The organism is Paenibacillus litoralis (assembly GCF_046244365.1).
In the GTDB taxonomy this organism is placed as follows: domain Bacteria; phylum Bacillota; class Bacilli; order Paenibacillales; family NBRC-103111; genus Paenibacillus_V.
The window spans coordinates 3,422,501-3,883,873 of the sequence record NZ_CP176395.1; the positions used below are offsets into that span (position 1 = coordinate 3,422,501).

395 protein-coding genes, 2 tRNA genes, 2 rRNA genes, 8 pseudogenes, 3 riboswitches and 2 other annotated features (1 of these 412 running past the window's edge) are annotated in these 461,373 nt (G+C 53.1%); of the genes and pseudogenes, 315 read left to right on the top strand and 92 right to left on the bottom strand.

The features are described 5' to 3' along the window. Nucleotides 1-49: 49 nt before the first annotated feature. The 18 genes from ACKGJP_RS13695 (at nucleotide 50) to ACKGJP_RS13780 (ending at nucleotide 27,387) form a co-directional block, all read left to right on the top strand. Nucleotides 50-3,088 (top strand): 23S ribosomal RNA (locus tag ACKGJP_RS13695). Between the two features lie 202 nt (nucleotides 3,089-3,290). Then, nucleotides 3,291-3,367: transfer RNA gene (locus ACKGJP_RS13700), tRNA-Met, on the top strand. A gap of 3 nt (nucleotides 3,368-3,370) precedes the next feature. Continuing rightward, nucleotides 3,371-3,487: ribosomal RNA gene (gene rrf, locus ACKGJP_RS13705) — 5S ribosomal RNA — on the top strand. Nucleotides 3,488-3,724: 237 nt separating this feature from the next. Beyond that, nucleotides 3,725-4,300 (top strand): DUF1003 domain-containing protein, encoded by a 576-nt coding sequence (locus ACKGJP_RS13710; protein ID WP_409346187.1) that lies wholly within the window; start codon nucleotides 3,725-3,727, stop codon nucleotides 4,298-4,300. A gap of 712 nt (nucleotides 4,301-5,012) precedes the next feature. Beyond that, nucleotides 5,013-5,984: an ABC transporter permease gene (locus ACKGJP_RS13715; protein ID WP_409346188.1), complete on the top strand. Its 972-nt coding sequence runs from the start codon at nucleotides 5,013-5,015 to the stop codon at nucleotides 5,982-5,984. 12 nt (nucleotides 5,985-5,996) lie between these two features. After that, nucleotides 5,997-6,878 (top strand): carbohydrate ABC transporter permease, encoded by an 882-nt coding sequence (locus ACKGJP_RS13720; RefSeq protein WP_409346189.1) that lies wholly within the window; start codon nucleotides 5,997-5,999, stop codon nucleotides 6,876-6,878. An 80-nt stretch (nucleotides 6,879-6,958) separates the two neighbouring features. Further along, nucleotides 6,959-8,104 carry a Gfo/Idh/MocA family protein gene (locus ACKGJP_RS13725; protein ID WP_409346190.1) on the top strand — a complete coding sequence of 382 codons (1,146 nt, stop codon included), beginning with the start codon at nucleotides 6,959-6,961 and terminating at the stop codon, nucleotides 8,102-8,104. A gap of 15 nt (nucleotides 8,105-8,119) precedes the next feature. Continuing rightward, a complete protein-coding gene (locus tag ACKGJP_RS13730; protein ID WP_409346191.1) occupies nucleotides 8,120-9,853 on the top strand; it encodes a dihydroxy-acid dehydratase in 1,734 nt (577 codons plus the stop codon). 72 nt (nucleotides 9,854-9,925) lie between these two features. Continuing rightward, the gene (locus ACKGJP_RS13735) at nucleotides 9,926-11,077 is read left to right on the top strand and encodes a M20 family metallopeptidase (protein ID WP_409346192.1); all 1,152 of its coding nucleotides are present in this window, start codon (nucleotides 9,926-9,928) and stop codon (nucleotides 11,075-11,077) included. A 229-nt stretch (nucleotides 11,078-11,306) separates the two neighbouring features. After that, nucleotides 11,307-13,538, top strand: a complete 2,232-nt coding sequence (locus ACKGJP_RS13740; RefSeq protein WP_409346193.1) for a right-handed parallel beta-helix repeat-containing protein — start codon at nucleotides 11,307-11,309, stop codon at nucleotides 13,536-13,538. A gap of 127 nt (nucleotides 13,539-13,665) precedes the next feature. Then, nucleotides 13,666-15,414, top strand: coding sequence for a hypothetical protein (locus tag ACKGJP_RS13745; protein WP_409346194.1), 1,749 nt, complete (start codon nucleotides 13,666-13,668; stop codon nucleotides 15,412-15,414). 241 nt (nucleotides 15,415-15,655) lie between these two features. Further along, nucleotides 15,656-17,281, top strand: coding sequence for an ABC transporter substrate-binding protein (locus tag ACKGJP_RS13750; RefSeq protein WP_409346195.1), 1,626 nt, complete (start codon nucleotides 15,656-15,658; stop codon nucleotides 17,279-17,281). Nucleotides 17,282-17,466: 185 nt separating this feature from the next. Next, on the top strand, nucleotides 17,467-19,812 hold the full coding sequence (locus tag ACKGJP_RS13755; protein ID WP_409346196.1) for a helix-turn-helix domain-containing protein: 2,346 nt from the start codon (nucleotides 17,467-17,469) through the stop codon (nucleotides 19,810-19,812). Between the two features lie 317 nt (nucleotides 19,813-20,129). Further along, the gene (locus ACKGJP_RS13760) at nucleotides 20,130-21,044 is read left to right on the top strand and encodes an ABC transporter permease (protein ID WP_409347157.1); all 915 of its coding nucleotides are present in this window, start codon (nucleotides 20,130-20,132) and stop codon (nucleotides 21,042-21,044) included. A 13-nt stretch (nucleotides 21,045-21,057) separates the two neighbouring features. Then, nucleotides 21,058-21,939 (top strand): carbohydrate ABC transporter permease, encoded by an 882-nt coding sequence (locus ACKGJP_RS13765; RefSeq protein ID WP_409346197.1) that lies wholly within the window; start codon nucleotides 21,058-21,060, stop codon nucleotides 21,937-21,939. An 82-nt stretch (nucleotides 21,940-22,021) separates the two neighbouring features. Beyond that, the gene (locus ACKGJP_RS13770) at nucleotides 22,022-23,650 is read left to right on the top strand and encodes an extracellular solute-binding protein (protein WP_409346198.1); all 1,629 of its coding nucleotides are present in this window, start codon (nucleotides 22,022-22,024) and stop codon (nucleotides 23,648-23,650) included. A 448-nt stretch (nucleotides 23,651-24,098) separates the two neighbouring features. Beyond that, nucleotides 24,099-26,333 (top strand): helix-turn-helix transcriptional regulator, encoded by a 2,235-nt coding sequence (locus ACKGJP_RS13775; protein ID WP_409346199.1) that lies wholly within the window; start codon nucleotides 24,099-24,101, stop codon nucleotides 26,331-26,333. Between the two features lie 199 nt (nucleotides 26,334-26,532). Further along, nucleotides 26,533-27,387, top strand: coding sequence for a GyrI-like domain-containing protein (locus tag ACKGJP_RS13780; protein ID WP_409346200.1), 855 nt, complete (start codon nucleotides 26,533-26,535; stop codon nucleotides 27,385-27,387). Between the two features lie 24 nt (nucleotides 27,388-27,411). Here ACKGJP_RS13780 and ACKGJP_RS13785 read toward each other — a convergent pair whose 3' ends face one another. Further along, nucleotides 27,412-28,962 (bottom strand): PLP-dependent aminotransferase family protein, encoded by a 1,551-nt coding sequence (locus ACKGJP_RS13785; protein ID WP_409346201.1) that lies wholly within the window; start codon nucleotides 28,960-28,962, stop codon nucleotides 27,412-27,414. A 138-nt stretch (nucleotides 28,963-29,100) separates the two neighbouring features. On the opposite strand from ACKGJP_RS13785, the gene ACKGJP_RS13790 reads away from it, so the two are divergent. Further along, complete coding sequence (locus ACKGJP_RS13790) at nucleotides 29,101-29,733, top strand: pyridoxamine 5'-phosphate oxidase family protein (protein WP_409346202.1); 633 nt, start codon at nucleotides 29,101-29,103, stop codon at nucleotides 29,731-29,733. Between the two features lie 56 nt (nucleotides 29,734-29,789). Here the strand turns inward: ACKGJP_RS13790 and ACKGJP_RS13795 are convergent, their stop codons facing one another. Then, complete coding sequence (locus tag ACKGJP_RS13795; RefSeq protein WP_409346203.1) at nucleotides 29,790-30,077, bottom strand: WGxxGxxG family protein; 288 nt, start codon at nucleotides 30,075-30,077, stop codon at nucleotides 29,790-29,792. Nucleotides 30,078-30,257: 180 nt separating this feature from the next. Then, the gene (locus tag ACKGJP_RS13800) at nucleotides 30,258-31,925 is read right to left on the bottom strand and encodes a ribonuclease J (protein WP_409346204.1); all 1,668 of its coding nucleotides are present in this window, start codon (nucleotides 31,923-31,925) and stop codon (nucleotides 30,258-30,260) included. 261 nt (nucleotides 31,926-32,186) lie between these two features. Between ACKGJP_RS13800 and ACKGJP_RS13805 the strand changes: the two genes are divergently transcribed. The 14 genes from ACKGJP_RS13805 (at nucleotide 32,187) to ACKGJP_RS13870 (ending at nucleotide 47,519) form a co-directional block, all read left to right on the top strand. Beyond that, nucleotides 32,187-32,393 (top strand): spore coat associated protein CotJA, encoded by a 207-nt coding sequence (locus tag ACKGJP_RS13805; protein ID WP_409346205.1) that lies wholly within the window; start codon nucleotides 32,187-32,189, stop codon nucleotides 32,391-32,393. A 15-nt stretch (nucleotides 32,394-32,408) separates the two neighbouring features. After that, nucleotides 32,409-32,672: a spore coat protein CotJB gene (locus ACKGJP_RS13810; RefSeq protein WP_409346206.1), complete on the top strand. Its 264-nt coding sequence runs from the start codon at nucleotides 32,409-32,411 to the stop codon at nucleotides 32,670-32,672. A gap of 27 nt (nucleotides 32,673-32,699) precedes the next feature. Continuing rightward, the gene (locus ACKGJP_RS13815) at nucleotides 32,700-33,269 is read left to right on the top strand and encodes a manganese catalase family protein (RefSeq protein ID WP_409346207.1); all 570 of its coding nucleotides are present in this window, start codon (nucleotides 32,700-32,702) and stop codon (nucleotides 33,267-33,269) included. Nucleotides 33,270-33,558: 289 nt separating this feature from the next. Continuing rightward, on the top strand, nucleotides 33,559-35,706 hold the full coding sequence (locus ACKGJP_RS13820) for a hypothetical protein (protein WP_409346208.1): 2,148 nt from the start codon (nucleotides 33,559-33,561) through the stop codon (nucleotides 35,704-35,706). Further along, nucleotides 35,690-36,538, top strand: coding sequence for an AAC(3) family N-acetyltransferase (locus tag ACKGJP_RS13825; protein WP_409346209.1), 849 nt, complete (start codon nucleotides 35,690-35,692; stop codon nucleotides 36,536-36,538). The genes ACKGJP_RS13820 and ACKGJP_RS13825 overlap by 17 nt, the downstream gene beginning before the upstream one ends. Before the next feature lie 36 nt (nucleotides 36,539-36,574). Continuing rightward, nucleotides 36,575-37,495: an amidohydrolase family protein gene (locus ACKGJP_RS13830; protein WP_409346210.1), complete on the top strand. Its 921-nt coding sequence runs from the start codon at nucleotides 36,575-36,577 to the stop codon at nucleotides 37,493-37,495. Nucleotides 37,496-37,554: 59 nt separating this feature from the next. Continuing rightward, nucleotides 37,555-38,574 (top strand): SGNH/GDSL hydrolase family protein, encoded by a 1,020-nt coding sequence (locus ACKGJP_RS13835; protein ID WP_409346211.1) that lies wholly within the window; start codon nucleotides 37,555-37,557, stop codon nucleotides 38,572-38,574. Between the two features lie 232 nt (nucleotides 38,575-38,806). Next, nucleotides 38,807-40,384 (top strand): extracellular solute-binding protein, encoded by a 1,578-nt coding sequence (locus tag ACKGJP_RS13840; RefSeq protein ID WP_409346212.1) that lies wholly within the window; start codon nucleotides 38,807-38,809, stop codon nucleotides 40,382-40,384. A gap of 91 nt (nucleotides 40,385-40,475) precedes the next feature. After that, a complete protein-coding gene (locus ACKGJP_RS13845) occupies nucleotides 40,476-41,384 on the top strand; it encodes an ABC transporter permease (RefSeq protein WP_409346213.1) in 909 nt (302 codons plus the stop codon). A gap of 14 nt (nucleotides 41,385-41,398) precedes the next feature. Beyond that, nucleotides 41,399-42,274, top strand: coding sequence for a carbohydrate ABC transporter permease (locus ACKGJP_RS13850; RefSeq protein WP_409346214.1), 876 nt, complete (start codon nucleotides 41,399-41,401; stop codon nucleotides 42,272-42,274). A 36-nt stretch (nucleotides 42,275-42,310) separates the two neighbouring features. Continuing rightward, nucleotides 42,311-43,672 carry a neutral/alkaline non-lysosomal ceramidase N-terminal domain-containing protein gene (locus tag ACKGJP_RS13855; RefSeq protein ID WP_409346215.1) on the top strand — a complete coding sequence of 454 codons (1,362 nt, stop codon included), beginning with the start codon at nucleotides 42,311-42,313 and terminating at the stop codon, nucleotides 43,670-43,672. Nucleotides 43,673-44,054: 382 nt separating this feature from the next. Beyond that, a complete protein-coding gene (locus tag ACKGJP_RS13860) occupies nucleotides 44,055-45,845 on the top strand; it encodes a sensor histidine kinase (RefSeq protein WP_409346216.1) in 1,791 nt (596 codons plus the stop codon). Between the two features lie 3 nt (nucleotides 45,846-45,848). Next, nucleotides 45,849-46,901, top strand: a complete 1,053-nt coding sequence (locus ACKGJP_RS13865) for a response regulator (protein ID WP_409346217.1) — start codon at nucleotides 45,849-45,851, stop codon at nucleotides 46,899-46,901. Between the two features lie 69 nt (nucleotides 46,902-46,970). Continuing rightward, on the top strand, nucleotides 46,971-47,519 hold the full coding sequence (locus ACKGJP_RS13870; protein ID WP_409346218.1) for a histidine phosphatase family protein: 549 nt from the start codon (nucleotides 46,971-46,973) through the stop codon (nucleotides 47,517-47,519). Nucleotides 47,520-47,561: 42 nt separating this feature from the next. Here the strand turns inward: ACKGJP_RS13870 and ACKGJP_RS13875 are convergent, their stop codons facing one another. Beyond that, entirely contained in the window at nucleotides 47,562-48,017 is a 456-nt protein-coding gene (locus ACKGJP_RS13875; protein ID WP_409346219.1) for a hypothetical protein, read from the bottom strand. Nucleotides 48,018-48,297: 280 nt separating this feature from the next. Between ACKGJP_RS13875 and ACKGJP_RS13880 the strand changes: the two genes are divergently transcribed. The 6 genes from ACKGJP_RS13880 (at nucleotide 48,298) to ACKGJP_RS13905 (ending at nucleotide 54,810) form a co-directional block, all read left to right on the top strand. Further along, the gene (locus ACKGJP_RS13880; protein WP_409346220.1) at nucleotides 48,298-48,825 is read left to right on the top strand and encodes a GNAT family N-acetyltransferase; all 528 of its coding nucleotides are present in this window, start codon (nucleotides 48,298-48,300) and stop codon (nucleotides 48,823-48,825) included. Nucleotides 48,826-49,162: 337 nt separating this feature from the next. Beyond that, nucleotides 49,163-50,104: a phosphotransferase family protein gene (locus ACKGJP_RS13885; protein WP_409346221.1), complete on the top strand. Its 942-nt coding sequence runs from the start codon at nucleotides 49,163-49,165 to the stop codon at nucleotides 50,102-50,104. Between the two features lie 247 nt (nucleotides 50,105-50,351). Further along, complete coding sequence (locus ACKGJP_RS13890; RefSeq protein ID WP_409346222.1) at nucleotides 50,352-50,810, top strand: NUDIX hydrolase; 459 nt, start codon at nucleotides 50,352-50,354, stop codon at nucleotides 50,808-50,810. 143 nt (nucleotides 50,811-50,953) lie between these two features. Then, on the top strand, nucleotides 50,954-51,436 hold the full coding sequence (locus ACKGJP_RS13895; protein ID WP_409346223.1) for an RNA polymerase sigma factor: 483 nt from the start codon (nucleotides 50,954-50,956) through the stop codon (nucleotides 51,434-51,436). Next, a complete protein-coding gene (locus tag ACKGJP_RS13900; RefSeq protein ID WP_409346224.1) occupies nucleotides 51,433-52,389 on the top strand; it encodes a hypothetical protein in 957 nt (318 codons plus the stop codon). The genes ACKGJP_RS13895 and ACKGJP_RS13900 overlap by 4 nt, the downstream gene beginning before the upstream one ends. Before the next feature lie 289 nt (nucleotides 52,390-52,678). Then, a riboswitch (cyclic di-AMP (ydaO/yuaA leader) is annotated at nucleotides 52,679-52,866 on the top strand. 117 nt (nucleotides 52,867-52,983) lie between these two features. Beyond that, complete coding sequence (locus ACKGJP_RS13905) at nucleotides 52,984-54,810, top strand: APC family permease (protein ID WP_409346225.1); 1,827 nt, start codon at nucleotides 52,984-52,986, stop codon at nucleotides 54,808-54,810. Nucleotides 54,811-54,956: 146 nt separating this feature from the next. On the opposite strand, the gene ACKGJP_RS13910 is transcribed toward ACKGJP_RS13905, so the two are convergent. Next, nucleotides 54,957-55,682 carry a cupin domain-containing protein gene (locus ACKGJP_RS13910; protein WP_409346226.1) on the bottom strand — a complete coding sequence of 242 codons (726 nt, stop codon included), beginning with the start codon at nucleotides 55,680-55,682 and terminating at the stop codon, nucleotides 54,957-54,959. A gap of 189 nt (nucleotides 55,683-55,871) precedes the next feature. Between ACKGJP_RS13910 and ACKGJP_RS13915 the strand changes: the two genes are divergently transcribed. The 7 genes from ACKGJP_RS13915 to ACKGJP_RS13945 all read left to right on the top strand — a co-directional run bounded on the left by ACKGJP_RS13915 (nucleotide 55,872) and on the right by ACKGJP_RS13945 (nucleotide 60,508). Then, complete coding sequence (locus tag ACKGJP_RS13915) at nucleotides 55,872-56,570, top strand: response regulator transcription factor (RefSeq protein WP_409346227.1); 699 nt, start codon at nucleotides 55,872-55,874, stop codon at nucleotides 56,568-56,570. Next, nucleotides 56,563-57,651: an ATP-binding protein gene (locus ACKGJP_RS13920; RefSeq protein WP_409346228.1), complete on the top strand. Its 1,089-nt coding sequence runs from the start codon at nucleotides 56,563-56,565 to the stop codon at nucleotides 57,649-57,651. Before ACKGJP_RS13915 ends, ACKGJP_RS13920 begins: the two co-directional genes overlap by 8 nt. 87 nt (nucleotides 57,652-57,738) lie before the next feature. Next, nucleotides 57,739-58,605, top strand: coding sequence for a M15 family metallopeptidase (locus ACKGJP_RS13925; protein WP_409346229.1), 867 nt, complete (start codon nucleotides 57,739-57,741; stop codon nucleotides 58,603-58,605). Nucleotides 58,606-58,635: 30 nt separating this feature from the next. Further along, the gene (locus ACKGJP_RS13930; RefSeq protein WP_409347361.1) at nucleotides 58,636-58,968 is read left to right on the top strand and encodes a hypothetical protein; all 333 of its coding nucleotides are present in this window, start codon (nucleotides 58,636-58,638) and stop codon (nucleotides 58,966-58,968) included. Then, the gene (locus ACKGJP_RS13935) at nucleotides 58,856-59,158 is read left to right on the top strand and encodes a VanZ family protein (protein ID WP_409346230.1); all 303 of its coding nucleotides are present in this window, start codon (nucleotides 58,856-58,858) and stop codon (nucleotides 59,156-59,158) included. Before ACKGJP_RS13930 ends, ACKGJP_RS13935 begins: the two co-directional genes overlap by 113 nt. A gap of 120 nt (nucleotides 59,159-59,278) precedes the next feature. Beyond that, nucleotides 59,279-59,467 (top strand): hypothetical protein, encoded by a 189-nt coding sequence (locus ACKGJP_RS13940; RefSeq protein WP_409346231.1) that lies wholly within the window; start codon nucleotides 59,279-59,281, stop codon nucleotides 59,465-59,467. A gap of 159 nt (nucleotides 59,468-59,626) precedes the next feature. Continuing rightward, nucleotides 59,627-60,508 carry a pirin family protein gene (locus tag ACKGJP_RS13945; protein ID WP_409346232.1) on the top strand — a complete coding sequence of 294 codons (882 nt, stop codon included), beginning with the start codon at nucleotides 59,627-59,629 and terminating at the stop codon, nucleotides 60,506-60,508. 621 nt (nucleotides 60,509-61,129) lie between these two features. Here ACKGJP_RS13945 and ACKGJP_RS13950 read toward each other — a convergent pair. Beyond that, nucleotides 61,130-62,413: an IS110 family transposase gene (locus ACKGJP_RS13950; protein ID WP_409346233.1), complete on the bottom strand. Its 1,284-nt coding sequence runs from the start codon at nucleotides 62,411-62,413 to the stop codon at nucleotides 61,130-61,132. Between the two features lie 449 nt (nucleotides 62,414-62,862). Between ACKGJP_RS13950 and ACKGJP_RS13955 the strand changes: the two genes are divergently transcribed. After that, nucleotides 62,863-64,299, top strand: coding sequence for an alpha/beta hydrolase family protein (locus ACKGJP_RS13955; RefSeq protein WP_409346234.1), 1,437 nt, complete (start codon nucleotides 62,863-62,865; stop codon nucleotides 64,297-64,299). Between the two features lie 26 nt (nucleotides 64,300-64,325). Here the strand turns inward: ACKGJP_RS13955 and ACKGJP_RS13960 are convergent, their stop codons facing one another. Beyond that, nucleotides 64,326-65,357: a MerR family transcriptional regulator gene (locus ACKGJP_RS13960; protein ID WP_409346235.1), complete on the bottom strand. Its 1,032-nt coding sequence runs from the start codon at nucleotides 65,355-65,357 to the stop codon at nucleotides 64,326-64,328. A gap of 96 nt (nucleotides 65,358-65,453) precedes the next feature. On the opposite strand from ACKGJP_RS13960, the pseudogene ACKGJP_RS13965 reads away from it, so the two are divergent. The 10 genes and pseudogenes from ACKGJP_RS13965 to ACKGJP_RS14010 all read left to right on the top strand — a co-directional run. Beyond that, nucleotides 65,454-65,705: pseudogene (locus ACKGJP_RS13965) on the top strand (ABC transporter permease subunit); the annotation flags it as partial. Between the two features lie 16 nt (nucleotides 65,706-65,721). Next, nucleotides 65,722-66,291 (top strand): hypothetical protein, encoded by a 570-nt coding sequence (locus tag ACKGJP_RS13970; RefSeq protein ID WP_409346236.1) that lies wholly within the window; start codon nucleotides 65,722-65,724, stop codon nucleotides 66,289-66,291. 61 nt (nucleotides 66,292-66,352) lie between these two features. Then, nucleotides 66,353-67,168 carry a DUF2935 domain-containing protein gene (locus ACKGJP_RS13975; protein ID WP_409346237.1) on the top strand — a complete coding sequence of 272 codons (816 nt, stop codon included), beginning with the start codon at nucleotides 66,353-66,355 and terminating at the stop codon, nucleotides 67,166-67,168. 329 nt (nucleotides 67,169-67,497) lie between these two features. Beyond that, nucleotides 67,498-68,724, top strand: a complete 1,227-nt coding sequence (locus tag ACKGJP_RS13980) for a Gfo/Idh/MocA family protein (protein WP_409346238.1) — start codon at nucleotides 67,498-67,500, stop codon at nucleotides 68,722-68,724. Nucleotides 68,725-69,658: 934 nt separating this feature from the next. Then, nucleotides 69,659-70,336 (top strand): response regulator transcription factor, encoded by a 678-nt coding sequence (locus tag ACKGJP_RS13985; protein ID WP_409346239.1) that lies wholly within the window; start codon nucleotides 69,659-69,661, stop codon nucleotides 70,334-70,336. Between the two features lie 32 nt (nucleotides 70,337-70,368). Then, nucleotides 70,369-71,787, top strand: a complete 1,419-nt coding sequence (locus tag ACKGJP_RS13990) for an ATP-binding protein (protein ID WP_409346240.1) — start codon at nucleotides 70,369-70,371, stop codon at nucleotides 71,785-71,787. After that, nucleotides 71,771-72,841, top strand: a complete 1,071-nt coding sequence (locus ACKGJP_RS13995; RefSeq protein WP_409346241.1) for a Fe(3+) ABC transporter substrate-binding protein — start codon at nucleotides 71,771-71,773, stop codon at nucleotides 72,839-72,841. Before ACKGJP_RS13990 ends, ACKGJP_RS13995 begins: the two co-directional genes overlap by 17 nt. Nucleotides 72,842-73,038: 197 nt before the next feature. Continuing rightward, nucleotides 73,039-74,163, top strand: a complete 1,125-nt coding sequence (locus tag ACKGJP_RS14000; RefSeq protein WP_409347158.1) for a Fe(3+) ABC transporter substrate-binding protein — start codon at nucleotides 73,039-73,041, stop codon at nucleotides 74,161-74,163. Between the two features lie 3 nt (nucleotides 74,164-74,166). Continuing rightward, entirely contained in the window at nucleotides 74,167-75,810 is a 1,644-nt protein-coding gene (locus ACKGJP_RS14005; RefSeq protein ID WP_409346242.1) for an ABC transporter permease, read from the top strand. Between the two features lie 4 nt (nucleotides 75,811-75,814). Continuing rightward, nucleotides 75,815-76,465 carry an ABC transporter ATP-binding protein gene (locus ACKGJP_RS14010; RefSeq protein ID WP_409346243.1) on the top strand — a complete coding sequence of 217 codons (651 nt, stop codon included), beginning with the start codon at nucleotides 75,815-75,817 and terminating at the stop codon, nucleotides 76,463-76,465. Between the two features lie 85 nt (nucleotides 76,466-76,550). Here ACKGJP_RS14010 and ACKGJP_RS14015 read toward each other — a convergent pair whose 3' ends face one another. The 6 genes from ACKGJP_RS14015 to ACKGJP_RS14040 all read right to left on the bottom strand — a co-directional run bounded on the left by ACKGJP_RS14015 (nucleotide 76,551) and on the right by ACKGJP_RS14040 (nucleotide 84,544). Beyond that, complete coding sequence (locus ACKGJP_RS14015; protein WP_409346244.1) at nucleotides 76,551-77,642, bottom strand: exo-alpha-sialidase; 1,092 nt, start codon at nucleotides 77,640-77,642, stop codon at nucleotides 76,551-76,553. 55 nt (nucleotides 77,643-77,697) lie between these two features. Beyond that, nucleotides 77,698-78,585: a carbohydrate ABC transporter permease gene (locus ACKGJP_RS14020; RefSeq protein ID WP_409346245.1), complete on the bottom strand. Its 888-nt coding sequence runs from the start codon at nucleotides 78,583-78,585 to the stop codon at nucleotides 77,698-77,700. Between the two features lie 13 nt (nucleotides 78,586-78,598). After that, a complete protein-coding gene (locus ACKGJP_RS14025; RefSeq protein ID WP_409346246.1) occupies nucleotides 78,599-79,543 on the bottom strand; it encodes an ABC transporter permease in 945 nt (314 codons plus the stop codon). Nucleotides 79,544-79,667: 124 nt separating this feature from the next. After that, entirely contained in the window at nucleotides 79,668-81,272 is a 1,605-nt protein-coding gene (locus ACKGJP_RS14030; protein WP_409346247.1) for a DUF3502 domain-containing protein, read from the bottom strand. Nucleotides 81,273-81,474: 202 nt separating this feature from the next. Further along, nucleotides 81,475-83,841, bottom strand: coding sequence for a helix-turn-helix domain-containing protein (locus ACKGJP_RS14035; RefSeq protein ID WP_409346248.1), 2,367 nt, complete (start codon nucleotides 83,839-83,841; stop codon nucleotides 81,475-81,477). Nucleotides 83,842-84,259: 418 nt separating this feature from the next. Then, nucleotides 84,260-84,544, bottom strand: a complete 285-nt coding sequence (locus ACKGJP_RS14040; protein ID WP_409346249.1) for a hypothetical protein — start codon at nucleotides 84,542-84,544, stop codon at nucleotides 84,260-84,262. 153 nt (nucleotides 84,545-84,697) lie between these two features. On the opposite strand from ACKGJP_RS14040, the gene ACKGJP_RS14045 reads away from it, so the two are divergent. The 3 genes from ACKGJP_RS14045 to ACKGJP_RS14055 all read left to right on the top strand — a co-directional run bounded on the left by ACKGJP_RS14045 (nucleotide 84,698) and on the right by ACKGJP_RS14055 (nucleotide 87,783). Continuing rightward, the gene (locus ACKGJP_RS14045) at nucleotides 84,698-86,074 is read left to right on the top strand and encodes an MFS transporter (RefSeq protein WP_409346250.1); all 1,377 of its coding nucleotides are present in this window, start codon (nucleotides 84,698-84,700) and stop codon (nucleotides 86,072-86,074) included. A gap of 173 nt (nucleotides 86,075-86,247) precedes the next feature. After that, on the top strand, nucleotides 86,248-87,054 hold the full coding sequence (locus ACKGJP_RS14050) for a hypothetical protein (protein WP_409346251.1): 807 nt from the start codon (nucleotides 86,248-86,250) through the stop codon (nucleotides 87,052-87,054). Between the two features lie 324 nt (nucleotides 87,055-87,378). Next, nucleotides 87,379-87,783: a FixH family protein gene (locus ACKGJP_RS14055; RefSeq protein WP_409346252.1), complete on the top strand. Its 405-nt coding sequence runs from the start codon at nucleotides 87,379-87,381 to the stop codon at nucleotides 87,781-87,783. 69 nt (nucleotides 87,784-87,852) lie between these two features. Here ACKGJP_RS14055 and ACKGJP_RS14060 read toward each other — a convergent pair whose 3' ends face one another. After that, nucleotides 87,853-89,307, bottom strand: a complete 1,455-nt coding sequence (locus ACKGJP_RS14060) for a PLP-dependent aminotransferase family protein (protein WP_409346253.1) — start codon at nucleotides 89,305-89,307, stop codon at nucleotides 87,853-87,855. Nucleotides 89,308-89,661: 354 nt separating this feature from the next. Between ACKGJP_RS14060 and ACKGJP_RS14065 the strand changes: the two genes are divergently transcribed. Beyond that, nucleotides 89,662-90,615, top strand: coding sequence for a carbon-nitrogen hydrolase family protein (locus ACKGJP_RS14065; RefSeq protein ID WP_409346254.1), 954 nt, complete (start codon nucleotides 89,662-89,664; stop codon nucleotides 90,613-90,615). A gap of 354 nt (nucleotides 90,616-90,969) precedes the next feature. Here ACKGJP_RS14065 and ACKGJP_RS14070 read toward each other — a convergent pair whose 3' ends face one another. Further along, on the bottom strand, nucleotides 90,970-92,175 hold the full coding sequence (locus ACKGJP_RS14070) for a DUF418 domain-containing protein (protein WP_409346255.1): 1,206 nt from the start codon (nucleotides 92,173-92,175) through the stop codon (nucleotides 90,970-90,972). A gap of 136 nt (nucleotides 92,176-92,311) precedes the next feature. Between ACKGJP_RS14070 and ACKGJP_RS14075 the strand changes: the two genes are divergently transcribed. The 8 genes from ACKGJP_RS14075 to ACKGJP_RS14110 all read left to right on the top strand — a co-directional run bounded on the left by ACKGJP_RS14075 (nucleotide 92,312) and on the right by ACKGJP_RS14110 (nucleotide 108,791). Then, nucleotides 92,312-93,025 carry a response regulator transcription factor gene (locus ACKGJP_RS14075; RefSeq protein WP_409346256.1) on the top strand — a complete coding sequence of 238 codons (714 nt, stop codon included), beginning with the start codon at nucleotides 92,312-92,314 and terminating at the stop codon, nucleotides 93,023-93,025. Continuing rightward, nucleotides 93,022-94,785: a sensor histidine kinase gene (locus ACKGJP_RS14080; RefSeq protein WP_409346257.1), complete on the top strand. Its 1,764-nt coding sequence runs from the start codon at nucleotides 93,022-93,024 to the stop codon at nucleotides 94,783-94,785. Before ACKGJP_RS14075 ends, ACKGJP_RS14080 begins: the two co-directional genes overlap by 4 nt. Nucleotides 94,786-95,942: 1,157 nt before the next feature. After that, a complete protein-coding gene (locus ACKGJP_RS14085) occupies nucleotides 95,943-101,933 on the top strand; it encodes an S-layer homology domain-containing protein (RefSeq protein WP_409346258.1) in 5,991 nt (1,996 codons plus the stop codon). Nucleotides 101,934-102,190: 257 nt separating this feature from the next. Next, on the top strand, nucleotides 102,191-103,873 hold the full coding sequence (locus tag ACKGJP_RS14090) for a hypothetical protein (protein ID WP_409347159.1): 1,683 nt from the start codon (nucleotides 102,191-102,193) through the stop codon (nucleotides 103,871-103,873). Next, complete coding sequence (locus ACKGJP_RS14095; protein ID WP_409346259.1) at nucleotides 103,870-105,108, top strand: DegT/DnrJ/EryC1/StrS family aminotransferase; 1,239 nt, start codon at nucleotides 103,870-103,872, stop codon at nucleotides 105,106-105,108. The genes ACKGJP_RS14090 and ACKGJP_RS14095 overlap by 4 nt, the downstream gene beginning before the upstream one ends. Before the next feature lie 91 nt (nucleotides 105,109-105,199). Beyond that, nucleotides 105,200-106,606: an extracellular solute-binding protein gene (locus ACKGJP_RS14100; RefSeq protein ID WP_409346260.1), complete on the top strand. Its 1,407-nt coding sequence runs from the start codon at nucleotides 105,200-105,202 to the stop codon at nucleotides 106,604-106,606. Between the two features lie 234 nt (nucleotides 106,607-106,840). After that, nucleotides 106,841-107,851 carry a Gfo/Idh/MocA family protein gene (locus ACKGJP_RS14105; protein ID WP_409346261.1) on the top strand — a complete coding sequence of 337 codons (1,011 nt, stop codon included), beginning with the start codon at nucleotides 106,841-106,843 and terminating at the stop codon, nucleotides 107,849-107,851. A 4-nt stretch (nucleotides 107,852-107,855) separates the two neighbouring features. Further along, complete coding sequence (locus ACKGJP_RS14110) at nucleotides 107,856-108,791, top strand: aldo/keto reductase (protein WP_409346262.1); 936 nt, start codon at nucleotides 107,856-107,858, stop codon at nucleotides 108,789-108,791. Between the two features lie 67 nt (nucleotides 108,792-108,858). Here the strand turns inward: ACKGJP_RS14110 and ACKGJP_RS14115 are convergent, their stop codons facing one another. Next, the gene (locus ACKGJP_RS14115) at nucleotides 108,859-109,689 is read right to left on the bottom strand and encodes a helix-turn-helix domain-containing protein (RefSeq protein WP_409346263.1); all 831 of its coding nucleotides are present in this window, start codon (nucleotides 109,687-109,689) and stop codon (nucleotides 108,859-108,861) included. A 127-nt stretch (nucleotides 109,690-109,816) separates the two neighbouring features. Here ACKGJP_RS14115 and ACKGJP_RS14120 point away from each other — a divergent pair, with 127 nt between their 5' ends. After that, nucleotides 109,817-111,046, top strand: a complete 1,230-nt coding sequence (locus ACKGJP_RS14120; protein WP_409346264.1) for an alpha-L-fucosidase — start codon at nucleotides 109,817-109,819, stop codon at nucleotides 111,044-111,046. A gap of 396 nt (nucleotides 111,047-111,442) precedes the next feature. Next, complete coding sequence (locus tag ACKGJP_RS14125) at nucleotides 111,443-111,817, top strand: DoxX family protein (protein WP_409346265.1); 375 nt, start codon at nucleotides 111,443-111,445, stop codon at nucleotides 111,815-111,817. 162 nt (nucleotides 111,818-111,979) lie between these two features. Here ACKGJP_RS14125 and ACKGJP_RS14130 read toward each other — a convergent pair whose 3' ends face one another. Next, the gene (locus ACKGJP_RS14130; RefSeq protein WP_409346266.1) at nucleotides 111,980-112,315 is read right to left on the bottom strand and encodes a DUF1516 family protein; all 336 of its coding nucleotides are present in this window, start codon (nucleotides 112,313-112,315) and stop codon (nucleotides 111,980-111,982) included. Between the two features lie 204 nt (nucleotides 112,316-112,519). Between ACKGJP_RS14130 and ACKGJP_RS14135 the strand changes: the two genes are divergently transcribed. The 8 genes from ACKGJP_RS14135 (at nucleotide 112,520) to ACKGJP_RS14170 (ending at nucleotide 125,353) form a co-directional block, all read left to right on the top strand. Beyond that, on the top strand, nucleotides 112,520-113,071 hold the full coding sequence (locus tag ACKGJP_RS14135; RefSeq protein WP_409346267.1) for a PadR family transcriptional regulator: 552 nt from the start codon (nucleotides 112,520-112,522) through the stop codon (nucleotides 113,069-113,071). A gap of 93 nt (nucleotides 113,072-113,164) precedes the next feature. Next, nucleotides 113,165-116,284, top strand: a complete 3,120-nt coding sequence (locus ACKGJP_RS14140; RefSeq protein ID WP_409346268.1) for an ATP-binding protein — start codon at nucleotides 113,165-113,167, stop codon at nucleotides 116,282-116,284. Further along, complete coding sequence (locus ACKGJP_RS14145; protein WP_409346269.1) at nucleotides 116,277-117,389, top strand: response regulator; 1,113 nt, start codon at nucleotides 116,277-116,279, stop codon at nucleotides 117,387-117,389. The genes ACKGJP_RS14140 and ACKGJP_RS14145 overlap by 8 nt, the downstream gene beginning before the upstream one ends. A gap of 272 nt (nucleotides 117,390-117,661) precedes the next feature. Next, the gene (locus ACKGJP_RS14150) at nucleotides 117,662-118,672 is read left to right on the top strand and encodes an HD-GYP domain-containing protein (protein ID WP_409346270.1); all 1,011 of its coding nucleotides are present in this window, start codon (nucleotides 117,662-117,664) and stop codon (nucleotides 118,670-118,672) included. A gap of 110 nt (nucleotides 118,673-118,782) precedes the next feature. Then, nucleotides 118,783-120,405, top strand: a complete 1,623-nt coding sequence (locus ACKGJP_RS14155; RefSeq protein ID WP_409346271.1) for a hypothetical protein — start codon at nucleotides 118,783-118,785, stop codon at nucleotides 120,403-120,405. Nucleotides 120,406-120,417: 12 nt separating this feature from the next. After that, a complete protein-coding gene (locus ACKGJP_RS14160; protein WP_409346272.1) occupies nucleotides 120,418-122,271 on the top strand; it encodes a glycosyltransferase in 1,854 nt (617 codons plus the stop codon). A gap of 46 nt (nucleotides 122,272-122,317) precedes the next feature. Next, nucleotides 122,318-124,489, top strand: coding sequence for an S-layer homology domain-containing protein (locus tag ACKGJP_RS14165; protein WP_409346273.1), 2,172 nt, complete (start codon nucleotides 122,318-122,320; stop codon nucleotides 124,487-124,489). A gap of 216 nt (nucleotides 124,490-124,705) precedes the next feature. Then, complete coding sequence (locus ACKGJP_RS14170) at nucleotides 124,706-125,353, top strand: nitroreductase family protein (RefSeq protein ID WP_409346274.1); 648 nt, start codon at nucleotides 124,706-124,708, stop codon at nucleotides 125,351-125,353. Nucleotides 125,354-125,606: 253 nt separating this feature from the next. Here the strand turns inward: ACKGJP_RS14170 and ACKGJP_RS14175 are convergent, their stop codons facing one another. Next, the gene (locus ACKGJP_RS14175; protein ID WP_409346275.1) at nucleotides 125,607-125,894 is read right to left on the bottom strand and encodes a cold-inducible protein YdjO-related protein; all 288 of its coding nucleotides are present in this window, start codon (nucleotides 125,892-125,894) and stop codon (nucleotides 125,607-125,609) included. A 273-nt stretch (nucleotides 125,895-126,167) separates the two neighbouring features. Between ACKGJP_RS14175 and ACKGJP_RS14180 the strand changes: the two genes are divergently transcribed. The 3 genes from ACKGJP_RS14180 to ACKGJP_RS14190 all read left to right on the top strand — a co-directional run bounded on the left by ACKGJP_RS14180 (nucleotide 126,168) and on the right by ACKGJP_RS14190 (nucleotide 130,063). After that, nucleotides 126,168-127,064 carry an NAD(P)/FAD-dependent oxidoreductase gene (locus tag ACKGJP_RS14180; RefSeq protein ID WP_409346276.1) on the top strand — a complete coding sequence of 299 codons (897 nt, stop codon included), beginning with the start codon at nucleotides 126,168-126,170 and terminating at the stop codon, nucleotides 127,062-127,064. 293 nt (nucleotides 127,065-127,357) lie between these two features. Next, a complete protein-coding gene (locus ACKGJP_RS14185; protein WP_409346277.1) occupies nucleotides 127,358-127,954 on the top strand; it encodes a TetR/AcrR family transcriptional regulator in 597 nt (198 codons plus the stop codon). Between the two features lie 96 nt (nucleotides 127,955-128,050). Continuing rightward, nucleotides 128,051-130,063, top strand: a complete 2,013-nt coding sequence (locus ACKGJP_RS14190) for a YhgE/Pip family protein (protein WP_409346278.1) — start codon at nucleotides 128,051-128,053, stop codon at nucleotides 130,061-130,063. A gap of 165 nt (nucleotides 130,064-130,228) precedes the next feature. Here ACKGJP_RS14190 and ACKGJP_RS14195 read toward each other — a convergent pair whose 3' ends face one another. Beyond that, entirely contained in the window at nucleotides 130,229-130,828 is a 600-nt protein-coding gene (locus tag ACKGJP_RS14195; RefSeq protein ID WP_409346279.1) for a helix-turn-helix domain-containing protein, read from the bottom strand. Between the two features lie 400 nt (nucleotides 130,829-131,228). On the opposite strand from ACKGJP_RS14195, the gene ACKGJP_RS14200 reads away from it, so the two are divergent. Next, nucleotides 131,229-132,218, top strand: coding sequence for a zinc-dependent alcohol dehydrogenase (locus ACKGJP_RS14200; RefSeq protein WP_409346280.1), 990 nt, complete (start codon nucleotides 131,229-131,231; stop codon nucleotides 132,216-132,218). After that, nucleotides 132,215-133,024 (top strand): sugar phosphate isomerase/epimerase family protein, encoded by an 810-nt coding sequence (locus ACKGJP_RS14205; protein WP_409346281.1) that lies wholly within the window; start codon nucleotides 132,215-132,217, stop codon nucleotides 133,022-133,024. Before ACKGJP_RS14200 ends, ACKGJP_RS14205 begins: the two co-directional genes overlap by 4 nt. 48 nt (nucleotides 133,025-133,072) lie before the next feature. Here the strand turns inward: ACKGJP_RS14205 and ACKGJP_RS14210 are convergent, their stop codons facing one another. Next, on the bottom strand, nucleotides 133,073-135,262 hold the full coding sequence (locus ACKGJP_RS14210; RefSeq protein WP_409346282.1) for a family 78 glycoside hydrolase catalytic domain: 2,190 nt from the start codon (nucleotides 135,260-135,262) through the stop codon (nucleotides 133,073-133,075). Between the two features lie 158 nt (nucleotides 135,263-135,420). Here ACKGJP_RS14210 and ACKGJP_RS14215 point away from each other — a divergent pair, with 158 nt between their 5' ends. Both ACKGJP_RS14215 and ACKGJP_RS14220 read left to right on the top strand, forming a co-directional pair. Continuing rightward, nucleotides 135,421-136,338: an AraC family transcriptional regulator gene (locus tag ACKGJP_RS14215; RefSeq protein WP_409346283.1), complete on the top strand. Its 918-nt coding sequence runs from the start codon at nucleotides 135,421-135,423 to the stop codon at nucleotides 136,336-136,338. Next, a complete protein-coding gene (locus ACKGJP_RS14220) occupies nucleotides 136,335-137,174 on the top strand; it encodes an amidohydrolase family protein (protein ID WP_409346284.1) in 840 nt (279 codons plus the stop codon). Before ACKGJP_RS14215 ends, ACKGJP_RS14220 begins: the two co-directional genes overlap by 4 nt. A 107-nt stretch (nucleotides 137,175-137,281) precedes the next feature. Here ACKGJP_RS14220 and ACKGJP_RS14225 read toward each other — a convergent pair whose 3' ends face one another. After that, a complete protein-coding gene (locus ACKGJP_RS14225; RefSeq protein ID WP_409346285.1) occupies nucleotides 137,282-137,941 on the bottom strand; it encodes a helix-turn-helix transcriptional regulator in 660 nt (219 codons plus the stop codon). 176 nt (nucleotides 137,942-138,117) lie between these two features. Here ACKGJP_RS14225 and ACKGJP_RS14230 point away from each other — a divergent pair, with 176 nt between their 5' ends. Both ACKGJP_RS14230 and ACKGJP_RS14235 read left to right on the top strand, forming a co-directional pair. Then, a complete protein-coding gene (locus tag ACKGJP_RS14230; protein WP_409346286.1) occupies nucleotides 138,118-139,500 on the top strand; it encodes an MFS transporter in 1,383 nt (460 codons plus the stop codon). Nucleotides 139,501-139,521: 21 nt separating this feature from the next. After that, nucleotides 139,522-140,253, top strand: a complete 732-nt coding sequence (locus ACKGJP_RS14235) for a helix-turn-helix transcriptional regulator (protein ID WP_409346287.1) — start codon at nucleotides 139,522-139,524, stop codon at nucleotides 140,251-140,253. Here the strand turns inward: ACKGJP_RS14235 and ACKGJP_RS14240 are convergent. Then, on the bottom strand, nucleotides 140,238-140,747 hold the full coding sequence (locus ACKGJP_RS14240) for a DUF402 domain-containing protein (RefSeq protein ID WP_409346288.1): 510 nt from the start codon (nucleotides 140,745-140,747) through the stop codon (nucleotides 140,238-140,240). The two genes, ACKGJP_RS14235 and ACKGJP_RS14240, sit on opposite strands and share 16 nt — an antisense overlap. A 156-nt stretch (nucleotides 140,748-140,903) precedes the next feature. On the opposite strand from ACKGJP_RS14240, the gene ACKGJP_RS14245 reads away from it, so the two are divergent. Continuing rightward, nucleotides 140,904-141,410, top strand: a complete 507-nt coding sequence (locus ACKGJP_RS14245; protein ID WP_409346289.1) for a DUF402 domain-containing protein — start codon at nucleotides 140,904-140,906, stop codon at nucleotides 141,408-141,410. A 100-nt stretch (nucleotides 141,411-141,510) separates the two neighbouring features. Here the strand turns inward: ACKGJP_RS14245 and ACKGJP_RS14250 are convergent, their stop codons facing one another. Then, on the bottom strand, nucleotides 141,511-142,155 hold the full coding sequence (locus tag ACKGJP_RS14250; RefSeq protein WP_409346290.1) for a class I tRNA ligase family protein: 645 nt from the start codon (nucleotides 142,153-142,155) through the stop codon (nucleotides 141,511-141,513). A 47-nt stretch (nucleotides 142,156-142,202) separates the two neighbouring features. After that, nucleotides 142,203-142,464, bottom strand: a binding site (T-box leader). A 288-nt stretch (nucleotides 142,465-142,752) separates the two neighbouring features. Here ACKGJP_RS14250 and ACKGJP_RS14255 point away from each other — a divergent pair. From ACKGJP_RS14255 to ACKGJP_RS14275, 5 genes are all read left to right on the top strand, one after another. After that, nucleotides 142,753-143,304: a DUF1273 domain-containing protein gene (locus ACKGJP_RS14255; RefSeq protein WP_409346291.1), complete on the top strand. Its 552-nt coding sequence runs from the start codon at nucleotides 142,753-142,755 to the stop codon at nucleotides 143,302-143,304. A gap of 269 nt (nucleotides 143,305-143,573) precedes the next feature. Beyond that, the gene (locus ACKGJP_RS14260) at nucleotides 143,574-144,215 is read left to right on the top strand and encodes a GntR family transcriptional regulator (protein WP_409346292.1); all 642 of its coding nucleotides are present in this window, start codon (nucleotides 143,574-143,576) and stop codon (nucleotides 144,213-144,215) included. 112 nt (nucleotides 144,216-144,327) lie between these two features. Then, nucleotides 144,328-145,473, top strand: coding sequence for a mandelate racemase/muconate lactonizing enzyme family protein (locus ACKGJP_RS14265; RefSeq protein ID WP_409346293.1), 1,146 nt, complete (start codon nucleotides 144,328-144,330; stop codon nucleotides 145,471-145,473). 28 nt (nucleotides 145,474-145,501) lie between these two features. Beyond that, nucleotides 145,502-146,521: a galactitol-1-phosphate 5-dehydrogenase gene (locus tag ACKGJP_RS14270; RefSeq protein WP_409346294.1), complete on the top strand. Its 1,020-nt coding sequence runs from the start codon at nucleotides 145,502-145,504 to the stop codon at nucleotides 146,519-146,521. A gap of 18 nt (nucleotides 146,522-146,539) precedes the next feature. Further along, nucleotides 146,540-147,310 carry an SDR family NAD(P)-dependent oxidoreductase gene (locus ACKGJP_RS14275; protein ID WP_409346295.1) on the top strand — a complete coding sequence of 257 codons (771 nt, stop codon included), beginning with the start codon at nucleotides 146,540-146,542 and terminating at the stop codon, nucleotides 147,308-147,310. A 185-nt stretch (nucleotides 147,311-147,495) separates the two neighbouring features. Here the strand turns inward: ACKGJP_RS14275 and ACKGJP_RS14280 are convergent, their stop codons facing one another. Beyond that, nucleotides 147,496-148,140 carry a GntR family transcriptional regulator gene (locus tag ACKGJP_RS14280; RefSeq protein WP_409346296.1) on the bottom strand — a complete coding sequence of 215 codons (645 nt, stop codon included), beginning with the start codon at nucleotides 148,138-148,140 and terminating at the stop codon, nucleotides 147,496-147,498. A gap of 286 nt (nucleotides 148,141-148,426) precedes the next feature. On the opposite strand from ACKGJP_RS14280, the gene ACKGJP_RS14285 reads away from it, so the two are divergent. Then, nucleotides 148,427-150,217 carry a M3 family oligoendopeptidase gene (locus ACKGJP_RS14285; protein WP_409346297.1) on the top strand — a complete coding sequence of 597 codons (1,791 nt, stop codon included), beginning with the start codon at nucleotides 148,427-148,429 and terminating at the stop codon, nucleotides 150,215-150,217. Between the two features lie 151 nt (nucleotides 150,218-150,368). Here ACKGJP_RS14285 and ACKGJP_RS14290 read toward each other — a convergent pair whose 3' ends face one another. From ACKGJP_RS14290 to ACKGJP_RS14300, 3 genes are read right to left on the bottom strand one after another with little or no spacing between them, the layout of a single operon-like run. After that, a complete protein-coding gene (locus tag ACKGJP_RS14290) occupies nucleotides 150,369-151,586 on the bottom strand; it encodes a Ger(x)C family spore germination protein (RefSeq protein ID WP_409346298.1) in 1,218 nt (405 codons plus the stop codon). Continuing rightward, entirely contained in the window at nucleotides 151,570-152,673 is a 1,104-nt protein-coding gene (locus ACKGJP_RS14295) for a spore germination protein (RefSeq protein WP_409347160.1), read from the bottom strand. The genes ACKGJP_RS14290 and ACKGJP_RS14295 overlap by 17 nt, the downstream gene beginning before the upstream one ends. Nucleotides 152,674-152,697: 24 nt before the next feature. Further along, complete coding sequence (locus ACKGJP_RS14300) at nucleotides 152,698-154,323, bottom strand: spore germination protein (protein ID WP_409346299.1); 1,626 nt, start codon at nucleotides 154,321-154,323, stop codon at nucleotides 152,698-152,700. A 761-nt stretch (nucleotides 154,324-155,084) separates the two neighbouring features. On the opposite strand from ACKGJP_RS14300, the gene ACKGJP_RS14305 reads away from it, so the two are divergent. Both ACKGJP_RS14305 and ACKGJP_RS14310 read left to right on the top strand, forming a co-directional pair. Further along, nucleotides 155,085-155,408 (top strand): hypothetical protein, encoded by a 324-nt coding sequence (locus ACKGJP_RS14305; protein ID WP_409346300.1) that lies wholly within the window; start codon nucleotides 155,085-155,087, stop codon nucleotides 155,406-155,408. A gap of 42 nt (nucleotides 155,409-155,450) precedes the next feature. Then, nucleotides 155,451-155,759 (top strand): hypothetical protein, encoded by a 309-nt coding sequence (locus tag ACKGJP_RS14310; RefSeq protein ID WP_409346301.1) that lies wholly within the window; start codon nucleotides 155,451-155,453, stop codon nucleotides 155,757-155,759. 58 nt (nucleotides 155,760-155,817) lie between these two features. On the opposite strand, the gene ACKGJP_RS14315 is transcribed toward ACKGJP_RS14310, so the two are convergent. After that, nucleotides 155,818-156,663: an AraC family transcriptional regulator gene (locus tag ACKGJP_RS14315; RefSeq protein WP_409346302.1), complete on the bottom strand. Its 846-nt coding sequence runs from the start codon at nucleotides 156,661-156,663 to the stop codon at nucleotides 155,818-155,820. 156 nt (nucleotides 156,664-156,819) lie between these two features. Between ACKGJP_RS14315 and ACKGJP_RS14320 the strand changes: the two genes are divergently transcribed. From ACKGJP_RS14320 to ACKGJP_RS14345, 6 genes are all read left to right on the top strand, one after another. Continuing rightward, on the top strand, nucleotides 156,820-159,927 hold the full coding sequence (locus ACKGJP_RS14320; protein WP_409346303.1) for a glycosyl hydrolase family 95 catalytic domain-containing protein: 3,108 nt from the start codon (nucleotides 156,820-156,822) through the stop codon (nucleotides 159,925-159,927). A gap of 74 nt (nucleotides 159,928-160,001) precedes the next feature. Beyond that, nucleotides 160,002-160,556 (top strand): GNAT family N-acetyltransferase, encoded by a 555-nt coding sequence (locus ACKGJP_RS14325; RefSeq protein WP_409346304.1) that lies wholly within the window; start codon nucleotides 160,002-160,004, stop codon nucleotides 160,554-160,556. Between the two features lie 175 nt (nucleotides 160,557-160,731). After that, the gene (locus tag ACKGJP_RS14330) at nucleotides 160,732-162,486 is read left to right on the top strand and encodes a methyl-accepting chemotaxis protein (RefSeq protein WP_409346305.1); all 1,755 of its coding nucleotides are present in this window, start codon (nucleotides 160,732-160,734) and stop codon (nucleotides 162,484-162,486) included. Between the two features lie 28 nt (nucleotides 162,487-162,514). Next, on the top strand, nucleotides 162,515-162,718 hold the full coding sequence (locus ACKGJP_RS14335) for a hypothetical protein (RefSeq protein WP_409346306.1): 204 nt from the start codon (nucleotides 162,515-162,517) through the stop codon (nucleotides 162,716-162,718). 691 nt (nucleotides 162,719-163,409) lie between these two features. Further along, complete coding sequence (locus ACKGJP_RS14340) at nucleotides 163,410-164,789, top strand: cobyrinate a,c-diamide synthase (RefSeq protein ID WP_409346307.1); 1,380 nt, start codon at nucleotides 163,410-163,412, stop codon at nucleotides 164,787-164,789. Between the two features lie 212 nt (nucleotides 164,790-165,001). Beyond that, nucleotides 165,002-165,946, top strand: a complete 945-nt coding sequence (locus ACKGJP_RS14345) for a VanW family protein (RefSeq protein WP_409346308.1) — start codon at nucleotides 165,002-165,004, stop codon at nucleotides 165,944-165,946. Nucleotides 165,947-165,978: 32 nt separating this feature from the next. Here ACKGJP_RS14345 and ACKGJP_RS14350 read toward each other — a convergent pair whose 3' ends face one another. Then, entirely contained in the window at nucleotides 165,979-167,079 is a 1,101-nt protein-coding gene (locus tag ACKGJP_RS14350; RefSeq protein WP_409346309.1) for a GIY-YIG nuclease family protein, read from the bottom strand. Between the two features lie 158 nt (nucleotides 167,080-167,237). After that, nucleotides 167,238-167,467 (top strand) — a binding site (T-box leader). 54 nt (nucleotides 167,468-167,521) lie between these two features. Between ACKGJP_RS14350 and ACKGJP_RS14355 the strand changes: the two genes are divergently transcribed. After that, nucleotides 167,522-169,393 (top strand): arginine--tRNA ligase, encoded by a 1,872-nt coding sequence (locus ACKGJP_RS14355; protein WP_409347161.1) that lies wholly within the window; start codon nucleotides 167,522-167,524, stop codon nucleotides 169,391-169,393. A 53-nt stretch (nucleotides 169,394-169,446) separates the two neighbouring features. On the opposite strand, the gene ACKGJP_RS14360 is transcribed toward ACKGJP_RS14355, so the two are convergent. Next, nucleotides 169,447-170,127, bottom strand: coding sequence for a lysoplasmalogenase (locus tag ACKGJP_RS14360; RefSeq protein WP_409346310.1), 681 nt, complete (start codon nucleotides 170,125-170,127; stop codon nucleotides 169,447-169,449). 191 nt (nucleotides 170,128-170,318) lie between these two features. On the opposite strand from ACKGJP_RS14360, the gene ACKGJP_RS14365 reads away from it, so the two are divergent. The 4 genes from ACKGJP_RS14365 to ACKGJP_RS14380 all read left to right on the top strand — a co-directional run bounded on the left by ACKGJP_RS14365 (nucleotide 170,319) and on the right by ACKGJP_RS14380 (nucleotide 175,383). Further along, nucleotides 170,319-171,698, top strand: coding sequence for an aldehyde dehydrogenase (locus ACKGJP_RS14365; protein WP_409346311.1), 1,380 nt, complete (start codon nucleotides 170,319-170,321; stop codon nucleotides 171,696-171,698). A gap of 116 nt (nucleotides 171,699-171,814) precedes the next feature. Then, nucleotides 171,815-172,159, top strand: a complete 345-nt coding sequence (locus ACKGJP_RS14370; protein ID WP_409346312.1) for a YojF family protein — start codon at nucleotides 171,815-171,817, stop codon at nucleotides 172,157-172,159. A gap of 24 nt (nucleotides 172,160-172,183) precedes the next feature. Beyond that, nucleotides 172,184-172,837, top strand: coding sequence for a bacillithiol biosynthesis deacetylase BshB2 (gene bshB2, locus ACKGJP_RS14375; RefSeq protein ID WP_409346313.1), 654 nt, complete (start codon nucleotides 172,184-172,186; stop codon nucleotides 172,835-172,837). A gap of 635 nt (nucleotides 172,838-173,472) precedes the next feature. Next, nucleotides 173,473-175,383 carry an acyltransferase family protein gene (locus ACKGJP_RS14380; protein WP_409346314.1) on the top strand — a complete coding sequence of 637 codons (1,911 nt, stop codon included), beginning with the start codon at nucleotides 173,473-173,475 and terminating at the stop codon, nucleotides 175,381-175,383. A gap of 96 nt (nucleotides 175,384-175,479) precedes the next feature. Here the strand turns inward: ACKGJP_RS14380 and ACKGJP_RS14385 are convergent, their stop codons facing one another. Together ACKGJP_RS14385 and ACKGJP_RS14390 are read right to left on the bottom strand one after the other, a co-directional pair. After that, entirely contained in the window at nucleotides 175,480-176,325 is an 846-nt protein-coding gene (locus ACKGJP_RS14385; RefSeq protein WP_409347162.1) for a YitT family protein, read from the bottom strand. Between the two features lie 188 nt (nucleotides 176,326-176,513). Next, a complete protein-coding gene (locus tag ACKGJP_RS14390) occupies nucleotides 176,514-177,380 on the bottom strand; it encodes an aldose epimerase (protein WP_409346315.1) in 867 nt (288 codons plus the stop codon). Between the two features lie 427 nt (nucleotides 177,381-177,807). On the opposite strand from ACKGJP_RS14390, the pseudogene rpoD reads away from it, so the two are divergent. The 3 genes and pseudogenes from rpoD to rsgA all read left to right on the top strand — a co-directional run. Then, a pseudogene (rpoD, locus tag ACKGJP_RS14395) lies at nucleotides 177,808-178,680 on the top strand (RNA polymerase sigma factor RpoD); the annotation flags it as partial. 29 nt (nucleotides 178,681-178,709) lie between these two features. Next, nucleotides 178,710-178,940, top strand: a complete 231-nt coding sequence (locus ACKGJP_RS14400) for a hypothetical protein (RefSeq protein WP_409346316.1) — start codon at nucleotides 178,710-178,712, stop codon at nucleotides 178,938-178,940. Between the two features lie 311 nt (nucleotides 178,941-179,251). Next, complete coding sequence (gene rsgA, locus ACKGJP_RS14405; protein ID WP_409346317.1) at nucleotides 179,252-180,331, top strand: ribosome small subunit-dependent GTPase A; 1,080 nt, start codon at nucleotides 179,252-179,254, stop codon at nucleotides 180,329-180,331. A 45-nt stretch (nucleotides 180,332-180,376) separates the two neighbouring features. Here rsgA and ACKGJP_RS14410 read toward each other — a convergent pair whose 3' ends face one another. Then, nucleotides 180,377-181,324, bottom strand: a complete 948-nt coding sequence (locus tag ACKGJP_RS14410; protein WP_409346318.1) for a helix-turn-helix domain-containing protein — start codon at nucleotides 181,322-181,324, stop codon at nucleotides 180,377-180,379. Nucleotides 181,325-181,492: 168 nt separating this feature from the next. Here ACKGJP_RS14410 and ACKGJP_RS14415 point away from each other — a divergent pair, with 168 nt between their 5' ends. The 4 genes from ACKGJP_RS14415 (at nucleotide 181,493) to ACKGJP_RS14430 (ending at nucleotide 185,232) form a co-directional block, all read left to right on the top strand. Then, a complete protein-coding gene (locus ACKGJP_RS14415; protein ID WP_409346319.1) occupies nucleotides 181,493-182,266 on the top strand; it encodes a phytanoyl-CoA dioxygenase family protein in 774 nt (257 codons plus the stop codon). Nucleotides 182,267-182,519: 253 nt separating this feature from the next. After that, the gene (locus tag ACKGJP_RS14420; protein ID WP_409346320.1) at nucleotides 182,520-182,795 is read left to right on the top strand and encodes a DUF1294 domain-containing protein; all 276 of its coding nucleotides are present in this window, start codon (nucleotides 182,520-182,522) and stop codon (nucleotides 182,793-182,795) included. A 127-nt stretch (nucleotides 182,796-182,922) separates the two neighbouring features. Then, on the top strand, nucleotides 182,923-183,159 hold the full coding sequence (locus tag ACKGJP_RS14425) for a 3-dehydroquinate dehydratase (protein WP_409346321.1): 237 nt from the start codon (nucleotides 182,923-182,925) through the stop codon (nucleotides 183,157-183,159). 198 nt (nucleotides 183,160-183,357) lie between these two features. Next, the gene (locus ACKGJP_RS14430; protein WP_409346322.1) at nucleotides 183,358-185,232 is read left to right on the top strand and encodes a WD40 repeat domain-containing protein; all 1,875 of its coding nucleotides are present in this window, start codon (nucleotides 183,358-183,360) and stop codon (nucleotides 185,230-185,232) included. 140 nt (nucleotides 185,233-185,372) lie between these two features. Here the strand turns inward: ACKGJP_RS14430 and ACKGJP_RS14435 are convergent, their stop codons facing one another. The 3 genes from ACKGJP_RS14435 to ACKGJP_RS14445 all read right to left on the bottom strand — a co-directional run bounded on the left by ACKGJP_RS14435 (nucleotide 185,373) and on the right by ACKGJP_RS14445 (nucleotide 187,359). Continuing rightward, complete coding sequence (locus tag ACKGJP_RS14435) at nucleotides 185,373-185,636, bottom strand: YqkE family protein (protein ID WP_409346323.1); 264 nt, start codon at nucleotides 185,634-185,636, stop codon at nucleotides 185,373-185,375. Nucleotides 185,637-185,806: 170 nt separating this feature from the next. Beyond that, entirely contained in the window at nucleotides 185,807-186,367 is a 561-nt protein-coding gene (locus ACKGJP_RS14440; RefSeq protein WP_409346324.1) for a DJ-1/PfpI family protein, read from the bottom strand. Between the two features lie 101 nt (nucleotides 186,368-186,468). Further along, nucleotides 186,469-187,359 (bottom strand): LysR substrate-binding domain-containing protein, encoded by an 891-nt coding sequence (locus ACKGJP_RS14445; protein WP_409346325.1) that lies wholly within the window; start codon nucleotides 187,357-187,359, stop codon nucleotides 186,469-186,471. A gap of 128 nt (nucleotides 187,360-187,487) precedes the next feature. On the opposite strand from ACKGJP_RS14445, the gene ACKGJP_RS14450 reads away from it, so the two are divergent. The 3 genes from ACKGJP_RS14450 to ACKGJP_RS14460 all read left to right on the top strand — a co-directional run bounded on the left by ACKGJP_RS14450 (nucleotide 187,488) and on the right by ACKGJP_RS14460 (nucleotide 192,867). Beyond that, complete coding sequence (locus tag ACKGJP_RS14450; protein ID WP_409346326.1) at nucleotides 187,488-188,558, top strand: branched-chain amino acid aminotransferase; 1,071 nt, start codon at nucleotides 187,488-187,490, stop codon at nucleotides 188,556-188,558. A gap of 681 nt (nucleotides 188,559-189,239) precedes the next feature. Beyond that, nucleotides 189,240-190,985, top strand: a complete 1,746-nt coding sequence (locus ACKGJP_RS14455) for an ABC transporter ATP-binding protein (RefSeq protein ID WP_409346327.1) — start codon at nucleotides 189,240-189,242, stop codon at nucleotides 190,983-190,985. After that, nucleotides 190,969-192,867 carry an ABC transporter ATP-binding protein gene (locus ACKGJP_RS14460; protein ID WP_409346328.1) on the top strand — a complete coding sequence of 633 codons (1,899 nt, stop codon included), beginning with the start codon at nucleotides 190,969-190,971 and terminating at the stop codon, nucleotides 192,865-192,867. Before ACKGJP_RS14455 ends, ACKGJP_RS14460 begins: the two co-directional genes overlap by 17 nt. An 889-nt stretch (nucleotides 192,868-193,756) precedes the next feature. On the opposite strand, the gene ACKGJP_RS14465 is transcribed toward ACKGJP_RS14460, so the two are convergent. The 3 genes from ACKGJP_RS14465 to ACKGJP_RS14475 form a co-directional block, all read right to left on the bottom strand. Then, the gene (locus tag ACKGJP_RS14465; protein ID WP_409346329.1) at nucleotides 193,757-194,806 is read right to left on the bottom strand and encodes a ParB/RepB/Spo0J family partition protein; all 1,050 of its coding nucleotides are present in this window, start codon (nucleotides 194,804-194,806) and stop codon (nucleotides 193,757-193,759) included. 280 nt (nucleotides 194,807-195,086) lie between these two features. Next, the gene (locus ACKGJP_RS14470; protein WP_409346330.1) at nucleotides 195,087-195,824 is read right to left on the bottom strand and encodes an alpha/beta hydrolase family protein; all 738 of its coding nucleotides are present in this window, start codon (nucleotides 195,822-195,824) and stop codon (nucleotides 195,087-195,089) included. Between the two features lie 140 nt (nucleotides 195,825-195,964). Further along, a complete protein-coding gene (locus ACKGJP_RS14475) occupies nucleotides 195,965-196,918 on the bottom strand; it encodes a helix-turn-helix domain-containing protein (RefSeq protein WP_409346331.1) in 954 nt (317 codons plus the stop codon). Between the two features lie 132 nt (nucleotides 196,919-197,050). Here ACKGJP_RS14475 and ACKGJP_RS14480 point away from each other — a divergent pair, with 132 nt between their 5' ends. Continuing rightward, complete coding sequence (locus tag ACKGJP_RS14480; protein ID WP_409346332.1) at nucleotides 197,051-199,762, top strand: family 78 glycoside hydrolase catalytic domain; 2,712 nt, start codon at nucleotides 197,051-197,053, stop codon at nucleotides 199,760-199,762. Nucleotides 199,763-200,007: 245 nt separating this feature from the next. Further along, complete coding sequence (gene hmpA, locus ACKGJP_RS14485) at nucleotides 200,008-201,255, top strand: NO-inducible flavohemoprotein (RefSeq protein ID WP_409346333.1); 1,248 nt, start codon at nucleotides 200,008-200,010, stop codon at nucleotides 201,253-201,255. Nucleotides 201,256-201,270: 15 nt separating this feature from the next. On the opposite strand, the gene ACKGJP_RS14490 is transcribed toward hmpA, so the two are convergent. After that, a complete protein-coding gene (locus ACKGJP_RS14490) occupies nucleotides 201,271-201,777 on the bottom strand; it encodes a Crp/Fnr family transcriptional regulator (protein ID WP_409346334.1) in 507 nt (168 codons plus the stop codon). Nucleotides 201,778-201,977: 200 nt separating this feature from the next. Between ACKGJP_RS14490 and rnhA the strand changes: the two genes are divergently transcribed. Then, nucleotides 201,978-202,619: a ribonuclease H gene (rnhA, locus tag ACKGJP_RS14495; RefSeq protein ID WP_409346335.1), complete on the top strand. Its 642-nt coding sequence runs from the start codon at nucleotides 201,978-201,980 to the stop codon at nucleotides 202,617-202,619. A gap of 95 nt (nucleotides 202,620-202,714) precedes the next feature. On the opposite strand, the pseudogene ACKGJP_RS14500 reads toward rnhA, so the two are convergent. Then, a pseudogene (locus tag ACKGJP_RS14500) lies at nucleotides 202,715-202,975 on the bottom strand (iron chelate uptake ABC transporter family permease subunit); the annotation flags it as partial. Nucleotides 202,976-204,470: 1,495 nt separating this feature from the next. Between ACKGJP_RS14500 and ACKGJP_RS14505 the strand changes: the two are divergent. The 7 genes from ACKGJP_RS14505 (at nucleotide 204,471) to ACKGJP_RS14535 (ending at nucleotide 210,290) form a co-directional block, all read left to right on the top strand. Next, on the top strand, nucleotides 204,471-205,001 hold the full coding sequence (locus ACKGJP_RS14505) for a DUF2179 domain-containing protein (protein WP_409346336.1): 531 nt from the start codon (nucleotides 204,471-204,473) through the stop codon (nucleotides 204,999-205,001). 102 nt (nucleotides 205,002-205,103) lie between these two features. Then, entirely contained in the window at nucleotides 205,104-206,330 is a 1,227-nt protein-coding gene (locus ACKGJP_RS14510) for a betaine/proline/choline family ABC transporter ATP-binding protein (RefSeq protein WP_409346337.1), read from the top strand. Continuing rightward, entirely contained in the window at nucleotides 206,327-207,001 is a 675-nt protein-coding gene (locus tag ACKGJP_RS14515) for an ABC transporter permease (RefSeq protein WP_409346338.1), read from the top strand. The genes ACKGJP_RS14510 and ACKGJP_RS14515 overlap by 4 nt, the downstream gene beginning before the upstream one ends. 22 nt (nucleotides 207,002-207,023) lie before the next feature. Further along, entirely contained in the window at nucleotides 207,024-207,920 is an 897-nt protein-coding gene (locus ACKGJP_RS14520; RefSeq protein WP_409346339.1) for a glycine betaine ABC transporter substrate-binding protein, read from the top strand. A gap of 18 nt (nucleotides 207,921-207,938) precedes the next feature. Then, the gene (locus tag ACKGJP_RS14525) at nucleotides 207,939-208,568 is read left to right on the top strand and encodes an ABC transporter permease (RefSeq protein WP_409346340.1); all 630 of its coding nucleotides are present in this window, start codon (nucleotides 207,939-207,941) and stop codon (nucleotides 208,566-208,568) included. Between the two features lie 89 nt (nucleotides 208,569-208,657). Then, entirely contained in the window at nucleotides 208,658-209,152 is a 495-nt protein-coding gene (locus tag ACKGJP_RS14530; RefSeq protein ID WP_409346341.1) for a glutathione peroxidase, read from the top strand. Between the two features lie 184 nt (nucleotides 209,153-209,336). Continuing rightward, nucleotides 209,337-210,290, top strand: a complete 954-nt coding sequence (locus tag ACKGJP_RS14535; RefSeq protein WP_409346342.1) for a phospho-N-acetylmuramoyl-pentapeptide-transferase — start codon at nucleotides 209,337-209,339, stop codon at nucleotides 210,288-210,290. Between the two features lie 111 nt (nucleotides 210,291-210,401). Here ACKGJP_RS14535 and ACKGJP_RS14540 read toward each other — a convergent pair whose 3' ends face one another. Then, nucleotides 210,402-210,866 (bottom strand): hypothetical protein, encoded by a 465-nt coding sequence (locus tag ACKGJP_RS14540; RefSeq protein ID WP_409346343.1) that lies wholly within the window; start codon nucleotides 210,864-210,866, stop codon nucleotides 210,402-210,404. Beyond that, entirely contained in the window at nucleotides 210,850-211,191 is a 342-nt protein-coding gene (locus ACKGJP_RS14545; protein ID WP_409346344.1) for a hypothetical protein, read from the bottom strand. The genes ACKGJP_RS14540 and ACKGJP_RS14545 overlap by 17 nt, the downstream gene beginning before the upstream one ends. Before the next feature lie 310 nt (nucleotides 211,192-211,501). Between ACKGJP_RS14545 and ACKGJP_RS14550 the strand changes: the two genes are divergently transcribed. From ACKGJP_RS14550 to ACKGJP_RS14560, 3 genes are all read left to right on the top strand, one after another. Further along, complete coding sequence (locus ACKGJP_RS14550; RefSeq protein WP_409346345.1) at nucleotides 211,502-212,503, top strand: rod shape-determining protein; 1,002 nt, start codon at nucleotides 211,502-211,504, stop codon at nucleotides 212,501-212,503. Nucleotides 212,504-212,635: 132 nt separating this feature from the next. Next, the gene (locus tag ACKGJP_RS14555) at nucleotides 212,636-213,022 is read left to right on the top strand and encodes an MmcQ/YjbR family DNA-binding protein (RefSeq protein WP_409346346.1); all 387 of its coding nucleotides are present in this window, start codon (nucleotides 212,636-212,638) and stop codon (nucleotides 213,020-213,022) included. Nucleotides 213,023-213,165: 143 nt separating this feature from the next. Next, nucleotides 213,166-213,645, top strand: a complete 480-nt coding sequence (locus tag ACKGJP_RS14560; protein ID WP_409346347.1) for a DegT/DnrJ/EryC1/StrS family aminotransferase — start codon at nucleotides 213,166-213,168, stop codon at nucleotides 213,643-213,645. A 310-nt stretch (nucleotides 213,646-213,955) separates the two neighbouring features. On the opposite strand, the gene ACKGJP_RS14565 is transcribed toward ACKGJP_RS14560, so the two are convergent. Further along, the gene (locus tag ACKGJP_RS14565) at nucleotides 213,956-214,750 is read right to left on the bottom strand and encodes a sugar phosphate isomerase/epimerase family protein (RefSeq protein WP_409346348.1); all 795 of its coding nucleotides are present in this window, start codon (nucleotides 214,748-214,750) and stop codon (nucleotides 213,956-213,958) included. A 389-nt stretch (nucleotides 214,751-215,139) separates the two neighbouring features. Here ACKGJP_RS14565 and ACKGJP_RS14570 point away from each other — a divergent pair, with 389 nt between their 5' ends. From ACKGJP_RS14570 to ACKGJP_RS14595, 6 genes and pseudogenes are all read left to right on the top strand, one after another. Continuing rightward, the gene (locus ACKGJP_RS14570; protein WP_409346349.1) at nucleotides 215,140-216,042 is read left to right on the top strand and encodes an AraC family transcriptional regulator; all 903 of its coding nucleotides are present in this window, start codon (nucleotides 215,140-215,142) and stop codon (nucleotides 216,040-216,042) included. A gap of 108 nt (nucleotides 216,043-216,150) precedes the next feature. Then, nucleotides 216,151-217,269, top strand: a complete 1,119-nt coding sequence (locus ACKGJP_RS14575; RefSeq protein WP_409346350.1) for a citrate synthase — start codon at nucleotides 216,151-216,153, stop codon at nucleotides 217,267-217,269. 253 nt (nucleotides 217,270-217,522) lie between these two features. Next, the gene (locus ACKGJP_RS14580) at nucleotides 217,523-218,248 is read left to right on the top strand and encodes a hypothetical protein (protein ID WP_409346351.1); all 726 of its coding nucleotides are present in this window, start codon (nucleotides 217,523-217,525) and stop codon (nucleotides 218,246-218,248) included. After that, the gene (locus ACKGJP_RS14585) at nucleotides 218,197-218,511 is read left to right on the top strand and encodes an ABC transporter permease subunit (RefSeq protein ID WP_409347163.1); all 315 of its coding nucleotides are present in this window, start codon (nucleotides 218,197-218,199) and stop codon (nucleotides 218,509-218,511) included. The genes ACKGJP_RS14580 and ACKGJP_RS14585 overlap by 52 nt, the downstream gene beginning before the upstream one ends. Then, nucleotides 218,394-218,777, top strand: a pseudogene (locus ACKGJP_RS14590) (hypothetical protein); the annotation flags it as partial. The gene ACKGJP_RS14585 and the pseudogene ACKGJP_RS14590, both read left to right, overlap by 118 nt. A 270-nt stretch (nucleotides 218,778-219,047) precedes the next feature. After that, a complete protein-coding gene (locus tag ACKGJP_RS14595) occupies nucleotides 219,048-219,521 on the top strand; it encodes a helix-turn-helix transcriptional regulator (RefSeq protein WP_409347164.1) in 474 nt (157 codons plus the stop codon). A gap of 35 nt (nucleotides 219,522-219,556) precedes the next feature. Here the strand turns inward: ACKGJP_RS14595 and gluQRS are convergent, their stop codons facing one another. Together gluQRS and ACKGJP_RS14605 are read right to left on the bottom strand one after the other, a co-directional pair. Beyond that, nucleotides 219,557-220,531: a tRNA glutamyl-Q(34) synthetase GluQRS gene (gene gluQRS, locus ACKGJP_RS14600; protein ID WP_409346352.1), complete on the bottom strand. Its 975-nt coding sequence runs from the start codon at nucleotides 220,529-220,531 to the stop codon at nucleotides 219,557-219,559. Between the two features lie 114 nt (nucleotides 220,532-220,645). After that, a tRNA-Asp gene (locus tag ACKGJP_RS14605) sits at nucleotides 220,646-220,722 on the bottom strand. A gap of 299 nt (nucleotides 220,723-221,021) precedes the next feature. On the opposite strand from ACKGJP_RS14605, the gene ACKGJP_RS14610 reads away from it, so the two are divergent. The 5 genes from ACKGJP_RS14610 (at nucleotide 221,022) to ACKGJP_RS14630 (ending at nucleotide 228,527) form a co-directional block, all read left to right on the top strand. Continuing rightward, nucleotides 221,022-223,349 (top strand): AraC family transcriptional regulator, encoded by a 2,328-nt coding sequence (locus ACKGJP_RS14610; RefSeq protein ID WP_409346353.1) that lies wholly within the window; start codon nucleotides 221,022-221,024, stop codon nucleotides 223,347-223,349. A 350-nt stretch (nucleotides 223,350-223,699) separates the two neighbouring features. Then, entirely contained in the window at nucleotides 223,700-224,668 is a 969-nt protein-coding gene (locus ACKGJP_RS14615) for an ABC transporter permease (protein ID WP_409346354.1), read from the top strand. Nucleotides 224,669-224,695: 27 nt separating this feature from the next. Beyond that, the gene (locus ACKGJP_RS14620; RefSeq protein ID WP_409346355.1) at nucleotides 224,696-225,565 is read left to right on the top strand and encodes a carbohydrate ABC transporter permease; all 870 of its coding nucleotides are present in this window, start codon (nucleotides 224,696-224,698) and stop codon (nucleotides 225,563-225,565) included. Between the two features lie 92 nt (nucleotides 225,566-225,657). Beyond that, complete coding sequence (locus tag ACKGJP_RS14625; RefSeq protein WP_409346356.1) at nucleotides 225,658-227,247, top strand: extracellular solute-binding protein; 1,590 nt, start codon at nucleotides 225,658-225,660, stop codon at nucleotides 227,245-227,247. 122 nt (nucleotides 227,248-227,369) lie between these two features. Further along, the gene (locus tag ACKGJP_RS14630) at nucleotides 227,370-228,527 is read left to right on the top strand and encodes a Gfo/Idh/MocA family protein (protein WP_409346357.1); all 1,158 of its coding nucleotides are present in this window, start codon (nucleotides 227,370-227,372) and stop codon (nucleotides 228,525-228,527) included. Between the two features lie 111 nt (nucleotides 228,528-228,638). Here the strand turns inward: ACKGJP_RS14630 and aspA are convergent, their stop codons facing one another. Then, nucleotides 228,639-230,066: an aspartate ammonia-lyase gene (gene aspA / locus ACKGJP_RS14635; RefSeq protein ID WP_409346358.1), complete on the bottom strand. Its 1,428-nt coding sequence runs from the start codon at nucleotides 230,064-230,066 to the stop codon at nucleotides 228,639-228,641. A 538-nt stretch (nucleotides 230,067-230,604) separates the two neighbouring features. Here aspA and ACKGJP_RS14640 point away from each other — a divergent pair. From ACKGJP_RS14640 to ACKGJP_RS14680, 9 genes are all read left to right on the top strand, one after another. After that, nucleotides 230,605-231,627 (top strand): Gfo/Idh/MocA family protein, encoded by a 1,023-nt coding sequence (locus ACKGJP_RS14640; protein ID WP_409346359.1) that lies wholly within the window; start codon nucleotides 230,605-230,607, stop codon nucleotides 231,625-231,627. An 11-nt stretch (nucleotides 231,628-231,638) separates the two neighbouring features. Beyond that, nucleotides 231,639-232,604, top strand: a complete 966-nt coding sequence (locus ACKGJP_RS14645) for a helix-turn-helix domain-containing protein (protein ID WP_409346360.1) — start codon at nucleotides 231,639-231,641, stop codon at nucleotides 232,602-232,604. A gap of 351 nt (nucleotides 232,605-232,955) precedes the next feature. Then, nucleotides 232,956-233,735 carry an aldo/keto reductase gene (locus ACKGJP_RS14650; RefSeq protein ID WP_409347165.1) on the top strand — a complete coding sequence of 260 codons (780 nt, stop codon included), beginning with the start codon at nucleotides 232,956-232,958 and terminating at the stop codon, nucleotides 233,733-233,735. 80 nt (nucleotides 233,736-233,815) lie between these two features. Continuing rightward, entirely contained in the window at nucleotides 233,816-234,754 is a 939-nt protein-coding gene (locus tag ACKGJP_RS14655) for a helix-turn-helix transcriptional regulator (protein ID WP_409346361.1), read from the top strand. Nucleotides 234,755-234,818: 64 nt separating this feature from the next. Then, nucleotides 234,819-235,301: a GyrI-like domain-containing protein gene (locus tag ACKGJP_RS14660; RefSeq protein ID WP_409346362.1), complete on the top strand. Its 483-nt coding sequence runs from the start codon at nucleotides 234,819-234,821 to the stop codon at nucleotides 235,299-235,301. 160 nt (nucleotides 235,302-235,461) lie between these two features. Continuing rightward, a complete protein-coding gene (locus tag ACKGJP_RS14665; protein WP_409346363.1) occupies nucleotides 235,462-236,202 on the top strand; it encodes a hypothetical protein in 741 nt (246 codons plus the stop codon). Between the two features lie 9 nt (nucleotides 236,203-236,211). Beyond that, the gene (locus ACKGJP_RS14670) at nucleotides 236,212-237,702 is read left to right on the top strand and encodes an ATP-binding protein (protein ID WP_409346364.1); all 1,491 of its coding nucleotides are present in this window, start codon (nucleotides 236,212-236,214) and stop codon (nucleotides 237,700-237,702) included. Then, the gene (locus ACKGJP_RS14675) at nucleotides 237,699-238,388 is read left to right on the top strand and encodes a response regulator transcription factor (protein ID WP_409346365.1); all 690 of its coding nucleotides are present in this window, start codon (nucleotides 237,699-237,701) and stop codon (nucleotides 238,386-238,388) included. Before ACKGJP_RS14670 ends, ACKGJP_RS14675 begins: the two co-directional genes overlap by 4 nt. 131 nt (nucleotides 238,389-238,519) lie before the next feature. Beyond that, nucleotides 238,520-239,227 (top strand): glycosyltransferase, encoded by a 708-nt coding sequence (locus ACKGJP_RS14680; protein ID WP_409346366.1) that lies wholly within the window; start codon nucleotides 238,520-238,522, stop codon nucleotides 239,225-239,227. 18 nt (nucleotides 239,228-239,245) lie between these two features. Here ACKGJP_RS14680 and ACKGJP_RS14685 read toward each other — a convergent pair whose 3' ends face one another. The 3 genes from ACKGJP_RS14685 to ACKGJP_RS14695 form a co-directional block, all read right to left on the bottom strand. After that, the gene (locus ACKGJP_RS14685) at nucleotides 239,246-239,776 is read right to left on the bottom strand and encodes a DUF6143 family protein (RefSeq protein ID WP_409346367.1); all 531 of its coding nucleotides are present in this window, start codon (nucleotides 239,774-239,776) and stop codon (nucleotides 239,246-239,248) included. A 59-nt stretch (nucleotides 239,777-239,835) separates the two neighbouring features. After that, nucleotides 239,836-240,720 (bottom strand): metallophosphoesterase, encoded by an 885-nt coding sequence (locus tag ACKGJP_RS14690; protein WP_409346368.1) that lies wholly within the window; start codon nucleotides 240,718-240,720, stop codon nucleotides 239,836-239,838. Nucleotides 240,721-240,954: 234 nt separating this feature from the next. After that, nucleotides 240,955-241,941: an ABC transporter substrate-binding protein gene (locus ACKGJP_RS14695; RefSeq protein ID WP_409347166.1), complete on the bottom strand. Its 987-nt coding sequence runs from the start codon at nucleotides 241,939-241,941 to the stop codon at nucleotides 240,955-240,957. A 297-nt stretch (nucleotides 241,942-242,238) separates the two neighbouring features. Here ACKGJP_RS14695 and ACKGJP_RS14700 point away from each other — a divergent pair, with 297 nt between their 5' ends. The 3 genes from ACKGJP_RS14700 to ACKGJP_RS14710 all read left to right on the top strand — a co-directional run bounded on the left by ACKGJP_RS14700 (nucleotide 242,239) and on the right by ACKGJP_RS14710 (nucleotide 246,286). Further along, on the top strand, nucleotides 242,239-243,249 hold the full coding sequence (locus ACKGJP_RS14700) for a FecCD family ABC transporter permease (RefSeq protein ID WP_409346369.1): 1,011 nt from the start codon (nucleotides 242,239-242,241) through the stop codon (nucleotides 243,247-243,249). Next, complete coding sequence (locus ACKGJP_RS14705; protein ID WP_409346370.1) at nucleotides 243,242-244,282, top strand: FecCD family ABC transporter permease; 1,041 nt, start codon at nucleotides 243,242-243,244, stop codon at nucleotides 244,280-244,282. The genes ACKGJP_RS14700 and ACKGJP_RS14705 overlap by 8 nt, the downstream gene beginning before the upstream one ends. 323 nt (nucleotides 244,283-244,605) lie before the next feature. After that, nucleotides 244,606-244,706, top strand: a riboswitch (purine riboswitch). Nucleotides 244,707-244,819: 113 nt separating this feature from the next. Then, nucleotides 244,820-246,286: an NAD(P)/FAD-dependent oxidoreductase gene (locus tag ACKGJP_RS14710; protein WP_409346371.1), complete on the top strand. Its 1,467-nt coding sequence runs from the start codon at nucleotides 244,820-244,822 to the stop codon at nucleotides 246,284-246,286. Between the two features lie 546 nt (nucleotides 246,287-246,832). Here ACKGJP_RS14710 and ACKGJP_RS14715 read toward each other — a convergent pair. After that, nucleotides 246,833-248,944, bottom strand: coding sequence for a sulfatase-like hydrolase/transferase (locus ACKGJP_RS14715; protein ID WP_409346372.1), 2,112 nt, complete (start codon nucleotides 248,942-248,944; stop codon nucleotides 246,833-246,835). Nucleotides 248,945-249,355: 411 nt separating this feature from the next. Here ACKGJP_RS14715 and ACKGJP_RS14720 point away from each other — a divergent pair, with 411 nt between their 5' ends. The 10 genes from ACKGJP_RS14720 to ACKGJP_RS14765 all read left to right on the top strand — a co-directional run bounded on the left by ACKGJP_RS14720 (nucleotide 249,356) and on the right by ACKGJP_RS14765 (nucleotide 261,719). After that, the gene (locus tag ACKGJP_RS14720; protein WP_409346373.1) at nucleotides 249,356-250,312 is read left to right on the top strand and encodes an ABC transporter permease; all 957 of its coding nucleotides are present in this window, start codon (nucleotides 249,356-249,358) and stop codon (nucleotides 250,310-250,312) included. Nucleotides 250,313-250,435: 123 nt separating this feature from the next. Next, complete coding sequence (locus ACKGJP_RS14725) at nucleotides 250,436-251,365, top strand: carbohydrate ABC transporter permease (RefSeq protein WP_409346374.1); 930 nt, start codon at nucleotides 250,436-250,438, stop codon at nucleotides 251,363-251,365. 117 nt (nucleotides 251,366-251,482) lie between these two features. Then, nucleotides 251,483-253,000 carry an extracellular solute-binding protein gene (locus tag ACKGJP_RS14730; protein WP_409346375.1) on the top strand — a complete coding sequence of 506 codons (1,518 nt, stop codon included), beginning with the start codon at nucleotides 251,483-251,485 and terminating at the stop codon, nucleotides 252,998-253,000. 206 nt (nucleotides 253,001-253,206) lie between these two features. Further along, a complete protein-coding gene (locus tag ACKGJP_RS14735; RefSeq protein WP_409346376.1) occupies nucleotides 253,207-253,473 on the top strand; it encodes a hypothetical protein in 267 nt (88 codons plus the stop codon). A gap of 230 nt (nucleotides 253,474-253,703) precedes the next feature. After that, complete coding sequence (cyoA, locus tag ACKGJP_RS14740; RefSeq protein WP_409346377.1) at nucleotides 253,704-254,663, top strand: ubiquinol oxidase subunit II; 960 nt, start codon at nucleotides 253,704-253,706, stop codon at nucleotides 254,661-254,663. 50 nt (nucleotides 254,664-254,713) lie between these two features. Further along, nucleotides 254,714-256,687, top strand: a complete 1,974-nt coding sequence (locus ACKGJP_RS14745; RefSeq protein ID WP_409346378.1) for a cbb3-type cytochrome c oxidase subunit I — start codon at nucleotides 254,714-254,716, stop codon at nucleotides 256,685-256,687. Further along, the gene (gene cyoC / locus ACKGJP_RS14750; RefSeq protein WP_409346379.1) at nucleotides 256,687-257,298 is read left to right on the top strand and encodes a cytochrome o ubiquinol oxidase subunit III; all 612 of its coding nucleotides are present in this window, start codon (nucleotides 256,687-256,689) and stop codon (nucleotides 257,296-257,298) included. The genes ACKGJP_RS14745 and cyoC overlap by 1 nt, the downstream gene beginning before the upstream one ends. A 1-nt stretch (nucleotide 257,299) precedes the next feature. Next, nucleotides 257,300-257,632, top strand: a complete 333-nt coding sequence (gene cyoD, locus ACKGJP_RS14755; RefSeq protein ID WP_409346380.1) for a cytochrome o ubiquinol oxidase subunit IV — start codon at nucleotides 257,300-257,302, stop codon at nucleotides 257,630-257,632. Between the two features lie 437 nt (nucleotides 257,633-258,069). Further along, nucleotides 258,070-260,736 carry an alpha-mannosidase gene (locus ACKGJP_RS14760; RefSeq protein ID WP_409346381.1) on the top strand — a complete coding sequence of 889 codons (2,667 nt, stop codon included), beginning with the start codon at nucleotides 258,070-258,072 and terminating at the stop codon, nucleotides 260,734-260,736. Between the two features lie 35 nt (nucleotides 260,737-260,771). After that, complete coding sequence (locus tag ACKGJP_RS14765; protein ID WP_409346382.1) at nucleotides 260,772-261,719, top strand: carbon-nitrogen hydrolase family protein; 948 nt, start codon at nucleotides 260,772-260,774, stop codon at nucleotides 261,717-261,719. A gap of 44 nt (nucleotides 261,720-261,763) precedes the next feature. Here the strand turns inward: ACKGJP_RS14765 and ACKGJP_RS14770 are convergent, their stop codons facing one another. After that, nucleotides 261,764-264,040: a helix-turn-helix domain-containing protein gene (locus ACKGJP_RS14770; RefSeq protein ID WP_409346383.1), complete on the bottom strand. Its 2,277-nt coding sequence runs from the start codon at nucleotides 264,038-264,040 to the stop codon at nucleotides 261,764-261,766. A 245-nt stretch (nucleotides 264,041-264,285) separates the two neighbouring features. Here ACKGJP_RS14770 and ACKGJP_RS14775 point away from each other — a divergent pair, with 245 nt between their 5' ends. The 22 genes and pseudogenes from ACKGJP_RS14775 (at nucleotide 264,286) to ACKGJP_RS14880 (ending at nucleotide 289,464) form a co-directional block, all read left to right on the top strand. After that, nucleotides 264,286-265,983: a hypothetical protein gene (locus ACKGJP_RS14775; RefSeq protein ID WP_409346384.1), complete on the top strand. Its 1,698-nt coding sequence runs from the start codon at nucleotides 264,286-264,288 to the stop codon at nucleotides 265,981-265,983. Nucleotides 265,984-266,148: 165 nt separating this feature from the next. Next, nucleotides 266,149-267,006, top strand: coding sequence for an ABC transporter permease (locus tag ACKGJP_RS14780; protein WP_409347167.1), 858 nt, complete (start codon nucleotides 266,149-266,151; stop codon nucleotides 267,004-267,006). Between the two features lie 13 nt (nucleotides 267,007-267,019). Next, nucleotides 267,020-267,910: a carbohydrate ABC transporter permease gene (locus ACKGJP_RS14785; RefSeq protein WP_409346385.1), complete on the top strand. Its 891-nt coding sequence runs from the start codon at nucleotides 267,020-267,022 to the stop codon at nucleotides 267,908-267,910. 259 nt (nucleotides 267,911-268,169) lie between these two features. Further along, entirely contained in the window at nucleotides 268,170-269,387 is a 1,218-nt protein-coding gene (locus ACKGJP_RS14790) for a Gfo/Idh/MocA family oxidoreductase (RefSeq protein ID WP_409346386.1), read from the top strand. A gap of 45 nt (nucleotides 269,388-269,432) precedes the next feature. After that, nucleotides 269,433-270,182 carry a 6-phosphogluconolactonase gene (locus ACKGJP_RS14795; protein ID WP_409346387.1) on the top strand — a complete coding sequence of 250 codons (750 nt, stop codon included), beginning with the start codon at nucleotides 269,433-269,435 and terminating at the stop codon, nucleotides 270,180-270,182. Nucleotides 270,183-270,211: 29 nt separating this feature from the next. Further along, a pseudogene (locus ACKGJP_RS14800) lies at nucleotides 270,212-271,282 on the top strand (hypothetical protein); the annotation flags it as partial. A gap of 69 nt (nucleotides 271,283-271,351) precedes the next feature. Then, on the top strand, nucleotides 271,352-272,137 hold the full coding sequence (locus ACKGJP_RS14805; protein WP_409346388.1) for a hypothetical protein: 786 nt from the start codon (nucleotides 271,352-271,354) through the stop codon (nucleotides 272,135-272,137). Between the two features lie 128 nt (nucleotides 272,138-272,265). Next, complete coding sequence (locus ACKGJP_RS14810) at nucleotides 272,266-274,260, top strand: alpha/beta hydrolase family protein (protein ID WP_409346389.1); 1,995 nt, start codon at nucleotides 272,266-272,268, stop codon at nucleotides 274,258-274,260. 214 nt (nucleotides 274,261-274,474) lie between these two features. After that, nucleotides 274,475-275,518: a LacI family DNA-binding transcriptional regulator gene (locus tag ACKGJP_RS14815; RefSeq protein WP_409346390.1), complete on the top strand. Its 1,044-nt coding sequence runs from the start codon at nucleotides 274,475-274,477 to the stop codon at nucleotides 275,516-275,518. A 176-nt stretch (nucleotides 275,519-275,694) separates the two neighbouring features. After that, nucleotides 275,695-276,849: an N-acetylglucosamine-6-phosphate deacetylase gene (locus ACKGJP_RS14820; protein WP_409346391.1), complete on the top strand. Its 1,155-nt coding sequence runs from the start codon at nucleotides 275,695-275,697 to the stop codon at nucleotides 276,847-276,849. A 196-nt stretch (nucleotides 276,850-277,045) separates the two neighbouring features. Then, nucleotides 277,046-277,762, top strand: coding sequence for a FadR/GntR family transcriptional regulator (locus tag ACKGJP_RS14825; RefSeq protein WP_409346392.1), 717 nt, complete (start codon nucleotides 277,046-277,048; stop codon nucleotides 277,760-277,762). A 21-nt stretch (nucleotides 277,763-277,783) separates the two neighbouring features. Beyond that, on the top strand, nucleotides 277,784-278,476 hold the full coding sequence (locus ACKGJP_RS14830) for a FadR/GntR family transcriptional regulator (RefSeq protein WP_409346393.1): 693 nt from the start codon (nucleotides 277,784-277,786) through the stop codon (nucleotides 278,474-278,476). 245 nt (nucleotides 278,477-278,721) lie between these two features. After that, nucleotides 278,722-279,816 (top strand): threonine synthase, encoded by a 1,095-nt coding sequence (gene thrC, locus ACKGJP_RS14835; RefSeq protein ID WP_409346394.1) that lies wholly within the window; start codon nucleotides 278,722-278,724, stop codon nucleotides 279,814-279,816. A gap of 66 nt (nucleotides 279,817-279,882) precedes the next feature. Then, entirely contained in the window at nucleotides 279,883-280,869 is a 987-nt protein-coding gene (locus ACKGJP_RS14840) for a Gfo/Idh/MocA family protein (protein ID WP_409346395.1), read from the top strand. A gap of 30 nt (nucleotides 280,870-280,899) precedes the next feature. Further along, the gene (locus ACKGJP_RS14845; RefSeq protein WP_409346396.1) at nucleotides 280,900-281,628 is read left to right on the top strand and encodes an MBL fold metallo-hydrolase; all 729 of its coding nucleotides are present in this window, start codon (nucleotides 280,900-280,902) and stop codon (nucleotides 281,626-281,628) included. Between the two features lie 42 nt (nucleotides 281,629-281,670). After that, nucleotides 281,671-282,549, top strand: a complete 879-nt coding sequence (locus ACKGJP_RS14850) for a dihydrodipicolinate synthase family protein (protein WP_409346397.1) — start codon at nucleotides 281,671-281,673, stop codon at nucleotides 282,547-282,549. Between the two features lie 70 nt (nucleotides 282,550-282,619). Further along, the gene (locus ACKGJP_RS14855) at nucleotides 282,620-283,669 is read left to right on the top strand and encodes a succinylglutamate desuccinylase/aspartoacylase family protein (RefSeq protein WP_409346398.1); all 1,050 of its coding nucleotides are present in this window, start codon (nucleotides 282,620-282,622) and stop codon (nucleotides 283,667-283,669) included. A 149-nt stretch (nucleotides 283,670-283,818) separates the two neighbouring features. Then, nucleotides 283,819-285,090: a methyl-accepting chemotaxis protein gene (locus tag ACKGJP_RS14860; protein WP_409346399.1), complete on the top strand. Its 1,272-nt coding sequence runs from the start codon at nucleotides 283,819-283,821 to the stop codon at nucleotides 285,088-285,090. A gap of 207 nt (nucleotides 285,091-285,297) precedes the next feature. Then, nucleotides 285,298-286,314, top strand: coding sequence for an NAD-dependent epimerase/dehydratase family protein (locus ACKGJP_RS14865; RefSeq protein ID WP_409346400.1), 1,017 nt, complete (start codon nucleotides 285,298-285,300; stop codon nucleotides 286,312-286,314). After that, nucleotides 286,314-287,381, top strand: a complete 1,068-nt coding sequence (locus tag ACKGJP_RS14870) for a dihydrodipicolinate synthase family protein (RefSeq protein WP_409346401.1) — start codon at nucleotides 286,314-286,316, stop codon at nucleotides 287,379-287,381. Before ACKGJP_RS14865 ends, ACKGJP_RS14870 begins: the two co-directional genes overlap by 1 nt. 42 nt (nucleotides 287,382-287,423) lie before the next feature. Beyond that, on the top strand, nucleotides 287,424-288,770 hold the full coding sequence (locus ACKGJP_RS14875; protein ID WP_409346402.1) for a hypothetical protein: 1,347 nt from the start codon (nucleotides 287,424-287,426) through the stop codon (nucleotides 288,768-288,770). 58 nt (nucleotides 288,771-288,828) lie between these two features. Then, nucleotides 288,829-289,464: a carbohydrate-binding family 9-like protein gene (locus ACKGJP_RS14880; RefSeq protein ID WP_409346403.1), complete on the top strand. Its 636-nt coding sequence runs from the start codon at nucleotides 288,829-288,831 to the stop codon at nucleotides 289,462-289,464. Between the two features lie 70 nt (nucleotides 289,465-289,534). Here the strand turns inward: ACKGJP_RS14880 and ACKGJP_RS14885 are convergent, their stop codons facing one another. After that, the gene (locus tag ACKGJP_RS14885) at nucleotides 289,535-290,950 is read right to left on the bottom strand and encodes a hypothetical protein (protein ID WP_409346404.1); all 1,416 of its coding nucleotides are present in this window, start codon (nucleotides 290,948-290,950) and stop codon (nucleotides 289,535-289,537) included. A 296-nt stretch (nucleotides 290,951-291,246) separates the two neighbouring features. Between ACKGJP_RS14885 and ACKGJP_RS14890 the strand changes: the two genes are divergently transcribed. Then, nucleotides 291,247-292,584, top strand: coding sequence for a hemolysin family protein (locus ACKGJP_RS14890; protein ID WP_409346405.1), 1,338 nt, complete (start codon nucleotides 291,247-291,249; stop codon nucleotides 292,582-292,584). A gap of 60 nt (nucleotides 292,585-292,644) precedes the next feature. On the opposite strand, the gene ACKGJP_RS14895 is transcribed toward ACKGJP_RS14890, so the two are convergent. After that, nucleotides 292,645-293,487 (bottom strand): helix-turn-helix domain-containing protein, encoded by an 843-nt coding sequence (locus ACKGJP_RS14895; RefSeq protein ID WP_409346406.1) that lies wholly within the window; start codon nucleotides 293,485-293,487, stop codon nucleotides 292,645-292,647. Between the two features lie 189 nt (nucleotides 293,488-293,676). On the opposite strand from ACKGJP_RS14895, the gene ACKGJP_RS14900 reads away from it, so the two are divergent. The 7 genes from ACKGJP_RS14900 (at nucleotide 293,677) to ACKGJP_RS14930 (ending at nucleotide 301,744) form a co-directional block, all read left to right on the top strand. Beyond that, nucleotides 293,677-295,170: a tagaturonate epimerase family protein gene (locus ACKGJP_RS14900; RefSeq protein ID WP_409346407.1), complete on the top strand. Its 1,494-nt coding sequence runs from the start codon at nucleotides 293,677-293,679 to the stop codon at nucleotides 295,168-295,170. Nucleotides 295,171-295,205: 35 nt separating this feature from the next. Continuing rightward, the gene (locus tag ACKGJP_RS14905) at nucleotides 295,206-296,480 is read left to right on the top strand and encodes a glucuronate isomerase (protein ID WP_409346408.1); all 1,275 of its coding nucleotides are present in this window, start codon (nucleotides 295,206-295,208) and stop codon (nucleotides 296,478-296,480) included. A 282-nt stretch (nucleotides 296,481-296,762) separates the two neighbouring features. Then, nucleotides 296,763-297,392: a pyridoxamine 5'-phosphate oxidase family protein gene (locus tag ACKGJP_RS14910; RefSeq protein ID WP_409346409.1), complete on the top strand. Its 630-nt coding sequence runs from the start codon at nucleotides 296,763-296,765 to the stop codon at nucleotides 297,390-297,392. A gap of 16 nt (nucleotides 297,393-297,408) precedes the next feature. After that, entirely contained in the window at nucleotides 297,409-298,098 is a 690-nt protein-coding gene (locus ACKGJP_RS14915; protein ID WP_409346410.1) for an HAD family hydrolase, read from the top strand. Nucleotides 298,099-298,520: 422 nt separating this feature from the next. Continuing rightward, nucleotides 298,521-299,906: a PASTA domain-containing protein gene (locus ACKGJP_RS14920; protein ID WP_409346411.1), complete on the top strand. Its 1,386-nt coding sequence runs from the start codon at nucleotides 298,521-298,523 to the stop codon at nucleotides 299,904-299,906. Between the two features lie 101 nt (nucleotides 299,907-300,007). After that, nucleotides 300,008-300,652: a metal-dependent hydrolase gene (locus ACKGJP_RS14925; protein ID WP_409346412.1), complete on the top strand. Its 645-nt coding sequence runs from the start codon at nucleotides 300,008-300,010 to the stop codon at nucleotides 300,650-300,652. A gap of 129 nt (nucleotides 300,653-300,781) precedes the next feature. Then, nucleotides 300,782-301,744 (top strand): formylglycine-generating enzyme family protein, encoded by a 963-nt coding sequence (locus ACKGJP_RS14930; protein WP_409346413.1) that lies wholly within the window; start codon nucleotides 300,782-300,784, stop codon nucleotides 301,742-301,744. A 120-nt stretch (nucleotides 301,745-301,864) separates the two neighbouring features. Here the strand turns inward: ACKGJP_RS14930 and ACKGJP_RS14935 are convergent, their stop codons facing one another. The 4 genes from ACKGJP_RS14935 to ACKGJP_RS14950 form a co-directional block, all read right to left on the bottom strand. Further along, nucleotides 301,865-302,881, bottom strand: coding sequence for a TIGR03943 family putative permease subunit (locus ACKGJP_RS14935; protein WP_409346414.1), 1,017 nt, complete (start codon nucleotides 302,879-302,881; stop codon nucleotides 301,865-301,867). Between the two features lie 109 nt (nucleotides 302,882-302,990). Continuing rightward, a complete protein-coding gene (locus tag ACKGJP_RS14940) occupies nucleotides 302,991-304,130 on the bottom strand; it encodes a permease (RefSeq protein ID WP_409346415.1) in 1,140 nt (379 codons plus the stop codon). A gap of 202 nt (nucleotides 304,131-304,332) precedes the next feature. After that, nucleotides 304,333-304,605 carry a hypothetical protein gene (locus ACKGJP_RS14945; RefSeq protein WP_409346416.1) on the bottom strand — a complete coding sequence of 91 codons (273 nt, stop codon included), beginning with the start codon at nucleotides 304,603-304,605 and terminating at the stop codon, nucleotides 304,333-304,335. A gap of 175 nt (nucleotides 304,606-304,780) precedes the next feature. Next, nucleotides 304,781-305,593, bottom strand: coding sequence for an IucA/IucC family C-terminal-domain containing protein (locus tag ACKGJP_RS14950; RefSeq protein ID WP_409346417.1), 813 nt, complete (start codon nucleotides 305,591-305,593; stop codon nucleotides 304,781-304,783). Nucleotides 305,594-305,805: 212 nt separating this feature from the next. On the opposite strand from ACKGJP_RS14950, the gene yidD reads away from it, so the two are divergent. Both yidD and metG read left to right on the top strand, forming a co-directional pair. Next, nucleotides 305,806-306,045, top strand: a complete 240-nt coding sequence (yidD, locus tag ACKGJP_RS14955) for a membrane protein insertion efficiency factor YidD (RefSeq protein ID WP_409346418.1) — start codon at nucleotides 305,806-305,808, stop codon at nucleotides 306,043-306,045. A gap of 506 nt (nucleotides 306,046-306,551) precedes the next feature. Beyond that, entirely contained in the window at nucleotides 306,552-308,540 is a 1,989-nt protein-coding gene (metG, locus tag ACKGJP_RS14960) for a methionine--tRNA ligase (protein WP_409346419.1), read from the top strand. Nucleotides 308,541-308,600: 60 nt separating this feature from the next. Here the strand turns inward: metG and ACKGJP_RS14965 are convergent, their stop codons facing one another. Beyond that, a complete protein-coding gene (locus ACKGJP_RS14965; protein ID WP_409346420.1) occupies nucleotides 308,601-310,691 on the bottom strand; it encodes an ATP-binding protein in 2,091 nt (696 codons plus the stop codon). A gap of 355 nt (nucleotides 310,692-311,046) precedes the next feature. Between ACKGJP_RS14965 and ACKGJP_RS14970 the strand changes: the two genes are divergently transcribed. The 4 genes from ACKGJP_RS14970 (at nucleotide 311,047) to ACKGJP_RS14985 (ending at nucleotide 314,542) form a co-directional block, all read left to right on the top strand. Next, complete coding sequence (locus ACKGJP_RS14970; protein WP_409346421.1) at nucleotides 311,047-312,009, top strand: metal ABC transporter substrate-binding protein; 963 nt, start codon at nucleotides 311,047-311,049, stop codon at nucleotides 312,007-312,009. Between the two features lie 88 nt (nucleotides 312,010-312,097). Further along, entirely contained in the window at nucleotides 312,098-312,865 is a 768-nt protein-coding gene (locus tag ACKGJP_RS14975; protein WP_409346422.1) for a metal ABC transporter ATP-binding protein, read from the top strand. A 25-nt stretch (nucleotides 312,866-312,890) separates the two neighbouring features. Further along, nucleotides 312,891-313,694: a metal ABC transporter permease gene (locus ACKGJP_RS14980; protein ID WP_409346423.1), complete on the top strand. Its 804-nt coding sequence runs from the start codon at nucleotides 312,891-312,893 to the stop codon at nucleotides 313,692-313,694. 134 nt (nucleotides 313,695-313,828) lie between these two features. Further along, entirely contained in the window at nucleotides 313,829-314,542 is a 714-nt protein-coding gene (locus ACKGJP_RS14985; protein ID WP_409346424.1) for a cytochrome c biogenesis CcdA family protein, read from the top strand. Here the strand turns inward: ACKGJP_RS14985 and ACKGJP_RS14990 are convergent. After that, a pseudogene (locus ACKGJP_RS14990) lies at nucleotides 314,539-314,883 on the bottom strand (spore photoproduct lyase family protein); the annotation flags it as partial. The gene ACKGJP_RS14985 and the pseudogene ACKGJP_RS14990 overlap by 4 nt on opposite strands. A gap of 292 nt (nucleotides 314,884-315,175) precedes the next feature. Between ACKGJP_RS14990 and mntR the strand changes: the two are divergent. Next, nucleotides 315,176-315,583 (top strand): transcriptional regulator MntR, encoded by a 408-nt coding sequence (gene mntR / locus ACKGJP_RS14995; RefSeq protein ID WP_409347168.1) that lies wholly within the window; start codon nucleotides 315,176-315,178, stop codon nucleotides 315,581-315,583. Nucleotides 315,584-315,745: 162 nt separating this feature from the next. Continuing rightward, a complete protein-coding gene (locus ACKGJP_RS15000) occupies nucleotides 315,746-316,735 on the top strand; it encodes a patatin-like phospholipase family protein (RefSeq protein ID WP_409346425.1) in 990 nt (329 codons plus the stop codon). A 178-nt stretch (nucleotides 316,736-316,913) separates the two neighbouring features. Here ACKGJP_RS15000 and ACKGJP_RS15005 read toward each other — a convergent pair whose 3' ends face one another. Beyond that, complete coding sequence (locus ACKGJP_RS15005) at nucleotides 316,914-317,192, bottom strand: hypothetical protein (protein WP_409346426.1); 279 nt, start codon at nucleotides 317,190-317,192, stop codon at nucleotides 316,914-316,916. Between the two features lie 70 nt (nucleotides 317,193-317,262). Beyond that, a complete protein-coding gene (locus ACKGJP_RS15010; protein WP_409346427.1) occupies nucleotides 317,263-318,186 on the bottom strand; it encodes a DUF1385 domain-containing protein in 924 nt (307 codons plus the stop codon). A 273-nt stretch (nucleotides 318,187-318,459) separates the two neighbouring features. On the opposite strand from ACKGJP_RS15010, the gene ACKGJP_RS15015 reads away from it, so the two are divergent. From ACKGJP_RS15015 to ACKGJP_RS15040, 6 genes are all read left to right on the top strand, one after another. Next, nucleotides 318,460-318,951 (top strand): YqhR family membrane protein, encoded by a 492-nt coding sequence (locus tag ACKGJP_RS15015; protein ID WP_409346428.1) that lies wholly within the window; start codon nucleotides 318,460-318,462, stop codon nucleotides 318,949-318,951. Between the two features lie 135 nt (nucleotides 318,952-319,086). Next, entirely contained in the window at nucleotides 319,087-319,530 is a 444-nt protein-coding gene (aroQ, locus tag ACKGJP_RS15020; protein ID WP_409347169.1) for a type II 3-dehydroquinate dehydratase, read from the top strand. A gap of 29 nt (nucleotides 319,531-319,559) precedes the next feature. After that, nucleotides 319,560-320,633: a M24 family metallopeptidase gene (locus ACKGJP_RS15025; RefSeq protein WP_409346429.1), complete on the top strand. Its 1,074-nt coding sequence runs from the start codon at nucleotides 319,560-319,562 to the stop codon at nucleotides 320,631-320,633. A 78-nt stretch (nucleotides 320,634-320,711) separates the two neighbouring features. Beyond that, entirely contained in the window at nucleotides 320,712-321,269 is a 558-nt protein-coding gene (gene efp, locus ACKGJP_RS15030) for an elongation factor P (RefSeq protein WP_409346430.1), read from the top strand. A gap of 92 nt (nucleotides 321,270-321,361) precedes the next feature. Continuing rightward, nucleotides 321,362-322,471, top strand: coding sequence for a serine hydrolase domain-containing protein (locus tag ACKGJP_RS15035; RefSeq protein WP_409346431.1), 1,110 nt, complete (start codon nucleotides 321,362-321,364; stop codon nucleotides 322,469-322,471). 206 nt (nucleotides 322,472-322,677) lie between these two features. Then, a complete protein-coding gene (locus ACKGJP_RS15040; protein ID WP_409346432.1) occupies nucleotides 322,678-323,940 on the top strand; it encodes an aspartate kinase in 1,263 nt (420 codons plus the stop codon). Nucleotides 323,941-324,015: 75 nt separating this feature from the next. Here the strand turns inward: ACKGJP_RS15040 and ACKGJP_RS15045 are convergent, their stop codons facing one another. From ACKGJP_RS15045 to ACKGJP_RS15055, 3 genes are all read right to left on the bottom strand, one after another. After that, the gene (locus tag ACKGJP_RS15045) at nucleotides 324,016-324,480 is read right to left on the bottom strand and encodes a DUF441 domain-containing protein (protein WP_409346433.1); all 465 of its coding nucleotides are present in this window, start codon (nucleotides 324,478-324,480) and stop codon (nucleotides 324,016-324,018) included. A 56-nt stretch (nucleotides 324,481-324,536) separates the two neighbouring features. Next, the gene (locus tag ACKGJP_RS15050; RefSeq protein ID WP_409346434.1) at nucleotides 324,537-325,268 is read right to left on the bottom strand and encodes a 2-phosphosulfolactate phosphatase; all 732 of its coding nucleotides are present in this window, start codon (nucleotides 325,266-325,268) and stop codon (nucleotides 324,537-324,539) included. Nucleotides 325,269-325,364: 96 nt separating this feature from the next. Beyond that, nucleotides 325,365-326,207 carry a phosphosulfolactate synthase gene (locus tag ACKGJP_RS15055; RefSeq protein WP_409346435.1) on the bottom strand — a complete coding sequence of 281 codons (843 nt, stop codon included), beginning with the start codon at nucleotides 326,205-326,207 and terminating at the stop codon, nucleotides 325,365-325,367. A gap of 178 nt (nucleotides 326,208-326,385) precedes the next feature. On the opposite strand from ACKGJP_RS15055, the gene ACKGJP_RS15060 reads away from it, so the two are divergent. The 29 genes from ACKGJP_RS15060 to spo0A all read left to right on the top strand — a co-directional run bounded on the left by ACKGJP_RS15060 (nucleotide 326,386) and on the right by spo0A (nucleotide 351,926). After that, a complete protein-coding gene (locus ACKGJP_RS15060; protein ID WP_409346436.1) occupies nucleotides 326,386-326,652 on the top strand; it encodes a YqhV family protein in 267 nt (88 codons plus the stop codon). Between the two features lie 86 nt (nucleotides 326,653-326,738). Next, entirely contained in the window at nucleotides 326,739-327,752 is a 1,014-nt protein-coding gene (gene spoIIIAA / locus ACKGJP_RS15065) for a stage III sporulation protein AA (RefSeq protein ID WP_409346437.1), read from the top strand. After that, nucleotides 327,740-328,258 (top strand): stage III sporulation protein SpoIIIAB, encoded by a 519-nt coding sequence (spoIIIAB, locus tag ACKGJP_RS15070; RefSeq protein WP_409346438.1) that lies wholly within the window; start codon nucleotides 327,740-327,742, stop codon nucleotides 328,256-328,258. The genes spoIIIAA and spoIIIAB overlap by 13 nt, the downstream gene beginning before the upstream one ends. Before the next feature lie 64 nt (nucleotides 328,259-328,322). Beyond that, nucleotides 328,323-328,526, top strand: coding sequence for a stage III sporulation protein AC (gene spoIIIAC / locus ACKGJP_RS15075; RefSeq protein ID WP_113033851.1), 204 nt, complete (start codon nucleotides 328,323-328,325; stop codon nucleotides 328,524-328,526). A gap of 87 nt (nucleotides 328,527-328,613) precedes the next feature. After that, a complete protein-coding gene (gene spoIIIAD / locus ACKGJP_RS15080) occupies nucleotides 328,614-329,003 on the top strand; it encodes a stage III sporulation protein AD (RefSeq protein WP_409346439.1) in 390 nt (129 codons plus the stop codon). Between the two features lie 141 nt (nucleotides 329,004-329,144). Beyond that, entirely contained in the window at nucleotides 329,145-330,293 is a 1,149-nt protein-coding gene (gene spoIIIAE / locus ACKGJP_RS15085; protein ID WP_409347170.1) for a stage III sporulation protein AE, read from the top strand. Nucleotides 330,294-330,370: 77 nt separating this feature from the next. Then, entirely contained in the window at nucleotides 330,371-331,078 is a 708-nt protein-coding gene (gene spoIIIAF, locus ACKGJP_RS15090; protein WP_409346440.1) for a stage III sporulation protein AF, read from the top strand. An 83-nt stretch (nucleotides 331,079-331,161) separates the two neighbouring features. After that, nucleotides 331,162-331,794, top strand: coding sequence for a stage III sporulation protein AG (spoIIIAG, locus tag ACKGJP_RS15095; protein ID WP_409346441.1), 633 nt, complete (start codon nucleotides 331,162-331,164; stop codon nucleotides 331,792-331,794). A 37-nt stretch (nucleotides 331,795-331,831) separates the two neighbouring features. Beyond that, nucleotides 331,832-332,602 carry a SpoIIIAH-like family protein gene (locus tag ACKGJP_RS15100; protein ID WP_409346442.1) on the top strand — a complete coding sequence of 257 codons (771 nt, stop codon included), beginning with the start codon at nucleotides 331,832-331,834 and terminating at the stop codon, nucleotides 332,600-332,602. Nucleotides 332,603-332,765: 163 nt separating this feature from the next. Next, on the top strand, nucleotides 332,766-333,257 hold the full coding sequence (gene accB / locus ACKGJP_RS15105; protein ID WP_409346443.1) for an acetyl-CoA carboxylase biotin carboxyl carrier protein: 492 nt from the start codon (nucleotides 332,766-332,768) through the stop codon (nucleotides 333,255-333,257). A gap of 182 nt (nucleotides 333,258-333,439) precedes the next feature. Continuing rightward, entirely contained in the window at nucleotides 333,440-334,798 is a 1,359-nt protein-coding gene (gene accC / locus ACKGJP_RS15110; RefSeq protein WP_409346444.1) for an acetyl-CoA carboxylase biotin carboxylase subunit, read from the top strand. A gap of 98 nt (nucleotides 334,799-334,896) precedes the next feature. Further along, a complete protein-coding gene (locus ACKGJP_RS15115; protein ID WP_409346445.1) occupies nucleotides 334,897-335,307 on the top strand; it encodes an Asp23/Gls24 family envelope stress response protein in 411 nt (136 codons plus the stop codon). 90 nt (nucleotides 335,308-335,397) lie between these two features. After that, entirely contained in the window at nucleotides 335,398-335,958 is a 561-nt protein-coding gene (amaP, locus tag ACKGJP_RS15120; RefSeq protein WP_409346446.1) for an alkaline shock response membrane anchor protein AmaP, read from the top strand. Between the two features lie 15 nt (nucleotides 335,959-335,973). Continuing rightward, nucleotides 335,974-336,201 carry a DUF2273 domain-containing protein gene (locus ACKGJP_RS15125; RefSeq protein WP_409346447.1) on the top strand — a complete coding sequence of 76 codons (228 nt, stop codon included), beginning with the start codon at nucleotides 335,974-335,976 and terminating at the stop codon, nucleotides 336,199-336,201. A 206-nt stretch (nucleotides 336,202-336,407) separates the two neighbouring features. Beyond that, entirely contained in the window at nucleotides 336,408-336,857 is a 450-nt protein-coding gene (gene nusB / locus ACKGJP_RS15130; RefSeq protein WP_409346448.1) for a transcription antitermination factor NusB, read from the top strand. Between the two features lie 64 nt (nucleotides 336,858-336,921). After that, complete coding sequence (folD, locus tag ACKGJP_RS15135) at nucleotides 336,922-337,809, top strand: bifunctional methylenetetrahydrofolate dehydrogenase/methenyltetrahydrofolate cyclohydrolase FolD (RefSeq protein ID WP_409346449.1); 888 nt, start codon at nucleotides 336,922-336,924, stop codon at nucleotides 337,807-337,809. A gap of 13 nt (nucleotides 337,810-337,822) precedes the next feature. Further along, complete coding sequence (gene xseA, locus ACKGJP_RS15140) at nucleotides 337,823-339,175, top strand: exodeoxyribonuclease VII large subunit (protein WP_409346450.1); 1,353 nt, start codon at nucleotides 337,823-337,825, stop codon at nucleotides 339,173-339,175. Next, on the top strand, nucleotides 339,172-339,420 hold the full coding sequence (gene xseB, locus ACKGJP_RS15145) for an exodeoxyribonuclease VII small subunit (protein WP_409346451.1): 249 nt from the start codon (nucleotides 339,172-339,174) through the stop codon (nucleotides 339,418-339,420). The genes xseA and xseB overlap by 4 nt, the downstream gene beginning before the upstream one ends. Nucleotides 339,421-339,752: 332 nt before the next feature. Continuing rightward, nucleotides 339,753-340,364 (top strand): TVP38/TMEM64 family protein, encoded by a 612-nt coding sequence (locus ACKGJP_RS15150; protein ID WP_409346452.1) that lies wholly within the window; start codon nucleotides 339,753-339,755, stop codon nucleotides 340,362-340,364. Between the two features lie 147 nt (nucleotides 340,365-340,511). Continuing rightward, complete coding sequence (locus ACKGJP_RS15155; RefSeq protein WP_409346453.1) at nucleotides 340,512-341,084, top strand: GNAT family N-acetyltransferase; 573 nt, start codon at nucleotides 340,512-340,514, stop codon at nucleotides 341,082-341,084. 166 nt (nucleotides 341,085-341,250) lie between these two features. Beyond that, nucleotides 341,251-342,156 carry a polyprenyl synthetase family protein gene (locus ACKGJP_RS15160; RefSeq protein WP_409347171.1) on the top strand — a complete coding sequence of 302 codons (906 nt, stop codon included), beginning with the start codon at nucleotides 341,251-341,253 and terminating at the stop codon, nucleotides 342,154-342,156. A 792-nt stretch (nucleotides 342,157-342,948) separates the two neighbouring features. Continuing rightward, complete coding sequence (locus ACKGJP_RS15165) at nucleotides 342,949-343,581, top strand: hypothetical protein (RefSeq protein ID WP_409346454.1); 633 nt, start codon at nucleotides 342,949-342,951, stop codon at nucleotides 343,579-343,581. Continuing rightward, entirely contained in the window at nucleotides 343,556-345,439 is a 1,884-nt protein-coding gene (gene dxs, locus ACKGJP_RS15170) for a 1-deoxy-D-xylulose-5-phosphate synthase (protein ID WP_409346455.1), read from the top strand. Before ACKGJP_RS15165 ends, dxs begins: the two co-directional genes overlap by 26 nt. 132 nt (nucleotides 345,440-345,571) lie before the next feature. Beyond that, on the top strand, nucleotides 345,572-346,426 hold the full coding sequence (locus ACKGJP_RS15175; protein WP_409346456.1) for a TlyA family RNA methyltransferase: 855 nt from the start codon (nucleotides 345,572-345,574) through the stop codon (nucleotides 346,424-346,426). A gap of 232 nt (nucleotides 346,427-346,658) precedes the next feature. Further along, nucleotides 346,659-347,126 (top strand): hypothetical protein, encoded by a 468-nt coding sequence (locus ACKGJP_RS15180; RefSeq protein WP_409346457.1) that lies wholly within the window; start codon nucleotides 346,659-346,661, stop codon nucleotides 347,124-347,126. After that, nucleotides 347,123-347,572 (top strand): transcriptional regulator AhrC/ArgR, encoded by a 450-nt coding sequence (ahrC, locus tag ACKGJP_RS15185; RefSeq protein WP_409346458.1) that lies wholly within the window; start codon nucleotides 347,123-347,125, stop codon nucleotides 347,570-347,572. The genes ACKGJP_RS15180 and ahrC overlap by 4 nt, the downstream gene beginning before the upstream one ends. A gap of 84 nt (nucleotides 347,573-347,656) precedes the next feature. Continuing rightward, a complete protein-coding gene (recN, locus tag ACKGJP_RS15190; protein WP_409346459.1) occupies nucleotides 347,657-349,387 on the top strand; it encodes a DNA repair protein RecN in 1,731 nt (576 codons plus the stop codon). A 162-nt stretch (nucleotides 349,388-349,549) separates the two neighbouring features. Further along, nucleotides 349,550-350,881 carry a SpoIVB peptidase gene (spoIVB, locus tag ACKGJP_RS15195; RefSeq protein ID WP_409346460.1) on the top strand — a complete coding sequence of 444 codons (1,332 nt, stop codon included), beginning with the start codon at nucleotides 349,550-349,552 and terminating at the stop codon, nucleotides 350,879-350,881. Nucleotides 350,882-351,116: 235 nt separating this feature from the next. Next, complete coding sequence (gene spo0A, locus ACKGJP_RS15200; protein ID WP_409346461.1) at nucleotides 351,117-351,926, top strand: sporulation transcription factor Spo0A; 810 nt, start codon at nucleotides 351,117-351,119, stop codon at nucleotides 351,924-351,926. 134 nt (nucleotides 351,927-352,060) lie between these two features. On the opposite strand, the gene ACKGJP_RS15205 is transcribed toward spo0A, so the two are convergent. Next, nucleotides 352,061-352,768 carry a proprotein convertase P-domain-containing protein gene (locus ACKGJP_RS15205; protein WP_409346462.1) on the bottom strand — a complete coding sequence of 236 codons (708 nt, stop codon included), beginning with the start codon at nucleotides 352,766-352,768 and terminating at the stop codon, nucleotides 352,061-352,063. Between the two features lie 294 nt (nucleotides 352,769-353,062). Between ACKGJP_RS15205 and ACKGJP_RS15210 the strand changes: the two genes are divergently transcribed. Together ACKGJP_RS15210 and ACKGJP_RS15215 are read left to right on the top strand one after the other, a co-directional pair. Continuing rightward, entirely contained in the window at nucleotides 353,063-353,341 is a 279-nt protein-coding gene (locus ACKGJP_RS15210; protein ID WP_409346463.1) for a hypothetical protein, read from the top strand. Between the two features lie 100 nt (nucleotides 353,342-353,441). Then, the gene (locus ACKGJP_RS15215) at nucleotides 353,442-353,843 is read left to right on the top strand and encodes a hypothetical protein (RefSeq protein ID WP_409346464.1); all 402 of its coding nucleotides are present in this window, start codon (nucleotides 353,442-353,444) and stop codon (nucleotides 353,841-353,843) included. Nucleotides 353,844-353,935: 92 nt separating this feature from the next. Here the strand turns inward: ACKGJP_RS15215 and ACKGJP_RS15220 are convergent, their stop codons facing one another. From ACKGJP_RS15220 to ACKGJP_RS15245, 6 genes are all read right to left on the bottom strand, one after another. Next, nucleotides 353,936-354,373 carry a GreA/GreB family elongation factor gene (locus ACKGJP_RS15220; RefSeq protein ID WP_409346465.1) on the bottom strand — a complete coding sequence of 146 codons (438 nt, stop codon included), beginning with the start codon at nucleotides 354,371-354,373 and terminating at the stop codon, nucleotides 353,936-353,938. Nucleotides 354,374-354,579: 206 nt separating this feature from the next. After that, on the bottom strand, nucleotides 354,580-355,422 hold the full coding sequence (locus ACKGJP_RS15225) for a S1C family serine protease (protein WP_409346466.1): 843 nt from the start codon (nucleotides 355,420-355,422) through the stop codon (nucleotides 354,580-354,582). Nucleotides 355,423-355,652: 230 nt separating this feature from the next. After that, complete coding sequence (locus ACKGJP_RS15230; RefSeq protein WP_409346467.1) at nucleotides 355,653-355,760, bottom strand: DUF6254 family protein; 108 nt, start codon at nucleotides 355,758-355,760, stop codon at nucleotides 355,653-355,655. Nucleotides 355,761-355,801: 41 nt separating this feature from the next. Beyond that, a complete protein-coding gene (locus ACKGJP_RS15235; RefSeq protein ID WP_409346468.1) occupies nucleotides 355,802-356,086 on the bottom strand; it encodes a hypothetical protein in 285 nt (94 codons plus the stop codon). A 31-nt stretch (nucleotides 356,087-356,117) separates the two neighbouring features. Continuing rightward, entirely contained in the window at nucleotides 356,118-356,297 is a 180-nt protein-coding gene (locus ACKGJP_RS15240; protein ID WP_409346469.1) for a DUF2524 domain-containing protein, read from the bottom strand. A 29-nt stretch (nucleotides 356,298-356,326) separates the two neighbouring features. Then, nucleotides 356,327-356,539 carry a hypothetical protein gene (locus tag ACKGJP_RS15245; protein WP_409346470.1) on the bottom strand — a complete coding sequence of 71 codons (213 nt, stop codon included), beginning with the start codon at nucleotides 356,537-356,539 and terminating at the stop codon, nucleotides 356,327-356,329. Between the two features lie 216 nt (nucleotides 356,540-356,755). Between ACKGJP_RS15245 and steA the strand changes: the two genes are divergently transcribed. Genes steA through ACKGJP_RS15270 form a run of 5 tightly spaced genes read left to right on the top strand, consistent with a single transcriptional unit; the run spans nucleotide 356,756 to nucleotide 361,063 of the window. Beyond that, nucleotides 356,756-357,802 carry a putative cytokinetic ring protein SteA gene (steA, locus tag ACKGJP_RS15250; RefSeq protein WP_409346471.1) on the top strand — a complete coding sequence of 349 codons (1,047 nt, stop codon included), beginning with the start codon at nucleotides 356,756-356,758 and terminating at the stop codon, nucleotides 357,800-357,802. Further along, the gene (locus ACKGJP_RS15255) at nucleotides 357,781-358,476 is read left to right on the top strand and encodes a glycosyltransferase family 2 protein (protein WP_409346472.1); all 696 of its coding nucleotides are present in this window, start codon (nucleotides 357,781-357,783) and stop codon (nucleotides 358,474-358,476) included. Before steA ends, ACKGJP_RS15255 begins: the two co-directional genes overlap by 22 nt. Then, complete coding sequence (locus ACKGJP_RS15260) at nucleotides 358,473-359,462, top strand: hypothetical protein (protein WP_409346473.1); 990 nt, start codon at nucleotides 358,473-358,475, stop codon at nucleotides 359,460-359,462. The genes ACKGJP_RS15255 and ACKGJP_RS15260 overlap by 4 nt, the downstream gene beginning before the upstream one ends. 54 nt (nucleotides 359,463-359,516) lie before the next feature. Next, nucleotides 359,517-360,059 carry a sigma-70 family RNA polymerase sigma factor gene (locus ACKGJP_RS15265; protein WP_409346474.1) on the top strand — a complete coding sequence of 181 codons (543 nt, stop codon included), beginning with the start codon at nucleotides 359,517-359,519 and terminating at the stop codon, nucleotides 360,057-360,059. Then, nucleotides 360,056-361,063, top strand: a complete 1,008-nt coding sequence (locus ACKGJP_RS15270; RefSeq protein ID WP_409346475.1) for a DUF4871 domain-containing protein — start codon at nucleotides 360,056-360,058, stop codon at nucleotides 361,061-361,063. The genes ACKGJP_RS15265 and ACKGJP_RS15270 overlap by 4 nt, the downstream gene beginning before the upstream one ends. 80 nt (nucleotides 361,064-361,143) lie before the next feature. On the opposite strand, the gene ACKGJP_RS15275 is transcribed toward ACKGJP_RS15270, so the two are convergent. Beyond that, nucleotides 361,144-361,485, bottom strand: a complete 342-nt coding sequence (locus tag ACKGJP_RS15275) for a winged helix-turn-helix transcriptional regulator (protein WP_409346476.1) — start codon at nucleotides 361,483-361,485, stop codon at nucleotides 361,144-361,146. Nucleotides 361,486-361,648: 163 nt separating this feature from the next. After that, nucleotides 361,649-361,921, bottom strand: coding sequence for a DUF2627 domain-containing protein (locus ACKGJP_RS15280; protein ID WP_409346477.1), 273 nt, complete (start codon nucleotides 361,919-361,921; stop codon nucleotides 361,649-361,651). A gap of 247 nt (nucleotides 361,922-362,168) precedes the next feature. On the opposite strand from ACKGJP_RS15280, the gene lpdA (ACKGJP_RS15285) reads away from it, so the two are divergent. From lpdA (ACKGJP_RS15285) to ACKGJP_RS15300, 4 genes are all read left to right on the top strand, one after another. Continuing rightward, nucleotides 362,169-363,590, top strand: a complete 1,422-nt coding sequence (lpdA, locus tag ACKGJP_RS15285) for a dihydrolipoyl dehydrogenase (RefSeq protein ID WP_409346478.1) — start codon at nucleotides 362,169-362,171, stop codon at nucleotides 363,588-363,590. A gap of 127 nt (nucleotides 363,591-363,717) precedes the next feature. Then, nucleotides 363,718-364,731: a thiamine pyrophosphate-dependent dehydrogenase E1 component subunit alpha gene (locus tag ACKGJP_RS15290; protein ID WP_409346479.1), complete on the top strand. Its 1,014-nt coding sequence runs from the start codon at nucleotides 363,718-363,720 to the stop codon at nucleotides 364,729-364,731. 4 nt (nucleotides 364,732-364,735) lie between these two features. After that, complete coding sequence (locus ACKGJP_RS15295) at nucleotides 364,736-365,716, top strand: alpha-ketoacid dehydrogenase subunit beta (protein WP_409346480.1); 981 nt, start codon at nucleotides 364,736-364,738, stop codon at nucleotides 365,714-365,716. Between the two features lie 145 nt (nucleotides 365,717-365,861). Further along, nucleotides 365,862-367,214 (top strand): dihydrolipoamide acetyltransferase family protein, encoded by a 1,353-nt coding sequence (locus tag ACKGJP_RS15300; protein WP_409346481.1) that lies wholly within the window; start codon nucleotides 365,862-365,864, stop codon nucleotides 367,212-367,214. A 119-nt stretch (nucleotides 367,215-367,333) separates the two neighbouring features. Here ACKGJP_RS15300 and prli42 read toward each other — a convergent pair whose 3' ends face one another. Further along, on the bottom strand, nucleotides 367,334-367,441 hold the full coding sequence (gene prli42 / locus ACKGJP_RS15305) for a stressosome-associated protein Prli42 (protein WP_409346482.1): 108 nt from the start codon (nucleotides 367,439-367,441) through the stop codon (nucleotides 367,334-367,336). A gap of 153 nt (nucleotides 367,442-367,594) precedes the next feature. Between prli42 and ACKGJP_RS15310 the strand changes: the two genes are divergently transcribed. After that, nucleotides 367,595-368,734, top strand: a complete 1,140-nt coding sequence (locus ACKGJP_RS15310; RefSeq protein ID WP_409346483.1) for a M20/M25/M40 family metallo-hydrolase — start codon at nucleotides 367,595-367,597, stop codon at nucleotides 368,732-368,734. A 701-nt stretch (nucleotides 368,735-369,435) separates the two neighbouring features. Here ACKGJP_RS15310 and ACKGJP_RS15315 read toward each other — a convergent pair. Further along, entirely contained in the window at nucleotides 369,436-370,044 is a 609-nt protein-coding gene (locus ACKGJP_RS15315; RefSeq protein WP_409346484.1) for a transglutaminase-like domain-containing protein, read from the bottom strand. Nucleotides 370,045-370,096: 52 nt separating this feature from the next. Beyond that, nucleotides 370,097-370,882 carry a sugar phosphate isomerase/epimerase family protein gene (locus ACKGJP_RS15320; RefSeq protein ID WP_409346485.1) on the bottom strand — a complete coding sequence of 262 codons (786 nt, stop codon included), beginning with the start codon at nucleotides 370,880-370,882 and terminating at the stop codon, nucleotides 370,097-370,099. A 242-nt stretch (nucleotides 370,883-371,124) separates the two neighbouring features. On the opposite strand from ACKGJP_RS15320, the gene ACKGJP_RS15325 reads away from it, so the two are divergent. Further along, the gene (locus ACKGJP_RS15325; RefSeq protein ID WP_409346486.1) at nucleotides 371,125-371,637 is read left to right on the top strand and encodes a GNAT family N-acetyltransferase; all 513 of its coding nucleotides are present in this window, start codon (nucleotides 371,125-371,127) and stop codon (nucleotides 371,635-371,637) included. 90 nt (nucleotides 371,638-371,727) lie between these two features. Here the strand turns inward: ACKGJP_RS15325 and ACKGJP_RS15330 are convergent, their stop codons facing one another. Further along, entirely contained in the window at nucleotides 371,728-372,840 is a 1,113-nt protein-coding gene (locus ACKGJP_RS15330) for a Gfo/Idh/MocA family protein (protein WP_409346487.1), read from the bottom strand. Nucleotides 372,841-373,013: 173 nt separating this feature from the next. Here ACKGJP_RS15330 and ACKGJP_RS15335 point away from each other — a divergent pair, with 173 nt between their 5' ends. From ACKGJP_RS15335 to ACKGJP_RS15355, 5 genes are read left to right on the top strand one after another with little or no spacing between them, the layout of a single operon-like run. Then, nucleotides 373,014-373,835, top strand: coding sequence for a hypothetical protein (locus ACKGJP_RS15335; RefSeq protein WP_409346488.1), 822 nt, complete (start codon nucleotides 373,014-373,016; stop codon nucleotides 373,833-373,835). Between the two features lie 27 nt (nucleotides 373,836-373,862). Beyond that, the gene (locus ACKGJP_RS15340) at nucleotides 373,863-374,354 is read left to right on the top strand and encodes an SMI1/KNR4 family protein (protein WP_409346489.1); all 492 of its coding nucleotides are present in this window, start codon (nucleotides 373,863-373,865) and stop codon (nucleotides 374,352-374,354) included. A 34-nt stretch (nucleotides 374,355-374,388) separates the two neighbouring features. Further along, entirely contained in the window at nucleotides 374,389-374,955 is a 567-nt protein-coding gene (locus tag ACKGJP_RS15345) for a GrpB family protein (RefSeq protein WP_409346490.1), read from the top strand. Continuing rightward, the gene (locus tag ACKGJP_RS15350; RefSeq protein ID WP_409346491.1) at nucleotides 374,948-375,832 is read left to right on the top strand and encodes a serine/threonine protein kinase; all 885 of its coding nucleotides are present in this window, start codon (nucleotides 374,948-374,950) and stop codon (nucleotides 375,830-375,832) included. Before ACKGJP_RS15345 ends, ACKGJP_RS15350 begins: the two co-directional genes overlap by 8 nt. 26 nt (nucleotides 375,833-375,858) lie before the next feature. Next, nucleotides 375,859-376,176: a hypothetical protein gene (locus tag ACKGJP_RS15355; RefSeq protein WP_409346492.1), complete on the top strand. Its 318-nt coding sequence runs from the start codon at nucleotides 375,859-375,861 to the stop codon at nucleotides 376,174-376,176. A gap of 428 nt (nucleotides 376,177-376,604) precedes the next feature. Here ACKGJP_RS15355 and ACKGJP_RS15360 read toward each other — a convergent pair whose 3' ends face one another. Then, nucleotides 376,605-378,107, bottom strand: a complete 1,503-nt coding sequence (locus ACKGJP_RS15360) for an alpha/beta hydrolase family protein (protein WP_409346493.1) — start codon at nucleotides 378,105-378,107, stop codon at nucleotides 376,605-376,607. Between the two features lie 987 nt (nucleotides 378,108-379,094). On the opposite strand from ACKGJP_RS15360, the gene ACKGJP_RS15365 reads away from it, so the two are divergent. After that, on the top strand, nucleotides 379,095-379,544 hold the full coding sequence (locus tag ACKGJP_RS15365; protein WP_409346494.1) for a hypothetical protein: 450 nt from the start codon (nucleotides 379,095-379,097) through the stop codon (nucleotides 379,542-379,544). Nucleotides 379,545-379,583: 39 nt separating this feature from the next. Beyond that, entirely contained in the window at nucleotides 379,584-379,979 is a 396-nt protein-coding gene (locus tag ACKGJP_RS15370; RefSeq protein WP_409346495.1) for a zinc ribbon domain-containing protein, read from the top strand. 466 nt (nucleotides 379,980-380,445) lie between these two features. Here the strand turns inward: ACKGJP_RS15370 and abc-f are convergent, their stop codons facing one another. Both abc-f and ACKGJP_RS15380 read right to left on the bottom strand, forming a co-directional pair. After that, the gene (gene abc-f / locus ACKGJP_RS15375) at nucleotides 380,446-382,323 is read right to left on the bottom strand and encodes a ribosomal protection-like ABC-F family protein (RefSeq protein ID WP_409346496.1); all 1,878 of its coding nucleotides are present in this window, start codon (nucleotides 382,321-382,323) and stop codon (nucleotides 380,446-380,448) included. 443 nt (nucleotides 382,324-382,766) lie between these two features. After that, a complete protein-coding gene (locus ACKGJP_RS15380; RefSeq protein WP_409346497.1) occupies nucleotides 382,767-383,750 on the bottom strand; it encodes a metallophosphoesterase family protein in 984 nt (327 codons plus the stop codon). Between the two features lie 320 nt (nucleotides 383,751-384,070). Here ACKGJP_RS15380 and ACKGJP_RS15385 point away from each other — a divergent pair, with 320 nt between their 5' ends. The 14 genes from ACKGJP_RS15385 to ACKGJP_RS15450 all read left to right on the top strand — a co-directional run bounded on the left by ACKGJP_RS15385 (nucleotide 384,071) and on the right by ACKGJP_RS15450 (nucleotide 404,508). Then, nucleotides 384,071-384,895, top strand: coding sequence for an alkaline phosphatase family protein (locus ACKGJP_RS15385; protein WP_409346498.1), 825 nt, complete (start codon nucleotides 384,071-384,073; stop codon nucleotides 384,893-384,895). Nucleotides 384,896-385,237: 342 nt separating this feature from the next. Next, on the top strand, nucleotides 385,238-387,028 hold the full coding sequence (locus ACKGJP_RS15390; RefSeq protein WP_409346499.1) for a sensor histidine kinase: 1,791 nt from the start codon (nucleotides 385,238-385,240) through the stop codon (nucleotides 387,026-387,028). Beyond that, nucleotides 387,021-388,466 carry a response regulator gene (locus ACKGJP_RS15395; RefSeq protein ID WP_409346500.1) on the top strand — a complete coding sequence of 482 codons (1,446 nt, stop codon included), beginning with the start codon at nucleotides 387,021-387,023 and terminating at the stop codon, nucleotides 388,464-388,466. The genes ACKGJP_RS15390 and ACKGJP_RS15395 overlap by 8 nt, the downstream gene beginning before the upstream one ends. 411 nt (nucleotides 388,467-388,877) lie before the next feature. After that, entirely contained in the window at nucleotides 388,878-390,200 is a 1,323-nt protein-coding gene (locus tag ACKGJP_RS15400) for an ABC transporter substrate-binding protein (protein WP_409346501.1), read from the top strand. A gap of 111 nt (nucleotides 390,201-390,311) precedes the next feature. Beyond that, nucleotides 390,312-393,233 (top strand): extracellular solute-binding protein, encoded by a 2,922-nt coding sequence (locus tag ACKGJP_RS15405; protein WP_409346502.1) that lies wholly within the window; start codon nucleotides 390,312-390,314, stop codon nucleotides 393,231-393,233. 116 nt (nucleotides 393,234-393,349) lie between these two features. Next, nucleotides 393,350-394,306 (top strand): carbohydrate ABC transporter permease, encoded by a 957-nt coding sequence (locus tag ACKGJP_RS15410; protein ID WP_409346503.1) that lies wholly within the window; start codon nucleotides 393,350-393,352, stop codon nucleotides 394,304-394,306. A gap of 5 nt (nucleotides 394,307-394,311) precedes the next feature. Next, entirely contained in the window at nucleotides 394,312-395,181 is an 870-nt protein-coding gene (locus tag ACKGJP_RS15415; protein ID WP_409346504.1) for a carbohydrate ABC transporter permease, read from the top strand. Nucleotides 395,182-395,270: 89 nt separating this feature from the next. Next, nucleotides 395,271-397,364 carry a YIP1 family protein gene (locus ACKGJP_RS15420; RefSeq protein WP_409346505.1) on the top strand — a complete coding sequence of 698 codons (2,094 nt, stop codon included), beginning with the start codon at nucleotides 395,271-395,273 and terminating at the stop codon, nucleotides 397,362-397,364. A 92-nt stretch (nucleotides 397,365-397,456) separates the two neighbouring features. Further along, nucleotides 397,457-400,054: a DUF5696 domain-containing protein gene (locus tag ACKGJP_RS15425; RefSeq protein ID WP_409347172.1), complete on the top strand. Its 2,598-nt coding sequence runs from the start codon at nucleotides 397,457-397,459 to the stop codon at nucleotides 400,052-400,054. After that, a complete protein-coding gene (locus ACKGJP_RS15430; RefSeq protein WP_409346506.1) occupies nucleotides 400,051-400,953 on the top strand; it encodes a carbohydrate ABC transporter permease in 903 nt (300 codons plus the stop codon). Before ACKGJP_RS15425 ends, ACKGJP_RS15430 begins: the two co-directional genes overlap by 4 nt. 43 nt (nucleotides 400,954-400,996) lie before the next feature. Further along, nucleotides 400,997-401,953, top strand: a complete 957-nt coding sequence (locus ACKGJP_RS15435) for a carbohydrate ABC transporter permease (RefSeq protein ID WP_409346507.1) — start codon at nucleotides 400,997-400,999, stop codon at nucleotides 401,951-401,953. Between the two features lie 265 nt (nucleotides 401,954-402,218). Further along, nucleotides 402,219-402,830: a uridine kinase gene (locus ACKGJP_RS15440; protein ID WP_409346508.1), complete on the top strand. Its 612-nt coding sequence runs from the start codon at nucleotides 402,219-402,221 to the stop codon at nucleotides 402,828-402,830. A gap of 61 nt (nucleotides 402,831-402,891) precedes the next feature. After that, nucleotides 402,892-403,503: an SRPBCC family protein gene (locus ACKGJP_RS15445; protein ID WP_409346509.1), complete on the top strand. Its 612-nt coding sequence runs from the start codon at nucleotides 402,892-402,894 to the stop codon at nucleotides 403,501-403,503. Nucleotides 403,504-403,584: 81 nt separating this feature from the next. Continuing rightward, complete coding sequence (locus tag ACKGJP_RS15450; RefSeq protein ID WP_409346510.1) at nucleotides 403,585-404,508, top strand: phosphotransferase family protein; 924 nt, start codon at nucleotides 403,585-403,587, stop codon at nucleotides 404,506-404,508. Nucleotides 404,509-404,574: 66 nt separating this feature from the next. On the opposite strand, the gene ACKGJP_RS15455 is transcribed toward ACKGJP_RS15450, so the two are convergent. Together ACKGJP_RS15455 and ACKGJP_RS15460 are read right to left on the bottom strand one after the other, a co-directional pair. Continuing rightward, nucleotides 404,575-406,194 carry an extracellular solute-binding protein gene (locus ACKGJP_RS15455; protein ID WP_409346511.1) on the bottom strand — a complete coding sequence of 540 codons (1,620 nt, stop codon included), beginning with the start codon at nucleotides 406,192-406,194 and terminating at the stop codon, nucleotides 404,575-404,577. A 111-nt stretch (nucleotides 406,195-406,305) separates the two neighbouring features. Beyond that, nucleotides 406,306-406,776, bottom strand: a complete 471-nt coding sequence (locus ACKGJP_RS15460) for a hypothetical protein (protein WP_409346512.1) — start codon at nucleotides 406,774-406,776, stop codon at nucleotides 406,306-406,308. A 153-nt stretch (nucleotides 406,777-406,929) separates the two neighbouring features. On the opposite strand from ACKGJP_RS15460, the gene ACKGJP_RS15465 reads away from it, so the two are divergent. The 5 genes from ACKGJP_RS15465 to ACKGJP_RS15485 all read left to right on the top strand — a co-directional run bounded on the left by ACKGJP_RS15465 (nucleotide 406,930) and on the right by ACKGJP_RS15485 (nucleotide 411,734). Further along, the gene (locus ACKGJP_RS15465; RefSeq protein WP_409346513.1) at nucleotides 406,930-408,324 is read left to right on the top strand and encodes a DUF3866 family protein; all 1,395 of its coding nucleotides are present in this window, start codon (nucleotides 406,930-406,932) and stop codon (nucleotides 408,322-408,324) included. Nucleotides 408,325-408,655: 331 nt separating this feature from the next. Next, the gene (locus ACKGJP_RS15470; protein ID WP_409346514.1) at nucleotides 408,656-409,234 is read left to right on the top strand and encodes an NUDIX hydrolase; all 579 of its coding nucleotides are present in this window, start codon (nucleotides 408,656-408,658) and stop codon (nucleotides 409,232-409,234) included. Next, on the top strand, nucleotides 409,192-410,418 hold the full coding sequence (locus ACKGJP_RS15475) for an endonuclease Q family protein (protein WP_409346515.1): 1,227 nt from the start codon (nucleotides 409,192-409,194) through the stop codon (nucleotides 410,416-410,418). The genes ACKGJP_RS15470 and ACKGJP_RS15475 overlap by 43 nt, the downstream gene beginning before the upstream one ends. A 100-nt stretch (nucleotides 410,419-410,518) precedes the next feature. Next, nucleotides 410,519-411,166, top strand: a complete 648-nt coding sequence (gene spoIIM / locus ACKGJP_RS15480; RefSeq protein WP_409346516.1) for a stage II sporulation protein M — start codon at nucleotides 410,519-410,521, stop codon at nucleotides 411,164-411,166. Between the two features lie 106 nt (nucleotides 411,167-411,272). Beyond that, a complete protein-coding gene (locus ACKGJP_RS15485) occupies nucleotides 411,273-411,734 on the top strand; it encodes a Fur family transcriptional regulator (RefSeq protein ID WP_409347173.1) in 462 nt (153 codons plus the stop codon). 142 nt (nucleotides 411,735-411,876) lie between these two features. On the opposite strand, the gene ACKGJP_RS15490 is transcribed toward ACKGJP_RS15485, so the two are convergent. Then, nucleotides 411,877-413,028, bottom strand: coding sequence for a S8 family peptidase (locus ACKGJP_RS15490; RefSeq protein ID WP_409346517.1), 1,152 nt, complete (start codon nucleotides 413,026-413,028; stop codon nucleotides 411,877-411,879). A gap of 176 nt (nucleotides 413,029-413,204) precedes the next feature. Between ACKGJP_RS15490 and ald the strand changes: the two are divergent. From ald to ACKGJP_RS15520, 6 genes and pseudogenes are all read left to right on the top strand, one after another. Further along, a pseudogene (gene ald, locus ACKGJP_RS15495) lies at nucleotides 413,205-414,347 on the top strand (alanine dehydrogenase). Nucleotides 414,348-414,482: 135 nt separating this feature from the next. Then, complete coding sequence (locus ACKGJP_RS15500; RefSeq protein ID WP_409346518.1) at nucleotides 414,483-414,716, top strand: DUF4227 family protein; 234 nt, start codon at nucleotides 414,483-414,485, stop codon at nucleotides 414,714-414,716. A gap of 266 nt (nucleotides 414,717-414,982) precedes the next feature. Beyond that, nucleotides 414,983-415,879 carry a site-specific tyrosine recombinase XerD gene (gene xerD / locus ACKGJP_RS15505; protein ID WP_409346519.1) on the top strand — a complete coding sequence of 299 codons (897 nt, stop codon included), beginning with the start codon at nucleotides 414,983-414,985 and terminating at the stop codon, nucleotides 415,877-415,879. A gap of 63 nt (nucleotides 415,880-415,942) precedes the next feature. After that, a complete protein-coding gene (gene deoB, locus ACKGJP_RS15510) occupies nucleotides 415,943-417,166 on the top strand; it encodes a phosphopentomutase (protein WP_409346520.1) in 1,224 nt (407 codons plus the stop codon). Next, on the top strand, nucleotides 417,163-418,011 hold the full coding sequence (locus ACKGJP_RS15515) for a purine-nucleoside phosphorylase (protein WP_409346521.1): 849 nt from the start codon (nucleotides 417,163-417,165) through the stop codon (nucleotides 418,009-418,011). Before deoB ends, ACKGJP_RS15515 begins: the two co-directional genes overlap by 4 nt. Before the next feature lie 36 nt (nucleotides 418,012-418,047). After that, on the top strand, nucleotides 418,048-418,917 hold the full coding sequence (locus ACKGJP_RS15520) for a purine-nucleoside phosphorylase (RefSeq protein WP_409346522.1): 870 nt from the start codon (nucleotides 418,048-418,050) through the stop codon (nucleotides 418,915-418,917). Nucleotides 418,918-419,855: 938 nt separating this feature from the next. Here the strand turns inward: ACKGJP_RS15520 and ACKGJP_RS15525 are convergent. Both ACKGJP_RS15525 and ACKGJP_RS15530 read right to left on the bottom strand, forming a co-directional pair. Then, a complete protein-coding gene (locus ACKGJP_RS15525; RefSeq protein ID WP_409346523.1) occupies nucleotides 419,856-421,529 on the bottom strand; it encodes a putative ABC transporter permease subunit in 1,674 nt (557 codons plus the stop codon). Continuing rightward, a complete protein-coding gene (locus ACKGJP_RS15530; RefSeq protein ID WP_409346524.1) occupies nucleotides 421,522-422,247 on the bottom strand; it encodes an ABC transporter ATP-binding protein in 726 nt (241 codons plus the stop codon). Before ACKGJP_RS15530 ends, ACKGJP_RS15525 begins: the two co-directional genes overlap by 8 nt. Nucleotides 422,248-422,569: 322 nt before the next feature. Here ACKGJP_RS15530 and ACKGJP_RS15535 point away from each other — a divergent pair, with 322 nt between their 5' ends. The 5 genes from ACKGJP_RS15535 (at nucleotide 422,570) to ACKGJP_RS15555 (ending at nucleotide 427,302) form a co-directional block, all read left to right on the top strand. Continuing rightward, a complete protein-coding gene (locus ACKGJP_RS15535) occupies nucleotides 422,570-422,947 on the top strand; it encodes a cupredoxin domain-containing protein (RefSeq protein WP_409346525.1) in 378 nt (125 codons plus the stop codon). A gap of 110 nt (nucleotides 422,948-423,057) precedes the next feature. Beyond that, nucleotides 423,058-423,603, top strand: coding sequence for a histidine phosphatase family protein (locus ACKGJP_RS15540; protein WP_409346526.1), 546 nt, complete (start codon nucleotides 423,058-423,060; stop codon nucleotides 423,601-423,603). Between the two features lie 108 nt (nucleotides 423,604-423,711). Then, the gene (locus ACKGJP_RS15545; protein ID WP_409346527.1) at nucleotides 423,712-425,049 is read left to right on the top strand and encodes a pyrimidine-nucleoside phosphorylase; all 1,338 of its coding nucleotides are present in this window, start codon (nucleotides 423,712-423,714) and stop codon (nucleotides 425,047-425,049) included. Nucleotides 425,050-425,147: 98 nt separating this feature from the next. Continuing rightward, the gene (locus ACKGJP_RS15550) at nucleotides 425,148-426,323 is read left to right on the top strand and encodes a MalY/PatB family protein (RefSeq protein ID WP_409346528.1); all 1,176 of its coding nucleotides are present in this window, start codon (nucleotides 425,148-425,150) and stop codon (nucleotides 426,321-426,323) included. Between the two features lie 154 nt (nucleotides 426,324-426,477). Then, nucleotides 426,478-427,302, top strand: a complete 825-nt coding sequence (locus ACKGJP_RS15555) for a biotin/lipoate A/B protein ligase family protein (RefSeq protein WP_409346529.1) — start codon at nucleotides 426,478-426,480, stop codon at nucleotides 427,300-427,302. On the opposite strand, the gene ACKGJP_RS15560 is transcribed toward ACKGJP_RS15555, so the two are convergent. Then, on the bottom strand, nucleotides 427,288-428,016 hold the full coding sequence (locus tag ACKGJP_RS15560) for an alpha/beta hydrolase (protein WP_409346530.1): 729 nt from the start codon (nucleotides 428,014-428,016) through the stop codon (nucleotides 427,288-427,290). The two genes, ACKGJP_RS15555 and ACKGJP_RS15560, sit on opposite strands and share 15 nt — an antisense overlap. Before the next feature lie 336 nt (nucleotides 428,017-428,352). Between ACKGJP_RS15560 and pdhA the strand changes: the two genes are divergently transcribed. From pdhA to lpdA (ACKGJP_RS15580), 4 genes are all read left to right on the top strand, one after another. After that, on the top strand, nucleotides 428,353-429,447 hold the full coding sequence (gene pdhA / locus ACKGJP_RS15565; RefSeq protein WP_409346531.1) for a pyruvate dehydrogenase (acetyl-transferring) E1 component subunit alpha: 1,095 nt from the start codon (nucleotides 428,353-428,355) through the stop codon (nucleotides 429,445-429,447). Between the two features lie 70 nt (nucleotides 429,448-429,517). Beyond that, nucleotides 429,518-430,498 (top strand): alpha-ketoacid dehydrogenase subunit beta, encoded by a 981-nt coding sequence (locus ACKGJP_RS15570; RefSeq protein WP_409346532.1) that lies wholly within the window; start codon nucleotides 429,518-429,520, stop codon nucleotides 430,496-430,498. Nucleotides 430,499-430,593: 95 nt separating this feature from the next. Beyond that, nucleotides 430,594-431,925 carry a dihydrolipoamide acetyltransferase family protein gene (locus ACKGJP_RS15575; RefSeq protein WP_409346533.1) on the top strand — a complete coding sequence of 444 codons (1,332 nt, stop codon included), beginning with the start codon at nucleotides 430,594-430,596 and terminating at the stop codon, nucleotides 431,923-431,925. 3 nt (nucleotides 431,926-431,928) lie between these two features. Then, nucleotides 431,929-433,347, top strand: a complete 1,419-nt coding sequence (gene lpdA, locus ACKGJP_RS15580; protein WP_409346534.1) for a dihydrolipoyl dehydrogenase — start codon at nucleotides 431,929-431,931, stop codon at nucleotides 433,345-433,347. Nucleotides 433,348-433,453: 106 nt separating this feature from the next. On the opposite strand, the gene ACKGJP_RS15585 is transcribed toward lpdA (ACKGJP_RS15580), so the two are convergent. Continuing rightward, nucleotides 433,454-433,942, bottom strand: a complete 489-nt coding sequence (locus ACKGJP_RS15585; protein ID WP_409346535.1) for a hypothetical protein — start codon at nucleotides 433,940-433,942, stop codon at nucleotides 433,454-433,456. Between the two features lie 191 nt (nucleotides 433,943-434,133). Here ACKGJP_RS15585 and ACKGJP_RS15590 point away from each other — a divergent pair, with 191 nt between their 5' ends. The 4 genes from ACKGJP_RS15590 (at nucleotide 434,134) to sigF (ending at nucleotide 437,120) form a co-directional block, all read left to right on the top strand. Beyond that, nucleotides 434,134-435,351, top strand: coding sequence for a D-alanyl-D-alanine carboxypeptidase family protein (locus tag ACKGJP_RS15590; RefSeq protein ID WP_409346536.1), 1,218 nt, complete (start codon nucleotides 434,134-434,136; stop codon nucleotides 435,349-435,351). 204 nt (nucleotides 435,352-435,555) lie between these two features. Then, nucleotides 435,556-435,909, top strand: a complete 354-nt coding sequence (gene spoIIAA / locus ACKGJP_RS15595) for an anti-sigma F factor antagonist (protein WP_409346537.1) — start codon at nucleotides 435,556-435,558, stop codon at nucleotides 435,907-435,909. Next, nucleotides 435,906-436,352, top strand: coding sequence for an anti-sigma F factor (spoIIAB, locus tag ACKGJP_RS15600; protein WP_409346538.1), 447 nt, complete (start codon nucleotides 435,906-435,908; stop codon nucleotides 436,350-436,352). Before spoIIAA ends, spoIIAB begins: the two co-directional genes overlap by 4 nt. A gap of 12 nt (nucleotides 436,353-436,364) precedes the next feature. Next, nucleotides 436,365-437,120: an RNA polymerase sporulation sigma factor SigF gene (gene sigF / locus ACKGJP_RS15605; protein WP_409346539.1), complete on the top strand. Its 756-nt coding sequence runs from the start codon at nucleotides 436,365-436,367 to the stop codon at nucleotides 437,118-437,120. Nucleotides 437,121-437,211: 91 nt separating this feature from the next. Here the strand turns inward: sigF and ACKGJP_RS15610 are convergent, their stop codons facing one another. From ACKGJP_RS15610 to ACKGJP_RS15625, 4 genes are read right to left on the bottom strand one after another with little or no spacing between them, the layout of a single operon-like run. Further along, nucleotides 437,212-438,519 (bottom strand): endospore germination permease, encoded by a 1,308-nt coding sequence (locus ACKGJP_RS15610; RefSeq protein WP_409346540.1) that lies wholly within the window; start codon nucleotides 438,517-438,519, stop codon nucleotides 437,212-437,214. A gap of 5 nt (nucleotides 438,520-438,524) precedes the next feature. Further along, complete coding sequence (locus ACKGJP_RS15615; RefSeq protein WP_409346541.1) at nucleotides 438,525-438,755, bottom strand: hypothetical protein; 231 nt, start codon at nucleotides 438,753-438,755, stop codon at nucleotides 438,525-438,527. Nucleotides 438,756-438,759: 4 nt separating this feature from the next. Continuing rightward, the gene (locus ACKGJP_RS15620; protein ID WP_409346542.1) at nucleotides 438,760-439,947 is read right to left on the bottom strand and encodes a Ger(x)C family spore germination protein; all 1,188 of its coding nucleotides are present in this window, start codon (nucleotides 439,945-439,947) and stop codon (nucleotides 438,760-438,762) included. After that, nucleotides 439,925-441,544, bottom strand: a complete 1,620-nt coding sequence (locus tag ACKGJP_RS15625) for a spore germination protein (RefSeq protein ID WP_409346543.1) — start codon at nucleotides 441,542-441,544, stop codon at nucleotides 439,925-439,927. The genes ACKGJP_RS15620 and ACKGJP_RS15625 overlap by 23 nt, the downstream gene beginning before the upstream one ends. Before the next feature lie 283 nt (nucleotides 441,545-441,827). Here ACKGJP_RS15625 and ACKGJP_RS15630 point away from each other — a divergent pair, with 283 nt between their 5' ends. The 20 genes and pseudogenes from ACKGJP_RS15630 to ACKGJP_RS15725 all read left to right on the top strand — a co-directional run. After that, nucleotides 441,828-442,487 carry a stage V sporulation protein AA gene (locus ACKGJP_RS15630; protein WP_409346544.1) on the top strand — a complete coding sequence of 220 codons (660 nt, stop codon included), beginning with the start codon at nucleotides 441,828-441,830 and terminating at the stop codon, nucleotides 442,485-442,487. Beyond that, complete coding sequence (locus tag ACKGJP_RS15635; RefSeq protein ID WP_409346545.1) at nucleotides 442,471-442,887, top strand: stage V sporulation protein AB; 417 nt, start codon at nucleotides 442,471-442,473, stop codon at nucleotides 442,885-442,887. Before ACKGJP_RS15630 ends, ACKGJP_RS15635 begins: the two co-directional genes overlap by 17 nt. Nucleotides 442,888-443,038: 151 nt before the next feature. Further along, nucleotides 443,039-444,595 (top strand): spore germination protein, encoded by a 1,557-nt coding sequence (locus tag ACKGJP_RS15640; RefSeq protein ID WP_409347174.1) that lies wholly within the window; start codon nucleotides 443,039-443,041, stop codon nucleotides 444,593-444,595. A 146-nt stretch (nucleotides 444,596-444,741) separates the two neighbouring features. After that, entirely contained in the window at nucleotides 444,742-445,593 is an 852-nt protein-coding gene (locus ACKGJP_RS15645; protein WP_409346546.1) for a MurR/RpiR family transcriptional regulator, read from the top strand. A gap of 138 nt (nucleotides 445,594-445,731) precedes the next feature. Continuing rightward, nucleotides 445,732-446,433, top strand: coding sequence for an N-acetylmannosamine-6-phosphate 2-epimerase (locus tag ACKGJP_RS15650; RefSeq protein ID WP_409346547.1), 702 nt, complete (start codon nucleotides 445,732-445,734; stop codon nucleotides 446,431-446,433). Then, entirely contained in the window at nucleotides 446,430-447,389 is a 960-nt protein-coding gene (locus ACKGJP_RS15655) for an ROK family protein (RefSeq protein ID WP_409346548.1), read from the top strand. The genes ACKGJP_RS15650 and ACKGJP_RS15655 overlap by 4 nt, the downstream gene beginning before the upstream one ends. A gap of 488 nt (nucleotides 447,390-447,877) precedes the next feature. Further along, nucleotides 447,878-449,209, top strand: a complete 1,332-nt coding sequence (gene lysA / locus ACKGJP_RS15660; RefSeq protein WP_409346549.1) for a diaminopimelate decarboxylase — start codon at nucleotides 447,878-447,880, stop codon at nucleotides 449,207-449,209. Nucleotides 449,210-449,294: 85 nt separating this feature from the next. Further along, entirely contained in the window at nucleotides 449,295-450,470 is a 1,176-nt protein-coding gene (locus tag ACKGJP_RS15665) for a trans-sulfuration enzyme family protein (protein WP_409346550.1), read from the top strand. Nucleotides 450,471-450,611: 141 nt separating this feature from the next. Then, a complete protein-coding gene (locus ACKGJP_RS15670) occupies nucleotides 450,612-451,049 on the top strand; it encodes a peptidylprolyl isomerase (protein WP_409346551.1) in 438 nt (145 codons plus the stop codon). Between the two features lie 142 nt (nucleotides 451,050-451,191). Beyond that, nucleotides 451,192-451,452, top strand: a pseudogene (locus ACKGJP_RS15675) (peptidylprolyl isomerase); the annotation flags it as partial. A gap of 1,106 nt (nucleotides 451,453-452,558) precedes the next feature. Next, a riboswitch (FMN riboswitch) is annotated at nucleotides 452,559-452,769 on the top strand. 389 nt (nucleotides 452,770-453,158) lie between these two features. Continuing rightward, nucleotides 453,159-454,268, top strand: a complete 1,110-nt coding sequence (gene ribD, locus ACKGJP_RS15680) for a bifunctional diaminohydroxyphosphoribosylaminopyrimidine deaminase/5-amino-6-(5-phosphoribosylamino)uracil reductase RibD (protein ID WP_409346552.1) — start codon at nucleotides 453,159-453,161, stop codon at nucleotides 454,266-454,268. A 15-nt stretch (nucleotides 454,269-454,283) separates the two neighbouring features. Beyond that, nucleotides 454,284-454,970: a riboflavin synthase gene (gene ribE / locus ACKGJP_RS15685; RefSeq protein WP_409346553.1), complete on the top strand. Its 687-nt coding sequence runs from the start codon at nucleotides 454,284-454,286 to the stop codon at nucleotides 454,968-454,970. Between the two features lie 33 nt (nucleotides 454,971-455,003). Continuing rightward, nucleotides 455,004-456,236 carry a bifunctional 3,4-dihydroxy-2-butanone-4-phosphate synthase/GTP cyclohydrolase II gene (locus ACKGJP_RS15690; RefSeq protein WP_409346554.1) on the top strand — a complete coding sequence of 411 codons (1,233 nt, stop codon included), beginning with the start codon at nucleotides 455,004-455,006 and terminating at the stop codon, nucleotides 456,234-456,236. Nucleotides 456,237-456,337: 101 nt separating this feature from the next. Then, nucleotides 456,338-456,808, top strand: coding sequence for a 6,7-dimethyl-8-ribityllumazine synthase (gene ribE / locus ACKGJP_RS15695; protein ID WP_409346555.1), 471 nt, complete (start codon nucleotides 456,338-456,340; stop codon nucleotides 456,806-456,808). Between the two features lie 121 nt (nucleotides 456,809-456,929). Further along, on the top strand, nucleotides 456,930-457,712 hold the full coding sequence (locus ACKGJP_RS15700; protein WP_409346556.1) for a segregation and condensation protein A: 783 nt from the start codon (nucleotides 456,930-456,932) through the stop codon (nucleotides 457,710-457,712). After that, nucleotides 457,681-458,418: an SMC-Scp complex subunit ScpB gene (gene scpB / locus ACKGJP_RS15705; RefSeq protein ID WP_409346557.1), complete on the top strand. Its 738-nt coding sequence runs from the start codon at nucleotides 457,681-457,683 to the stop codon at nucleotides 458,416-458,418. Before ACKGJP_RS15700 ends, scpB begins: the two co-directional genes overlap by 32 nt. 132 nt (nucleotides 458,419-458,550) lie before the next feature. After that, a complete protein-coding gene (locus ACKGJP_RS15710) occupies nucleotides 458,551-459,237 on the top strand; it encodes a DUF2953 domain-containing protein (protein ID WP_409346558.1) in 687 nt (228 codons plus the stop codon). Nucleotides 459,238-459,319: 82 nt separating this feature from the next. Then, nucleotides 459,320-459,820, top strand: a complete 501-nt coding sequence (gene ytfJ / locus ACKGJP_RS15715; RefSeq protein ID WP_409346559.1) for a GerW family sporulation protein — start codon at nucleotides 459,320-459,322, stop codon at nucleotides 459,818-459,820. Nucleotides 459,821-460,033: 213 nt separating this feature from the next. Then, complete coding sequence (locus ACKGJP_RS15720; protein ID WP_409346560.1) at nucleotides 460,034-461,200, top strand: D-alanyl-D-alanine carboxypeptidase family protein; 1,167 nt, start codon at nucleotides 460,034-460,036, stop codon at nucleotides 461,198-461,200. A gap of 6 nt (nucleotides 461,201-461,206) precedes the next feature. Beyond that, on the top strand, nucleotides 461,207-461,373 hold the start of the coding sequence (locus ACKGJP_RS15725; RefSeq protein WP_409346561.1) for a nucleoside recognition domain-containing protein. It continues 424 nt past the right edge of the window; 167 of the gene's 591 nt are visible here — the first part of the coding sequence; it begins with the start codon at nucleotides 461,207-461,209; its stop codon lies off the right edge, out of view.

Below are 461,373 nucleotides of genomic sequence, written 5' to 3' on the forward strand. Positions count from 1 at the left end.
AATGCAAAACATCCTTAGTTTTTTTGTAGCGATCTCGAGAGAGATCATTGGTTAAGCTACTAAGAGCACACGGAGGATGCCTAGGCGCTAGGAGCCGATGAAGGACGTGGCGAACAACGAAATGCCTCGGGGAGCCGTAAGCAGGCGTCGATCCGGGGATGTCCGAATGGGGGAACCCGCACGTGGTAATGCGCGTGTACCATACAGTGAATACATAGCTGTATCGGAGGCATACCCAGGGAACTGAAACATCTAAGTACCTGGAGGAAAAGAAAACAATAGTGATTCCGTCAGTAGCGGCGAGCGAACGCGGATTAGCCCAAACCAAGGAGCTTGCTCCTTGGGGTTGTGGGACGTCAATGTGGGAAAAGTTCGTTAGGTGAAGCGGTCTGGAAAGGCTCGCCATAGCAGGTAACAGCCCTGTAGCTCAAAACGAACGTATCCCTAGACGGATCCCGAGTAGTGCGGGGCACGTGAAACCCCGTATGAATCCGGCAGGACCATCTGCCAAGGCTAAATACTCCCTAGCGACCGATAGCGAAGCAGTACCGTGAGGGAAAGGTGAAAAGAACCGCGGGAGCGGAGTGAAATAGAACCTGAAACCGTGTGCTTACAAGAAGTCAGAGCCCGTTAATGGGTGATGGCGTGCCTTTTGTAGAATGAACCGGCGAGTTACGTTCACGTGCAAGGTTAAGCTGAAGAGGCGGAGCCGCAGCGAAAGCGAGTCTGAATAGGGCGAATGAGTACGTGGTCGTAGACCCGAAACCGTGTGATCTACCCCTGTCCAGGGTGAAGGTGCGGTAACACGCACTGGAGGCCCGAACCCACGAATGTTGAAAAATTCGGGGATGAGGTGGGGGTAGCGGAGAAATTCCAATCGAACTCGGAGATAGCTGGTTCTCCCCGAAATAGCTTTAGGGCTAGCCTCGGAATGAGAGTAGTGGAGGTAAAGCACTGATTGGGTGCGGGGCCCGCCAAGGGTTACCAAGTCCAGTCAAACTCTGAATGCCACATACTTCTGTCCGGGAGTCAGACAGTGAGTGCTAAGATCCATTGTCAAGAGGGAAACAGCCCAGACCATCAGCTAAGGTCCCCAAGTGTGTGTTAAGTGGGAAAGGATGTGGAGTTGCAAAGACAACCAGGATGTTGGCTTAGAAGCAGCCACCATTTAAAGAGTGCGTAATAGCTCACTGGTCGAGTGACTCTGCGCCGAAAATGTAACGGGGCTAAACACGCCACCGAAGCTATGGCTCGTATCGTCTTCACTGCATCTTTGAAACGGAATAGCACCGGCACATTCGCCAAAACATAACATGAACAAAGTGTCATGGTTTTGGCTAAATGCCCAAGCGAAAGACGGCATCGAAGCTGGAGTGAAGGCGATACGTGGGTAGGGGAGCGTTGTGTATAGGTTGAAGGTCGATCGTAAGGACGGCTGGACAGTACACAAGTGAGAATGCCGGTATGAGTAACGAAAAGACAAGTGAGAATCTTGTCCGCCGAAAGCCTAAGGGTTCCTGAGGAAGGCTCGTCCGCTCAGGGTAAGTCGGGACCTAAGGCGAGGCCGAAAGGCGTAGTCGAAGGACAACAGGTTGATATTCCTGTACCACCGTAGCCGTTTGAACGACGGGGTGACGCAGAAGGGCAAGGACGCAGACGGATGGAAGTGTCTGTCCAAGCAGTGAGGCTGATGTGTAGGCAAATCCGCACATCGTGAAGGCTGGGCTGTGATGGGGAGGGAAATTTCGAAAGTACCGAAGGTCTTGTACTCATGCTGCCAAGAAAAGCCTCTAGTGAGGCGAAGGTGCCCGTACCGCAAACCGACACAGGTAGGCGAGCAGAGCATGCTAAGGCGCGCGGAAGAACTCTCGTTAAGGAACTCGGCAAAATGACCCCGTAACTTCGGGAGAAGGGGTGCCTCGGTAGGGTGAATAGCCCGAGGGGGCCGCAGTGAAAAGGCCCAAGCGACTGTTTAGCAAAAACACAGGTCTGTGCGAAGCCGCAAGGCGAAGTATACGGGCTGACGCCTGCCCGGTGCTGGAAGGTTAAGGGGAGCGGTTAGGGGCAACCCGAAGCTGTGAACCGAAGCCCCAGTAAACGGCGGCCGTAACTATAACGGTCCTAAGGTAGCGAAATTCCTTGTCAGGTAAATTCTGACCCGCACGAATGGCGTAACGACTTGGGCGCTGTCTCAACGAGAGATCCGGTGAAATTTTAATACCTGTGAAGATGCAGGTTACCCGCGACAAGACGGAAAGACCCCATGGAGCTTTACTGCAGCTTGATATTGGACTTGGGTACGATCTGTACAGGATAGGTGGGAGCCTTAGAAGCATGAGCGCCAGCTTGTGTGGAGGCGACGTTGGGATACCACCCTGATCGTATCTAGGTTCTAACCTACTCCCGTGATCCGGGAGAGGGACCGTGTCAGGCGGGCAGTTTGACTGGGGCGGTCGCCTCCTAAAGCGTAACGGAGGCGCCCCAAGGTTCCCTCAGAATGGTTGGAAATCATTCGAAGAGTGCAAAGGCATAAGGGAGCTTGACTGCGAGACAGACAAGTCGAGCAGGGACGAAAGTCGGGCTTAGTGATCCGGTGGTACCGAATGGAAGGGCCATCGCTCAACGGATAAAAGCTACCCTGGGGATAACAGGCTTATCTCCCCCAAGAGTCCACATCGACGGGGAGGTTTGGCACCTCGATGTCGGCTCATCGCATCCTGGGGCTGAAGTAGGTCCCAAGGGTTGGGCTGTTCGCCCATTAAAGCGGTACGCGAGCTGGGTTCAGAACGTCGTGAGACAGTTCGGTCCCTATCTGTCGCGGGCGCAGGAAATTTGAGAGGAGCTGTCCTTAGTACGAGAGGACCGGGATGGACGTACCGCTGGTGTACCAGTTGTTCCGCCAGGAGCATCGCTGGGTAGCCAAGTACGGACGGGATAAGCGCTGAAAGCATCTAAGCGTGAAGCCCCCCTCAAGATGAGATTTCCCAGTATGTAAGACCCCTTGAAGACGACGAGGTAGATAGGTTCGAGGTGGAAGTGCAGCAATGCATGCAGCTGACGAATACTAATCGGTCGAGGGCTTATCCAAAGTTCCCACCAAAGTGAAGAAGAGGCTGACGAAGCGTATTCCGAGTACTTTGGCGGGGCCCGGAAAAACATAAGGATTGTAATGCAGAACTTCGCATCTAGTTTTCAGGGAGTAAACCTATGCTTGAATGTGACTAGTGCACGGTAGAGCGTAGCAAGACCGCATTTGGCGATGCGGACAACCTGAATAGTTTGATCATTGACGCGGGGTGGAGCAGCCCGGTAGCTCGTCGGGCTCATAACCCGAAGGCCGCAGGTTCAAATCCTGCCCCCGCAACCAACGTTTGGTGATGATGGCGGAGGGGAACCACACGTTCCCATACCGAACACGACCGTTAAGCCCTCCAGCGCCGATTGTACTTGATCCGCAGGGATCTGGGAGAGTAGGACGTTGCCAAGCAGCTCGCAGCCCCTTCACTGGTTATCCGGTGAAGGGGCTGCTTTTTTGTGTTATCATGTTGTATAATCCAACTCGTATTTGTAAAAAATAACTTTTTCCTCTTCAGAAGAAATGGATTGGCTTAACGGAAACAGAGGTAATTGTTCGGACCGGTGAAGAAAAACATCAGATCGCCCTATGGTTATACGCTAAGTGACCCCGATTTTGGCGACGGATAACTAATCGAGAAAGTAGATTTTGAATGAAAAGTTTCCTTGTTGGAAATTAAGTAAATGGAAAGAAGTGAAATTGTTGAAGGATGATATTTCAAAGAATATTAAGGATTTTGACGAACGAATTAATACACTAGTAGACGAATTCGAGAATCACATCCATGCACACATTAATGAGGAATACTCGAAATCAACAAAGTGGCCAGATAAATTGGCTGACCGAATAGCATCTTTCGGAGGTAGTTGGAGATTTATTATCATATTTTTTACACTCCTTGCATTGTGGATAATTGTAAATACCTTGTCGTTCACGAAAGTTTTGCATTTTGATGAAGCGCCGTTTATTTTATTGAATTTGGTCCTATCGTTTCTTGCAGGGTTTCAAGCTCCAATCATAATGATGAGTCAAAATAGGCAAGCTGCAAGAGACAAGAGGGAGTCAGTAATTGATTTTGCAATTAATTACAAAGCAGAACATGAAATAGATGATATGCAAGGACACTTACATAGACTTGAGGCAGATTTTGCTGAATTTAGAAAAGTAGTCACAAATGATCTAGTGGAAATAAAAAAGATGTTACAGGACATACAGAAACAATAATTCAAGAAAATAGATGGGGCGGTGATTGAGTGTGGCCAAAGTAGAACTAATTGTTGACAATAATGTATACTCGTTGCAGAGAGAGATTAATAAATTTATCGAAGGAAAAACAGTAGTGCTTGTTACAACATCAATATGTCAAGGGACAGATGGATCAATGGAGTATTTAGCGACAATATGTTATGAGGACTAGCCTGGATTGGCTTGTGTTGGAGCATCTGATGGGAAAATAAGCAGGATGAAGGAAACCGGTCGGCATAACGCCGCCGGTTTTTTTGTGCGGATCATGGGGGTTGCGGCTCGATATACGGAATTCGGCGATATACCATTTCGCCCATACCGCGCCATTACTGGATTATCGTATACCGGACGGAATCTTGTGTATGGCGTTTCCTCCGGTGTTCCGCTTGAATTAGAGCTAGGGCGTGTCGGAAAACCCACTCAGTGGCATCTTTCACCGCCTTTTCGCCCCCTGCTTCGTTCCGTTTGCTTGACGTACCCCCGGTACGCCTTCACAAACGCGCCTTGCATGCAAGGATAAACGGCTTCCGCCCTCTCTTGGGCGGTGCGTTTACCGTAGCGTAATCCGCACAAGGTTAAGCTTAACCTTTCGGATGGAGGAACGAAAATTCGGCAAAATCTGCTACCCTCGGAGTTTCCAGACACGCCCTAGCACAACCATCGCAATCTTGCGGATAAGGAGAAAAGGCAGATGAATTCACACATGGAAACAAAAAAGACCATCTTTCGGCGAGCGGGTACGGTTCGCACAGCGGAGGAAAGGCTCAGGCGAAAGCGCCGATTCAACATGAACGTCCCCCTTATGATCATGTTTGCGCCGATCCTGATTTACTTCATTACCTTTAAATACGTCCCGATGGGGGGACTGATCATCGCCTTCAAAGATTACAACATGGCGGAAGGCATTCTTCACAGCCCTTGGACGGGCCTCGACAATTTCCGGCTGCTGTTTAACAGTCCGATGATGCTCTCCATTATCAAAAACACGTTTTTTATAAGCGTGCTGTCCATCGTTGTCTCGTTCCCCTTTCCGATTATTTTGGCGATCCTGTTGAACGAAATCAGGCGGATGGTGTATAAGCGCATCATCCAGACGCTCGTCTATTTGCCGCATTTTTTGAACTGGGTCATCGTCGGTTCGTTTATCGTGCTGATCTTTGCCCAGGAGCAGGGGATTATCAATAAAATCATTAGCGCGCTCGGCGGCGAGAAGATCCAGTTTCTGTATAACAAGTCGACCTGGCTTGGCATTTTGCTAGGTTCGGGGATATGGAGGGGAGTCGGGTTCGGGGCCATCATCTATTTGGCGGCGCTCGCCAATATCGATCCGAGCTTGTACGAGTCTTCTAGCTTGGACGGTGCCAACAAGTTGAGGCAAATTTGGCATATTACGCTGCCGGGCATTGCGCCTGTCATCGTGCTGATGCTGATCCTCTCAATGGAGCATGTCATGGATGTCGGATTCGATCAAATCTATGTACTCAAAAATCCGATGGTCGGCGATATTGCCAATGTCATCAGCGTGTGGAGCTACGAAGTCGGTCTCGGGCGCGGACAATTCAGTTTAACGACTGCCTTAGGTTTTTTCCAATCTTTAGTCGGGCTAGTGCTTGTGCTGGCCGCGAACAAAATCGCCCGTAAATTTGACCAGGGGCTATGGTAAAGGAGAATCGACATGAGGTCGTCATTCGGCGAGAAAATCTTTTATGGTATTAATTATGTGCTGCTCGGTTTATTCGGCATCAGCTGCATTCTGCCGATTATTCATATCGTATCGCTCTCCTTAAGTTCGGAGCATGCCGTGCTCTCCGGCTTTGTCGGATTGTGGCCGGTCGGCTTCACCCTGGATTCGTATAAGCTGTTGATCGAGGGAACGAGAATCGTAGGCGCCTTTAATAATAGTGTCCTGATTACCGTTGTCGGCACGATATTGAATTTGTTCTTTACCATTCTGGCGGCCTATCCGCTATCGCGCACCTATTTTTACGGCCGGAAACCGCTAACCATGCTGATTCTCTTCACGATGCTGTTCTCCGCCGGACTTATACCGAGCTATCTGCTGATCAAAAGCTTGGGACTGGTCAATACGTACGGGGCTCTATGGCTGCCCGGTCTTGTCGGGGTTTACAATTTGCTCGTTCTGAAAACCTTTTTCGAGAATATTCCGAGGGAGCTGGAGGACGCGGCGAGAATCGACGGATGCAGCGAAACCCGTTTGATTATGCAGATTATGCTGCCGCTGTCGATGCCGGTCATCGCCACGCTCATTCTGTTCTATGCCGTCGGACATTGGAATTCGTTCTTTAGCGTCATGATTTATATCAACTCCTCCGAAAAGCATAATTTGACGGTGTTGGTGCAGCAGATGATCATGAACAACCAGCTGGCTCAACAGGTTACGGAGGGACGTTTGAGCCAGGACATGATGGAGTCCGTCACTCCGCAGTCCATTCAATCGGCAGGCGTCATTGCCATGATCGTTCCGATGCTTATCGTCTACCCGTTTTTGCAAAAATATTTCGTCAAAGGCGTCATGATCGGGTCGATCAAAGGGTAGAGGGGTTGGCCGCAGCGAATCGTCGTGAAAATGCCTATTGGAATTGGAAGTCTATTACTGAGCGAGAGGGGCAATGACAAATGACGATCAAGGTTGGAATTGTCGGAGTGAGGGGCTTAAGCATGCTTACCGGCTTTAAATACATACCGGACACGGAGGTGGTGGCGCTTTGCGATCTGGATGAAGACTATCTTCAGATGCAAGCCAAGAAGCACGATATCCCCCGCACGTATAGAATTTTTGAAGACATGCTCGCCTCGGATATCGATGCCGTGGTCATTTCCACGCCGATGCAGCTGCACGTGCCGCAAACCATTCAAGCGCTCCAAAGCGGCAAGCACGTTTTGAGCGAGGTTACGGCTGGCGTAACGATGGATGAGCTTTGGTGGTTGAAAGAAACCGTGGAACAATCCGGGAAGGTTTACATGCTGGCCGAAAACTACTGCTATATTCCGCAAAACCAGCTCATCGGCAGCATGGTCAGGAAGGGAATGTTCGGGGAGATTTATTTCGGCGAAGGCGAATATATGCACAATATCCGCGAGCTTGCCTATCGGTTCAATCGCCCCGGCGTGGGGGAGAGCACGGTTCCATCGTGGCGCAAATACTGGCAGCTCGGCAAACGCGGCAACTTTTATCCGACGCATAGTCTAGGGCCCGTCATGCACTGGTTTGGCGACCGCATTCGATCCGTCTCCACCTTCGCGACCGGCTGGCATACGGACAAACGCTTTAGACAAGAAGATACGTCCATTACGCTGTGTCAGATGGAAAGCGGGAAGCTGATCAAGCTCCGTTTGGACTGCATATCGAACCGGCCACACAATATGAGCTACTATACGCTTCAGGGTACGAAAGGCAGCTATGAAGCGCCGCGCGGACTCGGGGATCAGCATAAAGTGTACTTTGCCGCGGACGGCGAAAACCCGGGTCATGCCGAATGGCGGCCGCTCAGCGACTTTAACGAGCATTTGCCCGAAAGGTACAAGAACGTAACCGAGGAGCAAAAATCCGCGGGCCATTGGGGCGGCGATTTCTTCATCGTCGAAGATTTCGTCAACGCCATGAAGGGGCTGCAGAAACCGGCGATCGATGTCTATGACGCCTGCGAATGGACGGCTGTGGCGCTGCTGTCCGAACTGTCGGTCATGAACGGCGGGCGGACGATGGAAATGCCCGATTTCCGCAAAAATTCCACGTACGGCGAGCAGATCGTCAAATTGTGAGGAAAGGAGAAAGCGATGAAATTACGCAGCAGCGAGTGGTTCGAAAACGACAACGCCGAATTGACCTTCCAGCATCGTTCCGCGATGCGGGCGATGGGGCATAATCCCGACACCTTCGTCGGCAAGCCGATTATCGGCATTTTTAACGCTTGGAACGATTTCAACAGCTGTAATTATCCGCATAAGGAATTGGTCGAATACGTCAAAAAGGGCGTGCTGCTTGCGGGCGGTTACCCGATCGAGCTGCATACGATTTCCACGCCGGCCGACTTTATGAAGCCGTCCGACCTGCTGTACCGGAACCTGCTCTCCATGGATCTGGAGGAAAGCATCCGGTCGCAGCCGATTGACGGCGTCGTGCTGCTGTGCGAATGCGACAAGACGGTGCCCGCCCAGCTGATGGCTGCGGCGAGCTGCGATCTGCCGGCCCTGCAATTGGCCGCCGGCCATCGTTCGTCGGGCAGCTTCCGCGGCAAGACGGTCAATTACGGCACGGACCTATGGAAGTACTCGGACGACTATAAAGCCGGACTGCTGTCCGATGAGGAATGGCAGGAGCTGGAGAAGTCCATTTCGTGCACGTTGGGAGGCTGCCCGGTCATGGGATCGGCATCGACGATGAAAAGCTTGTCGGAGATGCTCGGCATGATGCTTCCCGGCACGTCCAGCATTCCGGCTACCGACGCCAGGCGCAAAATAGCGGCCGAAGCGACTGGCATGCGAATCGTCGATATGGTGCGGGAAAACCTCACGCCTTCCCGCTTAATGACCGAGCCTGCTTTTCATAACGCGATCAAGCTGCTGGCGGCGATGGGCGGTTCTACGAATGCGGCGATTCATTTGACGGCTATCGCGGGAAGGTTCGGTATCCGGATCCCGATCGAGCGATACGCGGAGCTGACGGAGTCGGTGCCGCTCATCGTCAACCTGCAGCCAAGCGGATCGTACAGCATGGACGATTTCCATCGGGCAGGCGGCTTGCAGCGGGTCATCCACAACCTGATGCCGATGCTCGATGGAGATTGCCTCGGCTGTACCGGCGAAACGATCGGGCGCATCTACGGCTCGGAGATGCCGGAATACGAGACGACGGCGGAAGTTATCGCCGCGCTTGGCGCACCGTTCAAGGAGCGTGCCGGTTTGGGCATTTTGAAAGGGAATCTTGCGCCGCAAGGGGCGGTTATTAAAAAGTCCGCGGTATCACCGCATTTAGTGAAGCACAGGGGGCAAGCCGTCGTATTCGAAAACTACACGGATATGCTGGCGCGGATCGACAGCGACGAGCTGGAGGTGACGGCGGATCACGTGCTGGTCTTGAAATATTGCGGTCCGGTGGCGATGGGGATGCCCGAGTGGGGCTCCATTCCGATTCCGGCCAAGCTGCTGAAGCAGGGCGTGCGCGATATGGTGCGAATCAGCGACGCGCGGATGAGCGGAACCAGCTACGGTGCGGTTGTTCTGCATGCCGCACCCGAAGCGGCGGTGGGGGGGGCCCTTGCCATCGTGCAAGAAGGCGACTGGATCGAGCTCGATATCGAGGCTTCGACGATTCGCCTGATGCTGGACGACAGCGAGATCGAAGCCCGGCTGGCAGCCTGGCAGCCGCCGGAAGCGCAGCATAAACGCGGTTATCCGCGTCTGTTCGCCGAGCATGCGCTGCAAGCGCCGGAAGGCTGCGACCTGGACGTGCTGCGTCCCGATAACAAGGAGGAAGCCGACTTCGTCCCGCCGATCGTCGGCAGAGGGTAAGCTGTTTCGTCCATCAACACAGCGGAGAAAGAAGGGTAAGGCACAATGTCGCTTTCGCGGATACTGGAACAGGTGAATGTACGACGCGTCGCAGACGATACGCTCGAGCTCGTCAAGATGGAGAGCGTGACCGGCGACACCCGGCGAATGGCGGACCGTTACGAGCAAATGCTGATGGAAGCCGGCTGCTCGGTGCAGCGCTATGAATGGATACCGGACAATCCGACCTTGGTCGCCGTATACGGGAAGGATAACGGAGGCCCGACGATTTTGTTCAACGGCCATATGGACGTGGTTCCGATCCCCCATGACGCTGCGGAAGAACGGGACGGCCGCGTGTATGGAAGAGGAGCCTGCGACATGAAGGGTTCTCTTGCCTGCGTGCTTGAAGTCTTGCGGTGCTTGCGGGAAACGGGTACCGAGCTGCCGGGACGGCTGCTTATCGTTGCGAACAGCCTGCACGAAAGTCCTGGGGGAAGAGGAGAGGACCTGTACGCCCTTTTGGAACGAGTCCCGATCAAGACGGACGCAGTCGTCGTCATGGAAGGAGCCACGACGGATTGCACGGTAGCCCAGCTCGGATCGGCCACGTTCGAAATCGTGATTGAACGGGAGGGGGAGCCTTGCCATCAATTGTACGCGCCACCGAATACGCCTCATCCGATCACCGTCGCCTCCGAAATCATCGGTCTATTGAACCGATGGAATCTGGAACTCCGGAACCACCGGATCGAAGATATCGGGTACGCTTCGTATTTTTTGGGATCGGTCCATAGCGGGCAATTTTATAACCAGCTGCCGAACCGGTCCGTTCTTGTCGGCGTTCGGCGGTATGATCCGCTGCAATCCTACGAGGAAGTGGAAAGCGAGCTTCGGAACGGCTTAAACGAGCTTGCCGGAAGGCTCGGCGGCAGTATCCGTCTCGAGATGAAGAAAGTAAGGGACGGCTACCGCATCGATAAAAACAGCCCGGCAGTAGAGGCGCTTCAGCGTGCGGTAAGAGACGTTAGACAAATCGAATTCCCGCCGGTAGGGAAGCAGGTCGTCACCGACGCCGCAATTTTTGCAAACGCACTGGGTGTTCCTGCATTATGCTACGGACCGGATCAGCATACTGCGCATGGAGAAGTGGAGTACGTTGAAATCCATGAGCTTGAATTAACCGTCAAAGTGTATTTGCAATTTATCGAAGAATTCATGGAAATCCAATCTGGAATAAGATGAAACGACAAGTCATTACGGCAAAGGCTGCATAAGGGGATCGCCCCTACCCCAAACAATACCATTATGGGGAGGGACGGAGGGACGAATATGCGTAGCGGATGAAGTTGCTGAGCGAGTCGATGACATGGAAGAGCGGAAGGCTGGCGGCGGGCAGCTAAAGTTCGAACCCAATGCCCGTCCCTATGCCAAGCTGCTGCAAAGAAGGGCCCAATGATGAGGAGGAATCCATATGCCGAATGAAAAGACGGAGCAGCATGCCGAGAAACGTTTGGACCAGGATCGGTCGCAGGAAAAGGACGTCAAAGTCAGCCGCAGAAAATTGTTGACCGCCTTCGGCATGGCTGGTGCGGCGATCGCCGCAGGCAGAATGCTGTCCGGACCGTCCATCGCCTACGGGAAAGGGGAAGAATCGGTTACCGAATCCGTATATGAAGGGCTGTCCGGTAAGACCAAGCTTCCCGTATTAAAAGCAGCGAATCTGGTCGTTTCGACTACGATCGCCGAGATTAGGGCCAACGCCGATCCCGACCCGAAATTCCTCTATTTTGTCCGGGATGAAGGGAAAGAGGGCCATTTCATGGTCGATGTGACCGATACCGCATCGGCCGACAATACGGGAACGGTTGTCGTAGCGGCGTCCGGCGCCCGGTTCAAGCGGATGATAGCGGATGATACGATCGATGTCCGTTGGTTCGGCGCGAAGGGAGACGGAACGACAGACGATACGGAGGCGATCCGCGGAACGATCGCATACGTTTCTTCCTCTTTTCCGGGCGGAGGCGTTGTCTATTTCCCGAACGGGAAATACCGGGTCACGGACGGTTTTTCGTTAACGGCACAAAAAATCAGCTTGCTTGGAACGAAAGCGGAACTCTTTTTGGACAACGCTTCCGATACGATTACGGTGCTTACTTTCCTTAATTGTACCGACTTTTTCGTGGAAAACCTGAAAATATCCAGTTCGAAAACAACGAAGATGTTTTCCAAACAAGCGCATGGGATCGATGTTCGGGATTCGGGCAAGTTCAAGCTGTCGAATCTGGACATCTCCTATCGTACGGATGCCATCAATATCCAACACTGCAATAATTTCACGGTAGAAGGCAACGACGTTTATTATTTGGGCGAAGAAGGAATAAGGATCGGCGGAAGCTGGAATTGGCGCGTAGCGAACAACCGGATCCATCACCATAACGGCGACGGTATTTTGCTCAAGCACGCGGGCAGCCCGGAAGGCATGTACAACGGCGAAGTCATCGGCAACTTCCTGTACGACGGCGTTAGTACGTACGGCCTCGCCAATTCGATCGGCGGCGGGATCAATTCTAATGATGAAGTAACAGGAACAGCCGCAAGCAGACTCCACAATTTGGTCATCAGCGGCAACACGCTCAAAAACCTGCGGTACGGCATCGCGCTCGCCAGCATTACGAATTTCACCATTTCCGGCAATGCGATCATGAATGTCAAAACGGCCGGGATCCGGATGGACAATTCCGTCGGCAACAATCCCACGCATAATCCGGGAGGCGAAAGCTCGATTACGGGGAACACGGTCGAGAACGTGACGGACGGGGAGGGCATTCAGTTTCTGACGAATCAGGCCGTAGTGGATAAGGTGACCATCGCGGGAAATCATGTTCGAGGGGTTAAGCATGCCGTCTCGCATTACCCGGGCATTGCGGCTTCGAATGCCGCCGTCTCCGGCAATATGGTAAGCGATTGCAAGGTTCTGCTGCAGGCCAGCAATTGCACCGTGACCGGCAACCGTTTCATGCAAGGCGGATTTACCGTCTCCGATGGCGCGTCCAACTCGATCAAGCTAATCGAATCCTTCGTGTTTACGGGAAATACGTTCGAGGATACGATCGGCCAGATCGGGATCAGCATCGGATCGGGCATCATTAGCGGCAATTCGATCAAAACGGGCTCCTCCTTAGGCGCGATCCGGTTCAGAAGCAATCCGACAGGCAACGTATACATCATGAACAACAACTATGACTGCCCGAACGCGGCGGAGAAGATTACATACGACGCGGCGGTGACGGCGAGCGGAGCGGGGAAAATAAGCAGCGACTTTACGCTGGCGGGAGCCCTCCAACGTTATGGCAGCGCAGTTCCAACGGTAGGAACGTATACGCCGATGTCCATTATTTGGAGCAAAGACATCGGGCGAGGGAAGCCCGTCGGCCATATCTGCATCTCGGGCGGCACCCCGGGCGTATGGTCCCCGTTCGGCTATATCGGCCAAATCAAGCACGGAACGGCTACGTTAAGCGCATCGTCGGATTCCGTCAACGTTGAGCATAGCCTGGGCGACTTGCCGGCATACGTCTCCCCGACTCCGCTCGGCAATATGGGGCATGTTTGGATTACCGACATGACCACTACGCATTTTACGATACGATGCTCCGTTGCTCCGACAACGAATACCCCGATATTGTGGGAAGCGAAAGCATAGCTGCTCAGAGGAGAACGCGATGACGGCATTATTGTTTAACGGCGATCCGCTCAACATCGTAATCGAAGATAATAGAATACGGGGAACTGAATGAGAGAGCGAATATCCTAAGGCTAAGGAGGAAGACATGGACAAGGGGGAAAACAATCGAATTGTTCGCGCAGAGCTGTTTGGGGCAAAGCCGGAGCTAGACTTTGACAATACGTTGGCCGTGCGGTCGGCGCTTGAAGCTTGCCGGGAAAACGATGGCGCCATACTCGTATTTCCGCAGGGCGTCTATCATTTTTGGCCCGATCGAGCGATTGAGAAGATGCTGTTTATTTCCAATCACGATCAGGAAGGCTTGCGGCGCATTGCTTTTCACTTGACTGGCAGCAGCGGATTGACGATCGACGGACAAGGCTCGGAATTTATTTTTCATGGTCCGATGATTCCTTTTGTTATCGAAGCCTGCAGCCATGTAACGATTCGAAACCTCGCGGTCGATTGGGAGAAACCGATGTTTGCCCAAGGAACGGTATGCCGCGTTGACGCCGAATCGTTCGACATCCGGCTGCCCGAGGGTGCCGATTATAAAGTGGAAAACAACGCAGTATGGTTCGAGTACGGCGGGAAACCGGAAAAGGTATGGGGACTGAACGAATTCGACAAGCGGACGAAGGCGCCTGCCTATCAAAGCGGCGACAGGCTGAGCTGGAGACGGTACCGCAACTTGCGCGTCGAAGAGACGGCCCCAGGCGTGATCACGTACCGTGGTCACAACATGAAGCTGCCGCAGGCGGGAAACGTTGTCGTCATGCGGTTCGGGAAAAGAGAGGACCCGGCCTTTTTCATCAATGGCGGGGAGAACATCAGCCTGGAATCGATCCGTGTCCATCATGCCCCGGGGATGGGACTCATCGCGCAGAAATGCACGCATATTCGCCTGCACGAATTCAATGTGTTGCTTAGACAGGGAACGGACCGTCTCGTAACCGCCGCCGCCGATGCCTCGCACTTTGTAAACTGCCGGGGGCAGATCGTCATCGACCGATGCTTATTCGAGAATCAGTTGGACGATCCGTGCAACGTACACGGCATCTATGCCCGGATTGCGGAACGTATCGGGGACAACCGGTTATTGATCAAACTGGTTCATGAGATGGCAAAAGGCATACCGATTGCCGAGCCGGGGGATACGATCGAATTCGTTCGCCCCGAATCGCTGCTTACGTACGCAGTTTCCACGATTCAAGATGTGAAAACGCTGAATAAGGACTATTTGTTGCTGACATTCGAGCAGCCGCTGCCAAACGGCTTGAACGTCCATGACGTGATCGGGAATGCGACATGGAATCCGGATCTGACGGTCGTGGGCTGCACCGTGAGGGCAAACCGCGCCCGCGGTTTCTTGATTACCACATCCGGTAACGTGCTGCTTGAGGGTAATACGATCAGCACCCCGGGGGCCGGCATCAAAATTTCCGGAGATGCGAACTATTGGTTCGAGTCGGGGGCGGTGAAGCAGGTTACGATTCGCGGCAACGAATTTTTGGATTGCAATCATTGCTGTCCGGACTGGGGAAGAGCCGTCATTGACATCGATCCCGAGATCGAGCGTCCGGAGGCGCATGAAGCGTGTTATCACCGCAATATTTTGATTGAAAACAATGTTTTTGCCACGTTCGATACCGGTATCGTGTACGGCCGTTCTGTCGACGGAATCACCTTCGCGGGCAATGTCATAAAGAGAAGCGATTCCTATCCGGTGCATAACGTTATGCCATATCCGATTCAGCTTCATGCATGCAAGAATGTAACGATTTCAAGCAATCAATTTGCGGACGGGACAACGGCAATTGCACGGATCAACGATGTTGAAACGGAGATAACGTAGACGCACGACAAGGGAGATTTTGTCCAGTAAGCGATAATCGGCTATATACCATTTCGCCGCTATTACGCAGAAACTGGATTATCGTATATCGAACCGGCAATTTGTGTATGGTTTTTCCTCCTGTATTCGGTTTGAATTAGAACTAGCAGTAACGCGATTCCGGCAGGAGGTGATGTTCGAGACTCGCCGTTTTTTCATTCTAACGTATTGAGGCTGCTACTAAAAAAAGGGAGGATTATGTATGCAGAGAACTAAGAAAACGATCGTATGGGCACTTGCCTCCACGCTTGCTGCAGGAACCGCGCTCGCAGGCTGCGCCAAGGAGCAAGGAGACCAACCGTCAGACAAGAGTCCGTCGGCAACGGCTGAAGCGCAAAAGAGAGGGAAAATTTCCGTCATGGTCTACGACCGTGGCCGCGTTCCCGCAGAGGAAGGCACGTACGAGAAAAACCGCTGGACCGAATGGATCAACAAAAATGCGCCTGTCGACGCCACTTTCGTGCCGATCCCGCGCAACAATCCGGGAGAAAAGCTGAACGTCCTGCTCGCTTCGGGCACGGCGCCGGATTTTATCCAGGATTACGATGCTAATAACAAAAATGCCTGGTATGCGTCCAAGCAGTTAATGCCGCTCGATGATCTCATCGAGAAACACAGCGTGGAATACAAAGCGCTGCTCAAGAAATACCCGATTTTGCGCAAGCTGGGAACCCAAGACGACGGAAAACTGTATGAAATCGGAGCTCTCGTTCCGACGGACATCAACTGGATTTTTCTGGTGCGGGCGGATTGGCTCAAGAAGCTCAATTTGGAGGTTCCGAAGACGACCGAGGAATTGTATGCCGTCGCCAAAGCGTTTACGGAAAACGATCCGGACGGAAACGGAAAGAAAGACACGTTCGGCATGTCGCTCGGAGGCGGGTTTAACTCAAATATATTCAACTGGATTTTCGGCGTGCCGAGTGCCGGGCATGCCTTGGAAGACGGGAAAATGGTGTATCCTTGGAAACAGAGGGAAGCGATCGCCGAATTCAAGAAGCGGTTGTATCAGGATGGCCTCATCGATAAGGATTTTGCCGCCGATGCGAACGGGGAAAAAGCCAAGCGCGATTTCGTAAACGGAAAACTGGGCTTCTATACGATGCAGTGGGCGGATGTGAAGACGACTTTCGAGGCTTTCAAGAAAAACGTGCCTGAAGGCCAGCTCGTTCCGATCATGCTGCCGAGAAGTCCGTTCGGCCAGTTCGCTCCGGCGCTTGGCGGACCGGGATCGACACCGGGCGTTATTAACGCGAATGCGAAAGATCCGGTATCCATCATCAAATATATCGATTTTCTGAATAAAGAAGAGACGGTGAAAGCGCTCAAATGGGGAATCGAGGGAGAACACTACAAATTGGATGCCAAAGGTTGCCCGGCTCCCGCCGATCTGGAGAAAAATAAAAAAGAACTTTCCTGGAACGTCGACTATTCGATGGTGAGCAATCCGACCGATGCGACTCGCAAATGCGATCCCCTAGTCATGCAACTCGACACAAGCACTACCGTCGGCCAGGAATATAAAGCCATTTTGGAGACGGCCCGTAAAGTTTACTTGAATCCGCAAACGCCGATGCCCGGTTATTTCCTGAACGCACCGGCTTTGCCGAACGATCTGAATATGATCAACCAGAGCGTTGCCAAATTGGGAGACGAGTATTCGAAGGCGATCGTCACCAATGACTATAGCGCGGAGAAGGCTACCCAGACGGCAAAGGACATGTGGACCAAAGCGGGCGGCGGTAAAATCGACGAGTGGTACAATACGTACTACAATAAAAACAAAGACAAGATCGTAACGGTCATGGATATTTACGAGAAAAAATAAGCAAGGTGAGCGCGGCGCCCTCCGAATAGGGCGCCGATTAGCATGTGCGTGACCTTCAGAGCTCTCGAGTTCTCTCTACCCGGTTAATCGATCTCAACCGTTAACGCTTTTTATGGTTGACTCCTTATTCGTAACTCATTAGACTGTTCATAATTACACTTCATCTTGAAAGGGTTACGCATACGATGGAACGAATAACAAAGATCCCTTCCTTGAAGGCGTTAACGGGATTGATTACACGGCGAAGCTTGTTTATTACCCTTCTGTTCTCTTATCTTTTAATGCTGATCGTTCCCGTTATTGCCGAAACGGTTACCCACTCCAAATATGCCGATCTGCTCAAGAAGGAGACGGCCAATTATAATTTGTCTATTTTGCGGCAGGCGCAGCGTGTTTTGGACGAGCGTTTGCACAACATTGAAGAAGTGGCAAACAATTTGTCATTCAGCCCGGACATTCAGAGATTCCTTAATGTCGGACCCGAGATGGATGCCGCAGATAAGTTGAACATGTCCAAAGCGGTTCAAATGCTAAGCAGATTTAAATCGGCGAACAGCTTTATCGATAGCATTTACATCTATTTCAATAAACCGGATATTATCCTTTCCCACAGTACGAAATCTACACCTGACACTTTGTACAGCGATGTTACCCGGTATCCCGAATGGACACAGGAACAATGGAAAGCATTGCTTCAGCAGAAGCATGTTATGGAATATAGACCGGTGAAAGAGGCGATCGACAATTCTACCATGCATAAAGATCTTTTAATCTTATTGCAAACGTTTTCGTTCGGTCCGACTAACGGCCCATATGCAACATTGGTGATCTCCATCGATCAGAATAAAATAAAGGAATTGCTTACGGACATTCCTTTTTTGAATAAGGGCGCCGTTTATGTTACCGATAACAATAAACATGTGCTGGTCGGAATGGGCGATCAACACTTTCTGAACCAGGCCAAAGAGAGCGACATCCCGTTCCATAATGACAGCGTTTATACAACGATCGGGAATCGGGAGTCGATCATGTCCAGCGTCACTTCGAAACCGGGAGGCTGGACGTATGTTTCGGTCATTCCCACAGCAGTAATCATGCATGACGCAAAGTATATCCAAAAGATGACGCTCCTTATATCCGGTTGTCTATTTGCCGCGGGGGTCGCTCTCGCGTTCGCGCTTGCAAGGGGGAACTACAGGCCAATCAAGAAGCTTGCGGTTTGGCTTAAGGAGAAGTTTACGGAAGGTGACGGCGGCACAACGATTACCAACGAGCTTCAATTTATAGAGTACGCCGCGAATACGGCCTTGAGGGAGAACGATGCGATCAAGAAGTCAATGGATCGTCAGATGCCGATTTTGCGTTCCCATTTTTTGACGCATTTGGTGAAAGGATCGGTGTATGTTGACGACAATTTGGAAAGCTCTCTGGAAAGCATGGGGATTCGTTTTCCTGCCGGTTTCTATTGCTTCTTGCTTGTCAATGTGGACGAGTACCATGCCCATTCGATGGAAGAACGCAACTTTTCCAAATTTGTGATTGGAAATGTACTGGAGCACTTGGGCGGGGGGAAAGCGGCGGTTTATACAGTCGATATCGATTTGGATCGGCTGGGGCTATTGATCAATCTGCACGATGCCGGGGAACACAGCCGAAAGGAAATACAGGAGATAGCCGATCAAACGCTTCAGTTCATTATGCAAAAGTTTTCCAATTACATCAGCGTTGCCATCGGCGGTATCCATGAAGGTATGACAGGTATCAACAAATCGTACAATGAAGCTTTGACGGCTATCGACTATCAGGTTGTGAAAGGATTAAGTACGGTTATCGATTTCGCCGAAATTGAAACGGCAGCATCGGATCAAACCTATATCTACCCGACGGAGACGGAAGTGTTGCTTATTAACAGCATCAAGCTCGGGGATTCGAAAAGGGCGCTTGCCATCCTGCAGGAAGTGTTTGATCTGAACTTTGTGTCCGGCAAGCTAGGGCTTGGAATGGCAAGATGTTTGTTTTTCGATATGATGGGAACTGCGTTTAAGGTGCTTGGCAGTTTTTCGGTTCCTTATGAGCATATTTTTGGCCGTGAATTCAATCCTTATGAAGAATTGACCTCTTGCCGCACGATCCAAGAGATGCAAAAGATTTTGGAAGTCATTTATGTTAAGGCTTGCCGGTTTGTTGTTGAAAAAAAGAAAAGCAATAATCTCGGTTTGAAAGAAAATATTATCCGATATATGGAGAACAACTATGCCGACTATAATCTGGGTCTTGCCGCCGTTGCGAATGCATTCAGCATAAACCCGACCTATCTGTCGAACTTCTTTAAAGAGCAGACCGGCCAAAACTTTATGAGCTATATGAACGGAATCAGGCTGGAAGCGGCCAAGCGTTATCTTATCCATGAGACACTTACGCTGCAGGAAATCGCTCAGAGAGTCGGTTACTCCAATAGCGGCGTATTGATTCGGAATTTTAAAAAGGTCGAGGGCATGACTCCCGGGGAATATAGGGAAAACAACAAATAAAATGCTTTATAAACGAGTGAGCACGGCAAGCTTTCCGTCTATTGACGGGACGAAGCCCGTAGATTCGCTCGTTTTTTCATTTTTTCCGGCTCCCAAAGAAATGATCATTAATAAATGAACATGCCGAATCTGTAGTTTTGCCCATCCGGCAAAGTTCTGAATCTGTTCGGGCAGGCCGGTTTCCCTTATGCTTCATTTGTACGAAAGTGGAACCACATCAAGCTGAAGCGAATGGAAAGAGGTGTGCGAGTATTATGGAGGTTTCCAAGCCGCCAGTTGAAAAATCAGTAGGAGGCAGTCCGGTTGCATGGAACAAGATGCAGTCTTTTTTCCGGCATCTTGTCCGTGATCTTATTCGGAATAAGTTCATCTATCTCATGGCGCTGCCCGGAATCGTCTATTATGCGGTTTATCATTATTGGCCCATGTATGGAGCAGAGATCGCCTTCAAAAATTTCATCCCCGTAAAAGGGATATCAGGAAGCCCTTGGGCAGGCTTTAAGCATTTTCAAGATTTTTTTGAAAGCTATTACTTTTGGCGGATTTTGAAAAATACGGTGCTGATCAATTTGTATTCCTTGTTATTCGGCTTTCCCGCGCCGATTATATTGGCATTGCTTTTGAACGAAATTCGCAGCCGGATTTTCAAAAGTGCCGTACAAACGATTACTTATGTTCCGCACTTCATCTCGATGGTCATTGTATGCGGATTGATCATCGACTTTACCGCCCAGAATGGGTTGATCAACGATTTGATCGCATGGATCGGAGGCAAAAGAGAAAATCTCTTGATGAATGCCGGATTGTTTCGAACCATCTTCGTCAGTTCCGGCATCTGGCAGGAAATCGGATGGAGTTCGATCATCTACCTCGCCGCTTTATCCGGGATCGATCCGCAAATGTATGAAGCTGCCAAGATAGACGGAGCGGGCCGCTGGAGACAGCTGGTGAACATTACGCTTCCCGGAATTGCGCCCACGATCATCATCCTGCTCATTTTAAGAATGGGCCATATGATGGATGTCGGATTTGAAAAAGTTATCTTGCTTTACAACCCTTCCACTTATGAAACGGCGGATGTGATTTCTTCATTCGTCTACCGGAAAGGTCTGGTTGAAGCAAATTATAGCTATAGTGCGGCTGTCGGATTATTCAACTCGGCTATCAATTTCATCATGATCATTATTGCGAACCGGTTAAGCCGGAAATTTTCGGAAACGAGTTTATGGTAAGGGAGGAGCCGAAATGCGTGCAAGGCGAAGTTTTGGCGAAATGCTGTTTGACATAGGAAACGTTGGTTTCCTGCTTCTGCTCATGTTTTCCGCGCTTTATCCGTTTTTGTATGTTGCCCTCGCTTCGGTAAGCGATCCTGCCGAGATGGGAAAACACCAGGGGCTTTTGCTGTCGCCCATCGGTTTCCACCTCGATGCCTATAAGGCCGTTCTGAATAACAAGATGATTTTGACCGGATTCCGGAACACTTTGTTTTACGTTTTGATTGGAACGACGCTTAATGTCGTGTTTACGGCCATGCTGGCCTACGCCTTGTCGCGTAAAGATTTGTTTTTGAAAAATGCGATCATGTACTACGTCGTATTTACGATGTTCTTTGGCGGAGGCTTGATCCCCACCTATTTGATGGTCAAGCAATTGGGGCTTCTGAATACGGGGGCGGCCGTTATTTTGCCGGGACTGATCAGCGCAATGAACATGATTATTATGCGCACGTATTTTCAGTCCCTCCCCGACAGCTTGGAGGAATCGGCCAAGATCGACGGAGCGAATGAATTCGTGATCCTGTTTAAAATTGTCATACCGTTATCGATGCCGATTATAGCGGTTATGCTTCTCTATTATGGGGTTGGCCACTGGAACAGCTGGTTTAACGCCTCCATTTACTTGACGAAGCCGAAGCTATTTCCGCTTCAGCTTGTTCTGAGGGACATCTTGATCAACAGCAAAACAGAAGATATGATGGTCAGTCTAGGCACGAAAAATGGGCAGGACATGAGCGAAATGATTAAATATGCCGCAATCATGGTGGCGACGATACCTGTTTTACTAGCCTACCCGTTTCTCCAAAAATATTTTGTCAAAGGCGTTATGATCGGCGCCATTAAAGGCTAACCGGGTGAATCCTTCACGGCAATTCCGCGGATTGCTGCCGGAGGTTTATCATAAAATCAATCGTTCAAGGAGGGTTCTTAACATGAACAAAAACAGAAAAGCAATGAGTGCGCTTCTTGCGTCTGCGCTTCTTGCGACCGTATTTGCCGGGTGTTCGGACAAAAATACAGCCGAGCCTGAAAAAAGTTCGGCTCCGAGCGCCGAAGCGGGCAATGGCGGGAAGTCGCTGCCGATTGTGGAAAAACCGATTACGATCAAATGGTACCAGACCAATTTTGCCAGCGGTGTTCTCCAGAATATGGGGGAGTCCGAAGGATTTAAAGAACTCGAGAAGCGAACCGGCATTCACATCGAGTGGCAGCATCCGTCCTCGAATGACCAGCTCAATGTGATGCTGGCCTCCGGGGAATATCCGGACGTCATTTTTTGGAACTGGTCGAGCGTACCTGGAGGGCTGCAAGGTATGATCGACAAGGAAGTCGCCATAAAGCTGAACGACCTCATCGATAAGTATGCTCCCAATTATAAAAATGTTTTGAATAAGTACCCTGATGTGAAAAAGTTTGCCATGCTTGATGACGGGACCTACCCGGCCTTCTTTCAGCTTGATCCCGATCCGCAAAGAACAACGTATGTAGGACACATGCTCAGGAAAGACTGGCTGGATAAACTTGGACTCAAGCAACCGACAACGATTGACGAATGGTATACGACGCTGAAAGCGTTTAAAGAGAAGGATCCGAACGGCAACGGCAAACCGGATGAAATCCCTTACGGCACTTCCAAAGAATCGTTCATGACCAGCGAGTTAGCGGCGGCATGGGGAATTTTGGACGGGTTTTACAATGATCCGCAAAGCGGAAAAATGGCTTACGGCCCGATACAGCCGCAGTACAAAGAATACCTTGCGACAATGGCCAAATGGTATAAAGAAGGGCTTATCGATTCCGAATACGCCTCGATCGACAACAAAAGCCTGAACGCCAAAATCCAAGGAGACCTCGTCGGTTCTACCTATGGCTATGTCGGGTCGGGACTCGGGAACAACACGAAGGCTGCAAGAGCCAAATTACCGAACTTTACGCTTGAGGGGGTAACGCCTCCAATTGGCCCGGCCGATAAAGCCTATAATCATGCGGGAGATCGCATTCAAAAAGTAGGGTTGTCCGCTGTTATTACCAAATCAAGCAAATATCAGAAGGAAATTGCCAAATTGATGGATTATATGTATTCCGAGGAAGGGCAAGCACTGCTTAACTGGGGGATCGAAGGCAAAAGCTACACGGTTAATAACGGGAAAAAGCAGTTCACCGACAACATCTTGAAAAACAGTGAAGGGAAGGCCCCCAGCCAGGCCATTGTCCAATATGCTTTCCCTATTAATGGCTTTACGAAAGTGATGGATTACGAACCGTACCAACAAATTAATTTCGGTTTGCCTGAACAAGTCGAATCCGTCCGAAACTGGGCAAAAGGAGACACGGCGTTGAATGTGCCGACACTGAGCTTCAATTCGGATGAGAGTTCGAAATTGCCTACGATCATGAACGATATCAACACGTATAAAAGTGAAATGGTAACGAAATTCATTATGGGTGTGGAACCGATCAGCAAATTTGATGAGTTTGTTAAAAAGATGAAAGACATGAAAATCGAGGAAGCGACGAAAATTAATCAGGCTGCTTTTGACCGGTTTAACTCACGTAAATAAATAGGTATGGAATCCAAGCCGCTTCTCAACTGTCAAAGCGGCTTGGATTTTTTTTGCGAATTCTAGAAAGTAAATAGCGCCGCGGAAATCCGTTATTGTCGTGGAACCGGATCTCTCCTCTCCTTGAAGGGGGTACCGCGCAAACGTATAGCTACGCACCAAGGACCGTCTGGTGATCTTCCGGACGGTTTTTCTTAAAGTCTCAGAAAGTATAAACTCCGCGGATTGTTCGCTTTCTCGGTAAACGTCTGGCTCCAAAGGACTCCGATAGGCGTTTATCCTTGCGCTTCAGAGGTTAATAGCCGCTGTCCGCAGGGCGGTGGTACAATAAGGTATATTGACGGAAAGTTGTATATTGCTCATCGCAAGGTTTTCAACGATTCTGAACCTATATATTCGGTGGCTATTTACCGTCTAAACGCTATTCGAGCCCATTGGAGGACATTGCATGCCGGGTAAATGGTTTATACGGCTGTTGCTTTCCTATCTGCCGATCTTTATCCTCGTCATTTTCAGCTTGTCGATTATCTTCTTCGTTATGGTAAATAACGTGTCCCGCGAGCAAGCTCAGCGGGCGAATGAAGTGTTCATGGAACAAGTGCTGGTCCAGTTGGACCGTACGCTGGAGTTCATCAACCAACAAATTATGAAGGAATCGAGCTATAACGACGAACTGAAGGGCTATTACTTCAAATCGACGCAAGAGGCGTTTGAAAGTCTCGTCGTGCCGTCCAAAAAACTGCGTGAAACGATCGGAGCCCTGCCTCTCGTCGATTCGATCTATATGTACCGCACGGCCGACGAAATGGTGCTGAGCAAAAACTCGATCATGCCGCTAAGCCAGTTCGGCGACCAAGAGTTTGCAAGAAACATATTGCGGGAAGGGGCGCCGCCAAAATGGCTTCCGGTTCGCTCGTACAGGGAGTTTACGGACGAGCCTCAGACAAATGTCGTCTCGTTGGTGCGCAATGTGCCGTTGTTGAGCGGCGAGCGGGGATTTATTGTGGTCAACGTAGGCGTTCCGATGATTGCCAAGTACATCATGGATATGTCCAGCAACAAATACAGCTACATCCAATTGGAGGATCAGAACGGTATCGACATTTTGAATGCCAATGCTCCTCAAAACGGGTCGGAAATCAATACCGCAGTGTCGGATTATACCGGATGGAAGATTCACAGCGGGCTTCGCGACGGCGGCTTGTTTCATGTGTTTTCCCGGATTCATTGGATTTGGCTGGGCATTACGGCATTTACCCTGATCATGGGGCTGGTATGGCTGATCGTAGCCACAAGGCGAAACTATCGCCCCGTCGAAGTGATTGTCGAGCAGATCCGGCATTTTGCCAAGCAGAGGAGCCAGCTGCTCATCGCATCCGGCGGAAATGACGAGTTTCGGTTCATTGAGAGCGCGCTGAATCGGTTGATTGAACAATCCAATAAATACGATCAGCGGTTCCAGGAGGATTTGCTTTATCGGCGTCAATATTTTTTTCAGGAAACGATAACGGGCAGCAGGGCGATTTCGCCGGAGGATTGGAACGGGGAGCTCAACGGGTTGGAGCGTGCCCAAGAGACGGAACGTTTGATCGTATCGGTCATTGAAATCGACAAATATCAGGAGTTTGCCAGCATTTATCATCAGCGGGATCAGAGCTTGCTCAAGTTTGTTGTGAAGAGCGTCGTGAACGAAATTGCCGCAAAGCATGCCATTCCTGTTTGGTCGGAGTGGATTGCGAGCGAAAGGCTCGGGGTTCTGTACGGTTCGGCAAGCAGCGAGGAAGCGAGTTTACGCACCTTGAAAAGCATGGGAGAAGAGCTGCATGTGTGGGTGGAGAACCATCTTCATTTTAGGGTTACCTCCGGGATCGGCTCCGCCGTTGAAGAGGTGAGCGAAATCCCGCTTTCCTTCGAGGATGCGTGGAATGCATTGAAATATAAGAAGGTGCTGGGGGGAGCGGGAACGTTCCTTTATTCGGACATGAACGCCAAGTCTTCGGATACGATTTATCGAAATCTGGATACTATCCGCAAGCTTACCTCCTGCTTCAAGCAAAACAATGCGGAATGGGAAACGATTTACGAGGAGATATTTTTGAATTTGCGCAATAACTTGAGCTCAAAGGATGAAATCGTCATTGCGGTCAATTATTTAAACTATCATCTGAATCAATCGTTGAAGGAGATGGCCTATGAATACCGCGGACGCTGGGAAACGGACATCTATCCTAAGCTTGCCGATGCCGTGGAGAAATTCGAGACGCTTGATGAAGTGAAAGCGCTGGTTCGCGAACTTCTCGGAGAAGCGTTTGAACATATTCATCGCATGCGGGAAAAGCGGAGCGGCCATACGTTGATTCTGGAAATCAAATCGTATATCGAGGAGCAATATGCGGACCCGAATTTGTCTTTGCAGATGATCAGCGACCATTTTCAATTAAACACCAAGTACGTCAGTCAGTTGTTCAAGGACGAGATGGGTGAAAAGTTCGTCGATTATTTGGCGCTTCTCCGAATCCGTCATGCGAGGCAGCTCTTGGAGGAATCGAATGCTTCCGTTCAAGATATTGCCGTGAAGGTCGGCTATACGCATTCGCTTTCGTTTATCCGATTGTTTAAGAAGGTGATGAACGTAACGCCGGGGGATTACCGCAAGCAAAAAGCTTATACCGAAGGATTATGATCACGTGATTTTATACGATGGTATAGGCCGGGCGATCTTCTTACCGTATCTAGCGAAAGGGCTGCCTCTTGGCGGCCCTTCGCTGCGTAGACCGGCAGTAACCGGAATCAGCAGGAGATGGCCTAGCATTTTCGTGCACGAAATGCACGGACAGACCGTTTCGAAGTCGATATAGTGAAAGGGAGAGGATGACGGAGAGATGGAATGGGTTGAAAGAATGAATAAAGCGATCGGCTATATGGAGGATCGCATTGCCGAAGACATACCGATTTCCGAGGTGGCGACTATCGCGTGCTGCTCATCTTACCATTTTCAGCGGATGTTCTCCTATGTTACCGGTGTTCCGTTATCGGAATATATTCGAAGACGGCGACTCACGCTAGCCGCTTTCGAGCTTCAAAACAGCGAGATCAAGGTGATTGATCTCGCGCTTAAGTACGGCTATGAATCGCCCGAAGCATTCGCCCGCGCTTTTCAGCATTTGCACGGGACTACGCCGACTGCGGCACGCAAACAAGGGACGACGCTAAAAGCCTTCCCGCGAATGTCCATTCAAATCTCGATTACAGGAGGAACGGGGATGAATTACAGGATCGAAGAAATGTCCGGCTTTACTATTGTTGGAATAAAAGAAAGCGTCGATACGGAAAATGCTTTTACCCAAGTGCCTGAAATATGGCGGAACGCCAGGGAGGCAGGGGTTTTTGAGGAATTGTGGGAAATCCGAAATCCCGGCATCAAACTAAGGGGGATACTCGGGGTCTGCGCCGACGGCGATTTCGGTAAAAAGGAAGCGTTTGATTACATACTGGCCATCGCAACGGATCAAGAGCCGCCGCACGGTATGATGAAGCTGAATTTTCCGGACGCCACATGGGCGGTTTTCGAAGCGCCGGGTTCCCCGAACGGCATTCAAGAAATTTGGAAGCGGCTGTACACGGAATGGATTCCTGCATCCGCTTATGAGCTTGCCTACTTGCCGGCCATTGAATGTTATTTGCCTGTAGAAGAAGCGAAGAACGAATTATGGGTTCCGGTTATGAAAAAACGGTAAAGCAGCTCGCAACCTGCCCTCCTGCTATCGGATCCGGCTCATGCGCATCGTAGCTTCGTCAATTTCCCGCTCGGACAAATGGGAAAACCCGAAAACCGCGCAAGGGCGGGGATCGCATGCATAGTGAACCGTCGCATCGGTCAGTTCGACGCCGTTCGCTTGGCAAGTGGCCCTATACTGCCACCATTCCTCAGCCGAACGTCTCCACCAAGAGAACAGATGCAGGCCGGCATCCGTCGGCACGATTTCGAACCGGTCGCCGCACCGGTCGGTAAGCAGCTTCTCCAGCTGCGCATATTTGCGGCTGTACACCCGTTTCATTCTGCGCAGATGGCGTTCGTATTGGCCGCTATTCATGAAAGCGGCAAGCGCCCGCTGCTCGAGCAGAGAGGTCGGATGCGGCTCGAACAGCTGCTTCGCCTTGGCGAACGGACCGCGCAGCCCCGGCGGCAGCACGGCATAGCCGAGCCGCAGGTTCGGCACCATCGTCTTCGTGAAGGTGCCGATATAGACGACGCGACCGTCGCGGTCAAGCGCCTTAAGCGGCTCGAGCGGCCTGCCGTTGTGGCGGAACTCGCTGTCGTAGTCGTCCTCGACGACGATCGCTCCGCGTTCGGCCGCCCACTGCAGCAGCTGCCGCCGCCGCTCGAGCGAAAGCACAGCGCCGGTCGGGAACTGGCGGCTCGGCGTCACGAAGGCAAGCCGCGCATCCCAGCGGCTTATCTCGATGCCGCGGCCGTCCACGCGCGCCGGCACGAGGCGCCCGCCTGCTGCGCCGACCGCGCTGTGAATCCCGCGGAAGCCGGGATTCTCCACGACGACGGCGTCGCCGGGCTCGACGAGCAGCTGCGCAAGCAGCGCCAGCGCCTGCATCGAGCCGCTCGTCACGGCGATGTCCGCCGCTTCCGCGGCGATGCCGCGCTCCCGGCGCAAATAGCGCGCGATCGCCTCGCGCAGCGGGACGTGCCCGAGCGAAGCGAACGCCTCGGCACGCGGCTCCGCGAGCAGCTCGCGCGCTTCCGCATACAGGCAGCGGTTCCATTCCGCCGCCGGAAAATAGCTCCGATCGGGCATCCCAAGCCCGAAGGAAATCTTCGTCACGCCGTGCGGATAGACGGCCTCTGCTTTTTCTGCGGCACCGGCTTCAGCGCTGCCTCCCGCCTTTTGCAGCGACTGAGGCCCGGTCATGCCAGTCAGCCGCAAATGCTCGTCAGACCGTGCTTCCGGCATTACGTTTTCCTCGAGCCGAAGCGGATGTTCATCCACGCGCCGCCCCCATGACGACAGCTGCAGGGGAACGCCGTTTAGGGCTGCCGATCCGCCGTCATTCTCGTTAAAGGATACATAGGTCCCACTGCCTACGCCGGCCGTTACATAGCCTTCCGCCGCCAGCATCTCGTAAACCTGATTGACCGTTCCGCGCGACAATCGGTACATGGCGGCAAGCTCGCGGGTCGAAGGCAATTTGCTGCGGTCTTGCAGCTTCCCCGTTGCAATGGCGTCCTTCATAGCGTGAAACAGGGCCAAATATTTGGCGCCGTATTGCTCGACATACGTTTCGAATGGAATCTGCACGCGCGTTCTCCCTTTGTCTAAGTGGTCTATATAAATTGATCATAAATGGCACTTTTCTCATGTCATCCGGCTGCGTACAATCATATCATCAGTCTGTTACTGGTGACAAATAGTAAAGAGAAGCAGGGGTGGACGAACATGCGCAGACAAGAATTTTCGATGGCGGAAGAACGGGAAGAAGTGGAGCGTTTTTTGGAGGAAATGACGTTCGGATTTCTCGGAACGGCGGGAGAGGATGGTTTTCCGCATATCAAGCCTATCAACTATGTGTTTCATAAGGGCAGCTTTTACATTCACGGCAGCAAAATCGGCCAGAAAATGACGGATATCCGTCAGGATGAACGGGTCTCGTTCGCCGTGGCCAAAGAATACGCCATCATTCCGTCTTATTTTAGCGATCCCAAATTCGCCTGCCCGGCGACAAGCTTTTTCAAATCCGTGTATATCACGGGAAGGGCTACCGTCCTCGAAGATATTGCGGAGAAAGCGGAGGCGCTGGAGGCGTTCATGCGCAAGCTTCAGCCGGAAGGCGGCTATGACCCGATTACCCAAGAGGACGAGGCGTATGTGCCGCGAATCCGGGGCGTTGCCGTCATGAAGATCGAGGTGGAATCGATGAACGCCAAGTTCAAGTTCGGTCAAAACCAGCCTCAAGCCAAAATGGAGACGATCGCCGCAGCACTGGAGCAGCGGGGGCGAGAGCTCGATCCCGAAACGGCGGAGCTCATGCGCAAATATTGTCCGCATCACGCAAATACCCCCGCCGAATGACGGGGGATTTGGGCTTTACCTGTTTGTTCTCCAGCGCAGGCGAGAAGAGGCTAAACTTACTTTTCACGCTCTCTCGATCTGTTTCGTAAACCAGCAAGTCCAAGGAGGCCAAGAAGGCCTAGCCATCCCCAGTCCATATGATTGTCATTTGTTGCATAGGCTCTTGTGGTATTGTTCCCAAAATTCGTTGTTCCTGTGCCGTAGGCGTTCGTATTACCGGCAGGATTTGCTGTGCTTGTGTTTGCCGCGCCCATTCCCGTCCCTGTTGTTCCTTCTGCAAAAGCGGGCAAGGAAAGGAACAAAGACAAAGCCATAATCATCATTACGGAAAGCAGTTTTTTCATTTTTGAATGACCTCCTTAAATGTTTAGACTTCAAACAACTCATGTCTCCGAACATGAAGCGGCGGCGGAAAAGCTCCTTGTTCGTTATTTGTCAATCAATCGTTAGAATGCCCTCATTAGTAAGAGCTATTCGCATGCTTAGTTCTCGTCTAAAACACCCGGCTCTCATTTTTCGGGAGATCAAATTTCGATGATGATCGTAAGAATCATCGGTCTTTTTTTCGTCCGTGCATACAGAAATTTACTTAACGAATCTTTCAAGTTCTTTTTCATGACATGCCATTGGCTGATTTTGGACTCGTGCATATTATGGACGAGTTCGATAACGTGCCGGTTAATATCCTTCATTAGAGCCTCCGAGTCACGAACATAAACGAACCCTCGGGAGATCGTTTCGGGTTCGGATACGATTTTGCCTTCTGTTTTCGAAAGGGTGATGACGATAATCAGAATACCGTCTGCGGAAAGCTGTCTCCGGTCGCGGAGCACGACGTTCCCGATCTCCCCGATTCCAAGACCGTCCACCAAGATTTGGCCTGCCGGAATACGTCCCGTTTGACGGACGATGCCTGCATTCGATTCCACGACATCGCCGTTATTTAGAATGAAAATATGGTCGCTCTCGACTCCTACCGCTTCTGCAAGGATGCGGTGTTGATGCAGCATTCGGAATTCGCCGTGGATCGGAATGAAAAATTTCGGCTTCATCAAGGTGAGCATCAGCTTCAACTCTTCTTGGCTGCCATGCCCGGAAACGTGAAGCTCGCTGCGCGAACCGTAGATGACATTGGCGCCGAGCGCATACAGATTGTCTACAATTCGAGCCACGTTGCGTTCGTTGCCGGGGATCGGGTTCGCGGCTATAATGACCGTATCTCCCGCCTGGATCTCCATTTGTCTATGGTTAGAGCTGGCCAGCTTGGATAAGGCGGCCATCGGTTCGCCCTGACTTCCGGTGCACAGAACGACTAGCCTTTCCGGCGGAAGCTTAGCGGCTTCTTGGGGTTCGACGAGAAGGCCTTCCGGGATATCCAAATAACCGAGCTCCTGCGAGACGGCTGCGACGTTTACCATGCTTCGGCCCAGCAGGGTTAGCTTGCGAGACGTTCGTTTGGCGGCGTCAACAACTTGCTGAAGCCGGTGAACGTTGGAAGCAAAAGTGGAAATGAATACTCTTCGTTCCGCCTTGCCGAAAGCTTCTTCGATATGGGCTCCGACTAGCCGTTCCGAAGGGGTAAATCCCGGTCTTTCGGCATTGGTGCTCTCCGAGAGCAGGACCAGCACGCCCTTCTTGCCGATCTCGGCCATTTTATGAACATCCGGGTATTGTTTATTGACGGGCGTCATATCGAATTTAAAGTCGCCTGTATGTACGACAGTCCCTTCCGGCGTGTCGAAAACGACGCCAAGACAATCGGGAATGCTATGATTGGTATTGAAAAAACGGCAGTTCACGGTACCGAACGCGATTGTAGAATCCGCATCGATACGCTGCAAGGTTGTTTCCCGCAGAATACCGTGCTCCTTTAATTTAATCTCGATTAAACCTAAGGTCAGTCTAGAAGCGAAAACAGGTATCTGAAGCTGTTTCAGCAGATAAGGGATGCCGCCGATATGATCTTCATGTCCGTGAGTGACGACAAGCCCCCTAACCTTATCTTTATTCGTTAATAAATAACGGATATCCGGAATGATGAGGTCGATGCCTAGCAGGGTTTCGTCAGGGAATTTGGATCCGCAATCGATGACGACGATATCGTCCGCGTATTGCAGGATGTACATGTTTTTCCCAATCTCGTTAACTCCTCCTAAAGCCGCAATCAATAAACGTTCTTCCGATCCCTTCATGAACCATCCCTCCTGAAATTTTCCTGCCGGCATTGTACATCGTTACTATGCTAAGTCCGGCTGTCAATTATTCTTATCGGTTTCATAATGTCGACACCATTGTCTTAGCACTATTGGTACCGAAAGAAGAATCCTTAAACGATAGCGAAGACTCGCGTAACGGCAGCTTCTCTTTTTTGCTTCCGCAATGTTTCGCATGCATATTGGTCAAGTCGTGCGGCATATAGTTATCGAGCTTCGTTTTGAAAGGAGAAGATACCCTTGCATGTATCCCAATTCCGGTCATTCGAACCGTTTATCGGTCCCTTCGATCCTTGCCCGCCGATCCGAGTGAAATATTACAGTACGCCGGTGAACTTGTTTATAGGATTCCAGCCGCCCAATTTGCAGCAGTTCAACCCATTTGACGCTTTGAAGTACGGTACCTTATGGCCTGCGCTCTATAGCCCGTATGAAAGAAGACGGTAAAGGGAGGCGAAATCGATGGCGATGGCGATAGACGAAAATTATTACAGGCTGCTGCACGAGCTGCAGGCGGTAGATTTTGTACTGGTTGAATTGACGCTATACTTGGATACGCATCCGGGTGATCAACAAGCGATCCAGCAATTCAACATGTGCGCGCAAAAAAGAATGGAGCTTGCCCGTAACTTCGAGTCGATGTACGGTCCTTTGATGCAATTCGGCCATAGTTTCTCACCGCCGAACTGGCAGTGGGCGGAAGCGCCGTGGCCATGGCAGGTTTAGGAATTAGGAAGGAGGGCGATCATACCTATGTGGATCTATGAGAAGAAATTGCAATATCCTGTTCGGGTGAGCAAATGCGATCCCAGGATGGCTAAATTCCTCCTGGAGCAATACGGCGGAGCGGACGGGGAGCTGGCGGCGGCGTTGCGCTATTTGAATCAGAGGTACTCGATTCCTGACAAAGTGATCGGGCTCCTTACGGATATCGGAACGGAGGAGTTTGCCCATCTCGAAATGATCGCGACGATGGTATATAAGCTTACGAAGGATGCGACGCCGGATATGATGAAAGCGGCCGGTCTTGGGGAGCATTACGCCGCCCATGATAACGCGCTCTTTTATCAGAACGCTTCGGGGGTGCCTTGGACGGCTGCTTATATTCAAGCAAAAGGCGATCCGATTGCGGATTTGTACGAGGATATCGCGGCAGAGGAAAAGGCTAGGGCTACCTATCAATGGCTGATCGATCTGACGGACGATGTTGACTTACAGGACGGTTTGAAATTTTTGCGGGAGAGAGAAGTGATTCATTCCCTACGTTTCAGAGAAGCGGTTGAAATCATTAAAGCCGATCAAAGCCAGCAAAAGGTTTTCTAGTAGGAAAGCCCTGTGAGGAAACATCTTTACTCCTCGATTAATGTCATGTGACAAACACCGATGTTCGGTGTTTTTTTGTGTTTCTATGAGCGCGTAAGAAATGACAACGATCGTCAGTTAAAAAAGGACTATGAAAGTATAAATTTCTGCATATGGAAGCTCCCGCATACTTGTTAGAATCGAGTTGTCGGAAGGAACGCATGCAAAAGGAAGAAGGTTTATCCGAATGTAAGCGGAAACATCCGTCGGAATCATGTCTATGTGCGCGCAATATCGTGGAGGGGTAAGAATGAAGGAGCGAAACTATGAATTCCGGAGACGGCTGGAGGCGGTTCACAAGCTGAATCGGCGCAATCCGGTGCTGAAACCGGATCAAGGCGAAATCGAGATCGGGCATGACTGGCATCTTGTCATCGGCGAGCAAGCCGGTCCTCTTGTACAGCAGGTGGCGAAGGATTTGCAGGATTACCTGTTCGTAAGCATGCAGGTTTCGGTTTCCATTCGCCGGGTCGCCGAGATCGGTGAAATGGCGGACGCCGGCGAGCGAGTCCTTGTTCTGGCTACGAAGGAGGAGCTGTCCGGCCTCGGCAGCCGGCTCGACAAACCGCGCAGCTACCGCATCGCAGTTGGCGCCAATCGCATCGTGGTATGCGGCTGCGACGAGAGGGGCGTCGGACAGGGCAGCTATTATTTGGAAGATGTGATGAATTTGCGCGAGGCGCCTTTCGTAAGCGCCGTGGATATATCCCGGGAACCGTTATTCTCCCCGCGCATGGCGCACTCGGGCTGGGGACTTGACCGATACCCCGACGCGCATCTGAATGCGATGGCTCACGCGGGCATCGATGCGATTCTCGTGTTCGTCAAGGATGTAGATCGAACGCCGGAAGGTTACATGGACTTTAATTATCTCGTCGACCGGGCGGCCTTGTACGGGCTCGATGTGTATATGTACAGCTACCTGATCAACCGCAAGCATCCGGACGAGCCGGACGCCGAGTCGTATTACGATGGCACGTACGGCAAAATATTCGAAGCGTGCCCGCGGTTCAAGGGGATCATTTTCGTCGGAGAGTCATGCGAGTTTCCGAGTAAAGACCCGAATACGACGGGCGTGCTCCGTCTGGAGTGGCCCGCCGATCAGCCGCAAAAGAAGCCGAGTCCGGGCTGGTGGCCGTGTTACGACTTTCCGGAGTGGCTGAACATGCTCAAGAAAGTCATCCGCAAGCATAATGCCGACGCGGACATCGTCTTCTGGACGTATAACTGGGGCTGGGCGCCGGAGGAAGAGCGGCTGAAGCTGATACGAGCTTTGCCGGAAGATATTACCTTGCAGGTGACGTTCGAAATGTTCGAGCAGATCAAGCATGAAGGCGTTACGAACGTGTGCGTCGACTATACGGTTTCGTTCGAAGGACCCGGGCAATATTTCAGCAGCGAGGCGAAGGTTGCAAGCGAGAGAGGAATCAAGCTGCACACGATGTGCAATACGGGCGGGCTTACATGGGATATCGGCGTGATTCCTTACGAACCGGTACCGTACCAGTGGGCAAGGCGACATGCCGCTCTGCTCAAGGCGCGGGAAGACTGGGGCTTATCCGGACTGATGGAATCGCATCATTTCGGCTGGTGGCCGTCGTTCGTCAGCGATATTACGAAATGGACGTACTGGAGCCCGAGCCCGCCTGCCGAGGAGACGTTCACGGCGATCGCCCGGCGCGATTTCAGCGAGGAAGCGGTCCCGCACGTGCTGGAGGCGTGGCGGCATTGGAGCGAGGGAATCCGCTGTTATATTCCGACGAACGAGGATCAATACGGTCCGTTTCGGATCGGTCCCTCTTATCCGTTCCTGTTTCGCAATAAAGTACGTATCCCTGCATCCTGGCATGCGATGTTCGGCAGCGAAATAGTCATTGCCGACTACGAGCCGCTGGAAGGGGCGCGCCAATCGCTCGGAAGCTCCCGGATCGATGCGGAAATACGCAGCCTGGAACGGATGGCTGCGCTTTGGCGGCAAGGAAACGCAAGCCTGGAGGAGGCGCTTCGCTTGACGCCGGATAAAAAGCTGGACGAGGGCAGACTTTTGCTCGGGCTGAACCTCTTTATCGTACATGCGGTGCAGACGACGATCCATATCAAACGATGGTGGAAGCTGAAGATGCGGCTATTTAACGAACCCGAGCCTGCGAAGGCGGGTCTGATTTTGGAGGAAATGGAGCGGCTGGCTCTATGTGAAATCGCCAATGCGGAGGCTGCCATTCCGCTTGTGAATGCCGATTCCCGGCTCGGCTGGGAGCCGAGCATGGACTACATGACGGACGAAGCGCATTTGCGCTGGAAAATAGCTCAGGTACGCAGCGTGCTGGAAGACGAGTTCTCGGAATACCGCAAATCGCTTGCGTTGATAGAGGGAGGCGTATATGAAAGACAGAAATAACGAGCGGCTGCACATAAGAACCTCAGCTGTGCCTAACGTTTCCAAAGCGGATATGATCCGCGCCTTTCAAGAGGTTGGCGTTGCTGCGTCCGATACCGTACTCATCCATTCTTCTTTAAAAAGCTTCGGCCATGTTATCGGCGGCCCCCTAAGCGTGATCGATGCGATCAAGGAAACGGTGACGGAAAGCGGCACCGTCGTGTTTCCGACGCTTGTTCAGCGGGATTTTGCCAATGCCTACCGCCATTGGGATATTCGTAACTCGCCCTCCGACGTAGGAAATATAACCGAAACGTTCCGTCTGCTCCCTGACAGTATTAGGAGCGATCAAGCTACGCATTCGGTTGCCGCATGGGGGAGTCGGGCAGCCGAAATCACGGGCGAGCATGCCGCTTACGGTCCGCGGATGGGCGTTTTTGGAGACTATTGCTTCTCCTACTCGTCGCCCTGGCAGAAAATGTACTTGCACAAGGCGAGAATCGTGTTTATCGGGATCGACATGGTCTATAACACATTCAAGCATTTTGCCGAGTATGCTCTGGTGGAGCACTATTGCAGTGCCATTAGCGATCCAGGGAAGAAATGCTCGGCCATGTCGAAGATTGCCAGACATAACATTCCGGGGGTTTGGCCTTTTCACGATGCGGCCCAAACGCAGTCCATGCTGGATGAACTCGGCGTTATCACGTATGCCAAGTGCGGCAACTCGCTCTTCACTAGCGTCAAGGCTAACGACTATGTCGACAATGTGTTGCGGGCATTCAAGAGTAGCCCGCAGAAGTGGTTCGACGACGCCTTTCTCTCTTGGCTAGAGAACGAAGCGAACGGCTAAATTCAACCAATAATCGAAATTTCAGGAGGAACGAACATGTTTATCGATATTCATGCCCATGCCTACCGCAAGCCCGTGCCTTTTGTCGTCCAATTTTGCACGGCGGAGGAATTAATTCAGCGTTATGACGAGCTGGGAATCGAGAAGGGCGTCTTGCTGCCGGTAGTCAGTCCCGAAATTTATTTTCCGCAAGCGAACGAGGATATTCTCGATATGGCCGAAAAATATCCGGACCGGTTTATTCCGTATTGCAACATCGACCCGCGCGCCTTGACCAATTCGGCGGAAGCGCCGCTTGACCGGGTTCTCTCCTATTACAAGGAGAAAGGGTGCAAAGGGCTCGGAGAGGTGATGCTGAATGCGCCGCTGATGGATCCTCTCGTACAAAATCTGTTCCGGCATGCCGAGCGTGTAGGCCTCCCGGTCGTATTCGACGGCTCCGACCAAAAGACGGGGGATTTCGGCTTGTATGACGACCCCGGCTTGCCGCAGCTGGAGCATACGCTGCAGAGGTTTCCGAATTTGAGCATTTTCGGACACGGGCCTGTGTTCTGGGCGGAAATCGGACGCTTGGAGACGCCGGGCGAAAGGGCCATTATTTTTGATTTGAACGGGGATCAGGTGGGCAGATTGCCAAGCGGCCCGATCAAGGAAGAAGGAGTCGTGCCGATTCTGTTCCGCAGATACCCGAATCTGTTCGGCGATCTTTCCGACGGTACGGCCTTCAACGCGATAGCCCGCGATCCCGAGTACGGCCCGAAGTTTTTGACCGAATTTCAGGACCGGTTATATTTCGGCACCGATATTTGTACGAAGGATATGCCGGTTCCGCTGGTCGAGCTACTCATCGATTGGCGCGACACCCAAAAAATCAGCGAAACCGTATTCAAGAAGATTTCAAGAGAAAATGCGGCGAAGCTGTTAGGATTGAAATATGACGAGACGGTTTATTCCTAAGTTACTCCTGGCGGAAAGGAATTATTGCGAATATGACATCAGAGAGCAAGGAGCTCCCTATGCGGCCGTTTGACCTGTTGTTGCCGTCTTTCATTCCCGCGGTTGTCGGTAAGGAAATGAACATTTATTTGGACAACCTGATTACAGGCCGTGCCGGAAACTATGAATTTGAAGTTTACTGCGAGATAGGACGTCTTCAGGACGAGCGTTGGACAGTCGTGCCGGAGGCTGGCGGCGACTACGCATTGACGATCCTGCTGTATAGCTTGAACGGCGAGAAGCTGTCATCCGCCGAGTCTACGGTTAGGGTAGCCGAACAATCGGCTGGGCGAGGGGTCGTGAACAAGGCGCTGTTTATCGGAGACAGCCTTACGGCGAACGGCGCGTTTACCGGAGAGCTGCTGCGATTGACGGAAGCGGATCCGCTGGAGCTTGCCTTAGCCGGAACGCAGGGAGCTTCGCCTAATGTGCATGAGGGACGATCGGGATGGAAAGTCGAGTCGCATTATGAGGGCGGCGAAAGCACGTTCCAATTTGACGGGACGTTCGATTTTGTGAAGTATATGCATGCGAACGGATTCGGAGGGCTAACCCATGTCGGTATTACGCTGGGGATCAACGACGTCTTTCTTTGCTTGGATGACGACGAGGTGCAGAGGATCATGGATCGCGAAATGCCCATGCTTGAGGCGATGGTACGGGGAATCAAGCAATACGATGCCGGCATAATGATCGGGATTATGCTGAACATTCCTCCTTCGCGGGAGCAGCACGGATTCGGGCTCTTGTATGGCACGAAGCAAAGCCGCCGCCGGTATAAACGCAATATTTTTCTATGGAACCGGGAGTTGACTAACCGTTTCGGAAGCCGGGAAGCGGAGGGCATCGCGCTTGTTCCGATTAATGTGAATTTGGATACCGCAAACAATATGCCACTGGTTTGGGAAGCGGTAAACAGCCGGAATTCGAAGCAAATCTTACGGAAATGCGACGACGTTCATCCGGCTGTCGAGGGCTATTATCAGCTGGCGGACGTGATTTATTACTGGTTGAAAACGCTGGCTGCGGATTCCAAATAAATGAAAGGGCCCGTTCGGATTTCCGGCGGGCTTTGTTTCAAATATAAGAATTTATATGTTTCACTCGACGCGCTAAGAGGCACCGTCAGAGGGTTTCGATTCGATAGAAACGGCCGTATGAACAGCAGTTAAAAATAGCTATGAAAATATAAATTTGTGCATATTTAAGCGATCTCCGCCCTGTTAGAATCAACTTGTTAGCAAAAACACACATATAAAGGAGAAAGGGTCTATGAAATGTAAGCGGAAACATATCGCAACGTCAGGCTTGCTGGCAATGTCCTTATTGCTTTCGGCTTGTTCGGGAAGCAAGGAGATGAAAGAGAACGAAACGCCCGCCGCTTCCGGAAGCGACAAGCCCAAAATCAGCATTTTGACAACTTCGCCTGCAGACTATACGCAAACCGTATCGGATTGGAATCAGAACGTTTACGTCAAAAAAGTCGAGGAGCTGACCGGAACCGATCTCAACTTCGAGTTCCTGAATTGGGGCGATTACCAGACGCAGCTGACGCTTCGTTTCGCATCGGGCGAGCTGGCCGATTTGGTTCAAACAGGCGCCATCGATTCGCCCGCCCATGCGCGTGGCGTAGAGGAGGGAGCGATTCTCGAACTGAACGCGCTTATCGACAAGTACGGCCCGAATTTGAAGGCGAAAATCCCGGATAAAGTATGGAAGGATCCGAGCGTAAGCAGGAACGGGAAAATTTATGCGATTCCCGCACTCGTGCCGCATCCGCATACCGCCGTACCGTTCATTCGCGAGGATTGGCTGAAGAAGGCCGGGATGAGCATGCCGGTTACCTTGGACGACTGGGTTGCCTATTTCGAAAAAGTGAAAACGATGGACATGAACGGCAACGGCGACCCGAACGACGAATACGGCTTCTACGTGAGAGAAAATCTGGGCAGCAGCGATATGTTCTTCTACGAATTCGGCGTTGCGATGAATCATTGGGTGATGCAGGGCGATCAATTCGTGCCGTCGGTGCTTACACCGAACATGAAGGATGCGCTAGCGTTCTGGAGGATGCTGTACAAGAAAGGCTATATTAACCCGAACGCCATCACGAACAAATATGCGGATTGGCAGGCGGGCATCACTAGCGGAAAAGCGGGCAGCTGGCTCCATTACGTCGATAACCTGGCCAATATGTGGGCGCCGGATCAATTCGTCGGCCAGCCGGATGCCAAGCCGTCCGTTATCGAGCCTCCGAAGGGTCCTCGCGGACAAGGCATAGGGCTGGCGAATACAGGGATGTATTACGTCTGGATCATTCCAGCCAAGACGAAAAATCCGGAGAAGGTCATTCAATTTTTGGATAAGGCTTGGAGCAATCCGGAGTTGCAGAAGTTTTACACGTTCGGTCTTGAGGGCCATAACTATGAAGTTGCAGACGGCAAAATCAAGTGGGATCCGTCCGCCCCGAACAATCTCAAAAATTTTGAATCCTTCGCTTACCAGGTGAACACGAACGTAACGGGTCACAGCATCAACAATGACGAAGCGGTGAAAGTGAACCCCTTCGCCATGCAATTGCAGCGAGGATTTACGATATCCGAAAAGTATAAAATCGAAGCGGATTCGATGTACATGCCGCTTCCGGAGGCATTCAAAACGAGGCCGGAGCTGCTGCCGAACTTTGTAAGCGGTTCGACGCTGCTGCTCGATATGTTCGCCAAGGTTATCACTAGCGACGTGGATATCGATGCCGAATTCGATAAATTCGTTCAGGAGTGGAAGCGCCGCGGCGGTGACGAAGCGATCAAACAAGCGACGGAATGGCACAAAACTTTCTATAAAAAGTAAAGGGCTAAAGCAGTAGCTTTGCCCGGAAAGCTGGAGCGGGCTTACGAACGTTCCGGCTTTCCTAATCAGGCTACGATAGGCGGCGGACGAGTTGAGAGACAGAATAAGAAAGATAGGCAGCAGCGATAATTGGATGCTGTGGGCTATCGCAATGCCAGGCATTTTGTATTTTATCATTTTCAAGTACGGGCCTCTTATGGGCAATGTCATAGCCTTTCAGGATTACAGCCTATTCAAGGGCGTTTGGGGAAGCCCCTTTGTCGGCTGGAAGCATTTCGTCTACATGTTTCAATACGAAGAGTTTACCAATATATTGAAAAACACGATGATTCTCAGCTTCTATCAAATCGCTTTCGGATTCCCGGCGCCCCTGCTTCTGGCCTTATTGCTTAATGAAATACGATTCGGCTTTTACAAGCGAACCGTGCAGACCGTGCTTTACTTGCCGCATTTTTTATCTTGGGTGATTGTCGGCGGCATTTTCATCAATTTGCTGTCTTTCGACGGAATCGTGAACCGCTTGATGGCTGTGCTCGGATTGCAAACCATCGATTTCTTGATGAATAAGAGCTTTTTCCGAAGTGTGGTCGTGCTGTCCAGTATATGGAAGGAAATCGGGTGGGGCATGATCATTTATTTGGCGGCGATAAGCGCCATCAACCCGCAGCTCTATGAAGCGGCAATCGTAGACGGCGCCGGCCGCTGGAGACAGATGTGGTCCATTACGTTACCGTCCATTTCCCCTGCGATTATTACCTTGTTCCTCCTCGGGATCGGCAATTTGCTGGATACGAATGTGGAACAGATGCTCGTTCTGCTAAATCCCCTGGTCCGTCCGATCGGAGAAGTAATCGATACCTATGTTTACCGTACCGGCTTGCTGGGCGCGCAGTTCAGCTTCACTACGGCTATCGGGTTGTTCAAATCGCTGATCGGCTTGTTCATGATCGTCAGTCTGAACAGGTTCAGTAAGCGGATAACCGGCAACGGAATTTATTAAAGGAGGGAGAGGACATGATTCCTAACCAATCGGAGCGTCTTTTTCAGTCGGTCAACAATATGTTCTTTTTGATTATCGGGATTTCGATGCTCGCGCCGCTCGTCAACCTGTTGGCCGTTTCGTTAAGTTCGCCGCTCTATGTGAACAGCAAGCAGGTCATGTTTTGGCCGAAAGGGTTCAATACGAACGTATACGAGTCGATATTCGGACTATCCTCTCTATGGCGCGCGATGGGCGTCAGTCTCAGGATTACGGCTGCGGGAACGGCGTTGACGCTGCTTCTCGGCTCTTCGTTATCGTACAGCCTTTCGCGCCGCACGATGAAAGGCAGAACCTTCATCCTGCAAGCGATCGTCGTTACCTTTGTTTTTACGGCACCGTTGATTCCCACTTATTTGCTGGTCAGCTCGCTTGGCTTGAAAAATACGCTGTGGGCTCTGATCGTGCCGAATGCGCTAAGCGCCTTCTATGTGCTGATCTTGAAGACATTCTTCGAAGGCATATCGCCGGAGTTGTTCGAATCGTCCAAAATCGACGGCTGCTCCGAGCTGAAAATATACTATCGGATCGTACTTCCGTTATCCAAGCCGGTTCTGGCGACAATCGCGCTCTTTCACGCCGTGTTCCAATGGAACAGCTATTTCGGCGCTTTGATGTATATTCGCGACAGAGCGTTGTACCCGCTGCAAATCATTTTGCGGAATATGGTCGTGGACGATCAAGCGCAGAAAGTCATTAAGAACGCCGGTGCCGAAGCGATCCAAAGCGCGACTCCCGAGATGATGAAAGCCGGCATCATATTATTCGCGACGGTGCCGATCTTGATCGTGTATCCGTTTCTGCAGCGTTATTTTGTCAAAGGAGCCATGCTTGGATCGGTTAAAGAATAACCGGGATGGCCGTATTCGTGAGCGAAGGAGCGGACAATGATGAAATTCGGTATCGCCAAAGAAGAGATTACGCCGCTGGAGCCGGTATTCATGCACGGGTTCGGCAGCAGGACGCACAAAAGCGAAGGGTTGCTCGAGCCTCTCTACATGACGGCGACGATGATGCAAGCGGATCGTACGTTCTTGATCGTAACGATCGATGCGCTGGGCTCCGACCGCAGCTTTATCGTTGGGATCAAAGACGAGTTGAAGCGCGCATTCGGACTTTCGCACGAGGAGGTGATGATCAATTTCTCCCATACGCACCACTCTGTATTTTTGACGGGCCCCGATCCCACGCTTCGCAGAGGCGGCTACAGCATCGGTCAATCGCGCTGGGCGGATGACGAGAGCGAGCTTGATTATGCGGAAGACATGGCCTATTACATTCGGCTCCGCGATACCTTGCAGCGGATGGTCGGCTCCTGTTACGACAACCTTACGGAAGGCGAGCTTTCCATGGCTCGGGGAACATCGGAGTTTGCCTGCAGCAGAAGGCGTCCGGACGGGGCGGGCGGCGTGATGTGGATGCCCTATTACGAAGGGGAGATCGACAAGGATCTGTTCGTTCTGAAGCTGTCGGATTCGACCGGCGCCGTTCGCGGCATCGTGTATTGCTATGGCTGTCATACGACGGCGATGAGCTCGGATAATTACAAGTTCGGCAATGATTTCGCAGGTGCGGCTTCCGCGATGCTGGAGCAGCGGTATCCAGGCGCCGTAGCGATATTCCTGCAGGGCTGCGCAGGCGAGTTGAAGCCGCGTCCGGGGGCTGTCGGAGACGAATTCGTGTCGTGCGATGAAGCAAGGCTGCGGCAAGTGGGAGACATGCTGGCTCAAGACGTGATAGCCGTCATGGAATACGGTTCCTTTAGGACCGTTTCATGCCAATTTCGTGCGGAGCTGTGCGATCCGCTGCTGTATACCGAGCAAACGTCCGCTTCCTTCTATCGAACGATCGCGGACGATCCTCAGCAGGACGACTTTCACCGCGCATCGGCCCGGCGCACGATCAAGGCATTCGAGAACGGGACGATCAAAGACAGGATTCCCTTCTACATTTCCGTATGGCAGCTGGACGAGGAAACAAGCTTGATCGCCATGGAGGGCGAAGTTTCGACGGAGTATGGACTTATGCTCAAGCGGCTGTTCGGCAACGGAAGCATGATCGTGCTCGGCTATACCAACGGCGTATTCAGTTACGTGCCGACCCGCAAAATGATAGGCGAGGGCGGGTATGAGGCGGCGTGCAACTATTACTTCGGACTCCGGGGACCTTTCGTTCCGGAAATCGAAGATATCATTGTCGGGCAAGTCGCGTCGGCGATCGGACGATTGTCGGCATGCAATCGGCAATAAGTGTATTGACTCCAGAATACGAGATCCTACGGGGCTGTCCCGAAGTCACGGAAATGGCTTTGGGGCAGCCTCTTTGCGCTGCGAGCGACAAAAGGACTTGCCGCGCCGCACCCGATATGCTTTGATGAAGGTACGAAAGACAATCGTCAGCCATTGACAGCGGTAGAAGGGGGCTTTCGAATAGGAAAACTGAAGCATACTGAGGTTAAAATTAGATATGAAATCATAAATTTATGCATAGTTAGGCTGCCGTCGCCTTGTTAGAATGAATGAAGCGGCAAAATGCCTGACGTGTAACCGGACATGTAAAATGAAAGCGGAAACATTCCGCGATTCTATCAAACGAAACAACGGACCGGAACCTGGGATGAGGGCGTGCGACATGAGGTTCTCTCTTAAACGAAAGCTTACGATCATCATCATCATCAGCTTGTTTCTGCCATTCATGCTGCTCGGCTATTTATGGTACAGCCGGACCGAGAAGACGATCGAGGATAATGCGGCGTATTACAGCCGACTGCTGCTGGAGCAAACGAACAATTACATTAACTCGTATATGTCGGATCTGGACAGGCTGACGGTTCCGTTTCTGCTGAATCCTTCGATACAGGATTTCCTCCATCTGAAGCCGGACGACTATTTGGGACAATACGAGCTGCAGAAGCGGATTCGCGGCGAGCTGTACCGCAATCTGTATTCCAGCCGCAGCGATATCTATAAATTTACGCTGATTATGAATGAGAATCTGCATTTAAGCACACAGGAATACGCTCTGGATACCAGGCATCAGCGGTACTTGGACATGCTCAGTCTGAAAGATCCGATAACGGATTTTACGATCGAAGGCGTTAATCGAATCAATACGATCCCCGTGATTACCGCCTACAAAATCATTTACGATCCGCTAAAGCCGTCGAGCAGAGGAATTCTGATCGTCGATCTGAAGCTGAGCAAATTTGCCGAAATGGTCAGCGGTCTCAAGCTCGAGAATGTAGGTCGAGCTTACCTGCTGAATAACCTCGGGCAATATATTTATCATCCCGACAACGATCTCATCGGAACGATTGCCGACGATTCCGTACGCAGCGGTCTGGACGGCAAGGCCGGTTTCAAGATGGCGGGCAGCGGACAGAGCCGGAGCATGATCAGCTACCGGACCTCCGAATTGACGAATTGGACGCTCATGTTCGAGGTGCCGATGCAGCATCTGACTGCCGATCTGGTGAAGCTAAGGACGATGGCCTTCGTTATTTTTTTCTGTATCGCGGCGGTCGTGCTGCTTCTTCTCGGGAGCTTTACATATTACTTGATCAAGTCGCTTTCGTTCATCCAGAAGCTGATGAAACGCGCGGAGACCGGGAACCTGGACGTGCGGGCGCCTGCGGGATCCAATGATGAAATCGGCATTCTATACAGCAGCTTCAATACGATGATGGACGAATATCGCAGACTGATCCATGTGGAGCATACGTCCCAGCTGAAGGCCAAGGAAATGCAAGTTCGGCATAAGGAATCGATGCTAATCGCCTTGCAATCGCAGATCAACCCCCATTTTCTGTATAATACGCTCGGCACGATCCACTCCTTTGCGATATTGGAAGGCGTTCAGCCGATCAGCCGAATGGTAACGAATCTGGCCGATATATTCCGTTACAGCATGGATAGCGACGCGCAGGTCGTCTCTTTGTGGAGCGAGGTCCGTTATATCCGCACGTATTTGGAAATTCAGATCGAACGCTATGAGGACCTCCGAACCGAGATCGATGTCGAGCAAGAGCCGCGTCTGAAGGAAATTCCGTGCGTGAAGCTGATGCTCCAGCCGCTCGTGGAGAACGCGCTGATTCACGGTTACCAGGACTACGATCTGCGCCCGGATTACGTAGGCATCGAAGGCTTATCGACCGCAAACGGTTACGAGATTCGAGTGATCGACAAGGGAAGAGGCATGCCGCCGGAAGTGCGCGAGCGGTTCAACCGCTTGTTTCAGACCTTGACCGACAACAAGCTGGTGGAGGACGATCAATTGGCTGTTGCCGGGAGTATCGGTCTATATAACGTCCACAAGAGACTGCGGCTCGTCTACGGAGAACCGTATGGCATTTGGATTGAAAAATCGGACGTCGACGGCACCGTTATCCGGGTATTGGTGCCCATCGACAATAAGGCGGGATAGTCGATGCTGCAGGTGCTTGTAGTGGAAGACGAGCGTTGGATCAGACAAAGCATATGCAAAATGATCGAACAAATCGACGGGTACCAGGTAGTCGGAGAGGCGAAGGACGGCCAAGAGGGACTTCGCATGCTGCAGGAGCTGACTCCCCATGTGCTGATGACCGATATTCGTATGCCGTTCATGAATGGACTGCAGCTTTCCGACGAGGCTCGGCGTTTGCTGCCCAAGCTCGAAATTGTCCTGTTCTCGGGCTTTAATGAGTTTGACTACGTGAGGGAGGGACTCCGCCAAGGCGTTCACGATTATTTGCTGAAGCCGGTCCAGCCTGAGGATCTCGAGCGGGTCATGCAGCAGATTTCGCGTAAGATCGAGCAGAAGAGGGGGAAGCTTCCCCAGCAGTTTGTCTGGATTGACGTTTGGCGCGGCAATTTGAAGCGGCTTGCCGATTGTCTCTGGCTTGTAGACCGGGTAAAGTTCGATGCGGAGTGGTCGATCTTGTCTGCCGAATGGCTGAAGCACGAGAAAGAAGTCGAGGATGTGTACGAGTTTTTTCATCTGATCGTCTACATCCTGAACGAACATATCCGGGAGCATTACAGCGCGCAGCTGCCTGATCAGGTGTTCCGTCCCCTTGACTTCACGGGCGACGCACAGCGGGATGCCGAGCTGATCCGGGAGCATCTGCTGGGCGTCATGAACGAGCTGCTTACCCAGCGCAACTGGCGCAAAAGCCACGTCGTAGTCAAAGCGCTTACCTATATCGAAGCCCATTATGCGAATCCGCATCTGTCTTTGTTCGATGCCGCCGAATTGATCGGGCTGTCGCATCCTTATCTGAGCCGGTTGTTTAAGGAAGAGATGGGTAAAACATTCGTGGAGTACGTAACGGAGCTGCGCATCAATAAAGCCAGGGAAATACTCGGCGATCCGGATTTTAAAGTATACGAGGTGGCGGGGGCGGTCGGGTACACGGAATATTCTTACTTCGTCCGCGTGTTCAAGCGTGTCGTCGGGCATTCGCCATCCGATTACCGCAAACAATTGGGCATTCGATAGCCAGGCAGGAATGCCGCCAAGAGCGCGATTTGTCACGGATACATTCTTGCGGAAGGAGCTGTGGAAGCCATGATCTATGTGATTAGACACGGGCAAACGGATTGGAACAAAGAAGGCAGACTGCAAGGAAGTCGGGGGTTGCCCTTAAATGAACAGGGGATAAAGCAAGCGGAGTCCTTAAGAGACCAACTTACCCCTATCAAGTTCGATTATGTATTTTCTTCTCCGCAGGAAAGAGCAATTCAAACAGCGGAGATCGCAACGGGGATGAAAGCGATAGTCGATGCAAGACTTGACGTTTTTGATTTAGGCGAAGCGGACGGATTAAGCAAAGGCGAAGTGAAAATGGCTGGAGCAGTGCCTGATCCCCTTGTCTACAAAGGCGTTGAAGATATCCGCAGCTATGTGAAAAGAGTTTTTGCATTCATGCAGGAGCTGGAAGCTGACTATGGCGACGCAAAGGAACGAAATCTTTTGTTATCCGGGCATAGATGTACAACCGGTTGTATCGGCGCTTATTTCGAAGGAATGCCTGCGGATGGAAATATATTGAGGTTATCCTCCAATAATGGAGAGTATAAAATGTATGCATTCAAGTCGATTCGAGAGGGTAATTAAGCACTGATTGAAGTTCATTGTAACAAAGACAGCAGTAAGATGTTATTTGCCTACTTTGTTTTCTTTTATTTCAGTTGTCTGCCACTTTCCGTTTTTGCGCTCGACCGTAATAGTCATATCTAGCCCAGTCCCATACATTTTTACTGTCTTAAATAATATCTTTTGCTTTGTAACTATTTTCTTCTCTTGTATGCTTAAATGAAGTTCACCATGTTCCATTTCATCATCTTTTGAATCAATCATCACTTTTACTCCTGTTTTTTCTTTTAAACACATAAGGAGGGCCTCATTTTCAAAATCTACTGTGTCATCTAGGTTATTAAATTTGAGAGATATGAATGTAACGCCTGCATTTTCCTCTTTTCGGTGCTCAAAAGTGGTTTGAAGTACTGAACAATAAGCATTTATAACATCATCTAAGATAATCTTATTTTTTTCTCCGCACCCCGTGATAATACCAATAACGATTAACAACGTTAACCATATGCTGAACTTCATTTCATATTTCACAACCTTCCCACAGTAAACAAGCTGAACAAACCTCTGAACAAGTACAAGTAATGTCAATATACAAATAATTCCAATGGAAGTTGAGAAGCGGTGAAGTTCAATTACTAAAAAAAGACATGTTGAAAACGTTGGAAGATAACATTATTATACAAAAAAGATAGGGTAAAGAAACTGAAAAGCGAGATCATCCATTCACGTTGTGCTCGATTTTGGCATTGCGTCAGTTTGTGATAGTATGGATGAAATTGTATGGGATGGGGGGATTCGTTTGCAAAGCCAAGTGCGTTTAATCAAACCTGCAGCGGAATACCGTGGGGAGTATATGTCTTTTTATGAAGATTGGAAGAAGAGCGGGGACGATATGGTGCCGTGGGTAATTGAGAAAGACCCCTCGGATTTTGATTCCTTGATCGAATTTTTATATTCGGAAGATAGCGAAGACAAGCTGACGAATGCGAATTGGGTTCCTCACTCGACATACTGGTTGGCAAATGAAGAAAATAAAATCGTCGGTGCGGTGAATATCCGCCATCGATTAAATCAAAAGCTATTAAATTGCGGCGGGCATATTGGATACGGAATTCGCCCGTCCGAAAGAAGGAAAGGATATGCTGGCCTTTTATTGTCAGCGGCATTGCAAAAGACAAGAGAACGGGGTTTGAAAAAGGTTCTTCTTGTTTGCGATAAAGGGAATATAGGTTCTGAAAAGACAATCGTCAAAAATGGCGGAAAATTCGAATCGAAATTTATAGAGGAAGATGGAACGATTGTAAAAAGGTTTTGGATTGATCTATAAGGAGCAAGCTCGATACCTTTCAACGGAAAAAAGCGACTTCGGAAGAGCTTGCCAATCGGCAGCTCTTTTTCTAGCTTGCGGCTTATTTAACCATAATCATTCTTTACCGGCAGAGTCCTGAAAGGTTTGTTATCATTTTTATAACGAGCTAAAAAGGAGAGTGAAAATGAATACGGATCCAAGATCCGACTCTGCAAACAATGCTTTTACCAATGCATGCAAAGATATTATTTTATGCGAATACAGAGTGGGAGATTTGAAAACGAAACCTACAAGCATTACATGCTTTCTAAACGGAAATGGGAAAACGAAGTAAATACGGAAAGGAAGGAAACCGATGCCTGCTAGCAGCAAAACGCTAACCGATCGCGCCCTTAAATGGGTTGTCGATGCCGTACATCCCGAAGCGAGTGTGCTCTCGGTGAGGCAGCTTCACGGGGGAATCTCTTCGCTCGTCCACAGCGTATCGCTTCTGGTAACCGGAGAAGAGAGAGCCTTCGTGCTCCGACAGTTCGATAATACGGAGTGGGTGCAGAACGAACCGGAGTTAGCTTACCGCGAAGCGGAAAGCTTGCGCCGGGCCGCCAGGGTCTCAGGCGTGCAAACGCCGGAGATCGTTGCGTTCGACGAAACCGGCAGCCGGTGCGGAACACCGGCCGTGCTGATGACGCGGCTGGAAGGCCGAGTTGTTCTGGAGCCGACGGATACCTCAAGTTGGCTGAATGGAATGGCTGGGGCGCTCGCGCGGATTCACGCGGTGGAAGTGGACGATTGTCCATGGACGTTCGCTCCCTACAGCGACGCCGCTTCTCTGGATGCATCCTCGTGGTCGAAGATTCCCGGCAAGTGGCGGACTGCGGCGGGTATCGTAGCGGAGTCTCGACCGTCCTACAAGAAGCGATTCATCCACCGGGACTATCATCCGGCCAATATTTTATGGAACGAGGGTGAAGTAAGCGGCGTCGTGGACTGGGTCAACGGGTGTATGGGGCCGGCAGGCGTCGATGTCGGTCATTGCCGCGTCAACCTGGCGTCGTTATTCGGTGTTCGGACTGCCGACGAATTCTTATCTGCCTACGTCGGCCATGCAGGGACTTCCTTTACCTACGATCCTTATTGGGACATCATCACCTTGATCGACTTCGCCCCGCCTGAAGTATACGGCGGGTGGACGGCCCTTGGCATTACCGGACTCACACAAGAGATGATGATCGAGCGTTTGGACGATTATTTGATCAGCCTTTTGGAGCGCGTTTCCGGCTGGCCGGCCAAAAGATGACCGCGGGTAAATCGCTACCTACCATTAACAAGAACCGTCATAACGCCTTAACGGGCGCTATTGACGGTTCTTTTGCTGCCCCTCCGATCCATCGATGAAGAACGTTACTGGGAGATTCTACCATACGTGGTTTGACCGTTAATCGGACGGGATTTGAAGGTGAAATGTTTATTTTTACTATAGGGAACGTATGTTCTATAATGGGAGGAGTGTAGTTATTACGGGCGAGATGGAGAGGGAGCGGGTTATGAAACAAGCCGGAATGGTGCTGGTTGTTAGCGTATCCATATTTCAAGAAGGCAAAGTATTGATCATTCAGGAGAATAAGCCTTCCGTCAGGAATCAATGGAATTTCCCGTCCGGAAGAATAGTACCGGGTGAAGATATTTTGGATGCTGCACGTAGAGAAGTTAAGGAAGAAACCGGCTACGAAGTCAACCTAACGGGGACAACGGGCGTTTATAATTTTATAAGCAGCACAAACGATCAAGTTATCTTGTTTCATTTCATCGGTGAAATTATTGGCGGCACTCTTCAATTAGAAGCTAATGAGATTATGGACAGCAGGTGGATTTCGCTCTCCGATTTATGGATTCCCGGCTTGCTCGAAATTCGCGGGGCAGAGGTCATGAAACAAATTACGAACAACCTCCTGACAGGCAAGAGTCATCCCTTATCGCTCTATAACGCTAAACTGGTTAAGTAGTTACGAGACGGTCCGAATCCCTGCTTACCGGTCGCAGCGGTCTGGTTTATGGGAGCGGGGGGAACGCGAAACTTTTTGTATGAACAAATGTGACCAACCGGCCCAAATCGTTGTGTTATAGGTAAAAGGAGGGTTTAACGACCATGCAGCCTCTATCGCTTCCGAACGACGGCTTCTCCCGCAAGTACAGCCAGTACGGCAGTATGCTGTTCAAGATTGCCATGGTCCATCTGGGCAACAAGAGCGACGCCGAAGAAGCGGTTCAGGAAGCTTTTATCAAGCTATTGTATAAGGCTCCGGCTTTCGCCGATACCGACCACGAGAAAGCTTGGGTGATTCGGGTACTCGTCAACATTTGCAAAAACTTGACCGGAAGCCTGTGGAGAAAACGTGTTGTCCGCATGGAGGAGATCGAAGCGTACTGCGACTCTGCCGAGGATGCGGGATTGGTGGAGAGCGTGCTTCGGTTGCCCTTTAAGTACAAAGCGGCAATCCATTTATTTTACTATGAGGATTATTCCGTCAAGCAAATCTCCGAAGCGCTACGTATCAGCGAATCCGCCGTCAAGATGCGGCTGCAGCGCGGGCGCGAGATGTTGAGACTGGAAATGGAGGATGGGCTATGAACAAGCAAGATTATAAGCAAGCGTTCGGTAAAATAGAGCCGGATGCATTATTCGGACAGCGGCTGGCTCAGAAACTGGCGGTTCGGACGCAGCCTAAATCATACGGACCTAACCGAAAAGTCATGCTATCGATTGCCGTCAGCCTGACGGTTGCCCTGTTTGCCGGGATTTTCACGTTCTCCGATCTTGGCGGCGGCTATAGCCCGGTTTCCATGGTCCCACCCGCGCCAACGGCTGCCGACGGTTCGGTGCTCATTCCGAAGATCGAGCTGCCCAAAAAAACAAATGCCATGATGGACATGATCGGGTTAATTGTCTATCAGGGAAGGGTTTATACTCAAACGTCGACGCATATCCCGCCGGAAGCGGCCAAAGCCGTGCTTGGAGAGAAGATTGGCCGCACCAAAGGGAATATCGATGAATGGAGCAGTCAGAAGGAGTACGCTAAGGAGCTGGCGTCGTCCATTGGCAAGCAGGATGTTTATACCGTCAAAGGCTATGACAGCGATTTTCGTCTCATGACCTATCAAGTTGCCGACGGGCAAATCTGGGCGGAATTCTACGAATGTCTAAACGGGATTCAAATCGCCAAAGGAGCGGACGTGCTCGGGAAACTCAAAATAATAGGAAACGTGCAGTCGGCAAGCTGGGAGAACTTCGAGAGCTGGAACGGTGACCTCAAGCAGTTTCGCAAGCTCCCCTTATCCGCAGAGGTTCAGAAATTCCTTGAGGCGCTGAACGCCGCCAAGCCGGTCGAGTGGGAGACGCTGTATAATCAGGGGATTTACGACCAAGGTGGCCAATCACGGAAATTCATCCTGTTTAAACTCCAAGATCAGAGCGAAGTTCGTCTGGAGCTGCACCAGGGAGGTTACGTGAGATACGGGCATGCCCAAGTATTTTTTAAGCTGGACGATGCGGCATTCGCCGCCATGTGGGGGAGCTTGAAATGACCTCAAGCTTTTCTCCCGCCAAGAAAATAGCTGCAGCACAAAAACCTTGAAGGAACGCTTGCCGTTCTATCGAGGTTTTTTTCTATGCCGTTTGTGGTCAGTATCATCTAAATAATGAAAAGGAAAGAGAAACGATAATAATAAAAGCTTTGGGGATTATTTCATCCAAGTAAGCGCTTTCTGGATATCTTTTTCAAAATATATGGCGGAAACCCGTTCCGATGTCAGTTTTACAAAACGAACTGGCAGACGTAATATACAATTCAGCCTTTAAGAAAATATCGGTTTCAAAACTTATTCGCTTAATTTCCGTTAAGGAAAACGGGGGAACCAATGATGATAGTTGCCTGAACATCAGGTATACGTCATATGGGGTGAATCCTGATAGCAGACTGTACCGAGTTTGCGATTCTGGTAGAGCGACTCTCACCGTCCGAATCCGACAGCTAACCTCGTAAGCGTTGATTGAGGGGGTTTGTAAACTTGTGGTCGTAAACACAGGATTCTAACCTGTGTTTTTTGTTTGCCAAAAATGACTATACGATCAGGGAATGTGTGCATAATAAAAAAAAAATGCGGCGGTGAAACGAACTCGTGTTTTCTTCTCTAAAAAGATTTTTAATCGGAAGACCGTTAAAATCCAATGAATTAGGCGAGCAGAAGCTTAATAAAACGAAGGCCCTTGCCATTCTTTCCTCAGATGCCTTATCTTCGGTGGCATATGGTCCTGAACAAATCTTGTTGGTTTTAATTACCGTAAGCGCTGCAGCGTTTTGGTATTCGATCCCGATCGCGGTTGGAGTATTGATTTTATTACTAGCCCTTATTTTATCTTATAGGCAAATTATTTTTGCCTACCCTCACGGCGGAGGAGCTTACGTGGTTTCGAAGGAAAATCTGGGTCTATACCCCGGATTAATCGCTGGAGGCTCGCTGTTGGTGGACTACATTTTGACGGTGGCGGTAAGCGTATCGGCCGGAACGGATGCCATCACGTCGGCTTTTCCAGGATTGCATTCCTATAATGTATTCATTGCCATCCTCTTTGTATTGTTCATTACCACCTTGAACCTAAGGGGGGTAACGGAGTCCGCTTCCATATTTGCCTATCCGGTATATTTATTTGTTTTAGCGTTATTCGTATTAATCGGCGTAGGCATTTACAACATCCTAACAGGTCATGTATCGCCTGAATTACATGCGCCGATCGGTACCCCGGTGGCGGGAATCAGTTTGTTTCTGCTCCTAAGAGCGTTTGCCTCGGGAAGTTCCGCACTAACAGGCGTTGAAGCCATTTCGAACGCAATTCCTAATTTTAAAGACCATGCTCCTAATAATGCCGCCAAAACGCTAATTGCGATGGGCGCCTTGCTTGCTGTGTTATTTTCGGGAATCGTATTTTTAGCTTATTATTACGGGATTAGTCCTCGAGAAGAAGTCACTGTCGTTTCAGATATTGCTGAGCAGACTTTCGGACGGAACTTTATGTATTACTTCATTCAAGGTACAACAGCGCTGATCTTAATACTTGCCGCAAACACGGGTTATTCTGCTTTTCCTTTGCTGGCCGTTAATCTCGCCAAGGATAAGTTTATCCCAAGAATGTTCACGATTCGAGGAGACCGGCTAGGGTATTCGAATGGAATTATTATACTGGGCATTTTCTCAATCCTCTTGATTGTGGCGTTTGAAGGCCGGACCGAACATCTCATCCCCCTGTATGCCGTTGGCGTGTTTATCCCTTTTACCCTCTCCCAGTCGGGTATGATGGTGAAGTGGATTCGCGAAAAACCTGAAGGATGGATATCGAAGTTAATCATTAACTCGACCGGCGCTTTGATTAGCTTCATAGTCACCATGATGTTCTTTTTAACCAAATTCACACAGGTGTGGTCTGTCTTAGTTTTTCTGCCCCTAATCATACTGCTCTTTCATCGGATTAGAAAGCATTATGAAGCGGTAGCCGACCAACTAAGAATTACAACTTGTGAGCCGACTATGCCGATTGAGGGGAATGTCATCATTCTTCCTGTCGCTGGAATCACCCATGTGGTGGAGAACTCGTTGAACTATGCCAAGTCGCTTTCCGCCCACCAGATCATTGCCGTTTACGTTCCTTTCGAAAGAGAGGATGAAGCGGCGTTTGTAGAAAAATGGAATAAGTGGCAGCCTGATGTGAGACTGGTAACCCTCCATTCTCCTTACAGAAGCATTATTCAGCCGCTGACTAAATTTATTGATACTATTCAACGTAAGGCGAGCGAATCGCATTACCAGGTTACGGTTATTATTCCGCAATTCATTCCAAAGAAAGGCTGGCACAACATCCTGCATAATCAATCCAGTTTACTGATTCGTACTCACTTGCTATATCGGAGAAATGTGATCGTAACTACTGTTCCATACCACTTAAAGAAATGATTTGAACCAGACTGCTCCGCTTGTTCTACCTCGGCTAGCGTTTTGAAAACCCCTTACAAAGCAAAGAGGTCGACCCGAAGTGCGGGTCGGCCTCTACGTATGAACCGCACATGATGCCTAAAAATTCGTTTCCGGTTAGTAACGGCTCACACTCTTCCTCCGTTGCCGATGATGGGCTGGTACGAAGGAGAGTATCCATAAGGCTGATTGTAGTAAGCCTGGTTGTTGTACACCTGATTGCTGTATACCTGGTTGCTGTATACATGGTTGGTATTCGTCTGCGGAGGAACCGTCTCCGGATATTCCTGCCGCATTTCGTTCTCCCGGTCTTGACCTTGACGGCAGCCCTTAGGAGGACCGATGACGACCGTATCGGTAATCGGAGCAAACGTCTGTTTCACTTTCGCTTCATCCAGACAATACGTGTGGGCAAAAACGCTCGCAGGCGTTAAGCGGAGAAGATCGGAGCCTGCAATAAATTCCGGAACCGGCGCATCGAAGATAGCCAATAAATGGGTATTATCGGCCGTCGCCACTTCATAATGCCACCACCCCTGGGGCACATTCGCCACTTGTCCCGGCGCAATCGAGAAGTTAAGCAGCTCCTTCGAAAAAGGGTTAACCAAAGAAACGACCGCTGAGCCGGAAATACAATACACCAGCTCCGAAGCATTTTGGTGAATGTGAGGCTCGATCACATTGCCCTTGCTGAGGTAAATATCCAACAAGGATACGTTTCCCAGCGTGTTCAACTGGTTAACGGAAAGCGAGTTGATTAGGTTCCGATTGTCTTTTTTGAAGAAGAGGTTATTTTTCAAATCATAAGTATATTGCGTGGACGGCGATGTGAAATCCATATACGATACAGCCAAGATAAACCCTGCCCTTCGTTTCGATTTAGGCGTTTGACCTACTCGGATATCATATGTATTCGCCTAGTCACGTGTTCGCGCGTTTACGGCCGTTTCGAATTGCTGGCTCTTTTTTTCGCTTCCTCGACCCTTCGTGCCGGAATCGGGTACAATGGTAGGAAGAGTACCATAACTAGGAGCGAGATAAAGATGAAGCGCATTACGATATTAGTCGCGGACGATGAAGCCGAGATTGCGGATTTGATCGAGCTGCATTTAGAGAAAGAAGGCTACCGCATGATCAAGGCGTCCGACGGTCAAGAAGCGCTCTTGGCGATCCAATCGCAGCAGATCGATTTGGCGATCCTGGATATCATGATGCCCAAGCTGGACGGTTATGAAGTGACCCGGAAAATTCGGGAGCAGCATCATATGCCGATCATTTTCCTGAGCGCCAAGACGTCCGACTTGAACAAAATAACGGGACTGGTGGTAGGTGCGGACGATTATATGACCAAGCCGTTCAACCCTATGGAGCTGGTTGCCCGCGTGAACGCCCAATTGCGGCGCTATATGCAGTTGAATCAGCCGCCGGCCGTCACGACATCCGTATTGGAGGCGGGCGGGTTGACCATTTACCCGGATCAGCGCAATGTGTTTCTCTACGGAGAGCCGGTCGAGCTGACGCCGAAAGAGTTCGATATTTTGTTTTTGCTGGCGGAGCATTCCAAGAAAGTGTTCAGCGTGGAAAACATTTTTCGGCACGTATGGGGAGAAGCGTATTACGAGAATGACAGCAACACCGTGATGGTGCATATTCGTACGCTTCGCAAGAAGCTTGGGGAAGACAAGAACAAGAACAAATTCATCAAAACCATTTGGGGGGTGGGTTACACGTTCAATGGCTAAGATCATGCGAAGCTTTCGTTTCAAAATGCTCCTGCTGTTCGGGCTGAGCATGCTGCTTTCAGGCGCCATTACGTTCGCCATTTATAAAGGACTTCAGTTGTATTATCGTTCGAACGTTCTGGCCGAGGATCCGCTTGCCCGTTACCGCTCCTTCATGAACAATGTCGGAGATGTGAATGTCTTCTTGATTCTTTTTATCCCGCTATCCGTTCTGTTCTTCTTCTTTCTGACCAAGCCCTACGCCGCATATTTCCGCGAAATTTCGAGCGGCATCCATCACCTCGCGAACGGCGACTTTCATAGCCGGGTGCACATTTCCTCGAATGACGAGTTCGGCGATATTGCGGAGGATATTAATTTGGCGAGCGAGATGCTTCAGAAAGCGGTGGAAAGAGGGGATTTCGCCGAGAGCAGCAAAGATCAGCTCGTCTTGAACCTGGCGCATGATTTACGCACGCCGCTGACGTCCGTGCTCGGGTATTTGGATTTTATTCTGCAGGACAAGCAGCTGACAGCGGAGCAAATCAAGCATTACACGAGCATTGCCTTTACCAAGTCTTTGCGGCTGGAGAAGCTTATCGACGAGCTGTTCGAGATCACAAGGATGAACTATGGCATGCTCACCGCCGACAAAAAACCGATCGATCTGAGCGAGCTGCTCATTCAATTAAACGAAGAGCTGTTTCCGGCTTTCGAAAAAAACAGCCTGATCGCGAGGCTGAATGTGAATCCCCACCTTCATATTCAAGGCGACGGAGAGTTGTTGGCTCGCGTATTCGAAAATTTATTGACCAATGCGATCCGCTATGGCGGCGACGGCCAGTTTATCGACATCAACGGCTATCTGGAGGGCGGGGAAGCGGTCATTCAAGTCGTCAACTACGGGCACTGCATTCCCGCGGAGCAGCTGCCTCGCATATTCGACATGTTTTATATCGGCGATCAGGCGAGGACGCATCGGAGCGGGAGCACGGGACTCGGCCTATTCATTGCCAAAAATATTGTGGAGCAGCATAACGGCAGCATTTCCGCTCAGAGCAATACGATTCATACTATGTTTGAAGTGCGGCTGCCGGCATAATTTAAGAAAAATTTTAACTTTCCACCACTTCTTTTTAAACAGTTTTCCCTATCCTAGGTACATAACGGGGTGAGGAGGAAACGGTAAATGAAGAAGTGGTTTTTTGTGATTGCCGTACTTTTGCTGGCCATCTATGAAGTTTATCAGCAGCGGACGGAGGTTGCGGGCGAAAAACCGAACATTGCGGTGCAAGAAGCGGCACAAGCGGTAATCGCCCAGGATAACCGGCGTACGATAAAAATAACGAAAGACCAGGTGTACCGGGGCGATTTGCTTTTGGTAAACAAAGAGTATCCCGTACGAGAAGAGGGCGTGAAATCGGACGTGGTCCGTCTGTATTCGCATAAAGAGCTGTTGCAGGGCTTCGGTTTGTTGGATACTTCCATCCGACTGTCGCAAAGCGTGGCGCAAACCTTTTTGGAGATGATTCGCGCTGCCGACAAAGACGGGGTTAACCATTTTATGATCAGCAGCGGGTATCGGGATTCGAAGGAACAGAGCGAGCTTTACAAGGAAATGGGCGACGCGCGCGCGCTGCCGGCCAACCATAGCGAACACAATCTGGGCTTATCGCTCGATATCGGTTCGACCTCTGCCGAGATGAATCAGGCTCCGGAAGGAAAATGGCTGCAAAATAACGCCTGGAAATATGGGTTTATCTTGCGTTACCCGAAAGATAAATCGGATATTACGGGGATTCAGTATGAACCGTGGCATTTTCGCTACGTCGGGCTGCCCCACAGCGCGATCATGCAGGAGAAAAAGTTGACGCTGGAAGAATACCTTGAACTGCTGAAGGAACAAAAGAACTTGTCGACGACAATAAACGGACAATCCTACGAGATATCGTATCAGACTGCGGCCAATAGCAAGACGGTTACCGTTCCGGCAGGCCGCCGGTATACGATTTCCGGCGACAATAGGGATGGCGTCATCGTAACCGTATACCCCTGAGCTTAAATTCGATGAAGCGAGGATAACGAAATGAAGAAAATCAGCCTATTTAAGGACGTGATCGTTCCTGCTTGTTTTGCCTTATATTTGTATGTTCTGGTCAAAGCGATTCTGTTTAAGTTCGGTCCGATCGAAGTCAAGTTTCTCGCCCATCAGCTGCTGGGCAACGTGCGGAACCCGGAATCGATGCTGAGCCATATTCGCCTATCGTCCAACTCCGTTCAAGGAAATCTCAAGAGACGTTCAAAGCTTGTCGGGGCTCGGGTTATATTCGTTTACCAATTTCTCGGGGAATATAGCGATCTTTATTCCTTTCGGTATTTTTATTCCGATGCTATCCGAAAGCAAGAACGTATCCCTTGAAAGGGTGTTCGTTCTCTCCTTGCTGGTCAGCCTGCTGCTGGAAGGTTTGCAAGCCGTGCTCTCGATCGGAACGTTCGACGTCGATGACCTGCTGTTGAATACATCCGGCGGCATGCTAGGATTCGGCATCTTCTGGTTGTGCAGCATACTGGACAGGGGCAGGGTTTACGCGGCACGTCAGGAGTCTTGAATCGAAAAGCGAAATAGTCGAAGGCACAGAGGATAAAAGAGTCGCTATGCCTTCCTTATTTCTGCGTATGCCGGACGGTAGCCGTTCGCAGCTTGAATAAGGTATAAAAGGAGTGTTTTTATGTACGAGCTTATGCAATTCGGAGTCGTTATAACGCTGTTGACAGGGTTTGGATTGCTGCTGATCCTACGATCTAAATCGCCCAAGTCCAAGGTAAGCCTGCAATGGCTAGGTTATGCACTTATCATTATGGTGCTTTTGCTCGTTGCAGTATGGGTTATTTCTTTGGATGCAACGCATGTCGCTTAATGCGAGTGTTATTCGATCGAATCCCTAAAACTAAACAATAATTATTTACTATATTGACGTAAGTTCGAATATCGGTTATCTTAATATTAAGATATTGCTTCAAGCAGTCGCCAAGAAAGCTTATGCAAATAAAAAATCCAAGCAAAGGGGATGTTACAAATGACAGCATATCGTAAAATCGACGGTACCTACAGAGGAGCGCCGTTCCACATGGTAGGAGACGGATTCCGGGTTTCCAACTACTTTCCTTCCGGGAACAATTTTCAGAAACGGTTCAGCCCTTTTATCCTGATGGACTATAACGCACCGTTCGAATTTCCGCCAAGCGCCTCGGTTAAAGGAGTGGGAGCGCACCCGCATCGGGGGTTCGAAACGGTAACGATTGCTTATGAGGGATTTATCGAGCATCACGATAACCATGGCAATCATGGCATTATCGGGCCGGGTGACGTGCAATGGATGACCGCCGGGTCGGGGCTCTTGCACAAGGAATATCACGAGCGCGAGTTTTCGAAACGCGGCGGACTGTTTCAAATGATTCAATTATGGGTTAACCTTCCCAAAGCAAATAAAATGCATGCACCCAAATACCAGGAGCTGTTAAAGGAGCAGATGGGCAGAACGGAGCTGCCGGAGGGCGGCGGTACGGTTCGGATCATTGCCGGAGCGTACAACGGAATCAAGGGACCCGCACAAACGTTTACGCCTATCCATCTGTTTGACATTGCCTTCAAGAAGAACGGTCGAGCGCAATTTGAGCTTCCTTCCGCCTATAACACAGCGGCAATGGTGCTGAAGGGATCCGCAAAGATCAACGATACGAAAATCGCCGGTGAGGGAGACTTCGTATTATTTGAAAATACGGCCGGCGACATCGTGATCGAAGGGCAAACGGATGACACCCTCGTTATCGTCCTGAGCGGCGAAGCGATCGATGAACCCGTCTACCAGCACGGACCGTTTGTTATGAACAGCAAAGAGGAAATCGTGGAAGCTTTTCAAGATTTCCAATCGGGTAAAATGGGAAATACCGATTTCTAAAATGAAGCGGGGCAGGGTAATCCTGTCCTGTTTTTTTGCTTTTGATTCGTTTATAGAAATAAAACACAACATGACTATAAGAAAGTGAACCTTACGGCCAAATAGTCCCGTATGCCTCACTATCCGCTCAAAAACGAGGAAATAGCTTAAAAATAGTGAACGCAGGTTCATAATTACTGAACCCAGGTTCACTCCCTCTGTTCGTAGTGATTATCTCACGAATACTCGCTCATTCGCAGGATTTCATCATTCTTTGAAGCAGGCTTTCCGTAGAGGCAAGGACCTGACCCGTTGGGAGCATCATTTTGGGTATGCGGGAATAGAGGAAAGGCCTCAATCCCCAATCATTTCCTTTATAATGCACGTATACTCCACAATCGTCTTGGTGGTTTACCCTCCCAATTCTCAACGGGTCTTCGCCCTTACATTCCTTCGTTATACCTATCCAAGAGGTGGAGGCCGAAATGCTAGTGTAACGGGTCAGTGCCCTTTGTGAACCCACATTCGGTACTCCGTGCTTATGTGTTTTCCATCCTGCGAATGAGCCAAAATACGTATGCTAACCTTTGTGTTCCCATGCTACTTTCCTCTTGTGAAACATGTTGCCCAAGTGGGAGCCTCCTAGGCTGCAGCCTCTTGTACATCGTTCGCCCGAAAGGCTTCCCCTCGTTTTACCATACCTATCATGATTCGTGTTAGTTTACCGATCAGTTTAAAGACGGAGCGATGCTTTTTCATCTTCTTTTCTTTTACGTTTTGCTCGTGCCACCGTTTAAACTGCGGGTTATTTGTAATCAAGGACAAGGTTCCCAAATACAGATATTTGCGTAGCTGTCGCCTGCCTCGTTTTGAGATTCCTACTTTGCCTTCGTATTTCCCCGAGCTGTTATCCGTTAAGTTGAGACCCGCTTGGGAAAGGATCTGTTGTCCATGTGCATACGTGCTTATCTCTCCGCATCCGGCCAATAAAGCGGCTATGAACAGCGTGCTCAGCCCCTTTAGGGTGCGAAGTAGTTTCACCACATCCGGTACCTGGGCAAGTAGGATGTCGAGCTCATGCTCCATCTCCTTTAGCCTTTCGGTTAACCGTTCATAGTCCTCTACAAGCCGCGCAATTTCTTTACGTGCTTCTTCACATCCAACCTTACTCCCAACAGAACTGCGGGCCACAGCGAGTAGCCTGGCGGCCGTTTCTAGTCCTGTCTTCCCGCCTGCACGCTTCATGCCGCCTTCTTCCTTCCAGCCGGTAATCATCTGCTCAGCCGTCATCGGTGCGATATCTTCGGGCAACGGGAAAGCCTTCAGCGTAGCGACTGACCGCGCAATCTCCCAGTCGGAAAATACCAGTCTGTACTCAGGAAAGTGAATATCCAGCCAGCGGTGAAGTCGGCCCTTCAAGCTTGTCAGTTGCTTGACCCAGTATTCGCGGTCGTTCATTACCATGCGCAACCGCCGATAGATGGCTGCGTGCCGATTGTAAGTGGTGTAATATCCACGGCTTACGGCATCGGCAATGACCAGCGCGTCTTTGATGTCGTTCTTGGATTGGCTGTTATCTCGGTTTTCCTTGTTACGCTTTGTGGTCAGGGGGTTAACGAGAACGACCTCATGGCCAAGGTCCATCAACCAATCGGCTAAGCTGAACCAATAATGTCCGGTCGGTTCAAGGCCGATGATGAGTGAGGAGAGGCCTTTCTGTTGTTGGAGTTGTCCGATCCATCGTAAAAGTTTCCCAAAGCCCTCTCCTTGATTCTCGAACGTGACAGGTCGGCCTATCTCTAATCCACGGTAAGTAACGGCACGAGCCACATGCCGCTCCTTGGCAATGTCGATACCGATAATGAGATGATTCGTAGAAATTCGTTCAATCCGTTGATTTTGTACGTCTCTTTGTTTAAACTTCATAGTAGAGCACCCTCCCATGTGGATCTGTTAGTCACTGCCCGTGACATGATCTACTATACAGAGGGTGCTCGTGCTTTACAAAGCCGATTTCTTAGCATCTACAGGAATGCTAGCGTATACGGCAGAGGATCCGTCGAGCGCCGGAAGGAATCCTCTGAGGCTTAGAGCTGCGCGTGCATAGAGGGGCAGCCCCGGCTGCTTTCTCGAGTAGAGAATGGAGAATCGCCCTGCTGCGGAGCAGTCCGTATGTGAGTGCGGACTTTAATCAGTGCTTGACTTTGACAGCTATATCCCCACCATTCAGCAGGTACTCCACCCATTCCACTGTATTGATCTGCCAGACGAGAATATAAAATAAGGCTTGAATCTTCACCTGCTGGAGGTTGTATCGTTTGAATTAGCAAGCAGCAAGCAGCTAGCAGCTAATTAAACGAGGAGGTTCTATTCTTATGAGATCTTTTGAGATGTTGTTTGTTATCTTCAATATTTTGATGATCGGCTGGATACTATTTGCCAAAAACAAGTCGCGACGCGGGCTGCTTATTAATTTCAGCGTTTCCGCCGTCATTATGCTGATGCATGGGGTCATCGAAGGAATGCGTTGGCAAATGATTCCGGCTTATGCGATGACGGCAGTTCCACTCCTGATCTTCGCTGTCGGATCGATGTCCAAGCCTGGGAAGCACGAGGAGCGGACGGCGAAAAAACGATCCCGTGCAAAGCTTGTTACGGTGACCGTTCTGGCGGTAATCTATTCATCCGTGGCTGTGGCGCTGCCGCTTATCCTTCCGATATTCACTTTCGAGAAGCCGACAGGCTCATACAAAATCGGCACCGTCACCTACGATTGGAAGGACGATCACAGGGAAGAAACCCTTACGCCGGATCCTGGCGATAAGCGCGAATTGATGATACAGATATGGTATCCTGCAGATTCGAAGGCTAAAGGAAAGGCGGATTCCTATCTTTCCAACTCGGATGTTTTTGCAGAGGGGTATAGTAAGGTTCTGAATTTGCCGAAGTTTTTGTTTACAACTTTCGGTTATGTCCAAACGCATGCCATCGAGAATGCAGGAATTTCCAATCGGGAACCCGCGTATCCGGTGCTCCTTTTCTCACATGGATTTAGCGGACATAAAAATCAGAACACCTTTCAGATCGAACAATTAGTCAGCCATGGATATATCGTGGTAGGCATAGATCACACTTACAGCAGTACGGCTTCCGTTTTTTCCGATGGCCGTGTAGCCAATTATGTGCCGCAAGATACCAACTCCATCGCCTACCTGGATAAAGCTAATGAAGGCTGGGTTGCGGATGCCAAGTTTGTGCTGGACCAAGTGGAGAAGCTGGCGAGGAATGATCCGGACCACCGTTTTACAGGCCGAATGGATATGAACAATGTAGGGATGTTTGGCCATTCCTTTGGCGGGGCGACTAGTGCGCAGATGCTAATGACGGATTCCAGAGTTAAGGCTGCGATCAATATGGATGGTGTATTATACGGCAAACTGCGGGTTCCGGAAGAAGGCTTGAAAAAGCCATTCATGATGATGAGCGCCGACGACACGATAAGAGAGGCAAAAAGCACGGATGATAAGGAGTTTGCCCAGTTTATAGAGGAAACTTTGCCGCGGTACAAGCATGTAGCTGTCGGAGGTAATTACTGGATGAAAATCAATAATATGAAGCACATGGACTTCTCCGACTTATATTTGTTTTCACCGCTATATGAGAAGATGGAAGGAGTCGAGATACGAAAGGCTCACCGCCTCATTAATGATTACTCGCAGGATTTCTTCGATCATTATTTAAAGCGGCAGCCATTTAAGCTACTGGAGCAAAATATTGGCGAACATCCGGCGTTTACGCTGCAAAAAGACTGATTTCACATGCGAACAGCCCGGAGGCATTAGCCTTTGGGTTGTTCACATGATTGGTTTGACATCTGTGCCAGCTTCCGCTGCAAGCTTTGAAAAAGCACGAGGTTTCCTTTCGAAAGCAAGTTGAATGGCGGACTTAGAATGGAACATAACGTATTGCAGCGTTCGAGAAGCGGTGTTCTGGTTCTCTGAGCATATTCGGCAAAGGAGCGGAGAAAAGCCTCTTTATTGAAAGCTTGCTCTGAATTCGCATACAGCATAATCATTTCCTCAACAATAGCCTGTACATACGGACTGTCGGCAGCCCGTTTTTTCTCCAAGGCTTGATTCAATCGATCATGAATATCCTCAAGTTTTCTGACCCATACGGCAGCGTTATAACGAGGCTGATGATCCGTATGAACGAAGAAAAACTCAATGTTTTTCAGATCCTTCATAAATTGGGGATCGTTCATGAGTTCCTGCAGCTCATTCCAAGCGGCTGTTTGTTTAGCCGTTGTTTTTTCTTGATTGACAATGTATTTATTGAAAAAATATAACATGGGGTCCCTCCACTCTGAAGGAATCCCGTCAAAAATACGAAAGGTCTCTACTTTCTCGGAAATGAACTGTTTACGTTTTTCGATGTTTAATGCTTTTTCATGAATGAGGTCGTACATATAGCGCAAGGAATCCCCTTGGTGCCGCTTCGCTTGACGCAAAATCGAAATCATATTTGTAAGCGCGCTAACCTGCGTCGTAAGCGACTCGATTTGCCAGTCCAGTGCTTTCTCCACCGGTAATTCCCCGGAAATGAGCTGGCTTATTTCATCAATGCCAAAATCCAGATAACGCAAGGTTGCAGTCAGCTCTAAACGCCATATATCTTCCGTCGTATATAGTCGATGTCCCCCCTCTGAATAGCTAGAGGGCTTTACTAATCCAATCTCATCGTAGTATCGGACGGTTCTGACCTTAGACCCAATCATTTTGGCTACTTCCCCGATCGAAAAGGTTCCAACTTCCGTTCTAGAATCAGAAACGTTTTGCTTCTGCAAATCCGTGTCGCTGGTTAAATGCAAACCTTTCACCTCCGATACGTCATTTTACTACCTCCAGCAACTGGAGATTCAATACCATTATACTGCGCCAAGCACACCGACTGTTCATAACCTGACGGAATCGAGCCGATCTACTTTTTGGGCGAAAACAGCTACATCCGCTCGATCTTGATCGGGTCCGGTATCTGGAGGGATAGCGGCTGGGGCACCATCATCTACTTGGCGGCAATCGCAGGCATCAATCCCGAGCTGTACGAGGCGGCCGAAATCGACGGAGCGGGAAGATTCCGGCAAGTGATGTCGATCACGCTCCCATCCATTCTTCCCACCATTACGATTTTGTTTTTGCTGCATATCGGTCGGTTCATAAGTAAAACCGATCGTTTTGCGCCAAATAGGAACAAGAAAAGATCCGGGCACGGTACTTCCGGATCTTTTCTTCGTTTCCTTTGAAGGTTATACGCACCAACGGCAGCCGCGTCACGTCCTCACCCTAGAGCGGGGAACGGTTACTCCTGTTGCTCCGATTGCTTCTGTTGCTCCGATTGCTTCTGTTGCTCCGATTGCTCCGATTGCTCCGATTGCTTCTGTTGCTCCGGTTGCTCCGGTTGCTCCGGTTGCTCTGATTGCTCCGATTGCTTCTGTTGCTCCGGTTGCTCCGGTTACTCCGATTGCTCCGATTGCTTCTGTTGCTCCGGTTACTTCGGTTGCTCCGGTTACTCCTATTGCTCCTGTTGCTTCGATCGCTTCGATTATCAAGGCTGCCTTCGGTTCCATAATCTTTAATCATATTCGAAAACCTTCTTTCTTTATTTTTTTCATAGTATGCAAGATTAATAGAGTTGTAATAGACATTCGCAATGTTTTACTAAAATCAGCGACTATTTTGTTGCCCAATATTCGTATTAGAAAAGGAACTCCGCCAACCGGCCGGACACGCAGCCCGATAAGGTAGGCGTACGTAAATAGATGCCCGCATACGCTAGTAATAAACTTAGCCATTGGAGGTCATACATGTGCCGGATGCTTTTGTAGTGCGTTCACTCAATGAGGTGCAATTCTGGTCGCGTATTATGAAGGAGCATTCGCTTTTTCTAAGGCTGGGGTTTCGTTGCGAGGATACCCAGTTAATTAACGAAGCCAACTATTTTTACCGATTGTTTGAGGGGATCGAGCAGCGGTCCCATACTTTCGGTGCCGATACGGATCCATTAGCCATCCGGCAATTCAATGTGGAGGTTCATACAGCCGTGTCTCACATATGGGTGTTCAAGAGAAAAATTCTTGGGCTCATCTTAACCTGCCAGCTTCCTGGACAAAACAACTTTCCGTTATTGGTGGATCATGTAAGCCGGGAAGCCAATTATTTTAGAAACCGGCTGGAAGAGTTAAATCAAGGCAAGCTAGAGCCCCTGCAGGATGCCATCATTGATGAAAATGTGTTTTTCTTGAAAATAATGGCTGACCATGCCAAATTTATCGGTCATCTTCTTGACCCTTCCGAACGAAAGCTTGTGGATCAAGCGCGCGACTTCAGTCACGACTTCGACCAGCTATTGTTCCAAGCGCAGGATTTGGATTCCATGCGCCCGCAATCTCAAACTCAGCCTCTCCTTACTCAGTTTCTCGATCAGAACAGGGTTTCCGTCAAATCGTTGCGCGATTTTAAGCAGGCGGCAAGGGATCTGATTATGCAATGCAAAATAAAAAGCATCATTCATCCGTTGTTGGCGGATCATGTTTTCCGGGAAGCGGAGAGATTTTTGGAGATCATCGATATGTTTGAAGGGGCGTTGACCGGCGCAGGCAAACGAACGTTTTTGTCCCATTAAGCATAGAGAATCCGACTGAACGGACTATCAAAACGAAAGGCGAATAGCGTTATAGAAAAATCCGTTCCGATAGGGAGACGGATTTTTTGGTTTGCCCGTAAAATTTCGCTTCCAAAAATGAGAATCGCATTCCCGTAATAATAAGAATTGAGTAGGCTCTGGCACTAAAATAAGTGTAGACTTAGTCTTGCATGAGCAGCTTGTTTTTGAAGGCAAAACGTACAGGTTTTCGTGCGATCGGATACGGTAGCCTCGGCAGCGAACCGCAAGCATTCGCTCCATCGCGGTTAATCATACATAACGGGCATTTTATGAAGGAGGAAACCGATGTGAAGGTGTTTCGGGCTGCCATTGTCGGCATAGGGGGATTTGGCGCTAATCACGTGAAAACTCTTGCGGAATTAGTCCAGGAGGGGCGTCTGGAGGTTACCGCTTTTGCGGAATTGAATGCCGAAGCCAACCGGGAGATGTTCGACAAATTAACCGCGATGGGCGCTTCGCACTACACGGAATACGAACGGATGCTGACCGAGCATCCGGAAATCGACTTCGTCGCGATCGCGACGCCTATTGCCGCTCACAAGCCAATGTGCATCAAGGTATTGCAAATGGGCTTTCATGTCCTGGTGGAGAAGCCGCCTGCGGTAACGATCCAAGATATCGACGACATGCTTGCGGCTCAGCGCGAAAGCGGCCGGTTATGCCAGGTGAACTTTCAGAACACGTCGGGCCGCGCGTTCCGGGAACTGCTTCAGAAGCTTAGCGACGGAGCGATAGGGAGGCTATCGCATATTGCCGGAGTAGCTACTTGGAAGAGAAACAGGGCCTATTACGACAGAACCCGCTGGGCGGGAAAGCTTACATGCGACGGACAATACGTGCTGGACGGAACGTTTAACAATCCGCTTGCCCATCTGTTGAACAACTGCCTGCTGGCTGCAAACGGCGCCGATCCGTACGGGGCTCGGCCGGAATCGGTGCAAGCCGAGCTGTACCATGTGAACGATATCGAGGGAGACGACGTTTCATGCATGCGGATCGGGATGTCGAACGACGTGACCGTACATTTTTACGCGATGCTGAGCCATGAACGCAACGAAATTCCTTACCTCTCTCTCCGCGGAACGGAGGGAGAAGCGCTCTGGACCTACGACAACGTGCTGACGATTCGCGGACGCAACGGCGAGGAAAGCTGCAACTTCGGCCCCGAACAGTTGATGCGGAACATGTACTTGAATCTGATGCAGGCGATAGAGGATGACGGTACGCCGCTTTATTCGCCGCTTGCGGCTTGCCGGAGCTTTGTGCTCGCTTCCAACGGGGCCTACGAATCATCGGGGGTCATCCGAGCCATACCGGAGCCATACATCCGCGAGCAGGAGGACGGTCAGTCAACGGTACGGTTGCTGCCGGGGCTTTCCGAGCACATAAAGGATGCAGCCGTTAAAGGACTTCTTTACTCGGAGTACCCGTTTCCTTGGGCAGTGCCGACAAGTCCGTTCCGAATGGCGGATTACCGGCATTTCGAGCTGCCTTCCGGCATGAAAGGAAAGTAGAAGGGCCGACTATTCGCTGACACCGCTCGGTCAAACGCTGATCTTCCCCTTAAAGCAGCTGACGCAGTGGTATCCTCCCCATGTCATCGTCCTTTTTCATAACGCATTCAGTAGCTGGTCCGCAGCTCCCATATCCTGCTATATCTTCGATGGTACGGAACGGGAATGTTCCCGTCAAGGTTCTATTCGGCGAGTTTAGAAATATACCTGAGCGGGCTCCCGCGTTATCGTTTCAGCCAAGTGGGATGATTCACTTGTTCTATGCGATGACGGACCTGTTCGAAGAGGGGCATGACGTTTACGAGCTGATCCGCAAGGAATTGCGGACGGTAGCTTAATAGGCAAAGGGATCGGCAAGGGCTGCGGGCACGCAGTCCTTTTTTTGATTTATCAGAAATGGTTCCCATCATAAAGAAGCAGCAGGGTGGGGCTTTTATGAGGAATGAGCGGAACGTCAGTCCCTTATTCCTTGTTTCGAGCGTGTAAATCGACGCTTAGCGGAACGAGAGTGCGTTATTTTCGGCAAAACGCCAATGAATCATTCAAAAAGAGACGATTAGCGTACTTCAGTTCCGCTTGGCTATGAAATCGAGAGGGAATGCGGCAAATAACGAATCTGCGTTCCGTCTGGACAAGGACAGCGGTGTTCATGGCAATGAATACCGGCTGGAAGACCGGTAGGGAACCAAGGCGTAACAGAAAACAGGGAAGGTGAGAAGAGGGGAGGGGTATGGGGTGGAAGAGCGGCTGGAATCCCATACCCGTCCCCTCTCCCACGCGCAGACGTAAGGCTTCGCACAAAAAGGACCGACAGGGTGAAACCTGACGGTTTTTTTTACTATTTGATAAAGATTCTCATTATTGATGGAATAAGCTATACTAGCAGTACTAGCAGATGGATGTGTCCATCACGAGAAGAAAGGAACCGAATGGAATGAAGCGGATTTTATTCATTGAAGACGAACAGCATCTAGCGCGGTTTGTCGAAATGGAGCTGCGGCGCGAGGCGTTTGCCGTAGCATTGGCCTATGACGGCGAAAGCGGCCTGCACCACGCGCTTGCCGAGGAATGGGATATTATTTTATTGGATTTGATGCTGCCGAAACTGGACGGATTGGAGGTTTGCCGCCAAATCCGATCGATCAAAAAAACGCCCATTATCATGCTTACGGCGAGGGACAGCATTATGGACCGGGTCTCCGGCTTGGATTGCGGCGCCGACGATTACATGCCGAAGCCTTTTGCAATCGAAGAGTTGATGGCCCGAATGAGGGTTATTTTTAGAAGACAAGCGGAAAATGCGGACGGCCCCATACCGCTGCTTACGTTACGAGAGCTGTCCGTTCATGTGGATTTGAGGGTCGTAAAGAAGGGGAACCGCGAGATCGAGCTGACCAAGCGAGAGTTCGATCTGCTGGCAGCGCTCATGGAAAATGCGAACCGGGTGATGAACCGGGAAACGCTGCTGGATAAAGTGTGGGGGTTCGAAGCCGCAGTCGATACGAATGTCGTGGATGTGTACGTGAGGTATTTGCGGAACAAAATAGACGGTCCGGGAAAAGACAGCTATATTCAAACGGTGCGCGGCGTCGGCTATGTGATGAAGCAATGACCGCACAATCCCTTGTTCGGAAGTTGTCGCGGATGCCCATCAGGTGGAAGCTTACCATATGGTCGGCCTTCCTGATTTTTGTGCTGTTCGTCGCTTATAATACCGTTCAATATCTATTTGTCGAGAAGTGGATGATCGGTCAGGAAAAGACGGCCGCGAAGCAAAAAATGAACGCCATTCTCAACGATTTGCTGGAGAAGGAGCCCTCCTTTTCGGAAGAAGACATGCCGCAAATTCGCAGCTATCTGGACAAAGTAAACGAGAACAATCAGCTGATCCGCATTATCGACCAGCATGGCAACAAGGTCGTCGCGGTATCGGGCAACATCCCGGAGGCGTGGATCGAACCGGCGCCCAAGTCCAAAACGGAAACCGTCATTACCTCGTATTCCGGCCATTCTTTATTGGTTATGAGAAGTCCGTTTACGATCCATCAGGTAAACGGAACGATTGAGATCGTGAAAAGCTTGGATCATTTCAAGCGGCTGACGGAGGCGATTTTAAGAGTATTTCTCTTGTTCGGCTTAGGGGCTATCGTTCTTTGCGGCTTGGGGGGCGGACTGCTCGCCTGGCAATTGCTGAAGCCGCTTCAATCAATGGCGCAGACGATCCGGAACGTTATCCGCAAGGGATTGCAGGAACGGATGCCGCACAACGGCAATGAAGATGAAATCGCTACGCTGATGAACATGTTCAACGGCATGATGGACCAAGTCGAGCGTTCCTTCCGGGAGCAGAGCCAATTTGTCGAGGATGCTTCGCATGAATTAAGGACGCCGATTGCGATCATGGACGGGCATCTGTCTTTATTGCGCCGCTGGGGTAAGCAGGATCCCGCCGTTTTGGAGGAATCGCTAAACATTTCGTATCATGAATTGACACGGCTTAAGGGGCTCGTTCAGGATCTTCTCGCTTTAACAAGAGCGGAGAAGGAAGGCTTGTCCGCAGAAAGCGGCACAGGAAACGCCGATCGGACGATTCTGGCCATGATAGAGCAAGTGGAGCTCCTTCATCCGGCGTTCCGGTTCGAAACGGGTTTCGCGGGGTTCACCGGCATGTCGGTAGCGGTTTCCAAGCAGCATTTGGAGCAAATTATACTGATCCTGTTAGACAACGCTGTAAAATATTCCGAGCCGGGCTCCCCGATTCTCGTTCAAGGCTTTATTCGCAATGACGAAGCGTTCATCGAAGTTATCGACTGCGGGATCGGCATACCCGAGAAATATTTGCCGCATGTGACGGACCGTTTCTACCGGGTGGACAAGGCAAGAAGCCGGAAGCAAGGTGGTACGGGTCTCGGGCTGGCCATTGCTAAACGTCTGGTGGAGCGCTATAACGGTCAAATGACCATTCGCAGCAAGGAATTCGTCGGAACGACCGTTACGATATCGTTTCCTAGCTGCCCCAATTCGGATGATCGGGAGGACGATTCCAATGAGAAAGCGGGTTAAAAGCGGTTCGATGCTGCTGACGATGACAGCATTGCTCTTTGCTGCCGGTTGTTCGACTGCAGACCAATCGCAGCAGGAGAACCGCCAATCCAAAGGGAAGCATCAGGTCGTCAATGTGTTCACCGCAAGGCATTATACCGTCGACAGCCAGCTATTCGAACAGTTCACGAAGCTGACGGGCGTTCAAGTAAACGAAGTTAAGGGCACGGCGGAAGAGCTGGTGGAACGCATGAAGCGGGAAGGCGATGCGCCGAACGCGGATTTATTCATAGCCGTTGACGGAGGCGCCCTGGATTACGCCAAACAAAGCGGCGTTCTTCAGCCCTTTCCGTCCGATGTCTTGAGCAGGAACGTACCGGCGGAATGGCGCGATCGGGAGAATAAATGGGTAGGTATCGCGACAAGGGCAAGGGTCATCGTATATGCCAAAGACCGGGTGAAACCGGAGGAGCTTTCGACCTACGAGGATCTGACGAGCGAGAGATGGAGAGGAAAAGTATTGGTTCGTTCCGCATCGAGTCTGTACAATCAATCGCTGCTTGCTTCCTTTATCGAACTAAACGGAGAGCCGAATGCGGAGAAGTGGACGGAAGGCATCGTCCGGAATCTTGCCCGCGAGCCGGAAGGAGGAGACCGCGCGCAGGCCAAGGCGATTGCGGAGAAGCTCGGCGACGTCGCCATTATGAATACGTACTATATCGGTCAAATGTCGGCTTCCAAAGACCCGGAGGATCTAGAGATTGCAAGCAAGCTCGGCGTCTTTTTTCCAAATCAGCTTACGACCGGGACCCATCTCAATATTAGCGGGGTCGGGTTGGCCAAGCAGGCTCCGAATAAAGACAACGCGGTTAAGCTTGCCGAATTTATGACGGGCAATGAAGGGCAAACCTTGCTGGCGCAAGGAAGCTTTGAGTTTCCGGTGAACGAGGAAGCGGACATGCCTGCGCTGCTTCAAGCTTGGCAGGGGTTCAAGCGGCAACCGATCGATGTTGCCCGTCTGGGCAGCCATCGCAAGCGCGCCGCGGAAATTTTCGAGAAAACAGGCTGGAAATAGAAGGCTGCGCCAAACGTGCAAAAAGTTTTTTTCTTTTCACATCATTTTCTCATTTTGGGTTGCTAAAATGATCAATAGGCATCGACGATAATAATGATTCTCATTTGCATCACATAAAGAAACAAGCTATTTTTTTTGAGACTTCATTGAGAATGAATATTATCATCAGCTGTAAATGTGGAGGAGGAAACAAGATGATGTACAAAAAACGCAGTTCACTCTTTTTATTGGTTTCGCTTATGCTCGTCATCGCGCTGCTTGCCGGATGCGGGTCAGGCAGCAATTCGGGGGACAACAAGACAAATGCCGCTTCACCGGGCAAGACGTCAGAGCCGGCGAAATCGGCTAGTCCCGAACCTGCCAAAACAGGCGGGGAAGTCAATATTTATACGGCTCGCCACTACGACGTAGACAAAGAGCTGTACGACATGTTCACGAAGCAGACCGGCATCAAAGTTAACGTAGTGGAAGGAAAAGCACCCGAGCTGATCGAGCGGATCAAGCGCGAGGGCGCCAGTACGCCTGCCGACTTGTTCCTTACGGTTGACGGAGGCATTCTTAACTCGGCCAAAGCGGAGAAGGTTCTGCAGCCGGTCGTATCGAGCGTTGTAGACAAACAAGTTCCGGCCGATTTGCGCGATAAGGAAAACCATTGGATCGGCTTGTCGACTCGGGCTCGCGTCATCGTGTATGCCAAAGATCGCGTTAATCCAAGCCAGCTTTCCACCTACGAGGATTTGGCTACGGACAAATGGAAGGGCAAGGTAGTCGTCCGCTCTTCGACAAACTTGTATAATCAGTCTTTGCTCGCCTCCTTCATCGCGATCAAGGGCGAGAAAGAAACCGAAGCATGGGCTGCCGGCATTGCGGCAAACTTGGCGCGCCAGCCTGAAGGCGGCGACCGGGACCAGGCGAAAGCGATCGTGGCCGGCGTAGGCGATGTTGCGATCATGAATACTTACTATGTAGGGCAGTTAACGGCTTCCAAGGATGCGGAAGAATTGAAGGTAGCCGACAAAATCGGCGTATTTTTCCCGAACCAGCAGACGACGGGGACGCACTTGAACTTGAGCGGGGCCGGATTGGTCAAGCACAGCAAAAATAAAGACAATGCCGTAAAGCTGATCGAATTTTTGACAGCGCCTGAAGCGCAGACGAAGGTTTCGGAGGCCAACTTCGAATTCCCGGTGAACAAGCAGGCCAAGCTTCCGGAATTGCTGAAAAGCTGGGGAGAGTTCAAGCACCAGAACGTCGATTTCGCGGCATACGGCGAGTTCAATCCGAAAGCGGTGGAGATCGCCAATAAAGTCGGTTGGAAATAAGCGATGAAACTGACATTGCTTCCGAGAACGATCGGAAGGCATATGAACGGATGGACGATGGCAAGCTTGATCGGGGCAGCGGCGGTTATGCTGCCCATCCTTTATGTGCTGACCGGTTTGTTCCGTCCGGCTAATGAGAATTGGGACAAGGTTAAGCAGTATTTGCTTACGGACTATATGCTGGGCTCGGCTAAGCTGGTGCTGTTTACCGGCTTTTTTGCCGCCTTCATCGGGGTCGTGCTTGCCTGGCTCGTTGTGGGGTACGCGTTTCCGTTGAGCAAATTTTTCCGGTGGGCGCTCGTATTGCCCCTTGCGGTTCCGCCCTATATCGCGGCTTATACGTATAGTGCGATGACCGGTTATACGGGTACGATACAAGCGACATTGCGCAATCGCTTTGATATCGTGCTGCCCCCGGGTACGATTGAGGTGATGTCGGCACGCGGGGCCGTATTCGTTCTGACTCTGTTTTTATTTCCGTACGTGTTCATGATTACCCGCACCTTTCTCGAGCGGCAAAGCGCCTCCTATATAGAAAACGCAAGGCTTCTGGGGCATAAGCCGCTCTCGATCTTTCTCAGAGTCGTGCTCCCGATTGCCCGGCCCGCCGTCATGGCCGGTGTCATGCTGGTGGCGTTCGAAGTGCTCAGCGATTACGGGGTATCCAATTTTTTCGGCGTGCAGACGGTATCGACCGCCATTTTCCAAACCTGGTTCGGGATGTACGACGTCCATTCGGCAATCAAGCTCGCAGCGTGGCTTATGGTTGCCGTTCTCGGCCTGTTCATGCTGGAGCGGCTGCTTCGGCGCAACCGGCAGTACGCAAGCACGACGAGTCAAAGCAGATCGCTTAAACCGCAGCGGTTGAAGGGGATAGCCGCTTGGAGCGCGACTTTGCTCTGCTCGCTTGTTTTTATTCTGGCGTTCCTTGCTCCGATCGTACAGCTGGCCGTTTGGACGGTCGAATACAACGATTCGTTTTGGCGGTCGGATTTCAAACATTTGCTGGCGAATACGGTAAAAGGAGCGGCAATCGGAACGGGCATTGTTATCGTAATTGCCGTACTTTCCGCCAGAGCGGCGCGAATGTACGCTACGCCTCTCCTGCAAGCGATGGCTCGTCTCCTGTCGGCGGGGTATGCCGTTCCCGGAGCGATTATCGCGATCGGCGTGCTGGCCGTGTTTATTGCGCTGGATCAATGGCTGGGGCCGCTATATGTTCGTCTCGGCAAAGAGGAGGGAACGCTGGTGCTCAGCTTGTCTCTCGCCATGCTGATTGCCGGTTACGTGATTCGCTTCATGGCAACGGGATATAGTGCCCTCGAGGCAGGCTACGAGAAATTGCCGCGTACGTACTCGGAGGCGTCGAGGACGCTCGGAAGAAGCGGTTTGGCGACCTTTATGAGAATCGAGCTGCCGCTCCTTAGAGGCCCGGTGCTGAGCGGATTCGTGCTGACCTTCGTGGAAATCGTCAAGGAGCTGCCGCTGACCTTGCTGCTTCGTCCGTTCAATTACGATACGTTGTCTACGCGGGCGTACCAATATGCGACGGATGAACGCATTTATGATGCTGCGCTGCCTTCGCTGCTGCTGGTTATGCTCAGTCTGGTCTCCGTACTACTCATGCTCAAGCTCGAAAGGAGATGAATTCATGGCATTCGTCGCCGTAGAAAAAGTAACGTTCCGTTTCGACAAGCGGCAGCCGGCGGTTATCGAGGAATTGTCGTTCACGATGGCCAAGGGGGAAATCGTCGGCATTTTGGGGGCGAGCGGCAGCGGCAAAAGTACGCTTCTCCGGCTGATTGCCGGACTTGAAGCGCCGGAGCGCGGCAGCATTTCCATCGACGGCCGTCCGATCGTGGACGAGCGTTCTTTTATGGAACCGGATAAGCGCGGCGTGGGCATGGTTTTTCAGGATTATGCGCTTTTTCCTCATCTGACCGTTGCCGATAATATTACGTTCGGGCTGCACAAGCTCAAGCGTGCCGCGCGCCGTTCGCGGATGGAAGAAATGCTGGGGCTGGTGCAGATGAAGGACTACGCACGCAGGTACCCGCATGAGCTGAGCGGAGGGCAGCAGCAGCGAATCGCTTTGGCTCGGGCTCTTGCTCCGCAGCCGTCCGTGCTTTTGATGGATGAGCCGTTCAGCAGCCTGGACGCCCACTTGAAGGCAGCGATCCGCAGCGAGCTTCGTCAAATATTACAGAAGGCCAAAACAACCTGCTTATTCGTTTCCCACGATCAGGCGGATATCGACGCGATCTGCGACCGTATTCTCCATGTTCAGGAAGGTCGGCCGTGAGATCGTCTGGCAAGCACATCGAAAATGCGCAAAAGTACCGGCTTCCCGCTTTTTTGGGCAGGAACCGGTACTTTTTGTGCTTCGTCTATTCCACTTCGCAAAGCGTTCCGGCGATATATCTCGTACCGTCGTCCAAGTAATAGTAGTACGTGATCAGCACGCGGCCGTCCGCCAGCTGCACCGCGCTCGTATACCCGATATCGCTGCCGAGGCCGTCCTCGCGGATGACGGATTCCGCAGCGGTGCCCAGATCGGTGCACTCGGCGTCAAGCACGAGCGCTCGAATACCGAACGGCTTGTAGCGGTAGCCGTAATTCAGCAGCACGCGGCCGTCCGCCAGCCGGAGGGCGTTGAACGGGCTCGGCGAATAGATCGGCCACCGCTTGACCGCGCTCCACGTGCGTCCGCCGTCCGTCGACTCGGACGTGAACAACGGCGCCGCGGATTGCTCTTCCCCAGGCTGCCTGTTCAGCTTCAAGCTGCGGATGAACAGCACCAGTTTGCCTGCATCGGTCTTGTACAGGGTAGGCTCATGAAAATGATACTGGCCTTCGTAGCCCGGAATGACGGCCGCGCGTTCCCAGGTATGCCCGCGATCCGCCGTTTTTCCGACCACCACGTTGAAGGTTTCGTCTTCCTGTTCGTAGAACGGCGCCAGGATGGAGCCGTCTTCCATTTCCACGCTGCTGCCGCGAAGGACGACATCGCCAAGCTCTACGAGCGCCGGCTTATCCCAAGTCAATCCCCCGTCCGCAGAACGGATCGAGTAGCAGCCCGCCATCACGCCGACCCAGCGATCCATGAGGCGGTGCCAGGTGCCGGCTTTTAGCTCTGCCGGAGCTTCTTCCTTCTCGTACACCTTCCAGGTGAAATAAGTGACGAACAAAGAGCCGTCCCGCAGCGCGTTGAGGCACGGATCCTGGACGCCATGGAAAAAATCGTCCCAGATGACGGCAGCCTTCGCGTCCCACACGATACCGTCCTGCGATCCGATCGAGACCGCCTTCGAAGACGCATCGACATGCGTAATCGCTCCGGCATATGCGGTTCGGCGGTCCGGCGCCTGACGGAAGCCGAGCCGGAACGTCCCGTCCGCCAGCGGAACGACGGTCGGGAACGTATTGTAATGCTCATCCTTATAGATTACCAAGTGCTCAATCGGTTTTACGTTGGCCATCGAATAAACCTCCTTGGGTTGTCGAGCTTGAACTCGCTCGTTTCCGAATCCGTTATCAGCCTTTCAGCGATCCGATCATGACGCCTTTGGCGAAATACTTTTGCAGGAACGGATACACGACGACGATCGGCGTAATCGCGGCGATTATGGTCGCGGCCTTGATCGACTGATTCGTCACTTCGGTCGTTACCTGAATATAGGTGCCGGAGCTGGTCGTGTCGATTTTGTCCTGCTGAAATATTTTTTGCACGAGCAATTGCAGAACGAAGTCGTTCTTCTCTCGCAAATAGATCATCGCATCGAACCATGCATTCCAATGCGCGACCCCTGACCATAACGCGATAACCGCAATGATGGGCATCGACAGCGGGAAGATGATGCGGAAAGCGACCTGTACCGGATTCGCCCCGTCGATCAGCGCCGATTCCTCCAGCTCCTTGGGAAAGCCCATCAGAAAGTTGCGCGCCAGAATGATGTACCACGCATTGGCGAGCGTCGGCAAAATAAGCGCCCACATGGAATTGAGCAGGCCGAGCTTCTTGATGTTCATATAAGAGGGAATCAGTCCGCCGCTGAAGAAGATCGTAAACAAAATAAACAATGTAATGATGTTGCGGTAAGGCAAATCCTTCCGGGACAGCGAATACGCCGCACACATGGTTACCAGAACGGTAAGGCCCGCTCCGACAACCGTCCGGAGAATCGTATTGCGGTAGGCGATGTAAATGATGTCGCTGCTGAACAACTGCTTATAGGACATCAGATTAAAGCCCTCCGCCCATAACCGCAATCCCAGCTTGTCGACGAAGGCGGGAGCGGTTAGCGAGAGCATCAGCAGGTTCCAGAACGGATACAGGAACAGAATCGACAGGACGATCATAAGGCCATAGTTGAAAATATCGAATGACTTGCCTGCCAGGCTTTTGCGTCTAAACGTAGTCACGAGTCGTCCCTCCTCACCATATCCCGTATTCGTTGAACCGCTTGACGATGTAATTCGTCCCAATGACCAGCACAAGGGCGACCACGTTTTTGAATAAGCCGACTGCTGTTGAGAAGCCGTATTTCGTATCGATCAGACCGATGCGGTATACATACGTATCGATAATGTCCGCAACGCTGTAAACAGCCGGGTTGTACAGGTTGAATATTTGGTCGAAACCCGCGTTCATGACCCCGCCGACGTTCAGAATGAAGAGCACGGTCATGACCGGGATGAGCGAGGGCAGGGTAATGTACCGCATTTGCTGAAACCGGTTCGCTCCGTCGATCGTGGCGGATTCGTATTGATCCTGGTTGATGCCGGCGATGGCGGCCAAATAAATAATGCTGCCCCAGCCGACGCTTTGCCACAGATGGCTGGCCACAAGCACCCCGACGAACGTGTCCGGATCGGCCAGAAAATGAATCGGCTTGCCGCCGAACAGGGTGATGACGAAATTGAGCGCGCCGCGGGACGGAGACAACAGCTCGATCATGATGCCCGATAAAATAACCCAAGACATGAAATGAGGCAAATAAGAAATCGTTTGCACGATTTTTTGGAATCTGCCGTTCATCAGCTCGTTAAACAGCAGGGCAAGCCCGATCGGAGCGGGAAAGCCGAACAATATGTGCAAGCCGCTGATGACAAGCGTGTTGCGCAGAATGCGCCAGAAAAAAATATCGTCGAACAGCTGATTGAAATTTTCCATGCCGATCCATGGGCTTCCGATAATGCCGTCGATAAAGCGGTAATTTTTGAACGCCATGATGACGCCGTACATCGGAATGTAGTTAAAGATCAGAAAGCAGATGAGCGCCGGAGCCAACATGACATAATAAAATCCGTATTTCCGCCATCTGCCGCCGGACGCTTTGGGGGACAGGGGGGCCGATAAGCCGGCCGTTATGTCGCTCATGCCGATAGCCTCCTTTCCAGGGAACATGCATACTGTATAGGATTCTTTCCTTGCTGAGGTGACGCATGGCGGAATTAACGCGGAAGGCGCGGGCATCCGCCATACGATCCTGTTCTTGAGCCGGTTACTTCTTGTTCGCCTCATCGTACAGCTTCTGATAATTGTCCAGAATAGCCTGACCGCCGGCGTCGAGATATTTTTTCTTGAACGCGTCCCATTCCTTGTCGATGTCAAGCTTGCCGACGGTTGCGTTCGTTTCGAATTCCGTGACGACCGTTGTGACGGCCGTGCCGTTTTTCAAAAGCGCTTCGTTCGTGGAATTGATCGTAAAATTGATGTCGTTGTATTTTTTCGGGCTGCTCATCGCAACATCATAGGCGGGCAGATCGATTTTGAGCACGTTGTTCTTTTTGAAGAAGTCCCAGTTGTCCGGACGCAAGGCGAAATATTGGCCGATGCCTTCCTGGGTAATTTTATCGATGGACAAATAGTCCGGGGTAATTTGGATGACGCCGTCTTTGTCCTTCATATACCCTTTGCCTTCCTCGCCGAAATAAGCTCGGATGTAGTAATGATCGTCGGCGGACATGAAATTCTTGATCGCCATGATGCGCTCCATTTTCTCGTCGCTCGTTTTGCTGCCGAAGAAGAAGCCGCGCTGCATCGCCGGATAGGCGGTTCCGCCCGCTCCTTTATCTCCGCCCGGTCCCGCAAACGGTTTCAAAAATTCGATTTTGGCGTCCGGTTTCTTGTCTGTCAGCATTTTCGTCACATTGCCCGCTGTAGTCGACGCGTACCACCAAGGATGATCGGCGAGAACGCCGAATTTGCCGTCCGCCCATTTGGCGCGCTGCTGCGGCCGCTGATCCGTAATCGATTCGGGATCGATCAAGCCTTCTTTGTACCAAGCCTGCATCGTTTTTAAATATTGCTTATAGCCGTCCGTCAGCACACTGGAGAACACTTTGCCGCTGCTATCGGCGTAGAAGGCGCTGCCGGAGCCGAGGCCGAACGCGCCGCGCAAATACAGCTGAAGACCGTGGCCGCCGAACGTATCGTTTTTGCCGTTTTTGTCCGGATCGTTGAACGTGAACCGCTTGAGCATTTCATGGTATTCCTCAAGCGTTTCCGGCAACTTGGCGAGCCCGACATTGTCCAGCCAGTCCTTGCGGACGCCCATGACCCAAGGCTGAAGCGCCGAATAATTGATAAACGGAACCGCATACAGCTTTCCTTTGAACTTCATAGAAGAGGCGACGATTTTGGGATCGACCATGCTTTCGATGCTCTTCATCCATTCGGGCATGAGCTTGCGCAGCTTATCCTCCGGAACCTCCCGCACCAAGCCCTGCTCCATCAAGAAGGTGGAATCGACGTTGATCCGGATATGATCGGCGGTCTTGCCGTCGGCGAAGTACAGGTTGACCTGTTCTTTGTTGTGAACGTCGAGCGGTACCATCGTGAGCGTGACGTTGAACTTTTCTTCGATCAGCTTCTTTACCGGATTGTTGACCGAGTCGTTGATTTTGCCGATCTGATTGTGGCCGATCCATAAAAGATCCAGATGCTTGGCGTACGGTCCCGATGAAGCCGATGGCGCGGTGCCGGCCTTCGTTCCGTCGTCTTCTTTACCGCCCCCGCTGCAGCCGCTGAGCACGGACGCCGCTATCGAAGCGCCTGCGATCCATTTCCCCGCTTTCTTCCAACCTTCCCCCTTGCGCTGCTCCAAACGAATCACTCCTTGTCGTTTATAGGCCTTGCAGCTTTATCATAATAGGATCGCCGGCCCGTTTCACATGCCCGGATCATGACCTGAATCGCCCATTTGATGACAATGTCATCAAAACGTAATGACGGGAAACGGCGATAAGAGCGCAGCCCGATTCGGGAAAAAAAGAGGACAGCGACTGCTGTCCCCGCGGAGCCCGGTATCAAAAATGCTGCTTGCGAAACTCGCCCGGCGTTATCCCCGTCATGTCTTTAAAGAGTTTAATGAAGTGATTTACTTTGGCGTAGCCGAGCTGTTCGCTGATATCCTGCACCTTCAGCTCGGTCTGCAGGAGCAGCTCCTTGCTGCGGCGGAGACGTGCTTGTATCACATAGTCGGTGAACGTTACGCCCGTATATTCCTTAAAGATGCGGCTGAGATAGGCCGGATTCAAGTTCAGCTTCTCCGCGATCGACGTAAGCGAAACCGTACTGGCCGACTCGGATTGAATTAGCCGCTTGGCATGCTCGACATGCGTGTTTTTCTTCTCGCGGAACGCCTGGCCGATATACGCCGCCGTTGCGCTGATCAAGCTTTCGAACCAGGCGGTCATGCTCCGCCAATCGTCCTTTTGCAAAAAGACGGCCAATAGATGGGAGCGCTCACCCGGCACGATTTCGCGCATGTCGAGATGCAAATCGCGCACGGTTTCGATCAATTTGACGAGCAGCAGCAAGAAGGTTTGCTGTACATGGGGAAATGCGACCTTCCCCGCTTTGTCCCGCATATCCCGCACCATTTCGGCAAACACCGCGAGCGCCTGGTCCTTGTCGCCGTTCTTGAGACAGACGATGAACGTCGACTCCCTATCTTTCGGGTATGGAAGCGGCTCGTGAGCGTGCAGCCTGACATCCTCGATATAGACGATGTCGCTATCCGCCGTCATCCCGCGGTATTGCAGCGCTTCTTCGGCCTCCTGATAGGCTTGCGGCAGATCGCCGATCGTCCTGCCGTACGTGCCGATGCCGATCGTGCAGGGCATCCCGTGACGCTCGGCTATCGAATCTTTAATGGCTTCGGCGATGGAGAACACGGCGGACATTTCATGCTCCGCGCAATTGACCAGCACCAGATAGACATCGTCCTCCATCTCGAGCACCCAATGCGCGAACTCTTCATCGACCGCCGAGTCAATCGAATGGGTAACGAGCAGCTGTTCGATTTGCTCGCTCTCGATGCTCGCGGCGGCGCGCCCGCCGTTGTCGACGGACACCAGCATCGGGACGATGCCGTGCGTCTTTAAGCCGATACCCAGATAGTCAAAGCGCTCCTCGACGGCTTTCGGCTGCAGCCCATGCTTCTTCAGCAGCGAACGCAGGAACTTCTCCTGATAGGCAGGCAAGCTTTCCCGCAGCCGGAGCCGCAATCGTCTCTCCGTTGCGTACGCATCGGCCAGCCCGTCGCTGATCACGCGGAATTCTCCGCGCGGCCTTCTGCCCTCCAGTCCGCGGCTAACGCCCTGACTGCCGTCTTTGACGAATTGGAGCAGATGATTGACGGGTCTGTAAATGCGGCGGCTCGTCACCACTGCCAGAATGGCCGTCGCTACGGTCAGCAGGATGGATACGGTGTAGAACAGATTGCGAATATTGGAGACGTTGCGGTAGAGCGTGTGCAGGTTCGTGACGTTGGCGATATCCCAGCCGAGCACTTCGGAATTCCGCCAGGAGACGAGCTGTCTCTCGGCCACGACCTTGTGCGATTTCAAGCTGCCGCCGCCTGCTTCATCCTGCGAAGCGAGTATTGACTGAACGAAGGTAAGGCCGTCCGCCTTGGAAGCGTCATTGTCATAAAGCAGGGGCTCTCCTTCGCGCGAAAACACCATCACCGAGGTGCCGTGCTCGACGCCGAGCCTGCTGATGAGATTCGTATAGAAGGCGTTCGCATCCAGATTGATGACGATCGTATAGTTCGACGCCAGCGGCCGAAAGACTACCGGAACGACCCGTTTGAGCGTGCCGTCCTCCTGCATGGCGCTGCGCACGTTGAGGATAAGCGGGTAGCCGAGAGCGGACGGCTTCAAGCTTTTGTCCCAGTCCGAGTCGTAAAACTTATCGATTTCATACTGCAAATACCCGGACGTCAGGACGATCCCCCGGGCCGGATTGATGTAATACACCGAACAAATGAACTCGTTCAGCTTCAGCAAATCGTTCATGCTGCGCAGCACTTTGGCCTTGCTTGCCATATACTCCAGCAGCTGCTCTCTGTTAGACGACGTATGCCAGGCGCCAATCTCCTCGAAATAGTTGCCGAGCGGGAACATATCGAACTCGGTTAACGTGTTGTTCGTGACGAATTGGCGAAAGCCGTTGCCGATTTGTTTGACGACCAGCTCCATGGCGTTCACCGTCTGGTTCAAATACAGCTCATTCGCTTGCTCGATATCGTGCCGCATCGAATTTTGCACGTTATGGTAGAAGAAGAAGCCGAGGACGCCGATCGGGACTAGACAAATCAGCAGTGTAAATGTAAGAAGTCGCATGAAAAAATGCTTGTGTCTTGTAAACGACCTCACCCTGTGAAGCAAGAAGACCCCCCCTTAGGATAAAAGTGTTGTGCAGACTTCTTCTCTTTTTGTAAGCGCTTTCTAAACAATGGAGAAGATTGCGACATTTTTATTATAGCGGTTTGGCGGTGCTTGAAGAAATGCCGTTTTCATTACTTTTATGTCCGAATTCATGACTTCATCGATTTCGGGGCTTTAACTGCGGGGAGAAGCAAGAAGCGGCAGCAGGACAGTTTGCCGCATAGCACCTACAGAAATCGCCTCTTTTATAGTTCATTTCGTCAGCTTGTGGTAAAATTTGTTTGATTGCTTCAGGAAATCATGTAAATCTAATCGTGATTCCGGCTCTTCTGCTGCTTGTCTTTTTCAAAATGATGCCGCAGAAAATGCGAAGAGGCGAGCCTTGAGCGGGGGCTCGCTTCATTATGCTTTGGAGGCGCTAGTCGTCTTGCATGCCCAAACTCCAATCGATCCCGCTCCATTCGTCATAGGAGGTGTGGAGCTTATCGCCGTCCAAGCCGGTATCGACGGTTGGCCTAGCGCGTAACTTGACCTGGGTTTTTGGCGTTTTTTTGATGCCGGCGTCTCGGATGTCATGCCCTGCGACCGTGCCCATATGTTCGGCTTGCTTTCCCTCTACTGCGGTTTTACGGATGGGGATGAGGGGCGCATAATAAGGCTTCGATTTCAGGTGTCCGCTGACAACCGGCTTCCAGATTTTCATACGGCGTCCTCCTAGTACAAACTTTAATAGCGTATTCGCCGCTGGCACAAGAGGATACCGTTCGTTATAAAAATGGATGATGGCCTACCGGATCTTATTCATTCTGTGTGAACCGGGATTAGAAGATAGAACAATGACCCGAGGTGAAATCATGTGACGACACAATCCGCACGCCGAATCAAACGGACGGAGCTGCTGCTCATTACCGCCGTTGCGCTCGGTACGCTGCTCAATCCGCTTAATACGACCATGATTTCCGTAGCGTTAACCCGGCTGCAAGAGGATTTTCAGCTAACTTTCGCCGATGTATCTTGGCTTATCTCGACGTATTACCTCGCCAGCGCCATCGGCCAGCCGGTCATGGGCAAATGGAGCGACTTGTTCGGCCGCAAAAGAGTGTTTATGCTGGGACTCGTTCTGGTTACGCTTGCTTCTTGCCTTGCTCCCTTATCGCCAAGCTTCGGCTGGCTGATCGGATTCCGGATGATACAGGCGATCGGGAGCTCGGCGCTGTTCCCGGCCGGCATGGGGATGATCCGCAGTCAAATCACCTCCAACCAGGCGAGGGCGCTCGGCATTTTATCGGTCTTCTCCAGCACCTCGGCCGCATTCGGTCCTACGCTCGGCGGGTTTCTGCTTCATTACGGGGATTGGCCGCTTATTTTTTTGTTCAACTTCCCGTTCATCGCCGGTTCCTTTCTATTGGCCTGGCGAGTATTCCCGCGCGATCCGAAACGAAGCGGAAGCTTGAAGGACATGGATTGGACGGGCGTCGTTTTGTTCTCCGCGGCGATCTTTATGTGGCTGCTGTTTTTGCTTTCCCTGAAGAACGGCATCAGTCTGTGGGAGCTGGCGGCCGCCGCCATTTTGTCCGTTTGGCTGTACCGGTACGAGCTCGGGAAAACCAAACCGTTCATCGACGTCGCTTTTTTGCGCAAAAATGGGAATGTGACGCTGATCTATTTGCAGTTCATTCTGATGAATCTGGTCTTCTATTCGATCATGTTCGGCATGCCGTCTTATTTGCAGCAGGTGAGTCAAATGAATGCCGAGCAGACCGGCATCGTTATGCTTTCGATCGCAGGCTTCAGCGTCGTCATTACGCCGCTTGCCAGCCGCTGGATCGACCGGAGCGGTCCTAAACCGGCTTTGCTGCTTGGCACGACGACCGTCGTTGGCGGAACGCTGCTGCTTCTCCTCATCCAGGGACAGACGAGCGCGGCCGTCCTATTTCTCATCCTCTCGGTATCCGGCATCAGCTACGGGTTCAACAATTTGGGGATGCAGACGGCCTTGTACGATTACGTCGCCAAGGAAGAGACCGGCCTGGCGTCCGGCTTATTCATGACCTCCCGCTTTTTCGGGACGATCTTATCGTCCAGCTTGCTCACGATGCTGTTCGGCCGGAATATCACGACGGCGCATCTCCATAGCATGGCATGGGTTTGTGCGGCCATCGGCGTTGTGATCCTGCTTCTGACCTTGCGGCTGCCCCAAAAGCAGCGGGCTCTTGCTTCACAAGGGGAGTGAAGGCAGCCTCTACTCGCTATAAACAGGGTTCTGCACCGGGCAGGCCCTGTTTTTGTTTATTCCGATGCCGAACGCCTATATTGATCGAATGCTCTCCAACGCATGCGAATATACATAACAGGTCCAGATTAACCGGACGGCTTCGGAATGTCCGATGAAACGGAGGGATGCACATGGGGAGCAAATCCGCATTTTTGTTTTCATTAAGAGCTTTTATAGACGAAATCGGGGAGTTGGCTCCGCTCGCCAAAGATCATACCTCAAGCTGCGAGCGGCTATCGAACCGATTGGATGAGCTTTGCCGGTTTATGCTCGCCGAGGATAACGAGAGGCTGTGGCGTCAGTGGGGGAGTCATGCCGACATTGCCGCTTGCTGCGCGGAGTTAAGGGGGACGGCCGTCCATGCGCTTAGCGAGCTCGAGAAGGCTCAGGCTGCCCGTACATATGACCGGAAGGTGAATATCAGCGCGTACACGAGCATTCTCTCGGATTCCGCGAAGGAGGAGCTGCGGAGCGTGAAAATCGGCCGCACGTCGAAGGTGCTGTTTATCGGAGCGGGCGCCTTCCCTTTATCGGCCATGACCATTGCGAAAGAAACGGACGCCGAGGTGCTTTGTGCGGACATCGACGCCGAAGCGGTTTTACTGGGAAGCAGAGTCATAGAAGCCGCCGGGCTCCATACGAAGATTCATTATTCAGAAACGCCGTTCCGGGAGACGGCATTTCTGAAAGAAGCAACGCATTGCATCGTAGCCTCTCTCGTTCCGCACAAATCCGAAGTCCTGGCAGAGTGGAAGCCGTTTCTAAACAGCTCTTCCAGAGTCGTGCTTCGATACGGCAACGGCTTGAAATCGATTTTTAACTATCCGCTGGAGGGCAGCTTCTCGAATGATTGGCTGTTGACGCCGTTTACGCGAAGCAAGAGCATGTACGACATTCTCATGCTGGTGTCCAAAGAAAGCGTCATGACGGGTGCCTAAAGCGTATCGAATCGATACGACCGCTACGCCGTGAAAAGGATTTCCATTTGAATAAGAACGGAAGAAACCTCCAAGGCCACCGTATCGTAGAGTGGTTTTGGAGGTTTTTGTGTGTGCGATAGCGGATGCTAGTTCCCTTTCCCGGTTCGTTGCTTCAAGAGCCTTAGCTTGAGAATTTCATTTTATTGGGAATGGCCCGCTTCACGAATTGCTCAGCGGATGGTGACACTTCAGCGTTTCCCCGGTAAAGTTAGAGTTGCTTAAGCAGCCATAACCAGTTTCGGTCGTCCGTCCATCATAAAAATAATCGGAGGTCATGACAAGATGATAACGAAACGTATCTATATGTTGATTGCCGTATTCTGCATGCTGCCGCTGGCGGCTTGTACGAACGGATCGGACAAGCCGAGCGCTTCGGAAGAGGTTCAAGTCGAGATCCGAACGGTTCAGAACCCCATCCAATCGGAACGCGCCACCCTTATCGAAGCGCATGTAACACAGGGAAATGCGCCCGTCCAGGACGCGCGCGAGGTCAAGTTCGAAATATGGAAAGAAGACCAGCAGAAGCATGAGCAGATCGTTGCGACGCATTGGCAGAACGGGGTTTACCGAATCAAAAAAATGTTTCCTAATGACGGAAATTATCAGGTGATCGCTCATGTTACGGCAGGAGACGCACAGGTAAAGCCTCAAAAGGAGCTGGTCGTCGGGAACGTTCCGGCGAAATAGCTGCGATCTTCGAAAGAAAGCGGTACCGATTCTATAAGAAGCATGAGGCGCTTGCCAGTTGCAATGCCCTCATGCTTTTTGCTTTTCATCGCTTAGAACGGCCCGCAGCGCCTCGGCGAATTTGGCGATGCCGGGAGCGATCTCTTCGGCTTTTGCTCTTGCGAAAGTGAAGCGCACATAGCCGCTATCGGAGCCGTAAACGCTGCCGGGAACAAAAACGATCCCCCGCCGGATCGCTTCCTCCAGCAGTTTTTCGTCATTCACGCCGGGAATGATTTTGCACCAAAGATGCAGTCCGCCTTCGGGGGTCAAGAAGCTGACTTGACCCGGCAGTTCTCTCTCAAGCGCCTCCATAATCAGATCGCGCTTAAAGAGCAGCCGCATGCGCAGCCGCTCCAAATGAGGCTGGAAATAACGCGAATTCAAAAACTCGGCGGCGATTCTTTGCGGAACGGAGCTAAGTCCGAAGTCCATCTGCTGCCTGGCATCGGCGAGCCGGCTGACGACCGATTGAGGGGCGACCATCCAGCCCACGCGCAAACCGGATGCCGCAATTTTGGAGAAGGAGCCGATGTACACCACGGTGCCGAGCCGGTCGATGGATTTAAGCGGCGGCGGCGGGTTGCCGTTATAGGAGGTCAGGCTGAAAGGATCGTCTTCGACGATCGGAAGGCCCATTTCGCTTGCCGCTTCCAGCAGCCGAATGCGGCGCTCGGGATCAAGAACGACGCCCATCGGATTTTGGAAATTGGGATTGATGAACAGCATTTTAATGCGGTGCTTCTTAAACAGCGGACGAATATCCTCAGGTTGAATGCCCTTCGAATCGACGGGAAGACGAAACAGCCGAAGTCCGGCGGATTGAAACATGGGCAGAGAGTAGCAGTAGGAAGGATCCTCGATGGCGACGGCATCTCCCGGAACGAGCAAACACTGCGTTATCAAATACAACGACTGCTGGGAACCGGAAGTGATTAGAATCGACGATTCCGTTGTCCGGATTTGGCGGTATTGATGAAGATACGAGACGAGCGCTTGCCGCAGAGGAAGGATGCCTTGCGGATTATCGTACCCCAAATATTCCGTAAAGTTATGTTCTTTCATCATCATCCCGATTTCTTCGCTCGGGGACAGATCCGAGGCCAGCTCGCCGCTGGCGAAATCGATCAGTGTAGCGTCTTTCTGAAGCACTTCACGGATACGCCGCAAAAAAGACAAATTTGGCAAAAACGTGCCGCCCTCCACATAGCGATGCCAGTTCGGCGTATGCTTCGGCGTAGCTCCCCATTTGAATTTGCTAACCCTTGTGCCGCTGCCCGACCGGCTTTCGATGATACCGTGCGAACGAAGCTCCTCGTAGGCAAGAATGACGGTGCTTCGATTCACATTCAACTGCTCGGCCAATTTACGTTCGGATGGCAGCAGGCTGCCCGGAGGATATTCCCCGTGCGAAATTCTCCGTTCGATATCGTCGGCAATTTGCATATATAGAGGCTGTGCGCTTGAACGATCGGGTTTCCACATGATTTCACGACCTTGCTTAAAAGGATAGCTTTCGTGCCGGGTGATCGACCGGTTACCCTTCATTTTACATGCAGCGCATGACGGAAACCACCCTACCAGGAAACTTACACCTCTTAGGTTTTGTTCATTTATCAGAAAGTATAACGTGGAAGTCGCTCTAAATCTCGGTAAACGCTTGTTCCTAAAAGGACGGCGAAGCTGTTTATCCTTGGCAATCGTTCCGGTATGTAATCAAATCCGAATGGATGGGAATATTTTTTGGATTTTGGATGGTTTGTTTTGCCGCTTTTTTTTTTATCATAGCCATAAGCTTGGTATTTCGTTACATTTTCCTATTTGGAGGGGATGAAAAGCATGAGTAAAGATCAATTGCGCGTTGCGGTCGTTCAAGCCGCACCGGTTCTTTTTGATAAATCGTCGGCACTTGCTATAATCGCCGCTTACACGAAGGAAGCTGCCGCTCAAGGAGCGCAGCTGGTCGTTTTTCCGGAAGTATTCCTATCCGGGTACCCAAGGGGCATGACATTCGGTACGCGTGTCGGCAGCCGGCATTATAGCGGTCGCAAAGACTGGGAAAGCTATTGGAAAAGCGCTATCGACATTCCAGGCGAGGATACCGAATTGCTCGGCGAAATGGCCAAGGAGGCGGGCGTTTATTTGGTGATCGGCGCCGTCGAGCGGGATCGCGATTTCAGCAGAAGCACCTTGTACAATTCGATTCTTTACATCGGTCCGGACGGCAGCGTCCTCGGAAAGCATCGTAAGCTGGTGCCGACGGGCGCCGAACGCCTCTTGTGGGGACAGGGGGACGGGAGTACGCTTACGGTGATCGATACGCCTTTCGGCCGGATCGGCGGACTGATCTGCTGGGAAAATTACATGCCTTTAGCCCGTACGGCCATGTACGCTCAAGGAATCGATATTTTGATTACGCCGACGGCCGATGCCCGCGACACATGGCAGTCGACATTGCGTCATATTGCTTGCGAAGGCCGATGCTTCGTCGTATCCTGTAACCAATATGCGACGAAAGCATCCTATCCGGCCGATTTGGCTTGCTATGAGGAAATAAGCGGAGAGCAGGAAATCCTGTCCAGAGGCGGAAGCGCGATCGTCGGTCCGCTAGGGGAATACGTCGCGGAGCCGCTGTACGACCGGGAAGGCATGCTGATCGCCGATTTGAACATGACGGCGGTGGCGCAAAGCCGTTTCGATTTCGATGTCGTCGGCCATTACAGCCGTCCGGACGTCTTTCAATTAACGGTAAACCGGCAGAAGCAGGATATCGTCAGGTATAGGAAAGACTGAAGACGCAAACGAACGCCGTCCTATCCGTTACACAGCCATGCGGCTAGGTTGGACGGGACGGCGTTCATGATTGTTCGTCAAGAAGAAAGAGCCGCAACTGCGTTATTTTTCGCTATCTTCCCATTTGCGGGAATAAGCTTTATTCGTAACCCAGATGGTAATTACCAATATAATGGCTGATACGAATAGCCCCAGAAATAAAGCCATGCCCCACGACATTTGTCATCCCCCCTAAATGAATGTCCAGCCCTAAACGTGCGGAACCGGCCAGTCGAGATGTCATGATTAAAGATGTTTCTAGTAACCATACTACGGCGAGGTTGCAGGGGGGTCACCATCCAATTGGTTACGGAATCAACCCTCCAATTCCGCAGCAACCGGCATCTTAGGCCGCTTGGGCTTACCTGTGAAGGAGAAGTAAGTCCACATTCGCAGAAGACGTTCCAATGGGCCCGAACGAAAGCGCGTCAAATACAGAGGACTTGCAAGAAGCTGAATGACGTAGACGGCAAGCGCCGCTCCGCAGCCCGCGAGTACGCCGAGTTTCCCGAACCAGCCAAATCCGTAGCCGTAGAAGAGGGTCGTACAGATAACGGACTGTATCAGGTAATTCGTCAAGGACAGCTTGCCGACGGCTTCGAACCGGGGAAGCCAAACCGTTGATTTTACTCTCGAGCAAAGCCAGGCAAAAGCGAAAATATAGCCGAGCGCAAGCAGGTTTCCTCCGAGCAGCTCGCCCGCGCCGCTCCACCAATAGCCCGGAAACAGATGCTTCAGCGTTTTCAGCACGATACCTGCCGGCAGGAAGAGCAGCATTTTGACCAGATAGGATGTGCGTTCGTTCTCCAACTGGTCGAACCATCGCTTCCTCGCAGCGTACATGCCGAATAGAAACAGCGGAGCGGTCATAAATGGCGCGATCAGCAGAACGGCTACAATCAGAATGCTATCCTCACCAAGAGGATCCTCGGATTCTCTGTGGTGCATAATTTCCTCGTAGGTGCCCGTGCCGTATACGGATATCGTCTGTTTCACGTACGCTTCCATACGAGCTTGCGCTTCAATTGAAGCCGGATCCGCAGCGTCTTCCGGAGCAAGCCCGAGCAGACCGAACAAGCAGAGCAGCAAAGTCCCCCAAACGAGCAGCGTTTTCGGTTTCCGGTTTACGAACAGCAGCAGGAAGAAGCCCATCATGCCGTAAAAGCCCAGTATGTCCCCTTCCCATAGAAAGTGCGAATGCAGCAAGCCTATCGCGAGCAGCAGCAGAAAGCGGCGGGACAAATAGCGTTTCGGCTTCAACCCCTTCGACTCTAGGCTTTCCTTCATCTTCATCATGCCGTAGCCGAACATAAACGTGAAGATTGGCATAAAGCTGCCCTCGATCAAAACCTTTACGAGCTTGTGAACGAAGGTATCGGTAAGGGTGGGCGAGTAAAGCTCCAATTCGTCTTTTCCCCATATGCCATATTGGAAAATAAGCATGTTCGCCATCAAAATGCCCAGCAAGCTGAATCCCCGCAAACCGTCGATCATTCTGCTTCGGTTATGTCGTTCGTCCATTCTTATCACCTCGGCTTGATTGTAGCAGCGCAAGTTGAAGGGTTTCTAATGGGCAGCTTATCGTTTCCTTAACGCCTTCTCCGTTTGTTTAGCTGGAATTAAGGAAGGTTTGGTACAATGCGTTTGGAGGGATTACATGTACAACGCCAAACTATTGCTGATCGACGACGAAGCATCCATCTTGCAAATGCTTGATCTTGTATTGCGCAAAGAAGGCTTTCGCCATATTTATATGGCAGGTACGGCGCAGGAAGCGCTGCGGCTGCTAAGCAAGCATGGTGCGGATATCATTCTGCTGGATGTGATGCTGCCTGATCAAACCGGGTTCGAGCTGGGCCCGAAAATCCGCGAGTTGTCCGACGCGCATCTTATTTATGTAACGGCGAGGGCTTCGGACCTGGACGTGCTCACGGGCTTCGCGACCGGCGGGGACGACTACGTAACAAAGCCTTTCAACCCGCTCGAAATCGCGGCAAGAATCAAAGCGAGGCTGCGCAGAGGTGCCTCGATACTTTCGCCTAGAGCGGAGGATACTCGAAGCCGATACGATTTCGGACGTTTTACGGTAGATGAACATGCGGGGGAGCTCCTGGTCGAAGGGAACCCGGTTGCGTGTCCCGCGCAGGCTTACCAATTGCTGCTCTATTTGTGCAAGCATCCGAACATGGTCTTCTCGAAATCTCAGCTGTATGAAGCCGTGTGGGGCATAGACGGAGTCGGCGACGACAACACGGTTATGGTGCATGTCCGCAAAATTCGCGAACGCATCGAACCCGATCCGGGCGAGCCGAAATATTTGGTCACCGTCCGCGGCCTCGGATACAAGCTGATGAAGGAGAAAGAGGCATGAGCCGGATCAAGAGAAGAATCGCGATTCATTTTACGGTTCAGTTTTTTTTCCTGTGGGTGTTTGTCGCGGTCTCCATGCTTGCCGCCCTTCTACTGCTTCTTCAATACCTCGTCAATCAAGATTTGAAAAAAACGTTTCCTTACGGGGCGGTATCCAACATTGCGACGGAAACGGTTCTCGATGGAGATCACATCAAAGTTCCCTCGAGATGGGTAAATCAGCTTACGGAAGCGGATTATTGGCTGCAAATCGTCGATGCCCAAGGCAAGGTCATCTATTCGTCGAATGCGCCCGACGGATTGCAAGCTTCCTATGGAGCGGCGGAGCTGCTGCAAATCCGGGAAACCGGCCGGTTCGGAGGTTACCGGCTCATGACGGAGCTGGACACTACGGAGAAGCCCCTCTTTTTTATGCTTGGCACGGAGGACTCGGGAGAAGATCGCCTGCGCGAATGGGTTCGGGATTTCGGAGAAAACGGGAGGGTACGGTCCGAATCGATTCATGAGCTGGAAAGGCAGCTGGGGAGCTCCGGACAATATGTGGAAATTGTCGCTCCGGACGGAAACATCTTGCAGACGATAGGAACCTCTGAACAGCGCCGTGATTCCTACCGGCCGCTCGAGCTGATTTCGATGAGTGCGGAACCGGCTCTTCACGGGTCCGATATTTCTTTCTATTATGACGGCTCGACCGGCAGCGCTTGGATTTTGCATACGGTCAAAGAAAGCCGCGGCGTTGTCCGGCAGCCGATCCTGCATGAAGTGATTTTAACTCTTATCTATATGGGCGGTTTGGTGCTCGTATTGACGCTTGCTTTTGCGATTTGGCACGGCTACCGGTACGGCCAGCCTTTACTGCTCTTTACCGATTGGTTCGAACGGATGGGGAAGGGGCATTACCATGAAGCGCTGACGGAAAGGGACAGGAAAAAAGTGTTTCGCAAGAACGGTAAAATCCGCGTGCGCTACCGGCTATACAAGGAAGTGATTGCCGGATTTTATGACATGGCGGCCAAGCTGGAAGCATCGGAGAAGGAGCGCGTCCGTCTGGAGAAGACGAGAGAAGAATGGATGACCGGCATTTCCCACGATCTCCGAACGCCGTTAGCGACGATACAAGGCTATGGACATCTGCTGGAAAGCGGTCAGTTTTCCTTTTCGGAGGGCGAGCTGAAGGAGATGGGGAGGATGATCAGGGGGAAAGGCGATTATATGCTGGAGCTTCTTCAAGATTTCTCCTTGACGTTTCAATTGAAAAACAATGCCGACCACATGCAGCGGGAAGACTTCGAGCTGAACGAGCTTGTCCGCCGCGCCGTTCTGCGATATGTGAATGACGCTACGATCCAGCACGTTGCGTTTCTTTTCGAAGAGCACGTAAACGACTTGTTCATAAAAGCGAATGCCAAATGGTTCCGGCGGATGCTGGACAACCTCATTTCGAATGCGATCAAGCATAATCCCGCGGGGACGCAAATCGTCGTTCGAACGGAGGCGGAAGCGGGCGAAGCGATTATCGTCGTAGAAGACAATGGGATCGGCATGGACGAAGAAACGAAGCGCAACTTATTCGAACGTTACTACCGGGGCACGAATACGGAGGACGGCTCCGACGGCGCCGGTCTCGGCATGAGCATTGCGAAAGCGATCGCCGTCGCTCATCAGGGCGTCATTCGGGTGGAATCACGCGAAGGTTCCGGCACGAAAATTGTTTTGCGCTTTCCCCGGCTGTTGGAGGGAGCGGGCCCGGAGAAGCAGTAGCGGCGCAAAGCGCAGGCTTTTCGTGAATGATGTCTGGATAATCTGTGCAGGCAGAGGCTGGCTTCATGCTACGATTCGCGCATGACGGTGTTTACCTTATTGGCGAACGAAGGACAGGAGCTATTTACGGATGTAGATAAGTCTGATCGTCACGGGAGCCTAGTTGTTCGTTGACTTGGGAGGTGGAGGACGGTGTCCTCCACGTTCGGGAGTCTGAGGGTACGTCGCTTAGCGGGTGGGCTGCCCCAATAGGGGCTTTTACCCGATTGTAAACCCAGGTTCATTATTAGTGAACCTAAGTTCAATATATTTCTTGGAAAAGAGCCTTGGCGGGGACATAGTGAAGCTGGATTCACTATTAGTGAACTTCCCGGTCATAGTCCCCCCCGGTTCACTAACCGTGAAAAAGCCGATTCGGGAAAGCAATAGTGAATTTAGGTTCATTATTATTGAACTTAGGTTCAGTAACTTTCTCAATGTGTGACTTAGTACGGAAATAGGGAAGCTATACTCATAGTTGGTGAACGTATGAACGGCGGGATCGGCCGCTAGCCCCCTAATTCCGGAGAGCTGTAGCTGAGGAAAATTGTGTAGGAAGCAGGAGTCATTTCTTTCTCCTTATGCCTTTCGCCTCTATACGCTGTTATCCGAATGCGATAAATCAAGGCATCAAACGTAGAGCTATCCTCCGTCAGTTGCATGACGTTGAGGACAGCTCTTTTCTGTTACAAGTTACCCTCCCGCTAGAGCTGCTCCTTCGGCATATACTCGCCGTCCTGGACGACGTCGCCTTGTTCGGCGTTAACCGGGTGCCCGGCACGCAAACCGGGAACCAAAAAGGGCGGTTCCCTTTGCCGCGAACGTTAGCACGCATTTGCCCGGTAGACACTTGCCGGAGGGCGGCGTCTTCGGGGGTGCCTCCCTTTGCGGAGAAGATGATTTAGGCGGGATCGAAATCTTTATATATAGACATGCAAAATACCTGTATTAATTTCTATCGCTATGTTAAAATACATGTTAAATACAGGTATCTTTTAACTGAAGCGTTTACATGTTCCATTAGGATCGAAAGGAGGCTAAGTCAATCATCTCCAGAGAAAACGATTGGTGTTGGGGAAGTTCGCTAAGATTTATATGTAGCATACAGGAGGGAAAATATGTTGAAGCGCAAGAGAAGTGCTCTCGTCTTATGGTTATGTCTGAGCATGCTGCTTATGTCATTAGGGCAAGTTCCAACCGGTTATGCAGCGGATGCGGGATCGCAGGCTGCTGGCGGAGGGTTAGAAAATCCGGGTTTCGAGGCGGCGGGAACGCCAGGAAATGTACCGGGATGGTCGCTGCTGCTCGGTCAAGGCAAGGACGTCAGCTATACGGTGGAATCCGCTGTTTATCACGGCGGGGCTCAAAGTCTTAAGCTCGTCGATCAGGATACCGTCAACAACTTCGCGGTTGAAAGCCGGAAGGTTCCGGTTTCGGCAGGCGAGGTGTATAAAGTGGAGTCGAGCTGGTACATAACCGGCGGCGCCGCTCAGCTTCAAATCCGCTACTATAATGCAGCGGGAACCCAATTAGTGGGTCCGGTCATCCCCCATGATCCGAATTTTACTTCAGTGCCAAAAAATGTTTGGCAATCGCTTTCCGTCCAGGCCGGCGCTCCGGCTGGCGCTGCTTTTCTAACGGTAGTTTTAGCTACCGGCAAAAGCACCAAAGGAACGATGTATGTAGACGATATTAAGCTGAGCCGCGTACTGCCGGTAGCCAATCCGGGCTTCGAGGACCCTCAATCGGGCTCTGCCATACCCGGCTGGACACAGATTATAGGCGCCGGCAAGAACGGTTCGGTAACGCTAGACACCTACGCAGCTTCAGGGACCGGCAGCATGAAGATCGACGATAAAGACACGACGAGCGGTTTCGCTGCCGAAAGCGTCCAAATGGCCGTATATGGAGGACGACAACATCAGGTTTCAGCCGCAGTGAACATTAAGAGCGGCAATGTTCAGCTTCAAATCCGGTATTACGACCAGTCCGGCGCACTCCTTCCTAATGCGACTGTCGTAAACGATCCGAACTATACGGGCGGCCCCGTCGGCGCCTGGCAAACGATAGCCTTTCAAGGGCAAGCTCCTGCGAATGCCGCAACGGCATCAATCGTGATGGCTAGCGGCAAAAGTAAAGCGGGTGTCAGCAATTGGGACGACATTCGATTAGAGGAAATCATACCGGAAGCCGAAGCGAGTCCGGGACCTGAACCTACGCCAAGCCCAAGTCCGACACCGGCCGGGAAGCGTTTCTTGGTCAATGCCAGCTTCGAGCAGCCTCTTAACGGAGGGGCTATTCCCGGATGGAAAGTAAATGCCGGCTTGGCGGCGCCAAGCGCCGATCGGGCTGTTTCCGGAAGCCAAAGCTTGCTCGTGCAAAATACGAAAACGACAGGCAGCGGCATCAATATGGAAAGCGAAACGATCGAAGTCGAAGAAGGGGCGACTTATCGCCTTTCCGCGCAACTATATTTGGACGGAGGCAACCTCGAAGGGCTTTACGTTTATGTTTACGATACCGACGGCAAGCTTGTGAAGAGCCAGGAAGCCAAAGATTTTCACGCTTATTTATCCGCACTGTCTCCGAAGGTGCCAGAGCAAAAATGGACCTATATCGAGACGAAATTCACCGTGCAGCCGGGCGGCAAAAAGCTGAAGGTATCTCTTATTTCGGGAAATAAAAAGGATTACCGGTACTATCTCGACGATGTAAGTATATTGAAAACGCTTTCTAATGAAGGGATGGAAAATCCGCAAATCGATTCCGCGGTGCCGGGATGGCAAAAATTCGCCCCCAGCGACGCTTCCAGTTTCTCGATCACGAACGCACGCGCATTCAGCGGGGACAACAGCCTGAAGCTCGTCAATACGCCGGGCAGCTATCTCAATGTCGTGAGCGATCCGATCCCGGTCGAGCCAGGAGACGTATATACCGCGCTATCCAAAACCTACATTCAAACGGGCTCGTCGGGGATGTACGTTCGTTTCTTCGATGCTAATAAAGCGTATATCGGCAAGCAAAATTGGAGTATCGTTTCTTCCCCGACAGATACTTGGTTTGACCAATACGTCAAATTTACCGTTCCGGAGGAGGCCCGGTTTGCCGCCGTCATGTACGCGGGAAGCCATAACAAGACGTATGAATATTACGTTGACGACGTTCGCATCCTGCGGGGCGATCATGAGGTGAAGGAAGTGCCCGTACCCGACAATTCCATCGCTCTAATCGGCGAAGATTTAGGCGTGCAGATTCAAAAGGCGACGTTGATGCGCGGCGCTTACGGCAAAGACGGCCAAGGCCGGGATGTCGTCTACTCGGTATCGGTGGGCGCACCCGCCATGTTTACGATCATCGACATTGCGACGGAAAAGGTTAGCAAAAGCTATCCGATGCCGGAAGCGACCGGGGCCTGGTCGGTTACAACGGCAAGCGACGGCTCCGTGTATTTGGGAGCTTACAATAAGGGACTGTTGTATCGCTACATTCCGCAAACCGACGAGCTGATCAATCTCGGACACCCGCTATCGACCAAGGATAGCGTGCTTTATCCGATGGCAAGCGGCAAAAATGGCGTCATGTACGGCTCGACGTACCCGACGGCGGTGCTCTACGAATACAATCCGGCGACGAACGCGTTCAAAAGCTACGAAACGATGTCGTTCAGCGCAAGCGGCGAGAGGTGGACGCGCGTCGTCGTTTATGACGAAGCGACGCATAAAATATATGCGGGCGTCGGCAATACGCCGCGTCTTCTGGAATACGATCTGGCTACAGGAGGGAAGCGCGATCTGCTGCCGGAGAAGTTCAAAGATATTATCTCGGTCTACGATTTGAATCTGGCCGGCGGCAAGCTGTTTGCCCGTAAGGAAGCGAATAACGCAAACGAGTATTTTGTCATTGACGTTCAGTCGGGCGAATTGATCGAAATGACGAACGGGGACACGGGGAAAAAATCGGAAGTGTTTACGAACGTATCCCGCGGCGTTTCGCCGGTGTCGCCGGTCGCGAACAAAATCTATTTCGCCGGTTTGGGCGGCGAGCTGTTCGAATACGACCTGAATACGAACGTATACCGTTCGCTTCACGTTTCAATTGAAGGAGCAGCGATTTCCTATTCGTTTGTGGAGCTTCAGGAAGAAGGTTTTCCCGGTTACAGCTTGGTAGGCTTGTCCGGAAACGAAGGAAAGCTGTACAAGTACAATTTGGCGACCGGCGCCGTTCGGGTGACGGATGTGAATGTGCCTGCGGAGCCTGTCATTATCCATGACATCATGAAAGGTCCCGACGGCAGCATATATACGTCAGGGTATCTGCAGGGGAATCTCGGCAAGTTTACGCCTTCCAGCGGCGAGAGCCGTTATTTTAACGGGATAGGCCAGGGTGAGGGGATGACCGCAACATCCGACAGGCTCTTTATTGGCGCTTATCCCGATGCGAAAATATACGAATATGATCTAAATAAACCTTGGAATAGGACGAATCCGGAGCAGTTGAATCCGAAACCGATATTCAGCATGACCTATAATCCGGATATTCCCGGATATACCTTGCAGGATAGGCCGTTCGCCATGGCGGCTGCCGAGGAGCTGAACAAACTCTTTGTCGGTACGGTGCCGAAAAACAGTCTGCTCGGAGGAGCGCTGGCCGTTTACGACTATGCCCTAAGGAGCGAGCCGGACATCTATTGGAACATCGTTCCGGATCAGAGTATTTTGTCGCTCGTATATAAGGACGGCCTGCTTTATGGCGGAACGTCGATTCATGGCGGACAGGGAGGCACGCCGAAGGCGACCGAAGCGAAGCTGTTCGTTTGGGATGTCGCCAGAGGGGAGAAAGTATTCGAGACCGTGCCGGTCAGCGGCGGGCAGGCGATCACGTCTCTTCATCTCGGCTCGGACGGCAATATTTGGGGGCTGTCGAACGGAGCGCTGTTTATTTTCGATCCGGCGACCAAGCAAATCGTTTACAGCAAGAACGAATTCCCCGACGCCAGCGGACGCTGGATCGACGGCTCCATGACGACCGGAACCGACGGAAACGTATATGCCACGGTTGCCGGGAGATTTTTTAAAGTGGATGCCGAGACGAAGGCGGTTACGGTATTGGCTACACAAGCCCGTAAAGTGGCGCAGGACGATTTCGGCCGTTTCTATCTGTATGCCAATCCAGAAGGGCCGAATGTATACCGGTATGCGATTCCAGAGCTAGTTCTGAAGCTGGTCGACGCGGAGTTGACGGCTTCAGCTGCCGAGCTGAAAGCAGGGGAGCAAGCCGATATCTCGATAAAGGGACTGCTTGAAAAAGAGCGCACGACGCGCGATTTGGCAGGGGCGCTTGTCACGTATACCGTGAGTGATCCCGAGACGATATCGGCAGAAGGCGGCAAGCTTACCGCAAAGCGCGCGGGAGAAGCGCAGCTAACAGCGACGGTAACGCTTGGCGGGATAACCGTACAATCCAATTCGCTATCCGTTAGAGTCGTTTCCGAAGCGAATACGGCACTAGCCGGTTTGTCTGTCGGCGCCGGCGTGCTGAACCCGGCTTTCCAATCGGATCAGCTTCATTATACGGTTACTGTCGCCAACGATAAGGTAAGCACTACGGTTACAGCAATCACGTATGATGCAGGCGCCTCAATCCAAGTGAATGGGGTAACCGTGACGGGCGGAAGCGCATCCCCGGCGATTGTGCTAAGCACAGGAGCGAATGACATCCGCATTATCGTGACGGCAGCGGACGGTTTAACGACCCGAGCGTATAAGGTTACGGTGAACAGGGAGGAGGCTTCCGTGACGACGCCGTCACCGACGCCATCACCGAAGCCGACGCCATCGCCGTCGCCCGAATCTGGAGCGAAGTCCGATGTTATCGTGAACGGCAAATGGCTTAGCGATCTTGCGACGATGAGCAAGGAAACGGATGGAGAGGGGCGAAAGATCGTTCGCGTCGAACTGGATCCGGCTAAACTCGATGCGAGTTTGCAAGCCGCAGGCGATCGTCCGGCAATCGTCATTCCGGTAGAGGAAGACGCGGATCGGGTCATAGGCCAACTGAACGGCCAATCGGTCAAGAAGCTGGCGGGCAGCGGAGCGGTGCTTGAAATCTTAACGAAATCCGCCGGCTACAAGCTGCCGATGTCACTGCTCAGCACGGAGCTAGCAGCTTTGCAACTTGGAGCGGGGATACCGCTGGAAAATATCCGTATCCGGATTGAAATCGCAACCGGCACGGAACCAATCGTTCAAGCGCTGGAGCGCGCAGCCAAGGAATCCGGCGCAACGCCGATCGCGCTTCCGGTGGCGTTTACGATAACGGCTGAGTATGATGGACGGACGGCCGTCATCGACCGTTTTGCCGACTATGTGGAAAGAGAGCTCCGCATACCGGCGGCAACCGACCCGAATCGGATCACCACGGCCGTCGTCCTGGAGCCGGGCGGAAAGCTGCGTCACGTACCGACGCGGATCGTACGGAGGGACGGCGAGTCGTATGCCGTCATTCGCAGTAAAACTAACAGCGTATATGCGCTGATCCGCAACGAGTCGACGTTTGCCGACGCCTCTTCGCACTGGGCAAGAGCTTCGATTGACGCGCTCGCTTCCCGACTCATTTTGGAGGGGGAACCGGGAAGTGCATTCGCGCCGGACCGTTACATGACCCGCGCGGAGTTTGCGGCTGCTTTGCTGCGTACGCTCGGGATGCCGGAGGCGATGGCCTCGGTTCCGTTTACGGACGTACCCGCAAGCAACTGGTATGCGGGGGCGGTTGCCCAATCCGCAGCCTTAGGTCTGCTGGAAGGCTACGAGGACGGATCGTTCCGTCCGGAAGGTGTCGTCACGCGTGCCGAAGCGTTCGTCGTGCTGCAGCGTGCGCTTTCGTTCGCAGGCATGAATACGAAACAAACGGACACTCGTCCGTTATCCGCATTCACCGATGCGTCCGGCATACCGGAATGGGCGGCGGCCTCCGCTGCCGCACTATTTGCGGCCGGCATGCTGGAAGGGGACGACGCCATGCGGCTGAACCCAAGTAGCGATGTGACCCGTGCGGAAGGCTCGACGCTGATGTGGCGGGTACTTGAGTACGTGCGAGGGGCTGGAAATTAATCTTTCCGCTGCAACGGAACTTGATGGGGAAGCTCGGGCCTTCAGGCCCGGGCTTCCGGACGGTTTATGGACAAGAGGAAGGAACGATGGAAGCCGAGAATGTCTTGCCCGGATTGTTGACAGCCATAATGTATACATGTATTATACAAGTACAAAATCAAGGGACAGCAGACATCGCGCTACCCTTCTTATGTTTACAATTGGGGAAACGGGTTCACGAATACATGACATACCAACAGGGAGTGACGAATGTGAAAATGGCGCGTGTAGCCCTTTTACTCGATACGTCGGCGGCCGAGCGCCGCTGGAAATACGGGGTCGATGTGTTTGAGGCTTATGCCTCGGAAATGTTAAGGAGCGCAGGCATCCCGTATAACGCAATCGATTCTGCGGAAAATTTGGCGGAGCAAGCCTATGATGTCGTTATCGTAGCATTGTCGGACGAAAACGATCTAACGATCGGACAGCTTATGCAATATGCCGAGCAGGGGGGGACGCTGATTTCAAGTGCAGGTCTGAACCGGATGGCCGGCAAGCTGGCTTGCCGGGCGCTTGCGGCGGGAGATGTCGGATATGCGGAGATTCCCGAATACGCCTCGGAGCCGCTGCGCTTTTTGAAATCGAAGCCATGGGCGCCGCTGTCCCCGGAAGGAGCTTCTTCCATTAAAAGCGCAGGGAAGCTGCGTCAACGAACACGGGAAGGGACGCTTTTCGCGCCGGCCCTTCTCGAGATAGCGGTCGGCTCCGGGAAAGTGGTTCGCTGGAACGTCGACATTCCGTACACGATCGTAGGATTTCAACAAGGCACAGGGCCGGTCGTCGAGGACGGCATTCCGGCGCCTGACGGAACCGGAGCTTTGGATGAAGGGCTATTGAAAGCGGATGACCGCTGCGAGATGGATTGGGAGCATGACCGGAAACGGACGGAAACGGGTTATCCGTACTTCGCCTACCCGTATGCCGATTGGTGGCGCGATGCGTGGGTAAGCGTTCTGATGCGGGAAGTCGTCGACAAAGGGTTGACGCTGCCGTTCGTCGATTACTGGCCGGACGGCGTAGAGCGGGTGGCTATGATCTCGCATGACAGCGACGGGAATGTGGACGAATCCGCTATCGAAACGCTGGCGGTACTGCGCGAATGCGATGTCCGCTCTACCTGGTGCATGATAGAACCGGGCTATTCGGCGCAAGTATACGAGCAAGTGAGGGACGACGGCCATGAACTAGCGTTCCACTATAATGCATTGCCGCTTGATAAAGGCTTCTGGGCGCAAGCCGAGTTTGAAAGGCAGCTTGCTTTTATTCGCGAGAAGACCGGCGTTCCAATGCTGTCCAACAAAAACCATTATACGAGAGTTGAGGGCTGGGGAGAGCTGTTCGAGTGGTGCGAGCGGAACGGCATTCGCAGCGACCAGACCCGCGGACCGAGCAAGAAGGGCAATGTCGGTTTTCTGTTCGGTACGTGCCGGCCGTATTATCCGATCGCACGGTTCGAGGACCGTAACCGATTGTACAACGTTCTCGAAATCGGTTTTCTGACACAAGACATGGAGCATCCTTCCCTTCCGGATACAAGCGTGATCGGGCCGTTTCTGGAAACCGTTACCGCCGTCTCCGGAGGCGTCGCCCACTTCTTGTTTCACCAGGTTCACATCTTGCGGCAGGCGAAGGTGGCGGATGCGCTGCGCGAGGTTGTCCGTGCGGCCCGCGAGCGGAACTTCTCGTTCTGGACAGGCGAGCAAATATGCCGCTGGGAAGAAGCGCGCAGGACCGTCCGCATTTTGCCTAACGAGCGCAACGGCTTCCGGATCGAGCAGGCTCCGCCGGGAACGGTTGTTTGGGTACCGTTGCCTGTAAATGTCAAGCCATCGAAAGAAACCCGTGTTCGATACGGCGTAATCTGCGAGCGTCAAACGGCAGCAACGGAGGTGGGCGTATGAGTGAGGAACGATTGGCGTTTCTCGGGGGCACTCCCGTGAAAACGACTCCTTTCGGCACCGGCAAACGGTTCGGCCAAGAGGAGGCCGACCAGCTGTTGGAGGCGCTCGAGCAAAATACGTTGTTTTATCATTTTGGGCATAAAGTGAAGCGATTTCTGAACGATTTTAACGCGATGTACGGCGTTCGCTACAGCGTTGCGGCGTCGTCGGGAACGGCAGCCATACATGTAGCGCTAGGCGCCTCCGGAGTCTCGGTTGGCGATGAAGTGATCACGAGTCCGATTACGGATCAGGGGACGCTGATCGGCATTTTGTATCAGAACGCTATCCCGGTATTCGCCGACCTCCATCCCGGCTCGTATACGATGGATCCGGCATCGATCGAGCGCCGAATTACGCCGCGCACGAAGGCGATCGTCGTCGTCCACCTGGCCGGTAATCCGACCGAAATGGATCCGATCATGGAAATCGCCCGTTCCCGGGGAATCAAGGTAATCGAGGATTGCGCGCAAAGCTATTTGGCCCGATACAAAGGGCGCCTCGTCGGTACGATCGGCGATTACGGCTGCTTCAGCACGAACGACTTTAAGCATATTTCGACCGGCGACGGAGGCATCGTGACGGTTAATTCCGGCGAAGAGTCGGACTATCATACCGCTCATGCGTTCGCTGACAAAAATTACAGACGGTTCGGCGATGCCGTTCACAAAGATTTGCATTATGTGGCGCCGAATTACCGGATGACGGAGCTGCAGGGGGCTGTCGGTATCGCCCAGCTCAAGAAGCTCGGCTGGATATGCGAAACCCGTCACCGTTACGGCAACCGTATCACGGAAGGCATTAGCCGCATTTCCGGCATACTTCCTAACGAAGTGACGCCGGAAGGCGAATCGACGTATTGGTTTTATATGTTCCGTCTTGACGCGGATAAGCTTGCTTGCAGCAGGGAAACGTTCTGCGAGGCGCTTGCGGCGGAAGGGATTCCGAACCGGGCGGGCTACATCCCGGACGTTTGCTACATGCAGCCGTTATTCCAGCAGCGTCATGCTTATCCGAACAGCAGCTTTCCGTTCGATTTGAGCGATGTTTCCTATGAGCGGGGATTGTGTCCGAATGCGGAGCGCATCTTGCAAACCGCCGTACAAGTACCGTTGAACGAATTTTACACGAATGACGATGTAGAGGCTATTATTCGCGCCATTCGCAAGGTTGCGTATCATTATGCGATCTCTTAGGCTATAGGCAAGGTGCGCCTAGCCCCCATGTCTTTTGCTTCCTCGGCATGATATACTATTTCATTATAGACATGTATAGGAGCGGTATATATTGCTAGGAAGACGGAATGAATTCAAAGAACGTTACGATCTGTTTTATAAGCAGCTGCGGGACGAAATCGTCAGCGGACAGCTCAAGCCGGGAGAATTCATTCTACCTGAGAATACGCTTAGCGAAAAGTACAACTTAAGCCGCGTTTCGATTCGCAGAGTGCTCGCCGATCTGGTCGACGAAGGACTTATCGAGAAAATTGCCGGGAAAGGCAATCGTGTCGTCATTCCCGAGGAGGAGCGGCCGGTCGAGACGCTTCATATTGCCTGGTTTAACGGTTCTTACGAGATCGATATCGTACGCAACATGATGCGGCTGTTTGAAGAGAGCCACCCGTTCGTGCGATTGGAGCTTACGGTGCTTCCCGATGCCGATTACACCGACGCCATCATACGCTTGATCGACCAAGGTCAAGGTCCCGATGTGTTCATGATATCGGAATCCCATTATCGAGTATGGATCGAAAGCGGCCGGACGAGCATGCTTACGGGCTACATCCCGCCTCATCTGAATCCGGAGCATACGAGCTATGCGAAAGTTTTCGAGCTGTTCACCCATGAGAACCGCATGCTCGCTGCCCCTTTCGTTTTCTCGCCGGTCGTGATCTGTTACAATCGGACGATTTTTCGGAATAACGGCATTTCGCAGCCGATCATCAAAAGCTGGGATGATTTGCTCGAGACCGCTCTTCGCAGCATGGGAACGCCGAACGGGGAAGGAAGGGTCGAGCATTATGGATTCGGCTTTTCTTCGTCGATTAACCGGTGGCCGGTGTTTCTGGTGCAGCATGGCGGGCAAATGATGTCTCCCGATGACGGACGCTGCACGTTTTCGCTGCCGAGCAACGTCGAAGCGTTGGAATTTTGCGTATCCCTCATGTACAAGCATCAAGTTTCGCCTATATTTACGCATGGCAGCAATCATTTGGCCGAAAACTTGTTCGTGAAAGAACGCGTTGCGATGATCATGACGACCTATTATTTTATGAACGAGTTTCGCGACCATCCGATAGAGTGGGATATCCTTCCCGCAACGCAGGAAACGCTTTTGCTCGGAGGCGGGTTGGCTATAAACAGCTCGAGTCCCAAGGTGGAATTGGCGCAAAAAGTCGTCGATTTCATGACCGGGGAGCAAGCGCAAAAAATGCTGAAGCGAAACGGGTGCACGATTCCCGCGCTTCGGTCCGTAGCCGAAGATGTCAGTCTGTATAATCCGGCCGTGCATCCTTCGCAATACCATCGTTTTCTGGATGCGCTGCCTAATGCCAAGCCGCTTTCCGCTCTCGGGCTGACGCAAAGACGGATCGAGTTTTTGTATGACGAGTTAAACTTGTTGTGGGCGAACATGGAAAGTCCGGAAAAGGCCTGCAAACGAATTGAAGACGTAATGAACGAAAAGCATGTATAAGCGAGTGAAAAAGTGCCAGCGATTTTTCGGATCGAAAAACCTTCAAAACCACTTCCATATGTGGTGTTGGAGGTTTTTTTTGGCGATTGTCGATGCATGGCGATTTGAGCGGGGCGTTACTTGGCAATGACAATATTGTTCTATTCAAGTTCAATAAAATATTATTTTCATTTAAGAACCGTCAAATTATAATGTCAATATAGTCGTACTAATCCAATTTTGAGGTGAGACGAGATGAACAATGGCAAGAAGCTTCGGTGGGGTATCGTCGGGTGTGCGGGAATCGCGATAGGCTCCGTCATTCCGGGTATTAAACAATCGCAAACCGGCGAGGTTGCGGCAATCGCAAGCCGCGATGAGGAGAAAGTAAAGGCAACGGCGGAGAAGCTTGACATTCCGGTCGCATACAGCAGCTATGAAGCGCTTCTTGCCGATGATTCGATCGATGCGGTCTACATCCCGCTGCCCAATCACTTACATAAAGAATGGACGATCCGCGCGGCGGAGGCGGGCAAGCACGTATTGTGCGAGAAGCCGTTCGCGCTGACGGCGGAGGAAGCCGAGGAAATGGTGGAGGCTTGCCGCAAGGCCGGCGTTCATCTTGCCGAAGCGTTCATGTACCGGCATCATCCTAGATATGACCGGATCAAAGAAATTATCGCCTCCGGCGAAATCGGCACGATTCGCGGCATCCACGGCACGTTCACGTTCAACTCGTCCGGCGCTAAGGAAAACGTTCGTTTCCACCGTCATATGGGCGGGGGAGCGCTTTACGACATCGGCTGCTATCCGCTCTCGGCTGCCCGTTACATTTTGGATAAAGAGCCGGTTGCGGCTACCGTTCAAGCGTTTTTCTCCCCTCAGCATGGCGATGTCGATATGATGGCATCCGGGCTGGTCGAATTTCCGGACAGCATCGGACTGACGTTCGACTGCGCCATGTGGGCGGCAGGCCGCAATACGCTTGAAATTTTGGGGACGGAAGGCCGTATTCATCTTCCATCCGCATTCGTTTCCGCGCCTTCCCAATCGGCTGTTTTCACCGTCTTCTCAAAAGGGGAGCAGCGCGAGGAAACTTTCGAGCCCATTAACCAATATGCTCTGCAAGCGGACGATTTCGCCCGTACCGTATGGGGAGAACAACAACCGCGCTTCGCGCCGGAGGATGCCGTGAGCAATATGAAAATTTTGGACGCTTGCTTGCTGTCGGCGGAACAGCGCATTCGCGTCAAATTGGAGGAATAGGACAATGAACGCTTTCTCGATTGCAGGATTGGACCGGCAAGTCACCCAGCTTATTATGGGAACCGATTATTTCAAACCGGATATTCAAGAGAAAGTAAACGAATTGCTCGATTCCTACGTCGGCATCGGCGGAAATACGCTGGACACCGGCCATCTATACGGCGGGGGCCGCAGCGAACGGTCGATCGGCAATTGGATGGCGGCGCGGGGCAACCGCGAGGACATCGTCATTTTGACGAAGGGCGCGCATCACGATTCGAACGGTCCCCGGGTCAATAAAGCGTGTATCGAACAGGATCTGACGGAAAGCCTGGAACGGCTGCAAACCGACTATATCGACTTGTATGCGCTGCATCGCGACGACCCGTCGGTACCGGTAGGGCCGATTATGGAAGCGTTGAACGCGCATATCGACGCCGGCCGCATCCGTGCGATCGGAGGCTCCAACTGGACGCATGAGCGGCTGCAGGAAGCGAACGATTACGCGGCTTCGCACGGGCTTGTCGGCTTCAGCTTCAGCAGTCCGAACCTCAGTCTCGCCAAGGCGAAGGAGCCGTTCTGGGCCGGCTGCGTATCGGCGGACGAGGAAACGCTGCGCTGGCACCAATCGACCCAGCTTCCGCTCTTATCCTGGTCTTCCCAGGCACGGGGCTTCTTCACCGGGCGATTCACCCGCGACAATCTGGAGAACGAGGACCTTGTGCGAGTATTTTACAGCGATGCCAACTGGGCCCGCTACGACCGTGCGGAACGGATGGCGCGGGAGAAGGGCTTGACGACGATTCAGATCGCGCTCGCTTACGTGCTCAATCAGCCGTTCCCTTCGGCCGCCCTGATCGGGCCGCAAAACCAGCAGGAGATGGATTCCTGCAAAGAGGGCGCCTCGGTAACCTTGACGCAAGAGGAACTCGATTGGCTTGATTTATCCGCGGAAGCGTAAGCCTGCGGAGCTGTTAACGACCCCCGCGCACCTCGGTGCATCCGGGGGTCTTTATGCCTGCAATCGGCTATCCCTGGCGCGAATACATGCGCTGCTGCTGCCTGAATTCATTCGGCGAAAAGCCGGTAAACTTTTTGAACATACGGGACAAATAAGCGGTTTGCATGCCCAGCCGTTCGGCGATTTCGGCGATCGAGAGATCCGAGTGAAGAAGCAGGGCGTTCGCTTTCTGCATTCTCTTCTTATTGATATAGACGATCGGAGAGACGCCTAGCATCGATTTGAAATAATGCATGAAATATTTCGGATGAAAATGAACGAGCTTGGACAGCGTTTCAATGGAAATCGGCTCGGTCAGATGCTTTTCGATATACTTCAGCACGATATACAGCTTATGCACGGAAGGAATGGAGGCCGTTTGCAGCGGGTCGACCGCGGATCGCTCGATGAAACGCGAGAGCAGGGCGTACAGGACCGATTTCACGCGAAAGGGTGCGGCGAGCTCGCCGCTTTCCTGTTCGGATATGAGCTCCTGGAACTGATGTTTCACCGCGCCCGCTTCATGGGACAGCTCGATAACGTGCGGCGTGATCAGCAGATCGAACAGATTAATTTCGCCTACGGCCGCGGTAAACTGACACCAATATTTCTGAAAGGGCTCGGCCTCGTTCGTGGAGGAAGACAACCGCGCGCCCGCCGGGATGAGGAACAGCTGTCCGGGAACCGGATAATAGTCCGAATGATTGATTTTTAGCCACCCCTCGCCTGCCATGAACAAATAAAGCAGGTTTTCTCCTTGAACGGCATTGTCACCGCCCCAATCGGCACGTACTCGCGTATATCCGCCCGATGTCATGTGAAGCTGCGTGTTCGCCAAATAGTTGTTTGCCACTTGCATCCAGTATCGATCTCCTTCATGATAATAGCTTACTATCGTACAAATCTATAAGGGTATTATACATTCATTTCTCGGTCCGGGCACCTTACAATAAAGAAAATCAAACAGGAGAGAGGGGCTGGAACCGATGCACGCAACCGTACTGGCAAAGCCGACGGAGCAGCAGCGCAGATGGCAGGATTTGGAGCTGGGAATGTTCTGCCATTTTGGAATCAATACCTATTGCGATCAGGAGTGGGGGGAAGGCAACGATTCGCCGGAGCTGTTCAATCCCGTGCAGTTCGACGCCGGGCAGTGGGTACGCGCCGCGAAGGAGGCGGGGTTCGCTTATCTGATTTTGACCGCCAAGCACCATGACGGCTTCTGCTTGTGGCCGACCCGAACGACCGATTATTCGGTAAAGTCGAGTCCGTGGCGGAACGGAGAAGGCGATGTCGTCCGCGAGGTTGCCGATGCCTGTGAGCGAGAGGGGATTCCTTTCGGTCTGTATTTGTCGCCTTGGGACCGTCATGAGCCTTGTTACCCGGACAAGGCAGCGTATGACGATTTTTACGCCGCCCAGCTTACGGAGCTGCTCACGCAATACGGCCCGCTCGTCGAGGTTTGGTTCGATGGGGCCGGCTCCCAGGGCAGGGAGTACGATTGGCCGCGCATTATCGGTCTGGTAAAAGAGCATCAGCCTGATGCGATGGTGTTCAACATGGGGGCGCCGACGATACGCTGGGTCGGCAACGAAGACGGCGTTGCGCCTTATCCTTGCTGGAACGCCGCCGAATCGGCCAAGCTGAACATGTATACGAGCGATATGGTCACCTGGCTGCCGGAAACGCAGGGATGGGTCCCGGCCGAATGCGACGTGCCGATCCGCACCCATCATTGGTTCTGGCATCCGGACGATGAGCACAGCCTGCGTTCGCTCGACAATCTGCTTGATATTTATTACCGTTCCGTCGGTCACGGCTGCAACCTGCTGTTGAACGTAGCGCCCGACAGCAGGGGATTGCTGCCGGAAGTAGACGTGCAGAGGTTGCTGGAGCTTGGAGAAGCCATCCGTAAATTCGACCGTCCGATTACCGAAACAGCCGGAGAAGGAGAAACTGCCGAGCTTCGCTTCGATTCGGAAACCGACGTCAACCACGTCATCCTGATGGAAGAGATCGCTCACGGCGAACGCGTCCGCGCTTACGTGCTGGAAGCGGAGCAGGATGGGAAGTGGGTCGAGCTCGTCAAAGGAAGCGCCATCGGGCATAAGAAGATCGACCGCTTTAAAGCGGTTCGCACCTCTAGACTTCGCCTTCGCGTGACGTCCAGCGTGGAGACGGCTTTGATCAGGCGTTTTGCCGCTTATTATTGTTGAAGGAGATATGAAACTCCAACCCTTGCGGTTGGGGTTTTTGGCGTAAAGAGCCGTCGGGAACGCTGGTGCGGCGGCAAGCGCTTTGAAGAAGACGGCAACGAGAAAATAAGCTAGAGCCGTTCGGTACATAAGCCTATATATTTTATGCTTGAAAAAAGAAGAGGATCCTCATATAATGACTCTAGGATGATTGCAGTTATTTCGGAAGCTGCAATTTCTTTATTGCGATAACTGTGCCTGCTAAGAGTCCAGTATTTTTTTTGAGTAATAATGTGCTTACTGGAGTTGCACTTTATGAACAGGAAGGGGCTTGTAACGGTGCACAGCCAGCGATTTTTTTCTGGAACAAGGCGTGTCGAATTCCGTATCGAAAATAGAAAAAGGAGATGACGGCTAATGCAAGTGACCTCGTTTATATTACAAGGAATTCTCGGCCTTATGTTTCTAATGGCGGGAGCCGGCAAGCTGGCAGGTTCGAAGATGCATGTGGAGGGCTTTAAGCGCTGGGGGCTGCCGCAATGGTTCAGGCAGGTGACCGGTTTGGTCGAACTGCTGGGGGCGGCTGCTATGATCGCCGGCTTCTGGGATCCGAGCTGGGCGGCGGCGGGCGCGCTGTGGCTGGGTATTACGGCCTTCGTCGGCATCCTGGTCCACGTTCGGGCGAAGGATTCGTTCAAAGACACGTTTATGATCATTCTGCTACTCGTATTGTCCGCGGTGTTGTTTATTATGCAGTACGGAGAGCTGGCGAATTTCCCGGGCTTTCAATAAGAGAGACGGATACGATACGACTTTATGCCTGTGTTTTAGCGGGCGTAGGGTCGTATTTTATTTTATTATCGTCAGTCGGCTGTCCGGACGTCAAAAATCCCCCTCTGGCGGTGTCGCCGGAAGGGGATCATGTTGGGTGCCATAATCGGCAGGGCAGCTGTTTTACAGCGAAAAGACGTTAAAGCCGAGCAAGACGACAAAGACGAGGACGGGCGAAAAGACGAACCAAAGCGGCTTTGTCGACTGGTTGCGGCGTCTGCGTCCCAGAATCATTTCCATGGCGGCGATCAAAATGATGGCGAAAAGTCCCTTCACGATGAACGTGCGCGGGAACTCCAACAAAACAAGCATAGAGACGCCGGAAACCAGCATGATGAGGTAAAATAAACGTAGAAGCATAGGCGTTACTTTTTGACCCAAGAACAGGCAGCTGAGCACGAACAAAATAATCGTAATCAGCCAAGAGCCGGCGTGCATTTGCGCGAACGTGTTAAACATGATGACATGACCTCCCGATCGGGTGTATGATGTGGCTTGCGTATCCTATCACGCTTTCCGTGAATGAACGGCAGCGACGAGATAGTATGTGCGTTTGCTCATATAGAATAGTAACAGCGAAGCCCGTGCAATGGCAATGCATTCGGGCAAATGGTTACACAATGTTCATAAACCGGCATAAGAAATCGTCTAAGGAGGACCTGGATGTCATTGCGATACGCCTTGCTGGGCTTGATCAGCAAAAAACCGTCGACCGGCTACGAGCTTCACCGGTTGTTCAAGGAACAGGTCGTATACTTCTGGCATGCGCATCATACGCAAATATACCGCGAGCTGGCTAAGCTTGAAGCGGAAAAATTGGTCGAGTCGGAACACGTGCAGCAGGACGCACATCCGGACAAGATCATTTATACGCTTACCGGCCGCGGGACGCAGGCGCTGATTCACTGGATGCTTGAGAAGCCTCCTCAATCCGCAAGCATCAAGGACGACTTTTTGTTGCGGACCGCGGCCTTTCCGGTCATCCCATACGAGGAAGCGGTCGGCCTGCTGGAGCGTACCCGCGAACGGGAGCGGCATGCTCTAGAGCTGACTATGCAGTGGAGGGATAAGCGCTTCGGAGGGAAAGAACTTCCTGACGGCGAGAACATCGGCGAATTTCTTACGTCCGAGTTCGGGGTGCGCTACGCCAGAAGCTATATGGAATGGTGCGAATGGGCGATCGCCGTTTTGCGACGGCTCGCGGAACGCGAATAGCGCGGCGGTTTGATCCGCCGACAGGATTGTGAGATTTTTGTGAGTTTGGCATGATAGGATGAATCGAGACGGTTCACGGAAGGGGAAAAAGGCTTGAATGTAAGAAACTATCGCAAATTGATCGGGATCGGGCTGATCTTTTCTCTATCCGTCGTCATGTTCATCGGCATGTATTTGCAAACGATACCGGCGGGAGAAGCGCCAAAGGCCAAGCAAGGCGTACTGGACTTGTCGGACTGGGATTTCCGCAGCCAAGGCATGGTTACGCTCGATGGCGAATGGGAATTTTATGAAGGAAAATTGCTGGATCCCCAGGATTTTCATCAGAGCGAGCTTCCGGCGCGTTCTTATTTACCGGTACCCGGCACATGGAACGGGAAACAGGCGGATTCAGGCATGAGCCGCAAAGGGTATGGGACGTACCGGCTGAACGTCATCGTTAAGGATACGGACGAAATATACGGCATGAAAATAAGAAGCATCCGCATGTCCCACCGGCTGTTCATCAACGGGAAGCTGGAGGGAGAAAGCGGGCTGCCTGCAGCCAATAAATCTTCGCACGAGCCGGGCAATACGCCGTACAGTACCTATATACACTCGGACAGCCGCAGCGTCGAAATCGTGATTCAAACCAGCAACTTCGTATACACCAGCGGCGGGATCATCAACTCGATCCCTTTCGGCCTGCACGGCAATATCTCGTGGCTTGACAGTATACAGCTCGGGACGGATATCGCAGCGGCTCTTGTGTTGACCATGTTCGGCACTTACCAGCTCAGTTTGTACTACTTGCGCAGAAGGGAAAAAATATATTTGTTCAGCGGGCTGTACTACCTGTCTCTGCTGCTAAGCCAACTGGTTTACGGAGAGAAGCTGCTGTTGAGGATAATGCCCGGCTTTCCCTTCTACGCCTCCTACAAGCTGCTGGATCTCAGCGTGTTTTTCGGATCGATCGTCATCATTTTGTTTTTCGGATCCATCCAAGAAAGACTTATTTCCTATAAGAAGCTGGCTTGGACGACTGCGCCAATCGCCCTCTACGGGCTAATGATTATTCTGCTGCCGTACGAAGTGCACACGGAGCTCAAATCGCCGTTTTACCTGTACTTATTTCTTGTCCTGACGTTCATTATCGGAAGAATGATTTATTGGTTTGCCAAGAACAAGCGGGAGGAAGCGGACCGGATCGAATTGGTGCTGTTTATCGGCGCCAGCCTTTCGCTTATGGTTTTTCTGATCAACAGCTCGCTATATTCGGAGAATGTATTTCAGACGGACATCCCGGGGAAACTCGCCGTTGTTTGTTTCATTACATTTTTGAACATTTTGCTTGCCCTCCGTTTTACGAACGCCTATGAGAAAACGGAGATTTTAACGCACAGGCTGACGGTAACGAATCAGCTTAAAGACGAATTTCTTACGCAAACGTCACATGAAATCAAAACGCCGCTTCACGGTATCCTGAATATGACCTCCTATTTACTCGACGACGAGGATCAAAATTTACTGCCTAAGCAGAAGCAGCATTTGTGGCTGATTAAGGATACGTCGACCAAGCTTTCGATGCTGATCCAGGATTTGATCGACGTCACCCGTCTAAAGCACGGGGAGCTGAGGCTTCAGCAGACAGTGGTGGATGTCAAGGTCGTGGTGCAAATCGTATTCGACGTGCTGCAGTTCGAGCTTGCAGGAAAAATGGTTCGGCTGGACAATCAAGTCGGCTCCGACGTCTGGGTGCTTGCGGACGAGAACCGGCTGCGCCAGGTCATGTACAACTTGGTTCACAATGCGATCAAGCATACGGATAACGGCTCGATCACCGTAACGGCCGAGAAGCTAGATGGGATAGTGACCGTATCGGTCGAAGATACGGGAAGAGGGATAGCCCGCGAAAGACTACCCACCATCTTCGAATACTTCGAGCAGCAGGACAAACCGCTTCCGCAAGACGGATATACGGGGATGGGCGTAGGGCTGTATATCAGCCGGAAGCTGGTGGAACGAATGGGCGGGACGATCGGTGTCGACCGGTCGGAGCTCGGTCACGGGACACGGATGTCGTTCAAACTTCCGAGCGTGGCCTTCCTACCCGCATACCGGGAAACGGCCGCCGCGAACGATGCCACGGAGCGGATCCACGGCCAAGCCTATCCGCTGGAAATTATGGAGAATTACGAGCACACGGTTATGATCGTGGATGACGAGGCATCCAACATTCATACACTGCTGAACATTCTGAAGCGGCATCGATACAACGTCGTTTCGGCATTCTCGGCCAAAGAGGCTCTTGTCAAAATGGCGGAACACCCTGCCATCGATCTCGTCATTCTCGATGTCATGATGCCGGACGTTTCGGGGATCGAGCTGTGCCGGATGCTGCGCGCCAGCTACTCCATTCTCGATCTGCCCGTTCTGTTCGCGACAGCCAAAGATTCCACGCAGGATATCGAGGCGGGTTTCCGTGCGGGGGCGAACGATTACGTCACCAAGCCTTTCTTTGCCGAGACGCTGATCGCGAGAGTACAGACGCTGATCGCGATGAAATCGTCGATACAGGAGGCGCTGCGAAACGAGCATGCTTTCCATCAGGCGCAGATCAAGCCGCATTTTCTATACAATGCATTAAGCAGCGTGATTTCGTTCTGTTATACCGACGGGGAAAAAGCAGCTTATTTATTGTCTATGCTGAGCCAATATTTGCGCTATATATTGGAAACGGACCGCTCAACGCCGTTCGTTCCGCTGTCGCGAGAGATCGAGCTGATCGAGGCGTACGTCGAAATCGAGAAAGCGCGCTTCGGCGAACGGTTCGACTTCGTTTGTCAGATCGACGAGGCTGTCGGAAGCATGCATATTCCTTCATTGATCTTCCAGCCTTTCGTGGAGAACGCGATCCGCCACGGGTTGTTCGAAAAGGAAGGACACGGAACCGTCAGCTTGCGCATCCATCAGGGCGACCGCTATATTCAAGCGATCATCGAAGATGACGGCGTAGGCATTCCCGACGACCTGCTCTACGAGCTTTCGACAGGGAATAGAAAAAGCGGTGGTATCGGCATCCCGAATATCCGCAAACGATTGGATGCCATTCCGGGTGCGGCGCTAACGCTTCATTCCCATTTGGGAGGAGGCACCAAGGCAACGATCTATTTGCCGCTGCCCTTCGAAACGTCGGCGGCTGTCGATAAAGAGAGGAGAAACCGGCATGTTTAACGTCGTCATAGTGGAAGACGAGAAGCCGATTTTGGAGCTAATGAAGGTTGTGATCGGCCGAAACCCGAATTACCGCATAGCCGGCGCATTCACGAGTCCGCTGGAGGCGTTGTCCCATATGGACGAGCTTCAGCCGGATGTCGCTTTCCTGGACGTGGAAATGCCCAAAATGAACGGATTGGAGCTCGCGCGTAAAATCAACGAATTGGCGGAGCGGACAAGAATCGTCTTCACAACCGCGTATAAGCAATATGCCTTGGAGGCTTTCGACGTCTATGCGTTCGATTACATTCTTAAGCCCGTAACGCCAGCCGCTATTGAACGGGTAACGAGCCGGCTGGTTAAGGAGAAGCAAGCTTCCGTTCCGGCTCCCAAGGGGGCGCGCGTTTCTTCGATACGATGCTTCGGGTGCTTCGAGGTGAGAAATCCGGACGGCGAACTCGTACGGTGGCCGACCCGCAAGACCGAGGAATTGTTCGCTTACCTCCTGTGCCACCCGGGGAAGGATATCGGTAAATGGCAGCTGGCCGATCTGCTCTGGCCGGATATGAACGAGGAGAGAGCTTCGCATAATTTGCATAATACGATGTACCGGCTCAAAAAAATACTTAAAGAGCAGGAAATCGGGATGGATATCCAAAAGTCGAATGCAGGCTACATTCTGGAAACGGTCGACTGCGAGTATGATGCGCACGGGTTTCAATTCTACGATTTTACGCTTGAAGTAGAGGAGCGGGATCCCGGACAGGCGGAGCAGCTTTGCTCGGTCTATCAGGGGCCTTTGTTCAACGGCAAAGACTATTTGTGGAAGGTTCCGCTGGAGGAAATGTACGGCAAAAAGTATGCCTCGCTTGTGAGCGGACTGGTTAGGCTTGATCTCTCGGAGCAGCGGTGGAATAAAGCGGAGCAGCGGCTCGATGCCTATTTGTCCCTGTATCCGCTGGAAGAAGAAATGAATTTGCTGCGTATGGAACTCTACGCTCTAGCAGGCAATGCCGACAAGATTGCTAAGCATTACGAGCGATTTGCAGCTTCCTATCGCAGGGAAATGGGCGTGGAACCGCCACACGAGATGCAGGAGCGGATATCCGCGTATATGCAATAGAAGAAGAGTAGTGTGTAGATAACCAAAAGCAGGGCAGGGGGAAGATCTCCCTGCTCTTTTTGCGTGTTCCTGGCGAATGGTTTTCAGATTGGTGGCTTTAGCGTGCATGGCAGGGAGAAGTTCTTCCTCATTTTGGGAGAAATTTGTGAGAACGGTTTGCTACAATTTTTTTTGCGTTCAATCCGCTAGCAAGAATCGACATTTGTAGAAGCGCTGCCGCCCCGCAGAATGCCGCTTGCTAAGATGCAGTCAGCAGGAGGATGGCCAGGTCAATGTCAATGGAGAAACTGCTCGGGAAAACAATCAAACATGATATTACGAAGTCAGGGGGGCTTGTGCTGGTGTCCGCAGGCTCCGTCTTGGACAGGCAGCAGGCGAGGCTGCTAGCGATGCATGGTGTGGATGCTTCGGAGGTGAGGGTGATGGGGGAAGTCGGATCAGGCAACATTAGATCGGAAAAAATGTTGGAAGCCTCCGAGCGCTCCAAGGAGTTGTTCGGCCGAATCGGCAGGGACCGCAAAGTTCCTCTGATCGACATCAAGGTGGAGCTTCTCCCCTTTGTGCAAGAGGCAACGGAACAGTCGGACGTCTTCCAATTATTCGAATCGGTCAAAGCCAAGGATGAATATACGCACCAGCATAATATCGGAGTGGCGGTCTTATCTTTGCTGATCGGAAAGTGGATGGAGCTTGGCGAAACGGAATTGGCGCTGCTTTCGCTTGCGGCCGTTCTTCACGATGTAGGAAAAATAAGGATTCCCGAACATATTCTGCTCAAGCCCGGTCCCTTAACAAGCGAAGAGTTTGCCGAAATGAAGCGCCATACGGTCTACGGATACGAGATTTTGAAGGATACCGTCGGTCTTAACCCGAGAGTCGCACTCGTTGCGCTTCAGCATCATGAACGCGCGGACGGCAACGGTTATCCCCTCCGTCTGACTCACAACCGGATCGATCCTCTGAGCCGAATCGTAGCGGTTGCGGACATCTTTCATGCGATGTCCTCCGCACGGCCATACCGCGAGGCGCTGCCCTTTCACGAGGTGGTATTCCAGATGCGCAAAGGCTCCTTCGGCGAACTGGATCCGTATGTGATCTCCGTATTTCTCGATAACCTGATCCGTCATTTGATCGGGAGAGAAGTAAGGCTAACCGACGGACGCAGGGGGGTGGTCGTGTACATCAATCCGCATGACGATCTGCATCCGCTGGTCAAGATCGGCGATACGTTCCTTGATTTAAGCGAAGGAAGAAACATCCATATCGAAGGGATCATCCTTTGATTCATGGACGAGCCCTAACGTGCGGGTTTGTGAGAATTTTGGGAGAAGTCCTTGCTACAATTCGACAAGAATTGCCATTGAAAATTATGGATAACGAAGGAGGAGACAGCTTGTCGGACAACAAGCCCAAAAGCAAGAAAACGATGCAGGGCAGCTTGAAAAAAGCGATGCTGCTAACGCTAATGGTTCCGCTTTTTGCGGGGTGCGTGGCAACTAACGTTTCGGAAGTGGAATTGCTGGTAGAGGCGGGGGTCGTACAAGCGCACGAGCAGCTTTGGATCCGGTATGCCGACGGAACGGTCGAAGCGGCGAATGTTCGAAACGGCTTGAAGGAAGTGGACGATTTTGGCGCGAAACGTGCCTATGATTCCTATAAAGCGCATACCGATCCGAAAAAAGTCATCGTCGGCATGTATGTGACGGACGGCAACGTAAGTTGGGTGCCCGCGTTTCATTTCATTCGAAACGGATACTTTCGCGATTTGGCGGCATCTTCGACCGAATGGGGAAAGCCCACGGTGCCGGCAGCCTCGGCGAAGCTGCTCAGCATACGCAAAGATCCGATTGCTGGCGTTTATTCCGCCATGTTCGAAATATTAGGTGCGGACGGAAAACCGGTTGACGGATTTACGGAAGCGTTCGCGCAATCGTCGAATGCTAAGGTCAAGCTGATCGACCCCGCAACGGGAAGTCTCGAGCTGAAGGTAAAGGGGATGTCTGCAGCCGCGCATGCGGGAATCGTCGAGTTTAAGCTAGTGTCCGCAGGCGGAGACGGGGAACTGACGGAAAGCGACGTGCTTGACGCTATTTCGCTTGCTTCCGGCAGCCGAGTTTTGTCTTTGGAGACGCAAACCGGTGCAGGGGGCAAACAGCCGGAAGATGCTTCCGATCATCCCGGAAGACTGAAACTGACCGTCGGGCAGCCGCCTATCCGTTTGTCGGCAAGCGACGTGATGAAGAGCGTTTATGCGCATTTACCGGACGCCGCCTCAAGAGGGATATACGGCAACGCAAGTTTTTCGGTGGTCGAAGCCGTTTATCAGACGCAAGGTATCGTAGGCTTGCAGGTTAAAGACGGCGAATTGAACGTGACGCCGGTAGCCGAGGGCAGTACGTCGGTGACGGCTGTCGTGTACGACCTGAAGTCCTCGGCCCGTCTGCCGATCGTGATGCCCGTTCAAGTATTCGGTGCAAGTACCGCGTCCGTTTCGCTCAGCGGCATGCTGCACATTCCCGATCGGGCCGGAGAAATCGCTTACGGAGCGACGGGCGATAAGGCGCTGCTGCCGAACGTACGTTACCGTTTAGAGGGCGGCCGGCTATTTGCATGGTTGGACGATGCGGAGCTGGAAGCGGCACTTGCCGGCAGAGAGCCGGTACGTCAATCACTTGTTCTTGCATTACCCCCAGAAAGCGAAGGTGAGGTACATTTCACGCTTTCCGCCGAACAAGCGGATCGTCTTCGTGCGGAAATGGCGAACAAGCTTGCCGGCGTCGAAATTCGCTATAAAAAGCTTCACGCCAACATAACCGGAGGGCTTCTGCTAAGGGCTCCCGCAGGCGTGGGCATCGACGTTACCCTTGAGCCGGGAGCTGGGCGCGGCGAGCAAAAGGTTGTTTTGAGCCCGCTGTCAAACCCGCTGGATACCCGTTATCATGGCCGGGACGGTTTACGTATGGAACGGGAAGGCGTCTCCTTATCGGTTACGCTGTCGAATAAACAGCAGCGCTAGGGAGGCGAAGTCTTGAAAACATCCATTGTTATTTTGGCTCAGCAAATCGAATGCTTCAAGCAATGTCTGGCCCATATTCGCCTGCATACCGAAGGCTTATACGACGTCATCGTCGTCAATGACGGGAATTGCAAGGATATCGGCATATGGGCTGGGAAGGATCCTTCGATTCGGGTAGTGAGCGTGCAGGAACGCTGCGGCGTAGCGGCCGGCTATAATCGGGGGGCTGCAGCAGCAACAGGAAGCCGGCTCGTCTTTATGCGCGATCATGCAGCCGTTACGGAGAGATGGCTGCAGAAGCTTACGGATTGCATGGATCACCATCGCGATGCAGCTATCGTCGGGCCTGTCATCAATGATGTCAGCGGGCCACAGCGGCTGGAGCTTCCTCCTGACCCCGGAGGCCGCCCGGACATTGCGGGCAGAATAGTAAGCCGGATTCGCAGCGGCCAGTCACGGCCGGTTCCGAGAGTGCTTAGCCATCTCATGATGATTCGCAGGGAGACGTTTGTGCAGCTTGGAGGTTTTGACGAACGATTCCGTCTGGAAGGTTATGAGGATGACGATCTTTGCTATCGCGCGCTGCAAATGGGGTTCGGACTTTATGTGTCCGAGGATTGCTATGTGCGGTATTTGCCGCTGCCTCCGCTTTTTCCTGAGGATGCCGGCTGGTACGGACGCCAGCTTATGGAGAACAAGGCCATTGCGAATGAGAAATGGGGGTTCGATCTGACGCAAGCATTATTTGCTTGGAAGAGGAAGGTGTCTGTCAGTCTGTGCATGATCGTCAAGAATGAAGAACAGACCCTCCGCCGCTGTTTGGACAGCATCCACGCTCTGGTCGACGAAATCGTCATCGTGGATACCGGTTCGGAAGACGGAACGAAAGACATCGCACGAGCTTATACAACCCGCATTTACGATTTCGAGTGGGTTGACGATTTTGCCAAAGCGCGAAACTTCGCCTTCGGAATGGCCACGAAGGAATTTATTTTATGGCTGGATGCGGACGACCGGTTACTGTCCGAAGACGGGGACAAGCTCCGAAAGCTGCTCGGCGGTTTGGATTGGGATGCAGACGCAGTGTCGATGCCTTACCTGTTGGGCTTCGACGAACAAGGGAACGTCACGGCCAGTCTGCGCAGAAATCGTTTGGTTAGACGAAGCTGCAACTTCCGATGGGAAGGGGCTGTTCACGAATATTTACAGGTAACCGGGAAATTAGTCGTTTCGGACGCAGCCGTAACGCATGACCGGAAGCATACGAACCGTTCGCGCAACCTGGCTATTTACGAGGACAAGCTGGCTGCCGGAGAGGTATTCACGACACGGGAGCTCTATTATTACGCTAACGAGCTGGCCGATCACGAGGCGTGGGAACGGGCGATCGAAGCGTACGGAAAGTTTCTGTCAGCCGCAGACGGTTGGGTCGAGGACAAGATCGCCGCCTGCGGACGAATGTCCGATTGCTATTGCGCTTTGGGACGGCTGGAGGAAGCCAAGGGCAAGGCTTTGCAATCGTTTGTCTACGATCTTCCTCGTGCCGAATCATGCTGCAAGCTTGGTTATTATCATTTCCTGGAACAGGACTATGTGCGGGCTATTTATTGGTATAAGCTGGCTTCGAAAATAAAGAGACCGGAACATGTCGTTGGCTTGCTGCATCATGCCAGTTGGACTTGGCTTCCTCACCTGCAGCTCAGCGTTTGCTATGACCGGATCGGCCAGCCCGAACTTGCCAGCTATCATAATGAAGCAGCGTCAAGCTATTTGCCCAATCATGAAAGCGTGTTGGCTAACCGGCGGTACTTCGAAAGCTTGTTGGGCGCACCGGAAAAGCATCGCAGCGAGGGATTGGCCGTATAACGCAGATCGCCGTTTCATGCGATCAAATAACTGTTGGAGGCAGAAAATGATGAAAGATAAAAAACAGGGAATTTTTAAAGCGTCAATGGCGTTTTTGTTAATAAGCCAAGCACTTGGAACGGTTTCGTATGCCGCCGATAACGGTTCTAAAACCGACGGGATAAGAAACACGTTTCCCGATACGGATTCGACCCCATGGGCGGAGAGGGAGATCGCCAAGCTGGCTTCCATGGGAATCGTAGACGGCGATACCCTCGGGATGTTTAATCCTGCTGCTCCCGTGACCCGTCAAGAAGCCGTCGTTATGGCGGTTCGACTGCTGGCGCTATCCGGGCAATCCCAGTCATCACCCGGTACAAGCAAGCTGCCGCTCGCAACCGACGATTGGGCGCGGGATTATGTGGCGGCTGCTCTGGAAAAAGGGCTAGTCTCGGCAGTTGAGGAGTCTGAGGATGCTTCCGATGTTTCGTGGAACAAAAGGGAAGCTACACGCGAATGGATAGCAAGACTGACCATACGCGTGCTAGGGAAACAGGCGGAAGCGGCTGCGCAGACAAGCGATGCGTCCGGGTTCAATGATGCGGCAGAAGTATCGGCATGGGCGGCAAATTACGTGAAAGCAGCCGTTAAATTGAATTTGGTATCCGGGTTCCCCGACAATACGTTTAAGCCTAAGGATTCGATAACTCGTGCTCAGACTGCAGTTGTGCTCGGCGGTGCGGAGAAATATTTGACCGGCAGCCTGGAGCGCGTCGTGCGCGGGACCGTATCGCTGCTCTCTAGCGGCATGCTTCGGTTAATGAAGCAGGACGGACAAGCGGAGCAATTCCAATTGGATGCGACAGCGGTCATCTACGGCGACGTTAAGCCCGGAGCCTCGGTGACGGTCGTGCATGTCGGGAATACGGCTTACTTTGTCGAGCCATATGAGCCTGCAGGCAGCGGGAAACCGCAGCAAGGGCCAAAGGGAGATAAGGGAGATAAAGGAGATAAAGGAGAATCTGGAGCAGTCGGTGCTGGAGGTGCAACGGGAGCGCAAGGTCCGGTTGGAGAGACGGGGGCACAAGGCGCGGTAGGCCCGGTAGGAGCGCAAGGCGTGACCGGAGCAACCGGAGCAGAGGGAGCAGTAGGACCGGCGGGTGCTACAGGAGCGCAAGGTCCGATAGGGGCGACGGGGACACAAGGTGCGGTAGGCCCGGCAGGTGCGACAGGAGCGCAAGGTCCGGTTGGGGCGACGGGAGCACAAGGCGCAGTAGGCCCGGCAGGATCGCAAGGCGTGACCGGAGCGACCGGAGCAGAGGGCGCGGTAGGTCCGGCGGGTGCGACAGGAGCGCAAGGTCCGATAGGGGCGACGGGGGCACAAGGCGTGGTAGGCCCGGCAGGAGCGCAAGGCGTGACCGGAGCGACCGGAGCAGAGGGCGCAGTAGGGCCGGCAGGTGCGACAGGAGCGCAGGGTCCGATAGGGGCGACGGGAGCACAAGGCGCGGTAGGCCCGGCAGGTGCGCAAGGCGTGACCGGAGCGACCGGAGCAGTGGGCGCAGTAGGCCCGGCGGGTGCGCAAGGATTGCAAGGCGTGACAGGTGCGACGGGTGCAAATGGTGCGATTGGTCCAGTAGGCCCGGCAGGTGCGCAAGGATTGCAGGGTGTGACGGGAGCGGAGGGCGCGATAGGGCCAGCAGGTCCACAGGGCGCGATAGGCCCAGCGGGTCCGGCAGGTCCAGCAGGTCCAGCAGGCCCAGCGGGTCCGGCAGGTCCAGCAGGTCCAGCAGGCCCAGCGGGTCCGGCAGGTCCGAAGGGGGCGACCGGAGCTTCAGGAGCTTCCTCCCTGCTATTCGATTACAATCACTCGTTTGGGGATTTGTACATGGGAGGCATGCTGTTTGCGTTTAATCAAATGGAGGTCACAAGCGGTTCCTCCATTCAAGCAACAACACCGGTAAATAACAACTCCTTCATGATAAACGAATCCGGTTTATACAAGATAACGTATTATGTGCAAACTAGCGCAATGTCTCCTATAGGCTCGCTGGTTTTGAAGAGTTCCGGTTCTGACATTCCAGGCTCTAGCACAACATTAGCTACAGCTGGAAGTGTCATGTATAAGCAATGTGTGGTAAATCTAACTGCGGGCAGCAACATTTCCCTGCAAGTTATCAGCGGGACAATCGTCACGCTGGACGGCGAAAACGCCGGCATTATATTTGAAAAAGTCGGCTAATCGCTTTTACGCGAATCGTTATTTTGTCAAAGAGACCGTTCCGAGCGTCCGCTCGAACGGTCTTTTTTGACATGGAAGGTATTTTCGATTACTGAGTAGAGCGGATCTATTACTGTGATTGACAAGGTGACAGTTATTGAGGTATACTGCGCATTATGGAACACAGTTAAATATCCGTTCACCCATCCCGTCAGACCAAATCGGAGGTAGATAAGCATGACGACACAAACCGAGTATAAACAGGACTTCTTATCCGTAGCCAAAGGGCGCCGTTCCGTCCGTGTTTACGATCCAAACTGGAGCTTGTCCAAAGAAGAACTGAACGATATATTGGAGACTGCCGTTTTGGCGCCTTCATCGTCCAATTTACAGCCATGGCGTTTTCTGGTTATCGATGATGCCGAGCAGAAGCAAAAACTGCTGCCGATCGCATTCAATCAACAGCAGGTGGTGGATGCTTCGGCGGTGATCGCCGTGCTAGGCGATATTCAAAGCTATGAGAAAGCGGAGCAAATCTACGACCAGGCCGTTAAAGCGGGATTCATGTCCGAAGCGACCAAGTCGGATTTCGTCAAGCGTACGACCGGCATGTACAGCTCTCTGCCCTTGGAGAAGCGCAGAGACATCGTGCTTGTAGACGGCGGTCTTGTGTCCATGCAGCTTATGCTGGCCGCTAGGGCAAAGGGCTATGACACGGTGCCGATGGGTGGCTACGACGCGGCGAAGTTTAAAGAAGCGTTCGGCATTTCGGAGCGATACGTACCGGTCATGCTCATCGCGCTCGGCAAAGCGGCAAAGGAAGGCCATCCGACCGGACGTCTATCCGCCGAAGAACTCACGTTCTGGAATCACATGGGAAGCTGACCGCATAATACGCAAAAAAGCATCGAACAGGAATGCCGCCGAGAGGCGGCATTTTTGTCGCGTGCCGATGGTTTTATGTTTCGGCTTTGGTTCGGCTTCCTGGATAAATGTCATGTCTCCATTTGCTTGGATAGCTCGATAAGCTTCTTGTCTAATATCCGAACGAACCGAGCGCCAAACAAAAAGCGCCCTTGAAAAGGGCGCTTTTTGTCATTTTTGAGCAAAGTCGTCATGTGAACCGCGGAGCTGCTCGTTATTTCTTGGATCCGCCGGCCTTCGGTTTTCTCGTCTTTTTCTTGGGCATGTCCGGCAGAAACTTGAACGAGCGAATCGTGGGTCCTTTGCAGAGTGGACACGGCGGATACTCGCTTTCCGCGAACTCCTCGCGAACCCATGCTTTGCATGCCTTGTCTTTGCACTTCCAGACGACGGAATGCTTTAATTCCGGCTTGTCCGGCTGTACTGCCGTCTCTTTCGTCTCTACTTTACCGCTTGCTTGTTCCCCTTGTGTTTGCGTTTCGTCGGACGGACGAATATGCATGTCGGTTCCTCCTCGTTAAGTCAATCCCGTCCTTTGTGTGCCTAGGTTACCCCGACACATAGTTTCTATAATAATAATTTTTAAAACAGGATGTCAAACCGAATGCCGACGTTTATGAAATGTTGTTAAATGAAGCGTTTTCCCGTGTTTTCATTCATCGAATATTACGTTATCGGGAGGAAATCTTGACTACAAGGCATAATGTAGATATTATAGACTTATTATATCTTTAATTAATCGTCAACCTATTTCATTCGAGAAGGAGAGATTAAGTTGAACTACGATTGCGCAATAATAGGGGGAGGACCTGCCGGCTTGAACGCGGCATTGATGCTGGGTAGGGCGAGAAGGAACATCGTGCTGTTCGACAACGGCAAGCCCCGCAATGCGGTTACGCACGAATCGCACGGATTCATAACGAGGGATGGCATAAATCCCGCGGAGTTTCGCCGTATCGCCTATGATGAAGTAGCGCGATACCCGTCCGTGACAATCCGGCAGCAGGAAGTAAAAGGTGTTAACCGAACGGTGGCAGGGTTCGCTATCGTTACGGAGTCCGGGGAACCTATCATGGCGGATAAAGTGATATTAGCGTCCGGCTTGAAAGAGGAATTTCCTCCGATCGGAGGCTTGCACGATTTGTACGGCAAAAGCTTGTTTACCTGTCCTTATTGCGACGGGTGGGAGCTGAGAGACAAACCGCTTGTCATCGTCTCCGAATCCCCGCATGCGATGCATATCGCTAAGCTCGTCTATAACTGGAGCCGCGATTTGATCGTTTGTACGAACGGCAAGTTCATTCTGACGACTGACGAGAAGCAAAAGCTGCTTGAGAAAGAAATAAAGGTCAACGAGCAGCCGATCGCCGCCTTCGAAGGACGGAACGGGATGCTCGAACAGGTTCGGTTTACGGATGGTACGGCTGTAGAAAGAGTAGGCGGATTCGTGACGCCGGTATGGGTTCCGGCGCCCTTCGGCGAACGGCTCGGCTGCGAAATTGACAATAGGGGAGGGATCGTGACGGATGCACTCGGCAGAACAAGCATCAAAGGGATATACGCGGCAGGAGACGCTTCCGTTATCGCGCCGTCCCAGCTTATTATTGCGGCTGCGGGAGGCAGCAGGGCGGCCATCGGCGTGAACACGGATCTAATGGAGGAAACGTTCTAAACAGCGAGCCGGTTAAGGCACATCGAGGAAACGGTCGGTGTGCCTTTTTCATGATCTTAGAAAAGGTAAACACCGCCGATTGTTCGATTTCTCGGTAAACGTCTGGCGTCAAAGGACGCGATTGGCGGTTTTCCTTATTAAGAAAGGGGCCTTCTTCGTTTCGTCAGGATGCAACAGGAAAATTTCGCTTGCGAAAAATCGGCGATCGTTCTATAATGAAAAACGAAATGACCGAAAGACCAAAACGGTCAGTCGGTGTTATTGTACGTAGGAAGAAGGAGGTGAATCGGAGTATGTCGGCAGACCGCAGAAAGCAAATCGTCGAAGCGGCCACCAAATCTTTTGCGCTGATGGGCTACAAGGCGACGACGATGGAACATGTGGCCAGAATCGCCGGTGTCGGCAAAGGGACGATCTATACGTTTTTCACGCAGAAGGAAGAGCTGTTCGATGAAATCATGCGCAACTTCATACAGGAAATGAAGGAGCTGGCGGAGCATGTGTTGGATTCCGGCAAACCGTTGTTCGACAATATGCACCCGTTACTATTCGAACTGCTCGATTTTCGCAGAAAGCACGAGCTGACAATCAGGCTGTCCCTGGAAGTGAAAGAAATCGGTACGCCGAAGGCGATCGAGGGGATGCGTCAAGTCGAGCAGGCCATACTCGCTTTCGTTCAGAGGAAGGTTCAGGATTCGCTCGATAAAGGCGAGATCAAGCCATGCGATCCGGAAATCACGGCATTCGTCATCTTGAAGCTGTACGTCGCTTTCGTGCACGATTGGGATAAGCGCAGCACGCATCCTTTAAGCAACGAGCAAATTGCGGAATGGTTCCAAACGTATTTGGTGGAAGGGTTGGCTGTGCGGGAAGCAGCTGTTTTTTTATGAGTGGTTTGACCAAATGAACAAAACGGTCATATGGTAATTGGCTTGTGATGGATAGAACCGCGATTGGCGTGGGATACAAGATAGGAGAGATTTGGCATGAAAAGCTCGAAGTATTTTATGGTGGAACTGCTTGCCGTATTGAAAAACAAAAAGATATTGATCCCGGTTCTCGCCGTTGCGTTAGTGCCGTTGTTGTACAGTTCGATGTTCCTGTGGGCTTTCTGGGATCCTTACGCAAAGCTTGACACGCTGCCGGTAGCGGTAGTCAACGAGGATAAAGGGGCGACCTTCGAGGGGAAAACGATGAAGCTAGGCGACGAGTTCGCCGGCAAGATCAAGGAGACGAAGGGCTTCAACTGGAATTTCGTCACGAAGGAAGAAGCGGAGCAAGGCCTTAAGGATAATAAGTATTATCTGGGCATCGAAATACCCGCAAATTTCTCGGAGAAGGCGACAAATGTTCTGGATGAGCATCCGGACAAAGCGGTATTCCGCTTTTATCCGAATGAGAGCTATAACTTCTTATCGTCGCAAATCGGCAAAACGGCAGTCGACCGTATGAAGGCGGAGCTGTCGAGCGAGTTGACGAAAGCTTACACGGAAACGGTTTTTGCCAATATTTCGAAGCTTTCGGACGGACTTTCGCAGGCGGCCAGCGGCGCGTTAAAGCTTTCGGACGGCACGAAGAGCATCGAGACCGGTATTGCAACGATCGATGAAAATATTTCGAAGCTGGCGCAAGGCACATTGCCGCTGAAGAGCGGCGCGAACGAACTGCTTTCCGGCGCAGGACAGCTGCAAACCGGAATCCTTCAGCTGAAGCAGGGCGCAGGGCAGCTGACAACCGGCTTGACGCAGCTGGAGCAGGGACATGGGCAGCTGAGAGAAGGCGCGAAGCAGGCTGAAGCCGGAACCGCGCAGCTGAAAAGCGGCTTGGACAGCGCGGCGGAGGGCGCCGAGAAGCTGAACGCCGGCGCTGCCGGACTCACGGCGGGCATGGAGCAATTCGCGCAAGCGCATCCCGAGCTTGCTCAAGATCCGGCTTACCTGAAGCTTGTCGGTACGGCAAAAGCGCTGGCGGAAGGAGCCGGCTCGTTATCGACCGGTCAGAAGCAGCTAGCTGACGGAACCGTGAAGCTGCTCGCCGGCGAGAATCAGCTTGTAGCGGGTATGGATCTGTTTGCGCAGAAGCTGGGCGAAGCCAAGCAAGGCGGAGCAGCCCTGGCGAGCGGTGCAGGATCGCTGTCGCAAGGAGGCGCCAAACTGGAAAGCGGCCTGACGCAGTTATCAGGCGGCGTCGAGCAGCTGTCCGACGGCACGATGAAGCTGGAGGAAGGCTCGAAGAAGCTTAGCGAAGGGGCGGCCACCGTCGCCACGGGCACGAACGAGCTCTCCGGCAAGCTGCAGGAAGCTTCGGACAAAACCTCGGGCATCAAAGGGAGCGACGACATGTTCGATAAAGTCGCGAGCCCGATCCAGGTTGAAGAAGAAAAGCTGAACCCGGTTCCAAACTACGGTACGGGCTTCGCTCCGTATTTCGTCTCGCTGGGATTGTTCGTCGGAGCGCTGCTGCTCACGATCGTCTTCCCGCTCCGCGATCCGGCCGGCATGCCGAAATCCGGCATGGCGCTGTTCTTCGGCAAATTCGGCTTCATGCTTGTCGTAGGCGCTATTCAAGCCGTAGTGGTGAATCTGGTTCTGCTTTACGGTCTCGGCATCGAGGTCAAAAGCGTGCCGCTGTTCTTCTTGTTCAGCTTGATGACGAGCTGGACGTACATGGCGCTAATCCAGCTCTTCGTTACGACGATGGGCGATCCGGGACGCTTCGTAGCGATCGTCATCCTCATCCTGCAGTTGACTACCTCGGCGGGAACGTTCCCGGTCGAACTGATTCCGGACGCGCTGCAGCATGTTACGGCATGGCTTCCGATGACCTACTCGGTATCGGGTTATAAAGCGGTCATTTCCAGCGGCGACTATGGCTTCCTATGGCAAAATATCGGCATATTGGCCATGTTTACAGGTTTGTGCGCCATACTCACCATGAGCTATTTCATCATACGGCACAAGCGTCAGCCTTCGGCGTTGCTTGACCGCGCAGAAGCGTAACCTGAAACCGGACCCGGCGCAGTTGATGCCGGGTCCGGTTTTTTATGGGGATACGGCCGAACGTGCGAAAGGGAGGCAGCTGTGCGCTACGGTACGTCACCCCCCGGCTAAGTCTGAATATTTTAGGAAACAAGTGATGTACTTGCAACTAAACAATCGTGCCGTCTAGTCGTTTGAGGAAAAGCTGCGATAAGCCATGCGCGCCTCGCTCGGCGTCAGCCGGTATACCTGTTTAAACTCTCTGCAGAAATGAGTCATCGTAGAGAAGCCGCATTGCTCGGAAACGAGACTCACGGAATCGGAAGTGGCGCATAAACGCCTGTAGGCTTCGTTCAATCGAATGGTTTTGATATAGTTCATCGGGGTTTGCCGGAATGTCGCATGAAATAAACGAAAGAAGACCGTTCGAGACATCGGCGAAATCGACAGGAGCTTCTCTACCGTAATCGGCTCGGCCAGGTTGCGCCTGATGTAAGATAGGACCGGAAGAAGCTCCGTCGTCCCGTTCAAGAAATGTTCATAACGTTCGTTTGGCGGGCAGAGGTCCAATAACAGATTTAGGAAACGGTAGGCCAGTTCGTTTCTTCCTGCGGCCAGGCGCAAAGGACTCTTGGCGCTATCCTTGTGCAGCAGAAGCAGTTCCTCAATCCATGCCCCTATTGTTTCGCCCGTTTGTCGATCGGTCTTTAGCGGGAAATGGAACAATTCGAAAACATCGATCGTTTCATAAATCGTAAATTGCAGGTGCACGTAACGGTAGCTCATTTCATTGTCGCGTTCATCGCCATGGTGGACAATGCGCAAGGGAATGTTCGCAGGCGCCAGAAACGCTTCCCGCCCTTGGGCACGTACATGTCCGAGCTCGGATATGACCTCGTACGATCCCTTTACCGCTTGGGCAATGATCGTAAACGGAACTTTTTTCTCATGAATCCAGCCGCTTGGAGCATGTCCTCTCCCGGATTCCAGAAAACGCAGCTGTACAACGTGATCGGATAAAAGCGACGTGTCGGTTATGGCATTCCTCTCCCTTGCGCATGTGTACGCACAGATAAATCATAGGGACTCCCAGAGCTAGTGAAAGTCGGAGTTTCTTCCTATACTCATACTATCAGACGGTAGAAAATAATTCTATTGCGATCTGAGGGTGGAGGAGGGCTTTCGAATGAACGGCGAAATTCGATTTACAGGCAAGGAGCGGGCGGTTTTGGCGCCAATCGGCAAACCGGCTAGTCCAGATCCTGGCTGCATCATGGGGAAAACTTTATATTCCTTGATCAGTCCGGGTACCGAGCTGAATGCGGGTTTTCTGCAGGAGCATGTTAAGCCCGCTACGACCGGGTATGCGTCGGTTTTTGAGGTCGAGGAGATCGGCGAAGGCGTCGATTCCGCAGCGATCGGGGATCGCTTTCTATGCATGCATCCTCACAAGAGCTATCAGCAGGTGCCTGTGAAGGAGGCTATACCGGTACCGGCTAAGCTTGATCCTGCCGAAGCAGCGATAGCCAGGCTGCTCAACATCGGAATGACCACGCTGATGACGACTAAAGCTCGCCCTGGGGACAACGTGCTGATTACAGGGGCGGGACCTATCGGATTTTTATCGGCGCTCTTGTTTGCGCGAAGCGGCTACGAGGTCATGCTATGCGATCCCGACGAGGCCAGATTGCGTAAAGCGCAGCAAGCGGGAATCCAGCGTGCCGTGAAGGAGATTCCGATTCAGGATTCGGTATGGCAAGGCAAGGTTTCCCTCGTTCTGGAATGCTCGGGACACGAATCGGCTGCAATAGACAGCTGTCATATGCTGAGGAAAGGCGGGGAGCTTGTTCTGGCCGGCGTTCCTTGGAACCGGTATACGGATCGTTATGCCCAAGAGCTGCTTTCTTTGGTTTTCCATCGGTATGTAACCTTGCGCAGCGGCTGGGAATGGGAGCTCCCGATCGTGTCGCAGGACTTTATGCCGCATAGCGTACAGGAAAATCTGCGTACGGGACTCCGATGGCTGGCCGAAGGTCTGTTCGATGCAAGCCCGCATATCCGCAAAGTATCTCCGATGCATGCACAGGAAGCGTATACGGAGCTAGCCGGCAGGCAGGTTGAGGAGCTGTTCGTCCTATTCGACTGGACGCGTATGGAAGGGGAGCATGCCGAATGAGACTTGGCGGTCCCGTACGGGCAACGGGGAATGATCCGGAGGAGTGGATTTTGGAATTGCAAAAAAGCGGCTATACGGCAGCTTATTGTCCGGATGCCGCTTACCGGGATTCGAGTGAAATTGCCGCCTGCCGCGAAGCGGCGCTGAAGGCGGATATCGTGATTGCCGAAGTGGGCGCCTGGAGCAATTCGATTAGCCGGGACGAAGGCGTCCGCAAGAGCGCAATCGAGCTCTGTCAAAGCAGGCTGGCGCTTGCGGAGGAAATAGGCGCAAGGTGCTGCGTGAACATTTCCGGATCCCGAGGGGATAAATGGGACGGACCTCATCCGGACAATTTTTCGGATGAAACGTTCCAGCTCGTCGTCGACAGCGTGAGGGAAATTATTGACGCCGTCAAGCCGCGCCATACCTTTTATACGCTCGAAACGATGCCCTGGATTTTTCCGGACAGCGCGGACGGGTATCTCGATTTGATCCGCGCAATCGACCGGAAGGCGTTCGCGGTGCACCTCGATCCCGTAAATCTCGTTTCGAGCCCGCGGCGGTATTTCGAGAACGGCCATCTGATTCAAGAATGCTTCCGCAAGCTGGGGCCGTACATCAAAAGTTGCCACGCCAAAGACATCGCGTTATCGGATGGGCTGACCGTTCATTTGAGCGAAACGAGACCCGGTCTCGGCGGTTTGGACTATCGCATGTATTTGCGCGAAATTCGCTCGCTGGGAAGAGACGTCCCGCTTATGCTGGAGCATCTTCCTTCCATGGAGGAATACCGGTTAGCCGCCACCTATATCCGATCCCTATAAACCGGGACAGCCCCAAGAGCAGCCACTGCGCTCTTGGGGCTGCTCTTATCAATCGGCGAGGCGAACGCCTTCCGGAAGCGTAAGGCCCGTCTTGCCGTCCTTATAAGAGAATAGAATGCGACCGGCCGGGGTGCGAAAAGCAAGCTCAATATGCTCTAGCGCCTCCGGCAGCCGCGGCTGGAAGGACACGGTTTGCCATCCAGGCGAAGCGGGCTTCAAGCCGACGATCTCTTCAATAAGCAGCGGGATAGGCGCGCTCGCCCATGGGTGGCAAAGGCTGGTGTTCCACTTCAGTTCTTTGGACCATGCTTCGAAGCAGGTGGTCGCGCCTTCCTTCACCATGTTGCCCCAGGAATGCAGATCTTCCGCGCGAATGAGCTCGTATACGAGCTTGTGCTCGCCAGCTGCGGCCAGCGCTTTCAGCACGAAGTAAGAGAAGTAGACACCGCAGCTCAGCCTTTTGGCGCGCAGCAGGTCGACCGCCGCCGGCCGGTCTTCCTCGGCCGTCAACCCGAACAAGAGGGGAAGCGCATTCGCATGAAGCGAAGCATGACGGGAGCCTTCGGCATCGACAAACAGCATCGTTTCCACGCTTCGAAAAGCTTTGCGGAATGACCGGCGAAACGAGGCAAGACGTTCCTCCGGCACCGTTCTATCCGCTATGCCGAGCACATCTTCCAAGTCCCTCACGGCAATCATCGCTCCGTAGTAAAACGCGTTGATCACGTTATGGCAGCCGGGCCCAACCGGTTTATTCAGCGGAAACGCATAATCGTCACGCATGCCTACCGGCCAATCCACGAGGTTCCATTTGTCCGCAACTTCGGCTAGCAAGCCGTCTTCCCGCCGGTATTTATCGAAATGATGCAGCATGGCTACAGCCACCGGATGCATATCGCGCACAAATTCGAGATCACCGCTCTGCCGGTAATATTCGAGGAGCTGCATCGGCCATTGAAACGAAAAATCGGCGATTTCCTGCATCAAGTGGCCGGGAGCGACCGCCATCAACCCCGGACATGTAGCTGCGGACAAGGCAAAATCATGCAGCGACTTGCGAAACAGCCTCAGGTCGCCGGACAAGTATGCATGCGCGTGGGTGATGACCGTATTGTCGCCTAAATATTGGCCCTTCTCACGGGAGGGGCAATCCACATAGTTCTCCTGCGCTCCGTATTTGACCCCGTTTCGGCAGATCGACCAGATCGCATTCAGCATCGGATCGGACGATTCGAAGGAACAGGCGTCCTCGTCCAGCGGATAGTGGCGGACAACGGCGCCGAAGCTATCCGGGTACAGCGTTACGCCGCTAGGCGCAAGCACCTCCGCATACCGGAACGCCTTATAATCGTAGAGCTCCAGCTCGTCCTCCTTGCCCGACAACGTCCAAAGCTCCCGGTAAGCGCAGTTGCACCGCATGTCATACCGGACGCGCCCGTCATCCAGCAGCTCTTCGCCGCAGCGAATTTCAACGACATGTCCTTCGCCGCCCCGGGCTTTCATCGTGAATTGACCGGTTATTTCCTCGCCGAAATCGATCAAGAAGCCTTCTTCGCCAAGGGAGTCGATACGACGGGGCTTCATTCCGTAAACGGCTAGCGGAGGTGTGGACTGGAGGAACAGGCGGCGCTGGCCATCCGCCGCTTCCACTGCCCCGTACCAGGCGGAATCGTCGAAGCCGGGTTCCTTCCAGCCGAGTTGTTTAAGCCGGTTATCGATCTGCTCGAGGTACTGCGTATCATAGCCGATAATGCCTCCGCTGGCGTATTCCTCGGCGGGGTGAAGCTTCCAGCTGGAATCGGTCGCGACGGTCGGCCGCCCGTCGGCAGTGAGCTCGGCGATCAGTCCATGCCGGTAGTCCCCGCTGTTGTAGGCTCGGCAAATGAGCCCCTGGTAGTAGACGTGAACGGCAATGACGTTCACCCCTTTATGAAGAAAGCCGCTTACTTCATACCGGTTATACGGGTAGTGGCCGATCGGCCCTTGCGCCGGGCCTTGGCCGACAAATTGGCCGTTAATGTACAGCTTGTAATAGTCGTCCGCCGAAATGTCCAGCACCGCGTGATTTACGGTTTCATTCAATTGAAATGTTTTCCTCGCGAGCGTATGGCGATTTTTCAGCTCTTCTTGATGAGGGGGCAGCTCCGTACCGTCCATTTCCTTATGAAAAGGATCGATCGGCTGCAGGCCGGCAAATATCGGCTCCGTAACCCAAGCTGCGGACCATTGTTTATCCATGATGAAGCTCCTTTCAAGCAGCTGAGCTGCGGCAAATAAATGTCCCGATAGACTCAGCTTACTTTTTGAGAGACTTCAAAACTCGGATTTTTTGCCGGGAAACGATGGCGATCCGCCCATCTTGCCACATTTGGCTGTCTCTTCTACAATTAGCCTATATGAAAAAGAAAACAGGTGAAGCGATGACCGTGTACCCGAAGGAAACGTATCTGGAAAGCGACGCTTTTCCGTTTGCTTGCTTTCCGTTCCAAACGATGCCGGAGAGGGAGCCGATGCCTCATGCCCATGATTTCATCGAACTTGTTTTCGTGGCGGACGGAGCGGGCGAGCATTTATACAAGGGGCACGCTTTCCCGGTTTCCAAAGGCGACATTTTCGTCGTACCGCCGTACGCCGACCATGACTACCGGGTGATTGGCAGCTCGCCTATGCAGGTATACAATGTCCTGTTCCTCCCGTCATTCCTGGAGACGGAGCTGAAGGTGCTGTCGGAGGTGACGCCGTTCGTCAACTTTTTCTATGTGGAGCCGTTCCTGCGGCAAAACCCGGACTTCGAATCGCACATGAAGCTTTCGCTGCCGGAAGCGCGGGAAGTCAAACAGCGGCTGGATCGGGTCGTAACGGAGTTTACGCAAAAGGCGCTGGGCTACCGCATTTCCATTAAAGCGCAGCTGATCGATCTGCTTGTCTGGCTCAGCCGGCGTTATGAGGAGCGCGTCGTCCAGACGCTATTCCAGCGGAACGAGCCCATCGTCATCCGCCAGCTTTGCGACTTTCTGGAGCAGCATTATGCGGAGCCGATCCGGCTGGACCAGGTTTGCCAAATGTGCGGAATGAGCCAGACGCGCTTCACGGACAAATTCAAGCAGACAGTAGGGCAGACGTTCACCGAATACCGTAATGAGCTGCGGATTCATGCCTCGCTCAAGCTGCTTCGCGAGACGGACGATAAAGTGATTGCCATTGCGGGACGCGTCGGAATCGGCGACCTTAGCCATTTCAACAAGCTGTTCAAGAAGCGGATTGGCTTATCGCCGAGGGAATACCGGAACAAATACCAGGAAAGTAGGCCATGACGATGAAAATCGATTCACATCAGCATTACTGGTTAACGTCTCGTACGGACTACGGCTGGCTGCAGCCTTCGTTAGGAAAAATTTATGCGGACTATATGCCGGAGCAGCTGAAGCCTTTGCTGGAGAAGCATGGTTTCGAGAAGTCCATCCTCGTGCAGGCTGCGCCGACCGTTGAAGAAACGGAGTTTCTCCTGGAAATAGCAGATCGGGAGCCGACCGTGGCTGGCGTCGTCGGATGGCTGGATTTGGAGTCGGATTCGTTCGAACGGGACTGGCAGCGCTTGTGCGAGCATCCGAAGTTTATCGGCGTTCGCCCGATGATACAGGATCTGCCTTCCGAGTGGGTTCTGAAGCCGGCGGTGCTCCGTCATTTGAGGCTGCTGGAAGGCGCTCAGTTTCCGGTCGATCTGCAGGCGAATCCGCGGCATTTGCCTTACCTTGTAGAGATGCTGCACCGCGTTCCCGATTTACGCGCCGTGGTCGATCATTTGGCCAAGCCGCCTATTGAAGCGGGGGAGCCGGAGCCTTGGGGCTCGTACATTAGAGAGATTGCATCGTTTCCGAATACGATGTGCAAGCTGTCGGGGATGGTGCCGGAGCGGCTGGACGGCGCTTGGTCGAGGGAAGCGATCCGCCCGTTCGCGCAGTACGTGATCGAAGCCTTCGGTAAACGGCGCGTCATGTTCGGGAGCGACTGGCCGGTCTGCTTGTTCTCCGCCGCCTACGAGCAGGTGGTGGAGCTGTTCGAGCATTGCCTTGATGAGGAGTGGACGGAAGAGGAGCGAGCGGCCGTTTACGGCGATAATGCAGCAAGATTTTATCGGCTAGCTGATTGATGAAGGAAGATGGGCGAACCTACAACCGCAATTCTAAACCTACCGCCACAGGCTCGCAGTCGTTTCGTATAGACGAGACGATTGCGAGCCTGTGGCGGATTTTTATGTTATACCGGCGTAATCCAATAAACGCAGCGGCTGCCTCCATTTAACAGATGCTCGCTTCTCCGCACTTGAATGCCGTCGCCCAGCACGTGCTGCAGCATTTCCAATTCCTTGCGGCATAGTCCCGAGCAAGCCTTGGCGGCCGCACAAATCGGACAGTGCTTTTCTACGAAGCAGAAGGTCCCGTCGGGATTGGCCGCAACTTCCGCCATGTAGCCCTCGGCAGTGCGCATTCGGGCAAGAGCCTCCAATTGCTCGTTTAACGGCAAATTAGGCGAAGCCTGATACCGGTAGTCCTCTACCTGCTTTCGGTTGCGAATCTCGAGCAGCTTCTCCAATCCGTCTTCTCCGAACGCTTCCTTCATGGACTCGATTAAACTGACGGTAAGCTCCGCATACCCCTCCGGAAAAAGCCGGTTGGCTTCCGGCGTCAGCCTCCACATTTTGGCGGGACGGCCCATGGATCTCGGCTCTTCCGTAAACGTGACAAGCTTCTGCTCCTGCAGATTATATAAATGCTGCCGTACCGCCATACCGGACACGCCGAATCGTTCGGCTAGCTGAAGAGCATCCATAGGCCCTTCCTGCTTCAGCAGCTTCACGATTTCCCGTCTGGTCCTGACGGCAGTGCCTTCTTTATCTTGCATCTCTCTTTTTGCCATTGGACGATACCTCTATTTTCTCTTAATCAAGCAAACCAAGGTCTGCCTACATTCTAAAGAAAAAAGTTGACAAAGTCAAAGGCAAACCGTACAGTGTACTTTGTAAAGTAATATGTTTACAAAGTATCCGGATACGACGTATACATAAGACTGTAACCATCAAGGAGGAGAAACATTTGACTGCTGCTCAAAGTATATTCAGTCCGCGTTACCTGGCTTTGTCCATCGGTATCATCTTGGCCGTTATGGCCGTTGGCTTCGAAGGTTTGGCCGTAACGACCGTAGCGCCTGCGATCGCGGGCGATTTGAAAGGCATCCAGCTGTACGGCTGGATTTTCAGCGCTTATCTGCTGGCGCAAATCATCGGAACGCTCGTTGTCGGGCGTCAAATCGACAGGAAGGGACCTGCGGTTCCTTTCACCATTGCGATTGTTTTATTTGCGGCCGGATTGATTCTTGCGGCGGTTGCGGGCAATATGATGGTCCTGATCGCTTCCCGGGCGCTTCAGGGGTTCGGTGCGGGAGCCATGATGACTTGCGTATATACCGCTATATCGTTAAGCTACCCGGATGAGCTTCGTTCGAAAATTCTGGGCGCTTTCGGTACCGCCTACGTTTTGCCTTCCATGATCGGGCCCTACGTAGCGGGTGTTATTGCTCAGCAGCTCTCTTGGCGGTTTGTGTTCTGGGGCGTTCTGCCTTTTTTGCTGCTTGCGGCACTACTGAGCCTGAACGTGTTCCGTAAATTGAAAGTAACGGCAGTTCAAAGGAAGAGCGACTCCGGCGCCACTTGGCTATCCATCCTGCTGGCAGTCGGTACGGGGGTTTTCTTAAGCGGCTTAGGCATGCTTCCTAAACCGATGGGTATCGTTCTCTTAATCGTCGGCTTGGTTCTTATGGCGCAGCCTCTTCGCAAACTGCTGCCTGCCGGCACTCTTACGTTTCGTTTAGGATTGCCGTCTCTCTTGGCTTCACGCGGGTTGTTTTTCGCAGCTTATGTGAGTACGCAGAACTTTCTAGTGCTGGCGCTTACGGATGTAAAAGGAGTGGCGGCGGATATGGCGGGGCTGATCGTCGCAAGCGCTGCATTAAGCTGGTGTGCCGTATCGTTTATGCAGTCTCGGTGGGACGCTGCGGATCAAGGACGGGGACGCCGCAAAAGAATCATAACCGGCGTGCTGTTAATGATCGTCGGAATCGCTATCGTCGTATGGGTGCCGGGAATCAATATTGCCTTGTCCGTGATCGGCCAAATGATTACCGGTATCGGGATCGGATTGGCGCATCCGACTAGCGGCGCCGTTGCTTTCATGAATGCGAGGGAAGGGGAGTCGGGGGAAGTTTCCGCAAACCTGCAGTTCGCCGATTCCTTTACGCCAGGCGTGGTCATCGGGATCGGCGGTGCGATCATTGCCGTCAGCCAAGCGACGGGGATGTCCATGGAAGCCGGGATCGTAGGCGCGATGGTCCTTCATTTGGCGTTGATTGTGATGAGCCTGCTTGCAAGTACCCGGACTGTAGCGGGCTATTCGGGGAGCAAGCAGTTTGTGCAGGGTTAGTTTCGCGGCTTGGAGATGCGTATGACGGTAGAGCGGCAGGGCTGGACCTGCCTCTGGCACGTATCGGCCGAATCAGCAGTATTCGAACCGGGAGTGATTCTCTTGACCTTGAACCATGCGAACGAGAACGAGTCGTCCACCCGCCGGCATCTGGTTTGGCTTATTAAAACGCAAGGCCCGCTCAGCACAAGCCATTTGACGAACCAATTGTCGATTACGGATGCTGCCGTCCGGCATCATCTGCACGCCCTCGAGAAAGAAGGGCTGATCCAATCCAAGACCGTCCACCAATCGATGGGCAGGCCGACCCTTTTTTACCGGTTAACGGAAGCAGGCAATCGTTTGTTCCCTGCCGGTTATCATACGCTTGCCCTTGATCTGTTGGATGAGCTTATTCAAGAATTCGGAACGGACAGCGTTGACCGCGTATTCCGTAACCGGATGAAAGCCATGCGCAAGAATTACGAGCTGAAGATAAACGGCAAAAGCTTGCAAGAAAAAATCGGGCAGCTGGCCAATATCCAACATGAAAACGGCTATATGGCCGAATGGGCCGAGAACGGTGACGAGCCCGGACAATATGTGTTGACCGAGCATCATTGTCCGGTTATCCGAATCGCCGATCCATACTCGCAGGTTTGCCGGTATGAGCTTGAGCTGTTCGAAGCCTTATTGGATGCGGAAGTCAAACGAACGGATTGTATAGCCCAAAACGGCCGAAGCTGCGTGTATCTTATTCAATCGCGCAAGTAAGACCTTTCCGCTCTCTCAGGCGGATATAAGCGATCGATTTCATGGCGAAGCCCGAGCAGAATGCCGCTCAGCGAATCCGTTAGCGAGGCGAGGGACGCTTGAACGGAACCTTTTTCAAAAAGCTCCAGAGAGCAAGGAAGCTCCTCCTCGTCGAGCACAAAAAAGCTGCCGCACGGGAGCGCGACGACATCGACGATCATGTCTTCAAAGATGACCGCCTCGTCCGAAATCCATGTGTGTCTTACGATGTTGAAATAGGAACCGATATAGCTGCCGGATTCGTCCCGCCACAAATATGCGTTGTATGCCTTGTCCGTCCAGTAAAAGGCGATCGTATGGCTACCTGACGGAACGAGCAGCTCCGCTTCGCCCGCCGGGATGGAGAAAGGACTTGCGACTCGATGAAGGAGGACGGCATGATGCTCGCCTCTGTCCAGCAGCGTGCAGTCGTATTCGACGACGGAGCCGTCATAGCGTATTTTGCGTTCTATCATAGGGGGGCCGCCTTTGGTCGTTTATTGAAGGAAGTAGATGATTCGATTATAGCCGAGACGACTACGATAGGCCATTTCATAGCTTCGGGAAGGGAATGACGGTTCCTCCGCTGAATTAGTATACGATCAAAGCAATCGCAGCGAAGGAATGATGCAATGAAGACGAATATGACGATCCAGGCCATGAAATACGGAAACCGCCTGCATTACGAGTGGAACACCGCCTTGCTAGAAAAAACCGAATCGCATCTATTCGTGCTGGGCGAATATGGAAGGAAGCTGCAGCACTATACGAAGCAAAAAGTATTCACTGTGGAAAACTGGACCATCGAATTTTTTTCGTTCGAATCCTGGTTTACGGTAAGCGCCGATGTGAGAAACGGGAGCATCGAGCAGTACTATTGCAATATCAACGAGCCAGCCCAAATCAAGGGCAGCACGGTAACCTTCGTGGATCTGGATCTTGACCTCATCCAGCGAAACGGGGAATGGAAGGTTGTTGACGAAGACGAGTTTGCGATCAATTCCGTGAAGCTATCTTACCCGGAAGCGCTCATCGAAAGGGCGAAGCATGAATTGGAGAGCTTACAGACTCGCATAGCGAACAAGCGGTTTCCTTTTGACGGATCCCTCGAACGGTTTATTGACCGTATCCCTCAATAAAGAGAGATAAGCCGCGCATGCAGCAGGGGCAGTCTGTAAACGCATAGCGTTCCGGACTGCCGCTGTCTTATGCTGCACAGCACTACTGCAACACCATCCGCTACTCTGTCGCTTTGCGCAGTTCCGTTACCTCCATGTCGATGCGCCCCGGATCGATCCGTTCGAACAACAGCTCCAGGTCTTGTATTTGCCGGTCGTCAGGCACAGCGGTCATCTGCCAAGCGGGCTGCTCCAGGGTGAGGATTTTTCTAATCTTTTCGCATGAAAAGGGGAGGAAGGGATTCAGCAAGTTGGCCAAATTGGCAATGATTTGGACGCATGTGTGAAGGGTATCCCCGCAAGCGTTCAAGTCGACTATCACTTGCACCCATGGCTTCCGCTCATCGAAGTATTTGTTAGCGCGGCGGATGTTGGCGAAGATCCGCTCGAGGGCTTCCTTGAGATGTCCTTCTTCAATGAGCTGACCTGCTTCCTTGTACGCCAGTTCGAGCGTCGTCTTCCACTCGCCGTTTAGTTGTCCTTGCGGGATGCGTCCCCCAAACGACTTGTCGATAAAAGCCAACGTGCGGTTGACGAAGTTTCCAAAGGCTCCCAGCAGCTCCCCGTTATGGCTATGAATAAACTCCCGCCACGAAAAATCGGTATCCCGTTTTTCGGGACCGTGCAGCAAGCTTGCCAGTCGCCCCAAATGCAAGGAGCCGTTCGCGTAAGGCCATGCTCCTCCGATAAATATAGCTGCCATCATTGCCTGCCTCCTTTTTTTGGACAAATCAAAAAGCCCTCATCCCCAAAAAAAGGGACGAGAGCTGTAGCTCACGCGGTACCACCCACATTCATGAATGTCTTGCGACATTGACCTCTTCAAGTACGACGCGGCTGCGTTATACCCTAGCACAGTAACGGATGCGGGATCCGGCGCAGCCTACACCCGAATGAGGTTTCGATGCGCAACTCCGAGACCATATTCCCTGGGCTGTTCTTTACTCCTTTTCAGCTGCCGGAGCTCTCTGTACAAAGACGTCGCCAAGGTACTCTTTCTCTTCATCATTTTTATCAGAATATTCAATTTATTGGGATTATACGGAAAAGAAACGGCGATGTCAAGGGGCAGTTATGCTTTCCTCCGGAAGCAACGTGCCGCTTTTAACTCGATACGGTTTCCTTCAAGGTCAATCATGACACCGATGGTTCCCCACATTTGCTTATTATTGATTATAATAGAGATTGAGTCCGCGTCTCCCGTTTTATATCATGACTGCTTCGAAAAGTGAAGGCGGGGCTGAAGGCCGGTAGAGGTAATGATTTCGACTAGAATGATAGGACCAAGCAAAGGGCTGACTATATGAAAAGCGTACTCGTAACGGGTTACAAAGCGTCGGAGCTCGGTATTTTCTCGCTGAAGCATCCGGGTATCCGCATTATTAAGAAAGCGATCAAAAGCCGTCTCGCCGGACTGCTGGACGACGGGCTGGAATGGGTCATCGTGAGCGGCCAGTGGGGGGTGGAGATCTGGGCGGCGGAGGCGGCGATCGAAATGAAGGACGAAGGGCATGCCCTTCAGCTTGCGGTCATCACGCCGTTTCTGGAGCAGGAGGAAAACTGGAGCGAGGAGAAGCAGAACGTCTACCGTCAAATCCTTTCAAGGGCCGATTATATCAACAGCGTCACCAAAAGCAAATACAGCGGTCCGTGGCAGTTTCGAGCGCGGGATCAGTTTTTGCTGCGGAATACGGACGGTATGCTGCTTGTATTTGACGAGGAGAACGACGGTTCCCCGAAATTCATCAAGGAGCAAGCGCTGCGCCAGGCCGGTACGGAACATTACCCGATCATCAGCATTTCGGCGGGCGATTTGCAAAATACAGCCGACGAAGAGATGCTCTTTATGGAGTGAGGACCGGAGTACATCGGTTCAATACGGTTCGCCGTCGGCCTTTTTCTTTTTTCGTTGATGCAGGACATAAAATCTGATTCCATACCCGACGAGCGCTCCGGCAAAAGGCATCAACATGCTCCAGTACATAGGGCGTGCACCTACCCTTTTTTTAGTTACGACTTCTTTGAACAAAGCCACTTTCTTTAAGGATATCATTTTTACAGGTAAATCGACACTCATTTGTAATTATATAGCAAAAAAATACTAACTAAGAACGGAGTGAGCCGATGGTACAGCAGCGAAAGCCGGTTACGTTAAAAGACACGGCCTACGAAGCGATCAAAACACGCATCGTGAACGGGGAGTGGGAGGGCGGCACGTTTTTGTCCGAGAAGTACTTGAGCGAGCTCCTTCAGATGAGCAAAACGCCGATTCGTTCGGCGCTCGACCGGCTGGAAATGATGGGACTCGTCAAGCTGTCGCCGAAGCAGGGCATCATCGTCCAGTATATGTCGCTCAAAAAAGTGTTGGACGTTTACGAGCTGCGGCTTGCGTTGGAAACGTTCGCGGCCGTCCGTCTGACCGGAAAGCTTTCGGAGGCGATTAAGAACCAACTGGACGAAAATCTGGCGAAGCAGGAAGCGGCGATCCGAAACGAGGATATTAACGGGTATACGTATCTCGACCGCGAATTCCACGAGCTTCTCGTCTCGGGACTTGATAACGCCGAATTCGACGATGCGATGTCGCGGATGCAGGATAAATTCATGATGGCGCTGAAAGCCGGCTTTATTAAAAACAGGGAACGTTTGTGGGGCAGCCATACGGAGCATCGCCGCATTGCGGAGGCTTATGCAGGTTCCGATCCGAATCTGACGCAAAGCCTTGTAGCCGAGCACATCGAGCTGGTTAAAGCCGTGATGCTGTAGCTTTGATTTTTCGTACTATTGATGTATACATGTTAGACATATTGTGTATCCGAATCCCTCTATGGTACGTTAAAGCTACTTCGGTATTCACCAATATTTGGAGGGGAAACGGTTGAAGATTGTAGCGATCGATACGTACATTGCGGGAAACCCATGGAAAAATTGGCTGTTCGTGAAAGTGCGGACGGATGAAGGAATCGAAGGAATCGGAGAAGGAACGCTGAACGGTTTTGCCAAAACGGTGGAGGCGGCCGTTCATGAGCTGAAGCATCTCGTAATCGGCATGGATCCATTCGATGTGGAGACGATCGGGCTCCGCTTGTTCCGTGACGTGTATTCGGATGGCGGTCAAATACAAGGCTCAGCGCTCGCGGCGATCGAAACGGCTTGCTGGGACATTATGGGCAAGGCGACGGGAAAGCCGATTTACAAGCTGCTGGGCGGCCGATGCCACGAAAAGCTGCGCTGCTACGCGAACGGCTGGTATCGAGGCGCGAGGACGGCCGAAAGCTTCTATGAGAAGGCCAAGCAGGTCAAGGACAAAGGTTATACGGCGCTGAAGTTCGATCCGTTCGGCGCGGCATGGCGTACGGTGGAACGGAACGATTTTGCGCTTGCTTTGGACATTATAGCGGCTGTCCGCGATGCGGTCGGGCCGGAAACGGACATTCTGATCGAAGGGCATAACCGCTTCAGCGTTCATACGGCGCTTCAGTTTGCCGATGCGATGGCTGTTTACAAGCCGACCTGGTTCGAAGCCCCGGTGCCGCCCCAGCTCGTTTCCTCTATGGTTGAGGTAGCCAGAAGAAGCCCGGTACCGGTCGCTTGCGGTGAGGATTATTATAGCCGGGAGCAGTTTGCCGAGCTATTGAAGCACGATGCCGTTCATATTATCCAGCTCGAGCCGCAGTTTCTCGGCATTTCGGCTTCCAAACAAATTTGCGGTATGGTCCATGCGCACAACGGGGTCATAGCGCCGCACAGCGCGCAGGGCCCCGTTTGCTCCGTCGTATGCGCCCATTTGAATATGGCTACGCCGAATTTCTATTTGCACGAAATATTTGACGAGTTTAACGAGCCTTGGGAAGAGCATGTTTTGCAGCCGGCGATGCGCGTCGAGAACGGCTACTTGCAGCCGCCCGAAGGTCCGGGTCTCGGCGTCGAATTGAACTTGGAGGAAGTTCTCAAGCACCCGTACCAGCCGGGCAATTGGCTGCCGCTGTTTAAGCAGGGGTGGGAGCGTCGAGAAAGCAACTAACATAAATAATCGAGAGGCGGTTAAATAGATGAGTGCAATGATGAAAGCGCTAGTTTACGAAGGTCCTAAGATTATGGAAATGCGTTCGGTACCCGTTCCCGTTCCGAAATCCGACGAGGTGCTCATCCGCGTCGAGCAAGCAGGAATATGCGGCTCGGAGTTGAGCGGCTACTTGGGGCATAATTCGCTGCGCAAGCCGCCGCTTATTATGGGCCATGAATTTTCCGGCACAATCGAGGCGTCGGGCGGCGATGCGGCGCGGTTTCATAAAGGCGACAGGGTAACCGTGAATCCCTTGCTGTCCTGCGGAAGCTGCTCCTTCTGCATCAGGGGCAACGGCCATTTGTGTCCGAGCCGTAAGCTGCTTGGCGCGGCTTTGCCCGGCGCGTTCGCGGAGTGGATCGTGGCTCCCGCCCGCAACGTATACCGGCTGGAGGATCACGTCAGCTTCGAAGAGGGCGCGATGGCGGAGCCTTTTGCGGTTGCGGTTCATATTACGGAGCTGTTGCGCTTATCGCCGGACGACCGGCTGCTCATCGTCGGAGCGGGTCCGATCGGGATGCTTGTCCTGCAGGCCGCAAGGCAATACGGCGTTACGGATATCGCGGTGCTGGACATTAATCCGGAAAGGCTCGAGATTATCCGGGAGATTGGCGGGCTAGCCGCGGAATCCTATGAAGCTCTGCCGGAAGAGTGGACCAAAGCGGGCTTTGACGCTGCCGTCGACGCGGTAGGGCTCGGCGCAACGAGACGCCAATGCATAAACGCCGTCCGTGCGGGCGGAAAAGTTGTTTTTTCGGGATTGCACGAAGCGGACAGCACCCTGCCGGTTAATACCGCCGTACGGAACGAAATTCAGATGACCGGAGCTTTTGCTTATTCGTCCGCAGACTTCGAAAGAGCGCTGCATTGGATCGGGAAGGGTAAGATGAATATGCTGCCTTGGACCGTGAAGTTTCCGCTCGAGCAAGGGGCGGCATGCTTCGAACGTCTTCTGGGCGCACCCGGAAAGATTGCGAAAATCTTGTTGACGCTGCGCGAATCGTAATAATCGGAGGTCAGCCGTATGACATGGATGGACAAGGTGGTCGTTGTAACTGGAGGCGGCAGCGGAATCGGCGAGACGGTATGCCGCCGCTTTGCCTCGGGCGGGGCGAAGGTGGCCGTCGTCGGCAGGACGCTGTCCAAATGCGAGAATACCGCGGATGAGATCAAGGCTTCCGGAGGCGAAGCGTTCGCGCTCCAGGCGGACGTTGCCGCCGAGGAGGACGTGAAGTTGGCGATACGCAGCGTGATCGGCCGTTACGGCAAGATCGACGTGCTTGTCAATAACGCCGCGGTATGCCCGCAAATCAAACTGGCCGACATGTCCTTCGGGCAGTGGAACGAGGTCATCAACTGCAATCTCGGATCGATTTTTCTGATGTGCCGAGAGGTCATTCCGCACATGCTGGAGGCCGGTGGAGGCGCCATCGTCAATCTCAGCTCCGTGCACGCGCTCGCCACCTCCGAAGGCTATGCGGCGTACGCCGCTACCAAAGGCGGCATCGTCTCCATGACGAGAGCGGTCGCCCTGGACTATGCCAAGAACAATATTCGCGTTAACGCCGTGCTTCCGGGAGCCGTCCATACGCCGATGCTCGAATCGAGCGTGAAACGGCTTGACGACGACAAGGAGGAGAGCATCATGGACATTTGGAACGAGGCTCAACCGATCGGACGTGTCGGCAAAACCGACGAGATCGCTTCCGTGGTTCTGTTCGCGGCAAGCCCTGACAACTCCTTCATGACCGGCGCCGTACTTGTCGCCGACGGCGGCATGACGATCGACCTGTAACCGAATCGGGCGCGCCGCAATTCTGCGGGTCGTCGTTATTGTCGTCATTTTTTGTAGGCTTGTCGCGGGCCTCTATGCATGATCAGGTTGCCTTAACTGGCGACCCTTTTTTATTTCTGCAGCTGGCCGAGGCGGTGACTCTGCTTGATATGTTTCTTGGCATCGGACTGCGCTTCCAAGAGGGCTCAGCCCCAGGTACGCTTCAACTGCTCTCCATAGCGGAGCAGCGAATGGAATAAGCCTTCGTCCGGCGTTTTCATTCCATCAAGCAGACTCTCAAACCGCAGAGTCGTATCTTGCAGAAACGGGGGCAGCCACCTTCGTTTATTTTTGTTCCAAGAGAGTCTGGAGACGGTGTGGACGAATTGCTGCTCCATCTCGTTGTTGCGGATCAAGCGGATCAATGCTTGAAAGGCGTCCTTCTCGAAGGCGGACAACCGCTCGCTTCGTTCCGACTCGTCCTGAATTTGCGCGAAGCGCTTGACGCTCGACTCGCATTCCTCAAGCCAAGCAGCTAGTTCGCTGCTTCTCCCCGCATAAGCGGCATGGACGGCGAACAAAAGCTGGCTGCACAGGATGTCGATTAAATCGCCGACCTTGCGAGCGGAATGGTCGAGGATGAGAACGCCGTGTTTGGGCACAATTCGGACGTACCCTTCCCATTCGAGCCGTTGCAGGGCGGAACGTACGGGGGTTCGGCTCATGTCGAGCTCTTCGCTGAGGAAGACTTCGGATGTGACGGAGCCTTGATCCAGCTTGCCGCTGACGATCCATTCGTGAATCGTTTCGTATGCGATCTGTTGCAGGGATTCTTTTGGCTGTTGCGCCATGTTTTGCACCTCGTGAGTTCCGATCGTTCCCATTATTATAGCATGGGCTTCCCAATCGTCCATGTATGTCCAAAAGCCGCCAGGCTGCCATCGACTGCCGGCGTTTGGGTACGAGAATGGGAAGAACGAAAGACTATGGACGGTAACGAGGTTGAAAGATTTATTGACCAAATGTAGAATAAGTAGAGCTTACGTTGAAAAGGCAAGGCGTTACGAAAAGCTCTATACGGGTACTATCCGTACGAAATGTGGAATACGAAGTAAGATAAGAAAGGCGGAAATTCATATGAAACTACCTTTGCAGCAAACTTGGGATTTGGATATCTTTTTTCAAGGGGGAAGCGATTCCCCGGCATTCCAATCATTTCTGGAAGAGCTCGAGTCCGATTCGAATCGTTTTTTGAGTGCGCTTGACCGTCCGGCACCGGCAACCCTTCAAGATGCCGAAGCTTTGCGAGGACTCTTGGATACGTTACAGGATTTGCAGAATCGTATTCGGCAAGCGGGCGCCTTCATCACTTGTCTTTCTTCGCAAAATTTGGCCGACCGCAATGCCATCACGCTCGGCGGGAAGCTTAACGGCATACTGGCCGGCTATCAATCCGCAATGACCCGTTTCGACGTTCTTTTGGCGGGCATTCCCGAAACTGTTTTTGATGAGCTGATCCTCATGGACGAATGGCAGCCAATCGCTTTCAATCTGGACGAACGCCGTAAGCAGGTGAGCGAGAAGCTGCCCGCGGAGCAGGAAACGCTGGTGAACGATTTGGCTGTAGACGGCTACCATGGCTGGAGCTCCCTGTACGATACGACGGTCAAGCAAATTCGGATTCCGTACGAAAAGGACGGCCAAACGGCTATGCTGTCAGCCGGCCAGTTCGCCAATAAGCTGAAGGAACCGAACCGGGAACGGCGCACGGAGCTGTTCCGCCAGTGGGAGGAGACTTGGAAGGCGCGGGAGGATTTTTGCGCGGATGCGCTTAACCATCTTGCCGGCTTCCGCCTTCAGTTGTATAAGCATCGCAAATGGGATGCCGTCCTGCAGGAGCCGCTTCAGTTGAACCGGATGAGCGGCCAAACGCTGCAGGCGATGTGGGGCGCCATCGAACGGAGTAAGCCGGTGTTCCTTGAATATTTGGAGAGAATCGCCAAGCTGATGGGCGTCGAGAAGCTGGCCTGGCACGATTTGAACGCGCCGCTCGAGGGCAAAGACATGGAAGTAACCTACGACGAAGCGGCGGTGTTCATCGAACGGCATTTCCGGCAATTTTCGCCGAGGCTGGCGGATTTTACGGTACGCGCCTTCGAAGAGCGGTGGGTGGAAGCCGAAGACCGTGCGGGCAAACGTCCTGGCGGTTTCTGCACCTCATTTCCGGTAAGCGGTCAAAGCCGGATTTTCATGACGTACTCGGGTGCGGGCAATTTGTCGACGCTCGCTCACGAGCTTGGCCATGCGTTCCATCAGCACGTGATGGACGAGCTGCCGCCGATTTCCCAGCGCTATGCGATGAATGTAGCCGAAACGGCGTCGACCTTTGCCGAAATGATCGTCAGCGACGCGGCGCTTAAGGAAGCGTCCACACGCGAGCAAAAGCTGTTCATGCTGAAGGATAAAATCCAGCGTACCGTCACCTTTTTCATGGACATCCATTCGCGCTTCTTGTTCGAAACCCGGTTCTATGAAGAGCGGAAGTCGGGTCTTCTGACCCCGGATAAGCTGAACGAGCTCATGGTCGAAGCGCAGAAAGAAGCTTATTGCGATGCGCTTAGCGAGTATCATCCGCATTTTTGGGCATCGAAGCTGCATTTCTACAAGACGGGCGTGCCGTTCTACAACTTCCCGTACACGTTCGGCTTCCTGTTCTCGTCGGGCATCTACGCGATCGCGCTGCAAGAAGGGGCGTCGTTCGAGGACAAGTATATCGCCTTGCTGCAGGATACGGGCCGTATGACCGTTGAACAGCTTGCCGAGAAGCATTTGGGCGTCGACTTGACGCAGCCGGCTTTCTGGGAAAATGCGATCGCCCTTTCGATCGAGGACGTACGCCAGTTTCTCGATATGACGGACGAGGAATAAGAAGCAGGTAACGAGCATAACGGATTATCGGAAATAAAAAGTAAGCGGCGATCGTTTCCCTTTTTATAAAGGAAGCGACCACCGCTTTTTTTGTGCAGATCCGGCCCGGTAGCGGTTATAACGGAAAATAAGCAGGGTTTTACAAGGATGCTCATTCATTTTTCGCCGATCCTGCCGTGCCGAAATCTTCAATGGTCAGATTTACGCTTAATTGGACAGGGACTTGGCTGAACGTTTTGTCCCAGTTTGTTTTTAGTGTTTCCCATCTTTTTGGATACTTGATTCGAATTTGTTCGCCAAATCCAGCTACATCGGATTGATATTGTTTTTGGATTTTCTCAAGCGTGCTGCGGACCAAACGCTCCACTTGGCGGTTCAAAGCTTTTTCGGCTTTTTTCAAAAATGTATTGTCAAACGGGTCTCCGGATTGCGTCCATTGTTCGCTTAACGTTCCTTTCGATTTGATGAAGACAGTAAAGGAGATGTTATCTTTCTCGACATGAGGTTGAATGCTGCATTTCATCGATGTGATCTCATAGACGAGTAGTTGTCCCGTTTCTTCGTCATGACCTTTGATTAATCCGTCCTTGCCTTTGCCGGTTATCCAAATAAATCCCTCTACTTCCTCTTCATTCAAGTAACCGATCAACTTGCCGGTTTTGCCATGAATAACGGAGGCACCCGAAAATTTTATTTCTCCGTCGCCCGAGATGACAGTCTGCAAAAGAAAACTGGAAGAAGACTGCATTTTACCGACCAGCTTTGCTAACGTAACGGGAGGCAAAATTCTGCTCGATCGATATTGGTTTTTGACGATTTCGTGAAGCCGGAATGTGGGAATGCTTGTCATTTCCTTGAGCTCCAACGTTTCTTTGGCAAGCCCGTTGCTTATATAAACGTAGGCGCTCGGTCTGATATGCTGATCGCGGAGATAGAAATCGAGCAGCTGCCGCAAATTCCTTGAACGCGCAAGTTTGTCGCCGATGACAATGACCTTCAAATGCTGGCCGGATATGGCTTTATCATTTCTCAAGGCAACTTCACGGGTAATTTGATGCAAGGATTCTCCCGTATTGGAAATATTGAGGTATGACGGCTGGGAAGCGCCCCCTTTACTACGTCCCCCTGCTGCTCCTTCCGTATTGATTACTTGATAAGTGGCGGTGATCAAGTCTTGCTTCGAAGAACTGGCCTTGATCCCTTTCAGCTTTTGTGCCAGTTTTGTTTCATCTCCTATATCCAGCGCCACTCCTACAGTTATCGCTTGATTCTCAATTTCTATGCGACTCCAGCATCCCGTTTGCAGCAAAAGTAAAAGAACAGGAATGACAAGGTAAAAGAGACGAAATCTGTTAAGCGATTGTTTCACTTGGACGCCTCCTTAACCTTGAGACAAGGAGCAGCAGGAGCGGCATAACACCAAAAAGAAAAAAAGCAACATTGCCGATTACGGTTCCGGACTTAAATATATCGTTAATCGTCTTTGGAATCGTGGCAAGGATGTAAATCGCCGGCAGCAACCCGTAAATAAACGGATGGATGTCCTTTTGGAATAATTGAGCCAAACCCAAAGCAGCGGCATAGTGTGTGACCGTGTAGGTTGCATACATATGCATAATCCAGAGGATGAGAAACAAGGATTCGTATCTTTCGAAAAAAATGCCGGTCAATTCAAAGCTGCGTAGCAGATCGATCGTCGGCCAGGTCCGGTCAACGACTCCGTCTACCGATAATACGCCAATAACGATCACGACGGTAATCAGATAATAGATCATGGGTACGGCTATCCCGATAAGTGCGGCTTTTATCGCTTTGTCCGGTTTGCTCATGAATGCCGAAATGATAAACATAATTTCAAAACCCGAGTACGGTAAAGCCGTTGTTTTCAACCCTTTTAGCACCGGCATGATGCCCAAACCCAATACCGGTCGAAGATTGCCTATTTCAAATAATCCGAGTCCCATAAGAATAGTCACTAAATAAACGACAACCGTAATAGGGAATATCAATTCGGAAAGACGGGCGATCGGGTTGATTCCGCCGATTATCAAATAGACGCCCACCCACATGAATGACATCATGATTGCCCATGTCGGGGTACCTTCCAAAAGTAACAGCTTGATAATTTCCGACATACTCCGAAGTATGGTTGCGGAGTTATAAAGAAAATAGGCTGCTACCAGAATATTGAGCAAACGGCCAAACCATTTTCCCATGATGTCCATACTAAATTGATAAAAAGTTTTTCCGGGATGCATGCGGCACAATTGTCCGACAATAGCGCCGATGATCATCGCAATCAGCCCGCCGATTATAACGCTAAGCCATACATCCGGGGTTTTGACCTTCTCTACGGACACTCTCGGCAGGGTAAGAATCCCAATTCCGAGAATGAAATTCGTTACGATAATTGCTGCCTGAGAAGTGGTTATCTTGTCCTTTAAAGCGGCCATGATCGCTCACTCTTTTCCGGTTGGTTTTTAGCTTTTACGCTTGGGATTTTGCGAATCAAGCATTTTTGGACGGCGTTTCATCAGTTGCAGGGGCATACGGATCATAAAATCTTTCCAGTCGCTAAAATACGAAGGAGCGGTAGGGCTTGCATACATCACGCCAAAGCTTTTCAGCTTCACCAAATGGGCGCATAGAAGAAGAAAGAACAGTACGACTCCGTATAATCCGAACAAAGCTGCAGAAAACATTGCCCCAAAACGAAGGATTCGAAGGGTAATCCCTACACTGTACTGCGGTATGGCAAAGGAGGAAATCGCGGTGACTGCCACGACGATAACCATAATCGGACTGACGATACCCGCTTGCACTGCGGCTTCGCCAATAACAAGACCGCCCACGATGCCGATCGTTTGGCCGATTGGTTTAGGTAACCGAAGACCGGCTTCCCGCAAAATTTCGATGGACACTTCCATAATGAGCGCTTCGATAATCGAAGGAAAGGGAACGCCGATTCTCGTGCTTGCGATCGATATCGCCAGCTTGGTGGGCAGCATGCCCTGATGAAACGAGATGAGAGAGATGTATAGGGAAGGACCGAATGTCGAAACGAAGGCGGCTAAATAACGCAAGAGGCGAAGGAGGCTCCCTGGAATCCAGCGTTCATAATAATCTTCCGGCGATTGTATGAGCATGCTGAACGTAACCGGAACGATCAGAACGAACGGCGTCCCGTCCAGAAGGATAGCTACACGTCCTTCCATCATGGCGCTGGATACGCGATCGGAACGTTCCGTGTTCTGCACTTGCGAAAAAGGACTGACATAATTGTCCTCAATCAACTGCTCAACGTAACCGGAATCGGGCATATCGTCCATATCAATCTTCCGGATTCTTTTGATTACTTCATCCACTAATTCGGGATTGGCGATGTCTTCGATATAAGCGACAGCCAGTTCCCTTTTGATACGACTTCCTACTTGAAAGTTTAGAACGGTCAGCTTGCGATTTTCGCCATACTGCCGCAAAAGCGCGATATTATCGTTAATATTTTCGTTGAAACCGATACGGGGGCCTCGGACTAGCGACTCCGAAACGGGCTCTTCCATATTCCGTGATTTTGGTTTCCTTGTACCGAGTATGAGCACATTATCCGAACCGTCAATGAGCAATACGGTCGAGCCTTTCCTTATTTCCGACAATCCGTCGCTCAGACGGGAAGTGCCTTTCAATTGGCAAATGGAAAGAACGGAATCTTTCAAATAGTCGATCAGACTGGAATGATCCGGAGGCAAAGTTTCCATGTGCATCAATGACTGTAAAATCTGTTTATTGATAAGCTCTTTATCCGCTATGACATCGATAAAAACAACGGCTGCTCGGATTTTCGATGATCCCAGATGAAATTCACGTATGATTACATCCGAATGATGTCCGATGTCTTGTTTGATCAAACCCAGATTGGCGGCGAAATCGTCTGAAAATAGAATTGAGGGTTCATGAAAGGGATTGCATGGCTGCGATTTCCCGTTATTTCGCTGTTTCTTTATCGCTTTTTCCAAAAAAATGGACAAACTGTATGGTATCAAACAGGCCAGAATCGCTTGAGCGAATACACTCCATTCTGGGAAATATGTAACGATAGTTTTCCACATACCGATCACCTAAAGTTATTGTGTACCATCCATAAATTTCTATACAAATCGCTGGACTCATTCAACCAAAGAAAAGGATTGCCCCGTGACGATGAGGGCAATCCCGTGAAAAAAGCGATTTAGTGTTAGCAATCGCAAGGAAAATAAAAAACCGCACAGCTGTTTTGTGCGGTTTCTATTCCTGCAAATGAATCATGGCAGTGGGTTCTCCCTCCGGCATTTTAAGGGCTCTCTTGTTATAAAGACTGACCGATAATTTCTATTATGCTCTTGGCGACAAGGAAAGGGACGGCGGCAAAGCCCAGCACTCCGTAAAGCATTCCTTTGGTCACGGCTAATACGTTTTTCATGCCGAATCATCTCCTTCGATCTCGTTCACCGGTAATGTTGATATTGTAAGAAAAGTCTGACAATTAGTCAACGTGACAATTATACATTTATGTAAATATATACATATAAACAGATGTTTTTCCTTACGTATCCGAAGAAGATGGTATCGTTGCATGCATCACACGCCCCGAGAGGCAGCGTTCGGCCACCTGCGAAATCCGGCTCTTTCCGTTTCCGAGGTCCTCCCGCGGCGGTGCTTCTTCTTCCGACGAGCCCGATCCGATCGCATGTCACCGTATTGTCATAAAAAAAGAACATTTGCCCTGCATGCCTTGTTGAACGAGCAAGTTCTCCTATGCTATTTTAGGGAAGGCATGCTTTAATCGGCATTGACTAGGAATGGAATCCTCGTTCCAGCGGGAGTGTTTATATTGAAACGAAAATGGTTTACCATCATCGTCGCCGTTCTGGCAATCGCTTGTCTGAGCGCCGTCTTCATCAAAGTGCAAGCATCGCCGCCGAGCGATACGCGAGTGATTGTGGAGCGGACCCATCAAACGTATATAGCGCCGATGTGCTTCGAAAAAGCGGAAACGACCAACAACTTGACGGAAGCGACCTACGCGCTAGCGAAAGAACTGGGGTACAAGCCGGAGTCGAGCTGTACGGAAAACGCCTTGAAGCCGCAGACCGAACGTTTGATTACGGTAATTGCGCAGAAAGTCAATCTAGCGAAAAGCAAATGGGATTGGTAAACATGCCGCCGCTTTTTCGTTTAGCTTAAGGAGACCGGATCCATGAAAAGTAACGAGTTGCAGAAGTGGCAGCGGAAGCGGGCGCTCGGCAAAAAAACGTATGTGCTCCGGTACGGGGTTCTCTATTTCGGCATGATCGGGGCCGTCTTGACCAGCTTGCTCGAACTTGCTCTATCCGGAAAAATCGATACGGCCTATCTGGTCGCCCGTTTTGTCGTATTCCCACTGTTAGGCATGATGTGGACAAGCATGAAATGGGAGTCGAACGAAAAAAAATACGCGATGGCCGTTGAGCAGGCTGTCCGCAAGGCTCCCAGGCAGAAGGCTGAGCCGCCGCGTACTTCAAAATAAAGCGACGAAAGCACCCCGAAAGAAGGATGCTGCCGTCGCTTTTTTTTGTCGTAACAAATTACTTCCCGATTCGTTTCCGGTACAGTTGACGGTAGTCCTTGGGAGCAAAAGTTTCCGCGCTTTTGAACAGCCGGCTGAAGTAGTGAAGCTCCATGCCGACCGCAGCCGCGATCTCCGTAATGGACATGTCGGTCGCCCTCAGCAGCTCCTTGGCTTTGGCAAGCCGCATGCGCTTCAAATATTGGATCGGCGAAACGCCCAGCATTTCTTTAAACTGCTGCGTGAAATAGTTCGGGCTCAGGTGGAAGAGGCTCGAAAGCTCCTCTATCGTCAACTCGGACGATAAATGCTCGTTCATAAATGCGGCGACCGCCTTCATTTTCTCATAGGTTAAGGAGGCCTTCGTCTGCACCTCCGTAATTTCGGCCCGTTCCATATAGAAATGCAGCAGATCGAACAAAATCGACTTCACCTTAAGCGCGGATACAAGCTCCTTGCGGCGAATATGCGCCAATATGTCCTTGAACATCGTCTCCACCACGCTTGCTGAATCGCTGTCAACTTCGATCATGAAAGGGAGCTTCATGATTTGGAACGGATTGAGATCCCCGATCGACGCGTGAAAATGGCACCAGTATTTATAACAGGTATGGGAAGCGGAGGTCGTCAATGTCTGCTGCACACCGGCTGGCAGAAGATACAGCTGACCGGCTCTCGCCTCGTATTCCGTTCCGCCCAGCTTGAAGAGGCTTTCCCCGTCAAGGATATAGTAAAACTTATGGATGTCCGGAACGTAATTCATATGGCCCCAGCTTGGCGAAACTTTCGTCAAATGCGCGATCGTGACGTTGGCCTGCATATTGGACAAGCATTGCTTGAGAAATTCGTTTCGATTCGAATCCATCGGATCAATCACCTAATATCTGGTATTTTTATGGCATTGCCGTTGTTTTGTTCAAATCTATTATAAAAGCAATACGCTACAATGATACAGATGAAAATGTTGAGCATAGCTTTGGACGGATAAAGGGAAGCGACGATAGAGGGGAAGAGAACGGAGATGCACACGATAACCTATCAAAATACATCCAGCAGCTGGAACGAGGCGCTGCCACTCGGCAACGGCCATTTCGGCGGCATGATGTTCTTCGAGGACAATAAGCTGACGATGGCGATGAATCATTACGAGGTTTATTATCAGAAGCTGCACCGGTACAGCCAGACTTACCGGAACGGGGAAGGACGCGGTTTCCAGCGTCAATACGGCTTTACGTTCGAGGAGCTGAAGCGCCGGGCGAACGAGATGTACCGGAACGCAGAGGAAGGACCATTCTATCTTTACGGCGACTCGTTCTCCGGCGACAACATGTATAGAAGGTACGGCAAGCCATCGGGGGGAGCTTCTCATTACCCGACCGGCGAAATTCAGCTGTTCCCTTCGGATGAACTGGCCGAGCCGGACTTTACTTCCCTCGGGTTAAGCGTCGAGGCCGCACGGGTAGATTTGCGGATCGAAAAAGGCGACAGGGCGCTCGATGCAAGGACGTTCATCGCTCAGGATGGCGATTTTGTCGTAACGCGAATCAAGCAAACCAACGGAGAACTCGTGAAAGCGTTCGCTATGTCCGTTCCGACTGGAAGATATACGGACATGACCGTGAAGTACCATCAGGTTGACGACACGACCTTTTATTATACAGGCTCCTTCTATCCCGACGGCGAAGACAAGGAACGCTATGGTCCGTTTACCTTCCTGGTGATGACGAAGCTGATCGGAGCCAAGGGAAGCGCGGAGGTAACGCCGGAGGCACTTCAGGTGCGCATACGCGACGCGGGCGAGCAGATGACGATTTTAACGACGGTCGTGACGGAGGAAGAGACCAAAGATCTGCTTCAAACCGCTCTGCAGCGCGTGAACAAGACCGATGCCAAAGTCGGCCGGTTGAAGGATGGTCACGAAGCGCATTGGAGAAGCTTCTGGAGCCGTTCATCGGTTACGTTGCCTGACAAGATGCTCGAGGATCTGTGGCACATTAATCTGTATGCCATCGCCTGCAGCAGCGGGAAAGGCGGCCGCATGTACGAGCAAGCGTGCGGGCTGAACGGCTTGTGGGATATCAAGCAGCCGACCAAATGGGGCAGCATGTGGTACTGGGACGTCAATATTCAAGCGGCTTTCTGGCCGCTTTATACCGCGAATCATCTGGAGATTGCCGAAGCGTTCAACGACGGGCTGCTCTCATATACCGCTCAAGCGGAGAAAATGGCGAAGCAGTTTTACGGGATGGACGGGATTGCCGCAGATTACCCGCATGCTTTGTATTTAAGCATCTGGCCGTGGTGCGCGCAATTTCTGTGGGATTATTACCGGTACAGCCTGGACAAGGACTTTTTGCGGGAAAAGGCGTATCCGCTGTTCAAAAGGATCGTCCGGTTTTTCGAAGAGTATTTGCAGTATGACGCCGATAAGAAGCAATATGTCGTTTTCCCCGACATTTCGCCCGAGCAAGGCCCTTTAACGCGGAACTCGGTAAGTACATTGTCTTCCGTCAAATATTTACTGGAAATGACGATCGAAGCGAGCGTCGTTCTGGACGGTTCGGAAGCCGAACGAAGCAAGTGGATCGAAATGTCCGCTCGCTTAGCGCCTTACCCGACTGGCGTTTCGGGACGTTACGGCGATGTTTTCAGGGATTCGGAGTGGGCGCCGGCCGACCTGCACTTGCGGCATCCTTCCCTGCTTATGCCGATCTACCCGATTGGCGAAATCGACAAAAACAGCGAGGAGCCGCTGCGCAAACGTGCCGAAAACACGCTTCGCCTGGCAGAAAATCATACCGAATACGGCGTCTTTCAATTCGGCTGGCTGTCGGCTGCGGCATCGCGGTTAGGCAAAGGGAATACGGCGCTGCGGCTGCTTTACGAGCAGGGAGTCGATTTATCGTTGCGCTGCAACGGATTATTTGCCGAAGAAACGGAGCGCTGGATCAACTATTGCAACATTACGAACGAGCCTCTTTACTACCCTCACATGATGGAGGCTTCCGGCGAGGTGGTCGCCGCCGTCAACGAAATGCTGCTGCAAAGCTACAGCTGCGTGATCGAGGTATTCCCGGCGCTTCCTACGGGAGAGCCCGAGCCGGAGAGAACGATCGGCATGTACGAGCATGACGTCGTGAAAAAAGTGCGCGCGTACGACAAATGGAGCGATTGCTCGTTCCGCGGCTTGCTGGCCGTAGGCGCATTCGAGGTGAGCGCCGCGATGCGGAACGGATGCACGGCGTGGGTTCGCATCAAGAGCTTGGCCGGTGCGCAAGCGGCTATCCGCAACCCTTTTCCGCCGTCTGTGCAGGCTGCGGTATCGAGGTTGGAAGGAGACGCGTGGATTCCGGCGGAGTGCCGCCTGGAAGACGGTAACGTCGTTTTCGGGACAGACCGGAACGGAGAATATCTGATTCATCCTTCTGAAGCAAATGCTTCCGGTTTATTGGCGGAGCAGCCGGATGACGGTGGAAACGCCGATGGTCCGCGCGTTCACGAAGCGCATACGGGCCGGAGAGTTTTCTTGGGCAAAAACCGGGACACGCAGCATGACAGGATGCTCGACCATTTCACGTTCGATTATTATTCCGGCAACTACCGTGAATCGAGACGAGCCGCTTACCGGCTTGATTTCGGCGTCGGCAAGGAACTGCTTGACAAAGATTATTTCCAAGCGCTCCCGAGACAGGTGCACATGGATCAGGGCGTTATCGGACAAACCTTCCGTAAAATAACGGAGGAGACCGTATTCACGCCATACACCGGTATCGGCTGGGAGAACGGGGACGGCTTAATCACCGCGGACTCTGGGAGAGGGGACCTGCTGCGGCGCGATTCCATCGGCGGAACGGAGGAAAAGACGTTCCTGCTGGAGCTGCCTAAAGGGAGCTACGACGTGTTGTTCGTGTCCGGCGACAACGACTCTCCGACTTGGACGGAGATCGAAATTGCCGGTCAAAGCATGCGGTCGCCGGAACGCTTGCTGCGGGCAGGCGAGTTTGCAACGGAAATGCTGCCGGTCATCCAGAAGAAGGACGGCTGTGTCAAAATCCGTTTTCGTTCGCAGGAAGGCAGGCAGTGGAGGATCAATGTGCTGATCGTAAACAAAAACTACACGTATTTGTAGAAGATGGCATCCGGCAAGAAGGCGGGTATAATAGGGGGAACGGATACAGCGATTATCATGACGGAGGCTACACGATGATTTTTCACACGACCGCACAATGGGACGAACCGTTATGGCTGGAAGCCGAGCGGGTATACCGGCAAGCCTTTCCCGAACCGGGCAGCAAAACGCGAACGATCATACGCCGCATGTTCGAGCGAAACCTATGCCGCTTGCATACGGCGGCTGAGAACGGACAAGTTGTCGCGATGGCTTTGACCGGGGGCGTTCGGGATGCCGACGTGCTGATCATCGATTATTTGGCGGTCGATCGAGAAGAGCGAGGCCATGGAATAGGAAGGATGCTTCTGGATTATATCGAAGCATGGGCGGAAACGACGGAAGGCTGCAGAGGCGTCGTAATCGAGGTGGAAGCCGAGCCGACCTCCGAAAATAAGGGGCGAATCCGATTCTGGGAGCGTTGCGGCTACCGGCTCACGGAATACGTGCATCACTATATATGGGTTCCCGAGCCGTATAGCGCCATGTATAAAAATTTCGACCGGAACCGTCCACTTCCCGACGAGGGGGAGCTGCTTTTTCGGTATATTACCAAATTCCATAACAAAGCTTATCGCGGCAAGGATTGACCGGCCGCCGATGGAAGAAGCCGTACCGCATGGCGTTTCAGCCGGGGTACGGCTTTTTACTTTCCCTTGAAAAGAAATAATTAACAATATCCGCATACCGTTACAGTCGATTTTTGTCGTGCAATGTCGTACAATCGAAAATAGAAAAATAAACCAGATAGACATGGAGGGAGCTATGACAACGATGACAAAGCGTAAAATAAAGCTGTCGATCCGGGCGAAGCTAATCGGAATATCGCTCATTCTGCTGCTGTTTCCCCTTGTGGGACTGGCGATCGTCGGCAATGTTTCCTATAAGGAAACCAACAAGCTGATCGAGAAAAATTTACAGAACGGCGTACAGCTCGTACTGGCCGAAATCGCCTCGCTCGACGAATCGGTCAAAAAAGGGACGCTCACGCTCGAGCAGGCGCAGGAAAGCGTGAAGGTCATGCTGCTCGGTCCGAAGCAGCAGGACGGCAAGCGGCCGATTAACAAAAATATCGATCTCGGACCGAACGGATACTTTTTCGTTCTGGATGAGAAAGGGACCGAGCTGGCGCATCCGCTGATTGAGGGACAGAACATTTGGGACAAGCAGACGAAGGACGGCACTTATTTCATACGCGACATGATTCAAGGGGCGCAGCAGGGCGGAGGCTTCACCTACTACTTCTGGCCGCTGCCGCAGGATACGAAGGAAGCCGAGAAAGTGACTTACGCTCAGCTCGCTCCTCAGTGGGGCTGGGTGATATGCGCAGGCTCCTACATGATGGACTACAATCAGGGACAAATGCACATTCTGAAAGTGATTATAGGGACGCTGATCGCCTGCTTCGTTGCCGGAGGAATTATGTTTATTCTATTCGCGCTGCATATTTCCCGTCCGCTGAAGCAGATGGCCCGGACGGCGGAGCAGGTCGCCCAAGGCGATCTGACGGCGCCGGCGCTACAAGTACCCAATAAAGACGAAATCGGCTGGCTGGCGGAAAGCTTCAACCAGATGAACGCCAATCTGAGACAGCTGACGAAGCAAGTCAGCGTAAGCTCCGATTCCGTTTCGGACGCTTCGACGCAGCTTTCGCTCTCGATAAGAGAGACGACGCAAGCAACGAACGACATATCCGCAGCGATCCAAACGATTGCGGCAAGCGTCGATTCGCAGGCGCGGAGCGTGCTGGAAAGCTCGCGCACGATGGAGGAGATGGCAGCCGGCATTCAGCGCATCGCCGTTACGTCGGCGACGGCGTTCGATGCCTCCGCGCATACGGCGCAAGAAGCGGAGCACGGCAACGAAGCGATCGAACGTTCCAGCGCCCAGATGAATGCGGTCCGTCAAACGGTGGCGGAGCTTGCGACCGTCATCCATTTGCTCAATGAACGGTCGCAGCAAATCGGAACGATCGTGCAGACGATTACGGAAATTTCTTCGCAAACGAACTTGCTCGCGCTCAATGCTTCGATTGAAGCGGCACGCGCCGGGGAGCACGGCAAAGGCTTCGCCGTAGTCGCCTCGGAAGTCAAGAAACTGGCCGAGCGCTCCAATGCTTCGGCGAACGAAGTGAACGAGCTGATCGCCGCCGTACAGGACGACATTCGCGTCGCGGTGGATGCGATGAACAAGGGCGAACGGGAAGCGGATACCGGCGTCGAAACGATCCGGGAGACGGGCGTGGCGTTCCGCCGCATTTTGCTGGCGGCGCGGAGCGTCACCTCGCAGGTCGAAGAGGCGTCGGCTGCAGCGGAGCAAATGTCGGCGAGCTCCGAGCAGGTAGCCGCATCGCTGCAGGAGATGGAGCGGAGCGCAAGCCGTTCGGCGGATATGTCGCAAACCATATCGGCATCAACGGAAGAGCAGCTCGCCTCGATGGAGGAGATCGCCGCATCCGCAGATTCGCTCAATCGGATGTCGACCGAGCTTCAGAAGACGATCCATAAGTTTAAGGTTTAAGGTATTGCTACATAAGGAGCTGCGCTTCGTGCGGGCTCCTTTTTTCATCTGGCGAACGCGGCTTCAGTGGAAGGCGTTCTCATTCCCGATCCGGAGAGCGCCGGCGGGGACTGTCAAAATAACGCCGGTTTTCGGCAATAGCGTCAAAATCTGCGGCAAGGTGCATGTCAATAGCCGCCTTCAGGTAACGGATGCGCCAAGTCGACCTGTACTGCAAAGCGTTTTCTCCTAACGCGTCGCAGGCTTTAAAGGGCTGTCTGGATGTGATTGAGCCCGCTTCCGGCATGTTGGCGTTGTAAGCATCGTTGATCGATCGGCGCAAAGTTCCGGGTTTTCCGAGTGTTGCTGGCAGTTTAACTCATCGGGTATCTGAGGAGATGGTTTCGGGCGGAAGCTGTTGGCGATTGTTGTACGGAATGCAGCATTTTGACGTTCGGAGGTGGGGTGGAGAATAAAATGCTGCAGGTTTTGCAACATTTTGGGTGAAAAGTGGGCGAAAGGAACGGATCCCGTTCATTTTGATGCATTTTCTACAACATTTCTCAAAATTTCATAAAAATGTGGCCGAAATGTTGTATTTTATACAAGAAGACTCTGTATGTGACTTCATCGAAGAATGATGCGCTGCCTGGCGGCTTTACGAATGAACTGGCGGTGGCGGCGACGACGGGATCTGGAACTCGTCAGGCGGCATCATTTCCGCGAATCTGCTGCTTGATGACTTGGCGAAATATTTGATCAAGTAAGTTGAGCCCGTATCTTCGACCGGCTAGGTCAGGATGCGGGTTTTTGTCGTAATGCGCCATTGAGGGGGACGGCCGATACCGGTGAGTAAATCTGACCTATACCGGTCGGATCTTGCGAAATGTACCATGCCGGGGTATCATACTTCTTGGCTAAAGCAAGGCAAAGGAGGGAATCGCATGCGCCGCATCATGATCGCAGGAACGGGCAGCGGGGTCGGCAAAACGACGATTACCGTAGGGCTTATGGCTGCCTTCCGGCAACAAGGGTATGCCGTTCAAGGTTTTAAAGTGGGGCCCGATTATATCGATCCCGCCTATCATACGGCTGTGACGGGAAGGACGTCGCGGAACCTGGACAGCTGGATGCTCCCGCACGATACGGTGAGGGACGTTTTTGCGAGGGGGAGCGAAGGGGCCGATATTTCGATTATCGAGGGCGTCATGGGGCTGTTCGACGGAAAAAATCATTTGACGAACGAAGGAAGCGCCGCAGAAGTCGCTATGCTGCTCGATTGTCCTATTGTGCTCGTGATCAATTGTCAAAGCATGGCGCGAAGCGCGGCGGCGATGCTCAAAGGCTTTCTGCAATTTGACGAAGGCATCAGGATTATAGGCGTTATTGTAAACAAAGCCGGCAGCGACGGCCATTACCGGATCGTCAAAGAGGCGATCGAGCAGGAATGCGGAATACCGGTATTCGGACATCTGAAACGCGAAGACGAGATTCAAGTGCCGGAACGTCATCTCGGCCTAGTGCCCTCCGTGGAGCGGGGAGAGCTGCAGCCGTTCTTCGAAGGGCTTCAGCAGCGAATTACGGCGTCCGTCGATCTGAAGGCCGTTTGGACGTGCGCCGAGAGCGGGGAGCTGCCCGGAGCCGTTGGCCGTCCTTCCATTTTTGCCCGGAAAGAGCACGCGGAATCCGTATCCATCGCCGTGGCGCGCGATGCCGCATTCAATTTCTATTATCCGGAGAATTTCGAACTGCTGAAGGCTTACGGAGCCGAGCTTGTCTATTTTTCGCCGCTTGCGGGAGAGGCTGTCCCGAAGAAGGCGGACGGCTTGTACATAGGAGGCGGTTTTCCCGAGGAATTTGCGGAAAAGCTGGCGGCTGACGAAGCGGTTAAAGCTTCGTTCCGAGCATTTATCGAAAGCGGAAAGCCCGCTCTCGCCGAGTGCGGCGGATTCATGTACTTAACCGAGGCGATCGTAGATACGGAAGGGCGCCGTTATCCGATGGTCGGCCTCGTCCCGGGCGAAGTGACGATGCAGCGCAAGTTCGCCGCGCTTGGGTATAGGGAAATCGAGGGGACGGCGGGCAATGCACTGCTAGGTACGCAAAGCCTTTCCAGGGGACATGAATTTCATTATTCGACCTTTCAGCCGGATTTGTCCAAAGGGAGCTTGCCGCCCGCCTATGTAACCAAAGGGATGAGAGGCAGCAAGGAAGAAGGCGTGCTGTACCGGGGGCTGGTCGCCGGATATACGCACATCCATTTTGCTTCAGCGCCAGAAGTGGCGGAACGTTGGGTTGCTCTGTGTCACCATGCACGCAGTTAGCTCCAAAATAGCGGCTGACGGTTTCCATTCAAGCCCTATCGCTTCGGCTGTTTCGTGCCTCTGCGCACCGCAGCAACAATGACAAATCAAGCAGATCTCCGGTGCCGAAAGGCGCCGTTTTTTTGTTTCCGTCAAGCGGAATTTATCATAAATCGGGCTGCTTTTGGAAAATGTATCAGAGTAGAACGAATGCGATAGGAGTTGTTTTTGTTTTGAAACTGATTTGGATCGCCGCGATCATGCTGCTCTTGCAGCCCGTACAGCCGATGCCGCCGTCGGAAAACAAGAACGATGCCTCGTTTGCAGTTGAATTTAAGGGAAAGAATGTGGCCTCGGCAAACCGCGCCGGCTATACGCTTCCGGGTATGACGATGGTTGATATGAAGAAATATCAACGATTCGTCGATACGATTCATAAAAAAGTATATGAGCCGCCCCAAAATGCAAAAATCGGGAGCTCCGGTAAAATAGTCAAGGAGCAGGTCGGCTACGAGCTCGATCGTTTTGCGATGATGCAGCATTTTTACACCTATTTTTACGGCAGCGGTCCGTATTCGGCGGAGGCTCCGCGCAAAACCGTTTATCCGAGAGTCGACAGCGAGCTGCTCGCGAATATTCGGGTGAAGGCGATCGGTAACTACGCGACGTATTACAACAGCAGCAACAAAAACCGTTCCAACAATATCGCCATCGCGTCCAAGGCGCTGGACAATCAGGTCGTGTTCCCGGGCGAAACGTTCTCGTTCAACCGCGCCATCGGCAAACGCACACTGGATAAAGGCTATATGAAGGCGCCGGTCATCGTCCGAGGGGAGTTGTCCGAAGGGATCGGCGGGGGAATATGCCAGGTATCGTCAACGTTGTATAACGCGATTGACCGCGCAGGCCTTAAAATCGTGCAGCGGTATTCCCACAGCAAAAGCGTGCCGTACGTGCTGCCGGGACGGGACGCTACGGTTAGCTGGGACGGGCCCGATTTCGTATTCCTCAACCAGTATAACCAGCCGATCCTGATTCGCGCTTTTGCAGGCTCGGGTACGATGTACGTTTCCGTCCATTCGTCCGACGTTATCGACTACAAGCCCCGGGTTATTCCGAGCATGTCCACCGAATTGCCGGAGGAAGTATCCACGGAAACGAATGCCGCTTCTCCGTAGCCGCCGCAGTCGGCGCTTATGACTCCAGGAAGCTAGTCCTTGTTTTCCGCTAACAGGCTGATGCGATATTCGAGATTGATGCGGCAAATGTGCAGCAAGCTGCGCTTACGGCCTCTCAAAGGCGTGCATAGCCGGATGCCGGGACAGCGGGCCGCGAGTTCGGCCGCCACCTCCTGCCCGAGTTCGCCGGCGTTCGTGATGATCTCATGCGGGCGGTGCTGCGACCAGATCGCCGCCAGCAGCTTGACGGCAGCGCCGGCTGGACCCGGTTCTTGCGGCAGAGCATCGAAATCGAAACGCCGCCGCAGCGTGCCGTCCTCCAGATGAGCGGACAAGGCATGAGCGACGCCGATCCAAACGACCGTTTCCGGCTTGCTGCCGGGACGGTTGACGCTTTGCTTTTCCTGCATCCGGACGAGGGCGTCCCTATGCTTTTTTATTTGCAGCGCACGCTCGAAATGGAGCTGTTCGGCGTAGTCGTTCATTGTTTTATCCATATGCTGAAGGAGAGCGTCCGGGTTGTGAAGAAGTCGAATCGCCAGCTCCATCGATTGTGCAAGCCGATCGGGCGTAAAACGGCCTTCGGCTGCGCTTCCGAGCAGCTCCCGGTAAAAGCGTGAGGCAAATCTCTCGTCCATAGGCGCGTCGCCTGGAAGACGGAACGTGTCCACGACGTAGTCCAGGACGATATCGCGGTAAGGAACGTTCGGAAAAGGTCCGATTAGGGACCCGGCTTGCTCCTGAACGGCAGCGGCATGGGATTCGGCAGTCTGAAATCTTGCGATATCGACACCGGTCAGGCGTGGAAGCGTTTCGGACGAGACGGCAATATAGGGCAAGACGGAAGGGCCGCTCCGCATGGCGCGGTTAAACGGCGGCCGGTACTGCTTGATCAGCTCCCGTTCAAGCGTCAGGCTCTCATTCTCGTTGGTCACGATCATGATGTCGATATCTCGTATTTCTCTGACCAGCAGCGCCGTCTTGGTCTTTTCCGGCCTGCCGCGAAAGTAAGAGGAAAGTCGGCTGCGCAAATTGATGGCTTTCCCGACGTACAGCACCCGTCCGGACTCGTCCAGCATTAAATAGCATCCCGGCGCTTCCGGATAACGTCCGGACCGAAACGCGAATGTCATCGTTATTCCCTCCCGGATCCAATATCCCGTTTGCACGCGGCTGCGCGCCTGTTTTCACGCCATTAACGATAGCATATCCGGGTAGTGCAAGGAAGGCTTGACATCTTCTTGATGTTCCGGTATAAATGATTCTAAGCATTTTATCTGACGGAATATTTCGAATATTTATGAACGGGACAGTAGTCCATGACAGCCAGTCGCAGCGAGCCGGGTTGGTGAAAGCCGGTACGGAGGTAAGGATGAAGCGGACCCGGGAAATGGTTTGCCGAACGCGTACGAGTAGGCAAATCCGGTCATGGACCGTTACCAAAGCGAGTGGTCGGCCTGCGCATTGCGCCTGGGCCGATACTTAGAGTGGCACCGCGGGATTCAAGCTCTCGTCTCTTTATTGGAGACGGGGGCTTTTTTTGGTTTTTGACGAAACGGGGAGGCAAGGATCATGTTGATTAGCGAAATCGTAAGAGCGGCTGTTGCGCGCAGCCTAAACGTTCTTTTGGAAAAGGCGGAACTCCCCCGGCAGGAGCGGATTCACGTGGCGGTCGAGCATCCGGCCAGTCCGGAAAACGGGGACTATAGCACGAATGTCGCGATGACGCTCGCCAAAGCTTTGCGCAAGCCGCCGCTGGGCATTGCCCATGACCTGTTAGAGCTTCTCCAAGAGGAAGAATCGGTCAAGGGGTTGTTCTCGAAGGTCGAAGCGGCGGCCCCGGGATTTTTGAACTTCTATCTCGATTGGCAAAAGTGGTCATCGAAGGACTTCGATGCGGACTCAGGGGGCACGCGCTCTCCGGAAAAAGTGATTGTCGAGCATACCTCGATCAATCCGAATAAATCCGCCCATATCGGACATTTGCGGAACTCATGCATCGGCGACACGATCGCAAGGATGATGAAGCGTACCGGCCATAAGGTCGAGGTGCATAACTACATTGACGATCTGGGCAATCAGCTTGCCGACACGGTTGTCGGGATGCTTCATAAGTCGACGGAAGGAACTTATGCGCGCTTCGGAGACTTTTGCTGGGAAACGTATGCGAAGGTCAATAAGGCATACAAGGAAACGCCCGAATTGCAGCATGAACGCACCGCCGTTCTGCATGAGCTGGAGAAAGGCAGCGGGAATACGGCATGGTTCGGGCTGCTGGTCGCGGAGCGTATCGTACGCGAGCATCTGGAGGAAATGAAGCAGTTCGGCATCGGCTACGATGTGCTCGTATGGGAAAGCAGCATCGTGCGCGAAGGCTTCTGGTTGCAGGCGTTCGAGCTGCTGCGCTCGACTTCCGTTTTTCGGCAGGAGGAGGAAGGCAAGCTGGCGGGCTGCTGGGTGCTGAAGCAGAGCGAGGAGACGGAGGAAGCGTCCGGGAAAGAGGATTTTCATGCGGATAAGGTGCTTGTCCGGTCGAACGGGGTTTTGACGTATACGGCTAAAGACATCGCCTATCATTTGTGGAAATTCGGCGTGCTCGGCAAGGAATTCCGTTACCGTAAGTTTGCGGACGGACTTTGGTCGACCCATGCAGACGGCGTGAAGAAACGGATCGGCCAGGCGGATACGGTTATCAACGTCATCGATCATAGGCAGGAATACCCCCAGACGATGGTGAAGCAAGCGCTGCAGGCGCTCGGCTTCGGGAAGCAGGCCGACCGGCTTAAGCATGTGAGTTACGGAGTCGTTTCCCTAAGCGCCGATACCGCCGCTGGTCTCGGACTGGATACGTCGGACGGCAAGCATGCCTATCCGATGTCGGGACGTCAGGGAATCGGCATTAAGGTGACCGACTTGCTTAATCGGATGGAGCAGTCCATCGACGCCAAGCGCTCGCGCAAGGCCGGATTGTCGAGCCGGGCGATTGCCGCTGCGGCGATTCGTTATTCCTTATTGCGGTTTCATCTGCAAACCGAGGTCGTGTTCGATCTGGAGCAGGCGACGGAAATATCCGGCAATACGGGGGTATATCTGCTGTATGCGTATGCGAGAGCATGCAGCGTGCTCGAAAAAGCGGGGAGGGAACCCGGCCGGCCGCAGCATCCTGCCGTTCTTGATACGCTGGAAGCGCAGGAGCAGCGCTTGCTTAGGCTGCTTGCCTATTGGCCGGAGACGCTGCAATCGGCCGTGCGGGAGCTTTCGCCGAACGCGCTCTGCACGTATGTTTATGAGCTTGCCTCCTCGTTCAACCATTTCTATGCGACTTGTCCGATATTGAAGGGAGAGGGTAAGCTGATAGCAAAGCGCATTTGGATTACCGAACGTTTTGAGCAAACGCTGCGCGACGCTTTGTCTATTATCGGCCTGCCGGCGCCGAAACGGATGTAAAATAGGAAAGAGAGAAGAGCCTCTGCAGTTGGAGGCTCTTCTTTATGCTTCCTTTACAAAGCTGCGGAATTTATGGAATGTTCGCCGGGCGATTTGTCTTCGCTTACGCTGGCCGCAATCAGCAGCTGCGCCGCGAAATACGTCAGCATGATCAGGAACCCTGCTCCCGTAAAGGAGCCGATGAATTTGTTCCACGCGAGCAGCGAGTCGGAGACGACGAAGCAAACGGCTCCGAGGGCGGCGCCCAGCCTGCCTGTCATGACGGCTGTCAGCAGCATGACCGATATGACGATTAAGTAAGCAAGCACGGGCATCCACATCGAGTTGGAATCGCTATCCTTAAACATGCCCCGATGCAGCTCGGCCGCCATAAAGATCCCGTATAGAACGATGGGGACGAGGGCGAGCAGCGAGCGGTTTGTACGCTTACGCCGGGTAAGAAATGCCGCAATATAAAGAATATGCCCGGTCAAAAAGGCAAGCAGTCCGAGCAAAAACCAGGTGCTGCCGCTAAGCAGCAAAAAAGCGTCGCCCGTCATGCAAAAGAGCAGCCCTGTGAGAAGCAGGCTTCTGTAGGGCGACTTATCCGCGCTTCCGGATGCCGCGAACAGCCAAATCAAAACCAGGGGTGCCAGCTTTAAAACCCAGTGCAGGAACACAGCGTCAACAGAAAGAGTAAGCAGGTGGGCGATGCAGGTAACGACGATAGCGGCAAGCAGCGCTTTACGGGGCATTAGGAACGCCTCCCAGTCATCACGAATATAAGGATAGCTTAATAATAGGAAAATAAGGAAGCGCTGTAAATCGTCTTTCGGATATAACTTGCATTCGTAATGGTTCACCGAAACAAGAGAAGCTTCTTATGTTAAAATAGTGCATAAGAGGCATTGGCTTGCCGACTCGAAACCAAAAGAAGGTGCTATCCATGAACGGTACCCTGAACATAAACGAAATGATCGGCTGCCAGCGCAGCTATTTTGCAAGCGGCGCCACCTACCCGCTGGAGGCGAGAAGGGAACGGCTGGAAGCGCTGCGGACGTCGGTGCTGCGGCATGAGCGGAGGCTTCTCTCGGCGCTGAAGCAGGATTTGAATAAATCGGAATTCGAGTCGTATGCGATGGAAATCGGCCTTGTGCTGAGCGAAATCAGACATACGTTAAAGCATTTGAAAGCTTGGATGAAGCCGCGCCGGCTGCCGGCCCCGCTAAGCCACTTGGGCAGCAGCAGCTTCCAGCTGGCCGTCCCTTACGGATCCGTGCTCATCATCGCGCCTTGGAATTATCCGGTGCAGCTTGCGCTAGTCCCGCTGATCGGGGCGGTGGCCGCGGGCAATACGGCGGTGCTGAAGCCGTCAGAGCTCGCTCCGAACGTTTCCGCCGCCTTGCGCGAGCTTGTGAAGGAAGCGTTCGACCCCGGCTGGGTCGATGTGGCCGAAGGGGGCGTCGACGTTAGCGAGCGGCTGCTGGCGGAGAAGTTCGACACAATCTTTTTCACGGGAAGCGCTGCGGTGGGAAAGATCGTCATGGCCGCAGCGGCCAAGCATTTAACGCCGGTTACGCTGGAACTGGGCGGCAAAAGCCCGTGCATCGTTCATCGCGATGCCAATTTGAAACTGGCTGCGAAGCGTATCGCCTTCGGGAAATACATGAACGCCGGACAAACCTGTGTGGCTCCGGATTACGTGCTTGTCGACCGGCAGGTGAAAGAGCCGTTTATGAAGCAATTGCGCGAAGCGGTTACGGAGCTCTTCGGTTCGGAGCCGCTGCGGAACCCGGATTACGGCCGAATCGTAAGCCGCAGGCATTTTGACCGGTTAACCGAATTCCTGCGAGGGGCGTCCATCCCGATCGGCGGACAAACGGATGAAGAGAAGCTGACAATCGCCCCCACGGTGCTGGACGACGTCTCTTGGCACGATCCGGTGATGGAGGAAGAAATATTCGGTCCCATTTTACCGGTGCTGGTTTATGAACGCATCGATGAGGCGCTGGCCGAAATCGGCGCGCGGCCTAAGCCGCTTGCGCTCTATTTGTTCAGCGAGAACCGGGAATTGCAGCGTCTGGTGACGGAACGGGTCTCTTTCGGAGGAGGCTGCATCAACGATACGATCATGCATTTCGGCTCGCCCTACCTTCCGATCGGCGGAGTCGGCGACAGCGGAATGGGCCGGTACCACGGGAGGAGTTCCTTCGAAACGTTTTCGCATAGGAAGAGCGTGCTTCGGCAAACGACGCGGTTTGACCTACCGTTTCGCTACCCGAATTCCAAATGGGGTCTGAGGCTGATCCGCAAGCTGCTGAAGTAAACGGGGTTCGATCCGATCGGGACGGAGGGAACGGCCGGCGTTCGCCGGTTCCGTTTGGCATTTTGCCCGGTTTCAAGCATAATGGGAGTTGAATAGTGTCGGAGAGGAGAATGATTATGCGCCTGATTGACCCGCAAGCGGTACAGCGAATGCTGGATTCGCTTAAGGACCAACCATTGTATCTTCACTTGGAAATGACTACGGGGGCATACGCCTCGCTTAAGGACAGTTCGCGGTTTACGGCTTCGACCTTCCTCAGCAATGGCGAGATCCGGTTTACGCACGGTTCCATCGCCGGCAGCGGGCCTTACCGGGTAGGCCTGAAAACGGAAACCGGTTGGGTTTATTCGGAAGGCTTGACGCACTGGGAAGACGGGGATACCGAAAGACTCATCATGGCCGGACACGATACCGAAGGAAAGCTTGTCGTCGGCCTTCAGCTTAGCAAGGACAAATTTTAACGGGAGCGGAAGGAGGAGCAGCAGATGAAACGAGAACGACATGTATTGGTTGTCCTGCCTCATCCGGACGATGAATGCGGCATTTCGGGCACGCTGGTCGACCACATTAAGAATGGAACGCCCGTAACCTACATTTGCCTGACATTGGGCGAGATGGGGCGGAGCATGGGGAACCCTCCTTTTGCCAATCGGGTGTCCCTTCCCGTCATTCGTAAAAAAGAGCTGGAGCAATCCTGCCGGGCGATCGGCATCACGGACCTCCGAATGTGGGGCGTTCACGATAAAACGGTGGAATTCGAAGACCGGGAGGCGCTGATCGAACGGCTGCGCGAAGCTATCGCGGAATTGCAGCCTTCCTTGATCTTCACCTTTTATCCCGGCTACAGCGTTCATCCCGATCACGATGCGACCGGGGCGCTGGTCATTCAAACGGTGGAACGTATGCCTGCTGACGAAAGACCGGCTGTCCACTGCGTCGCATTCTCGAAGGATTGCGAAACGGTGCTCGGCCCTCCGGACATCGTCCGGGATGTGTCGTCAAACTTGAAGCAAAAAATCGGCTCGCTGGAGGCGCACCGGACGCAAGGACTCTTTTTGTGGGGCAAAAAGTCTTATGAGGACGAAGAAGTGAAGCCGCGGTTGATGAAGGAACGCTTTTGGACGTATCGGTTTTCCTGAGTTAATCCCACGGGAATCAACAGCTTGATGAATTGCTGATGCCGCTGAGAAAGTCCATTGATGCTAGAAAGGTACTGTCCCTCAAGAAAACGGAGGAGGCGGTACCTTTTTTTTCTATATTATGAGGACGGCATAGGGAACGAGTTTCGTCCAAGTATATTCATACCCGTTACAATCATAAAGCGCCTAGAGAAATCTTGCTGTACCGTTCCCGAAATCGGAGAAAAGTTGTCTATTAGGTCGACGAATCCCCTCAGAAAATACCCGCGATGAATTTTTTTACTGTTTCGTAACTTCTTTCGGCGAAAGCTCCCCTATAATCATGGATGTAAACCGTAAGGCGAGTCGACATCCTTATGTATTACGACATCATGAATACGAATATGCGAACGCCGGCGTACTAGAGAACGAGAAAGACTTGCGAACCGTGTAACGGCCACAACCCGCAATCATTTCCTAGCGTTAGGTAGCCTGAAAGGACAGTAAGCGGATGGAACGAACTCACAACAGCATGAACCCGGAACATAATTGGTCGAACCTGGCGGCAAGAGGAACAGCGGAAATAACAATGCACACTGAGACGCATCAAGAAAATCAAGAAAGAAGCATGACAGGTAATGGAGGGGGCTTGCGCCATGCCTGAGCCGCTCGAAGGGAAAGGCCGCTATATCGCCGGGCTGGACGGCCTGCGGGCCATCGCGGTGCTCGCCGTTATCCTGTATCATATTCATCCGGCTTGGGCGCCGGGCGGGCTGCTTGGCGTCGGCGTATTCTTCGTACTGTCCGGTTACCTGATTACCGATATTATTGCGAACGAATGGAAAAAGACGGGCAGAATCGATCTGCAGAACTTCTGGCTGCGCCGGTTTCGCCGGCTCATTCCCGCAATGCTCGCAATGATCGCATCGGTTCTGCTCTGGATGATGCTCTTTGACATATCGAGACTGCAGGCGATCGGCGGAGACGCGCTGGCGGCGGTCATGTATGTAAGCAATTGGCGGTTTATTTTTCATCAAGTGTCTTATTTCGAACAATTCGGCCCCCCTTCTCCTCTCGGACATTTATGGTCGCTTGCGGTCGAGGAGCAATTTTACTTGCTTTGGCCGTTCCTTCTTTCGCTTGGCCTTCGTTTCGCGCCGCGCCGCTGGCAATTGGCCGGCATGATACTGGTGGCCGCCGCCGTATCCGCAATAGCAATGGCGGTTATTTACGAGCCGGGGATCGATCCGAGCCGCGTTTATTACGGAACCGATACGAGAGCCTTCGCTTTGCTGATCGGGGCGGCGCTTGCCGTGGTTTGGCCTAGCCGGAAGCTGGTCATCAAGGTTGCACCGGGCGTACGGTTGCTCATCGATGCGATCGGCTGGGCGGGTTTGCTGTCCGTCCTGCTCATGATCGGGCTGACGGATCAGTACGACGGATTTCTATACCGCGGCGGGCTCGTGCTGCTATCCCTTGTGACGGCAGCGGCCGTGGCTTCTATCGTTCATCCGGCTAGCAGCCTAAACCGGGCTCTGGGCTGGAAACCGCTTCAGTGGCTAGGCGTTCGTTCCTATGGGATCTATTTGTGGCATTATCCGGTTATCGCGTTAAGCGGTGACGCGGTGTCGGGCGGAGAGCTGAATATCGCGCGCGCCTTTCTGCAGCTGGCCGCAAGCTTCGGCCTCGCCGCCTTGTCGTGGAAGGTTATCGAAGAGCCGATTCGCCTGAGAGCTGCGGGAGCGGCTCCGTTCCGTTCGGGTGCGAAAAGCCGCAAAACGGGGGGCTTAAGAAGAACAAGCCGTTTTTTGGTTGCAGGATGCGCGTTTCTCGTCGTCGTGATGCTGAGCTTCGGCATCGCCCGTATTCCGGATGCGACGGCAAGCTATGAGTCGGAGGCTTTCGGATTAACGGAACCGCCTGAACCGGCACCGGCACCGACGCCGGCCCAGGAACAGTCCGAAGACAAACCCGCCGGAGATGCGGTTGCCCAGCAGCCTGCCGAGACCCCGAAGCCATCCGGTAAACCGGCCGAGCCTTCGGCGGCTCAGGGCTCCGGTTCTGCCGAAACGCAGGGCCAGGAGGGGAAAGAAGTGACGGTTATCGGCGATTCGGTTATGCTTGGCGTTTCGCCGTATCTTGAGGAACTTCTGCCCGGTATCGTAATCGATGCGAAGGTCGGCAGGCAGATGTCGCAAGCGCAAACTGCAGCGAATCAACTCCAATCGGAGAATAAGCTGGGGGATTTCGTCATCATTGAGCTCGGCACGAACGGAACGTTCGATAAACCGCAGCTGGAGAAGCTGCTGAACTCGCTGGGGAAGGATCGGAGCATCCTTCTTGTCAATACCCGTGTCCCGCGGCCATGGGAGGATGATGTCAACCAAAAGCTGGAGGATACGGCAGCTCTTTTTCCGAATGTGACCGTACTCGACTGGCATTCGGCCAGCAAAGGGAAGAGCGACTATTTCACCCGTGACGGCGTTCATCTGGAAGTAAGCGGCGCCAAGGCGTACGCTTCTCTCGTAGCGAAAGCGGTGGCCGACCGCACGAGCCGGGCAAGCTGAGCACGGGATCGGGGGAATCGTCAGACCCCGGATCGGATTCCTTCGAATCGCAACAAAAAAAGCGCCCGCATCGGGCGCTTTTTTTGTTCCTGCGGGCTAATGGATGTCTTTCTTCTTGAAGTTGCCGCCTTTCACATCGTGGATATTGCCGATGGCGATGAAGGCGTTCGAATCGAATTCGTCCACGATTGACTTCAGCTTGGCTTCCTCCAAACGGGTAATGACGGTAAAGATAACCTTTTTCTCGTCTCCGGAAAAAGCGCCTTCCCCATGAAAATAAGTCACGCCTCGGCCGAGCCGATGCGTCAGCGCATCGCCGATATCCTGGTGGGCGTCGCTAATGATCCAGACGGATTTCGACTGATCGATGCCTTCGATCGTAATGTCGATCATCTTGAAGGCGATGTAATAGGCAATCAGCGAGTACATAGCGTGGTCGAAGCCGAACACGAAGCCCGCGCTGCCCAGGATGAATACGTTGATCACCATGACGAATTCGCCGACGGAAAACATCGTTTTTTTGCTGACGAGGATCGCGACGATTTCGGTGCCGTCCAGCGATCCGCCGGAACGGATGACCATCCCTACGCCTACGCCGAGAATGATCCCGCCGAATACGGCGGCAAGAAGCGGATCGTCCGTAAGCGGCTTTACCGGGATAAGCAGGGATGTGCCGATCGACATGAGTATGACCGCATAAAGGGTGGAGAGTGCGAACGTCTTACCGATCTGCTTGTAGCCGATATACAGGAAGGGGATATTTAGGACGGTCAAAAAGATGCCCAGCGGCACGCCGAGCTCATGAGAAAGCATAATCGAGATACCGGTGACGCCGCCGTCGATGATTTGATTCGGCACGAGGAATATTTCGAGTCCGACCGAGAAAATAACGGCGCCTAGAGTCAGAAGAAGCATTCGTTTCACGATGTTGTAGAAAGACATTTTCCGATGCTGCGACGAACGGGCTGCTGCTTGGGACATGCGCTCGATCACTCCTTGCTTTTCTGGTTGTTAGTAATGCCCAGTAATGTCTATATCATGCTTGCGGCGGGTCCGATCCTGTTTTGAAAAACACTCCGCCCCTGCTCAGGAATGCAAACGAGAACCGACCAATAAGGTCGGTTCTCGGGTTATTTGCTGCTCCCATGAAAGGTCAGCTCCGTATGCAAAGATTCGTTCGGGCGGATCAGCGTCAATTCCGCTTTTCGGTTAAACTCGTCCGTCTTGGCCATCCAAGGCTCCACGCAGACGAAAGGCTTGCCGGGCACGCTCCACAAATACACATAGCCGAATTCCTCGCCATAAGTCATACGGATACGGTGTCCGGCGGAAGGTTCGATTGCGATTTCCGGCTTGTTTGCGCCGATCAGAACGAAGGATTGATCCTGATCGGTCAAATCCAGCCGCCCGGCAAACGGTCTTTGTTCATTAACGCTGCAGTCGAGGTAAGAAGGAGCGTCGGTATCATAGGCAAGATTTTTGTCATCCGCTGCAAAATAAGGATGAAATCCCGCGTACATCGGCATGTCCCGCTCCGATAAATTGCGGTATTCCTGCTTGATAGTTAGAGCGCCGTCCTTCAGAATATAGGTAAACGTCAGCTCGAAGTCGAACGGGTACGCTTCCTTCGTCTCGGGCGTGCTGCCAAGCTTTAGAGTCAAAGAGGCCTGCCCGTCGTCATTCGTCGAGACAACCTCCCATGGCATCATTCTGGCGAAGCCGTGATTTTTCATTCGGTAGGTTGTTCCTTCCCATTCGTACCGTTCGTCGGGCAACTGGCCGCAGATAGGGAAGAGGATGGGATTTCCGCCCCGGATGTTGGCGGTAGGCGGATAGAAGGTTTCTTTATCCAAGTAAAGGAATTCATGACCGTTCGCTTCATAGCTTAGCATGATTCCGCCGCGCTCCGGACAGATGCTCACCTTGGAAGCGGTGGAGGATTCGATCAATTCGTAAATCGTATAGGTATCGAGATAGGTATGTACACGGTAAGACACGCTTGTCCATCTCCTCTTAAATAAGCTTTCATGATCAAGGATAGCATACGAGGGGGCGAATGTCTCGCGTAAGCGAATGAGGGGAGCAACAAAAAAAGCTGTCCCCGAATCGTTCAGGAACAGCTTGTCTATTTTTTGGTTATTGATTGTTGGAGCAGGATTTGTTATAATGTCGGATAGCAGTATTTAAGATTTGTATTTCATTTTCCCACTATATAATACCACAAAAAAGGCGCTGTGTCAACCTGCAACAGAAGCTTCCGCACCGGCGTCGTAGAGATGAAGATTTCGTTTGTACTGGAGGAGGGGCTGGATGAATACAGACAATCCGCGTAAAGAATCAGGAGCAGAACATGCTTTTGACCAAGCAAAAGAGCAGCTGTCCGCACAAGAGTTTGGCGGCTCCGCACCAGCTGACGCCTCGCATGACGATTTTCATTTTGGGGACGATTTTACTTTGCCTCCGGGCGTCAAAATCGATGATCCCGTCCGTATGTACTTAAAGGAAATCGGACGAGTGCCGCTCCTTTCGGCCGAGGGAGAAGTGGGTTTGGCGATAAGGATCGAGCAGGGCGACGAGGAAGCGAAGCGGCGTCTCGCCGAAGCGAACCTCCGACTTGTCGTCAGTATCGCGAGAAGGTATGTTGGCCGCGGCATGCTGTTCCTGGATTTGATTCAGGAAGGCAACATGGGGCTCATGAAAGCGGTCGAGAAGTTCGACCATTCCAAAGGCTTCAAGTTCAGCACGTATGCGACGTGGTGGGTAAGGCAGGCCATTACGCGCGCCATCGCCGACCAGGCGAGAACGATTCGCATTCCGGTTCATATGGTGGAAACGATCAATAAGCTCGTCCGCGTCACCAGGCAGCTGGTGCAGGAAATCGGGCGTGAGCCGACGCCGGAAGAAATCGCGAAGGAAATGGATCTCACCGTAGACAAAGTCCGGGAAATTATGAAAATCGCGCAAGAGCCGGTTTCGCTGGAAACGCCGATCGGCGAAGAGAACGACTCGAATTTGGGCGACTTTATAGAAGACCAGGATGCGCCCGCTCCGGCTGACGCCGCGGCTTTCGAGCTGCTGAAGGAACAGCTTGAAGATGTGCTCGATACGCTTACGGAACGCGAGGAGAACGTGCTTCGCCTTCGTTTTGGGCTCGATGACGGCCGCACGCGTACGCTTGAAGAAGTCGGACAAGTATTCGGCGTGACGAGAGAACGGATTCGTCAAATCGAAGCGAAGGCGCTGCGCAAGCTGAGGCATCCAAGCCGCAGCAAGCGGCTGAAGGACTTTTTGGAATAAACAAGAGCGGATAAGGATGGTGAGCATGCATGGAAACCGGATTTCTGATTCGTTGCCTCAAATGCGGCGAGCAGCTTAAAGTCATACCGGGTAAGCGTCAATACCGCAATGAACGTATCGTTTTCGGTACGGACAATTACGGAGCGGATCAAATCTCTTGCGAGTGCGGAAATGCTCTTGACGAATATAGCAAGTTTGAGGGCGCAGAGACGGAATCCGAAGGCGAGTTTACCGTAGAATGGCGCGATATATCCAAATAAGCGCTTGAGACCGATTAACGATTAGACAGCCGGATCCATTTGGATTCGGCTTTTTGGCGTTCCGTTACGCGGGAATGTCGACAGCATGGAAAAAACGGTTAGAGCCAAACTGTACCGTGTCCTTGCGTCTAGTCCTGCTTATACTGAAGAGGCAAGCATTTTTGATTCGGAAGGATGATGTTAAATGTCCATTGAAGCCATTGCGAGACCCCACCCTTTTACAGGTGTCCTCGAATAGAAGAAGTCCGGCAAGAGGATTCCTGTAAAAACGTCAGGCTATGACGAAACTATTTTACAGGAGGATCCCCACTATGAATTTGGAAGCTATGGGCTGGAACCCGAAATGGGAGGAAGCCTTTGCGCCTTATCGGGAAAAAGGTTATACGGCGGGCCGCGTAGCGTTAGAGCATAAACATATGTACCGCGTGTATACGGAGCACGGCGACGTATTGGCCGAGATATCGGGCAAAATGAGGCATGAAGCGCTCGGACGCGGAGATTACCCGGCTGTCGGCGATTGGCTCGCGCTGTCGCTGCGGCTGGACGAAGGGCGCGCTACGATCCATGGCGTGCTGCCTCGCTTCAGCAAATTTTCGCGCAAGGTGGCCGGAGCGGTCGTCGATGAGCAGATCGTCGCGGCCAATGTGGATACCGTCTTTCTTGTGAACGCGCTGAACCAGGATTTCAATCTGCGGCGTATCGAGAGGTATTTGACGCTGGCTTGGGAGAGCGGAGCGAATCCGGTACTTGTACTCAGCAAAGCCGATCTATGCGCGGATATCGAAGCGGCGGTTGCCGAGACGGAATCCATTGCGATGGGCGTACCGATTCATGCGGTCAGTCATCTGGACGGCACGGAGGCGCTGTCCCCTTACGTGCGCAAGGGTCAAACCGTCGCGTTGATCGGATCTTCGGGAGTCGGCAAATCGACGCTCATCAACCGGCTATACGGCAGAGACGTTCAACTGACCGGCGACATTCGCGACGGGGACGATCGCGGCAAGCATACGACCACGCACAGGGAGCTGGTCATGCTCCCGGACGGCGGTCTGCTGATCGATACGCCCGGAATGCGCGAGCTGCAGCTATGGGACGCGGATGAAGGAATGAACGCTTCTTTCCAGGATGTCGAGGAGCTTGCGCAGCAGTGCTTCTACCAGGATTGCCGGCATGACAAGGAGCCGAATTGCGCCGTCAAGTCTGCGCTTCTAGACGGATCGCTTAACCGCAGCCGGTATGACAACTACTTGAAGCTGCAGCGGGAGCTGGCCTATTTGGCTCGCAAGGAAAGCAAAGCGCTGAAGTCGGCTGAAAAGGACAAATGGAAGAAGCTCAGCCAGGCGGGCCAATCGGCAGCGCTGAATAAGAGATATGAACGCCCGGACACTTAGCTCCGGGCTTTTTTAACGATTCAGAAAGGTTATCTCCGCTGATTTTCATCGTCTCGGCAAACGCACGGCATCCGAAGACGCCGTTAGGCGTTTATCTTTGTCCTTCTGTCCGCTGAGGGAGCGAGAACCCCCTTCGGCTAACAGCCGGAATTGTCCGGGCGGCATCCCCTTCACAATCGTGAACGCACGCGTAAAATAATGCACGGAGCCGAAGCCGGTGGCTTCGGCGATTTCTTTGATGGGGCTGGCAGTCGTTTGCAGCATATGGGCGGCTTGGCGGACTCTCTCCGATCGGACAAAACCGGAGAATGACTCGTGTATGCCTTCCGCAAACAGACGGGACAAGTGCCGCTCCGATAGGTTCAAGTAGGAGGCGACGGTTTTAAGCGAAAGCGGCTCCGCAAGATTGTCCCTGACGAACAGCTTCGCCTGCCGCAGCAAGGCATTGGCACGGCTTTGTTTCGCTTCGGACACTTTCGTCTGTTGGCCGAACAAACCGGCGAAGGAATGCAGCAAGGAGTGGGCGAGCGCAGGCAAAGCTTCGGCAGGCATCGCCCGTTCTTCATTTTCCGGAATAAGCAGCGATTTCCAAAGCAAGGCGGTAGGCGTCACGTCACCGTCATCCACACATATTTCCGCCTTTGCGGTCAAGGCGCGGTACAGCTCGCTGTGAGCGGCGGACGTACCCGCCTCATCCACTTCGAACGCCACATAGAGCAGATATAATCCTTTCTCCGTACGAATTTGATGAACGGCACCCGGCCGCGAGCAAAACAACGTTCCTTTCCGCAAACGATGCACGATCCCTTCGTCCATATAAGAACCTTCTCCGTCAAGCACATAACAAATCTCGAAGAAGGAGTGCTTATGAACCGGGTTATCGAACAACTGAGGGACAACCCCCCAATAATGAACGCGAAACGAAAGTCCGGTCCCGGCAAGAACGGAGGCATGAAGGTTTAACATCGTTTCGCTTTCCGCAGCTTTATACATGCAACCGCTCCTTTACTTGCGGAATATGATGTTCCGCTCTAGCACCCGATGGCCGAATAAGACAAAAATCTGTCCTTTGCAAGCAAAGACGCTATTTCGCCGTATCCCTATAATAGGATTATACTTTACGGTTCATCATTCTGCATGACCGAATGGGGAGGGATATCGATGATTAACGATAAGGATGTCGTTTTTTACAAAGAAAACGGATATTTGCTGGTCAAGCGGGTTTTCGGCCAAACGGAGGTCGAGGAGATGAGGAGAGCGGTCGATCATACGATTGAGCGGGCGGCCCGCACGAAGGCGGCGCAAAATCATGCGTGGCAGGGTGATTACATGTCCCCCGAACAATTGAAGAAGCTGGTGCTAAAGGGGTTTCATGACGTTCATTATCATGACGCCGCCTTTGCCAGAGCGCTGCTGCACCCGAACATGACGGCCGTTCTGTCGCAGTTGATCGGTCCGAACGTGCTGCTTCACCACTCCAAGATGCTCGTGAAACCGCCGGAGAACGGCGCAGCCTTCCCGATGCATCAGGACCAGCCGTATTTCCCTCACCAGAACCATACGATGCTCGCGGCAAGCGTACATCTGGACGATGCGGATGAAGAAAACGGTTGTCTGCGGGTCGTTCCCGGCTCCCATAAGGAAGGACCGCTTCCGCATGTCGGGACGTACTATTTAAATCATAAAGAATACCCGATATCGATGGGGACGCCTTGTCCCGCTCAAGCCGGCGACGTTCTTTTTTTCAACTATTTGACGATTCACGGTTCGGATTGCAACCGGAGCACCCGTACGAGACGGAACGTTTTATTCCAATACCGCGAGGCTTCGGATTTGCCGACGGCAAATGTCCATTTCGATTGGGGCATGGGGCTTATGGTATGCGGGGAGAACCCCGATTTCGAGCGGGTCAAGCCGAGTTATAAAATCATTTAGACGCAAAAAGCGAAAAAGAAGCTGTCCCGAGGTCTATGAAGACTTTGGGGCAGTTTTTTTGCGCGGAATCGAAGGGTTTGACCGGCGGTGCGTTCAAAGGACCGCGGGCACAAGGAAAGGCTCCAGGCAGCCGGAGAAAGGTTGAATGAAACAACCGTACGCCGGTCGGAGCATTGATTTTGCATTTCCGTGCCGAAGCGATTAAGATCAAAGGGACAAGCATATCCTTGCAAGGATGGGAGAGTTTCCAGCCATGACCGCTATAATCCTTTATTTCGTTATCATCAACATTGCCGGTTTCTCAATAATGGGCTATGACAAAGGGCAAGCCGCTCGCCGCCGCCGGAGAGTTCCGGAGAAGCGGTTGTTCGGATTCGCTGCGGCAGGCGGCGCTTTGGGCTGCATGATCGCCATGCGGACGTTCCGCCACAAAACCAAGCATAAGTCATTCGTGCTAGGGATGCCGGCGCTTCTTGCGTTGAACGCGGTATGTTTTTACATAGTTATAAAAGGGATCGGAATTTTCTGAAACCTTGAACGGCTTTCATACGTATCAATTGTCACAGAGTTGTAAATAAATTTTCATGTTCCCCTAATGTTGGACAGTTATGATTAACCAAAAGAGAGATTTACAATCCGGGATGGAGGAAACCGTCATGCAAACGATCATCAGCTTCCGCAACAAAAAAATCCCTGTCTACTATACGTCAACCGACCGAAAAAAGAAGACGGACGTATCCTACCTTCTCCGTTTATTGGATAATAAAGTGGAGAATGGAAAGCGGGCGGTAAAAGCATGTATCGAATCGCTCATTAGTATTGAAATCATAGGCTGCGAGGCCATTTTGCATACAAGACGGGAAGAGGATACGCTTGCGCTATCGCTCTACTGATTATCGACATGAAAAAGACGGCGGCCCTGGCTGCCGTTTTTTTGTTGCGTGAGCGGCTGAAACGGGCCTTATCCTCTTTCTTACGGCCATTTCCGCCTCCGTTGACATCCCTTGGGGATTGGCGCAAAATGTAAGGGTCTTTAGGCTTTTATACAACCTAACTCACTAGTCACGCATGATTTCGAGGAGCTGATCCGAATGAGCTTACAGAATTTAGGTATACCGATTCGCGGCGTATGCGTATGGTCGGCGGCCTACGGGCAGGAAGACGGAGAGGACCGTATTTATGCCGTTTCTTCCGGGAAGCCTTGCGTTCTTTTCGTTATCGATCCGCACGGCAGCCGCTGCCTGGAGCGTTATCCGCTCGATGGGGCGAGCCACAGCTGGGGAGTGGTTGTCGCGGAAACAGGGGTCTACATAACCGGCGACGGTTACTTGTACCGATATACCGCAGGACACGGACTGGACAAGCTCGGAACGATCATAGAAGGCGAAACGTACACTTGGCGGGCTGCCGCCGACCGGGAAGGCAAGATTTACGGCGGATGTTATCCGGGTGGCAAAGCGTTCCAGTTCGATCCGGCGACCGGGGATATTCGCGATTACGGTCAGATCGTAGACGGCGAGCAATATGTACGTTGCATGAAAGCGATGGACGGGAAGCTCTATATCGGCATCGGCACGCAAAAGCCCTATGTCATCGAACTGGATACCGCGACCGGCGAGAAAAAGCAGCTTTCGCTTCCGTCAGGATCGGAAGGGGAGCAAATGGTTTACGATCTGGACATCGTCTACCCTAAACTGTTCATCCGGTTTACGCCCTCGAACGATATGTACGTCTACGATATGGAGCAAGGCACGTGGAGCGAACGGATCGAGGACACGTACGGCTTGGCGGTATCGCCGGCAAGTGCGGATGGCATCGTCTACTTCGCCAAGGAAGGCTACCTCTACGCTTATACGCTGGCAACCGGGCAGCTTGATCGGACGGATGTCGCGCTTGGCGATCCGGTCGTCGACTACGCCTGGATCGATAGCGGCGATCCCGAGCTGCCGGGTCAAAGCTTGCTGTGGATCAATCGCGACGGCAGCTACTCGCTTTATCATCCCGGAACAGGCCGCTTCGCGACCTATGGGGTGGAACTGACCGGACAGCCGGTAGCGATCCAGTCTTTTACTTTGGGGCCGGACTGCAGCATCTATGCGGGCGGATATTTCGCCGGAGGACTAGCCAAATACGATCCTGCGGCAGATAAATTGACGCTGTTCGGAGGTATCGGGCAAATCGAAGGCATGACCGCTTATCAGGGTTATTTGTACGCAGGGGTGTATCCGAAAGCGAACATTTTCAGGTACGACCCCACGCAGCCTTGGGAGCCTGGAACGAATCCGAAAATGTTGTTCACGCTGCGTAAGAAGCGGCAGGACCGTCCTTTTGCGTGGGCCGATGCGGGAGACCGGCTGGCGATCGGCACGGTCGCCGATTACGGCAACCTGAACGGGGCGCTTACGATATACGATCCGGCAGAGAATCGCCATGACACGTATACGGGCATTGTTCATGAGCAGAGCATCGTCTCGCTTGCAGCCCGCGACGGCATCGTGTATGCCGGGAGCTCGGTTTGGGGCGGACTTGGCATTCAGCCGACACAGCAGGAAGCGAAGCTCGTTTTGTGGGACGTGAAGGGCGAGCGGAAGCTGTGGGAGGGCGTTCCGGTGCCGGGCGAAAAGGCGCTGTCCGCTTTGGTTTTTGACGCGGCAGGCATGCTGTGGGGATTGACGCGGGGCTGGCTGTTCCAATTCGACCCGGAAGCGAGAGCCGTCGTCAAAACGATCCGATTGTTCGATTTCGATTGGAGCGGCTTGCCGTTATTTTGGCGCGGCGGTTATTTGGCGGCGCATCCGGACGGTTACTTGCTTGGTTCGACGTTGAACCGGCTGTTCAAATTCGATTTGCGAACGGAACGGACGGAGATTCTCGACGCGGATGCTACGCTGTTCGGGCGGGATCAGGAATGGAATTTGTATTTTGCGCGAGAGGCGAGCTTGTATAAGTATACGATGGAGCAGTAGGACGCGAGGAGGCTGGAGCGAGCAGCGACCGGCCATTTGCGTGTTTGAATGATCGTTATGGGGCTGACGCCGCTTCGGTGGTTGCAGCGTTTAGATCAAGACTCTGGCCCTGTTTCGGCTTGCTGAAACAGGGCCAGAGCTTATTTGTATTTGCGCCAGTCCATGCCGCTTGATTCGAGCAGGTGCCCGAAGTCGTTTTCGAGCCGCTTCTGCTCGGCTTTGCGCGCATCCTCGGCTTGCTTCCGCTTCTCTTCGGCGCGGTTGTGCTCTTCCGCCTTCAGCGCATCGGCTTGCGCTTTCAGCTTCTCAAGAACATCGGGACGGAGCATATCCTTTAACGTAGCCGGCTTGTCTTCGGCAGCTTGCGGCTGCCGTCCGGCAGGCTTGTGGGGTTTCTTGGCCATCGTCATCACCTCGTTGTCTGTTCTCTTTAGTATAACAGGTAACGGGGAGGGGTTCCATGTTTAGGGACAGGGCAATTTCGCAAGCAGGCACATAAAACGGCCGCCCTTATCCGAAGTAAGGGCGGCCGTATACAACGCGGAGACGGATAATTCCGGCATGCTATGGCGCGTTACGATTGTTTTACTTGCTTGATAAACTCCCGCATAAATCCGGGCAAATCGGGCCAAGCATGACCGGAGACGATGTTTCCGTCCACGCAGAGCGTTTCCTTCGCATATTCCGCGCCGAGTCCCTCGACGTCCGGTCGGCAGGCTGTATAGGCGGTCATCGTGCGTCCCTCGAAGTGGGCGTTATTGCGTAAAGCGGCGAGCACGAGAACGGCATGGCAGATGGCGCCAACCGGCTTATTTTTTTCCAGAAAGTCGGTTACGATGCGAGGTACGTTCTCATCGAGCCGTATGTATTCCGGCGCCCGGCCGCCGGGGATGATCAAGCCGTCGAACTCGGCAGGATCGACGTCCGCGAAGGCGATATGAGAATCCAATTGATAGCCTGGTTTTTCGGTGTAGGTGTCCCAGCCTTCGAAGTCGTGAACGACGGTACGGAGCGTTTTTTTGCTCGGGGAAGCGATGACGGCTTCGTACCCTTCTTCCAGTAATCGGTAGTAAGGATAATAAACCTCGAGTGACTCGGCGGCATCTCCGGTAATGATGAGTATTTTTTTGGACAACTTCATCACGCTCCTCGGACAAATTGGTTTCCCTTTCTATTGTCAGGGATAGGGAGAGCGGCTGTAAAGGGTGGGAAAATGGCGATTTTTGTCGAAATGGGTTAAGCTTTGGCCGCAATCTTTTGGAAATGGAGCACCAGTTGGGCGATGAACGCATTAATGGAAGCATAGCGGAACATTTCCTTCGGATAGACGATGCCGACCGTCTTATGCGGAATGGGATCGACGATGGGGATTTTTCGGATCGAAGGATCGTTTAGGTGAGCGACGTACGAACCCGGCAAAATCGCTCCGCCGATATGGCGCGCAGCCATTTGCAGCAGCGAATCGAGCGTTGAAAGCTCCATGATCGGCTTCGGAAGGAAGCCGGCTTCTTCGCAGTAATGATCGAACATTTGACGCACCAGAAACTTGCTTTGCAGCAGCACAAGATCGATGCCGCGGAGCTCGTCCAGCCTGACGCATTCCGCACCGGCAAGCTTGTGCGAACGAGAGACGACAAGGAGAAGACGCTCGTCGAATAAAGGAATGCTGTCCAACTGCTCGTCGTCGAGCGGAAGGAAGACTACGCCGATATCCAGCTGATTCGATAGCAAGCCTTCTTTCGTTTCCTCCGTCGCCAGCTCGGTAACGGAAAGCTCGATGTCCGGATACAGCACGTGAAAATCCATTAGCGCCGAAGTAAGCAGATGATTGCCGGAACAGCCGATCCTTAATTTCCCTCTCTTCATGCCCCTTAGCTCGTTGATTGCGGCCTGGGCTTGATCGAGCTCATGAAAAGCCTTTAGCGCGTGCTTCTGCAGGATGCCGCCGGCTTCGGTCAAAAACGTTTTCTTGCCGATTCTCCGGAATAACGGCGCACCGAGCCGGTTCTCGAGCTGCCGGATTTGATGGCTGAGCGTCGGCTGGCTGATCCCGAGCTTCTCCGCGGCCCGCGTAAAGTGGAGTTCTTCGCAAACAGCCAGAAAGTATGCCAAAAGCCGGTAATCCATGCAATCGCCTCGAATCATAGATAATATCTATCATCGTAATCGATAATTAGGAATTGTTCAATCATTCAGGCTTCGATATAGTCAGAATATTAAGATTTTCCATACGTAGATTAGGGAGCGGATTTAGGATGACAACGGCTATACAGATCGAGAAAAGAAGTGACTTAAAGCCGAAGCCGGACGAAGGTAAGCTCGGGTTCGGAACGTATTTTACGGATCACATGTTTTTGATGGATTATGACAGCGACAAGGGTTGGTACGATCCGCGAATCGTACCGTACGCGCCCCTGCAGTTCGATCCGGCTGCAATGGTGTTTCATTACGGGCAAGCGGTGTTCGAGGGATTGAAGGCGTTCCGGACGGACGACGACCGGATCCTGCTGTTCCGACCGGACAAAAACGCGCAGCGCTTCAATCGTTCTTGCGAACGGTTGAGCATACCCGGCATCGATGAGGAACTGTTCGTGGAAGCGATTCGCGCGCTCGTGCAGGTGGATGCGGATTGGGTACCGTCGAAGTCCGGCTCGTCGTTGTATATCCGTCCCTTCGTAGTAGCCACCGAAGCTGCGCTGGGCGTACGCGCCTCCAAGCATTATTTGTTCGCGGTTATTCTTTCGCCGGTCGGCAGCTATTATCCGGAAGGGATGAAGCCGGTCAACATTCGCGTAGAAGCCGAATACGTGAGAGCGGTGCGGGGCGGAATCGGAAACGCCAAAACGTCGGCGAACTATGCCAGCGGCTTAAAGGCTCAAGCCATCGCTGCGAAAGACGACTGCGCGCAAGTACTCTGGCTGGACGGCATCGAGCGGAAATATATCGAAGAAGTGGGCAGCATGAACGTCTTCTTCAAAATCGGCGGCAAGGTCGTTACCCCTGCCTTGAATGGAAGTATCCTCGACGGCGTAACCAGACAGTCGGTCATCCGCCTGCTTGAGGATTGGAATATCCCGGTCGTCGAAGCCAAAGTTGCGATGGACGACGTTCTCGCGGCCGCTCAGGACGGAACGCTGGAGGAAGCATTCGGAACGGGCACCGCAGCGGTCATCTCGTCCGTCGGCGGTTTGCACGCGAACGAGCGTATGCATGTGATCAATAACGGCGAGATCGGCGAATTGACGCGCAGGCTGTACGATGCGATCACCGGCATTCAAGCGGGCAAAATCGAAGATCGCCTGGGATGGACGGTAGATTGCTTGTAGTCCGCTTGCGGCTTCTCGGAACCAAGAGCATATCGATGCAAAAAGGCGTGTGCCGCTATTGTCGGCGGCGCCTTTTTTGGCATGTCAGGAGCCTGCAGGCTGTTCAACTGGTAGCCTTCGGCAACAGCCTGGACATTTACTGAACTTTCATTCACTAATAATGAACCTATGTTCACTCGAGAGCGCGAATTAGGATAGAAATCGACTAATAGTGAAGCAAGCTTCACTATTAGTGAACTTGGAGGGCTCAATAGTGTCATTGGTTCACTATCAGCCAAGAACGCTCATTTTGGGCGGAAATAGTGAATTTTGATTCATTATTAGTGGACCTACGTTCACTAAGTGCGTTTGTATGTTTGGCGGCTTGGCTCAAAACGCTCCTGCGCAGCGGAAGCAGCCATTAGGCAGGGGGAGCCGGAACTCATCCGGTGCCTTGACCGACTCCGGTTGATGCCGGACGTAGCAATACACTGGGTGATCAGTCGCAGCTCAGCCGATCTCCTTAGGATGCCTTGACGTAGTCCTGCAGGTTCAGTCATATCAGCCCAAAGGGGTATCAGTCGCAGCTCAACCGGTATCCAGCAGTACTTCAGGGGATGACTTTTCCCGGAGATAGGAGTATTTTTATAGAAGTGACGCCATATTCGGCTCTCCGGAGAGCGACGATCAGGAGGTACCTGCATGCAGTTTTTACGAAAATACATCAGAAAGTATTGGAAAATGTTCGGGGTGGCGGTCTGTTTTCTGACGTTTGAAGCCCTGTGCGACCTTATTCTTCCGACGATCATGTCGACGATTATCGATTCCGGCGTAGCCGAAAAAAAGATGGACGTAGTGCTTCGACTCGGCGGATTGATGGTGCTTATTACGGCGCTTGGCGCGGTGTCCGCTTCGGCCCGAAACATCATCTCGAGCCGAGTTTCGCAAAGGTTCGGCGCCGAGCTGCGGTCGGACTTGTTCCGTAAGATTCAAGCCCTATCCTTCGCCAATATCGATAAATTTGAGCGAGCTTCTCTCATAACGAGGCTGACCAACGATGTGACGCAGGTACAGAACTTTGTGAACGGACTTATGCGTATTTTCGTCAAAGCGCCCTTGCTGTGCATCGGAAGTCTGATTATGGCGATTCGGCTGAACCCGGATCTGGCCGTCGTTCCGGCTGTCGTCGTTCCCGTTGTCGCTTTGCTGGTGTTCTTGAATATGAAGGTCGGCTTCCCGCGTTTCATGAAAGTACAAAAGGCGCTCGACCGGGTGAATAGCGTGATGCGCGAGTATTTGTCCGGCGTTCGTGTCGTGAAAGCGTTTAACCGCTTCGATTATGAAACGAACAAGTTCGACGATGCGAATGTGGAGTACCAGACCCGTTCGATTCAAGTGATGCGCGCGATGGCGATCTTCAATCCGGCGATCATGCTGACGGTCAATTTCGGCATCATTGCGGTTATCTGGCTTGGCGGCGTGCGCGTGGCGGACGGCAACATGCAGGTTGGCCACATTATTGCCTTTATTAATTATATGACGCAGATCCTTTTTTCGCTGATGACGATCTCGATGGTGTTTAATATGTTCGTACGCGCCCGGGCCTCCACGATGCGGATAGGCGAAGTATTCGCCGAGGCGAACGCGATGACGTGGAACGAAAGCGCCGCGCTTCCGCCTTCCGCCAAGGGGAGGATCGATTTTGAGAATGTTACGTTCTCTTACGAGGGGGCTTCGGGAGCGCCGGTGCTCAAACAAATAAACCTTACCTGCTTGCCGGGCGAAACGGTAGGAATCATCGGCTCGACCGGTTCCGGCAAAAGCAGTCTGGTCGGACTTATCCCGAGATTTTACGACGCGGTTTCCGGTTCGGTCAAAGTGAACGGGACGGATGTAAAGCAGCTTGATCCGAAGCGGCTGCGCGATCATATCGCGGTCGTACCGCAGAAGACGGTATTGTTCACCGGCACGGTAGCGGAAAATATACGCTGGGGCAACGAGAACGCAACGATGGACGAAATAGAGGCAGCGGCGAAAATGGCGGAAGCACACGGATTCATCGCCTCGTTCCCCGAGGGGTATGAAACGAGACTCGGCCAGAAGGGCGTCAACTTCTCGGGCGGCCAAAAGCAGCGCGTTTCCATCGCGCGGGCGCTGGTCCGCAAGCCGGACATTCTCATACTTGACGACTGCACGAGCGCGGTGGACGTTTCGACGGAAGCAAGTATTAAAGCTGCGCTTAAGCAATATGCAAAGGGCGTCACCTGTCTCCTCATCGCACAGCGGATTACGTCCGTCATGGACGCGGATAAGATCGTCGTTCTGGATGACGGCGAGATCGTCGGAATCGGCAGCCACGAGTCGCTGCTGAACGAATGCAGCGTCTACCGGGAAATATTCCAATCCCAAATCGGAAAGGAGATGCAGCCGAATGGCGAAGCCAAATGAACAAGCCGGCGATGCGAAGAGCCGGGAAGAGGCTCCGGTACTGAACGGTCCGGGCAGACCCGGTCCGGGATTCGGCCACCGAGGAGGCAGAGGGCCCGTCGTGAAGCCGAAAAACTTCAAGCGAACCTTGAAGCGGATATGGTCCTATTTGGGCAAAGAGCGCAGGCTGCTGTCCTTAACGTTCCTTATCATTTTAATGAGCTCGGCTCTATCGCTGACCGGTCCGTATTTGATCGGCGTAGCCGTGGACGCGATGACGGCGGATAACGGCGCTGTCGATTTCAAGCTGCTCGACTTTATGCTGATCGCCCTTGCGGCAGCTTATATTACGGACGGCGGGCTGACTTTTCTTCAAGGAATCATGATGGCCGGACTCTCGCAGCGGGTAGTGACAAGCTTGAGACGTACGCTGTTCGCCAAGCTGCAGAAGCTGCCGCTGTCGTACTTCGATTCCCGCCCGCACGGCGAGGTGATGAGCCGGCTGTCCAACGATATCGATAACGTCAGCAATACGATCTCGCAATCGACCGTCCAGCTGATGTCGGGCTCCATCGCAATCGTCGGTTCGCTTATTATGATGCTGGTGCTCAGCCCACTTTTGACGCTGGCCGCCCTCATTACGGTGCCGCTCGTGTATGTGCTGGCACGCACCGTCACGAAGAAGACCAGCGTCATGTTCAAGGATCAGCAAGCCCAGCTCGGCAAATTGAACGGGCATATCGAAGAAACGATTTCCGGGCTGCATATGGTCAAGGCGTTCAATCACGAAGACAAATCGATCGAGCAGTTCGAGGAAGTGAACGGCAAGCTGTACGAGGTCGGGCTGAAGGCGCAAATATGGTCGGGCTTCATGATGCCGCTGCTCAGCGTCATCAATAACATCGGTTTTGCTGCCGTCGCGATCGTCGGCGGCGTCCTGGCAGTGAAAGGGCACATTACGGTTGGCGTTATTGCTAGCTTTCTCAGTTATTCCAGACAGTTCGTCAGGCCTCTAAACGATATGGCGAATACGTTCAACCTGCTGCAGTCCGGCGTGGCCGGAGCCGAGCGCGCATTCGAAGTGCTGGACGAACAAGAGGAGCCGGAGGATGCTCCGGGCGCAGCGGTTTTGGAAAACGCCAAGGGTCTTGTCGAGTTCGAGAATGTCAGCTTCGGCTATAGAGCGGATGTTCCGATATTGAGAAACATCAGCTTCGAAACGCCGGAAGGAAGCAGCCTGGCGCTTGTCGGACCGACGGGAGCGGGCAAAACGACGATCGTCAACCTGCTTACCCGGTTTTACGATACGACGGGCGGGACGATCCGGATCGACGGTAAAGATATCAGGCATTACACGAGGGACAGCCTTCGCAAATGCTTCGGCATCGTGCTGCAGGACACGTATTTGTTTTCGGGTACGATCAAGGAAAATATCAAATACGGCAGACCGGATGCTTCCGACCGCGAAGTAAAAGAGGCGGCCGTGATGGCCAATGCGGATCCGTTTATTTCCCGGCTTCCGGGCGGGTACGATACGGTGCTCTCGGAAAATGGCGGCAATCTAAGCCAGGGCCAGCGTCAGCTGCTAGCTATCGCGCGTGTCATTCTTGCGAAGCCGTCGATATTGATTCTGGACGAAGCGACCAGCAGCATCGATACGAGAACGGAGCTGCACATTCAGGATGCGCTGCTTGCCATCATGAAAGGGCGAACCAGCTTCATTATCGCCCATAGGCTGAATACGATCCGCGATGCGGACACGATTATGGTCATCGACCGCGGAGAAATCGCCGAACAAGGCAGCCACAGCGCGCTGATGAAGCAGGAGGGCACGTATTCGCGGATGTTTGCGAATCAGTTCAAGAATATTGAGGGAGCCGCAGGCGCGGGCGGGAATGCTTAGCGGCGAGCAGCGGCTGTACCAAATTATCGCCGGGATCGTATCCTGGTTCCTGCAAGGCTGCTGTCCCAAGGTGACTTGTGGGTGATTCGCTTCGGATCCCGCAAGTAATCCCGCGATTGCATGCCATCGGGCCCATTGTAATCCAATCCCTGAGCATAACCGCTTTCGTTCATCCAGATAGCACCAATCTGCGACATTATTCAAACTTGATATCTGATTCAGATACTTAATGAACTTACCTTCACTATTAGTGAAGGTAAGTTCATTATTATGACGATAAAAGCAGGTTTTGTTGCCGTTACTGAACCAAATGACACTAATAGTGAACTTCATGGTCCATTTTGGCTTGTAGGGTTCACTATTCTATCGAAAACGAGGAAACTTCGCTTATATAGTTACCTTTGGTTCACTAATAATGAACGTAGGTTCATTAAATGGAGGTGATGAGGGGGCGGGGGAGTTGGGGAGACCGATGAGTGTTAAAGTAGGCTGACATAGGGTGTAGAGGTAATTGAAGTAGGTTCACATAGGTATAGATGCGATTGAAGTAGGCTGACATAGGGTATAGAGGCGATTGACATAAGCTATGTATGCTGCGGAGGCTTTGGAATGCTGCGTTGCCGCTGAGATTGAGAAGGTTGACTGGATTTGACGCAGGCTGAAATTGGTTACCTTAGCTAACTGCTATTATACGTATGCTGTGGAAATTGACATAGTCGGAGTGGCTTAAGGAGGCAGCGATAGCGATGGCTGCTGAGATTAAAGGCGGCTAAGTAGGAAGCACAGGCTAACATAGACTTGTCCTTCGTTGACGGAAGACGGACTCCATTCAAAAGAAAAAGGTTGAGCAGACGCAAGATGCGCCGCTCAACCTTTTCTGTTGTATTCATTATTCCGCTGCTCCGGCTGCAGCCTGCTCTCTGATCAGCTTCCATTCCGCCAAATGCTTCTCCATATTATCGATCAGCTTATCGATGTCTTTCAGAAAGAGGGCTTTATCGACCGGCTTGATGGCTTCGTGCGAATGGATGGCTTCCTGCGTAAGCGGGCTGTGTACGGTCAGGGAGGCGAGCATCTGCTTCAGCTCTTCCTCGATAGCCGTCACCGCTTCGGCGGTTGTAGCGGCCGTTGTCGTTGCAGCAGCTGCGGCGCCTTCGGCTTTAGCCGGTTTTGCCGGCTTCTCGCTCTTAGCAGGCGCCGGCTTCGGCTCGGCTTGCTTCGCTCTTTCCGCTTTGTTGTGCTCGAAGACGGACCACGTTTCCAGCAGCTCGCGGCCGGATTTGTACAACAGCTTGTCCTTGGTGCCTGCTGAGATGTCTTTATCTTTGAACAGTTTGGCGATCTTCTTGACGTCGCTAACGGGCAGCTCGTCCTTTGCGACTATGAGCGCTAGCGGGTCGCGATGCTCAAGGGCCAAATCCTTAAGAGGCAGCAGCTGATCTTCGGTCAGCGCGTCTTTTCTGATTTCCGTGCCGCGCACGATCAATTTTTTGACAGCCGCTCCGAACTTTAGCAGCTCGATCTTGTTCTTGATATACGATTCCGGCTTGCCGAGCTTGCTGGACAAATATTTGGTCGAGCTGCTGAACTTAGGATCGTGGAGCAGCTTGTTGAACGCCTCGGCCTCTTCGATGGGAGAGAAGCCTTCCCTCGTTAAATTTTCGGCGATTTGCTCCAAGTAAATTTCCATTTCGTCCGTTACATGGGAAACGATACAGGGAATCGTCTTGCGTCCAAGCGTTTTGCACGCTTTATAGCGCCTGTTGCCGTAAATGATTTTGTAGCGGCCGTTATTCGTCGTTCTCACCTTGATCGGGGACAGTAGGCCGAGCTCCTCGATGCTTTTCATGAGCTCCTGCAGCGCTTCTTCGTCGAATTGGTATCTGGGCTGGTCGGTATCTTCATCAATGAGGTCCGTTAAAAGGTCGATAATATCCATACGAATTCTCCTATCGTTCGATTCGGTCGGCCGGTCAATCGCGAGGCCGGAAGTCTAAGGCACATGCTTGTATTATATAACACTGTCCTTGCCGTGGAAATGCCGGTTCGGCATGCAAAAATCCGGAGCCCCTCGAATAAGGGGGGCACCGGACCGCCGGATCGTTTATTTGTTGTTAGGTTCAGACGGAATGCCGCGAGCGAAAACGGATTGCTGCGCAGGCGATTGCCCCTGAATGGCGCCTACCAGACATCTTTGGTTAAAAACTCGATCGTTTCGATCAGCGCGACATCGAGGTACGGAGTAGGGCCTTCATAAGGATCGGATATGCCGAACGTATGATCGGCGCCGGGGATTGAAACGAACGTCTGATGCGGCGCCGAATCGCGGAGCGCCCGGTTCGCTTCGAGGAGCCTGTCTGCGTCGCGGCTGGCTTGGACGAGGAGAGCCGGAATTGCAGCGCCGCCAACCTGGCGGGAATGTCGTACCGCTCCCGGTTGCGCACCCAATCGTCCACGGCAGCCTCGCTGCTCCCGCCGTTCAGGTCCGGCTGCGGAACGGAACCGCCGTTCCAAGCGACGATCTTACGCACCTCGCTGTGCTCGGCGGCAAACACAAGGCAGCTTGCTGCCGAACGGCTATGGCCGAGCAAATAAATCCGCTCCGGATCGGCAAGGGTCGCAAGAGGCAGCCGATCGTGGGTAATGGCGGAGAAGACCGCTCCCAGATCGAGCAGCTCGCGGCCGAATGTACTGCTTTCTTGCACAAGCTTATCGTTTAAGCCGCTGCTCTTGGCGCCGATTCTTGAGAAATCGAAACGCACGGTATAAAATCCCCGTTCCGCAAACCAGTCGGATACGTACGGCCAAAATCCCCAATCCTTATGTCCCCGAAAACCATGGCTGACGATGAGCACCGGCTTTGCGTTCCGGTCTTCAATCGCCGTCACTTCCCCGCGAAGAAACAATCCCTCCTCCAATTCGATACGAAATCCGTTCTTGAGCAATGTTTCCGTCATCGCCGTTCATCCTCTCTTTACCGTTGTCATGAAAGCAAAAAGACATCTTCCCATTGAAAGATGTCTCCGTTGGTACGGTCAACAAAAACCGATACGTATATATCTCATTAAACAAATCGGAATAACATGAATTAATCCTATCATCGATTTTTCAGGCTGTCAACCGATACTCCGCATCCTTTTGCACCGCAACCACTTATCGCTTCATTTATGGCTTGCAAGGGGGCGCCGGCAGTCTGGCGCTTCCGGTATTCGCCGGGCGTCATGCCGACGATCCGCTTGAAGACGCGGCAGAACGATTGGGTATCGCGGTAGCCTACCGCCTCGGAGACCGCGCTTATTTTATGTCTCGTGCATTGAAGCAGCTCGCAGCCCGTCCGAATGCGGGCATGCTGCACGAAATCGTGGAAGGGCTGTCCCGTCCTCTGCTTGAACAGGCGAAAAAAATGCCGCTCGCTCATCCGGCAGCGTTCCGCCATCATACGGACGGTCAGCTCCTCCGCCGCGTGACGGCGAACGTATTCCACGGCATGGTCGATCGGATCCTCGCCATCGAATGCGGACGACTCGGGCAGCATCGTTCTGCGCGACATATGTACGAGCAGCTGCAGCAGCAGGGCATAAATGACGGCGGAAGATCCCGGACGTTTGGATGAATATTCACTGAACATCGTTTGGAAAAGGGGCTCAAGCGTCAGCTTGCGATCCTCGATGCCATGAACAGGCACCCGCAGCTCCGGCTTCAACCGGAGTACGGTACCGAGATCGATGTCGGGTATATGTCCGACGACTAATTCCAAAGTCGATTCCGGGAACAGGCAATTATAGACGACCAGCCGCTGGCCGGGATTGGCTGAGAACGGACGGAACACATGCGGCATGCCGATCGGCAGCACGAACAGCTCGCCCTTGGAAACGGGAAACACCCGATCGCCGATATGATGGTAGCCTTTGCCCTCGGAGACATAGGTGATTTCTATAAAATCATGAGCATGGTAGCCGGATTGGAAGCCTTCTTCGATCCGGTTCACATAGATCCGCCTGCCGTCGTGAAAAAAGTCTTTTCCTCTCAGCGTTTGCCTATAAGCTTCCAACAAGCTGCCTCCCATGCATGAAGAATCATTGCTTTTCGTTACCTATTCATTGTCATATACGCCTTGCAATAATGTCAAGAATGACTATGTTTTCTCGCCCGATTCCCCAGTACACTGAAAGCGAATCATAACATGGCCCGGCTGTACGGCTGGAAGCAAAAGGGAGAGTGGATTACGATGCAGGCATTCGGCGTATACGATCTGCGTTGCGATTATAAGAAAAACCCGCTCGGTACGGACGAACGGCGTCCGCGGCTTAGTTGGAAGCTGTCTGCGGCGGCGAGGGACGTCGCGCAATCCGCTTACCGGATTCAAGTATCCAAAAAAATTACGTTCGAGGCGCCGCTGTGGGACACGGACAGAACCGCAGGTGACCGTTCCGTTCATATCGTTTATGAAGGCCCGGAACTGGAATCGCGTACCCGTTATTATTACAGGGTGAACGTATGGGACCGGGCAGGTAACGAATCGGGCTGGAGCGAGGCGGCCTATTGGGAAACGGCGCTGCTCTCGCCTAGCGAATGGACTGCGGAGTGGATTACCGCACAGATTGCCAAGGACGAGCAAGGCGATGAGCCGTGTCATTTTTTGCGCAAAGAGTTCCTTCTGCAAGGTGAAATCCGATCCGCACGCATCTATGCGACCAGCCTCGGTCTATACCGCTTGTTTCTGAACGGGAAGCCTGCGGACGACACCTTGTTCGCACCGGGGTGGACCAGCTACAACAAGCGGCTGCAGTATCAGACCTACGACGTTACGGCGCTGCTCGGCCAAGGTGAGAACGCGGTCGGCATCATGCTTGGCAACGGCTGGTACAAAGGCAATCTCGCGTGGGCGAATCAAAAGGATATTTACGGCAGCGAGAGGGCGGCGCTGCTTCAGCTTCATGTCGCATATGCGGATGGACGCGAGGAGGTTATCGTCTCGGACGGCAGTTGGACCGCTAGCAGCGGGCCGGTGCTGATGTCGGAAATTTATCATGGAGAAACGTATGATGCGCGGGAAGAGCTGGCCGGGTGGAACGAGCGCGGGTACGATGCCGGCGATTGGATGGCGGTTACGCTCCTCGTACGGGCCAAAGATACGCTGATCGCGCAGGAGAACGAGCCTTGCCGGATCGTGCAGGAGCTGCGTCCGATTGAAGTCATCAGGACGCCAAACGGCGAAACCGTGCTGGACATGGGGCAGAACATGGTCGGGTGGATGCGTTTTACGGCGGAAGAGGAAGCCGGAACGGTCATTCGGCTTATGCATGCGGAGGTGCTCGACCGGGAGGGCAACTTCTATATCGGCAATCTGAGGAGCGCGAAGCAAACCGTTTCGTATACGTGCAAAGGGACGGGCGCGGAGACGTACGAGCCGTTTTTCTCCTTCCAAGGCTTCCGTTACGTCAAGGTGGAAGGAATGCGCGACGCTGGCGATCTGTCGGACCGTTTTGTCGGCTGCGTCATTCATACCGATATGGAGCAAACCGGAACGTTCCGCTGCTCGGACGAACTGGTCAACCAGCTGCAAAGCAACATTTTTTGGGGGCAAAAAGGCAATTTTCTCGACGTTCCGACGGATTGTCCGCAGAGGGACGAACGGCTTGGCTGGACGGGAGACGCCCAAGTCTTTATCCGGACGGCCGCCTACAATATGAATGTGGTGACCTTCTTCGAAAAGTGGTTGAAGGACTTGGCGGCGGATCAGCTGCCGAACGGAGGCGTTCCCGTTGTGATTCCGCACGTGCTTGGGCCCGATAGCCACTCCTCTGCGGCATGGGCCGATGCTGCGGTCATTTGCCCGTGGACGCTGTACGAGTGTTACGGCGATACCCGTGCGCTAGAGGCACAGTACGAGAGCATGAAGGCTTGGGTCGAGTACATGCGGGCGCAAGGAGAGAACGAGTTCTTGTGGAATACCGGAAAACATTACGGCGATTGGCTGGCGCTGGACGCGAGAGGCGACAGCTGCTTCGGGGCAACGCCGCATGATCTGATAGCGACGGCGTTCTTCGCCTACTCGTCGAAGCTGCTCGCGAAGGCAGCCGATGCGCTCGGTAAACGGGAGGACGCGAGTCTGTACGAGCAAGTTTCGCGCAGCGTCGCAGAGCAATTCCGCCGCGAATTCGTGACGCCGAGCGGACGGGTTGCCGCGCCGACCCAGACGGCTTATGTGCTGGCGCTCATGTTCGATCTGCTGGAGGAGCGCGACCGGGAACGCGCGGCAGCCACGCTTGCCAAATACATTACGGATAATAAAGACCATTTGACGACGGGATTCGTCGGCACGCCGTATCTCTGTTTCGTTCTCAGCCGTTTCGGCTATACGGATTTGGCATATCGTCTTGTCCTGCAAAGGGAGTACCCGTCTTGGCTCTATTCGGTGACTAAGGGAGCGACGACGATCTGGGAGCATTGGGACGGCATCAAGCCGGACGGTACGTTCTGGAGCGATTCGATGAACTCCTACAACCATTACGCATACGGCGCCGTCGGCGACTGGCTGTACCGCGTAGCTTGCGGCATCGATACCGACGAGCGCGCGCCGGGCTACAAACGAATCCGGATCGCGCCGCAATTCGGCGAGACGCTTACGTTCGCCGAGGCTGCTTTCCAATCGGTGTACGGGGAAATCTCTGTGAAGTGGGACAAAACGGACGAAGGCATAACGACGGTCGATATCACGATCCCTGCGAATACGGATGCGGAGGTGGTGCTGCCCGGCGCGAAGCTGGACGCCGTTCTGGAAAGCGGAACGCCGCTGCCGCAAGCGGCCGGTATACGCTCATCCGAGCAGGTGGCGGGCGGCGTCCGGATGGACATCGGCTCAGGCACCTACCGTTTCTTGTATACGAATTAGCCAAACCTTATATCGGCAGCGCCAATCGTTCCCTTCCGCCCGGGCGGACAGGGGACGATTTTTTTGCTGAGCAAGCATTTCGTCATGCCGAGGCCAGGAAGGCAGGAAAGGAAAAAAACCATACTGGAACGGTTCCCGCCGGTCACAAATCGTTGCATTTTGGAGTGATTGCAATCACATAGCCGGGTACTCCGTCTTGTATATACTTGGCTCATATCGACGATTAGGAAAGCGGGGAGATCAGAATGTTAAACCAGAATACGATTCAAATCATCAAATCGACGGTGCCGGTGCTCGAGGTTCATGGAACGGCCATCACGAAACGGTTTTACGAAATGCTGTTCGCCAATCATCCGGAGCTCTTGAATATTTTTAATCATGTCAACCAGAAGCAAGGAAGGCAGCAGACGGCGCTCGCGAACGCGGTATACGCTGCGGCCTTGCATATCGACAAGCTGGAGACGATTCTCCCCGTCGTGAAGCAGATCGGTCATAAGCACCGCAGTCTCGGCATTCAAGCGGAACATTATCCGATTGTCGGACGGCATCTGCTCATGGCGATTAAGGACGTGCTTAGAGACGCCGCAACGGAAGAGATTTTGCAGGCATGGGCGGAGGCGTACGACGTTATCGCGGGGGCGTTCATCGGCGTGGAAGCGGAGATGTACGAGCAATCCGAACGGCAGGCCGGAGGCTGGTCCGGGTTTCGGGCGTTCCGCGTGGAGAGAAAGGTCGCCGAAAGCGACGTCATCAGCTCGTTCTATCTGGTTCCCGTTGACGGAAAAGCGATTGCGGCATTCGAACCCGGACAGTATGTCAGCGTGATGCTGGAAATGCCTGGCGAGTCGCATACGCATATCAGGCAGTACAGCCTTTCGGATGCCCCGGGCAAACCTTATTACCGGATAACCGTAAAACGCGAAGACGGCGCTTCGGACCGTCCTGCTGGGAAAGCTTCTAAGTACCTGCACGAGCATGTCATGGAAGGCGACGTTTTGCCTATATCGGCACCTGCCGGTGACTTTACGCTGGACCGGGACGATTCCCGTCCGGTTGTCCTGATCAGCGGCGGGGTCGGCTTGACGCCGATGGTGAGCATGCTGAACGTGCTGGCGGAGGAATATCCGGAGCGTCAAGTAACATTCATCCATGCGGCCCAGAACGGGGACGTTCACGCGATGAAGGAGCAAGTGGAGCACTTGGCCCGCAGCCATTCGCATATTCAGGCATACTGGTGCTACGAGAAGCCGACTGCAGACGACAAAGAGAGGAACGATTTTCATAAAGAAGGCTATATCGATCTGCCTTGGCTGCAAGCCATCGTTCCGTCCAAGGATGCGGTTTTCTACTTTTGCGGTCCGGTACACTTCATGATAGCGCTAAACGGCGCTCTGCGGGAATGGGGAATTCCGGCTTCAGACATTCGCTATGAGTTTTTCGGGCCTGCCGGAAGCTTGGAGCATTCCCCGGAACCGAAGCCGGTGGAAGCATAGGGGATCCCATAACGTTCAACGATCGGCTGTCTGCGCGCGCAGCAGCCGATTGACCGTTTCGCGGCGCAGTCCGATCAACTGGCCGATTTCCTCCTGAGTCAGCACATCCGTGATATCCGCAGGACCGATGTAGGCAAGGAACCACGACTGGAGTTTTCGCAGCTTCATAGCGGGAGCCATTTCGGTCAACTGATCGATACGCTGCTGCATCATACGGAGCTTCTCCTGCAGCAGAATGGCGATCGAGCGGCTCTTCTGCGGATCTTGCTCGAGCTCGAGATACCACTGCTTTGCCGGGTAGATTTCAATCTCGCATGCAACGAGTGCGACGGCCGTGCCGAAGTAAGGATTCGGGCTAATTAAGGAATGATGCGGAATGATTTCGTTCGGTAAGATAATATTGACGAGGAAGGAGCTGCCGTCTTCATGGACGCGGACGATTTTGAGAAGTCCGCTCTTTAGATGGTAAAGGGGCCCGGTTTCTCCTTGCCGAAAAAGCGTCTCCCCCTTATGCAAAATCATGGTTGCGATCCTCCCTTATCGGGTCCATCGCGCGGCAGGCGCAGCAATGGCCATTATGGACTAGGGTAATCTTTTCGAATAGGAATATCAAGAGTAGGCGCCCGGGACGGCGGATCCGATTTTTTGGATAAGGAAAGAAGGGGATCAGCGACGCTTCGCGAACTGTTATCTTGGATACGAAACCGAGGTGATGAGGTCTGATGGCGAAGCAAAAGCATTATGTCGTATGGGTAGGAAAGAAGCCGGGCATTTATACGAGCTGGACCGATTGCCAGGCACAGGTCAACAAAGTGGCGGATGCGAAGTTCAAGGCGTTCGAATCGCGGCAGGAGGCCGAGGCGGCGCTGAAAGCCGGCTGGCAGAAGTACTGGGGACAAGGCGCGAAAACAAAGCCGGCAGAACAAAAACGGGCTCCGCAAGCGGATATTGCAGAAGAAATCGACTACGACAGCATCTCCGTGGACGTCGGGACGAACGGCAATCCCGGGCCGGTCGAATTCAAGGGCGTCGATACCCGGACGGGAGAGACGATCTTCGCATACGGCCCGATTCGCAAAGGAACGAATAATCTCGGCGAGTTTCTGGCGATCGTCTATGCGCTCAAGTACTTGCAGAAGATTGGAAGCCATAAAACGGTCTATACGGACTCCGTAAATGCGATCAAATGGATCAAACAAAAGGCCGTTTCCTCAACGCTGGCGCGCGACGAGTCCACGAAAGAAATTTGGGACCTGGTCGATCGTGCCGAGGATTGGCTCAAAACCAATAAGTACGAAAACAAGATCGTCAAATGGCAAACAAAGCTATGGGGAGAAATCAAAGCCGACTACGGCAGAAAATGAAACCGCACAAAAAAGACCGGCATACGCGAGTACGGAGCGAGTGCCGGTCTTTTGGTTTTTTTTGCGGACGGTGCAATTGCTTGTTCTAATACCGCTTAACGCTGCTTACGGACATGCGCCTTCCGCAGCAAATAAACGAAATACGGCGCGCCGATGACGGCCGTCATGATGCCGACCGGCACCTCGCGCGGGATAATGATGATCCGGCCGAGGCAGTCGCCGAGCAGCATCAGATCGGCCCCGATGAGCGCGGCGAGCGGAATGAGCCATTGGTGTCTGCCGCCGACGATGCTGCGGGCAATGTGAGGCGCAATCAGGCCGATAAACCCGATGGCTCCGACGGCCGACACGGAGATGACTAAGCTTCTGAGGAGAAAATGATTCGTTGAAACCGCTTGGCCCGGCATGGGATGGCATGGGTTAAGAAAGAATTCGAGGTGTCGGATGAACAGCATAGGGAAGCGTGCAATCAAGTACAAAATAACCTTGTATCCGACATACATTTTGCAAAAGATGAAAACCAAAGAGTTGAGTTTGATCACCAACGATTTTGAAGACGTGAAAAAAGCGTCGAAGGCTAGAAACAAATAAGCTCGTGGGTAACCGGTAAAAGCGATTTTGACCGGAATAACGGACTTTAGAGTGCTTATGGCATGGTATCTTGCCCCGTTCGGAGTCATAACGGATTTCGGAGGCGTTATTTTGTCATATCCGGCTTATGTCTGCTGCTAAGCGGCCGAATAAGACCGCGAAAATCCGCTATCTCGTTTGAATCGTCCGATCGGCAGTAAATAGCGCCTCAAAAATCCGTTATTATCGGTACGGTACATACCGTATTTACTCAACGAAAGCCGCGATAGAAACCAATCCGCAATGGCATTTGTTCCGAAGCGGGTTGTGCCAAACGTAGAGATGGTCAATCAGGATTGTTTGAATGACTCGCGGAATTAAGGGAGACCGCAGAGTGTAAGCAGGGCGTGACTTTGATGCCGCAGCCCTTTTGCGATTCGTATACCTCAATTCGGCCCGTGAGAAGCCGCCTTCTCAACGCGTAGATATATAGCATTTACCTTTGACGACGCAAGGCGTTTTTTTCAATTTTTCAGAAAGTTTATCGTGGAAGTCGCTCTAAATCTCGGTAAACGCGCTTGTCCCTAAAAGGACGGCGAAGCCGTTTTTCCTTGAAGATAAAGAATTATATGGTGTTCCCCTTACTTGAATTAGAAAGTATAAATCTTTCCTGTATGGAAGCGTGCAGGGATTCCCAACTTCAAGTAAAAGATTGGATAGGGTTCCCATCATAAAGAAGCAGCAGGATGGGACTTTAATAAGGAATGAGCGGAACGTCAGTCCCTTATTTCTTGTTTCGAGCGGTAATCGACGCTTAACGGAACGAGAGTGCGTTATTTTCGGCAAAACGCCAATGCATCATTCAAAAAGAGGCGAATAGCGTACTGCCGTTCCGCTTGGCAATGAAATCGAGAGTGAATGCGGCCAATAGCACATCTGCGTTCCGTCTGGGAACAAAGGCGTAACAGGAAGCAGCAAAGGAGAGCAGAGGGAATGGGTAGGGGGGCTGCAAAGGAGCTTCGCTATGGGCCACCTTTGAAATCGTGTGATACCCGCAAAACCAATTCCAGATCACACGATTTCAAGAGCGGTTGAAAGCCCCTACCCATTCCCTCCCACACGCACAAACGTAGAGCCATGCACCAAAGGACCGTCCGTGATTTCCGGACGGTTTTTCTTGCTCCCCGAGCATTCGCTATTAATTCCGCTCATTTTGGTAAACAATTGTCATATGGCGTTCAAGAACCGCCAGTGCGATTGCAGCAGGAAGGGCTGAGGGGCATGAACGGCTTGGAAACGATTGTGACGATCGTCGTCATGAACATCGTCTATGTGTCGCTTTTTACGATCCGCATTATTCTGGTCATGAAATCGAGGAGGCTGCTGGCTTCCTTCATTAGCATGTTCGAAGTTTTCGCCTACTTGATGGGCCTGAATATCGTCTTGAGCAATATCGACAAACCGCTTAATTTGGCCGCTTATTGCATCGGCTGGGGCGGCGGGGTATGGCTGGGGATCAAGATCGAAGAATGGCTCGCGCTCGGGTATTCGACTTTGCAGATCGTGGTCGAAACCAGCTCCGGTACGCTGCCCGCCCTGCTGAGGGAGAAAGGGTTCGGCGTGACGAACTGGATGGCCGAAGGAAAGGACGGCCCGCGGCTCGTGATGGAGGTGCTGACCAAACGAAACCTGGAAAAGCATCTGCTGAAGCTGATCCAGGAAATTGCCCCGAAGGCATTCGTCATTTCCTACGAGCCGAGGGCGTTTCGCGGAGGGTTTTGGACCAAGCGGCTGAAGAACGGGAAAACTTGAACGTTTGCGAAGCGGGATTGTCGGTTCCGGCATGATTGCGAGGCGAACCGGACACGATAAATGATAGGAAGTTGCCGGGATTTTGCATAAGGGGTTGAGCGGATGATTCGATTTGAACATGTCAACAAAACGTATGAAGACGGGTTTGAAGCGCTGAAGGATATTAACCTGGAATTCGCCGAGGGAGAATTAACGGTCCTGATCGGCCCGAGCGGCTGCGGGAAATCGACCTTAATGAAGCACATTAACCGGCTGAACAACCCGACGAAGGGCAAAATATTCATTAAAGACCGCGATATATCGCAGATCGATCCGGTCGCATTAAGACGGAGCATCGGCTACGTGATCCAAAACGTCGGCTTGTTTCCCCATATGACGATAGCTCGAAACGTTGCGGTAGTCCCCAAGCTGCTGAAGTGGGACAAGGAGGTAACCGAGCGGAAGGTCGACGAGCTTCTGCACATGGTGAACCTCGATCCGGACGTTTACAGCAACCGGTATCCTTCGGAGCTGAGCGGCGGCCAGCAGCAGCGGATCGGCGTTATTCGCGCGCTAGCGGCGGAGCCCGACATTATTTTGTTCGACGAGCCCTTCAGCGCGCTGGATCCGATCAGCAGGGAGCAACTGCAGGACGAGCTGATCCGGCTGCAGCAGGAGCTGAAGAAAACGATCGTTTTCGTTACCCACGATATGGACGAAGCGATCAAGATTGCCGATACGATCGTCCTGATGAAGGGCGGAGAAATCGTGCAGAAAGGAACGCCCGAGCGCATATTGCGCTATCCGGCGAACGATTTCGTCTCCAGCTTTATCGGCAAAAAACGTCTCGAACCGGAGTCACCGGAGCTGGATCTGACAGTCGACGAAGTCATGGCGCTGCATCCCGTAACCGCTTCTCCGAACCGTGGAATGGCGGAAGCCATCATGTTCATGGAACGGCATCGCGTCGATTCGTTGATCATTGTCGGCAAAAACAGGGAGCTCCTCGGGTATGCCACCATTTTTCGCGTGCTGAACCGGTACCAGCAAGAAAATATCAGGCTTGCCGATGTGATGCAGCCCTTTGCCCATGTCGTCGAATCCGGTACGTCCATGGCGCTTGCGCTTGCCCTCATGAATGAGCACCGGCTGCCGTATGTCCCCGTCGTTCGCAACGGCCAATTTCTCGGACTGATTACGAAGGGGAGCGTCGTCCGTCACCTGGCCGAGATGTACAATCCGGAGGATAGGAGCCTGGAAGAGCTTGAAGAAGCGGAAAAGCAAAGGGAAAGCGAAGCGGCGGAAGCCGCCCCTGCTTCCGGCACCGGGAAAGAGGAGGCCCAATCATGACCGAGTGGCTGAATCAGTATTGGGCGTACATCGGAACCAAGCAGGCGGAAATCGTTTCGGCGCTATGGGAGCACATCTCGATTTCGTTCTTATCGATTTTGTTCGGGGCGGCCGTAGCGATTCCGATCGGCATCATGCTGGCGGGCAACCGCAAAGGCTGGCTGAACGGGATCGTCTTTACCGTGGCGAATGTGCTGCAGACGGTGCCCAGCTTGGCGCTGCTCGCCATTCTGATCCCTCTCCTCGGCATCGGCAGGACGCCGGCCGTCTTCGCCCTGTTTCTGTATTCGCTCATGCCGATCATGCGCAATACGTATACGGGCTTCCAGAGCGTCGATCCGAATGTGCTGGAGGCCGCCCGGGGGATGGGATACAGCCGAATCCAAAGGCTGCTGCGCATTCAGCTCCCGCTTGCTTTCCCGTATATCATGTCGGGGATACGGGTGACCACGGTTTATATCATCAGCTGGGCGACGCTGGCGACGCTTATCGGAGCGGGAGGGCTTGGCCAGCTTATTTTTTCGGGGCTCGGCGTCAACAAGAAGGAGCTGATTGTAACCGGCGCCGTGTTGGCCGTACTGCTTGCGCTGGCGGCGGATTTCCTGCTTGGGGTCGCCGAGAAACGAATCACGGCCAAAACGAGAAACGCACCGGCGGCCAATTCGGTATAAATCGCTTAACGGGGGTAGCAGCATGAAGCATTTCATACGTCTGATCGCGCTAGCGTCGCTTGCGATATCCGCTGCAGCAGCCGTAAGCGGCTGCGGAGCGGGCAATACGATCCGTATCGGTACGCAAACCTTTTCCGAGCCGAAAATTATCGCGCACATGTATAAGCGGCTGATCGAGGACCGCACGGACTTGAAGGTGAAGGTGATGCCCGATTTGGCGGCCAGCCCGGTCGTGCTGGATGCGATGAAGAATGACGATATTCAGATGGCGACGCTATATTCGGGTATGCTTTTTGATAATTATTTTCCATTCGAGCCGACAAAAGACCGCAAAAAGGTGCTCGAGCAAATCCAGACCGGCTTTGACAAGCATTTCGGACTGAAATGGTACGATTCCTTCGGCTTTGAAAACACGTACGCCTTTACGGTTCGAAAGGATTTGGCGGAGCAGCATAAGCTGGCGAGCATCTCGGATGTGAAGCCGCTGGCAGGCTCGATGAAGCTCGGCGTGGATACGACGTGGATGGTGAGGGAAAACGACGGGTATCCGGCCTTCCAAAGGGTGTACGGCATCACGTTCGGTCAAACGTTCCCGATGGAAATTGCGCTCGTCTATAATGCCGTAGCCAGCAAGAAGATGGATATCGTCCTTGCCTATTCGACGGACGCGCGGCTGAAGGAATACGATCTAACGACGCTTAAGGACGATAAGCAATTTTTCCCGCCATACGACGCTTCGCCCGTAATCCGCAAGGATGTACTTTCGAAGCATCCGGAGCTGAACGGCATCATCGGTTTGCTGACCGGAAAAATCGACGCGCAAACGATGATCGGTCTAAACTACGAGGTCGACGTCAATAAGCGGAACGAGAAGAAGGTGGCGGAGGAATACTTGAAGAAAGTCGGCCTGCTGCAATAGAAGGAGGTAGAGATTCGCATGGAGTTGTTCTTTCGCTATATCGGCGAGAATTGGAGCGATCTGCTCGTTCTGACCGGCCAGCATATCGCAATGGTGGCCATCGGCCTCGCGATGGCGCTTGTCGTCGGCATTCCGTTCGGCATTCTTGCATCTCGGAACCGAAGATCGGCTGCTGTCATTTTGACGGTCGCGAACATTATTCAAGTATTTCCGAGCTTGGCGCTCCTCGTTCTGCTGATGGTCGTTTTCGGGCTTGGCGCGACGACCGTCGTCATCGGTTTGTTTCTTTATTCCCTTCTTCCGGTCATCCGAAACACGTATGTGGGCTTGACTCAGGTGAACCCGACGATTATGGAAGCGGGACGGGGCGTCGGCATGAGTCCGCTGCAAATCATGGTGAACGTCCAGCTGCCGCTTGCGTTGCCTTTTATGTTGACGGGCATCCGCATCGCGGCGGTCATTGCCATCGGGGTCGCGACGATCGCTCCGCTCGTCGGGGGTGACGGTCTCGGACGGGAAATCTATTCGGGCATCAATATGAACAATCCGGCCCGTCTGTATGCGGGCGCAATACCGGCCGCGCTCCTCGCGCTTCTGGCCGATTTCGCATTGGAACGATTGCAGCGTTCCGTGAAAATAGGGAAATAAAAGCGGCTATTGACAGCCTGCGGATTCGGAGGTAAGATTATTTTGTGAAATTAAATTGTGTACAATCAAATAAAAGAGGTGCCCACCCTATGTCCATTCATGACTTTACCGTTCAAACGATCGCATCCGGAGACCAATCGCTTGCCGGCTATAAAGGAAAGACGCTGCTCATCGTCAACACGGCGAGCGGCTGCGGCCTAACGCCGCAGTACAAAGGACTGCAGCACTTATACGATACGCATAAGGATGAAGGCTTCGCCGTCCTCGGATTTCCGTGCAACCAGTTCATGAATCAGGAACCGGGCACGAACGAGGAAATCCAAAGCTTTTGCGAAATGAACTATCAAGTGACGTTCCCGTTGTTTGCGAAGCTCGACGTGAAAGGCGAAACGGCCCATCCGTTGTTCCGGTATTTGGTCGATCATGTGCCGGCTCCTTACCATACGGGCGATATCGAGTGGAATTTTGCCAAATTCCTCGTAGACGGAAACGGCCATGTCGTGAAGCAATATTCGCCGCGCACGCTTCCAGAGGAAATCGAAGGCGACATCGAGAAGCTGTTGGCCGGCCAAGCGCTGGCTTAACCGAAAGCGAATCGATTCATAGACGCTGCAAACGAGTACAGCCCCGTTTCCGCCGAAACGGGGATTTTGCTTTTTGGCGAAACGGACTTTGCATTCGTTTTCCTTTGTCCGAAAAGATAGGAATATTTGTCCTTTTTGTAGTAGTATACTAATGTACGAACACTTTCCGAAATAAGGGGATATTATGCTCGATTCCATTTTCGGCATTTCGATGTTTTCCTTCTTTATCGTCGCGCTGCTGACGCCTTTCTTGATATGGGGCTTGCGGACGCTGAAGCTGACCCAGCCGATTCGGGTAGAAATGTACGCCGACATTCAGGCTAAAAAAGGAACGCCGCTTATGGCGGGACTTGTCCTTTTTACGGGGATCGGAACGACGCTGACCTTCCATCCGAGCCCGCTTACGGTGTTTTTGTGCGCCGCGTTTCTGCTGTTCGGGGTTGTCGGCTTCATGGACGATTTCAAGAAAGCGGCCTACCAGGACCCGAACGGGATCTCCAGCAAAACAAAGCTGCTGCTTCAATTTCCGATTACCGGACTCCTGCTGTACGTGTTGTTCGAGGCGTTCGATCTGAACGCGAACATTTCGATCGTCGGGGATATGCAAATCGCGCTGTATCCGATCGTCTACTTCATCGTCATGACGCTGTTTATCGTGGGGACCGCCAATGCCATCAATTTTACGGACGGGCTGGACGGCTTGCTCATTAACGTCGCGATTCCGAGCTATATGTTCTTCTTCGTTATTTCCGAATCGGTCGAGGTGAAGACGTTCTCCCTCGTCATGGTCGCTTGCCTGCTCGGCTTGTTTATTTACAACATCCATCCGGCCAGAGCTTTCATGGGCGATACGGGCTCGCTTGCGATCGGCGGCTCGCTGTCGTTTCTCGCGATTATCGAGAAGGTGGAGATTTTGATTCCGATATTGTTTTCCGTTTATTTGGCGGAACAGCTGTCGGTCATGCTCCAGGTATGGTATTACAAGAAGACGAAGCTGCGCATTTTCAAAATGGCGCCGATCCATTATCACTTCATTCTGAAATACGGCTGGAGCGAAAATAAACTGGTCGTGGTTTTCGGCTTCGTATCCTGGGCATCCGCACTCATCAGCTGGCTGCTCTGGAAGTTCGTTCTCTAGCCATACATACGGCAACAAAAAAGGAGCTTCGCGATTCGAATCGCGAAGCTCCTTTTTCTTTGGAACAGTCCCATAAATGGACATGCCGCTATGTACGTTTATTCACGCGTATTACCAGCTAGGAATAATCTTGATCTCGGTAAACATTTGCGTCAGGGCCGAATAGCTCCGGTTGAACGTAAAAATACGTTTGATTTGGTGCGTGATCATGACGATCGAAGTCATCGCCTCGTTCAACGATAACTCGAATTGGGGACAATCGATCAGCAGCTGCCGCGATTCTTTCTCGATAACGGAGGAGCCGGACACAATGGTCAGCTTGTCCAATGCGACGGCTTTGTCGATCGTGTTGATGAAATATTCGGCTTCGGTGTAGCTGCATGCTTGCTTCAGCCATTGATGGACGTCGAAAATGACGACATTCGTCGTGACGAGCCGGCGTTCCATATCGTCCAATTCGTGAAAGACGGAGCGGGCTTTCAAATAGTTCGGGTCGTCCGGATTCATATACGCTTTGAGCGCGGACTCGTCCAGAAATACGGCTTGTTGAAAAGGATCGCTATGCATTTGATTCATGAATATACTCACCATCGTTCATATTGTTTTTCCTGCTGATCAGAGCATCGAGCTGAAAGAGCGGATTGCGGTCCCTCTGCTCAAGCGTTGCGCGGCCATAGTAGTCGGTCGGTTTGCCGGCGATATACTGCTCCAGGGCGTGATTGACGATCGCGTCGACGGATACGCGGTGCTGCCCGGCCATGCGGACGCACTGCTCATACATTTTCGGTTCAAGCTCGACCGCGAAATCCTCGGTCTTGTCGGTTTTGTCGGAAATCAGCTTGGTAACGGATTGCTCCCACTTTTTCCATTTCGAGCGAAGTACGGAAGCCGATGCTTTCATGGCTGCGTTCACCCTCCTTTATACCGGTTTTTGTTCATCACTAGCGCTTGTTTTTCAAAGACCGCTATTCAGAAACGGGCTTTATAAACAACGGCTAGCTGGCGACAGGGCGGGATACTAAAACCTTCGTATATCTAGGACTTTTTCAGGGGGAGTCTCGAAAAATGTCACATTTTGCGGAGGGATTTGCGGAAGACGTTACGGTTTAGCTAGATATTGGAAGCGCTTCTGCCCCCAGAAAAGGGAAGCGGACGGAGAATATGTATACGTAAGCAAGCCAGTAAACCGCTTTGGAAAGGGGAACAACGCCATGTTTAAAGGATTCGATCAGCTATTCGGCGTCGATTTGGGTACGTCCAATACACTCATATACCAGCAAGGCAAGGGGATTGTGCTGCAGGAGCCGTCCGTGGTCGCGATCAATACGGAAACCGGGAACATTGTCGCTTTCGGGGTGGAAGCGGAGGCGATGATCGGGAGAACGCCGGGCAGTCTGGAGGTCGTTCATCCGCTGAAGGACGGGGTAATCGCGAATTTTGACGTCACTTCGGCGATGCTGAAACATTTTATCGGCAAAATCCAGTCCTCGCGCCTCTTTTTTCGCGGAACCCAGGTATGCATCGCCGTGCCTTGCGGGATTACGAACGTGCAGCGCAGGGCGGTAGAAGAGACCGTCATCCACAAGGGAGCGCGAAAAGCGATGGTCATCGAGGAGCCGCTTGCTGCGGCTTGGGGGGCGGGGCTTCCCGTCAACGAGCCGACCGGAAGCATGATTCTGGATATCGGCGGCGGTACGAGCCAGGTGGCGGTCGTCTCGCTCGGCGGCATCGTCGTCAGCCATTCGGTTCGCAGGGGCGGCATGTCGATCGACCAGGATATCATCGAATACGTCAAAAAAGCGTACAGCCTCGAAATCGGCCAGCGTACCGCGGAGGACATTAAAATCAAAATCGCGTCCGCCGTCTTGCCGGAGGAGGACGTTCGTATCGACGTGAAAGGGCGCGATCTCGTAAGGGGGCTGCCGAGGAGCATTACGCTTTGCGCAGACGAAATTTTCGAGCTGCTGGACACTTTTTTTACGTCGATTACGGATTCGATCCGGATCACCCTGGAAAAATGTCCGCCGGAGCTTGCCGGCGACCTTATCGAACGGGGCATTACGCTGTGCGGCGGCGGCGCCATGATGCAAGGTCTCGGCCAGCGTTTGCAAATGGAAACGGGTGTGCCGTTCCACTTGCCGGAGCAGCCCCTGGAATGCACCGTGCTCGGCGTCGGCAAAATAATCGGCGGCAAAATAAGAACGGCTTCTTAGCAGGACATGCGGGGGACTGGACGATAATAGGCCAGGCTTCTAATAGCGAACGAAATCGACAGCTTATGGAGGAATTGCCGGCCTTCTCGTCGAAAGCTTACCGTAAACGGACGAAGCGGGAGGAATCGGCGCATGGGACACGAACATCAGCTGCAATCGAAGGCCAGCTTGGACATGCTGCACCGTGTCAGGGAAATATGCGGGCGGCTGCTGGAGGTGGAAGAAGCGATTGACGGCTTCGGCCATACCTCCTTCCGCGTGAACGGCAAAACCTTCGTCATGCTGGGCGAAAACGAGCAAGGCGTCGCTTCGATGTCGATCAAGACGGCAAAGACGACGCAGGAATTTTTGCTGCTGCAGGAAGGGAAGTTTTTCAAGACGCCCTATATCGGGCAGCATGGCTGGGTATCGATACGCAACGCCGAGCCTGGCGACTGGGGCGAGCTTGAAAGCCTCGTCCGCGAAGGATATGGCCGCAGCGCACCTAAGCGGCTATTGAGCAAACAGAATTTGGGATAACACGCATGCGAATCAAGCATCGGACGAACTGCCGTTCCGGTGCTTTTTGCATTGCGGCAAGCTAGTCTTCAAGGGAAGCATGGACTGCCGGTACGCTTTTGGCGACAAGCTCGTGGTCGTCTTGAACACGACAATATTACCGGATGACGGAACTGCAGGCGGCCCTGCTGCTTGCGCAAATGACGCGGCTGGAGGAGCAGATGCGGGCAAGGGAACGGAGTGCGGCGCTACTCGATGAGCTGCTGGGGGAAATAGTCGGCATTATGCCGCCGGCCCGAGATGACCGCGTTACGCGGCATGCCCATCATCTCTATATGTTCCGAATCGATCCTGCGCGGACGGGGCGCATCGGGAAAGCCGATTTTATCCTTAAGCTGCAGGTGGAAGGCATTCCCGTCAATGCCGGGTATTTCTCGCTAAACCGCAATGAAGCGATTATCGAAGGCGTGCGGGAGCTGACGGGGGCGGAGCGGATTGACTCCTGTCCGGTAAGCGAGCGGGTGAGCGAGAAGGAAGTCGTTTGGCTGGGGCAGCATGTGCTGCTATCCGGCGAAAAAGCCAAACTATTGTCCTCCCAATTCCAGCCTAAAATTGTTGTAGGTTTTACAATATTTTGGAGCTAAGTGGGGGCTCGTCAATGAAATGTTGTAAATTTTGCAGCATATCTGCCGAATATAGGGCGGTTTGAGCCCATTTTGCTCGAAATGCTGCATTTTTTACAACATTGTGCTCTTTGGGGCAATGAATATCGGTAGAATGCTGCATTTCATACAACATTTCAATCTAAAAGTGTGTGCGGCAATGCCCATCTCCTGCTGCTACCGGCACTTAATAACGACCAAGGCCAACTGAATTTCGCCGGTTGTCCCTATGATACGAACAGGGGTATTCCGATAGCGTTTTTTTGCCGCTTTCGGAATACCCCTGAGTTCGTCATTCGAAATTCATTCGCACATGCTTCGCCATCCATAAACAGGTGTCCCACAGGTCGGCGACAGGCTGATTCGTGAACGGCAGCGTATGCATGTAGCCGGGAGGGCCGAACTCGGGCGTCACCGTCGTATAGGCGAAGCCGCTGCGTTCGCGGAGCCGGACGATTTGACGCCACCATGCCATATGCGCTTCGAGCTCGCGCGCGTATTCGGGAGCCGCCGGATGCGGTACCTGCGGACCTTCCGCATAGCCGACCCTGGCGTGAACGTGCAGCGTCCGCTCGAATGCCAGTTGCAGCGCATCGGTCTGATCCTCCAGCAGCGATTCACACACGCAGCACCAGTGGCTGAAGTCGGCCGTAATTTTCAGCTCAGGCAGGTCGCGCAGCAGCTGAGCCGTCGACCAAGGCGTAAACATGGCGCGGCGGCGGTGGGTTTCATGCCCGACCGGGACGCCTGCGGAGCGCTCGGCCTCCAGCGCTTGCCGGAAAAATTGCAATTGTTCCTCATACGGCATGCAGTCGCGCGCGCTATGCGAGATGACGAGCAGGGGCTTTATCGCAGCCGCCCGTTCCAGTCCGAGCGCGAACGTTTCGCCATGATTGCCGGAAGTGGAAATAAGCGCGATATACTCGAGCTTGTATTCGTCCAGGAGCTCCTTGAATTCGCCGACGTGCTCGGGTGCGGGAACGCCTGACTCGACGCCTGCATAGCCTGCTTCGGCAATTAACGCGAAGCTCTCGCGGTAGGAGAGCTCCTCCATACCCCATAATGATTTAAACAGCTTGACTATCATGATTTCGTCCGCTCCCTCCGGTGATCCCGATGTTATCGTTTCGGTATTATTTGCTCCTAAGCCAGGGTGGCAGGAGGCCACTTCGGCTATGCTTTCTCCATCACGGCTTCGGAACGAACGGTGCTTCGGCGCACAAGCTTCCTGCGTGCCAGCACCGCCGGCGAGACCGGACTAACATGCCATTCGTCGACCGTCCGTTTCCTCAGGCTTGTCCATGACAATCCTTGAAATTGCCATATCGTATTCCTCCTTATAGGGTACGGAACGGTTTGATAAGTTCATCGTAGCACTTTAAATGAAGTGACGCCATTTCGTCAGGTCTTGAAAAATTGCATATTTGTAGTCACAATAGATCAATAGGTTTCAATGTGCGCATAGGGGCTGATCGAATGGAAAGCATGTTTGCGCTGCCGAATCTGTACAGCGCCATCCGGATACCGGGGATGGAGTATGCCCGCAGAGAAGCGGGGTGGTCGTACCCGAATCACCGGCATCCTTATTTCGAGTTTCTCTGCTGCATCGAAGGCGAAATCAAACAGTGGGTGAACGGACAGCCGATTGTGCTGAATCCGGGAGATGCGGTCATGATCCAATCGGATGTTTATCATCGAACGGAAACGTCGGTCGACTGCCGTTATTTCGATTTTCATTTCGAGGTGGAGATTGACGAAATCGATTTGATTTTTCAACTGGCGGAAGAGCCGGTCATTCGCGTGAATGAGCACGCGCATGTATATCGCTGGGTGAAGCAGTTCTTGACCCGGTTCGGCGAAAGACTGGGAACTATGGGAGCGGATGAACCTGCAGCGAAGAAGGCTGACGACTTGAAAAAGTCGCTGGACCGGTCCGTCCTGCTGCTGAACATTCACTCGAGCTTGCTGGAGGGAGTTGGCTTGTTGACTGCATTTCTGTTGAATGCGGGGAGGAGCGGGCTGCTTTCATCCAAAGCGAAGCCGTCGCAGATCAGACTTGCACGGGAAGCGGCTTGTTTGATCGAAGAGCGAGAGGACGAACGTGTCAGCATTGCGGAGCTGGCGAGGCAATTAAACGTTCACCGGACGCATTTGCATCAATGCTTTAAGACGGTTTACGGCGTCTCGCCCTCCGATTACGCCCAGCAGAAGCGGTTACGCGAAGCGAAGCACATGCTGCAGACGACAAGCTGGAGTATCGAAGAGATCGGCCATCGTCTCCGTTTCTCGTCGACTGCCCATTTTAGCCGGATGTTCCGCTCTATGGCGGGGATATCCCCTTTGCAGTTCCGAAATCACGAGAAGGGGAGAGATGTTTGATAAAATTAATTTATATATTTGATATAAAAATCGATGTTTTGTTTATCGAAAAACCTTGTTATGATAATCCCATCAAGATACAAGAGCATTCATGAGGAGGCGGTCGGGTTGAAAGCCAAGGTTACGGGATTGGAAGGAATCGTTGCGGCGGACACGGAGATCGGATATGTGAACGGAGCCGAAGGCAAGCTGGTGTACCGGGGCTACCGGGCGAAGGATTTGGCGGTTCGTTGTTCGTTCGAGGAAGCGGCGCATTTGCTATGGTACGGCGAGCTGCCGGACGAATCCGCCCTGCAGAAGCTTAAAAAGCAGCTTGAAGGGCATAGAAGACTGACGCCGGAGCTTAAAGGGCTGCTGGACGCGATGCCGAAGGAAACGCCGATCATGAACGTCCTGATGGCTGCCGTCGCTTCTCTTTCCGAAAGCGGTTCGGCTTGGCCGCCGACGGCCGAACAGGCGATTCGCTTGACGGCGCTGCTGCCTGTCGTTATTGCTTACCGTTACCGCCAGGAGAATGGGTTGCCTTGGCTGGAGCCGGACGGCGAAAGCGGGCATGTGGACTACTATTTGAGACTTTTGTTCGGGCGCAGGCCTTCCGAGGCCCATGTCCGGGCGATGAACGCTTACATGATTTTGGCGATGGAGCACGGCTTGAACGCTTCCACATTCGCGGCGCGCGTCGTTTCCTCGACGGAATCGGACCTGTATTCAGCGGTGAGCGCAGCGATCGGAGCCATGAAAGGTCCGCTCCACGGAGGCGCGCCATCCGGCGTAATCAAGCTGCTGGAGGATATCGGCGAAAAGGAGCGGGCGGAATCGCATATGCGTGAGGTACTGGAGAAAGGGGAGCGGCTGATGGGCTTCGGCCACCGGATTTACAAAGCGCTGGATCCGAGGGCCGAAGCGCTCAGAGACGTAACGGCGGCGCTATCCGGAGGCGATCCGTGGCTTGACCTCGCCCGGCATGCCGAGCAGACGGCTGTCCGTCTGCTGGCCGAATACAAGCCGGAACGCAAGCTGCATACGAATGTCGAGTTTTATGCAGCGGCCGTTATGCGTGCGGTCGAAATGCCGCCGCAGCTGTTTACGCCGACATTCACGGCGGCGCGCGTAGTAGGATGGACTGCTCATGTGCTGGAGCAATCGCGCGTCAACCGGATATTCCGCCCGCAGTCGGTCTATGTGGGGCCGATGCCGGACGAAGAAGGACTCACACGCAACCGATAGGATGCCAGAGAATGCCCATTTCTTGTTGTGTCCGCTCGTTGGCAGTCAAGAAATGAGAATACGCAAACCGCCGCAGCAGGTAAGCTGCCGGCGGTTTTTTTGCGTTCGCATAGGTTCGCGCTCACCCTTATCCGCATTTATTGCCAAACGATAAACAGTCGGCACAAGGATTGGTCATTGAGCCAGCGTCCGCGTTTCGGTAGGATTCGGTTATGCGATGTTGGCATGACAAACGGATAAGGGGGGGAGCAAGTTGCCGCAAACGCATATTCAGAAAAAAAGACGGCAAACGCATGTACAAGCGGCCGTCGCTTCGGGAGGGGTGCAGACGCCGGGAGTACGCGAACAATATTTGCCGCAAGGCTGGGCCGCAGCGATCAAACGCGATAAATACTTATATTTGCTCGCGTTGCCGGGGCTGCTGTTTTTTCTTGTTTTCAAATACGCCCCGCTCTGGGGACTTGCGATCGCTTTTCAGGACTATTCGCCTTTTATGGGGTTCTGGCACAGCGATTGGGTCGGCCTCAAATATTTTCACGAATTCTTCACTAGCCCGGACTTCTTCCTGTTGTTCCGCAATACGATGGCGATCAGTCTGCTGAACATTTTGTTTTTCTTTCCGCTGCCGATCGTGTTGGCGCTGCTGCTTAACGAAGCGAGGAACTTGCTTTACAAGAAAATCGTGCAGACGATCGTATATTTGCCTCACTTCTTATCGTGGGTCGTTATCGTCGGGATCTGTTTCCTTATTTTCAGTCAAGGAAGCGGCATCATTAACAACATAATAACCCAAGCGGGCGGCAAGCCTGTCGCGTTCCTGACAGAGCCGAACATGTTTTGGCTCATGTTGACAGCGCAGGTCGTGGGAAGGAAGCGGGCTGGGGTACGATCATCTTCCTGGCTGCGCTGGCCGGCATCAATCAGGAGCTGTATGAGGCAGCACGTGTGGATGGCGCTAACCGCTGGAAGCAAATGGTGAATATTACGCTGCCGGGTATCCGAAGCACGATCGTCGTTCTTCTTATATTGCGGCTCGGTCAAGTGATGGACGTCGGCTTTGAGCACGCGGGACGTTCGCGCTGCAGCTGCTGCAGGGACATTTTATGCACTACTCTGACGAGCAGCTTGCCCTTATGCTGCGCCGCTACGATCTGCCCGATCAAGGCGAACATACCGTGCTTGTCGTCGCGTACGACAAGACCGGGAGAGGGGGCAGCTTTGACGAGGCGGACAACGAATTGATCGTTTTCGCCATCCGTAACGTCGCCCAGCATATGCTAGAAGAGAAGAATAAGGCAGGAATCGTCATAGATTTGCTCAATGATCAAGTGGCCCTATGGCTTTGGTGCGATTCTCCGGAAAGCGAAGACAGGGAACATGAAGTAAAAATGTTTGCGGAATCGCTGCGAACTACTGTTGCGGGTTATTTGAAGCTGACCGTGACGATCGGGATGAGTGACGGTACCGATGTGATCGCAGAGCTGCCGGAACAGTTCAGGCAGGCATCGGTAGCTGTTCGTTCCCGAATCATTGTCGGCGGCAATCAGGTCGTGAGCCCTACGAGCGGCATGATGAATTCCGACTTTCCGTTCCGCTACCCGTTAGAGATCGAAACGCATTTCGAGCAGTCGCTACAGGTTGGTGACGGGGAGGAAGCGGAGCGGATGCTGGGCGAGTTTTCAAATATCATGCGAGGAGCGCTGGCGAAACCGGAGCTTGTTACGATGTCCTATAACCAGCTTGTGACCAGCGCGATTCGGTCGGCTTATATGCTCGGCATGCAGGAGGAAAGGCTGTTTGGCGAAAACCGGACCGATCCGTATGCCGAATTGCGAAAATACCATACGCTTCCGGAACTGAACGAATGGGTTAGGATCAGCTTGGTTTGGCCGATCGTCGGCTTCGTTCATGGCAAGCGCAATCAGGAGAACGAACGGCTGATCGGCAAGGTGGTTGCTTTCATCGAAACGAATTACCAGTACGATTTGTCGCTTGACCAATGCGCGGAGATTTGCGGCCTGAGCCCGCACTATTTGAGCAAAATGTTCAAGAAAACGATGGACGTGTCGTTTATTGAGTTTTTGACCTCGCATAGGCTGGAGCGGGCCAAGGGCTTGCTGCGTGAGACGGAGCTGTCCATAACGGACATTTCGGAGAAGGTCGGCTATCAGCCGAAAAATTTTATTCGCGTGTTCAAAAAGCATACCGGCCTGACGCCGGGACAGTTCCGGGATTCGATTGCGGACTCATAGTGAAGCTGGAGCCCCTTGTACTAAAGCGCCCAGCCTCATTCTCCGGCTAGTTCGCGCAGCATGGCCGAACTGAGCGTCACCGGCTCCCGGCCGATCTTGTCCAAGCTGAAGCCGTCGATAAGATCGGCTGCCTGCAGAGGCTCCGGCCGGCCGATCAGCCCGCTGAGGTAAGCGAGCCAGCCGATGATCTGCTCGGGAGCCGTTCCCGCAATGCGCATGCCGGCCACCGCCACCGCCTGATGCCGCTTGGAGAGCCGCTGCTCGTCCGGCGCATAGAGCAGCGGTACATGCGCGAAGCGGGGCGGCTTGTGCCCGAGCGCTTCGTAAAGCAGCAGCTGCCTCGGCGTCGAGTCGAGCAGGTCCCAGCCGCGAAGCACGTCGGTTATGCCCATGGCGATGTCGTCGATGACGACGGCCAGTTGATAACCGACGATACCGTCGGCTCGCTTCACGACGAAGTCGCCGCCCGCGCCGGCTTCGTACTGCATGCCGCCGGCGACGATGTCCTCGAAGCGGATGGGCTTCTCCGGGAGCGCAAAACGGAAAGAAGGCGCCTTAAGCGCCTTTTTGGCGTTGCGTTCGCTCTCGGCAAGCAGGCGGCAGGTTCCGGGGTAAACGGGACCCTCCGATTCGAGGCCGTGCGGCGCGCTTGCGATCGCCTGCAGCTCGGAGCGGCTGCAATAGCAAGCATACAAATCGCCTTGCTCAAGCAAACGGGCCATCGCATGCTCATACCGTTCGGCGCGCTCGCTTTGAGTGTACGGTCCATAAGGGCCGCTTGTATCCGGGCCTTCATCCCAGTTCAGCCCGAGCCAGCGCAGGTCCTCCATAATTTGTTCGGCGTATGCCGGACGCGAGCGAGGCGCATCGATGTCTTCCATGCGCAGGACGAACTGCCCGCCGGCATGCCTGATTTGCAGCCAGGCGAGCAGGGCGGTGCGAGCGTTGCCGATATGAAGCTGGCCGGAAGGGGTCGGGGCGAATCGCCCGCGAACGACGGAGTTAGTCATGGCATTCAACCTCTTTCGAGAAATGATGCATGAGTTTATCGGTATACGTACGGAAAAACGAGCAGGGACGGCGTCCCTGCTCGATGTTGGCGTTATAGGTCTTCGTAAAGAAAATGGCGGAGCTGACGGGATTCGAACCCGCGGTCTCCTGCGTGACAGGCAGGCATGTTAGGCCTCTACACCACAGCTCCACATATTGTGCTTACTTCGTAAGCAAGGCGTCCAAGCAGTCTCTCGTGGACACAAGTGATATATTAGCACGTATTGGATTGTTGCGCAACTGTTATTTGAAAAAAGCTTCGATTCTTGGTGCATAGCGAACTAACGATTGACAACAAAAAAACGGTTCCACTATTATTAGGTTGAACCAAGTTCAGTATATTGATCGTTTTGCGTTGTAGTCATAAATTGCATTCGGCTTCCTTATATATTGGTAGCGTTTACAGTTTCTGCCGCTTGGAATCTGGTACAAGAGAGAGGGGGATACGGATTGAAGCTGCCATCCGTCCGTTTCAAAAGCGTCTATGCCAAGCTTTTTCTATCCTACGCCGCGTTGCTGTTAGTGACGACGGTCGCAGTCGGCGCAACTTCTTACCTCTTTTTTACTTCGAGCTTGAATGATGAGGTGGAGAAGGTTCACTCCCGCATGCTGACCCATACGAGCGAACAGCTGCAGGTGAACCTGCTGGAGAAAGCCGAAAAAATATTCGCGGATTTGGCGACGAACGCGGATGTGCATTATTTGTTCGACAATCCGGTGGCGGGGAATCACGCGAGGGTGGGAGAAATTCTTCAATATTTACGGGCGATGGTTGCGCTGAATCCGAACCAGGTGGAGTCGGTCTCCGTTTATTACCGCGGAAGCAACGCGATCATTTCCTCGAACCACGGACTTGCGCTCCTGGACAGCTTGCCCGATAAAGTCACGGTCAGCACGGACTGGATCGAACGAATGAACCGTGCGGATACGGGATCGATATGGCTCGAAACGCGCAAGGTGCCGGTCAGCACGACCTCGGACACTTTCGCCGCCGATGTCGTCTCGTATGTAGGCGGCTATCCTTACTATTCCATGGGGATGAAGGCGAAGGGCTTCATCTCCGTTAACTTGAAAGCGGAAGCTTTCTATCAGATGATCCGGTCCACGGACCAAACGGATAGAGGGCAGCTGTGGATCATGAGCGAGTCCGGGCGAATCATTTCGATGGGAAATCCGGAGGCGGAAATCGGCACGGATGAGGGAATGAGGCTGCTGGCGAACATGCGGGGCAGCGAGAAGGGGGAGTTTTCGGATTGGATCGGGGGCGTATCCGCGCTGGTCTCCTATACGAAAATACCGACTACGGACTGGCTGCTCGTTCAGGCGACACCGACGGACGAGTATAACCGCAAGGCGGCTGCGATCCAAAGAACACTTGTTTTCGTCTGTCTGGCTGCGATCGGGCTCGGTCTTATTTTTTCCAGAGTGCTGACCTCAAGTATGTATATGCCTTTAAAAGCGCTACTACATACGGTCAAAAGCCTGTTCAACACGTCTTTCCCGGCCTCGCCGGGCAAGCATGAGAACGAGTACAAGCAGATCGACGACTTTGTGGCCAACCTTTCGGTGAAAATGAGCGGTCTGGAAGCGACGGTATCCGAAAACATTCCGATCATCCGGCATAACCTCGTCTTCGGGTTGCTGAACCGAACCATCACGCAGGAAGCGGAGCTGTCGGACCGTCTGCGTTTTCTCGGGCTGGACTGGACGGAGCCGTTCTATTCCGTGCTGCTGGTAAGGATCGACGAACGCGACATGAGCGCGCTCAGCGAAGAAAACCGGCAGGTTGTCGTCTATAACCTTATACGCGAGCTGGAACAGATGCGAACGGGCGATATTTCCTTCTCGGCCATTTCTTCCTCCGCAACCGATATTTCGGCGATCGTCAACTGCCGGATCCAAGAGGACGAGCTGCTGCGCGGTATCGCGGAACGGCTTTCCGCGTTCGGATGCGAGCAGTTCCGGGTCAGGCTGGCCGCTTCATCGGGCGGCTGGGTGGTCGGACCTCTCCGTCTGTATCTTTCCTGCCGGGAGGCGCAAGACACGATCGAGCAGCGGTTTTTTCGCCCGGATACGGTGTTTTTCGCGCATGCGGATTACGGGATCAAAGGAACGGCGCACGAGGAAATACCGGAAGCGATGCAAGCGGCGTTTACGGAAGCGCTCAAGGGACGGGATCTCTCCGTTCTGAAGGAAACGTTGTCGGATTTCGTCCGTCATCTGGAAGCGGGAAGATTTACCGCAGAATACGGTCACGAGAAATGGAAGCAGTGGGTCGGACTGTACCGGCAATATATCAAAGACATGCATCTGAAGTCGAGTGAAGTGATCGGCGAGCGGCTTATGGAGCAATTTCAGACGATCGCCGACATTCGCGAGTTCGAGGCGTGGCTGCTGGAGGCGGCGGAGCAGACGTTCCGGTTCGTGGAGGAACGAAGCCGCAATAAATCGGGGGAATCGATCGGCGAGATCAAACGTTACGTCGAGGAGCATCTGGCGGAGGATCTCAGCTTGCAGATCGTGGCGGAACGCGTGAGCCTGCATCCGAGGTATGTCAGCCAGCTGTTCAAAGAAGAAACGGGCGTCAATTTTGTCGATTACGTCAACAAGCGGCGCATTGAGGCGGCGGCGCAGCTGATCAAGACAACCGATCTGAACGTGGAGCAAATCGCAAACCGCGTCGGCTTCAACACGCCGGCTTATTTCATCAAGAAGTTCAAGGAAGTTTACGGGGTTACGCCGAAGGCTTACAAATTCAACTATACGACAAATCAATAGGACAGCGCAGGAACGTGTCCGGAGAAGCTCGATCCGCTTGGATCGCTTTCCCGTGCACGTTTTTTTCGAATCGGGGGGTTCGTGCTGGGGGCAGGCCGATGCCAACGTCCGCGAGCCATAAGCCGATTGCCCGGCCCCGTTCTATAATCTGACGAATGATGTACCGCCAAAAACGGGGCAATCTGAAAGTTGTTCTATAATCTGATCTATTTGTTATTGTTGCTCGGCGCCGTTATCCGCTATGTTTGGGGAGCCGGACGACATGACGGGGAAAGCGGATGGCGGACGCAGAAAACGAGTGAATGACGGATACCAACAGAGAAACCGAAATCAGAAAGGAGCGCCAGCTTATGAATCGTCCCCTTGCTTCGAAAACGCTTCCGGGCCGAGGCAATCCGATCGGAAACAGCAGATTGATCCGATCGTTCCGCGGCTACTGGAAGTACAAATATTTAACGCTGCTCTTCCTCCCTGCGGCGGTCTATTATTTTATCTTCCATTACATGCCGATATACGGCATCCTGATCGCCTTCAAAAACTACAAATTCAGCCAGGGCATCCTAGGGAGCGCGTGGGTCGGCTTCGATCATTTTCGCGAACTGTTCGCGCTGGGCAGCTTTTGGCAGGTGTTTCGCAATACGCTGATCATCAGCTTCTTTAAACTCATATTCGGGTTCCCCGCGCCGATTGTGTTCGCGCTTTTGCTTAACGAAATTCGCGTTGCGTTTTTTAAGAAAACGGTGCAAACGATCAGCTATTTCCCGCATTTTCTGTCATGGGTCGTGCTAGGCGGTCTTGCGATTCAATTTCTGTCCCCGTCGATCGGTCCGATCAATATCGTGCTGCAGGCGCTCGGCTTTAAACCGATTTATTTTCTCGGCAGTCCCGAATGGTTCCGTTCCGTCCTGGTCATCACCGACATCTGGAAGGAGCTCGGCTGGGGGACGATCGTTTATCTGGCCGCGATTACGGGGGTCAACCCGGAGCTGCACGAAGCGGCTACCGTGGACGGGGCCAACCGGTATCACCGCATCCGCTATGTGACGTTGCCTGCAATGGCGCCTGTCATTACCATCATGCTCATCTTCGCGATAGGACGATTGATCAACGACGACTTCGACCAAGTGTTCAACCTGTACAACGCCGCGGTCATGGAAGTGGGCGATGTGCTCAGCACTTATACGTACAGAGTCGGTCTTGTGAACATGCAGTACAGCTTCTCGACCGCCGTCGGGCTGTTCAAAAACATCATCGCTTTCGCGCTTGTCTTAGGCGCCAATGCGCTTGCGAAGAAATTCAACGAATACGGCTTATGGTAAGCCGCACAGGGAAAGGTGGGGTCTGCCATGATCGATAAAAAGACGAATCTGTTCGATGTGCTCAATACGATTTTCATGATAGCGTTATGCTTGACGACCGTTTATCCGTTCCTGTACCTGTTGTCGCTCTCGTTCAGCACGGGGGATATCAAGCTCACCAACATTAATCTCATTCCGCCGAAGGTGACATGGGCCAACTACGATAAGGTGCTCACGAACGACTTCATATTAAGCGGCTTCATCAACACGGTAACGCGGACCGTACTCGGAACGGCGCTATCGATATGCGCGACCGTATTCGCGGCGTATCCGCTGGCGAAGCGATATTTTCCGCACCGCACGTTCTGGACCGCGTTCATCGTCTTTACGATGTTCTTCAGCGGCGGGCTGATTCCAAGCTACTTGCTCGTCAAAAGCTTGGGTCTCATGAACAGCATTTGGGCTCTTGTGCTGCCCGGCATGATCAGCGCGTTTTCGCTCATCATCGCCCGCAATTTCTTTATGGCGCTGCCGGAAAGCTTGGAGGAATCGGCCAAAATCGACGGCGCCAACGAGATCGTCATTTTGTTCAAAATCATCATTCCGATTTCGATGCCGATTATCGCGACGCTTTCGCTCTGGATGGCCGTATCGCACTGGAACGCATGGTTCGACAGCCTGATCTATATGACCGATTCGCATAAGCAAGTGCTTCAGGTCGTCATGCGAAGAATCGTGCTGCTGGGCTCGAAGGATGTCATGGACGTCAACTCCTTCGACGATCCGCTCCTTGTCGCGAATCCCGAAACGATCAAAGCGGCGACGATTATGGTTACCGTGATCCCGATTGTCCTGGTATATCCGTTCCTGCAAAAATATTTCGTCAAAGGCGTTCTCGTCGGCTCCTTAAAAGGCTGATTTCATGAGGGTGTAGCATGGACCGAGCCCGGGTCGGTTCCACGTTGACCATATAGAAGTGCTGTGATTCGAAATAATGGGAGGTCTTCCTAATGAAAAAGTTCCAAAACAAACGTGCGTTGGCCGCGATAGTGGCATCGCTCATGCTGGCTTCCGTCGCCGCAGGCTGCTCGTCGTCGAAAGAAGAGAAAGAAACGGGCGGTACGAAGGACGGCGGGGCGCAATCGAATAAGCAGGTTTCGATTTCTTGGGTATCGGGTCAGTCGACGCCGGTTGACGCGAACGCCAAGATGATTAAATATTGGAATGAAAAATTGAACGTCAAGCTGGACATCTGGAATGTCGAATCGAATAACTTCGCCGAAGCGATGAACCTGAAATTCGCATCCGGCGAAATCCCGGACCGTATGGTCGTCAACGGCTTCGCCATGCTGCAAAAATACGTAGACCAGGATCTGCTTGCGGAAATCCCGCTCGAGATGCTGAAGAAGCATGCGCCGAACGTTTATGCCAAAACGGAGAAGGAAATGCCGAACGCATTCGAATACGCCAAAATCAGCGGCAAAATTTACGGCATTCCGAAGCTCGTCATGTACGACCGCTTCCGTGCTCCGGTCGTCTGGCGCGGCGATTGGCTGAAAAACGTCGGCATCGCGAAAACGCCGGAAACGCTGGAGGAGTTCGAGCAGGCGATCTACAAGCTGGCGAACGGAGACCCGGACAAAAACGGTAAAAAAGATACGTACGGCTTCTCGGCTTCCTCGCTGCCGATGGTATACGGGGCGTTCGGCTATCTGCCGGACCGCTGGACCGAGAAGGACGGAAAGCTCGTTTACGGCGCGGTGCAGCCGGAAATCAAAGAGGCGCTTACGCTGCTTAACAAATGGTACAAGGACGGCGTTATCGATCCGGAATTCATTACCGGCGAGAACAACGGGGGATATTGGGCGCTTTCGCACGCGTTCATCAACGGTAGAATCGGCTTAACCGGACTAGGCGTATTCTATCACTGGAAGCCGCTTCTGTTCGAAGGCGATACCGCTTCGCATGACTACGTGGAGATGAAAAAGGTGAACGCAGCCGCGGCCGACGCAATGGCATACGGCATGCCGCCTAAGGGTCCGACCGGCAAGATGGGCGCTCCGCAAGGCTCTTTGCTGAACGGCAACTTCATCTCGCTCGGCAAGCAGTTGGAGAAGAACCCCGAGAAGATGGCCAAAGTGCTGGAGGTGATCGATACGATCAGCGCTTCGTCCTACGAAAATTACGTTACGGCGATGTTCGGAATCGAAGGCGAGGATTGGACGTTCAACCAAGATAAAGCGCCGGTGCTCAAGAACAATCAGACGACGCAGGATCTCGAGAAAATGGGCGCCAACAACGTTATGGAATCGCTGGAGCTGCCCGAGTTCTCCTCCGTCTCGATGTCCAAGCGGAACCAATGGGCGGCCGCCAACGGCTTCGAGAAGGGCGGCATCCGCAATCAGCTGCTGACCGCGCTGCCTTCTCAGTCGAAATACCAAGCGGAACTGCAAAAGCTCCAGGATCAGACATTCATCTCGATCATCGCCGGCGATAAGCCGATTTCCGAATTCGACGAATTCGTGAAAAAGTGGAGAAGCGGCGGCGGCGAGCAGATGGAGAAAGAAGCGAACGAATGGTTCTCGAAGCTGAAAAAATAGCCGCGAAATGATAGGCTATAGCTATGCGGGAGTATCCGGAGGGGTTGCAAATGCTGCTCCGAGGGATACTCTCTTCTAACTTTGCCGGCTTCCGGCCGGTACTGCGTCAGGAGAGGATACGTATGACAATCAAAGTAGGCATTGCCGGAGCAAGAGGGCTGAGCAACATCGATGGCTTTCGGGCGATTCCGGATGTGGAGGTCGTCGCGCTTTGCGATTTGCACGAAGGGCTTCTGAAAGAGCAGGCGGAGAAGTATCGCATCCCCCGCACCTACCGGATCTATGAAGACATGCTGGAGTCGGAGCTTGATGCCGTCGTCATTTCCACGCCGATGCAGCTTCACTTTCAGCAGACGGTTCAGGCACTGGAGGCGGGTAAGCATGTCATGTGCGAGGTCACCGCAGGCGTCGCGATGGATGAGCTGTGGTGGCTGAAGGAAGCGGCGGAGCGCAGCGGCAAAGTATATATGATGGCCGAAAACTACTGCTATATTCCCCAAAATCAGCTCCTTGCGAACATGGTACGCAAAGGGCTGTTCGGCGACGTTTACTTTGCGGAAGGGGAATATCTGCACGACATCAAACATCTGGCAAGCGGCTATAACCGGCGCGTGCCGGGCGACCAGGCGGCAGCGGGCAAGACGTCCTGGCGGAACTACTGGCAGCTGGGCAAACGCGGCACTTTCTATCCGACGCACAGTCTCGGCCCGGTCATGCAGTGGTTCCCGGGGGACCGGATCGTATCGGTATCCAGCTTCGGCACCGGCCGGCATACCGCACCGCATTTCCGCCAGGAGGATACGTCCGTTACGCTTTGCCGGCTGGAGAGCGGTAAGCTGATCAAGCTGAGGGTCGACTGCATTTCGAACCGGCCGGAGAACGGCGCTTACTACACGCTGCAAGGGACGAAGGGCTGCTACGAGGCGCCGAGAGGGCTTGGGGATCAGCATAAAATATATGTAAAGACGGACGGCGAGCATCATGACCAAGCGGCGTGGCGTCCGCTTACGGATTTTGACGAGCATTTGCCGGAGCGATACCGGAACGCAACGGAAGCGCAGCGAAACGCCGGTCATTTCGGCGGCGACTTCTTCATCGTGCAGGACTTTGTCGACGCGATCCGAAACGGCTCGAAGCCGCCGATCGACGTGTACGACGCTTGCGAGTGGACCGCAGTCGCGCTCCTGTCGGAGCTGTCGATCACGAACGGAGGAAGGCCGATGGAGATGCCGGACTTCCGGAAGACGAGTTCGTATAAGGATCAAATCATTAAGCTGTGATAGGGAACAAAGCGGCGAATGAAGTTTCGTCTGATTGTTCGATCCATAAAATAAACCTCCGAACCCGTTACTGGAGCGGGCGCGGAGGTTTATTGGCCGTTCGGCGATCGGCTAGTCGCGCTGCAGCAGCGACGCGCCGGCGATTCCCGGGTTTGTCATTTCGTACGGATCGAGGATGAGATTAAGCTCTTCTTCGCTCAGCACGTTATATTTCAGACAGAGATCGCGTACCGGCTGTCCCGTTTCGATCGCTTCTCGGGCGATCCGGGCGACAACCTCGTAACCGAGATGCGGGTTGAGCGCGGTAATGACGCCGACGCTCTTCTCTACATATTCCCGGCAGCGGTCCACATTCGCTTCGATACCGTCCAGGCAGTGGGTGCGGAAGACGCGGAACGCTTCGTTCATCATGCTGAGCGACTGCAGCAGATTGAATACAAGCACGGGCTCCATGACGTTCAGCTCAAGCTGGCCGGCCTCGGAAGCGAGGCAAATCGTATGATCGTTTCCGATGACCTGGAATGCGACTTGATTGACGACTTCGCACATGACCGGGTTAACCTTGCCCGGCATGATCGAAGAACCGGGCTGGCGCGACGGCAGGCGAATTTCTCCGAAGCCTGCGCGAGGGCCCGATGCGAGCAACCGCAAATCGTTGGCGATTTTGGACAGGTTGATCATGCATACCTTGAGCGCGGCGGAAACCTCCGTATACGCGTCCGTGTTTTGCGTCGCATCGACGAGATGCTCGGCGCCCTGAAGCGGCATTCCGCTATACTCGGCGAGCAGTTGAACTACGCGCTCGATGTAACGCGGATCGGCATTCAAGCCTGTGCCAACCGCCGTCGCGCCCATATTCACTTCGTACAGATGCTCGCGCGTAGCCGAAATCCGCTTAATATCGCGGGCGAATACGCGGCTGTAGGCATCGAATTCTTGTCCGAGCCGGATCGGCACGCCGTCCTGCAGATGGGTGCGTCCCATTTTGATGACGCCGTCGAATTCCACCGCTTTCTTTTTGAAGCTTTCGTGCAGGTCCTCCATCGTGTCGAGCAGCTTGCCGAGCAGCGACAGCGCCGCGATGTGGATAGCGGTCGGAAACGCGTCGTTCGTGGATTGCGCCATATTGACGTGCGAGTTCGGGCTAACCTTGAAATAGTCGCCTTTGTTGCCGCCTAGAAGCTCGATCGCCCGGTTCGCGATGACTTCGTTCGCATTCATATTGATCGAGGTGCCGGCCCCCCCTTGAATCGGGTCGACGATAAACTGGTCATGCCACTTGCCGTTCATGATTTCTTCAGCCGCTTGTACGATCGGTTCGCCGATCTGCGGGTTTAGCTGTCTGATTTCCATATTGGCTTGAGCGGCGGCCTTCTTGACGGTCGCGATCGCCACAATAAGCTCGCGGTGGATTCTGTAGCCGGTAATCGGGAAATTTTCTACTGCGCGAAGCGTCTGAATACCGTAGTATGCGTCGATCGGCACTTCCTTCTCACCAAGAAAATCTTTTTCGATGCGAGCTGCTTGTGCGGTTGTCATGATCGGTCTCCTCCGTTATCGGTGCGGCGCGGCGATGCCGCTTCCGCTTTGTTGTCGTTCCGGATCGATTGCAACTGCGCGCGTCCCGCTAACCGCGGGCTCTCCGGTGAAAAGCTTGGAGGCTGGTCGGCGGATGGACGGCGATCGAATCGTCAGAACGCCTGCGATACTTTGATAGTACCATAAAGTGCGAATGAAGCGTAATTCGAGCCAACATATGGAAAGTATAGCCGTATGCGGACTACGTTAGCGCTTATACCTTATATGTTATATTTCATTGACGCTTCTGGCAAGATATATGTCGTACTACTTCATATCCTTCCATTCTATAATATCATTCGATGTCGTTATTTTATACTAATTGTTGTCCTCATTTTTCAATAGAACAGCCGTTTTGGATGTGATAATATTTACGTTAGTCATTATTTTGCACTGATATGCCGGATTGTCGAATCAGCGGCTGCCTTTCCTGTAGTTCGCTGCATAGGACAAATCCATCGTAACGTTCTGAAGTCTAAATTCGAAGGAGAGATCATGTATGATTAAAGTCGGTATGATCAGCTATTGGCACGTTCATGCAAAAGATTATACGAAGCAGGCTTTGGAGCATCCGGATACGGAAATCGCTGCGGTTTGGGATGAAATACCGGAACGCGGGCGCAAAGAAGCGGAGGCGCTTGGCGTACCGTTCTACGAAAAGCTTGAAGATATGCTGGCCGACCCGAATATTGACGGAGTCATCAACGACGCCCCGACGGATCGTCACCACGAGGTGCTTGTAGCGGCTGCCAAAGCCGGGAAGCACATTTTCACCGAGAAAGTCGTCGCTCCGACCGTGAAGGAATGCACGGACATATTGGCGGCGGTTCAAGAAGCCGGCGTGAAGCTGACGGTATCGCTCCCGCGTCTTAACTTCGGGTACACGCTGAAGGTGCAGGAGCTGCTGCAGCAAGGAATTCTCGGTGACGTGACGCTCGTACGCACACGCTTGTCCCACGGCGGAGCGCTTCCTACGGAGAGCTCCCCGAACGGCTGGCTGCCGGCGCATTTCTTCAGCCTGGCGCAATGCGGCGGCGGAGCCATGATCGATCTCGGCTGCCATCCGATGTATTTGGCTCGTTTGTTCCTGAACGGCATGCCGGAATCGGTAAGCGCTACATACGGCTATGTAACCGGACGCGAAGTGGAAGACAACGCGGTTTCCGTGCTTCGCTATTCGAACGGGGCTGTCGCCATCGTGGAAGCCGGCTTCGTCAATTCGCAATCGCCGTTCGTGATCGAGGTGCACGGCACCGCAGGAAGCTTGCTGTACTCTACCCATGACGATAAGCTGCTCGTTCGGACCTCCAAGCCCGGCGTAGCCGGAAGCAAGGAGTGGACGGAGATCGAGCCGGTGCCGCAGGACCGCGAAACCGCATTCCATCAATGGGTGCGCCACATTCAGGACAATACGGTTGCGGACGAAAACATCGCGCTTGCGCTGGATCTCACGACGCTGATGGAAGCATCCAATCAATCGGCTCGCGGCGGCCGCCCGGTACGAATCGGCGAGCTGGCGTAAACGGACGCATCATGGGACAATCGGCTTCAGGGTTCAAACCGTTTCCATACGAGCCGATGCTGGAGCAGCCGCATGCGCTCGACAAGCTGGATATCCGCTTTCGCTGGGGCGATTACGGCGTTAAAGTGTTGAAGTTTCATTTGACGACGTTTCCGCAGGGCAAGGTGGTCGATTACCACAAGCATTCGGAATTCGAGCTTCACTTTATTCCTCGGGGCAAAGGAAAGCTTCTGCTGGAGGACGGCGAGCATTCGTTGTCGGCCGGTTTGATGTATGTGACGGGACCGAATGTGCTGCATCGCCAAGAGGCGGATATGCAGGAAGCGATGGATGAGCTTTGTTTGCATGTCGATCTGGTCCGCCTTCCGGCACGCGCAAGCGGTCACGTACAGGAAGACGATTGGGGCGGCGCGCTTGAGCGTGCGGAGGCGGAGCAGTGCGTCGAAAGGCTGTCCCGGCTACCCGCCGTCCCTGTCGCGGACCGGAACGACGCCATGCAGTCCTTCTTGACGGCGTACCGCGCTTGGTACGACGGCTCGCCGGGACTTTATACGATACTGAAGCAGTCGGTCATTCACATTCTGCTAAAAACGGTCAATGCCCAAACCAAGCAGCCGCCGCAGGTCGGCCTGCCTTCTCGCGACATGCATCGTTACCGTTACCAGCTTGCCGTCCAGTTCATTCACGATAACTACATGATGCCGCTGACCGTGGAGCATGTCGCCGAACGGGCGCAAATCAGCGCGCGCCAGCTGCAGCGGGTGTTCCGCAGCCAGACCGGCGAGACGTTCGGCGATTATCTGGAACGGTACCGGCTTACGCAGATTTGCCGGCAGCTGGAGCTGTCGGGCGACTCGATCCACCGGATCGCGGAGGCCAGCGGTTTTGCGAGCTCCAATTACTTGCACCATGTATTCAAGAAGCGGTTCGGCGAAACGCCGCTCGCTTACCGCGAACGGCATCGGAAGGGCGTATGAAAAGAAGCGGTTTGCAGCAACTCTCTGTCCATTCGAGAAGGAGTCTCCCGCGGGGCGGCTCCTTTTTCCTATGCGAACCGGGCGCCGGATACTGGCGGCCGCTTCTCCAATCAGGCTGGACAGACTCCCCGTTTGCCGATACAGGCGAAAGCTGATTTTTGATATTGTTGCCACTGCGTGTCATTTTGCAATCAAGCGAACGTTTGTGCTACAGTTTACTAGGGACAAGAAACATCGAACCCTGCATAACGTCGAGGCGCGATTTCGCGCGGTTGACGAAAACGACAGAAAGAGGCGATCCCTTTGGCGGCACATATCGAAGATACGACAGTACTGGCAAACGGCGTCAAGATGCCCTGGCTCGGGCTCGGCGTATGGCGCGTGGAGGAAGGAAACGAGGTTGTCGAATCCGTAAAGGCGGCCATCCGCAACGGTTACCGCAGCATTGATACGGCGGCCGTGTACGGGAACGAGGAAGGCGTTGGTCAAGCGATCCGCGAAAGCGGCATCGACCGGAACGACCTGTTCGTCACGACGAAGGTGTGGAACGCGAATCAAGGCTACGAATCGACGCTGCAGGCATTTGAAGAAAGCCGCCGCAAGCTCGGCCTCGATATCATCGATCTATATTTGATTCACTGGCCGGTGAAGGATAAGTATAAAGAAACGTGGCGCGCTCTGGAAAAACTGTATAAAGATGGAGCCGTCCGTGCGATCGGCGTGAGCAATTTCCACGTCCACCATCTACAGGATGTGATGGAAGGCGCGGAAGTTAAGCCTATGGTCAACCAAGTCGAGTTCCATCCGCTGCTGGCCCAGCCGGAGCTAAGGGCATTCTGCAAAGAGAACGGCATTCAGCTGGAAGCGTGGAGCCCGCTTATGCAGGGCCGTCTGGACAATCCTACGCTGCAGGAGCTTGCGGCCAAGCACGGCAAATCGCCGGCTCAAATCGTCCTTCGCTGGGATTTGCAGCATGGGGTCGTCACGATACCGAAATCGATTCAAGAGCACCGTATCCGTGAAAACGCCGGGATTTTCGATTTCGAGCTTTCCGCTCAAGACATGGCGGCGATCGATGCGATCAACCGCAACGAGCGCATCGGTCCGGATCCGGACAACTTTAACTTTTAACTCTTTTAGACGATTCAAGAGGCCTGGGATCGCTCCTTGGCCTTTTTGCCGCGCTGCAAGCAAAGAGGAAGGAGGAAGCCATGAAAATCGACAGGCTGCTGGCCATTACCATCCTGATCCTGAATAGGGGGAGAATAAGCGCCAAGGAACTGGCGGACCGCTTTGAAGTGTCCACCAAAACCATTTACCGGGACATGGAGGCACTGAACCAAGCGGGGATTCCGATCGTCGCCCACCAGGGAACAGCAGGCGGGTACGATATTTTGGAGCATTTTACGATAGCCCGCCAGTATTTATCGTTAGACGAGATTACTTCTGTTCTAACTGCGGTGAGAGGCATCGGTACCGTACTGGACGATGCGACTTTTGCCAGCGTACTCGAGAAAGTCAAAGCGCTGCTCCATAAATCGGATAGGGCGCAGTGGGAACGGCAAAACGATCCGATCGTCTTGGATTTGAATCCTTGGGGGCAAGGCGAGGAAGCCAGGAACAAAGTCAATGTGCTGAAGCAGGCGATCCACGAAACGAGGAAAGTGGTTTTGCGCTACATCGACAAGGACGGAACGGAAAGCGATAGGGTAGCGGAGCCTTATGCGCTGATCCTAAAGGGCAATGTGTGGTACGTACAAGCATTTTGTACCCTGCGCGATGATTTTAGAGTATTCCGTTTGTCCCGCGTGCGGCATTTGCGGGATTTGCCGGAACGGTTCGATAAGCGTACGGCTCCGCCGCTCGACGGCTACTCCTGGGAGCCGGGATGGTCCAAGCATAAGGAGAAAACCATGGTGCTTGCTTTCCAGCCCGAGGTTCGACACCGCGTGGGAGATACGTTTCATCCCGATCAAGTGACCGACATGCCGGACGGCTCCATGCGCGTGACGGGGCAGTTCCCGGAGGACGAATGGTTTTACGGGATGGTTCTTAGTTACGGTGATGGCGTGAAGGTCGAAAGCCCTGAGGAAGTAGCGAAAGAAGTCGTCGACCGGGCAAAAAAAATTGTCGGGCGGTATGCGAACTAAGACATATAGATGTCCGGTTTTGGGGTGTATCATTACGCTATACCACCAGAAAAGAGGACGATAGATGGAGAGCGGCATCATTAGAAAACCGGCATTCAAGCTTATCGGCGTGAGCGCAAGAACGACAAATGCAGCGGAGGCGGGTCCGAACGGACGCTTGCCTGCGTTATGGGACGCTTTTTTGGCCAGCCGAATTTCCGAACGGCCCGAAGTTGCCAATCCGCATTTCATTTATGGGTTGTATACGGATTATGAAAGTGACGTCAACGGAGCGTATACGGCGCTTCTGGGAATGGAGGCTGCAGACGATGCAAGCCCCGAGTTACCGGATCTCCAGGGCGCAGTCGTGCCGGAATCCAAGTACATGGTCTTCCAGTCGGCAAAAGGCCCGCTGCATGAGGTCGTTCCTCAAGCGTGGCGGTACATCTGGGACTATTTTCAGAACGGTGCTGTAAAGAGAGCGTATACGGGAGATTTCGAGCTTTACGATTCCCGCGATTTCGATCCTCGGCATACGTCGGTGCAAATTTATATTTCCGTCGAATAAAACAGAAGACGCCTATAAGGCGTTTTTTTGTTTTGCATAATCGCTCAAAAGTTTATCGTTTTTTTAGAATTCGTTGATAGGCAGTTTATAACTGTCTTGTACGATAGGAGGAGGACTGTTAGGCATAGTCTTTAGGGAAATGTAAAGGAGTGGATTTTAGATGGGTCTATTAATCGCTACCGTAACGCGGGAGACGCGGAATTTGCTTGCAAAACGCTCCATCCGCATCCTATTTGGGCTTTCCGTTCTGCTGTCGGTTGGGGCGGCTTACTTGCTCGTTCGTATGCAGGATATGATCGGAATGGGCGATGTCAGCGGCATGGCTTTTCCTTTGCTTACGCTCGGCGTGTTGACCACCGTTTTTTTGCCGCTGCTGCTCGTCGCCTCCGTTTCGGATTCGTTTGCGATGCAGACCGGCAGTGCGAATCCTAAATCAACAGCGCTCGCACGGTTTAAACGATTCGCTTCGCGTCTGCTTGCCGTCGCTTGTCTGATCGTGCTTCAGCTAGCCCTCGTTTGGGCAAGCTCCAGCGTTGTCGGCCTGTTGTTCATGAGCGATCTGCCTCCGGAAGGGCTCGCGAGCGGGCTTGTCGCATACGGCGCCGCGTTCTTCCCGTTACTCGCTCTGGGGTTTGCCTCTGCGCTGATCGCCAGGCAGTTCCGCAGCCGGGCGGCTGCTGCAATCGTCAGCGCCTCCGTGTACGTCGTCGCCAAAACCGTAACCGTGGCATTTCCGCATTCGGCGTCCTTTACGGTATTCGCATACGAAGATTGGCATGTGCTCTGGATGGGGAGCTCCGTTTCGTTCAATCAAATGACCAACGTATTTATGTTTATCCTGCTGTGTAGTATAGTAGCGTATACGGCGGGATTGTATTCGTTCGAGAAGCGCGAGGTGTAGGGCGACAAAGTGTCCATTCGAATCCGATTATTGTTGTCCCATATCGCGATGGTCGTCGTGCCGATCGTACTGCTTCTTCTTGCTATGGGTCTTGTATCGACGCTGCTGCTCGGAGACGACAGCTCGCTCTACCGCGTATTTAAAGCGGGCAGCAATCTGAAAGCCATGCAAACAAAGATCGAAGGCGAGCTTCAGTACATTAGCGGGAACGATTCGAAGAAGCTCCTCGATCCCGCTTATTTGGAGCCTTTAAACCGCAGACTGGACGAAATGCAGTCCGGTATTGCCGTCGCCGTAAGCGGTGCCGTCGTTTATTCATCTCCTTCTGTAACCGACTATATGGCTGCGAAAGGGATGGTCGGGGCAGATGCGCTTGCTAAAGCGCTCCCGAGCCGGCGCGACAAAGCCAAACCGCTGGATACCGGCACTATCGTTTACCAAACGGAAATCTTCCCGTTCCCGCTTTCCGGCGGCGGAGAGGGAACGTTATATTTCTTTACGAATAACGAAACGAAATTCGCAGGTCTTCGACCGCTGCAGTTTCTTATCATGCTGCTTGCTTTGGCCGTGACGAACGGCGTTCTGACCTACATCGTTTCGCGAAGCATCATCAAGCCCCTGTACACGTTAAAAAGAGCCGCCGAAACGATTAAGGACGGCGATCTTGATTTCGAGGTGAAGCCGACGACGAACGATGAAATCGGCGAAGTCAGCGTTGCGTTCGAAGAAATGCGGCGCCGGCTCAAAGATTCGATCGACCAAGGGATGCAGTATGAGGAAAACCGCAAAGAGCTGATTTCCCATATCTCCCATGACTTGAAGACGCCGATCACTTCGATTAAGGGTTATGTGGAAGGCATTCTGGACGGGGTCGCGAATTCGCCTCAAAAGCAGGAGACGTATATGCGGCGCATCTATCACCGGGCGGTCGAGATGGATAGGCTGATCGACGAGCTGTTTTTATTCTCGAAGCTGGATTTGAAGAAGCTGCCGTTTCATTTTGAACGCCTCGATATCGTCCGGTATGCGCGCGACTGTATGGAGGAAATGCGGATCGATCTGGAGAAGGAAGGGATCGAGCTTCATTACGATGCGGAAGATTGCCGGCCCGTAATAGTCGTGGCCGACAGAGAGAAGCTGAACAGGGTGATGGTCAATATTATCGAGAACAGCATGAAATATATGCGCAAGCCGAGTACGGGCTCGAAACGGATCTCTGCGGCGCTGATCGACGGGGCGAACGAGGTGACGATCCGCATTTCGGACAACGGTCCCGGCGTTCCGGAGCATGCGCTTGAGCATATTTTCGACAGCTTCTACCGCGCGGAACCGTCTAGAAGCGCCGGGAGCGGCGGCAGCGGACTCGGCTTGTCCATCGTCCGGCATATCGTGAACGAACATGGCGGCAAGGTTTGGGCGGCGAGCGAGGAAGGGCGGGGCATGACGATTACGTTCACGCTTCCGAAACCTAAGGAAGATAGCGCGGTGATGCAGACATGAAACGAATTCTGATTGTCGAGGACGATTTGTATATCGCAGAGCTGCAGAGGGATTACTTGGAAATCGACGGGTATGAGGCGGAAATCGTGGACGATGGCCGTCTCGGCTTGGAAAAGGCGATGCGCGTAGAGTACGACCTCATCATTCTCGATGTGATGCTGCCGAACATGGACGGGTTCGAGCTATGCCGTCAAATTCGCGCCGTCAAAAATATTCCGATTTTGCTGGTGTCGGCGAAGAAGGAAGATATCGATAAAATACGAGGACTCGGTCTCGGGGCCGACGATTATATGACCAAACCGTTCAGTCCGGGCGAGCTGGTCGCGAGGGTGAAGGCGCACCTGTCCCGTTACGACAGGCTTACGGGAGGCAAGGACGAGCCGAAGGACGACATTCGAATCCGCGGCTTCCATCTCGTCAAGTCTACTAGAAGAGTAAGCATCAACGGGAAAGAAATCGCGTTTACGTCGAAGGAATTCGATCTGCTGCTTTTTCTGGCATCCCATCCGAACCGCGTCTTCAGCAAGAACGAGCTGTTCGAGCGCATTTGGGGGCTGGAATCGAACGGGGACGCGGCGACGGTTACCGTACATATTGGCAAACTCCGCGATAAGATCGAACCGGATACGGCGAACCCACAGTATATTGAAACCATCTGGGGCGTAGGCTACCGGTTTCTGTCATAAGTCTACGTTAGAGCAGCCCCCGCGGGGCTGTTCTTTTTTTGGCGATCGGCGAATCCGCCGCTTCTATCGGCCGACGTTTTCATAGATTGTAATAGCGAGCTGGAAGAAAGCTGCGCTGAAGGAGGGATTCTATGAAAACGGCATCGTACGGCTATTCGATCATCGCCTGCACAAAGCGGTCCGAATATATGCATAATCTGTTTGATAATTTCAGCAGACAGAAATGGCACCGTAAAGAGTTGATCATCATTTTGAATAAAAATGATATGAACATAAACCGCTATCGAAAAATGGCGAGAGGGTACAAGAACGTTTCCGTGTACCGCATACCGGAAAAATATTCGCTGGGGGTTTGCTTGAACTACGGGGTCCGGAAGGCGAAATACGGCATCATCGCCAAGTTTGACGACGACGACTATTATGCGCCGCATTACCTGAGGGATTGCACGAGGGCGTTTCAGCGGTCGAAGGCCGGCATTGTCGGCAAACGCGCTCATTTCATGTATTTGGAGGGGATGCAAACGCTGCTCCTGCGCAATCGGGCTGCGCAAAACCGGTATGTCAGGGCGGTAGCGGGGGCTACCCTTACGTTTAAGAAGAAGCTGTTCGAAAGGTTTCAGTTCCGTAATCTTTCGCTGGGGGAAGATGTGCAATTTTGCAAGGACGCCAGGGCGAACGGAGTAAGCATCTATGCCATGAACAATTACAACTTCGCCGCCGTTCGCCGGAAGCGATCGCGAAATCATACATGGAAAGTGACGTACCGCAGCTTGCTCGGCAGAAAAGGAACGAGTATCGCATACCGGGGAAGCAAGTTCAAATCGTTCGTCAGCCGGTAGGGGGGACGGAGCATCCCGTCAATACGAATGAAGCGGTTCTTCCCACCAGCCGAACGACACGTTGGCTTCGCCCGAATCGTTGCCGGAGCCCTTCAAGGTGAGAACGACCGCTTTGTCCGGTCCGAGAATCCAATGACCGTATTTTTCGGCGGCTACGGTACTGTTCGAAGGGACGAGTCTGGTCGTGGCGCGCTTCCCGTCCATCTGCGGTCCTGCGGTGGACTCGCTGACGATTTGACCGCGGGGCAGCGGCTGCGGAAGGACCGCCAGGTTGGCCGGCGTCACGTGCGCCGAAAGCTGACCGCTCCCCGGCACGTTCAGGCAGAACCAGATGTGGGCGGTCATGACGGCGTCCGACAAGTTCGAGACGGTGAAGATGTCCAGAAACAGATTAGTCCCGGAGTGTGCGGGATTGACTAGGGCTGCCCATGCGAATTTCCCTCCGCCGAGCGGCACCATGCCGGTTTCTCCCAAAAAATATTTGCCTTGGAGAGACTTGCTTAGGGGGTTTGTCATATCGATGACATGCTGCGGTCCGAACAAATGCAAAGGAACATCTACCTCCGTTCAGGTGGTGTTATTCCAATCGTATGTGGGAATGCCCGGATTTATTGATGTTTTCTTGCAAGCGTCATAACCGTCAGCTCCGGGCGGCACAAAAAACGAGCGGGATAAATGGTCACGCCGATCCCGCGGTTCGTATAGACTTGAAGCTTGCCGTCACCCAGTATATAATGGCCGGCAACGTATTTATGCCCGTTCGGCGGCGTTCGGACCGCTCCGAAGAACGGCAACCGGACCTGCCCCCCGTGGCTGTGTCCGGATAATTGCAGGTCGACCGAATAGCCGAGCGCTTTATCGGCGAAATCGGGAGCATGGGACAGCAGGAGGACGAAATCTTCCTTTCCGGGTTTCGTCTTGGCCTTCAGAAGGGCGGAATCGAGATCGGGCTTTCCTTCGTTCATGTCCGTAACTCCTGCCATCCACAGCTTCGAGCCGTCCTTCTCGACCGGAGCCGATTCGTTCATCATCACGTGAAAGCCGCCCTGAATCAGCAGCTTTTGCACGTTGCGAAAGCCCGCATAGTAATCGTGGTTACCGAGAACCGCCCATTTTCCGAGCTTGGCTTCAATCCGGGAGAGCGCTTGAATCGTTCGCGGGCCGTCTCCGCCGACGGCAAAGTCGAACAAATCGCCCGTAAAACAAACGAGGTCAGGGGCTAACGCGTTTATGCGGGTTACGAGATTATCGAGTTTCACCGGATCGAAATGATAGCCCAGATGCACGTCGCTGAACTGCACGATCCGCAGTCCGTCGAAAGCGGCAGGCAGGCGGGGCAGCGTCAACGCCACTTGCTTCACTTCGAGCCAGGAGGGCTCCAGATAGCGGGAATACGCGAATGCGGCAGAAGGAGCCGCGATCGTTCCTGCGAGGATCATCGCGCCTTTTTTGAGGAAGGAGCGTCTGTTCATGCGTACGGTTGTCGGATCCATAATTGCCACCTCCAGCGTAGAATTGATGCGATAGCCTATCATTATACCACTTTGGACTATCGAGAGAAAACAAAACGCTAGCAGGCGCTGCGTCGGCGCGAAAAACCCCCTGAGCGTCAGGGGGTTTTACTTTATTTATCAGCAAGTATATCGTGGAAGTCGCTCTAAATCTCGGTAAACGCGCTGTCCCTAAAAGGACGGCGAAGCCGTTTATCCTTGTCCGCTTCGCGGACATTAGTTGACTTCAAAAAATTTAATCAGTTCGTCAAGCAGCAGGTTAGCCGCCTTATAACCGCCTGCCAAATTCCAGACAACCTGGTCGACTTGAATGACCTTGTTGTTTTTGGCAACGTTCAAGTTTTTGAAGAGCGGATCGCCCAGCCATTCCTTGGCGACCTTCGCGCCGTCCGTTGTGCTCGGGGTATCGTTTGTGAAGTAGAACATGACGTCCCCGTCCATATCCGGAATGCGTTCCTTAGTCAATTTTTCGACGAATTGATCTTTATCCTGGGAAGCGGGACGGGCGACGCCAAGCTGGTTCAACAGGACGCCGGCGAATGTCTGCTTCTGGTAGATGCGGATGTCGGCTGCCGTAAAACGAACGATGGACACTTTCGTCGCCGCTTGCGTACCGAGCTTCGCTTTTACATCGGCAACGCGTTTGTCGTAAGCAGCCAAAGCTTTTTCGCCTTCGGCTTTTTTGTTGACCGCTGCGGTATACAGGGCAAAATTGATTTTCCAGTCGCCCGCGAGATCGGCTGCGAATACGGTTGGCGCGATTTTTTTCAATTGCTCGTAAATTTTCTCGTGACGAACTTTGTTCCCGATAATCAGGTCGGGCTTCAAGCTCGCGATCAACTCGATATTCGGCTGCGTTTCCTCGCCAAGCGGGGTTACGCTTTGCATATCGGCTTTAATGTGATCGTACCACGGATCGCCAACCCAGGAATTAACGGCTCCTACGGGCTTAATACCGACGGCAAGAAGGGCTTCCGTGCCTTCGTTGGTCAGAATGACGACGCGCTGCGGCGTTCCCTTTAAGGTTTCTTCGCCCATTGCGTGCTTGATCGTACGGGTCTCGTCGGGTTTGGCCGACGGGCTCGCCGACGCGCTTGGCGCTGCGTTTGCTTTCGGCGACGAGGATGCCGCATTGTTCGTCTCCCCCGATTTGCTTCCACATCCGGCTGCCGTTAAAATAATAGCGATCATGACCAAAAACATACCTGATAATTTCAAACGATGAAACGTTCGCACGGTTTTTCTCTCCTCTGGAACGGTGTTTTGCAGCTGTGCGCACAACTGCTAACGATAATCATTATCAAAGACTATTAAAAGATATAATTTGGTAAATGTCAACCGTTTGATGAAAATGATTCTCAACATCATTGACAACAAAGCTTTTGTCGCCCTAAAATGGGGATAATGTTCATGTTCGTGAACGGTATGTTCAAGCTACTCGGAGAGGGCTGCATCGTATAGTAAGCATTGCGGTTTGACTGTATGGAGAGGGGAATTTCAATGGCTGGCTTGTTTTACAGCCGTAAAGCCAAGCTGTTCGGCTTGGCCGCGGGCGTTCTTTTATTAATCGGCGGCATGCTTTCAAGCGTGTTGTTCGGACTTAAGCAGTTTCCTATACATATGCTTTGGGAGGCATACGCGCATTTCGACGGATCGAACGAACATATTATCCTGACCAATACGCGCGTTCCGCGTGCTTTAATCGGAGCGGTCGTAGGAGCGAGTCTGGCGATTGCCGGCGCCATTATGCAGGTGCTTACCAAGAATCCGCTCGCTTCGCCGTCCGTATTCGGCATTAACGCCGGCGCCGTTCTGTTTCTCGTCATAAGCTTCTCGATATTCGGTTCGCAGCTGGTCATGAGTCAAATGGTATGGGTCGCATTCGCAGGGGCAGGGGTTACTGCGGTGTTCGTCTTTGCGTTAGGCTCGGCGGGAAGAGACGGCTTTACCCCGATTAAGCTGACGCTGGCAGGGGCAGCCGTAGCGGCATTCGCATCCTCCGTCACGTCAGGCATCATGCTGGTGGACAACCGTTCCCTCGATCAAGCGCTGTTTTGGCTAATCGGCTCCGTGTCGGGAAGGGAGCTGTCGCATTTGACCTCCGTGCTGCCCTATGTGGCGATCGGATGGGTAATGGCGATGCTGCTCGCCAATTCCTTCAATTTGATGGCGCTCGGCGACGAGGTCGCCAAGGGCTTGGGACAGCGGACTGTGCTGGTCAAAGTGCTGTCGGTGGTCATTGTCGTGCTTTTGGCCGGCGGTTCCGTCGCGGTAGCCGGACCGATCGCCTTCATCGGGGTAATCATTCCGCATTTATGCCGCTATCTGGTGGGCAACGATCACCGCTGGCTGCTGCCTTATTGCGCGGTAATGGGAGCGCTTCTGCTTGTCGGGGCGGATATCGCGTCGCGATTCATCCTCATGCCCAAGGAAGTGCCTGTCGGTGTAGCGACCGCGCTGCTCGGCGTCCCGTTCCTGATTTCGGTTGCAAGAAGGAGAAACTATGCTTAAACAAGATTCGGCTACTTTTGATTTATCGGCATTGGCGGCTCGCAAATGGCGGCGTGGCCTGTTTATCGTGCTGCTGCTAACCGTTATCATGGTCCTTTTTTCGGTCGTCAGCTTATCCATGGGGAGTATGCGAATCCCGATCGGGAACGTAATCGGCGTACTGCTCGGCAAATCCGACCCGACCAACAGTCTCGTTATTTTGCAACTGCGGCTTCCCCGCATCGTGGCCGCCATTTTAATCGGTGCTGCTCTGGCCGTCTCAGGTGCCGTGCTGCAGGGCATGATCCGGAATCCGCTCGCGGCTCCGGACTTGATCGGCGTTACGGGCGGAGCCTCCGTTGCCGCTGTTGCTTTCATAACGTTATCTGCAGGCAAATTGAGCATTCACTGGCTGCCGTTAGTCGCGATAGCAGGGGCCTTCCTTACGGCGGGCATGAATTACCTGCTAGCCTGGAAAAATGGCGTCTCTCCGTTTAGGCTGGTGCTGATCGGGATCGGCATCGCGACGGCTATGGGGGCGCTCACGACATTTCTGCTCATAAGCGGGCCGGCTTATTTAGCCTCGCAGGTGCTCAACTGGATGACAGGGAGTATTTACGGCACGGCATGGAAACATGTGGGGGCGCTAACACCCTGGATCGCGATTTTTATCCCGCTTTCCTGCTTCTATGCGAAGGAGCTAAACGTACAGGCGTTAGGCGAGAGCCTGGCAATCGGATTGGGCAGCCAAATTCAGAGAACGCGTTTGATGCTTCTGTTTATTAGCGTGGCGCTGGCGGGAGCGGCGGTTGGCATCGCGGGAACCATTTCGTTCATCGGCCTTCTCGCTCCGCATATGGCGCGCCGGCTAGTAGGGCCTTCGCACGGCATCCTGCTGCCGGTGTCCGCGTTGCTCGGGGCGCTTGTCCTGCTAGCGGCGGACTTGGCCGGCCGTATGCTGTTCCAGCCGCTGGACGTGCCGGCAGGGGTATTTACCGCCGGAATCGGCGCGCCGTTCTTCCTGTACTTGCTGTTCAAACGGCGTGCGAACTAATAAGACGATGCGATGGACGAGTAATTCGGCTTGCGAATTTCGGGTAACCGGAATTTATCCGACTTTCTCGTTCGCCGCTTCGTCTTTTTTCTTTAGGATTTTATGTAAATGATGAAGGAAGGCTCATCTTGCTTGATTCGTGTTTCTAGAGGTTGATGATTGCGAATATCCGAATGATTTCGCGGTAAATGCAAAGATTGATAGATATTCAGGGTAATAACAAGCATATATGATGTGAAACGATGATATGGACGAATAAAAACCGAACATTCATCCCTTGACTGACGAACCTGTCATGCGCTAAGATCGTAAGGTAACGAATCGCATAATCGTTTTCCACTGTTCGTATATCCTCAAAGATAAGGTTTTGGGGGTTTCTACAAGGAGCTGTAAAATCCTGGCTACGAACGGGCTGCTAACCCGCACCCGTCGTGACAGGATTTTTTGCATGCGCAAAAAAGCCGGACGACCTTCGCCGATGCGGCGGGAAGCGGACTTTTACAAGATGCTGCTTGACTAACGGGAGGAAGGACGAACATGGACAACAAATACGATCTGATTGTAGTAGGAGCAGGACCCGCAGGCATCTTCGCCTGTTATGAAATGACATTGAGAGATCCGGGAGCGCGCGTGCTGCTGCTGGACAAAGGGCATGACATTTACCGGAGAAGCTGTCCCATCCTGGAAGAAAAAATCAAGCTGTGCCCGCCGCCAGCAGGCAAGAAGGACTTTGCCGGTTGTTTGCCGGCTTGTTCGATCACAAGCGGCTTCGGCGGCGCAGGCGCATATAGCGACGGCAAATTCAATATTACGACCGAGTTTGGCGGCTGGATGACCGACTACCTCACCCCCTCCAAAGTTCTGGAGCTGATCCAATATGTCGATTCGATCAACCTGAAGCACGGAGCGACGGAATCGATTACCGATCCGACGACGGATGCGATCAAAAGCATCGAGCAGCGCGGCTATGCCGCAGGTCTAAAGCTGCTGCGCGCGGAGGTCCGCCATCTAGGAACGGAGCAAAACCTGGAGATTTTAAAGTCGATTTACGAATACTTGAACAGCAGAGTCGAAATGATGTTCAAAACGGAAGTCGAAGACATCGTTACGGCGAAGGAGAGCGGCGGATATCGCGTAACAGGCGTTGTACTCAAAGACGGCAGAACGTTCGTAAGCGATTGCGTCATGATCGCACCGGGACGCGACGGCTCCTCCTGGCTGACCGGCGTCCTCAAGAAACGACGCCTTCCCATGTACAACAATCAAGTCGACGTGGGCGTCAGAGTGGAAACGAGCGACGTAGTCATGCGCGAAATCAACGAGCACTTGTACGAGGGCAAGTTTATATATAACACATCGGTCGGCACGCGGGTGCGCACCTTTTGCAGCAATCCGTCCGGACACGTCGTCGTAGAAAATCACAGCGGCGTCATGGCGGCGAACGGTCACTCCTATAAAGATCCTGCGCTCGGATCGTCCAATACGAACTTCGCACTTCTCGTTTCGCACAAATTTACCGAGCCGTTCGACAAGCCAAACGAATATGCGCGGGAAATATGCAGGCGTGCGAACGATTTTTCCAGCGGAGGCGTAATCGTTCAGAAGTACGGCGATATTATGCGGGGGAGACGTTCGACGGCCGAGCGGATTCGCGAGGGTTTTCTGGAGCCGACGCTGAAAGAGGCTATACCCGGTGATCTCGGGCTGGTGCTGCCTTACAACACGATGAAGAGCCTTGTCGAAATGGTCGAGGCATTAGATAAGGTAACGCCGGGTATCGCCTCGGAGCACACGTTGTTTTACGGCGTGGAGGCGAAATTTTATTCCGCCCGGCCGAAGCTGAACGAGCGGTTCGAAACCGAGATCGCCGGCTTGTTTTGCGGCGGCGATGGCGCCGGCATGACGCGCGGACTCGCACAGGCCGGAGCATGCGGCGTTTGGATCGCCCGCTGCGTTAGCGAGCGGCTTTCCGAGAGGATTGCGGCAAGCGCAGCCGGCAAATAAGGAAGCGGAGAGGCTGTCTCGAAAGCCATGTTAGTGGCGGCGGGACGGCCTCTTTTTGCGAGATTTGGTATGACGTGTCATGCATTGGTATACACAAGCTGACTTCGTACACTGAAATTTCTAGCAAACTCCACAAATTGACATCCAATCACCCCCCCAAAAAAATTGACATCAAACAAACTAAACACCCCTCCTAAACAACCCCGCCACTAAAAGAGAATGCAGGTTCATTGATAGTGAACCAAAGTTCACTATCAATGAACCTATATTCACTATTTCAGCTCTAAAATGTAGCCACCACCGAAATAGTGAAGAAAGCTTCACTAATAGTGAACCTCCCGGTCAAATAGTCCCGTTTGCTTCACTATCCGCTCAAATAAGGAGAGTTCGAGCTAAAATAGTGAAGTTTGGTTCACAATTAGTGAACTCAGGTTCACTCAGGTTCACTCAGGCTCACTCGGGCCCATCACAGTCCCTCTCGCAGCGCAAAACAAAAGGCTATTGCAAAGGTGTAGAAAACCTTTTGCAATAGCCCTAACGACTATCTTATTTCGCGTTAACCTGCAGCTTTTGTCCGTTCGATTGCGAAATGACCTCGTTCTTGTTATCGATGACCCGGATATCAAGATCGAGTGTTCCCGCTTTGGCAGTCAGCTCGGCCGGAAGCTCCGCGAATAGTTCCGTTTCGCTGACATAAGTCGTCGGCTGCGGCTTGCCGCCGACATAGACGACGCTGCCGTGTGAGAAGTTTTTGCCCGAGACGGTAATCTTGGTTTTGCCTCCTCCGGCTGTTACCACGTCCGGCGTCAACCGGTCGATCGACATCGGGCCGTTGCCCAGGGTGAAGTTCGGATTGACAATTTTGTCCTTGAAATCTTTGTAGCCGTGACGTTCGCCAAAAATGATGTCGTATTGCAGATATTCGTATTGTTTCATGTCCTCTACCGAAATATTCATTTTTTCATAGTAGTTTTTCGGAGGAATGACCGGCGATTTTTTCCAAAGGTTATGCAGGAAATCCGTATAATACGTTCCCGGCAGCTTTGCGAGATCCAGCACGTAAGGGCTGATAAAAGACGGGCTCATGTCGAGCGTATCTTTTTTCTCGGGCAAGTAGTTGTTCCAGACAAGCACCGGCGTGCGGTGCATTTTGTTGAGGAAATCGGGATCGTCCTCGCCGCTGATCAGCTTGGTTTCGCGGTACACTTTGTAATCGTCGCCAAGCGACGGCAGATGGTCGCCGAAGAAAACAAGGATCGTCGGCTCGCTTATGCTGCTGTAGTATTCCACCATCGATTGCAGCATTTTATCGACGTCGATCAGCCCTTGCGCGTACGTTTCCAGGAAGCCGATCGATTCGGCGGACACGTCGGCCTTCACGTCGATTGTATTTTTCTTGAACTTCCCGGGATAGTAGTGAAAGTGATTTTCCATCGTATTTGCAAAAATAAAGTCGGGCCCCGAGCTTTTTTTGCTCTCGTTGATGATCATGTTCGCGACTTCGCTGTCGGCGATATAAGGACCTTCGTAAACCGGATTGAAAAATTCGATGCTCTGGTATTTGCCGAAGCCGAAATTTTTGTATACTTTGTTGGCGTTAAAATACCAGTTATGGAACGGGCTGATCGCCGTAGACGTATAGCCCTGTCTCCCCAAAATGCTTGCAAGCGAATCGACTTCATGGTCGATGTACTGGTTATACGCGATCGAGCCTTGCGGCAGGAAACGCATCGAGTTGCCGGTCAGCACCTCGAATTCGACGTTGGCCGTTCCGCCCCCGAACTGAGGCGACAAGATCGTGCCGCTGGACGTCTTCTTCTGCAGCGCATGAAAGAAGGGAAGCGGGTCTCGGCTAAAGGTTACGCCGGGCAGCTGCGTCGCATCGAAGAACGATTCGCTCAGCACGACGATCACGTTCGGTTTGACGCCGTTTTCGGCATTGGCAATGGCCGGTTTGGACGCCTGATTGAGAATCTCGTCGATCTTCGCGCTGTCATACTCGCTCATTTGCTTCACGAACAAATATTCCAAATTCATATAAGTAGATAGCGCAAAGCCGTTCGTCTTCATATTGTCCGTCTGATTCCAAGGCATATTGCCTATTCCGAAGAGCGACCGTTTCACATCGACGGGTTTGTCCACGTAGATTACCGCGAGCAAAGCGACTGCGGCAACCGCAAGGGCGGCGCGTTCTTTCCAGAATGCTTTCGCGCGCAGCTTCGGCAGCGTGCGAAGAATGAGATAACTGACGACCAGATAAGCGATAATGGCGCCGATGACGTTCACGTTCAGTATGTTTTTCACATATTGCGCCATATCGGAAGTTTCGCTTGTGAGCACGAAATCCCAAGGCAGCAGGGGCACGCCCAAAATCTTTTGCTTCGTGCCACTTATCAAGCCAAGAACGAGGAGCGGAACGGATACGATCCAATAGGCCCATTTCACTCTCCCGATCAGAGCGAGACATGCCATGATTAAGCCGAACGTGAGAAGCCCGTTAAACAGCAGCTGCCCGATATGGCTGAAGCACCAGCTGAACGTATCCCCCAGATTTCCCCGGCTCAGCCATTCCATCAAAAATACTAGCCAAATGGACAAAATAAAAACGGCATACCTGTGTTTGCCGTAACGGCCGAGCGACCGCAAAAAGTTTCCCATTGTCCTATCTCCCATTATCTCCAGTATGGTTGGGTGTTTTATAGAACCCCTTTTTTATTAATAGAACGTTAACGCCGCATTAACGGATTGTAAACGATCTAGGCCATTATATCACGCCGGACGTTCGCTCAAAAGAAGCAATTATAAGTAGAAACGCTTAAATATTTCTTAATTCTAGTTGAAATTCGTCCGAAAAAGGTTGGATGATTTTGTGCCGTACCGGGAAGTCTGCTGCGTGGATGAAAATAATGCTATGAAAACACAAGAAAAAGTAATGATGCTCCCCTATGAATGAAATCGTCGTCAGCCTAAAATGAGAACAACAAAGAAACCCGCGTTACGATGCGATGCATCCGCTGCCGGCGGGACCCAGACTTGATAAACATCATATAGAGACAAAGGGGGAATACGATGCAGCAGCATGCGACTGAGCTAAACCGGACGGTACCGGCCAAAAAGGCATCAAGACGCCTTTTGACCGACATCCGCAAAGATTGGGATCTATACCTGGCATTGGTGCCGGGCATTCTTTTCTTGCTTCTTTTCAAGTACACACCGATGTACGGCATCGTGATTGCATTTAAGGATTTCAATATTTTCGATGGTATGGCCGCAAGCCCTTGGGTAGGCATGGATAACTTTAAACGGTTGTTCACGACGCCGGACTTCGCGATGGTTTTCAAAAATACGCTGATTATTTCCTTATATAAAATCGTGTTTTTGTTTCCGCTTCCGATCGTTATCGCCATTCTAATGAACGAACTGAAAAATATGATCTTCAAACGGACGATCCAAACGATCATCTACTTGCCTCACTTCTTGTCTTGGGTTATCGTCAGCGGCTTGTTCCTCGACCTGTTGTCCGTCAACGGCGGGCTTATCAACCGGATGATCGTGGCGCTCGGCGGCGAGCCGATCGCGTTCTTCTTGAACAATGAAGTGTTCCGTTCCGTACTGATTACTTCGGCGGGCTGGAAGGAAGTAGGCTGGAGCGCCATCGTTTACTTGGCGGGACTCAGCGGTATCGATCCTCAGCTGTACGAAGCGGCCAAGATGGACGGCGCGAATAAATGGAAACAAATTTGGCACATCACGCTTCCCGGACTTTTGCCGATCATTACGCTTATGTTCATTTTGCGGCTCGGCCATATTTTGGAAGCAGGCTCCGATCAAATTCTCGTCATGTACAACCCGACCGTTTATAAGGTGTCCGACGTCATCGGCACTTACGTATACCGAATCGGTCTCGGCGAGCAGGATTACAGCTTCTCGACGGCAGTCGGCTTGTTCGAATCGGTTATCGCCTTCGTGCTGATCATCGGCGGCAACTACTTGTGCCGGAGATTTCTTAACCGGAGTATCTGGTAAGAAGAAGCCCATATTATTTGAGATGATCTTAGATGCCGAGCCGGACGGCTTGACGCTTACGAAAGAAGCGTTTCCGCGAAACGCTGCAGCAGCGTTATAACGAACGCTAGAGGAGGAACATGCATGAAAGAGGCTTCATTGGAATCGACCTCTGCCGTTGGCGGAAGCCCGATAAAAGCCAGCGCCGGAGAAAAAATATTTTACGCAGCAAACTATTTGTTCTTCATTCTCATAGGTTTCACCATGCTCTTCCCGTTCTTGAACTTGATCGCCAAATCCATGAGCAGCGAGGAAGCGGTCATTTCGGGCAAGGTAACGCTTCTCCCGGTGGATATTCAGTTCGGCACGTATCAGTACGTGCTGAAGGACGCGATGTTCCTGAACGCGTTCAAGATTTCGATCATCATTACGGTATTAGGCTCCTTGCTTGCTCTCATTATGACGGCAATCGCCGCCTATCCGCTGTCCAAACCGCGTTTGCGCGGTAGGACGTTCTTCATTCTGATGTACATTTTCACCATGCTTTTCAGCGGGGGACTCATTCCGACATACCTGCTTATGCAGAACCTGCATCTGGTCAACAAGCTGCCGGTCCTGTTCCTGCCCGGCATGATCAGCGTGTTCAACCTTCTTATCATTAAGAGCTATTTCGAGACGCTGCCCGACAGTTTGGAGGAATCGGCCAAGCTTGACGGGGCCAGCAACCTGCAAATTTTGTTCCGGATTACGCTACCCTTATCCTTGCCGGTATTCGCGACGATTACGCTGTTCTACGCTGTAGGTTTCTGGAACGACTATTTCTTGTCCATGATCTACATCAACTCGGCGGATTTGAAGCCGCTTCAGCTTTATTTGAAGGAACTGATCGTGCATGCGAACAATGCCTTTAACATGGTTGACGGAAAAATCAATGTAGATTCCGCTATGAACGCTACACCTCAAGCTATCCAATCGGCGGCAATCTTGCTTGCCACCATTCCGATCCTGATCGTGTACCCGTTCCTGCAAAAGTATTTCGTTAAAGGCGTTCTGGTTGGATCGGTCAAAGAGTAGAGCGGTGCAAAAAGTTTTGAGAGGGGTGATGCCCGCAAAACGCGAGGGTATTCACGAATATACATGAAGAAATGAACAGATGTACAAATGATGCACATAACCAGGGGAGGTTCATCTATGCTTAAGAAATCATTGGTTACCGTCGTTTCTACCGCTCTGCTTGCTACTGCAGCCGTCGGTTGCGGATCGGGAGACGATAAGAAAACGGGCACGTCAGCTTCGCCATCCGCCGCTCCGGCGAGCGCTTCACCTTCGAACGGTCCTAAGCCGCAATTGAAACAACTGATGCAGTTCGACCGTTATGATCCCAACAAGGATCCGGTCGCGACGTTCCTGAAAGAGAAAACGGGCTATGATGTCGTTTACGAGCAATTGCCTGCAGAGAACGGCGACGAGAAGCTGAACCTGCTGATGGCTAACAAAGAGCCTTACGATATCATGAAGCTCAGCTCGGCGCAATTCGCCAAACTGGTAAGCTCCGGCGCTTTGGAGCCGCTTGACGATCTGCTTAACAAATACGGCAAAAACCTGAAAGCCTCCATCAGCCAAGAGTCTTGGGACGCGGTAAAAGTTGACGGCAAAATTTACGCGATTCCGGAAACGGGCTCCGGCGTAACCGTCTCGCAATCGCTTGTCGTACGTCAAGACTGGATGGATGAGCTGGGCCTGAAAATCCCGACTACGGCCGACGAACTGTACAATGTTTTGAAAACGATTAAAGACAAGAAGAAAATCATTCCGCTCACAGGCGGTAAAGCGCCGGTTCTTCCGGATATCGCATCGACTTTCGGCGTCACGACGACTTGGAAAGACAGCGGAGGCAAGCTGATTCATGCCGTTGAAGATCCGGGTATGAAAGACTACTTAACGTTCATGCTTAAGCTGTACAAAGAGGGCTTGATCGATACCGAATGGCCGGTCAATACCGCCGACAAAGCGATGCAAAAAATGACGAGCGGCCAAGCGGCTATGTTCAGCCTTTCCTGGTGGATCGCGCCGAACCTCGTGAATCCGTTCAAGAAGAACTTTCCGAACGTCGCTTTGACGACGATTCCGAACCTGAAAAATAAAGAGGGCAAAGCCCAGGTTCTCGGAACGGGCACAGCCGTCGGCTGGTTCATCTCGGTTCCGAAATTCGCGAAAAATAAAGAAGAAGCGATCAAGTATATGGATATGAAATTGCAGCCTGATATCTTCAAAGAGCTTGCAATCGGTAAAGAAGGCGTTCACCATACGTTCAAAGACGGCAAATACTTCCCGATTCTTCCGATCTTCAACGACGAGCGGAACAACGGCAGCGCATACCTGACGGGCGTCGACGAGAAAAACTATCCGACTTACTGGCAAGCGCGCTCCCGTAAAGACGAGAACGTTGCGGCATACTTCGACAAGTTCCAAGAAAATGCGAAGGGCATCATCGTACTCGATCCGCTGGCAAAAGCGCCACAGCTCGAAGGCATTTCCAAGAACGTTCAAAAGCTGAACAAGCTGCAAGAAGATACGTTCACCAAATTCATTACCGGCGCAGAACCAATCGAAAACTACGATAAGTTCCTGCAACAATGGAAATCGAGCGGCGGCGACGAAATGATCAAAGCAGCTAACGATTGGTACAAAACCGCAGCCAAGAAATAATTCATTGTTTATAGAGCATCCTATCCTCAAGGCAGCCGAAGAGCTTGCCTTGAGGTTTTTTCTTTTCCGGCGCTATCCGAACCTCTCCCTTGTGAAAATTTTGTCCGAATTTTGATCAAAAAATGAATTTTATATGAACAAAATTACGAAAATGTGATATACTCTTGGTAAGGAAAGCACTTTCAAGCGAAGCAGGAGTGATTGCGATGACGACAAGAACGGCAACTTTGGCCAAGGGAAGCGGAAACGAGCGGAATGTAAGCAAATTGGTGGCGATGATGACGGCGACGGCATGGGCGTTGCTTGGGATCGGTTTGCTGCTTAGCTTGTTCAATTTGCAGGATTTCAGCGATCGTAACACGTCCTTGATGGTCGGGGTCGGGTTCATGGTCGGCAGCGTTCACATTTATGTCATCCGCACGGCGATTCACCTCGTTCACTCGAGAGCTCAGGCGGAAGACGCCAAGGAATAACTTCCCTATACAAGCCAAACCCCTTCGGGAACCGCTCCCGAAGGGGTTTTTTTGGTGATTGTGTCTGTAGCGTGAAAATTATTTTACGGAAAAATGACGAAACCTTGACGTATTTGTTAAGTACCGCGACCATTCCATCGCAATCTGTTATGGTGGAGCTATAGAGTGATCCGGCCGGTTACAGCGGTCGGGACGATCATAGCTTTCGGAGAGCATGGGAGAGGATCAACATGAGAAAACCGGTAAAGATCAGCCGTATTTCAGTTACGCTGCTGTTCATCCTGATGGCTGCGCTTCTGAGCGGCTGCGGACAAGAAATGATGGTGTTCGATCCGAAAGGACCGATCGCGCAGGACCAGAGGGATCTGATCGTAATCTCGTCCATACTGTGCGCTGTCGTATTGGTGCCTGTACTGGCGATGACAGCCGTCATCGTATGGCGTTACCGAGATAAGAAAGGCAACAAATCGGCGTACAAACCGAATTGGTCGCACAGCACCAAAATGGAAGCGATCTGGTGGGGGATTCCTATCGTAATCATTCTCGTACTGGCTTCCATAACGATTAAATACACCTACGCGCTGGACCCTGCCAAGCCCATTGAATCGGAGCAGAAGCCGCTCGTCGTTCAAGCGACATCGCTTGATTGGAAATGGCTGTTTACTTACCCCGAGCAAGGCATAGGGACGGTTAACTATCTGCAAATCCCGAAAGGTATCCCGATCAAATTCGAGCTGACTTCGGACGCGCCGATGAATTCGTTCTGGATTCCGCAGCTTGGCGGTCAAATGTATACGATGTCCGGCATGGCCATGACCTTGTATTTGCAGGCCGACGAGGTCGGGAAATATTTCGGAACGGGCGCCAACTTTAGCGGAGAGCATTTTAACGACATGAAATTCGATGTTCACGCCACTTCGCAGGAAGATTTCGATAAATGGGTTGCGGATACCAAAAAGTCCGGCTCCCCGTTAACGATGGATGGTTATGAAACGCTTGCGAAGCCGGGCAGGACCGGGGAGCAGTTCTTCTCCGCGATTCCGGACGATATCTTCCATAAGATTGTCAACAAATACTCAGTGGACGGACAATCCGCCCACGGCTCGCACGGCGCCGCCGCTACGGAGCCGAAAGCGAAGGAAAAAGAAAAAGAACAAACGAACCATGGCTCGCAACATGCCGGGCACTAAAGGGACTTTGAAACATCCTCTAAATACCAAATTAGAAAAGAGGCCCACTCATGCTGGAATCCATTAAACAATTCGCATCGGAGTTTTTCGTCACCGGCGATCCTCTTATTCTCGGGGCGCAAGTAAGCATCGGGCTTGCATCGGTGGCCATCGTCTTCGTGCTGACCTTCTTCAAGAAGTGGGGCTGGCTTTGGCGGGAATGGCTGACGACCGTGGATCACAAACGGATCGGCATCATGTATATTATTTGTTCGATCCTGATGCTGTTCCGCGGCGGCGTCGACGCGCTGCTCATGCGGCTGCAGCTGGCGATGCCGGGCGTAGAATTTCTGCAAGCCGATCACTATAACGCCATATTCACTACGCACGGCGTCATCATGATCTTGTTCATGGCGATGCCTCTCATGTTCGGTCTATTCAATATCGTCGTTCCGCTGCAGCTCGGCGCGCGCGACGTCGCTTATCCGTTTCTGAACTCGCTTAGCTTCTGGATGTTCTTCTTCGGAGCCATGCTGTTCAACGTTTCGTTCGTAATCGGCGGTTCGCCGGATGCCGGATGGCTTGCATATCCGCCGTTGTCGGAGCTGTCGCATAGTCCCGGTGTCGGACAGAACTTTTATATTTGGGGCATCCAAATATCGGGTATCGGGAGCTTGGCGACCGGTATCAACTTTATCGTAACGATTCTCAAAATGCGCGCGCCAGGCATGAAGCTGATGAAAATGCCGATGTTTTCCTGGTCCGTGCTGTCAAGCTGTATCATGATCATCTTCGCCTTTCCGATTTTGACCGTAACCTTGTTCTTGCTGTTCCTCGACCGTTTTGCAGGAGCGCATTTCTTCACGCTTGACGGCGGCGGGAATCCGATGATGTATATCAACCTCATATGGATGTGGGGTCACCCTGAGGTCTATATCGTCGTCGTGCCGGCATTCGGTATCTTCTCCGAAGTAGTCGCAACCTTCTCGAGGAAGAAGCTGTTCGGCTATGCCTCGATGGTGTTCGCGATGATCGGGATCAGCATTCTTTCGTTCTTTACTTGGGCTCACCATTTCTTCACGATGGGCTCGGGCGCGGATGTCAGTGCATTCTTCGCCGTCACAACGATGCTGATTGCAATACCGACCGGGGTCAAGGTGTTCAACTGGCTGTTCACGATGTTCCGCGGCCGAATCCGGTTTACAACGCCGATGATGTGGGCGATCGCATTCATCCCGTGCTTCGTTATCGGCGGGATGACGGGCGTACTATTGTCGGTAGCGCCGGCAGACTTCCAGTTCCATAACAGCTACTTCCTGATTGCGCATTTCCACCAAGTGCTGATCGGCGGCGTAGTATTCGGCTACTTTGCAGGTCTTTATTACTGGTGGCCTAAAATGTTCGGCTTCAAGCTGAACGAGCATCTCGGCAAATGGGCGTTCTGGTTCTGGAACATCGGTTTCTACGTGTGCTTTATGCCGCAGTATTTCCTTGGACTCGACGGCATGACGCGCCGTACGTACACGTACGATTTTGACATGGGCTGGGGACCGCTTAACCTCGTTTCGACGATCGGCGGCTTCTTGATGGGCGTTGCGTTCATCTTCCAAGTATGGCAAATTGCATACAGCATCAAGGTACATGAGAAAGATAAAACAGGCGACGCCTGGGACGGCCGCACGCTGGAATGGTCGATTCCTTCGCCGGCGCCATTGTATAACTTTGCGGTTTCGCCTGTCGTATCCGAAACCGACGACTGGTGGGAACGGAAGCAAAGAGGCGAGAAGCCGCTCGCACCGATACCGGATGCCGCGCTTGCGCCGATTCATATGCCGAAAAACTCGGCGATTCCGTTCATCAAATCCGCATTATGGTTTTTCGCCGGCTTCGGCTTCGTATGGGGCTGGATGTGGCTGGCGATTCCGTCGCTAGTCGGCATCGCGATCTGTATGCTGGCGCGTTCGTTCTCGTACGATACCGACTATTACATTCCGGTCGACGAGGTTAAGCGTACGGAGCAACTGGCAAGGGGGGCGAAGGTCTAATGGCACAAGCAGCAGCGAATCACGGACACGGCGCTCACGACCACGATCATCACGATCAGGAGTCGATGAAGACGTTCGGATTTTGGATATTTCTGATTACAGACGTTATTTTATTCGGAACCTTGTTCGCCACTTATATCGTCCTGAGGGGCAATACGAACGGCGGACCGACGCCGGAAGAGCTTTTTCAGATGCCGGGCATTATCGCGGAAACGTTCATCCTGCTTACGAGCAGCTTCACGAGCGGGATCGCCGTACTCGCGATGCATCGCGGCAACAAGCAGCAGCTGATCGGCTGGCTTGCGATTACGGCGCTCCTCGGAGCGGCATTCATTACACTCGAAGTAACGGAATTCGTTCATATGGTAAACGAGGGCGCGACGATATCCACCAGTGCTTTCCTGTCCGCTTTCTTCGTACTGGTCGGCACCCACGGCTTGCACGTTTCGCTCGGCTTGATTTGGATGGTCGGGCTGATGATTCAGCTTCGCAAGCACGGCATTACGGCCGTCACCAAGCGCAAAGTGGAAAACGTCAGCTTGTACTGGCACTTTCTCGACGTCGTCTGGATTTTCGTCCTCACGGTCGTTTACTTGATGGGGGTGATGTAAGATGGACAAAACGCACGGGTCGGCTTCGCACGAGCAGCACGGTTCTCACGGCTCGCTGAAATCTTATACCATCGGGTTCGTACTTTCGATCATCCTGACGATCATTCCGATTGTCATCGTCATGAACAGCATGCTAAGCAAAACCGCAACGCTTGTCGTTATTCTCGTGATGGCGGTGCTGCAATTCGCGATTCAGCTCATCTTCTTCATGCACTTGAGAGAAGGCGAGAATGCACGCTGGAACATGATGGCGCTGCTGTTCGGCTTGATCATTTTGCTGACAATCGTGGCCGGATCGATTTGGATTATGACTTACAATACGGTGGCGCATTGAGAGATCCAATTTTCACTAAATGATAAAGAGAAGGCTCAAGGAGAAATCCTTGGAGCCTTTTTTTCTTGCTGCGGAACAAGAAGCGGACAGATCGCAGGATGTCACTTTGGAAATGAACGGCAGAGCCGCTGTTTGACCTGCAACTTTCGGAGTCATCGGATTGTGCCATAGACCAGATAATGTTCACTTTTGCGGATTCCGGGGAAAGGTGCATAAGAAGGGAAGATGGTTATATCGCCCTGCCTTAAGAGCTGATTATGATGAACAAGCAAGAATGAAAAACGGCTTGTGAATAAGTCAATAGAAGGGATTGAACAAAACATTGAGGAGCGTGGAAGAGGATGTGGAATCAAGAAGGCAACTTAACAACCGTTTCCCATCTATAAGATGCTCAGGTGTAAGAAGGATAGAAGGGATAGAGGGAGGAATAGAGGCGATTGTCTAAGCAAACGATTTATTACTATTCAAGCACGCATTGGGACCGGGAGTGGTATGAATCCTTTCAGGGCTTTCGGTTTCGGCTTGTAGAAATGATGAGCGAAATGATAGAAGTCCTTGAGAAGCGTACGGAGTTTCAAACGTTTCATCTGGACGGGCAAACGATCGTGCTGGAGGATTTCATCGAGATCGCACCCGAGAAAAGGGAGCGTCTTGCCCGGCTGATACAAGAAGGACGGCTAGTGATCGGTCCATGGTATGTCATGCCCGATGAGTTTCTTGTTTCGGGTGAAAGCTTGATCCGCAATTTGCTCATAGGGCGCCGCATTTCCAAGGAGTGGGGGACCGAGCCGTGGAAATACGGATATGTTTGCGATATTTTCGGGCATATTGCTCAGATGCCGCAAATTTTTAACGGTTTTGACATTCCATATGCTGTGCTAGGCAGAGGTCTTAACGAGCAGGACGTCCCTGCGCATTTCCGCTGGAGCTCACCGGACGGAAGCGAATGCTTGACGTTCAAGCTGCAGGATCATAGCTCCTATGGAGCGTTTCTAGTCATACTACTGAATGCGGAAAAGCAGCTTTTATCCCCTGAGGATACGAAACAGGCGATTCAAAAAGCGATCGATCTCGAAATGGCCCGCAGCCCGATCCCCGTCATCCTGCTTATGGACTGCCAGGATCATGCGCGGATTCGTCCGAATACGGGCGAATACCTGGAGATGATTCGCGAGCTATACCCGGACGCGGAAATCAAGCATACGAATTTGGAGCAAATGGGCAGACAGCTCGAAAGCTTCAGAGATCGGATGCCGTTGCGGCAAGGGGAACTAAACGAGCCCGGGAAAAATCCGGGCACGAATTACTTGATTACGCATACGTTATCCAGCCGATATCCGCTGAAACAAGCAAATGACGACTGCCAGGTTTTATTGGAGAAGTGGGCGGAGCCCTTTGCAGCCTTGTCCGAGTTTCATGGTCACTCCATACCGCAAACGTATATTCAGCTAGCCTATAAATATTTAATTTCCAACCATCCCCATGACTCGATTTGCGGCTGTTCGATCGACCAAGTACATCAAGATATGAAGTATCGGTTCGACCAGGCTAAGGAGATCGCAAGTCTGGTTACAGGAAGCTTCCTCGGCAAGGAAATGAAAAGGCTCGAAACACAAGAAAGCGACGGTACAAGAGCGCTTTCCTTATGGAATCCGCTGTTTTTTCCACGGAGGTGCGTCGTTACGTTGGATATTGATTTCGATCCCGGCTATTCGGCACAGTTCCAAGAACCTTTTGGTTATGAACCGAAAAACAGCTTTAAAATTTACGACTATCAAGGGAATGAGATTCCTTATGGATTATGTCAAATCAAGAGAAATTATAACGTAAAAGATCATGAGAAAGCGGCAAAAACCGTTGACCGTCATACCGTTTCATTGGAAGTCGAGCTTCCCGCCATGGGGAACACCGTTTACAAGGTAGTGCCTTCTTTAGAGCCGTCACGCTATCTGGAGCGCATATCTTGTCAAGACAGGGAAGCGGAGAACGAATATGTGAAGCTAACGGTTAACGATAACGGAACGATCACGGTTACGGATAAACAAAGCGGCAGAATTTATGATAATCTTCTGAGCTATTTGGACAATGGGGAAATAGGGGACGGCTGGTACCATGCCAGCCCTATTCAGGATCGGATCGTCAGCAGCAGAGGTGCCGCCTGCACGATCGAAACGATCGAGAACGGGCCCGTCCGTGCCGTGTTTCAAATTACGCATGAATTCAACGTTCCCAAAAGCATGGACCACCTGGCGCATGGTATCCGACGTTCGGATGAGCGGGTTAAGCTGGTCATCCGCTCCCGGGTCGGGCTATCGCATGGGGCGAAATACGTCGATGTGGAAACGGCCATCGAAAATCAAGCGCGGGATCATCGACTGCGTCTTGTCATTCCGACCGGGATAGAATCTGAATCTTATTTTGTCAATCAGCAGTTTGCATTTGTCGAACGAAAGACAGGACTTCGAACGGAAACGCAGAGCTGGAAGGAATGCGACGTACCGGAGAAGCAGATGAACGGCATTGTTGGCAAGAGAAGCGCTGAAGGGACGGGGCTGGCGTTCCTATCTGCCTCCGGTCTTCACGAGTGTGCGGCACCGGACGATCGGAACGGATCTCTTCATATCACCCTATATCGTTCGTTTCAGAAAACCTACTTGACCAATGGCGAAGAGGGCGGGCAGCTTATCGGACCGTTACGCTTCAAATATGCTCTCGCTGTCATGGATGCTTCAACCTCCTATGCCGATCTGAACAGGCTCCAGGAGCATTTGCAGACCGATGTGTACAGCTCTTCTGTCAAGGTTAATGAAACGTTCATACCTGCGGAGCCTATCAGTTATTTCCGGTTGTCGGAATCGGACATTTGTCTCAGTATCTTAAAACGCCCGGAAGACGGCAAGGCAGGAGAACTGATCGTGCGTTGCTATAATTTGTCCGAACATCCGTCCTCCGCCCGGTTTACCTGCTTTAAAAGGATCGAGAAGGTGACGGAAACGAATTTGTATGAGGAGTCCGTTAAAGAGATTGCCCATGATCCGGATGGCTTTGATATTCATCTTGGGAAATGGAAGATTCAAACCTTCCGTTTACAGCTTGAGAAGTAGACGCATTTTTTCGAAAAAAAGGGGAGGGACTTCGGATGGCACGCAGAGTAACCATAAGCACGTTCAATTTCCATTATTGTCCGGTTGATCCGGACGGAGAATGGGAGCCAATGATCCGGCAGATCAGTCACTATCTGGAGCATAAAATCAATCAGGCGCTGCCGGACGAGCCGGATTTAATCGTTTTGCCCGAATGCTGCGATATGCCCTCCGGGTTATCGAGCGAGAGGCTTCGCGAATACTACTTGCAGCGCGGCGACCGCATCCTGAACCTATTAGCCGGCATTGCACAGAAGCATCATTGTTACATTGCCTATCCCTCGATCCGAACTATGGATGACGGTTCCTGGCGGAATTCCGTACGGCTTATTGACCGCAGCAGCGAAGTGGTCGGGACTTACCATAAGAATCATCCAGTGATTATTGAAATGGAAGCGGACAAGGTGCTGTGCGGGAAGGAAGCCCCGATTATGGAGTGCGACTTCGGGCGTGTCGCTTGCGCCATCTGCTTTGACCTCAACTTCAATCCTTTAAGATTGAACTATGTGAAACAGCAGCCGGATCTGATCCTGTTTCCTTCCATGTTTCACGGCAGTTTTATGCAGCAATACTGGGCCTATTCGTGTCGAGCGCATTTGGTTGGAGCGATTGCCGGAGGCTTGCCGAGCTCGATCGTATCTCCTGTGGGGGAGATTGTCGCTTCGACTTCCAGTTATTATGACTTTATCAGCGCAAGCGTGAATCTGGATTGTGTCGTTGTTCACCTGGATCAGAACCGGCAGCGTCTGGACGCTATCAAACAAAAGTATGGCAAAAAAGTAAAGATTAGCGATCCCGGATATTTGGGCTCTGTCCTCCTGTCGAGTGAGACAGATGCTTTTTCCTCTGAGGATCTCGTCTCGGAATTTGGACTGGAGCGTCTGGATGATTACTTGGCAAGGTCCTTGGCGTATCATCAAAATAGTCATTTTATCGAAGCCTAAACGCAAAACAGCCTGTTGAGATTCCCTCAACAGGCTGTTTTTCACTAGACGGACTCGAACTCATGCTCAGACTCGTCAACGCCGGATCTTCTATACTGTCCGGGCGGCATGCCGGTAATTCGCTTAAACATTCTAATGAAGGAACTAACGTTCTGATAGCCCACCTGAAAGGAAATTTGCTGAATGCTGCTATTGCTGTCCATTAACATTTCTTTGGCCTTGGAAATACGGATCTCGTTCAAATATTCGCTGAAGGAATAGCCGAAGTTTTCTTTGAAATAGCTGGATAAATAACCGCTGGAAAGATTCAGCCGATCTGCCAAGACGTCGAGTGAAATATCGTCTCCATAATGTTTGTTTACGTAAGCGGTGACGAAAGTGACAACGGGGTCATTCGATTCCCGCTTTTGGCGAATGAAGGACGTGGCCTCTGCCAGGAACTGTTCAAAAAAGCTTTCATATTGCGCTAAGGTATGACAATATTTAATTTGCTCGTAAGGCGAATTCTCATGGAGGATTAAGCTGATATCTTGTTTGTTGACAATGAGCGCTTTAATGACCCGTTCAATAACCTGGTTGGCAAAAAGATGATACTGATGCGCATCGGCCGATTTTTTCTGAAAGTGAGACAATGTCCGTTGTATGATCTGCATTAAGTTAGCCTCATTGCCATGCTGCAAGTTCTCCCAAAACTCGGTTTCTTGCAGATGGTTTTGCAAGGCAACATCTATATTCTTGACGTTGCTCTCTACAATTTGGGTTTCCTCATTCAATTTCCTCGCTTGAATCATGCCTAGCGACTCGTTATAAACGGAATCCAATTCCGCAAACGACGTCAATTCCGGATGAATAGCAATCGTTAATAGGTAATACTCCTTGTCTCTGTCGATCACTTGCTTGAGCGCATTTAATTTGTCTAGCACGTGCGCATAATCTTTTTCGAAAATGACGGTGCAGAGCAGATCCTTCTCCATATTCATGGAAACGGAACCGGGAAAGTGCTCCGATGTATACGTACTTGCGAAAGTCTGAACTACCTTCGCTATTTTGCTGCGTTCCAAAGAATCAAACTCCGCCATAAAGCGTTGCGTATAGCGGATATGAAATAAACTGAGATGGAAGGGTTCGGACGTGTCGATTAAATCTCGTATTTCGCCCAAATTCGTCTCGATATTTTTCATTTTTTTCAAGTAGCCATACTGCTTTAGAAGTACGTTCTTTTTATTCAAATCCAGACGAACGTCGCGGTTTGTCTTCAGGATGCCTTGGATTTTCTCATTAATCACTTTAAATTCATGAATCGTTGTCGGAATCGGCATGCCGCCGTTCTGCTCTTTGATGGCTTCGATAATTCTCTGAAAAGGATGGTTGAACCGGGCGCTTAGAAACACGGATATGGCGAGGCTCGCAATAACCGAGAAAACCAGAAGAGCCCCGAGAATCAGGCTCAGCTGATTGATTTTCATCGCGACGGTTTGATTGGGAATCGAATTGATGTAAGTTAGTCCGGTCTTGTCCGATTTTTTGTAGAAGTAATAGACATCGTCTTTTTTTAAATACCCCTCTTTGTTCTCGGTTGGAAGGAAAGTCATCGGTTGACGGCCTTCATCGGAATCATAGACGAGCTGACCTTCGGAGCCGAGGATTTGAAACTTGCCGTTCGCGATGTAAGTAAAATTGTTGAAAAGTTTGTTCGCATCGAGGAAGGCGACAAAATAAACTTCCTTGTCAAGGACATTATGAAAAACAACCGGTATGGAAAGTATGGGCGGAACGAAGTTCTTCACGTAAGAGTATTTGGCAAACTTGGACGCGGGCAGAATTTCCAGATGTCCGGACCCTTCAAACTGACGCTCCCAGAAGCTTTGCGGGTAGTCGCTGCTGACATAGAAGGTAGAAAACATTTTATCGAAATCAATAATTCCATCTTTGTCCAAAACAATGGATGCGGATTTGAACACGAGGAGGATGTTATCCAAATACAGCAGTTCGTTGGAAACCAGTGTGGCCAGTTCGTTATTCACCTGCTGAATCACTTCAAAATTGACATGATCATTTTTGCTCGTCTTAAGGAGGTTGATTCGAGCGTCGAAATATAAAGTGGTAAGGTTCTTGTTGATCAGGGCGATTTGTTTCTCATAGTTGTCTACGGTTTTATTCAAGGTAAGGCTATTATTATGAATAATCTCTTCATTAATACTGTTCTTGAAAAATAGAAAAGATAAGAAGTTGAAAGAGAGGAGCACTAGGATAATAATGAAGAAGCTTATCAGAAGCTTAGAAAATAACGTGTTCTTGTTTCCGAGTCTTGGCATCCGCATTTCGTTACAACCCCCTAGATCATGCACCTGCTGCAATTTGCCGTAGGCCATAAAATATACATTTCTTCGGTTCCCGGACTATCGCATACTAATCGGGAAAGTGTGCCTACCGTTGTGCCTGCCTCAACAGTAAAGTTACATTATCACAAGATTTTTAAATATTCCATAGAAATCTGGGATGCATGCACGCCAGGATGGGGGCATGGAGCAGTACCAAATACGCACAAACAAAGGAGAAGTGAAACATGGTAAAAAAGGGGAAGCATGTATTGGTTATCGTTTTTTCGCTCGTTCTGCTGCTGATTGCCGCACTTGCCGGATGCAGCACGAAGGAAAAAGAAGCGGCTGGAACACAGTCGCCATCCCCAGCGCCAAGCGGTACGGCATCGGCGAATAAGGGCGGCTCGGATAATGGAAAAGGCGGTCTGCCTGCCAAGTATGAACCTGCGATTAAGCTGAATACGGTCATGGCCAATTATTCGTATACCAAATTCGGTCAAGGCGATACCACCGACAACAATAGATGGACACGCTACATCAAAGAGAAGTATGGCATTGAGGTGCACTCCCTGTGGGATGTTCCCTTCGGGCAATATGAGCAAAAAGTAAATTTGATGATCGCGTCAGGCGAAATGCCGGACTTCTTCGGCGTCACTCCCTCGCAGTTCAAACAGCTTAGCGATGCGGGCAAGCTTGAAGACTTGACGGATATTTACAACAAATATGCTTCGGACACGATTAAGGAGGTTATCGCCGGCGCCGGAGCGGAGGTGCTCGAATCGGCCAAGATCAAGGGCAAGCTGATGGCTGTGCCATGGACGGGAGTTGCCAAGGAAGGCGTACCGATCTTGTGGATTCGCAAGGACTGGTATGAGAAGTTCAATTTGCAGCCGCCTACATCGATGAGCGATGTGTTGAAGATCGCTGAGCTTTTTGCGACAAAAGATCCTGACGGCAACAATAAGAACGATACGTTCGGCTTCGGACTGAACAAAAATTTGAGCGATAATTCCCTGATCGGATTTTTGAACGGCTATCACGCTTATCGCGACATTTGGGTGAAGGATGCTTCGGGGAACTTGGCCTTTAGCGATATTCAACCGCAAATGAAAACAGCGCTCACCCAATTGCAGACCTTGTACAAAAACGGCTGGATCGATAAAGAATTCGGCGTGAAAGATCCCCAGAAGGTCGAAGAAAATATCGGAGCGGGCAAAATAGGGATGTTTTTCGGCGACATGGGCAGCGCCTCTTCTCCGCTACAGCAGTTAACGCCCAATAACGAGTGGCTTCCTTTCCCTGTTCCATCTATAGACAATCAAGAGGCCAAGCTGCAAATTCCATTAAACATCTATAACTACTACTGGGTAGTAAAGAAAGGAACGGCGCATCCCGAAGCGATATTCCCGCTTATGCAAACCTGGCTGGATTTATTCTATAACAACACTTCGGATGACTTGTACAAGCAATACAACTATGACAGTGCAGCGGATGTCGCTTCTTGGATGAATGCCCCGATCAAAATTTATAAGACCAAACGGGCAACCAACCACCTTGCCGAGATGAAAGTATTGAATAGCGAAAGCAAGGATATTTCCGGCTTGACTCCCGAGCAGCGCGACAATTATACAGGCATACAAAAATATTTAGCGGGAGACAAAAAGTTCTGGAACGTTTATATGCAGGACGGCCCTAACAGTACAGGCAAAATCGCCGTCGACTATTTGAAAAAGGATCTCTACATGCCGACGCAATTTACCGGAACGCCAACGCCGGCCATGGTGCTGAAGAAAGCGAATCTGGATAAGCTGCGCGATCAAATGTACTTGAAAATTATTCAAGGCGCTTCTCCCGACGAGTTCGATCAATTTGTTGAGCAATGGAAGAAGCTGGGCGGAGACGAAATCACTAAAGAAGTGAATGAATGGTTGAAAAGCAAATAAACGAGATAGTTGAAAAGTACATCATGGATGACGGATTAGGAGTATGAAGGAAGGGGATAGGGCGGGAAGGGGGTGCTGATCTCCTTCCTGGCCCTCAGCCTTCTCGACGGAGCCGGGGGTGATTGCTTGAATAAACGATTCAGAACGGAATTGCCGCTTCATTTTATGCTGCTGCCGGGTGTTATCATCGTGCTGATTTATAACTACTTCCCTATGGGCGGCATTGTCATGGCCTTTCAAAACTTTGTACCGACTAAAGGGATCGCAGGATCCGAATGGGTAGGCTGGAGCAATTTCTCTTACTTATTCAGTTTGCCCGATACGAATCAAGTCATTGGGAACACGCTGTATATTGCGATTCTAAAAATTGCCGCCGGTTTGATCGCTCCGATCGTCGTGGCGCTGTTATTGAACGAGGTTGCCAAGCAGTGGTTTAAGAAGACGATTCAAACCTTAGTCTACATTCCGCATTTCCTGTCTTGGATTATTCTAGGCGGCATATTAATGGACCTCTTATCGCCTTCCGAAGGGGTAGTCAATCAGATCATCACGTCGCTCGGCTTAGAGCCTGTCTTTTTTCTGGGAGACAATACCTGGTTTCCGTTCACGCTTGTTATTTCGGACACTTGGAAGGAATTCGGCTTCAGTACGATTGTTTATTTGGCCGCATTGACAGGCATTAATCCGTCTCTCTACGAGTCGGCAGCGATAGATGGAGCCAATCATTGGAAACGCATGCTGCATATTACGCTTCCAGGCATGATGCCGGTTATCGTCCTTATGGTCACGTTAAGTATGGGAGCGGTGCTGAATGCCGGATTTGAACAGGTTTTCGTGCTTTATAGTCCGCAAGTTTACGAAAGCGGCGATATTATCGATACGATGGTGTACAGAATGGGTCTTGTCGATATGCAATACAGCGCCGCAACGGCTGTTGGCTTATTTAAATCATTCACTTCGCTGATTCTCATCAGCGTATCTTACTGGCTAGCGTACCGGTTTGCGAATTATCGTATTTTCTGAGAAAGGAGGCAATATGTTGGTAGAACACGCATCTTGGAGCAGGAAATGGTTTCTTTCTTTTAATTATATCGCGTTATCCATTATGGCTCTTGCTTGCTTATTTCCGATTATTCAAATGGTGGCCGTGTCTTTCAGTTCGGGAGCCGCCGCCTCTTCCGGGCGTGTCACGATATTTCCGATTGAATTTACGACGGACGCTTACCGCTATGTGATGCGTAACGATGCGTTTATGCAGGCGGTTTGGGTGTCGGTGAAACGGATTGCGCTGGGCAGCTCCCTGCAGATGCTGATGATGGTGCTGATCGCTTATCCGCTATCTAAAGACGTATCGATTTTCCGTTTTCGGACCGTGTATGTGTGGTTTTTTATGATCACCATTTTGTTTAGCGGCGGTTTGATTCCGACTTATTTGACGATCAAGATGACCGGCTTGCTGAATTCGATCTGGGCGCTGGTCATTCCTAGTGCGGTACCTGTTTTTAGCGTTGTGCTTTTGTTGAATTTTTTCAGAAATTTGCCCAAGGAACTGAGCGAGGCTGCTTTCATCGACGGTGCGGGACACTGGAAGACGCTGTGGAAAATATATATTCCGTTGTCTACGCCGGGACTGGCGACGCTGCTGCTGTTCTCGCTGGTTGGACATTGGAATTCCTGGTTCGATGGGATTATCTATATGAATTCGCCCGATCGTTATCCGCTGCAAAGCTATTTGCAGACGATTATTCTTCTGAAACAGGATTCCGCCGCTCTATCGGTGCTGGATGCGAATATTCTGGCCAATCTTTCCGACCGGACCTTAAAGTCTGCGCAAATCGGGCTTGGCGCGCTTCCCATCTTGCTTGTTTATCCTTTTCTGCAAAGATATTTTATGAAGGGGATTGTATTAGGCAGCGTGAAAGAGTAGAGAGTCGACCATTCCTTAGGGCGAGGCGTTCTCTTGTCCGTCCGGACAAAGCATACAAGCTTCATACGAGACCACGTCCATGGAGACGTGGTTTTTTAAATTTATCCTAAAAGGACGCCGAGCCGTTTATCCGTGTTATCTTGTAAGCGTGCTGCAAAAAAACAAATGACAAGAAACAGGTCGGTGTGGTAAGCTGTATTTGAGCAAAGTAATCGATTTCTATATGTTTTCTGTAAAGCATACGTGAGGAGGAGTCGGCATGAAAAAAGTCGTTTTGGTCGGAGCCGGCGGACGGGCGCTTCATATGTTCGCGAAGCCGCTTGCAACCGAGTTGAACGGCATCGTAGACTTTTGCGGGGTCTACGATCTTAATCCGGTACGGGCCAGGCTGCTAGGCGAAGAATGCGGCGTCCCGGCGTTTGACGGGTTTACGGAAATGATGGATGCGTGCAAGCCGGATACCGTCGTCGTAGCGACGACTGACAATACGCATCACACGTATATCATCGCCGCGCTGGAGGCCGGCTGCGACGTCATATCGGAGAAGCCGATGACGATCGACGCCGCCAAATGCAGAGCGATTCTTGAAGCGGAGGCGCGTACGGGACGGAAGGTGACGGTTACGTTCAATTTGCGCTTCATGCCTTATTTTGCGCGCATTAAGCAGCTGCTCGCCGACAATGCGATCGGCTCAATTCGCCACATCGCGATGGAATATTTTCTGGACCGTTCCCACGGCGCCGATTATTTCCGCAGATGGCACGCAGAGCTTGAGAAGAGCGGCGGACTGCTCGTGCATAAATCGACCCATCATTTCGATATTATCAACTGGTGGCTGAACGCTCATCCCGAGTCCGTTCATGCTTTCGGCACGAGAACCTTTTATGGGCCGACTCGCGAGCGCCGCGGGGAACGCTGTTCAACCTGCGAGTATGAACATACGTGCGAGTTCTATACGGACTATTCGCAGCAGGAATTCACGAACCGCTATTATTTGCAAGCGGAGAAAGAAGACGGCTACATCCGCGATCGGTGCGTCTTCCACGAGCGCATCGACATTTGCGACACGATGTCCGTACATGTCAAATACGACAACGGCGCGCTGTTGTCGTATTCACTCGTTACCTATAGTCCCGAGGAAGGCTGGACCGCGACTATTACGGGGACGGAAGGCAGGATGGAAGTTTCCTGCATGTACAGCGGCCCGAAAATGGAGAAAGACGCGTACCGCATCCGCATCGTCAAGCCGTCGGGCGAAACGATGGAGGAAGAAGTTCCTCTAACGGAGGGAGGACATGGAGGAGGGGACGAAAGACTGCGCGCAATGCTGTTCAAAGGCGGTATAGACGATCCGCTCGGTCAACAGGCTGACAGCACGGCAGGCGCGATGTCGCTGTTAATCGGCGCGGCCGCCAATCGCTCGATCGCGGAGAACAGGGCAATGGCGATTTCGGAATTATCGGCTCTCCTGTCGTGAGAACCATACTTATTGCAAGCATACCAAACAGAGGGAGTGGGATTCATGCATGTACATGTATCGCTAACGGCAAAGGAGCTGGGCGCCGCTGCGGCAGCCAAAGCTGCCGAAGTACTGAAGGAACGGATAGCCAAGCAGGGCGGCGCGCGTATCGTACTGTCCACGGGCGCATCGCAATTCACTTTTTTTGAGGCGCTGGCTCAGCATAAGATCGATTGGAGCAAGGTGGTTATGTTTCATCTGGATGAATATGTCGCTCTGCCGGATACGCATATCGCTAGCTTCCGCAAGTATTTGAAGGAACGTTTCCTGTCGTTCGCTCCCGTTGCACAGGCGTATTTTGTAACCGGCGAAGGCGACGTTCAACAAAATATTGCGGCGCTGACCGCCGAAATACGCAAAGCGCCGATCGACCTTGCCTTGATCGGCATCGGCGAGAACGCGCATATCGCTTTCAACGATCCGCCTGCCGACTTTGACACCGATGCCGCTTACCGTGTCGTCAATCTTGATGATGCCTGCAAAGCGCAGCAGGTGGGCGAAGGCTGGTTCGCCTCGCCGGGCGAAGTGCCGAAGCAAGCGATTACCATGACGGTCCGGCAAATCCTCAGCAGCGCTACGATCATTTCCTGCGTGCCGCATGCGGTGAAGGCGAATGCGATCCGCCAAACGCTTGGGAGCGATGTGACGAATATGGTGCCGGCTTCCATACTCAAGACGCATGCGGACTGGTGGCTTTATTTGGACGAAGAATCGGCATCCGGAATTGATGCGGAGCAGAAGGCAGCTTTATAGCAAACAAGCAGTAATCGGAAGCCGTCCGCCATTTTATCCGTCTTACGCATGAAAAATACGCGGATCGTTTCGGCCACTTGTTCGGCGGCGTCATCCCCGGCATTTTTACGGATGAGTTTAAGCTTATGGGTGATGCGGCATGGTCGCCTTACTTGGCTCCATTTTTTCGCGAATGTTTCGGATACGATATCGAGGACCGGCTTCCGGATCTGTTTATTTCCGTGGACGCACGCTCCGCGCAGATTCGTCACGATTACCGGCTTGCGCTCAGCAAGCTGCTGAAGGCGTCATTCGTTGAACCGATTGCCGAGTGGTGCAAGGAGCACCGACTGCTCATGACTGGTCATATCAGTCCGGAGGAGGACCCGGTCGGACAGACGAAATGGACGCCTTATTTGCTTTCTCTTCTAAGAAGCTTTCATTTGCCAGGGACCGATCTGATCGGAGGGAGAATCGGGAGCGCCGAATTCCCGCTGCTGCATCTGGGCCCCAAGATGGCGAGCTCTGCCGCGCACCATCTCGGCAAACGGGAGACGCTGGTCGAGCCCTTCGGAGCGAACGGCTGGGAGACCGATTTCAAGACGCTAATCAAAATGGCCGACTGGCTGTTCGTCATGGGGATTACCGACGTAGTTTCGCACGGACAATATTATTCCGTAGACGGGCTTCGCAAGAAGGAGGCTCCGCCTTCTTTTTTTTATCAGTCAAGCCACTGGATCGGAGGGACGCCGCAGATCGTGGCTTCGGCCGACGAAGAGGGAGATCCCGACAAAGCCTATGCGCATGTCCCCGATAAATTCTGGACGAAGCAAATCGACGGCACCCACGTAGTGGAAGAGCTTGACCTTGCAATCGACAGAGACTTGACGCTGTGGAAGGCTCAGCCTGACGGCGAAGCGGTTCAGCTGCCGGCACAAGCCTATGTGCATACGCGGATGGCAGGGGCGGTTCGGCGAATGATGGTTACGAACGCTCTGGACGAAACGCAAGCTGTGAGGCTGCAGCATCCTTTAACCGGAGAGCGCATGGCGCTCGTCATGCCGCCGCACCGGTCGGTACTGCTGGACGTATTTGTGGACGGGTTTGCGCTTAGAGCCTAAGCGGGGCGTTTAAGGAAGGGAGGCAAGCCGGCGGTTGCTCTGGACTGGAGAGAGGAAGCGCTGGATGCGATGGAGGCTTCTTCCGCAATCGATATATCCCGTGACTGGCAGCTTGCTCCGAAGGACGACAATGTGCTGATCTTGTCCCATTGGCATTTCTGGGAGCTTGCGCCGAAGGGCGGTCAGCCGGTCACCGCTGCGCCTGCTTTCAACGTTTTGGAGCAGCCGGGCGTTAGGTTTCGTCAAGGAGGACACGGGTATTGCAGGTTTTATGCGAAGGGGAATCCGGGACCGACCTTCCTCGTTTATGAGACGTCGGCATGGACGGGCGCATGCAGAATCGATATCGGGCCTTTCCTGAAGCGAGGCACAGGCGTGCAGATGAACGTCGTTGAGATTCATTTTGGAGAAGAAGGACTGCTCCTCGAACCGTTTCGGCTTTACGGAGATTTCAAGGTCTCGTTTCCGCATGCGGGGTTTCCGCCCGGCCGTTTGGATTACAAACCAGCCCAAGGCTCGCTGCGGGAGCTGGACAGCTGGGACGACATCGGTTACCCGCATTTCGCGGGTACGATGCTCTACAAGAAGGAAGTCGCGCTATCGGAGGAATGGCTTGCCGGAGCGGAAACGGTATGGCCTTATGCGGAGGAAATCAACGATGTCGCCCGGCTGGTTGTTAATGGAGAGGAACAGGGTAACGTACTTTGCGAACCGTTTGCCTGGGAGATTTTGTCCGTATTGCAGGCGGGGATTAACCGGATTGGGATCGAAGCGGCAAACAGCCCGGTCGCGTTGTTCGAAGGCGGACGGAAGCGCGCGGGCATTCGCGGACGCGTCCTGCTTTTGAAACGATAACGGTTTCGCAGGCCCGGTTGCGGGTTTGCCCGCTAAACCGGGTCGCCTGTATGCGGAACGCGAAATAGCCGATTGCTGCAGCAAGCAGAATACGAACGCAACACAAGAAAGGAACGGGGGACGCTAGTATGGATTGGACCGTGAAGGAACTGGAAAACTTCGCGCTTAGTATATACGATGTCAAGGATCAGCTTCGGCAGCATGTTTATAAGAGATCCGCCGAGGCGTTTGCCGCGGGAGACCGAATGAGGGACGAGATCGTGACGCGGGAGCAGCTCGAGAATCGGCGCGAGGAAGCGCGCGAGGCGTTCCTCGAAGGAATCGGAGGCTTGCCGGCATCCGAAGCGCCTCTGCATGCGACGGTCACCGGACACGTACAGCTTGAGGGCATGCGTATCGACGCCCTTATTTACGAATCGCGGCCGAACACGCACGTAACCGCTTCCTTGTACGTACCGGATGGTCTATCGGAGCCGACGGGGGCCGTCTTATTCGTTTGCGGCCATTTTGAAGAAGGAAGACTTGCGCCCAATTATCAGGCCGTCTGCCAGACGATCGCATCGAGAGGCCTTCTCGTTCTTGCCATTGACCCGCTTGGACAAGGCGAGCGCTCCGGCTACTACGATCACGCTACCGGCGAGATGGCGGTTCCGCGCAGCACGTCCGATCACGAGCAGGCCGGCGCGCAGTGCTGGCCGCTTGGCGACGGACTTGCCCGGTATTTTCTGCACGACATCGTCCGGGCGATCGATTATTTGCAAACGCGGCCGGATGTCGACCCTGCCAGAATCGGCATCACCGGCAATTCCGGCGGCGGCTTGCAAACCACAATGGCGATGCTGACGGATCGCAGGATTGCGGCAGCAGCCCCGGCTACCTTCGTGATGAACCGCGAATCGTACTTGTATGCCGGGCAAGGACAAGATGCGGAGCAAATATGGCCGGGTATGTCGGCGAAGGGCTTCGATCATGAGGATCTGCTGATGGCTATGGCGCCGAGGCCGGTACTTGTGCTTGCGGCTCAGTACGATTTCTTCCCAATTGAAGGCACCAGAAGGACGGTCGAACGAAGCAAACGGTTCTGGGAGATGTACGGCAAAGGGAAGTTGGCTCAACTGGAGCTTTACGAGGACCGGTGCCGGCATTGCTATTCGGAGGGGATGGCTCAAGCGGCGGCGGCCTTTTTTGCAGAGCGCTTCCTCGGCCGCAAGACGGTACCATCCGTTATCGAGTCGCCGCGAGCCGCTGCCGACAATCCGTCCTTCGAGCCGGTTGACGCCGAAAAGTTGTTCGCCACTAGCAGCGGGCAGGTGCGGGGCCATTTTGCAGGAGAACGCGGTCCGTGGGAGGAAAACGTCGATCGGGCACGCGAATGGGAACGCCTCCGTTTGAGCATCCCGGACCAAGAGCGCAAAGAAGCGGCGTTGGCATGGCTGGAGCAAACGGTTATGGGGAACCGCAAGGCAGCCGAGCTGAATCCCCGGCATTTGCCGCTGGGTACGATAGACGGATTAGAAATCGACAGCTGGCTCTGGTGGAGCCAGGAAGGACTGCACAATCACGCGTTCCTGTTTCGGGACGGCGCTAACGAAGGCGGCAAACAGCCTTTGATTATAGCCGTTTGGGAACGGGGAACGAGAGCTTTAAGCTCCCGAATGAAGTGGATCAAAGAGAAAACGGAAGCGGGCCATGCCGTCATGGTGCTGGATGTGAGCGGGGAAGGCGTTGTTACGCCGAATGCGATCAGCCCGCGCGGCTTATACGATTCGTTCGGTACGCTGCATAAGCTGACGACCGATTTACTGTTTCTGGGCGACAGTCTGGCGGCGATTCGCGCTTACGATGTTCTGAGGTCCGTGGACATGGCTGTACAGCCGGATCATATAGCAGCCGAAACGATAGAGATATACGGGGAAGGCGGATTCAGTCTCTATACGAAACTTGCCCAGGCGCTCGATCGGGAGCGGCGGGTCCGTAAATGGACGTTCAGCGGGGGATTCAGCCGCGTCGAGGATTGGCTGAACGAGCGACATTACGTGCAGTACGACGTGCTGAGCACGGTTTTGCCGGGCATGCTGCGGCATTTCGACCTGCCGGATCTTGCGTGGTGGGCGGACGCGTAACGATTCTCAAAGTGCGATGAGGAAGATTGGATTCATTCACAAGCTACGGATGGGTGTAAGGGCGATGAAAAAAACCGCTCACGGACCCATGCCGGACATGGCAATGAACCGGCGGATATCCATGGAAGAGAAAGTATGTTAATATATAACCTAGTTGAAACCGATTACTATTAACGATTTCAGCACCTATTTTGTCCAATTGGTGGTTATCGACATGCAGAAACGAGTGACGATTCATGATATCGCGAAAGAGGCCGGCGTATCTTCCGCTACCGTTTCGCGAGTGCTCAGCAATAGCGATTATCCGGTTAGCGCCAAGCTCCGCACCAAGATCCAGAATTTGGCCGAGCAATTGAACTACATTCCGAATATGATAGGGAAACAGCTCAAAACGGATAACAATATGACGATCGGCGTCATTATTCCGACGATCAGCAACCCGTTCTATGCGGCTGTCATGCTGGGCGTCGAGGAAGCCGCTCGCAAAAGCGGCTACCATGTGCTTCTCTGCAATTCGCTGCAGGACGGCAGTTTGGAAGAAGGCTATTTGAAAACATTGTTCGAGAAGCAAGTCAAAGGCGTCATTCTGTCTTCGATCTCGGGCAACCGCAAGCTGATGACGCATTTGATCAAAATGGGATTGAATGTTATCGCCATCGACCAAAAGCTGGACTTGCCGGATGTGCTGCAGATCGAATTCGATTACCGCCGCGGCGGCCATATGGCGGCCAGCTATTTGCTGGAAAAGGGACACCGCAAAATCGGATACGTAACGGCACCGCTCGACAGGCCTAGCCGTCAGCATATTTACCAGGGCTTCTTCGAAGCGCTGCATGCGGCGGGTGTGGACAAGAATGACAGCTACGTACAAATCGCCGACGAAGAGAAGGAAGTGTACGACGGGATTTACGAGTTCGAGAACGGCAAGCTGCTGACTCGCAATTTATTACAGTTGAAGGAGCTTCCGACCGCCATATTTGCCTGTAACGACTTGACGGCTTTCGGCGTCATCAACGAGCTTGCCGCGAACGGACTACGCGTGCCGGAGGATATCTCGGTGATGGGCTTCGACAACATCGAATTCAGCCGGATGGTTACGCCGGCTCTAACGACGATCAAGCAGCCGAACTACGAAATGGGCAAGCTTGCATGCACGATGCTGCTCGATAAGCTGCGTAAAGAAAACAATCATGAAATGGACGTCATGCTGCTTCCCAAATTGATCGTCCGCGATTCGGTCAGACCGACCGAGGGATGAGGGTTAAGCGGTTCGGCCGGTTGGGTTACGGCGCGGGCAGATAAAGACAAAGGGAAACAACCCCATACGCAAAGACGATTAAGCGATGGAGCGAAAGCCGAATCGCATTTTTTATAAGTATTTAGTAATCGATTACTGTTAAAGTAAATCAATCGAGTCGAAGGGGGCATGTACCAATGAAATGGTCGGGTAAACGGTACGATACGGGACAATGCGTGGAGGTTACTGCATCCGGCGGGAAAATCGCCGCGATCGATCCTATTGCTTATGACGGAAAGCTGCCTTGGCTGTCGCCGGGCTGGATCGATCTTCAGGTGAACGGCTTCGCCGGATGCGACCTGAATGGCGACGCGACCGATCCGGAGGAGGTGCTCGGCGTTACAAAGGCGATGTTCGCCTGCGGCGTGACGGGCTACTTGCCTACGGTCATCACAGGCAGCTTCGAACGCATTCATCAGGCGCTTACGGCCATCAAGCAGGCAATCGCATCGGGCGAAGATTCGGCCGGGGCGATATGCGGCATCCATGTGGAAGGGCCCTACTTAAGCGGGGAAGACGGCCCTCGAGGCGCTCACGACCGCCGCCATATAAGAGATCCGGATCTTAAGGAATTCGACAGGTGGCAGGAAGCGTCCGGCGGTATGATCAAGCTGGTGACGATTGCTCCCGAACGGCAAGGGGCGCCGGCTTTCGTCCGCGAGCTTACGAACGAAGGCGTAGCCGTCAGTATCGGCCACACGATGGCGACCGCCGCGCAGATCGAAGCTGCGGTTGCCGCAGGCGCTTCGCTCTCCACGCATCTCGGCAATGGCGCCCACCCGGTTTTGCCGCGCCATCCCAACTATATATGGGACCAGCTTGCCGAAGACGGCTTGCAGGCGATGTTTATCGCCGACGGCCATCATTTGCCTGCAAACACGCTGAAAGCGATGATGCGCGCGAAGCGGGACCGGTTCATCATCGTGAGCGATTGCGTGAAGTTCGGCGGCATGGCGCCCGGCGTATACAAGAGCTTGATCGGCTCCGAAGTGGAACTGCTGCCGAACGGCCGCCTGCAGACGGCGGCAAACCCGGCGATATTGGCGGGCTCCGCGCAATCGATCGATCGCGGAGTAGAGAATGCGGTAAAGCTTGCCGGCCTAAGTCTGAAGGAAGCGGTCGAGGCTGTAACGCTGCGTCCTGCAGCGGCAGTCGGACTTCGTCACTGCGGCAAGCTCGAACCGGGGGCGGATGCCAGCCTGACGCTTTTTGATTTCTCGGAGGGGGCCGGGAAGCTGTCGGTTCGGGAAACCGTACTAAAAGGGAAAACGGTATTTAAGCAGACGCCGTAGCGATCTGGTCGTATGCCCGCAGCAATAGTAGCAAGCTCTCCCCGGCGTTCCGGCCGTTTAGGAAATTGACAATCGCCGTCTCCAGCCGTTACATTAACTAGTAGCGTGTTTGACTTGGACGATCGGACATAGCGGGATTCGCCCCGCAAACATGCGATCGGATTGCGAAGAGTCAACGCACGGCGGAGGTGAACGGGTGAAGGGCATACGCAAGGAAACGCTTTCCCAGCAAGCGGGCGAAAGCATTAAAGCATATATCGAACAAATGAGGCTCCAGCCCGGCGATAAGCTGCCGTCCGAGAAACAGCTGATCGACAGATACGGCGTCAGCCGGACGGTTGTGCGCGAGGCACTGAAGTCGCTGGAAACGGTAGGGATCATTCAGATGAAGCCGGGCGACGGCATCTATGTAGCGCGTCCTTCGATCAGCGGGATGTCGCATCATTTTACGTTCCATTGGAACCGGAAGCCGCAAACCGTAAAGGAATTGCTGCAAATTCGCGTTTCTCTGGAGCTTTTCGCGATTGAGCTGACCGTCATGCTTCGCGACGAGGAACGAATCGCGCAAATGTCGTACTGGGTCGAGGAAATGGAAAGAAAACTGAAGGATGGCGGCGGAATCGTACACGAGGATTTGCAGTTTCACCGTTCGCTTTTTCGCGCTTCCGGCAATGATACGCTTTGCGAATTGAGCGAGTTTATCGCTGGCTTTTTCGTGCCGATGGAGGGCGTGGCTTCCACCTTGCACACTCCGGATCCGTTATCGCTTCTGGAGCACAAGCAGATTTTGCACTGGATTCGAGCCGGGGATACGGAGAAAGCCAAAGCTTGCATGCGCGATCATTTGCGTCCGCTGGAATTGTTTGTGGCTTCGCTGGAAGCGAATCCAGACGGCGGAGAAGAGAAGCATTAACGAAAGGGAAGGAGTAGAGGCATGACACAGCCAATGGAACCGACTGAGCCGCTGCAGCGCAATATGCTGAGTCATTTGGCTAGCGACCGGATCAGAGCTTATATCAGTGAAAACGGACTCAAGCCCGGCGACAAGCTCCCGACCGAACGGGATCTGGCCGAACGGCTTCAAGTCAGCCGGACCGTCGTCAGGGAAGCGCTAAATCAGCTGGAGACGCTCGGCCTGATTTTCAAAGTGCAGGGCAGCGGGATTTTCATCGCCCAGCCGAACTTGACGGTGTTCTTTCGTCAGCTGCTTTCGGGCTGGGAAGGAGACGACCAGAGCGTAGGAAAGCTTCTCGACTTCCGGCTCATGCTGGAGCAGGCCGCTCTTAGCGAAATCGCCGATCGCGCGCAAGATGAGGATTACGCGATGCTCGAACGGCTGATTGACGAAGCGGAGCGAACGGATATCGACCCTGCGAGGTTTCTGGCACTTGATGCGCAATTTCATCGCGAGCTGCTTAAGCTTACCCGCAACGATCTGTTTTACCAACTCGTGGCCGTCGTGCAGGATTATTTTGTGGCGATCGAGAGGAACGGTTTGCAGCCGCTGGGAGGCGCCAGTCAAGCGACGCTTCAAGAGCATCGGGCGCTCATTTCCTTGCTTAGGAACCGCAAGCTGGACGAGGCGAGACAGCTGCTGCGCAAGCATCTGCATCTCAAATCGAAATAACGGTTTCGGCGAAACGGACGGACTCCGTTTCGTTCATTTATCAGAAAGTAAATCGTGGAAGTCGCTCTAAATCTAGCTAAACGCGCTTGTCCCTAAAAGGACAGCGAAGCCGTTTATCCTTGATTTTTTCGTTGACCGTTCGGTTTGGAAGTGTTATCATCAAATTGGTCAGACCATAGTATATAAAGAGACGTCATTCATACGGGTGAAACCTGAAAGAATGTAACTAGGAGGCCTTGATACTCATGCTCGCAGATTCCAGCAAGCTCGGCGTATGGCGATATGAAAAGTTGCTTCCTCCGGTGGCGGAGGAACGGCAAATATCGTTGGGGGAGGGCCGAACCCCGCTTGTGAAGAGCGTAGGCATCGCCAGGGCGCTCGGATTAAATAACCTGTATTTCAAGATCGAATCCGGCAATCCTACCGGATCCTATAAAGACCGGATCGCTGCGGTCGGCGTTTCCTGGGCGCTGCAGCAAGGGAAAACGGCATGCATCGGCACGACTTCCGGCAACGCCGGCGCTTCCGTCGCAGCTTATGCGGCGCGTGCGGGCATTCCTTATCACCTGTATGTGCTGGAGCATATCGTAGAGGCGAAGCTGCTTCAAGTCGTCGCACACGGCGCTAACGTGACGAAAGTTAAAGGGTTCGGCGAAAGCATTGCGGTCGGCGACGGCGTATTCGCCCATATCAAGCGCCAAGCGGAACGGATGAACTGGGAATCGATGATCACCGCCTACAAATTCAATGCCGTAGCGATGGAAGGCGTAAAAACGATCGCATACGAGCTGTACGACGACTGGAATGAGGCGGTCCCGGACGCCGTATTCGTGCCGGTTGGGGGCGGCGGCCTTTTTACCGGTATTCGCAAAGGCTTTGAAGATATTCATCGTTTGAATGGAACAGCTGTTCCTTCGATGGTCGCCGTGCAATCGGAAGGCTGCGACAATATCGTGCGGGGGTGGAAGCAGGGAAGCGAAACGGCTGCAGGAGGAGATTCGACCTCGCAGATTTCCGGCCTGCAGGTGCCGAATCCGCCGGACGGAGACGACGTGCTTCGCGTTCTGAATGCGGGCGAAGGCTGGGCCGAGGCGGTGCCGGACACGGAAACCTGGTTCTGGCAGGAGCAGTTGGCGGATAAGGAAGGGATTCTTTGCGAGCCTGCTGCGGCGATTTCAGTGGCGGGTGCAGCGAAAGCGCTTAAGGAGGGGCGGATCGGCCCTGAAACGTCTGTGGTATGCGTGCTCTCAGGAGCGGGCTACAAAGATGCGGGACGGCTGCAGGCCATCGTCAAGAGCAAGCCGGCGGTTCCTTTAAAATCGGTGGAAGAGCTCGGTTAGGTTGTCGATTCATAGGATTTGAATAGCGAGTCGAAATCGCAGGAGCAGAGCAGGGAGGCGGCAAACATGATTAAAGTCGGATTGATTGGTCTCGGCAGGTTCTCCATCTATCATTTGCAGTCGATACGGCAAATTCCCGGGGTAAGCATCACGGCTGTTGCCGATTTGAATCCGGAACGCGTAGAAAGCGTCCAGAACGAATACGGCTGCGCCGGATATACGGACTGGCGGCGTATGCTGGAAGAGGAGCAGCTGGACGCGGTCACGGTGCTGACCCCGGAGCACATTCACGAAGAGCCGGTTGTCACAGCGCTCCAAGCAGGGTGTCACGTATTTGTCGAGAAGCCGCTGGCTATCGATTCCGAAGCGTGCGAACGCATGATCGCGGAGGCCGAGAAGGCGAATAAGCTGCTCATGGTCGGCCATGTATGCCGCTTCGGCATCCGCCAGATCGAAATGAAGCGAACGGTCGATTCGGGTAAGCTTGGCAATCTTCGTTCCATTTACGGCAGGCGCAATAACGGCAGCCGGTATTTTCCAATCTACCGCCGCGTAGATCCGGTGTATATTCTTGGCATACACGACATCGATCTGATGCACTGGCTATCCGGTTCGTCTGTAACCGAGGTGTTCGCGCACAGCTCCGGTCCTGCGGAAGGCGGCATCGACCTGCAGTGGGCGATGCTGAAGTTTGCGAGCGGCATGATGGGCATCGTGGAAAGCAGCTGGCTCGTACCGAACGGCGCGCCCGCGGAGGTCGACGTCCGGATGGAAGTCGTCGGGGAACGCGGCACCGTACATTTTCAGGAGCCGGATGACGGTCTGGCGATTTGGGGAGACGAAACGACCGAGAACGGCGTGCTTTACGATTGGCAGCCGCGGTACGGGCGGGTGGCGGGCGCGCTGCTGGAGGAGCTGCATCATTTCTACGATTGCGTCCGCAGCGGACGGAAGTCGGACATTTTGCTGCCGGAGGATGCGCTAGCCGCCGTTCGCGTGGCCGAAGCGGTCGTTCTTTCCTGCCAAACCGGCAAGCCGGTCTTGCTCGGCTGACGAAAGCATTCGGAAGGGAGGCGGGCAGGCGTGAAAGATCGCATCTTTATGGTAGGAAGCGGTTCGCTCGGGTGCAAGCTGACGAACGAATACGACTGCAACATGTATTTGCTTGTCGGCGGATCGTCAGCCGCCCTCATCGATAGCGGGGCCGGTATAGACCCGCAAGCAGTAATCGCGCAAATACGCGCCTGCGGTTTCGACGAGAGCCTAATCGAAGCGATCTTCCTGACGCATGCGCACGCCGATCACGCGGGAGGCGCCGCCGAGCTTCAGCGGCTGACGGGCGCTTCGGTTTATTGTCCCAAAGAAACGGCCCGCGTGGTAAGAGAAGGCGACGAGGAAGCGAACGGCCTGCGCCAAGCGCGGTTAGACGGCATTTACCCGCCGGACTACCGGTTCGAGGCATGTCCTTCGGCCATTGCTGCAGCGGACGGAGCCTCGATTGCAATCGGCGATGTAACGCTGAAATTCCTCGCTTCGCCGGGCCACAGCAGCGATCATGCAAGCTTGTATTGCCCGGAGCTTCGCGCGTTGTTTAGCGGTGATGCCGTATTCGCCGGCGGGAAGATCGCGGCGATCGGAACGCCCGATTTTTCAATGGAAGCGCTCGCTTCCAGCATTCGTAAGCTAGCGGAGCTGAACGTCATGCATCTGTTCCCCGGGCACGGATCGCCCGTCATCGGTACGGGAAGCAAGGACGTTCGCGAAGCGATGGAGATTTTCGCAGGCGGCGGTATTCCAAAGAGCATCGTATGATGCATGTTCATGAGAACCAGAACTTATGGGAGGTTATTGAGGATGAGAAAAGGTTATTATACGGCGCTTGGTACGCCATTAGACGGTTCAGGCAATGTGATCGAAGCCAGTTTGCGCAAGCATGCGGAGGATCAGGCAGCCGCCGGAGCATCCGGTCTTCTCGCGATGGGATCGATGGGCATTCAGCCGCAGATCAAGGACAGCCAGTTTGTCAAGGTAGCCAAAATCACCGCGGAAGCGGTACAGAGGCAAACGCCTGTTTTCGTAGGGGTTATGGACAATTCGGTCGCCCGCGTCAAGGCTAGAATCGAAAGCTTGTCCGGCTTGCCGCTCGACGGGGTCGTAGCGACGACGCCTTACTACTATGCGCTAACACAGGATGAGGTGCTGCGCTTCTTTACGGAGCTGGCCGAGACTTCCGAGTTTCCGCTTTACTTGTACGATCTGCCGGGCGTGACGAAGACGAAAATCGCAGCGTCGACTGCTCAAAAGCTGATGAGCGTACGCAATATTGCCGGCATCAAATCCGGCGATTTGCCTACTGTCCGTACGCTCGCTCGCGTGCAGCAGCAGACGAATCCGGCGTTCGAACTGCTGTTCAGCGGCCTCGATGTGTTCGATGCTGCATACGAATACGGCATCGAGAAAAACTTGGACGGCATGTTCAGCTGTACGCTCCCGCTTGCAAACAAGCTGTACGGCTCCCTCGAAGCCGGGGAGAAAGAAGCGGCGTCGGCTGCGCTTGACGGCATCATCCTCCTGCGCGACACGTTCGTAGAAGTAGGCGTATTCCCCGGCTTCTCGTATGCGATGAACGTGCTCGGCTATGAGGGGGATTTCGCCCCGGATTACGCGCCCAAGCTGAACGAGCAGCAGGCCCTGAAAGTTCGCGATTGCATGGAAAAGCTCGCACTTCTCTAATAGAAGCTGTACGGGAGTTCCACTTGTGAACAGCTGGCGGTAATCGTTATCAAGATGTGGAGGGAAGCGCATGTACAAGCGAATGTACGCGGGAAGCTTTCAAGCCGCCGAGCTGGAGACGGGGACGAAGCAAAGCTTCGCCTTGACGTTGAACGGCGCAGACGGCCTGGAGCAGCTTGCAGAAGAGGCAAATGGGGGAGTGGAGCGGGAGGCTTATATTCCCGTCCATGCCATAAAAAGCGCCGAGCCCGGGCCGACGCTGCTCGTGCTTGCCGCCGTTCACGGAGATGAATATGAAGGCGTTCAGACGATCATCGAGCTGTGCCGCGATTTGCAGCCGGACGATATTCGCGGGACGCTGCTGATGGTGCCTGTGACGAACGTACTGTCATATTACGGGGAGACGCGCACGACGCCGGAGGACGGCTGCAACCTTGCACGGGAATTTCCGGGCAAGCCGGACGGCACGATAACGCAGCGGCTTGCCTGGCATTTGCAGCGGCAGCTGATCGGCAAAGCCGATTTCATGCTGGATTTGCACAGCGGAGGAACGCATTTTGCGGTACCCGAGCTTGTCGGCTACTACCATAACGACGATAGCGAGGTCGGCCGTCGTTCCCGCGCCGCGGCGGAAGTGTTCGGCATGGAGGTGCTGTGGGCGCATCCCGAAATCGCGCCCGGCAGAACCGTCTCCGCAGCGCTGGAATGCGGCGTGCCGTTCCTGTACACCGAAGCTTATGGCGGCCGCCGTATTCGGCCGGACGAGCAGCTTCGTTTTCGCGGCGGCGCTCTGCGCTTAATGCGGCACCTCGGCATGCTGTGCGAGCCTTCCCGGTGGATCGAAGGCGAGTCGCCGCCGATCCGGTATCGGCTGTCGGGCGACGGCAACTTCGACGTATCGGTTAACTCGGCGGCGGAAGGCTTTTTCATCCCCGAAGTTGCGCTGTTGGATGAAGTAACCGCAGGAGTCCGGATCGGAGCCGTCTATGACTGGTTCGGTACGCTGCTGGAGCCGTTTCACGCGCCGAAGTCCGGCGTCGTCGTAGGCATGACGGGCACGCCTTATATCCGTAAAGGCGCTTATGTGTATATGCTGACCCAAACGGCGGAAGCTTTATAAAATGGCAGGCTGCAGCGAACGTCGCTGCAGCCTTAGTCTTTTCGCGTCTCGCCCGCTTCTTCGAGTGTGATATTAATCACAGTACGAACCTGCGTAGTCCGGTAGGATATGGATAGCATGTTATCTACTATCGAAACGGAGGGGCGGTTATGAGGTTCGGCATCGTCCAAAAGCTAGTGGCAGGGATCGTCGGCGTATCGATAACCACATACGGCTGCAGCGCTTTTTTTATTTTTGTTCTCAAGGATCGTATCGCACCGGAAATGCCGCAGCTTATGTATATCACGCTTGTGCTTGCGGCCGGCGTATTTTGGAGCGGCTTTCTCGGCTGGCTCGCGGCGAAATGGCTGGTCAGGCCTTTATTGAGGCTAACCGGAGCTGTAAACGAAGCGTCGACGGGCAATTTGCGCGTTGCGATTCCGATTCCCGATTCCTCCGATGAAATCGCGGCGCTCAGCGCATCGGTACATAAAATGATGGACAGTTTACGGCTCATCGTCGGTGAAATTTCCAATACGGCGTCTCTAGCGAACCAAAGCGCTTCTTCCTTAACCGGCGTCATCAACGATGCAGCCGGACAAATCGAGTCGATCTCGCGGACGGCGGAATCGATCTCCGACGGCGCCGACCATCAGTCGTCCTCGGCGGACGGCACGCTCCTCTCCGTCGAGCAAATGACGATCGCAGCGGGCAACGTCCGTACGAAGGCGGAGCACGCCTTGCAGCTGTCTCTCGGCACGGTACATACGATCGAGCGGAGCGGCGAGACGGTACGCTCGTTGGTTAATGGCATTAACGAACTGACTTCGTCGAGCAGTCATTCGATCGGCCTGGTCCAGCAGCTCGACGAAAGCGCCAGGGAGATCGGAAGTATTTCGCGCATGGTCGGGGAAATTGCGGATCAGACGCAGCTGCTTGCGCTCAACGCCTCGATTGAGGCGGCGCGGGCAGGGGAGCACGGCTTGGGATTTTCGGTCGTTGCGGGAGAGATCCGCAAGCTTTCGGAGCAGTGCGCATCCGCGGTCGGCGATATTAACGGATTGATCGGTCAAATCCAGGCGAATGTCCGTTATGTCGTCGGAACGATGAAACGCCAGGTAGACAGCGTACTTGCGGAGGCGCAGAAAGGAGAATCCGCCGGACAAGCGCTGGACTTGATGAAGCATTCCGTCAAGGAAGCGGCTGTATCCGTCGAGGAAATCGTGGGTGTCATCTCGGATCAAGAAATTCAAATCAATCACACGCTCAACGAGACGAGGGACATTGCCGGGATCGCGAAGCAGATATCCGGAGGCGCCCGCAAGGTCGCTTCCGCGGTTCAGGATCAAACGGCCGTTATGCAGGAAATTGCGGCTTCCTCGGAAATTTTACGCGATCAAGCGGACCGTTTGAAGGAAAAGGTGAAAGTTTTTCGGGTGTAGACTGCCGCTCCTTTGGGAGCGGTTTTTCTATGTGATCAGGCGTACAAAGCGAATCGAGAGAGTCGGCACAAGGAGATGTCCGATGGATCGATAAAACGTTTACAAACGGAGACTGTTCGCTGTAATAAAGACGGCTTATAGACTTGTCTCTAAATGGTTTGGCCATGTACCATGAAGGTATCAACTATTAAAGGAGTGGAGTTTTCGATGAGAACGATTGAAGAACTCGAAGCAAAGCTAGCGGAACCGTCTGCAGCGCTAATTGAAGACATGAAAAACCTGGACGGAGACATCATGCTGCTCGGTATCGGCGGCAAAATGGGTCCCAGCTTGGCTCGTCTCGCCATCAACGCGATCAAAGCGGCAGGCGTAAGCAAAAAGGTTTACGGCGCTTCCCGTTTCTCCGATAAAGCGCTCAAGGAAGAGCTGGAACGCGACGGCGTGGAAACGTTCACCGTCGATCTGCTGAACGACGAAGAATTGAAAAAGCTTCCTAAAGTTAAGAACATGTTGTACATGGCCGGGAACAAATTCGGTACGACAGGCCGCGAGCACTTCACATGGGCGATGAACGCATACCTGCCGGGCCGCGTAGCCGAGCACTACCGCGATTCCCGTATCGTCGTATTCTCCAGCGGCAACGTGTACCCGTTAACTCCGGTAACGGCCGGCGGCGCAACGGAAGCCGTTTCTCCAAACGCGAACGGCGAGTATGGACAATCGTGTCTCGGACGCGAACGCGTATTTGAATATTTCTCCAACACGTACCAAATCCCTATGGTCATTTACCGCTTGAACTATGCGATCGACCTGCGTTACGGCGTATTGCTCGAGCTGGCTAAATCGATTAAAGAGCAGCGCACGATCGACATTTCGATGGGTCATGCGAACGTGATCTGGCAAGGCGACGCCAACGAAGTGGCGCTGCGTTCCCTGCTTGTCTGCAGCACGCCGCCGAACGTGATCAACGTGACCGGTCCGGAAACGATCTCGCTCCGCTGGGCGGCAAACGAGCTCGGCAAACGCCTTGGCGTGAAGCCGATCTTCGAAGGAACGGAATCCGAAACGGCTCTTCTGAGCAACTCCACCAAAATGAGCAGCCTGTTCGGCTATCCGAAAGTATCGCTTGGCCAAATGTTTGACTGGGTTGCGGAATGGGTAGCCCAAGACGGCGCAACCTGGAACAAGCCGACTCATTTCCAAGAAAGGGATGGGAAATACTAATGGCGACTAAAACGTTGACTCCGGAACAAACGAAGGCGCTTCACGAAGGACTTGTCATTCCGGCGCATCCGCTGGCGCTTACGGAAGACCGTAAGCTGGACGAACGCTCCCAGCGTGCGCTTGCCCGCTACTATATGGCGGCAGGCTCGGGCGGGATTGCGGTAGGCGTTCACTCGACGCAATTCGAAATCCGCGACAAAGGCATCGATCTTTACGAGCCGGTTCTCCGCATTGCGGCGGAAGAGGTGGCCAAGGCGAAGCTGGATCGTCCGTTCCTGCTGGTTGCGGGCATTTGCGGTCCTACGGAGCAGGCCTTGAAAGAGACCGATATCGCCGTTAGCCTCGGCTATGACGCTGCATTGCTCAGCATGGGCGGCCTGAAAGACTGGACAGAGGAGCAAATTCTCGAGCGTACGGCACAGGTGGCGGCACGCATTCCGGTAATCGGCTTTTACCTGCAGCCATCCGTTGGCGGCCGTATTTTCAGCTATGATTTCTGGTGCAAATTTGCGGAGATCCCGGGTATCGTAGCCATTAAAATGGCTCCGTTCAACCGCTACCAAACGATCGACGTGGCGCGTGCGGTCATCAACTCCAGCCGCCGTGACGAAATTGCGCTCTACACCGGAAACGACGATAATATTGTTAACGATCTGCTCACGGCTTATCGGTTCAACGTGGACGGCAAGCAAGTGGAAAAACGGATCGTCGGCGGGCTGCTCGGCCACTGGTGCGTATGGACGCAAAAAGCGGTCGAGCTTCTCGAGGAAATCAAGCAGGTGCGCGAGAATGCTCAGCTTTCCGCGGAATGGCTGACGCGCAACATCGCCGTTACCGAAACGAATGCGGCTTTCTTCGATCCGGCGCATAACTTTGCGGGCTGCATCCCCGGCATTCATGAAGTGCTTCGCCGCCAGGGCTTGATGAAAGGCACCTGGTGCTTGAATCCTCACGAAGTGCTCTCGCCGGGACAATCCGAGGAAATCGACCGGATGTACCGCGATTATCCGGAGCTTAACGACGACGAGTTCGTGAAAGCCCATTTGAACGAATGGTTGGAGCAATAAGAGAAGGTTGATCATGACTGGCTGACGAGAGAAGGGATCGGAATGACGGAACGGAGCAAAAAGGCTGACGGCATCGCAATCGGCATAATCGGGCCTAATGCGATGATGGATAAGATGGAGCAGGTGCTGAAAGGCTTCCCGTCCTTCGTGCCGGTTATGCAAGGCTACCGGTACGAAGAGGAAGCGGTCGAGCTGGCCGGCTCGCTGATGGAGCAGGTGGAAGTGATTTTGTTCACCGGTCCGTATGCGTATCGGCTGGCCAAGGACGCGCTGCATTTTACCGTTCCGGTTCATTTCATCCCGCTCACCGGAGCCGGTTTGTATGGAGCGCTTTACCGGATTCGGCGAGAAACGGGCGGCCAGACGCTTTCGATCGATTCGCTTTCCGAGAAGGATGTGGCGAGGGCGTTCCGCGAGCTGGACGAGGAAACGGACGGCGTCGTGCTCTACGAGGGCGCCAAATATCCGGCCCGCGAGGAACTAATCCAGTTTCACTTGGCGGAATACCGGAGCGGCAAAAGCAAAGCGGCCCTTACCGGCCTGCGCACCGTTTCGGAAGCGCTAACGGAGGCGGAAGTGCCGAATGTATGGCTGCTGCCGGCGGAGCAGGATATTATTTCCTCGCTCGAACGTGCGCTTTTGTCGACGGAATCGCGCAAAAATAAAGAAATGCAAACGGTTGTCGGCTTCATCAACGTAGACGATTTCTCGGCGCTTGCGGGGAAGCAGACATCCGAACACGACGTACAACGGCTGAAGCTGGACATTCACCGGATGATTTTCAACTATGTGGAATCGCTCGACGGCTATTTAAGCAATATGGGCGGCGAGGAATATACGTTTATTACGACGCGGGGCATTTTCGAGAAGGAAACGGGCGGCTACAAGTATATTACGCTCGCGCAGGAAATGAAATCGAAGTTCGCCGTTTCGCTCAGCATCGGAGTCGGCTTCGGCCGTTCGGCTAACGAAGCGGGGACGCATGCGCGGGTTGCGCTTCGCCGCTGCAAGGACTCGGGCGGTAACATCTGCTTTATCGTACGCGAAGACCGGAGCATGATCGGACCTCTCGAAATGAACGAGCCGGTTCATTACGAGCTTTCGCTCATTCATACCGAGCTGCTTAAGAAAGTGGAGCAGGCCGGTGTTTCGCCGATTTACTTGAGCAAGCTGTTGGCGCATGTTTCGCGCTTCGGCAAATCCGACTATATCGCCAAGGATTTGGCGACGATACTCGGCGTAACCGTAAGAAGCACTCACCGGTTCCTCAATTCGCTTGAGGATGCGGGGCTGGTGGAAATTATCGGGGAAGAGAAGGGCGACGCCAAAGGACGGCCGAAGCAAATATACCGGCTGAACTTCGTTTCCGATATCATTCGCGGCATGTAAGTGGTAAGATATAGGTGTTTATGCACTTAAATCTTATTAGAGAAACGGTGATTTCGAGATGAATTTGCCTGCGCTGCCTACTTATTCGTGTATTCAAAAGCCATTTGCGGGACTGCCTTCGGGAACGGACGACGTTTGGAACGGCATAGAAGCCATGGAACTGCTGGAAACGGCCGGCGGGGACAAGCCGACGCTAGCCACGACGGTTCAAGCGTTCTGGACGGAGGAAGCGCTTTACTACCGCTTCGTCTGCGAGGACGACCGGATAGTCGCAACCTTGTCCGGGCATGACGCCCCGATCTATGACGAGGACGTGGTCGAAGTATTCCTCAGTGAAGCCTGCGATTTCGGGTCCTACAAGGAATTTGAGCAAAGTCCGGCAAACGTGCTTTTCGATGCTACGATCAAGAACAACCTTGACGGCACGATCGAAGTGAATACCGGCTGGCATGCCGCCGGCTGGGAAACGACGGTCGAACGAAAGGAGAACGGTTCCCAAATGATTTATGTTTGGAAACTGCCGTTTGCCAATTTCGAGGGCGGTACGCCTTCGCCCGGAGACGAGTGGCTGATGAACTGCTATCGCATCGATCGGGGAGCGACGAAGAAAGACGACCAGTACATGGCTTGGTCGACTACCGGCATCGTCGATTTCCATACGCCCAAACGCTTCGGCACGATTCGTTTCGTATGACAATTTATCTATAACGCCCTAATGCCTTCCTGTTTACTCGACAGGAAGGCATTTTATTTTAGGGCTTCCGTTAAACCATGATGATTACCATGGCGACGATCGTCGTGACGACGAGGCCGAGCACGACTGGCTTCAGGTTGCGGCGTGCCACCTCAAAGGGGTCGACGCCGCAAATCGCGGCAGCCGGTATAAGCGCCCACGGAATGAGTGTGCCGCCGCCGACCCAGATGGCGGATATTTGGCCAAGCGCAGTTAGAGTGGCGATTCCTGCTCCGATGGCAGTGGCAAACAGATTCGCGATGGAACCGACGAGCGAGATGCCGGAGAAGCCGGAACCGTCAAGACCGGTAATCGCTCCCACGGATGTTAGCGTTACGGCGCTCACTTCCGGATTGAGCGGCACCGAATTGGCGAGCGCAAGGCCAAGATCGTTCACGATGCCATGCGAGGCTTCCGGCAGCACTTTACCGAAAATATCGGCGAAGGAAGAGTCGCCCAAATAGAAGAAAGCGGCGATCGGGATAACCGGACCGAACACTTTAAAGCCGAACTGAAAGCCTTCGATCAAATACTCGGTCGTTTTTTCCAGCCCCTTATTCCGATGTGCCAGAAGGCTGATGATCATGAGGATGAACACCGATGTACCGCCGATCAAGGCTGTGGCGTCGCCGCCTTGCAGCTTCAAGTAGGACATGGCCGCCAAATCGCCTAGGAACAGGAGCGGGATGACGACGGCCATCGTATTTTTTGCTGCGGAGGAAAGGTGGATTTTGTCCGGCTGAGGCCCGCCGTACGCCGGTTTGGTCGGTTGTGCGGCGAGACCGGATTGAAAAGTCAGCTTGCCGTTCTTCAGGTCTCTGCGCATAAACCAGAACGCCGCGGCCGTTGTAACGGCACCCATCACGATAACGAGCGGCACGCTTGCCGAGATTACATCGGACACCGGAATGCCTGCGGCGTCAGCGGTCAATTTGGGTGCTCCTTGAATGATAAAGTCGCCGGATAGTGCGATCCCGTGTCCGAACAAGTTCATGGCGATCGCGACGGCGAGCGGCGGGAGCCCTGCGCGAATCGCGGCAGGAAGCAGGACGGCGCCGATTAAAGCAACGGCGGGGGAAGGCCAGAAAAACCACGAAATAACCATCATCACGATGCCGACCGTCCAATAAGCGAGCGTCGGATTGCGCATGAGTTTGGTGAACGGGGATATCATCGCTTCATTGATCCCCGATACGAGCAGCACGCGGCTCATCGATACGATAATGGAAATGACGAGTATCGTCCCCAGCAGCTCTTTGATGGCGACAATAAAGCTGCTGAATATCCCGCTTACCGATTGGCTAAGCGATTCGGTGGCCATCAGACCGAGCACGAAAATTCCTGCGATGCAAACGAGCGACGTATCTCTGCGCATGACCATAAATCCGATGATCAGAGCGATAAACGCGAGGTATACCCAGTGCAGGCCTAGCAGTTCGACTCCCATAATACCCCTCCATGAATGGGCTTACATATTGGTGCTATAGCTTATGCAAATAGCCCAGATAAGGTGAGTGCGGGTACTAATGCCCAAGCGGGAGTGAATACACTCTGTAGAAAGACGTTGCCGAATATTTCCGGATTTGCGTGAGCCCCGCTCGGCAGCATCCAGCCGTTTTTCTAGGGAGGGCTTGAGCAGGACTGGGATTATGGAAAGCGATATCATCGTATTTCGGCATCTATCGATTGGCTTTTACCAAAAGGAGGTGTGCCTATCTACCTCAGTGGGGGGATAGGAAAAGGTTGGACAGTGACCCGTTACCGATGCTCGCAGAGCTGACGCTTGTCGCGGTGCTTGTTCTTCTTAACGGCTTCTTCGTTGCCGCCGAGTTCGCCTTGGTCAAAATCAGAAGCAGCAAATTGGATACGCTTGTGCAGGAAGGGAACAGGAGGGCCAAATTTGCGTTGAATATCGTAGGCAATCTGAATGCATATTTGTCCGCTTGCCAATTGGGCATAACGCTCGCATCGCTGGGTCTCGGCTGGATCGGGGAACCCGCCGTGGCGGAACTGCTGGAACCGATGCTGGGCGGTATCGGCGTCCCCGGAACGATTATTCATACGATTGCGTTTCTAATCGCTTTCTCTGTCATTACCGCGCTTCACATTATTATCGGCGAGCAATTTCCGAAGACGTACGCCATTCGCAAGTCCGAGGCTGTCACATTATGGACGGCAGTTCCGATGATCGGCTTTTACAAGCTGATGATTCCGTTTATATGGATGCTGAACGGATCGTCGAACTGGCTGCTCCGCAAATCGGGTATCGAGCCGGAGTCCGAGCATGAATCGGTGCACACCGGGGAAGAAATACGCCTGCTTGTAAAGGAAAGCCACAGGAACGGTCTGATCGACAACGAGGAGCTTGCGCTGGTCGATAACATTTTTGAATTCTCCGAAACGTCGGCCCGCGAAATCATGATCCCAAGAACCGAAATGAAGTGCCTGCATGCCGATCTGTCCTTCGACGAAAACATGAAAATCGCCGTAGCCGAGCTGCACACCCGGTTTCCGGTATGCGATCCGGACAAAGACAACATCATCGGATTCGTGCACATCAAGGACTTGCTGAAGCACAAGGACGGCGTATGCAACATACGCGAGCTCGTCAGGCCGCTCACGAATGTGCCCGAGACGATGCCGATCAGTGCGCTGCTGAAGCTGATGCAGAAGAAACGGACCGAGATGGCGCTGCTGATCGACGAATACGGCGGGACATCGGGACTAGTGACGGCCCTGGATATTATCGAGGAGATCGTCGGGGAGCTGCACGACGAGTTCAACGTGAAGCGTTCCGTCATCGAGAGGAAGGACGAATTCACCTTTTCGATCGACGGGCTTCTCTTGATTGAGGATTTCAACGAACATTTCGGTTTTGCTATCGAAACGAACGATTACGACACGATAGGCGGATGGATGTACGCCAAAATTGAAATGCCGCCGCGCAAAAATCAATCCGTCTATTTATGCGGCTGCGAATTCGTCGTAGATGAAGTCGACCATATGCGCATTTCCCGGATCCTTGTACGAATCGATGCAAAGCGGCGCGAAACGCCGAAATATCGACAAGAAGTGTCGTAACGTGACGATGCCCCGGGAAATAAACGAGCGCCTTTTGCCTATTGCAGGCGAGGGCGCTCTTCACTCTTGTTTCCGGTACTGCAGCGGAGAAATTCGGGCAACCGCTTTGAAGACGCGGCCGAAGTGAGCGATGCTCTCGAAGCCTACATGGTCGGCGATATCGATAATTTTATTTTCCGTTTCCTTGAGCAGCCGCTGCGCCTCTTTAACACGGATCGCATTTACGTATTCGACGAACGAAAAGCCGGTTACTTTCTTGAACGAGCGGCTCAAATAATGCGGGCTCATGTAGAAACGTTCGGAAAGCTCGTTCAGCGTTAGCGGAAGCGCATAGTTTAGGTTGATGAAACGGACGATTTCGGTTACCTTGCCGTGCAACGGGGATTCTGCGGCGACAGCCGTCGTCTTGTGCTTCTCGAGATAACGGCTGGCGAACAGCAAAAGCTCGATCAGCAAGTGCTTCATATACAGTTCAAAGCCCGTGCCGTGTGCATGAGCTTCTTTGGTCAGCTTCAGCAGCAGCTGTTCGACGAACATCCGCTCCTGCATATTCAGGCTGAGCACGCGGCCGGACGGATGGGTAAACGGCTCGAATAAGAAACGGTTATCTGCGTAATCGTTCGCATAGGCGTCGCTGAAGTTGATGAGAACCCGCTCATGCTGCGGGTTTTCGGCATTTAGGGAGCTATGCAGGTCGAGCTTGTTAATGAAGACGAGATCTCCCTGCTGCAGCGTAAAGGACCGGTCTTTAATAAAGTAGAGGCGTTCGCCCGACAGCAAATAGTAGACCTCGTAATTGCGATGAAAATGATTCGTCCGCTCGAACGGCTCGGTCCTTCGGATATGGTGGATGTAGAGATCGTCGTCCTCCGAGCCGTAGCTTACGGTCGCCATATCGCTCATTATGCGTCATTCCTTCCATTGAACAGCTAATGCAAGTATAACAAACAATCGGATGCGATGGACAAAATTTGCAAGAAAATCAGGGATAAAGGCAAAAACTGCGAAGATAAATAGCGGATATTGTTCTATGATGAGCGTATAAGGCCCCCCGTTAACCGGAGGGGACCAATTGAGGGGGCGACCATAGCGATGGCAAATTTAGCTGCAATTACGGAAATAATCAAAAACGGTCAAACGGCAAACGTATCCGATGCCGATATCCGCACCTATCCCGCTTCATTTGATACGAGCGGCGGCACCGCCTGCCTCATGATCAAGGAAAACGGCGTCAGAAAGCTGCTGGCAGCGGGCTCCGGCGCTCTGTATGAAGAGCTGCATGGCGAAGAAAGGGACGGCGGCAAAATATGCCCGCTTACGCATGCTAACCGGCTTGCGCTCAACCGCCATTTTCCCTATACCGTACCGCAAGCTTTCGGCACGCAGGTTGCGACGATCGGTCTCGGCGACAGACTCGGTCTGGCCGGACCCGGGCATGTGCAAACGGTTCGCGGCAGAGGCGTGAAGCCGATATTGGCCCAGCAGAGCATCCGCGAGCTTACGCTTACCGGACGCGACTACAAGGAAGTTGTCGATGCGGCAAGCTTTGCCGTGTTTCAGGAGGGCTACAAGGACGGCTTCGGCGCAGACGGCGACCATCTGAAGGCGGAAGCGGACATTCGCATGGCGCTTGAACTCGGATTCACCATGCTGACTTTGGACTGCTCGGAGAAAATCGACAATACGATCGACGGGCTTTCCGAGACCGAGATTGAAGCGAAGTACGGCAAGCTGCATGCTGATGTTCGCGAGCATTTCGAAGCGCGTTACTTGAACCGGGATTTTGCCGTCGGAGGGAGCGTCATTCGCTTCGATCGGAGCAGCTTGATGAAAAACGTGCTCATTTACGGGGAAGCGATTTCGTTCATGGCGTACATCTACACGGCATATATCAAGTCTGCCGACCGGGCGATCGACTTCGAAATATCGATCGACGAAACGTTAACGCCGACCGATCCGGAATCGCATTTCCTCGCCGCGAACGAGCTGTACGCTCAGGATATTGCCATATACAGTATGGCGCCGCGGTTTTGCGGGGAGTTCCAGAAAGGAATCGACTACATCGGCGACGTGGTCCAATTCGAGCGCGAGCTGATCGTGCACGCGGCGATTGCCGATCATTTCGGCTATAAGCTGAGCATCCACTCCGGCAGCGATAAATTTAGCGTGTTCCCGCTAATCGGCAAGCACACCAACGGGCGCTTCCACGTCAAAACGGCCGGAACGAACTGGCTTGAGGCGGTTCGTACGGTCGCAGTCGTCCATCCGGATTTGTACCGGAGGATGCACCGATACGCGTATGAGCATTTTGAAGAAGCCAAGGCGTACTATCACGTTACGACGGACATTGCCGCGATTAAGCCGCTTGACGAGGTATCCGACGAACGGCTGCCCGAATACATGGAAGACGATAATGCGCGTCAGCTTATCCACATTACTTACGGCATCCTGCTGCAGGCGAAGACGGCGGAAGGCGGTTCTTTGTTCAAAGAGGAATTTTACCGTACGCTGAACGAGCAAGAAGAGGCCTATGCGCAGTCGCTCGTTCGTCATATCGGCAAGCACTTGGATCTGCTGGGCAAATGACATATATAGGCGAGGCCATAAGGAGAGGATCGAGCATGGAGATTCAAACGAAGGAACAAATGCGCGATTTCGTGTACGAGACCGTGCGTACGACGCCCATAACCGACGTTCATACGCATCTGTTCACGGAGGCGTTCGGCGATCTGCTGCTGTGGGGGATCGACGAGCTGCTCACTTATCATTATTTGGTTGCCGAAACGCTTCGCTTTCATCCGCAGCTGCCTTACGAATCGTTCTGGGCTATGCCGAAGCGGGAACAGGCCGATCTGGTCTGGCAAACGCTGTTTCTCGACCATTCGCCTTACAGCGAAGCCTGCCGCGGCGTTCTGACCGTGCTGAGCAAGCTTGGGCTTGACGTGGAGAGCCGCGATTTGGCCTCTTACCGGGCTTACTTCGATGCCGCTCCGCTGTCGGATCACATCACGAAGATTTTCCGTCTCGCAGGGGTCGCTTCCGCATGCATGACGAACGATCCGTTCGTCGAGAAGGAAAGAGCGGCATGGACAACGCTGGAGGAAGTCGATCCGCGCTTCCATACCGCCCTCCGCATTGACCCCATCCTCAATCAATGGGAATCGAGCTGGCGCAAGCTGGCGGAATGGGGCTATGAGGTGGTGGAGGAGCTTGACGAGCGCTCGTACGGGGGCATACGCCGCTTTCTGAACGACTGGATCGACCGCATGAATCCGCTCTATATGGCGGTATCGCTTCCGCCGTCATTTGCCTTTCCCGAAGATTCCGCGCGCGGCCGCATTATCGAGAACGCGATCATTCCGGTCGCCCGCGACCGCGACATTCCGTTCGCAATGATGATCGGCGTGAAGAAACGGGTAAATCCCGCACTGGGCGATGCCGGCGACAGCTTAGGCAAAGCGGACGTAACGGCGGTCGAAGCGATATGCGCGCAATACCCGGACATTAAATTTCTGGTGACGATGCTGTCGCGCGACAATCAGCACGAGCTGGCCGTAGCGGCGCGTAAGTTCCGCAATTTGCTCGTGTTCGGCTGCTGGTGGTTCCTAAATAACCCAAGCTTGATCGAAGAAATTACGCGAATGCGCTTCGAGCTTCTCGGCGCGAGCGTCATCCCGCAGCATTCCGACTGCCGCGTCCTGGATCAGATGGTATACAAGTGGGACCATTCGCGCGGCATTATCGCCAAAGTTCTTGCCGACAAGTACGGCGACATTATGGATACGGGCTGGAAGCCCGCCAAGGCGGAAATCGAACGCGACGTAGCCGATCTGTTCGGAGAAGCGTTCTGGCGTTTTCTCGGGAAGCCGAATCCGGCGATGCTGCCGGCTACCTAGCGTCCCTCCGATCCATCGAACGGCTTGCCAGACTATCCATGCAGCAATTGCGGATAGTGCCGGCAAGCTTTTTTTTATGATAAACTAGTGGCGAAAGGAGGGGAGCTATGGTGTTAGGACGCTCCGTGTCCTCGTCCTCGGGGCTCCCTGCAAAGGAATCGGAATACGATACATAGATTAGCTTCACCTTGAGGGGGATTTACTCGGATTCAACCAACCTTCCCGGTTCTGAAAAGTGGCCTTTTTCAACAAGCACTAATAATGAAAGTAGAGGAGCATACCATGAATCCTTTCCATACCGTGATCGGCACGGAAGAAGAGTTAAGAGAGCTGCTAGGCTATCCCAGCCCGCTTGCCGTCAATAAAGTTATCGGGCAGCTCGATGCGCATTGCCGCGAATTCATTGCCAAGTCGCCGATCGCATTCATCGCGACGGCGGATGCTTCCGGTGCCTGCGACGTATCTCCGAGAGGCGATGCGCCCGGCTTTACTGCCGTACTAGGCGACAAGCACCTGCTTATTCCCGAGCGGCCCGGCAACCGCCGGATCGATTCGATGCGCAATATTTTGGCAAATCCCCAAATCGGCGTGATCTTCATTATCCCGGGACTGGAGGAAACGCTCCGCATCAACGGGAAAGCGTGTATCGTCAAGGATACCGGTCTTTTATCGGCGCTAGAAGCACACGGGAAAATACCGCTGCTCGGCATCGGCATAGAGGTGGAGCAGTGCTTCGTGCACTGCGCGAAAGCATTCAAGCGCTCGAAGCTGTGGGATTCGGGCTCCTGGCCGGAATGGGAAAGCCTGCCTTCGATGCCTAAAATATTGGCGGAGCATGCGAAATCGTCGGGGCTGACGGAAGGGGACGTTTCGGCGGTTCTGAAGGAAAGCTACGAGAAAAGGCTTTACTAAACGGGAGGCTGGGATCTTGAGCGGAACGCAAGCGGTAATTTTCGATTTGTATGAGACGCTGATCTCCGAGTACGAGAACGGAAGCCGGAAGGTCAGCAGGTCCAGTCGCGATATGGAGACGCTTATCGGGCTTTCGGACGAACGGTTTAAACGGGAATGGAACAGCCGCCAAGACAAGAGGATGACGGGACATTTCAGGACGTATAAGGAAGTGATGAAGGATATAGCCGAATGCAACGGCATGGGATTCTGCGAGGAAACGGTCGAAGCCTTATATACGGAACGCATTCTCGAGAAATCGGCGGCTTTTGTGCAAATTAGTCCGGAGATCGTTCCTATGCTTAGGAAGTTGAAGGCTGGCGGCTTGAAGCTGGGACTGATCAGCAATTGTACGGAGGAAGAAGTCCGTTCCTGGGGGAGCTGCGGATTGGCCGAGTATTTCGATCAAGTCGTCTTTTCGTATGAAGCGGGGCTTGCTAAGCCGGATGAACGTATTTACAAGCGTGCTTGCTCCCTGCTCGAGGTAGAAGCGGAACAATGCGTTTATATCGGCGACGGAGGGTCGGACGAGCTGCTTGGGGCCTCCCGAGTCGGTATGCGCGTTTACCAAGCCGTATGGTTTATTCCGGCGTCTATCGCGGATAAGCATGGACGGTATCCGAGAGCGGCGAAGCCTGCCGATGTCATCCGTTTGCTCTCTTGTTAAGAGCAGCGTTCCTATCTATTTATCTATAATAGTGCGTGTTTAAAAAGGCCACTTTTCAGAACCGAGAAGGTTGGATGAATCCGAGTAAATCCCCCACAAAGTGAAGCTAATCTTCGTAGCGTTTTCCGATTACTTTGCGGGGAGCCCCGAGGAACGAGGACACGGAGCGTAGGCAAAACCTACGTGAGTACCTACAAGCTTTCCGGAGGAAAGCTGCTTCGGAAGCATACGCTTTACCGGGTGAATTCAAGATTCGATGTCGAATAACTTACAGTTCTGCTTCGTTATCAAAAGGGGGGTTTTTAAACAACCTCTAAAATTGAGCCGTTTCACCCTTTCCAAAAATATATTTTGCTGCTACCGCCCCAAAACGAGTCATGATTCCGAATATTATGGAATATGAAAAAAACGGGGTGATTCCAGTGAAGCCAATTTCAAACCGTTACGAGCTTAAAGATTTGATTGCGCCGCTGAATGGCGGCCAGCTATATACAGGCAAAGATATGTCGCTCATGCGGCTCGTGTTTCTCTATGAAATTCCTGTCCGGCAAGGCGTCGTCATCGAACCCTATATTCAGAAAATCGGCAAGGCGATGCAGGAGTCTACGCATACGCAATTTTTGCATATTTTGGATGTTGAGTTTGGGGAAGAGCAGGTACGAATCGTCCTGACTTACCGCGAAGGGGTTATGTTTCGGCAATTTGCCCGCCAGCATACGCTCACGTTCCGGGAAGCGGTCGGCATGATCATACAATTCGGACGTATCCTGTTGGAAGCGGCCGAAGAACGGTCCATGGAATTCTCCCTCAAAGCAGGAAACGTATGGATTACGGACGATCATAAAATTAACGTCATTAATAGTTGGGACCGGCCGGTCGATCATCAGAGATTGTCCAAGGAGCTGCTCGTTTTGCTGGTTCAGCTTGTGAGCCGGACGGCCGAAGAGCCGACGGACGGTCAATGGGTCGAAGCGGAGCTAAGACGGCATTTGCGCGATATGCCGGCTTCCAGCCGCGAAGCGGTCGTTTCAACGTTCATGAACGCCTGGAACGGGCGGTTGTCGCTGAATGCGTTTATCCAGAATCTTCATCATTTGCTGCAAGGTGCGAAAGAAGGGGGGAGAAGCGTCGATCGTTCGGAACGAGTCGTAAACGGCGAACGAGTTCAACGTGCCGAACGTGTCGAACGAGCCGAGCCGCACCGTGTCCAGCGCGTGCCGGCCATGAGCGAACCGAAACGGCCGGTACCTGCGGTTGAGGATGAAGATGCAGCGGATACGATCGAAGAAGCGGACCGTGAAAAGACGCCGGTCAAAAGACGCTTATACCGGCTCAGCAAACGGCTATGGCAGGGTCTCGGCTTGGCCGCGTTAACGATAGCGGTCTTTATCGGCGTGTTCACGATGCTGATCCAGTCGACTGACGGCAAGGGAAAGCAAACCGGCCCGGCGGCGACGGCAAGCGGCGACCGGCAAAGCCCGCAGCCTTCGGCCTCGGCTTCGGCGAAGCCGAGCCAGGATACAAGCAAGCCGCCTTCCAAAGAACCGTCCAAGCAGCCGTCTCCGAGTCCTTCACCTTCCTCCGGAAGCCAAGGGGAAACGACGGGACCGGTTCACGTTCCGAACTTGAACGGGATGACCAGGGAAGCGGCTGAGAAAACGGTGCTGGCGACCGGGCTCCGGTATTCGTTTATTATCGAAGTGAACGAGAAAGCGGCGGGAACCGTATTCAAGCAAGAGCCTGCAGCGAGCGAAATCGTTTCGAAAGGCGACCGCATTACATTCTGGATCAGCAAAGGCCCCCAATAAGCCTCCTAAACGTTGCATCTGCGCCGGCGGATCGTATATAATGCAAACATATGTTCTGTAAATAGCAAAAGAACACCGGTGTTCAGTCATGGGGGGGAAGTATGAAAGGTTCTACGCATCTTGCGATCGGCACGGCAATCGGCGCGGTTGCCGCCGCTTATTATCCGTTTACATGGAAGCATGCGGCATTGTACGTTGCGGTCTCTGCATTTTCCGCTTTAAGTGCGGATTTGGACGGTCCCAGCATGCTCAGCAGCAAGCTCGGCAAAGCTTCGAAGCTCCTGCGCGAGTTTGTTCTTTGGGGCGGCGTTCTGCTGATGGCCGGAGTCCTGTATTTGTTTCTGATGCAAAATAGGTTCTATCCCGAGCTTACGGCAGCGGCCGTCATGGTTTTTCTGCTCGGATTTGTCGCCAAAGAAGGCGTAATCCGCAATGCGCTGGTCAGCGTAATCGGGTGCGGTCTTATTTACGCAGGCTGGAGCATGCAAATGAACTGGCTGATGGGTTTCGGACTATTTGTCGTTTGGGCGCCATGGCTTAAGCATAGGGGGATGACCCATACGGTTTGGGCGGTTATCCTATGGGGCGCAATCGGCTGGGGGATGGAAAACCAGCTGCAGGTGGAAGGGATCGCAGCCGTCTCCGTCTTGGGCTACGTTTCGCATCTGGTTGCGGATACGCTCACGCCGGCAGGGGTTAAATGGCTATATCCGCTTTACAAAAAGTCGATCAAGCTTCATATTTAGGCTGTTTGACGGCGCAGCGGAACTAAACCGTCATCGGGCGAACCGAGGGATACATATTGCTACCCCCGTCCACTTCAAGTAGACTATAGGTGCGATGTTATCGATGAAGATTGACGGAGGCGCTGCAGCATGACGGAAGAACATTCGACGCCCGCTTGCTGTTCCGTTGCGAGACCGGCTGACGAACGGCCGGCCGAGCCGGAACAGACCATCTTGCCGAGAGCGGGAGAAGGCGATCGAGCAGGCATGATCTACTTGCCTGGCGGCGAGTATGCAATGGGAACCGACAGTAAAGAAGGTTTTCCCGACGACGGAGAAGGTCCGGTGCACTTGATTAAGCTGAAGCCGTTCTATATCGATGCTTGTACGGTTACGAACGCCCAATTCACGGAATTCGTCAAGGAGACCGGCTACAAGACGGAGGCCGAAAGGTTCGGCTGGTCTTATGTATTCCACAGCTTCGTCTCTCCTTGGGTAGCACGAACGGTGCATCAGGTCGTGCAAGGCGTGCCCTGGTGGTGGCCGGTGAACGGAGCCTTCTGGTATCAGCCGGAAGGCCCGGATTCGAACATCGAATCGCGGATGGATCACCCCGTCATCCACGTTTCTTGGAACGATGCGAACGCCTATTGCAAATGGGCGGGGAAACGATTGCCGACCGAAGCCGAATGGGAGTTTGCCGCACGCGGCGGACTCGACCGGATGATGTACCCTTGGGGCGACATGCTAATGCCGGACGGCCAGCATTACTGCAACATTTGGCAAGGGACGTTCCCGGAGAAAAATACGGCCCGGGACGGATATGCCGGCACTGCGCCCGCGAAATCGTTCCCGCCGAACGGCTTTGGCTTGTATAACGTTTCGGGCAACGTATGGGAATGGTGCTCCGATTGGTTCAGCAAATCGTACTACAAGGAATCGCCGGACGCCGATCCGCAAGGACCTGCGAGCGGCTTAAACCGCGCGATGCGCGGCGGCTCGTACTTGTGCCACAAATCGTACTGCAACCGGTACCGCGTAGCGGCCAGAAGCTCCAATACGCCGGACAGTTCTACCGGTAATTTAGGCTTTCGCTGCGCGGCGGACGCTTAACGCTGCGAAGGTCCAAAAAGCAAAGAGGCTGTCTCGGAAGCCAAGGAAATGGCGGAGACAGCCTCTTTCGTATTATTAGGCCACCCGGGGATTTCGGGTCGGCCTATTTTTACCCCTAAACTAGGGCTGCGTCAAAAAGTCGTAGTTCGGGTATACGTAAACGTTTTTCGGTTCATTGATTTTTTCGATTTTGGAGACGTTGATTTTCATAATCTCATTCCCGTTGAAGCTGGTCGTATCGATCGTGCCGGTCAGCTTCACCCAGGAGTCGGTCGCAAAGCTTGCCGCCCGGTCATATTCGACCATGACGCCGAACGGAGCGGCATCAGCGGAGCAGCACTGCAGTTGGAAGCGGGCGACGACGAATTGATTGGACTTCATGCCGTCTTCCCTGTATACGAACCCGCTCATTTCGATTGCCTTTCCGACGAACGGCTTCATAAACAGGTCGATGGCGGACAGCGTTTCGATAAAGCCATCTTCTTGTACGGCAATCAGATCGGAGCGATATAGCTTTTTGGCCAGTTTGGCAAAGTTCTCGCTATATTTATCCGCTTGGAACAGCTCGTTCAGCTTGGCGTCGCTGATCGATTCGCCTGATCCTCCTTCCGCCGCAGCAGGGGACTTGCTTGCGTTCGGCGAAGCTGCCGGTGCAAGCTGAGATGCTTCCGGCGACTTGTTCGGCTGTCCTTGCGTTTCACCGGGCGCTTTAACGGTGGTGCCGTCGGCTTTGGCGGGGGAACCGGCGGATTGCGAAACCGTACCCGTCAAAATCATCCCTTTTTTGGCGGCGAGAGCGCTGCTCATGGCCGTATCCGGCGTACTGAAGCCGAGCAGAAGCGGAAGGGCGAACAGGGAGTAGGCGGCGAGGTTCTTGAACGGCGATCGCGAGGGCGTATGGTCGCAATCGTCGCAGACGTCCGCTTTTTTCATCATGGCGCGGATGGCGCTGTAGAACATGTACACCGCTATGATATACATGACGATAGCGGAGAGCTTCACATAAATGGTCATTCGCGGCGCAATGTAATAGAGCAAATGCCCCGTTTTGGACAAGTACAAAATATATAACGAAAAACCGAGGAAAATAGCGGCTCGTAGCCAGTAATGAAGGCTGATCCGGATATGTTCTCTCATTAGACTCACTCCTTGCAGGCGATAGAATCGCGGTTATGGGCAACGGGGGGGAACCCCGTTAGGTGATGGATGCAGCTAAGGCGGAATAGCTAGCGAGCTAACCGCGGAACTACAAGAGAAGCTGGCTCCAAATGACCGATGCGGCGAATACGATAACCGTAATGGCGGCGATCAGCAGGAAGACGAACCGGGCGCGGAACGCGGACAGCAGCATCAGCGTGCTTTTCATATCGATCATCGGACCGTACACGAGAAAGGTAAGCAGCGAACCGGCAGAGAACGTGCTTACGAAGGATGCGGCGACAAAAGCGTCCGAGGTGGAGCAGATCGAAAGAATATAAGCGAAGCCCATCATAAACAAATGGGAGCTGAATTCGCCTTGTCCGACGGCAGCCAAGCTGTCGCGCTCCAGGAAAGTTTGGATAGCGGCGGTAAGCAGAGCGCCGAATATCAGGTACTTGCCCATATCGAAAAGCTCGCCGGCAGCGTGCTGAAGGGTCGAGCTAAGCTTACCGGCCAGGCCGCTGCCATGCGCATGACCGTGAAGATGGTCGTGCCGATGATCATGGGAATGCGTATGCGCGTTCGCGTGATGACGGGGCCCGTCATGATCATGGTCATGGCTGTGCCCATGAACGTGGCTATGAGTATGATCATGCATATGGCGGTCGGCAGCGATTTCTGCCGCTGCGGCATTGGCGCCGCCTCGCAGCGGATTCGTCTTGACGAACCGGTAGACCAGCAGCCCTACGGCCGCCGCGACTACGAAGGCAAGTCCCATGCGGGAGTATACAAGCTCCGGACGCGACCGGAAGGCCATCCAAGTCGCGACGAATACGACGGGATTGATAATGGGACCAGCCGTGATCATGACGGCGGCTATGTATAAGGGCATTCCTTTTTGCAGCAGTCTGCGGATAATCGGGATGATGCCGCATTCGCAAATCGGGAAGATGATGCCGAGCAGGCAGGCGAACAAAATGCCGAGCAGCGGATTTTTCGGAATGATGCGGCGAATGGTTTGCTCGGAAACGAACAGCTGCAGAACCGAAGATACGATGACGCCAAGCAAAATAAACGGCAGAGCTTCAAGCACAATGCTGATGAATAACGTTTTGAACGATTGCAAGCCTGCGCTTTGGAGCGCGGATAAATCCGGCACCCCCCGGGTGGTCGCGATCAGCCATAGCAGCAAAACGCAGAATATGGCCACCAGCGGCGTTCCGTAACGGTAAACGAATGAAGGCACAAACGGTTCCCTCCCGCAATACGATTCGTCAGTCTGAAACAGCACGAACGAAAGGTAAAATATTCTTAATCGAAAATATTACGAAATATACAAGCTATTATAGCGTATGCATGGCTTTAATGATATAGGACAATGGAGTCCAAATGCGGACAAAAAGAAAAAACGGCTCTTCAAGAGGCCGTTTGCTTCCTTATTGGTTTATTCAGTTTACGGGCGTTGCCGTGATTTCTGTCGGAGCGGGGCCCGGGAGTCCTTCAGGAAGGCTAGTAAGGTCGCTGCTCGCAAACGAGGCGGCAAACGACCGCTCCAATTGATTCGCCAGTCTTATGAACTGTTCAAGCGTCATGCCGCCGATTCCCGAGGCATACAGTCGGTATAGCTCTTCGAAATCCGGGCTCTTGGTCATACGGTGAAACGAAATTCGCGGAATCGCCGGCTTTAGTTGCCGGATCATTCTTTTTTGCAGCAGGCGCACAAGGATTCCTCCACTTCAACTCGCACAGCTCTTCAGCAGCCTAGTGGAACCGGCATTTGCGTTAGAACGTAGAATCGGCGCAAAAGGGTTCGGAAGCCCATGTTCCTTGCGATCGGCTATCGGCTGTACTGGTAGCCAGTGTGGTCGATCTTCCCTCTTTTTATGCGTGCCGCGACTATTTGTGCGCCAGCAAGGCCGATCTGGCGTCATCGCTTATGCGCGGACAGGTCGTACAGCTACTGCCGTCGGGCAGTTGAAGGCGCAAGCAGCACGTTTGGCGAATGCGCAGCGTTTCGGACTGCAGTACCGGATGAGGGATGCTCCGCCCCTTCACGGATAAAGGGTTTCCGCTTTTGATACCGAATACGGTTCCGGGAGCCGTCTCCGTCACATACCGGTAATCGTCGGCCAACCGTTCGCGCGCCGTTTCGTTCTCTGCCGCCTTCAGCCATTCCTTATAGAAAAAGTGAATATAGACGACTGTGTTTTCCCACATCGTCTGCTTCGACAGTTTGACGGTGCGGCTCATCGCTTCAAAGTACGGCTTCAGGAAGCCTTCGAACAAGCTGCGGCAGGTTTGCTCCCTCCATGCCTCTCTGGCTTCCAGCGTGTCCGGCGAAGGAGCGGTCCAAGCCGCATCGACGAGCATTGGCGCGACGCCTTTATAAGGAGGCAAGAGCAGCTCCATATTGCCGAGGGAGCCGTCCAATGACCGGTTTAACACGCTCATTGCATAGAGTATGCCGCATAGCGCTCGCGACAAATGTTTGATGCTTAGCGAGGCGGCTACCGCTCGTTTGTCCGTGCCGAACCCTGTACACATCGCATCGACCAGCGAACGCAGCGTATGCGGGTCGGTCAGTTTGCCGCCCGGCGCGAAACGCGTATATCGTTCGTCGTAGGCGAAGAGCAGATCGAATTTTTCTGCAAGTTCATGCTCGATTTTATGTATCTCGATTTTATGTGTTTCAAAGCTTTGTGTAATCATGCAATCGTACTCCTATTCAATGAGGCGGTAGGACGAGTTCGCTGCCGCCTAGCGTATTGGGGACTACCGGGATATTTCAATTCTTCATTAGTGTACGTTCCGGAGAAAGCAAAAGTCAATGAATATGATATTCATTCTCACAATATTTGACGACCGGCCGTTTTTGCGGCATCATTAATAGAAAGTCAGCGTGTTGGAAGGAGCCGCAATCGATGCTGCGAAAAGCCGTTAAAGCGCCCGTCGTTTTTTACCGGAAATTTATTTCTCCGCTCAAGCCGCCTACATGCCGGTTCTATCCGACTTGCTCGGCTTATGCGCTGGAAGCGATCGAAACGCACGGCGCGCTCAAAGGATCGTGGCTGGCTGCGGTTCGCATCTGCAAATGCCACCCGTTCCATCCCGGGGGCATCGATTACGTGCCTCCGGCCAAGCCGGGGAAGCACTCCGGATAAGGCAAACCGGTTGAGCGGTACAGACCCGCTCGTCATGGCACGGGCCGACTTGACACGGGCTTATGGATTTCGGTATATTTTTAACTATAGTCTAACTTGATATATCGTTCGATGATGGGATAAGTACCTCGCAACGCCTATCGCAGAGAGCCGGGAATGCTGGAAACCGGTATAGGAGTACGGCGGAAAATGGTCCCGGAGATTTCGTTTGCAAGCGATGAGCCGACCTCGTCCAACGGGAATGTCTTGCGCAGGTTATGCAACCTGAGCGGCTAGCCGGGGAGTGTCGGTCAAGCAAGCCTTCGACGCATTCCGGCGTTATCGGACAGTCGTCAGACTGGCAAAGCCCCGTGCTCGCAAGAAGCGGGGGAATTTGGGTGGTACCGCGTGAGCTCGCTCTCGTCCCATAGAGGATGAGGGCTTTTTTGTATTTTTTACGGTTTAGGGCTCTACCCCATGCAGCTTGTAAGAGAAAAAGGCTGTACCAAACAAGGAGGAAATTCGGAATGACTACGAAGCGCAAATCGTTCTACATTACGACGCCGATCTACTATCCGAGCGACAAGCTGCATATCGGGCATGCGTACACGACGGTGGCAGGGGACGCCATGGCTCGCTACAAGCGTCTGCGCGGCTATGACGTGATGTATTTGACGGGCACCGACGAGCACGGACAGAAGATCGAGCAGAAGGCCAAGGAAAAGGGAGTCGCCCCTCTGCAGTTCGTCGATCCGATCGTGGACGGCATCAAGCGGCTGTGGGAAAAGCTTGAAATCTCGTACGACGATTTCATCCGCACGACGGAGGATCGGCATACGAAGCCGGTTGCGGACATTTTTCAACAGCTTCTTGAGCAGGGCGACATCTACCTGGGCACGTACGAAGGGTGGTACTGCACGCCTTGCGAATCGTTCGTGCTGGAGCGGCAGCTGGTGGACGGCAACTGCCCGGATTGCGGCCGGCCTGTCGACAAAGTGCAGGAGCAGAACTATTTCCTGCGTCTGAGCCAATATGCGGACCGCCTTTTGCAGCACTACGAAGAAAACCCGGCGTTCATTCAACCGGAATCGCGCCGCAACGAGATGATCAGCTTTGTGAAAAACGGACTTGAAGATCTCGCCGTTTCCCGCAGCACGTTCGATTGGGGGGTCAAGGTGCCGAACGATCCGCGTCACGTCATTTACGTCTGGATCGACGCGCTGTCGAACTACATCACCGCACTCGGGTACGGGGCGGACGAGAAGGCGAAATTCGAAGCGTTCTGGCCGGCTGACGTTCATTTGGTCGGGAAGGACATTATCCGCTTCCATACGATATATTGGCCGATCATGCTGATGGCGCTGGGGATCCCGCTGCCGAAGAAGGTGTTTGCCCACGGATGGTTTTTGACCAAAGAAGGCAAAATGTCCAAATCGAAAGGCAATGTCATCGATCCTGTCGCCTTGATCGACCATTTTGGGCTCGATGCGTTCCGGTATTTCCTTTTGCGGGAAGTTCCGTTCGGAGCCGACGGCACGTTCACGCCGGAAAGCTTTATCGAGCGCATTAATTTCGATCTCGCCAATGATCTCGGGAACCTGTTGAACCGGACGGTAGCGATGGTCGACAAATATTTCGGCGGTAAACTGCCGGAGTACGAGCCTAATGCGACGGAATTTGACGGCAGCCTTGTGGCGGTAGCGCAAGAGTCGGTGCGGAAATTCGAAGAGGCGATGGAGACGATGGAGTTTTCCGTTGCGCTTGGCGCGATATGGACGCTCGTCAGCCGGACGAATAAATATATCGACGAGACGCAGCCGTGGGTGCTAGCCAAGGACGAAAGCCGCAAGCGGGCGCTTGGTTCCGTCATGTATCATCTGGCGGAATCGCTGCGTATCGTTTCCGTCATGCTTCAGCCGTTTATGACCCGCACGCCTCAGCTTATTTGGAGTCAGCTCGGGATCGCGCCGGGAGAAGCGACAGAGTGGGAAACCATTCGCACGTTCGGCGGCTTGCCATCGGGCGCCCAGCTTCAGAAAGGGGATCCGATTTTCCCGCGGCTCGATGCGGAGCAGGAGATCGCCTACATTCTGCAGTCGATGAGCGGAGGGGTCAAGCCTGAAGCGGAACAAAAGCAGGAGACCGCCGGCAATGCGGCTGTTCCGGTGACTGCGCCGGAGGAAGCGCCGAAAGACGAGATTACCATCGACGACTTCGCCAAGGTGGAGCTTCGGGTGGCTGAAGTCATAGCTGCCGAGCCGGTTCTGAAGGCCGATAAACTGCTGAAGCTGCAGCTTGACCTCGGCTACGAGCAAAGGCAGGTCGTTTCGGGAATCGCCAAATATTATACGCCGGAGCAAATGGTCGGCCGCAAAGTCATTTGCGTGACCAACCTGAAGCCGGTCAAGCTTCGCGGCGAGCTGTCGCAAGGCATGATTTTGGCCGCCTCGCACGGAGACCAGCTGACGCTGGCGACGGTTCCCGCCGATATGCCGAACGGCGCGATCGTCAAATAGCAGAACAAAACCCGCCCGGATCGTCATATGACGATCCGGGCGGATTTCCTTTTAGGGTTATTAGGCGACAACCGACGGAAATGGAAGCTTGATGTGAACGTTCGTGCCTTTGCCGACTTCGCTGACGATATCGACTATGCCCCTATGCATTTCGATAATTTTGATGCTGACCATGAGACCGAGTCCGATGCCGTCCGACTTGGTCGTGTAGAACGGCTCGCCGAGCTTGGCCAAGTGAGCCTGCTCAATGCCCGGTCCTTCATCGCCTATTTGAATGGAAAGGGAGTCCGGCAATTCCTTCATCCGGATCGTCAATGTTCCCCCGAGCGGCATGGCTTCAATGCCGTTCTCGATCAAATGGATGAAGGCATGCTGCATCTGCTGAATCTCGCACGGGAAAAGCGTAGTGCTTGCCGGGAAGTCGGTGTCAAAGCGGACGTGATGATCGGCAGCGGTCGTCTCCAGCGTCGTGAGCGCGCTTTGCATAAGCAAAGTCAAGTCGGCAGCCGTGACTTTCATCATGTGAGGCTTGGACAAAATAATGAATTCGCTCACGATCATTTCGATTCGCGTCAGCTCGGTAAGCATGATCCCCGTATAATTGTTCAGGTTGACGGGCTGCGAGCCGGATTGGAGCAGCTGCAGAAACCCTTTGACGGAAGTCAGAGGATTGCGTATTTCGTGCGCCAGCCCGGCTGCAAGCTGGCCGACGACCGATAGCTTCTCCGAACGAAGCAGTAGCTCTTCGATTCTTTTTTCCTCCGTAATATCCCGGAACACGATCACATAGCCATCGTTTCTTGAATCGTTGTCGATCGGATTAACGGACAGCGAAACCGGAAAATCCGTACCGTCTTTGCGCTGCAGAAGCGCCTCCGTCGTATAGGGAGCGGGATGAAAGGGCTCCGAATCCGCCGCGGTGGTGACGGTAAGCGTTCGCTGCTTGACAAAATCGTTGAACCGTTTGTTGACTTCTTCTCCGGCATGCCAGCCGAGCATACGGAGTGCCTCCGGATTCATATACTTGCAATTGCCGAATCCGTCGAAGACGGATAAGCCGAAGCCGATATTGGAAGTGATGCTGGCCAGCTGTTCAAGCGAGCGAATGTTGGTTTTGTACGACGACACCATTTTTTTGAACGATTCGATCGGCTGCTTCAAATCGCTGGGCAAATAATTGATCGTTTCCTGACGGATTTGATAGTCGTAATTGCCTCTAAGCATTTTTTCCGTGCCTTCCGTAAAGATTTGCAAGGGCTTACGGAAACGGTTCCACAGCAGCGTACTCAGAACAAGAAGACTGATGAGACCGATGCATAGCGACAATAAGTTGAACAGAAAGCCTCTGTACAAAAAGTACATGTTTGAGCTCTCCATACCGGCCACCAAATAAAAAGGTTTGTCGCCGATCTTCTGGAAGCTGCCCGTCATATTGCGGCCAAGACCGTCTGTATAATTATGGATGCCCGATCCTCCTGAACGAAGCATATGAAAGATCGAAGGGGTGTAAGCGGCAAGAGAGGAGGAAGAGCCGGCGACCCAATTGCCTGATTCATTCACCAAGTTTATCGTGAACATCGATTCGCTGTCGAATTTCTCCATCATCAGATCGATATGTATAAAGCTGACTTTGGCGGCAACGACTCCGGCAAACATGCCGTTCTCGCTCGTGATCGGCGAGGAAACCGTCATGATCCGCTCGCCGGTTACCGGATTCACTTCCAGCTCGTCCGAGTACCAAGTACCTGCTTTTGCATGGTTGAAAAATGCCGTTCCGCTCGCGTTGGCTGGACAACCGGGAAACGAGCATGCGAGAACGTCGCCGTAGCGGTCGAAGATTCCGCTTCCTTTGATTCCGCCGCTCATAAGACTCGGACTGGACAGGCTGGGGCTGGGCCCTTGGAGCTCATCGCCGGATAGCATAGACGAATAGGATGAAATCGTTTTGAGCTTCTCCGATATCCAGTTGTCGACGTAGGCTTGCTCGATCGTGATGAGCTGCTCCATCTGCTGGATAGACTGCTTACGAGAAACATCATAGGAATTTAACGTAAAGGGAATGAGCGTAATGAGTACGAAGCATACGATGGACAACAAGATCCACTTGCGTATGATGCCGTTAAACTTCTCGTGAATAAACTTTTTTCCCATAGTGTAGGCTTCACCGACCACATCATAGTGCAAACGGATGATAAGTTAACGGAAGCATGATGGACCGTATGCCCCAGAACCAAAGCAAATGTAAGAAGGCCATTGCTGTCCTGTGTACTAACAGTAAAGTTTCGACGAAATTCCACAAATTCCTTTAGATGGAAGAAAAAAAGTTTGCCTCAAAGGAAATACTAAGCGGTTAACATACTCCTTTTTCATGACGAAAGTTCTATTAGGTGAATTCAAATCGTAAATATTATGATTAGTATTGACAAATCGATCGAAAGACTCCTATAATCGGTTTGTAAATAATTAAAATTACGATTTGCAAGATTCGGAAAGGAATGTTCGCTCGATGAAGAAATGGTCATTATCCTTCTTGCTATTCTGTTTCGTTATGGTGTCAGCAGGCTGCGGAAGCAGCTCGCAAGCGGATTTGGTAGAAGGCAAAACAAACGTAATTACGAGTTTCTATCCGTTATACGATTTTTCCAAAAAAATAGGCGGCGAACATGTCAACGTCATCAACCTCGTTCCGGCAGGCGTAGAACCGCATGATTGGACGCCGAAGAGCAAGGACGTCAGCAGGACGACGAAAGCGGAGCTGTTCGTCTATCAAGGGGCCGGCTTCGAGGGCTGGGTGGACGATTTTATCGGCAGTCTGAAGGATTCCAAGCTGCGCATCGTCGAAGCAAGCAAGGGGGCAACCTTAATCGAAGGAAATCCCGAGCATGAAGAAGGCAAGGAAGACAAAGGACATGATCACGGGAAATCGGAAGACGGTCATCCGGATTCGAAATACGATCCGCATGCGTGGTTAAGTCCGAAGAACGCCAAGAAAATGGCGGAGAATATCAAGAACGGACTCGTTGAAGCCGATCCGGCCCATAAGGCGGAATTCGAAAACAATTACAAGCAATTCGCGGAGAAGCTCGATCAGCTGGACCAAAGATACCGCGATGCCATCTCGAAAACGCAGCGCAAGGAAATCGTCGTGTCGCATCAGGCGTTCGGCTACTTGGCCCACGATTACGGCTTGACGCAAAAGGCGATCATGGGATTGGCTCCGGATGCCGAGCCGACCGCGCGGGATTTGAAAGAGATCAACGATTTCGTCAAAAAGAACCAGGTTAAAGCGATCTTTTTCGAGGAACTGGTCTCGGATAAGCTGGCCAAGACGCTTGCCAAGGATGCAGGGATCGAAACGCTTGTGCTGAATCCGCTGGAAGGGCTCACCAAGGAGCAAGAAAAGGCGGGGGAAGATTACATTTCGATTATGGATGCCAATTTGCAAAATCTACTTAAAGCGTTACAATAAAATGTACAAGAATGCCGGGCTACCCGCGATGTCCTTCATGACTTCGCGGCGTTGCCCTTCTTTTGCGGAAATGAGGGGGAAACGATCAATGACCGATAACTGTCATCAGCATGTCGTGACATTGGAGGACGTATCGTTCTCGTATGAGCAGCGGCCCGTTATCGACGGACTTAACTTTGCGGTGCTGCAGCGAGATTTCGTAGGACTCGTCGGAAGCAACGGAGCCGGCAAGACGACCCTGCTGCGCATGATCGTCGGACTGGTCAAACCGGACCGCGGACAGATCAAATTGTTCGGCGAACCGCTGAACCGTTTCAAGGATTGGGAGCGAATCGGTTACGTACCGCAGAAGAACGCTTTTAATCCGCTCTTCCCGGCGACGGTTCATGAGGTCGTGATGTCGGGACTGTACGGACGGAAGACGATGTTCCGCAGAATGACCCGCAGCGACATCAAACGCTGCGACGAAGCGCTGGAGGTTATGAACATTTCCGATCTTTCGGGCAAAAGGATCGGGCAATTATCCGGCGGCCAACAGCAGCGCGTCTTCCTGGCGCGGGCGCTGATCAACAATCCGGATCTGCTTATTTTGGACGAACCGACCGTCGGCATCGATACGGAAACGCAGGAAGGCTTCTTCCATATGATCCGTCACATGCATCTTCATCATCATATTACGTTTTTGATGGTATCGCATGATCTCGATATGCTGAAATCGTATTTAGGGAATGAACCGCAGCAGCAAGCAGGAAAACTGAAGTTTTACGTCAAGCACACCCACGAACCGGAAAACTGCGGGGAAACCGGACTCTCGCACTCGCTTACAGGACTGCGCGAGATGGTGGAAGTGCTGTAGTACCAAGTTAAGGGAGAGAACTCGATTGGATATCTTTTCCGAGCTGTTTTTTCAGCGCGCGCTACTCGGCGGGGCGCTGATCGGCTTGATGGCGCCGCTTATGGGCGTCTTTCTCGTTTTGCGCCGGCTGTCGATGATCGGTGATACGCTTGCCCACGTTTCGATCGCGGGCGTAGCGCTTGGATTCCTCATCAATTTCTATCCGCTCGGCGTCGGACTTATCTTCGCGCTTCTGGCTTCCTTCGCCATCGAGAAGCTGCGCAAGGCGTATAAAACGTACGCCGAATTGTCGATCGCCATTATTATGAGCGGCGGCGTCGCTCTGGCCTCTTTGCTTTTTACGCTCGGCAGAGGCTTCAGCGTGAATGTGACCAGCTACTTGTTCGGGAGCATTTATACGCTGGACAATATCGATCTGTACCTCATGATCGGGGTAACCGTACTAGTTACGGGCTTCGTACTGCTGAATTACAAGGAAATGTTTTTGCTGTTTTTCGACGAGGACGCGGCGGGCGTGAGCGGACTGCCGCTTCGCTTCTATAATATCGCCATTACGATGCTAACGGCGCTCGTCATCAGCGTAGCGATCAAAATCGTAGGCGCTCTGCTCGTATCCGCTCTGCTCACGATTCCTGTAGCCGCAAGTCTGGTAGTAGCGAGGAGCTTTCGCCATTCCGTGATCATGTCCGTCATTTTTGCCGAAATCGCAGCAATTGGCGGGCTCATTATCGCCGGCTTGTGGAATCTGGCGCCGGGGGGAACGGTCGTACTGCTGCTAATCGTCCTTCTGATCGGAACGCTGACGTTTAAAGTCGGCACCCGTACATGAGTTTCGCCAGTTTGCCATAAGGGATGAAAAGTTCTAAAGGTTGTCATATTTTGACCGTTTCAGCCCCCTTTCAAAGTTATATGATAAGAATAGCAGGGGTTTTTATGTTCCCTTCTTGAGACTGGAGGGTTTTTATGAGTCAAGTGAATATTTGGATCGCGTTCGGCGCGGGACTCGCATCGTTCATCTCGCCGTGCTGCCTGCCGCTGTATCCGTCCTATTTATCCTACATGACCGGTATTTCCGTGAATCAGCTCAAACAAGGCGGTCAAAAGAAAGACGCGAGATTCGCCGTCATGATGCATTCGCTGTTCTTCATTATCGGGTTCTCCATCGTCTTTATTTTGTTCGGTCTCGGGGCGGGCATGCTTTCCGATTTACTGATCGATCACAAGAACCTGGTCAGACAAATCGCAGCGTTGCTCATTTTGCTGATGGGACTGTTTATGATCGGTATTTTTCAACCGCAGTTTCTGATGCGCGAGCGCAAGCTGCAGCTGAAATGGAAGCCGGCCGGCTACCTCGGTTCCACGGTTATCGGTATGGGCTTTGCGGCAGGCTGGTCGCCGTGCGTAGGTCCGATATTGTCGGCGATTTTGGCCCTCGCGGCATCCGAGCAGGGCAGCTGGCTCTCGCTTATGATCGCGTATTCGCTTGGTTTTGCGGTGCCGTTCTTCGTATTGGCTTTCTTTATCGGTACGACGCGCTGGATCCTGCGCTACTCTAACCTGCTGATGAAAATCGGCGGCGCGATTATGATCGTTATCGCCATTTTGCTTTATACGGATCAAATGACCCAGATTACGATTTGGTTCAATGAACGCACGCCGGAATGGCTTAAGTTTTAAGTGAAATAATCGATTGCGGCTTCGGGGAACCTCTCGAAAATTTGTTCGGTGATAAATTCCCGGAGCGCGCCGGCTTGCTCGTCCGGATATACATATTTGCCTTGCCCGTAGCGTCCCCACTTGTATTTCCGCTTCGCTTCGTCCATTTCCAGCTTCGTTTTGGGTTAGCGCTGCTCGATCACCCTTTTGGCCGTCTTCGTAAAACGATGCTGGATAAGCTCGAAAGTCAGCGCAGGTACCGCTTCCCGCGGAATCGTGCGCTGAAGCTTTTCAAGGAGCTGCTCGTAGCCGCTCTCCCACCCGTCGTGCCATATGATCCGGGCAATGATAAATCCGAGGGGTAGCCGGCGCAGCTTCGGCATGGCGATCTCCTTTCCATATCGAAAATAGTTTGCGACAATATACATGGGAGCAGTCGTGGGAACCGTAGGAATCGGTGAGTAACGGTTCAGGTGAGACTTGCTTTCGGCAAGTCAAATGGTTTATCATACTTAATGTGCTTCTTCGGCAAATGCCGGAGAAACCAAGGAATCGGCTAACAGCTTAAGCCATATCGTGAAATACCCGGTAATTTAAGCGTTTTTGCTGCATAATGGACGATGAGGGGGGAAATCGGTGGTAGCGACACCAAGCATGGAAGACTATTTGGAGCGAATCTACCGGCTCATCGACGCGAAAGGATATGCACGCGTATCCGATATCGCGGAAGGGCTAGAAGTGCATCCCTCTTCCGTAACGAAAATGATTCAGAAGCTCGATAAGGACAATTATCTCATATACGAAAAATACAGAGGACTTGTACTTACATCAAAAGGGAAAAAAATTGGCAAGCGGCTTGTAGACCGCCATCACTTGTTGGAGCAATTTTTGACGACGATCGGCGTTCAAGAGGAAAACATTTACAAGGATGTCGAGGGAATCGAGCACCATCTGAGCTGGGATTCGATCACATGTATCGAAACGCTCGTGGAATTTTTTCGAAGAGATCCGCAGCGCATGCAAGAGCTTAAAAACATACATGGCGAATTGAACGCCGAATGAGGAACGCGCATCCATCGGGATGCGCTTTTTTGTGGAAAGAAAACGTTTAGCAAATCGCCCGCCATATATTTTCATAGCTGTAGCTTTGATTTCGGAGGAATGAAGACAATCCGCTGCCGCATACAAACAACTAGAGCGCTATCGTGTGAAGAGGGTGAAAGCGTGCGGGTGAATGCGGTTTTTGAAGGCGGCGGGGTGAAAGCGATCGGACTTGCCGGAGCCGTTCATGAAGCGCAGCGAAGAGGCGTGCAATTCGGGCGCGTGGCAGGAACATCGTCAGGAGCCATCATTGCGGCCATGCTTGCGGCAGGCTATTCAGGCGCGGAAATGCGCGAAATTATGCTGGGGACGCCGTTTCAATCGTTTCTTAAACAATCGTGGCTGTTCCATATCAAATGGGTCGGTCCCGCCATACGGCTGCTTGTAAAAAAAGGGCTGTATTCCGGCGACCCGCTGGAAAAATGGATCTATGAGCTTCTGGCGCGAAAGGGGGTCAGGACGTTCGGAGACCTGAAACCGGAGCAGCTGAAAATAATCGCATCGGACATCACGCGCGGTAAACTGCTGGTGCTGCCCGACGATATAGCGCAATACGGGATCGATCCTAAAAAGCTGACGGTAGCCAGGGCGATCCGGATGAGCACGAGCATCCCTTATTTCTTCGATCCGGTGATCCTGCGAAAGCTGGGGCAGAAGGTGACCATGAAGGTTTCCAACAATAGAACGATCGACCTTACTTCCATTTACATCGTAGACGGCGGTATTCTCAGCAACTTTCCGCTATGGCTGTTCGACAAGCAGGAGCACGATGCGGAAGGGGATCCGACACTCGGCTTTCAGCTCGTCGGGCGGGGAGAGAACGAACCCAGAAAAATAATCGGTCCGTTGTCCATGTTCCAAGCCTTGTTCGCGACCATGATGGACGCCCACGACGAACGGTATATCGAAGAGCATAAGCTGTTCCGCACCATCAAAATCCCGTCGCTGGGCGTGCATACGACGGATTTCTCGATCGGCCCCGAAATGAGCATGAAGCTTTATAATGCGGGCGTGTTAGCGGCAGGCAAATATTTGGACAAATGGAACGTCAAGCATTATTGGAACGAATGCGGCAAATGGAATTTACGCACGGGTAAGAGGCGAAAGGTTTGATCGCGGCTCCGCCAAGCAAAACGCCTTTCGGTGTTCTAAACGTTTTCGCAGAAAATGACTTCGGAAGCATAAACTTTGGTTCCAGACGTTTGCCGGGAAATCGAACAACCAGCGGCGTTAAAAAAAGCCTTCCTTCGGCAATGCTCGAAGGAAGGCTTTTGGCTGTTGCCTCGGCGAATCAATGATACTTCGGCGGTTCGTCGTCGTCGCGCTTGCTGCCTTGGATGACGCGAAAGGTCACGTTTTTCTTCGGCGGCTTCGGCTTCATTTTGAAGGTAGGTCCGAAAGACTTCCGCTTAAAGCTCGACGGCGGAAATTTGTACAGCAGGAACACGATGGCAAATACGGCGAACGGAATGACATAGCGTCCCGGGTTGTTGACAAGCCCGGAAAGCAGCCCGATCGCAAGCAGCACCATGATGGCAATCGTTGTCGCATTGAAACGGCGGTATCGCATCGCAGGCCCCCCTTAAAAACTTCATCACCTAATCTGTCCATTAGACGCTTCTTCGCAAACGCGGCGAGCTTCAGCTGGCCTTCTGTATCTGACTGTCCAGCTCGCGCATTCGCTGAAAGGAAGCGATCGACACTTCGACCTGGGAATCCTCGGGCTCTTTGGTTGTCAGCAGCTGCAGCCACAGCCCCGGATAACCGAGGAAGCGAAGCACGGGCGTATCGCGCAGCATATTCGTAAAGCGCAGCGCTTCGTACGAGACGCCGATTACGATAGGCAGCAGAATAAGTCTCTGAACGATACGTTCCGTTAATGTATCGTATGGAACGAATGAATAAATGATGACACCGATCAGTACCGTGAGTACGATAAAACTGCTGCCGCACCGGTAATGCAGCGTGTTGAATTTCTGGACGTTGCGGACGGTCAGTTCGACGCCGGCCTCGAACGCGCTGATCACCTTATGCTCGGCGCCGTGATATTGAAACAGCCGCTTCACTACGGGTGTTAGCGAGATGAGATAAATATAGCCTAGCAAAAAGACGATTTTGATGACGCCCTCAAGAAGGTTGTGCAAGATGGGGTTGTCAAAATGGTTGCGGAACAGCAGATCCTCGAGCACGGCGGGAACAAGCGTAAAGACCAGCTTCCCGAACAAGAAGGACAAGACGCCGGCAACCGCTACGCCGACGAGCATCGTCAAGCTGAAACCGGACGACTCTTTCTGCGGTTCGCCTTCTTCTTCCGCATAGACTTCGGCTGAGAAGTTCAAATGCCGCGAGCCTTTGGCGCTTGCTTCGACGATCGCGACGATCCCGCGGACAAAAGGGATTTTCTTGAGTGAACGAACCCAAGATTTTTCGGTTTTCGGTACTTCCAAAAATGTGATTTCCTGATTAGACTTTCGGCGGACAGCCGTTACATGCACCTTTTGGCCGGCAAACATAACGCCTTCTATGACTGCTTGTCCACCGTAAATCGCGTTGTTTTGCGACATCGGTTCACCTTCCACGAATGATTGATTGTTTTCCGACCTTATTCGTATTGTAACGTTTTATGCGCCGCTTTGCCACTATTGATCATTCGTGAAGTCCTGCAGGAAACGTCCGAGCGGGCGAACCGCCGGAGGACTTTCCGTTTACAGGAACGGCAACCGGCGCATACTAGGGGTATTCGGGTAAGAACGAAACGCTATAGATGTAGAGAATGGTTTGGCGGAATGGTCTGCGGCGGCCGGTTTCAAGCGTTTGTGGAGAAAGGAAGATGCGGGATGCAGAGCAGAAGTGTAAAAAGGTCCGGACAAAAAAAGGGCACAAACCCGTATTTGTTCTCATTGTATATCGGTTTTTTTGCCGGGCTGATTTGGGGCGGACTCAAGCTGGTCGAATATTTGTTGAAATTCACGAAGATCGTGCCAGGTTTTCTGCTCAATCCGTTTATGAAGCTATCTTATCTGCAAACCTGGCAAGGACTTATCGTCGGATGGCTCAGCTTTATCGGATTTTCGGTAATCGCCGCGCTTCTGTACGGACTCACGATGCGCAAAATGGCGGGGCCATGGTATGGCTTCGGATACGGCGTGTTCTGGTGGGGAATTTTATATTTGCTGATCGGCCCTTTTACAGGGATGGTTCCGGCGGTTATGAAAGTGGATGCCAATACGTTTTTTTCGGACGTCTGCTTATTTATTCTATGGGGATTGTTTATCGGGTACTCGATCTCGATGGAATATACGGACGAGCGTAACAGGGAACCCGCCTGATACGCGCGCGAACAAAAAAAAGTTCTCAAACCTTGCCGGTATGTGGTAAAATGTCTACGGTAAATTATCCCCGCGGCTGAGGCTGCCTATAGGCTACGCTTTTACGCGCGGAGGACCGGCTAGGGAGCTGTCATGATGAAAAACATTCTCGTGCTGCATGGACCGAATTTGAACATGCTGGGTATTCGCGAGCCGGGCGTTTATGGGACGACAGGATTGCCTGCCATAAACCAAAAGCTGCAGGAGCTTGCCGACAAGCTTTCGTTCTCGCTTGAAATTTTTCAGTCGAACCACGAAGGCGAATTGATCGACCGCATCCACCAGGCATTCGGCGTCAAGGACGGCATTCTGATTAACCCGGGCGCGTTCACGCATTACAGCTACGCAATCCGCGATGCAATTAGCGCGGTAAACCTGCCGACGGTGGAAGTGCATTTGTCGAATATACACAAGCGGGAATCGTTCCGGCATGTTTCCGTAACGGCGCCGGTCGTCGTCGGTCAAATCGCCGGCTTCGGGCCTTACAGCTACGAGCTTGGTTTGCGCGCGCTGCATGAACATCTGCAATCGTTAATTTAAATCTTGAAACCGAGAGGACTGGTGACGGCATGGAACGTAGGCTGCAAGGCGTCAGAAAAGCGCTTGAGGATTTGAAGATCGACGCCCTCTTCATCACGAATAGCTACAACCGCCGTTATTTAACCGGCTTTACGGGTTCCGCCGGTTATGTACTGATTACGGCCGATCGTGCCGTACTCATGACCGACTTCCGGTACACGGAGCAAGCCGCGAAACAAGCGGCGCCAGGCTTCGAGGTTGCGCAATTCACAGGCAAGCCGATTCTCTGGGTGAAAGATCAGCTGCAAAAGCTGGGCATCTCGAACCTCGGGTTCGAACAAAATGACGTCACCTTCGCTACATACTCCGCGTATGCCGCCGATTTGGACGGGATTCGGCTTGAGCCGACCGACAAAGTGGTGGAAACGCTGCGCATGATAAAGGATGAATCCGAAATCTCCGTCATCGAACAAGCGGCGGAATTGGCCGATCGTACGTTTGCCCACATTCTTACGATTGCCAAGCCGGGCGTGTCCGAGCTTGACATTGCGCTTGAAATCGAAATGTTCGTGCGCAAGAACGGCGCGTCCGGCACTTCATTCGATACGATCGTTGCTTCCGGCGAGCGGTCGGCGCTGCCCCATGGCGTTGCGAGCGAGCGCAAGCTGCAGGCGAACGAATTCTTGAAGCTCGATTTCGGCGCGCTATACGGGGGATACTGCTCCGATTTGACGCGAACCGTTTGTATCGGCAAGGCGTCAGACAAGCATAAGGAAATTCACGGCATCGTGCTCGAAGCGCATCGCAACGCGCTCGCGAACATGAAGCCGGGCATGACGGGAGCGGAGGCGGATAGCCTGGCTCGCGACATCATCGCCAAGGCCGGATACGGAGATCACTTCGGTCACAGCCTAGGACACGGCATCGGGCTTTATATTCACGAAGCTCCTACACTGGCTCAGCGCAGCGAAATGGTGCTGCAGCCCGGTATGGTCGTAACGGTTGAACCGGGCATTTATTTGCCGGGCTTCGGCGGCGTCCGTATCGAGAACGACGTTGTCATTACGGATAGCGGAATTCGCGTCATTACGCATTCCCCTATGGAACTGTTGGAAATCGGCTAAAGTCATCGGGGATTTATCGTTCGTTGACGGCTGTTCCGAATTTTATAATTTTTAAGAACCACTCAGGAGGGTACTTCAGTGATATCAGTTAACGATTTTAAAACGGGCCTTACCATCGTATTGGATACCGACATTTTTACCGTTCTTGACTTTCAGCACGTGAAGCCGGGCAAAGGAGCGGCGTTCGTGCGCTCCAAGCTGAAAAACCTGCGTAACGGCAACACCGTGGAAAAAACGTTCCGCGCCGGCGAAAACGTAGGCCGCGCCCACGTGGAAAACCGTCAAACGCAATATTTGTACAACAGCGGATCGGAGTATACGTTTATGGACACCGAGACTTACGACCAGTTCAACCTGGACGTGAAACAGCTGGAATGGGAACGCAACTTCCTTAAAGAAAACATGAACGTCAACATCGCCAGCTATGAAGGCGAAATTATCGGGATTACGCTTCCGAACAGCATCGACCTGAAAGTGACTGCAACGGAGCCGGGCATTAAAGGGAATACGGCTCAAGGCGCTACGAAGAACGCGACTGTAGAAACAGGATTGAACGTGCAAGTGCCGCTCTTTATTAACGAAGGCGACGTCTTGCTGATCGACACGCGCGAAGGCAAATACATCTCCCGCGCGTAATAGCAACCACGCTGGCTCCCGCTTCACATCCCCATGTGAACGGGAGTTTTTTACTTGATCCTATAAGAGAAAAGCAATGGAGGTGGCTCGCCATGGCGGAGCTAATGCCGGGTAATCGCAAAGGGCCGGTATTCGACGGCGAACGATTGAGCATGGCTTGGAAAGTCATCGACACCGAAATCGAGCGCGGGGAAATACCCGGCGCGTCCGTAGTCGCGAGCTTGAGCGGCAAGCGGGTTTCCTATACGGCGGGTGTCATGCAGGGGAAGGACAGCAGCCGGCAGCACGTAGACTCCGATACGATTTACGATTGCGCCTCGCTGACGAAGGTAGTCGTGACGCTTCCTTTAATTCTGATGCTGATCGACGAGGGTCTCCTCCATCTGGGGCAACCCGTTGCGGAAATATTGCCTGCGTTTGCAGACGCAGGCAAAGAGCAGGTAACGATTCGCCAGTTGCTGACGCATTCGTCCGGTTTGCAGGCATACGCCTCGCCTGCCTCATTAGGCGGCGATTCGGAGCAAACGATCGCTTCCATTTGCAGGCTGCAGCCCGCGTACGAGCCGGGATCGCGCGTGGTTTATAGCTGCCTGGGATACATTACGCTGGGCAAAGTGATAGAGAGTGTTCTGGGCGTTAGTCTCCATGAAGCGGCCGCACAGCGAATCTTTCAGCCTCTCGGAATGGCGTCCAGCGGTTACGTGCCGGCAGCCGATCGCTTTCCGCGAATCGCCACAACCGAACTCGATCCGGCTGCGGGCGAATACCGGCACGGCGTCGTGCACGACGAGCTGGCTGCCGCGATGGGCGGAATCAGCGGCAATGCCGGCTTGTTCGCAGCGGCAGCCGACATTGCCGCTTACGGAGAAATGTGGGTCCGCGGCGGCAATGTGAACGGCCGTCAGCTTCTTTCTCTAGCAGCGGTGGAAGCGGCTGCGAGAAGCCATACGGCGCATCTGAGCGACGCCAACCGCGGTTTGGGCTGGGTGCTTCGAGGGGATGCGGCCGATGCTTGCGGCGATTGGCTGTCCGGTTCCGCTTACGGGCATACCGGCTTCACGGGAACCAGTCTGTGTATCGATCCGGAACGGGAGCTTGTTGTAGCCCTGCTGACGAACCGGGTCCATTACGGACGCGATAAATCGGTCTCGAGACTCCGGATACGGCTGCATAACGCGCTCGCTGCGGCGATCGCCGAATAAAGAATTCGATCAGACACAACGAAGGACGGCACCCCGGGCTCGCAAGCCCGCCGGTTCCGTCTCTTTTTCAATACGCTCGAAAACCGAATATTCTTCCGTTTTTCGTCAAGAAATGTTCTTTATGCGGCTGTTCAGGTATGCTATAATGTGAAAATGTTAACAGACTCCTATGGAAATTAGGATAAGATGTAGGGAGTGAACGAGCTGTGTCTTTAATCGTTATGAAATTTGGCGGCAGCTCCGTTGGCGATGCCGAACGGATGAAACGCGTGGCCAAACGAATCGTCGAACGCAAACGCGAAGGCAACCGCTGCGTAGTCGTCGTTTCCGCAATGGGCGACACGACGGACGATTTGATCGACTTATCTAAGCAAGTATTCCCCGGTACGCCGCCTGCACGCGAAATGGATATGCTGCTTTCTACGGGCGAACAAGTATCCGTAGCGCTGCTCGCAATGGCGATACACGCGGAAGGCGAACAAGCCGTTTCTTATACGGGCTGGCAGGCGGGCTTCGCAACCGAAGCGGTACACCGCAATGCCCGAATATCCGACATCAATCCCAAACGCGTACAGAGCGCGCTGGACGAAGAGAAGGTTGTCATCGTTGCGGGCTTTCAAGGCTTGTCCGAGGCGGGAGACATTACGACGCTTGGCCGCGGAGGCTCCGATACGACGGCGGTAGCGCTTGCCGCAGCGATAAAGGCTGATTTGTGCGAGATTTACACCGACGTGGACGGCGTATATTCGACCGACCCGCGCGTTGTGAAGGTTGCGCGCAAGCTTCAAGCGATTTCATACGACGAAATGCTCGAACTGGCTCACCTCGGCGCAGCCGTTTTGCACCCGCGCGCCGTAGAATATGCTAAGCATTATCAAGTTCAGCTGGTCGTCAGATCCAGCTTTACCCATAACGAAGGAACAACCGTCAAGGAGGAAGCAGTCATGGAGCAAGGTGTTGTCGTTCGCGGCATCGCTTTTGATAAAAATGTGGCCCGAATCAGCATTTTGGGAGTGCCGCACAAGCCTGGGCAATTGGCAAAAGTGTTCTCCGCCCTCGCGGAGCAAAATATCGATGTCGACATTATCGTGCAAAGCGGCATCGGCGAGCAGCTCGCCGACGTTTCGTTTACGATTTCGACCGCTTCGGATAATGTCGGCAAAGCGACAGGCGTATTGGAAGCCATCAAAGAAGAGATCGGCTACCGCGATCTTTCTCACGAAGCCGATCTGGTGAAAGTATCCATCGTTGGAGCGGGTATGGTCAGCAACCCGGGCGTAGCCGCCAAAATGTTCGAAGTCATTTCTTCCAAGGGCGTCAACATCAAGATGGTCAGCACATCCGAAATTAAAGTATCCTGCGTAATCGAGAAGCCGCAGCTGAACGATGTCGTTCAAGCGCTGCACACCGCTTACGGGCTCGACGCGAGCGAGCAAGCTTTCGTAGGCGGACCTGCCGACCGCCGGTAGATGTTAATCGCCGCAAAGCGAAGGATGCCTAGAAGCATTCTCCGAGATCCTTTGCGAGTCCCGAAACCGATGCGTTCATACAAATTTGTTCCAGATGAATTGAACGATTTTCATCAGGAGTGCGGTAATGCCTGCGGCCATCAGGGGTCCGACAGGGATGCCGCGCATGAAAATGATACCGAATATGGAACCGATCACCAGACCCACAATTAATTGTGGGTCTATTTTTAGCAGCTCGAGGCCTTTGCCGTTCATATAAGTGGCGATTGCGCCGCCTGCCAGTGCGATAATGCCGGGCCATGACGTGAAGACGGATGTCACTTCGCGCATGGAAATCCGCTCCGTGGCGAACGGGACAAGCACGCCGAGCGTCAAAAAGAGAAGACCGAATTCCAGTCCTCTCCGTTCGAGCGCAGGCAGAAACCGCTCCAAATTAATAAGCTTGATGACAAGCAATATGCATGCGGCTGTCGTAATGATATTTGACCGTCCGATCAATCCGATCAGGATAAGAATGACGAGTATGATATTACCGTTCATAAGCCGGTCCCCCTTGTCCTTATATGTTTATGAGGGGGGGATCCGTTTAGAACAAGCTATCGATAGGTGGGGGCGGGCACAAGCGGGACGAGCGCGCCTTCCCGAAGCGCAGGAACGATCTCGTAAACGTTCAGTCTGGCACAATAACCGATGTCGTTCGCATAGCCTAGCTTGACTAGCCGCTTGCCGGTTGCGCTCTGCTGCAGCGTTTCCTGCAAGGAATCCCCGAATTGCCGATAACAGCTTTCCATCGCGAGACCGAAGTCGTTTACTTGCGGCTCGTTTTTGGACAATCCTCTGATTTCCTTTACAACGGCGCCGGCCCCGATTCCATCCTCAAGCGCAAATTGATCCTGTGTTCCCGCACAGACGATAATCACGTCTCTGCCGATTTCGAGAGCTGCTTTCGCGCAGGCTCGTGCATTCAAGAGCGAGCAGGCGAGGACGTGCTGGGCCTTCTGCGACTTTTGGATAGCCCTCGTGCCGTTTGTAGTCGTCATCACGACCCGTTTTCCTTCCACCGCTTCGCGATTGTATTCGAACGGAGAGTTGCCTAGATGAAAGCCGGGGATTTTGTTGCAGGAGCGTTCCCCCCCAAGCAGATCTTCAGGAGTGTGTAATTGTTTGGCCTGCTGAACGGTTTCGACGGGGACGATTGCTCGGCAGCCGGCGCTCAAACCGGTTACCATATTGCTCGTTGCCCGCAGAACATCGATAACAAGCGCCGTTTTGCCGACAAAATCGTCGGAACGGGCTTCATTCACGCAGGAAATGACATCGATTTGCATGCTTTTCCTCCTTGATCGTCCGCGGTAGTGCTGCTCCGGGCAGCCCTGCCGCGGACTTTTGTGCTTCCATGGCAGCGGTATGAACCTACCTCTAATTTATATTTCAAAAGTCAGCTCATAGACCATGCCGGAACGGGGTTTGTATCCGGGAATCAAATCGAACGTATCCGATCTTAATCCTCTGCGCAGCGCCTCCAGAGACATGATATCCTGAGGCGCGACATTGCCGATGTTGATATCGGGTCCAAGCAAATTCAGCAGGTGAACCTGCTGCGACTTTTGCGGCGCTTCCCAAAGCAGCAGACCCGGGTTGTCGATCCGGTCAAGCACGGCGTGGATTTGGTCATCCCGGCACTCTCCGTTGGCGTCGAAAATGCCGACTCCGGCTCCCGATTCCCTGCCCTCGATCGTAACCAACTCGGCACCAAGGTGCACGTCAGTCCTTACCGTGCGAATAAGCTCCTCGGTTTCGATCGTCGACCCCCAGCATTTTTTACCATATTCGGTGTAAACCGTGAGGCCGGCCTCTATTCCTTGAGCAATCAGCCTGCTCCTTACATCCCGCGGCAGCTCGATGGTACCGTCCGATACTTCCACGCCGTCAAAGCCAAGCTCCGTTATGCCTTTGAAATAAGCATCGATCGCCTCTTTCGCAACCGCGACTTCCAAAAAAGTACCTCCGGGAAACATGCAGATGTCGTATTGCTTGGCGAGCTCGATTTTGCGTTTGAGCAGTGTCTGCGGATATAAGGGCGACGTGCCGAAGCCGATTTTGATCATATCGATATGCGCGGCCGACGTTTCCAATAAGTCTTTAAACGCGCTGAGCCCTAGGCCTTTGTCAATGACCATCGTTTTGCCGCTGCGACGAGGTTTGGCTTGCCTTCTGCCGGACGGATCGGCGAGCGCCGGGTGCCAAGCGCGGGGGGTTCCTTCCATGTTGTAATCTCCTCACCATACGCAAAATTGTTCGTTTCTTTGAGCATCATATGCGGCGGAAAAGGGGATGTGCCCATGAAAGCATGTAACATTAGCAAAACAACTGCTTCTATCGATAGACAAGCAAGCATAAGGTAATGGTAGGACAAGATTGCTATTTTAGGAGGGAGGTGCCGCGGTGCTGAACAAATTCGTGCTCAGCATGGCGATGATCCGCATGTTTTCCGGCAGCCTGGAGATTATCGCCGCAATCATCATGCTGCGGATCAATCAGGTCGACAAAGCGCTGATCGTCAACTCTTCGCTTGCATTTGTCGGACCGATCGTATTGCTGGCGACGACGACGATCGGGCTTGTCGGAATGGCGGATAAGCTGTCGGTCGGCAAAATCGTGTGGATATTTGCCGGTCTGAGCTGCATTTTTATCGGAATTCTCAAAAAGTGAGCGCGTTCCTCGTCTGAAGACAAGTCATATTCTATAAGGTCAAGCATATAGATAATGATAGACTGGACAACTTGGAGGCGGCGATCATGCTGGAATCGGTTTGGGCCGTCATGCCCCCGGTGCTTCTGCGAATGCTGCGGCACATGCCGGAGCAGGTGCAGCGGGAACTGGAAGAAATACGGATCCGCGAAAACCGTCCGCTCGAAATCGTTAGCCGCGGCCGCTATGCGTTCTTGACGGAACAAAGTCTGCTGACGCAGGACGCTGCGAGAGGGTATCGTCCCGATCGCGAGGTTTGCGCGACACTCCTCGATCTGTTGACGAATCATTCGCTTTACACATTCGAGGAGGAGCTAAGGCGCGGCTATATCACCATAGCGGGCGGACATCGAGTAGGTTTGGCCGGCAAAACGGTCCTCGAGCATGGCGCCGTCAAGCTGATCCGCGACATAACCGGCTTCAATATCCGTGTGGCGAGGGAAATACGGGGCTGCGGACTGAATGTGCTGCAGCATCTAGCCGACGATACGGGATTCGGCATATCGGTGCATCATACGCTGGTCGTGTCGCCCCCGCAGCACGGCAAAACGACGCTTATCCGCGATCTGGCCAGACTGCTGAGTGCAGGCGAATGGCCGAACCGCACTGCCGGCGGTTTGAAGGTGGGAATCGTCGACGAACGGTCGGAGCTAGCCGCCTGCATACGCGGCGTGCCCCGCTTCGACGTCGGTCCCCGCACCGATGTGCTTGACGGCTGTCCGAAAGCGGAAGGGATGATGATGATGATTCGTTCCATGTCGCCCGATGTGCTCATTGTGGACGAGATTGGCCGGCCAGAAGATGCGGCTTCCGTTCGCGAGGCGCTTCATGCGGGTATCCGGGTCATCGCCAGCGCCCACGGCTTCGATTACGGCGATGTCCGTAAGCGCCCGGTGCTTCGAGAGCTGCTTGCTGACGGTCTGTTCGCTAGAGTGGTTTGCTTGGCCAAAAAGGAAGGGGTTCCCGCAATCGCTGCGATCTACGACGGCGAGGGCCATACGATCGCAGGCTCCGCCGCCCCTCGGCTTGCGCGGGAGGTGAAGGGAGCTTGTTCAAACTAATCGGCGCCGCGTGCATCCTGTTTGCCGGCACGATGCTCGGTTTTTACCAGGCGGGATTGTTTGCCAGACGACCGAAGCAGATTCGTCAGCTGGTACAAGCGCTCAAGCGGCTGGAAACCGAAATCGGGTACGGGTTCATGCCTCTGCCGGACGCGCTCGGCACGGCGGCAAAGCCGCTATCCGCTCCGCTCGCAGCCATGTTTACGAAGGCGGCTTCCCGAATGCGCGATCCCGACGGCCGTCCGGCTGCGGACAGCTGGAAGGAAGCGATAGCGGAGGGCTGGCCGTTTACGGCCATGAAAGCCGGCGAGCTGGAAGTGATGCAGCAGCTGGGCAGCACGCTTGGTGTGTCCGACCGCGAAGACCAGATCAAGCATCTGCGTCTAGCAGTCAGCCATTTGCAGGCAGAGGAAGAGACGGCTCGCGAAGAGCAAAAACGCTACGAAACCATGTGGAAAAGTCTCGGCGTGTTGACCGGAGCGCTTGTGGTCATCTTGATGTACTAAAGCACCGCGGCCGAAGACGGCGGCCGATCGCTTTCCTCTAACCGCTAGTTGTGAGGTGCCGGCAATGAATGTAGATGTGAACGCCATTTTTCAAATCGCGGGTATAGGCATTATCATCGCCATGATTCATTCCGTGTTGAAGCAAATGGGCAAGGAAGATATGGCGCATTGGGTAACGGTAATCGGATTTGTCGTCGTGCTGTTTATGGTCGTCAGCATGTTGAACGAGCTGTTCCGCGAAATCAAAACGATCTTCTTATTCCAGTAGCAAGCATCCAAACTCGTTTTGCGCCGCAAAACGAAGCTTATGCTTCCGAAGTCGTTTTGCAGCAGCAAAACGTGGAGGGAATAAACAATGGACATCATCCAAATCGTGGGGCTCGGCCTGCTGGCAACCGTGCTTGCGCTCGTGCTGAAGGAACAGAAACCGATGTTCGCGTTTCTGCTGACCGCTTTTACGGGCGCCATCATCCTGCTGTTTCTGCTTGGTAAAATCGGGGCCGTCATCCGCGTGCTGGAGGAGCTGGCCGTTAAGTCGCATATCGATATGGTGTTTCTCAAAACGATCTTGAAAATAATCGGAATAGCCTATATCGCCGAATTCGGCGCACAAATCGTACGGGATGCCGGGCAAGAGGCGATCGCGTCCAAGATTGAGCTTTCCGGCAAAATTTTGATCATGGTCATGGCCATCCCGATCATTAAAATCATCGTTGAAACGGTTGTAAAGCTGATGCCCGCCTAGACGCCGCACCCATTATCGTACCAGAAGTCGTGTCAGAGGAGTTGAACCGTCATGCATCAGCCCAAGCATCAGCCGGCCTTACTTGCGAGAATTAGAGGGCCGTCAACAACCTTCCGATTGCCGTTTCGGGCGGCCTTCATCATGACGGCGCTCGCCGTCCTGCTGGTCGGCTGGGTCGCAGGCGTATATGCGGCAGGACCGATCGACAGTATGGTCGGCGAACAGGCTCAGCGGCTGCCTACCGATCAAGTCGAGGCTTATTGGAACAAGCTGATCAGCGATTACGGCGGATTTTTCCCGTCCGGCAGCGTCCCTTCCTTCAAGGAAATGCTTACACCGGGCGGAGGGTTCAGCCTCAAATCGATTGCGAACGGGCTGATGCGCTTTCTGTTCCACGAGGTGCTCGTTAACGGAAGACTGCTCGGGACGATCGTCCTGCTGACCGTATTCAGCATGATTCTGGAAACCGTTCAAAGCGCATTCGAGAAAAAGGCCGTCAGCAAGGTCGCCTACGCGATCATTTACATGGTGCTGATCGTGCTCGCCATCAACAGCTTTACGGTGGCGATCGGTTACGCCAAATCCGCGATCGGCGGGATGATTCAATTCATGGTTGCCGTCGTGCCGCTGCTACTGACGATGCTCGCTTCGATGGGAAACATGACGACCGTAGCGGTGATGCATCCGCTTATCGTGTTCATGGTGCATACGGTCGGAACGCTGATCTACACGGTCGTTTTCCCGCTGCTGTTCTTCTCCACGATGCTTCACATCGTCAGCACGCTGTCGGACAAATACAAAGTCACAAGGCTGGCGAACATGCTGCGGACCGTAGCGGTAGGGCTGCTCGGGTTTTGCGTAACGGTGTTCCTCGGAATCATCTCTGTTCAGGGAACGACGGGAGCGGTAACGGACGGCGTAGCGATCCGGACGGCCAAGTACGTAGCGGGCAATTTCGTGCCGGTTGTCGGACGGATGTTCTCGGACGCGTCGGAGACGGTCGTCGGAGCGTCGCTGCTGGTTAAGAACGCGGTAGGACTTGCAGGGGTAGTCGTCATCATTTTATTGTGCGCCTTCCCCGCGCTTAAAATATTGTCGCTTGCCATCATTTACAACGTGTCGGCGGCGGTGCTGCAGCCTCTTGGCGACAGCCCGATCGGGGGATGCCTGCAAACGATCGGCAAAAACATGATGTACGTTTTCGCTTCTCTAGCCGCCGTCGGATTCATGTTTTTCCTGGCGATCACCATTATGATAACGGTCGGCAACGTATCGGTCATGATGCGGTAAAAGGACGAGACAGGCGCTGGCAGCGCAGTGCCCGTACTACGAAAAGCGAAGAAACGCAAGCTGGGAGGCGGACGAAGGTGGACTGGTTGGGAGGATGGCTGAAGGAGCTTATTCTGATCATCATGCTGGCCGCTTTCGCCGAACTTCTGTTACCGAACAACAACATGCAGAGGTATGCGCGAACCGTCATCGGACTGTTTCTGCTGCTGACGATTTTATCGCCGATACTCGAGTTGTTTCAACGAGGGCTCGATGCCGGCAAGCTGCTTTCGGCGGCGGACGCCTGGCAGCTGGAATCGGCGGCGGTTTCGGGATCTACGGGGGCAGGCGCAAACGGGATGAAACCGGTAGACACCGTCAAGAAAGACGGAGCCAAGCTGCAGAACGCCAATATCGAGCAAGCGAGACGGCTGGTGGAGGCGCAGCTGGCGGAAGGGATCAAAGAGGGGATAGAAGGCAGCCAAGGCACCTCCGTCGATTCGGTTCAGGCGACAGTCAAGGTAGACGAACGGGGCAAGGCATCCCTCGAATCCGTTCGCGTGACGCTCGGGCAGTCGAGCCCCAAGAACGGCGAACGCAGCGGAACCGGAATCGAACCGGTTAAGCCGGTTGAAATCCGGATTGAGCCGAAGGGTAGGACGGTACCCGCACAAGCTCAGCAACAGCCTGCTTCCGGCACCGGGGTGAGCGAATCGACGAGGCGCGCGGTGAGCGAATACATACAGTCCGCTTGGCAGCTCGCACCTGAGCGCATTTCGGTTACGGCAGGCGCCGCAGCCAAATAGGGCCGAAAAGTTGGCTATAGCGACGGGAATAGGAATAGAAACGCAAGCGACGCAAGCGACGATCAAGTTGGGAGGGTATGCCGGTGGCGAAATGGATGGCGCAGTTGGAGGAGTGGCTGGGCGGCGGTCCCGGGGGAACGAAACGGGTGAAGACGTTTCGCTGGCTGCTGCTGATCGGCTTGATCGGCGCAGCGCTCATGCTGTTCAGCTCCTTTGCCATGAAGGAGGTCGATTCCCTCGGCGTAGGAAGGGCATCGCCTCCTAACGATACGCAGCAAACGCTTGCGGCCCAAACGAGTAAGGAAGCCACGGCTTTTAAGGAATACGAGCAAGCGTACGAGTCGCAGCTTCGCGATATTTTGCAGCAAATCGTAGGTGTCGGGGATGTCGAGGTGCTCGTTACGGTCGATTCGACGGAGGAAGTCGCGGTCGAGAAAAACTTGCGGGATACGCAGCAGGTAACGAGCGAAAAAGACGTAAACGGCGCGACGCGCAACATTACGGATGTCACACGCAGCGGAGATACCGTCATGTATTCCAGCTCGGGCAACCAGGCTCCGCTCGTCCAAAAATATATCAAACCGAAAATAAGGGGGGTTCTCATCGTCGCCAAAGGAGCAGAAAACGTAACGGTCAAAAAGCTCATATCCGATGCCGTCGAGCGGGGGCTGGACGTTCCGCCGCACCGAATTTCGATCGTACCGCGCAAGCAGTAAAACAAATTCATTCCCAAATATAAGGAGGAAGTAAACAATGAACTCGAAACGTCAAACAATTTGGTTGGTCTCCATGCTGAGCCTGATGGTCGTCCTGTCCGCGTACTACTTGTTTACCGAAGACCCGAACAAAAAAGATTTGGCAACCGGCGATCTGAAGACGCAGGACATTAAAGTCGGCTTGAATGAAACGACGCCGGGCGATGCCGCTAAAGCGGCTGGCAAAACTACTCCGGCAGCAACAGACGGCACGGATGCGGCAAAATCGTCCGGCACAGCCGCTACGGGCACCAAAGCTACGGATTCCAAAACAGGCGACGCGAAATCGGTCGACGCCAAATCTTCCGCAACCGACTCCAAATCTACCGCAACCGATGCCAAGTCCGGCACGAAGCAAAATACGACGGCCAAAACCGACGAACAAGTCATTCAGCAAATTCAAACGCAAGGCAAGTCCGGCCAAGAATTTATTATTACGGAGCAAATGAAGCGCAACGAGGACTTCAAAAAAAATCTCGAGAGCCTCATTACCGTCATGACCGATCCGAAAAAGAGCAAGGATGAAGTGACCGATGCGACGAACAAATACAATGCGGCGGAGCAACGGGAGCTGAAGCTGACCAACATCGAGGAAACGCTCGGCAAAAACTACGATAACGTCGTGGTTACGCAAGACAATGAAAAATGGAAAGTCGTCGTGCAAGCCGCAAAGATTGAGAAGAGCGAAGGCGCCAGCATCGTAACGCTCGTTATGAACGAATTAAACGTTGGCCCGGAGAAAGTAATCGTTCAAACGATCGCTCAATAACTCCATCGTCACCCAAATGAATGGTTCGCGAAAGAGTCCGGATAATCTGGGCTCTTTCCATTTCATTGGTTTGTGATATAATATCTAACGTCGCTGTGGTGCGGCTTGCTGGACAAGCCGCCCTGCCGGCAGCTTCACAAACCGAGAAGGAGTGAACCGACTCATGTTCAAATTGAGCGAAATCAAAGAGTTGATCAAGCTTGTCGATCAATCTTCCTTACAAGAAGTGGAAATTGAAAGCGAAGGCGCCCGCCTGTTAATCCGCAAACCGAATAAAACCGAATCCGTGATCGTAGCATCGGCTCCGGCGCATCATACATACGCTCCGGTCATTCAACAGCCGGCCGGGCTGCCGCAAGCCGGATCCGCCGTACCTGCGGCACCGGTCGAAGCGCAAGCCAAAGCCGTCGACAGCAACCTGCACAAAATCGTTTCCCCGATGGTCGGCACGTTCTATCAAGCGCCGTCGCCTGACGCGGCTCCGTTCGTATCGGTCGGCAGCTCGGTGAACGAGAAGACGGTCGTCTGCATCGTGGAAGCGATGAAGCTGATGAACCCGCTCGAAGCGGAAGTCAAGGGCGAGATCGTCGAAGTGCTCGTCGAGAACGGGCAGCTGGTCGAATACGGCCAACCGTTGTTCCTCGTAAAAGTGTAGCGTATTCGCGAACCGGAAGGCCGTTTGTTCGGGGCAGAGCGCATAAGTTTATTCAATAGCTATCATCGCAGGATGCCGCGAACGCGAGCCTTCGCCGTATACGTGATTACACGTTCGGTAACGGTGAAGCCGTTTCACCGTTATGGAAATAAGAGCGCCTGAGCGTTTAGGAGGAAATGAACTTGAAGTTTCAAAAAATATTGATCGCGAACCGCGGCGAAATTGCCGTTCGTATCATAAGGGCATGCCGTGAAATGGGCATCTATTCCGTGGCCGTTTATTCGGAGGCCGACCGGGAAGCTCTTCACGTGAAGCTGGCCGACGAAGCTTATTGCATCGGGCCGACTCTTTCCAAGGACAGTTATCTGAACCTGACCAACCTGATGAGCGTCGCGACATTGACCGAAGCGGACGCCATTCATCCCGGCTACGGCTTTCTCGCCGAGAACGCCGACTTCGCTGAAATTTGCGAACGTTGCAACATTACGTTCATCGGACCGTCCCCTGAAGCGATCAGCAAAATGGGCGACAAATCGGTAGCCAAACAGACGATGAAGGATGCCGACGTTCCTGTTATTCCAGGCTCCGACGGCTTGGTCGAGGATTTGGAGGATGCCGTTCGCATCGCCCGGCAAATCGGTTATCCGGTTATCATCAAAGCGACGGCAGGTGGCGGCGGCAGAGGCATTCGCATCGCCGAGAACGAAGAAGAGCTCGTCCAGCAAATCACGACCGCGCAGCAGGAAGCCGAAAAGGCTTTCGGCAATGCGGGCGTTTATCTTGAGAAATATTTGACCGGCATGAAGCATGTGGAAATCCAGATCATCGCCGATAAGCACGGCAACGTCGCTCATCTGGGCGAACGCGATTGCTCCGTTCAACGGAGACGCCAGAAGCTGGTCGAAGAAGCGCCTTGCCCGGTGTTGACGCCGGAAGTCCGCAGCCGGATGGGCGCCGCTGCCGTACGCGCGGCCCAAGCGGTGAATTACTCCGGTGCGGGGACTTTGGAATTTTTGTTGGGACCGGACGGCGAGTTCTATTTCATGGAGATGAACACGCGGATCCAGGTCGAGCATCCGGTAACGGAAATGATAACGGGCGTCGACCTGATCAAGGAAATGATTTGCGTCGCCGAAGGCGCTCCGCTTTCCTTTAGACAGGAAGACGTTACGATCAACGGCTGGGCCATCGAATGCCGGATCAATGCCGAGGATTCGACCCGTAACTTTATGCCGTCACCGGGGCAAATCCAATTTTATTTGCCGCCGGGCGGCTTGGGCGTTCGCGTAGACAGCGCCGCTTACCCGGGCTATACGATTCCGCCGCATTACGACTCCATGATCGCGAAGCTGATCGTATGGGGCAGCACGCGGGACGAAGCGATTTCGCGCATGAAGCGGGCATTGAACGAATTTGCGGTCGAAGGCGTGCATACGACGATTCCGTTCCATTTGAAATTGATGGATCATAATAAATTCCGCAAGGGCGATTTCGATATCAAATTCCTGGAAGAGCATGACGTAAACGATCCCGACTCGTAGAAGCCGGTTTCATTGTCATAATTTCAGGCAAATGGTATAGTTATGAAATAAGAGCTAGTTAAACAAGCTGTTCAAAATTCCGTCTAGGAGGTGCTTTCATGAGTTCGATTGCGGCAGATTACGTAAAAACCGACATGGGCAACATTCAAATTGCTCCTGAAGTGATCGAGGTTATTGCCGGTCTTGCAGCTATTGAAGTGGACGGCGTTGCGGGAATGAGCGGGGGCTTTGCCGGCGGCATCGCCGAATTGCTCGGACGCAAAAACTTGTCCAAAGGCGTGAAAGTCGAGGTCGGGCAGCGGGAAGCCGCGGTTGACGTATCGATCATCGTCGAGTACGGCCACCGTATACCGGAAGTGGCTGGAGCGATCCAGCGCAATGTCAAGCAAGCGATCGAATCGATGACCGGACTTGGCGTGGTCGAAGTGAACGTTCATATTCACGACGTTCATTTTAAAGCTGCGGAGAAACTTGTGGATGAAGAGAACGTATCCCAGCGCGTACGGTAACCGAGTTTAATAAGCAAGGCGAGAACCCCCTGCTTTAGCTTAGGGGGGTTTCTCGTTAAGCAACCATTTTGTTTCAAGGGGACAACGATTGTGGCTAAAATTATCGACAGATTTTTATTGTTTGTTTTCAGCCTCGCCGCTATTGTGGCCGTATGCTTTCTGCTGCTTTCGGCGTTCGCTATCGTTCCTTACGATTGGACAAGCCGGTTTTGGCGGGACGTCTATTTCGAGATCGATACGGCTGTCGTGTTTATCTCCGTTTGTATTGTTGCCTTGCTGATCGGTATCCGCTTGTTCTACATCTCGGTGCGCTCGGGACAAGCGCAGGCGCCGTCGATCGACCAGCGCTCGGATTACGGAGATATCCGCATATCGATGGAAACGGTCGAAAATCTGGCGCTCCGTGCCGCTTCGCGGACTCGGGGCGTGAAGGATCTGCGGGCGCGCGTTCGCGTAAGCGGCGCCGGTTTGGAGATGACGATCCGAACGATCGTAGACGGAGAAGCTTCCATCCCGGCGATTACGGAAGAAATGCAAAGCGCAGTCAAATCCCATGTCGAAGAGATTACGGGCATTCCGGTCGCGTCCGTTTCCGTGTTCGTCGCCAACGTTTCCCAAACGACGCCTACCTTCAAAAGCAGAGTCGAGTAGAGGGGGGCTTTCGCAATGTGGAATGAACTGTGGGAAAAGCACAGGGGCAAATGCATAGGAGCGGCATGCGGCATCTTTTTCGGTTTGATTTACTTGATTTTCGGCTTTTGGGATATGCTGATTTTTGCATTCATCGTGTTTATCGGGTATTATGTGGGGAACAAGCTTGACCGCGGAGAACGGCTGCTCGGCATCGAAGAGCTGTGGCAGTGGCTCACGGAACGGTGGAGAATGTTCAGATAATCCTGTGAAAGGCAACGCACTCTCAAAGCGCTATACTTTCGGGGCTCCTATACTCCGAATCGCTTTTGGAGCGCTGCCGCTCATAGGATTTTTTTAAGAGGCAAGGCGCTAATCTTTGACGCTAAACGAAATCGTCTCCCAAAGCCGGCGAAATCGTTTATGCGCTTGTTCAAAGACGCTTAAACATTAGGGTTGAGGTGGTTGCGGTGAGGCGAAGGCTAGCCAGAGAAATTGCGCTTCAAAGTCTTTATCAAATGCAGATGAATGACGTTTCGTCGAAGGATGCGATCGCGATGGCGATCTTTGAGGCGGAGAACGACAATGAAGCGGAGCTTGAAACCGGGGACGATAAAATTTCTCCCCAGTATGTGCAAGAGCTGGTCGAAGGGGCGGAAGACAACAAAGAAACGATCGACGTGCTCCTGGCCGAATATTTGAAGGGCTGGAAAATCGACCGTTTGTCCAAGGTCGACCGGGAAGTGCTGCGGCTTGCAGCCTACGAAATGATTTACCGCAACGACGTGCCGCCGAAGGTCGTCGTCAACGAAGCGATCGAGCTTGCGAAGCATTTCGGAACGGAAGAGTCGGGCAAGTTCGTCAACGGCGTGCTCGGCAAAATGATCAAGGAACTTGATTCCATCAAGGCCAAGCAATAGAAGCGCATTCGCAGAACACTAAGTCCAACGAAACGTATCATTCCAAAGCGGGAGGCATTACTTTATGTCGGCAACAATCATAAACGGTAAAGAAATCGTCGGTTCCGTCCGCGAACAGATCAAGTCGGAAGTCAGCGCGCTTAAGGAACAGGGCTGTCAGCCGGGCCTGGCGGTCGTGCTCGTTGGCGAAGATCCGGCATCCGCCGTATACGTGCGCAATAAAGCTAAGTCTTGCGATGAAGTCGGCATTTATTCGGAGGTGTACCGCCTGCCGGCCGAGACGCCTCAGCAGGAGCTGCTTGAGCTGATCGGCAAATTGAACAACGATTCCAAAATCAACGGCATTCTGGTCCAATTGCCTCTGCCGAAGCATATTGACGAGGACACCGTCATCGATGCGATTGACGTCCATAAGGATGTCGATTGCTTTCACCCGGTCAATGTCGGCAATTTGATGATCGGGAAGAAAAGCTTCTTGCCGTGTACGCCGTCCGGCGTTATCGAAGTGCTCAAGCGTACGGGTGTGGAAATTGCCGGCAAGCATGCCGTCGTCATCGGACGGAGCAATATCGTTGGGAAACCGATGGCCATGCTGCTGCTGCGCGAGAACGCCACGGTAACGGTTTGTCATTCAAGAACCGCGAATATGGAAGAAATGGCGAAGCAAGCCGACATTCTCGTCGTAGCGATCGGCCGGGGCAAAATGATCAACCGAAATTATGTCAAACCGGGTGCCGTCGTCATCGATGTCGGAATGAACCGGATGCCGGACGGCAAGCTTGCCGGAGACGTCGATTTCGATGACGTCCTTGAAGTGGCGGGCGCGGTTACGCCCGTTCCGGGCTGCGTAGGTCCGATGACGATCACGATGCTCCTGCAAAATACGCTCGAAGCGGCGCGCCGCGCTCACGCCGGACAGGCCGAGCCGCAGCAAGCGTCCGCGCAGCAATAGCGGAGCCGTACGTATGAGCCAGCCGCGCATTTTAACGATCAAGGATTTAAACCGATATATTAAGGGTCTGCTTGAAGACGACGATGTGCTGGCTGACGTTTGGGTTCGGGGGGAGATCTCGAACTTTACCCATCATTCGAGCGGCCATATGTACTTTACGCTTAAGGATAAAGACAGCCGCGTCAAATGCATCATGTTCGCCTCCTATAACCAGCGGTTGCCCTTCATACCGAAGGAAGGGACACGGGTTATCGCTCGGGGGAACATTTCGGTTTACGAGCGGGACGGGCAGTACCAATTCTACGTCACGCAGATGCAGCCGGACGGTATCGGCAGCTTGTATTTGGCCTACGAGCAGCTGAAGAAGAAGCTCGAGGCGGAAGGGCTGTTCTCGCCGCTGGTCAAGAAGACGATCCCGCGCTTTCCTCGCGCTATTGGCGTCATTACTTCGCCTACCGGCGCAGCGGTCCGGGATATCATCACAACGCTTCAAAGACGCTATCCGGCCGTACCGATTCTGCTTCATCCCGTCTTGGTACAGGGTGTGCAGGCTGCGCCCTCCATCGTGCGGGCAATCCAGACGATGAACGAACGGCAAGAGGTAGACGTTCTGATCGTCGGCCGCGGCGGCGGATCGCTGGAAGAGCTTTGGGCGTTTAACGAAGAAATCGTTGCTAGATGCATTTATCAATCGGTCATCCCCATTATTTCTGCGGTCGGACATGAAACGGATTTTACGATTGCCGATTTCGTCGCGGATTTGCGTGCGGCTACGCCTACGGCAGCGGCCGAATTGGCCGTGCCGCATCACCTGGAGCTGAAGCAGGAGCTTCATCATTATTCGCAGCGTCTGCATGGCGGTCTCATGAAGTTGGTGCAATCGAGCCGCGAGCATCTTGCCAGATTGAACCGTTCGACTGCTTTGCAGCAGCCGCGCAAGCAGCTGAGGCAGCCGGCGGAGCGTCTGGACCGTTTGAACGAGCAGCTGCATTTTCGAATGCAAGCCAAGCTTGGGCAAGCCGATCAGAGGAAGATGCGGCTCGAACAGCGTCTCTCGGGCTTTAACCCGGCCAATCAGGTCGTCGCCGCACGCGAGAAAGAAACGGCAGCGCGCCGGAGGCTCCAATTGGCGATGCAAAACGTCCTTAAAGAAGCGAAATCGCGTTATGGCGGTCAGCTTAGACAACTGGATGCACTAAGCCCGCTCAAAGTCATGCAGCGCGGTTATGGTCTCGTCTATGACGACAAGGAGAAACGGCTGATCCGCTCCGTAAAGCAGCTGCAGCTCGGGGATGTCGTGAAAATCAGGTTGTCCGACGGGATAGCGGGTTGTCAGGTTTGGTCCATGGAGGAGAAAAACGGATGATACAAGAAGAGGCGAAGCTCACTTTCGAGGAAGCAATGGAGAAGCTGGAGGAAATCGTACTCCGTTTGGAAAACGGGGACGTGCCGTTGGAACAAGCGATCGGTCTTTTTCAAGAGGGGATGACGTTGTCCCAATTGTGCGGCCAGAAGCTGGAGCAGGTCGAACGCAAAATCGAAATGCTCGTCGAAGAGAACGGTGCGCTGAAGAAAAAGCCTTTTCTTGCGGAAGGCACGGGACAGGAATAACGAACAATGCCGTATCACGATGGGTGATACGGCATTTTTTCGCAAATCTCAGAAAGTATAAGCTCCGCTGATTGTTCGATTTCTCGGTAACGTCTGGCCTCAAAGACGCCGAATGGCGTTTATCCTAGTTGCACCTGTGAGGCTTGAATTCGTAAATTAGGAATTTCGAACAACAGGTTCGCCGCGAGCTCGAAAATCCTGTATAATCGTTCTTGCGACTGTCGTTACTTGCAGCAGCGAAGCCGTTTATCGGTTAACGAAGTCCGTAATTCATTGGATTGTTATAACGCAGGACATTTTTGTGGAGGACCGGTATCAGGAAGGAGAAATCGATGACAGGGTGGTTTGAACAAGCAACTCATGAGTTAATGAATCTCGATATGGCTCAAGTCGAGCAATGGCTTTTGGACTACGCCTCGCTAGGGCCGCTGCCCGGCATTATCCTCCCGCTGTCGGAGGCTATCCTCTCGTTTTTGCCGTTATTCGTCATCATAATCGGCAATGCGTCCGCATACGGGTTATGGTTGGGCTTCCTATACTCCTGGATCGGCACAAGTCTTGGCGCCTTGCTGGTGTTTTGGCTTGCCCGCAGATTCGGGAAAAGATTCAGCATAGTCATCGTAAGGAAATTCCCGAAAACCGAGCGGCTTTTCAAATGGTCGGAGCGCAAAGGGTTTACGCCTCTTTTTCTGCTGTACTGCTTCCCGTTTATCCCTTCGCTCTTGGTCAATATCGCCTCGGGCATGAGCGCCGTTTCGTTCAAAACATTCCTGGCGGCTCTTCTGATGGGCAAGGCAGTCATGGTGTTCGTGATATCGTTCGTCGGGCACGACTGGCAAGCGTTTATTTCGCAGCCTTGGCGTATCGCTGTTCTAGTGGTAATGCTCTTTCTATTGTGGTTTGCCGGAAAAAAACTGGAAAAACGTTTTCAGCTGGAAATGTAAACGGCCAGAATCATGCGGAATGTTCGCTGCTGCAGCGGACGTTCTTTTTTTTGGATGAAAGGACTATCGAATTTTGCGACCATGCACGTTTTCGTACGTATTTAGGTAAACTAGGCTATATTATGCAGCTGCTTAAGGAGGACAATCATGATTCGACAAGCGGGAATTCAAGATGCCGAGCAGGTGATTCCTTTGCTTCACAGCGCGATCGGCTCTATTGCCTGTTCGCTGGCGGGAACGATGGATGAACCGGAAGCTCTTCACATATTGAAGGAGTTTTATAAACAGCCGGGCAACCGGATCAGCTACGAAAATGTTATTGTCGACGAGCGGGACGGCCGCATAGCGGGTATGCTCGTGGCCTACCACGGCAGCGAAGCGGAATCGTTGGACCAGCCCTTTTTGGAAAGAATCAGGCGTGTTAAAGGGATTGCAAACTATACGATCGAGAAAGAATCCCGGGTAGAAGACTATTATCTGGACGCGGTTGCCGTTCATGAGGATTACCAGGGCAAAGGCATCGCGAAAATGCTGATGAAGGCGTTCGAAGCCAAAGCGGAAGCGCTCGGCTATCCGACCGTAGGCTTGATTGTCGAGGAGCATAACGAACGCGCTCACGCCATTTATGTGAAACAAGGCTACCGGACGGAGGGAGAATTGACCGTTTACGGACACCGCTACTTGCGGATGACCAAACCGACCGGAGGCGGCAGCCGCTAGGGGTTCCGGCCCTTAGAAACAGGTTGGCAGGCGGGCCTCGGCTTTGACAATACGCCATCCGCTGTTTATACTATCCGTGACGGAACAAATTTTCGACAAAAATTTCTATGAACGCCCGTAAACGTGCAGCGGGACAGTGACGAACGGAAGGCGAAAGGTGAGCGTATTGAAGGAAACAGTAACGATTCAGCAGATAGTTGCGGAGAAAGCGAAGCAGGTGGAAGCCGCGCTTGACAAGACGCTGCCTTTGCAATGGGATGTTCCCGCTAAGCTGAGGGAATCGATGCAATATTCATTAATGGCGGGTGGCAAACGATTGCGTCCCGTTTTTGTGCTGCTTGCGGCCGAAGCGCTCGGCGGTTCGGAAAGAGCGGCTATGCCTGCGGCTTGCGCAATCGAGATGATTCATACGTATTCTCTCGTTCATGATGATTTGCCGGCAATGGATAATGACGACTACCGACGGGGAAAACTAACCAATCATAAAATATACGGCGATGCGATGGCGATTTTAGCCGGCGATGCGCTTCTGACGCATGCTTTCCATGTTGTAGCGGATGCAGGTCGGCAAGGGCTGCTGACGCCGGAGCGGGCGCTCTCGATCGTTGCCGAGCTCTCGCAGCTTGCGGGGGCTTCCGGGATGGTCGGAGGCCAAGCGGCGGACGTTCTGGGAGAGCAGGGGATCACGAGCCGCGAGGAGCTCGATTACATCCACCGGCACAAAACGGGCGATTTGATCGTATTTTCGCTGCGCGCCGGAGGCTGGGCTGCAGGGGCTACGGAAGCCCAGCTTGACGCATTGACCCGCTTCGGCTATGCGATCGGGCTCGCTTTTCAGATTCAGGACGATATTCTGGATGTCGAGGGCGACGAGAAGAAGCTGGGCAAAGCGGTCAACAGCGACGAGAAGCAGCAAAAAGTGACTTATCCGTACTTGATCGGCATGGAAGCGTCCAAGCAAAAGGTTCGCGATCTGACGGAAGCGGCGAAGGCCGCTCTGGCAAGCGGACTGATTCCTTACCCGGAAAATCTGATGGAACTCGCCGATTATTTAGTCAAAAGAGACCATTAATTTCCAAAATTCAGCAATTTCGTTGAGCCGCTTCTGCTACCTGTGATATAATGGGGGGGCGAATGAGCGAGTGGCGCAGTATTCTAGTCAGGCTACCATCTTGAAGGCGGGCCTAAAAATTCGTCAAAGGGCACATCGATGAAGTTCCTGGTGTTGGCTTTCGACGCCCAGTCGGGGGTTGATGCTGGGAGTTAAGGTTGAAGGGCGATCCACAATGGCATGTGGGCGTTGACCCTGCTTCCGCGGAGGCCCAAGTTCGTGGCTTTTGTGCCACCGTGCACCCGGTTACGGCTTGGGGTATGAACCTGCAAAGGCGAGTCTCACCTGTATGAAGGACTTATCTTATTCGTCCGTTATGCTAAAACGACTTGTGTGCAGCGTAGCCTGCCTTGAGTGAGTCAGAGGGGATTGTAGATGGTAGGCGCCCGTTTTTTCGGCCAAAAAGACCGGCGTTGGATGCTATATGAAATCTGGCTTGCAAAAGAGGCTAAGGGATGGTTTAAGGGCTGTCAGAGGAAAACTCCTAGACTGTTCACGATGTGAGGCTTCCTGGGGATTATAGTGTGGACTAAGTGGTAATCCAGTCTGATGTCCGGAGACGGCAACAAGACGAGCGTAAAGGGAAACCGCCCTTCCGGCGACGCTAGGGTGTCTCGTCTGGGAAAACCTACTGGACCTAAGCCACAGCGTTTACTCAGGAAGCTGCCACTCCAAATTTGTGAGAAGCGTGCAGAAGAGGCAGGTTGAATAAGCCGCTAACTCGCCGCCTCATGAGGAGCGATCAGGCGACAAATGAAATTTTCAATCCGCAACTCCATTCGATGGAGTATTTTTATATCGATTGTAACCTTTATTCTTGCCTGTATATTTACGGTCGCATCCACGATGATTTTGGAAGGCGTTTCATGGGGAATCGGGATGCTCATTGTGATCGTACTGGTATTTACCGGCATTTTCTTCGATATTATGGGGTTGTCGGCAGCCGCCGCCAACGAAGTGCCGTTTCACGGCATGGCCTCGGAGAAAGTATCGGGATCGCGCCATGCGATATTCATCGTACGGAATGCGGACCGCTTTTCTAACTTCTGTAACGACGTCGTCGGCGACGTTGCAAGCGTCATAAGCGGAGCGGCGAGCGCCGCCGTAGTCATCAAGCTGATGAGCTCGTTCGGTGACGGGAATGAAGTGATGCGAACGGTCGTCAGCGTCGTGTTTACCGCAGTCGTTTCGGCGCTGACGGTAGGCGGCAAGGCGATGGGCAAGTCGTTCGCCATTCATTATTCCACGGATATCGTACTTTTTATCGGTAAATTGTTTTATGTGCTGGAACATCGGCTGAAGATCAGGATTTTCACGCCCAAGCGCAAACAGAAAACAAACACGAAGCGAGGGAACAAGCGTGCTAGAACGAATCAATCAGCCTGAAGACATCAAACAGTTATCGGTGGATGAGCTTCTCGTCGTTGCTGAAGAAATCCGTCGTTTTATGATCGAAAAGCTGTCGGTAACCGGCGGCCACCTCTCCTCCAATCTCGGAGTCGTAGAGCTGACCCTGGTACTGCATTATTTATACAACAGTCCGAAGGACAAATTTATTTTCGACGTCGGCCACCAGTCGTATGTACATAAGATTTTGACTGGTCGCAAGCATATGTTCGATACGCTTCGCAAATACAAAGGCATGTGCGGCTTCATCAAGAAAGCCGAAAGCCCGCATGACGTTTGGGAAGCGGGACACAGCAGCACATCGCTGTCCGCTGCCATGGGCATGGCGATGGCGCGCGATTTCAAGGGCGAGAACAATAAGGTAATCGCTCTGATCGGGGACGGCTCGCTTACGGGCGGCATGGCGCTGGAAGCGCTGAATCATATCGGTCACGAAAAGCGCAATTTGACCGTGGTGCTCAACGACAACGAAATGTCGATTGCGCCCAACGTCGGAGCGCTCCACAATTATTTGAGCAAGATCCGTTCCGATAAGCACTATAAGAAAGTGAAGGAAGAAGTCGAACATCTGCTGAAGAAAATACCTGCAATCGGCGGCACGCTTGCCAAGACGGCGGAGCGGGTCAAGGATAGCATGAAATATTTGCTCGTATCCGGCATGCTTTTCGAGGAATTCGGCTTGACGTACTTCGGACCGGTCGACGGCCATAATATTCCCGTTCTGTTGGATACATTCCGGCAAGCGGATAAAGTCGAGGGACCCGTGCTCATTCATGTCGTAACGACAAAGGGCAAGGGCTACACGCCTGCGGAAGCGGATTCGTTCGCCTGGCATGGAGCAAGTCCTTATAAAATCGAATCCGGCCAGATGGTCAAATCCGCGGGCCTGCCTCAGTATACCGAGGTGTTCGGCGATACGCTAATCGAACTGGCCAAACGCGATCCGCGCATCGTCGCGGTAACGCCGGCCATGCCCGGCGGTTCGGGCCTGCTGAAATTCGCCAAGGAGTTCCCCGGTAAAATGATCGATGTCGGTATCGCCGAGCAGCATGCGGCGACTCTGTGCGGAGCGCTTGCCGGCGAAGGCATGAAGCCTGTGTTCGCAGTCTACTCCACCTTCCTGCAGCGCGCTTACGACCAGGTCGTGCACGATATATGCCGCCAGAACTTGAACGTAGCGTTCGCGATCGATCGTGCCGGCTTTGTCGGCGCAGACGGCGAAACGCATCAGGGCGTATACGATATCGCTTTCCTTCGCAGCTTGCCCAACATCGTCGTCATGATGCCGAAGGACGAGAACGAAATGCGCAACATGATGAAAACGGCGTTCGACTATAACGACGGTCCGATCGCATTCCGATACCCGCGCGTAACGGTCAGGGGCGTCGATATCGATGCGGAAATGAAGCCGATTCCGATCGGATCCTGGGACGTTGTCCGCGAAGGTGACGGCGTTGCCCTTCTGGCAATCGGCCCGATGGTCGAGCTTGCCGAGCGGGCGGCCGATGCGCTAGCCACTCAAGGAGTCAAAGCGGAGGTCATCAATGCGCGCTTCGTGAAGCCGTTCGATACGGAAATGCTGCAGCGTTTGGCACAGCAAGGCAAAAGTATCGTGGTCATCGAAGAAGGCGCCGTCCTGGGCGGTCTTGGCAGTGCGGTGCTGGAATACTACTCGCTGAATCAAATCGACGGCATGCAGATTCGGATCATGGGCGTGCCGGATTATTTCGTCGAGCATGGAAGCTTTAAGGAACAGAGAGCGGAAGTCGGCTTGACGATTGAGAACATCGCCGCTCAGGCGCTATCGCTTATGCCGCGTAAACGGCAGCGCGCATAGATCGATCCCCACAAAGTGAAGGGATGGCTCCTAAGCTTATTCCTATTACTTTGCGGGGAGCCCCGAAATACAATTTCAAAAAATGATGTACAGCGATGAAGCCTACTTTGAGTGGTCAGGATTGGAGCCAATATGGCAGCGGATAAAGAACGTGTTGATATATTGCTCTTGGAGCAAGGTTATTTTGAAAGCAGGGAAAAAGCGAGGGCTGCGATTATGGCAGGCCTTGTTTTTGCTGCGGAGGAACGCGTTGAGAAGGCGGGGACGAAAATACCGAGAGCTACGCAGCTTTCCGTCAAGGGAGCGGTCCATCCTTATGTGAGCCGGGGAGGCTTGAAGCTGGAAAAGGCGATTCGCCAGTTCGAGATCCCGCTCCAAGGGCGGGTGATGATGGATATCGGGGCATCAACCGGCGGTTTTACGGACTGCGCTTTGCAGAACGGCGCTTCGTTAGTCTATGCGATCGATGTCGGCTACAATCAGCTAGACTGGTCGCTTCGCAGCGATTCCCGGGTCCGTGTCATGGAACGGACTAATTTTCGGTATATGGAGCCTGCGGACTTGGACGGGCCCCGACCGGATTTCGCCACCATCGACGTATCGTTCATATCCTTGAAACTCATTTTACCTCCTCTTGCAGCTATACTGGCAGGGAACGGCAGCGTTATGGCGCTGATCAAGCCGCAATTCGAAGCCGGCCGCGAAAAAGTGGGGAAAACCGGCGTCGTGCGGGATTCCGCCGTACACCGCGAAGTGCTTGAAACCGTGCTTTCCTTTGCGGCAGGCATCGGCTTTCAGTTGGAGGGTTTAACCTTCTCTCCGATTACGGGAGGGGAAGGGAATATTGAATTTCTTGCCTACTGGAAGGCCGCCGCGGATTTGCCGGTTGCCGAAGCGCATACAGAGGGCTTGGATTCGTCGCTAAAGAAGCGTATCGATGATGTGGTGAAGGAAGCATCCGCTCGTTTTGCTTCCAGCGCTTCTTAGCGAACAACAGGGGAAGTAAGCAACTCACCTGGACGACTAAAGCCGTTGCGCTGTCGAATGGCAGCCGTACGACCTTGTCGCACAGGTGTTTTTTATTGAAACGAGAGGAATTCCAAGGAAACGCCGCGAAAATAATTAGCATACGCAGTGCGTTCTGCGGAAACGCTATGCCGACGAATTTTGAAGCGCGCTCTCAATGGAAACGTTATGCCAACGCTTAGGAGGTGTTCTCATGCAGCAAGGAGATACATTCGTGCTAACGCTTGTTGTAATCGTCCTCATCGTCTGGCTGTGGATCGCATTCCGCCGCTGGCTGCAGCTTCCCTCTCAAAGAAATGAAGAATGGCGCGTCGAGCCCGATGAAGAAATACCGGTAACGGAAGCCGTCGAGCTGCTCGAGAATTCCGGTTATGAGGTGATGACCCAGAAGCGAAGAGTGCAGATGCGGATTGTCGTCGACGGCTCCGAAGAATACGCAAGCCGTCTCCTGATCGATCATTTCGTCCGAAACGAGGACGGCATCTACATTGTGAAAGTCATGAAGGAAGACAAGCCGCTCGACTGGAGCGGCAGCGGGCTGCGGGACGAGCTGCTAGCCTATCATCTCCTCTACCCGGAAGCCGAGGGCATCCTTGTAGTGGATATTGAAGAGCAATCGGTTCATCACATACAATTTCACATGTTGGGAGAATCCGAATGAAGGGTCAACGGCATATCAAAATACGCGAAATATTAACGACGCAGGAAATTGAAACGCAGGACGATCTGGTGGACGCCCTGAGAGCCGCCGGCTTTCAAGTGACGCAGGCAACCGTTTCGCGCGATATTAAAGAGCTCCATCTGATCAAAACGCCGCTTGACGACGGACGCTACAAATACGCGCTTCCGCCGGAGCAGCGATACAATCCGGTTCAGCGGCTAAAAAGGGCGCTGAGCGATCATTTTATCAGCATCGATTATACGGACAATCTTGTCGTTATGAAATGCATGCCGGGTACGGCTAACGCAATCGGAGCGCTTCTGGACAATTTGGACTGGCCGGAGCTGATGGGGACGATATGCGGCGACGATACGATTCTGCTTATTTGCCGGAGTAAAGAGCAAAGCGGCCGCATCGTCAACCAAATAACGGGCATGATCTCGTAAAGCGTTTCGTTGGCCCGCAAAGCATTGGAAGTATGCCAATCCTTTACTTATTTTGCGGGAAAACCATTATTGGAGGGGAAACGGATGTTAACCGCACTTTCAATTCGCAATTTGGCTGTCATTGAGTCGGTGCAGCTGACTTTTCGCCAAGGTTTCCATGTATTAACCGGCGAAACCGGGGCAGGGAAGTCGATCATTATCGACGCGCTTAGCCTGATCGCCGGCGGGCGGGGATCCGCGGAGCTCGTGCGCTACGGCTGCGACAAGGCGGAAATCGAAGCGTTATTCTCGGTTGCCGCCGATCATCCGGTATGGGAAGTTCTGGACAAGCTCGGTGTGGAAGCTTCACCGGATGAGGATATGATCATTAGAAGAGAAATTACCGCTCAAGGCAAAAGCTCCAGCCGAATTAACGGCCAGCTCGTCAATTTGGCGATGCTGCGCGAGGTTGGCCAGCGGCTTGTCAACATTCATGGCCAGCACGAGCATCAGTCGCTGCTGCAAGCGGATGAGCATATCGAATGGCTAGATTTGTTCGGTGGCCGTGCGATTGCGGAAGCCAAGGAGCGTTACGAAGCCTCCTTCGACAAGCATGCGGGTATCGTCAGGCAGCTTCGCGACCTGCAGGAGACAAGCAAGCAAGCGCTTCAAATGCTTGACCTATACCGGTTTCAGGCTGAGGAAATCAGCGCCGCCAAATTAAAAATCGGCGAAGATGAATCATTATCGGAAGAAAAGCGCAAGCTAGCTAATGCGGAAAAATTGTACCAAAATGCTTCAGACGCTTATGAAGCCGTTTACGGAGCTGGCAAAGGGCTCGATACGATTCGTAAAGCGTTCCAGCGGGTACAAGATATCGCCGCGCTCGATGCATCGCTCGCACCGCTCGCGGAGCAGATGCAGTCCGCTTTTTATCAGTTGGAGGATGCCGCATATCAGCTTCGCGACTACCGTGACGACGTGGAGTTTAATCCCGGCCGTCTCGACCAAATCGAGCATAGGCTCGATCTGATCTCTTCCCTGCGCCGCAAATACGGGGATAATGTCGGCGAAATGCTGGCGTATTTGGACAAAATCAACAATGAGCTTGCTCTTATTGAAAATAAAGACGAATCGCTACACCGTCTGGAGAAAGAAGCGGAGGAGGAGCGGGTCAAGCTTGTCGAGCTTGCCTTGTCGCTGTCTTCGCTGCGCAAGCAAGCCGCGACCCAGCTTGCCGCGCAAATCGAGTCGGAGCTTCGCGAGCTCCATATGGAGAGAACGAGAATGGGCGTCCAAATCGATCGTATTTCGGATGCCTCGGGCGTCGACATCGACGGCACTCGGGTGCGATTGACGCGGCAGGGCTGCGACAACGTCGAATTTCTTATCTCTCCGAACCCCGGCGAGCCGCTTAGGGGGCTCGGCAAAATCGCTTCAGGCGGGGAACTGTCGCGCATTATGCTGGCGATGAAGGCGATATTCGCCCGCATGGACCGCATCCCCGTACTTGTTTTCGATGAGGTGGATACGGGTGTCAGCGGACGAGCTGCGCAGGCGATCGCCGAAAAGCTGTCTTTGCTGTCGACCAGCTGTCAGGTGTTCTCGATCACGCATTTGCCTCAGGTCGCCTGTATGGCCGACGTTCATTTCCTTATTCAGAAATCGGTGGAAGGGGAGCGTACGTTTACCAGGGTTCATGATCTGGGCGAGCAGCGCCGCGTCGAGGAGCTGGCCAGAATGCTCGGGGGCGTCGAGGTTACCGAAACGACGCTTCATCACGCTCAAGAAATGATCAAGCTGGCCGACGGCAAAAAAGCGCAAATGATCAGCTAAAGCAAATGTCCGCCGCTGAGAATGACACGCAAGAAAGCAAGAAATGAGCTGTCGTGGCAGGTTTTATACAGTTATAAAAGCATGGGGGCGGGGTTACCTTATAGGTACGCAATTGGCGATCATGTTTCGCCAGCAGTGAAGGCAGAAGGAGCGTGAACCCGCTTGTCATCCAGAAACCGTAAAAGATGGATTGGACTCTTGCTCGTCTTCTTTGTCGGCATGATTACGATCTCCGCCCCTTTTCAAAGCTATGCTTCCTTTCCGCATGAATTACGCATTTTTACAGGCCAGAACAAACAACTGCATTTATCGATGCCGGTCAGCGCGAAGGTTATTGTTAAGGATCCGAATATCGTGCATGTCAACGGCTCCGACAAGCAATCCTTCCGGGTTAATCTGAAGGATCCGATTCATTTGCAAAGCGAGCAATCGGGGCAAACGGAAATGCAATTGAAGCTGTTCGGAACTATCCCGCTCAAAAATGTAAAGGTCAAAGTGCTGCCTGATCTGAGGGTGGTTCCCGGCGGCCAAACCATCGGCGTAAAGCTGAAATCAGCCGGGATATTGATCGTCGGCCATCATCTGGTCACGATAAAAGAAAACAAAAAAATATCGCCCGGAGAAGAAGCGAAAATTTTGGTCGGCGATATGATCATGAAGATGAACGGGACGGCTATCAACGATGTGACCAAAGTGTCGGACATCGTCAACCGGGCGGGGGAAAGCGGCAAGCCGCTTGAGCTGGACGTTCTTAGAGGAGGCGAAACCTTGAAAATTTCGCTGCAGCCTGCCTATGACGTTGCGGACAAAGCTTACCGATTGGGGCTATACATCCGCGACTCGGCTGCCGGTGTCGGTACATTGACCTTCTTTGCGCCCGATCAAGGGGTATACGGGGCGCTCGGGCATGTCATATCCGATATCGACACCCAAACGCCGATCGTTGTCGGCAGCGGCGAAATCGTTCATTCCAACGTTACCTCCATCAGCAAAAGCCATAACGGGGAGCCGGGCGAGAAACGCGCACATTTTGCCAACGAGAAGAAAGTGCTGGGCAGCATCGAGAAAAATACGCCATTCGGCATTTTCGGGAAAATGATTCACCAGCCCGATCACAGTGTCACGAATGAAACGATTCCCGTGGCGCTAGCCGAGGAAATCAAAGCGGGACCGGCGCAAATTTATACCGTAGTAAGCGGACAAAAAGTCGAGAAATTCGATATTGAAGTCGTGCATATCGCCAAGCAGGATTTCCCGGCTACGAAGGGACTCGTCATTAAAATCACCGATTCCCGGCTTCTTGATAAAACCGGAGGAATCGTTCAAGGAATGAGCGGCAGCCCGATCATCCAAAACGGGAAATTGATCGGTGCGGTAACTCACGTATTCGTCAACGACCCGACAAGCGGATATGGCTGCTTTATCGAATGGATGCTTCAAGATGCGGGAATCATGCTCAAGAAAGAAACGGATGAGCAACTGAGGGCTTCTTAGCCTTCGGTTGTTTTTCTTGCATCGGTTATTTTGCCAAGAAAGCAGGTCGAATTTCTTGTAATTCTTTTCGAGTTTTTGTCGAAATCTGTTGATTTATAAACAAAAAAATTATTATAAAGGATTTTTCAAAAAAAATAAAGAAAAATAATTTTCGACAGAAGGAATTTCTGTTCAGTTGTCGAAAATATATCAAGGTGAATGTAAATAATCGTAAAAAAAGGGAGGCAAGCCGAAATTGCAAAAGATTGAAGTACTGCTTGCGGATGATAATCGCGAATTTATTAATTTATTGTCAGAGTACATCGATGAACAGGACGATATGATGGTTGCCGGTGTTGCGTATAACGGTAACGAAGTGCTTCGTTTCATCGAACAGCAGCGCAAAGTGCCGGACGTTCTGATTCTGGATATCATTATGCCTCACCTTGACGGGCTAGGCGTACTCGAGAAGCTGCGCGAGGTCAACATGTCGCCCCAGCCGAAAATCATCATGCTGACGGCATTCGGTCAAGAAAACATCACGCAAAAAGCGGTGCAGCTCGGTGCATCTTATTACATATTGAAACCTTTCGATATGGAAGTGCTTACGAATCGCATTCGGCAGCTAGTAGCCGGCAATCAATCGATTACTTCTTCGGTCAGCAGCCCGACAACGCATCATAAAGCCAATGTCGTGCCGCTTTCCAAGGGCCGCAACCTGGATGCCAACATTACGAGCATCATTCACGAGATCGGCGTACCCGCTCATATTAAGGGCTATCAATATTTGCGCGAAGCGATTACGATGGTGTACAACAACATCGAAATTCTTGGCGCCATTACGAAGACGTTGTATCCGGCCATCGCCGAGCGCTACAAAACGACGCCTAGCCGGGTCGAACGCGCCATCCGACACGCCATCGAAGTCGCCTGGACGCGCGGCAACATCGACAGCATCAGCCATCTGTTCGGTTATACGATCAATATCTCGAAAGCGAAACCGACCAATTCCGAGTTCATCGCGATGGTCGCGGATAAGCTGCGGATTGAGCATAAGGTGAGCTGAGAGGAATAGCGGTAAGGCTTTGAACGTGTCAATGTCAATTGCAGGGATGGCTATAACTATCGGAATGTAAAACCAACTAATACCACTTGTTTATTGGTTATCCAAAACACCAATAAAGGAGTGGTATTTGTTGTTTACAAAGGAGTAAATATACACTCCTCCTTCTCGGGTGTTGTTATGCTTAATGCCCAACTCCTCATATTTCCCAGACCGATCGGAGGATTATCATCAAACACGAAAAGATTCCATGTACCATTAGGATCCATCCCCGTTAAGTTGCTAAGCGCAACAGACAGAGAGGTTGGGGGCGCAGGAGCCGGGAGATTTTCTGGGGGGGTATCAAAATTGCTTGGCTTAAACGTGCCAGACACAATTTGCGTTTCATCAGGAAGAAAATTTGCTGCATTATCGTCAAATGTCAATGTCACGTTTACGATAGCGTTCACACCTCCCGCATCTGACATGAGCATGGTATTCGTACCATCTGGTCCGACGAGCAGAATATCAAGATCATCGGGGTTGGTATGAGTTAATTCAACAAGCGTTGCCGTCACCTTCGTAAGAGGACCCGTCAATCCCGAGACGGTTATCGGTGACGGATAAGGTACGGCATTACCTCCTGGTATGAGGAGTAATTCTCCGTTAAAAAAATTAAATGAGCTGCTTGGGAATCTGGTACAGACTCGTCTGGAAGGACTAAGGGTTAGTATGGGATTCAGGGGCGGGCATTTCACTTTCACGATTTTCTTTTTCACGATAACAGATCTTTTTTTCTTCTTTCGCGGACACACGATAATTGTTTTCTTGTGACATTTTTTTGTTTTCTTAGCCGGACATCCCATCCGCAAACCACCTCCCTGTACATATAACGCATAACATCTTACGTGTAGCGTCAGAGAGAGGGTTGGACAGATATCTAAATAGGGGATAGACTGGAATCTAATTATTTCGAAAATAGGTGATCTATTATTCGGAGATCATAACAATGAAAAACCCGCATGTGATGTTGGCTGCCACTAGCCAGCATCACATGCGGGTTTTTCGTTTATTATTATCGTTTCGATACTACCAAATGCTGCCTATATGTTTTATACTAACATTTGCATCTAGAAGACATAAACGGGGGGACTTTGGCAGTGAAGGCTTTATGGACTTTTGTATTTGTTTTGGCAGTTGCTGTGTTTATCTTGTGGTTTGTCTTTCAAGAACCGGCACCGGAGAAACCGATATCCGCACCCACACCGAAAGCCGAGACTCCTTCTTTGGAGATTGTTGAAGAAGCGGAGAGCATCGTCTCTTATTCGCTATCGAAACAAAAGGATCAAGCGGAAATGGTGAAAATAATAAAGGCGGTGACAGTCAAAAATCCGCATGCTTTCCCGGTAAGCATCTCTTCTATGCACGCCGAATATTGATAAAAATGGGAAAAGCATCAAAAAAGACGACTATTTTGGAAGAGCGATACCGCGTACGCTTCAACCGGGCGAAGTCGCTCATATCGGGGATTACGAATACTTGAGCGGGATTGGGTTTGCGGAAGATTACGGGAAATCCAAAGTGAAATTTTCGGTTTCTCGAGGGAGTGCCCTAGCATACACGATGCTTACGGCTTCGAACTATCGGATGAGCTTCAAAGATGCGGATGGAGGGATATCCCAGTCTTTCAACATTCAAACATCGTTCAAAAACGAGACTGCAGCAAATGTCGATACCGATAAACTGGACGTTATCGTTTATGTGTTCGACAAGTCCAACAAGCTTATCGGGGGCTTCGACTACCGTCCTTCGGGAGTTACAACGCGTATTCGCCCGGGCAACCAATATGATATGCGGATTGAAGGTCCGTTGTTGTCGCATGAGCTCGCTGCGGGGATTGGCTCCGTTCAAGTGTTTGCGGGGTGCGCTTGTCAACAATAAAGTTCGGAAAGGTGGCGTTCGACTCGTCGAAGCGCCCGAAAAAGCCGCCAAATGCATTAGAAAAGGAGCCGTTGCGCGCGGCTCCTTCTTTCTTATATTTCTCCGAAATTCATATAGCGTATGCTTTCAATCTTTACCTGCAGCAAGCCGGACGGCGTTTCAATCGCGTGCCGTTCATCGGCGGCGCCGAGCAGCAGATGACTCCCGATCGGCGAGAGGAACGATATGCGGTTCCGGTTCGGATCGGCGTTCGACGGGAACACGATGACGTATTCATCTACCTCGTTATCGTCCAAATACCGAATCTGAACTTTGCTTCCGATTAGAGCAATCGAATGAAGCGTTTCCTCCGAGAAACTTGGCAGCAGGCCATTCAAGGCTGCAGCATATTTCACCAGCAGCTGCTCGGTTTTCGTCCGCTCGCTGCCGTTTACGGGAATGTATAAATCGAGAAAATGGCTTACTTCTTCATCAAAATAAACAAGCTGTTTGATCAGCTGCGTTTTGGCACCCGTTAGACTATGGTTCATAGAAGATTTCTCCTTCTAGGTGCTGATCCACGACTGCTATCCTTCTGTCCCAAATGTTGTTCATGCACGTTCCTCCTAATGAATAAATGAGACCCCGGATAGGAGCCTCTTACCCCTTATAGTAACAGAATTAGGCAGAATGTCTATCCCGCCCCCATTCCATGAAAAAGCCGGAGCGGACAATCCGCTCGCGGCGCTCTTTTGCGTTATTTTATGATCGAATCCAGAACGGATCGAATCGTACTTGCCGGAATGGCGAAGCCGATTCCTTGCGCTTCTGCGCTTACGGCCGTGTTGACGCCGATCACTTCGCCGTTCCTATTAAGCAGCGGACCGCCTGAATTGCCGGGGTTAATGGCCGTATCCGTTTGCAGCAGGTGCTCGTAGTCGCGCGTTCCGTTGTCGTCCGGTATGGTGATCTTACGTTCCGTCGCGCTGAGCACGCCAGTCGTAAGCGTATAGTCTAGATCGTAGGGGTTCCCGATGGCGGCAACGGATTCGCCGATTTGCGTTTGGTCGGACTCGGCAATGGTAAGAGCACTGAACGGCCGGTCTCCCGATATTTTCAGAATCGCCAGATCCAAATCATACCGGCTCTCGATGACCTGGGCTTGAAAGGGTTGGTCGAAGCCCTGAACCAATACCATAATTTCGTCAGCTCCGTCAATGACATGCTCATTCGTGACGATATAGCCCGACTTTTCATAAATAAAGCCGGTGCCCGTGCCGCTCGTTTGCGCCTGCTGCCGGAAACCGCCGGTACGGGCGTTGACCTTCGCTTCGATTTTGACGGTCGCAGGACCAGCTGCCGATGCGATCGCATGATACCCGCCGTTAGCGTTTAGGCTGAGAGAAGCCGTCGTGACGCCGTCGGCAGCGGGATTTCCCGCAGCAGCCGACGGGGAAGAGGCTGGGGCTTCACCGGAGTTGTTAAACTTGGCGGCGATAAGCATAAAGCTACCTATAAAAAGCGCCCCTGCCAAAAAGGCTGGGACCACAACGGCCATTTTTTTACGGGGCGTTACGTCGGTCGGTCGATGATCTTCCATGATGAAAACCTCCTTGTGTTTGCCTGACACAACCGATTATGAGGGCTCAACCTTAAAAGAACATGATATTGGGCTGAGCATTTCCTGAAAGCAAATGCTGGAAATCACATCGAATGCAGGATGAAGAGCTGTCAGATACATCGTTACCGGAAACGAAGAAGAAGCCTCTCCCGACTGCATAAGCAACCGGGAAGAGGCTTTTGTTGTTTACGGACAATCGGGCGTTTATGCTATGATTCCTCGGAAAGCTCTTTGAGGGACTTGACTTTGCCGTGAGGATGCGGAGTTTGCTTGCGGATTTTATCTTCATTTTCACGGCGCCGCTTGGATTTGCTCATGGATGAAAGGCTCCTTCGACTTAGGATTGGGAAGTCCGAGTTTATAAATGCTGAACGTCCTGGTGAGCCTCAGCCAGATGCTCTTCCAGCTGCTGAACCTGCTGCTCGTCCTGCCGGGAGGCTTCCGCCTTCAGGTAGGTTTGCGCTTTTTCGGCGGTTAGTTCGATTTGCTCGGCTTGCGCGCGGACGGTTGCCATTTTTTGAGGATCGGCGGTTTTCTCCGCTTGCTCGAACGCTTCCTGGGCAATATTAGCCTTCTTGATCGCCTCCGTGGCGTCGTGCTTGGCGCGTTCGATTTCGGCTTGGTGCATATCGTGCTTCGTCATTTTATGCGGCGCTCCTTTCCGTCGGATACGATTAATGAATACGGCATTTGCTGCGGATAAAATGAATTTGATTCCGAAGCCGGTTTAGCTGCTCCTGCTCTTCTTGACCGGGATTCGATCCGGCCTCCATGGATTCCAGTTGCTGAATCAGCTCATGCAAATCATCGCCGGCATTGGCGCAGTCATAATCGCTTTCCAAATTGTTCAGCATGTTGCATCTCCTTTACGGTTGAGATAGGGTTAGTCGGGCTCCATTCCGGTCGGCGGATCCATCGCATCCCGCGAAAAAACGGCAAATGGGGCGAACGGCATAAGGGACGCGACTACGAATTTATTATTCGATCGGCCTTTGCGTTCCTCCTCGGCTTTAATCTCAGCCGCTTCCCCTTCGGTCAGGTGCTTTTCCCCGTTCGTATAAATCGCTTCAAGCGCCTTGATTTCCTCGCGATCCATCGGCTCCCTCCTTTCGTGCCGAGTCGGAGAGAGGATACTCTGTCTTGTCGGCATTTTTATGGGGCATGATTAAGGTTCCCGTTTTCGGACGTTTTTAAAAAGATAACTTTTCGCATGAACGTATTTATTGACCGCGTCTTGCATGAAATCGTTGGCAATTAGGGAAAATAGCCGTATTAGGGGACAAGTTGGTCCGAAACGGGGGGCGTTGCTCGAATGGCCGTCATCAATCAGCAAGGCGAGATTTTCCCGCTTAGCGGCATCATTCGCGCCGGAAAAGTAACCAAGGAGCTGCTGCGCCGAAGTGCGGCTAACGAGGTGCTCGTCATCGCTCATCGCGATTTGGACGAAACAGCGGCCATTCAGCTTCTGGAGGCGAGACCGAAAGCGGTCGTAAACGCTGCTGCATCGTTAAGCGGCGCATTTCCGGCCAAAGGGGCGCTTCATTTGCTGAAAGCGGGCGTACCGCTGCTGGAGGTACCTGCCGATGCTTTCGATAAGTTCCAAGACGGGGGGAGCGTGGAGATCGATCGTCATGAAATTCGGTTGGGTGGATGCGCTATAACCTATCATGCGGTTACGTTGGATCGCTGCGCGCGTGTCTACGAACGGTCGGCCGCACGGATGGACAAGCTGCTGCTCGGTTTTGTCGCCAATACGCTTGCTTATGCCGAACTTGAACTCCCTGCAGTCGTCAAAACGCATGAAAGTCCGCCGCTCCTGACACCGATGACCGGCAGGCCGGTCGTCGTCGTGTCCCGGGGTAACGGCGCTCTCGCTGATCTATTGGCCCTCGGGGATTTTATCCGGGAGCGGAAGCCCGCCCTGATCGGCGTGGATGGGGGCGCGGACCTTCTTCGTAAAGCGGGGTATTCGCCGGATGTAATCGTTGGCGATATGGACAGCGTCAGCGATCGCTGTTTACTAAGCGGTAGCGAGCTTGTCGTCCATGCCTACACGGACGGAACATCGCCCGGACAATCACGAGTCAGGGCTCTCGGGCAGCCTGCCTATGAGATGAGATCGCCGGGAACGAGCGAAGATATGGCGCTGCTGCTTGCGCATGGAGCGGGGGCGGAACTGATCGTAACCGTCGGGCTGCACACGCATATGCTCGAGTTTCTCGAGAAAGGGCGCAGCGGTATGGGGAGCACGCTGCTTGTCCGGATGCTGCTTGGCGGCAAGCTGATCGACGCTAAAGGGATAAGCGTGCTGTTCAAGCAAAAAAAGAGAGGGCCGCTATGCGACCGACCGTTACCGTAATCATTCCGGCATGGAACGAAGCGGACCGTATCGGGGAAACGCTGCAAGCGCTCCGCGATCATAAGCAAGATGGGGAAGACGACGGCTGGGATGAATTGATCGTCGTGGACGACGGCAGCTCGGACGATACGTACCAAGTCGCTCGGACCTATACGAATTTGTTGATTCGCCATCCCCGTAATAAGGGCAAAGGATCGGCGATGGAAAGCGGCTTTCGGATGGCGAAGGGGGATATCCTGCTGTTTCTGGACGCCGATTTGGGCCGCTCTGCGGCACACGCTCACCGCTTGCTTCAGCCTGTCCTGCAGAATCAAGCGGATATGACTATCGCCGTATTTCCCCGCCCGGCACGCCGCAGCGGTCTCGGCTTACTTAAACGGCTGGCTTATGCCGGCGTATACCGGCTTAGCGGAAGCAAGCTTCAAGCCAGCTTATCCGGGCAGAGGGCGGTCAGGCGCGAAGTGCTTGACAGTTTGCCGCGTTTCGAGAGAGGATTCGGCGTAGAAGTGGGCCTTACTGTCGATGCGGCCAGAAAAGGATTCCGAATCAGCGAGGTCGAGCTGCCGCTGACGCATCGCTACTACGGCAACGACATGTCGGGATTACTGCATCGGGGCAAGCAGCTATGGAGCGTGGCGGCAACTTTTTGGCGGAAAAGGAGGGAGGAGCGATGACGGCAGAGGCGTTGATAAGGAGCGGCATGGCTTGGTCCCCCATAACTGTTCTTCAACAAGCTAGCGACGCCGGCTCATTTCTGCTGCCAGCGGGATGGCTGCGCATAGCGGTCGTTGCGGGGGGATGCGGCGCATACGTCCTTGGCGGTTACGCTTTACTGAAGGGGATCATTCGTCTTCACGAGCGGCACGGCGTCTGTTCGATCAATTACCGCGGCGATCGAATCGCGACCGGCTTGGGCATTTTTTTGTGGAGCATGCTGGCGATCGGAACGTTCCTGTATGCTGCCGGTGAGCAAATAAACGCGTTATGGTTCGGTGCTTCTGGCTTTCGCTATGCCCCGGACTTTCGCTATGCGCTTAGGTACTTGTATGTTCTATGCTTAAGCGGCGTCTTTGTGGTTGGCTGGGTGGACGATAGGTTTGGGGACATGAAAGTGAAAGGGCTGTCGGGCCATGCAAGGAGGCTGCTGCAGGGGGGATGGACGACAGGTTTGTCGAAAGCGGCGATTGGCGTCATGCTAGCCGCCGTTTTTGCGTTTGCGGCAGATCGGACTTGGGGGGAAAGGCTGTTACATATTTTGCTCATTTCTCTGGCGATGAATGCGGTGAATTTGCTGGATTTGCGTCCGGGGCGCGCTCTCAAGCTTTATTTGATAGGCGCCGGCCTGCTGCTCGTTTGCGCTATGGGCAGGCATATGACCGGGCAGTGGTTGGCGCTGTTCTATCCGTTATCGATGGCCGTCTTGCTGCTGCTGCCTTCGGATTTGCGGGGGAACGCGATGCTGGGCGACTGCGGCTCCAATATGCTTGGTTTTGCTCTTGGCTGCGGATTGGTCGTCTTTACGGATAGCGGAGTGCAAATTTCCGTCGTCGTTCTGCTAATTCTCATGCATCTCGCCGCGGAGCGGGTGTCGCTGACGGCAGTCATAGAACGCCATACATGGCTGAATTGGCTCGACCGTTTCGGAAGAACGGAAAAATAACGGGGAAGCGGGAACTTTCGGCGTTGTGCGTTGTCTAATGGTTGAGGTGATTGGATGGAGCTCGACTATTTGAAGTACGTGGCGTCCAGCGATAACCCGGAAGCGATCTTGCAGCAGTTGATGGAAGCGCATGGTCAAGACGTTTGGCATTATGCCTATACGATCGTGAAACGGACGGAGGCGGCCGACGATATAGCGCAGGATGTCTTTCTGAAGGCGTACCGGCAGCTTTACGCGTTTCGCGGAGAGTCTTCCGTAAAAACGTGGCTGCTTACCATAACGAGAAACACGGCGCTCAATTACGTCAAATCGGCCTTTATCCGCAAGGTGACGCTGCTCGGCTTTCGCGATCCGGGCACGATGCAGAGATCCGCGGAGCAGGAAGCGCTCGAAAAGCTGCGATTGGGCGAAATATGGGGCGCCGTATTCGCTCTACCGGGCAAATATCGCGAGGTTATCATTCTGGATGCCCATTACCGGCTTTCGATTCGGGAAATGGCGGCGATGCTGAACGTTTCCGAGGGGACGGTCAAATCGCGTCTGCACCGGGCAAGGGCGAAAGCGGAACGGATGCTGCGGAAAGGGGATACGCCATGAGCGAACGTCACAACGAAACGTCTCGGACAAACGAACCGGCCTGGTATGCGGATCTGCGCGCCAAACCCGAAATCGGTCAAGGCTTCTCTAAGGAGCTTAGGTTTGAAATCCGCCATAAGGCTATGCAATCGGACCAAAGAAGCAAGAACCGGCATCGATATAGGGTAGGCGCTTCCGTTCTGCTGTTGGTCAGTCTTGTCGCTTCGGCTCTTTGGTTTTGGGGGGCGAACGGCGGGACGATGCAGCCTCCGGGCAACGGGAAAGCGCTTCAGGGCGATCAAGGTTCAGGCTGGGAGCCGCACCGGGAAATTTGGAGCGGTGGCAAAAAGGTTCTAGAAGTATTTCCGGGAGGGGATTACACGGCCGGCAAATATAACGGCAGCTGGTGGAACTTGTACCTGCCGTTCGAGCAAGTGAAGGATAACCGGATCCGGATTGAGGCGATTCATAAGGAAAGCGGCTGGAAGCAGCCGGAGCTGGAGGAAGCGGTGTTTTCGGCGAAAGGAATGGAATATAAACGGCAGGACGGCTCGAAAGAAAGCTTTTCGCGCATCGGAACAAGTTTTTCACTGCCGCTTGCGGGCATTTGGCGCTTCGACGTCTTTCTTGACGGCAAGTTATTGGGCGATGTTGTATTTGAGGTGCCCGACGCACCATGGACGCTGAGCCCGTCCTTTCAGTCCGGCGCGTATACGTTCCGGGGATTGGAAGGTAAAATCGGCTTTATCGACCCGAGCTTTAAGGCCGGTCAGCCGAATAAGGCGATCTGGCATTTATGGGGGAAGGAAGCTGAGCTTAAGGGCGGCTTGACGGTATTCGGTATTCGACAAGGCCAATCGAAGCCGGTTCAGCTCTTCGGATCAAGCGAAATCGGGGGAGCTCTTAACGGAGCTGACGCAAGCGTCGTTTCGTCACTGACGATGCCGGAGAAAGGACTATGGCGCCTGATGGCCTATATCGATGGGAAGCTGTTCGGCAGTGTTGTCGTCGAAGTTAAAGAATGAGGAGGGCTCCTCCGTCACGAATCAAAAAGACACCCGCAGGGGTGTCTTTATTATGAACGATTCGCGCGATCATGCCGACTTCATTCATTCCGGGTATCGGCTGCAGCAGGCATGTCGATCCAATCGGTGGCCCAATTCCCGATTTCGCTAAAAAGGGGAGCCATGGCTTTGCCTTTCGCAGTGAGCGAATATTCGATTCGCACCGGTATTTCCGGATAGACGTCGCGGTTAATGATGCCTTCGGCTTCCAGTTCCTTAAGCCGCTCGGAGAGAACCTTGCCGCTCAAGTTCGGCAGCGCATGCTCGATTCCGACAAAACGCTGCGGGCCGGATAGCAGCTGAAAGACGATCAGGGCCGTCCATCGTTTGCTCAACAGATCGATCGCCTTCTCAAACCGAGGGCATAATGACGAATGCTCCATGCTCATCACCTCAATTCGTATGGCTTTATTATACGCTTAATCAAGTTGGTAAACAACCTTACCGAATAAAATAAAATATATAAAAGAAATTATATTACAAAAAGTTAGTTTAAAAAATAAATCTCGGTCAAAGAAAAAAGCGCTCCTGCGGGGCGCTTTCGGTTTAACGTCTGCTGCGGCGGTTGGCTCGGAAACGGGGGGCGACATAGTTGCGCTTGCGGTCGCGGAAGAAGGTCCAGCCGCCGATAAAGGCGATGCCGATCGCAAAAAGCACAAAGCCTAGGGCGAATTTTCCCCATAGGATGTGCGGGTCGGATTCCGGAGGGCCGAATTGGGCGAAGAACGCATCTTTCATCGCTAAAAATCCGTAGGTGGCGGCTAAGCCTGGAATGACTAATATAATGGCGGCAATAAAACGGCCAAGGGTAACTTTCATACTCCATTCCTCTTTCTGCTGATATTGTTGCCAAACGGGAAGAATCGCCCCGCGCTAGACGGTTTTTGGGTGTATTTACAGATCAATCTTATGATACTAGGCTTGGCCGCATCTGTCGAATCCAAATGGCCGCAGGAGGGCAAAAAACGCGCAAGCTTGCATCATGTTCACATTTTATACTATATTTTCGGTGTGAACTAAGGGTAAAATAGGGGAATAATCGTTTACGGAAGCGAGGAATGCGATCATGTCCAAAAAATATGAAGTCGTTATATTAGGCGGTGGCACCGGAGGTTACGTTGCGGCTATCCGCGCTGCGCAGCTGGGGAAAACCGTCGCTATTGTCGAGCGGGACAAGCTGGGCGGCACTTGCTTGCACCGCGGTTGTATTCCGAGCAAAGCGCTGCTGAGAAGCGCCGAGGTGTACGCGCATGTGAAGCGGGGCGACGAGTACGGCATTTCGGTAGGCGAAGCGTCGATCGATTTTACGAAGGTGCAGTCGCGCAAGTCGGGCGTCGTGGAGCAATTGCACAAGGGCGTCCAGTTTTTGATGAAAAAAAATAAGATCGACGTCTATAACGGCGTCGGCCGGATTATTTCGCCTTCGATCTTCTCGCCGCAAACGGGGCAAATCAGCGTCGAGCTTGCGGACGGCGAGCTGGAGCTGCTTATCCCCGAAAATTTGATTATTGCGACGGGATCGCGTCCAAGATCGCTTCCGGGTCTTGAGTTCGACGGCGAGCGGATCCTATCCAGCGACGATGCGCTGCTAATGGAGAACCTGCCCGAGTCCATGCTGGTCGTCGGCGGCGGCGTGATCGGCGTGGAATGGGCGTCGATGCTGAACGATTTCGGTGTTCAGGTGACGATCGTCGAGTATGACGAACGGCTTGTTCCGAAGGAGGACGAGGACGTTTCGCGCGAGCTGGAACGGCTGCTCAAGAAACGCGGCGTCAAAGTGCTGACGAAGGCAAAGCTGCTTGCGGAGACGGTTTCGGCTGGCGACCAAGGAGTTACCGTTCAGGTTGATCATAAAGGTACGGTCGTAGACCTGAAAGCCGATAAAATGCTGGTCAGCGTCGGCCGTCAAGCGAATGTGGAGCGAATCGGACTGGACACGACCGACGTTGTCGTGGAACACGGCTTTATTAAAGTGAACGAGCACATGCAAACGGCGGAGTCGCACATTTACGCGATCGGCGATGTTACGGGAGGTCTGCAGCTTGCGCACGAAGCTTCCCACGAAGGAATCGTCGCCGTCGAGCATATAGCCGGGCAGCATCCGCACCCGCTGCAGCGGCATTTGATCGCGCGCTGTATCTATACGCGTCCGGAGACGGCGAGCGTCGGCTGGACGGAGAAGCAGGCGAAGGAGCAGGGCTTCGAGGTCAAAACGGGAAAAATTTCGTTCAAGGCGCTCGGTAAAGCGTTAGTGTACGGTGAAGCCGACGGCTTTGTAAAAGTCGTTGCGGACAGCAAGACCAATGATATTTTGGGTGTGCACATGATCGGGCCGCACGTAACCGACTATATTTCGGAAGCGGCGCTAGCCCAGCTTCTCAATGCGACGCCTTGGGAGGTCGGGAGCCTCATACATCCGCATCCGACGCTGTCGGAGGCGCTGGGAGAAGCGATGCTGGCGGTTGACGGCAAAGCGATCGGCGTTTAGGAAAAGGGAAATAGGTCTAGGACTTGCGAGCAATTGTATTCATAACGAAAAGCGCTTATAATATAATTATAAGGGTAAGTCTTAGGACCAGGTATTAAATTTTCCCATCCATAAGGAGGTTGATCTGATGTCGATCGGCCAATTAACGAAGCACAAAACGCTTGGATTATCCGACGAGCAAGCCGTGGATATGTATGTCAATATGCAACGAGCCCGCAAATTCGACGAACGCTGCTTCGTGCTGCAGCGCGCCGGAAAAATCGCTTTTCACGTTTCGGGAATCGGTCAGGAAGTGGCGCAGGTAAGCGCGGCGTTCGCTCTTGAGAAGCAAAAGGATTATTTCTTTCCTTATTATCGCGATTACGGATTTGTACTGACCGTAGGCATGACGATGCGCGAGCTGATGCTGTCCGTATTTGCCAAGGCGGAGGACCCGAACAGCGGCGGCCGGCAAATGCCGGGACATTTCAGCCATAAGAAGCAGCATATCGTAACGGGCTCGAGCCCGGTTACGACCCAAGTGCCGCATGCGGTCGGCGTGGCGCTGGCCGGTAAAATGAAAAAGCAAAGCTTCGTGACCTTCGCTACATTCGGAGAAGGTTCGAGCAACCAAGGCGATTTCCATGAAGGCTGTAATTTTGCCGGCGTGCATAAACTTCCGGTTATTCTCATGTGCGAAAACAATCAGTATGCAATCTCGGTGCCGATCGCGAAACAGGTTTCCGGCAATATTTATGAACGGGCGATCGGCTACGGCTTCGCCGGCGTTCGGGTAGACGGAAACGATGCCTTGGAGGTATACCGTGTCGTTAAGGAAGCGCGCGAACGTGCGCTTGCCGGACAAGGGCCTACGTTGATCGAAGCGGTCATGTACCGGATTTCCCCGCACTCCACCTCCGACGACGATATGCAGTACCGGACGAAGGAAGAGGTCGACGAGAACAGAGAGAAGGACGGGATTCCGAAATACCGTGCCTACTTGACGGAATGCGGGCTGTGGAACGAAGAGAAGGAACAGGAGCTTTTGGAGAAGATCAAGCAGGAAGTCGTAGAAGCGACCCAATATGCCGACGATGCGCCGTTCCCCAAACCGGAAGATACGTTGCTGCATGTTTACGGAACGAACGGGGAGGGAGCGTAACGATATGGCGGTTATCAGCTATTTGGAAGCGATTCGTACGTCCATGAAGGAAGAGATGGAACGGGACGAAAACGTGTTTGTGCTCGGCGAGGACGTCGGCAAGGGCGGCGTGTTTAAAGCTACAGTCGGCTTGAGGGACCAGTTCGGGGAAGAGCGGGTGCTCGATACGCCGCTTGCCGAATCGGCCATTGCGGGCGTGGCGATCGGCGCCGCGATGTACGGGATGAGACCGGTGGCGGAAATGCAGTTTGCCGACTTTATTTTTCCGGCGACGAACCAGATCATCAGCGAAGCGGCCAAAATCCGCTACCGTTCCAATAACGATTGGAACTGTCCGATCGTTATTCGCGTGCCTTACGGCGCGACGGGCGGCGGCGCGCTGTACCATTCGCAATGTCCGGAGTCGGTATTCTTCGGAACGCCGGGGCTGAAAATCGTAGCGCCATCTACGCCTTACGATGCCAAAGGTCTGATGAAGGCGGCGATTCGCGACGAGGATCCGGTGCTCTATTTTGAACATCGCAAATGCTACTTTATGGTGAACGACGAGGTGCCGGACGACGATTATATCGTTCCGATCGGTAAAGCGGAAGTGAAGCGGGAAGGGTCCGACATCACTGTCATTTCGTACGGCGTAACGGTGCACTATGCGTTGAAAGCGGCAGCCGAATTGGAGAAAGAAGGCATTAGCGTACACGTGCTTGACCTGCGTACGATTCAGCCGCTCGATAAGGAAGCCATTCTGGAAGCGGCTAGGCGGACGGGGAAAGTGCTGATCGTTCATGAAGACAATAAAACGGGCGGTGTCGGCGGCGAAATTTCAGCGATCATCTCCGAGGAAATGTTTTATGAGCTGGATGCGCCGATCATGCGATTGTGTGCGCCCGACGTGCACCCGGTAGGCATGAACCCTCCTATGGAGCGCTTCTATCTGTTAAACCCGGAGAAGGTCAAGAACGCGATGCGAAAGCTTGCTGAAATATAATAAATCCGCAGGGATGCGCGAGATCGAGAATGATGGAGTCAGGCATTCCCGTGCTGAATGGCATATGTTCCCCGCGCTTCGATTCGGGCTTGATTCGGATCGGCTGGCGGGGATCATGCTGCAGGGACAATGTAGGAGGTATACGATGAACAACGTGCGTGGTACGGAAGTGACGGTGCCGCATTTGGCGGAGAGTCTCGTTTCCGCGACAGTGGCGAAGTGGCTTAGAAAGCCGGGCGACTATATCGAGCAGTACGATATCATTTGCGAACTCGTGACGGAGAAAGTGACCGTCGAGATGCCTTGTCCGATCGAAGGCGTACTGAAAACGATACTCGTTCAGGAAGGCGAAACCGCGGATGTGGGTGCACCGATGTGTATAATCGAGGAGCCGGGTCAGGCAGCAGCAGCTGTCGTTGAACCGGCGGGTCAACCGATCGCCGCCGCTGCGGGAAGCGGACATGAACCGGTACATACGGCTCCTGCGGCGCTGAAAAACAGAAACGCGGCAAGCATCCCGGACGAGGAAGGCTCGCTGCGCCACCGTTACTCCCCTGCCGTGCTCAGGCTTGCCGAGGAGCATGGCGTCGGGCTCGAGCAGGTGCAAGGAACGGGCCTTGGCGGACGCATTACTCGCAAGGATATTTTACAATACGTAGAGAACGGCAAGCCGATCCGCTCGCAAGCTCCGGTTGCAATTCCCGAGCCGGACCGGGCTCCGGTGAGGTCGACGGGGATGCACCTTTCGGAAAATCCCCCGACGCCAAAAATCGAAACGGTCGGTCAAACGGTCGAAGGACGCGGCGAAACGTTTATCGACGTGACCCCGATTCGCAGCACGATCGCGAGAAATACCCGTCAAAGCGTGACGGAAATCCCGCATGCCTGGACGATGATCGAGGTGGATGTGACCAACCTCGTCGTGCTCAGGAACAAATGGAAGGACGAGTTTATCCGCAAGGAAGGCTTCAATCTGACCTACTTGGCCTTCGTGTTAAAAGCCGTCGTTAATGCCATTAAGGATTATCCGATCATGAATTCGGTATGGGCCGTGGATAAAATCATTGTCAAGAAAGACATCAACTTGTCGCTGCTGGTCGGTACCGAGGATTCGGTGCTTGCTCCGGTCATCAAGAAGGCCGATCAGAAGACCGTTGCGGGTCTTGCCCAGGAAATCGACGATCTGACCAAAAGAGGGCGCGCTGGCAAGCTGAGCCTCAGCGAAATGACGGGTGGTACGTTTACCGTCAACAATACCGGCTCGTTCGGCTCGATTTTGTCGTATCCGATCATTAACTATCCGCAAGCCGCCATCGTGACGTTCGAATCGATCGTCAAGAAGCCGGTCGTCATTCAAGATATGATCGCGGTAAGATCGATCGCCAATATGTGCCTGTCGCTGGATCACCGGATTTTGGACGGCGTTATTTGCGGCCGCTTCCTGCAGCGGGTGAAAGAAAACCTGGAGAGCTACAATCTGGAAACGAAGCTGTTCTAATCGGGAGTACCGGTAAAAGGTCAGCGTTTGCATGCAGAGCCATGCCAAAAAAGCGAGCTGTCGCGGCGTATGCCGAAACTCTCGCTTTTTTCGCTGGTTTACTCGGGGCTAGTCCGTCGTTACATGGTAACGGCTGATGTAATGGCCAGGATGATGCTGGACAACACCATCGTTATGAGAACGACATAGATGATAACGCGAAACCATAGCTTGTTGCGGCGGGACATGCGATCGACTCCTTATTTATGATTGCTTGTGGCGGGTTTCGAATTTTGGTTATACTGGAACCATGGCTTCCTTGGCGCAAGCGCGCAGGCGTGCTTTAGAAGCTGGGCAGTCCCTTATATTGTAACCTATTTACCTGAGCGGAGGGAAGTCCGATGATTCGGCAGGAACGTTTGATGGAAGAGTTTTTCGAGCTTGTCCGGGTGGACAGCGAAACGAAGCACGAGCAGGAGATCAGCAAAGTACTTAAGCAGAAGTTCGCTTCGCTCGGCATGAAAGTGGAAGAAGACGACGCAGCGGCCAAAACGGGTCATGGAGCAGGCAATCTTATCTGCACGCTGCCGGCTACGGCAGGCGGCTCGGATGCACCCGCCATTTTCTTTACTTCGCATATGGATACGGTCGTCCCGGGCAAAGGCATCAAGCCGCGGCTGGACGACGACGGCTACATAAGAGGAGACGGCACGACGATTCTCGGCAGCGACGACAAGGCAGGTCTGGCTGCAATGCTCGAAGCGGTTCGCGTCCTGCAGGAGCAGAAGATCGAGCACGGCCAAGTGCAGTTCGTCATTACGGTCGGCGAAGAGTCCGGTTTGATCGGCGCGCGCGCTATGGATTCGAAATGGCTGGACGCGCAATTCGGCTTCGCGCTGGACTCGAACGGTAAAGTCGGCCAAATCGCCGTAGCCGCGCCATCGCAAGCGAAGATTACGATTATTTTCGGCGGCAAGTCGGCGCATGCCGGCGTTAATCCCGAGGATGGCGTGAGTGCGATCACGGTTGCCAGCAAAGCGGTGGCTCGCATGCCGCTAGGCCGCATCGACAAGGAAACGACCGCCAACATCGGCAGCTTCATGGGCGGAGGCGCGACCAACATCGTATGCGATTCGGTAACGCTTCAGGCTGAGGCTCGCAGCATAGTCGGCGATAAGCTCGACAAGCAGATCGAGGCCATGCGTCAAGCCTCGGAGTCGGCTGCCAAGGAAATGGGCGGAACGGTCGAGTTCAAGCATGAGCTTATTTATCCGTCGTTCATGTACGACGAGTCGTCCGAGGTCGTGAAGCTGGCGAGCGCTGCGCTGCGCAAAATCGGCAAGACCCCGACGACCTTTCACTCCGGCGGCGGGAGCGACGCCAATGTGTTTAACGGCATGGGCGTGCCAACCGTCAACCTGGCCGTAGGCTACGAGCATATCCACACGACGAAGGAGCAAATTCCGCTCAGCGAGCTCGTCGACACGGCGCAAGCGGTGCTCGCCATCGTACAGGAAGCCGCAGCGTTGAAGCGCGGATAAGGAAACCGGGAGGGACAGGAGGATTCCGGCAAGCTTTGGACTCGGACATCCGGCAGTTTCGGGTATGGGGAACCCCGGAACCCCTTAAAACCTAGGGGCTCTAACACCCGGGTATTTCTGTGGGCCAAGGAACCCTAGGAACCTTGACACTCTGGTAAACTAAAAAAGACCTCGCTAAGCACCAGGATGCTTAGCAAGGTCTTTTTTCATCGTCACCAACAACGATGAGAGTAGCTACCGAGTGATGGTCCCTTTCTTGCGAGCCCCCATAAACATCTCCTAACAAACGGCCCCACAGAAAAAGAGGATGCCTGGACTAGTTAGTGAGCCCAAGTTCACTATTACTGAACCTAACTTCACTATCTGATCCCCTAAACGGTCCTACATGCGGAATTGTGAAGCAAACTTCACTAATAGTGAACCTCACGGCCAAATAGTCCCGTTTGCTTCACTATCCGCCCGGAAATAGGGGAATGGAGTAAAAATAGTGAATGTAGGTTCATAAATAGTGAACTTACGTTCACTCGGGATCATGCGGATGAAAGAAAAACACTTACTCAATGCCGGATCGATCCGGGTTGCGATCAGAACGGAAAACCCCAGTTCAGGATCGGAGCAGCCCCCCGAATGCCGTCCTTGCAACCAACATAGCCTTACTTACCAAAGTACATCCTTGATGTACGAGTAACTAACATCTCCCCCTATAACTCTGTCGGCAAACCGTTCCGGTACATGTCTCGGCAGTCGGCATGCGCCCGCAAACAGTCCATCGTTTTCTTGTTAGGTTCGAAATAGATGATCGGGTAGTCGATTTCATCGTAATCGCAGCGAATGGGGAATGCGAGCTTCTCTTCCTCTAGCGAAAATTCAGCCTCGATCCCCGGTTTATTCCCCCGCGCATCAAGACGGATCCACTTCTGAAGCGAGCTTACGTAAACCCCATTCAACGCATGCAAGCAGTAGCCGGTATCCGGGGTGTCGCCGAGCGTAAGACGCTGGTAGCAAAAACCCGCCGGTATGCCGAGCGCGCGAAGTAAAGCGGCCAGAAGATTGGACTTGGCATAGCAAATGCCTTCCCCATCCAAAAGTGCTTCGGATGCTTTTCGCGTGATCAGATGACTCTGAATGTCCCAGGAATGCGCGATTTCGTCGCGTACGAACTCGAAGGCGAGCTTTATTCTCTCGACTTCATCGGATGTGGCTTCTGCCAATCGATCGCGTACGGCTGTCACGGCAGGGTGTTGATAATCGACGTCTTCGCTAGCTGCTAAATAATCTTCCAGTCTTTCTGACTGAAGAATCATTTTCATAGCCTCCCTTACTCACAATAATGAATAATTATGCAATAAAAAGAAAGCAGATTCAATCGTTATTTCTCAACAGCCGAATGGATTGTTTCAACGCTTCGCTTGTTTTCACCTCTATCACGACGGAGATGTTATTCTCTTCAGCTAAACGAAGCCTTTCCCGGATGGGAACATGGCCTGTGAACAAAGGCAAATGATCGGACTTGCCGTTAAAATCATGCAGATGCATATGACGGATACGATCGTTGTACGCTTCAAAGACCGGCTGCTCTTGAAAATTCGTTTTCGCGTCGTGACCTGCATCCCAGGTCAGACTGAACGGCCTAAATTGACGGGCAAGGCGATCAATCGTCCTGCGAACGAACGGAATATGGAAATTGCAGGTGTTTTCGATACAGAGTTCGATTCCATAAGATTCGGCAAGCGGATACAGCTCGGTGCAGGATTCCTCCAGCAGTTCGGCAAAACGGTTTTCGAACGACTCATTGATCCAAACCTTCTCATGCGGCAATGTAAAATAAATCCCGGTGTTCAAGTGCATATTTAGCGTCCGAATTCCTGCTTCGCTTGCCCAAATCAGAGATTCTTTGCAGCGTTCGACATGACCTTTGCGAATGGCAGGATGGAATGAAGATAAGTCCAGCTCCTCCGGTAGATGAATCGTAAAATCGATACCGTATTGCTCGCGTATAAAACGAATACTCGTAGACGGCAGCGACTCCGGCATACAAATCGGAAGATTCATATTCAATTCGATAAAATCGAGCTCGAGCTCCCGGCAAAGCGCCGCGTTTTCTTCAAGGGTTCCATATTCGATCAGGCTAGGCATACCAAGCTTCATCGTCGTGCCTCCGTTCCAAGTGTTTTCATGTGTAGTCAGTATATCATGGAAAAATAGGGCATTTGTATGCTGGCCGTATGCGACTACCGCTTTTCTCACAGTTCGTCTTATCCGGTTTGTTTCGAACTAGGTCATGTCTACAGGAGAGTTGAATTACAATCGTTTTCTCCCGCGAAGTTTACGGTTGATGATAGTAGAATGAAGAAAACGACAGTCTGTGGAATAGATAGGAGAGTATAAGAATGAGTAAGCCGAACGGAGCATCTCGCGAAACGTTTTCCATTAGAGCCGTAACGCTTCAGGATGTGCCCTTTTTATGGGAAATGTTGTACGACTCCTTATACGTCCCGGAGGGCGGAGAGCTTTTCGACAGAAAGGTAATCAAAGAACCGTCCATCTCTAAATACGTGGAAGGGTGGGGACGGGAAGGGGATCGCGGCTATGTGGCCATCGATCAGTCGGGACGGTCAATGGGTTCCGTGATGATGAGGTATTTTACTAAAGATAATCGAGGCTATGGCTATATGGATGAGGAAACGCCGGAATTGACCATTGCGGTAAAAGCCGAATATAGAGGGATGGGAATAGGGACGTCTCTGCTTCAAAAGCTGTTGAACGAAAGCAAGCTGCTGGGATTGAAAAGAATTTCGCTAAGCGTGGATCCCCGCAATCCGGCAGCGGATTTATATAGACGAATGGGGTTTAAAGAAGCGGGAGAGGCAGGAACCTCGATCACCATGATCGTGAGTCTCTGATGCTGCAAGGGGAAAGGGGCTGGAAGGGACATAGGCAGGAGGAGCAGTAAGAATTAGCCAGTAAGCGGAAAGCTCCCCCTGTAATACAGTTTACAAAAACTCGCTGCGGGTATCGAAAATGCCGGACTTCCGTTTATTCCATGATGTAAAAGTAGTGGATAATTCATAGCGTTTGCCAGTTTCCGCCGAACGGTATGCGCCGAACAGGATTTCGTGAACGTGAAGCTGCTGCCTGCCGGATTGAACGGGATGTACTCCGCTTCGAACGCAGGTAACGAAATGCGCCATGACAGGCTCATTCGGGAACGAGGCGATTGTTCCATGCGGCACATAGCATTCGTCGATCCCGCGCCAGATCACCTTTTCAGCATCCAAAAGCGCTTGCCCTGGGGAGTGAATAACCAAAGGAAACCCGCTGTCATTCAAAGCGACTGTCCCGTTACGGCCGTAAATCAGGGTGTTATTTTGCTTGAACGACATTCCCCACAGCGTACGAATGACGGCATGCTGTCCGCCTTGAAATTCGACGATTACCGTTACGTTGTCATCGACGTCGCTCATCACTTTTTTGCCCCCGCCGACGATTCGTTTCGGAATCAATGTGTTTACCTCCGCCATGACGCTAACCGCGGGCCCCAATAAAGCGATTAGGCGGCTGACTGGGTAAACGAGACAGTCGAGCACGGCGCCCCCGTGGGCGATCGTTTTATCATAGTACCAGTTGTCCCGCCATGGTCCTTGCAAGGAAAGCTGCGCTTCGGCTCCTGTAATTTTACCGATGTACCGCTCGTCCACGAATTCGGCTGCCGCCAGGAGGGCAGGGTGCAGATCGAACGGCAAGCTCAAGAATACGGCCTGCTTTTCTTCTGCGAGACGTACCATTCTTTGGCAGTCCTCGAAGGAAGTGGCCATCGGTTTCTCATTCAGCACGTGAAGCCCTCGTTCAAGAGCGGCCAGTACGGGCTCCGCATGAGCGGAATGGGGAGTCGTTACGACAACGGCATCAAGCTCTTCCTTATCCATCATCTCACGGTAGTCGTCATACCAACGAGGCACTTGATGCGCTGCGGCCTTCCGTCTTGCATTTTCCAAGCTTCTCGAGCAAGTAGCGACGAAGCGCACCCCTTCCAGCATGGCTGCCTGCTCGAAGTAACGGTCGCTGACATGGCCGCTACCAATCATGCCCAAATGGATCGTTTTCATCGTACCCCTGCTTTCTAGATTATGGATATCCTTGACCATTCCATCATACCGTATGAAACGATAGAAGAATAATAGAGTTTTAGTCGATGAAATGAGACTCTCTGAGATCCTGCGGGCAGGGAAAACGTTCTGAAACGAGGCGAATCGAATGGGGAATAAAGGAACTATCGTTTTTGTCGAGGGACTGCCCGGCACCGGGAAAACAACAGCTTCAAAATGGCTGCACCAAAAATCAGGCCGAATTATATACAGAGGACTTCTCCAATTATCCAAATGATCTCTATCGCATAGCCGGTATTTCCAGTGAAGCTTATGAAAGTTTATCTCTGACGTATCCCTTTCTGTCTCCTTTTACGCTGGATCACGACTCGTATCGGTTTATCAGTATCGGGGATGTCATAGCTTGTTTTCCGAACGAGCAACAGCTTATTCGGATTCTCCAGCAATGGGATATTGGCGATGAGTTCAATCCTAAAGTTAGTGTTGCCTATTTTGTTGAGTATAGTTTAGCACGAATGAGAAAATGGATGAAGACATGCTCCAGGAGATCAAGTTACATCATGGACAGCGTATGGTTGCAAAATCCAATTAATGAGATGAAATTCCGTAATGCGGGGGAAAGAGAGATTGTCGAGTACTGTAAGGCGATTGCGAGTGTGTTCGCAGGTTATCATCAAATTTGTGTTTATTTTAAGGGCAGGAATGTAGACGATACGATTCAATTCGCATCCCGAGTCAAGGGGGAATTATGGAGGATCCGAGTAGCCGAGCATATAAGTAAAACTCCTATCGGCATAGTTAACGAATGGAGCGGAATGGAAGGCGTGCTTCATTTTTTTACTTATCGTGCGCGGATAGAAGAAATCATTTTATCACTGGGTATTATGACGACTTACGAATACGAGGTTGACGGTCACAATTGGCGGGAGCTTTATGCTGACATAGAGCGCCGATTGGAGCGGACTGGTTTTCTAGCCAGCTCGGAAACACAATGAAGTCGTATCGTCCGGGAGGTCATTATAATGGATATTCCTTTGTTAATCCAGCAAATCATCAGTATGCCTTACTGCACAATAGAAGTGCCTGCCGGTATTCCGGCGACAAACGAACTGCATCCTCTTCCTCCGGATGTATGGCAATTTTATCAACTGTGCGGGGGATTGACTTTATACGAAAACAAGGGTTATCCCGTGCATATCGTACCGCCGGAAAAGTTTGTTTTAGCGAATCCGATCCTTGTCGGGGAGCTTTGCGAAGAAGACATATCGTCGCATTGGTACATGATTGCGGACAACGGGAACGGGGAGTATTTGACGATTGATCTGCATCCAAAACGTGCTGGGAGGTGCTTTGACAGCTTTTGGGATCGTCATGGTATAATGGGAGATTGTGCAATCATAGCCCGTTCCTTTACGGAAATGCTCGCAAGCCTTGTCGAAAGCAAAGGGGACAGATGGTACTGGCTTAAAGAAGATTTTATTTCGCTTGGCGACGCTTACGATTCCACCGAATAAAAGTCAGCGGCTGACCGCTGGAAAAGGGGTGCTTATGGAAGAGGTTGTGGTGACCGGTCATAACCCGGAGTGGGAGAATGAATATGAGCGAGAAAAAGGGAAGATCGCGGATGCGCTGAACGATATTTTAGCCGGGATCGAGCATATCGGCAGCACTTCGGTCCCGGGCTTAGCAGCCAAGCCGGTCATCGATATGATGGCAGGCGTACTTGAACTCAGTGACCTAACTGAAAAGCATGTCGATGCGCTTAGGAGCTTGGGATACACACATGTCGATCATTCTCATTTTCCGGAACGAAAATTTTTCCGAAGAGGCGAGTGGCGGGCCGGGACGCATCATTTGCACGTTTACCGGATTAATGGCACGCACTGGAGATCCAATCTGCTGTTTCGCAACTATCTTCGTTCCCATCCGGCAGCGATGCAGGAGTACCATGAGCTGAAGGTAACCCTGATAAGTAAGCATAAACAAGACCGCGCTGCTTATACGGAGGCGAAGGCGCCATTTATTCAGTCGATCATTCAATTGGCCATGTCGGAAGCGGAAGAAGCTCCTTCAAACGCCATATGTCCGCCTCGCATAGGAGGGGCAAATGGATAAAACGCCGATCACCATTACGCTTGACGAAGTTACGTTTCAGCTACAAGAACCGTTTGCTTTTGATTGGCTGCAGCAGCTTGGCTGCGTATGGCGCGTTTTTGATCAACAGGACTCCGGCAATATATGTTTCGGCGTGGAAAGAGACGGCCAAAAAACGTTCGTGAAGGTTGCCGGCGCAAGACCTATGGAATATATCGGCAGCCCGAAGGACGCCGTAAGGCGATTAATGGAAGCGATGCCTCTATATTCGGCGCTGAAACATCCGCATCTGATCAAGCTGCTGAAGCATTTTCCCGTCCATCACGGTTACGCGGCCGTATTCGAATGGTTTGAAGGGGAATGCTTGCATCCTCATTGGTCGTTCCCGCCTCCGGCAAAGTACGAGCACCCGGATTCGCCGTTTTACCGGTACAGGCAGCTGACGGTCGAAATGCGGCTGGCGTCGCTGAATGCCATTTTTTCGTTTCATGCGTATGTGGAAGCAAAGGGATATGTAGCGGTAGATTTTTATGACGGGAGCCTGCTTTACGATTTCACGAACCATGTGACGCAAATATGCGATATCGATTTCTACAGAAAATCCCCGACTTGGAATGATATTGGCGAGCGCTTTTGGGGGGCCAAACGATTGAAAGCACCGGAGGAATTTAAACTGGGCGCTCCGATCGACGGAATTACCAATGTGTTTACGCTGGGTGCGATCGCTTTCGGTTTGCTGGGAGGAGAGACGGATCGCTCGTTTGCCAGGTGGGATGCGGGGAACGCACAGTATGAAGTAGCCTTGCGCGCGGTTAGTCCGGAACGAGAGAGCAGATACCGAACGGTAGCGGCTTTCAAAAAAGCATGGGATATCGCTCGCTATCATGCACCGCAGTAACCGTAGGGGGGATCCTTGAAACGGCAGTGCCACATCGATCCCTATATTCGCTGAACGCACAAGGTGTTGTTTTTGACGGCACCATCCCGTCGATTGTGATGACAAGCGATCCGCTTCCGCCTTATCCATCTGTGCCGCGGTACCGCGGCCAAGGTGTACGCTGTATCGACGGTTGGAGGCGGCTGGCCGGCGTCTACCCCCGAGCCGGGGCGCTCACGATGGCGCATACGCCGGTCGATATAGCGGCTGCATTCGACTATTTTGTACAGCGGCAGGTGGACGGGATTTTCCTCAATCAAGCGGATTTAATAACGGCGATTCCGTTTCTGGATTTGTTTATTTAGATAGTAGGAAGTAAGGAGTGGGGGAGCAGGGAATCGACAGGTTCTCAAGCGCCGGTTTGTACCATCGAGATGCCGTTCGGATACTTGGGACCTGATAGGAAACCTGATACTGTTCCGCTGTCTTCCGGTAGTCATGATCGTGGGCAAGACAGTAAAGAACAATGTCTATTCGTACCTGATGATTGGTAGACCGCCCCTTGCTCATAGCGATGTCACCATTTCACTAAGATGGTAACGCTGATGTTATGTTTTTTTGCTACTTCCACACAGCTGCTCTGTCCTGCTTTTAACTCCTGTATGATGGCTAGTTTCTCAATCGCATTGTATTCGTTCTTCTTAGACAAAGGAAAACTCCCCTTCAAGTAGCGATTTATTAAACCTGTCTACTTGAAAGGGAGCATATCAAAATCGGTAGCCTGTTCCGTTATTTATAATAGCGAGGTTACGAACTTCACCTCCGGAAAGCGGCTATCCGGTCCTTTCATTAAGATTCCGCCTTGATTTTTCAGATACATATCGAAGAAATCCAGCATATAGGCATTGATAACGGAGTTCGCTCTTTCGGGCGCAATTTTTCCTGTTATGCCCAGCAACTTGAAAATCGGAGAAATGAATTGTATGTCGGTAAAATTCAAATGCTCCGTATTGTCGATATAGAGGAATTGTCCCCCTGAAGCAACCGTTTCGCGCATCCGTTCAAGCTCTAACTTTTTGTCTTCCGTTACTTGATCCATCCACTCTCTTGTGTTGCCCATACGTTTAAGCTCTGCCTCCGTGTAGGCGTGGTTATCCATCACCATCTTTAATCTTTCGAATTCGCTTTCCGAGTTCATGAACAAAAACGGCTTTCGAAGACCCTCTCTGTCACGCAGTCGATAAAGCCCTCCATCCAAGTCTATTCCAACCGCGATTCGCGGATCATAAGAAGCGTCATAGGCCGTCGCTCCGCCGATGGAATGACCGAACACCCCGACATGACCGAGATCAATCCTCCCTTTTAGATGACTTGGAATCTGCCCCGATTGGATGAGCTCGAATTCGTCCAGCGCAAACGCCACATCGTCGGTTAAAACTTTTCCCAACTTGTCGCGATTACCGCTTTCCGTCCGGTAATCATGGTCGGGCGAGAATAAGTCGTTGGTTGTGCTGGTCGTGATTCGACCGTCCGGAAACTCGGTTGCAAATGTATTGTAGGTGTGGTCGATCACTGCCACGATATATCCGTGACTCGCGAGATTTTCGGCTTGCGCCGTATGGAGGAACCTGGAAGAGCCGAAGCCGGGATTCGCAAGGATCAGCGGGTATGAAGTCTGTGCCGAAGAGACTTCGGCCCCCGTATAAGCATGACTGGATAAGTACTTCAGGTGTTGAAAAGTAAACCCGGGAAGGCCATAGTTCGTGGCCATATAACGTAAAATCCGGGTATCGGGAATAAAAGGAGCGTACTTGCCGGTGCCAGCTTGAGCCGGATACCATACCTGAACCATCAATTCTCTCTTACCATCTCTGGCTTCGTCGAAAATCTCTTCCCTATTTGTGTCCACGAAATGAAAAGTTTGCGTTCCTACCTTAAATTCGCCTGCCGGTTCAGGTAGTTTAAATACAGGAAAAGCATACATGAGACCCGCTGTTACGACCAGCATTATCGCTATAGCGGTATAAGCTGAACCCAACGTGAATCGTGGGATTTTTTTTTGGCCGTTTTTTTTAAAATAGCTATAACCTGAAATGGCTAAAAAAATGATCGTTATGCAATATGGGAAAAATAGCTGAACTCTGTTTTCTTCCACCGTCCAATGAATGACCAGTAAAAGTGTGGCGATCCCGCTTGCAACGAATACTGGAATTCTACGCCGTCCTTTTTTTAATAGGACTGTTAATGCAAACAAGCCGATGTTTGACAAAAAAAGCAACAGTTCAAACAGCCTCATCTCGATTCTCCTTTTAAAAAATTCTATTTTCGTTTTTTCCAATCTTATCCTGCCAGGCTGGCCTAAGCTATCGATTTGCCTTACATCTACCTTACAAGTTTGTAATTCGATCTTGCGGTATTGGAGGACTCGTAAAACGGTTTCTTTTCAGCCTTGAAAGAGTGCCGCTTCAGGTTATAATAGCTTACAACGGAACCTAATCCAGCCTATTCAAACCATTGAAACACAGTAATTTCCAATCGCTCTTTGGCGAAGGCATGCTGGTGTTTTTTTTAAATCAGTAAAGGGGCCAAGTCCTTTGTTTAGTATCCTGATTGTAGAAGACGATCTTAAGCTGGCGCAGCTGCTTCAATCATATATGGAGAAAACGCATAATGGTTACCAAGGACGCCGCAAGGCGTTTTTCGTATTATCAGGGCAGCCGGGTTTTCTGGCTAGCCTTTTTTTACTGAGTGCCATTCCATTGGCGACTGTAAGGAGAACGCGTTGGTTGGTTTGGAAAGAAAGTTAATCCGGAGTAGGGTAAGGGCTGCTCTTACTTGTGAGTCGTCAGATGTTGTAGATTTTACAACATTTTAGCGCCAGAAAAGGGCTGGATGGATGAAGTGTTGTAAATTTTGCAACAAAATCGCAGTATAAGGGTCGAAAAGAGCTGTTATTTATAGGAAATGCTGCATTTCATACAACATTTGGCTGCTTTGGAAAGGGAAAGTGCTGAATATGTTGTATTTTTTACAACACTATGAATCGAGACGCCGGTGTGCAACGTCGGGAGGAACTCTGAAGCAATTCTCAATGTAGATGAAGATTACGAATCATGATCGCTTCGAATAATCGTTGATTGAAATAAAAATAGCTTGTAGCAAAGCCGATGAGAGTATAATAATGGAAATGAGATTGAAGAAGGTAAAAAGTCACATTCTATGTCAATAGGGGCATTTTCGCGTTGATTTGCCATGGTTTTCATCGATGGAGTGAAGTGAATGTATGGTAGTTAAATGGTCCACTGACGATAACGAAGAGGAACGGAGAAAAACGATTGCGAAGTCGGTTTCGGTAGTTCTAGTGGTATTTCTAGCGTTAGTTTTGGCGTTTTTTTCTCTTGGGATGTTTAGGTTGTATTCCGTCATTACTAAAGCGACTGATAAGCTTTGCGGAAATGACGTTCTGAAACGAATGGAACAATCGGATACCCGGAATGATTTGGTTTACTTCAGGCGGGATTGCGGGGCTACAACGGGCTTTAGTTATCATATGTCCCTTGTTAAACGCGGTCATTCGCTGCCGAACGAAGCGGGAAATTTATTCCGCTCAAATTCGGCATTTCATGCCTTTTGGATAAATGAGAAAACGATTGGGGTAAATAGCGGTGGAGGGGATGCGTTCAAAAAGCGTAAGGCCTATAAGGGCGTTCGTATCCAATATGACGGAAAGTGAGAGTGAGTTCGAACTTCAAATCATAAGGAGGTAGAGCAGATGATCGAATGTCCTTGGTGCAGCAAGCAGGTTACCTTAGTCGATCATATTTGCCCCGTATGTAAGCATGAGGTTTTGCCCGAACATATCGACAAGGCAAATGCAGACGCCGATAACGAATCGACTGCTTACGAGACGGTTTATGAGGAGCTCAGTATCGAAGAAATACTAGCCAGTCGGTTTACATGCGCGAAATGCAAACATGACGAATGCCATATTAAAGAAGTGGCCATGAGCGGTACGGGATTAAGCAAAATTTTCGACATCGAGCATAACCACTTTTTATTCGTTTCCTGTATGAACTGCGGGTTTGTCGAGATCTATAATCCGGATATTTTATCAGGGAAAAAATCGGGCAGCTTAGGCACGGTATTGGATATTTTATTCGGAAGTTGAGTGAAGCGGGAGGATTCTGAATGAAACAAGCGGGCTGCGCATCGAGGAAATAAGAATGAAAGGTGAAGAAATGGAGATCGTCGCAATCATATCTCTTTTGATATCCATTACTTGCGGATTGGTTACGGTGCGACCTTATGGAGCAAGTGGAAAAGCATGCCGATGAGTAACATGCACGGTAAAGTACTTTAGCTTAGATATAAGTATTAAGTTTACGTCGAGGGTCTATATTAAAAAAATCGTACAGGAAAGATAGTTCATAGAAAGGGTTTCTGATTAGTGGAAATAGAATCGTTATTCGAGAGTGGCGAGCCTACCCTGAAAGAATTGTTCGCAGAAATTAAAGAACGATATGACACTCAAGGATGTTATCCTTTCCCGTATGAGGATTTTAGACAGCTTCAGTCGAATTACCGGAAACGGCAAAAACGAAGGGAGACGCGTTTCGACGAGTCTCCCTCCGTGCTTACTTCCGCAAGTCCTCCATCCGCTGCTTAACGTTTTCCATCTCTTCTTGCACCGTTCTAACCTGAGTCAACAGCCGATCATATTCCTCTTGACCAGACCCTGTTTCTTTGCTCATAAGCGTGTTGAAGGTCAGCTCCAGCCGCTGCAAATCGTTAACGAGCGACTGAAGCTCCGGAGAGACCGGGCCATTCGCCGCGTTCCGCTCAATAAATTCCCGGTAGGCGCCTTCATACAGCGTGACGGTACCGCCGTCTAACAGGACGATACGCGTAGCCAGCTTGTCGATCAAATACCGGTCATGGGACACTAGGACGATCGTGCCGGGGAAGCTTTGGAACGCTTCCTCCATCCGTTCGCGGGTGTCGACGTCGAGGTAATTCGTCGGTTCGTCGAGCACGAGCAGGTTGGCGCCGCTAAAATACAGCTTGATGAAGGCGAGCCGGCATTTTTCGCCCATGCTCATCGTTTCCGGCTTCTTAAACGCATCGTCGCGCGAAAAGAGAAAGCAGCCGAGTATCGTGCGGGCATGCGACTGGGTCATGCCGGGCAGACCAAGCAGCTGGTCGAGTGCGGACTCCCCGGTTTCCAGCTGCTCGAGCTCCTGCGAGAAGTAGCCTGGTTTCACTTGCGGGTTACGGATCACCGTTCCGGAGTCCGGCTGCAGCATACCTAGGAGCAGCTTGAGCAGCGTCGTTTTGCCCGCGCCGTTCGGGCCGATAACCGCCACGCGGTCGCCACGCCGTACGCTAAGCGAAACATCGCTTAACAGCTTGGGTTCCTCGCCGTAACCGAACGATATTCGCTCCGCTTGAAGCAGCGTATTCGCGGTTATCGCGTCCTGCCCGAAATGGACATGGACGCTCGGACCTTGCCGCGGCTTTTCTACCCGGTTTTCCTCAAGGCGCTCCAGCGCCTTTTCCTTCGCATGGAAGCGCGATACGTTCTTGCCTGCTCTCGCTTGCCAAAAACCTTTGGTGGCAGGATCTTCGACCTTGGCCGCATCGCGGTGCGCGACTTGAAACCACTGCTTATAGCGCTGAATGGCGGCAAGCAGATCCGCCTTTTCCTGCTCCTGCTTCCGGAACAGCCCCTCTTGGGTCTGCAGCTCAAGCTGCTTTTGCTTGCGGTAGGCCGTGTAGCCTCCGGTATATCGTTTGCTTCCGGACGGCGTGATCTCATAAATAGCGTGGGCAACCCGGTCGAGAAATGCGCGATCATGGGAGACGAGCAGAACGGCGCCTGCATACGTTTGCAGCCACCGTTCCAGCCAGTCGAGCGTTTCGCGGTCGAGATGGTTCGTCGGTTCGTCCAGCACAAGTACCTTCGGCTCGGCGACGATCAGTCTGGCGATTTGCGCCTTCGTTTTTTGTCCGCCGCTAAGCTGAGCGAACGGCTCGAGCCATAGATAGGGCTCCAGCTTGAGCCGCTGCATGCTTTTCTCCGCTTTCGTCTCCCAATCGTAGCCGTCCAACGCAAGAAAGGCTTCGAATGCTTGCGCATATCGCTCCATCCAAGAAGCGGACTCCTCCGCCGTCAGCGATCCGTCGCCCAACTTCGTTTGGGACGTCTGCAGGGCGGTTCTTGCTTCCGCGAGCTCCGGCTTTCCCCCAAGCACGAATTCCAGCGTCGATAACTGCGGTTCGGCGGTCATATGCTGATCCAGCCAGCCCCAGTCCTCCAGCGGCACCCGCCGTTCGATCGTACCCGAATCGAGCGTCATTTTTCCGAGCAGAGCCAGCAATATAGTCGTTTTGCCGACGCCGTTCGGCCCGAAGAGGGCGATATGCTCGCCGGCGTACATTTCCATGTCTATTTGCTGAAAAAGAGGCATTCCGTTCCATTCCTTGGAAAGGCCTTTTGCTTTAACTATTGTCATAGAGGCACCGCTCCCGATTTCCGTCATGATAGATTCCGCTCGAGCGACGGCTTCCTGCCGGCCGTTCCGGTCGTACCGGTGACTGCTTCGCGAGGGAGCGCGCAGCATCGCTTGCGGAAACAAAAAACTGCCTAACCGAAGCCGGCGGCAGCATGCGTAACGGAAATGTCGGGCCGAACGCGGGATGCGCCTGCGAGTCGAAATAGGAGGCCGCCTGAAAAGCCGCACCGTATCCCGAAAAATGAGCGCAAAAATACCCGCAAATCCGCAACTGGACATAAATATCCCGTACGCGCCGCCAGCCGGCAGCTCGTTGAATGGCATGCATTCAAGTTCATTCGGAACGTTCATGTTTTAGTTGTTCATCGGATTCGTGGGTACCTCCGGTTCGTAAGATAGTGCCATTATAGCGGCAAAAGTCCGCGGACGCAAGAGGGAAACGATCAGACGTTCGCCGTCCGCCCCTCGGGACGGTGCTCCGGCTGCTCGGCAACGAGCGTGCCGTCATGCTCGCGAATCCACGTCTCGAAGCTACGCTCGCCTTCCGTCAGCCGAATGACGCGAGCTCCCGTAGGGAAATGATCGCTCCTCTTTCCATCGACATAACTGACATATTTCGTAGCGCGTCCGTAGCATAGCTTAATGCCGTGCAGCGTGCCGCAAAAGTCGTTCGCATGGTCGTGACCGACGAACGTGCCCATCACGTCTCCCATTTCGGCCATTGCCGTAAACAAGCCGGAATTGACGCGGGGGGATGCGCAAGTTCCATCGAGCCGATGCCCGTGGCATACATGAAAATCCCAAACGTCGTTGTACTCGGGCAGCGGAATATGGAAGAAGGCGAGCGACGGCAGCGGTACGCCGCCGTTGCGGTTCGTCCATTCGCGCGACCGGGATACGTACCAGTCGATCTGATCGCGGCGTATCCAGTCATAGCCTCCGATCTTGAACGCCGGCTGCGCGTAGTCTCCGCTGTCGAGAAAATAGAGAGAAGCCGCTGCGTCACCCCGTCGGTTCAGTACGGGCAATGCGAAATTGCCGGCGCCGCTTACACCGTCGGGGTCGGGCAGGGCTACGTTGAACGGATGGCTCAGCTGCGCCTCGTGCATCTGCTTGCGGGTTACGCTGCCTTCCGAGTCGTGGTTGCCGAATACGGCTGCCCACGGAATGCCCTTTTCTTCTACGGCCGCAACCGCGTGCAAGAACGATTTCAGCGGATCTTTCGTCCGCTCGCTGGCGATGACGTCGCCGGCGAATACGACGAGGTCGGGCTTTTCGAGCTCCATGATCCGTTCCATAGTCTGTCTGGTGCAGGCGTCGAGCTGAGGCGATTCCGGATCGTAATCGAATTCGTCGATCCATTCGACATCCGAAAATTGTACGATCGTAAAGCTGCCGTCTTCACGAAAGCGAAGAGGTTGTGCCATCGTTGTTCCCTCCAACATGGTTTTTGCAGCGGAATCGCAGATTCGGCCGGTGCCCCTGATAGACCTGCAGGGACTTCCGGTTGTCCGTTCCTAATTTCGCTGTTTTTTACGGGCTAAGACCGATCGTGCCGGAATTTCGTCCATGTATTGGGCTTGCCTTTACTTTGCATTGTAACGCCGTAACCGCTCGCTGACAACGGAAAATGATGAAATAATGTGTTATGTGTTGGAATATCTTTTTTTGTGTTGACACTTTGGTCGATTCCATTAAGATTAGAGGTAGGAAGCCATGAACTAACCGATAAGGGATGATGATGATGATGATGAGCCGTATAAACCGTGTTTTAGTACTCGGCATCGACGGGGCTGGACAATTTGCCAAGAATACCGACATACCGAACATTCGCAAGCTTTTCGAGAAAGGAGCGCTAACGTTCGAGGCGCAAACCGTTTACCCGTCGATCAGCGCGGAATGCTGGGGAGCGATGTTCCACGGCGTAAATCCGGAGAAGCATAAGCTGACGAACGAGATCGCTGCCGCCCAGGCATTCCCGGAGGATTCACCGTATCCTTCATTCATGAAGCTGGCGCGCCAGGCTTGGCCGGATTGCAAGCTGGCCGCATTCAGCGAATGGTCGCCGATCAACCGCGGCATCATCGAAGAATCCTGCAGCTTTCATGCGGTTTCGGTTTCGGTACCGGAGCTTGCCGAGCAAGCGGCCGATTATATACGGGCGAATCCGGATGTGAAGGTGCTGTACATGCAGTTCGATCACGTAGACGGAGCGGGACATAAATTCGGCTACGGCGAGGAAGGACACCTGGACTCGATCACCGAATGCGACGGCCATATCGGCACGGTACTCCAAGCCGTCGAAGAAGCGGGGCTTATGGAAGACAGTCTCATCCTCGTGACGACGGACCACGGCGGCGGCGGGGACGGGAAGCCTCGCTCGCACGGCAGCGCAGATCCGCTCGACATGACGATTTTCTGGGGCTGCTACGGTCCTGGTATCGCACCGGGGACGAAGCTGCCAAGCGGTATTACGATCAAGGATACGGCCGCGGTCGTCGCATATGCGCTTGGTCTTGAGGCGCCGGCCGAGTGGGAGGGCAAGGTGCCCGAAGGGCTTTTCACGGCTTAGAGCGATTGCCGAAGGGCGGAGTCCGTCTCTCTGTAACGGCGGGCAACAGGGGTCCCGAGGGACGGACAGTGCATGAGAAAAGCGGAGCGCGAACTGGCGACAGTTGAGACGCTCCCTTTTTTTTTGCCTGCATTCGTCTTTGCATCGGCCGCCCCATTAAACATTCGCCGCGAACCTTCTGGCTATCCGTACGTTAAGCTGACCTGGCATTCGGTCTTTTGTCAAAAAAGGGATTTCTCCGTGGCTTGACGAATTCTTAACTTGATCCCATTGCTACGAATATGTCATCATTGAACGAATCGAATCGGGGCTTACTGCCATCAGGTTGACGGGGGAATGAAAATGGCCTACTACCGCCGGCTGTCGATCCGGTCGCAGCTGTCGTTCATCGCGGTATCGATTGCTTGCGTCATGCTGTTCATCATTTTCATTACCTATGTGCAAATTTCAGGCATCATCAACGCCAAAAACAAACAGTACACGCAGGAGATGATCGCCCAAATCAAGCAGACGGTGCACGCGAACAAGGACGTCATCGACCGGTTGATGTCGAACGTCGCTTTTCATCAGGATGTTCAGAACTTTCTGACCGAAGAGGATGTCGTGCAGAGCTACACGCTGTCCAAACGGTTGAGCAGCTTGTTTATCAATATGCGTTCGCTGAAGGACGGCATTCTCGACATCATCATCTATGGCGAAAACGGGCGATGGCTGGACATTGCGGGCGGCAAAAAGCTGACGGCGCAGTACAGCAAATCGATTACGGCGAAGGATTCGATCCACTATTTCGGTCTCCAAAACTTCGGAAGCGCTTACCAAAGCGAGAACGGCGTGCTGATCGGCATGAAAATCAAATATTTTCAATCCGGCGAGAGGTTTAATACCGTAATCGGCACGCTGTTTTTCGTCGTAGACCCGAAGGCGCTCATCGGCGAGTCCGGTACGATATCCAAGCAAATCAATACGCAGTCCTATTTAATCGACAAGGAAAATAAGGTCATGTCCAGCAGCGATCCTTCGCAGGTCGGCCTTACGCTGAATATCGGCGGCGCCGAGAGTGAACCGGGCGAGCAGCGCAAAACGACGGTTAATGGCGTTAACTATGTGCTGCAAACGGAAAGCCTGCCTGAAATCAATGGCTCGATCGTAAGTATGGTGCCGGAGAAGGAACTCCATCGCGATATATCCAAAATCCGCAAAACGGAGCTGATCGTGTTCCTGATAGGCGCGGTTATCATGCTGATCTTGTTTATGCTCGTGATCAACAATATTTTGCTGCCGTTAAAAAAACTGATGGCCTACATGAGCGCCGTCAAGCACGGGCATCTGGACAAGCTTAAGAACCGGATCGAGCTGCAGGGCTATGTGGAAATTACGGTCATGTCGAACGAGTTCAACGGCATGATGGACAAAATCGACAACCTGACGCATCAGCTGTTGGAGACGAACGCGATGCTGTACGGGGCCGAGCTGGAGAAGCAAAAATCGGAGCTGGCTTTCCTGCGAAGCCAGATCAATCCGCATTTTCTGTACAATACGCTGGAAGTGATCAAAGGAATGGCCGCGGTGAAGAAGGTGCCGGAAATCAGAGAAATCGCCAAGGCGCTCGGTCAAATTTTCCGATACAGCGTCAAGGGCGAAGATACGGTTACGCTCAAAACGGAGTTCGGTATCATCGAATCGTATGTGCAAATTCAACAGCTCCGTTTTGCCGGCCGTTTTCAGGTGCGCTATGAGCTTGCGGAGGAAACGTTGGATTGCCAAATCCCGAAAATGCTCGTGCAGCCGATCGTGGAGAACGCCGTGTTCCATGGCCTCGAGCCAAACGAGAATTTGGGCACGCTGACGATCGCAAGCTGTCTCGGCGAAAGCGGGGAGCTTATCATCAGCGTCGAAGACAACGGTCTCGGCATTGAGCCGGACCGGCTTGCGCGAGTGCGCGGCATTCTATCCAAGCCGAATGCGGTCGATCAGGAAGGCAACCAGCAGTTTACGAGCATCGGACTTGCGAACGTCAATAACCGAATCAGGCTGACCTATGGCGGAAATTTCGGGCTGGAGGTGGAAAGCACGCTTGGAATCGGGACGCGAATCGTGTTGAAACTACCGGCTAGGAGGAACGGCCATGTATAAAGTGTTGATTGTGGATGACGAAAGCTGGGTCATTGAAAGCCTGAAGGCGAGCGTCGAGTGGGAAGCCAACGGCTTTGAAGTGACGGGCCAAGCCGAGAACGGGTCCGAAGCGCTTGAGTTTATACGCCGCGAAATGCCGGATGTCGTCTTCGTCGATATTCGGATGCCGGGAATGACCGGTCTCGAGGTCATCAAACGAGGAGGAGAGCTGCGGCAAGCGATCCGTTTCATCGTCGTGAGCGGCTATGCCGAGTTCGCCTATGCGCAGAAAGCGCTGAATTACGGCGCGGTGGCCTACTGCTTAAAGCCTTACGACGAGGACGAAATTTTAAGCGTGCTCAAAAAGCTGAAGAAGCAGCTGGACGCCTCCAGGCAGACGTCCGATTTGGCATTGATTCAGCTTCTGGAGGAGCAAAGCGAAGAAAACAGGCTGCGTCTCAAGCAGGAGCTGGCGAAATGCGGCATCGCCGGAGACGCGGATACGTCGGAGCTGACGGCGATCGTTGCGGCGGGCAGCAGCCAGCCGCCGATCGTTTCTCCCGAAGGGGCGCTTGCCATCCGGATCGGCAAAATAAAGATGCTGTACGTCGTCAAGACCGGCACGGAAAAGGCGCTCGTCGCCGAGCTGGAGCGGCAGCTCGGTACCCCGCTCAGAGGGATCGGCGTCAGCGAGCCGTTTGTCGGGCTGGCCGCCGTCAACAGCGCCGTCTTGTCGGCCAGCCAATTGGCGGATCATTATTTCATCAGCGGGGGGCCCGGCGTCTTTTTCGCGCAATCGGTTCAGCAGGCGGCTCTGAACGAGGCCATTAAGAAAATCGACGCCGCGATAAGAAACAAAGAAATATCGGCGGTGAACCGTCATTTCGAAGCGATCGGCGCGATGTTCCGGCAAGGCGAGCTGACAATCAGGCAAGCTCTGCACGTCTACAACATGATGATGTCTTTCCTGTACCGGCTCGGGTATGAGCAGGGGGACAATCTATTGTACAGCAGCGAGCTGCTGATCGAGACGTTCGGCACCGTTCAGGATATGATCGCTTATCTGGAGAGTCTGACGATCCGGAGCTTCCGCAGCGGCGCGGAATTCAGCTCCGAGGAGACGAGCAACGAAACCTTCAAGTCGCTTTTCCAATATGTCAATGAGCATTTCCGCGAGGATCTGTCCATACAGGAGCTGTCGCAGAAATTTTATATCAATCCGGGCTATTTGAGCCAGCTATTTAAGCGGGAAGTGGGGGAGCCGTTTACGGCCTATATCGCCAAGCAGCGAATCGCCTATGCCTGCGAGCTTCTGGAAAGAACGAACATGATGATCGGCGAGATTGCCGAGATATCGGGTTACCCGGATTATTTTTACTTTACAAGAACGTTTAAGAAGCTTACCGGACAAACTCCCACACAATTCCGCAGCAAACAATCGGACTTATCCAAGCAATAGGAAGAAGGCAGACGAGCCGTCGGGCGCGTTCTGCTTTTTTTTACCGATACCACAGCGTATTTATGTGAAGCATATGGACGAATCACAGAAGTCATATGGAGAAAAAGTAGTTGTTTTATGTTGGATTTGTTGTTTTATGATGGTTTTATGTACGAAAATGTATTTGTTTCCTTTATACTGGAACCCTCATCGGCTGCCTTATAGTGGAATTGTACCCGATGACCTCAGGAAAGACGCGAAATGAAAGCGGTATCTTTTCATTTGCGGCGCGGCTTGCAGGCAGCAAGAGGAACGACGGGCAAACGTCAGGTTCCGGCGGCCCATTCCGCGTCCGATTAAGGGGGGCATATCCACAGAAACGAGTAAACGAATGATTTCCGTAATGACAAACTAATGTGCGGGGGTAATCGAATGAAAAGCAAATGGATGTCCTTATCGCTGGCTGCCGTACTGACGGCGTCGATCGTCGGCTGTTCGTCCGGCAAAACGAACTCGAGCTCGCCTAGTCCTTCGGCGTCGACCGCGCCAAGCGCGTCGGCGGCACCTTCGGCGTCGGCTTCGCCATCGGCCTCGCCGGCTGCGAACGCCAAGATCGACTTTAAAGGGAAGCCGCTCCGCATCGGGCAATGGTGGGGGATGCAAAACGAGCTTTCGCCGGAGGAGAAGGAACGGCAACGCAAGGTGGAAGAGAAGTATAACACGAAGATCGAATACGTAACGGTGCCGAATGCCGAAATGGCGTCGCGTCTCATTACTTCGTCCGTTGCCGGCGAACCGTTCGCCGACATCATGATGCTCGAAGTAAACTGGACGTTCCCGAAACTGGTCGAGGACGGCTACATCCGCAGTATCGACGATCTGATCGATCTGAAGGATCCTCGCCTTGCCAATAACAAAGTCACGATGAATCAAGGCAAATATAACGGCAAGCAATACGGCGTAACGCTTCCGTACACGGAATCCAACGGGATGTACTACAACAAAACGCTGGTTCAAAAGGCCGGTATGCCCGATCCGTACGAGCTGCAGGAAAAAGGCGAATGGAACTGGGACAATTTCCTGAAAATTTGTAAAGCGGTCAACAAAGACGACGTGAACTGTCTGGCGGACTATCCGGTGGAGAACGCGACGTTCCTGATGTATTCGAACGACGCTGCCGTCAACAAAGACAATAAGGTCGCCTTCGACAGCCCGAACGCGCTTGAAGCACTGCAATTCGTTTCGGATCTGTACAACGTTCACAAGGTAGTCGGCAAAGACCAGTTCGGAGGCGGGAAGTCGGCGTTCACCTACGGCTACCGGTGGGATGCGGGCAGCTATGCGCAAAGCTTGAAGGATGACTGGGGTTATGTGTTCTATCCGAAAGGTCCGAAAGCCAAAGACTATATCGTTCCTTACCAAAAAATGAACCAATGGTTCATTCCGAAAGCGGTCAAAAACGCGAAGGACGTTCTGACGGCATGGCTGGAGCTTTATGAATTCGACGTAGAAAAAGGCTATGCGATCAAAATGCAAAAAGAGGAAGCCAACTTCAAAACGAAGGAAAATATGGCGACCTTCCGCAAAATGCTGGATAAAATCCAGCTCGTGAATTATACCTCCTATCCGGGCTTTAAAGACGTTTACGAGGAAGCCGTCAAGAACGTAATGGCCGGTAAAGGAACGCCTGCCAGCGAAATGGCGAGAGTGAAGCCGATGGCCCAGGCCGCAATCGACGTCTCGCTCAAAAAGTAACGGCGTGCACCCGTAATCGCAATACCCCAAATGCGTATACGCGATCATTTGGGGTATTGCTTTTGATTCGGAGTACTTTTTTCTGACGAAACGTTTTAGGGGGGGCCTATTGTGAAGCACCAATCGAAAATCCGCATGGCGCTCGCCGTCTTGCTTGTCGTCTCGCTGGCGGGCTCGCTGCCCGTTCCGTACCCGGCTTCGCCTTATGCGCATGCCGCACAGGAAACGTCCGCGAAGGGCGAATTTACGCTGGGGTCTTCCGTCAAGGACAGCTATGACCAGTACGCCGCCCAGCATAAAGAGAGTCTGCGGCCGTCCGCCCCGGTAGTCATACGCGGCGAATCGTATTCCGGAGCGGAAGGCATGAGCGTGACGGTGCTGGACCGGTTTGAAGGCTCGGAGGGGAAGGCGGTCCGAACCGAGGAATCGGGAACGATCCACTGGGAGGTGGACGTGAAGGAGCCTGGCCTGTATAACCTTGGCGTCCGTTATTTTCCGGTGCAGGGCAAGGGCGGAGATATCGACAGAGAGCTGTTGATCGACGGCAAAAATCCTTTTTCCGAAGCGAAGCATCTGGTTTTTCGCCGCAATTGGAAAGACAAGCATGAAATCAAACGTGACGAGAACGGGAACGACATGTATACGCCGCAAATCGAAAGCCCGGTGTGGCAGGACGTGCCGCTCGAGAACGCGGAAGGGCGCTACGACGAGCCGTATTCGTTTTATTTTTCCAGTGGAAAACACGTCATTTCGCTTGTTTCCGTCAGGGAACCGATGGTGATTGAACATATAAAGCTGTATCAAACGGAAAGCATTCCGTCCTATAAGGATGTCGCCCTCCAGTACGAGAAGAACGGCTATAAGCCGGCAAAGGACGCTTTGGTCAAAGTCCAAGGCGAAGCGGCGGCTTTCAAATCCAGCGCGGAGCTCTACCCGAGGTCGGACCGTTCCAGCCCCGCCACGGAACCGTACCACGTCTCCAAAATCCGGTACAACACGATCGGCGGCAATAGCTGGAGCGAACCGGGCAAATCGATCACATGGGAGCTCGAAGTGCCGGAGGACGGCCTTTACAAGCTCGGCATCAAGTACAACCAAAGCTTTCAAAGGGGAGTAACGTCATACCGCAAGCTGTGGATTGACGGCAAGGTGCCGTTCCAGGAGATGAAGAGCATTCCGTTCGATTTCGGTACGGATTGGAGCATGAAGACGCTCGGGGACGGGGATAAGCCTTACCTGTTTTATTTGACGAAGGGAAAGCACGAGCTCAAGCTGGAGGTTTCCCTCGGCGACATGGCGGTTCTCATGCGTACGGTCGAATCGAGCATCCTGGATTTGAACGGCATCTACCGCCGCATCGTCATGGTAACCGGTTCGACGCCGGACGAATACCGCGACTATCAGCTCGAGCTGAAAATTCCCGAAATGCTGGACTCCTTCCGCAAACAATCGGACGCGCTCGGGAGGGTTGCATCGGAGATCGAACGGTTGACGGGAGGCAAGAGCGACCGGACGGCTACGCTGAACCGGCTCGTTTACCAGCTGAACGATATGACCGACAGACCGGAGACGATCCCGAAGCGGATGGAATCGTTCAAAACGAATATAAGCTCGCTGGGCGATTGGATCTTCTCGGGAATTTTCTCGCCGCTGCAGATCGATTATTTGACGGCGTCATCGCCGGAAACGAAGCTGCAGCGTCCGGATGCGACATGGTTTCAATCGATCAAGCATCAGGTCGCCGCCTTTTTCATCTCGTTCTTCACGGATTACAATGCGCTCGGCTCATCGTCCAAAAGCAACCGCGTCATTCAGGTGTGGGTCACGAACGGACTGCGGCAAGCGCAGGTCGTTAAGTCGATGATCGAGGAGACTTTCATGCCGAATTCGGGCATAGCGGTCGATCTTCGAGTGGTCAGCGCGGATGTCCTGCAGCGTGCGGTTCTTGCCGGAAAAGGACCGGATATCGCCTTTACCGTCGGCGAGGACACGCCGGTCAACTACGCGCTGCGCAACGCTTCGGAGGAATTGTCCAAGTTTAAGGGCTTCGCGGACGTGAAGAAACGGTTTCTCGCTTCTTCGTTCGTTCCTTACGAATTTAACGGCGGCGTATACGGTATCCCGACGGAGCAATATTTTCCCGTCTTGTTTTACCGCAAGGACATTCTTGACGAGTTGAAGCTGAGCGTTCCCAAAACTTGGGACGACGTCTATGCGATGATCCCGGAGCTTCAGAAACAGAATCTGGAGTTCGGTTTCCCGATCCAGGTGCTTGTCAAACTCGGAACGAACGTCCAGGCGGCATCGCAGCTGCCGGTCAATACGACGTTCGCCACCATGCTGCTGCAGGATAACGGGGAGCTCTACAAGGACGGGGGCAAAGCCAGCGCGCTCGATTCCGAAACGTCGGTCAAGGCGTTCCAGGAATGGACCGACCTGTACTCCAATTACAAGCTGTCGCTTACGACGGATTTCATTAACCGGTTCCGCATCGGCGAGATGCCGATCGGCATAGCGGATTATACGAACTATAACATCATCAGCGCAATCGCGCCGGAGCTCAAAGGACTATGGAGCTTTTCATTCGTGCCCGGTACGGCAAAGCCCGACGGCTCGATCCGGCGCGAAGTGCCGGGAGCGGGAAGCGCCACGATTATGCTGAAGAGCAGCAAAGACAAAGAAGCGGCATGGGAGTTCCTGCAATGGTGGAGCGGCGACGATATTCAAGCCAGATTCGGCCGTGAGATGGAATCGATTTTCGGTCCCGCAGGGCGGTACGCGGCGGCCAATGTCGGGGCGCTGAGCCAAATCCCTTGGCCGGTTCAGGATTACAAGGTACTCCGGGAACAGCTGGATTGGGTTAGAGGCATTCCGCAGGTCGCGGGCGGTTATTTTACGGGAAGGCATCTCGACAACGCTTTCCGGAGCGTAGTCATCTCAGGCGATGACCCGCGCGAGTCCATCGACAAATATGTCCGGTTTATCGACGACGAAATCGTTACGAAACGCAAGGAGTTCGGCTTGCCGAACTAATCGCCGCAGACGCGGCAAATCGGTAGTCATCGGCGACGCTTTCGGCGGCTGCCGTAACGATCGAAGGATCATCGAACTTACAGGATAGAGAGGGGGAGATTCCGATTTCAAAGCCTGTGAACATAGAAGCGGGCCTGCCGGCGCAGGCCGCGCTCCCGCAAGCGCCGAGACGAGGCCGGCTTTCGGAACTCGCCGGACGCATGAAGAAGCACAAGCACGGATATGCGCTAATGGCCCCGTACTTCCTCATTTTCTTCATTTTTACGGCGTTCCCGGTGCTGCTCGCGTTCGGGCTCAGCTTCACCTATTTCAACATGCTCGAGGCGCCTAAATGGGTCGGGTGGGAAAATTACGCCCGCTTATTCATCAAAGACGAGGTGTTCTTGATCGCAGTCAAAAATACGCTGCTGTTCGCCGTCGTTACGGGGCCGATCAGCTATATGGCCTGTTTCTTTCTGGCATGGCTGATCAACGAGCTGTCGCCTAAAATTCGTGCGGTCGTGACGCTTCTGTTCTACGCGCCCTCAATCGCGGGAAACGCCTACTTGATTTGGCAGGTTGCGTTCTCGGGCGATTCCTACGGCTATATCAATGCCTTTTTGATCAAATGGGGCTTTATTCTGGAGCCGATCCAATGGCTGCAGGATCCGAAATACATGCTCGCCATCATCATGCTCGTTCAGCTATGGCTGAGCCTCGGCACCGCGTTTCTCGCCTTTATCGCGGGCCTGCAGAGCATGGACCGCACCCTAATCGAGGCGGGGGCGATCGACGGCGTGCGGAACCGCTGGCAGGAGCTGTGGTACATTACGCTGCCGTCTATGCGGCCGCAGCTGATGTTCGGAGCGGTCATGCAAATAACGGGCTCGTTCGCGGTGGCGGATGTGACGACGAACATGGTCGGCTTTCCGAGTCCGCAGTATGCGGCGCACACGATCGTGAATCACTTGCACGATTACGGGGCGATCCGGTTTGAGATGGGATATGCGAGCGCGATTGCGACCGTGCTGTTCGTACTCATGCTCGGCTCCAATATGGTGGTTCAGAAGCTGCTCAGGAAAGTGGGGGATTAGCGGTCATGAGAATCAGTTTGCGCAGACAAAAGAGAGTGAACCGCTCCATGCCCGTCGACTTCGCCTTGTTTCTGTTTCTCGGCTGTGCGGGCTGCTTCATGGCGGTGCCGATCCTTTATATGATCAGCACGGCGCTCAAGCCGCTCGACGAGATGTTCCTGTTCCCGCCGACATTCATCGTGCGGAATCCGACGATCGATAATTTTTACGATTTGACCCGCGTATTCGCGAATTCGTGGGTACCGTTTTCCCGGTACCTGTTCAATACGTTTTTCGTCACGTTTCTGGGCACGGCCGGGCATGTCATTCTGGCATCGGCTGCCGCGTATCCCCTTGCGAAGCATGATATCCCGGGTAAAAACGTGCTGTTTGCGATGATCATCTTCTCGCTCATGTTTGCTACCGAGGTTACGTCGGTGCCTAACTATATGACGATTACTTGGCTTGGACTGCTTAACTCGTACGGCTCGCTCATCCTGCCTGCATTCGGCGCGTCGCTCGGCCTGTTTCTGATGAAGCAGTTCATGGAGCAGATTCCCGACTCACTCGTCGAAGCGGCCAAAATCGACGGAGCCAGCGAGTACCGCATTTTCTGGCAAATCGTCATGCCGATCGTAAGACCCGCCTGGCTGACGCTCATCATCTTCTCCTTCAAGGGGCTGTGGAGCGGCGGAGGCGGCAACTCCACCTTCGTGTACAGCGAACAGTTGAAGACGATGGATGCCGTGTTCGGGCAGCTGCTTGGCGGCGGCTTCGTCATGTTCGGTCCGACGGCGGCTGCGGCGCTCATGATGATGGCGGTGCCGATTACGGTGTTTATCCTGACGCAAAGCAATGTAATCGAGACGATGTCCACATCGGGCTTGAAAGATTAAGCGGACTCCGCAAAAGATTCTTGCGAGTAGAACGGTTTTTCGGCGAAGTTGCAGGGTTTACTGAATGAAATAGAGGGGGGAGAACAGAATTGAGCGGCAAAAAGATTACGATCGTACTCCTCGCGTTGTTCATGCTTGCGCTTGGTGCGGTGTCGCCCGTTGCCGCCGCCGCGCCTGACAGCGGGTATAACTATTCGTTCTGGGGCGAACCGGAGCCCGCACCGTTCCCTTATACGGCGGGCAAGGTGATATACGGGCAGCAGCTGGGCATCGGCGAACTGAACGCGCCTCAGGATTTGGCGATCGGACCGGACGGCGGCATCTATATCGCCGATACGGAGAACAACCGGATCGTCGTCACGGACGAGAACGGCTCGCTGCGCCGCGTTATCGATTCTTTCGAAAACGGCGGCAAGAAGGAAACGTTCAACAAGCCATACGGCGTGTACGTCGACGGGAGCAGCCGACTTTACATCGCCGATACCTTTAACGGGCGCATCGTCCTTCTGAAGAGCGACGGCACCTTCATCCGCTCCTTCGGCGCGCCCAAATCAAGCATCATTCCGCAGGACTTCCAATACATCCCGCTTAAGCTGAGCGTGGATAAGGCGCAGCGGATGTACGTCGCGGCTAGAGGCGCGTTCGAGGGGATATTGGAATTCGACGGCGACGGCAATTTCCGGGGCTACGTCGGGACGAACAAAGTCCGATTCAGTCCGGCGGACCTGCTCTGGAAGCGCATCTCCACGCGGGAGCAAACCAAGCAAATGATGCTGTTCCTGCCTGTCGAGTTCAGCAATCTGGATTTGGACGAACGCGGTTTCATCTACGCGACTTCCTCCGAGGTGAACGCCTCCAAGCCGATCAAACGCGTGAATCCGGGCGGCGAGGACGTGCTGCGCAGAGAAGGGTATTTTCCGCCTATCGGCGATATATCGGCCATTCAGGTCGACGCAACCAAGCAAGGCGCAGAGCTGGAAAACCAAGGGGGCTCCGTCTTCATCGACGTGGTGTCCGATGTAAGCGGCATGTACAGCGGCCTGGATTCGCAGCGAAACCGCATCTTTACGTACAATCGCGACGGCGATCTGCTGTATCAATTCGGCGGTGCCGGGATGACGGACAATCAATTCAAGAAGCCCACGGCCATCGGCATGGCGGGCGAGAAGATGGCGGTGCTGGACAGCGGCTTGAACCGGCTGACGGTATTCGAGCCGACGCGATACGGCAAGCTCATCCGGGAAGCGGTCAAAGCCCAGGATGCGGGGAAAGAGTCGGAATCGGCCAAGGCATGGGAGGAAGTGCTCAAGCTGAACGCCAATTTCGACATCGCGTATATCGGACTCGGAAAGACGCTGATGAAACGCGACGACAATAAAACGGCGATGGCGCATTTCGAGAATGGCAGCAACCGCACCTATTACTCGGAAGCGTTCAAGCGGTATCGGAAAGAGGTCGTTTGGGACCATTTCGGAACGATCATGACGTCGCTTCTCGCCGTCATTGCGGTATTCGCTGCTATCCGTTTTTGGCTGAAGCGCCGTGCAGAGTCCCGTTTTTACGTCGATACCGTGGTCTGGAAGGCTCCCTTCCAAACGATTCTCCGTCCGTTTAACGGCTTCTGGGAGCTGAAATACGAGAATAAAGGCAAGGTCGGCATCGCGCTGCTGATCGTTCTCCTGCTGGTTGTCACGATGATTATGAAGCGACAATACTCGGGCTTCGTCGTCAATTTCAACAAGCTGAACGAGCTTAACAGCGTCGACGAGCTCAAGTTTATCGTGCTGCCGTTCCTGCTCTGGTGCGTATCGAATTGGTCGCTGACGACGCTGATGGACGGAGAAGGGAAGTTCCGCGACATCGTGATGGCCACCGGCTACGCGATGCTGCCGCTGATCCTTATTTTTATCCCGCAAATCGCGTTCAGCAATGTGATCACGCAGGAGGAGAGCGCGTTTTATTATTTGCTCGATTCCATTGCCTACCTATGGTTCATCTGGCTGCTGTTTGTCGGCATCATGACGGTTCATCAATATTCGATCGGCAAGACGATCGTTACGATGCTGCTTACGCTCGTGGTCATGGCGTTCGTGATTTTCCTCGGACTGCTGTGCTTCAGTTTACTGCAGCAAATGTACGTGTTCTTATATTCCGTATACCGGGAGCTTTCGATCCGATTCTAGAGGAACGACGGGGCGCCCTGCGAAGAAAGCTTCGAAGGCTGAACGTCACTTTGCGGGGTTACTTTTGATAGGGAGGGAGAGCATTGAGCGCAATGAAAAAAAGGATGTTGACAGCCGGCATTTGCTTGACCGTCCTGATCGGCTTCAGCGGTTCCGTCTTGATGGCCGATACGAAAGACAGCGGCGGCGGGCAGCCGGGCGGAGCGGGACAACCAAGCGCAGCCGGTCAAGGGAGCGGGCTGATTGCAGCGGCAACAAGCAGCCAAAGTAGTGTCAGCGGTGCGCCGCTGGCGGCGGCCGTACCGATCAAAGCGCCCGACCGCATGGAGCTGATGGCCGAGAATGGCGTGCTGCAGCTGTATATGAATAAGACGACAACGGAAATTGCGGTAGCGGATAAACGATCGGGGGCGATCTGGTACTCCAACCCGCAGGACCGCGACAAAGACAAAATAGCGGCGGCTATCAACAAATCGAATCTTTCCTCGCAGCTGATCGTGTCGTACTTCGACGAGAAGGGCCATGAAACGGTAATCGACAACTACCAGGAGAGCATCGCCCGCAAGCAGTTTGAAATCGTGAAGACGGATAAGGGCGTCAAGGTCGTCTATCAAATCGGCAATTTTCAGAAAGGGATCGAACTGATTCCGAGAACGATCAGCAAGAAGCGGATGGATGAGAACATTCTCGGCAAAATCAAGGATGAAACGGTTAAAAATATGATCACGACGCGCTTTTTCCTTAATGAGGAGAAGCAGGTATACGAACGGAAGGATATGGCCGACTACATCGTGAAAGACATTGTGGCGGTGCTGGAATCGATCGGATATACGGCGGAGGACGTCGCGCTCGATAACGAGCAGAACGGCGGAGGCGACAGCAAAAAGAACGTTTCGCCGCGGTTTACGATTCCGGTGGAGTACGTACTCGAGGGCGATAACTTTCGAGCGGGGATTCCAGGCGGACAGATCGGCGAAACGCCGGAGTTTCCGCTGCATACGGTGCAGCTGCTGCCTTTCTTCGCATCGGCCGGCACCGACAAGAACGGCTACATGTTCGTTCCCGACGGCTCCGGGGCGCTTATTCATCTGAACAATCAGAAAAAATCGTCCCCGTCCTATGAGGTGCCGCTGTACGGCAAAGACGAAACGCCGCTGCAAAAAAGAGAGCCGCAGCAGTCGCAAAAATCCCGGCTTCCCGTATTCGGCATGAAGCAGGACGATCAAGCGGTCGTTGCGATCATCGAGAAGGGGGACGCGCTGGCGACGGTAAAAGCGGACACGAGCGGCAAGCTGAACGCCTACAACAGCGTCAGCGGTATGTTCGAGCTTCGGACGATGGAGATGTTCCGGTACCGCGCAGGACGCGTGTCCAAGGAAACCCCGCAGTTTTCCCCTCTGTACCAGGGGGATGTGGCGCTGCGGTACGCGTTCCTGTCCGGCAGCTCCGCAGGATACGTGGGGATGGCGAAGACTTACCGGAACTATCTCGTACAAACCAACCGGATGCGGAAGCTGGAGGCGGGAGCGGATACGCCGTTCATGCTTCAATTGGCCGGATCGATTCCGACCCGCCAAACGTTTCTCGGTATCCCTTACCAATCGGTCGATTCGCTTACCTCGTTCGAGCAAGCGACCAAGCTGCTCGGGGAATTGAAGCAGAAAGGCTTGTCGCGTATGCGCGTTCAGTATACGGGCTGGTTCAACGGAGGGATTACACACCGCTATCCGGACGACATTGCCGTAGACGGCGCGCTGGGGGGCGAAAGCGGGTTTAAATCGTTCATCCGTTATGCGGAAAGCAATCGGATCGAGCTGTTTCCCGACGTTTCGTTCCTGAGGGTATACGAGGACGGGCACGGTTTCAAGCCGTCGCGGGACGCTGCGCGCTTCATGGAACGGACTTCGGCGAAGCGCTATGATGTCAATCCCGTCACATTAAGGCTTGGCGATTTCGCTTACTACGTATTGTCGCCCGGCAAGCTGCCCGGCCTCGTCGACAGTTTCCTCGCGGACTACGGCAAATTCAAGCTCAAGGGTCTCTCTCTGCGCGACCTCGGCGAAGACGTCAACTCCGATGTGAAGGCGAAGGCGGTCATCGATCGCCAGAAATCCGCCGGCTTGAATGCGGAGTCGGTGAAGAAGGTGGCGGATACGGTGGGAAGCGCAATGGTTAGCGGCGGCAACGCTTATGCGATCCCGTTCGCGCAAACGATCGTGAACGCGCCCCTGTCGAGCAGCCGGTTCAGCATCGCCGACGAGGAAGTGCCGTTCTTTCAAATCGTGCTGCACGGTTACGCGGATTATGCCGGCGTTCCGGCGAATCTCGACACGAATCAGGATACCCGGGAGCAGCTGCTCAAGACGCTTGAAACGGGCGCGTCCGTTTATTACGAGTGGTTTTATGAGCAGCCTTCGGCGGTAAAGGAGACCAAGTTCAACGGCTTATATTCCTCCTACTACGAGGATTGGATGGACGAAGCGCTTCAGGTCTATATGGAAACGAATAAGGTGCTGAAGGATGTGCAAGGTCAAACGATCGAGGGGCATGAGAAGCTCGCGGACAACGTATTCCGGACGACTTACGAGAAGGGCAAGACGATTACGGTCAATTATAACGATCAAGCGGTCACGGTGAACGGGGTCCGGATCGAAGCGCAGGGCTATGTAGTGGGAGGCGAAGCGAAATGAGATTGCTTAAACGGAAACAGCTCTCCCTGGAGCAAAAAAAATCGGCGCTCGGCGTTCTGTTCGTCACGCCCTGGCTGCTAGGTTTCGTCTTCCTTTTTGCGATTCCGCTTGTCCAGTCGCTGCAGTACAGCCTGAGCAACCTCAAGGTAGAAATGGGCGGCTTTCAGAAGGAGTTCGTCGGCTTCCAGTACTACCAGGAGCTGCTGTTCTCGCACCCGACGTTCAACCGGACGCTGATCGATTCCGTCAGCCATATGGTCGTCAACGTGCCTTCCATCATCATATTCAGCTTATTCGCGGCAACGATTCTGAATCAAAAGTTTACCGGACGCGTGTTCGCAAGAGCGGTTTTCTTCCTGCCGGTCGTACTCGCTTCGACCGTGCTCTCGCTCGAAACGAGCACGGAGATGAGCAATGCCGCCGCCTCGCTGACCGGGGGGGCGGAGGAAGGCAACTTTCTGAGAAGCTTCGAGCTGGAGCGGATGCTGCTGGAGTCCGGAATGGGCGGCGTTTTCGTCGATTACATTACCGGCTCGGTCAACCGGATCTATGAGATCATCAGCTCTTCCGGCGTGCAGATTCTTATTTTCCTCGCTGGGCTGCAGTCCATTTCGCCGTCCATTTACGAAGCGGCTAGAATTGAGGGGACGACGGGTTACGAAGCGTTCTGGAAAATTACGTTTCCGATGCTCAGCCCGCTGATTTTGACGAATGTCGTTTACACCGTCATCGACTCGTTTAACAACAACAAGCTGAACCAGCTGATCATGGATACGGCGTTCAAGTCGCTGAACTTCAGCTCCAGCGCGGCGATGGCGTGGATGTATTTTGCGGTGACTTCGATCATCCTGAGTTTATCCGTCTGGCTCATATCCCGCAAAGTATTTTACTATGACTAAGCCGATTTGATAGCTTACCATCCCAATACAAGGAGTGAACGCAATGAAGCAGGTCATCAGGCTAAACGCCCCGCTATGGAAGCGGGTGTCGCGAATCCATTGGCTGGATCGGCTGCTGCATGCATGCTGGGTGCTCGTCAGAGCGGTGCTCGTAAGCGGGTTATGCTTCGTCATTCTGTATCCGCTGTTCTTCAAGCTGTCCGTGGCGTTCAAGCAAAAAACGGACGTTTACGACCCAACCGTCTTATGGATTCCGAAACATTTTACGGTGGAAACGTTTCGCATCGCCGCCGCCTCGCTAAATTATGCGGATACGTTCCTGAATTCGCTGCTTATCTCTTCCACATCGACGATACTGCAGGTGATTTCATGCTCGCTGGCGGCATTCGGATTCGCGAGGCTGAAGTTTAAGGGCAGCGGGGTGTTGTTCGCGCTAGTGATCTTTACGATCGTCGTGCCGGCCCAAACGATTATGATTCCGTCTTACTTGAACTACCGGTATTTCGACTTGTTCGGCTTCTTCAGCTTGTTTCACGGAGAAGGGCTTAATCTGCTCGACAGCTACTGGCCGTTCCTGCTGCAATCTTCTACGGGCATGGGGATCAAGAGCGGGCTGTTCATTTTCATCTTCCGCCAGTTTTTCCGCGGCATTCCGAAGGAGCTGGAGGAGGCGTCTTACATGGACGGCGCCGGCGTCTTTCAGACGTTTTACCGGATCATGCTGCCGAACTCGATTCCGGCAATCATTACGGTGCTGCTGTTCTCCTTCGTGTGGCAGTGGAACGACAATTATTACGTATCGCTGTTCCTCACCCGCGTCAAGGTGCTGTCCACCCAGCTCCCGACCATGTGGGCGTCGCTGCAGATCGACGATCCGCTATATGCGTACATGGCCAAAAACGCTGGAGAGCTGCTCTTCATCGCGCCGATCGTAATCCTGTACGTGATCGTACAGCGTTACTTCGTCGAGAGCGTCGAGCGGACGGGAATCGTAGGATAAGGCTATAGTTTACGAAGCTGCTTGCACCGAGTTAGGTGCAGGCGGCTTTTTCGTTAATCGGGAGGGAGGTGCAGGAGGAAGTTCGAAATGGAGAGCGAACCTATTAAGTTAGAACGCAATCCTAAGCGGAACGATAGAGCATGGCGCTGCTAGTAACGAGAAAAGAGACGGTTTGAAGGAAGACTATCGGAGCGCTGCGTAATAATGACGTTGAACTCATAATATGAGCGTTTCAAGCTTGGACAAGAAGGGGAGTACAACCGGGATGAATGGCCATCCAACGCTAATCATAGGAATCGCCGGAGGAGCGGGAAGCGGCAAAACGACGCTAAGTCTCGCGCTCGAACGAAGCTTACGTGCATACGATGTTCATACGATCCATACGGACCGCTTTTTTAGGAGAGAAAAGCCTACCGCCATTCTGCCTGGCAGCGGCAATCGGTATGACGATTTCAATCATCCGGATGCCGTCGATGTCGGTGCGATAACGGACGAGCTGGACCGAATGTTAACCCGGAGGTCGTTCGATGCCGTCATCGTGGAAGGTTTCTTGCTGTTTCATTTTGCTAGCCTGCGGGAGAAGCTGGCTCTCAAAATTTTTGTCGACTGTCCGCAGGATGTGAGAACGCAAAGAAGAATCGATAGCTTTATGAAATGGGGCATTCAAACGGAAGATTTGGAGGCGTACGCCGCATTCGTGAACGAAAGGCATGACCGGTTCGTAGAGCCGACGCGCTGGGAGGCCGATATCGTCGTAAACGGTTTGGTTCAAAAACCGGCAGCGGAGCGGATCCTCGCAAGTTGGATCGAAACGAAGCTTAACGGGCTGACAAGCTGCACGAATACCGTGGAAAGCAAGCCCTCGTCGTTCTACTGACTGCTTCTGTCAGCAAAGATCGAGTATGCTGAACATACCGTGTAAACAAGGAGGATTCGTTATGGTTGGATCGATCTTTAAGAAAGCGCTGCTCGAAGAAACGGGCAGAAGCTGGGAGCAATGGATTGCGGTTATGGAGCAGAGGGTGGATCATACGTGGACGCACGAGCAAGCCGTTCGGTTTTTGACCGAAGAATGCGGCATGCAGCCCGAGTGGAGCGAGCTTGCAGCTTCCATGTTTGAACAGAAGCTGGGGCGAAAGCCCGTAGGGCATAGTGCCGATGCAGGGTTTCAAATCGGCGTAAGAAGAACGTTTCCCATCTCGCTCGAACAGGCATGGCATGTGCTGATTTCCGAAGACGGCGTATCCAAATGGTTTGGGGAACTGCCGTCGTACTCGCTGCAAGCCGGACAAAGCATTCGTTCCAAGGATGGGGTAGCGGGCGAAGTTCGGGTGTTCAAACCGTATAGTCATCTGCGAATGTCCTGGCAGAGAGAAGAGTGGGACGGCTCGTCCACGCTTCAAATTCGCGTTTTGCCCGCAAGCGGAGGCAAGACGACGATCAGCTTCCATCAGGAAAAGCTGGACGATTTGTATATGAGAGAATTGATGAGGCGCCACTGGGAACATGTCCTGGATCTGCTGTCGCCATCCTGCAAGGTTTCATTATAACGATACTTCCCGTTACCTCGCATAGGAAGGTGCTGTCATAATAAAGACATGCAGCGATTTTCGAAGGGGGTTAACCGCAACATGTTCAATCCAAAATCCGATATCGACGTTACCGCAGCCGCGGCGCTTTTGGAGCATTATTGGGGATGCAGCGTAACGGATGTAACGTTCCTGACGGGAGGCAACCTGAGCAGCGTTTTTTCCTTCAATCATTCGGGGAGCGGATATGTGATCCGGTTCAGCGGCTTGGAGGATGCGTTTCAGACGGAGCGCTATATCGCGGATTTGCTTTCTGCACAGGGCGTGCCTTATCCGAGGGTAATCGGACAAGGGACGGCCGGAAGCTGCGTGTATGCCATCTCCGAGCGCGTGGAAGGCATCGTCGTGGCGGACCTTCCGGAAGACGGCAAGAGCGCTCTACTACCCGACCTTGTCAGGGTAATCGCCAAAATGAATCAAGTAAAGCTTGATTCTTCGTCAAGCGGCTACGGTTGGATCGATCCCGACGGCAACGGAAGGTACCCGGCGTGGGAGCGATTTCTCGTTTCCTTCTTTCAGGAAGATCAGACGGGGACTTTTTGGGAAGGGTGGCACGATCTCTTTCACACAAGCTTCCTGGAAAAAGATGTGTTCGAGGAGTGCTATGCGCGGCTAATGTCTTACGCCCCGTACAATGCTCCGCACCGGTATTTCGTCCATGGAGACTGCCACGCTTGGAACATCCTCTCGGATGGGCGCGGCATTACCGGCATTATTGACGGCAACTGCGTATACGGGGATTTTCTGATCGATGTCTCGATCGCGGAAGGGGTAATACCGGGTAGAAATGTCATTCTGGCTTTCCGCGATCATTATGAGCGGCTAGGCATTCCGATCCCGGATTTTAAGGAACGAATGCTGGGCGCCCGCTATTTTAAAGGGTTGGACGGCCTTCGCTTCTATGCCAAAATGGGTTGGAAGCCCGCCTACAAGAAGCTGAAAAGCGATCTGCTTGCGTTAGTTTGAATGAAGGCTTTGCGAAGGTTTATTATAAGGCGAACCCCTTCCGCACCGGCTGGCGACGGAAAGGGGTTATTTGCCTTCCGCAGGTTTGATGCTCTGATTGATTTCCACGATCATGTCCTGCAGCCCGCGGTTGTTGTAGCCCTTCACGGTTTCCTGCCACATGGCGACAGGGTCATCCTTGCTGATAGTAATTTTGATCAAATCGTCAAGCGGGTTAATCGATGCGCTCAGCTTGTCCTTGAGAGGGCTCGGTAAGGAAACGATCGGGTAGTTGATTGGAACCGCACGCGCGTTATTCAGCTGCCAACGCATTTCTTCCAGGCTTTTCTGAATGTTGGCTTCGCCCAGGTTGAGCTTGTTAACGTCATTCAACTCGAAATACCGTTCCTGTCCCCATGCGGCAAGCGAACGAAACACTTCAAGGGAAGGGTATTTCTTCAGAATGCTGCCCGATTGCCCGGTTTTTTCGTCCGTCGGCCGAATCATGACGATTTTGTCTTCTTCTTCTTCCTTGTAATCTTGTCCCTCGATACCGTACTGCATCAACTTCTTCCCCTCCGGCGACAGCAGATAGTCGTACAGCCGCATGATGCGGTCCATTTTGCGGTCGTCCAGCTTGGCGTTGAAGTAGGTTTCCGTCCAGTAGGTGGGCGCTACATAGTAGTAGCGAGCGCCGTCGTCGGCGGGCCACATATGCAAGATTTTTACGCTGTCAAAAAAGTTTTTACCCGGGTTGTACCGGTTCCACAAATGCTCGAGCTCGCTTAAATGAGCGGGAGTTGCGCGGAAAGCGAAGGCGCCGGCTTTGTTCTGCGCAAACTTCTCGTTGGCGTCGCCTTCTTTCATGACGGTAAAGTCCTTGTCCAATCCTCCGCTTGTATACAGCTTGCGGAATTGCGATACGACATCGTTCATTTTGGTCGAAGCGTAATACGGAACCCAGCGTTCCTCTTCATGTACCCATTGCGATGCGGCAAACTGCGGGAATGTCGGGCTGAAGGCCCACGACAAATAGTTCATGCTGTTGGCCGTCAGTCCGACGGTGTCGTTCTCGCCGTTGCCGTCCGGATCTTTCTCTGCAAACGCTTGCATCATGGCGGAAAACTGGTCGAAATTTTTGGGATCCCGGAGCCCCAGTTGATTCATCCAATCTTTGCGGATCAGGACAACGCGCTCAAGCATCCACAAATCGTTCGTCGGATAGGCGATTCGAGGGAGCATATAAAGTTTTTTGTCGCGGGCAAGCGCCCTCACATCTGGAATTTGCGCAATCTGGTACACGTTCGGATATTTACTCAAATCGTCCGGCAGCGGTCTGATCAGCTGCTGCTTGATCCAGTCCGAGTATATGCCCGGCGTGTCGCTTGCAATCGAGTGCGCGAAAACATCGGGGAAGCTGTCGGATGCCGCCCAAACCTGAAACTTCTGTACATAGTCGGAGTAGCTGACCTGAACGGGCTTAAGCGTTACATTGAAATCCCGTTCGATTTTTTGCAGGACGGCATCGTTCTTCTCGAAGGCTTTGCCGATTTCCCAGAATGAAATGGAGATATCGAGGTGCTCGCTCATGGAATCGGCGTTCGGAAGAACGGCCGTTTTGGCTTTGTTGTCGTCTTTGCAGCCGGCCATGGCGGCAATCATGGAGACGCCGGCGATCACGCCGGCGATCGTTCGAAATCGCAGCAATTGCGAACCTCCTAAGATGATTTCTTTTCAAGAACGGATGCTTCCCTCTAGGGTTTCCGGCTGACACGGCGCGGAACTGCGTCCAGGTGCGGAAAGAACGGGATCTTCGTTCTAAGACTCTTCGTCCATGCGGCGCAAAAGCTCGCGGACTTTGCTTTCGTCGAACTGGCCTTCTTCTTTGAAGGCGCGAAGCATATCCTGCAGCTTGCGGCCGGTATTTTCGTATTGATTGTATTCCTCGGCGTATGAAGGATCGAACCAGACGTACGAATCGTTGTCGGAGCTGTTCCGCAAATAGGGCTTGGACCATTGGTCCGGATACTTGTAACCCTGATCGCCGAACATAACGGCCAGCACATCATCGGTTTCAAGCGGCATGAGGTGGTAATAGGTTTCTTTGTGGCCCCCATCCGCGACGACGATATGAATGTAATGGTAAAGGAGATAATGCTCCCCGGTCGTTCGATCTTTGACGATTTCATAAGACTCCAGATCGTTCTGTTCCAGCGGTTTGACCGTTTCCAGTCTTTCGGCCAGCGTTTCGTGGGAAACGCGCTGCTGCCCGGTTAACGAATCGTTCATTCTTGCTTCCTCCTGCGCGGGTTATTGACCCGTATCATGTAGGATTATTATAACACACTCGGCGCAGTCTGCGACGATCTGCTCACAAGGAAGAAAGAGTGGCGTCCCATTCGCATATAGATCATTGACAAAGCCAGGAGAGGGTGAACGGGCATGATCGATTGGGCCAAAGGAAGGGTCGTCCATTGCAGATGGTTGGAGCATAGGCCGGTTCAGGAGCTTCGCGTCGCGCTGGAAGGCGGTACGGGGGAAGTTTCTCTCGCTTATCATTATACGGACGTGCTGCCCCCCGTGACGGTCGGCGACCGCGTCATGATAAATCGTACGGCGGTTAAGCTGAAGCTGGGGACGGGCGGTATCGATTTCGTTTGCGCCGTGCTGGAGCAAAACCCGATGGGGAAGGAAACTGCCGTAGGAGCGGACGGGTTGCCGAGCAAGAAGGGAGATGGAGGGCCGGACAAAAGAGCCATTCCCGAAAGGAACGCCGCAGAAAACATCGGTCCTGTACAGGAGGACCCTGAAGATAGTGAAAAAGGGGATTTGACGGGTAACGGCGGGATCGGTCAGCAACAAGCAGCGTCCGGTTTCGCCAAAGCGGTTTCCGGTAAAAAGGGGGAGGGAGAGCAGAAGGGCGGAAGGATGATGAAGCTTCGCTACACGCCGGTGCAGCGTGCGGTCTACGCCGTAGAAGAGGAAGGCGGCCTTCATCACGGACTGTTTCGCGGCAAGCTGAAGCTCGAAGGGATGCCCGTGCTGATCGGAGGCCTGCATAGTATGCTGCCGGTCGCGCTTAGCTGGCTGCGTTATCGAGGCGAACAGGCGGGAGGCGGCTCGGCGCCTTCCGTCGCTTATGTTATGACGGACGGGGGCGCGCTTCCGCTGGCCGTCAGCCATCACGCGGCCGTTCTCCGCGGGCTGGGCTGGCTGTGCGGCACCGTAACGGCAGGCCATGCGTATGGCGGCGATCTGGAAGCCATGAACAAATACAGCGCGCTGCTTGCGGCGAAGCATGTCCTTCGTGCCGATATCGCGATCGCCTGCATGGGCCCCGGCAGCGCCGGCACGGGAACGCGTTTGGGCCATACGGCGGTCGAGGTGGCGGAGCTTGTCCATGCCGTGAACGCCCTTGGAGGCATCCCGATCGTCATGCCGCGGCTCAGCTTCGCGGATGCGCGCGAACGGCATTACGGCTTGAGCCATCATATCGTGTCGGCGCTTGGCGACATCGCTTTGTCAGGCGCGATACTGCCGCTTCCCGGCGCGCTCGAGCCGGCGCGGCGCATCGTCGTGCAGCGTCAGCTCGAGCGCAGCGGCTGCGATAAGCGGCATCAATGCCTATGGATTGACGGCGTAATCGCGGCGGATGCGCAGCGTGCCATCCAGCGGTATCCGCAAGCGATTACGACAATGGGAAGGGGATTACGCGACGATCCCTCGTATTTTCTGGGCGTATGCGCGGCTGCTGAGCATGCGTTTCGGCAACTGGCCGGATTTGACGCCGTTCCAGCAGCTCCGTCAGCGGAGCGTGGCGGTCCTTCGCCTGGCTGACCAGCACGCGCAGCAAATGACGGACCTCCCATGCTTTGCCGATTAGTCTCATCTGATTCGGGGTAAATGTGCTTTTCATCGTTCGTCCTCATTTCGTATTCGTCCGGAGCGAAGCATCAGTCTGATAGGGACCGCACCCGCTCCGGAATCGAATAATGGGTTTGTTTGTTACAAACCTTATGCGATTGGAGGACAAGTTATGCATCACAACTTCGATATTTGGTATAATGGGCTTGTTTGCACAGCGGTTTCGATAATCGTGCAAGAAAAGCCATACCGCAGCCGGTAAGCGATCACCGCATAGAATAGGGCATGGCAACGGAGGGGGACAATGGAAATGAGCGAACAGAAACAGCATAAGATATTTGAAGAAGTGACGATAAGCAGCGAACCGATTTTTCAAGGCAAGGTTATTTCTTTACAGGTGGATCGGGTCAAGCTGCCGAACGGAGAGACGGCGACGCGGGAAATCGTCAAGCACCCGGGCGCTGTGGGCGTGCTGGCTCTTATCGACGATAAAATGATCGTAGTCGAGCAGTACCGCAAACCGCTGGAAAAAAGTCAGGTGGAAATACCCGCCGGCAAGCTGGATCCGGGCGAAGACCCGCAGCATGCGGCACTTCGGGAGCTGGAGGAGGAAACGGGCTACCGCTGCGAATCGCTTAAGCACGTATGCTCGTTCTATACGTCGCCCGGCTTTGCCGACGAAATTCTTCACCTGTACGTTGCCGAACGGCTGACGAAGGGCGTTGCGAACCCCGACGAAGACGAGTTTCTGGAGTGCGAGGCGATTACGCTGGACCAGGCGCAGCGGTATATTGCGGAGAAGCGCATCAGCGACGCCAAAACGATTACGGCGGTATACGCATGGCAGTTGTACCGGCTGACCGGGAAAATCGGCCACTCATGAGCGGCTCGCTGCGTTCCTTCTACGCCGATCTCCACATCCATATCGGCAGAACGGCCAAGGGAGCTCCGGTCAAAATAAGTGCCGCAAACAACCTAACCTTCGCAAACATCGCCAAGGAAGCGTCCGACCGGAAAGGGATCGACATCGTCGGCATCATCGACTGCCAGTCTCCTGCGGTACAAGAGGAGATCGACGCTCTACTCTCCAGCGGCGAGATGTCGGAGGCGGAAGGCGGGGGCATCCGCTACAAGGAGACGATCGTGCTGCTCGGCAGCGAAATCGAAGTGCGCGATCCCGGCATGGGCCCGGCTCATCTGCTCGCTTATATGCCGACGCTGGACGCCATGCGGAGTTTTACCGCTTGGATGAGCGGGCGTATGAAGAACGTGACGCTCAGCTCCCAGCGCATCTACGTCCTAGCCCGCGAGCTGCAGCGCGAGGTGGCGGACCGCAGCGGCATCATGGTGCCAGCTCATATTTTCACCCCGCACAAAAGCGTATACGGTAGCTGCTCGCCGCAAATGGCGGATCTGCTCGATTTGGCTCAGATTGCCGCCGTCGAGCTCGGCTTGAGCGCCGACACGGAAATGGCCGGCTACTTGTCCGAGCTTGACCGGTTTACGCTGCTGACGAATTCCGACGCGCATTCACTCGGCAAAATCGGCCGCGAATATAACGAGCTCACGCTTAAGGAGCCGACATACGCCGAGGTAGTCAAAGCGCTGGCAGGCGAAGGAGGAAGAGGCGTCGCAGCAAACTATGGCTTGAATCCGCGACTGGGCAAATATCACCGGACGTATTGCGGGCTTTGCGAGTCCATTATTGACGAGCGGGAAGCGACCGTCGACCGGTGTACGTATTGCGGCAGCACCAAGCTGGTGCGCGGCGTGCTCGACAGGATAACGGCGATTGCGGATCGCGAGACGCCTCACGTAGCGGTAACGCGCCCTCCGTACCGGTACCAGGTGCCGCTCGAATTCATGCCCGGTCTCGGTCCCAAGCTGCTGAACCGGCTGCTGGAGGCTTTCGGAACGGAGATGAACGTGCTTCACCGTGTGAAAGAACCCGATCTGGCGGCAGTAGCCGGAGACCGAATCGCCGAAATGATCGTCCGCGCGCGCGAAGGAACGCTTGAACTGGCTGTCGGAGGCGGCGGACGATACGGGAAAGTAACGCATTCCTAGCAAAACCCCGCTGTATTCTCTCAGACAAGCAGTCATAAGCCGTTCGCTTTTTTCATATGGTTAATAGAGGACTTCGACCGATGGGAAAGGGGAACGCCGCATGACGAGTTTGAGCCGAACGATGCACAACTATTCGAAGGAGCATTTGTCGCTGTATGTTTTTATCGCCGTTATCCTGATGACGGGCGTCATATTCGGCGCCGTTATGGTAAATGCGCTGACGCTGGAGCAAAAGCAGGAAATCGGCCGTCATCTGGGCAGTTTTTTTCAATCGGTGGATCAGGGGCTTGGGGACGGGAACCGCGAAACGTTTTTCTCGGGCCTGCTTATGCACTGGAAATGGGTGCTGCTCATTTGGATTTTCGGACTGTCGGTCATCGGGCTGCCGCTCATTTTGGTGCTCGACTTTCTTAAGGGCGTCTTGATCGGTTTCACGGTCGGTTACATGATCGGGCAATATTCCTGGAAAGGGATGCTGTTCGCATTAGCCGGCGTGGTTCCGCAAAATATGATCGTGCTGCCCGTGATGGTTATCTGCAGCGTAACGGCAATGTCCTTCTCGCTCGATATGATCAAACAGCGGTTCTGGCAAAGAAAAGGTACGGTTTATCCGCCGTTTATGCGTTACTCTTTGACGACTGCGGCCATGGCTATGCTGCTCATCGTCGCTTCGATTTATGAAGCGTTCTTGTCTCCTGCGGTCATGAAATGGGTTTCTCCTATGCTTACGGTTGCTCAAGGCGGATAGGCTTGCCGTAAAAGGTTTGACTTTAATTGCGAACACCCCCTATAATGAAAGCAAGTTTGCACGTCAACGGAATGGCCGTTTGAGGGGGAAGAGCATGGAATCCGGCATGGAAGCCAAGATTGATAAAATCAAACAGCAGCTGCAGTCGCAGGGCTATAAATTGACCCCTCAGCGGGAAGCGACGGTTCGCGTCCTTCTGGAAAACGAGGAAGACCACCTTAGTGCGGAAGACGTTTTCATGTTAGTGAAGGAGAAGGCTCCCGAGATCGGTCTCGCGACCGTATATCGTACGCTTGAACTGCTGAGTGATCTGCATGTGCTTGAGAAAATGAATTTCGGCGACGGCGTTGCCAGATATGATTTGAGAAACGACAGTTCTCACCATCACCATCATCATTTGATATGCGTCCAATGCGGCGCGGTCGACGAGATTATGGAAGATTGGCTGGGACCTTTGGAAGAACGGCTGGAGCAGGATTACAATTTCAAGGTGCTGGACCACCGCCTGGACTTCCAAGGCATCTGTCACCGCTGCAACGACAAAGCCAAGACCGAAACGGATCAGTAAAAACCAGCAACACCCTCCCCAAGCGGAACGAAGGTTCCCGCGGGGAGGGTGTTTTTCGTTTGTCGGGAGGCGCAATCGAATCAAGAGCAGCTGTTCCGTGAAAGGTTGGCGCCGAGAATCGTTTCCGCATTACGAGGCTTCATCATAATTGCAGGAGTCCGGCACCTTGGGCGCTGGAGCTATAACCCGAAAGACGACGGGCGTTCTGCTTCAGCTTGGACTTCAGCTGGGACGGCGTGATACCGGGATACAGGTTCAATAAAAGCGCCGCCGCGCCGCTTACGTGCGGTGTTGCCATTGACGTTCCGCTTAGAAGCGAATATTTGGAGCCCGGTATCGTGGAGCAGATTCCGACTCCCGGAGCGGCGATCGTGATGCCCTTTCCACGGCTGCTGAAGGAGGCGATTTGATTGTCGCGCGTCGTTGCCGCAACGGCGATCGTTTCGGAATATTTAGCCGGATAATCGAGCTGGTCTGCCATAATGCCGTTGTTCCCGCCGGAAGCAACAAGCACGATCCCCTTCCTATAAGCCCGTTGGATCGATTCCAGAAGCGTAGCGCTGCCCTCCGGCATGCCGAAGCTCATATTGATGATGTGCATCCGCTTGCGGATACACCAGTCGATCCCTTCAATAATATCGGATACGAAGCCCGCGCCCGAAGCGTCGAACGCTTTGACCGCATACAGCCGAACGCTTGACGCGGCACCGATCACGCCGAATGTATTGTTCAAACCGGCGAGCGTTCCGGCGACGTGTGTACCGTGGCCGTTGTCGTCGCGGGCCGACCGGCTGCTGTTAATAGCGTTATAAGAGCCCGAGATGTTCAGATCCGGGTGGGAACTGACCCCCGTATCGATGACGCCTACCTTCACGTTTCTTCCGTAACTGGCCCGGTCCCAGTAGCGGGGAGCCCGGATGCGGCTGATGCCCCAAGGAATCGTTTGGTTCCGGTTGACGGAAGCGCATGCGGCGTTGGATGAACCCGCCCTGTCATCCGGCAGAACATGTACCGCGAGCTTGCGGTCCAACTCGATCCTTTTGACGAGGGCGTGGTTGCTAAGCGCCTGAAGATTGGTCGACGGATTTACGTGGCACAGCACGGCTCTATGGGACTTTATTTTTTTGTCCGGCGTAAGCCCGGCGGATTTCATCGCACGTAAAAATGCGGTGTAGCAGGCGTTGTTCTTTAGGACGATCAGTCTGCGTACGCGCGTTCGACTGGAATTCGAAGCGATATGGACTTTCTGATCGTCGGATACGATCGATTTAAGCAAGGCGGCAAGCTGGTTCAAAGTCATCCCTCCCGCAAACTATCAGTTCTTTATATGTTCAAAATATGATAGAGAAGAGTTGCCCGTGAGCGGGACAGGACAATGATGCAAAAAATGGCCTTAGCCGCGAGTAAGGGAGAGAGGTTGAGGATAAATTAAGCAAATGCAATCACCATGCGAAAAGGCGGAATGAATAGATGGCAACCTGTACCGTAGGCGTTCCGAAGGAAATCAAAAACAATGAATACCGGGTGGCCTTAACTCCCTCCGGGGCCCATATGCTGCTTCAAGCGGGACATCGCGTGCTGGTAGAACAGGGGGCGGGCTCCGGAAGCGGGTTTTCGGACGAAGATTATGCCGGCGCAGGCGCAATCATCGTTTCGGAAGCTTCCGAAGTATGGGCGCGGGCGGACATGATCATGAAGGTCAAAGAGCCGCTTCCGGAGGAATTCGGATACTTAAGGGAAAACCTGACGTTGTTTACGTATTTGCATTTGGCTGCGGCAGGGCCGCTCACCGATCAACTGATCGACAAAAAAGTGACCGGCATCGCCTACGAGACGATACAGCTTCCTAACGGCAGCCTTCCCCTGCTAACGCCGATGAGCGAAGTCGCAGGCCGCATGTCGGTACAGGTCGGCGCGCATTTCCTGGAGCGTTTTTACGGCGGCCGGGGAGTGCTGCTTGGCGGCGTGCCCGGGGTGCCGCCGGGCGATGTCGTTATCATGGGCGGCGGGATCGTCGGCACGAATGCGGCCAAAATGGCGCTTGGGCTCGGCGCCAGCGTCGTGATTATCGAACGCAGCGCGGAACGGATGCGGTATTTGGACGATGTGTTCGGAGGCCGGCTGCGCACGCTCATGTCGACTCCCTAAAATATCGCGAGCGCGGTGAGAAAGGCCGATTTGCTTATCGGCGCCGTGCTGATTCCGGGCGCCCGCGCGCCGAAGCTGGTGACGGAGGACATGGTTATGCAGATGAAGCCGGGCTCCGTGATCGTCGACGTTGCGGTGGACCAAGGGGGATCGATCGAAACGATCGATAGGGTGACGACGCACAGCGATCCGACCTATGAGAAGCACGGCGTTCTTCATTATGCGGTTGCCAATATGCCGGGTGCGGTGCCGCGTACGTCGACGCTGGCGCTTACGAACGTGACGATGCCGTATGCTCTCGAATTGGCCAATAAGGGAACGGAGCAAGCGATTAGAGAGAGCGCGGCGCTGCAGCTTGGCGTGAATACGTATCGCGGTCACGTTACCCATGAAGCGGTAGCGGGCTCCGTGGGCAAAGACTACACGCGATTGGACGGTCTGTTTACGCTCATAGCGGCAAAATAGCGGCCGTCCGAACGGTTTGTCCGAATCCGTCATAACCCGGCTGGACAAATCATACGCTAGCGGTAAGAGGATTCCCGCCTTCGCGACAGTCGTCTCTTTCGCGTGCGAAGGCATCGGGCAAAGGAGGCGCCGCAGATGATTTTCTCGCTTCGCAAAGGGCTGCAGCTGCTGAAGTATATATTTGTGTTCGTAGTGCTTACCTTTTTTCTGTATCACATCATGACGACGGTGAGCAGCTGGATCGAGCCGACCCATAAGTACAAGCAGCCGGCAGGCCGCTCGGTTAAGGTGTTCGGAAACGAAGGCATCGACGACGCTCACATCCCGATGAAGGATCGGCTCATGCTGTTCTACTGGTACGGCGAGTAAGACAAGGAACCGGGGCTGTGCGGGAGAGATAGCCGCATGTCTGCGGTTCTTTTCATTGAAACGTTGTTTGATACGCGCTCTTTCAGCCTTTTTCATAGGCATCCGATGCAGCTTGTTGCAAAAAGTTTCACATCCTATGTGAGTTTTTTGCGGCTAGGAGAAGGAAATCGTTCCGCCGGTGTGGAATCATTGATTAGAACCGTGAATCGCACTGGGCGATCCGCGGATAGAGAGCAAGGTTATTTTTTTTCATGGTGGAGGAAACAATGAAAGACCTGATGCAATCGTATTTAACGTTTTTATCCGAGGAGCGAGGGCTCTCGGCGAATACGCTGAACGCTTACGAACGGGACATTTCGCAATATATCGATTTTCTGCAGGAGAGCGGCATAGGGGCTCCGCGCGAAACGTCGAAGACTCACGTTATGCAATATTTGCAGAAGCTCAAAAAGCTGGGGAGGGCAGCCGCTTCGGTATCGCGAAGTCTGGTGTCGATCCGCTCGTTTCATCGCTTTCTGCTGCGCGAACGCATCTCGGAAACGGATCCGACGGCGAATTTGGAATCCCCCAAGCTGGACAAGCGTCCTCCCAGCGTGCTGACGGTTGCGGAGGTGGAGCAGCTGCTGGAAGCGCCCGATTTAAATACTCCTCACGGGATTCGCGACAAAGCGATGCTTGAGGTGCTGTACGCGACAGGAATCCGCGTTTCGGAGCTCGTTTCGCTGGACATCGACAGCGCGAACACGGCGATGGGCTTCATGCGCTGTATCGGCAAAGGCTCGAAGGAGCGGATCATCCCGCTCGGCCGCATCGCCGCACGGTGGCTGGAGCCGTATATGCAAGGGATCCGAACGAAGCTTCTCCGCAATAGGGAGGACGAGCAGGCGCTGTTTATCAACCATCTGGGTACGCGTCTGTCCAGACAGGGCTTCTGGAAGATCATCAAAAAATATGCGCGCGATATCCGCATCATGAAGGAAATTACGCCGCATACGCTGCGCCATTCATTCGCCGCTCATTTGCTTGAGAACGGAGCGGATTTGCGGGCCGTACAGGAAATGTTGGGACATGCCGACATTTCGACCACGCAAATCTATACGCAAGTGTCGAAGTCCAAAATGAAAGACGTATACGATCGCGCCCATCCGAGGGCGCATTTGTGAAGCAGCAGCTTTGCCGCCAAGCAAGATCATTAGGATCGAGAGGGTAGAACAGGAGGAACGGCTATGCGCTTTGAAAAAATTTGCTTGATCGTGCTGGACAGCGTGGGAATCGGAGAGCTGCCGGACGCGCCGGCTTTCGGAGATGCGGGTTCTCATACGCTCGGTCATATCGCGGAACGGATATCCGGGTTTGCGCTTCCGCATCTGCAAAGGCTTGGACTTGGAAATATCGCCGCATTACAGGGCATTGACGCCGCAAAGCGGCCGGAAGCGGCCTACGGCAAAATGGCCGAAGTATCCGTCGGCAAAGATACGATGACCGGTCACTGGGAGCTGATGGGACTTAAGGTCACGATTCCGTTTCAAACGTATCCCGAGGGGTTTCCGGATGAATTGATACGTCTCTTCGAGGAAGAGACCGGCAGGAAAACGATTGGGAACAAGCCCGCTTCCGGCACGGAAATTCTGGATGAGCTAGGCGAGGAGCAAATGCGGACGGGGGCTTGGATCGTCTACACTTCCGCGGACAGCGTCTTTCAGCTTGCCGCCCATGAAGAGATCATCCCGCTCGAGGAACTGTACCGCGCGTGCGAAATCGCGCGCAGGCTTACGCTGGACCCGAAATTTGCGGTCGGCCGCGTCATCGCGCGGCCCTACACCGGTCGGCCCGGCGCATTCGTTCGTACGCCGAACCGGCACGACTATGCGGTTAAACCGCCTGCGCCGACGGTCATGAACGCATTGAAGGACGGCGGATACGATTGCATTGCGATCGGGAAGATCAACGATATTTTTTCAGGCGAAGGCATAACCGAAGCGCTGTCGACCAAAAGCAATGACGACGGCATCAGTAAAACGATCGCAACGCTGCAAAAGCCGTTCCGCGGACTTGCGTTCACGAATCTCGTCGATTTCGATTCGCTGTACGGCCACAGACGCGATCCCGGCGGGTATGCAAATGCTTTAATGGAGTTCGATCGACGCTTGCCGGAAATTATGGATCAGCTCGGCTCGGCCGATCTGCTCGTCCTGACGGCCGATCATGGCAATGATCCCGTTCATGCGGGAACCGATCATACGCGCGAATACGTCCCGGTCTTGGCGTGGAGCCCTTCATTCGCGGAAGCGGGCGGGGCTGCTGCGGATATGTCGATCGGGGTGCGCAGCACCTTCGCCGATCTTGGCGCGACCATTGCCGATAATTTCGGCGTGAAGGCGCCGGTTAACGGAGTGAGCTTCTTAGGCATACTGCCGAACGGGGAAGCTGCAAGGGGGAACGCAGAATGAGCGTCATGAAGCAAACCGGAACGGAACAGGCGAAGGAAGCCGAACGCGTCCAAGCGGCTGCCGGCTATCTGGAAGCTAAGCTGCGAAAGCCGGAGGTTGGGCTTATTCTCGGATCAGGACTAGGGGTTCTGGCCGAGTTAATCGAGAATGCGACGGTTATTCCTTATGAAGATATCCCATATTTTCCGGTATCGACCGTAGAAGGGCATGCCGGCGAGCTCGTTGCGGGTACCGTACAAGGCAAAAGCGTCCTGATGATGAAAGGCCGCTTTCATCTGTATGAAGGCTACGATGGCAGCGCCGTCTCGTTCCCGGTTCGCGTGATGAAGGCGCTCGGCGTGCGGACGCTCATCGTGACGAATGCCGCCGGGGGCGTCAACACCGGCTTTCAGGTCGGGGAATTAATGTTGATTGCCGATCATATCAACTTGATGAACCGAAGTCCGCTTATCGGACCGAACGATCCGGCTTTCGGCGTCCGGTTTCCCGATATGTCGGAAGCCTATGCCCGACGGCTTCGGACGATAGCCCGCGATGTGGCTGCCGGACAAGGGATTCGGCTTCAGGAAGGCGTATATACGGGCCTGCTCGGACCCACCTATGAGACGCCGGCCGAAATTCGTATGGTCCGCACGTTAGGCGGAGACGCCGTCGGCATGTCTACCGTGCCCGAGGTTATCGCAGCTCGGCATGCCGGTATCGAGGTGCTCGGCATTTCATGTATCACGAATATGGCGGCGGGCATTTTGCAACAGAAGCTTTCGCATGAGGAAGTGATCGAAACGACGGAGCGCGTGAAGCAGACGTTTCTCGATTTGGTACTCGGCATTATTGCGAAGCTATAGGACGACGGTGTGAAAGAGGATAGGAGGTAGTTAAGGATGTCTACGGAAGAAGTAACGTATTTGGAGCAAATCCGCGAGGCGGCTTCTTACATAAAAAGCAGATTGGGGGGGACACGCCCCCAAGTAGGACTGATTCTCGGTTCGGGGCTAGGCGATTTGGCGGAGCAAGTAACGGATGCCGTTACGATTTCGTATTCCGAGGTGCCCCATTTCCCGGTATCCACGGTAGAGGGTCATGCGGGTCAATTCGTAGCCGGAATGCTGGAGGGCAAACCCGTCATCGTTATGCAGGGCCGGTTCCATTATTACGAGGGCTATCCGATGCGTAAGGTCGTGTTCCCGGTTTATGTCATGAAAGAGCTTGGGGTGGAGAGTCTCGTCATTACGAATGCGGCCGGCGGAATGAACCGCTCCTTTCAGGCAGGTGATCTGATGCTGATCGCGGATCATATCAACATGACGGGCGACAATCCGCTTATCGGACGCAACCATGCGGAGCTCGGCGTCCGGTTTCCGGATATGTCGGAAGCATACAGCCAATCGTTCCGGGAGCTGGCGCACCGTCTTGCGGGGGAGCTTCAGCAAGGAGATGCTTGGAAGCTTCAGGAGGGCGTGTACTGCGGAATAAGCGGTCCGGCCTATATGACGCCGTCGGAGCTTACGATGCTGGCCCGGCTTAGCGGCGACGCCGTCGGCATGTCGACGGTCGGCGAAGTCATCGCAGCCCGCCACTGCGGGCTGAAAGTACTCGGCATTTCCTGCATTACCGATATGGCGATCGGGGAAGAGCTCGAGCCGTTAACGCATGAACAGGTCGTAGCGGTCGCTAACCGGACGAAGCCGAAGTTTATTGCGCTGGTTAAGGCGTTCGTGAGAGAGGTCGAAGCAGGAGCGTCGAAAGAGTAAAGAGAGTCGGTTAATACGTGGATTTTAAGCGAGGGGCTGTCTCATTAGCCATGAAAATGGCGAGGAGAGACAGCTTTTTTTATGAGCTTTTGACTAGCAAACCTCAACAAGCAGACCCCAACAGGCAGACCTCAACTGGTAGACTTCAATTAGCAAACCTCAACAAACAGACTTCAACTAGCAGCTCTCTATAAGCAGACCTCAACAAGTGGACCTCAATTAGCAGACCTCAACAAGCAGACCTCAACAAGCAGACCTCAACTGGTAGACTTCAATTAGCAAACCCCAACTTGCAAACCTCAACTAGCAGATCTCAATAAGCAATTCCCAACTAGCAATCCTCAAACAGCAGCCTTCACTACCGAACCTCAACAAACATCCTTCTCATAAATTGTCCATGGACAGCAGCCTTCTATAACCAGCACCGTGTAAACTATCCTTATTTAACTCCTCTCACACATATAGCCCCCTTAAAATGAAGATCTGCTATTTGGATAGTGAGCAAAAGTTCACTAATAATGAACCTAAATCCACTATTCCGGCTCAAATACTTGTTTTCCAGCGAAATAGTGAAGGAAACCTCACTAATAGTGAACCTTACGGCCAAATAGTCCTGTTTGCTTCACTATCCACTCCTAACGGGCAAGATGGAGGTGAAATAATGAATCCAGGTTCATAAATAGTGAACGCAGGTTCATTAAGGACATAACAGCCCACTCGAGAGTACAAAAAAGAAAGAAAAGGAGGGGTTCACCAACTATTCTCTCTTGTGATCGTTCTTTTCATGAAATGAAAAAAGGTGACGTTCGCCAACTATGCTCCTTATGATAGCCCTATTCATCAAACGAAAAAAAAGGCCGCTTTCCGCCGATCAACGCGATCGAGGGTAAGCAGCAGTATTTTTGTTGTGCGAGAGCAAATGCTATCCTTCTATCCTTCTATCCTTCTATCCGATCCAACCACACCGGACCTTTCGTCATAAGGATGCGGTAGAGCACGACGTTAAGCCCGACGAAGAGGATAAACATGCCTCCGAAAGCAATCGGCAAGCTGAGCTTGAAGTAAAAGCCCAGAAAGACGACCACAGCCGCAATAGCAACGCTGAACAACGTACTGAAGAGCACGTTGATGTTTTGTTTGACGGCTTTTTGCTCGTTATCCCAGTGCAGCTTCGGGAAATTGATATCGATCAGCAGACCGAACAAGGTGACTAACAGCATGCCGGGTATTCCGGCAACGGCGAGCAGCACGACTAAGAGCGGCGGCAAATGCAGCAATACGGCGCCTGCGGCGAGTAACAGTACCATGGTAACGCAGCATAACAGCAGTCCGGACAGCGCTTTGGCCATAATCATCGTTCCGTAGGGCACCGGCAAATATTTGTTAACGAACATGGACGATCCTTCCCGCGAAATGGCGGTCGGCGCCGTATTGTTCGCCCCGGCAACGAAGAGGAAAAGAGCTATGCCAACGCAGAGCACGACCCCCGTCGTATCGCTTTTGCCGATGAAATCGGCAAGCGAGCTCAAGGCGCTTGTTCCTCCGGACTGTGCAAGCACGGGAAGCAGCAGAAGCAGAGGCCATAAAAAGCACATCAGAACGCAGTTGATGAAATATGCCGGCGTACGCAATAAAATGCGCATTTCCTTGACCAAGTAAGCTTTCAGAGCAGAGCTCTGCTTCGTTTGTTTTTCGAATTCGCTGCTGCTGAGCGCCTTGCGCTTCGATCCGGATTCGGACATTCCCATGACGCCCCTGAAATACAGCCATTCGCCAAGAAGCATGAACAGAACAATGACGAGCGCGGACAATGCGACGAACAGCACAAGTCCGGCGAGTCCTTTCCACGCCAGCTCGTTCATCAAAGCGGTAGCGGCAAACTTAACCGTCGGGAACATTTGCACGGCCGTATCCATGAACGAATTGTTGCCTGACAGCAGCAAATCCTGCAGCTCCTGCTGATTAAGCGAAGCCCGCGTATAGCGCTGAAACAACATATTGGCGCCCAAGCCGATAATGACGGCGACGGCTCCTCCGATCATCCGGTAGCGGTCTTTATGTTTGGCGACGTTCGTAAAACGCATGACGATCATGGCGATGATCGAGGCGATGACGAGAGGAATGACGGGCAGCGCCGCAAAAACGACGATGCCGTACAGATAGAACATCGGCCCTGCGCCGCTTTTGATTCCGAACGCTATAAGCAGCGGTCCCACCAGAAACAGCTCGGTAACGTACTGGTAAACGAGCGTAACCGAAAATTTGGCCGCTAAAATTTGCGACGGCTTTACCGGCAGCGGAAGTAAATGCTCGACATCTTGGGAAAAATAATAGACGTTGATGACGTAAAAAATGCCGAATACGAAAATGACGACGCTGGAAACGGCAAGCCCCAAGCCAAGAAGCGAGCCTTCCTGACCGATCGGTGCCAGTGCATCGTACAATTTGGCGATAATGGTGCCGAGCGTGAACGCAAGCGGCAAGAAAGCGGCGAAAAGCAGCCCAATTAGCAAATACCGTTTGACCTGGCTGCCGGATTTGCCGATCGTGCCTCCGAATAATCCGCTGCCGCTTTTCCATAACATCCGTGTGAGCGAGAAAGTTTTATTCATGGCCGGTCATCTCCAAGAACATGCTCTCCAGCGAAGCATTCGTCTTGGAATGCTCCTGCAGCTCCCGGAATGTGCCGCAGAACTGGATGACTCCGCGATTGATGATGGCGACGCGGTCGCATAGCTTTTCGGCCACCTCAAGCACGTGAGTGGAGAAAAAGACGGCTTTGCCGCTGTCCGCATGCTCGCGCATCATTTCCTTAAGCGTAAAGGATGATTTCGGGTCGAGTCCGGTGAGCGGTTCGTCCAAGATCCAGACAGGCGGATTATGAACGAGGACGCCGAGAATGACGATTTTTTGCCGCATGCCGTGCGAATAGCTTTGTATGGGGTCCGATAGTACGCGCTGCATGTCAAACCGGGCAGCATAAGCGTCGATTCTTGCCTTGCGCTCTTCCTTCGGCACATCGTACATGTCGGCCATGAAATTCAAGTATTCGATTCCTTTTAGTCTAAGGAACATATCGGGACTGTCGGGCACATAGCCGAATTGCTTTTTGGCTTCAAGGGCATTCGCGCTCATATCGACGCCATTGATGCGGATCGTGCCTCCATCAGCGCGGTGAATGCCGGTCATCATTTTAATCGTCGTCGTCTTGCCTGCCCCGTTCGGTCCGAGAAACCCGAAGATTTCGCCTTTGGGTACCGTCAAGCTCAGATTGTCGACGGCTTTTACCGTTCCGTTATACGTTTTGGACACTTGTTTCAATTCGATCATTGGTAAATCGTCCCCCTCCCGAAACGAACCGCATGTTCGTTCCATTAAGATTTTTTTATGTGTTTAGGCAATACCGGGACCTGGGTTTAATCGTACCATGGCGAGGCTGGCAAATAAAGCCATAGGTAGTGTTCCCTGATCGTGCGAACGCTATTAATACGTATGAACGGGGGAAAACGTTCGCCGCGATCGATTTGTCACAAAACTTTCACGACTTAGCCATGAAAAAGATAAGGAAAATGTCCGGATTTTTTGTACAATGTGGTGGTGACGATTTTTTGGGACAGCGTTATAAGACAGAAGGAAAGAGGGGAAATCATCGATGTATAAATGGAGCATGTTCGGTCTTGTCATAATCGCAGTCGTCGTTGGTTTGGGCGGTTTGTTCGGCGAAGTGAACAAGCATGCCAAGGAAAATGCCACCGAGGAAGATGCGGGCAAATCGCTCAAAATCGTAGCCACTAACTTCAAGTTCGACCAAGCCGAATACAAAGTGGCCAAAGGCGAAAAGCTTAACGTCGTATTCCAGTCCAAAGAAGGCATCCACGAAATGGAAATCGAAGGACTTGACGTAAAGCTGACGAAAGCCAACTCGACCAAAGAAGTGAGCTTCGACAAACCGGGCAAGTACAAGGTTCACTGCATTTTGCCTTGCGGAACAGGTCATGCGGACATGGTGTCCACGCTGATCGTCGAGTAATAGCAGCAGCGGAATTCCGATTCAACACATAACATCAGCCAAAAAGGGTGGGTTGCCGATATCGGCAGTCTGCTCTTTTTTAATAAGCGTTGCGGCAGGGGAGTGCGAGCATGAAGGTTACATTAATGAGGCATGAGAAATCGGCGTGTCCCAAACCCTCTTTTTTCCTGGACAGCGGCTCGTTTCGGGGATGGGCGGAAGCGTACGATGCCGCCGGAATCGTGAAGCCTATTTCACGAAGCGGCGGGCACGCCTATAGCTCTTGCTATTCCAGCGACTTGATCCGTGCGGTCGAAACAGCCGCCGTCGCCTACGAAGGAGACATTGTGACGACGCCTTTGCTCAGGGAAATTCCTTTGTCTCCATTCACGGAAACGGGGCTGAAGCTGCCTCATCCCTTGTGGAACGCAATCGGACGCTTCGCCTGGACGCTCTCGCATCTATCGCAGCCGGAGTCTAAACGCGATTCCTCCATTCGGGCGGACGAATTTGTGAGCCATTTGCTGCAAAATCATTCCGCTCGGGAGCATGTTCTTGTCGTTACGCACGGCTTTTTCCTACTGCCTTTGTCTGCCTCGCTGCTTAAAGCCGGTTTTACGGGACGAAGGACCGCGAGATTAAGGAACGGGGAATGTTTAACGTACGATAAAGCGTAACGGTCCCCGCTGGACCCGCAAGTGCCGGAAAGTATTGTTCGAGCCGTTTTTGCGGTATAATGAAAGGTGCAAATGATCATACATATTCGCGGCGGGGAGGCAATAACGTTGAGAACGGTTGACTTGATTCGGAAAAAACGGGAAGGCGGCGAAATGACCGCCGAGGAAATCGCTTTTCTGATCGACGGTTATTGCGAGGGTACGATTCCCGATTATCAAATGTCGGCATGGGCGATGGCAGTCTGCTTTCAAGGAATGACGGCCCGCGAGACCGCCGATTTGACGCTGGCGATGGCGCGTTCCGGCGAACAAATGGATCTTAGCGCCATTAAGGGCGTCAAAGTGGATAAGCATAGCACGGGCGGCGTAGGCGATAAGACGACGCTGATCGTGGCGCCGCTGGTCGCAGCCGCCGGCGTGCCGGTTGCGAAGATGTCGGGGCGCGGTCTCGGACATACGGGAGGAACGGTCGATAAGCTTGAAGCGATTCCGGGGTTCAATGTCGAACGCAGCCGCGAACAATTCATCGAGCAGGTGAATGTCCATGGGCTTGCGCTTGTCAGCCAATCCGGCAATTTGACGCCTGCGGACAAAAAGCTGTACGGCTTGCGCGATGTGACGGCCACGGTGGAGTCGATTCCGCTCATCGCGAGCTCCATTATGAGCAAGAAAATCGCTTCCGGTGCGGACGCCATCGTTCTTGACGTCAAAACCGGCGGCGGCGCGTTTATGAAGACGCTTGAAGGCTCGATTGAGCTTGCGCAAGCGATGGTGGCGATAGGCGGGCAGGTAGGGCGCGAGACGGTCGCGCTCATTACCGGCATGGACGAACCCCTCGGCTTTGCGATCGGCAATGCGCTGGAGGTAAAGGAATCGATCGAGACGCTGCGCGGGAACGGTCCGGCGGATTTGCAGGAGCTATGCCTAGCACTGGGTGCGCATATGCTCGTGCTAGGCAAGCGGGCGTCCGGCTTTGACGAAGCCCAGTCCCTCTTGCGGGAGGCGATCGGCAGCGGCGCTGCGCTAGCGAAGCTGGAGGAGCTGATTGCCGCTCAGAACGGCGACCGGGCGGTCGTCAGCGATACCGGGAGGCTGCCCGGGGCGGCGAAGACCGTGCCTGTGACCGCGCAAGCGGACGGCTATGTCGCACATATCGATGCGGAAGCGGTCGGCGTCGCGGCTATGCTGCTGGGCGCAGGACGTGCGACGAAGGAAGCTTCCATCGATTACGGCGTCGGTATCTTGCTGCGCAAGAAGGTCGGCGATCCGGTGCAGGCGGGCGAAACGCTCGCGGAGTTATACGCGCAGGACATGGAGTCGGCTAAGCTGGATCAGATCGGCGCCGGCGTTATGGCCGCGTACGAGATCAACCGGGAAGCGCCCAAGCGCAAGCCGCTCGTGTATGCAGTCGTCTCGAAAGACGGCGTGCGGCGGTTGGACGCATAAACAGCTACCCGTTTTCACGCCGGATTCGCATAGGCTTTAATCCAATATAAGCACAGAACGCAACGAACACTTACAAGACTTAATAGAGGTGACCATCAATGGCTTATGATTTTGACCGTATTTTGGATCGGCGCAACACGCACTCGTATAAATGGGATCAATCCGAGCGTTTGTTCGGCAGTGAGGATGTATTGCCGCTATGGGTGGCGGATATGGATTTCGAAAGTCCTCCAGCCGTCGTGGAAGCGCTGGTTAAGCGGGCTTCGCAAGGCACTTACGGCTATACGGTGCGCACGGAAGGCTATGTGAACGCCATTACCGGCTGGTTTGCCAGAAGGCATAACTGGACGATCGATCCGAAATGGCTGACCGATACGCCGGGCATCGTGCCGGCGCTTAGTCTTGCCGTCGAGCTGTTCAGCGAGCCGGGCGGACAAGTGATTTTGCAATCGCCGGTCTATTATCCGTTCTATGACGTCATTAAAATGAACGGCCGCGAAGTGGCCAATAACCCGCTCGTAATCCGGAACGGCCGCTACGAAATGGACTATGCGCACTTAGAGGGGTTGATGCGGGGCGGCGCAAAGCTGATGCTGCTGTGCAGCCCGCATAATCCGGGCGGACGCGTCTGGGAGCGCGAGGAGCTCGAGAAGCTGGGCGAGCTTTGCTTGAAGTACGGCGTCCTAGTCGTATCGGATGAGATTCACTGCGATCTCGCGCTGCCCGGACGCAAGCATATCCCGTTCGCTTCGCTTTCTGACGAGATTGCCCAGCGCACGCTTACGACGCTTGCTCCTACGAAGACGTTTAACCTGCCGGGATTGCAATCGTCTTTCGTAGCGATTCCGAATCCGGAGCTGAAGCGGAAATTCGATTACCGGCTGAAGACGCTCAGTTTGCATATGATGCATTTCTTCAACGTGGATGCCGTATCGGCCGCTTATAATGAAGGAGAGGCTTGGCTTAACGAGCTTCTTATCTATTTGCAGGGGAACGTGGATTTTGCAATCGACTATTTAAAGGAGCATTTGCCGGAAGTGAAGCCGATGCGTCCCGACGGCACTTATTTGCTGTGGATCGATTGCCGCGGTCTCGGACTCGACGTTCCCGGTTTGAAGGCGCTCATGTTCCAAAAGGCGAAGGTCGCCTTCAGCGAAGGTTCCGTATTCGGCACCGAAGCGGAAGGGTATCTGCGTATCAATCTTGCTTGTCCGCGCGCGATATTGCGTGAAGCGCTTGAGCGTTTTTGCAGTGCAGCAAAAGGGAATCAGTAACGCGATGCAATGCGTGAGAATAACGATAAGCCGCTGCCCCTCCCTGGGCGGCGGTTTTTACTGCAGCGGGAGGATCGCCGAACAGACTGTAGAAACGGTTTTTGAACTGGAATAGTAAGGAGACCGAAACTCACCGAGGAAGGATTGTCAGGAGATGCAGCTTACGCCTTGGCCGCAAGGTTTTTATATATTCGATTCGACGGAAAAGCCGGTTTCCGGCGACGTGATGTTTCCTTTCGCTTGGGATGAAGCGGTTTGCAGGCGTGTGGGGGAGGGGGCCAATCCCATCGTTCATATATGGCGCCACCCGGGTGCGCTTGTCGTCGGGTTGCGCGACAGAAGACTGCCGCATGCGGAGCAGGCGATGACCTCGCTGAGGGAGGAAGGCGTGCAGACCATCGTACGGAACTCGGGCGGTGCAGCCGTCCCGCTCGACCTTGGCGTCGTAAATCTTTCGATCGTCTTGCCGAATCCGGAACGAAACATCCATTTTCGCGACGATTTTACAATCATGGTCGATTTAATCCGCGACAGTCTTTCGCCGTGGACAGGTGAAGTGGCTGACGGAGAAATAGGGGGAGCGTATTGTCCAGGCGATTACGATCTTAGCATTGGCGGCCGTAAATTTTGCGGCATCGCACAGCGCAGGCAGACGAAAGCTTACGTCGTTCAGGCGTTTATCGTCGTGGAGGGCAGCGGAGAGAAGCGGGCTGCGTCAGCCCGCCGATTTTACGATCAAGCGGCCGGCGAAACCGGCGCTTCCGGCTATCCCCTCGTCATGCCGGGCAGCATGGCGAGTCTTCAGGAACTGGCCGGCGTTCCGTCGGCGGAGGCATTCGTCGGCAGCGTGAAACGGGTGCTGGCCGCCAAGTCGGGCATTGAAGCCGATTTTGCGCTGACCGGCGTCACGCAGGCTGAAGTCGCCGACATGTCGGAGCTGCTCCGGCAGCGCTACGATAAATCGTCAACCCAGAAATAGGCGCAGGGCAGAAGGAAGCTCGTTTTGCCAGAAGCCCCACAAATGCTTGCCGTCCTTCTCCTCATAATGCACATGGGCGCCGCGTTCGGTTAACAACCGCGCGGCGCTTCGATTTGCCTGCAAAAAGTCGTAGAAGCCTCTGCTTACCTCCACGGCCGTTTCTTGAAGGCCGACAATCATGTAGATGTCAAGCTCAGATAAATCCCCCGCCTCTTCTATCCGTCGCTGCGTCGCTTCATAAAAAGCGCCCGAGAATGCGATCACTTTACGGAACAATTGCGGGTAATTAAGAGCAAGGTGGAGACTGACGGTTCCGCCAAGCGAATCCCCCGCCACTAGACGTTCGTCCGGCGTTTGTCTGACCGGATAACGGTTCTCTACATGGGCAAGCAATTCCTCCGCGAAAAAAGTGCAGTACGCTTCGAAACGGGATCCTGTCGGATCGTATTCCTCGGACCTTAGCTCTTTATCGACCTCGACGCCTACGATAATCGGCGGTTCGAGATTTTCTTCCATAATTAAATAATTCGTTTGGGTGGCGATCCGGCCGAAGTTGAAAAATTCAAGGCCGTCTTGGCAATAAATGACCGGGTACGAAAGCAGTTCGTTGTAGCCCGGAGGCAAGTAAATGGTTAGCGGCCGTTCTTTGCCGAGCGAAGACGATGAAAGGCTTTCTTTGACGATCGTTCGGCTGTAATGGCGGTTGTCGAACATAGGAAGGTCCTCCTTATTTCCATGAGCGTGTGAAATGCGAAAAACTTTTTGCCCCGATACCGGAAACAAACGGACGATCGTGGGCAACAATATAAGTGGTCCATGACAAAAAGCGGCGGATATGCCTGTGACAGCTCCAGGCTTTTTCGCGAAACGGCGGGTTTGAAGAGCGGTTTGTGTTAATCTGTTATAGTAAAGTTGGTAGTCTGTTTTGGCACAGTTATGCCCGGATATATACATTCTACAATATTGTTGTGGAAATGTTAACGAAACAGTAATATAATATTTGTATAACAGAGCATGGCAATAAAACATTTTACAGGTGAGGTGCACGCTATGAGCAATGCAGTCAAAGATCTTCAGAAGCAAGCCGATTCGCATGTCGTGAAGGTCGAGCCGGTTACACCGTTATCTATTCTTTCTCCGGATGGAGATGTTATAAACGAAAGCGCGATGCCGGATCTTAGCAACGACCAGCTTCGCGAGCTGATGAGACGCATGGTCTTTACACGTACATGGGACGAACGGGCCGTTAATTTGGGGCGTCAAGGACGTCTTGGTTTTTACGCTCCGGTTTCCGGACAAGAAGCTTCGATGATCGGCAGCGAATTCGCGCTGAACAAAGAAGATTTCGTTTGCCCGGGCTACCGCGACATGCCGCAAATCGTGTGGCACGGTCTTCCGATGTACCAAGCGTTCCTGTATTCCCGCGGTCACCAGCATGGCGGGCAAATTCCGGAAGGCGTCAACGTGCTGATGCCGCAAATCATCATCGGCGCTCAAATCCTGCACGCGACCGGCGTTGCGATGGCTTTCAAAAAACGCGGCGAGAAGCGCGTTGCGATTACGTACACGGGCGACGGCGGTTCCTCCGAGGGCGACTTCTACGAAGGCCTTAACTTTGCAGGCTCCTTCAAGCTGCCGGTCGTCTATGTGGTGCAAAACAACGGATACGCGATTACGACGCCTTTTGCCAAACAAACGGCGGCCATGTCGGTTGCCCATAAAGCGGTAGCGGCAGGAATTCAAGGCGTGCAAGTGGACGGCATGGACGTTCTGGCCGTATATAAAGCCGTTAGCGATGCCGCAGAGCGCGGGCGGAACGGGGAAGGCGCTACGCTGATCGAAGCGCTGACATACCGCTTCAAGCCGCATTCCATGGCGGACGACACGACGAAATACCGGACGAAGGAAGAAGAGGGCGATTGGGAGCCGAAAGATCCGCTGAACCGTTTCCGCAAGTTCCTCACTAAGAAGGGACTTTGGTCCGAAGAGGAAGAAGCTCGCGTGAAGGAAGAAGCGAAAGCTGCCGTAGCCGAAGCGATCAAGAAAGCGGAAGAAACCGAGAAAATGACGGTTGCCGGACTGATCGACTCGATGTTCGAGACGACGCCGCAGCACCTGGAAGAGCAAAAATCGCAATTCGCGTAACCATACCGTTGTCCCGGCGCCGCTTGCCGCGCCGGACGGCTTGCTTTTACTAGAGGAGGAAAGTGAACCAATGGCACAGATGACAATGATTCAAGCGATAAAGGACGCAATGCGCGTTGAGCTGCAGCGCGATCCGAACGTACTCGTTTTCGGGGAAGACGTAGGGAAGGTCGGCGGCGTATTCCGTGCGACGGAAGGGCTTCAAGGGGAATTCGGCGAGGAGCGCGTATTCGATACGCCGCTGGCGGAATCGGCTATCGGCGGTCTGGCTGTCGGCATGGGGATTCAAGGCTTCCGTCCGATTGCGGAAATCCAGTTCGTAGGCTTCATCTATGAAGCGCTGGATCAAATTTGCGTACAAGCTGCCCGCATGCGTTACCGTTCCGGCGGGCGTTACAACAGCCCTATTACGTTCCGTACCCCATTTGGCGGCGGCGTAAAAGCGGCCGAGCTTCATACGGATTCGCTCGAAGGACTGCTCGTGCAAACGCCAGGGATCAAGGTTGTCGTTCCGTCGAACCCTTACGATGCCAAAGGCTTGCTCATTTCGGCTATCCGCGATAACGATCCCGTCTTTTTCATGGAGCACTTGAACCTGTACCGCGCTTTCCGCGCAGAAGTGCCTGAGGGCGAATACACGGTTCCGATCGGGAAAGCTAACGTAGTACGCGAGGGATCGGACGTTACGATTCTTACTTACGGTATGATGGTGCATACTTCGCTCAAGGCTGCTGAAGAGATCGAAAAAACGCGCGGCGCCAAAGTCGAAGTTATCGACCTGCGCACGCTTATGCCGCTTGATATCGATACGATCGTCGAATCGATCAAGAAAACGAACCGCGCCATCGTCGTTCAGGAAGCGCAAAAAACTTCCGGCGTAGCGGCTGAAGTTATCGCACAAGTGAACGAGAAGGCCATTCTTCACCTGGAAGCGCCTGTGCTTCGCGTAGCCGGTCCGGACACGGTATATCCGTTCGCCCAAATCGAAGACGCGTGGCTGCCGACGCCGGCCCGCATCGTGACGGCGATCAATCAAGTGCTTGATTTCTAAGATAGCGGATGGAATGATATCCCATAATCCAAAGCCCCAAATGCCGACGCCGGCGGATGGGGCTGCTGAAGCGTAAATTGAGGGAGGTTTCCTGGGTGGCCATTTTTGAATATACGTTCCCGGAGCTTGGCGAAGGCATTCACGAAGGTGAAATCGTCAAGATGCACATTAAACCCGGCGATACGATTACCGACGAAGATATCATTATGGACGTGCAGAACGATAAGGCAACCGTTGAGGTTCCTTGCCCGGTAAACGGAAAAATCGTAGAAGTGCGCGTGCAAGAAGGACAAATTTGCCATGTGGGCGAGGTTGTCGCCACCATCGAGATCGCGGGCGAAGCACCGGCGCCACAAAACGCCGCGGCTCAAACGCCGGCACCCGAGGCACCGGCAGCTCCGGCGGCAGCGCCTGCAGCAGCTGTGTCGGCACCGGCAGCAACGCCTGCTCCGGCAGCGCAATCGGCGGCGCCGAGCGGCACCGGCAAGCTCGTGCTGGCGACGCCAAGCGTGCGCAAGCTTGCACGCGAGAAAGGCGTAGCCATTGGGCAAGTGACGGCGACCGGCAAGAACGGCCGCATCACGCGCGAAGATGTGCTGGCTGCCGCATCGGGCGGAGCCGCAGCTCCTGCTGCAGCACCAACCGAAGCCGCTCAAGCGGCTGAAGCGGCGGCAGCCGTAACGGCACCTGCAGCAAGCGCAGCAGTTTCCCAGCCGGCAGGCGATCGCACGGAAGAGCGCGTGCCGTTCAAAGGCATCCGCAAAATCATTGCGAATGCGATGGTGAAATCCGTTTATACGGCACCTCACGTGACGCTTATGGACGAAGTGGACGTTACTCAGCTGGTCGCGCTCCGCGAGAAAGCGAAGCCGCTCGCCGAGAAGAAAGGCGTTAAGCTTACTTACCTGCCGTTCATCGTGAAGGCGCTCGTCGCAGCCTGCCGTCAATTCCCGGTCATGAACGCCATGATCGATGAAGCGGCTAACGAGATCGTGTACAAGAAGTACTATAACATCGGTATCGCTACCGATACGGATAACGGTCTGATCGTTCCGGTCATTTTCGAAGCAGACCGCAAAAACGTCTGGTCCGTCGCTACGGCGATCAAGGATTTGGCGACGCGCGGCCGCGAAGGCAAGCTTAGCGCGGGCGAACTGAAAGGAAGCACGATTTCGATCACGAATATCGGCTCCGCCGGCGGCATGTTCTTCACGCCGGTCATCAACTTCCCGGAATCGGCTATTCTCGGGACCGGCCGCATTACGGAGAAGCCGGTGGTTAGAAACGGCGAGATCGTTATCGCTCCGGTTATGGCGCTGTCGCTTAGCTTCGACCACCGTATCGTGGACGGCGCTACCGCTCAAAACTTCTTGAACTACATTAAACAGCTGCTGGCCGACCCCGAGCTGCTAGTCATGGAGGTATAACCGATGGTTGTAGGAGACGCATCTCTCGATATTGACGTTCTAGTCATCGGCGCTGGACCCGGCGGCTACGTCGCCGCCATCCGCGCGGCGCAGCTCGGCAAGAGCGTATTGATCGTCGATAAGTCCGAATTCGGCGGCGTATGCTTGAACCGCGGCTGTATCCCGTCCAAAGCGCTCATTTCCGCCGCTCATCAATACGAGGCTGCCCAGCATGGCGAGGCTATCGGCATCAAGGCGGAAGGCGTTACCGTAGACTTCACGAAAGTGCAGGAATGGAAAGCGTCTATCGTCAAGAAGCAGATCGGCGGCGTTACGACCCTGCTTAAAGGAAATAAGATCCAAACCTTCAAGGGCGAGGTCATGTTCATCAACGAGTCCGAGGCGCGCGTATTCAACGATCAGGAAGCGCCGCGCTACCGGTTCCAGCACTGTATTATCGCTACGGGATCGCGTCCGATCGAGCTGAAGGCATTCCCTTATGGCGGACGCATTCTTTCTTCGACCGAGGCGCTTGAGCTGAAGGAAATTCCGAAGAGTATGATCGTCATCGGCGGCGGCTATATCGGCATCGAGCTTGGTCAAACGTTTGCCAAGTTCGGTACGAAGGTAACCGTGCTGGAGGGCTCCGACATGGTGCTTCCAGGCTTCGAGAAGGAGTTCTCGCAGCTTGTCGCACGCAACCTGAAGAAGCTCGAGGTCGACGTGCACACGGAGGCGCTTGCGCAAAGCCACGAGAAAACCGAGAATGACGTTACCGTAACGTTCACGGTGAAGGGCGAAGAGAAGAAGGTAACGGCGGAATACGTGCTCGTTACGGTCGGACGCCGCCCGAACACGGACGGAGACTTGGGTCTTGATCTGCTGAACATGAAGCTGACGGATCGCGGCTTGATTGAAATCGACGAAAAGTGCCAAACAAGCGTACCGAACATTTACGCCATCGGCGATATTGTGGCAGGTCCCGCACTTGCTCACAAAGCGTCGTATGAAGGCAAGGTCGCTGCGGAAGCTCTCGCAGGCCAAGCCAGCGTTATCGATTACAAAGCGATTCCGGCAGTGGTGTTCTCCGATCCGGAAATTGCCAGCGTCGGCCTTAGCGAAACCGAAGCGAAGGCGCAAGGGTATACCGTATCCGTCGGGAAGTTCCCGTTCGCGGCTAACGGACGCGCCCAATCGATTAACGCAACGGATGGCTTCGTGAAGCTCGTAGCGGATAAAGAAACGCAACTATTGCTGGGCGGGCAAGTGGTTGGACCGGAAGCGTCCAATCTGATTGCGGAAATCGGCCTCGCCATCGAAATGGGCGCAACGCTCGAGGATATCGCACTTACGATCCATGCGCATCCTACGCTAGGCGAAGTTGTGATGGAAGCTTCGGAAGTAGCGCTCGGTCACCCGATTCACATGTTAGGCAAGCAATAAGACGACTTACACTGCACGACAACCAACAACCAACCATACGAAGGGGCTGTCCCGAAAGGTCTTGAAATAGACCTGAGGGACAGCCCCTTCGTATATGGCGCGGTATTTAATACCGATTGCCGTTCGATGTCCGGATCCATTTGCGTACCAAACGGTAAATGACGAACAGGATGACGGCCCAGAAGAGGATGCCGATCAGCGAGAAACCGCCGAAGCCTGCGCCGTATCCGCCGAAGCCGAATGGATTCAGTATCGAACCGAGCAATGTACCCGCAGCAAGCCCTCCGAAGAAGCTTCCGAACCGTCCTCCTCCCGAAGCCGGCGATTGCCTGGCGGTATCCCCCCTTGTGCTTCTGTCGGTCCCGGTGGCGGGGTTGATTCCCGAACGGTTGCCCCCCGTATAACCGCCGACCGGAGACCGGTAGCTGCCTCGCCCGGACCGAGCGGCTTGCGATTCGAAGGTCCCCTCCTCCGGCTGGACGGTTTCTTCATTCACGACTGGAGGCGGGATGACGACCTCGGCATGAACCGGGACCAGAGGGGCCATAAGAAGTACATAAACGAGAAGAAGTAATCCCAATGCGATTTTCATCATGCGTGCTCCTATCTTTGAGTCGGTTTTGGGTCGTTCCGTGCGTATCCCGATTATTTTTTTCAAACGGCAATCCCTCTATGCAGAACGTCGCTTATTCGTAGGCTTTCTCGAATATTTTCCAGACAATTGGTCAACACTGGATACAAGCTATAGAAAAGCTAGGAAAAACATGCACGGAGGGGTAAAGAGAAATGCTGAGAAAAATGATCGCAACCTTACTTTGTCTAAACATCGCCTTGTTTGCGGTGTTGACGCCCGCCGCATTAGCAGATCCGAAGGCGGATGCCGCCAAGCCTGCAGGCGAAGCCAAATCGGCCGAGCCAAAGCCGATCGACTTGACGCCTAACGCACGGTCAGCCGTTCTGATGGACGTTGACACCGGCACCGTTATGGCGCAAAAAAATATGGATGAAAAGCTGCCTCCCGCGAGCATCACGAAAATCATGACGATGCTTCTGATCATGGAAGCGCTCGACCAGGGCAAGATCAAAATGGATGAGAAGGTACGGACAAGCGAATATGCGGCGTCTATGGGCGGGTCGCAAATCTTCCTCGAAGTGGGCGAAGAAATGACCGTGCAGGATATGCTGAAGGGCATTGCGATGGCGTCGGGTAACGATGCGTCCGTAGCGATGGCCGAAAAGCTGGCTGGCTCGGAGGAAGCGTTCGTCCAGATGATGAATGAGAGAGCGCAGCAGCTCGGCATGAAAAATACGCGTTTTGCCAACTGCAACGGGCTTCCTGTGGACAATCATTACACAACGGCCCACGATATCGCGATCATGTCGCGGGAGCTTCTCAAGCATGAGGAAATAACGAAATTTACGAGCGTGTACCAGGACTATTTACGCAAGGATTCGGAAAAGCCTTTTTGGCTGGTCAATACGAATAAGCTGGTACGCTTCTATCAAGGCGCAGACGGATTGAAAACCGGATATACAAGCGAAGCGAAGTTCTGCTTGTCGGCGACCGCAAAGCGCGATAATCTGCGTATCATTGCTGTCGTTCTAGGCGAACCGGATACCAAAACACGGAATGCCGAAGTAACGAAGTTGTTCGATTACGCGTTCTCCCAATACACGAACCATACGATTTTCAAAACGGGCGATGAGATCGGAACGTTCAAGGTGCGCAAAGGCGTACTCGAGACGGTTCCTCTTACTGCGAAGCACCAATACAGCGTTCTGATGAAAAAGGGCGACGCGGGCCAAGGCATCCGCCACGAGCTTACGCTGGAGCCGACGCTTAGAGCTCCGATCGCGATCGGGCAAAAAATCGGCAAGCTGTCCGTTTATAAGGACGACAAGCTGCTGTCGGAATTCGATATCGAATCGCCGGTAGACGTAAAAAAAGCAGGCTGGTGGATTTTGTTCAAGCGGACCGCTTCGCATATGTTTTTTAAAGGCTAGCGTTGCGTTGAAAAAGCAGTCGGATTAGCATCGTAGTTTCGGTTCGCTTTATGGGGAAAATGACGAGATATGGCGCTTTTCTTCTAGTTTTGTCGAGGGGCAGGAATCTCCTGCCCAATTGTAGAAATCAATGTTCATGCGTGTTGACGATTCCTATCGGCATTCGAAGGCGGCAGGGGTTGCAACAGGAAGGAGTGAACATGGATGAGTCTGCAGATTGAGCTGGAACACGTCCGCAAAGCGCTAATCGTCAGATTGCAGGGCGAGCTTGACCACCATACGGCCGAAACGGTTCGTGTCAAAATGGAAGAAGCGATCGAGAAAGGATCGGCGACGCATGTCATCCTTAGCTTGAGGGAGCTAACCTTTATGGACAGCTCCGGTTTAGGCGTCATCCTCGGCCGTTACAAGCAAATTACGGCAAAGGGCGGGAAGATGGTCGTTTGCGACGTCGGTCCGGCGGTTTACCGGCTTTTTGAAATGTCGGGATTGTTCAAAATATTGGCTTTCCAGGAAAATGAACGGCTGGCCGTTTCGAGTCTGGAGGTCGTATCATGAGCAAACCCAACTTTATGAAGCTGCAATTTGCCAGCCGATCGGAGAACGAATCTTTTGCCCGTGTTGCGGTCGCGGCATTCGTCTCGCAGCTCGATCCGACGCTGAACGAATTAACCGATGTGAAAACGGTCGTTTCCGAGGCCGTCACCAACGCGATCATTCACGGCTACGAAAACCGCACGGACGGGACGATCACGATATCGTGCGAAATGGACGAAGATACGGTTTCCATCACGGTAGAGGATCAAGGCATCGGTATCGCCGATATCGAGCAGGCACGTCAACCGTTGTACACGTCGAAGCCGGAACTGGAGCGCTCCGGTATGGGCTTCACGATTATGGAGAACTTTATGGATCGAATGGAAGTTGTTACGACACCCGGCAAAGGCACCTTGGTGAGAATGACGAAGCGCATCGAAACGAAAAAAGCTCTCGTTAACTAGGGGTAATCAATTATGGATGTCGATCTGAAGCACGCCTCACACAGTTATCTCGATGATGCCGAAGTCAAACGGCTCATTGCCCTCAGTCAATCCGGCGATAACGTGGCCAGGGATACACTGGTCAACTGCAACATCCGGCTCGTCTGGTCGGTCGTTCAGCGTTTTCTTAACCGGGGCTACGAAGCCGAAGACTTGTTCCAGATCGGCTGCATCGGCCTGCTCAAATCGGTCGACAAGTTCGATCTATCCTACGAGGTCAAGTTTTCTACCTATGCCGTTCCGATGATCATCGGAGAAATCCAGCGGTTTCTGCGCGATGACGGGACGCTTAAGGTGAGCCGATCGCTCAAGGAGCTTGCCAACAAGGTGCGCAAGACGAAAGATGAGCTGTCCAAACGGATAGGCCGTCTTCCGACGGTCGGTGAAGTGGCGGAGGAGCTCGGTATTACCTCCGAGGAGGTCGTATTCGCGCAGGAAGCGAATAAGCCGCCGACTTCGATTCACGAAACGGTTTTCGAGAATGACGGCGATCCGATAACGCTGATGGATCAGATTGCGGATGAATCCCAAGACAAGTGGTTCGACAAGCTGGCGCTGAACGAAGCGATCGGCTCGCTGAACGAACGGGAAAGGCTGATCGTGTATTTGCGGTATTTCCGCGATCAAACGCAGTCCGAGGTGGCGAGCCGGCTTGGCATCTCGCAAGTGCAGGTGTCGCGTCTCGAGAAAAAAATATTGCAATCGATAAAAAACCAGATCGCTCAATGATCTGGTTTTTTTTGCGTTTTACTTGAGGGGTAACGGCCAACTCAAGGTTGTCTATCATATCCGGCAACCCCTTCTAGAACGGAAGGAAGGCTCAGCTTCCTTTGTTTTGGCTCAGTTTAATTCGGCTGTACTCGTTCAATGCCAGGATGACGGAGAGTATCATGAACAGGATATAGGCGATCACGCTTATGGCGCCGTAAAACCCGCGTAAGTGTCCGAAAAAATTGCCGAATACGATGGCGGCGAAGCATCCGGCAAGCGCTATCCACATCCCGCGGCCGGCGCGAGACTTATCCTCGCGATGCAGCTCCGTTTTTTCGCGGCGGCGCAGCCATAGCGCACCGAACAGAGCGCCGAAGAAAAGGATCTCAACCGTGAACGTTATCGGGAGAATACCGTAGTTGCTGAAAGTGACGACTTCCATCACGTTTTTGAACGAAACGGTCGTCAGCAAAATGATCATCAGCCCCGTCATCATGTTTAGCCGCTTGTAGCTGTTGTCTTTCGTAAAGGTGGCAAGTCCGGTCAAGATCGAGAGATACAAAATGAGCATCTTGATAAGCAGAAGCGGGAGCCAGCTGGAAATCAGAACCAGATCGACCCGGTCCAGGAAGTCGGTTATATGGATTTGCTGTACCAGTATCCAGCCGATATAAATGATCCTTGAAGCCGTTATCGGGCTTACTACCGTTATGACAAGAAATATCCAAATGGTAAGCGCCAGCGCGGAAAGCATAATGCCTCCCCGCACCGATATGTAAAAGGATCGGGGGCTCTTTACATTGTTCAGAAACGAACCGATTACGATAATATCCCCGAAAGCGCCCATACCGAGCAGGCCGCTTTGATAGGGGCTGATCCAGCTGCCGGATAGGGAGGGCTGCAGCTGTGTCAAATCGATCTCGTTCAAAAACAGCAGCGGATCCAGAAGGAAGAAGATTATAAATATCGGGATAAACAAATCGTTGGTCCGCACCAAATCTTCGATGGAGCCGGAGCCGAAATAAACCAGCACCGCCACCGTAATCAGTATGATGAACTCCAGCGGCGTTCGCAGTAGAATCGAAGAATTGAAATAGTCGGCGAATATCCGCAGCAATCCGACAAGGTCATAGAGCAAATAGCCGATCAGCAGGAGGTTGAGAATGCTGCCCAGCCAGTTGCCGCACAAATGCTTGGCGATTTCGAACATATTTTTGCCGGGAACCCGTTCTGCCAGCTTATAGAGAAGGAAGGCGATGCCTATGCAGTAAAGAGCGGCGAAAAAGAACGTGTATAGCGAATCCTGCAAGGACAGTTGGGTTAGCGCCATCGGCAGGCTCAGCATGTTGGCCACGGAAAGCACGGAGCAGGCCATCCCCGCAACCTGAAGGTTTCCGATATATCGCTTCTGACTCATAATGGTTACCCCTTTGTGAATTTCGTGAATACCGGAACGGTCCGCTCGACAAGCCATCCGGGAAGAGAAGGCAAGTGCAGACGGAATGCATAAACGATCAATAGGCAAACGGTTAATCCCGTTACGCATATATATACGGCCCGATCGCCTTTGGTTTTGAACACTTTGCGGTTGGCGACGATCGTACAGGCGAAAACAATGATCATCGTCACAATGAACAAACCTTGATTTTGCATGGGACTACTCCCTCTTCGCTAAGTTTTCGCGCAGCATGCCGATCTTGTGTATACTGGTTTCCGCGGATACATGGAACGTGCAAGTCGGAAAAATGTTCTCCCAATTCGCCTTCCACTCCCTGTTCCAGCGCCCGGGGTAGGTTCGGTACAGCAATTGGCCGAAGCCGGCCGAATCGCTTTTTTTCTGCTGCAGCTGCTTGATGGCGCGGGTGATTTCACTTTCTACCTTGGAGGCGATCGCTTTTTCCAGCAGCTTCGTTTCGTCCGCGTTCTCATAATTCGGAGAGTCGATCGCTTCGGTAACATAGCCTGTAATATGGAACTGCAAGTCATAGCGAATGTCGCTTCCCGACAGGGAAGGAGTAATCTTTCGCGAGCCTTTGTCGATGTGAACCGAGTAGCGGCCTTTCTCCGTATGGTAGATGTCCCAATAAGGCTTGAATTTGCTGCGCAACCAGCGAAAGCCTAACGCTTCGTCGTTTTTAATCACGCCGACCATCTTGCCGTTGCTCGTAATGGCGAAGCCGGTTATTTGAATCTCATTGGACGGGTTTTTGTCTTTGCTTGAAACGAGCTCTAAGTAAGGAATTCGGGCATCGTCGCCCGGCGTATTCATTTGCCCGATCACATCCTTGATCCGGATCGGGATCGAGATATCGGATTGCAGCATTTCCCGAATGGCTTCCGTCGCAAAGCGCTCGATGTTGGTTGTGGCGGACAAATAGTCGGAGGCTTTCCCTTTCGTCGCCGCAATCATCGTCGTTAAGCGATTGTCCGGGGTTCGCGTCGAGCCGTCCATAATTTCGACGATACCGTCCTTAAGCACGTCTTCGCTGTACAGCAAGACTCTTCGATGCGCGAAGTAGAGCTGACGGGAAAGTCTGTTTTGAAGTTTTTTGATCGCTTCGTTGGGCGTCGAGCCCGTCTCCGAATCGATGGCAAACGGCTTTTGGCCGCCGCTGCCGCCGCCGCCGCCCGACGGGCCTCCCATATTGCCGGGCAATGGAATTAGTACACTAACCCGGAAGCCGTCCTTATCCTTATCGATTGCCGTGGCCATGACGAATGCCAAATCGTTGATTTCCTTACGGTCCCAACAACCGGTTACTAAGGCTAGGCATAGAAAAGGCAAGACGATATAAAGACTGCCCCTGAGCCGCCGCCTTGTCTTATTCTCGGTCGGATGCGCCATCGTTGTCCGCTCCTGTCTGCCCGTCGTCAGCGTCTTGCGAGTCGTTCTTGTTCATCGTGGAATCGCCCATGCGCGAATAATCGGACTCCCCGAGAAATGCCGGCCGTTTACGCATGTCCCACCATGGAACCCGGACAACGACATCCTTCAGATCGGTAATGGAAATCGGGCCGACCGGAGACAAATAAGGGACGCCGAAGGAGCGCAGCCGCGCCATATGACCTACGATCAGCATGACGCCGATAATGATGCCGAGCAAACCGAAGACGGATGCGAGGATCATTAACGGGAAGCGAAGAATCCGGATCGATATGGCGGCATTGAAGCGCGGCAGCGTAAATGAAGCGATCCCGGTCACGGACACGACGATAACCATAGCAGCCGAGACGATCCCGGCTTGCACGGCCGCTTGGCCGACGACTAGCGCGCCGAGAATGCTGACTGCTTGGCCGATCGTTCTCGGCAGCCGGATGCCCGCTTCCCGAAGCGCCTCGAAGGCAATCTCCATAATGAGCGCTTCGACAACCGCAGGGAAAGGAATTGGTTCCCTCGATGCGGCAATGCTGAGCAGCAGGTTGGTGGGAATCATTTCCTGGTGATAGGTAGTGACCGCGATATAGATCGCAGGCGCCAGCAAGGCGACGAACAAAAAAACGAGCCGAAGGATGCGGAGCAGCGTCGCCGTCAGAAACCGTTCGTAAAAATCTTCGCTTGCCTGCAGCCACTGAAAAAAAACGATCGGCGCAATCAGTACGAAAGGGGTGCCGTCGACCAGGATGGCGATGCGTCCTTCCAGTAAAGATGCCGATACGGTATCCGGGCGCTCGGAATACTGTACCTGCGGAAACGGCGAATAGCCGTTATCCTGAATGAGCTCCTCGATATAGCCGGATTCGAAAATGCCGTCGATGTCGATTTTTTGAATGCGGCTTACGATTTCTTGGACGAGCTCCGGATCGGCAAGGCCATGAATATAGGAAATGACGACGTTCGTATTCGTCTCGCGGCCGACGACAAGCGGAAGCATTTTCAAGTTCGGCGATTTGATTTTTCTGCGGATAAGCGACGTGTTGGTACGCAGATTTTCGGTAAAGCCCTCTCTCGGACCGCGAATGACGGATTCCGTTTCGGGCTCGGAGACGGAACGATGTTCAGAGCCGCGAAGCCCCATCGCTACGGCCAATTGGCTTCCATCCACAATCAGCACGCTGTCTCCCGACAGGATATGGGAAAAGAGGTCGCCGTAGTTGTCCGTGTCCGCAAGCTGGGTAACCGGCAGGATGGAGCTTTTGATCCGCTCGATATGCTCGGCGGCCGTTTGATGATGATCCAGAAACATTAACGTCTTCATGGCTAAGTCGACGGAATCGGTCTTTGCCATGCCGTCTATATAAATCAGGAGCGCGCGCGTTTTATCGTCGAGCCGAAATTCCCGAATGACGAAATCGGAGCTGTCCTTAAACACTTCCTTCAGAAAGTCTTTGTTTTCTTCGGATGATTCCCTTAGCGGAACCTCCTTCAACGCTTCGATAAATAACCGGTCGTCCTCGGGCTTCTGCTCTTGCTTATGCTGCGATTTCCTTCTTCGTATACCCACGGCGGCCGGGTCACCTCCTTAAGGCCTAACGTTTACAGCCTGTTTTTCGCCCAGTTCAAGATTATTGGTAGTATGACCACGAGTTTCCGGTTTATGCAATTCCGGCATGCCGTGGCACCGGGAAGGCGGGAAGCGGATCCTAAGGTACGGAGCTTTTGCCGAGGCTCGCTATTTGGGTTGTTTTACCGGAACTTACCGCGATTATAAAGCCTTCCTTCTTTACAAAATAAAGGATATCTGACATTACCCGCATCATAAGCCCAACGAAAGGAGCGAACCGACCATGGATGCTCCCGCGACCGCTCCGGTGCTATATGTCCGCTTCCGCAAACGCGTAGCGATTTCAAAAGGGAAGCCGGTTCTGTTTACGGAGATTGCCCAGCTGATCGCCGATCCGGAGCTTGAGGAGCGTCTCCGCAAGCTTGTCGTTTACGAGCCGAAGCCACAGGACGGCAATCTGCTGGTGATTGACATGATGATGGTCATTCGTAAAGTGAAGCAAATAGCTCCGCATTTGAACATCGAATTGATTGGGGAGCCGCATGCGCTTGTCGAAGTAGTCAGCGGAGGACGCAAGCCCCATTTCGTGCTGATCGTGCTCGTATGGCTGCTGCTTTTTATCGGGTCGGGGCTCGCCATCATGAATTTTCACGCCGACGTCAGCATGCTGAAGGTGCATCAGCGAATCTACGAGCTAATGACCGGAAACGTGTCCGAGAAGCCGTATTTTTTGCAAATTCCGTATTCGATCGGTATCGGAGCGGGAATGGTGTTGTTCTTCAATCATTTGTTCAAGAAGAAATTCAATGAGGAGCCGAGCCCGCTCGAGGTAGAGATGTTCATGTACCAAGAGAATGTGAACCATTACGTCATTACGAACGAGTATTGCAAGCTGCAGGACAAACGGGATGGGACGGGGCAAGCGGATGAACGTTCTTGTTGATGTTCTCCAAGTGTTTATCGGCTTTGCCGGGGGGCTGGCCGTCGGCAGCGGCATGGTCGCTTTTCTCGTTGTGCTGGATATTATCCCGAGGCTTGTGCAGCTGACCAAGTCGTCCGGCATGATTCACTGGTATGAAAATGCGGTGGTAGCCGGATCGGTGTTTTTCAGCATCATCGATTTTTACGGCATGCAGGCTTCCTTTTCTCCGATCAGCACGGCGTTTGTGGGTCTGCTTTCCGGCGTATTCGTCGGCTTGCTGGCAGCCGCCTTGACGGAGGTCGTCAATGTGCTGCCGATCTTGGCAAACCGGATGGGGATGGGTAGCTACATTATTTGGCTGTTGATGGCGATGATTTTCGGCAAAGTGTTCGGTTCCTTGTTTGAGTGGCTGTTTTATTGAACGAAAGACGAGTTGGGGAGTGAAGGACATGACGACTTCGGATCATCACGTACGGGAAACGGAGATCGCGGAAGGAATGCCGCCGGAAGGGGCAGCCGGGCATTTTCCTGCGGAAGGGGAAAGCGGCGGAGACACGCTTTTGCAAGGGGAGATGACAGAAGATTCGCCGCAGAAGCGTAAGTTTGACGAAAGCGAGTATAAGCGCAAGAAGGACCAAGAGAAGCTGACCGATGAAGAGAAACGGCTGATGAAAGCGGAGCGTATTCCGCTACGAATGTCCGATGTCAAAAGAACGCTGGAGGAGATGGTCGGACTCGGCCGCAGCTTTGACGTCATTCTCCGCGAAATGGTTTTCGGCGCCAAACGGACGGGTATTTTTTATTTGAACGGGCTGGTTAAGGATACGGTGCTCGATGAGGTGCTGAAGCGGCTTTCGATCGTCCGCGAAGAGGAAGTGGACTTTCTAACGCTGACGACATTCATGGAGAGATTCATTCCCCACATCCAAGTGGAGAAAGTCGACACGATGTCCGACACGGTCAATAAAGTGCTGGCCGGCGGCACGGCGATCTTTATCGAGAACGAAACGAGCGCGATTATGATCGACGCCAAAAGCTTTCCCGTACGCTCAAGCGAAGAACCGAGCCTGGAAAGGGTAGTCAGGGGCTCGCGAGACGGCTTTGTCGAAACGCTTCTGACGAACGTAACGCTTGTCCGGCGCAGGCTGCGCGATCCGCGGCTGAAGCTGGAGATGCTGCAGGTCGGCGAGCGGACGAAAACCGACGTCTGTCTTGCCTACATCAACGATATCGCCGATCAAAAGCTGGTGGAATCGATCCGCGATAAAATACGGGAGCTGGAGACGGACGGACTTCCGCTTGCGGAGAAGCAGCTGGAGGAAGCGCTGCTGAACAAGCGCTGGAATCCGTATCCCGTCGTCCGCTATTCGGAACGGCCGGACGTCGTTTCCTCGCATCTGCTTGAGGGACATGTAGCTTTGTTCGTCGATACGTCGCCTTCGGTCATTATTTTGCCGTCGACGTTCTTTCACCTCGTACAGCACGCCGAGGAATACCGGCAAACGCCGTTTATCGGCACGTATCTGCGTTGGGTGCGGTATTTCGGCATTTTATCGTCCCTGTTTCTGCTTCCCCTATGGTTCCTGATGGTGGCTCATCCCGAATTCAAGCCTCCCGGCATGGGTTGGCTCGGTCCGCAGGACAACGGTCATCTGTCTCTATTGGTCCAGTTCGTGATCGCCGAGGTCGGGATCGATCTGATGCGGATGGCCGCCGTACACACGCCGACGCCGCTCGCCACCGCTATGGGCTTGATCGCCGCTATCTTAATCGGCGAAATTGCGATCAAGACCGGGCTCTTCGTGCCGGAAGTCATTCTTTATTTGTCGGTGGCGACCATCGGCATATTCGCGACGCCGAGCTATGAGCTTGGTCTTGCCAATCGCGTCTCAAGGCTGATCCTGCTTCTCGCAACAGCAGCCTTCGCCGTGCCCGGATTTGTAGTCGGAACGACGCTCTGGGTCATGCTTTTGGCGTTCCAGCGTTCGTTCAACTCGCCTTTCCTGTGGCCGTTCATCCCTTTCAACGCCAAGGCGTTCTATAACATTCTGGTACGCGTTCCGTTCTCGCAGGAGAAGAGCCGGCTTAGTCTGACGAAACCGAATGACAGCTCCAGGCAGCCTACTTGATTCGTTGTGTAAGCCTCGTCCCGGTGACGGGGTTTTTTATTTGGCGAGATGCGTTGCATCCTGTTGTCCGCCGACCGGAAAACCACTATACTCAAAAAAAGAAGCGCCGGCAACGGCCTGTTCGGACGACTAGAAGGAGGCTGCCCATGCTGCCGGGTTCCAGTACGCTATTGAATATTTCCAGCCATTATCAGTCCTTAACGAAAACGGAACAAAAAATTGCGGACGCCGTACTAAGCGATCCCGAAGCGGTCGTGTACAGCACGCTGACCGATTTGGCGGAAAGGGCGGGAGTAGGAGAAACATCGGTACTGCGCTTGTGCCGGAAGCTGAAATTCCGCGGCTATCACGAGTTTAAGCTCGCTATCGCACAGGATCTGGTCACCCCGATTCAAAGCGAACACGGCGATATCGAAGATACCGACGAAGTCGCGACGATCGCGCGTAAAATCACGAGCGTAAACAGCGCAGCGCTCGAAAATACGCTGGCCTTGCTCGATATGAGGGAGGTGGAGAAAGCGATCGAGGCGATCGTGAAGGCGAGAAAAGTGTACTTCTTCGGCATCGGCTCGTCCGCCTATACGGCACTGGATGCCAAATACCGGTATATGCGGCTCGGCTTCGACGTCGAAGCGGTTACCGATTCTCATCTGATGGCCATGGCTGCTGCACTTATGACGGATGCGGACGTTGTTTTCGGCATTTCCACGTCGGGCAGCACGAGGGATATCGTTGACGCCATTCAGGCCGCCAAGCGAAAGGGCGTTTACGTCATTTGTTTGACGAACCATGCCCGCTCGCCGCTCACTCAGCATGCCGATGCCGTGCTGCTGACCAAATCGCGGGAAGCGCCGTTTCAAAGCGGGGCGTTTAACGCCAAAATCGCGCAAATTCACGTGCTGGACATTTTATCGACCGCTACCGCGCTTCGATGCAAGGAGCGTTCCATCGAAGCGATCCGGAATACCGCAAACGCGGTACTGGATAAGTTATATTAGCGGGCTTTAGCGCAACGATGTCCTTTACAGTTCACTCGATGTGCATGTATAATTGGAGGAAACATCCGCCCTTATTATATAATATGGAGGGAAACTCCAATCAATAAAACTTGAGGGCGTCGAAGGAGCGAATCCACTATGACGCAAGCAAACGTTACGATTCCGCCGAAAGGGCTTATCGTTTCGTGCCAAGCGCTCGAGCATGAGCCGCTGCACGGAGGCGACACGATGGCTAAGATGGCGGTTGCCGCCAAGTCGGTCGGAGCCGTCGCTATCCGCACGAACGGCGTTGAGGACATCCGCCGCATTCGCGAGGCTGTCGATCTGCCGATTATCGGCCTGATTAAACGAGACATACCCGGATCGGCTATTTTCATTACGCCGACCGTCGATGAGGTTACGGCGATTGTCGAGGCCGGCGCGGGAATCGTTGCGCTTGACGTGACCGACCGCGAAGGACGGCTAGAGACGGTTCGCGAGCTAATCGAATGCGCCCATCGTCTGGGCGCCGCGGTTATGGCGGATGTATCCACTTATGAGGAGGGCGTGGCTGCCGAGAAGCTGGGCGCGGACTACGTAGGCACGACATTGTCGGGCTATACGCCGTACAGCCCGCAGCAGGAGGAGCCGGATTTCGGGCTCGTGCGTAGGCTGAAGGCGGCTTTGCAGGTGCCCGTGGTAGCCGAAGGGCGCATTTGGACGCCGCAGCAAGCGGCTGCAGCGCTAGAAGCGGGCGCGGACGTCGTTGTTGTCGGCAGCGCGATAACGCGGCCGCAGCTGATCGCGGAGCGGTTCGCCAAGGCCGTAGCCGAAGCGGCGGCCAAAGAGGCCAAGCGATGAGCGGGCTTGTATTCGATCGGCATGCTTCCTATGCGATAGGTGTCGATGTCGGCGGTACGAAGACGAATGTGGGCGTCATTACCCGGAGCGGCGAAGTGATCGCTTCGGTGCGCGTTGCCACCCAACTGCCGGGGAGGACGGTCGTCGATCAAGTAAAGGCGGGGATCGACGAAGCGCTCGACCAGTTTTACGCCTTGAAGCCCGGCGAGGCGCTGCGCGGGATCGGCGTCGGTACGGCGGGACAGGTCGATACGGCGTCCGGCAGCATCCGATTCGCTTCCGAGCTGATTCCCGGCTACACGGGCACGCCTGTCAAAAGGCTGCTGGAGGAAGCGTACGGCTTGCCGGTATTCGTTGACAACGACGTCAATGTGCTGGCGCTTACAGAAAAATATATCGGCGCCGCTAAGGATGCTAAGCATGTCATATGCATCGCTATGGGGACAGGCGTCGGCGGGGCCGTCATGACGGACGGCAAAATCGTCCATGGCGCCTGGGGCGGCGCCGGAGAAGTCGGCCATATGTCCGTCGATTTTAACGGTCCCGTATGTATTTGCGGCAACCGCGGCTGTCTGGAGCAGTACGTATCGGGGACGTCGATCGGCAGGCGTATGCGAGAGCTGCTTGCCGCCGAAGGCAGACCGGACGAAACCGTGAACGCGCGCGACGTCGTGGAGAGATGGCTGGCGGGCGACCGAACGGCCTCGGCCATCATGGATGAAACGATTGCCGCGCTTGGCGGCGCGATCGCCAGTCTCGTCCACCTGTTCAATCCGGAAGTCGTCGTTATTGGCGGCGGAGTAGCCGAAGCGGGCGAGCCTCTCTTCGTCAGGCTTCGCGAAGAAATCGGCAATCGGGCGATGAGCTCTTTATTGGAAAGCGCCATTATCGTTCCTGCTTACCAAGGCAATATGAGCGGCATGCTGGGAGCCGGGCTTCAAGCCTGGGAGGACTAAGCGATTATTTTCGGCGCCGGTCGCTCACATGCCATCCGTGAGAGGCTCTTCCTGTTCCCGTTTCGGGAATAGGAAGAGCTTTTTATTGTAGAGAAAGCAAGGTTGATTCCCCCACCTGAACCCCACTCCAGACTCAAACGCATCGGAAACGTAACGTTCGCAAAACGTCTTGATTAGCCGTATCAGCCGCTTGATTTGGAATAAATGAAGATTTCCATTGCACATTCCACGCATTTTTGTTTATACTGCTATTCTTGGGGTATTTGCCGGTACGGAGAGCTCAGCACGGCTACGGGTTCGGGATGGAACCGCAGCTTGAAATGGGTTAGGAAGTGAGGGAGGATGCACTTTTCTCCCGAACTTTTGCATTCCGCGCAGGACGTTATTGAGTTATGAAAACCGATATGATACCTTAAATATAGTCGAATACGACAGCATTTGCGGATGAAACGAACAAATTGAATATGCCAGGGAGAGGTGTATGATCAATGTATTTACATGGGACAAGTAGAATAAATGAACAAGGCAATCTTGAAATCGGAGGCGTGGACGCGACGGAGCTGGCCGCGAAGTTCGGCACGCCATTATATGTCGTAGACGAAGCGCTCGTTCGCCAAAAGGCGCGTCAATTCGTCGAGGCCTTCAAAGCGTCCGGCTTGAAATTCCAAGTCGCCTATGCAAGCAAAGCGTTCTGTGTCATGGCGATGTGCCGCATCGCCGAGGAAGAGGGCATGTCGCTGGACGTCGTCTCGGACGGCGAGCTGTATACGGCGCTGCAAGCCGGTTTCCCGGCCGAGCGCATTCACTTCCACGGCAACAACAAGTCGCCGCAAGAAATCGAAATGGCGATCGACGCCAAAATCGGCTGTTTCGTCGTCGACAATTTCATCGAGCTGCACTTGTTGAACGCAATTGCGGCCGAGAAACGCGAGAAAGTAAAAGTATTGTTCCGTATTACGCCTGGCGTTTCCGCGCATACGCATGAATATATTTCGACCGGACAGCAGGACTCCAAGTTCGGCTTCGACCTTGGCAACGGCGCCGCTTACCGGGCCATTCAAGAAGCGAAAGAACTGGCAAATATCGAAGTTCTGGGCGTTCACTCGCATATCGGATCGCAAATCTTCGAAACGGAAGGTTTCCGTATGGCGATGGAGAAGACGATCGGATTTGCAACGAAAGTGCGCGAGGAATTGGAAGTAACGTTCAAGGTCGTTAACCTTGGCGGAGGCTTCGGCATCCGCTATGTGGAAGGCGATACCCCGCTTCCGGTTGCCGAGTACGTGAAGGCGATCACCGACGGCATTCAGTCTTACTTCTCGAGCCACAACTATCCGATTCCGGAAATTTGGATCGAACCGGGCCGTAGTATCGTTGGCGATGCCGGTACGACTTTGTACACCGTAGGAACGTCCAAGGACATTCCGGGCGTACGCAAATATATTGCGGTTGACGGCGGTATGACCGATAACCCGCGTCCGGCGCTTTACGAATCGCAATACGAGGCGATGCTGGCTAACCGCGCGAAAGAAGAGAACGCGGAAATCGTTTCGGTAGCAGGCAAATGCTGCGAGAGCGGCGACATGCTGATTTGGGATCTGAATCTGCCTAAGGTAGAGAGCGGCGATATTTTGGCCGTTGCCTGCACAGGCGCTTACAACTATGCGATGTCCAGCAACTACAACCGGATCCGCAAGCCGGCGGTCGTTTTCGTAAAAGACGGTCAAGCGGACGTAGCGGTTAAACGCGAGACGCTGGATAACATCGTCGGTCTGGACGTCATTCCGGCACGTTTGCAAAAAACGGTTGCTTCCAAATAATAGGGAAATAGAGATTCGAAATATGCATCGGGGCGTAAGCCCCGGTGCTTTTTGACATACATACCTACCGGGAGGAATGTACGACATGAGTCATCAAAATAAAAAGCACGACTGGACCCTAGTCGCGCATGACGGTCACGATGAACGCCATTACGGCGCCGTCACTATGCCGATTTACCAGAACAGCCTGTTCACCTTTCCAAGCCACGATGCCTTCGAAGCGGCGACCGACCGTTTCTTCGATCATTATGTGTACACGAGAGGGAATAATCCTACGGTTCGCCATCTTGAGGAAAGGCTTGCGGCGCTTGAAGGCGGAGAAGCGGCCCGCTGCTTCGGTTCCGGGATGGCGGCTATCACGGCAGCTATCATGTCGGCGGTCAAGTCTGGCGATCACGTAGTCTGCGTAGATCAGGTTTATGGCGTTACGAAACGGTTTTTGGAGCAATATTTGAGCGGATTCGGCGTCGAGTCGACCTTCGTCGACGGTACGAGCCTTGCCGCCCTAGAGGAAGCCATAAGGCCGAATACGAAGCTGCTTTACATGGAAAGTCCGACGAGCATGCGCTTCGAGCTGCAGGATTTGCGGGAATGGGTTGCTATCGCCAAGCGGATCGGCGCGAAAACGATCATCGACAACACATGGGCCACGCCATGTTATCAGAAACCGCTTCTGCTTGGGGTAGACTTGTCCGTGCATTCCATATCCAAGTATATCGGCGGCCACAGCGACATTGTGGGGGGAGTGGTCATCGGCAGCAAAAATGAGCTAAAGGCCATCAACGGCAACGAGTTTACACTGTTTGGCGGCATCATGTCACCCCAGAATGCATCGCTCGTTCTGCGCGGCTTGCGAACGCTGCCGCTGCGCATGCAGCAGCTGCAGGAGCATGGGCTTGAGGTTGCCCGCTTCTTACAAAGGCAGACTTTCGTCGCCGCCGTTCATCATCCCGGACTGGACGCCCACCCGCAGCACGAGCTGGGCAAAACGCAAATGAGCGGAGGCGGCAGTTTATTTTCAATCGAGCTAAAGCTGCCTGTCGAGCAGGTACGCGTCTGGGCGGATAAGCTGGACTATTTCCGCATCGGCGTAAGCTGGGGCGGCTATGAGAGCTTAATAATAGCCACTAGGCAATCGGACGAGCAGAAGCGGAACGGAACGGTGCTGGTCCGAATGTATGTCGGTCTGGAGGATCCTGTCGAGCTGATCGGCGATATGCGCCGTTCTTTTGCCGCGGCGGGCGTAGAAACGATGGTGTAAACCGAGTCTGCGGTTGCAACCGGAATATTTTTACGGTATGATCCTACCGGGCAACAAATACGCCTATAAAATTGCGTTGATTTGCTCATATATGGTACACTTCTTTTGATAAAACTTAGGACAAACAAGGAGAGATAAGCTATGGCAAAAAAAGGACTTATTGAACTTGAAAATGGTAATAAAATTGAAATAAATTTCTTACCTGAAGAAGCGCCGAACACGGTAGCAAACTTTGAAAAATTGGCGAATGAGGGCTTTTATAACGGTATAACATTTCATCGTGTAATTAAAGGTTTTGTTGCCCAAGGGGGTTGCCCGAACGGAACTGGTACAGGTGGCGCAGGTTACACTATAGACTGTGAGACAGCAACAAACACGTCTAAACATGTACGTGGAGCATTATCTATGGCACATGCTGGACGCAACACAGGAAGCTCGCAGTTCTTTATCGTATACGAACCACAACCTCACCTTGACGGTGGTCATACAGTGTTCGGAAATGTTATATCGGGTATGGAATATGTTGATTCGATCAAACAGGGCGATAAAATGAAAGAAGTTAAAGTTTGGGAAGAATAGTATTGTGAAAAATCCCCTCAGTATATTTTTATTGAGGGGATTTTACTATGAGCGGAGAAGTGAAGAAATGAATTTTTAGAAAAGTTGAAATCGAGATAAGATTAATTGATCCAATTAATGCACTTCTTGGCAGTCAATAACATGCCCGAGCGGAACGGGAACTGGCGGCCCCGGCTACCAAATCAACTGCGAAATCAACCCGAACAAGCATGAGTGCGGCTCGGTCGCTATGGCTCACGCCGGACGCAACACAGGCGGCAGCCAATTCTACATCGTTTACCAGCCGCAACCGCATTTAGACGGACAGCACACCGTATTCGGCAAAGTGTTATCCGGAATGGAGCATGTAGACAAGTTCCAAGGCCGCGACAAGATGGAGTCGGTTAAGGTCGTTGAAGTGTAATCATGTTTTCCCGCTGACGCATGAGCCGTATTGGCTCGTGCGTCCGTTTTTTTGTCCGGATATTCATGTATCCGTCTTTGTCTAATTGGTAGAGACGAACATCCGGGTTCGCGGATGGATAGATCGCTTGGGAAAAGGAGACGAGTGTCTTGGAGGGATCCCGTAGGTGAGTGATTATGGATCTGGGTTCATTAGTAGTGAACGTAAATGCATGATTTGGGGTTGGGCAGCGGTTTGGAAGGGGATTAGAGAAGGGAAGTTCACTATTAGTGAACATAAATTCATTATTTTGGCTTGGACAACGGTTTAAATGGGGATTAAGGAAGGGAAGTTCACTATTAGTGAACGTAAAGGGAAAATAGTGACGTATGGTTCACTATCCTGTTGGTTTTAAGGCATTTGTGTGAAAATAGTGAACGTTGCTTTAGTAATAGTGAACTTTGGCTCACTAACTTTATAATGGTCCTCCCGCATGCTTGGATCCGGCAAACTTGCTCTAAAACCGGATGGGGCGGAACGCGGGGAGAAGCCCACAACTGGAGGGGAGCGCGGAATTTCCAGTCATGGATTTAGCTATGGATAACGGCTATAAGTCCTGAAAGTAGCCCAAGAAGTAGCCCAAGAAGTAGCCCAAGAAGTAGCCCAAGAAGTAGCCAAAGAAGTAGCCAAAGAAGTAGCCAAAGAAGTAGCCAAAGAAGTAGCCAAAGAAGTAGCCAAAGAAGTAGCCAAAGAAGTAGCCCTTTATGTAGCCTAGGAGTTGCTCGTGATATGTCTCGTGATATGGCCTATGATTATATGCAATGATATAGATTGTGATGTATCTCGTAATATAGAGAATGATATAGCATTATATAGCCAATAATATAGCCCACAATATAGCCCACAATATAGCCCATAATATATCCCATAATATAGCCCATAATTTAGCCCCTGATAGCCCGCGTTACTAAATTGCCCTCCATTTTTTTCCTCAATTGTCCCGACGAATCAATGTCGACAAAATCAATGCGAAAAATAGGAATGATTAGCCTTGCTTTTTTTGCGACACAGTGGTACTATTTCAATCAAAGTAAGGCTTTTCTGAAAATACAACGACAATTTCATAGGATATCCTTCGGGGCCGGGTGAAATTCCCGACCGGCGGTGATCCGGATGAGGCGGCTTCTTCCGCTATCCGGTCAGTCCGTGACCCGTGTGGCATCGCATTTCGAAGTTCGTGGGCGTTAAGTTGCCGACCGTGCTTGGATGCGAGATCAACCGGTGGACTCGGTGCAATTCCGAGACCGACAGTTAAAGTCTGGATGGGAGAAGGAGCATAATTGTTTCGTTGAGCCGACGTCATATGTACTTTTTTTCACATTTTCGCGATATCGGTTTCGCCCGTCTAATATACCGTATCATGCGGTTTATTAGTGTTAGCCTTATGAGGCTATGGTTTATAGGGCGAAGCGGCTCTATTTCGTCGTGTCGCGAGGTCGGAAAGCGTGGCTTTCATTCCGATGGCCAGCTCGTAGACCATGCGATGGCTGCGGGATTAGAATCGCGGATATCAGCTGGAACAAGAAGATGCGCAGACGGATGTGCGATACGGATAACAACATATTGCCTGCCGGGATACGTCCGGTAATGGCCGGCTTGTGCTCTTTTCTTCACCCCGACCTTCTGTTGCGGGTGTTTTTGGCGTTCCCGATATTCGAGAAGAGGTGATGGCAACGGATACGATGGATTCGACTTTTTATATGCGCCTGGCCCTGCAGATGGCTGAAGCCGCCCAGGGGCAAACCGGAATAAATCCGGTCGTCGGGTGCGTCGTCGTGAAGCATGGGCGGATCGTAGGCATGGGCGCCCATTTAAGGCGCGGTACCGAGCACGCGGAGGTGCATGCGATTCGCATGGCCGGGAGCGAAGCGGAGGGCAGTACGGTATATGTGTCGCTGGAGCCTTGCAGCCATTACGGCCGAACGCCGCCATGCGCCGATCTGCTCATCAAGGAGAAGGTGGCGAAGGTAGTGGTCGCCTGCCTAGACCCGAACCCGGAGGTTGCCGGCAAAGGAGTCGAGAAGCTGCGTTCCCATGGCATCGTCGTCGAGGTAGGGGTGCTTCAGGAGAAGGCGACTGCCCTGAATGAGCCGTTTAACAAATATATTGTCAGCCGCCTTCCGTTCGTCACCCTGAAGACCGCCTGTACGCTTGACGGCAAAATCGCAAGCCGCACCGGCGACAGCAAATGGATAACGAACGAAAAATCCCGTTCCTATGTGCATACGCTCCGTCACCGTCATCAAGCGATCATGGTGGGAGCCGGGACGATAATCGCCGACGACCCGCAATTGACGACGCGGCTTCCTGTGGATGCGCTGCAGCCGATTCGGATCGTGGTCGATTCGACGCTGCGTTCTCCGGAGCATGCTAAAGTTTTTGACGGACAATCGCCGACTATCGTGCTTACCACGGCAAGAGCGCCGCAAGATAAGGCAGAGCGTCTGGCAGACAGAGGTATAGAACTGATCCATACCGGCGAAGGACCGCAAGTCGACTTGCGGAAGGCGATGAAGCTGCTCGGGGAGAAGGAAATCGGATCGATTTTGTTGGAGGGCGGAGGCCGGTTGAACGGTGCGATGCTGGAAAACGGATTGATCGACGTATGCCGCCTCTTCTTCGCTCCGAAGATTGTGGGCGGCCTGCAAGCGCCAGGAAGCTTTGCGTTTGACGGTTTCGAACGAATGGCCGAAGCTGTCAAATTGGAGAGAATCCAGGTGGAAACCTTCGGAGACGACGTTTGCATTACAGGATACCCGGTTTACGGTGACCGGTAAGGGAGAGGGAAGCATATGTTTACCGGACTAATCGAGGAAGTCGGGATTATGCAGCGCATCGGCAAACAAGGCCAGACGATGGTCTTATCGATTGCTGCGAAGCGTATCATGAGCGATGTTCAGCTTGGCGATAGCATCGCGATTAATGGCGTTTGCCTTACGGTGATCTCGTTTGATGCGGGCAGCTTTACCGTAGACGTAATGCCGGAGACGTTCCGTCATACGAATCTGTCTCTTTTAAGTGCCGGCGATCGCGTCAATCTGGAGCGCGCGATGTCCGCTCAAGGGAGGTTCGGGGGACATATCGTTCAAGGCCACGTCGATGCGACGGGACGCATTACGGCAAGGAGACCGGAGGAGAACGCCGTATATTTTACCATAGAGCTCGAGAATACGGACGCAATGAAATATATCGTGCCGCGCGGGTCGATAACGATTGACGGTATTAGCCTGACCGTGATCGGCGTTGACGAGCGTTCGTTCTCGGTATCCATAATACCGCATACGCTGGCGCAGACGATTTTGCAGCATAAGCAGCCCGGCGCATCCGTCAATATCGAAACCGATCTGCTCGGCAAATATATCGAGAGACTGCTCTTTTACCGCGGAGCGGAAAAGCCGGAACTCGCTTCGAAAAGCGGCGGCCCAGCTAAATCGTCGCGTTTGACGGCGGAATTTCTTGCGGAGAACGGTTTTCTATAGGCCGAATATTTATTAGGATAAGGGGTGAGCGTCATGACAAACATCCGCTTTCATACGATTGAGGAAGCGATATACGATCTGATTATGGGCAAAACGATTATCGTGGTGGATGACGAGGACCGCGAGAACGAAGGCGACTTTATCGCGCTTGCCGAGAAGGCGACGCCTGAGGTCATCAACTTTATGATAAAAGAAGGACGGGGACTCGTCTGCGCCCCGATTACGGAGGAACGCGCCGCTCAGTTGGAGCTCCCTCCCATGGTAGCGCGCAATACCGATTATCACGGTACGGCGTTTACGGTTTCCGTCGATCATACGGACACGTCGACCGGCATCTCCGCATCCGAGCGATCCCGGACCGTTCAAGCGCTGATCGATCCGAATACGCTGGCTGGCGATTTTCGCAGACCGGGACATATTTTTCCGCTGATTGCCAAAAAGGGAGGCGTGCTGCGCCGGGCCGGCCACACGGAAGCTGCCGTCGATCTGGCCCGCATGTGCGGCTCTTATCCGGGAGCGGTCATTTGCGAAATCATTAAGGAAGACGGCGAGATGGCCCGGGTGCCCGAGCTCATGGAAATCGCCGAGAAGCACGACCTCAAGATCATTACGATTCAAGATTTGATCCATTACCGCAATGAAAAGGAAAAGCTCGTAACCCGCGAAGCGGAAGTGAAAATGCCGACGGATTTCGGCGTGTTCTCGATGATCGCCTATACCAATGAGGTGGATCGCAAGGAGCATGTCGCGCTTGTCAAAGGCAAAATCGATTCCAGCCGGCCGACGCTTGTCAGGGTGCATTCGGAATGTTTGACCGGCGATATTTTTCACTCCCATCGCTGCGATTGCGGACCTCAGCTGGAAGCGGCGCTCCGCACGATCGAGGAAGAGGGCGAAGGCGTTCTACTCTATATGCGCCAGGAAGGACGCGGCATCGGCCTGATCAACAAGCTGCGCGCCTACAACCTGCAGGAACAAGGATTGGACACGGTAGATGCGAATCTGAAGCTGGGCTTTGCCGCGGATTTGCGCGATTACGGCATCGGCGCTCAAATCTTGAAGGATCTCGGCGTTAGACAAATCCGGCTCCTTACGAACAACCCGAAAAAAATACGCGGTCTTGAAGGGTATGGCCTCGAAGTCGTCGAGCGCGTGCCGATTCAAATGAAGGAAAATGAAAATAATCGCAACTATTTGCATACGAAGCAGGAAAAGCTGGGGCATATGTTGAAATTTACGGATGCCGACGAAACGGGGACCGCTTAAAACACAGTCCCAAGAGGAATTACCGTTCAGTAAATAAGCCTAACGATGCTTGCCAAACCTACTATAGATATGGTTCACTCACAGAGAGGATGGAGTTCATTATGCCGAAAATGTACGAAGGTCAACTAATTTCGCAGCAAGCCAGATATGGGGTCGTCGTCGGACGTTTCAACGAATTTATTACCGGAAAGCTGCTGTCCGGAGCGCTGGATGCGCTGAAGCGTCACGGTGCGTCCGAGGATGACGTAGAAGTCGCATGGGTGCCGGGCGCCTTCGAAATTCCGTTGATCGCGCAGAAAATGGCCGAAAGCGGCAAATATGACGCCGTCATTACGATCGGCGCGGTAATCCGCGGATCTACGCCGCATTTCGACTATGTTTGCAGCGAAGTTTCGAAGGGCGTAGCCGCCATCGGATTGAAAACGGGCGTTCCGACTATCTTCGGCGTGCTTACTACCGATTCTATCGAGCAGGCAATCGAACGCGCAGGCACGAAAGCCGGAAATAAAGGCTGGGAAGCGGCTGCAACGGCCATCGAAATGGTTAATCTAGTCAAACAACTGAAGGCATAAATTCGGGTTCGCCGGGTATTTTGCCGCGAGGGGGTAAAGGTTACGCCCCTCCTGCAGGTAATCGGTTTAAGACTGCGCAGCAACTTTTTTACTAGCGAGGATTATGAGGGGGACTGGGGCTTTGAAGGTTACATTTAAGCTGGATACGTTTGAAGGCCCCCTTGATTTACTGCTTCATCTTATCGATCAAGCGGAAGTGGATATTTATAACATTCCAATTAAAGAGATTACCGATCAATACCTGGATTATTTATCGCAAATGCAGGAGCTGGAGCTCGATGTGACGAGCGAGTTTCTGGTTATGGCCGCGACGCTTCTTTCGATCAAAAGCAAAATGCTGCTGCCTAAGCCGCCCGTTATCGAGATGGACGATATGCTCTTCGATATGGAGGAAGAGGATCCGAGATCCGAGCTGGTGCAGAAGCTGATCGAATACAGGAAGTACAAAGGAATCGCCGTCGAGCTTCGGGAAAAAGAACTGGAGCGCAGCTTAATTTACTCCAGGGAGCCGGCGGATCTGACGCCGTACGTTCCCGTCGTGCAAGAGAACCCGGTACAGGGGCTTCATGTTGCGGATCTCTTGTTGGCTTTTCAAAAAGCGCTTCGCAAAATGGCGAGTCGAAACGTTGTCACGAAAATCAGACGGGACGAAGTGTCGGTCAAAGACCGTATGTTCCAAGTCGTTTCCGTGCTCGAGCAGCAAGGCGGCAAAATGATGTTCACGAAGCTGCTGACCGATGATTTTTCGAGAGAAGACGTCGTCGTAACGTTTTTGGCGCTGCTTGAGCTGATGAAGGTCAAAAAAATCGTCTGCTTCCAGCACCGGTTGTTTGACGACATTGTGATCGAGGCAAGGGAAGAGGTGCAGCTTGATGGATTACCGTCAGATGAAATCAATTATTGAGGGTTTGCTGTTCGTATCGGGGGACGAAGGCATTGAGAGCAAGCAGCTGGCAGATGTTCTGCAGCTGCCGAGGGAAATTGCCGTCGAACTGGTTCACGAGCTGCAAGCCGATTATATTCGAGACGAAAGAGGCCTGCAGATCGTTGAAATTGCCGGCACCTTTCAAATGGCGAGCATTCCTGCGCACGCGCCATATTTCGAACGGTTGGCGCATACGCCTTCCCGGACGAATTTATCGCAAGCGGCGCTCGAAACACTCTCCATTATTGCGTACAAGCAGCCCATTACGAGAGTGGATATCGAGGAGATTCGCGGCGTTAAATCGGACCGTGCGCTCCATACGCTAGTGGCCAAAGAACTGATTGAAGAGATTGGCCGCGCCGAAGCCATCGGCCGTCCGATTTTGTATGGGACGACCAAGCAATTTATGGACTATTTCGGGCTTGGCAGCTTGAAGGACTTGCCGGATTCCTCTTCATTCGAGGCCGATTTGAGCCTTGAAGATGAAACGCGCCTGCTGTTTTCGAAGCTCGACCGCCAATTGACGATCGACGACATCGATGGCAAGCGACGAGACGAACCGGCAGACGAGGAAGGCTTTGATCCGGCTGAGGATGAAATCGCCGCAGTAACGGAAACGCAAACGGACATCGGCGAGATGGAAATCGAGCTTCCCGACTTTTTGAAGGAAGATCCGGAACGCTGACCTCGGGTAGCATGGTTTCCATAGGATACGGTCATACTAACTCCGTGCTTTTAGCTTCGGAGCCGCTTCTGCGGCTGCTGAAGACGCAAAGCGGTACGGAGTTTTTTGGCGTTGCCGGAACTGGGGGCTCGGATGATGAGTTGGTTATGGGCCGGAGCGGTCGCGGTTGCACTTCTTGCAGTCCTGTTGGCAAGCCGTATACGGTTAAAACTGTATTTTTCTCGTGTGGGGGCCGACGATCATTTATTTGTCGAAGCCCGCGCCTTGTTCGGAATCGTCCGCTTCAAATATGAGGTCCCGATCATCCGGTTTCTCGGGATTTTTGAAGGGATCGAGATCCGATCGGAGACCGTCGACCGCAAAAAGAACGTTCTGATGGATGGGGTAGGGGATAACGTATCACCCGACCGCTTTCTCGACTTATACCGGAAGGCGAATGTGCTTCTGGAACGGATCGTCGGGTTCGCCGACTGGGTGAAAGGAACGCTTGCCCGTGTTCATTGCACCCAGCTTCAATGGGCTACCTATATCGGGATTGGGGATGCTGCGCAAACGGCTGTGCTAACCGGTGCGATTTGGGGGCTTAAAACGTCGCTGCTCGGCATTCTGTTCCGTTTCGTAAAACTGGACGCCAAGCCGGAGCTTCTGGTGCAGCCCCAGTATAACCGCATGCAGTTCGCGACGAAAGTGCGTTTCATGTTCCAGATGCGGCTGGGTGTAGTGCTGCTCGCCGGGATGCGGCTGCTGGTTCGTTACATCCGCGGGAACCGTGCGTACAAACGTAGAAAGACGAAATTGGAGAGCAATCCGGCAAGTTAACGGATGCTTACATAAACTTTTTCCGCTCAGGGGACGCTAAATACGAATCATTCTGAACTTAAAGACAGGAGGCAATATGACAATGGCAGATCATCCGATTCAAGGTCTGATGAAAACCGCGATGGAAAATATTAAGGACATGGTCGACGTCAATACGATTGTAGGGGACGCCGTAGAAACGCCCGACGGCAGCGTTATTATTCCGATTTCTAAAGTCGGCTTCGGTTTTGCCGCGGGCGGAAGCGAATTCGGCGGGGATTTCGAGGAGCAATCCGCTTCCAAGAATGATTCGCATAACGCTTCGGTCGCCATGCCTTTCGGCGGGGGCAGCGGGGGCGGCGTATCCATCCAGCCGATCGCTTTCCTGGTAGTCGGCAAAGAAGGGGTTAAAGTCGTGCCGCTTGATAACACGACGCATTTATACGAGCGCTTGATCGATTCGGCGCCGCATGTATTCGACCGGATCCAAAACATGATGAGGAATGCCCGTACCACGACAACAACGACGTCCTCTACACAAGTAGGGACAACGGATTCAGGTGAAACGGTAAAGTCCAAGACGGAACAAAACTATATCGTTTAAAAGCCGCCTCCTGGCTGCATGCCCGAAATTCGCTCAGGCTGCCTTCTTCTGAAGGCGGCTTGTTTGCATTGCGGAACCATGCGTAACGAAAGGTAATTTGGACATGATCCTCCCGGGACGGGCATATACATGTACAAGTATGGATGCCACAAGGCGGCGGAAAAGCGGTGGGGCAGCAGCCAAGCGCAGCCGTCATGTTTCGGGAGGATGGCCATGAAAAAGATTCTCTTGTGTTTCGTTGCGTTAGTATTCGCTTTATCCGGAGGGTCCGTAAACACGCCTGCCTTTGCGGCCCCTGCCGTAGGGACGAATGCGGAAGCATCCGCACTGATCGATGTGACTTCCGGCCGGCTGTTGTACAGCCATAACGGAGACAAGCAGCTGCGGATTGCCAGTCTGACCAAAATCATGACCGCGATCGTCGCCATCGAGAACGGAAAGCTTTCCGACCAAGTGAAAGTAAGCGGACGGGCTTTCGGCAAAGAGGGATCGTCGATTTACTTGAAGCTGGGCGAAGAGATGAGCCTGCACAATATGCTGTACGGCTTGATGCTGCGCTCGGGGAACGATGCCGCTACGGCTATCGCCGAACATGTCGGCGGCTCTGAGGAAGGGTTCGTCTACTTGATGAACCAGAAGGCGGAGGAACTGGGGCTGTCTCATTCTCATTTTATGAACCCGCACGGTCTCGATGCAGCCGGCCATTACTCGTCGGCGAACGATCTGGCGAAGCTGACCGCGTATGCTCTAAAGAACCCCGTATTTAAGGAAATCGTCAAGACCGAAACCAAAAAAGCGCCGAACCCTAACGAATCATGGGATTATACATGGCTGAACAAGAATAAAATGCTCGGTCTGTACGACGGTGCGGATGGCGTGAAAACGGGATACACGAAGCTTGCCAAACGCTGCCTGGTTTCCTCGGCGACCAGGAGCGGACAACAGCTCGCCGCCGTTACGATCAACGACGGCCAAGATTGGGCGGATCATACGAAGCTCCTGAATTACGGCTTTGCCAACTATCCGCTAAACATGCTCGTTGAGAAAGGCGAGTCGGTCGGTCAAGGGCTGGTAGCAGGCCGAACGGTTTCCTATCCGCTGGAGCAGACGGAGACGGAGCGGATTACGCGCAAAATCGAGCTGGAGGGCAGCGAATCCCTCAACTACCGTCTTGGCATTGTCGGCAAGATGAGGATAAGCGTAGCAGGTGCGGATGTCGGCGTAGTTCCGCTTTATGCGGAAGGAAGCGCTCTGCCTAACGGCAAAGAACAGGGGACATTCGGTTTCTTGGCAGGAGAAACCGCGGCAAGCGGGGGCGACCGCTATATCGACAAGATACGGATCTTGATCCGGACGCTCGTTACGGGCAAAGCGAGGTGAGGCGAAATGGTAAACTTCATATGGCTGTTTTTCATTTTGGCGGGATTTGTCGTGGCGGCCATTAACGGAAATATCGAAGCCGTGACGCAAGCCGTATTCGACGGGGCGAAAACGGGCGTAACGGTATGCTTCGGTTTGATCAGCATTCTCGTGTTCTGGCTCGGCATCATGCG

Bases quoted from the DNA above. Each gene is read 5' to 3' on its own strand.
- ACKGJP_RS13715 (WP_409346188.1), top strand. From the start codon at position 5,013: ATGAATTCACACATGGAAACAAAAAAGACCATCTTTCGGCGAGCGGGT.
- ACKGJP_RS13720 (WP_409346189.1), top strand. From the start codon at position 5,997: ATGAGGTCGTCATTCGGCGAGAAAATCTTTTATGGTATTAATTATGTG.
- ACKGJP_RS13725 (WP_409346190.1), top strand. From the start codon at position 6,959: ATGACGATCAAGGTTGGAATTGTCGGAGTGAGGGGCTTAAGCATGCTT.
- ACKGJP_RS13730 (WP_409346191.1), top strand. From the start codon at position 8,120: ATGAAATTACGCAGCAGCGAGTGGTTCGAAAACGACAACGCCGAATTG.
- ACKGJP_RS13740 (WP_409346193.1), top strand. From the start codon at position 11,307: ATGCCGAATGAAAAGACGGAGCAGCATGCCGAGAAACGTTTGGACCAG.
- ACKGJP_RS13745 (WP_409346194.1), top strand. From the start codon at position 13,666: ATGGACAAGGGGGAAAACAATCGAATTGTTCGCGCAGAGCTGTTTGGG.
- ACKGJP_RS13750 (WP_409346195.1), top strand. From the start codon at position 15,656: ATGCAGAGAACTAAGAAAACGATCGTATGGGCACTTGCCTCCACGCTT.
- ACKGJP_RS13755 (WP_409346196.1), top strand. From the start codon at position 17,467: ATGGAACGAATAACAAAGATCCCTTCCTTGAAGGCGTTAACGGGATTG.
- ACKGJP_RS13760 (WP_409347157.1), top strand. From the start codon at position 20,130: ATGCAGTCTTTTTTCCGGCATCTTGTCCGTGATCTTATTCGGAATAAG.
- ACKGJP_RS13765 (WP_409346197.1), top strand. From the start codon at position 21,058: ATGCGTGCAAGGCGAAGTTTTGGCGAAATGCTGTTTGACATAGGAAAC.
- ACKGJP_RS13770 (WP_409346198.1), top strand. From the start codon at position 22,022: ATGAACAAAAACAGAAAAGCAATGAGTGCGCTTCTTGCGTCTGCGCTT.
- ACKGJP_RS13775 (WP_409346199.1), top strand. From the start codon at position 24,099: ATGCCGGGTAAATGGTTTATACGGCTGTTGCTTTCCTATCTGCCGATC.
- ACKGJP_RS13780 (WP_409346200.1), top strand. From the start codon at position 26,533: ATGGAATGGGTTGAAAGAATGAATAAAGCGATCGGCTATATGGAGGAT.
- ACKGJP_RS13790 (WP_409346202.1), top strand. From the start codon at position 29,101: ATGCGCAGACAAGAATTTTCGATGGCGGAAGAACGGGAAGAAGTGGAG.
- ACKGJP_RS13795 (WP_409346203.1), bottom strand. From the start codon at position 30,077: ATGAAAAAACTGCTTTCCGTAATGATGATTATGGCTTTGTCTTTGTTC.
- ACKGJP_RS13800 (WP_409346204.1), bottom strand. From the start codon at position 31,925: ATGAAGGGATCGGAAGAACGTTTATTGATTGCGGCTTTAGGAGGAGTT.
- ACKGJP_RS13810 (WP_409346206.1), top strand. From the start codon at position 32,409: ATGGCGATGGCGATAGACGAAAATTATTACAGGCTGCTGCACGAGCTG.
- ACKGJP_RS13815 (WP_409346207.1), top strand. From the start codon at position 32,700: ATGTGGATCTATGAGAAGAAATTGCAATATCCTGTTCGGGTGAGCAAA.
- ACKGJP_RS13820 (WP_409346208.1), top strand. From the start codon at position 33,559: ATGAAGGAGCGAAACTATGAATTCCGGAGACGGCTGGAGGCGGTTCAC.
- ACKGJP_RS13825 (WP_409346209.1), top strand. From the start codon at position 35,690: ATGAAAGACAGAAATAACGAGCGGCTGCACATAAGAACCTCAGCTGTG.
- ACKGJP_RS13830 (WP_409346210.1), top strand. From the start codon at position 36,575: ATGTTTATCGATATTCATGCCCATGCCTACCGCAAGCCCGTGCCTTTT.
- ACKGJP_RS13835 (WP_409346211.1), top strand. From the start codon at position 37,555: ATGCGGCCGTTTGACCTGTTGTTGCCGTCTTTCATTCCCGCGGTTGTC.
- ACKGJP_RS13840 (WP_409346212.1), top strand. From the start codon at position 38,807: ATGAAATGTAAGCGGAAACATATCGCAACGTCAGGCTTGCTGGCAATG.
- ACKGJP_RS13850 (WP_409346214.1), top strand. From the start codon at position 41,399: ATGATTCCTAACCAATCGGAGCGTCTTTTTCAGTCGGTCAACAATATG.
- ACKGJP_RS13855 (WP_409346215.1), top strand. From the start codon at position 42,311: ATGATGAAATTCGGTATCGCCAAAGAAGAGATTACGCCGCTGGAGCCG.
- ACKGJP_RS13860 (WP_409346216.1), top strand. From the start codon at position 44,055: ATGAGGTTCTCTCTTAAACGAAAGCTTACGATCATCATCATCATCAGC.
- ACKGJP_RS13865 (WP_409346217.1), top strand. From the start codon at position 45,849: ATGCTGCAGGTGCTTGTAGTGGAAGACGAGCGTTGGATCAGACAAAGC.
- ACKGJP_RS13870 (WP_409346218.1), top strand. From the start codon at position 46,971: ATGATCTATGTGATTAGACACGGGCAAACGGATTGGAACAAAGAAGGC.
- ACKGJP_RS13875 (WP_409346219.1), bottom strand. From the start codon at position 48,017: ATGAAGTTCAGCATATGGTTAACGTTGTTAATCGTTATTGGTATTATC.
- ACKGJP_RS13885 (WP_409346221.1), top strand. From the start codon at position 49,163: ATGCCTGCTAGCAGCAAAACGCTAACCGATCGCGCCCTTAAATGGGTT.
- ACKGJP_RS13890 (WP_409346222.1), top strand. From the start codon at position 50,352: ATGAAACAAGCCGGAATGGTGCTGGTTGTTAGCGTATCCATATTTCAA.
- ACKGJP_RS13895 (WP_409346223.1), top strand. From the start codon at position 50,954: ATGCAGCCTCTATCGCTTCCGAACGACGGCTTCTCCCGCAAGTACAGC.
- ACKGJP_RS13900 (WP_409346224.1), top strand. From the start codon at position 51,433: ATGAACAAGCAAGATTATAAGCAAGCGTTCGGTAAAATAGAGCCGGAT.
- ACKGJP_RS13915 (WP_409346227.1), top strand. From the start codon at position 55,872: ATGAAGCGCATTACGATATTAGTCGCGGACGATGAAGCCGAGATTGCG.
- ACKGJP_RS13920 (WP_409346228.1), top strand. From the start codon at position 56,563: ATGGCTAAGATCATGCGAAGCTTTCGTTTCAAAATGCTCCTGCTGTTC.
- ACKGJP_RS13925 (WP_409346229.1), top strand. From the start codon at position 57,739: ATGAAGAAGTGGTTTTTTGTGATTGCCGTACTTTTGCTGGCCATCTAT.
- ACKGJP_RS13930 (WP_409347361.1), top strand. From the start codon at position 58,636: ATGAAGAAAATCAGCCTATTTAAGGACGTGATCGTTCCTGCTTGTTTT.
- ACKGJP_RS13940 (WP_409346231.1), top strand. From the start codon at position 59,279: ATGTACGAGCTTATGCAATTCGGAGTCGTTATAACGCTGTTGACAGGG.
- ACKGJP_RS13945 (WP_409346232.1), top strand. From the start codon at position 59,627: ATGACAGCATATCGTAAAATCGACGGTACCTACAGAGGAGCGCCGTTC.
- ACKGJP_RS13950 (WP_409346233.1), bottom strand. From the start codon at position 62,413: ATGAAGTTTAAACAAAGAGACGTACAAAATCAACGGATTGAACGAATT.
- ACKGJP_RS13955 (WP_409346234.1), top strand. From the start codon at position 62,863: ATGAGATCTTTTGAGATGTTGTTTGTTATCTTCAATATTTTGATGATC.
- ACKGJP_RS13985 (WP_409346239.1), top strand. From the start codon at position 69,659: ATGAAGCGGATTTTATTCATTGAAGACGAACAGCATCTAGCGCGGTTT.
- ACKGJP_RS13990 (WP_409346240.1), top strand. From the start codon at position 70,369: ATGCCCATCAGGTGGAAGCTTACCATATGGTCGGCCTTCCTGATTTTT.
- ACKGJP_RS13995 (WP_409346241.1), top strand. From the start codon at position 71,771: ATGAGAAAGCGGGTTAAAAGCGGTTCGATGCTGCTGACGATGACAGCA.
- ACKGJP_RS14000 (WP_409347158.1), top strand. From the start codon at position 73,039: ATGTACAAAAAACGCAGTTCACTCTTTTTATTGGTTTCGCTTATGCTC.
- ACKGJP_RS14005 (WP_409346242.1), top strand. From the start codon at position 74,167: ATGAAACTGACATTGCTTCCGAGAACGATCGGAAGGCATATGAACGGA.
- ACKGJP_RS14010 (WP_409346243.1), top strand. From the start codon at position 75,815: ATGGCATTCGTCGCCGTAGAAAAAGTAACGTTCCGTTTCGACAAGCGG.
- ACKGJP_RS14015 (WP_409346244.1), bottom strand. From the start codon at position 77,642: ATGGCCAACGTAAAACCGATTGAGCACTTGGTAATCTATAAGGATGAG.
- ACKGJP_RS14025 (WP_409346246.1), bottom strand. From the start codon at position 79,543: ATGAGCGACATAACGGCCGGCTTATCGGCCCCCCTGTCCCCCAAAGCG.
- ACKGJP_RS14040 (WP_409346249.1), bottom strand. From the start codon at position 84,544: ATGAAAATCTGGAAGCCGGTTGTCAGCGGACACCTGAAATCGAAGCCT.
- ACKGJP_RS14050 (WP_409346251.1), top strand. From the start codon at position 86,248: ATGGGGAGCAAATCCGCATTTTTGTTTTCATTAAGAGCTTTTATAGAC.
- ACKGJP_RS14055 (WP_409346252.1), top strand. From the start codon at position 87,379: ATGATAACGAAACGTATCTATATGTTGATTGCCGTATTCTGCATGCTG.
- ACKGJP_RS14060 (WP_409346253.1), bottom strand. From the start codon at position 89,307: ATGTGGAAACCCGATCGTTCAAGCGCACAGCCTCTATATATGCAAATT.
- ACKGJP_RS14065 (WP_409346254.1), top strand. From the start codon at position 89,662: ATGAGTAAAGATCAATTGCGCGTTGCGGTCGTTCAAGCCGCACCGGTT.
- ACKGJP_RS14070 (WP_409346255.1), bottom strand. From the start codon at position 92,175: ATGGACGAACGACATAACCGAAGCAGAATGATCGACGGTTTGCGGGGA.
- ACKGJP_RS14075 (WP_409346256.1), top strand. From the start codon at position 92,312: ATGTACAACGCCAAACTATTGCTGATCGACGACGAAGCATCCATCTTG.
- ACKGJP_RS14080 (WP_409346257.1), top strand. From the start codon at position 93,022: ATGAGCCGGATCAAGAGAAGAATCGCGATTCATTTTACGGTTCAGTTT.
- ACKGJP_RS14085 (WP_409346258.1), top strand. From the start codon at position 95,943: ATGTTGAAGCGCAAGAGAAGTGCTCTCGTCTTATGGTTATGTCTGAGC.
- ACKGJP_RS14090 (WP_409347159.1), top strand. From the start codon at position 102,191: ATGGCGCGTGTAGCCCTTTTACTCGATACGTCGGCGGCCGAGCGCCGC.
- ACKGJP_RS14095 (WP_409346259.1), top strand. From the start codon at position 103,870: ATGAGTGAGGAACGATTGGCGTTTCTCGGGGGCACTCCCGTGAAAACG.
- ACKGJP_RS14105 (WP_409346261.1), top strand. From the start codon at position 106,841: ATGAACAATGGCAAGAAGCTTCGGTGGGGTATCGTCGGGTGTGCGGGA.
- ACKGJP_RS14110 (WP_409346262.1), top strand. From the start codon at position 107,856: ATGAACGCTTTCTCGATTGCAGGATTGGACCGGCAAGTCACCCAGCTT.
- ACKGJP_RS14115 (WP_409346263.1), bottom strand. From the start codon at position 109,689: ATGCAAGTGGCAAACAACTATTTGGCGAACACGCAGCTTCACATGACA.
- ACKGJP_RS14120 (WP_409346264.1), top strand. From the start codon at position 109,817: ATGCACGCAACCGTACTGGCAAAGCCGACGGAGCAGCAGCGCAGATGG.
- ACKGJP_RS14125 (WP_409346265.1), top strand. From the start codon at position 111,443: ATGCAAGTGACCTCGTTTATATTACAAGGAATTCTCGGCCTTATGTTT.
- ACKGJP_RS14130 (WP_409346266.1), bottom strand. From the start codon at position 112,315: ATGTTTAACACGTTCGCGCAAATGCACGCCGGCTCTTGGCTGATTACG.
- ACKGJP_RS14135 (WP_409346267.1), top strand. From the start codon at position 112,520: ATGTCATTGCGATACGCCTTGCTGGGCTTGATCAGCAAAAAACCGTCG.
- ACKGJP_RS14145 (WP_409346269.1), top strand. From the start codon at position 116,277: ATGTTTAACGTCGTCATAGTGGAAGACGAGAAGCCGATTTTGGAGCTA.
- ACKGJP_RS14150 (WP_409346270.1), top strand. From the start codon at position 117,662: ATGTCAATGGAGAAACTGCTCGGGAAAACAATCAAACATGATATTACG.
- ACKGJP_RS14165 (WP_409346273.1), top strand. From the start codon at position 122,318: ATGATGAAAGATAAAAAACAGGGAATTTTTAAAGCGTCAATGGCGTTT.
- ACKGJP_RS14170 (WP_409346274.1), top strand. From the start codon at position 124,706: ATGACGACACAAACCGAGTATAAACAGGACTTCTTATCCGTAGCCAAA.
- ACKGJP_RS14175 (WP_409346275.1), bottom strand. From the start codon at position 125,894: ATGCATATTCGTCCGTCCGACGAAACGCAAACACAAGGGGAACAAGCA.
- ACKGJP_RS14185 (WP_409346277.1), top strand. From the start codon at position 127,358: ATGTCGGCAGACCGCAGAAAGCAAATCGTCGAAGCGGCCACCAAATCT.
- ACKGJP_RS14190 (WP_409346278.1), top strand. From the start codon at position 128,051: ATGAAAAGCTCGAAGTATTTTATGGTGGAACTGCTTGCCGTATTGAAA.
- ACKGJP_RS14195 (WP_409346279.1), bottom strand. From the start codon at position 130,828: ATGAGCTACCGTTACGTGCACCTGCAATTTACGATTTATGAAACGATC.
- ACKGJP_RS14200 (WP_409346280.1), top strand. From the start codon at position 131,229: ATGAACGGCGAAATTCGATTTACAGGCAAGGAGCGGGCGGTTTTGGCG.
- ACKGJP_RS14205 (WP_409346281.1), top strand. From the start codon at position 132,215: ATGAGACTTGGCGGTCCCGTACGGGCAACGGGGAATGATCCGGAGGAG.
- ACKGJP_RS14210 (WP_409346282.1), bottom strand. From the start codon at position 135,262: ATGGATAAACAATGGTCCGCAGCTTGGGTTACGGAGCCGATATTTGCC.
- ACKGJP_RS14215 (WP_409346283.1), top strand. From the start codon at position 135,421: ATGAAAAAGAAAACAGGTGAAGCGATGACCGTGTACCCGAAGGAAACG.
- ACKGJP_RS14220 (WP_409346284.1), top strand. From the start codon at position 136,335: ATGACGATGAAAATCGATTCACATCAGCATTACTGGTTAACGTCTCGT.
- ACKGJP_RS14225 (WP_409346285.1), bottom strand. From the start codon at position 137,941: ATGGCAAAAAGAGAGATGCAAGATAAAGAAGGCACTGCCGTCAGGACC.
- ACKGJP_RS14235 (WP_409346287.1), top strand. From the start codon at position 139,522: ATGACGGTAGAGCGGCAGGGCTGGACCTGCCTCTGGCACGTATCGGCC.
- ACKGJP_RS14240 (WP_409346288.1), bottom strand. From the start codon at position 140,747: ATGATAGAACGCAAAATACGCTATGACGGCTCCGTCGTCGAATACGAC.
- ACKGJP_RS14245 (WP_409346289.1), top strand. From the start codon at position 140,904: ATGAAGACGAATATGACGATCCAGGCCATGAAATACGGAAACCGCCTG.
- ACKGJP_RS14250 (WP_409346290.1), bottom strand. From the start codon at position 142,155: ATGATGGCAGCTATATTTATCGGAGGAGCATGGCCTTACGCGAACGGC.
- ACKGJP_RS14255 (WP_409346291.1), top strand. From the start codon at position 142,753: ATGAAAAGCGTACTCGTAACGGGTTACAAAGCGTCGGAGCTCGGTATT.
- ACKGJP_RS14260 (WP_409346292.1), top strand. From the start codon at position 143,574: ATGGTACAGCAGCGAAAGCCGGTTACGTTAAAAGACACGGCCTACGAA.
- ACKGJP_RS14270 (WP_409346294.1), top strand. From the start codon at position 145,502: ATGAGTGCAATGATGAAAGCGCTAGTTTACGAAGGTCCTAAGATTATG.
- ACKGJP_RS14275 (WP_409346295.1), top strand. From the start codon at position 146,540: ATGACATGGATGGACAAGGTGGTCGTTGTAACTGGAGGCGGCAGCGGA.
- ACKGJP_RS14280 (WP_409346296.1), bottom strand. From the start codon at position 148,140: ATGGCGCAACAGCCAAAAGAATCCCTGCAACAGATCGCATACGAAACG.
- ACKGJP_RS14285 (WP_409346297.1), top strand. From the start codon at position 148,427: ATGAAACTACCTTTGCAGCAAACTTGGGATTTGGATATCTTTTTTCAA.
- ACKGJP_RS14300 (WP_409346299.1), bottom strand. From the start codon at position 154,323: ATGTGGAAAACTATCGTTACATATTTCCCAGAATGGAGTGTATTCGCT.
- ACKGJP_RS14310 (WP_409346301.1), top strand. From the start codon at position 155,451: ATGAAAAGTAACGAGTTGCAGAAGTGGCAGCGGAAGCGGGCGCTCGGC.
- ACKGJP_RS14315 (WP_409346302.1), bottom strand. From the start codon at position 156,663: ATGGATTCGAATCGAAACGAATTTCTCAAGCAATGCTTGTCCAATATG.
- ACKGJP_RS14320 (WP_409346303.1), top strand. From the start codon at position 156,820: ATGCACACGATAACCTATCAAAATACATCCAGCAGCTGGAACGAGGCG.
- ACKGJP_RS14325 (WP_409346304.1), top strand. From the start codon at position 160,002: ATGATTTTTCACACGACCGCACAATGGGACGAACCGTTATGGCTGGAA.
- ACKGJP_RS14330 (WP_409346305.1), top strand. From the start codon at position 160,732: ATGACAACGATGACAAAGCGTAAAATAAAGCTGTCGATCCGGGCGAAG.
- ACKGJP_RS14340 (WP_409346307.1), top strand. From the start codon at position 163,410: ATGCGCCGCATCATGATCGCAGGAACGGGCAGCGGGGTCGGCAAAACG.
- ACKGJP_RS14350 (WP_409346309.1), bottom strand. From the start codon at position 167,079: ATGACATTCGCGTTTCGGTCCGGACGTTATCCGGAAGCGCCGGGATGC.
- ACKGJP_RS14360 (WP_409346310.1), bottom strand. From the start codon at position 170,127: ATGCCCCGTAAAGCGCTGCTTGCCGCTATCGTCGTTACCTGCATCGCC.
- ACKGJP_RS14365 (WP_409346311.1), top strand. From the start codon at position 170,319: ATGAACGGTACCCTGAACATAAACGAAATGATCGGCTGCCAGCGCAGC.
- ACKGJP_RS14370 (WP_409346312.1), top strand. From the start codon at position 171,815: ATGCGCCTGATTGACCCGCAAGCGGTACAGCGAATGCTGGATTCGCTT.
- bshB2 (WP_409346313.1), top strand. From the start codon at position 172,184: ATGAAACGAGAACGACATGTATTGGTTGTCCTGCCTCATCCGGACGAT.
- ACKGJP_RS14380 (WP_409346314.1), top strand. From the start codon at position 173,473: ATGCCTGAGCCGCTCGAAGGGAAAGGCCGCTATATCGCCGGGCTGGAC.
- ACKGJP_RS14385 (WP_409347162.1), bottom strand. From the start codon at position 176,325: ATGTCTTTCTACAACATCGTGAAACGAATGCTTCTTCTGACTCTAGGC.
- ACKGJP_RS14400 (WP_409346316.1), top strand. From the start codon at position 178,710: ATGGAAACCGGATTTCTGATTCGTTGCCTCAAATGCGGCGAGCAGCTT.
- rsgA (WP_409346317.1), top strand. From the start codon at position 179,252: ATGAATTTGGAAGCTATGGGCTGGAACCCGAAATGGGAGGAAGCCTTT.
- ACKGJP_RS14410 (WP_409346318.1), bottom strand. From the start codon at position 181,324: ATGTATAAAGCTGCGGAAAGCGAAACGATGTTAAACCTTCATGCCTCC.
- ACKGJP_RS14415 (WP_409346319.1), top strand. From the start codon at position 181,493: ATGATTAACGATAAGGATGTCGTTTTTTACAAAGAAAACGGATATTTG.
- ACKGJP_RS14420 (WP_409346320.1), top strand. From the start codon at position 182,520: ATGACCGCTATAATCCTTTATTTCGTTATCATCAACATTGCCGGTTTC.
- ACKGJP_RS14425 (WP_409346321.1), top strand. From the start codon at position 182,923: ATGCAAACGATCATCAGCTTCCGCAACAAAAAAATCCCTGTCTACTAT.
- ACKGJP_RS14430 (WP_409346322.1), top strand. From the start codon at position 183,358: ATGAGCTTACAGAATTTAGGTATACCGATTCGCGGCGTATGCGTATGG.
- ACKGJP_RS14435 (WP_409346323.1), bottom strand. From the start codon at position 185,636: ATGGCCAAGAAACCCCACAAGCCTGCCGGACGGCAGCCGCAAGCTGCC.
- ACKGJP_RS14445 (WP_409346325.1), bottom strand. From the start codon at position 187,359: ATGGATTACCGGCTTTTGGCATACTTTCTGGCTGTTTGCGAAGAACTC.
- ACKGJP_RS14450 (WP_409346326.1), top strand. From the start codon at position 187,488: ATGACAACGGCTATACAGATCGAGAAAAGAAGTGACTTAAAGCCGAAG.
- ACKGJP_RS14455 (WP_409346327.1), top strand. From the start codon at position 189,240: ATGCAGTTTTTACGAAAATACATCAGAAAGTATTGGAAAATGTTCGGG.
- ACKGJP_RS14460 (WP_409346328.1), top strand. From the start codon at position 190,969: ATGGCGAAGCCAAATGAACAAGCCGGCGATGCGAAGAGCCGGGAAGAG.
- ACKGJP_RS14465 (WP_409346329.1), bottom strand. From the start codon at position 194,806: ATGGATATTATCGACCTTTTAACGGACCTCATTGATGAAGATACCGAC.
- ACKGJP_RS14470 (WP_409346330.1), bottom strand. From the start codon at position 195,824: ATGACGGAAACATTGCTCAAGAACGGATTTCGTATCGAATTGGAGGAG.
- ACKGJP_RS14480 (WP_409346332.1), top strand. From the start codon at position 197,051: ATGGCCCGGCTGTACGGCTGGAAGCAAAAGGGAGAGTGGATTACGATG.
- hmpA (WP_409346333.1), top strand. From the start codon at position 200,008: ATGTTAAACCAGAATACGATTCAAATCATCAAATCGACGGTGCCGGTG.
- ACKGJP_RS14490 (WP_409346334.1), bottom strand. From the start codon at position 201,777: ATGATTTTGCATAAGGGGGAGACGCTTTTTCGGCAAGGAGAAACCGGG.
- rnhA (WP_409346335.1), top strand. From the start codon at position 201,978: ATGGCGAAGCAAAAGCATTATGTCGTATGGGTAGGAAAGAAGCCGGGC.
- ACKGJP_RS14505 (WP_409346336.1), top strand. From the start codon at position 204,471: ATGAACGGCTTGGAAACGATTGTGACGATCGTCGTCATGAACATCGTC.
- ACKGJP_RS14510 (WP_409346337.1), top strand. From the start codon at position 205,104: ATGATTCGATTTGAACATGTCAACAAAACGTATGAAGACGGGTTTGAA.
- ACKGJP_RS14515 (WP_409346338.1), top strand. From the start codon at position 206,327: ATGACCGAGTGGCTGAATCAGTATTGGGCGTACATCGGAACCAAGCAG.
- ACKGJP_RS14520 (WP_409346339.1), top strand. From the start codon at position 207,024: ATGAAGCATTTCATACGTCTGATCGCGCTAGCGTCGCTTGCGATATCC.
- ACKGJP_RS14525 (WP_409346340.1), top strand. From the start codon at position 207,939: ATGGAGTTGTTCTTTCGCTATATCGGCGAGAATTGGAGCGATCTGCTC.
- ACKGJP_RS14530 (WP_409346341.1), top strand. From the start codon at position 208,658: ATGTCCATTCATGACTTTACCGTTCAAACGATCGCATCCGGAGACCAA.
- ACKGJP_RS14535 (WP_409346342.1), top strand. From the start codon at position 209,337: ATGCTCGATTCCATTTTCGGCATTTCGATGTTTTCCTTCTTTATCGTC.
- ACKGJP_RS14540 (WP_409346343.1), bottom strand. From the start codon at position 210,866: ATGAATCAAATGCATAGCGATCCTTTTCAACAAGCCGTATTTCTGGAC.
- ACKGJP_RS14545 (WP_409346344.1), bottom strand. From the start codon at position 211,191: ATGAAAGCATCGGCTTCCGTACTTCGCTCGAAATGGAAAAAGTGGGAG.
- ACKGJP_RS14550 (WP_409346345.1), top strand. From the start codon at position 211,502: ATGTTTAAAGGATTCGATCAGCTATTCGGCGTCGATTTGGGTACGTCC.
- ACKGJP_RS14555 (WP_409346346.1), top strand. From the start codon at position 212,636: ATGGGACACGAACATCAGCTGCAATCGAAGGCCAGCTTGGACATGCTG.
- ACKGJP_RS14560 (WP_409346347.1), top strand. From the start codon at position 213,166: ATGACGGAACTGCAGGCGGCCCTGCTGCTTGCGCAAATGACGCGGCTG.
- ACKGJP_RS14565 (WP_409346348.1), bottom strand. From the start codon at position 214,750: ATGATAGTCAAGCTGTTTAAATCATTATGGGGTATGGAGGAGCTCTCC.
- ACKGJP_RS14570 (WP_409346349.1), top strand. From the start codon at position 215,140: ATGGAAAGCATGTTTGCGCTGCCGAATCTGTACAGCGCCATCCGGATA.
- ACKGJP_RS14595 (WP_409347164.1), top strand. From the start codon at position 219,048: ATGCAGGAGGAAAGGCTGTTTGGCGAAAACCGGACCGATCCGTATGCC.
- gluQRS (WP_409346352.1), bottom strand. From the start codon at position 220,531: ATGACTAACTCCGTCGTTCGCGGGCGATTCGCCCCGACCCCTTCCGGC.
- ACKGJP_RS14615 (WP_409346354.1), top strand. From the start codon at position 223,700: ATGAATCGTCCCCTTGCTTCGAAAACGCTTCCGGGCCGAGGCAATCCG.
- ACKGJP_RS14620 (WP_409346355.1), top strand. From the start codon at position 224,696: ATGATCGATAAAAAGACGAATCTGTTCGATGTGCTCAATACGATTTTC.
- ACKGJP_RS14625 (WP_409346356.1), top strand. From the start codon at position 225,658: ATGAAAAAGTTCCAAAACAAACGTGCGTTGGCCGCGATAGTGGCATCG.
- ACKGJP_RS14630 (WP_409346357.1), top strand. From the start codon at position 227,370: ATGACAATCAAAGTAGGCATTGCCGGAGCAAGAGGGCTGAGCAACATC.
- aspA (WP_409346358.1), bottom strand. From the start codon at position 230,066: ATGACAACCGCACAAGCAGCTCGCATCGAAAAAGATTTTCTTGGTGAG.
- ACKGJP_RS14640 (WP_409346359.1), top strand. From the start codon at position 230,605: ATGATTAAAGTCGGTATGATCAGCTATTGGCACGTTCATGCAAAAGAT.
- ACKGJP_RS14645 (WP_409346360.1), top strand. From the start codon at position 231,639: ATGGGACAATCGGCTTCAGGGTTCAAACCGTTTCCATACGAGCCGATG.
- ACKGJP_RS14650 (WP_409347165.1), top strand. From the start codon at position 232,956: ATGCCCTGGCTCGGGCTCGGCGTATGGCGCGTGGAGGAAGGAAACGAG.
- ACKGJP_RS14655 (WP_409346361.1), top strand. From the start codon at position 233,816: ATGAAAATCGACAGGCTGCTGGCCATTACCATCCTGATCCTGAATAGG.
- ACKGJP_RS14660 (WP_409346362.1), top strand. From the start codon at position 234,819: ATGGAGAGCGGCATCATTAGAAAACCGGCATTCAAGCTTATCGGCGTG.
- ACKGJP_RS14665 (WP_409346363.1), top strand. From the start codon at position 235,462: ATGGGTCTATTAATCGCTACCGTAACGCGGGAGACGCGGAATTTGCTT.
- ACKGJP_RS14675 (WP_409346365.1), top strand. From the start codon at position 237,699: ATGAAACGAATTCTGATTGTCGAGGACGATTTGTATATCGCAGAGCTG.
- ACKGJP_RS14680 (WP_409346366.1), top strand. From the start codon at position 238,520: ATGAAAACGGCATCGTACGGCTATTCGATCATCGCCTGCACAAAGCGG.
- ACKGJP_RS14690 (WP_409346368.1), bottom strand. From the start codon at position 240,720: ATGGATCCGACAACCGTACGCATGAACAGACGCTCCTTCCTCAAAAAA.
- ACKGJP_RS14695 (WP_409347166.1), bottom strand. From the start codon at position 241,941: ATGTTTTTGGTCATGATCGCTATTATTTTAACGGCAGCCGGATGTGGA.
- ACKGJP_RS14700 (WP_409346369.1), top strand. From the start codon at position 242,239: ATGGCTGGCTTGTTTTACAGCCGTAAAGCCAAGCTGTTCGGCTTGGCC.
- ACKGJP_RS14705 (WP_409346370.1), top strand. From the start codon at position 243,242: ATGCTTAAACAAGATTCGGCTACTTTTGATTTATCGGCATTGGCGGCT.
- ACKGJP_RS14710 (WP_409346371.1), top strand. From the start codon at position 244,820: ATGGACAACAAATACGATCTGATTGTAGTAGGAGCAGGACCCGCAGGC.
- ACKGJP_RS14715 (WP_409346372.1), bottom strand. From the start codon at position 248,944: ATGGGAAACTTTTTGCGGTCGCTCGGCCGTTACGGCAAACACAGGTAT.
- ACKGJP_RS14720 (WP_409346373.1), top strand. From the start codon at position 249,356: ATGCAGCAGCATGCGACTGAGCTAAACCGGACGGTACCGGCCAAAAAG.
- ACKGJP_RS14725 (WP_409346374.1), top strand. From the start codon at position 250,436: ATGAAAGAGGCTTCATTGGAATCGACCTCTGCCGTTGGCGGAAGCCCG.
- ACKGJP_RS14730 (WP_409346375.1), top strand. From the start codon at position 251,483: ATGCTTAAGAAATCATTGGTTACCGTCGTTTCTACCGCTCTGCTTGCT.
- ACKGJP_RS14735 (WP_409346376.1), top strand. From the start codon at position 253,207: ATGACGACAAGAACGGCAACTTTGGCCAAGGGAAGCGGAAACGAGCGG.
- cyoA (WP_409346377.1), top strand. From the start codon at position 253,704: ATGAGAAAACCGGTAAAGATCAGCCGTATTTCAGTTACGCTGCTGTTC.
- ACKGJP_RS14745 (WP_409346378.1), top strand. From the start codon at position 254,714: ATGCTGGAATCCATTAAACAATTCGCATCGGAGTTTTTCGTCACCGGC.
- cyoC (WP_409346379.1), top strand. From the start codon at position 256,687: ATGGCACAAGCAGCAGCGAATCACGGACACGGCGCTCACGACCACGAT.
- cyoD (WP_409346380.1), top strand. From the start codon at position 257,300: ATGGACAAAACGCACGGGTCGGCTTCGCACGAGCAGCACGGTTCTCAC.
- ACKGJP_RS14765 (WP_409346382.1), top strand. From the start codon at position 260,772: ATGGCACGCAGAGTAACCATAAGCACGTTCAATTTCCATTATTGTCCG.
- ACKGJP_RS14770 (WP_409346383.1), bottom strand. From the start codon at position 264,040: ATGCGGATGCCAAGACTCGGAAACAAGAACACGTTATTTTCTAAGCTT.
- ACKGJP_RS14775 (WP_409346384.1), top strand. From the start codon at position 264,286: ATGGTAAAAAAGGGGAAGCATGTATTGGTTATCGTTTTTTCGCTCGTT.
- ACKGJP_RS14780 (WP_409347167.1), top strand. From the start codon at position 266,149: ATGCTGCTGCCGGGTGTTATCATCGTGCTGATTTATAACTACTTCCCT.
- ACKGJP_RS14785 (WP_409346385.1), top strand. From the start codon at position 267,020: ATGTTGGTAGAACACGCATCTTGGAGCAGGAAATGGTTTCTTTCTTTT.
- ACKGJP_RS14790 (WP_409346386.1), top strand. From the start codon at position 268,170: ATGAAAAAAGTCGTTTTGGTCGGAGCCGGCGGACGGGCGCTTCATATG.
- ACKGJP_RS14795 (WP_409346387.1), top strand. From the start codon at position 269,433: ATGCATGTACATGTATCGCTAACGGCAAAGGAGCTGGGCGCCGCTGCG.
- ACKGJP_RS14805 (WP_409346388.1), top strand. From the start codon at position 271,352: ATGGAGGCTTCTTCCGCAATCGATATATCCCGTGACTGGCAGCTTGCT.
- ACKGJP_RS14810 (WP_409346389.1), top strand. From the start codon at position 272,266: ATGGATTGGACCGTGAAGGAACTGGAAAACTTCGCGCTTAGTATATAC.
- ACKGJP_RS14815 (WP_409346390.1), top strand. From the start codon at position 274,475: ATGCAGAAACGAGTGACGATTCATGATATCGCGAAAGAGGCCGGCGTA.
- ACKGJP_RS14820 (WP_409346391.1), top strand. From the start codon at position 275,695: ATGAAATGGTCGGGTAAACGGTACGATACGGGACAATGCGTGGAGGTT.
- ACKGJP_RS14830 (WP_409346393.1), top strand. From the start codon at position 277,784: ATGACACAGCCAATGGAACCGACTGAGCCGCTGCAGCGCAATATGCTG.
- thrC (WP_409346394.1), top strand. From the start codon at position 278,722: ATGCTCGCAGATTCCAGCAAGCTCGGCGTATGGCGATATGAAAAGTTG.
- ACKGJP_RS14840 (WP_409346395.1), top strand. From the start codon at position 279,883: ATGATTAAAGTCGGATTGATTGGTCTCGGCAGGTTCTCCATCTATCAT.
- ACKGJP_RS14850 (WP_409346397.1), top strand. From the start codon at position 281,671: ATGAGAAAAGGTTATTATACGGCGCTTGGTACGCCATTAGACGGTTCA.
- ACKGJP_RS14855 (WP_409346398.1), top strand. From the start codon at position 282,620: ATGTACAAGCGAATGTACGCGGGAAGCTTTCAAGCCGCCGAGCTGGAG.
- ACKGJP_RS14860 (WP_409346399.1), top strand. From the start codon at position 283,819: ATGAGGTTCGGCATCGTCCAAAAGCTAGTGGCAGGGATCGTCGGCGTA.
- ACKGJP_RS14865 (WP_409346400.1), top strand. From the start codon at position 285,298: ATGAGAACGATTGAAGAACTCGAAGCAAAGCTAGCGGAACCGTCTGCA.
- ACKGJP_RS14870 (WP_409346401.1), top strand. From the start codon at position 286,314: ATGGCGACTAAAACGTTGACTCCGGAACAAACGAAGGCGCTTCACGAA.
- ACKGJP_RS14875 (WP_409346402.1), top strand. From the start codon at position 287,424: ATGACGGAACGGAGCAAAAAGGCTGACGGCATCGCAATCGGCATAATC.
- ACKGJP_RS14880 (WP_409346403.1), top strand. From the start codon at position 288,829: ATGAATTTGCCTGCGCTGCCTACTTATTCGTGTATTCAAAAGCCATTT.
- ACKGJP_RS14885 (WP_409346404.1), bottom strand. From the start codon at position 290,950: ATGGGAGTCGAACTGCTAGGCCTGCACTGGGTATACCTCGCGTTTATC.
- ACKGJP_RS14895 (WP_409346406.1), bottom strand. From the start codon at position 293,487: ATGAGCGATATGGCGACCGTAAGCTACGGCTCGGAGGACGACGATCTC.
- ACKGJP_RS14900 (WP_409346407.1), top strand. From the start codon at position 293,677: ATGGCAAATTTAGCTGCAATTACGGAAATAATCAAAAACGGTCAAACG.
- ACKGJP_RS14905 (WP_409346408.1), top strand. From the start codon at position 295,206: ATGGAGATTCAAACGAAGGAACAAATGCGCGATTTCGTGTACGAGACC.
- ACKGJP_RS14910 (WP_409346409.1), top strand. From the start codon at position 296,763: ATGAATCCTTTCCATACCGTGATCGGCACGGAAGAAGAGTTAAGAGAG.
- ACKGJP_RS14925 (WP_409346412.1), top strand. From the start codon at position 300,008: ATGAAAGGTTCTACGCATCTTGCGATCGGCACGGCAATCGGCGCGGTT.
- ACKGJP_RS14930 (WP_409346413.1), top strand. From the start codon at position 300,782: ATGACGGAAGAACATTCGACGCCCGCTTGCTGTTCCGTTGCGAGACCG.
- ACKGJP_RS14935 (WP_409346414.1), bottom strand. From the start codon at position 302,881: ATGAGAGAACATATCCGGATCAGCCTTCATTACTGGCTACGAGCCGCT.
- ACKGJP_RS14950 (WP_409346417.1), bottom strand. From the start codon at position 305,593: ATGATTACACAAAGCTTTGAAACACATAAAATCGAGATACATAAAATC.
- yidD (WP_409346418.1), top strand. From the start codon at position 305,806: ATGCTGCGAAAAGCCGTTAAAGCGCCCGTCGTTTTTTACCGGAAATTT.
- metG (WP_409346419.1), top strand. From the start codon at position 306,552: ATGACTACGAAGCGCAAATCGTTCTACATTACGACGCCGATCTACTAT.
- ACKGJP_RS14965 (WP_409346420.1), bottom strand. From the start codon at position 310,691: ATGGGAAAAAAGTTTATTCACGAGAAGTTTAACGGCATCATACGCAAG.
- ACKGJP_RS14970 (WP_409346421.1), top strand. From the start codon at position 311,047: ATGAAGAAATGGTCATTATCCTTCTTGCTATTCTGTTTCGTTATGGTG.
- ACKGJP_RS14975 (WP_409346422.1), top strand. From the start codon at position 312,098: ATGACCGATAACTGTCATCAGCATGTCGTGACATTGGAGGACGTATCG.
- ACKGJP_RS14985 (WP_409346424.1), top strand. From the start codon at position 313,829: ATGAGTCAAGTGAATATTTGGATCGCGTTCGGCGCGGGACTCGCATCG.
- mntR (WP_409347168.1), top strand. From the start codon at position 315,176: ATGGAAGACTATTTGGAGCGAATCTACCGGCTCATCGACGCGAAAGGA.
- ACKGJP_RS15005 (WP_409346426.1), bottom strand. From the start codon at position 317,192: ATGCGATACCGCCGTTTCAATGCGACAACGATTGCCATCATGGTGCTG.
- ACKGJP_RS15010 (WP_409346427.1), bottom strand. From the start codon at position 318,186: ATGTCGCAAAACAACGCGATTTACGGTGGACAAGCAGTCATAGAAGGC.
- ACKGJP_RS15015 (WP_409346428.1), top strand. From the start codon at position 318,460: ATGCAGAGCAGAAGTGTAAAAAGGTCCGGACAAAAAAAGGGCACAAAC.
- aroQ (WP_409347169.1), top strand. From the start codon at position 319,087: ATGAAAAACATTCTCGTGCTGCATGGACCGAATTTGAACATGCTGGGT.
- ACKGJP_RS15025 (WP_409346429.1), top strand. From the start codon at position 319,560: ATGGAACGTAGGCTGCAAGGCGTCAGAAAAGCGCTTGAGGATTTGAAG.
- ACKGJP_RS15035 (WP_409346431.1), top strand. From the start codon at position 321,362: ATGGCGGAGCTAATGCCGGGTAATCGCAAAGGGCCGGTATTCGACGGC.
- ACKGJP_RS15045 (WP_409346433.1), bottom strand. From the start codon at position 324,480: ATGAACGGTAATATCATACTCGTCATTCTTATCCTGATCGGATTGATC.
- ACKGJP_RS15050 (WP_409346434.1), bottom strand. From the start codon at position 325,268: ATGCAAATCGATGTCATTTCCTGCGTGAATGAAGCCCGTTCCGACGAT.
- ACKGJP_RS15055 (WP_409346435.1), bottom strand. From the start codon at position 326,207: ATGGAAGGAACCCCCCGCGCTTGGCACCCGGCGCTCGCCGATCCGTCC.
- spoIIIAA (WP_409346437.1), top strand. From the start codon at position 326,739: ATGCTGGAATCGGTTTGGGCCGTCATGCCCCCGGTGCTTCTGCGAATG.
- spoIIIAC (WP_113033851.1), top strand. From the start codon at position 328,323: ATGAATGTAGATGTGAACGCCATTTTTCAAATCGCGGGTATAGGCATT.
- spoIIIAD (WP_409346439.1), top strand. From the start codon at position 328,614: ATGGACATCATCCAAATCGTGGGGCTCGGCCTGCTGGCAACCGTGCTT.
- spoIIIAE (WP_409347170.1), top strand. From the start codon at position 329,145: ATGACGGCGCTCGCCGTCCTGCTGGTCGGCTGGGTCGCAGGCGTATAT.
- ACKGJP_RS15100 (WP_409346442.1), top strand. From the start codon at position 331,832: ATGAACTCGAAACGTCAAACAATTTGGTTGGTCTCCATGCTGAGCCTG.
- accB (WP_409346443.1), top strand. From the start codon at position 332,766: ATGTTCAAATTGAGCGAAATCAAAGAGTTGATCAAGCTTGTCGATCAA.
- ACKGJP_RS15115 (WP_409346445.1), top strand. From the start codon at position 334,897: ATGAGTTCGATTGCGGCAGATTACGTAAAAACCGACATGGGCAACATT.
- ACKGJP_RS15125 (WP_409346447.1), top strand. From the start codon at position 335,974: ATGTGGAATGAACTGTGGGAAAAGCACAGGGGCAAATGCATAGGAGCG.
- folD (WP_409346449.1), top strand. From the start codon at position 336,922: ATGTCGGCAACAATCATAAACGGTAAAGAAATCGTCGGTTCCGTCCGC.
- xseA (WP_409346450.1), top strand. From the start codon at position 337,823: ATGAGCCAGCCGCGCATTTTAACGATCAAGGATTTAAACCGATATATT.
- xseB (WP_409346451.1), top strand. From the start codon at position 339,172: ATGATACAAGAAGAGGCGAAGCTCACTTTCGAGGAAGCAATGGAGAAG.
- ACKGJP_RS15150 (WP_409346452.1), top strand. From the start codon at position 339,753: ATGACAGGGTGGTTTGAACAAGCAACTCATGAGTTAATGAATCTCGAT.
- ACKGJP_RS15155 (WP_409346453.1), top strand. From the start codon at position 340,512: ATGATTCGACAAGCGGGAATTCAAGATGCCGAGCAGGTGATTCCTTTG.
- ACKGJP_RS15165 (WP_409346454.1), top strand. From the start codon at position 342,949: ATGAAATTTTCAATCCGCAACTCCATTCGATGGAGTATTTTTATATCG.
- ACKGJP_RS15175 (WP_409346456.1), top strand. From the start codon at position 345,572: ATGGCAGCGGATAAAGAACGTGTTGATATATTGCTCTTGGAGCAAGGT.
- ACKGJP_RS15180 (WP_409346457.1), top strand. From the start codon at position 346,659: ATGCAGCAAGGAGATACATTCGTGCTAACGCTTGTTGTAATCGTCCTC.
- ahrC (WP_409346458.1), top strand. From the start codon at position 347,123: ATGAAGGGTCAACGGCATATCAAAATACGCGAAATATTAACGACGCAG.
- recN (WP_409346459.1), top strand. From the start codon at position 347,657: ATGTTAACCGCACTTTCAATTCGCAATTTGGCTGTCATTGAGTCGGTG.
- ACKGJP_RS15205 (WP_409346462.1), bottom strand. From the start codon at position 352,768: ATGGGATGTCCGGCTAAGAAAACAAAAAAATGTCACAAGAAAACAATT.
- ACKGJP_RS15220 (WP_409346465.1), bottom strand. From the start codon at position 354,373: ATGAACCATAGTCTAACGGGTGCCAAAACGCAGCTGATCAAACAGCTT.
- ACKGJP_RS15225 (WP_409346466.1), bottom strand. From the start codon at position 355,422: ATGGAAGATCATCGACCGACCGACGTAACGCCCCGTAAAAAAATGGCC.
- ACKGJP_RS15230 (WP_409346467.1), bottom strand. From the start codon at position 355,760: ATGAGCAAATCCAAGCGGCGCCGTGAAAATGAAGATAAAATCCGCAAG.
- ACKGJP_RS15235 (WP_409346468.1), bottom strand. From the start codon at position 356,086: ATGACGAAGCACGATATGCACCAAGCCGAAATCGAACGCGCCAAGCAC.
- ACKGJP_RS15240 (WP_409346469.1), bottom strand. From the start codon at position 356,297: ATGCTGAACAATTTGGAAAGCGATTATGACTGCGCCAATGCCGGCGAT.
- ACKGJP_RS15245 (WP_409346470.1), bottom strand. From the start codon at position 356,539: ATGGATCGCGAGGAAATCAAGGCGCTTGAAGCGATTTATACGAACGGG.
- steA (WP_409346471.1), top strand. From the start codon at position 356,756: ATGGCCGTCATCAATCAGCAAGGCGAGATTTTCCCGCTTAGCGGCATC.
- ACKGJP_RS15255 (WP_409346472.1), top strand. From the start codon at position 357,781: ATGCGACCGACCGTTACCGTAATCATTCCGGCATGGAACGAAGCGGAC.
- ACKGJP_RS15260 (WP_409346473.1), top strand. From the start codon at position 358,473: ATGACGGCAGAGGCGTTGATAAGGAGCGGCATGGCTTGGTCCCCCATA.
- ACKGJP_RS15265 (WP_409346474.1), top strand. From the start codon at position 359,517: ATGGAGCTCGACTATTTGAAGTACGTGGCGTCCAGCGATAACCCGGAA.
- ACKGJP_RS15270 (WP_409346475.1), top strand. From the start codon at position 360,056: ATGAGCGAACGTCACAACGAAACGTCTCGGACAAACGAACCGGCCTGG.
- ACKGJP_RS15275 (WP_409346476.1), bottom strand. From the start codon at position 361,485: ATGGAGCATTCGTCATTATGCCCTCGGTTTGAGAAGGCGATCGATCTG.
- ACKGJP_RS15280 (WP_409346477.1), bottom strand. From the start codon at position 361,921: ATGAAAGTTACCCTTGGCCGTTTTATTGCCGCCATTATATTAGTCATT.
- lpdA (WP_409346478.1), top strand. From the start codon at position 362,169: ATGTCCAAAAAATATGAAGTCGTTATATTAGGCGGTGGCACCGGAGGT.
- ACKGJP_RS15290 (WP_409346479.1), top strand. From the start codon at position 363,718: ATGTCGATCGGCCAATTAACGAAGCACAAAACGCTTGGATTATCCGAC.
- ACKGJP_RS15295 (WP_409346480.1), top strand. From the start codon at position 364,736: ATGGCGGTTATCAGCTATTTGGAAGCGATTCGTACGTCCATGAAGGAA.
- ACKGJP_RS15300 (WP_409346481.1), top strand. From the start codon at position 365,862: ATGAACAACGTGCGTGGTACGGAAGTGACGGTGCCGCATTTGGCGGAG.
- prli42 (WP_409346482.1), bottom strand. From the start codon at position 367,441: ATGTCCCGCCGCAACAAGCTATGGTTTCGCGTTATCATCTATGTCGTT.
- ACKGJP_RS15310 (WP_409346483.1), top strand. From the start codon at position 367,595: ATGATTCGGCAGGAACGTTTGATGGAAGAGTTTTTCGAGCTTGTCCGG.
- ACKGJP_RS15315 (WP_409346484.1), bottom strand. From the start codon at position 370,044: ATGAAAATGATTCTTCAGTCAGAAAGACTGGAAGATTATTTAGCAGCT.
- ACKGJP_RS15320 (WP_409346485.1), bottom strand. From the start codon at position 370,882: ATGAAGCTTGGTATGCCTAGCCTGATCGAATATGGAACCCTTGAAGAA.
- ACKGJP_RS15325 (WP_409346486.1), top strand. From the start codon at position 371,125: ATGAGTAAGCCGAACGGAGCATCTCGCGAAACGTTTTCCATTAGAGCC.
- ACKGJP_RS15330 (WP_409346487.1), bottom strand. From the start codon at position 372,840: ATGAAAACGATCCATTTGGGCATGATTGGTAGCGGCCATGTCAGCGAC.
- ACKGJP_RS15340 (WP_409346489.1), top strand. From the start codon at position 373,863: ATGGATATTCCTTTGTTAATCCAGCAAATCATCAGTATGCCTTACTGC.
- ACKGJP_RS15345 (WP_409346490.1), top strand. From the start codon at position 374,389: ATGGAAGAGGTTGTGGTGACCGGTCATAACCCGGAGTGGGAGAATGAA.
- ACKGJP_RS15350 (WP_409346491.1), top strand. From the start codon at position 374,948: ATGGATAAAACGCCGATCACCATTACGCTTGACGAAGTTACGTTTCAG.
- ACKGJP_RS15360 (WP_409346493.1), bottom strand. From the start codon at position 378,107: ATGAGGCTGTTTGAACTGTTGCTTTTTTTGTCAAACATCGGCTTGTTT.
- ACKGJP_RS15365 (WP_409346494.1), top strand. From the start codon at position 379,095: ATGGTAGTTAAATGGTCCACTGACGATAACGAAGAGGAACGGAGAAAA.
- ACKGJP_RS15370 (WP_409346495.1), top strand. From the start codon at position 379,584: ATGATCGAATGTCCTTGGTGCAGCAAGCAGGTTACCTTAGTCGATCAT.
- abc-f (WP_409346496.1), bottom strand. From the start codon at position 382,323: ATGACAATAGTTAAAGCAAAAGGCCTTTCCAAGGAATGGAACGGAATG.
- ACKGJP_RS15380 (WP_409346497.1), bottom strand. From the start codon at position 383,750: ATGGCACAACCTCTTCGCTTTCGTGAAGACGGCAGCTTTACGATCGTA.
- ACKGJP_RS15385 (WP_409346498.1), top strand. From the start codon at position 384,071: ATGATGAGCCGTATAAACCGTGTTTTAGTACTCGGCATCGACGGGGCT.
- ACKGJP_RS15390 (WP_409346499.1), top strand. From the start codon at position 385,238: ATGGCCTACTACCGCCGGCTGTCGATCCGGTCGCAGCTGTCGTTCATC.
- ACKGJP_RS15395 (WP_409346500.1), top strand. From the start codon at position 387,021: ATGTATAAAGTGTTGATTGTGGATGACGAAAGCTGGGTCATTGAAAGC.
- ACKGJP_RS15400 (WP_409346501.1), top strand. From the start codon at position 388,878: ATGAAAAGCAAATGGATGTCCTTATCGCTGGCTGCCGTACTGACGGCG.
- ACKGJP_RS15415 (WP_409346504.1), top strand. From the start codon at position 394,312: ATGAGAATCAGTTTGCGCAGACAAAAGAGAGTGAACCGCTCCATGCCC.
- ACKGJP_RS15425 (WP_409347172.1), top strand. From the start codon at position 397,457: ATGAAAAAAAGGATGTTGACAGCCGGCATTTGCTTGACCGTCCTGATC.
- ACKGJP_RS15430 (WP_409346506.1), top strand. From the start codon at position 400,051: ATGAGATTGCTTAAACGGAAACAGCTCTCCCTGGAGCAAAAAAAATCG.
- ACKGJP_RS15435 (WP_409346507.1), top strand. From the start codon at position 400,997: ATGAAGCAGGTCATCAGGCTAAACGCCCCGCTATGGAAGCGGGTGTCG.
- ACKGJP_RS15440 (WP_409346508.1), top strand. From the start codon at position 402,219: ATGAATGGCCATCCAACGCTAATCATAGGAATCGCCGGAGGAGCGGGA.
- ACKGJP_RS15445 (WP_409346509.1), top strand. From the start codon at position 402,892: ATGGTTGGATCGATCTTTAAGAAAGCGCTGCTCGAAGAAACGGGCAGA.
- ACKGJP_RS15450 (WP_409346510.1), top strand. From the start codon at position 403,585: ATGTTCAATCCAAAATCCGATATCGACGTTACCGCAGCCGCGGCGCTT.
- ACKGJP_RS15460 (WP_409346512.1), bottom strand. From the start codon at position 406,776: ATGAACGATTCGTTAACCGGGCAGCAGCGCGTTTCCCACGAAACGCTG.
- ACKGJP_RS15465 (WP_409346513.1), top strand. From the start codon at position 406,930: ATGATCGATTGGGCCAAAGGAAGGGTCGTCCATTGCAGATGGTTGGAG.
- ACKGJP_RS15470 (WP_409346514.1), top strand. From the start codon at position 408,656: ATGGAAATGAGCGAACAGAAACAGCATAAGATATTTGAAGAAGTGACG.
- ACKGJP_RS15475 (WP_409346515.1), top strand. From the start codon at position 409,192: ATGGCAGTTGTACCGGCTGACCGGGAAAATCGGCCACTCATGAGCGGC.
- spoIIM (WP_409346516.1), top strand. From the start codon at position 410,519: ATGACGAGTTTGAGCCGAACGATGCACAACTATTCGAAGGAGCATTTG.
- ACKGJP_RS15485 (WP_409347173.1), top strand. From the start codon at position 411,273: ATGGAAGCCAAGATTGATAAAATCAAACAGCAGCTGCAGTCGCAGGGC.
- ACKGJP_RS15500 (WP_409346518.1), top strand. From the start codon at position 414,483: ATGATTTTCTCGCTTCGCAAAGGGCTGCAGCTGCTGAAGTATATATTT.
- xerD (WP_409346519.1), top strand. From the start codon at position 414,983: ATGAAAGACCTGATGCAATCGTATTTAACGTTTTTATCCGAGGAGCGA.
- deoB (WP_409346520.1), top strand. From the start codon at position 415,943: ATGCGCTTTGAAAAAATTTGCTTGATCGTGCTGGACAGCGTGGGAATC.
- ACKGJP_RS15515 (WP_409346521.1), top strand. From the start codon at position 417,163: ATGAGCGTCATGAAGCAAACCGGAACGGAACAGGCGAAGGAAGCCGAA.
- ACKGJP_RS15520 (WP_409346522.1), top strand. From the start codon at position 418,048: ATGTCTACGGAAGAAGTAACGTATTTGGAGCAAATCCGCGAGGCGGCT.
- ACKGJP_RS15525 (WP_409346523.1), bottom strand. From the start codon at position 421,529: ATGAATAAAACTTTCTCGCTCACACGGATGTTATGGAAAAGCGGCAGC.
- ACKGJP_RS15530 (WP_409346524.1), bottom strand. From the start codon at position 422,247: ATGATCGAATTGAAACAAGTGTCCAAAACGTATAACGGAACGGTAAAA.
- ACKGJP_RS15535 (WP_409346525.1), top strand. From the start codon at position 422,570: ATGTATAAATGGAGCATGTTCGGTCTTGTCATAATCGCAGTCGTCGTT.
- ACKGJP_RS15540 (WP_409346526.1), top strand. From the start codon at position 423,058: ATGAAGGTTACATTAATGAGGCATGAGAAATCGGCGTGTCCCAAACCC.
- ACKGJP_RS15550 (WP_409346528.1), top strand. From the start codon at position 425,148: ATGGCTTATGATTTTGACCGTATTTTGGATCGGCGCAACACGCACTCG.
- ACKGJP_RS15555 (WP_409346529.1), top strand. From the start codon at position 426,478: ATGCAGCTTACGCCTTGGCCGCAAGGTTTTTATATATTCGATTCGACG.
- ACKGJP_RS15560 (WP_409346530.1), bottom strand. From the start codon at position 428,016: ATGTTCGACAACCGCCATTACAGCCGAACGATCGTCAAAGAAAGCCTT.
- pdhA (WP_409346531.1), top strand. From the start codon at position 428,353: ATGAGCAATGCAGTCAAAGATCTTCAGAAGCAAGCCGATTCGCATGTC.
- ACKGJP_RS15570 (WP_409346532.1), top strand. From the start codon at position 429,518: ATGGCACAGATGACAATGATTCAAGCGATAAAGGACGCAATGCGCGTT.
- lpdA (WP_409346534.1), top strand. From the start codon at position 431,929: ATGGTTGTAGGAGACGCATCTCTCGATATTGACGTTCTAGTCATCGGC.
- ACKGJP_RS15585 (WP_409346535.1), bottom strand. From the start codon at position 433,942: ATGATGAAAATCGCATTGGGATTACTTCTTCTCGTTTATGTACTTCTT.
- ACKGJP_RS15590 (WP_409346536.1), top strand. From the start codon at position 434,134: ATGCTGAGAAAAATGATCGCAACCTTACTTTGTCTAAACATCGCCTTG.
- spoIIAA (WP_409346537.1), top strand. From the start codon at position 435,556: ATGAGTCTGCAGATTGAGCTGGAACACGTCCGCAAAGCGCTAATCGTC.
- spoIIAB (WP_409346538.1), top strand. From the start codon at position 435,906: ATGAGCAAACCCAACTTTATGAAGCTGCAATTTGCCAGCCGATCGGAG.
- sigF (WP_409346539.1), top strand. From the start codon at position 436,365: ATGGATGTCGATCTGAAGCACGCCTCACACAGTTATCTCGATGATGCC.
- ACKGJP_RS15610 (WP_409346540.1), bottom strand. From the start codon at position 438,519: ATGAGTCAGAAGCGATATATCGGAAACCTTCAGGTTGCGGGGATGGCC.
- ACKGJP_RS15615 (WP_409346541.1), bottom strand. From the start codon at position 438,755: ATGCAAAATCAAGGTTTGTTCATTGTGACGATGATCATTGTTTTCGCC.
- ACKGJP_RS15620 (WP_409346542.1), bottom strand. From the start codon at position 439,947: ATGGCGCATCCGACCGAGAATAAGACAAGGCGGCGGCTCAGGGGCAGT.
- ACKGJP_RS15630 (WP_409346544.1), top strand. From the start codon at position 441,828: ATGGATGCTCCCGCGACCGCTCCGGTGCTATATGTCCGCTTCCGCAAA.
- ACKGJP_RS15635 (WP_409346545.1), top strand. From the start codon at position 442,471: ATGAACGTTCTTGTTGATGTTCTCCAAGTGTTTATCGGCTTTGCCGGG.
- ACKGJP_RS15640 (WP_409347174.1), top strand. From the start codon at position 443,039: ATGACAGAAGATTCGCCGCAGAAGCGTAAGTTTGACGAAAGCGAGTAT.
- ACKGJP_RS15645 (WP_409346546.1), top strand. From the start codon at position 444,742: ATGCTGCCGGGTTCCAGTACGCTATTGAATATTTCCAGCCATTATCAG.
- ACKGJP_RS15650 (WP_409346547.1), top strand. From the start codon at position 445,732: ATGACGCAAGCAAACGTTACGATTCCGCCGAAAGGGCTTATCGTTTCG.
- ACKGJP_RS15655 (WP_409346548.1), top strand. From the start codon at position 446,430: ATGAGCGGGCTTGTATTCGATCGGCATGCTTCCTATGCGATAGGTGTC.
- lysA (WP_409346549.1), top strand. From the start codon at position 447,878: ATGTATTTACATGGGACAAGTAGAATAAATGAACAAGGCAATCTTGAA.
- ACKGJP_RS15665 (WP_409346550.1), top strand. From the start codon at position 449,295: ATGAGTCATCAAAATAAAAAGCACGACTGGACCCTAGTCGCGCATGAC.
- ACKGJP_RS15670 (WP_409346551.1), top strand. From the start codon at position 450,612: ATGGCAAAAAAAGGACTTATTGAACTTGAAAATGGTAATAAAATTGAA.
- ribD (WP_409346552.1), top strand. From the start codon at position 453,159: ATGGCAACGGATACGATGGATTCGACTTTTTATATGCGCCTGGCCCTG.
- ribE (WP_409346553.1), top strand. From the start codon at position 454,284: ATGTTTACCGGACTAATCGAGGAAGTCGGGATTATGCAGCGCATCGGC.
- ACKGJP_RS15690 (WP_409346554.1), top strand. From the start codon at position 455,004: ATGACAAACATCCGCTTTCATACGATTGAGGAAGCGATATACGATCTG.
- ribE (WP_409346555.1), top strand. From the start codon at position 456,338: ATGCCGAAAATGTACGAAGGTCAACTAATTTCGCAGCAAGCCAGATAT.
- scpB (WP_409346557.1), top strand. From the start codon at position 457,681: ATGGATTACCGTCAGATGAAATCAATTATTGAGGGTTTGCTGTTCGTA.
- ACKGJP_RS15710 (WP_409346558.1), top strand. From the start codon at position 458,551: ATGATGAGTTGGTTATGGGCCGGAGCGGTCGCGGTTGCACTTCTTGCA.
- ytfJ (WP_409346559.1), top strand. From the start codon at position 459,320: ATGGCAGATCATCCGATTCAAGGTCTGATGAAAACCGCGATGGAAAAT.
- ACKGJP_RS15720 (WP_409346560.1), top strand. From the start codon at position 460,034: ATGAAAAAGATTCTCTTGTGTTTCGTTGCGTTAGTATTCGCTTTATCC.